Origin of the sequence: Heliomarina baculiformis, from assembly GCF_019966545.1 — a bacterium.
GTDB lineage: Bacteria > Pseudomonadota > Alphaproteobacteria > Rhodobacterales > Rhodobacteraceae > Heliomarina > Heliomarina baculiformis.
The window spans coordinates 399526-738631 of record NZ_JAIMIC010000002.1 but is presented as its reverse complement, the minus strand read 5'-3'; the positions used below and the strand labels follow the sequence as shown (position 1 = coordinate 738631).

General features: G+C 60.0%; 324 protein-coding genes, 5 tRNA genes and 1 riboswitch (1 of these 330 cut by a window edge). Of the genes, 142 read left to right on the top strand and 187 right to left on the bottom strand.

The features are described from left to right. Window positions 1-238 precede the first annotated feature (238 nt). Window positions 239-847, top strand: coding sequence for a methyl-accepting chemotaxis protein (locus MF268_RS07155; RefSeq protein WP_337926788.1), 609 nt, complete (start codon window positions 239-241; stop codon window positions 845-847). A 32-nt stretch (window positions 848-879) separates the two neighbouring features. Here MF268_RS07155 and MF268_RS07150 read toward each other — a convergent pair whose 3' ends face one another. Beyond that, window positions 880-3294, bottom strand: coding sequence for an ATP-dependent helicase (locus MF268_RS07150; protein ID WP_238370188.1), 2415 nt, complete (start codon window positions 3292-3294; stop codon window positions 880-882). A 145-nt stretch (window positions 3295-3439) separates the two neighbouring features. Between MF268_RS07150 and MF268_RS07145 the strand changes: the two genes are divergently transcribed. The 5 genes from MF268_RS07145 to MF268_RS07125 all read left to right on the top strand — a co-directional run bounded on the left by MF268_RS07145 (window position 3440) and on the right by MF268_RS07125 (window position 9070). After that, window positions 3440-4606, top strand: a complete 1167-nt coding sequence (locus MF268_RS07145; RefSeq protein WP_238370187.1) for an alpha-hydroxy acid oxidase — start codon at window positions 3440-3442, stop codon at window positions 4604-4606. Between the two features lie 91 nt (window positions 4607-4697). Then, window positions 4698-8138 carry a pyruvate carboxylase gene (locus tag MF268_RS07140; protein ID WP_238370186.1) on the top strand — a complete coding sequence of 1147 codons (3441 nt, stop codon included), beginning with the start codon at window positions 4698-4700 and terminating at the stop codon, window positions 8136-8138. Window positions 8139-8171: 33 nt separating this feature from the next. After that, window positions 8172-8381, top strand: a complete 210-nt coding sequence (locus MF268_RS07135; protein ID WP_238370185.1) for a DUF1697 domain-containing protein — start codon at window positions 8172-8174, stop codon at window positions 8379-8381. A gap of 83 nt (window positions 8382-8464) precedes the next feature. Then, the gene (locus MF268_RS07130) at window positions 8465-8692 is read left to right on the top strand and encodes a hypothetical protein (protein WP_238370184.1); all 228 of its coding nucleotides are present in this window, start codon (window positions 8465-8467) and stop codon (window positions 8690-8692) included. Between the two features lie 303 nt (window positions 8693-8995). Then, a tRNA-Gly gene (locus MF268_RS07125) sits at window positions 8996-9070 on the top strand. A gap of 159 nt (window positions 9071-9229) precedes the next feature. On the opposite strand, the gene glmM is transcribed toward MF268_RS07125, so the two are convergent. The 9 genes from glmM to MF268_RS07080 form a co-directional block, all read right to left on the bottom strand. Then, window positions 9230-10576 (bottom strand): phosphoglucosamine mutase, encoded by a 1347-nt coding sequence (glmM, locus tag MF268_RS07120; RefSeq protein ID WP_238370183.1) that lies wholly within the window; start codon window positions 10574-10576, stop codon window positions 9230-9232. Between the two features lie 5 nt (window positions 10577-10581). Continuing rightward, window positions 10582-11580 carry a dihydropteroate synthase gene (folP, locus tag MF268_RS07115; RefSeq protein WP_238370182.1) on the bottom strand — a complete coding sequence of 333 codons (999 nt, stop codon included), beginning with the start codon at window positions 11578-11580 and terminating at the stop codon, window positions 10582-10584. Beyond that, entirely contained in the window at window positions 11577-12497 is a 921-nt protein-coding gene (locus MF268_RS07110) for a dihydroneopterin aldolase (RefSeq protein ID WP_238370181.1), read from the bottom strand. Before MF268_RS07110 ends, folP begins: the two co-directional genes overlap by 4 nt. A 112-nt stretch (window positions 12498-12609) precedes the next feature. Then, window positions 12610-13251 (bottom strand): cell wall hydrolase, encoded by a 642-nt coding sequence (locus tag MF268_RS07105; protein ID WP_238370180.1) that lies wholly within the window; start codon window positions 13249-13251, stop codon window positions 12610-12612. A 128-nt stretch (window positions 13252-13379) separates the two neighbouring features. After that, a complete protein-coding gene (locus tag MF268_RS07100; protein WP_238370179.1) occupies window positions 13380-15974 on the bottom strand; it encodes a putative PEP-binding protein in 2595 nt (864 codons plus the stop codon). 130 nt (window positions 15975-16104) lie between these two features. Continuing rightward, entirely contained in the window at window positions 16105-18192 is a 2088-nt protein-coding gene (glyS, locus tag MF268_RS07095; protein WP_238370178.1) for a glycine--tRNA ligase subunit beta, read from the bottom strand. A gap of 192 nt (window positions 18193-18384) precedes the next feature. Continuing rightward, window positions 18385-19254: a DUF1206 domain-containing protein gene (locus tag MF268_RS07090; protein WP_238370177.1), complete on the bottom strand. Its 870-nt coding sequence runs from the start codon at window positions 19252-19254 to the stop codon at window positions 18385-18387. A 68-nt stretch (window positions 19255-19322) separates the two neighbouring features. After that, window positions 19323-19856 (bottom strand): DUF6446 family protein, encoded by a 534-nt coding sequence (locus MF268_RS07085; protein WP_238370176.1) that lies wholly within the window; start codon window positions 19854-19856, stop codon window positions 19323-19325. Then, complete coding sequence (locus tag MF268_RS07080) at window positions 19853-20782, bottom strand: glycine--tRNA ligase subunit alpha (protein WP_238370175.1); 930 nt, start codon at window positions 20780-20782, stop codon at window positions 19853-19855. Before MF268_RS07080 ends, MF268_RS07085 begins: the two co-directional genes overlap by 4 nt. Before the next feature lie 207 nt (window positions 20783-20989). Here MF268_RS07080 and MF268_RS07075 point away from each other — a divergent pair, with 207 nt between their 5' ends. Further along, window positions 20990-22786 carry a serine protease gene (locus MF268_RS07075; RefSeq protein ID WP_238370174.1) on the top strand — a complete coding sequence of 599 codons (1797 nt, stop codon included), beginning with the start codon at window positions 20990-20992 and terminating at the stop codon, window positions 22784-22786. 169 nt (window positions 22787-22955) lie between these two features. On the opposite strand, the gene ileS is transcribed toward MF268_RS07075, so the two are convergent. The 5 genes from ileS to MF268_RS07050 form a co-directional block, all read right to left on the bottom strand. Further along, window positions 22956-25901 (bottom strand): isoleucine--tRNA ligase, encoded by a 2946-nt coding sequence (ileS, locus tag MF268_RS07070; protein WP_238370173.1) that lies wholly within the window; start codon window positions 25899-25901, stop codon window positions 22956-22958. 249 nt (window positions 25902-26150) lie between these two features. Then, window positions 26151-27452, bottom strand: a complete 1302-nt coding sequence (locus MF268_RS07065; RefSeq protein WP_238370172.1) for a calcium-binding protein — start codon at window positions 27450-27452, stop codon at window positions 26151-26153. 126 nt (window positions 27453-27578) lie between these two features. Beyond that, window positions 27579-28583 (bottom strand): YcjF family protein, encoded by a 1005-nt coding sequence (locus MF268_RS07060; protein ID WP_238370171.1) that lies wholly within the window; start codon window positions 28581-28583, stop codon window positions 27579-27581. Then, on the bottom strand, window positions 28580-29029 hold the full coding sequence (locus MF268_RS07055; protein ID WP_238370170.1) for a GNAT family N-acetyltransferase: 450 nt from the start codon (window positions 29027-29029) through the stop codon (window positions 28580-28582). The genes MF268_RS07060 and MF268_RS07055 overlap by 4 nt, the downstream gene beginning before the upstream one ends. Next, window positions 29026-30429 carry a YcjX family GTP-binding protein gene (locus MF268_RS07050; protein WP_238370225.1) on the bottom strand — a complete coding sequence of 468 codons (1404 nt, stop codon included), beginning with the start codon at window positions 30427-30429 and terminating at the stop codon, window positions 29026-29028. Before MF268_RS07050 ends, MF268_RS07055 begins: the two co-directional genes overlap by 4 nt. Before the next feature lie 105 nt (window positions 30430-30534). Here MF268_RS07050 and truA point away from each other — a divergent pair, with 105 nt between their 5' ends. Continuing rightward, on the top strand, window positions 30535-31299 hold the full coding sequence (gene truA, locus MF268_RS07045; RefSeq protein ID WP_238370169.1) for a tRNA pseudouridine(38-40) synthase TruA: 765 nt from the start codon (window positions 30535-30537) through the stop codon (window positions 31297-31299). A gap of 496 nt (window positions 31300-31795) precedes the next feature. On the opposite strand, the gene MF268_RS07040 is transcribed toward truA, so the two are convergent. From MF268_RS07040 to MF268_RS06980, 13 genes are all read right to left on the bottom strand, one after another. After that, window positions 31796-32170 (bottom strand): hypothetical protein, encoded by a 375-nt coding sequence (locus MF268_RS07040; RefSeq protein ID WP_238370168.1) that lies wholly within the window; start codon window positions 32168-32170, stop codon window positions 31796-31798. Between the two features lie 2 nt (window positions 32171-32172). Then, window positions 32173-32559 carry a response regulator gene (locus MF268_RS07035; protein WP_238370167.1) on the bottom strand — a complete coding sequence of 129 codons (387 nt, stop codon included), beginning with the start codon at window positions 32557-32559 and terminating at the stop codon, window positions 32173-32175. A gap of 4 nt (window positions 32560-32563) precedes the next feature. After that, window positions 32564-33448: a protein-glutamate O-methyltransferase gene (locus MF268_RS07030; protein ID WP_238370166.1), complete on the bottom strand. Its 885-nt coding sequence runs from the start codon at window positions 33446-33448 to the stop codon at window positions 32564-32566. Beyond that, window positions 33441-33914: a chemotaxis protein CheW gene (locus MF268_RS07025; protein WP_238370165.1), complete on the bottom strand. Its 474-nt coding sequence runs from the start codon at window positions 33912-33914 to the stop codon at window positions 33441-33443. Before MF268_RS07025 ends, MF268_RS07030 begins: the two co-directional genes overlap by 8 nt. Then, the gene (locus MF268_RS07020) at window positions 33915-36029 is read right to left on the bottom strand and encodes a chemotaxis protein CheA (protein WP_238370164.1); all 2115 of its coding nucleotides are present in this window, start codon (window positions 36027-36029) and stop codon (window positions 33915-33917) included. It lies immediately after the preceding gene. A gap of 4 nt (window positions 36030-36033) precedes the next feature. Continuing rightward, window positions 36034-36402 (bottom strand): response regulator, encoded by a 369-nt coding sequence (locus MF268_RS07015; protein ID WP_238370163.1) that lies wholly within the window; start codon window positions 36400-36402, stop codon window positions 36034-36036. Then, on the bottom strand, window positions 36399-36671 hold the full coding sequence (locus tag MF268_RS07010; protein ID WP_238370162.1) for an STAS domain-containing protein: 273 nt from the start codon (window positions 36669-36671) through the stop codon (window positions 36399-36401). Before MF268_RS07010 ends, MF268_RS07015 begins: the two co-directional genes overlap by 4 nt. A gap of 8 nt (window positions 36672-36679) precedes the next feature. Continuing rightward, window positions 36680-37228: a chemotaxis protein CheD gene (locus MF268_RS07005; protein WP_238370161.1), complete on the bottom strand. Its 549-nt coding sequence runs from the start codon at window positions 37226-37228 to the stop codon at window positions 36680-36682. A gap of 33 nt (window positions 37229-37261) precedes the next feature. Continuing rightward, window positions 37262-39856 (bottom strand): methyl-accepting chemotaxis protein, encoded by a 2595-nt coding sequence (locus MF268_RS07000; protein ID WP_238370160.1) that lies wholly within the window; start codon window positions 39854-39856, stop codon window positions 37262-37264. Between the two features lie 40 nt (window positions 39857-39896). After that, a complete protein-coding gene (locus MF268_RS06995; protein ID WP_238370159.1) occupies window positions 39897-40463 on the bottom strand; it encodes a hypothetical protein in 567 nt (188 codons plus the stop codon). A 379-nt stretch (window positions 40464-40842) separates the two neighbouring features. Further along, window positions 40843-42180 (bottom strand): MATE family efflux transporter, encoded by a 1338-nt coding sequence (locus MF268_RS06990; RefSeq protein WP_238370158.1) that lies wholly within the window; start codon window positions 42178-42180, stop codon window positions 40843-40845. Beyond that, the gene (locus MF268_RS06985; RefSeq protein ID WP_238370157.1) at window positions 42173-42694 is read right to left on the bottom strand and encodes a PaaI family thioesterase; all 522 of its coding nucleotides are present in this window, start codon (window positions 42692-42694) and stop codon (window positions 42173-42175) included. Before MF268_RS06985 ends, MF268_RS06990 begins: the two co-directional genes overlap by 8 nt. After that, window positions 42694-43113, bottom strand: coding sequence for a PaaI family thioesterase (locus tag MF268_RS06980; protein ID WP_238370156.1), 420 nt, complete (start codon window positions 43111-43113; stop codon window positions 42694-42696). Before MF268_RS06980 ends, MF268_RS06985 begins: the two co-directional genes overlap by 1 nt. A gap of 124 nt (window positions 43114-43237) precedes the next feature. Here MF268_RS06980 and MF268_RS06975 point away from each other — a divergent pair, with 124 nt between their 5' ends. The 10 genes from MF268_RS06975 to MF268_RS06930 all read left to right on the top strand — a co-directional run bounded on the left by MF268_RS06975 (window position 43238) and on the right by MF268_RS06930 (window position 55230). Further along, the gene (locus MF268_RS06975; RefSeq protein WP_088634696.1) at window positions 43238-43606 is read left to right on the top strand and encodes a MerR family transcriptional regulator; all 369 of its coding nucleotides are present in this window, start codon (window positions 43238-43240) and stop codon (window positions 43604-43606) included. 212 nt (window positions 43607-43818) lie between these two features. After that, complete coding sequence (locus tag MF268_RS06970) at window positions 43819-44220, top strand: MerR family transcriptional regulator (protein ID WP_238370224.1); 402 nt, start codon at window positions 43819-43821, stop codon at window positions 44218-44220. A 55-nt stretch (window positions 44221-44275) separates the two neighbouring features. Continuing rightward, window positions 44276-46057, top strand: a complete 1782-nt coding sequence (locus MF268_RS06965; protein WP_238370155.1) for an acyl-CoA dehydrogenase C-terminal domain-containing protein — start codon at window positions 44276-44278, stop codon at window positions 46055-46057. 245 nt (window positions 46058-46302) lie between these two features. Further along, window positions 46303-47460 (top strand): acyl-CoA dehydrogenase family protein, encoded by a 1158-nt coding sequence (locus tag MF268_RS06960; protein WP_238370154.1) that lies wholly within the window; start codon window positions 46303-46305, stop codon window positions 47458-47460. A gap of 298 nt (window positions 47461-47758) precedes the next feature. Further along, complete coding sequence (locus tag MF268_RS06955; RefSeq protein ID WP_238370153.1) at window positions 47759-48397, top strand: glutathione S-transferase family protein; 639 nt, start codon at window positions 47759-47761, stop codon at window positions 48395-48397. Between the two features lie 10 nt (window positions 48398-48407). Further along, window positions 48408-49619, top strand: a complete 1212-nt coding sequence (locus MF268_RS06950) for an acetyl-CoA C-acetyltransferase (RefSeq protein ID WP_238370152.1) — start codon at window positions 48408-48410, stop codon at window positions 49617-49619. Window positions 49620-49641: 22 nt separating this feature from the next. Further along, complete coding sequence (locus MF268_RS06945) at window positions 49642-51843, top strand: 3-hydroxyacyl-CoA dehydrogenase NAD-binding domain-containing protein (protein ID WP_238370151.1); 2202 nt, start codon at window positions 49642-49644, stop codon at window positions 51841-51843. 201 nt (window positions 51844-52044) lie between these two features. Continuing rightward, window positions 52045-52707 (top strand): SDR family NAD(P)-dependent oxidoreductase, encoded by a 663-nt coding sequence (locus MF268_RS06940; RefSeq protein WP_238370150.1) that lies wholly within the window; start codon window positions 52045-52047, stop codon window positions 52705-52707. Beyond that, entirely contained in the window at window positions 52701-54227 is a 1527-nt protein-coding gene (locus tag MF268_RS06935; RefSeq protein WP_238370149.1) for a cryptochrome/photolyase family protein, read from the top strand. The genes MF268_RS06940 and MF268_RS06935 overlap by 7 nt, the downstream gene beginning before the upstream one ends. Before the next feature lie 343 nt (window positions 54228-54570). Beyond that, window positions 54571-55230 carry a hypothetical protein gene (locus MF268_RS06930; protein WP_238370148.1) on the top strand — a complete coding sequence of 220 codons (660 nt, stop codon included), beginning with the start codon at window positions 54571-54573 and terminating at the stop codon, window positions 55228-55230. Between the two features lie 181 nt (window positions 55231-55411). On the opposite strand, the gene MF268_RS06925 is transcribed toward MF268_RS06930, so the two are convergent. Continuing rightward, the gene (locus tag MF268_RS06925) at window positions 55412-56065 is read right to left on the bottom strand and encodes a sulfotransferase family protein (protein WP_238370147.1); all 654 of its coding nucleotides are present in this window, start codon (window positions 56063-56065) and stop codon (window positions 55412-55414) included. A gap of 129 nt (window positions 56066-56194) precedes the next feature. On the opposite strand from MF268_RS06925, the gene MF268_RS06920 reads away from it, so the two are divergent. Next, a complete protein-coding gene (locus MF268_RS06920; protein ID WP_238370146.1) occupies window positions 56195-57820 on the top strand; it encodes an AMP-binding protein in 1626 nt (541 codons plus the stop codon). Window positions 57821-57900: 80 nt separating this feature from the next. Then, on the top strand, window positions 57901-58914 hold the full coding sequence (locus tag MF268_RS06915) for a hypothetical protein (protein WP_238370145.1): 1014 nt from the start codon (window positions 57901-57903) through the stop codon (window positions 58912-58914). A gap of 3 nt (window positions 58915-58917) precedes the next feature. On the opposite strand, the gene MF268_RS06910 is transcribed toward MF268_RS06915, so the two are convergent. From MF268_RS06910 to MF268_RS06890, 5 genes are all read right to left on the bottom strand, one after another. After that, a complete protein-coding gene (locus tag MF268_RS06910; RefSeq protein ID WP_238370144.1) occupies window positions 58918-60081 on the bottom strand; it encodes an SPOR domain-containing protein in 1164 nt (387 codons plus the stop codon). A 67-nt stretch (window positions 60082-60148) separates the two neighbouring features. Continuing rightward, complete coding sequence (upp, locus tag MF268_RS06905; RefSeq protein ID WP_238370143.1) at window positions 60149-60781, bottom strand: uracil phosphoribosyltransferase; 633 nt, start codon at window positions 60779-60781, stop codon at window positions 60149-60151. A gap of 67 nt (window positions 60782-60848) precedes the next feature. Further along, entirely contained in the window at window positions 60849-62060 is a 1212-nt protein-coding gene (locus MF268_RS06900; protein ID WP_238370142.1) for a phosphopentomutase, read from the bottom strand. Beyond that, complete coding sequence (locus MF268_RS06895; RefSeq protein ID WP_238370141.1) at window positions 62057-63364, bottom strand: thymidine phosphorylase; 1308 nt, start codon at window positions 63362-63364, stop codon at window positions 62057-62059. The genes MF268_RS06900 and MF268_RS06895 overlap by 4 nt, the downstream gene beginning before the upstream one ends. A gap of 3 nt (window positions 63365-63367) precedes the next feature. Next, on the bottom strand, window positions 63368-63829 hold the full coding sequence (locus MF268_RS06890) for a cytidine deaminase (RefSeq protein WP_273544908.1): 462 nt from the start codon (window positions 63827-63829) through the stop codon (window positions 63368-63370). Window positions 63830-63875: 46 nt separating this feature from the next. Between MF268_RS06890 and MF268_RS06885 the strand changes: the two genes are divergently transcribed. Beyond that, window positions 63876-64088 carry a hypothetical protein gene (locus MF268_RS06885; protein ID WP_238370139.1) on the top strand — a complete coding sequence of 71 codons (213 nt, stop codon included), beginning with the start codon at window positions 63876-63878 and terminating at the stop codon, window positions 64086-64088. Window positions 64089-64094: 6 nt separating this feature from the next. Here the strand turns inward: MF268_RS06885 and MF268_RS06880 are convergent, their stop codons facing one another. Next, on the bottom strand, window positions 64095-65180 hold the full coding sequence (locus MF268_RS06880) for a cupin domain-containing protein (protein WP_238370138.1): 1086 nt from the start codon (window positions 65178-65180) through the stop codon (window positions 64095-64097). A 151-nt stretch (window positions 65181-65331) separates the two neighbouring features. On the opposite strand from MF268_RS06880, the gene MF268_RS06875 reads away from it, so the two are divergent. The 3 genes from MF268_RS06875 to prpE all read left to right on the top strand — a co-directional run bounded on the left by MF268_RS06875 (window position 65332) and on the right by prpE (window position 70071). Continuing rightward, window positions 65332-67605 (top strand): NADP-dependent malic enzyme, encoded by a 2274-nt coding sequence (locus MF268_RS06875; protein WP_238370137.1) that lies wholly within the window; start codon window positions 65332-65334, stop codon window positions 67603-67605. Between the two features lie 154 nt (window positions 67606-67759). After that, a complete protein-coding gene (locus tag MF268_RS06870) occupies window positions 67760-68161 on the top strand; it encodes a hypothetical protein (RefSeq protein ID WP_238370136.1) in 402 nt (133 codons plus the stop codon). A 20-nt stretch (window positions 68162-68181) separates the two neighbouring features. Next, entirely contained in the window at window positions 68182-70071 is a 1890-nt protein-coding gene (gene prpE / locus MF268_RS06865) for a propionate-CoA ligase PrpE (RefSeq protein ID WP_238370135.1), read from the top strand. A 75-nt stretch (window positions 70072-70146) separates the two neighbouring features. Here the strand turns inward: prpE and MF268_RS06860 are convergent, their stop codons facing one another. Further along, the gene (locus tag MF268_RS06860) at window positions 70147-70356 is read right to left on the bottom strand and encodes a CsbD family protein (protein ID WP_088634717.1); all 210 of its coding nucleotides are present in this window, start codon (window positions 70354-70356) and stop codon (window positions 70147-70149) included. A gap of 252 nt (window positions 70357-70608) precedes the next feature. On the opposite strand from MF268_RS06860, the gene MF268_RS06855 reads away from it, so the two are divergent. Next, complete coding sequence (locus tag MF268_RS06855) at window positions 70609-72039, top strand: amidase family protein (RefSeq protein ID WP_238370134.1); 1431 nt, start codon at window positions 70609-70611, stop codon at window positions 72037-72039. 58 nt (window positions 72040-72097) lie between these two features. Continuing rightward, window positions 72098-73657: a long-chain-fatty-acid--CoA ligase gene (locus MF268_RS06850; protein WP_238370133.1), complete on the top strand. Its 1560-nt coding sequence runs from the start codon at window positions 72098-72100 to the stop codon at window positions 73655-73657. 648 nt (window positions 73658-74305) lie between these two features. Here the strand turns inward: MF268_RS06850 and MF268_RS06845 are convergent. Next, complete coding sequence (locus MF268_RS06845) at window positions 74306-75067, bottom strand: NAD kinase (protein ID WP_238370132.1); 762 nt, start codon at window positions 75065-75067, stop codon at window positions 74306-74308. Window positions 75068-75238: 171 nt separating this feature from the next. Between MF268_RS06845 and glyA the strand changes: the two genes are divergently transcribed. Beyond that, window positions 75239-76534: a serine hydroxymethyltransferase gene (gene glyA, locus MF268_RS06840; protein ID WP_238370131.1), complete on the top strand. Its 1296-nt coding sequence runs from the start codon at window positions 75239-75241 to the stop codon at window positions 76532-76534. A gap of 128 nt (window positions 76535-76662) precedes the next feature. Here the strand turns inward: glyA and MF268_RS06835 are convergent, their stop codons facing one another. Then, window positions 76663-77028: a hypothetical protein gene (locus MF268_RS06835; RefSeq protein ID WP_238370130.1), complete on the bottom strand. Its 366-nt coding sequence runs from the start codon at window positions 77026-77028 to the stop codon at window positions 76663-76665. 91 nt (window positions 77029-77119) lie between these two features. Here MF268_RS06835 and MF268_RS06830 point away from each other — a divergent pair, with 91 nt between their 5' ends. From MF268_RS06830 to MF268_RS06820, 3 genes are all read left to right on the top strand, one after another. Then, a complete protein-coding gene (locus MF268_RS06830; RefSeq protein WP_238370129.1) occupies window positions 77120-77875 on the top strand; it encodes an alpha/beta fold hydrolase in 756 nt (251 codons plus the stop codon). Between the two features lie 175 nt (window positions 77876-78050). Continuing rightward, a complete protein-coding gene (locus tag MF268_RS06825) occupies window positions 78051-78245 on the top strand; it encodes a hypothetical protein (RefSeq protein ID WP_238370128.1) in 195 nt (64 codons plus the stop codon). A 135-nt stretch (window positions 78246-78380) separates the two neighbouring features. After that, window positions 78381-78500, top strand: coding sequence for an entericidin A/B family lipoprotein (locus tag MF268_RS06820; RefSeq protein WP_238370127.1), 120 nt, complete (start codon window positions 78381-78383; stop codon window positions 78498-78500). A 310-nt stretch (window positions 78501-78810) separates the two neighbouring features. Here MF268_RS06820 and lepA read toward each other — a convergent pair whose 3' ends face one another. Beyond that, on the bottom strand, window positions 78811-80610 hold the full coding sequence (gene lepA / locus MF268_RS06815) for a translation elongation factor 4 (RefSeq protein ID WP_238370126.1): 1800 nt from the start codon (window positions 80608-80610) through the stop codon (window positions 78811-78813). 125 nt (window positions 80611-80735) lie between these two features. Here lepA and MF268_RS06810 point away from each other — a divergent pair, with 125 nt between their 5' ends. Then, complete coding sequence (locus tag MF268_RS06810) at window positions 80736-82541, top strand: calcium-binding protein (protein ID WP_238370125.1); 1806 nt, start codon at window positions 80736-80738, stop codon at window positions 82539-82541. Window positions 82542-82652: 111 nt separating this feature from the next. Then, on the top strand, window positions 82653-82988 hold the full coding sequence (locus tag MF268_RS06805; protein WP_238370124.1) for a hypothetical protein: 336 nt from the start codon (window positions 82653-82655) through the stop codon (window positions 82986-82988). Between the two features lie 3 nt (window positions 82989-82991). Here MF268_RS06805 and hisD (MF268_RS06800) read toward each other — a convergent pair whose 3' ends face one another. Further along, complete coding sequence (gene hisD, locus MF268_RS06800; RefSeq protein ID WP_238370223.1) at window positions 82992-84296, bottom strand: histidinol dehydrogenase; 1305 nt, start codon at window positions 84294-84296, stop codon at window positions 82992-82994. Window positions 84297-84376: 80 nt separating this feature from the next. Between hisD (MF268_RS06800) and MF268_RS06795 the strand changes: the two genes are divergently transcribed. Continuing rightward, a complete protein-coding gene (locus tag MF268_RS06795; protein WP_238370222.1) occupies window positions 84377-85342 on the top strand; it encodes a LysR family transcriptional regulator in 966 nt (321 codons plus the stop codon). A gap of 143 nt (window positions 85343-85485) precedes the next feature. Here the strand turns inward: MF268_RS06795 and MF268_RS06790 are convergent, their stop codons facing one another. After that, a complete protein-coding gene (locus MF268_RS06790) occupies window positions 85486-85974 on the bottom strand; it encodes a low molecular weight protein-tyrosine-phosphatase (RefSeq protein ID WP_238370123.1) in 489 nt (162 codons plus the stop codon). A 55-nt stretch (window positions 85975-86029) separates the two neighbouring features. Between MF268_RS06790 and MF268_RS06785 the strand changes: the two genes are divergently transcribed. After that, on the top strand, window positions 86030-86740 hold the full coding sequence (locus MF268_RS06785; RefSeq protein WP_238370122.1) for an NAD-dependent deacylase: 711 nt from the start codon (window positions 86030-86032) through the stop codon (window positions 86738-86740). On the opposite strand, the gene MF268_RS06780 is transcribed toward MF268_RS06785, so the two are convergent. The 3 genes from MF268_RS06780 to meaB all read right to left on the bottom strand — a co-directional run bounded on the left by MF268_RS06780 (window position 86737) and on the right by meaB (window position 88705). Continuing rightward, window positions 86737-87174: a copper chaperone PCu(A)C gene (locus tag MF268_RS06780; protein ID WP_238370121.1), complete on the bottom strand. Its 438-nt coding sequence runs from the start codon at window positions 87172-87174 to the stop codon at window positions 86737-86739. The two genes, MF268_RS06785 and MF268_RS06780, sit on opposite strands and share 4 nt — an antisense overlap. Before the next feature lie 96 nt (window positions 87175-87270). After that, window positions 87271-87558, bottom strand: coding sequence for a 50S ribosomal protein L28 (gene rpmB / locus MF268_RS06775; protein ID WP_238370120.1), 288 nt, complete (start codon window positions 87556-87558; stop codon window positions 87271-87273). A 154-nt stretch (window positions 87559-87712) separates the two neighbouring features. Beyond that, window positions 87713-88705: a methylmalonyl Co-A mutase-associated GTPase MeaB gene (gene meaB, locus MF268_RS06770; protein WP_238370119.1), complete on the bottom strand. Its 993-nt coding sequence runs from the start codon at window positions 88703-88705 to the stop codon at window positions 87713-87715. A gap of 104 nt (window positions 88706-88809) precedes the next feature. Between meaB and hrpB the strand changes: the two genes are divergently transcribed. Continuing rightward, window positions 88810-91263, top strand: coding sequence for an ATP-dependent helicase HrpB (hrpB, locus tag MF268_RS06765; RefSeq protein ID WP_238370221.1), 2454 nt, complete (start codon window positions 88810-88812; stop codon window positions 91261-91263). A 2-nt stretch (window positions 91264-91265) separates the two neighbouring features. Here hrpB and MF268_RS06760 read toward each other — a convergent pair whose 3' ends face one another. Continuing rightward, complete coding sequence (locus MF268_RS06760) at window positions 91266-92840, bottom strand: MDR family MFS transporter (protein WP_238370118.1); 1575 nt, start codon at window positions 92838-92840, stop codon at window positions 91266-91268. Between the two features lie 155 nt (window positions 92841-92995). On the opposite strand from MF268_RS06760, the gene MF268_RS06755 reads away from it, so the two are divergent. The 4 genes from MF268_RS06755 to MF268_RS06740 are packed head-to-tail and all read left to right on the top strand — an operon-like array spanning window position 92996 to window position 97269. Next, complete coding sequence (locus tag MF268_RS06755) at window positions 92996-93649, top strand: MarR family winged helix-turn-helix transcriptional regulator (protein WP_238370117.1); 654 nt, start codon at window positions 92996-92998, stop codon at window positions 93647-93649. Window positions 93650-93686: 37 nt separating this feature from the next. After that, the gene (locus MF268_RS06750; protein ID WP_238370116.1) at window positions 93687-96110 is read left to right on the top strand and encodes a ligase-associated DNA damage response DEXH box helicase; all 2424 of its coding nucleotides are present in this window, start codon (window positions 93687-93689) and stop codon (window positions 96108-96110) included. A 41-nt stretch (window positions 96111-96151) separates the two neighbouring features. Further along, window positions 96152-96814, top strand: coding sequence for a ligase-associated DNA damage response endonuclease PdeM (pdeM, locus tag MF268_RS06745; RefSeq protein WP_238370115.1), 663 nt, complete (start codon window positions 96152-96154; stop codon window positions 96812-96814). A 17-nt stretch (window positions 96815-96831) separates the two neighbouring features. Continuing rightward, window positions 96832-97269 carry a PaaI family thioesterase gene (locus MF268_RS06740; protein ID WP_238370114.1) on the top strand — a complete coding sequence of 146 codons (438 nt, stop codon included), beginning with the start codon at window positions 96832-96834 and terminating at the stop codon, window positions 97267-97269. A 9-nt stretch (window positions 97270-97278) separates the two neighbouring features. Here MF268_RS06740 and folD read toward each other — a convergent pair whose 3' ends face one another. The 4 genes from folD to MF268_RS06720 form a co-directional block, all read right to left on the bottom strand. After that, the gene (folD, locus tag MF268_RS06735) at window positions 97279-98175 is read right to left on the bottom strand and encodes a bifunctional methylenetetrahydrofolate dehydrogenase/methenyltetrahydrofolate cyclohydrolase FolD (protein ID WP_238370113.1); all 897 of its coding nucleotides are present in this window, start codon (window positions 98173-98175) and stop codon (window positions 97279-97281) included. Between the two features lie 77 nt (window positions 98176-98252). Then, window positions 98253-99929 carry a formate--tetrahydrofolate ligase gene (locus MF268_RS06730; protein WP_238370112.1) on the bottom strand — a complete coding sequence of 559 codons (1677 nt, stop codon included), beginning with the start codon at window positions 99927-99929 and terminating at the stop codon, window positions 98253-98255. Between the two features lie 170 nt (window positions 99930-100099). After that, window positions 100100-100684: an MOSC domain-containing protein gene (locus MF268_RS06725; RefSeq protein WP_238370111.1), complete on the bottom strand. Its 585-nt coding sequence runs from the start codon at window positions 100682-100684 to the stop codon at window positions 100100-100102. Window positions 100685-100717: 33 nt separating this feature from the next. Continuing rightward, window positions 100718-101494 carry a methyltransferase domain-containing protein gene (locus tag MF268_RS06720; protein ID WP_238370110.1) on the bottom strand — a complete coding sequence of 259 codons (777 nt, stop codon included), beginning with the start codon at window positions 101492-101494 and terminating at the stop codon, window positions 100718-100720. A gap of 271 nt (window positions 101495-101765) precedes the next feature. Here MF268_RS06720 and MF268_RS06715 point away from each other — a divergent pair, with 271 nt between their 5' ends. Next, window positions 101766-102290 (top strand): hypothetical protein, encoded by a 525-nt coding sequence (locus MF268_RS06715; protein WP_238370109.1) that lies wholly within the window; start codon window positions 101766-101768, stop codon window positions 102288-102290. Window positions 102291-102524: 234 nt separating this feature from the next. On the opposite strand, the gene ftsH is transcribed toward MF268_RS06715, so the two are convergent. From ftsH to ruvC, 13 genes are all read right to left on the bottom strand, one after another. After that, a complete protein-coding gene (gene ftsH / locus MF268_RS06710; RefSeq protein ID WP_238370108.1) occupies window positions 102525-104444 on the bottom strand; it encodes an ATP-dependent zinc metalloprotease FtsH in 1920 nt (639 codons plus the stop codon). 79 nt (window positions 104445-104523) lie between these two features. Then, window positions 104524-105774, bottom strand: coding sequence for a tRNA lysidine(34) synthetase TilS (gene tilS, locus MF268_RS06705; protein ID WP_238370107.1), 1251 nt, complete (start codon window positions 105772-105774; stop codon window positions 104524-104526). After that, a complete protein-coding gene (gene ybgF / locus MF268_RS06700) occupies window positions 105771-106604 on the bottom strand; it encodes a tol-pal system protein YbgF (protein ID WP_238370106.1) in 834 nt (277 codons plus the stop codon). Before ybgF ends, tilS begins: the two co-directional genes overlap by 4 nt. A gap of 3 nt (window positions 106605-106607) precedes the next feature. After that, window positions 106608-107120, bottom strand: coding sequence for a peptidoglycan-associated lipoprotein Pal (gene pal / locus MF268_RS06695; protein WP_238370105.1), 513 nt, complete (start codon window positions 107118-107120; stop codon window positions 106608-106610). A gap of 83 nt (window positions 107121-107203) precedes the next feature. Next, window positions 107204-108523 (bottom strand): Tol-Pal system beta propeller repeat protein TolB, encoded by a 1320-nt coding sequence (tolB, locus tag MF268_RS06690; protein WP_238370104.1) that lies wholly within the window; start codon window positions 108521-108523, stop codon window positions 107204-107206. Next, a complete protein-coding gene (locus tag MF268_RS06685; protein ID WP_238370103.1) occupies window positions 108520-109650 on the bottom strand; it encodes an energy transducer TonB in 1131 nt (376 codons plus the stop codon). Before MF268_RS06685 ends, tolB begins: the two co-directional genes overlap by 4 nt. A gap of 9 nt (window positions 109651-109659) precedes the next feature. Then, window positions 109660-110145: a protein TolR gene (gene tolR / locus MF268_RS06680; RefSeq protein WP_088634747.1), complete on the bottom strand. Its 486-nt coding sequence runs from the start codon at window positions 110143-110145 to the stop codon at window positions 109660-109662. Between the two features lie 3 nt (window positions 110146-110148). Then, window positions 110149-110844, bottom strand: a complete 696-nt coding sequence (gene tolQ / locus MF268_RS06675; RefSeq protein WP_088634748.1) for a protein TolQ — start codon at window positions 110842-110844, stop codon at window positions 110149-110151. A 107-nt stretch (window positions 110845-110951) separates the two neighbouring features. After that, the gene (gene ybgC, locus MF268_RS06670; protein ID WP_238370102.1) at window positions 110952-111335 is read right to left on the bottom strand and encodes a tol-pal system-associated acyl-CoA thioesterase; all 384 of its coding nucleotides are present in this window, start codon (window positions 111333-111335) and stop codon (window positions 110952-110954) included. Next, window positions 111332-111955 (bottom strand): hypothetical protein, encoded by a 624-nt coding sequence (locus tag MF268_RS06665; protein WP_238370101.1) that lies wholly within the window; start codon window positions 111953-111955, stop codon window positions 111332-111334. The genes ybgC and MF268_RS06665 overlap by 4 nt, the downstream gene beginning before the upstream one ends. 64 nt (window positions 111956-112019) lie before the next feature. Continuing rightward, window positions 112020-113039, bottom strand: a complete 1020-nt coding sequence (ruvB, locus tag MF268_RS06660; protein ID WP_238370100.1) for a Holliday junction branch migration DNA helicase RuvB — start codon at window positions 113037-113039, stop codon at window positions 112020-112022. 7 nt (window positions 113040-113046) lie between these two features. Further along, entirely contained in the window at window positions 113047-113736 is a 690-nt protein-coding gene (gene ruvA, locus MF268_RS06655; RefSeq protein ID WP_238370099.1) for a Holliday junction branch migration protein RuvA, read from the bottom strand. Continuing rightward, window positions 113733-114221, bottom strand: coding sequence for a crossover junction endodeoxyribonuclease RuvC (ruvC, locus tag MF268_RS06650; protein WP_238370098.1), 489 nt, complete (start codon window positions 114219-114221; stop codon window positions 113733-113735). Before ruvC ends, ruvA begins: the two co-directional genes overlap by 4 nt. 341 nt (window positions 114222-114562) lie before the next feature. On the opposite strand from ruvC, the gene MF268_RS06645 reads away from it, so the two are divergent. Beyond that, window positions 114563-114781: a DUF1127 domain-containing protein gene (locus MF268_RS06645; protein WP_238370097.1), complete on the top strand. Its 219-nt coding sequence runs from the start codon at window positions 114563-114565 to the stop codon at window positions 114779-114781. A 190-nt stretch (window positions 114782-114971) separates the two neighbouring features. On the opposite strand, the gene MF268_RS06640 is transcribed toward MF268_RS06645, so the two are convergent. The 5 genes from MF268_RS06640 to MF268_RS06620 all read right to left on the bottom strand — a co-directional run bounded on the left by MF268_RS06640 (window position 114972) and on the right by MF268_RS06620 (window position 121252). Further along, window positions 114972-115316: a hypothetical protein gene (locus tag MF268_RS06640; RefSeq protein WP_238370096.1), complete on the bottom strand. Its 345-nt coding sequence runs from the start codon at window positions 115314-115316 to the stop codon at window positions 114972-114974. 112 nt (window positions 115317-115428) lie between these two features. Beyond that, window positions 115429-116298, bottom strand: coding sequence for a 50S ribosomal protein L11 methyltransferase (locus MF268_RS06635; RefSeq protein ID WP_238370095.1), 870 nt, complete (start codon window positions 116296-116298; stop codon window positions 115429-115431). Then, window positions 116298-117719 carry an MATE family efflux transporter gene (locus tag MF268_RS06630; protein WP_238370094.1) on the bottom strand — a complete coding sequence of 474 codons (1422 nt, stop codon included), beginning with the start codon at window positions 117717-117719 and terminating at the stop codon, window positions 116298-116300. The genes MF268_RS06635 and MF268_RS06630 overlap by 1 nt, the downstream gene beginning before the upstream one ends. Window positions 117720-117723: 4 nt before the next feature. After that, complete coding sequence (locus MF268_RS06625) at window positions 117724-118959, bottom strand: MFS transporter (RefSeq protein WP_238370220.1); 1236 nt, start codon at window positions 118957-118959, stop codon at window positions 117724-117726. 97 nt (window positions 118960-119056) lie between these two features. After that, on the bottom strand, window positions 119057-121252 hold the full coding sequence (locus MF268_RS06620; protein ID WP_238370093.1) for a primosomal protein N': 2196 nt from the start codon (window positions 121250-121252) through the stop codon (window positions 119057-119059). A gap of 127 nt (window positions 121253-121379) precedes the next feature. On the opposite strand from MF268_RS06620, the gene fsa reads away from it, so the two are divergent. Beyond that, entirely contained in the window at window positions 121380-122033 is a 654-nt protein-coding gene (gene fsa, locus MF268_RS06615) for a fructose-6-phosphate aldolase (RefSeq protein ID WP_238370092.1), read from the top strand. A gap of 92 nt (window positions 122034-122125) precedes the next feature. Here fsa and MF268_RS06610 read toward each other — a convergent pair whose 3' ends face one another. Continuing rightward, window positions 122126-123310: an APC family permease gene (locus MF268_RS06610; RefSeq protein ID WP_238370091.1), complete on the bottom strand. Its 1185-nt coding sequence runs from the start codon at window positions 123308-123310 to the stop codon at window positions 122126-122128. Between the two features lie 246 nt (window positions 123311-123556). Here MF268_RS06610 and MF268_RS06605 point away from each other — a divergent pair, with 246 nt between their 5' ends. The 3 genes from MF268_RS06605 to MF268_RS06595 all read left to right on the top strand — a co-directional run bounded on the left by MF268_RS06605 (window position 123557) and on the right by MF268_RS06595 (window position 126006). After that, window positions 123557-124264 carry a DUF484 family protein gene (locus MF268_RS06605; protein WP_238370090.1) on the top strand — a complete coding sequence of 236 codons (708 nt, stop codon included), beginning with the start codon at window positions 123557-123559 and terminating at the stop codon, window positions 124262-124264. Next, on the top strand, window positions 124261-125181 hold the full coding sequence (locus tag MF268_RS06600) for a tyrosine recombinase XerC (protein ID WP_238370089.1): 921 nt from the start codon (window positions 124261-124263) through the stop codon (window positions 125179-125181). The genes MF268_RS06605 and MF268_RS06600 overlap by 4 nt, the downstream gene beginning before the upstream one ends. Before the next feature lie 126 nt (window positions 125182-125307). Beyond that, window positions 125308-126006, top strand: a complete 699-nt coding sequence (locus tag MF268_RS06595) for a CDP-alcohol phosphatidyltransferase family protein (RefSeq protein WP_238370088.1) — start codon at window positions 125308-125310, stop codon at window positions 126004-126006. A 6-nt stretch (window positions 126007-126012) separates the two neighbouring features. Here the strand turns inward: MF268_RS06595 and MF268_RS06590 are convergent, their stop codons facing one another. Continuing rightward, window positions 126013-126420: a hypothetical protein gene (locus MF268_RS06590; protein WP_238370087.1), complete on the bottom strand. Its 408-nt coding sequence runs from the start codon at window positions 126418-126420 to the stop codon at window positions 126013-126015. Between the two features lie 120 nt (window positions 126421-126540). After that, on the bottom strand, window positions 126541-127005 hold the full coding sequence (locus tag MF268_RS06585; protein WP_238370086.1) for a methylated-DNA--[protein]-cysteine S-methyltransferase: 465 nt from the start codon (window positions 127003-127005) through the stop codon (window positions 126541-126543). Between the two features lie 189 nt (window positions 127006-127194). Between MF268_RS06585 and MF268_RS06580 the strand changes: the two genes are divergently transcribed. Beyond that, entirely contained in the window at window positions 127195-127485 is a 291-nt protein-coding gene (locus tag MF268_RS06580; protein ID WP_238370085.1) for a hypothetical protein, read from the top strand. 7 nt (window positions 127486-127492) lie between these two features. Here the strand turns inward: MF268_RS06580 and MF268_RS06575 are convergent, their stop codons facing one another. From MF268_RS06575 to metZ, 4 genes are all read right to left on the bottom strand, one after another. Then, a complete protein-coding gene (locus MF268_RS06575) occupies window positions 127493-128941 on the bottom strand; it encodes a TrkH family potassium uptake protein (RefSeq protein WP_238370084.1) in 1449 nt (482 codons plus the stop codon). 98 nt (window positions 128942-129039) lie between these two features. Beyond that, a complete protein-coding gene (locus tag MF268_RS06570; RefSeq protein ID WP_238370083.1) occupies window positions 129040-129432 on the bottom strand; it encodes a GFA family protein in 393 nt (130 codons plus the stop codon). 19 nt (window positions 129433-129451) lie between these two features. Next, a complete protein-coding gene (gene folE2, locus MF268_RS06565) occupies window positions 129452-130555 on the bottom strand; it encodes a GTP cyclohydrolase FolE2 (protein ID WP_238370082.1) in 1104 nt (367 codons plus the stop codon). A gap of 181 nt (window positions 130556-130736) precedes the next feature. Then, complete coding sequence (gene metZ, locus MF268_RS06560; protein WP_238370081.1) at window positions 130737-131927, bottom strand: O-succinylhomoserine sulfhydrylase; 1191 nt, start codon at window positions 131925-131927, stop codon at window positions 130737-130739. A gap of 57 nt (window positions 131928-131984) precedes the next feature. Continuing rightward, window positions 131985-132061, bottom strand: a riboswitch (SAM riboswitch). A gap of 133 nt (window positions 132062-132194) precedes the next feature. On the opposite strand from metZ, the gene MF268_RS06555 reads away from it, so the two are divergent. Continuing rightward, window positions 132195-133139, top strand: coding sequence for an alpha/beta fold hydrolase (locus MF268_RS06555; RefSeq protein ID WP_238370080.1), 945 nt, complete (start codon window positions 132195-132197; stop codon window positions 133137-133139). 28 nt (window positions 133140-133167) lie between these two features. Continuing rightward, a complete protein-coding gene (locus tag MF268_RS06550) occupies window positions 133168-133860 on the top strand; it encodes a glutathione S-transferase N-terminal domain-containing protein (RefSeq protein WP_238370079.1) in 693 nt (230 codons plus the stop codon). Window positions 133861-133872: 12 nt separating this feature from the next. Here the strand turns inward: MF268_RS06550 and MF268_RS06545 are convergent, their stop codons facing one another. Both MF268_RS06545 and MF268_RS06540 read right to left on the bottom strand, forming a co-directional pair. Next, entirely contained in the window at window positions 133873-134484 is a 612-nt protein-coding gene (locus MF268_RS06545) for an inner membrane-spanning protein YciB (RefSeq protein WP_238370078.1), read from the bottom strand. Between the two features lie 8 nt (window positions 134485-134492). Next, a complete protein-coding gene (locus MF268_RS06540; RefSeq protein WP_238370077.1) occupies window positions 134493-135395 on the bottom strand; it encodes an EamA family transporter in 903 nt (300 codons plus the stop codon). A gap of 69 nt (window positions 135396-135464) precedes the next feature. On the opposite strand from MF268_RS06540, the gene MF268_RS06535 reads away from it, so the two are divergent. Continuing rightward, on the top strand, window positions 135465-135947 hold the full coding sequence (locus MF268_RS06535; protein ID WP_238370076.1) for an MgtC/SapB family protein: 483 nt from the start codon (window positions 135465-135467) through the stop codon (window positions 135945-135947). 34 nt (window positions 135948-135981) lie between these two features. Here MF268_RS06535 and ftsY read toward each other — a convergent pair whose 3' ends face one another. Together ftsY and MF268_RS06525 are read right to left on the bottom strand one after the other, a co-directional pair. Next, a complete protein-coding gene (ftsY, locus tag MF268_RS06530) occupies window positions 135982-137373 on the bottom strand; it encodes a signal recognition particle-docking protein FtsY (protein ID WP_238370075.1) in 1392 nt (463 codons plus the stop codon). Between the two features lie 84 nt (window positions 137374-137457). Next, window positions 137458-139143: an NAD(P)H-dependent oxidoreductase subunit E gene (locus MF268_RS06525; RefSeq protein ID WP_238370074.1), complete on the bottom strand. Its 1686-nt coding sequence runs from the start codon at window positions 139141-139143 to the stop codon at window positions 137458-137460. A 227-nt stretch (window positions 139144-139370) separates the two neighbouring features. Here MF268_RS06525 and MF268_RS06520 point away from each other — a divergent pair, with 227 nt between their 5' ends. Further along, window positions 139371-140534 carry an alkane 1-monooxygenase gene (locus MF268_RS06520; RefSeq protein WP_238370073.1) on the top strand — a complete coding sequence of 388 codons (1164 nt, stop codon included), beginning with the start codon at window positions 139371-139373 and terminating at the stop codon, window positions 140532-140534. Next, window positions 140452-140850, top strand: a complete 399-nt coding sequence (locus MF268_RS06515) for a hypothetical protein (RefSeq protein WP_238370072.1) — start codon at window positions 140452-140454, stop codon at window positions 140848-140850. The genes MF268_RS06520 and MF268_RS06515 overlap by 83 nt, the downstream gene beginning before the upstream one ends. A gap of 25 nt (window positions 140851-140875) precedes the next feature. On the opposite strand, the gene xseA is transcribed toward MF268_RS06515, so the two are convergent. Then, window positions 140876-142423: an exodeoxyribonuclease VII large subunit gene (gene xseA / locus MF268_RS06510; RefSeq protein WP_238370071.1), complete on the bottom strand. Its 1548-nt coding sequence runs from the start codon at window positions 142421-142423 to the stop codon at window positions 140876-140878. A gap of 38 nt (window positions 142424-142461) precedes the next feature. After that, the gene (locus tag MF268_RS06505; RefSeq protein ID WP_238370070.1) at window positions 142462-143022 is read right to left on the bottom strand and encodes a type 1 glutamine amidotransferase domain-containing protein; all 561 of its coding nucleotides are present in this window, start codon (window positions 143020-143022) and stop codon (window positions 142462-142464) included. A gap of 154 nt (window positions 143023-143176) precedes the next feature. On the opposite strand from MF268_RS06505, the gene purD reads away from it, so the two are divergent. Further along, entirely contained in the window at window positions 143177-144439 is a 1263-nt protein-coding gene (purD, locus tag MF268_RS06500; protein WP_238370069.1) for a phosphoribosylamine--glycine ligase, read from the top strand. Between the two features lie 18 nt (window positions 144440-144457). Here purD and MF268_RS06495 read toward each other — a convergent pair whose 3' ends face one another. From MF268_RS06495 to MF268_RS06480, 4 genes are all read right to left on the bottom strand, one after another. Continuing rightward, window positions 144458-144976: a YHS domain-containing (seleno)protein gene (locus tag MF268_RS06495; protein WP_238370068.1), complete on the bottom strand. Its 519-nt coding sequence runs from the start codon at window positions 144974-144976 to the stop codon at window positions 144458-144460. 119 nt (window positions 144977-145095) lie between these two features. Beyond that, entirely contained in the window at window positions 145096-145470 is a 375-nt protein-coding gene (locus MF268_RS06490; RefSeq protein WP_238370067.1) for an MmcQ/YjbR family DNA-binding protein, read from the bottom strand. 25 nt (window positions 145471-145495) lie between these two features. Beyond that, window positions 145496-146284, bottom strand: coding sequence for an SseB family protein (locus MF268_RS06485; RefSeq protein WP_238370066.1), 789 nt, complete (start codon window positions 146282-146284; stop codon window positions 145496-145498). Then, window positions 146281-146889 (bottom strand): uracil-DNA glycosylase family protein, encoded by a 609-nt coding sequence (locus MF268_RS06480; RefSeq protein WP_420485418.1) that lies wholly within the window; start codon window positions 146887-146889, stop codon window positions 146281-146283. Before MF268_RS06480 ends, MF268_RS06485 begins: the two co-directional genes overlap by 4 nt. Window positions 146890-147180: 291 nt before the next feature. Between MF268_RS06480 and MF268_RS06475 the strand changes: the two genes are divergently transcribed. The 4 genes from MF268_RS06475 to MF268_RS06460 are packed head-to-tail and all read left to right on the top strand — an operon-like array spanning window position 147181 to window position 151929. Continuing rightward, window positions 147181-147840: an ABC transporter ATP-binding protein gene (locus tag MF268_RS06475; protein ID WP_238370064.1), complete on the top strand. Its 660-nt coding sequence runs from the start codon at window positions 147181-147183 to the stop codon at window positions 147838-147840. After that, window positions 147818-149581, top strand: a complete 1764-nt coding sequence (locus MF268_RS06470; RefSeq protein ID WP_238370063.1) for a capsule biosynthesis protein — start codon at window positions 147818-147820, stop codon at window positions 149579-149581. Before MF268_RS06475 ends, MF268_RS06470 begins: the two co-directional genes overlap by 23 nt. A gap of 3 nt (window positions 149582-149584) precedes the next feature. Then, on the top strand, window positions 149585-150418 hold the full coding sequence (gene kdsA / locus MF268_RS06465) for a 3-deoxy-8-phosphooctulonate synthase (protein ID WP_238370062.1): 834 nt from the start codon (window positions 149585-149587) through the stop codon (window positions 150416-150418). A 14-nt stretch (window positions 150419-150432) separates the two neighbouring features. Next, window positions 150433-151929 (top strand): phosphomannomutase/phosphoglucomutase, encoded by a 1497-nt coding sequence (locus tag MF268_RS06460; protein ID WP_238370061.1) that lies wholly within the window; start codon window positions 150433-150435, stop codon window positions 151927-151929. Window positions 151930-151945: 16 nt separating this feature from the next. On the opposite strand, the gene MF268_RS06455 is transcribed toward MF268_RS06460, so the two are convergent. Continuing rightward, complete coding sequence (locus MF268_RS06455; protein WP_238370060.1) at window positions 151946-153880, bottom strand: AsmA family protein; 1935 nt, start codon at window positions 153878-153880, stop codon at window positions 151946-151948. A gap of 96 nt (window positions 153881-153976) precedes the next feature. On the opposite strand from MF268_RS06455, the gene rimO reads away from it, so the two are divergent. Then, the gene (rimO, locus tag MF268_RS06450) at window positions 153977-155368 is read left to right on the top strand and encodes a 30S ribosomal protein S12 methylthiotransferase RimO (protein WP_238370059.1); all 1392 of its coding nucleotides are present in this window, start codon (window positions 153977-153979) and stop codon (window positions 155366-155368) included. Window positions 155369-155410: 42 nt separating this feature from the next. On the opposite strand, the gene MF268_RS06445 is transcribed toward rimO, so the two are convergent. Continuing rightward, a complete protein-coding gene (locus MF268_RS06445) occupies window positions 155411-155671 on the bottom strand; it encodes a DUF6455 family protein (RefSeq protein ID WP_238370058.1) in 261 nt (86 codons plus the stop codon). Between the two features lie 81 nt (window positions 155672-155752). After that, on the bottom strand, window positions 155753-156580 hold the full coding sequence (locus tag MF268_RS06440) for a M48 family metallopeptidase (protein ID WP_420485417.1): 828 nt from the start codon (window positions 156578-156580) through the stop codon (window positions 155753-155755). Between the two features lie 10 nt (window positions 156581-156590). Here MF268_RS06440 and MF268_RS06435 point away from each other — a divergent pair, with 10 nt between their 5' ends. Further along, on the top strand, window positions 156591-156836 hold the full coding sequence (locus tag MF268_RS06435) for a hypothetical protein (RefSeq protein ID WP_238370057.1): 246 nt from the start codon (window positions 156591-156593) through the stop codon (window positions 156834-156836). On the opposite strand, the gene MF268_RS06430 is transcribed toward MF268_RS06435, so the two are convergent. Beyond that, window positions 156803-157099, bottom strand: a complete 297-nt coding sequence (locus MF268_RS06430; protein WP_238370056.1) for a DUF167 domain-containing protein — start codon at window positions 157097-157099, stop codon at window positions 156803-156805. The genes MF268_RS06435 and MF268_RS06430 overlap by 34 nt on opposite strands. A 197-nt stretch (window positions 157100-157296) precedes the next feature. Here MF268_RS06430 and MF268_RS06425 point away from each other — a divergent pair, with 197 nt between their 5' ends. Continuing rightward, entirely contained in the window at window positions 157297-157875 is a 579-nt protein-coding gene (locus MF268_RS06425; protein ID WP_238370055.1) for a nitroreductase family protein, read from the top strand. After that, window positions 157872-158582 (top strand): EI24 domain-containing protein, encoded by a 711-nt coding sequence (locus MF268_RS06420; protein WP_238370054.1) that lies wholly within the window; start codon window positions 157872-157874, stop codon window positions 158580-158582. The genes MF268_RS06425 and MF268_RS06420 overlap by 4 nt, the downstream gene beginning before the upstream one ends. 189 nt (window positions 158583-158771) lie before the next feature. Here MF268_RS06420 and MF268_RS06415 read toward each other — a convergent pair whose 3' ends face one another. After that, a complete protein-coding gene (locus MF268_RS06415; protein ID WP_238370053.1) occupies window positions 158772-159044 on the bottom strand; it encodes a DUF1467 family protein in 273 nt (90 codons plus the stop codon). A 23-nt stretch (window positions 159045-159067) separates the two neighbouring features. Next, complete coding sequence (gene mce, locus MF268_RS06410; protein ID WP_088634794.1) at window positions 159068-159472, bottom strand: methylmalonyl-CoA epimerase; 405 nt, start codon at window positions 159470-159472, stop codon at window positions 159068-159070. 162 nt (window positions 159473-159634) lie between these two features. Here mce and MF268_RS06405 point away from each other — a divergent pair, with 162 nt between their 5' ends. Further along, entirely contained in the window at window positions 159635-160354 is a 720-nt protein-coding gene (locus MF268_RS06405; RefSeq protein ID WP_238370052.1) for a response regulator, read from the top strand. A gap of 1 nt (window position 160355) precedes the next feature. After that, window positions 160356-160502, top strand: a complete 147-nt coding sequence (locus MF268_RS06400) for a hypothetical protein (protein ID WP_238370051.1) — start codon at window positions 160356-160358, stop codon at window positions 160500-160502. Window positions 160503-160569: 67 nt separating this feature from the next. Here MF268_RS06400 and MF268_RS06395 read toward each other — a convergent pair whose 3' ends face one another. Genes MF268_RS06395 through MF268_RS06385 form a run of 3 tightly spaced genes read right to left on the bottom strand, consistent with a single transcriptional unit; the run spans window position 160570 to window position 163956 of the window. Further along, window positions 160570-161319, bottom strand: coding sequence for a GNAT family N-acetyltransferase (locus MF268_RS06395; RefSeq protein ID WP_238370050.1), 750 nt, complete (start codon window positions 161317-161319; stop codon window positions 160570-160572). A gap of 44 nt (window positions 161320-161363) precedes the next feature. Continuing rightward, window positions 161364-162572, bottom strand: coding sequence for a DUF1501 domain-containing protein (locus MF268_RS06390; protein ID WP_238370049.1), 1209 nt, complete (start codon window positions 162570-162572; stop codon window positions 161364-161366). A 10-nt stretch (window positions 162573-162582) separates the two neighbouring features. Then, window positions 162583-163956: a DUF1800 domain-containing protein gene (locus MF268_RS06385; RefSeq protein WP_238370048.1), complete on the bottom strand. Its 1374-nt coding sequence runs from the start codon at window positions 163954-163956 to the stop codon at window positions 162583-162585. Window positions 163957-164139: 183 nt separating this feature from the next. Here MF268_RS06385 and MF268_RS06380 point away from each other — a divergent pair, with 183 nt between their 5' ends. Further along, window positions 164140-164616 (top strand): hemerythrin domain-containing protein, encoded by a 477-nt coding sequence (locus MF268_RS06380; RefSeq protein ID WP_238370047.1) that lies wholly within the window; start codon window positions 164140-164142, stop codon window positions 164614-164616. A gap of 78 nt (window positions 164617-164694) precedes the next feature. Here the strand turns inward: MF268_RS06380 and aspS are convergent, their stop codons facing one another. Beyond that, window positions 164695-166476 carry an aspartate--tRNA ligase gene (gene aspS / locus MF268_RS06375; RefSeq protein WP_238370046.1) on the bottom strand — a complete coding sequence of 594 codons (1782 nt, stop codon included), beginning with the start codon at window positions 166474-166476 and terminating at the stop codon, window positions 164695-164697. A gap of 182 nt (window positions 166477-166658) precedes the next feature. Between aspS and MF268_RS06370 the strand changes: the two genes are divergently transcribed. From MF268_RS06370 to MF268_RS06355, 4 genes are all read left to right on the top strand, one after another. Next, on the top strand, window positions 166659-167885 hold the full coding sequence (locus MF268_RS06370) for a class I SAM-dependent methyltransferase (protein ID WP_238370045.1): 1227 nt from the start codon (window positions 166659-166661) through the stop codon (window positions 167883-167885). 220 nt (window positions 167886-168105) lie between these two features. After that, window positions 168106-171480 (top strand): carbamoyl-phosphate synthase large subunit, encoded by a 3375-nt coding sequence (gene carB, locus MF268_RS06365; protein ID WP_238370044.1) that lies wholly within the window; start codon window positions 168106-168108, stop codon window positions 171478-171480. Window positions 171481-172046: 566 nt separating this feature from the next. Next, window positions 172047-173174: a beta-ketoacyl-ACP synthase III gene (locus MF268_RS06360; RefSeq protein WP_238370043.1), complete on the top strand. Its 1128-nt coding sequence runs from the start codon at window positions 172047-172049 to the stop codon at window positions 173172-173174. A gap of 22 nt (window positions 173175-173196) precedes the next feature. Beyond that, window positions 173197-173802: a thymidine kinase gene (locus MF268_RS06355; protein ID WP_238370042.1), complete on the top strand. Its 606-nt coding sequence runs from the start codon at window positions 173197-173199 to the stop codon at window positions 173800-173802. Between the two features lie 111 nt (window positions 173803-173913). Here the strand turns inward: MF268_RS06355 and MF268_RS06350 are convergent, their stop codons facing one another. The 4 genes from MF268_RS06350 to MF268_RS06335 form a co-directional block, all read right to left on the bottom strand. After that, on the bottom strand, window positions 173914-174252 hold the full coding sequence (locus MF268_RS06350; protein WP_238370041.1) for a tRNA-binding protein: 339 nt from the start codon (window positions 174250-174252) through the stop codon (window positions 173914-173916). Further along, a complete protein-coding gene (gene proC / locus MF268_RS06345) occupies window positions 174245-175060 on the bottom strand; it encodes a pyrroline-5-carboxylate reductase (RefSeq protein WP_238370040.1) in 816 nt (271 codons plus the stop codon). Before proC ends, MF268_RS06350 begins: the two co-directional genes overlap by 8 nt. Before the next feature lie 36 nt (window positions 175061-175096). Then, window positions 175097-175597: a type III secretion system chaperone family protein gene (locus MF268_RS06340; protein WP_238370039.1), complete on the bottom strand. Its 501-nt coding sequence runs from the start codon at window positions 175595-175597 to the stop codon at window positions 175097-175099. 279 nt (window positions 175598-175876) lie between these two features. Then, window positions 175877-176125 carry an accessory factor UbiK family protein gene (locus MF268_RS06335; RefSeq protein ID WP_238370038.1) on the bottom strand — a complete coding sequence of 83 codons (249 nt, stop codon included), beginning with the start codon at window positions 176123-176125 and terminating at the stop codon, window positions 175877-175879. Between the two features lie 92 nt (window positions 176126-176217). Between MF268_RS06335 and lgt the strand changes: the two genes are divergently transcribed. The 5 genes from lgt (at window position 176218) to MF268_RS06310 (ending at window position 180542) form a co-directional block, all read left to right on the top strand. Continuing rightward, on the top strand, window positions 176218-177105 hold the full coding sequence (gene lgt / locus MF268_RS06330) for a prolipoprotein diacylglyceryl transferase (protein ID WP_238370037.1): 888 nt from the start codon (window positions 176218-176220) through the stop codon (window positions 177103-177105). Then, a complete protein-coding gene (locus MF268_RS06325; RefSeq protein ID WP_238370036.1) occupies window positions 177102-178169 on the top strand; it encodes a class I SAM-dependent methyltransferase in 1068 nt (355 codons plus the stop codon). Before lgt ends, MF268_RS06325 begins: the two co-directional genes overlap by 4 nt. Beyond that, window positions 178166-178921 (top strand): peptidoglycan editing factor PgeF, encoded by a 756-nt coding sequence (gene pgeF, locus MF268_RS06320; protein ID WP_238370035.1) that lies wholly within the window; start codon window positions 178166-178168, stop codon window positions 178919-178921. Before MF268_RS06325 ends, pgeF begins: the two co-directional genes overlap by 4 nt. A gap of 284 nt (window positions 178922-179205) precedes the next feature. Next, entirely contained in the window at window positions 179206-179352 is a 147-nt protein-coding gene (locus MF268_RS06315; RefSeq protein ID WP_238370034.1) for a hypothetical protein, read from the top strand. A gap of 398 nt (window positions 179353-179750) precedes the next feature. Then, window positions 179751-180542: a Hint domain-containing protein gene (locus MF268_RS06310; RefSeq protein ID WP_088634811.1), complete on the top strand. Its 792-nt coding sequence runs from the start codon at window positions 179751-179753 to the stop codon at window positions 180540-180542. A gap of 56 nt (window positions 180543-180598) precedes the next feature. Here MF268_RS06310 and MF268_RS06305 read toward each other — a convergent pair whose 3' ends face one another. Then, complete coding sequence (locus MF268_RS06305) at window positions 180599-181099, bottom strand: Lrp/AsnC family transcriptional regulator (protein WP_088634812.1); 501 nt, start codon at window positions 181097-181099, stop codon at window positions 180599-180601. Between the two features lie 216 nt (window positions 181100-181315). On the opposite strand from MF268_RS06305, the gene trxB reads away from it, so the two are divergent. From trxB to MF268_RS06290, 3 genes are all read left to right on the top strand, one after another. Next, a complete protein-coding gene (gene trxB, locus MF268_RS06300; RefSeq protein ID WP_238370033.1) occupies window positions 181316-182314 on the top strand; it encodes a thioredoxin-disulfide reductase in 999 nt (332 codons plus the stop codon). Between the two features lie 113 nt (window positions 182315-182427). Beyond that, a complete protein-coding gene (locus MF268_RS06295) occupies window positions 182428-184059 on the top strand; it encodes an adenylate/guanylate cyclase domain-containing protein (protein ID WP_238370218.1) in 1632 nt (543 codons plus the stop codon). A gap of 135 nt (window positions 184060-184194) precedes the next feature. Beyond that, window positions 184195-185910, top strand: coding sequence for a bifunctional sulfate adenylyltransferase/adenylylsulfate kinase (locus tag MF268_RS06290; RefSeq protein ID WP_238370032.1), 1716 nt, complete (start codon window positions 184195-184197; stop codon window positions 185908-185910). A 152-nt stretch (window positions 185911-186062) separates the two neighbouring features. Here MF268_RS06290 and MF268_RS06285 read toward each other — a convergent pair whose 3' ends face one another. Both MF268_RS06285 and MF268_RS06280 read right to left on the bottom strand, forming a co-directional pair. Then, window positions 186063-186941, bottom strand: a complete 879-nt coding sequence (locus MF268_RS06285) for a glycosyltransferase family 10 domain-containing protein (protein WP_238370031.1) — start codon at window positions 186939-186941, stop codon at window positions 186063-186065. A gap of 2 nt (window positions 186942-186943) precedes the next feature. Next, window positions 186944-187831 (bottom strand): PhzF family phenazine biosynthesis protein, encoded by an 888-nt coding sequence (locus tag MF268_RS06280; protein ID WP_238370030.1) that lies wholly within the window; start codon window positions 187829-187831, stop codon window positions 186944-186946. 155 nt (window positions 187832-187986) lie between these two features. Here MF268_RS06280 and MF268_RS06275 point away from each other — a divergent pair, with 155 nt between their 5' ends. Then, window positions 187987-189723, top strand: coding sequence for a calcium-binding protein (locus MF268_RS06275; RefSeq protein ID WP_238370029.1), 1737 nt, complete (start codon window positions 187987-187989; stop codon window positions 189721-189723). Window positions 189724-189803: 80 nt separating this feature from the next. On the opposite strand, the gene MF268_RS06270 is transcribed toward MF268_RS06275, so the two are convergent. Both MF268_RS06270 and MF268_RS06265 read right to left on the bottom strand, forming a co-directional pair. Beyond that, window positions 189804-190028 (bottom strand): DUF1150 family protein, encoded by a 225-nt coding sequence (locus tag MF268_RS06270; RefSeq protein ID WP_088634817.1) that lies wholly within the window; start codon window positions 190026-190028, stop codon window positions 189804-189806. Between the two features lie 3 nt (window positions 190029-190031). After that, window positions 190032-190445 carry an Hsp20 family protein gene (locus tag MF268_RS06265; RefSeq protein ID WP_088634818.1) on the bottom strand — a complete coding sequence of 138 codons (414 nt, stop codon included), beginning with the start codon at window positions 190443-190445 and terminating at the stop codon, window positions 190032-190034. Window positions 190446-190606: 161 nt separating this feature from the next. Between MF268_RS06265 and MF268_RS06260 the strand changes: the two genes are divergently transcribed. The 4 genes from MF268_RS06260 to MF268_RS06245 all read left to right on the top strand — a co-directional run bounded on the left by MF268_RS06260 (window position 190607) and on the right by MF268_RS06245 (window position 193124). Continuing rightward, window positions 190607-190831: a YdcH family protein gene (locus MF268_RS06260; RefSeq protein ID WP_088634819.1), complete on the top strand. Its 225-nt coding sequence runs from the start codon at window positions 190607-190609 to the stop codon at window positions 190829-190831. Window positions 190832-190978: 147 nt separating this feature from the next. After that, the gene (locus tag MF268_RS06255) at window positions 190979-191455 is read left to right on the top strand and encodes a dimethylsulfonioproprionate lyase family protein (RefSeq protein WP_238370028.1); all 477 of its coding nucleotides are present in this window, start codon (window positions 190979-190981) and stop codon (window positions 191453-191455) included. Between the two features lie 111 nt (window positions 191456-191566). Then, window positions 191567-192055, top strand: coding sequence for a 5-(carboxyamino)imidazole ribonucleotide mutase (purE, locus tag MF268_RS06250; protein WP_238370027.1), 489 nt, complete (start codon window positions 191567-191569; stop codon window positions 192053-192055). Continuing rightward, window positions 192048-193124 carry a 5-(carboxyamino)imidazole ribonucleotide synthase gene (locus MF268_RS06245; protein ID WP_238370026.1) on the top strand — a complete coding sequence of 359 codons (1077 nt, stop codon included), beginning with the start codon at window positions 192048-192050 and terminating at the stop codon, window positions 193122-193124. Before purE ends, MF268_RS06245 begins: the two co-directional genes overlap by 8 nt. A 103-nt stretch (window positions 193125-193227) precedes the next feature. Here MF268_RS06245 and MF268_RS06240 read toward each other — a convergent pair whose 3' ends face one another. From MF268_RS06240 to MF268_RS06215, 6 genes are all read right to left on the bottom strand, one after another. Further along, window positions 193228-194379, bottom strand: coding sequence for an alpha-D-ribose 1-methylphosphonate 5-triphosphate diphosphatase (locus tag MF268_RS06240; protein ID WP_238370025.1), 1152 nt, complete (start codon window positions 194377-194379; stop codon window positions 193228-193230). Beyond that, window positions 194376-195152: an alpha/beta fold hydrolase gene (locus MF268_RS06235; RefSeq protein WP_238370024.1), complete on the bottom strand. Its 777-nt coding sequence runs from the start codon at window positions 195150-195152 to the stop codon at window positions 194376-194378. Before MF268_RS06235 ends, MF268_RS06240 begins: the two co-directional genes overlap by 4 nt. 56 nt (window positions 195153-195208) lie before the next feature. After that, complete coding sequence (locus MF268_RS06230; RefSeq protein ID WP_238370023.1) at window positions 195209-196048, bottom strand: DMT family transporter; 840 nt, start codon at window positions 196046-196048, stop codon at window positions 195209-195211. Between the two features lie 62 nt (window positions 196049-196110). Next, window positions 196111-196593, bottom strand: a complete 483-nt coding sequence (locus MF268_RS06225; protein WP_238370022.1) for a GNAT family N-acetyltransferase — start codon at window positions 196591-196593, stop codon at window positions 196111-196113. A gap of 173 nt (window positions 196594-196766) precedes the next feature. Beyond that, window positions 196767-198410 carry a chaperonin GroEL gene (gene groL, locus MF268_RS06220; protein ID WP_238370021.1) on the bottom strand — a complete coding sequence of 548 codons (1644 nt, stop codon included), beginning with the start codon at window positions 198408-198410 and terminating at the stop codon, window positions 196767-196769. A 51-nt stretch (window positions 198411-198461) separates the two neighbouring features. After that, entirely contained in the window at window positions 198462-198773 is a 312-nt protein-coding gene (locus tag MF268_RS06215) for a co-chaperone GroES (RefSeq protein ID WP_238370020.1), read from the bottom strand. A 447-nt stretch (window positions 198774-199220) separates the two neighbouring features. Here MF268_RS06215 and MF268_RS06210 point away from each other — a divergent pair, with 447 nt between their 5' ends. The 6 genes from MF268_RS06210 (at window position 199221) to MF268_RS06185 (ending at window position 204283) form a co-directional block, all read left to right on the top strand. Then, window positions 199221-200141 (top strand): manganese-dependent inorganic pyrophosphatase, encoded by a 921-nt coding sequence (locus tag MF268_RS06210; RefSeq protein ID WP_238370019.1) that lies wholly within the window; start codon window positions 199221-199223, stop codon window positions 200139-200141. Between the two features lie 146 nt (window positions 200142-200287). Then, the gene (locus tag MF268_RS06205) at window positions 200288-201163 is read left to right on the top strand and encodes a TIGR01459 family HAD-type hydrolase (RefSeq protein ID WP_238370018.1); all 876 of its coding nucleotides are present in this window, start codon (window positions 200288-200290) and stop codon (window positions 201161-201163) included. A gap of 99 nt (window positions 201164-201262) precedes the next feature. Continuing rightward, window positions 201263-201706 carry a MaoC family dehydratase gene (locus tag MF268_RS06200; protein WP_238370017.1) on the top strand — a complete coding sequence of 148 codons (444 nt, stop codon included), beginning with the start codon at window positions 201263-201265 and terminating at the stop codon, window positions 201704-201706. A gap of 134 nt (window positions 201707-201840) precedes the next feature. Further along, a complete protein-coding gene (locus tag MF268_RS06195) occupies window positions 201841-202773 on the top strand; it encodes a bifunctional riboflavin kinase/FAD synthetase (RefSeq protein WP_238370016.1) in 933 nt (310 codons plus the stop codon). Then, complete coding sequence (locus tag MF268_RS06190; RefSeq protein ID WP_238370015.1) at window positions 202770-203240, top strand: YcgN family cysteine cluster protein; 471 nt, start codon at window positions 202770-202772, stop codon at window positions 203238-203240. The genes MF268_RS06195 and MF268_RS06190 overlap by 4 nt, the downstream gene beginning before the upstream one ends. Continuing rightward, the gene (locus MF268_RS06185) at window positions 203240-204283 is read left to right on the top strand and encodes a threonine aldolase family protein (protein WP_238370014.1); all 1044 of its coding nucleotides are present in this window, start codon (window positions 203240-203242) and stop codon (window positions 204281-204283) included. The genes MF268_RS06190 and MF268_RS06185 overlap by 1 nt, the downstream gene beginning before the upstream one ends. Before the next feature lie 3 nt (window positions 204284-204286). Here the strand turns inward: MF268_RS06185 and MF268_RS06180 are convergent, their stop codons facing one another. Both MF268_RS06180 and MF268_RS06175 read right to left on the bottom strand, forming a co-directional pair. Then, a complete protein-coding gene (locus MF268_RS06180) occupies window positions 204287-205099 on the bottom strand; it encodes an alpha/beta fold hydrolase (RefSeq protein WP_238370013.1) in 813 nt (270 codons plus the stop codon). A 2-nt stretch (window positions 205100-205101) separates the two neighbouring features. After that, entirely contained in the window at window positions 205102-205704 is a 603-nt protein-coding gene (locus MF268_RS06175) for a 2-hydroxychromene-2-carboxylate isomerase (protein WP_238370012.1), read from the bottom strand. A gap of 110 nt (window positions 205705-205814) precedes the next feature. On the opposite strand from MF268_RS06175, the gene MF268_RS06170 reads away from it, so the two are divergent. Continuing rightward, window positions 205815-206834, top strand: a complete 1020-nt coding sequence (locus MF268_RS06170) for a ribose-phosphate pyrophosphokinase (protein WP_238370011.1) — start codon at window positions 205815-205817, stop codon at window positions 206832-206834. A 152-nt stretch (window positions 206835-206986) separates the two neighbouring features. On the opposite strand, the gene MF268_RS06165 is transcribed toward MF268_RS06170, so the two are convergent. From MF268_RS06165 to MF268_RS06140, 6 genes are all read right to left on the bottom strand, one after another. Then, the gene (locus MF268_RS06165; RefSeq protein ID WP_238370010.1) at window positions 206987-207430 is read right to left on the bottom strand and encodes a F0F1 ATP synthase subunit epsilon; all 444 of its coding nucleotides are present in this window, start codon (window positions 207428-207430) and stop codon (window positions 206987-206989) included. 11 nt (window positions 207431-207441) lie between these two features. After that, entirely contained in the window at window positions 207442-208866 is a 1425-nt protein-coding gene (atpD, locus tag MF268_RS06160) for a F0F1 ATP synthase subunit beta (RefSeq protein WP_238370009.1), read from the bottom strand. Window positions 208867-208883: 17 nt separating this feature from the next. Continuing rightward, the gene (locus MF268_RS06155) at window positions 208884-209762 is read right to left on the bottom strand and encodes a F0F1 ATP synthase subunit gamma (protein WP_238370008.1); all 879 of its coding nucleotides are present in this window, start codon (window positions 209760-209762) and stop codon (window positions 208884-208886) included. A gap of 14 nt (window positions 209763-209776) precedes the next feature. Beyond that, window positions 209777-211315, bottom strand: a complete 1539-nt coding sequence (atpA, locus tag MF268_RS06150; protein ID WP_238370007.1) for a F0F1 ATP synthase subunit alpha — start codon at window positions 211313-211315, stop codon at window positions 209777-209779. Next, complete coding sequence (locus MF268_RS06145; protein WP_238370006.1) at window positions 211316-211876, bottom strand: F0F1 ATP synthase subunit delta; 561 nt, start codon at window positions 211874-211876, stop codon at window positions 211316-211318. Between the two features lie 329 nt (window positions 211877-212205). Next, window positions 212206-212946 (bottom strand): class I SAM-dependent methyltransferase, encoded by a 741-nt coding sequence (locus tag MF268_RS06140; protein WP_238370005.1) that lies wholly within the window; start codon window positions 212944-212946, stop codon window positions 212206-212208. A 73-nt stretch (window positions 212947-213019) separates the two neighbouring features. On the opposite strand from MF268_RS06140, the gene gloB reads away from it, so the two are divergent. Both gloB and clpA read left to right on the top strand, forming a co-directional pair. Beyond that, on the top strand, window positions 213020-213787 hold the full coding sequence (gloB, locus tag MF268_RS06135; protein WP_238370004.1) for a hydroxyacylglutathione hydrolase: 768 nt from the start codon (window positions 213020-213022) through the stop codon (window positions 213785-213787). Window positions 213788-213961: 174 nt separating this feature from the next. Then, a complete protein-coding gene (gene clpA / locus MF268_RS06130) occupies window positions 213962-216283 on the top strand; it encodes an ATP-dependent Clp protease ATP-binding subunit ClpA (RefSeq protein WP_238370003.1) in 2322 nt (773 codons plus the stop codon). A gap of 133 nt (window positions 216284-216416) precedes the next feature. Here the strand turns inward: clpA and MF268_RS06125 are convergent, their stop codons facing one another. From MF268_RS06125 to MF268_RS06075, 11 genes are all read right to left on the bottom strand, one after another. Next, window positions 216417-218480: a peptidoglycan -binding protein gene (locus MF268_RS06125; RefSeq protein ID WP_238370002.1), complete on the bottom strand. Its 2064-nt coding sequence runs from the start codon at window positions 218478-218480 to the stop codon at window positions 216417-216419. Between the two features lie 3 nt (window positions 218481-218483). Further along, window positions 218484-219668, bottom strand: coding sequence for a biopolymer transporter ExbB (locus tag MF268_RS06120; protein WP_238370001.1), 1185 nt, complete (start codon window positions 219666-219668; stop codon window positions 218484-218486). A gap of 69 nt (window positions 219669-219737) precedes the next feature. Next, complete coding sequence (locus tag MF268_RS06115) at window positions 219738-220268, bottom strand: gamma-glutamylcyclotransferase (RefSeq protein WP_238370000.1); 531 nt, start codon at window positions 220266-220268, stop codon at window positions 219738-219740. A 48-nt stretch (window positions 220269-220316) separates the two neighbouring features. Then, the gene (locus MF268_RS06110; protein ID WP_238369999.1) at window positions 220317-221150 is read right to left on the bottom strand and encodes an extensin-like domain-containing protein; all 834 of its coding nucleotides are present in this window, start codon (window positions 221148-221150) and stop codon (window positions 220317-220319) included. Then, window positions 221147-222076 carry a prephenate/arogenate dehydrogenase family protein gene (locus tag MF268_RS06105; protein ID WP_238369998.1) on the bottom strand — a complete coding sequence of 310 codons (930 nt, stop codon included), beginning with the start codon at window positions 222074-222076 and terminating at the stop codon, window positions 221147-221149. Before MF268_RS06105 ends, MF268_RS06110 begins: the two co-directional genes overlap by 4 nt. Next, on the bottom strand, window positions 222073-223158 hold the full coding sequence (gene hisC / locus MF268_RS06100; protein WP_238369997.1) for a histidinol-phosphate transaminase: 1086 nt from the start codon (window positions 223156-223158) through the stop codon (window positions 222073-222075). Before hisC ends, MF268_RS06105 begins: the two co-directional genes overlap by 4 nt. Window positions 223159-223240: 82 nt before the next feature. After that, window positions 223241-224335, bottom strand: a complete 1095-nt coding sequence (locus MF268_RS06095; RefSeq protein ID WP_238369996.1) for an endonuclease/exonuclease/phosphatase family protein — start codon at window positions 224333-224335, stop codon at window positions 223241-223243. Window positions 224336-224524: 189 nt separating this feature from the next. Then, window positions 224525-225145: a 30S ribosomal protein S4 gene (rpsD, locus tag MF268_RS06090; RefSeq protein ID WP_088634850.1), complete on the bottom strand. Its 621-nt coding sequence runs from the start codon at window positions 225143-225145 to the stop codon at window positions 224525-224527. A 205-nt stretch (window positions 225146-225350) separates the two neighbouring features. Then, window positions 225351-226403 carry a Hint domain-containing protein gene (locus MF268_RS06085; RefSeq protein ID WP_238369995.1) on the bottom strand — a complete coding sequence of 351 codons (1053 nt, stop codon included), beginning with the start codon at window positions 226401-226403 and terminating at the stop codon, window positions 225351-225353. 91 nt (window positions 226404-226494) lie between these two features. Then, complete coding sequence (locus tag MF268_RS06080) at window positions 226495-227469, bottom strand: lipid A-modifier LpxR family protein (RefSeq protein ID WP_238369994.1); 975 nt, start codon at window positions 227467-227469, stop codon at window positions 226495-226497. Window positions 227470-227725: 256 nt separating this feature from the next. Further along, window positions 227726-227812, bottom strand: a tRNA-Leu gene (locus tag MF268_RS06075). A 168-nt stretch (window positions 227813-227980) separates the two neighbouring features. On the opposite strand from MF268_RS06075, the gene MF268_RS06070 reads away from it, so the two are divergent. Then, window positions 227981-228724, top strand: coding sequence for a rhomboid family intramembrane serine protease (locus MF268_RS06070; protein WP_238369993.1), 744 nt, complete (start codon window positions 227981-227983; stop codon window positions 228722-228724). Next, entirely contained in the window at window positions 228721-229104 is a 384-nt protein-coding gene (locus MF268_RS06065; protein ID WP_238369992.1) for a GFA family protein, read from the top strand. Before MF268_RS06070 ends, MF268_RS06065 begins: the two co-directional genes overlap by 4 nt. Here MF268_RS06065 and MF268_RS06060 read toward each other — a convergent pair. After that, complete coding sequence (locus MF268_RS06060) at window positions 229101-229886, bottom strand: inositol monophosphatase family protein (protein WP_238369991.1); 786 nt, start codon at window positions 229884-229886, stop codon at window positions 229101-229103. The two genes, MF268_RS06065 and MF268_RS06060, sit on opposite strands and share 4 nt — an antisense overlap. Before the next feature lie 154 nt (window positions 229887-230040). Between MF268_RS06060 and MF268_RS06055 the strand changes: the two genes are divergently transcribed. Further along, window positions 230041-231081 (top strand): NADP-dependent oxidoreductase, encoded by a 1041-nt coding sequence (locus tag MF268_RS06055; RefSeq protein WP_238369990.1) that lies wholly within the window; start codon window positions 230041-230043, stop codon window positions 231079-231081. 37 nt (window positions 231082-231118) lie between these two features. Here MF268_RS06055 and MF268_RS06050 read toward each other — a convergent pair whose 3' ends face one another. Together MF268_RS06050 and MF268_RS06045 are read right to left on the bottom strand one after the other, a co-directional pair. Next, on the bottom strand, window positions 231119-232087 hold the full coding sequence (locus MF268_RS06050; RefSeq protein WP_238369989.1) for a ketopantoate reductase family protein: 969 nt from the start codon (window positions 232085-232087) through the stop codon (window positions 231119-231121). Window positions 232088-232090: 3 nt separating this feature from the next. After that, window positions 232091-232996 (bottom strand): LysR family transcriptional regulator, encoded by a 906-nt coding sequence (locus MF268_RS06045; protein WP_238369988.1) that lies wholly within the window; start codon window positions 232994-232996, stop codon window positions 232091-232093. 91 nt (window positions 232997-233087) lie between these two features. On the opposite strand from MF268_RS06045, the gene metF reads away from it, so the two are divergent. Then, entirely contained in the window at window positions 233088-233954 is an 867-nt protein-coding gene (gene metF, locus MF268_RS06040) for a methylenetetrahydrofolate reductase [NAD(P)H] (protein WP_238369987.1), read from the top strand. 53 nt (window positions 233955-234007) lie between these two features. Then, window positions 234008-234493 (top strand): PaaI family thioesterase, encoded by a 486-nt coding sequence (locus MF268_RS06035; protein WP_238369986.1) that lies wholly within the window; start codon window positions 234008-234010, stop codon window positions 234491-234493. A 14-nt stretch (window positions 234494-234507) separates the two neighbouring features. Here MF268_RS06035 and MF268_RS06030 read toward each other — a convergent pair whose 3' ends face one another. Next, on the bottom strand, window positions 234508-235590 hold the full coding sequence (locus MF268_RS06030; RefSeq protein WP_238369985.1) for a DUF2235 domain-containing protein: 1083 nt from the start codon (window positions 235588-235590) through the stop codon (window positions 234508-234510). After that, a complete protein-coding gene (locus tag MF268_RS06025; RefSeq protein ID WP_238369984.1) occupies window positions 235568-237865 on the bottom strand; it encodes a xanthine dehydrogenase family protein molybdopterin-binding subunit in 2298 nt (765 codons plus the stop codon). The genes MF268_RS06030 and MF268_RS06025 overlap by 23 nt, the downstream gene beginning before the upstream one ends. 196 nt (window positions 237866-238061) lie before the next feature. Between MF268_RS06025 and MF268_RS06020 the strand changes: the two genes are divergently transcribed. Then, complete coding sequence (locus tag MF268_RS06020; protein ID WP_238369983.1) at window positions 238062-238697, top strand: HD domain-containing protein; 636 nt, start codon at window positions 238062-238064, stop codon at window positions 238695-238697. On the opposite strand, the gene MF268_RS06015 is transcribed toward MF268_RS06020, so the two are convergent. Further along, entirely contained in the window at window positions 238692-239663 is a 972-nt protein-coding gene (locus MF268_RS06015) for a zinc transporter ZntB (protein WP_238369982.1), read from the bottom strand. The genes MF268_RS06020 and MF268_RS06015 overlap by 6 nt on opposite strands. A gap of 159 nt (window positions 239664-239822) precedes the next feature. Here MF268_RS06015 and MF268_RS06010 point away from each other — a divergent pair, with 159 nt between their 5' ends. Continuing rightward, window positions 239823-242957 carry a valine--tRNA ligase gene (locus MF268_RS06010; RefSeq protein WP_238369981.1) on the top strand — a complete coding sequence of 1045 codons (3135 nt, stop codon included), beginning with the start codon at window positions 239823-239825 and terminating at the stop codon, window positions 242955-242957. 87 nt (window positions 242958-243044) lie between these two features. Here the strand turns inward: MF268_RS06010 and MF268_RS06005 are convergent, their stop codons facing one another. Next, window positions 243045-243827, bottom strand: a complete 783-nt coding sequence (locus tag MF268_RS06005; RefSeq protein ID WP_238369980.1) for a crotonase/enoyl-CoA hydratase family protein — start codon at window positions 243825-243827, stop codon at window positions 243045-243047. A 158-nt stretch (window positions 243828-243985) separates the two neighbouring features. On the opposite strand from MF268_RS06005, the gene MF268_RS06000 reads away from it, so the two are divergent. The 3 genes from MF268_RS06000 (at window position 243986) to MF268_RS05990 (ending at window position 245796) form a co-directional block, all read left to right on the top strand. After that, a complete protein-coding gene (locus MF268_RS06000; protein WP_238370217.1) occupies window positions 243986-244378 on the top strand; it encodes a YbaN family protein in 393 nt (130 codons plus the stop codon). Between the two features lie 44 nt (window positions 244379-244422). Further along, window positions 244423-245544 carry a pyridoxal phosphate-dependent aminotransferase gene (locus MF268_RS05995; protein ID WP_238369979.1) on the top strand — a complete coding sequence of 374 codons (1122 nt, stop codon included), beginning with the start codon at window positions 244423-244425 and terminating at the stop codon, window positions 245542-245544. A 72-nt stretch (window positions 245545-245616) separates the two neighbouring features. Next, window positions 245617-245796 (top strand): histidinol phosphate aminotransferase, encoded by a 180-nt coding sequence (locus tag MF268_RS05990; RefSeq protein ID WP_238369978.1) that lies wholly within the window; start codon window positions 245617-245619, stop codon window positions 245794-245796. Between the two features lie 17 nt (window positions 245797-245813). Here MF268_RS05990 and MF268_RS05985 read toward each other — a convergent pair whose 3' ends face one another. Continuing rightward, window positions 245814-247022: a pyridoxal-phosphate-dependent aminotransferase family protein gene (locus tag MF268_RS05985; protein WP_238369977.1), complete on the bottom strand. Its 1209-nt coding sequence runs from the start codon at window positions 247020-247022 to the stop codon at window positions 245814-245816. 156 nt (window positions 247023-247178) lie between these two features. Here MF268_RS05985 and MF268_RS05980 point away from each other — a divergent pair, with 156 nt between their 5' ends. Next, on the top strand, window positions 247179-249035 hold the full coding sequence (locus tag MF268_RS05980) for an ABC transporter ATP-binding protein (protein ID WP_238369976.1): 1857 nt from the start codon (window positions 247179-247181) through the stop codon (window positions 249033-249035). Here the strand turns inward: MF268_RS05980 and MF268_RS05975 are convergent, their stop codons facing one another. Continuing rightward, entirely contained in the window at window positions 249036-249716 is a 681-nt protein-coding gene (locus MF268_RS05975; protein ID WP_238369975.1) for a TIGR04283 family arsenosugar biosynthesis glycosyltransferase, read from the bottom strand. Window positions 249717-249784: 68 nt separating this feature from the next. Between MF268_RS05975 and ygfZ the strand changes: the two genes are divergently transcribed. Then, window positions 249785-250519 (top strand): CAF17-like 4Fe-4S cluster assembly/insertion protein YgfZ, encoded by a 735-nt coding sequence (gene ygfZ / locus MF268_RS05970; RefSeq protein ID WP_238369974.1) that lies wholly within the window; start codon window positions 249785-249787, stop codon window positions 250517-250519. Window positions 250520-250523: 4 nt separating this feature from the next. On the opposite strand, the gene MF268_RS05965 is transcribed toward ygfZ, so the two are convergent. Further along, the gene (locus MF268_RS05965) at window positions 250524-250901 is read right to left on the bottom strand and encodes a hypothetical protein (RefSeq protein ID WP_238369973.1); all 378 of its coding nucleotides are present in this window, start codon (window positions 250899-250901) and stop codon (window positions 250524-250526) included. A gap of 227 nt (window positions 250902-251128) precedes the next feature. Between MF268_RS05965 and MF268_RS05960 the strand changes: the two genes are divergently transcribed. Further along, the gene (locus MF268_RS05960; RefSeq protein WP_238369972.1) at window positions 251129-251716 is read left to right on the top strand and encodes a hypothetical protein; all 588 of its coding nucleotides are present in this window, start codon (window positions 251129-251131) and stop codon (window positions 251714-251716) included. Between the two features lie 37 nt (window positions 251717-251753). On the opposite strand, the gene efp is transcribed toward MF268_RS05960, so the two are convergent. Continuing rightward, window positions 251754-252317 (bottom strand): elongation factor P, encoded by a 564-nt coding sequence (efp, locus tag MF268_RS05955; RefSeq protein ID WP_238369971.1) that lies wholly within the window; start codon window positions 252315-252317, stop codon window positions 251754-251756. 215 nt (window positions 252318-252532) lie between these two features. Here efp and MF268_RS05950 point away from each other — a divergent pair, with 215 nt between their 5' ends. Together MF268_RS05950 and MF268_RS05945 are read left to right on the top strand one after the other, a co-directional pair. Next, window positions 252533-252853 (top strand): DUF6280 family protein, encoded by a 321-nt coding sequence (locus MF268_RS05950; protein ID WP_088634872.1) that lies wholly within the window; start codon window positions 252533-252535, stop codon window positions 252851-252853. A 115-nt stretch (window positions 252854-252968) separates the two neighbouring features. Then, complete coding sequence (locus MF268_RS05945) at window positions 252969-254423, top strand: cobyric acid synthase (protein ID WP_238369970.1); 1455 nt, start codon at window positions 252969-252971, stop codon at window positions 254421-254423. On the opposite strand, the gene MF268_RS05940 is transcribed toward MF268_RS05945, so the two are convergent. The 3 genes from MF268_RS05940 to MF268_RS05930 all read right to left on the bottom strand — a co-directional run bounded on the left by MF268_RS05940 (window position 254420) and on the right by MF268_RS05930 (window position 257520). Next, window positions 254420-255289, bottom strand: a complete 870-nt coding sequence (locus MF268_RS05940; protein WP_238369969.1) for a hypothetical protein — start codon at window positions 255287-255289, stop codon at window positions 254420-254422. The two genes, MF268_RS05945 and MF268_RS05940, sit on opposite strands and share 4 nt — an antisense overlap. A 68-nt stretch (window positions 255290-255357) precedes the next feature. Continuing rightward, window positions 255358-256773 (bottom strand): TolC family outer membrane protein, encoded by a 1416-nt coding sequence (locus MF268_RS05935; RefSeq protein ID WP_238369968.1) that lies wholly within the window; start codon window positions 256771-256773, stop codon window positions 255358-255360. Between the two features lie 93 nt (window positions 256774-256866). Continuing rightward, the gene (locus MF268_RS05930; protein WP_238369967.1) at window positions 256867-257520 is read right to left on the bottom strand and encodes a protein-L-isoaspartate O-methyltransferase family protein; all 654 of its coding nucleotides are present in this window, start codon (window positions 257518-257520) and stop codon (window positions 256867-256869) included. A gap of 480 nt (window positions 257521-258000) precedes the next feature. On the opposite strand from MF268_RS05930, the gene MF268_RS05925 reads away from it, so the two are divergent. After that, a tRNA-Cys gene (locus MF268_RS05925) sits at window positions 258001-258074 on the top strand. A 603-nt stretch (window positions 258075-258677) separates the two neighbouring features. Here MF268_RS05925 and MF268_RS05920 read toward each other — a convergent pair. Continuing rightward, window positions 258678-258752, bottom strand: a tRNA-Thr gene (locus tag MF268_RS05920). A 260-nt stretch (window positions 258753-259012) separates the two neighbouring features. On the opposite strand from MF268_RS05920, the gene murA reads away from it, so the two are divergent. The 14 genes from murA (at window position 259013) to MF268_RS05850 (ending at window position 270745) form a co-directional block, all read left to right on the top strand. Further along, window positions 259013-260281 carry a UDP-N-acetylglucosamine 1-carboxyvinyltransferase gene (murA, locus tag MF268_RS05915; RefSeq protein ID WP_238369966.1) on the top strand — a complete coding sequence of 423 codons (1269 nt, stop codon included), beginning with the start codon at window positions 259013-259015 and terminating at the stop codon, window positions 260279-260281. Next, entirely contained in the window at window positions 260278-260757 is a 480-nt protein-coding gene (locus MF268_RS05910; protein ID WP_238369965.1) for a DUF2948 family protein, read from the top strand. The genes murA and MF268_RS05910 overlap by 4 nt, the downstream gene beginning before the upstream one ends. A gap of 202 nt (window positions 260758-260959) precedes the next feature. Beyond that, complete coding sequence (gene hisD, locus MF268_RS05905; protein WP_238369964.1) at window positions 260960-262261, top strand: histidinol dehydrogenase; 1302 nt, start codon at window positions 260960-260962, stop codon at window positions 262259-262261. An 88-nt stretch (window positions 262262-262349) separates the two neighbouring features. Further along, window positions 262350-262829 (top strand): UPF0262 family protein, encoded by a 480-nt coding sequence (locus MF268_RS05900; RefSeq protein WP_238369963.1) that lies wholly within the window; start codon window positions 262350-262352, stop codon window positions 262827-262829. Between the two features lie 4 nt (window positions 262830-262833). Beyond that, window positions 262834-263292 (top strand): arsenate reductase/protein-tyrosine-phosphatase family protein, encoded by a 459-nt coding sequence (locus MF268_RS05895; protein ID WP_238370216.1) that lies wholly within the window; start codon window positions 262834-262836, stop codon window positions 263290-263292. A gap of 79 nt (window positions 263293-263371) precedes the next feature. Further along, the gene (locus MF268_RS05890) at window positions 263372-263761 is read left to right on the top strand and encodes a ketosteroid isomerase-related protein (RefSeq protein WP_238369962.1); all 390 of its coding nucleotides are present in this window, start codon (window positions 263372-263374) and stop codon (window positions 263759-263761) included. Next, entirely contained in the window at window positions 263761-264345 is a 585-nt protein-coding gene (locus MF268_RS05885; protein WP_238370215.1) for a GNAT family N-acetyltransferase, read from the top strand. The genes MF268_RS05890 and MF268_RS05885 overlap by 1 nt, the downstream gene beginning before the upstream one ends. Before the next feature lie 37 nt (window positions 264346-264382). Then, window positions 264383-265261 carry a carbon-nitrogen hydrolase family protein gene (locus tag MF268_RS05880; protein WP_238369961.1) on the top strand — a complete coding sequence of 293 codons (879 nt, stop codon included), beginning with the start codon at window positions 264383-264385 and terminating at the stop codon, window positions 265259-265261. Window positions 265262-265343: 82 nt separating this feature from the next. Then, complete coding sequence (infA, locus tag MF268_RS05875) at window positions 265344-265562, top strand: translation initiation factor IF-1 (protein ID WP_005978431.1); 219 nt, start codon at window positions 265344-265346, stop codon at window positions 265560-265562. Between the two features lie 10 nt (window positions 265563-265572). Continuing rightward, window positions 265573-266151 carry a Maf family protein gene (locus MF268_RS05870; RefSeq protein WP_238369960.1) on the top strand — a complete coding sequence of 193 codons (579 nt, stop codon included), beginning with the start codon at window positions 265573-265575 and terminating at the stop codon, window positions 266149-266151. Next, on the top strand, window positions 266148-267167 hold the full coding sequence (locus MF268_RS05865) for a ribonuclease E/G (protein ID WP_238369959.1): 1020 nt from the start codon (window positions 266148-266150) through the stop codon (window positions 267165-267167). Before MF268_RS05870 ends, MF268_RS05865 begins: the two co-directional genes overlap by 4 nt. Further along, window positions 267167-267349 carry a DNA gyrase inhibitor YacG gene (locus MF268_RS05860; protein WP_238369958.1) on the top strand — a complete coding sequence of 61 codons (183 nt, stop codon included), beginning with the start codon at window positions 267167-267169 and terminating at the stop codon, window positions 267347-267349. The genes MF268_RS05865 and MF268_RS05860 overlap by 1 nt, the downstream gene beginning before the upstream one ends. Window positions 267350-267432: 83 nt before the next feature. After that, window positions 267433-267507: transfer RNA gene (locus MF268_RS05855), tRNA-Phe, on the top strand. 586 nt (window positions 267508-268093) lie between these two features. Continuing rightward, window positions 268094-270745 (top strand): aminotransferase class III-fold pyridoxal phosphate-dependent enzyme, encoded by a 2652-nt coding sequence (locus MF268_RS05850; protein WP_238369957.1) that lies wholly within the window; start codon window positions 268094-268096, stop codon window positions 270743-270745. A gap of 95 nt (window positions 270746-270840) precedes the next feature. Here MF268_RS05850 and MF268_RS05845 read toward each other — a convergent pair whose 3' ends face one another. The 6 genes from MF268_RS05845 to MF268_RS05820 form a co-directional block, all read right to left on the bottom strand. Beyond that, complete coding sequence (locus MF268_RS05845; RefSeq protein ID WP_238369956.1) at window positions 270841-271584, bottom strand: VPLPA-CTERM sorting domain-containing protein; 744 nt, start codon at window positions 271582-271584, stop codon at window positions 270841-270843. 449 nt (window positions 271585-272033) lie between these two features. Continuing rightward, a complete protein-coding gene (locus MF268_RS05840; RefSeq protein ID WP_238369955.1) occupies window positions 272034-272540 on the bottom strand; it encodes a DUF2165 family protein in 507 nt (168 codons plus the stop codon). Window positions 272541-272661: 121 nt separating this feature from the next. Beyond that, complete coding sequence (locus MF268_RS05835; protein ID WP_238369954.1) at window positions 272662-274065, bottom strand: FAD-binding oxidoreductase; 1404 nt, start codon at window positions 274063-274065, stop codon at window positions 272662-272664. Then, window positions 274062-275291, bottom strand: coding sequence for an amidohydrolase family protein (locus MF268_RS05830; RefSeq protein WP_238369953.1), 1230 nt, complete (start codon window positions 275289-275291; stop codon window positions 274062-274064). The genes MF268_RS05835 and MF268_RS05830 overlap by 4 nt, the downstream gene beginning before the upstream one ends. Continuing rightward, window positions 275288-276082 carry a creatininase family protein gene (locus MF268_RS05825; protein ID WP_238369952.1) on the bottom strand — a complete coding sequence of 265 codons (795 nt, stop codon included), beginning with the start codon at window positions 276080-276082 and terminating at the stop codon, window positions 275288-275290. Before MF268_RS05825 ends, MF268_RS05830 begins: the two co-directional genes overlap by 4 nt. Continuing rightward, a complete protein-coding gene (locus MF268_RS05820; protein WP_238369951.1) occupies window positions 276079-276777 on the bottom strand; it encodes a glutamine amidotransferase-related protein in 699 nt (232 codons plus the stop codon). Before MF268_RS05820 ends, MF268_RS05825 begins: the two co-directional genes overlap by 4 nt. Before the next feature lie 125 nt (window positions 276778-276902). Between MF268_RS05820 and MF268_RS05815 the strand changes: the two genes are divergently transcribed. Further along, the gene (locus MF268_RS05815) at window positions 276903-277289 is read left to right on the top strand and encodes a RidA family protein (RefSeq protein WP_238369950.1); all 387 of its coding nucleotides are present in this window, start codon (window positions 276903-276905) and stop codon (window positions 277287-277289) included. Between the two features lie 99 nt (window positions 277290-277388). Here the strand turns inward: MF268_RS05815 and MF268_RS05810 are convergent, their stop codons facing one another. Then, window positions 277389-277835 carry a winged helix-turn-helix transcriptional regulator gene (locus MF268_RS05810; RefSeq protein WP_238369949.1) on the bottom strand — a complete coding sequence of 149 codons (447 nt, stop codon included), beginning with the start codon at window positions 277833-277835 and terminating at the stop codon, window positions 277389-277391. A 131-nt stretch (window positions 277836-277966) separates the two neighbouring features. Between MF268_RS05810 and MF268_RS05805 the strand changes: the two genes are divergently transcribed. Together MF268_RS05805 and MF268_RS05800 are read left to right on the top strand one after the other, a co-directional pair. Next, window positions 277967-278479: a PaaI family thioesterase gene (locus MF268_RS05805; RefSeq protein ID WP_238369948.1), complete on the top strand. Its 513-nt coding sequence runs from the start codon at window positions 277967-277969 to the stop codon at window positions 278477-278479. A 10-nt stretch (window positions 278480-278489) separates the two neighbouring features. Continuing rightward, window positions 278490-279887: an MATE family efflux transporter gene (locus MF268_RS05800; RefSeq protein ID WP_238370214.1), complete on the top strand. Its 1398-nt coding sequence runs from the start codon at window positions 278490-278492 to the stop codon at window positions 279885-279887. Between the two features lie 6 nt (window positions 279888-279893). Here MF268_RS05800 and MF268_RS05795 read toward each other — a convergent pair whose 3' ends face one another. The 8 genes from MF268_RS05795 to MF268_RS05760 form a co-directional block, all read right to left on the bottom strand. Further along, window positions 279894-281513, bottom strand: a complete 1620-nt coding sequence (locus MF268_RS05795; protein ID WP_238369947.1) for a dihydroxyacetone kinase subunit DhaK — start codon at window positions 281511-281513, stop codon at window positions 279894-279896. Window positions 281514-281524: 11 nt separating this feature from the next. Beyond that, window positions 281525-282520 carry an ABC transporter ATP-binding protein gene (locus tag MF268_RS05790; protein WP_238369946.1) on the bottom strand — a complete coding sequence of 332 codons (996 nt, stop codon included), beginning with the start codon at window positions 282518-282520 and terminating at the stop codon, window positions 281525-281527. Beyond that, entirely contained in the window at window positions 282513-283610 is a 1098-nt protein-coding gene (locus MF268_RS05785) for an ABC transporter ATP-binding protein (protein WP_238369945.1), read from the bottom strand. The genes MF268_RS05790 and MF268_RS05785 overlap by 8 nt, the downstream gene beginning before the upstream one ends. Further along, the gene (locus MF268_RS05780) at window positions 283595-284017 is read right to left on the bottom strand and encodes a DUF1801 domain-containing protein (protein WP_238369944.1); all 423 of its coding nucleotides are present in this window, start codon (window positions 284015-284017) and stop codon (window positions 283595-283597) included. Before MF268_RS05780 ends, MF268_RS05785 begins: the two co-directional genes overlap by 16 nt. A gap of 5 nt (window positions 284018-284022) precedes the next feature. Further along, window positions 284023-284211, bottom strand: a complete 189-nt coding sequence (locus tag MF268_RS05775) for a hypothetical protein (protein WP_238369943.1) — start codon at window positions 284209-284211, stop codon at window positions 284023-284025. Then, window positions 284208-285146 (bottom strand): carbohydrate ABC transporter permease, encoded by a 939-nt coding sequence (locus MF268_RS05770; RefSeq protein ID WP_238369942.1) that lies wholly within the window; start codon window positions 285144-285146, stop codon window positions 284208-284210. Before MF268_RS05770 ends, MF268_RS05775 begins: the two co-directional genes overlap by 4 nt. Beyond that, window positions 285143-286090: a carbohydrate ABC transporter permease gene (locus tag MF268_RS05765; protein ID WP_238369941.1), complete on the bottom strand. Its 948-nt coding sequence runs from the start codon at window positions 286088-286090 to the stop codon at window positions 285143-285145. Before MF268_RS05765 ends, MF268_RS05770 begins: the two co-directional genes overlap by 4 nt. A 143-nt stretch (window positions 286091-286233) precedes the next feature. After that, complete coding sequence (locus MF268_RS05760) at window positions 286234-287556, bottom strand: ABC transporter substrate-binding protein (protein WP_238369940.1); 1323 nt, start codon at window positions 287554-287556, stop codon at window positions 286234-286236. 185 nt (window positions 287557-287741) lie between these two features. Between MF268_RS05760 and MF268_RS05755 the strand changes: the two genes are divergently transcribed. After that, window positions 287742-288797, top strand: a complete 1056-nt coding sequence (locus MF268_RS05755; RefSeq protein ID WP_238369939.1) for a LacI family DNA-binding transcriptional regulator — start codon at window positions 287742-287744, stop codon at window positions 288795-288797. 7 nt (window positions 288798-288804) lie between these two features. On the opposite strand, the gene MF268_RS05750 is transcribed toward MF268_RS05755, so the two are convergent. From MF268_RS05750 to MF268_RS05725, 6 genes are all read right to left on the bottom strand, one after another. Next, complete coding sequence (locus MF268_RS05750) at window positions 288805-289269, bottom strand: hypothetical protein (protein ID WP_238369938.1); 465 nt, start codon at window positions 289267-289269, stop codon at window positions 288805-288807. Further along, window positions 289270-292575 carry a coiled-coil domain-containing protein gene (locus tag MF268_RS05745; RefSeq protein ID WP_238369937.1) on the bottom strand — a complete coding sequence of 1102 codons (3306 nt, stop codon included), beginning with the start codon at window positions 292573-292575 and terminating at the stop codon, window positions 289270-289272. Between the two features lie 234 nt (window positions 292576-292809). Beyond that, window positions 292810-293691 (bottom strand): fumarylacetoacetate hydrolase family protein, encoded by an 882-nt coding sequence (locus MF268_RS05740; RefSeq protein ID WP_238369936.1) that lies wholly within the window; start codon window positions 293689-293691, stop codon window positions 292810-292812. 11 nt (window positions 293692-293702) lie between these two features. Then, complete coding sequence (gene hpaD, locus MF268_RS05735) at window positions 293703-294683, bottom strand: 3,4-dihydroxyphenylacetate 2,3-dioxygenase (RefSeq protein ID WP_238369935.1); 981 nt, start codon at window positions 294681-294683, stop codon at window positions 293703-293705. A gap of 63 nt (window positions 294684-294746) precedes the next feature. After that, window positions 294747-296258 (bottom strand): 5-carboxymethyl-2-hydroxymuconate semialdehyde dehydrogenase, encoded by a 1512-nt coding sequence (gene hpaE / locus MF268_RS05730; RefSeq protein ID WP_238369934.1) that lies wholly within the window; start codon window positions 296256-296258, stop codon window positions 294747-294749. Further along, complete coding sequence (locus MF268_RS05725) at window positions 296255-296659, bottom strand: 5-carboxymethyl-2-hydroxymuconate Delta-isomerase (protein WP_238369933.1); 405 nt, start codon at window positions 296657-296659, stop codon at window positions 296255-296257. Before MF268_RS05725 ends, hpaE begins: the two co-directional genes overlap by 4 nt. Before the next feature lie 217 nt (window positions 296660-296876). Between MF268_RS05725 and MF268_RS05720 the strand changes: the two genes are divergently transcribed. The 6 genes from MF268_RS05720 (at window position 296877) to MF268_RS05695 (ending at window position 304584) form a co-directional block, all read left to right on the top strand. Then, entirely contained in the window at window positions 296877-297695 is an 819-nt protein-coding gene (locus MF268_RS05720) for a 2-dehydro-3-deoxygalactonokinase (RefSeq protein ID WP_238369932.1), read from the top strand. After that, complete coding sequence (locus MF268_RS05715) at window positions 297695-298603, top strand: LysR family transcriptional regulator (protein ID WP_238369931.1); 909 nt, start codon at window positions 297695-297697, stop codon at window positions 298601-298603. Before MF268_RS05720 ends, MF268_RS05715 begins: the two co-directional genes overlap by 1 nt. Window positions 298604-298718: 115 nt before the next feature. After that, window positions 298719-300797, top strand: coding sequence for a hydantoinase/oxoprolinase family protein (locus MF268_RS05710; protein ID WP_238369930.1), 2079 nt, complete (start codon window positions 298719-298721; stop codon window positions 300795-300797). A 5-nt stretch (window positions 300798-300802) separates the two neighbouring features. Beyond that, window positions 300803-302512 (top strand): hydantoinase B/oxoprolinase family protein, encoded by a 1710-nt coding sequence (locus MF268_RS05705; protein WP_238369929.1) that lies wholly within the window; start codon window positions 300803-300805, stop codon window positions 302510-302512. After that, window positions 302509-303714 carry an NAD(P)/FAD-dependent oxidoreductase gene (locus MF268_RS05700; protein ID WP_238369928.1) on the top strand — a complete coding sequence of 402 codons (1206 nt, stop codon included), beginning with the start codon at window positions 302509-302511 and terminating at the stop codon, window positions 303712-303714. Before MF268_RS05705 ends, MF268_RS05700 begins: the two co-directional genes overlap by 4 nt. A gap of 36 nt (window positions 303715-303750) precedes the next feature. Next, on the top strand, window positions 303751-304584 hold the full coding sequence (locus MF268_RS05695) for an NAD-dependent epimerase/dehydratase family protein (RefSeq protein ID WP_238369927.1): 834 nt from the start codon (window positions 303751-303753) through the stop codon (window positions 304582-304584). A gap of 636 nt (window positions 304585-305220) precedes the next feature. On the opposite strand, the gene MF268_RS05690 is transcribed toward MF268_RS05695, so the two are convergent. The 6 genes from MF268_RS05690 to urtA form a co-directional block, all read right to left on the bottom strand. After that, the gene (locus MF268_RS05690; protein WP_238369926.1) at window positions 305221-305769 is read right to left on the bottom strand and encodes a peroxiredoxin; all 549 of its coding nucleotides are present in this window, start codon (window positions 305767-305769) and stop codon (window positions 305221-305223) included. Between the two features lie 365 nt (window positions 305770-306134). Further along, the gene (gene urtE, locus MF268_RS05685) at window positions 306135-306830 is read right to left on the bottom strand and encodes an urea ABC transporter ATP-binding subunit UrtE (protein WP_238369925.1); all 696 of its coding nucleotides are present in this window, start codon (window positions 306828-306830) and stop codon (window positions 306135-306137) included. A gap of 100 nt (window positions 306831-306930) precedes the next feature. After that, complete coding sequence (urtD, locus tag MF268_RS05680; RefSeq protein WP_238369924.1) at window positions 306931-307671, bottom strand: urea ABC transporter ATP-binding protein UrtD; 741 nt, start codon at window positions 307669-307671, stop codon at window positions 306931-306933. After that, window positions 307668-308897, bottom strand: a complete 1230-nt coding sequence (gene urtC / locus MF268_RS05675) for an urea ABC transporter permease subunit UrtC (RefSeq protein WP_238369923.1) — start codon at window positions 308895-308897, stop codon at window positions 307668-307670. Before urtC ends, urtD begins: the two co-directional genes overlap by 4 nt. 112 nt (window positions 308898-309009) lie before the next feature. Continuing rightward, window positions 309010-310965: an urea ABC transporter permease subunit UrtB gene (urtB, locus tag MF268_RS05670; protein WP_238369922.1), complete on the bottom strand. Its 1956-nt coding sequence runs from the start codon at window positions 310963-310965 to the stop codon at window positions 309010-309012. 72 nt (window positions 310966-311037) lie between these two features. After that, window positions 311038-312318 (bottom strand): urea ABC transporter substrate-binding protein, encoded by a 1281-nt coding sequence (gene urtA / locus MF268_RS05665; protein WP_238369921.1) that lies wholly within the window; start codon window positions 312316-312318, stop codon window positions 311038-311040. 431 nt (window positions 312319-312749) lie between these two features. Here urtA and MF268_RS05660 point away from each other — a divergent pair, with 431 nt between their 5' ends. The 10 genes from MF268_RS05660 (at window position 312750) to ureG (ending at window position 318824) form a co-directional block, all read left to right on the top strand. Next, window positions 312750-313553: an urease accessory protein UreD gene (locus tag MF268_RS05660; protein WP_238369920.1), complete on the top strand. Its 804-nt coding sequence runs from the start codon at window positions 312750-312752 to the stop codon at window positions 313551-313553. 1 nt (window position 313554) lies between these two features. Further along, complete coding sequence (locus MF268_RS05655) at window positions 313555-313857, top strand: urease subunit gamma (RefSeq protein WP_088633650.1); 303 nt, start codon at window positions 313555-313557, stop codon at window positions 313855-313857. Between the two features lie 25 nt (window positions 313858-313882). After that, window positions 313883-314077: a hypothetical protein gene (locus MF268_RS05650; protein ID WP_238369919.1), complete on the top strand. Its 195-nt coding sequence runs from the start codon at window positions 313883-313885 to the stop codon at window positions 314075-314077. Next, window positions 314074-314379 (top strand): urease subunit beta, encoded by a 306-nt coding sequence (locus MF268_RS05645; RefSeq protein ID WP_238369918.1) that lies wholly within the window; start codon window positions 314074-314076, stop codon window positions 314377-314379. Before MF268_RS05650 ends, MF268_RS05645 begins: the two co-directional genes overlap by 4 nt. Before the next feature lies 1 nt (window position 314380). Then, window positions 314381-314722 carry an antifreeze protein gene (locus tag MF268_RS05640; protein ID WP_238369917.1) on the top strand — a complete coding sequence of 114 codons (342 nt, stop codon included), beginning with the start codon at window positions 314381-314383 and terminating at the stop codon, window positions 314720-314722. 12 nt (window positions 314723-314734) lie between these two features. After that, window positions 314735-316486 (top strand): urease subunit alpha, encoded by a 1752-nt coding sequence (gene ureC, locus MF268_RS05635; protein ID WP_238369916.1) that lies wholly within the window; start codon window positions 314735-314737, stop codon window positions 316484-316486. A 131-nt stretch (window positions 316487-316617) separates the two neighbouring features. Further along, window positions 316618-316851 carry a hypothetical protein gene (locus MF268_RS05630; protein WP_088633653.1) on the top strand — a complete coding sequence of 78 codons (234 nt, stop codon included), beginning with the start codon at window positions 316618-316620 and terminating at the stop codon, window positions 316849-316851. Between the two features lie 269 nt (window positions 316852-317120). Continuing rightward, entirely contained in the window at window positions 317121-317573 is a 453-nt protein-coding gene (gene ureE / locus MF268_RS05625) for an urease accessory protein UreE (RefSeq protein WP_238369915.1), read from the top strand. Further along, on the top strand, window positions 317563-318216 hold the full coding sequence (locus tag MF268_RS05620; RefSeq protein ID WP_238369914.1) for an urease accessory protein UreF: 654 nt from the start codon (window positions 317563-317565) through the stop codon (window positions 318214-318216). Before ureE ends, MF268_RS05620 begins: the two co-directional genes overlap by 11 nt. After that, window positions 318213-318824 carry an urease accessory protein UreG gene (gene ureG, locus MF268_RS05615; protein ID WP_238369913.1) on the top strand — a complete coding sequence of 204 codons (612 nt, stop codon included), beginning with the start codon at window positions 318213-318215 and terminating at the stop codon, window positions 318822-318824. The genes MF268_RS05620 and ureG overlap by 4 nt, the downstream gene beginning before the upstream one ends. On the opposite strand, the gene MF268_RS05610 is transcribed toward ureG, so the two are convergent. The 3 genes from MF268_RS05610 to MF268_RS05600 all read right to left on the bottom strand — a co-directional run bounded on the left by MF268_RS05610 (window position 318825) and on the right by MF268_RS05600 (window position 321520). Then, window positions 318825-319265 carry a response regulator gene (locus MF268_RS05610; protein WP_238369912.1) on the bottom strand — a complete coding sequence of 147 codons (441 nt, stop codon included), beginning with the start codon at window positions 319263-319265 and terminating at the stop codon, window positions 318825-318827. Beyond that, window positions 319262-320701, bottom strand: a complete 1440-nt coding sequence (locus MF268_RS05605) for a sensor histidine kinase (protein ID WP_238369911.1) — start codon at window positions 320699-320701, stop codon at window positions 319262-319264. Before MF268_RS05605 ends, MF268_RS05610 begins: the two co-directional genes overlap by 4 nt. Before the next feature lie 123 nt (window positions 320702-320824). Further along, window positions 320825-321520: a response regulator gene (locus MF268_RS05600; protein WP_238369910.1), complete on the bottom strand. Its 696-nt coding sequence runs from the start codon at window positions 321518-321520 to the stop codon at window positions 320825-320827. Between the two features lie 234 nt (window positions 321521-321754). Between MF268_RS05600 and MF268_RS05595 the strand changes: the two genes are divergently transcribed. Both MF268_RS05595 and MF268_RS05590 read left to right on the top strand, forming a co-directional pair. Continuing rightward, window positions 321755-322504 (top strand): sensor histidine kinase, encoded by a 750-nt coding sequence (locus tag MF268_RS05595; RefSeq protein WP_238369909.1) that lies wholly within the window; start codon window positions 321755-321757, stop codon window positions 322502-322504. A 144-nt stretch (window positions 322505-322648) separates the two neighbouring features. Beyond that, window positions 322649-323308, top strand: a complete 660-nt coding sequence (locus MF268_RS05590; RefSeq protein WP_238369908.1) for a response regulator — start codon at window positions 322649-322651, stop codon at window positions 323306-323308. 88 nt (window positions 323309-323396) lie between these two features. On the opposite strand, the gene MF268_RS05585 is transcribed toward MF268_RS05590, so the two are convergent. After that, window positions 323397-324584, bottom strand: coding sequence for an MFS transporter (locus MF268_RS05585; protein ID WP_238369907.1), 1188 nt, complete (start codon window positions 324582-324584; stop codon window positions 323397-323399). Between the two features lie 380 nt (window positions 324585-324964). Between MF268_RS05585 and MF268_RS05580 the strand changes: the two genes are divergently transcribed. After that, window positions 324965-325708, top strand: a complete 744-nt coding sequence (locus tag MF268_RS05580; RefSeq protein WP_238369906.1) for a FadR/GntR family transcriptional regulator — start codon at window positions 324965-324967, stop codon at window positions 325706-325708. A gap of 30 nt (window positions 325709-325738) precedes the next feature. On the opposite strand, the gene MF268_RS05575 is transcribed toward MF268_RS05580, so the two are convergent. The 13 genes from MF268_RS05575 to MF268_RS05515 form a co-directional block, all read right to left on the bottom strand. After that, window positions 325739-327046, bottom strand: coding sequence for a TRAP transporter large permease (locus MF268_RS05575; protein ID WP_238369905.1), 1308 nt, complete (start codon window positions 327044-327046; stop codon window positions 325739-325741). Further along, window positions 327039-327575: a TRAP transporter small permease gene (locus MF268_RS05570; protein ID WP_238369904.1), complete on the bottom strand. Its 537-nt coding sequence runs from the start codon at window positions 327573-327575 to the stop codon at window positions 327039-327041. The genes MF268_RS05575 and MF268_RS05570 overlap by 8 nt, the downstream gene beginning before the upstream one ends. 55 nt (window positions 327576-327630) lie before the next feature. After that, window positions 327631-328770, bottom strand: coding sequence for a C4-dicarboxylate TRAP transporter substrate-binding protein (locus MF268_RS05565; protein ID WP_238369903.1), 1140 nt, complete (start codon window positions 328768-328770; stop codon window positions 327631-327633). Between the two features lie 119 nt (window positions 328771-328889). Beyond that, a complete protein-coding gene (locus MF268_RS05560) occupies window positions 328890-329663 on the bottom strand; it encodes an enoyl-CoA hydratase-related protein (protein ID WP_238369902.1) in 774 nt (257 codons plus the stop codon). Window positions 329664-329682: 19 nt separating this feature from the next. Continuing rightward, window positions 329683-330558: a crotonase/enoyl-CoA hydratase family protein gene (locus MF268_RS05555; RefSeq protein ID WP_238369901.1), complete on the bottom strand. Its 876-nt coding sequence runs from the start codon at window positions 330556-330558 to the stop codon at window positions 329683-329685. Continuing rightward, entirely contained in the window at window positions 330555-331298 is a 744-nt protein-coding gene (locus MF268_RS05550) for a FadR/GntR family transcriptional regulator (RefSeq protein ID WP_238369900.1), read from the bottom strand. The genes MF268_RS05555 and MF268_RS05550 overlap by 4 nt, the downstream gene beginning before the upstream one ends. Window positions 331299-331484: 186 nt before the next feature. After that, on the bottom strand, window positions 331485-333056 hold the full coding sequence (locus MF268_RS05545) for a class I adenylate-forming enzyme family protein (RefSeq protein ID WP_238369899.1): 1572 nt from the start codon (window positions 333054-333056) through the stop codon (window positions 331485-331487). A gap of 200 nt (window positions 333057-333256) precedes the next feature. After that, a complete protein-coding gene (locus MF268_RS05540; RefSeq protein WP_238369898.1) occupies window positions 333257-334492 on the bottom strand; it encodes a saccharopine dehydrogenase family protein in 1236 nt (411 codons plus the stop codon). Between the two features lie 48 nt (window positions 334493-334540). After that, window positions 334541-335635, bottom strand: a complete 1095-nt coding sequence (locus MF268_RS05535) for a carboxynorspermidine decarboxylase (RefSeq protein WP_238369897.1) — start codon at window positions 335633-335635, stop codon at window positions 334541-334543. 101 nt (window positions 335636-335736) lie between these two features. Beyond that, window positions 335737-336777, bottom strand: coding sequence for a choline ABC transporter ATP-binding protein (gene choV, locus MF268_RS05530; protein WP_238369896.1), 1041 nt, complete (start codon window positions 336775-336777; stop codon window positions 335737-335739). Continuing rightward, complete coding sequence (choW, locus tag MF268_RS05525; RefSeq protein ID WP_238369895.1) at window positions 336774-337607, bottom strand: choline ABC transporter permease subunit; 834 nt, start codon at window positions 337605-337607, stop codon at window positions 336774-336776. The genes choV and choW overlap by 4 nt, the downstream gene beginning before the upstream one ends. A 187-nt stretch (window positions 337608-337794) precedes the next feature. Continuing rightward, window positions 337795-338718, bottom strand: a complete 924-nt coding sequence (locus MF268_RS05520) for a choline ABC transporter substrate-binding protein (RefSeq protein ID WP_238369894.1) — start codon at window positions 338716-338718, stop codon at window positions 337795-337797. Window positions 338719-338798: 80 nt separating this feature from the next. After that, window positions 338799-339106, bottom strand: the end of a protein-coding gene (locus MF268_RS05515; protein ID WP_238369893.1) for a cysteine hydrolase family protein. It continues 379 nt past the right edge of the window; the window shows 308 of its 687 coding nt (coding positions 380-687); its start codon lies off the right edge, out of view; its stop codon occupies window positions 338799-338801.

Sequence of the window (339106 nt, the reverse complement as noted above, 5' to 3'; positions counted from 1 at the left end):
CGTTTCAGTCCCATAGTCAGTCTCCTTTGTTGCAGTAAATGCTATCAAAGGAGCGGCATCAAACCGCGACAGGTCCAGTTACGCGGGCGATCTTTCCAAGTCTTCGGAAAGCCTCTCGCAGCGTACTGTCCGAAACTCTGCCGCGCTGGAAGAAACCAGCGCCGCCCTTTCTCAGATCGAGAAGTCGGTCTCCGGCGCATTGGAGAATGCGCGGAAAGCGAGGAGCAGCGCCGCCAGCGTGGTTCAGGAATCGCAAAGCGGCATCGCGACGGTCGATCAGGCTGTCGCTGCCATGCAGGAGATCAAGGAAAGCTCGGATTCCATTTCAAAAATCATCGACCTGATAAATGGAATAGCCTTTCAGACCAATCTTCTCGCGCTCAACGCGGGAATCGAGGCGGCCCGTGCCGGCGAGTCGGGTCGTGGTTTTGCTGTGGTTGCATCCGAAGTCAGGGCATTGGCCGCACGCTCACTGGAAGCGGCGAGCGAAATCTCCAGCGTGATTTCGGACACCGGGGAAAAAGTCGACGAGGGCGTGCGGCTCGTCAACCTGAGCGGCGAGGCACTGAAAGTGATCACCAATTCTATCCTGACCGTCGCTCAAAATATCGATTCAGTTGCGGAGAGCGCGGATGATCAGGCCGCTGGCATCAAGCATATCGCATCCTCCACCGACGAACTCGACCGGTCCACTCAGGACAACGCATCCATGTTCGAAGATAACACGCAGGTCATCGCAAAGATGAAAGACGCAACCCTGACGCTTTTGAACGAAGTGGACTTTTTCAAGACGGGTTCAAAGCAAGCAAGCGGTATGTCTCTACAGAAAATGGCCATGCGTGCGTGACTGGAATTGACCGTTGACGGGATAAGCCCTGGTCAAAAGGGCATATCCTCGATCGAACTTACGAACTGGGCGACGATTTTCTTGATACCGGCTTTCTCAAAATCGATTTCCAGCTTATCGCCCTCGATATTCAGAATTGCGCCGTAGCCGAACTTTTGATGGAAAACGCGCTCACCAACGGTGAAACTGCTGGTCGCGGTTACATCTATTACCGTGTTCCGGGTCTCTTTCGGCTGTGACAAACCGCGCCGGTTCGAGTTCTCCTGAAGCCGTTTCCAACCGGGAGAGTTGTAGACATTCGCCTTTGCGACCCGTTCTTCGATCCCGCCGCCTGACATGCCCGCCATGCTACCGCCCCCGTAGAGACCCGGCGGGGTGAGAACATCAACATGCTCCTCGGGCAGTTCATCGATGAAACGCGACGGCATGGACGATTGCCACTGGCCGAAGACGCGCCTGTTGGCTGCAAATGAGATCGTACAAATCTCTTCGGCCCTAGTTATCCCGACATAAGCCAGCCTGCGTTCTTCCTCGAGCCCTTTGAGGCCGGATTCATCCATGCTGCGCTGCGAGGGGAAGAGGCCATCCTCCCACCCGGGCAGGAACACCGCCGGGAATTCGAGTCCCTTGGCGGCATGAAGGGTCATGATGCTGACCTTGGCATCGGAATCCGCCTGCTCGTTGTCCATGATCAGGCTGACGTGTTCGAGAAAGCCCTGAAGGTTTTCAAAAGATTCCAGTGCCTTGATCAACTCTTTCAGGTTTTCCAGCCGCCCCGGCGCCTCGGGCGTCTTGTCGTTCTGCCACATCGCCGTATAGCCGGATTCGTCGAGAATGATCTCGGCCAGTTCCGTATGCGGTGTCTCGGGCGAACCAAACTCGGAGGGGCTATCGAGGTCTTCGATCACGCTGTCGTCACTGTCTGAGATCACAATACGCGGGCCGCGTGTCATCTCGTGCCAGCGCGCGATCCCGTCGACAAGATGACGCAATTCGCCCCCACCCTTGCCCTTGATCGCGCCTTCCTGCAGGGCGATCCTTGCCCCGTCTATCAGCGACACGCCATTGTCTCGCGCGGTGGTCTGGATGATCTGCTGCGCCTTGTTACCGAGACCGCGCTTGGGCGTGTTCACGATCCGCTCGAACGCCAGATCGTCATCGGGCGAGGTCGCGATGCGGAAGTAGGCCATCGCATCGCGGATTTCGAGCCGTTCGTAAAATCGCGGACCGCCGATGACGCGATAGGGCAAACCGATCGTCAGAAAACGGTCCTCGAAGGCACGCATCTGGTGGGAGGCGCGCACGAGAATCGCCATGTCGTCGAGATCGAAGCCGCGCATGCCGCGGGTGCCGCCCTGCATCGCCTCGATTTCCTCACCGACCCAGCGGGCTTCTTCCTCGCCATCCCAATGACCGATCAGACGGATCTTTTCGCCGTCCTGCTCCTCGGTCCAAAGTTCCTTGCCAAGCCGGCCCTGATTGCCCCGGATAACACCGGAAGCGGCCGCGAGGATATGCGGGGTCGACCGGTAGTTCTGTTCCAGACGGACCACATGGGCACCGGGAAAATCCTTTTCAAACCGAAGGATATTGCCCACTTCGGCGCCTCGCCAGCCATAGATCGACTGGTCGTCGTCGCCGACGCAGCAGATATTTTTGTGGCCCTGAGCAAGCAGCCGCAGCCAGAGGTACTGGGCGACGTTGGTATCCTGATATTCATCGACCAGAATGTATTTGAACCAGCGCTGGTACTGCTGAAGAACATCCTCATGCGTCTGGAAAATCGTCACCATGTGCAGAAGAAGATCGCCAAAATCGACAGCGTTCAGCTCTTTCAGGCGGGTCTGGTATTGGTCGTAGAGCTCGGTGCCGCGGTGATTATAATGGCCCGCGTCCGAAGCCGGCACCTTGTCCGGCGTCAGCGCGCGGTTCTTCCAGTCGTCGATGAAAGAGGCCAGCATGCGGGCGGGCCAACGCTTGTCATCGATATTCGCGGCGGAAATCAGTTGTTTCAGCAGGCGGATCTGATCGTCGGTATCGAGGATGGTGAAGTTGGACTTGAGACCGACCAGTTCGGCATGGCGGCGCAACAGCTTGACGCAGATCGCGTGGAAGGTGCCAAGCCACGGCATGCCTTCGATCGATTGGCCGAGCATCTGACCGACCCGGTTTTTCATTTCGCGCGCGGCCTTGTTGGTAAAGGTCACCGCGAGAATTTCGTTCGGACGCGCTGTGCCGGTATTCAACAGATGCACGATCCGGGCGGTGAGTGCACGGGTCTTGCCGGTGCCCGCGCCGGCCAGCATCAGCACTGGCCCGTCAAGGGTTTGCACCGCCTCGCGCTGCGCCGGGTTCAGCCCGTCGAGATAGGGTGTCGGCCGCGCAGCCATGGCGCGGGCGGAGAGAGAGGCGGCCTCAAAGGCGTCCGTATCGTCGAAAGTGCTCATACATTTCAACCTATCGCAGCATGGCCGGGGTTTAAAGATACGTTCGCATTTCGTTCTTCATAAATTCAAGGGCAGATTTGACACGGCCTTCCAAGCGGGCAGGGATTGACTGGACAATCCTTTCGGCCTGCACGCAAATGCGATCATGGACCTACACGGCAAATACCCCGGACTTTACGATCTGAAAAAGAGAGCGCGGCGGCGCATCCCGAAATTCGTCTGGGAATACCTCGACAGCGGAACCGGGCAGGAAGCGACCAAGCAGCGCAACCGGCTGGCCCTGGACAGGATCGGTTTCGAGCCATCGATCCTGCATGGCGAGCAGACGCCGGACCTGCGGCAGACATTTCTGGGTCATGAATTCCCCCTGCCCTTTGGCATTTCACCGGTGGGTATGTCGGGCCTGATCTGGCCTGGCGCGGAACAGCTGCTGGCGCAGGCGGCGGCAGAAGCCGGGTTGCCCTATACGCTAAGCACGGTCGCCAGCCAGAGCCCAGAGGACGTGGCACCCGTGCTGGGCAAGCATGGGTGGTTCCAGATGTATCCGCCAAAGGACGAGAGTATCCGCACGGACATGTTGCAGCGTGCGCGCGACAGCGGGTTCACGACACTGGTGCTGACCGCCGATGTGCCCGTGTCATCGCGGCGCGAACGACAGACACGATCTGGACTGACACAGCCGCCCCGCCTCACGCCACGGCTTATGGCGCAGGTCATGCGCTGCCCGTCATGGGCGCGGGGCATGGCCCGTCGCGGCATGCCGCATATGCGGGGGCTCGACAAATATATCGGCGAAGAGCACGCGAACCTGCCATCGACCGCCCATGTCGGCTACCTTTTGCGGACCTCGCCGGACTGGGAATACGCCCGCTGGTTGCGCGATCACTGGGATGGGCCCTTTGTGGTCAAGGGTGTGATGCGGGTTGCCGACGCCCGCGCGCTGGAAGACCTTGGTGTCGATGCGATCTGGGTGTCAAACCACGCCGGACGCCAGTTCGATGGCGCGATGGCCTCGATCGAGGCGCTGCCTGCGATTCGCGCCGCCACCGAACTGCCGCTGATTTTCGATGGCGGGGTCGAAGGCGGACTGGATATTCTGCGTGCGCTCGCGCTGGGGGCAGATTTTGTCATGCTGGCGCGTGCTTTTCATTACGCGCTTGGCGCGCTTGGTTCGCAGGGACCGGCCCATCTGATAGATATGCTTAGGCTCGACCTGATCGCGAACATGGGACAGCTGGGTATCGAAAGCTTCTCGGGCCTACCCAAGCCGATTTCGCTGGACCATATCGATCCTGCAGGGAGAGCGTATTGATATTGCTTGCGCCGCGTTGCAGCATATCGTTTGTTAACTAAGTGATAGCCAGTCGGCAAGGTCGCTAAGTACCTGGGAAGGGAGACCCTAAATGCCTGAATTTTCAAAGATTCTCATCGCCAACCGGGGAGAGATCGCCATCCGCATCATGCGGGCCGCGAATGAGATGGGCAAGAAAACGGTCGCCATCTATGCCGAAGAGGACAAGCTTGGCCTGCACCGTTTCAAGGCCGACGAAGCCTATCGTGTCGGTGAAGGGCTTGGACCTGTCGCTGCTTACCTCTCGATCGACGATATTATCCGTGTGGCCAAGGCAAGCGGCGCGGATGCGATTCATCCCGGCTATGGTCTGCTAAGCGAGAACCCGGATTTCGTGGATGCCTGCGACCACGCGGGAATCACCTTTATCGGTCCTCGCGCGGAAACCATGCGCAAGCTTGGCGACAAGGCCAGCGCCCGTCAGGTCGCCATTGAGGCTGGTGTGCCGGTTGTTCCTGCGACCGAAGTGCTGGGCGATGACATGGAAGAAATTCGCAAGCAGGCAGCCGAAGTCGGCTATCCGCTCATGCTCAAGGCCTCATGGGGCGGTGGCGGACGCGGGATGCGTCCGATCAAGTCAGAGAAAGAGCTCGCCGAAAAGGTCAAGGAAGGACGGCGCGAGGCCGAGGCCGCCTTTGGCAATGGCGAAGGTTATCTTGAAAAGATGATCACCCGCGCCCGCCACGTCGAGGTGCAGATCCTTGGCGACAAGCATGGCGGGATGTATCACCTCTTTGAGCGGGACTGTTCAGTACAGCGGCGTAACCAGAAGGTCGTCGAACGCGCCCCTGCCCCTTACCTGTCGGACGAACAGCGCGCCGAGATTTGCGAGCTTGGCTACAAGATTTGCAAGCACGTGAACTACGAATGCGCCGGTACGGTCGAGTTCCTGATGGATATGGCCTCGGGCCAGTTCTTTTTTATCGAGGTCAATCCGAGGGTTCAGGTCGAACACACGGTGACCGAGGAGGTCACCGGAATCGATATCGTGCGCGCGCAGATCCTGATTGCCGAGGGCAAGACCATCGCCGAGGCGACCGGCAAGGAAACGCAGGATGATGTGAAACTGACCGGCCATGCGCTGCAATGCCGGGTGACGACCGAAGATCCGCAGAACAACTTCATCCCCGACTACGGTCGTCTCACCGCCTATCGTTCCGCCACAGGCATGGGGATCCGTCTTGATGGCGGGACCGCCTATGCGGGTGGCGTCATCACGCGGTATTACGATTCCCTTCTGACCAAGATCACCGCCAAGGCCCCCACCCCGGAAATGGCGATCAAGCGGATGGACCGGGCGCTGCGCGAATTTCGCATCCGGGGCGTTAGCACCAATATCGCTTTCGTCGAAAACTTGCTGAAGCACCCGACCTTCCTGTCAAACGAATACACGACCACGTTTATCGACGAGACGCCCGAGCTGTTCCAGTTCTCCAAGCGGCGCGACCGGGGCACCAAGGTTCTGAATTACATCGCCGACATTACGGTGAACGGACATCCCGAAACGAAGGGACGCCCCGAACCCCATCCCGATCTGAAACCCGCGAAACCGCCCAAACCGAATGGCGAGCCGATGATGGGTACGCGCAACCTTTTGGAGCAGAAAGGCCCGCAGGCGGTCGCCGACTGGATGAAGGCTCAGCGTCAGCTTTTGATCACCGACACCACCATGCGCGACGGGCACCAGTCGCTGCTGGCGACGCGGATGCGCTCCATCGACATGATCAAGGTGGCCCCGACCTATGCCGCCAACCTGCCGCAGCTTTTCTCGGTCGAATGCTGGGGCGGCGCGACTTTCGACGTGGCCTATCGGTTCCTGCAGGAATGCCCGTGGCAGCGGCTGCGCGACCTGCGCGAAGCGATGCCGAACCTGATGACGCAGATGCTTTTGCGTGGCTCGAACGGGGTTGGCTATACAAATTACCCGGATAACGTCGTCGAGTTTTTTGTGAAACGCGCGGCCGAAACCGGCATCGACGTCTTCCGCGTTTTCGATTCACTGAACTGGGTCGAGAACATGCGTGTCGCGATGGATGCGGTGCTTGAGACTGGCAAGATCTGTGAAGGCACGGTCTGTTATACAGGCGATATCAACGATCCGGACCGCGCCAAGTACGACCTGAAATACTATGTCAACATGGCCAAGGAGCTACGCGACGCTGGCTCGCACGTGCTGGGTCTTAAAGACATGGCGGGGCTGTTGAAACCGGCGGCTGCCCGCATCCTGATCCGCGCCTTGAAGGAAGAGGTCGGGCTACCGATTCACTTCCACACGCACGATACCGCGGGCGTGGCCTGTGCCACCATCCTCGCCGCCGCAGAGGCGGGTGTAGATGCGGTCGATTGTGCGATGGACGCACTTTCCGGGAACACGTCGCAGGCGACGCTGGGCTCGGTCGTCGAAGCGCTGCGCCACACGGATCGCGACACCGGGCTGGACATCAAGGCAATTCGCGCGATTTCGGATTATTGGGAAGCCGTGCGCGGTCAGTATACAGCCTTTGAAAGCGGTCTGCAGGCCCCTGCCTCGGAGGTTTACCTTCACGAGATGCCCGGTGGTCAGTTCACCAACCTGAAAGGTCAGGCCCGCTCGCTTGGGCTTGAGGAACGCTGGCACGAGGTCGCCCGCACCTATGCCGACGTGAACATGATGTTCGGCGATATCGTCAAGGTCACGCCCTCGTCCAAGGTAGTCGGCGACATGGCGCTGATGATGGTCAGCCAGGGACTGACACGCGAACAGGTCGAAGACCCTGCCGTGGACGTCGCGTTTCCCGACAGCGTGATCGACATGATGCGCGGCAATCTGGGCCAGCCGCCGGGCGGGTTCCCAGACCATATCGTCAAGAAGGTATTGAAAGACGAGAAACCCGGGACCGAGCGCCCGGGCAAGCACCTGCCCCCGGTCGATCTGGAAGAGGTCCGCGCCAAGGTCCGCGCCGAGCTCGAAGGCAAGGAGATCGACGACGAGGATCTGAACGGCTATCTTATGTATCCAAAGGTCTTCCTCGATTACATGGGCCGTCACCGCAACTATGGCCCGGTGCGCAGCCTGCCGACTCACGCTTTCTTTTACGGCATGGAGCCGGGCGAAGAGATCGCGGCTGAGATCGACCCGGGCAAGACCTTGGAAATTCGGCTGCAGGCTATCGGTGAAACGGATGAAAACGGCGACGTAAAATTGTTCTTTGAACTCAACGGCCAGCCGCGTGTGGTTCGGGTGCCCAACCGGATGGTCAAGGCAACGACGACCCAACACATCAAGGCCGAAGCAGGTAACGTCAATCACATCGGTGCGCCGATGCCCGGTGTCGTGGCAAGCGTTGCGGCCACCGCGGGGCAAAAGGTCAAGTCCGGTGATCTGCTGCTAACCATCGAGGCGATGAAGATGGAAACCGGCATCCACGCAGAGCGCGATGCGGTGATTAAGGCGGTACACGTGCAGCCCGGCGGTCAGATCGATGCCAAGGATCTGCTGATCGAGCTGGAATAAAGCGATGGTCCGTCTTTCTGCCGAGGTGTGGAGATGACGGACCGTGTCGCCCTGCTGCGGGGCATAAACGTTGGCGGGGCGAACAACCTCAACATGGCGGATCTGCGCGGTTTGGCGGACAGGCTGGGATGGTCCGACGTGCGGACGGTTCTGGCCTCGGGCAAGCTGCTGTTTCGCTCGGAGTTTTCGCCCCGCTTTCTTGCCAACCAGATGACGACGCTCTGGAGCGCGCGTTTGGGTTAAACCTGTCGGTAATAGTCCTGACCTCGGCCAGCTTTGGAGAGGCGCTGGACGCCTGCCCTTTTGAGCCTGAGGACGACCGGCAGGTGCATCTGTTCTTTTCCGACGGCGAAATTTGGCTTGATCCGGAAATCATTGGCAACTTCAGAGTACAGTCAGAAGAACTGAGGATAATCGCCAACATCGCGTATTTTTACACGCCGGATGGCTTTGGACGGTCGAAACTTGCCGCCAAGATGGAAAGGGCACTGGGCAGCACCGCAACCGGTCGAAACCTGCGCACATGCCGGAAGATTGCAAACTTGTCTGGCTAGGCGGGCAGCGTCGCCTCGGCTTGCCTTACATCCCTTACGATAGCGGACGATTAATGCCTGCCACGTTTCGAAGACAAGGCGCTGGGATTACGAAATCAGGAGGGCTACGAAAATCGCAGCGCCCAGAATCGCGATCTTGATCGTCTGAAGGTACTTCATCTCCCGTTACTCCCGTTGGGTTCTTTGGGTGGTGTAACGCAGCATTCGGCACTTTCCGTCGCCGCCTGACAAAAAAATCGAAAAGCGTCGTTTTTCCTCTTGCAGACCCCGGCGGTTATTTATACATCCCCGCTACACAAGGAAGCGGGCGTAGCTCAGGGGTAGAGCATAACCTTGCCAAGGTTAGGGTCGGGCGTTCGAATCGCCTCGCCCGCTCCAATATAACCGGATTACCCACGGTTAGTGTGACAAGGCCGCCTTCGGGCGGCCTTTGTGTTTTCAGCACCTTATTGAGTGAATTGGTCCGGCGCGCATGAAAAAACCGCCCGAGAAATGTTCAGGCGGCCTTGTTGATGCTGCGGGTTCCCAAGGGACGGCTCAGGCTGTCACGACGCCCTGTATCGCCAACAACACGGAATCAACGGCTGAGGTCATCAATGCCTCGTCCTCGCACTCGGCCATGACGCGGATCAGCGGTTCGGTCCCGGAACGGCGGATCAAGAGACGGCCCTTACCCGATAACTGTGCCTCCGCCTCGCGGATCGCCGCCTTGACGCTTTCGGCATCAAGTGGGGCCTGTCCCTGTTCGTAACGGATGTTCTTTAGCATCTGCGGCACCGGATCGAATTGCCGCGCCAGCGCGCTTGCCGGCAGACCGGAACGCACCATTTCCGAGAGGAAATGCAGGCTCGCCATGAGACCGTCGCCCGTCGTGGCATAGTCGCTCATCACGATATGGCCCGATTGTTCACCGCCAAGGTTGAACCCGCCTTCTCGCATCCGTTCCACCACGTAGCGGTCGCCAACGGCGGTCCGCTCAAGCCGCAGCCCCTGCCCTTGCAGGAAACGTTCAAGCCCGAGGTTGGACATGACGGTTGCCACCAGTGCGCCGCCCTTGAGTTGCCCGTCCGCCGCCCAGCGCGACGCGAGCAAGGCCATGAACTGATCACCATCGGCAAAGACGCCATTTTCATCGATCATGATGACCCGATCAGCATCCCCATCGAGACAGATACCCACATCCGCGCCCTGGGCGACAACCATTTCAGCCGCCGCCATGGGCTGGGTCGAGCCGCAGCCCCGGTTGATGTTCGACCCGTTCGGCGTGACCCCCATCGGAATCACATCCGCACCCAGTTCCCAGAGGATTTCGGGCGCGGTGCGGTGGGCGGCACCGTTCGCGCAATCCACCACCACCCGCAGCCCATCGAGCCGCAGATCGCGGGGCAGCGACGCCTTGACCCGCTCTCCATAGCGGAAACGCGCGTCGTCGATACGCTTGGCGCGACCGATGTTCTCGGCAGTTTCCGGCTCTACTCCGGATTCGATAAGCGCCTCGATCTCGGTTTCCGCCGCGTCGGAGAGTTTGAACCCGTCCGGGCCAAAGAACTTGATTCCGTTATCTTCGGCCGGGTTGTGGCTGGCCGAGATCATGACACCCAGATCGGCGCGCATCGAACGGGTCATCAGACCGACCGCCGGTGTGGGCACCGGCCCCAACAGCAGCACGCTCATCCCGGTCGAGGTCAGCCCGGCGGTCAGCGCGTTTTCAAACATGTAGCCGGACAGCCGCGTGTCCTTGCCAATGACCACACGATGCACACCGCCCGACTCGCGCTGGAAATAGCGCCCGACCGCCGCCCCGATCCGAAGCGCCATCTCGGCTGTCATCGGATGCGTATTCGCGCGACCGCGTACACCATCGGTTCCAAAGAGCTTGCGCATATCGTCTACCTCACCGCATTCCAGAGCCTGACCGCCTGCACCGTTTCCGGCACATCGTGAACCCGCAGGAATTGCACACCCTGCGCCAGCCCCGCAAGCCCGACGGCGATGGAACCGGCCACCCGGCGATCCGCCACCGGTTCTTCGCTAATGGTACCGATGAACTTCTTGCGTGACACGCCCAAAAGCACACCGCAGCCCAGACCGTGAAAAAGGCTCAGGTTGCGCAGAAGGGTCAGATTGTGATCTTTGGACTTTCCGAATCCGATGCCCGGATCGACCAGCATTGCACCACGTGGCATGCCCGCGTCTTCAAGCCGGTGCACGGCGGCTTCGAGGAAGTCGTACACGTCCAGCAGCACATCATCGTAACGCGGTGCCATCTGCATGGTGGCCGGATCGCCCTGCGCATGCATGATGCAGACCGGCAGACCGTGTTCCACGCAGTACGGCGCAAGTTCGGGATCATATTCGAAACCGCTGACATCATTGATCAGCGTCGCGCCAGCCTCGACTGCGGCGCGGGCCACGGCCAGCTTGCGCGTATCTATGGAAATCGGCACATCGCTATGCGCACGAATGGCAGCGATAACCGGCGCGGTGCGGGCAATCTCTTCTTCCTCAGGCACGGTTTCCGAACCGGGTCGTGTCGATTCACCGCCAATGTCGATGATCGTCGCGCCAGCCGCCACCATCGCCAGCGCCGATTGGACGGCGACCTGCGGGTTCACATGCTTGCCCCCGTCCGAGAAACTGTCGGGCGTCACGTTCAAGATACCCATGACATGCGGCTGCGTCAGGTCGAGCCCGGCAATCGGCAGATGCGCCGTGCTTAGCCGGGTGAGCACGTCATGCGGCGCCTTTTCTGCTGGTATCAGATGGCCCGGAGCGCCACGTTCAAGAACCTCGACCGAGGCGAACCAGAGAGGCCCGCCATGCAGCGCAACAGCTTCAGGCGGGCGGAGATTGTCCTGTTGGACAAGCGGGCGATAACGAACGGTCACAGCAATTCCCGATCAATCCTGCACTGGCGCAAGGGAACGTCGGGATTGATGGGCAACTCGCCCCCAATCACCAGCATTTCCTCGGCCTCGAAAGTGCGCGCAAACCACGCGGCAAGCGCCACGGCATCGCCCGGTTGGGCAGAGGGGCCATCGACCGCGTCGAGAACGATTTTCGACGGTGCCCAGACAGAGATCTGCCCATTCTTCATCGCCCAGTCGAGTTCGGTGCGGGTGGACACCACAACGCAACGCGGATCACGCGCGGCCAGAACCCAGGCGTTCTGCTCGATGGACAGCAGATCAATGCGACGCTGGGTCATCCGGTGACCTGTCTGCGGTGCCTCTGCCTCGGGCGCGCCCACACAAAGGATGAGCGGACCGGACGTCGCGGTCAGTTGATCGATCCAGCCCGACAGATGCTCTGACGCGATTGCCCCGTTGGAGAGGTACACCAGACGGGGATGCGGACGTTCGAACGCCGTCGCATCCGGTGCATGGCCATCCTGCGCGCGCACTATTTCAACACCAAGAGCCCCCGGACCCCGGTCGAGCTTTTCCACACGGACAAAAACACGAACCGCCTGGGGTTCAAGCAGAATGCGTTCGGCCACGCGTTCGGCAAGTGTTTCGAGCAGGTTCAGACGCTCTTCGGAAAGTTCCGCTGCGATGGCTTCGGTCACGCGATCATAGCTGAGGATGCGATCGACATCGTCATCGATCGGGCCGGTCAGCGGCTGCACTTCGACGACCACGTTGAACCGGATGCGCTGGGTGCGGCCGCGTTCGGCCTGAAACGCCCCGATCTCGACATCGACCAGATGGTCTCGCAGGGAAATGCGGTCTAACGGTCGATCTTCGGCCGTTGCCTCGGCGCGCTCGGTGGGATGTGCGAAGGCAAGGCGGATATCGGAATTCATTTGGGGGCTGCCTTCGGTCGCTTCATTCAGTGGCGATATAGACCACGCGGCGGCATTTAACAGACCCACCTCCGCCGTACCAGCACCCGAAAACGGCGTTTTACCCGTGAGGTCAGTTGCTCGCGGTGCGGTAATTGTGCCGGTAGAAGATATGCACCCCGATGCGCGCGGTCTGTTTGTAGACACGGGACCAGCTTGGGTTCACGGCGGTGGTGTGGTAATGGGTCGCCCCTCCGGTCAGGCCACCTGTAGCTCCGTCAAGCACGGCCCGAGCGACTTTCGCCACGCGCTCATAGGCGCTGCGTTCGGCAATCGTATCCTTGTGGCCGTCGCAGGTATAGGTGAACTGGCACTGGAAGCGTCGACCTGTACCTTGCTTGATGACACCGCACAGGGTCGAGGGGAACCGGGCGCTCTTGACGCGGTTCAGGATAACCTCGGCGACGGCAAACTGCCCCTTGATGGTTTCGCCCCGTGCTTCGAAATACAGCGCTTCGGCCAGACAACGCCACTGTTCATCGCCCTTCGCCTTTGGCTGCGAGTCGATCCATGAACGGGTATATTTCACCGATTGCGGTCGCGGCTTGGCGCGGACATCGCCGCGTGTCAGAAGAGATTTGAGATGGCGGCCAGGAACATTTTTCAACGCGATCTGTTCTTTCTGGAACAGATCCGTGAGGTCAGTATCGGCCCTGGCAGCAGCCGTGTGAAATGCGGCCAGAAACACGGCGGCCGCGACAAAAAAACTCTTCATTCTATCCCCCTGGGAACGATCCGTTAAGGATCCCTCGGCGTATAGTGCAAGGCACGACTTAGCCGAGACGGGCGATAAGGTCCAGTTTTTGACAAAAAGCAAGCATTCTTTCGCCTAAATGGCGTTATTTACTTTCTGTTACGTGCGCGCCACTTCCACAACATCTGGGCCAGCGATGATTTCTGGTCGCCCATCTTGTGGTTTATTGCCAGTTGCGCCGCCGCGAGTCTAGCCACGGGAACCCGGAATGGTGAACATGAAACATAGTCGAATCCAGCTTCGCGACAAAAGGCGATTGATTCGGGATTCCCGCCGTGTTCACCGCAAATCGACAGGGTGATTCCCGGGTTTCCAATCCTGCCGCGCTCGGCCCCAAGCTTGAGCAATTCGCCGACGCCATCCTGATCGAGCACGTGGAACGGATCTTCGGGAAAGACGCCTTTCTGGATGTAAGCGGACATGAACCGACCGGCGTCGTCGCGTGACAGACCATAGGTCATCTGGGTAAGGTCGTTCGTGCCGAAACTCAGAAACGCGCTGTGAGGCGCAATCTCATTCGCCCGGAGCGCCGCACGGGGCGTCTCGACCATGACACCAAGCCGATAGTCGAAATCGCGCCCGCGCTCGCTGCGCACAGCGCTCGCAACGGCATCGAGCCGCGCCTTGACGAGCTCGACTTCGCGCCGGGCAGAGACCAGCGGGATCATGATCTCGGGCACAACCGGATCGCCCTTGTCGCTGGCCTCCAAGGTCGCTTCGAAAATCGCACGCGCCTGCATATCGTAGATTTCCGGCACGGTGACCCCAAGACGGACGCCGCGCAGGCCCAGCATCGGGTTGTATTCCCCCATCTCGTCAACGCGACGGGTCACATCGCTCACCGGAATATCCAGCGCCTCGGCAAGCTCGCGCTGGCCAGCGCGAGAGGTCGGCAGGAATTCGTGCAGCGGCGGATCAAACAGTCGGATACAGACCGGCTTGCCCTCCATGATCCTGAAAAGCTGCGTGAAATCATCGCGTTGCATTGGGAGCAGTCGGGCAAGAACGGCGGCCCGGCCCTCGCTCGTTTCGGCAAAGATCATCTCCCGCATGACGATAAGGCGCGCAGGATCAAAGAACATATGCTCGGTCCGGCAGAGGCCGATCCCCTGCGCATCGAAATTCCGTGCGGTCTGTGCGTCTTCAGGCGTGTCAGCATTCGCCCTGATGCCAATGTCGCGTTCCGCATCGGCCCAGGCCATCAGGCTCTGAAAGGCATCGTCCAACGCTGCTTCGAGCATCTCCGGCGCGCCGGCCAGCACTTCGCCCGACGAGCCGTCGATCGTGATAACATCGCCCGCCTTGAGAACGCGCCCGTCCGAGGCGGTAATCGTCTGGTTCTTGGTGTCGAACCGCATGGCCGAAGCGCCAACGATGCAAGGCAGGCCGAGGCCGCGCCCGATGACCGCCGCGTGGCTGGTAATCCCGCCCTTTTCGGTCAGGACCGCCGCCGCCGCATGCATGCCGCGCACGTCTTCGGGTGAGGTCTCCCGTCTGACCAAAACGCAGGGTTCCCGCCGAGAGGCGCTTGCCTGCGCGTCGGCTGAGTTGAACACGATCCGTCCTGTGGCGGCACCGGGGCTGGCCGCGATCCCGCTGCCCAATACGTCGCGTTTGGATTCCGGGTTGACCTGCCGGTGCAAAAGTTCGGTGAGGTTGTTCGGTTCTACCCGCATCAGCGCTTCCTGCGGGGTTATGATACCGTCCTGCGCCAGCCGGACCGCGATCCGAACCGTCGCGCGCGAGGACCGCGGCACCCGAACGCCATCGAGGATATGCACCTTGCCGTTGCCGATGACGAATTCGATCTGCATTTCTTCGCGCAGCTTGACGCGCATCAGCGCCGCATCTTCCTTGAGTTCTTCGAAAGCGCGCGGTGCCAGTTCTTCCAGCGAGGGACCCCGTTCATCCTTTTCAAGGTAAAGCGCTGCGCTTCCAGCCCCCAGCGCCTCCCTACCCTGACTCTGGCTCAGGTAACGGCCGGTGATCTGCGGCAGGCCGGTGACCGTATTCACCAGCTGGAACACGCCCGAGCCACATTCACCCTTGCCGAAACCGGGGATCATCTCCTGTACGACCAGTCCCAGCCCGGCGTCAGCGGGCGCGCCTTTGGCCTGTCGCAACAGCCGTGCCGATGTGCCATCCCACGCCCGCGCCATAGAGCCCAGAACGGCGGCAAGCTGTTCGCGCGGATCCTGCGGGAAACGCTCGTCGGTTTCCTCTTCATAGGCCTGCAACATCGCGAGAAGGCTGTCGGACCCGTCATTCGGAATTTCATCGAAGACATCCGGATCAAGCCGCGCCACGTTGATCGCGTAGGATTGCACGAATCTTGAATATATGGCCGCCGCCGCATCATGGCCCAGCGTGTTGCTCAGCTGCGCATAGCGTATTTCGTTCATGCCGATGTTGAGAACGGCGCCGGGACCACCCCAATCAGGATCCTCCGAGGACGGGCGCACACACAGCAGGGTGTCCTTGTTGAACTGCTCTACGATTGCGGAAACGTCTGGCAAGTAGCCTTCGGCGATCTGCCGAACTGCATCGAAAGATAGCGCCACCGTGGTCGGAACCGGCAGTTCAAGCCGGATCAGACGTTGCAGACATTTGGCACGGCCCCCGTGGGTCGACACATTGACCGGGGCTTTCGCCGTTATAAGCGTGGTGTTCGGATTATTCTGCACTGCGGCACCTTTTTACTGCTTTGCAGAATAGGCACGTTAACGTTTGGTGCAAGTGTAACGGCGGCGTGACGCGGATATTTGCGACAGCTTAGTTAATATGTGCCGATCCCGTTCCGGGAACGTTCCGCCATCAGCCTTCGATCTTTGTCAGATCCGCCGCCCGGGCGCAGGTTGACCGAATTTGTGACAGCAGATTGAGTCGATTGCGGCGGATCATGGCATTGTCGTCATTGATCTTGACCGCTTCGAAAAATGCGTCGATTGGAGCACGCAGGGCTGCCATGGCCGCCATCGCTTCCGGAAAATCCTGTTTCTCAATGGCTGGTTTGATTGCCGCCTCAGCCTGCTCAAGTGCGTCGAACAGGGCCACCTCGGACGGATCGCTCGCGAACTTCCGATCCGCGCCAAAGGAGTATTCGACCCCGTCGTTTTTCTCAGCCTGGCTCAGGATGTTGTTCGCGCGCTTGAACCCCTGCACGAGGTTCTCGCCCTCTTCGGTTTGGATCACCGCGTTCAGCGCCTGCGCCCGCTTGACGAGCAGCGTCAGGTCGTCATTCCCGTCCATCGCGATACAGGCGTCGATCACGTCATGGCGGATGCCCTGATCTCGCAGGTAAACCTTTAGCCGGTCATGGATAAAGGAAAGGAGGTCGGCAACCACGTCGGCTTCCTGTGTGCCTTCTGCCCATGGCATGCTTTTTCCTGCCTTAATAAGAACAGCAATCAGGGGCAGATCCAGACTGTTTTCCAGCACCAGCCGGATCACGCCCAGCGCGGCGCGGCGCAGGGCAAACGGGTCTTTCGAGCCGGTCGGCTTTTCGTCGATGGCCCAGAAGCCGGTCAGCGTGTCGAGCTTGTCGGCGAGAGCAACGGCCACGGAAAGCGGCGCAGTTGGCACATCATCCGACGGACCAAGCGGCGAGTAATGTTCCTGCGCAACGGCTGCCACGGCTTTGTCTTCGCCCGCTGCCGTGATGTAATAGCGCCCCATAAGCCCTTGAAGTTCAGGGAATTCATAGACCATTTCTGAAGACAGGTCCGCCTTTGCCAGACGCGCGGCTTTTTCGGCCTGATCGGCATCCGCACCGGTTACCGGCGCCAGTTCACGAGCCAAGGCCGCGATACGTTCGATCCGTTCGCCCTGGCTGCCCAGCTTGTTGTGGAATGTCACGGTTTTGAGCGCATCGGTCCAGACGCTCATGTCCTCCTTTGCGATCCGCAAATCGTTTTCCCAGAAGAATTTCGCATCCGACAGGCGGGCCGAAAGCACCTTTTGGTTCCCGGCAAGAATGGTCGCGCCGTTATCGGCGGTTTCGCGGTTGGCAACCGTGACGAAGCGTTCGATCCGACCGGTCTTGGGGTTCAACACGGAGAAGAACTTTTGATGCTCTTTCATGGAGGTCTGCAGAACTTCAACTGGCAGGTCGAGGAATTCGTCGTCGATCTGCCCCATCAGAACTACCGGCCACTCGACGAGGCCCGCGACCTCGGCCAGCAGTCCCTTGTCCTCGACGACTTCCAGACCGGCTGCAAAAGCCGCGTTGGTCGCATCCGCCCAGATGTGCTCTGCCCGTTCATCGGCAGACAAGACCACATGGGCGCGCTTCAGCTTTGTCTCGTAATCCTCGAACGAGGTTACCGAAAAACGGCCCGGCGCCATAAAGCGATGCCCTTCGGTGCTGTCCACCGCCTTGATGCCGTCGATCTCCATGGGAACAACACGGGCGCCGTTTTCGTCCGTCAACAGGCAGAGAATGGAATGCAGCGGGCGCACCCAGCGCAGCGACCCGCTGCCCCAACGCATTGACTTCGGCCAGGGAAAGTTTCGGATCGTGGCTTCGAGCACTTCGGCCACGATTTCTTCGGCTGGGCGGCCTTCTTTCTCAATAACGGCAAAAAACACCCGCCCTTTTGGCGTATCGCGTTCCTCAAGCTGATCGCGCGTCAGGCCCGCGCCGCGCAGGAAGCCTTCGATGGCTTTATCCGGCGCATCGACCTTGGGGCCTTTCCGTTCCTCGCTCAAGCGCGGCGAGGCCGCCAGCAATCCTTCGAGTGTCAGTGTCAAGCGACGCGGCGTGTGAAAGGCTGCCGCGCCCGCGTAGGTCAGGCCAGCTTCGACGAGACCATCGGTAACTTTCTTCTTGAGATCTTCGGCAGCGCGCGCCTGCATCCGCGCGGGGATTTCTTCAGAGAAGAGTTCGATCAATAGGTCCGGCATATCGGCTCCTGCCCGTCATGGCCGCGCCATGCAGCCTTTAGTTCAGGGCGTGGATAACGAAGCGCCGCGGAAGGGTCCAGATCACAGTGGCGAAAATCGCACCCGTCCATACCACCTTATGATCTGCAAAAGGAAAAGAGGCAGTTCGCGTCGACGGACTGCCTCTTTTCCAGATCGTTCTTGTGCTTAAAGTCAGACGCTTGCCGCGGCCCGGCGTGCCTTACCCTTAGCTTCGCTTGCGAGAGTCTGCATGTCTGGCCCTGCAAGTTGCGGAACCACGCGATAGACAGCTTCGACAAAGCAGTAGACGGCGAAGGCGATCGTACCGAGACCCAGCGCCCCCAGAAGGAACATGCCATACGGTTGGCTTCGGACTGTCTGAAAGGCTTTGCCGATGCCCCCTGCTTGGCCGGGATCGGTGTTGATGCCCGCATAAATCAGGAAGACGCCGATCATGACAATGATTATCCCATGCGCGACCAGACCTGCCTTGACCAGCGGGTCAAGCTTTTCGGACCATTCGGTGCGCATCAGGTGGTTCTTGTACTTTTCGGCAATGCCTTTGTAGCCGTAGTACACACCTGCGCCGATAGTGATCACGCCAACCGCCATGACAATGTAAGTGCCATAAGGAAGAGTCATGAGCCACGATGTAACACTTTGCGCGCCGCTCTCGCCGTTTCCGCCACTGCTGCTTGAACCCATGGCCATACGTCCCACGGACACGCCGATGCCCAAGTGGATCAGACCCGTGACCGTTTGGCCGATCCGAGCGATGATTGCCTTGGCGTCGGTTCCGCGCTGTTCAAGATCGTACCATGCGCAAATGAACCGCCAGATGGCGTAAGCGAACATCCCGATGGCAATTACCCAAAGTGCGACAAGGCCCAGGGGATGTTGTTTCAACGTACTCAGGGCGTCGCTGGTGCCTTCGGCCTGTCCACCGGTCCATGCCGCAAGAAACGCGAGCGCGCCAATGATAAGATATGTCACGCCCCGTGCGGAATAGCCGAGCCGCATAAGCGGTATGACCCAGTCTGGTGCGTCGCGATTGTCCGACATGTTTGTACCCCCTTGTTTCAGAGGAACAAGCGATCAGATGCGGAATTGGTTCCGATTCAACGCTGAGTTTATTGCGAGCCGGCGTCAGGACGCGGCGGGCATTCTTCGCCTATCACCGTGCCATCATAGGATTTTTCGCCACAATCGTTGAGTTCGTGCCAGACATATCCTTGTCCGTCGTCGGTGATCGCCACAATACGGTCGACGCCGTAATGCACGTTCTTCTCGCCCATGAACGCCAGCGCGGTACCAGCCTCGAGCTTGGCGGCGATCTCGGCTGAACCGAAGCAGTCGAACCAGCTTGGCGCATTGCGCGGGATCACGTTGTCGACCAGCTCGTAGGTTTCGGTCAGCATCGGAATGCTCATCTGGGTATCAAAGCAGGCACGGTACCGAATCGGAGAGCTTTCAGCGTCGATGGCCTGAAAGTTCTCATAGAGAATGGGTTCGGGTTCGTTGCTCGCAAGGGCGACCAGCTTGACGTCTTCATCGACCGTCGCCTGCACCTGATGGTAGTAGCCGTACACCTGAAGGTAATAGAGAAAGCCGCCCGCAATGGCCCCGGAAAGAATCAGCACGATGGCAACGACCTTTCCATTCATTCGACATATCCGCCGGCCCGGGTCTGCACGAAGGCATCCGCGCATTGCTTGGCCAGCGCCCGCACACGACCGATGTAGGCCTGACGTTCGGTGACGGAAATCACGCCGCGCGCATCGAGCAGGTTGAATATGTGGCTTGCCTTGATGCACTGATCATACGCCGGATGCGCCATGATGATGCGCTTGCCGGTCTTGGGATCCTCGGCATCTTGCGCAAGGATGGCCTTGCACTCATTTTCGGCCTCGACGAAGTGATCCAGCAGGACCTCGGTATTCGCCACGTCGAAATTCCAGCGGGCGTATTCCTCTTCGGTCTGTTTGAAGACGTCGCCATAGGTCAACGTGATCGGTGTCTGCGGATCGTTATAGGGCATGTCCATCACATGCTCGACGGCAAGCACGTACATGGCCAGTCGTTCCAGACCATAGGTCAGCTCGCCCGAAACCGGGTGACAGTCATGACCGCCTACCTGCTGAAAGTATGTGAACTGGCTGACTTCCATACCGTCGCACCAGACTTCCCAGCCCAGTCCCCACGCACCGAGGGTCGGTGATTCCCAGTCGTCCTCGACAAAACGGATGTCATGAAGATCCATGTCGATGCCGATGGCTTCGAGACTGCCAAGGTAAAGTGCCTGAAGATCAGGCGGGCTCGGTTTGATCAGCACCTGGTACTGATAGTAGTGCTGAAGTCGGTTCGGGTTCTCGCCGTAGCGCCCGTCGGTAGGGCGGCGCGAGGGCTGAACATAGGCGGCGGCCCATGGACGGCTGCCAAGCGAACGCAGGGTGGTTGCCGGGTGGAACGTGCCTGCGCCCACTTCCATATCATAGGGTTGCAGGATTGCGCAGCCCTTCGCTGCCCAGTAATTCTGTAACCTCAGAATGATTTCCTGAAAGGATCGCGGGGCGTTTTCTTTGGTCGTCATGTCAGCTTCCTGCCCGTTCCCTTGTGCGATCTCCGGTCGAAATCGAGCGTCTCGCGAGGGGGTCAAAAGATGCGCCCTTCCTATGCGCGCAGGCATGTGGGGTCAACGGCACACAGGCGTGGTAAAAGCGTTCCCGTAGGCATGGATTTAACGATTGTTTCCTGATTATGTGCCGCGAACGAGTGACTTTGGGGCCGCGATACGCAAATGAAAACCATATTGACTTCCTTCCTGCTCATGATCGCACTGATGCTGCGACCGGGCCTTGCGCAACAGGTCGGACAGGACATCGCCTGGGTCCAGATCGAGGCGCACCCCAGCCTGAGCGTCGCACAGGCACGTGCCCGTCTCTATGCCGGATCTCTCGAAGATGTGAACGGGTTCGCTTTGGGCGGCAACTGGTACGGGATCGTGCTTGGCCCCTACTCGCGGGAAGATGCGGAACAGGCTTTGGATTTCTACAAGGCTGAACGCCGCATTCCGCAGGACAGCTTCATAGCCTTTTCCAGCAATTTCGGACAGCAATACTGGCCTGTCGGTGCGAATGCCCTCAACAGCGGCACGGTGGCGGCCCCGACAACTGCACAGGCCCCCGAAACCACCACAGTTGCCGAGCCTGTCGAGACGAGTCCGACCGAACCTGTCGTAGAAGAACCGGCAGAACCGGTGGTGATCGCATCCCAGGAAACACCCGCCGAGGCGCGCCAGAGCGAACGCCTTCTCAGTCGCGAAGAGCGTATGGAGCTGCAGATCGCGCTTCAGGCCGCGGGCTTTTATGAATCGGCCATTGATGGCGCCTTCGGGCGCGGCACGCGCGGCTCGATGGAAGCGTGGCAATACGCGAACAACTACGAACCGACAGGCGTTCTGACCACCGCACAGCGAAAAGCGCTGATGGATGAGTACAACGCGCCGTTAATCTCTGTTGGCATGCGTCTTGTGACCGACAGACAGGCAGGCATTCAGATGCAGCTTCCCATGGGCGAAGTTGAGTTTGACCGTTACGAACCGCCGTTCGCGCATTACGAAACAAGCGGCTCGGTCGGGGCGCGGGTACTTCTCATCAGCCAGCCCGGCGATCAGGCAACGCTTTTCGGTCTCTACGACATCATGCAGACGCTTGAGATCGTGCCGCTGAACGGCCCGCGCGACCGTGGGAGTTCCAGCTTCACGCTGGAAGGACGTAACTCCAAGATCCATTCCTATACGCAGGCCTCGCTGGAAAATGGCGAGATCAAGGGGTTCACCCTGATCTGGCCCAACGGGGACGAGGCACGGCGCGCGCGCGTCCTCGCCGAGATGCGGGCAAGCTTTACACGTACCGAAAACGTTCTCGATCCCGGCGCCGGAGCGAATTCCGAGCAGAGCATCGATCTGGTTTCCGGTCTTGCGGTTCGCAAGCCCAAGCTGTCGCGTTCAGGTTTTTATGTCGATAGCAAAGGGACAATCGTCACCACCGCCGAAGCAGTGGAGCAATGCACACGGATCACCATCGACCACGACTATCAGGCTGAAGTCGTTGCAACCGATGATGCTCTTGGGGTTGCGGTGCTCCGCCCCGTACAGGCACTCGCCCCGATCTCGGTCGCGCGTCTTCGCGACAACGCTCCGCAACTGCAATCGGACATCGCTGTATCGGGGTATTCCTATGAGGGAATTCTCGGCGCACCTACTCTCACCTTCGGTACGCTGGCCGATATCAAGGGTCTTGGCGGCGAAGAGAACCTTCAGCGTTTGACGCTGAACGCGCTGCCCGGTGATGCGGGTGGCCCGGTGATGGACATCAGCGGCGGCGTAGTGGGTATGTTGCTTCCGGCCAAAAACGCGGCGCGCCAGCTTCCCGAAAATGTCAGCCTTGCAGCGAATGCTGCCTCGCTGCACGGCATTCTGCTGCGGGCGGGTATCACGACCGAACCGAGCAACGAGCGCGGCTCTCTTCCCGCGGCCGAGATGAACCGGCTGGCAAACGGGATGACTGTGCTGGTCAGCTGCTGGGATTCCTAAACGGCACGCCTTGCGTTCAGGCGCAAGGCCGCCTTCCAAAGCTCATGCGCTTTTGAGTAACTTCAATTTGCGGAACTCCGAGGGCAATGCGCACAGGCCAGACTAACAATTAGCCCCGGACGATCGCGTCGTCCGGGGCTTTTTCTGACTGCTCGGCTCTTAAATCGTGTCAGCTTAATGCTTCGTCACAGCGTCCACAGACACCTGCGTGGGAATGCGTGCCCACATCGGGCAGGATCTTCCAGCAGCGCTGACATTTCTCACCTTCCGCCTTTTCAAAGACGACCCCTACCCCTTCGACGTCCGGCATGCGGAACGCTTCGGCAGGGATCGCATCGCCCGTCAGCGATATGTCGGAGGTGATGCAGATATCGTCGAAGTTCACGGTCGACAGCGCTTCACGCGCCGCGGCATCTTCGACATGAACCACAGGTGCCGCTTCGAGCGAGGCACCGATGACCTTCTCGGTACGCTGGATTTCCAGCGCCGCCGTAACCACCCGGCGCACACGACGGATCGCCGCCCATTTCGCGGCAAGCTCGGCATCGCGCCAATCTGCCGGTGTTTCCGGCATATCCACCAGATGGACCGAGCTGTCATCGCCCGGGAACCGCTCGAGCCAGACCTCTTCCATCGTAAAGACCAGCACCGGCGCGAGCCATGTGGTCAGGCGGTGGAACAGAAGGTCAAGCACCGTCCGCGCGGCCCGGCGGCGCGGCGTATCGCCATCGCAATAAAGCGCGTCCTTGCGGATATCGAAGTAGAATGCTGAAAGATCGACCGTGGCAAAGTTGAAAACCGCGCTGAAAACGCCCTGGAAATCAAAAGCAGCATAGCCCTTGCGAACGGTTTCATCCAGCTCGGCCAGACGGTGCAGCACCCAGCGTTCGAGTTCGGGCATATCTGCCGGGTCGACCCGGTCGCTTTCCGAGAAATCCGATAGCGATCCGAGCATGTAGCGCATCGTGTTGCGCAGACGGCGATAGCTGTCGGCCACGCCTTTCAGGATCTCCGGCCCGATACGCTGATCGGCGGTGTAATCGGTCTGGGCCACCCAGAGACGCAGGATATCCGCGCCATATTGCTTCACCACTGTTTCCGGCACGATGGTGTTGCCCAACGACTTGGACATCTTCATGCCCTTTTCGTCGAGCGTGAACCCATGCGTCACCACGTTGCGATAGGGTGCGCGACCCTTGGTGCCGCAGGCCTGCAGCAGCGAGGAGTGGAACCAGCCGCGGTGCTGGTCGGTGCCCTCCATATAGACATCGGCGATGCCATCTTCGGTACCGTCCGCCCGGTCACGCAGGACAAAGGCGTGCGTCGAACCAGAGTCGAACCAGACGTCAAGAACGTCGGTCACCTGCTCGAAGGCTTCGGGATCGACGACGCCGTCCAACATCTTTTCCTTGAAGCCTTCGGTGAACCAGACATCCGCACCTTCGGACTCGAAAGCCTCGACGATGCGCGCGTTGACGGTTTCATCGCGCAGCAGGAAATCCGCATCCGTCGGCATCGCTCCTTTCTTGGTAAAGCAAGTGAGCGGCACGCCCCACGCGCGCTGACGTGACAGCACCCAATCCGGCCGCGCTTCGATCATCGAATGCAAACGATTGCGCCCGGTTTTCGGGGTCCATTTCACCAACTCGTCGATAGAGGCCAGCGCCCGCTCGCGGATGGTGTCGCCATGCGTGGACATCCCATCGGACAGCTTGCGATCAATCGCGGCAAACCATTGGGGTGTATTGCGGTAGATGACGGGCGCCTTGGAACGCCAGCTGTGCGGATAGCTGTGCTTGATCCGGCCTCGCGCCAGCAAGCCGCCAACCTCGGTCAGCTTGTCGATCACTGCCTTGTTCGCATCGCCTTCCCAACTGCCATTCTTCGCCTTGGCGCGCAGGATCATCTTGCCGCCAAAGAACGGCAGGCTCTCGCGGAAAGAGCCATCATCCATCACGTTATAGGTGATGACCTGCTCGAGCATGCCAAGATCACGGTAAAGCTCGAATTCCTCCATCCCGTGGGAGGGGGCGCAGTGGACGAAGCCCGTGCCTTCCGTGTCGGTGACGAACTCGGCCGCGCGGAAGTCGCGCAGATCGTCCCATTCGCCATTCGAGCCTTCGACGCCGTTCAGCGGGTGAGTCAATGTCAGACCTGACAGGTCTTCCGAGGTAACATCTCGCAAGCGCTTGTACTGACCTACTTCCAGTCGGGCGCGGGTGAAGACTTCCGCTGCGAGATTGTCAGCCAGAAGGTAACGATCTCCAACGCTGACCCAGCACTCCTCTGGTGTGTCAGTTACCTCGTAAAGACCGTAAGCGATATCAGCACCGAAAACGACAGCCTTGTTTGAGGGAATGGTCCATGGCGTCGTTGTCCAGATCACCACATAAGAGCCAACTAGATCACGGTTCTGAAGTGCTTCACCTTCTCCACCGACAGGATCAACAACCCGGAACTTCACCCAGATCGTCGGGCTTTCCTTGTCGTGATATTCGACCTCGGCCTCGGCCAGCGCGGTCTGTTCGACCGGGGACCACATGACCGGCTTGGAGCCCTGATAAAGCGTGCCGTTCATCAGGAATTTCATGAATTCCTCGGCGATCACCGCCTCGGCATGATAATCCATCGTCAGATAGGGATCAGCCCAGTTGCCGGTGATGCCAAGACGTTTGAATTCATCGCGCTGGATATCGACCCAACCCTCGGCGAACTTGCGGCATTCCTGACGGAAATCGACAATCGGCACCTCGTCCTTGTCGAGCCCTTTGGCGCGGTACTGTTCCTCGATCTTCCACTCAATGGGCAGACCGTGACAGTCCCAGCCCGGCACATAGCGCGAGTCATAACCCATCATCTGGTGGCTGCGCACGATCATGTCCTTGATCGTCTTGTTCAGCGCGTGACCGATATGCAAGTGCCCGTTGGCATAGGGAGGGCCGTCGTGCAGAACGAAACTCGTGCGGCCCTCTTTCTCGCGCAGGCGGTCATAGACGCCGATCTTCTCCCAGCGCGCCAGCCAGTCGGGTTCGCGTTTCGGCAGTCCCGCGCGCATCGGGAAGTCGGTTTTCGGGAGATTCAGCGTGTCTTTGTAATCGGTCGTGTCGGCGCACATGGCTCAGGCGTCCTTGGCATTGGGATCGGTATAGCGACAGGGGGCGGTGCGATAGCTCAAGCACCTTCGTCCGGCTGCTCTGTGGCTCAGAGCGCCGGGCTGATAATTCGCGTAGGAGCGCGGGAATACTGTATCATGGCCGCGCTTATAGGTCGGCTGATTGGCGGGGTAAAGTGGGCAGAACAAAGCCGCGCCCGGCAAAACCGTACCGGGCGCGGCAGTAGCGTCAGATGTCGCGGAGGATTCCGATCAGAAGACGAAGTCTGCGCTGTCGATCATGCTCATTTCGACCCCGTCGAGCAGGATGTTCGTATTGCCGTACATGACCACCGTCGATGCGCCACCATCTGCGGATTCGATTGTCAGGTCGTCGAAGCCAATCCCGACCCCGGTCATGTTCAGAAGGTCCATGCCGTCCTGAAAATCCATGATCTTGTCGTTGCCTTCGCGGATGTCCGCATAGATGAACTCATCCCAGCCGTCGCCGCCGTAAAGTTCGTCGGCGCCGCCGGATCCGGTAATGAAATCATTGCCGTTCTGGCCCTTTATGACGTCATTGCCAGCGCCGCCGACAAGCGTGTCGGCGCCTCGATTGCCTTTGATGACATCGTCACCGCTCCGACCGTACACTGTATCGGAGCCTTTCGCGCCGCGCAGGACATCATCGCCGGCCCCGCCGGAAAGCCAGTCATCGCCTTCGCTGCCGTTCAGCTTGTCATCACCACCGTCACCACGCAGCACATCATTGTCCTTGCCGCCGATCAGCTTGTCATCGTCCTCGCCACCGCTGATCCGATCATTACCTCGGCCGCCAAACACCTTGTCGTTGCCCGTACCAGCATCCAGCATGTCATCGCCGCCGCCAAGGCGGAACTTGTCGGAAGCGCCTGCAAACTGATCTTCGAGCAGGTCGAGCGCCTGTGCCAGATCGGTCATCTCGATTTCACCCGAAGACACCGGCAGCAGACCGACATAGCCGTCCTGCGTCCCATCGACTTCACCCGTGGTGCCGGTACCAAAGCCCGCGCCAACGTTCTGACCGTGGATCACGATCTCACGGGTTTCCAGCGGCATCAGGTCATCTGCGGTGTAATCGGTGCTGGTCACCGGGCTGAAAAAGTTGCTGTCATCGCCCAGTTCGTAACTCTGGATAAAGCTAAGCTGACCATTCGCATCGGTCATCGGCAGCGCGCCAGCGCCGTTGATGAGGGGCAGGATGATGTCGCCATAAGCGGCAAGCCCCTCGAAAACCTCGACGAACCCGTCCTTGTCAGCGTCGTCGCTTATAACCGGCATACGCGAATCCGCCGGGTTGCCGTCTTCATCGAAGAGACCGTGCACATGCTGCGCGTGCTGCACATCCGGGGTCAGACCCTCGGCAAAGACAGAGACGTTCAGATAGCGCGTGCCGTCATCCTCGGTATTGGTCGCAAGGATCACATTGCCGGTCACGCCGGAGTTGTTCATCGCCGCAAGGTCAACGGACCAATAGGCATCCGCGCCGTTTAGAAATGTCTGGTAAGATGAAAAGGCTGAGGCCAGGTGGGCCATGGTCGTTCTCCCCTGTTAACGTTTACGGCCACTGATACGGACGGGGAGTGCCGGAAAGTTTCAGCTTTCTTCGTTTTTCTTGGATCTCCCTCATAACCGACTGGAAAGAAAGGAAAGGTTTCTCGTTCAGCCGTCTTTCTTGCCGAAGAGCCCAGTAAGCGAGCGCTGCACGATACGGCGCACCGAGGGGCGACGGCCCGCACCGAAAGGCAGGGGGCGGCAGACCTCCATCGCAGCGACGCCCACGCGGGCCGAGAGGGCACCGTTCACGAGCCCCTCGCCAAATCGACGGGACAAGCGTGACAGGATCGACCCGCCAAGAACCGGTTCCAGCAGATCGTCGCCGACCGCGACCGCGCCCGTTGCAACGAGATGTGAAAACACCGCGCGGGTCAGACGCCAGCTTCCAAGAAAACCGGACCTGCCACCGTAGATTTCCGCGATCCGGCGGATCATCCGCAAGGACGAGGCCAGCGCCGTTGCCACGTCCGCAAGGGCCAGCGGCACGACGGCCGTGACCGTCGCCACCTGCCGTGCGGCAGCTTCGACTTCGCGCGTCGCCGCTGCATCAAGCGGAGCCAGCAGTTCAGCTTCGACCAGATCAAAGACCGCGACAGCATCGAACTGATCACCGACCCGTTCTTCCAGCCGCTCCCGGCCCCACCGCGTGTCTTCGCGGCCCTTGTAGAAAGTAACCAGCCGCCCGGCCACATCACGCGCTGCCACCAGATCCTGATCTGCCAGCGCCTGATCCGCGGCCTGTTTCAGGGAATCGATCCGCCCCAACCGGGCAAAGGCCGCCAGTTCACGCATGCAGATAAGGGCCAGCACGAACAGGAGCGCACTAAAGATACCTGTCACAACCCAGCCAAGGACCGGCGCGCGATCCATCAGCCCAAGAACGAATTCCCAAGCTGCGATCGAGATAACCGCGCCAAGTGCTGCCCCCGCGAGCGACCAGAAGGTCTTTGCCAGCCACGACGTGCGCCGGGTCGCGATGCGAGAAGCCATCTGCATCCCCTGCCCCGCATTGGAAAAATCTTCGCCCACATCGGGTACCGAAGGGGCTTCCGTCACATCTGCCGCCTCTTCAACGGGATCGAGGTCGATAAGTACCGGTCCCTTGCTCATGTCGATGGCTCCAAGGCCCATCCATATGTCACTTCTGGCAACCCTTCATCGTTTCCATCGCCATTGCCGCGATCAATTTCAGCAAAACCCTCGCGGCGATAGAACTGCCGGGCCGCCGCATTCGGGGCAAGACAGCGCAGCCAAAGCGATTCACATTCCGATTTTGCAGAATCGAGCAGTTGCTTGCCGATTCCCTGCCGTTCAAGCCCCGGCCGCACGTAGAGTGCGCATATTTCATCGCCATCACGGGCAATGAAACCCGCAAGGATTTCACCATACAGAGCGACCGTTACCCAGCCCTTGCCCGTCATTTGCTCGGAAAACCGGATCATCTCGCCACGTGGATACAGGTTCGGCATCCAGTCATTCTGGTCCTGAAAGTCCCACAGGATGTCGCCCATGCCCCCTGCATCGGCAAGATCGGCAGCCCGCAAACGCGCTTTCATAGCCGATCTCCGATCAGAAACTGCGCTGCCCGGTCAAGACGGATGTGCGGCGGACCGTCGCCCGGGCGCAGGGTCAGCGGCGCAGGTGCAAATGACATCGCCTGAAACCTGTCCTCATCCCATTTTGCGCCAGATGCCAGCAGGCTTGCTGGGTTCTCCGGCAGGTCGCCAGGATGAAAGGCCGCCTGCTTGCCCGTCTCCAACAGGGTTCCACGCACCATGTGGAGATCACTCCCCGCATGCTCGCGGGTGAGCTCCGTGGTCGTTCGCAAGGCGGCGATAGACATGGCCGAGGTTTCGGCCCCCGCAAACCGCGCGCGTTCCGATGCCTGACGGACCAGCGCCTCAATCAGCGCGGTCAATTGCGGGTGCTGCGTGTGATGCAAATGATCCGCCTTGGTTGCTGCGAACAGGATCTTTTCAACCCTCTGGCTCCCCAGAAGTCTCGTGAGAAAGGCGCTCTTGCCCGGACGATAGGCGCTCAGGATATCGGCCAGCGTGTCCTGCATATCCACGAGAGATTCCGGTCCGCGCTGGAGCGCCCCGAGCACATCGACCAGCACCACTTGCCGGTCAATACGCGCAAAATGGTCGCGAAAGAACGGTTTGACGACTTCCGACTGGTAAGCCTTGAAACGCCGTTCCATCGCGCGCCAGAGCGATCCACGCGATGCGTCACCATTGGGCGGTAACGGCGCAAAAGTCAGAACCGGCGCGCCAGCCAGATCCCCGGGCAACAGAAAGCGACCCGGCGTGCAATCGGACCACCCCTTTTCCTGCGCCGCCTTTAGATATCGTGTAAACGCATCCGCCATATGTTTGGCGCGCGGTTCGTCCAGCTTCGCCCCGCTGTCCTCGGCGCGGGCCAAATCGATGAATTCCGACGCTTCCGGCCGTTTCTGAATACGGCTCAGCGTTTCTTCCGACCATGTCTCGTAGCTTTTATCGAGCAGAGCGAGATCAAGCAGCCATTCGCCCGGGTAATCCACAATATCGAGATGTATAGTGCGTGGTCCCTTGACCCCAGCCAGCAACCCCGAGGACCTGACCCGCATAGACAGACGCAGTTCAGATACAGTGCGCGTGCTGTCGGGCCATGTCGGAGACGCGCCGGTCAGGGCGGCAATATGATCCTCGTATTCGAAACGCGCCACCGTATGATCGGGCTGAGGTTGCAGAAACGCCGCATCGACACGGCCTTCGCGCACTGCGACGAGGCCCCCCATTCGTCCGCGTTCCATCAAATTGGCAACCAGCGATGTAATGAAGACCGTCTTGCCAGAACGCGCAAGCCCCGTCACACCAAGGCGGATCACGGGTTCAAAGAAGGCTTCGGTCACTGCGCCGCTGACACGGTCGGCCCGACGCAACAATTCATCCGCAATCGAAGTAATACCCAAACCAAAACCCTGCTCTGCCTTGAACACCAAGATAAGCAAGCCCCTGCCCTCTTACCAGAGCCAAGGCCACTTGTCCGCGAGCGGAGCTTTGGATAAGGCGCTGACATGCCACGTTATGCTCTCAAGGTCGAATACCATGGTGCACCTTTTGCCGGGTGGCAAAGGCAGGCCGATCAGCCATCCGTACAGGGTGCTATCGAGGCCGCTCTCGCAAGGCTAGAACCACGTGCCCATACAATTGCGGCAGCGGGCCGGACTGATGCCGGCGTGCATGCGTTGGGTCAGGTTGCCCATTGCGACATGGTAAAGGAGTGGGATCCTTTTCGGCTTTCCGAGGCGCTGAACTACCATCTGAAACCGGCGCCCGTTGCCATTATCGCTTGCGCGAAAGTAGCGGATGACTGGCATGCAAGGTTTTCTGCCACGAAACGCGAGTACCTGTTTCGGATTCTGGTGCGGCGCGCGCCGGCCACCCATGAAAAGGGCCTCGTCTGGCAGATAGGACATGAACTCGACGACGAGGCTATGCAGGAAGCTGCGAACCACCTCATAGGTCGCCATGATTTCACCACATTCCGAGCCTCAATCTGCCAGGCGGCGAGCCCGGTGAAAACATTGGATTCCCTTCAGGTTTTTCGAACTGATGGACTGTCTGGTTCCGAAATCCATTTTCTGGTCCGCGCGCGATCCTTCCTGCACAACCAGGTGCGCAGCTTCGTCGGAACACTCGAACGCGTAGGAGCCGGAGCATGGAACCCCGCAGATGTGGCGGCGGCCCTCGCCGCGCAACACCGTTCCGCCTGCGGCCCGGTCTGCCCTCCGCAAGGGCTGTATTTGAAGCGAGTGGAGTATGACGACGAGCCGTTCTGAGCTCGGCACGTTATCTTCGGCGTTCAACAATTCACATTGCCAAAAGGTCTAAGCACGATTGGAAAATTCAAGCCAATTGTCGTCCCTGCATCACAAATACAACTGAATACCCAATTTCAATATCACACACCATCCCAAACTCGTAAGCTGGGTCGGTTCGCAAATAAATACTCGGAACCAGGCATTTTTTTCAACGCAATGATGTTACCTAAATGGAATGCCTAATTCAGTTCGAAAAACTTAACCTTAGCCAATGATACCCAGATTGAGAGTCCCAATTTAAACAAATCCCTTGTATCCGTTCATCCCATTACAGCTGGCCAGCGCAACATTTTCCACTACGCGATATTAGTTGCTTCAACAATTGGACCAAGCTAGTGGAACCAATTTAATACCGCATCGATCCGAGAAAAGGGAACCACCAATCATTAGCGCACAAAGGATACTAAGTTCATACGTTAGGAAAGAAGCGCTACTGGAGTATACATCATTCCAATTAGAACAGGTCCACTTCACCACTAATACCGCCGTCTTCGTCAACAATGGCTTCCGTAAGTGGACCCACCAAGCTTCGAGCCAGGTCTCTAAGCTTAATCTCCTGAACCGACAAATTGATATCGACTAAATGTTCGCTACATGCCTGATCCGCAAGGTTAGCGATATACTTCTCCAACTCTCCGAGGACTTGAACAATAGAATCTATACCTTGGAGGTTCGTCAGATTTTCATTGATCGAAAGTTCATCCCCCAACAACGACCGTGCGATCGCATCCTCAACAACTCTTCCATTTCTTTGTAGCTCTTGAAGTTGAATCGACACCCGTGACAACAAGGGGCCCATTGCAACTGGAGCAATTTCTACTTTGTGCATTCCTACAATGGGCCAACAACTGCCTGAATACAGTCTTTCATTTGCGGAGTAGTAAATGGCTTTTGTATAAAGTTATTCATTCCGAGTTGCTTTCCCGTCGAGATAATCTTTTGATCAACCCTACCGCTTACCAGTATGAATCCAATGCCTTTTGTCGAAGGACCATTTCTCAACGCGTGCAAAAGGTACAAACCATCCATTTCAGGCATATTATAGTCTGAAATCACAAGATGCGCGGGACGCGCTGACAATGACTGCAAGGCTGACTTCCCATCAACACTAAAATCTATTTTCTTTATCCCAATTTCCTCCAAAGCCATAATGATCAAGCTCCGACTAGTCGCCATGTCATCAACAACCAGAATCTGAAGAGAATCCCTCAAAGCCATTTAATCACCTCTTTACTTTTTTTTCTAATTTTCGAAAAGTGGTCTTTCCGACAAGTTCAAGTTCACTTTTTAACTCGTCGCCTATTCGCTCCGAATGCCCGATAAAGAGGTAACCTTCCGGCTCTAGAATTTTCGACATCCCCTTCCAGACCATACTTTGAACATCGTTCTCCATGTAAATCATCACATTTCGGCAGAAAATAGTCGAAAATGGTCCTCGAACCGGCCATGGATCCATAAAGTTCATGTAGCGAAAGGTGATCAACTTTCTAAGATCCTCACGCACCGATAAGCGCCCGCTAACCCCTACTTCATCCTCAAATACATCCGCAATAAGATGGTGCCCGCACGAATTTAAGACAGATTTTTCGTAAACACCTTTCTCCGCAACACTCAAAACGGATTTATTAATATCTGTGCCCAATATTCTGAAATCAAAACGATATGCATCTGGAAATGATTTCAATATGCAAGCCGCGATCGAATACGGCTCCTCCCCGGAAGAACATCCCGCAGACCAAATCCTAATACGCTCTCCCTTACGAGCCCTGGAAACCAAAGAAGGCAGCACATCATCAGAGAAAGTTGCAAAATGGTAATCCTCACGAAAGAATCTAGTCGTATTAGTTGTTAAGGCAGAAACCATATACTCTTTTTCTTCGATGTCGCCCCCTGATTCTAGAATATTTATGTAATCCCTGAAGCCGCCCAATCCCAAGTTTCGAACCCTTCTAAACAACCTTGAAAAAACCAATGCCTCATTGGATTCCGGCATTTTGATACCAGATATGGAATGCAAAATTTCTGAGATTCGAGTAAAATCCTCTGAAGTGTAAGAAACATCAGAAGCCGAGTTGGATCTCTCTGAGGTTGTATTCAAGCTATTCATCACGCAGCCGTTTTTCAACCGACTTTGGAAGAACTGTTTTTATATCAATAACTCGCAACATTCGCTCATCAGTAACTATAACGCCTTCGATGAAAGCCCTAGTCGTTTCTGATGTCACGTCTGGCGTTCCTTGAATATCCACTTGGTCAATACCTATAATGTCCGAAACAGAGCTAACAAGAAAACCAACGGTTTGACTATCAATTACAGCTATTACAATAACATGCCGGTCGTCAGGTACCGAAGCTTGGAGACCCAGACGAGCCGACAAGTCCACTATGGGGACAACTGACCCCCTCAAGTTTATCACTCCTAAAACATATGATGGAGCGTGCGGCAATATCGTGGCGGGCGTCCAGCCACGTATTTCTCTAACTAGCATGATATCAATACAAAAATCCTGATTACCGACTCGAAATGTGACGAGCTCACGATGACCGGATTGAGACAGTGCAGGTTCAGCCATCTACTTTCCCTCCATGGCAAGAATATTCAGCGATTCCCCCGCCTCATCGGAGCGACGCGCAGTTTCTTCGGGATCTATAATAAGAGCTATATTTCCATCGCCCAAAATTGTTGCAGCAGCAACACCAGGTACATACCCATAATTTGACTCGAGTCCTTTAATTACAACTTGTCTTTGATCAAATATTTGATCTACAGCCAAGGCCCAACTCGTAGCATCGTCAGACTCAACCAAAAGCAAAACCATTTCCGATAAAGATACGGCAGAAGATCTGTGACCGAAAACGACACCTAGATCAACGACTGGAACCAGTTTATTTCGAACCGAAACGACTGTATTATCACTTCCTAATTTATGTATGTCGTCTGGGTCGGGACGGAGTGTTTCGACAATAGCTGTTATAGGAACGACCATAGTCTGCCCAGCAACATCCACAACCATACCGTCCAAAACGGCGAGAGTCAGCGGCAGACTAATTGACATCGTTGTACCGGCGCCGGGTTTAGAGAATATGTTTACCCTTCCACCCAATTTTTGAATTGCGCTCCGGACGACATCCATACCAACCCCTCGACCGGAGAGATTAGAAACCTTATCTGCTGTTGAAAACCCTGGAAGAAAAAGCAAATTGTCAATTTCACTGTCCTTCAATGAAGAATCAGCAGGTATAAGACCCTTGTCTACGGCAATACTGAAAACCTTTTCTCTATTTATCCCGGCTCCATCGTCAGATACCTCAATGATAACGCGGCCCGATCGGTGCGCTGCAGACAATTTCACTTTGCCTGTCTCTAATTTGCCCACCGACCTTCTCAGCTCTGGAGCCTCCAACCCATGATCAACGGCATTTCTGATCATGTGAGTTAATGGATCGACAAGACGCTCAATAATAGTCTTGTCCACTTCTGTTGTTTCTCCCTCTGTTTCGAAGAGCGCTTCTTTTCCCGATAGTTCCGACGCTTCCCTGACAATCCTCGCCATTCGTTGAAACAACGGCTTAACAGACTGCGCTCTAATTGCCATAACGCTTTCTTGAATATCGCGCGCCAAATTTTTGAACTCTGCGAGACTGGTGGATAGCTCACCATTATCCAACACACCTGCGTCATCAATACACTGGGTCAGCACCGCCTGGTTTATTACCAGCTCCCCTACCATATTTATTAACCTATCAACCAACTCAAGATTTACACGAACCGTAGCATTGGCAGCCCCGCCCACAGCACCACTCTTCCCACGACCAACCGGGTCGCTTCCGCTGGGGATATTAGCGTCATTTTGAGGATTTGCACCAACCTCAGACTGGTTCGTACTGGAATATGGATCATCTTGCAAAACAGTCGAGTTCAACTTGGAAATATCAAGATCACACATTCCATCGACGAATTCGAAAACCTCTCGGATCTCCGCCTCACCGAAATTTGTATTGATCTCCAGCACCCAAGTTATTCGGCATTCCTCAACCTGAAGGTTCTCAAGCGATTTTACCTCTGCAAAGTCTGCGGACACCTTTAAGTCACCAAGCTCCGATAGCTCTCTAAATAGTAAGAGCGGATCATTGCCGCTTGACGCGAGACTTTTGTGAGGGCGCAACTTCACTATATAAGTCGAACCCGCGGAAACCGCTTCCGGAACCTCATCAATTATTGAAATTGAAGCGGGGGCAAAGCCAAAATCATCACTCGCCCCTTCACTTTGAACATTTGCATTTTCTGTTTTATTTGGAACTAAATTTGCAAGCTTCTCAACCAAATCTTGGCTTACGTTTTCCGGAGGATTGATATCATCGCGACCTGCAACAACTAAGTCATTTAGGCAATCTGCCGCTCTATGACATAATTTCAAAACTTCTTCGTTCACAGTCAAACTTCCGGAACGCATCGAATCGAGAACTGTTTCAAATTGATGAGCGAACTGAACCAGCTGATCCAGCCCAAAAGCTGCAGCGCCTCCCTTAATTGAGTGCACTGATCGGAAAACAGCATTAACCGTTTCCGGATCGAAAGATAAATCTGACACCCCTTCGTCAATTTCACAGAGACCGTCATCCAGAGCTTCAAGAAGGTCATCACACTCTTGAAAGAAAGTCTGCCTTATTTCTGCTGAAGAACTCATCTCACTACCCGACTGTAATTCTTTTTATAGCATGAATTAATTTCTCATCGTCAAAGGGCTTAACGACCCATCCTGTCGCCCCACTGTTCTTTGCCCTCTCTTTCAAATCTTGCGCACTCTCCGTCGTTAGCACCAGTATTGGAAGAGCTGAATAAACTGCTTGAGATCGAATTTTTTCAATCACCCCGAAACCATCGAGCCGCGGCATATTTATGTCCGTTATCACTACATCCGGCCCTATGCATTCAAGCTTCTCCAACCCATCAACTCCGTCATCCGCGACGTAAACCTCGAATCCACCTTGTGACAATGTGTGCCTCAGCATTTCCCTTATCGTCTTCGAATCGTCGATCGCTAGAACTTTTACCGTCATAACTTAACTACCTCGGCAATTAATAAATCCTTTGCGCCAAGCGTCTCCAGATCTCCTATCATATTCTCTGAAGGGCTAATTGATAACACGTTACCTCTTTCTGCCCATTCCATCTTCGCAGCCACTAAGACTTGGCAACAACTAGCAAACACGGCAGAGACATGATTCCCATCCAAATGTACATCCAAACCTTTACTTTCAATTAGCTCTGACCTAAGCTCAACTGCGTATTTTAAATCCATTTTTTCACTCAGCTTAATATCTTTCATTTTAGCCTCTAGAACAATGTTACGTCAGGCTCAACCTTCGCCAACCTTTTACTGAAATTTAATTCCTCTGTAGCTTGCTCCGACACCAACATTTGCTGAGCTTGACCCGTCGTCGGCACGTACCTCACTCTCCTTGCATTACTTCCGCCTAAACTTTTTGAAAGGCATTTGATGTTCTCGTTATTTAAATAGCTCAATGCAAACTGGCTATTCGATTCTCCGATTCGCGCCAGACCATTGTTCATTGCCGCTCCTCCAAATATTTTTGCCTCCAATCTTGCCTTACTTGCGCCCATTTTTAACAAGCCGTTAACCAATAGTTCCATGGAAAGAATTCCATACCGAAACTCCATCCCGTCTTTGCCGTCCCCGTTTGGAAGCAAGAAATGATTTATACCTCCAACCTTTGCGACGGGGTCGCAGAGACATGTTGCGACACAGGAACCCAAAATTGTTGTCAAAACAATGGACGGATCGTCTGAAACAAAATATTCGCCTTGAATTACGTGGTGTACATTTTTGGTATCGGCGCCTAATATCTTATTTTTCTCTTCCAATCATCCAGCCCTCAGCTTACAAAATTTCCACTTCTAAAAATCTTCCCACTCGTCTTTTATTTTTTCGACCTGCGACCCTTTACTATAACCCGGACTCGCGACCTTACTCGGTTTTGGATTTGGCTGGAGCTTTCCCTGCTTTCCTTGATCTAGCTTTAAACTGCCTTTAACCTCAATCCGATCCGCTCTGGACAACCTGAAATGCGAAACAGTGTTTACAAGCGAAACAGCGTCGTTCCTGAGCGACTCGCTAGCTGCTGTAGTTTCCTCCAATCTTGCAGCGTTTTGTTGAGTTGACTGATCCAGTTGAGACAGCGAAGAGTTAATTTCGGTCAGATTCTCTGATTGTTGACGGGAGGATTCGGCTATATTCGCAACCAATTTTGATATTTCCGAAACGGACCCAACAATTTGCTGCAACGCAACACCCGTTTTTCCGACTAAATCCACACCGGTTTTAACCTTAGAGCCGCTCTTTTCGATAAGCTCATTGATTTCTCTGGCGGCATCAGAAGAACGCTGAGCTAGCGCTCTGACCTCTGAAGCCACCACGGCGAAGCCTCTTCCAGCGTCTCCTGCTCTTGCGGCTTCGACACCCGCATTCAGAGCTAACAAATTGGTTTGGAATGCGATATCGTCGATCACCTTGATGATTGATGTTATTCGCTCGGATGAATCAGCGATTTGATCCATAGCGGCGACCGTATCCAGTACGACTTTTCCACTTTCTTCAGCATTGCCTTTAGCAGTTGTTACAGCTTGGTCTGCCTTCGCCGCGCCGCCTGCTGTTTCGTTGACGGAACTGGTCAATTCATCTAGAGCCGCCGCGGTTTGCTCTAGCGTCGCAGCGGTGCTCTCGGTTCGTTTCGACAAACCGTCAGCAGTCGTACTGATGTCGCGCGCTTCGTTGTGGATGTTTTCGGCATCTTCAGCGATCTCGTTCATTGCTTTAGCGAGATTCTGTACCGCCTGGTTGAAATCAGACCTAAGCTCTTCATACTTTTCATGAAAAGGCGTAGAAATGATTGAGGTAAGATCTCCGCCACTCAGCTTGCTGAGTCCGATGCGCAGCTCTTCAACAACTTGGTTTTGACTACGCTCATTCTCGACACGTTCTCGCCGTGACGCATTGAGCTCCGCTTCGGATTCGGTGACATCCTTACCGAGTAAAAGTATCCGGATCGGATCTCCTTTGTGGTTTCTGACGCAACTCAGGCTGCCGTCGATTGTCGTCTTTCCGCCATCCGATCCCGCAATCTGAAACTGCCCAATGTAAGGCTTTTCGTTCAATACATAGGAAACGAGATCAGTTTTCTCGCTCGATGCATCTTCGGCGGTCGACACCAAGCTTTGCAATTTTAGTCGCTTGGAACCCTCAACGCTGACGCCACTGGCTTTTGAAAAGAGCTCGTTGCAATTCAGACAATCTCCAGTAACGTCAAACTGCGCTTTTACCTGGTTCGCGTCGATCGCATCAATAATTGCGTTATTGATGAATTGCTGGGTAACGTCTTCCCATTCCAAGACGTAGCCGATGGCTTCGCCGTTTTCCTTATAGACGGTACTCGCTTTTAGCGAAATCCGTGCCTCCCCAAACTGAACAATTGCTTGGAACTCTTGCCCCTCAAGTGCTGCTAGACGCCTCTTGATCTGCTGGGCATCGCCGCGAAAGCCGGTTACGCCGTGGAAATCTTCGATCGACTTCCCGACCATCTTGTTCGGATGCATATCTGGTATCGTCTTGCGCAATTCCTCGATATGCGTTTCGAAGAAAGCGGTCAGCTTTGGATTGACATAGTTTATTCTCATCTCCTGATCCGTGATCATGATCGCGGCAGAAGCTGACATGAATCCCGCGCTTTTGAACGCCGTATCGACTTGTGCGGCTTGCGCCGTCGCAAGCTCTTTTCGAAGCGTTTCCAGCGAATTCGCGATTTCGCCGATCTCGTCTCCGCGCTTCAAACCCGGAATTTCTATATCGTAGTTCGTATCGGCCATCGATTTGATAGCGCGAGTACATTTCTTGATTGGCGTGATGATCGATCGCCCAAAGATAAGCATCGAACATATGACCGACAGAAGGAACACCGCCCCTGCAGCCAACAGGGCAGTCTGGGCTGCTTCCGATTGTTTTGCGAGGATGACATCCGGCGTCCAGCCTGTTGCGACAGCTCCGACCACATCGCCATTGGCTCCAAATCGAACAGGTGTCGCGATCAGGTGTCCATTTTCCGACCGGGCTTCCTCTTTCAGCTCCAACGCCCGGCGTGCAAGCTGCATCAATTCGGCATTGTCCAGCCCTTCGCTCGATCCATTTGCAAGGACTTCACCGGCCTGATTGAGCGCGACGAACCCCAGAAGCTGTCCGTCCGAGTTTTCTTTCATCTGTTCGAGGGCGGCTGTCGCAATGTCACCCTTACCGAACTTGACAGCGCCAGCGATGTTCTCGCCGACAAGCACCGTTTCCGACGACGCCATCTCAGTAATGATCTCTTCCGTAAGCCGTTTTGCAAAATGATTTTCAACAAAAGATATGGTGGCGACGACGACTGCCATGGAAAGGATAATAACAATCGCCATCTTTGCGAAAATGGACTGCAAACCTTTTAATTTTACCTTGCCCGACATCAATTTCTCCGATGGCCTCTGGCTTCACTTGTTTTCATTTTCAGAATGCTTCGGCGTTCAAACCAATGGTGACGCAGCCGATCGCATTACCCGTGGCAGAATCTGTCACCGTGAAAGAAACCTGGACCTGATAGGTCTGGCTGGATTCATCCAGTTCGATATCGCTGGCATGCATAGCATCTGCGCCGCGCGGGTAGGTCTCGAGGTACTTCGCTTCGTCACCCTGCCAAAAGTCAGAGGTCACCGAACTCAGGGCGACATTCATGCCCCGATTGTCCATAACGATGATTTCGCTGATGACACCCTGGCTTGCCTCGGCATGGGCGCGCAGCGTGTCCGAAAATGACGATCCCATAATCGATGCGATCAGCGGCTGGTCGGATTGTCCGACCTGATCCCGCCATTCCCGGTCGAGTTGAATCAGTTTCTCCTCCGACACTGAAGCATGTTCTGCGTTGCTGGCCTTGATCGCGGCCTGCGCTTCATCCGTCTGGAACCATGCGAGCGCGGTGGAATTTACATAATCGACCATCCCTGCGTCCGGCTCGGCCGCGTTGACAAGGGATGCCGCGAAAACAAATGCGGTCGAAAGAAGTGTCTTTTTCATTGAATTGTCCATTCGATAACTGGGCATTGCGCTGATGCCGGTGAAACTGGGGGCAAAGGCTTAAATTTCGGTGAAGTCAGAAATGCTCTGATGTCGCGCAGATCAAAGGTGCAATGTGCGGTGATTTCGGTGTTTTACGGGCATGCATCGTTGCCCTGAGGGGTCGCGAGACAGCGCCTATCCATACGCCAAGAAACTGGAAACAAACGATTTCAGGGAACCGGAGCGGATTCTAGTTCGCCGATTATCAGATGCGTCGCTTCGTACGTTCTGAACCGATTGCACAATTTTTTCTAAAATTTGCAGGAAATGCAGGAACTGGCATCCGATTGATTATCACCCGCAGGCAACAGCGTGATATTTTTCGGGAAGTCTGCCCTTAATCAGGAGCGACACCACGTTCCAGCGCGGGGTAGCGCGCCGCAAGCGTCAGGCCCCGCGCGACGTACGACAGCAGGAAAGCCATCCATAAGCCGTGATTGCCCCAGAGCGGAACCAGCACCACAACCGCAATGGCGTAAGCTCCGGTGGAGATAAAGGCCATGTTGCGCATGTCTCCGGTACGGGTCGCGCCAATGAAAACACCGTCCAGCATCCAGCTTGCCACGCCCAGGACCGGTACAGCGATCATATAGGCTAGGTATACCCGCGCCTCAGACTGTACCTCGGGCACCTTTGCCATCGTATCCACGATCATCCCGCCGAACAGTGCGAATGCAGCGCCAAGCAGGAACGCCCCGACAACCGCCCAGACAGACGCCATCATGATCGAGCGGCGCAGTCGCGGTATGCTTTGGCGGCCAATCGCCTGCGCGACGAGAGCTTCCGCCGTAAAGGCAAAACCATCGAGGAAGCAGGCAGTTATCTCGATGAACTGCAACAGGATCTGGTTGGCGGCCAGCGTCACGTCTCCGAAATCAGCGCCGAGGAACAGGAAGGATACCATCACCGACATCAACAGCAGCGACCGGACAAGGATATCGCTGTTGACGACCACCATCCGGCGCAAGGCCACTGGATCGAAGATCGACGACCGGTCGCGCCAGTCCGGGCCAAGGAAAGCGCCGCGGCAGAACCAGAGCGCCAGCACCAGCCCGGACCACTCGGCCAGAAACGTAGCGATGGCCACACCGGACACGCCCCAGTCAAGCCCCAGCACGAACCACAGGTCGAGCAGGACGTTCAGCCCGTTCATCCAGAGCTGTATCGCAAGAACGGCACGTGTCCGCTCGAGCGCGATCAGCCAGCCGGTGATGCCGAATATCGCGATGGCAGCGGGGGCGGACCAGATCCGGATCGACATGTAGGAGCGCGCGAGGGTTTCGACCTCTTCCGACGCTGGCGAAAGCATAAAGGCGCCCCAGAACAGCGGCGCTCGCAACAGAATGAGCAAGACACCGGCAGAAACGCCGATCAACAGCGCCCGCATCAGGATGGCGGTTACTTCGCGGTGGTTGCCTGCCCCTTCGGCTTGACCGGTCAGCCCGGTCGTGCCCATCCGCAAAAATCCGAAAAACCAGTAGAGCGTCGTGATGATGATCGCGCCGATCCCGACCGCGCCGATCGGAGCGGCCTCGCCGAGCTGACCGACAACGCCGGTGTCCACGATACCAAGGATCGGCACCGTCACGTTGGACAGAACGATCGGCGCCGCGATATTGAGCACGCGGCGATGGGTGATCGGCTTTGGTGGCGTCGTCGCGACCGTCTCAGCCATCGGCCACCGAAACGGCAGGCGGCATCAGGAAATGGCCGGAGCCTTGTGCAAAGAGCTTGTCGCGATTGTCCTGCCAAGCCTCGGCGCGCACCGAGGCATAGCGCCGCCCCTGCCGCGTCACGGTTGCCCGGGCATAGGCATCACGCGGCAAACCGGTGCGCAGGTAATCGACGGTGAATCCGATTGTCTTCGGCAAACGTGGCATCGTTGACGGCGTGACCTCGGACAGATCCAGCGCGCCGCTTTCGATATCGGGCCAGAGATAGACCCAGCTGAGCGAAATGATCGATGTCACCTCGAGAAAGGCCGCCGTGACCCCGCCATGGATGGCAGGCAGCATCGGATTGCCGATCAGTTTTTCGGAAAAATGCAGAACGCCCGTCAGTTCGTCGCCACGCCGGTCGAAATCGATGCCCAGAAAGCGCACGTAAGGCACCCCCTCGACCAGAGCGGACAGGGCCACGTCCCGGCGTTGCTTGACGACCTGGACCGGTTCGGGACGGGCGCGCGCCATCATGCTTCTCCCACCGTAAACGACCCCGAGGCGCGGGCCACCGGCACGTCAGTATCATTGTCCACGGCAGTCGCTTCGACGAAAGCGACGTTGCGCGTTATGTGATGGCAGGTGGCGCGGGCAACAATCGACTGTCCCGGCGTCGCCGCACGCATGTATTCAATACGCAGATCGATCGTTGCCGTGATGCCCCGCGCGTCCGGATGGCTCATAACCGCCGTGCCGCAGCAGGTATCGATCACAGTGGAAACCGCACCGCCATGCAGGACCCCTGTCTGCGGATCGCCGACAAGACGTTCGTCATAGGGCATGGTCATTTCGGCATATCCGGCCCCAAGTCGGGTAATCTTCAGGCCGAGTTCACGCGCATGCGGCAGGGCGTGAATGAACTGTTGGGCCAGTTCGGTTTTTTCAGACATGCCGCGTTCCTGTTTTCCTGCTGTCATCACCTTATGATCAAACCCGTCCCCAAAGGGCAAGCCCGCTGGTTGCGTCTGCGCGCCTGCGGCCTTAACCTTTGAACTATGCAAGCAGAGAAATCCGATGGCTGACGTTAACCTGAGTTTCAAAGAAATGTGTGCGCGGTTCGATGTCACGCCAAGAACCCTGCGCTATTACGAATATATTGAGCTCATCCACCCCCATCGCGAAGGGCGCACCCGCCATTACGGACCACGTGAAATCGCACGGATGAAGCTGATCCTGCGCGGGCGCAGATTCGGCTTTCAGCTGGAAGATATCCGTCAGTGGCTACTGATATACGAGAAAGACGGCACAAAACCGCAGATGCAGGCCTTTGTCGAAATGGCCGATCGCCAGCTCGTGGACCTTGCGGAGCAGAAACAGCAGATCGAAGAAGCGATGAGCGAGCTTCGCAAGCTGCGCAGCGAGGCTGAATCAGAGATCGACTGAGTCGCTTCCGGCTCTCACACTTGCCGTTTCCCACGCGAATTCCACATTCCCCAGGGTAAAATATTACCTGACAGCCAAGGCTGAAGAAATTCTCTTGCGCCGTTTGTGAAATGACGTGACGTTCAACTTACGTGAACGTCAACTTTCGTTGTAATGAGGCGCCCAGATCATCATTTCGCGAGAACACAACCCACACGAGCAATTCAGACATGATGACAGAAAAATTCCTGACCATCCGCGAAATGTGCGACGTCTTCGACGTCACCGCACGTACCTTGCGGTTCTATGAATCCAAAGAACTTCTGTTTCCGGTCCGCCAAGGACAGAAGCGACTGTTCACCAAGCGTGACCGCGCGCGGCTAAAGCTGATCCTGCGAGCCAAAAGGTTCGGCTTCTCGCTGGAACAGGTGCGCCAGTTGCTGGACCTTTACCACATCGATGACCAGCAGCAGACGCAGATCCGCAAGACCTACGAGGTCGCCTGCGAACGGCTGGCCGACATGCAGCGCCAGCGCGACGAACTCGACGCGGCCATTTCGGACCTTCAGGAGCAGATGAACTGGGCCGAAAAGATTATGCAAGCCGACGAAAACCCGAAGCAGGCCGCAGAATAAGGCGGTCCTTCCTTCCCCCGAAAACGACGCAAACCAGCTAAGACGGAGCGCCCAGATGCCAAGTTACACCGCCCCTACAAAGGATATGCAATTCATTCTGCACGAGGTGCTGAAAGTCACGCAGGCCGATGTTCCGGGCTACGAAGAGCTTGAGCCCGAGTTTACCAATGCCATCCTCGAAGAGGCCGGCAAGATCAGTTCCGAAGTGCTCCAGCCGCTGAACGCGGTGGGCGATACCGAAGGCTGCAAGCTGGAAAACGGCGTCGTGCGTACCCCCACGGGCTTCAAGGAAGCTTTTGACAAGGTAAAGGAAGGCGGCTGGCCCGGGCTCGATATGCCCGAGGAATATGGCGGCCAGAACATGCCCTACGTGCTGAACACTGCCGTGGGCGAAATGTTCTCCTCCGCCAACCAGGCCTTTACCATGTACCAGGGCCTGACCCACGGCGCGGCTTCGGCCATCCTTGCCCACGGGTCGGACGAGCAGAAGAACACCTATCTTCCCAACATGGTGTCCTGCGAATGGACCGGCACCATGAACCTGACCGAACCGCATTGCGGCACCGATCTTGGCCTGATGCGCACCAAGGCCGAACCGCAGGATGACGGCAGCTACAAGATTTCCGGCCAAAAGATCTTTATCTCGGCAGGCGAGCACGAGATGGCCGACAACATCATCCACCTCGTTCTGGCCAAGATCACCGGCGCGCCGGAAGGCATCAAGGGCGTCTCCCTCTTCATCGTGCCCAAATTCCTCGTCAACGAGGACGGCAGCCTTGGCGCGCGCAATGGCGTCGCCTGCGGCAAGATCGAAGAGAAAATGGGCATCCACGGCAACTCGACCTGCGTGATGAACTACGACGAGGCCACCGGTTACCTACTCGGCGAAGAGCACAAGGGCATGCGCGCCATGTTCACCATGATGAACGAAGCCCGCATCGGCGTCGGCATGCAGGGCCTGTCGCAGGCAGAGGTCGCGTTCCAGAATGCGCTTGAATATGCCAAGGACCGCCTTCAGGGCCGCGACGTGACAGGCGTCAAGAACCCAGATGGCCCGGCCGATCCGCTGATCGTGCATCCCGACATCCGTCGTTCGCTGATGGACCAGAAAAGCTTCGCCGAAGGCGCCCGCGCCTTCATCCTCTGGGGCGCCAGCATGATCGACCGCGCCCACCGTGCAGGCGACAAGGACGCCGACGGTCTGGTGTCGCTGCTGACCCCTGTCATCAAGGGCTTCCTCACCGATCAGGGCTACGACATGACCGTCAAGGCCCAGCAGATCTACGGCGGTCATGGCTATATCGAGGAATGGGGCATGTCGCAGTTCACCCGCGATGCCCGCATCGCGATGATCTACGAAGGTGCCAACGGCGTGCAGGCGCTGGACCTTGTGGGCCGCAAACTGGCTGTCGATGGCGGCAAACACGTGATGGCGTTCTTCGATCTGGTCAAGAACTACATCAAAGAGAACTCGGGTCAGGACGAAGCGTTCGACAAGGACTTTCTCGAGCCGCTCAAGAAGGCCTCGAAAGACCTTCAGGCCGCAGGCATGTATTTCATGGCCGAAGGCATCAAGAACCCGAACAACGCGCTGGCCGGGTCCTATGACTTCATGCACATGTTCGGTCATGTCTGCCTAGGGCTTGTCTGGGCGCAGATGGGCAAGGCCGCGATGACCGCGCTCGCCGATGGCGCCTCGGACAAGGAGTTCTATGAAACCAAGCTCGCCACCGGTCGTTACTACATGGCGCGGCAGCTCCCGGCGACAGCCCTGCACCTTTCACGCATCCAGAGCGGTGCAGATACGGTCATGGCGCTGGAAGCGGCGAATTTCTGACCCCCGTTCCTGCGAACCGGGCGGTGCGCCGTCCGGCTCTCCGGCAAGAGGAGAACGCACGACAGTCGTGACCTGTTAATGCGAAACTGCGCAGTGTTCCGGATCGATGGCGCTGCCGGAGATTTTCCGTTCCATCGGAAATCGCTTGCAGATGCCAGCAGACCGGTTTCGTGTTCAATGCAGGAAAGAACGGCGCCCCGCCCCGCGCGGAATAGCCGCTCGAATGCCACGGGAGGAAAGGCACAATGAAAGATACGTTCTCGGCAACAAGCGCTTGGATGAGCGAAGAGCATCACATGCTCGCCGATATGACGGCCCAGTTCATCAATCGCGAATGGGCCCCGAAATTCGAGAAATGGCGCCATCAGGGTCAGATGGATCGCGAGATCTGGCAGGAAGCCGGTGCGCTCGGCCTGCTCTGCCCCTCCATTCCCGAAGCATACGGCGGCGCCGGCGGGGATTTCGGCCACGAAGCCGCGATCCTCATCGAAGCCGCCCGCGCGAACCTCGCCAGCTGGGGCGCGGCCATCCACGGCCCGATTGTCTCGCATTATATCCTCGCCTATGGCAGCGAAGAACAGAAACAACGCTGGTTGCCAAAAATGGTCTCCGGCGAACTGGTCGGCGCTCTTGCAATGACCGAACCCTCAACCGGATCAGACGTACAGAACATCAAGACAAAGGCGACCCGCGAAGGGAATTCCTACAAGCTCTCCGGTCAGAAAACCTTCATCTCGAACGGCCAGCACGCGAACCTGATCGTCGTGGCCGCCAAGACAGACCCGTCCCTCGGGGCAAAAGGCGTGTCGCTGGTGGTCCTTGAAACCGACGGTGCCAGCGGCTTCCAGCGTGGCAGAAATCTTGAGAAGGTCGGCATGCATGCCGCGGATACCTCGGAGCTCTTCTTCGATAACGTGGAAATCCCGCCCGAAAACGTCCTTGGCGGTGAAGAGGGACAGGGTTTCTACCAGATGATGAGCCAGTTGCCGCAGGAGCGTCTGACCATCGCGTGCACCGCGCAGGGCGCAATGGAAGGCGCGGTCGAGCGCACGATCGATTATTGCAAGGAACGACAGGCCTTCAACGGCCCCCTTACCCAGTTCCAGAACACCCGCTTCAAGCTTGCCGAATGCAAGACGAGAACGACGGTATCCCGCGCTTTCCTCAACGAATGCATGCTGGAACACCTCGAAGGCAAGCTGAGCGTCGAAAAAGCAGCAATGATCAAATACTGGTCCTCGGACACCCAATGCGAGGTGCTTGACGAATGCGTCCAGCTACACGGAGGCTACGGTTTCATGATGGAATATGCGGTCGGCGCCATGTGGGCAGATGCCCGCGTCCAGCGCATCTACGGGGGCACCAACGAGATCATGAAAGAGTTGATTGCGAGGTCGCTTTGACACATCAGCGCCCCGCTCCCTGCCCCCTTGCTCCCGCCTCCGGCGGCCGTATTTGGAACGAGAAGAAGGACTGTATGCGTTCACCCCGCGACCCGGCGCCGATCCGACTCTCCGCCACTCGAGCGGGGCCGCGGGGCTTCTCCTCGTGCGGTCATCGGCTCGGCAGCCTGTACCGCATCTCTCACTTGACACCTAAAACTTTAAGACAAGGTTACGAAAGAAACGCATCCTGTGCTTCTTCTCGTTTCAAATACGGAAATTCCGACATCTCAGCACACGCCTTGGGAGGGCTTGAAAGATGACGATCCAGCTGCACTGTTTCGGTGAAAGCGGCAATTCCTACAAGGCCGCGATAGCGCTGCAACTCTCGAGCCTCGACTGGGAACCGGTTTACGTTGATTTTTTCAACGGCGCGACGCGCAGCCCGGACTACCGGAGCACCGTCAACAACATGGGCGAAGCGCCTGTGATGATCGATGGAGATATCCGCCTCAGCCAGTCGGGCGTGATCCAGCAGTATGTGTCCGACAAATCGGGCAAATTCGCAGGCAAGGATCAGGCCGAGAAATACGACGTTTTGCGCTGGGTGCTTTGGGACAACCACAAGCTCAGTTCCACGGCCGGTTTGACCCGTTTTCTCATGAACTTCCTGCCCGAGGACAAACGACCGGCAGATGTAATCTCTTTCAACCTCGGCCGCCTGAAATCGGCTTATGCGACGCTGAATGACCATCTCGCAGAGCGCGACTGGATCGTGGGCAGCGACGTCACCAATGCGGACCTTTCCTGCTGCGGGTATCTCTATTATCCGGAACCTTTCGGTTTCGACCGCAAGGACTGGCCCCATATCGATACCTGGCTGACGCGCCTCAGCGAACAGCCGGGCTGGAAACACCCCTATGACTTGATGCCCGGCTCGCCTGCCGACCGGGCCTAAGGAGGACCATATGACCGACGCTTACATTTATGACGCGCTGCGCACGCCACGGGGCAAGGGCCGCAAGGACGGCGCCCTGCACGAGGTGACCTCGCTGCGCCTTTCCGCCCTGACGCTGAACGCGCTGAAAGAACGAAACAATCTCGATGGCCATGCTGTCGAGGACGTGATCTGGGGAAATGTTACGCAAGTGATGGAACAGGGTGGCTGCCTTGCACGCTCGGCGGTGCTTGCCTCGGATCTCGATGAATCAATCCCCGGTCTCGCGATCAACCGGTTCTGCGCTTCGGGCATGGAGGCGGTCAACCTGGCCGCAAACCAAGTCAAGGGCGGTGCGGGCGATGCCTATATCGCGGGCGGCGTCGAGATGATGGGCCGCGTAGCCATGGGCAGCGATGGGGCGGCGATTGCCGTCGATCCGACGCTGGCGATGGAAAAGTATTTCGTGCCGCAGGGCATTTCCGCCGACATCATCGCCACCGAATACGGGTTTACCCGCGACGAGGCCGATGCGCTGGCCGTGGAATCCCAGCGCCGTGCCAAGGCCGCCTGGGACGACGGGCGTTTCGACAAATCGGTGATCACCGTGCGAGACCAGAACGGTCTGCCGATCCTCGATCATGACGAATACATGCGTCCCCAGACCGACATGCAAAGCCTTGGTGCGCTGAACGCGTCGTTCCAGGCGATGGGCGAAGTCATGCCCGGCTTTGACAAGGTGGCGATGCTGAAATACCCGCATCTGGAAAAGATCAACCACATCCACCACGCGGGCAATTCTTCTGGCATCGTAGACGGTTCCGCCGCCGTGCTGATCGGCAACAAGGAATTCGGTGAGAAATACGGGCTGAAACCCCGCGCTCGCATCAAGGCAACCGCCAAGATCGGCACCGATCCGACCATCATGCTGACCGGTCCTGTCCCGGTGACGCAGAAGATCCTTGCCGAAAATGGTATGAACATCAAGGACATCGACCTGTTTGAGGTGAACGAGGCCTTTGCCGCTGTCGTGCTGCGTTTCATGCAGGCTTTCGACGTGGACAGCGACAAGGTCAACGTGAACGGCGGCTCCATCGCAATGGGCCACCCGCTCGGTGCGACCGGGGCGATGATCATCGGCACCCTGCTGGACGAAATGGAACGCGCCGACAAGGAAACCGGTCTGGCGACGCTGTGCATCGCCTCGGGCATGGGCGCGGCCACCATCATCGAACGCGTGTAAGCCGGGAAAGAGGAGACATCAAATGACTGATTTCACGATGGAAAAAGGCGCCGATGGCGTCGCTCTGATCACCTGGGACTGCCCCGGCAAGACGATGAACGTCATGTCGATCGACGGGTTGAAGGAACTGGAATCCTGCATCGACGACGCGCTTGCGGACGAGGCCGTCAAAGGCGTGGTCATCACCTCGGGCAAGGAAGGCTCCTTTGCCGGCGGCATGGACCTGAACCTGCTTGCGACGCTCAAGGAAAGCGCGGGCGACGATCCGGCCAAAGGGCTCTTCGAGGGCACGATGGAAATGCACGCCCTGCTGCGCAAGATCGAACGCGCCGGCATGGATGCCAAGACCAACAAGGGCGGCAAACCGATTGCCGCCGCCCTGCCCGGCACCGCGGCCGGTATCGGGCTGGAGCTGCCACTGGCCACCCATCGCATCTTTGTCGCCGACAATCCCAAGGCACGGATCGGCCTGCCTGAAATTATGGTCGGGATCTTCCCCGGCGCAGGCGGCACGACGCGTCTGGTGCGCAAGCTCGGCGCGATGGCAGCTTCGCCGCTGCTTCTTGAAGGCAAGATGCTGGAACCGTCCAAGGCCAAGGGCGCGGGCGTGATCGATGAGGTTGTCGACGACCCGGTTGCCGCCGCACGCGAATGGGTTCTGAACGCGACCGACGCAGACATCCTGAAGCCATGGGATGCAAAGGGCTACAAGATGCCCGGCGGCGCGCCCTATCACCCGGCGGGCTTCATGACCTTCGTGGGCGCGAACGCCATGGTCAACGGCAAGACGCAGGGCGCTTTCCCTGCGGCCAAGGCGCTGCTGAGCGCGGTCTATGAGGGCGCGCTTGTTCCCTTTGACACGGCGCTAAAGATCGAGGCGCGGTGGTTCACCCATGTGTTGATGAACCCCTCTTCAGGCGCAATGATCCGCTCGCTCTTCGTGAACAAGGAAGCGCTGGAAAAAGGCGCGGTCCGTCCCGAAGGCATACCGGATCAACGGGTTAAAAAACTGGGCGTTCTCGGCGCGGGCATGATGGGCGCGGGGATCGCGCTCGTCTCCGCACAGGCCGGGATGGAGGTCGTGCTGATCGACCGGGATCAGGCCGCCGCCGACAAGGGCAAAGCCTATACCGAGGCCTATCTCGACAAGGGCATTTCCCGTAAAAAGGTCACGCCCGAAAAGAAAGAGGCGATGCTTGGCCTGATCAACGCGACCCCGGATCTCGACGCGCTGAAAGACTGCGACCTGATCATCGAAGCCGTATTCGAGGATCCCAAGGTCAAGGCCGAAATGACCCAGAAGGTCGAGGCGATCATCCCCGAAGATTGCATCTTTGCCTCCAACACCTCGACCCTGCCGATCACCGGGCTGGCCAAGGCGTCCAAGCGCCCCGACCAGTTCATCGGCATCCACTTCTTCTCGCCCGTCGAGAAGATGCTGCTGGTCGAGATCATCAAGGGTAAGGAAACCGGTGACCGGGCCGTGGCCAAGGCGCTCGACTATGTGCGCCAGATCCGCAAGACTCCGATCGTCGTCAACGATGCGCGCTTTTTCTATTGCAACCGCTGCATCATCCCCTACGGCAACGAGGCGACCCGCATGGTCACAGAAGGCGTCGCACCGGTGCTGATCGACAATGCCGCACGTCAGCTTGGCTTCCCCGTCGGCCCGATCCAGCTGGGGGATGAAACCAGCATCGACCTCGCGGCCAAGATCACCCGCGCCACCAAGGAAGCGATGGGCAACGAATACCCTGCCTCCGAGGCTGACAATCTGGTGTTCTGGATGGAGGAAGAAGGCCGTCTGGGCCGGAAGGCCAAGGCCGGTTACTTCGACTATGACGAAAAGGGCAAACGTATCGGGTATTGGAAAGGTATTCACGACAAGTACCCACTGGCCGATGAACAGCCCGACCTGATCGAGATTCAGGAACGGCTGATGTTCGCGCAGGTGCTCGAAGCTGTCCGCGCGCTCGAAGAAGGCGTGCTGGAAGACATTCGCGAAGGCGACGTCGGCGCGGTCCTCGCCTGGGGCTTTGCGCCGTGGTCCGGTGGCCCGTTCAGCTGGCTCGACATCATCGGCACACCCTATGCCGCCGAACGCTGCGACCAGCTCGAAGCGAAATACGGCGAGCGCTTCAAGTGCCCCGATCTTCTGCGCGAGATGGCGGCCAAGAACCAAACCTTCTACGGGCGCTTCTCGCCCGAGGCCAAAGCAGCCTGATCCGCAAATGCTAAAGGGCGCCCACGTGGCGCCCTTTTCTTTTGGTCCAATGAAACGCACCGGGATCACCTCATTGGCCACATCCTGCGAGCCCCTATGACCGTTTCCGACCACACGCCCCTGTCCCCGAGGGCCTGATCTCCGGGGTTTTCATCCCACCGATCAGAACTAGATCCAAGCGCTACCACAAGGGAGAAGCGCGTGAAAAAGGCCCTGATCATCGGAGCGTCCGGAGGAATTGGCGACGCCGTCGCCACAAGGCTTGAGGAGAGCGAGATCGAGGTGACCCGTTTGTCGCGCAGCAGCGATCAACTGGACGTCACCGATGCGGACTCGGTCGACCGGGTGCTCGGAAACCAGACCGGCCCCTTCGACCTGATCCTAGTCACAACAGGCATCCTTGCACCGCAGGGCGGACAACCCGAGAAATCGCTCGACCAGATCGACGCGGCGGCGATGGCAGAGTTGCTGGCCATCAACACGATTGGCCCGGCGCTGGTTCTGCGTCATGCCCCCCGTTTACTGGCGCAAGAAGGTCGGCCTGTCGTCGCAGTTCTCACAGCGCGCGTCGGCTCCATCGGCGACAATGCCCTCGGCGGCTGGTACAGCTACCGCGCCTCCAAAGCGGCTGCCAACCAGATCGTCCACACTGCGGCCATCGAAATCAGGCGCAAAAATAAATCAGCGGTCGTCGTCGCGCTTCATCCCGGGACGGTCGCTACCAGTTTCACCCAAGACTATCCCGGTCACAAAAAAGTCGCACCTGGGGAGGCCGCCGAAAACCTTCTGCGCGTGATCGGCGGGCTGGACCGAAACGATAATGGGCGCTTTTTCGACTGGGCCGGAGAAGAAGTCCCGTGGTGAAACTGGTCCTCGTTCTCGGCGACCAGCTCACCCCGACGCTTGCCTCGCTACGCGCCGCAGACAAGGCGAATGATCGTGTCGTCATGGCCGAGGTAACCTCCGAGGCCTCCTACGTCCCCCACCACCCTAAGAAGATCGCGCTGGTCTTCGCCTGCATGCGCAAGTTCGCACAACAGCTCCGCAACGACGGCTGGACGGTGGACTACACCCGGCTCGACGATCCGGACAACGCCGGGTCGATCCCGGGCGAACTGCTTCGCCGCGCGTCCGAGAGCGGCGCATCCAGCGTGACCGCCACGCGCCCCGGCGAATGGCGGCTGATCGAGGCCTTGCAGAACACGCCGCTCGATCTCGACATCCTCGAAGACGACCGTTTCGTCGCCAGCCACGCCGATTTCCGCGCTTGGGCGGACGGGCGCAAACAGCTGCGCATGGAGTATTTCTATCGCGAGATGCGTCGCAAGACGGGACTTTTGATGGAGGATGATGAGCCAGCCGGGGGCAAATGGAACTTCGACCAGGACAACCGCAAGCCAGCCAATGCCGATCTCTTCATGCCCAGTCCGCTGAATTTCGAACCGGACGAAACCGTGCAGGAAGTGCTCGACCTCGTCGACGCGACGTTTTCCGATAACTTCGGCGAATTACGCCCCTTTGGTTTTGCCACCGACGCGACCGAGGCCGACGCCGCGCTCGAAAATTTCATCGAAACTACCCTACCCCAATTTGGCGACTATCAGGATGCTATGCTGTCCGGGCACCGGTTCCTCTACCACGCGTTGATCTCTGCCTATCTCAACATCGGCTTACTCGACCCGCTGGACGTCTGCCGCCGGGTGGAAAAGGCATGGCAGAAAGGGCACGCCCCGCTCAATGCGGCAGAGGGTTTCATCCGCCAGATCATCGGCTGGCGCGAATTCGTGCGCGGGATCTATTTCCATGAAGGTCCCGATTACGCCGACAGAAACTGGCTCGAACACGACCGGGCGCTTCCAGGTCTCTACTGGGGAAAGAAAACCGGCATGACCTGTCTTTCAAAAACTGTCGAACAAACCAATGAGGAAGCCTACGCGCATCATATCCAGCGACTGATGGTCACCGGGAATTTTGCCCTTTTGGCCGGGATCGACCCTGCCCAAGTGCATGAATGGTATCTTTCCGTATACTTCGATGCATTCGAATGGGTCGAGGCCCCGAACACCGTGGGCATGAGCCAGTTCGCCGACGGCGGATTGGTCGCATCCAAACCCTATGTCTCATCGGGCAGCTACATCGACCGGATGTCGGACTACTGTTCCGAATGTTCCTATTCCGTAAAGGAAAAAACCGGAAAAGACGCATGCCCGTACAACCTGCTCTATTGGCATTTCCTGTCCCGCCATCGCAGTCGGTTTTCAGACAATCCCCGCATGGCCATGATGTATCGCACATGGGACAAGATGGATTCCGATCGCCAGGATGAGATCCTGACCGGCGCGGAAGACTTCCTCAGCCGCATGGACGCGGGCGACCCGGTCTGAGCAAGTCTTGGTAGCGACCACCGTAATACCCGTCCCGGCAGACAACCCACTGTTTGATCCCTCAGCAAGGACTCCAACCGGGCTTTCGGACGCTTCTGCATATATATAACGCGCGCCTAAAAGCCCGACCAACCGTCAGCACCGCGTCCCGGATGAAATCCTACGCTTGTCGAACAGCAGTAACCCGCCGTTCGCCCTGCGATGGCCACATGTGCGCCTTTCATTCTAAAGGGCGTTCGCGTATCTTTTCATTCTAAGAAGACATTTTTTTAGTTTACTCTGTGGCCTGCTTCGAGGCCCGAATGGCCTGTTAAAAGATCTACTTTAAAGAGGAGCTTATTGCATGAAATTCCGCAGCATTATCAGTTCTTTGGTCGCTACAGCTGTTTCAATAACGGCACTCCCGGCCATGGCAGCAACCTTTGCTTTCAACGTCCAAGTTGTCGAAAGCATCGATGTCGTGCCGTCGCCAACATTCGATTTGCCGGATGTCGGGACGGTCGGGACCGTGACCTTCCTTCTGGATGCCGCCACACTGGACTCTGACGGAGATCCTTTGACAGGCATTAATGTAGATTCCCCTCTTCCCCAGTCTCTCGCCGACGCAGAGGCGACGATTGGCGGCCTAACCTCCGATCTGTCCGACGTGAGCATTTTCGGTTTCCCGGGTGGCGCCCGTTTCAGCAATGGGAGCTTCAGCAATATCACAATTTCGCTTGCCGGTGCGGACTGCATTGCCCTGAGCTGTACGCTTGCAGGCTCATTTTCGATCCTGAAGCCGGGCGCTCCCGCGCCCACGCTTTTTGCCGATGTCGAGGCGCTCTTATTGGACCCCGACGCAGTTGCCCGGTTTTCCTTCAATGGCACGGTGCAGGGGGAATTCGTGAGCTTCGTGGCGGAATCGGTTCCCACACCGGTGATCCCGCTGCCTGCGGGTGGCATTCTGCTGCTTTCCGCGCTGATGGGATTCGCCGCGTTTCGGGGACGGCAAGGTGGTGACTGACCCGCGTTAGAGTTCAAACGCTCCGGGGTTTCCAAACTGGTATGACCAACGCAGCGCACGTTTCTATGTGAAACGCGCGATTTAAACCGGCAGTCACATTTGCCAACAAGCGATCAGGCTCCCTGAACGGGCACTCGGCTCTATCCCTGCCATTTCAACCGATACCGCCAGAGCGGCCCGTCTACCCCCCCTCGAACCGATACCCGAAACGGGCGATATCCTCGGCGCAGGAATCGGCAACCGCTTCTGCGGCGCGATCGTCGTAATAGCTGCGGTAATCCGGCACCCTGTCCGACCGGTTCACATGCGGCAGGTCAAGCGTGAACCCAAGATGCTCCCACAAGCCAATGGAATCCCGCTCGAAATCTTCGATCCGGATATAGGCGCCGCAGTGCTCCCGCCCGTCGCTGCGCCGCATGTAGCTTGCCGCCGGAGAGGCCGCGAAAGCCGCGCAGGTTTTCGGATGGCACAGGAAATCCGTGAAATCCAAGGCACCGGCCAGCGCCACAGCCGGATGGCCGAACGCTTGTTCGCGCAGCCAGTGGTAATAGCTCACCGCCCGGTCCCATGGGTTGCGCACCAGCGTAAAGGCGAACAGCCCCTCCATCACCGTATCCGGCACCAGACCCTCGATATCGGCGAGGGTGGAATGCTTCCACAATCGACCCCGCGTGTTCTTGCCGCTGACCCTGTGCCGCCGCTTCAGCGCCTTGGGTGTATCGCCCAGCATGATGTCATCCTTCATCGCCCGCCCCTCGAGCGCGAGCGCCAGAGAGGTCCCCCCGGTCTTGGGGATATGGATGAAAACATAACGGCGTCCGGGACTTAGGATCATGTACCAATGCTATCCGATTTCCTTCGCCCCGCAATAACAAGCTGCGAATATTGCGCATCTGCCTCTTTTCAATACCCTCGGCGCGGCGCAATATTACGCGACGACACACCGTCAGGGAGGGGACAGATCATGGGCTGGATGCAGGATGAAACCGGGCTGGAGCGTAACGCGGCCAATTACGTGCCTCTCACGCCGCTTTCCACCCTGAAACGGGCCGCGCTGATCTATCCTGACGAACTGGCCATGGTCTATGGCCCGCACCGCAAAACCTACCGCGAATACACCGACCGCGTGACTCGGCTCGCCTCTGCATTGGCGGCCAAAGGTGTAAACCCCGGCGATGTGGTCGCAACTGTGATCCCCAACCTGCCCGCCCAGGCCGAGGCGCATTTCGGCGTGCCCGCCTGCGGCGCGGTGCTGAACACGATCAACACAAGGCTCGACGCCGATACCGTCGCTTATATCCTTGATCATGGCGCCGCGAAGATCGTACTGGTCGACAGCCAGTTCATCCCCCTCATGAAAGACGCGCTTTCCCGCATGGGAGAGACAAAACCCGAAGTCATCGAGGTACCCGACGATCACGCGAACCACCCCGCGAGCGGAGACTTCGAAACCTACGAAGACATGCTGACCAAAGCCGATCCCGAATTCAACTGGATCATGCCAGAGGACGAATGGGAGAGCATCGCGCTCAACTACACCTCCGGCACGACCGGGCGACCCAAGGGCGTCGTCTATCACCATCGAGGCGCCTATCTGAACGCGATGAGCCAGATCCTCAGCTGGCGCATGGTGTTGCGGCCGCGCTACCTGACCATCGTGCCGCTGTTTCACTGCAACGGCTGGTGCCACACATGGATGATGCCGATGGTTGGCGGCCGCCTGATCTGCTGCCGCGACATTACCGCACCCGCCATCTTCAACGCTATCGCAGATGAGGGCGTGACCCATTTCGGCGGTGCACCCATCGTGCTGAACGCGCTGGTCAACGCCCCCGAAAGCGAGCGTCGCGAATTCGACCACGTGGTCGAGGTCTTTACCGCCGGCGCCCCGCCTGCCCCAGCCACGCTCGCCAAGATCGAACCGATGGGCTTCAACATCACGCAGGTCTACGGCCTGACCGAAACCTATGGGCCTGCCACCGAATGCACATGGGGCGAACATTGGGATGGATTGCAGGGCAACGACCGCGCCGCGGTCAAGGCGAGACAGGGCGTGGCCATGCCGATCTTTGAACATATCACCGTGGTGGATGAAAACATGGGCCAGATCACCATGGACGGCGTCGATCACGGGGAAATCGTGATGCGCGGCAATGGCGTGATGAAGGGCTATTACAAGAACCCCGAAGCCACCGCCGAGGCCTTCAAAGGCGGGTACTTCCACTCCGGTGACATCGCCATCCAGCATCCCGACGGGTTCATGCAGATCACCGACCGCGCCAAGGACGTGATCATCTCGGGCGGCGAAAACATTTCCTCGGTCGAGGTCGAAAACGTCCTGATGGGCCATCCGGACGTAAACCTTGCCGCCGTTGTCGCCAAGCCGGACGAGAAATGGGGCGAAAGCCCTTGCGCCTTCGTGGAACTCAAACCTGGCGCAAGCACCGATGCCGCCGGGCTGATCGCCTATGCGCGTGACCACCTCGCCCATTTCAAGGCGCCCAAGACCGTCGTTTTCGAGGAACTGCCCAAGACATCGACAGGCAAAATCCAGAAATTCGAGCTGCGCAACCGCGCCAAGGCACTCTGACACTTGTCAGAAGTTTGCCCTGCTGACATTGGCCATGTTATGAAAAGAAAAACACCGAGGCACAGGCAAAACCGGCGCAGATGACAGCCCTGACCCAGTATGAACGGCTGGAGGCCACCGGCCTCTGGCGACCGACCCCGCAGGAGCAGCGGCGAGAGGTCTATGTTTCCATTGGCAAGGCCACTCTGACCATTTCGAATTTTCACAATCAGGCGCTGACCCACTGGTCTCTCGCTGCGATTGAACGGGCCGATCCGAACAGCATGCCCGCCATCTATCACCCCGATGGCGATCCGGATGAAACGCTGGAACTCTCGGAAAACGAAGCGGAAATGATCGAGGCCATCGAAAGGCTGCGTCGCGCCGTCGATCGTGCCCGCCCCCGGCCCGGACGCCTGCGCGGTGTCGGCATCGCAGCCGTCGTGATCGGGACAATCGCCGCCGCGACGCTCTGGCTGCCCGGCGCGATGATGCGCCACACGCTGAACGTGGTGCCGGACATCCGGCGTCAGGATATAGGCGAGGCACTGCTTGGCCGGCTCGAACGCGTATCCGGCCGGGCCTGCCGCTCTGTCGAAACCCAGCCGGTCCTGAAACGGCTCGCGCGCGAACTTGGCGTGCGCCGCATCGTGATCCTGCCCGCCGGTGTCCGCGACAGCCTCCACCTGCCCGGCGATGTCGTCGTGCTGAACAAGGCGCTGGTCGAGGATTACGAGGACCCCGCCGTCTCCGCCGGATATGTGCTGGCCGAGAAAACCCGTGCCGAGCATCTCGACCCGCTGAAAGAACTGCTGGAGGAAAGCGGCATTGTCGCCTCTTTCCACCTGTTGACCACCGGCGAACTCACACAGGAGATCCTCGACGGCTACAGCGAGCGCATCGTCGTCGCGCCCAAGACGCCCCTGCCCCAGGACGCGCTGCTTGAGAATTTTGCCGAGGCCAAGCTTTCGACCAAGCCCTATGCCTACGCCGTCGATGTGACCGGGGAAACCACGATTGGCCTGATCGAGGCCGATCCCCTCGCCGGGAAAGCCCAGACCTCTCTGATGAAGGATCGCGACTGGGTCTTGCTTCAGGGTATTTGCGGCGGCTGAAACCTAGCGGCTTCCACCCCGATTGCCCGCCTTGTTTGCCGGGGCCGAACGGGTAGACACCCGCGCAACTGGCGCCGTCTGCGCTAGGGGCGGGGTCCAGAATGGCGAATTGCCCCGCACCGCCGGTTCTTCTACCGTAACCACGCGCGCGGAGGCATCCTGCGGCAAAAGACGGCGCGGCAGGTCCTTGCTCCAGATCTTGTCGGTCTGCGCCTCACCGGTTTGCGACACCAAGGCGCGCTTGGGGTTCAGCCGGTCGTCGTCCCATGCCGGGCGATAGCCTTTGGGCACGGCCGGACCATGGGTGACAACGCTTGGCCGCAGCGTCATTTCCGCCCGTTTCGGGTTAAGCCGGTCATCAGTCCAGACCGGGCGATAGCCCTTGGGCACGGTAAACGTGCCTGCGTTCTTGCGGTTCTCATAGATATGGCGTCGAACGGCGCGCGTATCCGGTGACAATCCCGCCTGCGCGGCCTCCGAAGAAGTCGTGACCTTGACCGTCGCCGTCCGTTTCGCCGGTGCCGTGCTGGTGAATACCGTCGGCGCAGGTCCTGCCGAAGGCTGTCGTGCGGGCGCGGTTTGCCGCGCAGTACGCGGCGCCACTGGCTGCGGCGCCGCTTCCGCAGAAGGTGGGTTGGTAAACACCGTCGGCGCCGGGCCCGGGGACGGCTTGGGGACAGTCGACGTTGCCGCGCTCTCCGGCGCGGTGGTAACACGCTGGGCAGGCGCAGATGGCTCATTCGTAAACACGGTCGGAGCCGGGCCCGGCGATGGCGCGCGTGGGGCGGTTGTCACCTGGGACGGCGCCGACGTACCGGCAGGAGCGGTCGCACGATCCGATGGGTCAAGCTCGATGATCTCGACCGGCCCCGTCGTCGCGGCACGTCCGCCCGTTCCGGTCGCAAGCTCCGCCCGCTGCGCCTCGCTTAACGACGGCTGATAACCGCAGACCTGCCGGCGCGCGCGATCCACGCGCGGCACCCATGTCACTGTGCCGTCGATCCCGGCGCGGATATAGATGCAGCCCCGGCTGTCGACATATTGCCTTGCGGTATAGGAACTTGGCGGGAACTCGGCCGGGGGCCGGGCATCGCGAAGCGGCTGAGCCACCGCCGGGGCGACGCCCGCCAGCAGCAGAGAGATAGCAATAGTTCTTGTTATCTTCACAGCAGCACCCACGATATATTGCGGTCAAAGATGCCGCGAATCGAACGCTGAGTAAAGCAGCCTTTCGTTACTTGGTGCCGAACATCCGGTCACCCGCGTCGCCCAGACCGGGCATGATATAGCCTTTGCTGTTCAATCCGCGATCGACCGCCGCCGTGACGATCTGCACATCCGGATGCGCCTCTTTCATCCGCGCGATCCCCTCGGGCGCGGCCAGCAGACAAAGAAACCGGATATCCGTCGCCCCGGCCTTTTTCAGCAGATCGACCGCCGCCGCCGAGGAATTGCCCGTCGCCAGCATAGGATCGACCGCGATCACCAGCCGGTTGTCGAGCGATTCCGGCACCTTGAAGTAATACTGCACCGGTTGCAGCGTTTCCTCGTCGCGATAAAGACCGACAAAACCCACCCGCGCAGAGGGGATCAGCTCCAGCGCGCCATCCAGCATCCCGTTCCCGGCCCGCAGAATCGAGACCAGCGCCAGTTTCTTGCCCGCAAGCGACGGTGCATCCATCGTCTCCATCGGAGTCTGGATGGTCTTGTCCTCAAGCGGCATTTCGCGTGTGACTTCATAGACCAGCAATTGTGTGATCTCGCGCAGCAGTTGGCGGAACACTGCGGTCGAGGTCGCCTTGTCCCGCATCAGGGTCAGCTTGTGCTGCACAAGCGGGTGTTTCACTTCGGTCAGATGCTCAGTCATGTGGCACGCTCCGGCTAAGGGATTTTCCCCTTATTGTGACAGCGAGACGATGCAGGCAAGTCATCGCTCAGAAAAAGCTGCGCCCGGGTCCCTGTGATGCCACTCCAAGATGCGCCGCGACACTGGCTGCCACATCCGTGAACGCGACCTGTCCCAGCGGTCCCGCACCCTTTCCAGCAACAAGGACAGGAACCCTCTCACGCGTATGATCGGTGCCTTTCCAGCTTGGGTCGTTGCCATGATCCGCCGTGAACAGCATCATGTCGCCCGGCTGCATCGCCGCGACAAGACCGCCAACCCTCGCGTCGAACCACTCGAGCGCCCGGGCATAGCCCGACATGTCGCGTCGGTGCCCGTAAAGGCTGTCGAACTCCACGAAATTGGCGAATGTCAGGCTACCAGGTTCTGCTTCGCGCATGAGATCTTCCATATGATCCATAAGCTTGGCATCCGATCCCTTGCGCAGATCATCAAACCCCCGCATAGAGAATATGTCCCCGATCTTTCCTACGCCATAAACCCGCCCGCCGGCCTGCTGTACCCATTCGCCCAGCACCGGCGCAGGCGGTTCAATCGCGTAATCGCGCCGGTTCGTTGTGCGTTGAAACCCCTCTTCGGGGGAGCCGACAAAAGGCCGGGCGATGACCCGGCCCACTTTCATCGCATGCAACCGTGGCGCGACGGTCTTGCAAAGCTTCAGCAGGCGTTCCAGCCCGAATGTCTCTTCATGCGCGGCGACCTGGAACACGCTGTCCGCCGAGGTATAGCAGATCGGCCAGCCGGTTTTCATGTGCTCCGCGCCAAGTTCTTCGATGATCGTCGTGCCCGAGGCGTGGCACTTGCCAAGAATGCCTCCGCTGCCCGCCGCCTCGGCCACGGCGTGGCTCAAATCCTCGGGGAAGGCCGGGCGCTCCTCGGGGAAATAATGCCAGTCCCATGGCACCGGCACGCCTGCCAGCTCCCAATGTCCCGAAGGCGTATCTTTGCCGGGTGAGATCTCGCTCGCCGCGCCCCAAATGCCCTCGGGTTCCGCCCCAAGCCCCGGTGCGTCATCGCCCGAAGCCAGCCGGACCGCCGCCCCAAGCCCAAGCCGGTCGAGATTGGGCATGTTCAACGGACCGCTCCGCCCCTCTTTGGCGCGCCCCTCGGCACAGGCCATCGCAATATGCGCCAAGGTGTTCGCGCCCGTATCCGGCAGATCGCCGTTAAAGAACCGGTCCGCATCCGGTGCCCCGCCGATCCCGACAGAATCCATGACGATCAAAAAGGCACGGCTCATCTGACGATCCTTTCGTGAACAAGCTGCGGTATCGCAGGCTTTTCAGGCGCGATCACAATCGCCTTTTGCACGGCCGCCGCTGCCGCTTCCGCAGCTTCCTCGCGCGCGGCATGTACCATCGCCAGCGGCGTCCCTTTTTCAACCCGCGTGCCCAGCCGGACAATCTTGGACAGCCCGACCGACGGATCAATACGGTCGCTTTCAACCTGACGCCCGCCGCCCAGACCGATCACCGCTAGCCCCAGCGCCTCGCCATCTATCGAAACGACATAGCCAGCCTTAGATGCCACGACTTCGTGCATGATATTTGCCTCCGGCAGCAGCCGCCGCCAATTTTCGAGAAAATGCACCGGCCCGCCTTGCGCCGCCACCATCTGTCCGAATTTCTCGCCCGCGCGCCCGTCGGCAACGACTTCGCGGATCAGCGCCTCTCCCGCCGCCACATCATTGGCCAGCCCGGCATCGGTCAGCAGCACACCGCCCAGCGCAACGGTGATCTCGACCAGCGGACCTCCACCCTCTCCACTCAGTGCCTGCATCACCTCGGCCACTTCCAGCGCGTTGCCAAGGCTGGGCGCAAGGGGTTGATTCATATCGCTGATTATCGCGCTTGTCGGACACCCCGCCGCCTCTGCGGTGTCCCGCAGCGCCCGGGCCAGCGCCCGCGCCTCGGGCAGGGATTTCATGAAAGCGCCACTGCCCAATTTGACATCCAGCACCAGCGCGCCCGGTGCCGCCGCCAGCTTTTTCGACAGGATCGACGCCGTGATCAAATCAAGGCTTTCCACCGTCCCGGTCACATCCCGGATCGCGTAAAGCCGACGGTCCGCCGGGGCGATCCCCTCGGTCGCGCCGACGATAGCGCAGCCGTGCTTGCCGACAATCTGCTGGAACTGGTCCCGCGCAATCGCGGTCGTGAATCCGGGGATCGATTCCAATTTATCCAGCGTCCCGCCCGTATGTCCAAGCCCGCGCCCAGAAATCATCGGCACATAGCCCCCGCAGACCGCCAGCGCCGGGGCAAGGATCAGCGACACGCAATCGCCCACCCCGCCAGTCGAATGCTTGTCGATCACCGGCCCGCCGAGATCCCATGAGAGAACCTCACCGCTGTCGCGCATGGCGAGCGTCAGCGCCGCACGCCCCTCGGTGCCCAGATCGCCAAGGCAGACTGCCATCGCAAAGGCCCCCGCCTGCGCATCGCTGACCGTGCCATCGGCTAGCCCTTGCGCGAACCAACGCAACTCGTCCACATCGGGCACCTCGCGCCTCCGCAACCGCGCGATGATCGAACGCGCATCCACGGTTTATTCCCCGCTCATATGCGCCGCTCCAAAAGCGCCCGGCAGCAGATCGCCAATGGTGGTCCGAAACTCTTCTCCCGACACCGTAGCAAGAGTCACCGGCACATCGCTGCCACCGAATTCGGCAAGCTTCTGTCGGCACCCGCCGCAGGGCGGCACCGGGCTAGGCGACCCCGCGATGACATAGACTTCGGCAAGCGTTGTTTCGCCCGCCGCGACCATCGCGGCAATCGCCCCGGCCTCGGCGCAGGTCCCCTCGGGATAGGCCACGTTTTCCACGTTGCACCCGATGTACACCGCACCCGAGTCCGACCGGATCGCAGCCCCCACCTTGAACGCCGAATAGGGCGCATGGGCATTCTCCCGCACCGCGCTCGCCGCCGCTCTCAGATCTTTCATCTCAAGGCCCTTCTTTTTCATAGCTATGTCATGTTCCCGGCTGTAACCATTGGATGCAAGGAACATTAAATGCCGCGGCGCGTTTTGACACCGCAGCAACCGGTACAGGTCCATGACAAGTTCACTCTACTCACGCCCCCGTGTCGCCCTGAAGAAGAACGGAGGTACCCCCCAGCACGAAGAACGCAAGAAACCGGCGACGTCGCGCACCGAGGCCGAACTTCTGCGGCTTTCAGAGCAGGAAGGCCACCCCGAACTCGGCGAACTGACCGAGCGCGAGGCGCGCATCCGGATCGCCCAGCTCAAGCGGCACCGCGAGTCCTGACACGTATCAGCCGAGCTTTGTCTCAAACACGCCCGGCAGCGATACTTCAAGCAATTCAATGTTTTCGCTGGCATCCCGGAGCCGCGTTTTCATGCCAGGCGGGATAACAAAAGCGTCCCCTTCGGTCAGCGGATAAGGCTCACGCCCTTCTCCCTCGAGCGTCACCTGCCCCGACATCACAAAGGTGAAAAGAATATCGGTGTCATGGCGCGCCCAGTCCGGCGTACCCTGTCCCTTGCGCACCACCTGAACGCCGGCGACACCCTTGGTATTCTCGGAAATGGTCGTGTCCCGCGCCTCGAACCCCGGAATCCGGAACGGTACCCAGGTCGCATCCTTCGCCCGATTGTAAACGAAACGCTGCCCCTGCCATTCGCGCTCAGGGCGAAGATGCGGTGTCGGCAATTCCATATCATGGTCGATTTCAGTGACATGCTCGGCGGGTACGCCGATCTCGATCACCTGAACATTGTCGCTCGCTTCAAGCACACGATGGCGGATCTCGGGCGGCTGGATGAAACAATCGCCCGCCGTCAGGCGCATCTTCGGCCCCTGATCTTCGTAAACCACGTCTACCCAACCGTTTATGCAAAAGATGAGCTGAAAGCCGACCTTGTGGAAATGCACCATGTCAGGCACCGGGCCGCCGTCAGGAATCCGGATATGGCTTGCAATGATCGACCCGCCCAGGCGGTCGGGAATCAGGTCACGGTAATGCATCCCCGCCCGCCCGATGATCCACGGCGCCTGATCCGCCAGTCGCCGCACCACAAAGGAATGCACCGTCGTCGGCATCTGCATCGGCGGGTTCAACTCATCGATTTCGATTTTGGTCCCATTCGGCGCGATCAGTTCCCGCTTTCCATCGGCGAATTCATCCGGCGCATCGGTCAGAATACGCAAAGTTCCCGGTGATTCCGGCGCACCATTCTCGACCCGCAGCCGCAGCCCATGCCCGGAAAAAACCGCCACCTGGGGGTCATCCGCCGGATAGATCATATCCAGCCGCATCCCCAATACCTTGGTAAGAAACGGAATATCATCGCGCAGCTCTTGCGTGGGAAGTCGGATTTCCCCCCGGATCTCGGTCATCTTTGCTCTCTTTCACCGTGTTTTTCGCGACTTTGACGAGCCGCCGCCAAACTTGCAAGCAAGCGGCTTGGTGAACGATGTGAAAAGAACCGTTTAACGCCACAAAAAAATGGTTTAACACTAAACTAAACCCAGAAAGAGGTCCGTTCCCGTGTCCGAAAACCAGAGCCTGCGCCAGGCTGCGCTGTATTACCACGAACATCCCAAGCCCGGAAAACTCGAAATCCGCGCCACCAAGCCAATGGCGAACGGGCGCGATCTGGCCCGTGCCTATTCTCCTGGCGTGGCCGAGGCCTGCCTTGAAATCAAGGAAGATGAGGCAAACGCCGCGCGCTACACCACGCGGGGCAATCTGGTCGGCGTCGTCTCCAATGGCTCGGCGGTTCTGGGGCTTGGCAACATCGGCGCGCTGGCCTCGAAACCGGTGATGGAGGGCAAGGCCGTGCTCTTCAAGAAATTCGCCAATATCGACTGTTTCGATATCGAATTGAACGAACCCGACCCCGAAAAGCTGGCCGATCTCGTCTGCGCGATGGAACCGACCTTTGGCGCGATCAATCTCGAAGACATCAAGGCCCCCGACTGTTTCATCGTCGAACGGATCTGCCGCGAACGCATGAACATCCCGGTGTTCCACGATGATCAGCACGGCACCGCCATCGTCGTAGGCGCGGCCGCCAAGAACGCGATCTTCGTCGCGCAGAAATCCTTTGAGGACATCAAGATCGTCTCGACCGGCGGTGGCGCGGCGGGCATCGCCTGCCTCAACATGCTGCTGAAACTGGGTGTCAAACGCGAAAACGTCTGGCTCTGTGATATTCACGGTCTCGTCTACGAAGGACGGGCCGAGGACATGAACCCTCAAAAAGCCGAATATGCGCAAAAATCCGATCTGCGCACACTGGATGAGGTCATCGACGGTGCCGATCTCTTTCTCGGCCTGTCCGGCCCCGGCGTGCTACAGCCGGAAATGGTGGCCCGCATGGCGACCCGCCCGATCATCTTTGCCCTCGCCAACCCCACGCCCGAAATCATGCCCGACCTCGTCCGTCAAGTCGCGCCGGATGCGATCATCGCGACAGGCCGCAGCGATTTTCCCAACCAGGTCAATAACGTCCTCTGCTTCCCCTTTATCTTCCGCGGGGCGTTGGATGTTGGCGCGACCGAGATCAACGACGAGATGCAGCTTGCCTGTATCGACGGGATCGCGGAACTCGCCCGCGCCACCACCAGCGCCGAGGCTGCCGCCGCCTATTCCGGCGAACAGCTTACCTTTGGCGCCGATTACCTGATCCCCAAGCCTTTCGATCCGCGCCTGATTGCTGTGGTCTCGTCCTCCGTGGCTCGCGCCGCGATGGAAAGCGGCGTTGCCGCGCGACCGATCGAGGATCTCGACGCCTATAAGCACAAGCTGAACCAGTCGGTCTTCCGCTCAGCCCTGCTGATGCGCCCGGTGTTCGAGGCCGCCGCCTCTGCCTCGCGCCGGATCGTATTTGCTGAGGGCGAGGACGAACGTGTTCTCCGCGCCGCGCAGGCGGTGCTCGAAGAGACCACTGAAACCCCGATTCTGATCGGCCGCCCCGAAGTGATCGAGCAGCGCTGCGAACGCTTCGGGCTCGATATCCGCCCGGGCCGCGATGTGCAGCTCGTGAACCCGGAAAACGACCCGCGCTACTACGATTACTGGACTTCGTATCACGAGATCATGGAACGGCGCGGCGTCACACCGGACCTCGCCAAGGCGATCCTGCGGACCAACACCACGGCCATCGGCGCGATCATGGTCCAACGCGGCGAGGCCGACTGCCTGATCTGCGGCACTTTCGGCGAATACCGCTGGCATCTGAACTACATCAATCAGGTGCTGGGATCGGACGAATTGCATCCTGCGGGCGCGCTCAGCCTGATGATCCTCGAAGAGGGTCCGCTGTTCATCGCCGATACGCAGGTCCACACCGAACCCACCGCCGAGGAACTTGCGGATATCGCCATCGGGGCCGCGCGTCACGTGCGCCGCTTTGGCCTAACCCCCAAGGTCGCCATGTGTTCGCAATCGCAATTCGGCAGCCAGAACGACAGTTCCGGCCAGCGCATGCGCGCCGCGATGGACATTCTGAACCGCAAGGGCTGCACCTTTGAATTCGAGGGCGAAATGAACGTCGAAGCCGCGCTCGACGGGGAACTTCGCGCCCGGGTTTTCCCGAACTCGCGCATGGAAGGCATCGCCAATGTGCTGGTCTTTGCCCATGCAGACGCAGCCAGCGGCGTGCGCAACATCCTCAAGATGCGCGCGGGCGGGCTCGAAGTCGGACCGATCCTGATGGGCATGGGGAACCGCGCCCATATCGTCAGCCCCTCGATCACCACGCGCGGGTTGCTGAACATGTCCGCCATCGCGGGCACCCCGGTTGCGCAATACGGCTAAGCGACCATCTCCCATCGCCCCGTTAGCGGGGCGAGATTCCCCGCCGACACATGCCGCGTTTCGAAGAGCGTAAATTCCGGCGCGTCATTCTGGCTAAACTCAGTCCAGTGAAATACCCCTCGCCGGAACGCAATTCCGCCATGCGGCAACCCACATGGCGGACACTCTAGGGAAAAATGGCTGGATTACTTATTTCTTGACGGTTTTATCGCCGGGTTTAGACGGCTTGGACTTCTTGTCGCCCATCGGGGCAATCCTCAATGCAAAGGTACAGGCACCATGCCTGCCCTGTCACCAGAACTACCACCACATCCCTGATTCCAGCTTGCCGATTTTCGACCTCGACGTCGTATTTTCACCTCGTATTCCCCTGCGGCAATTTGCTGCCGAACCCGCCGGATCATATGGAAACTTTGCAAACCCGACCCTTGCGACAAAGACCGCCCTATACGGTTTGCAAACTGTTGCGCTAACGGTCACGAAAATTTGCGCCAGACTGTCGCGCCACCTGTCTCGCGGCTTGCCGGACCTGCCTTCGCTCCTTAACAAACCCTAATGGATGCGGAGGAGGATCTCATGTCTTACAAGGAAGTCTACGACGCCAGCATGGCCGACCCGAACGGGTTCTGGCTCGAACAGGCCAAGTCAATCGACTGGGACCGCTTTCCGACAAGGGCGCTTAACGACGAAAACGCCCCGCTCTACACCTGGTATGACGACGGCATGGTCAACACCTGCTGGAACGCCGTTGACCGCCATTGCGAAGCCGGGCGCGGCGACCAGATCGCGCTGATCCATGACAGCCCCGTCACCGGCACAATCCAGAAGATCACCTATGACGAGCTGCGCAACCGCGTCGCCATGCTCGCCGGGGCCCTGCGCGCCAAGGGCATCGAAAAGGGCGACCGGGTCATCATCTACATGCCGATGGTGCCGCAAGCGATCGAGGCCATGCTGGCCTGCGCGCGGATCGGCGCCATCCACTCGGTCGTTTTCGGCGGTTTCGCCGCGCATGAGCTTGCCGTGCGGATCGACGACTGCCAACCAAAGGCGATCATCGCCGCCTCCTGCGGGATCGAACCGGGCCGCGTCGTCCATTACAAACCGCTGCTCGACGGGGCCATCGAACAGGCCACGCACAAGCCGGATTTCTGCGTAATCTTCCAACGTGAACAAGAGGTTGCTCACCTCGAAGAGGGTCGCGATTTCAACTGGTACGGTTTTCAATACGGCGTCGAGCCCGCCGATTGCCTCCCCGTCGAAGGCACCCACCCCGCCTACATCCTCTATACCTCCGGCACCACCGGTGCGCCCAAGGGCGTCGTGCGCCACACCGGCGGGCACATTGTCGCGCTCAACTGGTCGATGAAAAACATCTACAATGTCGATCCCGGCGATGCCTTCTGGGCAGCCTCGGACGTGGGCTGGGTCGTGGGCCATTCCTATATCGCCTATGGCCCGCTGATCCACGGCAACACCACCATCGTGTTCGAAGGCAAGCCCGTCGGTACCCCCGATCCCGGCACCTTCTGGCGCGTTATCTCGGAACATAACGTGCGGTCTTTCTTTACCGCACCAACAGCGATCCGCGCGGTAAAACGCGAAGACCCCAAGGGCGAGTATCTCAAGAAATACGACCTCTCTTGCCTGCGCGCCCTCTATCTCGCGGGGGAACGCGCCGATCCGGACACCATCGAGTGGGCTCAACGCGTTCTGGACAAGCCCGTCTATGACCACTGGTGGCAGACAGAGACCGGCTGGACCATCGCAGGCAACCCGGCGGGGCTCGAGGCCTTGCCGGTCAAGATCGGCTCGCCCACTGTGGCCATGCCCGGTTATGACATCCAGATCCTCGACGAGGCCGGGCATCCGATGAAACCGGGTGAGCTTGGCGCCATCGCGATCAAGCTGCCCCTCCCCCCCGGCACGCTGCCCACGCTCTGGAACGCCGAGGCGCGGTTCAAGAAATCCTACCTCGAGCATTTCCCCGGCTATTACGAAACCGGCGATGCCGGGATGATCGACGAAAACGGCTATGTCTACATCATGGCCCGCACCGATGACGTGATCAATGTCGCCGGGCACCGTCTGTCGACCGGCGCGATGGAGGAAGTGCTGGCCAGCCACCCGGACGTCGCAGAATGCGCCGTGATCGGTGTCAGCGACGACCTCAAGGGCCAGATGCCCGTCGGGTTCGTGATCCTTACCAAGGGCGTGAACCGTCCGGAGGCGGAAATCACGTCGGAATGCGTGAAACTCGTCCGTGACCAGATCGGCCCGGTCGCGGCCTTCAAGCTTGCCGTGGTTGTGGACCGCCTGCCCAAGACCCGCTCGGGCAAAATCCTTCGGGCAACCATGGTTAAGATCGCAGACAATCAGGATTTCAAAATGCCCGCCACGATCGACGACCCCGCCATTCTCGACGAAATTCGCGATGCGCTTAAATCGATCGGCTACAGCGGCTAACCTGCCGAAGCGACACCCGGAAACGCGCAAGGGCGGCTGAGTCAGCCGCCCTTGTACCGCTTAAATGCTTTGAATTCAGACTGCGCTGTGATCGCGCGCTGCGAATTCGTCAACCTTGCGTTCAGCTTCGTCTTTGGCGAGGCCATAGCGTTCCTGAACAACACCAATCAGCTTGGTGCGATCACCTTCGACCTTGTCGAGGTCATCATCGGTGAGCTCGCCCCATTCGCGCTGAATCGAGCCTTTGATCTGTTTCCAGTTACCTTGGATTTGATCCCAGTTCATAACATAACTCCTATTCTTTGCGGGGCTTCCACCCCAAGGCCCCGCACCCTGCGTTGCCTCGGGGACAAAACGTGACAGCAGGCCGTTGGTTCCGCTCAAATCGCTGTCACAGTACACGATGGCGGGGTTTTGCCTGTCGTCAGCAAGAGCACATTTGTTGTCCTGATGAGCCGTTTGGCGCGATGTTTCTGCCCGTCCCCTCTTGGCTTTCCCTGCGCCGCGCGCCTAACGTGCCCGCGCAGGAGAATACACATGACCAATGATACGATCTGGCGCCTGAGCGCGACCGAAACCGCCGAAAAAACCCGCAGCGGAGAGCTGAGTGCCGAAGCTGCCGTCAGTGCCGCCATCGCGCGGATGCACGCGGTTAACCCCGACCTGAACGCCGTTGTCGAAGACCTCGGCGATGAGGCAATGGAACGCGCCGTGGTGCTCGACAAGGCCCGCGCCGGTGGCGCCACCCCCGGCCCGCTGCACGGGCTGCCCGTCACCATCAAGGTCAATGTCGATCAGGCCGGTCATGCGACGACCAACGGGGTGCTCGCCCTGCGTGACGTCATCGCCGAGCATGACGCCCCGGTGGTTGAAAACCTGCAAAAGGCAGGTGCTATCGTGATCGGACGCACCAACACGCCCGAATTTTCCTTCCGCGCCGACACGGACAACCCGCTCTACGGCCGTACGCACAACCCCTGGGGCGCTCATATCTCGCCCGGCGGCTCTTCGGGCGGTGCGGGTGCGTCGATCATGGCCGGGATCGGCACGCTCGCTCATGGCAACGACATCGGCGGCTCACTGCGCTTTCCCGCCGCCGCCAATGGCGCGGTGACCGTCAAGCCCGGCCTCGGCCGCGTCCCCGCCTATAACCCGAGCCAGAAAGCCGAACGCGGGATGCTGTCACAATCCATGTCCGTGCAGGGGCTGATCACCCGCACCGCGCAGGATTTGCACATGTCCATGCCCAGCATGATCGCTCCCGATCCGCGCGACCCCTTCCATATCCCGCTGCCGTGGCAGGGCGCTCCGCTCGGCTCTCCCATTAAAGTAGCCTTCACCAAGAACACCTTTGAATTCGATCTCCACCCCGAGGTCGAAAAGGCGCTGGATACTGCCCGCGAAGCGCTCGAGGACGCAGGCTACCAGGTCGAGGAAATCGACCCGCCCCTGATCCGCGACTGCGGCATGGACGGCTATCGCACCCTCATGGGCGAGATGGCAGGTATGATGCGCGACGACATCAAGGTGCTCGGCTCGAACGACATCAACGCGCTTTTCAACGAATATTTCGATCAGTTCCAACCGTTTGAAGGGGCCGAACTGCTCGCGATGATGGCCAAGCGCACCTATTACGCACGCGAGCTTTCGCTGTTCCTCGCCGAATACCCGCTCGCTCTCACGCCATTTATGCCGACGCCCTTCTTTGGACCCGACCGCGACCTCGAGGGTGCAGCAGGTGTGCGCGAGGTGCTGGGGGCCGCGATCTACTCCTATTCGATGAACTTCGTCGGCCTGCCCGCCGGCTCCGTGCCCGCGCGGCTTGCGGACTTGCCCAAAGGTCCCCAACCCATCAATGTGCAGGTGATCGGACAGCGCTGGCGCGAGGATCTCATCGTCGACGCGATGATCGCGATTGAATCGCGGGTCGGGCGCATGTGCGATGTACTTTGGGAGAGAATGGGGTAAATTACCTCCATATAACAGGCGCTTGCGCCTTTGCATAACGTCCTGGGAGGAGACTTAAATGCAGATATCGTCAGCCCTGCGCCGTGCGGCGCAGGTCAATCCGACGACCACGGCCACCGTTCACGCAGACCGCAGCCAGACATGGGAGACCCTGTTGAACAGGGTGCAGAAGCTGGCCGGCGCGCTGCAGAATCTAGGCATGAAGCCCAACGACCGGGTCGCCCTTTTGTCGCTGAATTCGGACCGGTTCATCGAATATTTCTTCGCGACCGTCTGGGGCGGTGGGGCGATGATGCCGATGAACATCCGCTGGTCACCCGCCGAATGCGCCTATGCGATCAATGATGCTGGGGCCGAAATCCTGATCGTGGACGACGCCTTTGCCAAGGCTGCCGCGCCGATCCAGGAACAGGCAAAGGGTCTGAAAACGCTCATCTTCTGCGGTGACGGCGACACGCCCGAGGGGATGCAGAACTACGAAGAGATCATCGCCGCCGCCGATCCGGTCGAGGATGCGGGCCGGTCTGGCGACGATCTGGCCGGGATCTTTTATACAGGCGGCACCACCGGTTTCCCCAAGGGCGTGATGCTCAGTCATACGAACTTCTACGTGGGCGGTCTGTCTAACGCGCAGGAACTGGGGGTGCGTGACGGCACCGTGTACCTCCACGCCGCGCCGATGTTCCATATCGCCGATCTGCTCTGGTTCATGGCCATCACCTTCGTTTCTGGCACCCATGTCTCGATCCCGTCCTTCACGCCGGACGCGACGCTGGAAGCCATCGAAACCCATCGCCCCAGCCACATCCTGCTGGTCCCGGTGATGCTGCAGATGGTCATGGCCAGCCCGAAACTGGCCGAAACCGATGTCTCCTCGCTGGAACTCATCGCCTACGGTGCCTCGCCCATCACACAGGCGGCGCTGGAAAACGGGTTCAAATGTTTCCCTAAGGCGCAATTCCTGCAAGCCTTTGGCCAGACGGAGCTTTCCCCGGTCGCGACGGTGCTTGCCACCGATTACCACGTGGTCGAAGGCCCCAAGGCGGGCAAGCTGCGCTCCGCCGGTCGCGCCACCCGCTGTGTCGAGATCCGGGTGGTCGACGAGGACGGCAACGAGCTTCCGCGCGGCGAGGTCGGCGAAATCACCGTCAAGGGGCCGATCACCATGCTCGGATACTGGCAAAAACCCGATGTCACCGCCAAGACCATCCGCAACGGCTGGGTGCATACCGGCGATGCGGGCTACATGGATGACGAAGGCTTCATCTTCCTGATGGACCGTCTCAAGGACATGATCGTTTCGGGCGGCGAAAACGTCTATTCCGCCGAGGTGGAAAACGCCATTGGCCAGCACCCCGCCGTCGCCACCAGCGCGGTCATCGGTATCCCGAGCGAGCAATGGGGCGAGGCAGTTCATGCGCTGGTGATCCTGAAACCCGGGGCCGAAGCCACCGAGCAGGAGATCAAGGATCACTGCCACGAGCTGATCGCCGGGTACAAATGCCCGCGCAGCGTGGAATTCCGCACCGAAGCCTTCCCGCTGTCGGGCGCCAACAAGGTGCTCAAGACGGAATTGCGCAAACCCTACTGGGAAGGACAGGACCGGCAGATCGCCTGAGGCGGCCCCTGAATAAAATAGCGGACCCGGTGTTTTCACGCCGGGCCCGCGAAACTCGGAAAATTACTGTGGCCGAGGGAAAGCGGCCGGGATGCTGAAAAATTCAGCCTGCTTGTTTCATGCCATGGTTGTGTAAAAATAAAAGCACAATCATTAGCTTAATTCTAAAAAACACGCTGCTTTTGGATTTTCGGGCAGGAACGCCCGGCAAGACATCACAAAATGCGCCGGTCCCAAAGTAATTGCGGGCACAGGGTTTCCCCTGCACCCGCCATTCCTGATTTGAAACCGCTTACCTTTTACGCTTTTCCCGACCCGAAAACGGATCACTGTCAATTCAGCCAAGGGGTCTATGCCTTTGGTATGACGACGCAGTAATCGACATCTGTCACACCGGTATGAAACACGGGGGAAACAAAATCACTCGTACCGGCAAAGTGCGGACGTGGAGTTTGGGGCCCCACGCCCGCGACTTCGCGAAACACGCATACTCTTTACAAACTCGCTCACTCTTACTCGGAGAGCGCCTAACCGGTGGCGCCCGATCCGATGATCCTTGTATGACGAAGCCCGCTTGGAACTTCCGTGATCTTCTTCACAAATAGGAATGAAGATTTCAGAAATTTCCCAAAGCCGGTGGCGAGGAAATCAGTTGAATTGTTCGGAAATGAGCCGCTCTTCCAGCCCGTGGCCCGGATCAAAGAGAATGCGGTGCTTTATCGTCGGATCGGATTTGATCTCGACCCAGTCGATATTGTCGATGGAAATCGAATCCGCATCCGCCATCACCGGGCGCTTGGCCGATTCCAGCACGTCGAACCGCACCGTGACCCGCTTGGGAAGCAAGGCTCCGCGCCAGCGCCGGGGCCGGAATGCGGCAATCGCCGTCAGCGCCAGCACATCCGACCCGATCGGCAGAATCGGCCCATGAGCCGAATAGTTGTACGCAGTCGATCCCGCCGGGGTGGACAACAGCGCCCCGTCGCAAACCAGTTCGTCCAGCCGGACTTTGCCATCGACCGTGATCTTCAGCTTGGCCGCCTGCGGCCCCGCCCGCAAAAGCGAGACCTCGTTGATCGCCAGCGCACGGTGTATCCGCCCGGTCTGGTCCATCGCTTGCATCGACAGCGGGTTGATATCTTCCTGAACCGCTTCCTCGAGGCGTTCCATCAGGCCGTCCTCGTTGTATTCATTCATCAAAAAGCCGATGGTGCCGCAGTTCATGCCGTAAACCGGGGCCGGAAGATCCTGCGTCGTATGCAGCGTGCGCAGCATGAAACCATCCCCGCCCAGCGCCACGATCACATCCGCCTCGGCTGGCGGCACGTCGCCGTATCTCGCGGTCAGCACATCGTGGGCCGACTGGGCCACCTCGCTCTTGCCGGCCATGAACGCGATTTTCAGGGTCATTCCAAAGGTTTCCGGTATTACGCAACTTGTTCCGAAACAATCATACCTTTCCGGGCGTGACCAGCCTTGGCGCGCGCGGGGTACAATTCGTCGCTTTACAGCCTTTCCACGCTGCGCCGTTTCCGATACGAAACCCCGCAATCACGCCCCTCTCATTACTCGGAGCACCCAATGAACGCGCCCACTCGTGACAACGGTTTCTTTACCGAATCCCTCTCCAGCCGCGACCCCGAGCTTTACGGCTCCATCACCTCCGAACTGGGCCGCCAGCGCGACGAGATCGAGCTGATCGCCTCGGAAAACATCGTCTCCGCCGCCGTGATGGAAGCGCAGGGATCGGTGATGACCAACAAATATGCCGAAGGCTATCCGGGCCGTCGCTACTATGGCGGCTGTCAGTTCGTAGACATCGCCGAGAACCTCGCCATCGAACGCGCCTGCAAGCTGTTTGACTGCGAATTCGCCAACGTGCAGCCGAACTCAGGATCGCAGGCCAACCAAGGCGTCTTCACCGCGCTGCTGCAGCCCGGCGACACCATCCTCGGCATGAGCCTCGACGCCGGTGGCCACCTCACCCACGGCGCCGCGCCCAACCAGTCGGGCAAGTGGTTCAACGCGATCCAGTACGGCGTGCGCAAGCAGGACAACCTGCTCGACTACGATCAGGTCGAAGAACTCGCGAAAGAGCACAAGCCCAAGCTGATCATCGCCGGCGGCTCGGCCATCCCGCGCCAGATCGACTTTGCCCGCATGCGCGAGATTGCCGACAGCGTCGGCGCCTACCTGCACGTCGACATGGCGCATTTCGCTGGTCTCGTCGCAGCGGGCGAGCACCCCTCGCCTTTCCCCCATGCGCATGTGGCGACCACCACCACCCACAAGACCCTGCGCGGTCCGCGCGGCGGCATGATCCTCACCAATGACGAGGCGCTGGCGAAAAAGTTCAACTCCGCCATCTTCCCCGGCATCCAGGGCGGGCCGCTGATGCATGTGATCGCGGGCAAGGCCGTCGCGTTTGGCGAAGCGCTGCGGCCCGAGTTCAAGGACTATATCAAGCAGGTCATTGCCAATGCGCAGGCGCTCTCGGACCAGCTGATCAAGGGCGGACTCGACACCGTGACCCACGGTACCGACACCCACGTTGTTCTCGTCGATCTGCGCCCCAAGAACGTCAAAGGCAACGCCACTGAAAAGGCGCTGGGCCGCGCGCATATCACCTGCAACAAGAACGGCGTTCCTTTCGATCCGGAAAAACCGACCGTGACCAGCGGCATCCGTTTGGGCTCGCCCGCGGGCACCACGCGCGGGTTTGGCGAGGCCGAGTTCCGTCAGATCGCGGACTGGATCATCGAAGTGGTCGACGGTCTGGCCGCCAATGGCGAGGACGGCAACAGCGCGGTCGAGGAAAAGGTCAAAGCCGAAGTGGAAGAGCTCTGCGCCCGCTTCCCGATCTACCCCAACCTCTGATCTGATCAAACAGGCCCGGGGCGAAAGCCCCGGCGCCGATGCACGCCCGATGTACAGGGGGTGTACAGGTAGTGTACGGGAATCACCCCCTCATTTCGGGGGGCGGACGACGCAGGTCCGACAGGCTGTCAGATAAAGCCGCGCCACATCAAGATGGCCATCAGGATCGCGGCAATCACCAGAATATTGAACGCAACCACGCCCAGAACGCCAAGGAAATATCCCTTGCGGCGGTCCGCGACATCAATGCCGGTCAGGTGTTCGCGGATCCGGCTCGCCGCCGTATCAAGACGCGATTCATCCAATGTATTCCGGAGCTTGGGGTGTTCTGCCAAACCTTCGGCCTTGGCCAGTTCGCGACCGTAACGGCGCACTGAACGCGGCAGGCGACGCCCCGCCTTGCGCAGCGCGACAGAAAAGCTGCCCGCCCGCACGCCCAGTTTGTCGCGCATTAATTTCTTCAGCTCTAAAGTCTGTTCCTGAACCTGGCTCATCACTCACCCTCACATCCCCAGACATAGCGCGCCGTTGGCGCGTGCTCAATGGGGCTGGCAGCCGTGCCGGGCAGTCGCTAGACAAGAAGGCATGTTGAACACCATTCGCCACGGAACCGCCACGGATCTCCCGCCCCTTCTCATCGTGCATGGCCTCTTCGGCTCTGCCCGCAACTGGGGCGTGATCGCGAAACGGCTCTCCGACAGCCGCGAGGTCATCGCTGTAGATCTGCGCAATCACGGCGAAAGCCCATGGCATGACAGCCATACCTACGCCGATCTGGCCGATGATCTGGCCGAGGTCATGGCCACCCTGCCCGGCCCGGTGGATCTTGTCGGTCACTCCATGGGCGGCAAGGCCGCGATGATGCTGGCCCTGACCCACCCCGAGCATCTTAACCGTCTGGTAATCGCGGACATCGCCCCCGTGGCCTACACCCACACCCAATTGCATTTTATCGAGAAAATGCGCGCGGTGGATTTGGAGCGCGTCACACGCCGTTCCGAGGCGGCCCAGCAACTGGCCGACCTTGGCGTCGAACCCGCCCTGCAAAGCTTTTTCACCCAGTCGCTCGATGTCGCCAACCAAAAGTGGAAACTGAACCTCGACGCGCTCGAAGCGAATATGCCTGAGATCATGACCTTTCCCGATATCGAGGCGCAATGGGATGGCCCTGCCCTGTTCCTCAGCGGCGCCGATTCCGATTACGTAACATCGGACAATCGCAACAAGATCCGCAGCCTGTTCCCCTCTGCCCGCTTTGCAAAACTGCCCGGTGCGGGCCACTGGCTCCACGCAGAGAAGCCCCGTGAATTCGAAGCGACCCTGCGCGTCTTCCTCGATTGAATAGCCAATTCAATTATTTATGAGCCTCGCAGGACATTCATTAGCATTTGTTTAAACGTTGAATTAGTAACGTAAGGTCACAAATGTCACTAATTCTTCAAAATTGAGGAATGCCGTCTGGGCAGGAATCACCTGATTCTCTATAAGAGGAGTTGGATGGGTAAGGGCGGACAGAATGACTGGATACATACTCTCGTCTTCTATGACGGGCATTTTCGGAGGTGCCTTGGGGCTTCTCGCTTATGGAAACGACCTGATACACGTACTCGGATGGTATCTGATCGGCGGCTGGGCCGGGCTTGCGGCCATGGTCGCGGCAGTGCTGATCGGCAATAACATGCGCGAGAACACTTTTCGGGCCGCACGCTGACCTAGCCGGGCAATCGTCGTCTCAGGCCATTGCCCGCTTGCGTAGCAACCACTAGATGTGGTTGAATATGCCGTGCAGATATCGAGATTAAGCCCGAATTCTGCGTTTCACCCCGTCTGAATCAAGAGCTTTGCCATGCTGCGCATCCTTGCCATCACCCTCGTCCTTCTGCCTCTCGCCGCCTGTGAAACCGCCAAGGGTTTCGGCAAGGACGTTGAATCCCTCGGCCGCAATATCCAGGACGAAGCGGAATAACCCGCGGCCCCGGCCCGTTTTCAACCAAACCCCAACCGACCGATGTTCCGGCATTCGCATGTCGTCGATACGCCTGTCGTATCGACAGTTTTCTAATGGTTGAAAGCTTTGGTTCAGACTTAATTCATGATTTTGGCTTAACATTCAGATCGACATTAAGCCGTTCGCTTCCGCTTAATTAACCCAAGGTAAAGCACGCGCAATTGCTGCAATTGCAAAGGCACTTTGCGCATGCAGCAATTACACAAATTGCCGAAAGGTTTTCGAATAGAAAATGCTCCGGGCGCGAAACGTCACGCAGCCGGAAATATCAGCCGTCCATTTTGAGCGCGGAGATGAACGCTTCCTGCGGGATGTCCACCTTGCCGAACTGGCGCATCTTCTTCTTGCCCGCCTTCTGCTTTTCCAGCAGCTTTTTCTTACGGGTCGCGTCACCGCCGTAACATTTCGCGGTCACGTCCTTGCGCATGGCCGACAAAGTCTCCCGTGCGATAACCTTGCCCCCGATCGCCGCCTGAATCGGGATCTTGAACATGTGGCGCGGGATCAGCTCCTTGAGCTTCTCGCACATCGCCCGCCCGCGCGCTTCCGCGCGATCACGGTGAACCATCATCGACAGCGCATCGACCGGTTCGTCGTTCACGAGGATCTGCATCTTGACCAGATTGTCCTGGCGATAGCCGATCATCTGGTAATCGAAAGAGGCATAACCCTTGGTGACCGATTTCAGACGGTCATAGAAATCGAACACCACCTCGTTCAACGGCAGGTCATAGACCACCAGCGGGCGCGAACCGGCATAGGTCAGCTCCTGCTGGATACCGCGACGGTCCTGGCACAGCTTCAGCACGTCGCCGAGGTAATCGTCAGGCACCATGATCGTCGCCTTGATCCTCGGTTCTTCCACGTGATCGACATAGGTCAGGTCGGGCATGTCGGCGGGGTTATGCAGCTCCTGCATCGTCCCGTCTTTCATGAAGACATGGTAAACCACCGACGGTGCCGTGGTGATCAGTTCGATATCGTATTCGCGCTCAAGCCGGTCGCGGACCACTTCAAGATGCAGCAAGCCAAGGAAACCACAGCGGAACCCGAACCCAAGCGCGGCAGACGTTTCCATTTCATAAGAGAACGACGCATCGTTCAGCGCCAGTTTCTCAATAGCATCGCGCAGGTCCTCGAACTCGGCGGAATCCACCGGGAAGAGACCGCAGAAGACCACCGGGATCGACGGCTTGAAACCGGGAAGCGGTTTCTCCGCACCCTTCTTCTCATGGGTGATCGTGTCGCCCACCTTGGTGTCGCGCACCTGCTTGATCGAGGCGGTGATAAACCCGATTTCACCGGGGCCAAGCTCATCCACGTTCTGCATCGCGGGACGGAACACACCGATCCGGTCGATCTGATGCACGGTGCCGTTCTGCATGAACCGCACGCGTTCGTTCTTTTTCATCACGCCGTCCATGATCCGGACAAGCACGACAACGCCGAGATAGGGATCGTACCAGCTATCGACCAGCATCGCCTTGAGCGGCGCGTCCCGGTCCCCGGTCGGCGCAGGCAGCCGGTGCACGATCGCCTCGAGGGTCTCATGAATGCCGATGCCGGACTTGGCCGAAACCAGCATGGCCTCGGAGGCATCGATGCCGATCACGTCCTCGATCTGCTCGCGCACGCGGTCGGGCTCCGAGGCCGGCAGGTCGATCTTGTTCAGCACCGGCACGATCTCATGATCCGCGTCGATGGCCTGATAGACGTTCGCCAGCGTCTGCGCCTCGACCCCTTGGGTCGAGTCCACGACCAGCAGCGAGCCTTCTACCGCGCGCATCGACCGAGAGACCTCATAGGCAAAGTCGACGTGGCCGGGGGTGTCGATCAGGTTGAGGACATAAAGCTCCCCGTTATCCGCGATATACTCGATCCGGACGGTGTTCGCCTTGATCGTGATGCCGCGTTCGCGTTCGATATCCATCGCGTCGAGCAACTGCTCTTTCATCTCACGTGCCGAGACGGTGTTTGTCGACTGGATCAACCGGTCGGCAAGCGTGGATTTCCCATGGTCGATATGCGCGACGATGGAGAAATTGCGGATATGTGCGAGGTCTGTCATGGCGGTGATATGTATGGGAACGCGGCATCGGTCAAGCGCCACGTGAGGGCAGATCCAATAAGTTTGACAGGGTTCAAAGCTCTTCGTAGCGTCAGCGGGCAATTACAGCATCAAGGTCATTTTTCATGTCGATTCTCCGGACCGGCTCGCTTCAGGACGAGCGTGATTTTTCCTATACGCATGCCTATGGCAGCAGCTACATCATGCCCTTCGCGATTGATTTCACTACCATCAAGGGCAAGCCCCACCTGCTGGCGAGCGGCGTGGGTGGCGGTATCGCCGTTGTCGACATCGCCGGGTCGGGCAAACTCTCGGTCGATGATGTCTACCTGACCAACCGGACTCAGGATGACCTTGGCCGATACATGTCGGGCAGCAAGCCGCTTAGCTTTACAAAGGGCGGCAAGGAATTTGCGCTGCTCGCGACCCATATCACGGAACCGGGGACGCCGAATATCTCGACCAAGGCCATCGTCACGATCAAGCTGAACGCCAGCGGCGCGCCTGTGATCGTGGATTTCGAGGCTACCGATCCGCTGACGAGCTATCCGCTCAATACCCTAAAAATCGGCAAGAAAGACGTGGTTTACACGACAACCGGCACCACCACCTATGCCGAGGATGTCGTGACCACCTACAAGATCGCCAAAAGCGGCCGGATAAAAGAGCTTGCCGCCACCGAGCTTGAGCATGGGATGGCCTATATCAATGATACGGTGACGGTGGGTGGCAAGGCCTTCCTTGTTTCAAGCAAGGATCTGGGCCCCGAGTTACAGGTGCACCAGTTCAAGCGTGACGGGTCGCTTACCCATACCTTTGACGCGCCACATTACGACGGCGCCATCGAACGCCATAACGTCAGCGATGTCGAAACCGTCGAAATCGGCAAACGCGGCTTTGCCGTGGTCACCGAAGACGACCGCGGACGGGCGGTTGTCTACGAGGTCGACGAAAACGGAGATTTGCTGCTTGTCGATCAGGTGATTGCCGCTGACGATTGGGTGACCGGCGCGGATGCCGGGGTGTTGCGTGCCTTTGAATTCGAGGGCGTGCACTACGTTGCGGCGGGCGGGTTCAAGACCCCGCTGGTGATTTTCCAAATGTCTGAACGCGGCGCGCTCACCCGGATCGACAGCTATGATTTCGGCCCCGATTCCGAGGAATTCATTCTTCAGCTCGACGAGGCGGAGATCGGCGGCAAACAATTCCTCTTTTCCCTCAGCGGTCAGGAGGATTCCGTTCAGTCCTTTGAATTCAAACCTGAATCCACGGTGATCGAGGGCAGCAACACGAACGACACGATCAGCGGCACCGGCCAGAATGACCAGATCACCGGACTGGACGGCAAGGACAGGATTGATGGCGGTAATGGCGACGATGCCATCGACGGCGGCAACGGCAAAGACAAGCTTATCGGTCGCGCCGGGGGTGACAGCCTTTTTGGCGGGGACGGCAATGACAAGCTCAAGGGCGGCGGTGGCGACGATTTTCTGATCGGCGATGACGGGTCGGACAAGCTCTATGGTCAGGGCGGCAACGATATGCTCGACGGGCGCGAGGGCGATGACACGCTGATCGGTGGCGGCGGAGACGATTTCCTCTTTGGCCGCGACGGGGATGACCTGTTAAAGGGCGCCAGCGGCGAGGACACGCTGATCGACGGCACAGGCGAAGACATCCTCTATGGCGGCACTGACCGCGATCACTTCGTCTTTATCGCGGATGGCGAGACCGACTACATCAGGGATTTCGACCGGGAGACCATTGATCTCACCCATTTCGGCCCCGGCCTCACCTACGACGACCTGTCGATCAGCAATGTCAATGAACGCTACACCATCGGTTTTGCCAACGAAGTGCTGATCGTCGATATCATCATTCAGAACCAGTATTCGAACCTGAACGAGAGCCATTTCCTCTTTGCAACGTGAAGTCCTTGATCGGTCAACCAGATTGAACCACTGCCCGGAATGCTTCATATTGCGCCGCAGCCGGGGATACACCGGCAGGGATAAAACGCAGGCGAAAAAAGGGCAGTTTGCATGAAGGGTATGTTGGTTTTGGCACTGGCGGTCACGGCGCTTGGGGCTTGTGGCGGCGGGCAGCGCGGGCACGGCGGAATGACACGGGTTGTCGGCGGGCCGATCAACTCCGCCTGTCTTGAACAGGGGCGCAAGGGCGCGACGGTTCAACGGTGCAGCTGCGTGCAAAGCGTCGCCAACCAGACGCTTTCTGGTAGCGATCAACGTCTTGGCGCCAGCTTTTTCGGCGATCCTCACGCGGCACAGGAAATCCGTCAGTCAAGCAGCAGCTCCCATTCCGCATTCTGGAAACGCTGGCGCGATTTTGGCGATCAGGCTGCCAAGATTTGCACCTGAGGCCTAACTACCACTATTGGCAACCATCGGCGGCGGACTGAACCGGTCCAGCCGGATGTCGGCGGTGCGGGCGTGGCCTTCCATCCCCTCGTGGCGCGAGATATTTGCGGTGGCCTGCGCCAGATCGGGCAGCGCCTGATCCTCGACCCGTTGCCATGTGACGGTCTTGAGGAATTTGTGCACGCTCAGCCCGCCCGTATACCGCGCCGCCCCCGCCGTGGGCAGCACATGGTTCGGCCCGGCGGCTTTGTCGCCAAAGGCAACAGTGGTGTTCTCACCAAGGAACAGCGAGCCGTAGGACCGCAGACGATCTTTCCACCAGTCTAGGTCGCGGGCCTGCACATGCAGATGCTCGGGCCCTGCAAGATCGGCCTGAACGGCCATTTCCTCGCGGTCTTCGCACAGGATCACCTCGCCCATCGCTTCCCAGGCGGCACGAGCGGCCTGCGCGTTCGACTCCGGCAATTCGGCGATACAGCGCGGCACCACCCGCATCACGTCGCGCGCAAGGCTTGCGTCGTCGGTGATCAGCGTGACCGGCGAATTGGCGCCATGTTCCGCCTGCCCCACAAGATCCCAGGCCACGGTCAGCGCATCCGCCGTGTCATCGGCCACAATCAGGGAATCCGTCGGCCCCGCGAACATGTCGATGCCGACAGGGCCAAACATCTGGCGCTTGGCCTCGGCCACGAACTGGTTGCCCGGGCCCACGAGAATATCGGCGGGCGCACCGCCGAACAGGCCATGCGCCAAAGCGGCGATCCCCTGCACACCGCCCAGGGTCAGGATGCGATCCGCCCCGGCAAGCTGCATCGCGTAAAGCACGGCCGGGGCCGGCCCCTCGGCACCGCGCGCCGGCGTGCAGGCGATCACACTGCTCACACCCGCCGCCCGCGCCGTGGTGATCGACATCAGCGCCGAAGCGATATGCGCATAGCGCCCGCCCGGCACGTAGCAACCGGCGGTGGTCAGCGGAATATGGCGCTGACCGGCAAAAAGTCCGGGGCGCAGTTCTATTTCCATGTCATGCGCGCTGGCCCGCTGGGCAAGGGCAAAGGCGCGAATGTTTTCATGTGCATAGCGTATGTCAGCCTTGAGATCCTCGGGCAGTTGTCCCGCAGCTGCCTCGATCTGCGCCTCGGTCACGACAATCGGCCCGGTCCAGCCGTCCAGCGTTTCGGCATAGTCCCGAACCGCGGCCTCGCCCTCTTCGGCGATCCGGGCCAGCATCGACTGCACGATCGCAACAGTCTGTTCGTCCGACCCATGATCGGGAATCGCGGATTGCTTGAGATATTGCGTCGCCATCATGCGGAGCCTTTCGGATTTGGCCCTTGACCCTTAACAGCCGGAGTTTCACAAATAGTGAAACCCCGGAGGTCAAAAAGCTGCTTATCAAAGGTGTCACCCTGCGCGGGCTCGAAGTTTTCGAGGCGCTGGCCTCGACGGGATCGGTGGCGCAGGCGGCCGATATAACCGGCCTCAGCCAGCCCGCCGTGAGCCAGCAGTTGCGCAATCTCGAAACCGCGCTGGGCACCGAACTGGTGGACCACAGCCGCCGCCCCATGCGCGTCACCCCCGCCGGTCGCAGCTTTCTCACGCGTACCGAGGCTGTGCTGAACGAACTGCGCCTTGCCCAAAGCGAGTTGACGGTGATGGATCTCAGCCATCTCAGCACGCTCTCTGTCGGGCTGATCGACGATTTCGACAGCGATCTTACGCCGCGCCTTGCCACCGTTCTGGCCGAAAGCCTGACCAAGTGCCGCTTCAAGCTGATCACCGCGTCGAGCACGCAGATCCAGGAGGCGATGAAGGCGCGCGAATTGCACATGGCGGTGGCCGCAAGCACCGGCGATGTGGCGCCAGGCATAACCGAATACCCGATCGTGCGTGACCCTTTCATCCTCGTCGCGCCGCATGGGATCGTGCGCAACAAGAACGATATCATGGGCGATCTGGCCGAGCTTCCGTTGCTGCGCTACAGCCGCGACCAGCTGATCGCCCGGCAAATCGAAGCCCATCTGGCGCGCCAGAAACTCGATTTTGAAACCCGTTTTGAGATCGGCTCGAACCCGGCCCTGATGGCGATGGTGGCGCGGCGTATCGGCTGGGCGATCACCACGCCACTCGGCTATATGCGCGCGGCGCGTTCGCACCCGGACATCGATGTGTTCCCGCTGCCCTTCGGAGCCTTTTCGCGCAATATCTCGCTTTTCGCCGGGACCGACTGGGTCGATCAGGTGCCCCGCGACGTCTCCCGCACGATGCGGCAACTCGTGCAGAACCACGTGATCGATCCGGCGCTGACGCAGCTCCCGTGGCTGTCGGGACGTTTCAGCGTCATCGACTCCTGATCCGTGCGAGCGGGCCAAAACCCTCCGCGCTGTCGGTCTGGATATGCGTGTCGCTGATCGCATGAAACCACGTCAAAGGCTGCGTTTCATCCATCAACGCACGCGATCACGGCAAGACAATGGCCAAGATGTGAGATTCCGAATCAGGACCGCCCAGATTTGGTTTTGCTTAATACTCCGCCCGTTTCTGCCTGCTTCATCGCCAGTTCCAAACCGGGCGCGGCCTCTTCCAGCATATCCAGAACAGTTTCGAAATCGCCGGTATGATAGGGATCGGGCACATGATCGCTCACCGGGGCGGTCAGGAAATCGACGCAGCGCAGAACCCGCGTGTCAGACCCTTGCGGACGCATCGCCTCGACCGCCGCAAGATTGTCGTCATCCATCGTCACGATAAGGTCGAAGGCGTCGAAATCACCGGGCGAAAACTGCCGTGCCCTGAAATCGTCGATAGGATAGCCGCGCTCGGCGGCGGCCCGGCGCATCGGCGGGTAGGGCGGCTCTCCGACATGCCAGCCCGAGGTGCCCGCGCTGTCGTATTCATACCCCGGCAGACGCACCCGCATTACCCCTTCGGCGGCGGGAGAACGGCAGATATTGCCAAGGCAAACAAAGAGAATTCTTCTGGGCATCAGGCATCGCTCTTGGTTAGGGTCCGGGCAAGAGACTAAAGTGAAAGCGCCTGCCATGACCAGCCAGAGAAGACCCGAAAAAATCGTCATCCTGACCGGGGCGGGCATATCCGCCGAAAGCGGCATGGGCACGTTCCGCGACGAGGGCGGGCTTTGGTCGCAGCATCGGATCGAGGACGTCGCCACGCCCGAGGGCTTTGCCCGCAACCCCGCGCTGGTTCAGGAGTTTTACAACCAGCGCCGTCAGGCCGCCGCAAAAGCAGAACCTAACCCCGCCCATCAGGCGCTGGCCCGGTTGCAGCGGGAATGGCCGGGCGAGGTGGTGATCGTCACCCAGAATGTCGATGCGCTGCACGAAGCGGGCGGATCTGAATCGGTCATCCACATGCATGGTGAACTGGCCGGGGCGCTCTGCGCCACCTGTGGCCACCGGTGGGCCGCCCCCGAGAGCATGGCGGTCGGAGAGCCCTGCCCTCAATGCGCCAACCCGAGCGCACGGCCCGATGTCGTCTGGTTCGGCGAAATGCCCTATCACATGGAGGAAATCTTTGCCCATCTCGCCGAGGCGGATCTGTTCGCCGCCATCGGCACCTCGGGTCAGGTCTACCCCGCCGCCGCCTTTGTGCAGGAAGCTGCCGCTGCGGGCGCTCACACGATCGAGCTGAACCTTGACCCGTCCGCCGTCGTGTCCGATTTCGCAGAAACCCGCCCGGGCCCGGCGGGACAGACCGTCCCGGCCTGGGTCAGCGAGCTATTGGGGTCTTAACGGGCCGGATTGACCGGCAGGTCGATGGTGATCTCGCCTGCCCGCTCAAAGGTCAGCGTGACAGGCACCGTGTCGCCATCATTCAGCGGGCGCGTCAATCCCATCAGCATGATATGGTCGCCGCCCCGTTCCAACGCGCGCGTCGACCCAGCGGTTACGGGCAGACCACCCTCGATCTCTCCCATCCGGGCCACGCCGTTGTCGTCGACATCATGCGTATGCAGCGCCACCATCGAGGCGGCCTCGCTCGCGGCCGACACCAGCCGGTCATCCTGATCGCCGCTGTTCGCAAGTTCCATGAAGGCCGCCGCCGTGGGCGCGTTCGGGCGCGATGTGATCAGGTAACCGTCGCGGACCTCGATGCTCTCTCCGGCCATCGCCACAGACGCCAGCGCCGCCATGACGCCCCCCAGCAGGATCGTTTTCACCGACATGGTTCTCTCCTCGTTACGTTTTATTCCGACAGACGCGACAAGCGCAAAAAGCCCCGCCGGAGCGGAGCTTTGCATTTCGTGATCGTCAGAAACGGATCAGGCCGAAGCGGAAGCTTTGGCGATCTCTTTCTTGATCTTCAGAACGCGGGTCGACAGTTCAGTGTCCTTGGCTTTTGCAAGGAACTTGTCGAGCCCACCGCGGTGGTCAACGCTGCGCAGCGCAGATGCGGAGATGCGCATCTTGATGCCGCGACCGAGCGTTTCGGACTGCAGGGTAACATCGTTCAGGTTCGGCAGGAAACGCCGACGGGTTTTGTTGTTGGCGTGGCTGACATTGTTGCCAGACATCGGGCCTTTTCCGGTCAATTCGCAAACGCGCGACATGAGATCATCCTCTGGTTCGTCATCGGGCGCGTCAGGTGGCCCGGTCAAAACATAAGGACGCCGCAAATCGCCGCGCCCTGAATTCGTTTGCTGCGTTTAGGGGGAATCGCAGCAAGCGTCAAGGGCGAAGACCGGCTTTCCCGGCAAATCCGCCCTAGTCCGGCTCGGCAGGCGTTTCACCCACCCTGCCAAGGATTTCGCGCGCCGCCATGACCGGGGCCATATCGCCGTCGGCCACCTTGTCGCCAAGCTCTTCCATCAGCGCGCGCATCGCCGGAGTTTCAAGCTGCGACATCAGCGCCTGCTGCACCTCCTGCCGGAACCAGTACCGCGCCTGCGCCGCCCGCCGTCCCTGCCAGTGACCGTTCTCGCGCCGCCAGTCGGTCAGCGCGCGCATTTCTTCCCAGGCCTTGTCCAGACCGCTTTCCTCGACAGCCGAAACCATCAGCGCCTTGGGAAAACCCTCGGGATCCTGCGGGCGTTTGCGCAAGAGCCGCAGCGCGCCCGCGTAATCGCTGCAGGTGCGCATCGCAGCGGGTTTCAGATCGCCATCGGCTTTGTTCACAAGTATCAGGTCGGCCATCTCCATGATACCACGTTTGACGCCCTGCAATTCGTCGCCGCCCGCCGGGGCCAGCAAGAGCACGAACAGATCGGACATTTCCGCGACCACGGTTTCCGACTGACCAACACCCACGGTTTCAATCAGCACCACGTCGAACCCCGCCGCCTCGCACAGCGCCACCGCCTCGCGTGAGCGGCGCGCCACTCCGCCCAGATGCGTCTGGCTGGGCGAGGGCCGGATAAAGGCGTTCGGATCGCGCGACAGACGGTCCATCCGGGTCTTGTCGCCCAGGATCGATCCGCCCGAGCGCGCGCTCGACGGATCGACGGCCAGCACCGCGACGCGCAGCCCCTGCGCGGTCAGCATCATGCCGAAACTCTCGATAAAGGTGGATTTGCCCACCCCCGGCGTACCGGAAAGTCCGATCCGCAGCGCCTCGCGCCCTGACCCTGCCAATTCGTCCAGCAGCTCTCCGGCGGCGGCGCGATGATCGTCGCGGCGGCTTTCCACCAGCGTGATTGCCCGCGCCAGAGCGCGCCGGTCGCCCGTAAGGATCTTTGCGCCCAGCTCTTTGATATCCATGCCTGCGTCCCGTCTTTTCGCCTCGGATACATGACGCATCGAGCCCCGCAATGTCCAGAGCCGCCCCGCTGGACCTTGCCCGCCGCTTTGGCGATAAGCGAGCCATGTCAAAAACCACCCTGCCCATCGAAGCGGCCCTGCCCGATCTGATCGACGCCCTGCGCGACCGTGGCCGCGCCGTGCTGCAGGCGCCCCCCGGCGCGGGCAAGACGACCCGCGTGCCGCTTGCTATGCTCGACGCCGGTTTGACGCAGGGCCGCATCGTCATGCTCGAACCCCGCCGCCTTGCCGCCCGCGCCGCGGCAGAGCGCATGGCCGAAAGCCTTGGCGAACCGGTCGGGCAGAGGGTCGGCTATCGCATTCGCGGCGAATCCAGGACCTCTAAAGCTACCCGGATCGAGGTTGTCACCGAAGGCATCCTGACCCGGATGCTGCAATCCGTCCCGGACCTGCCCGGCGTGGGAGCAGTGATCTTCGACGAATTCCACGAACGCTCACTGAACGCCGATCTTGGCCTCGCGCTATGCCTCGAGGTCGCAGGCGCCCTGCGCGACGACCTGATTCTGCTGGCCATGTCGGCCACGCTCGACGCCGGGCCTGTGGGCGCGCTGATGGATGCCCCGCTCGTTACCTCCGAGGGGCGCAGTTACCCGGTCGAAACGCGCTGGCTCGACCGCCCACTCGGGCCACAGGCGCGGCGGCTCGACGCGCTGGCTGACCTTGTGGTGCAGGCCGAAAAGGAAACCCGCCCCACCGGCGGCGGCATTCTGGTCTTCCTCCCCGGCGAGGGCGAAATCCGCCGCGTCGAAACCATGCTAAGCGCCCGTCTGCCGCAGGAATGCCAGATCCGCCCGCTCTTCGGCGCGATGAAATTCGACGCCCAGCGCGCCGCCATTGCACCGCTTGCCAAGGGCCGGAAAGTCGTCCTTGCGACCTCCATCGCCGAAACATCGCTCACCATCGAGGACATCCGCGTCGTGGTGGATGCGGGCCAGTCGCGCCGCGCGCGGTTCGATCCGGGCTCGGGCATGTCGCGGCTGGTGACCGAACGCGTCACCCGCGCCGAGGCGGAACAGCGCCGGGGCCGCGCGGGCCGCGTCGCGGAAGGCACCTGCTACCGGCTCTGGACCCGCGGCGAGGAAGGCGCGCTTGCCGCCTTTCCCCCGGCCGAGATCGAAGCGGCCGACCTCACCGGTATGGCACTGGAACTGGCGCTCTGGGGCGCGCAGCCGGGCGATCTGCCCTTTCTGACCGCCCCGCCCGAAGGCGCGATGACCGAGGCGCAGACCCTGCTGCACATGCTGGGCGCATTGGACGATGCGGGCCGCATTACCGAGCACGGGCGCGCGCTCTCTGCCCTGCCCTTTCACCCGCGTCTGGCGCATATGCTCGTTGTCGCCGGAAATGACGCCGCCCCCCTTGCCGCCCTGATGGCCGAGCGTGACCCCCTGCGCGGCGCACCCGTCGATCTGACGCTGCGCTTGAAAGCCCTGCGCGATCCCGGCGGGTTTGCCCGCCAGCATCGGTATGAGCTGAACCGGGGGGTGGTCGAACGCATCCGCACCGAAACCAAACGTCTGGCCCGTCAGAAGGGCGCGACCGGATCGCATAGCCCCGCCACCATGGCTGCACTCGCCTATCCCGACCGCATCGGCCAGCGCCGCAAGGGCGATGCCGCACGCTATGTGCTTTCGGGCGGAAAAGGCGCGGTGTTGGCGGAGTCCGATCCGCTCGCCACTGCGCCCTATCTCGTGGCGATCGACACCGACGGCAACCCGCGTGAGGCGCGCATCCGGCTCGCCACCCAGATCACCGAATCCGAGATTCGCGACCTTTTCGCGGATCAGATCGGCTGGCACGATATCTGCGAATGGTCCCGGCGCGACAATCGCGTGGTGGCGCGACAGCAGGAAAGGTTCGGCGCGATCACCCTTTCGGACCGGATCTGGAAAGACGCGCCGGAGGAGGCCATCGCCCGCGCCATGCTGGACGGAATCCGTATGCTCGGCTTGCGGCTGAAAGGCGCGGCATGGCGCTTTGCCGCGCGGGTCGAACTTGTTCGGGCCGAGGGCGCGGACCTACCCGCCATGACCGAAGCCGCGCTGACGGAGAGCCTCGAGGACTGGCTTTTGCCGATGCTCTCGGGCGTGCGTTCCGCGCAAGACTGGAAAGGATTCGACCTGCTCTCTGCCCTGCGCGCGATGCTGAACTGGGACCAGCAACAGCTTGTCGACCGCGAGGCACCGGCCCGCTTCACCACCCCGCTGGGCCGCGAGGTGCCCATCACCTACGGCGAGGACGGCCCCGAAATTTCGCTACGTCTGCAAGAGGTATTTGGCGTCACCCGTCACCCGACCAGCGGCGGCGTGCCGCTCAAGATCACGCTCTTGTCACCCGCCCAGCGCCCGATCCAGATCACCCGCGACCTGCCGGGGTTCTGGGCGGGGTCCTATGCGGATGTACGCAAGGACATGCGGGCAAGCTACCCGAAGCATCCCTGGCCCGAGGACCCGACGCAGGCCGATCCGACCCTGCGCGTCAAGCCACGCAACCGGTAAGTTTATTCCGCCGGGGTCTGCCCCACGGACTGCGCCGTCTGCGCCGGTGTCCGCGACACCTTGGCGCCCGGTAGGGTATCCGACAGCGGCCGCTCGATCATAAGCATGGCGATGCCGCTGGCAATACAAGCCAGAACGGCGGCGGACCAGAACACCGGGTGCAGCGCATGGGCGATCCCCTGCACGACCGCTTCGCGCATCCCGTCATCCATCGCCGCGATGGTCTGGGCACTCAACCCGCGCGGATTAGTGCCGGGCAGCACGTCACCCAGATGGCGGCTGAGACCGACCGCGAACAGCGCGCCAAAGGCTGCCGTACCCAACGAGCCCCCGATCATGCGGAACATGTTGGCACTGGCCGTCCCGACCCCCACCATACGCGGCGGCACGCAGTTCTGGATCGCGGTCACGCCGACGCCCATCACCGGCCCGATCCCCAGGCCCGTCATCAGCATGAAGAGCACGATCAGCCCATTCGGGGTATGTGGTGTCAGCGTCGCCATCAGCGTCATCGCCAGCCCCAGCAGCAGGGTCGAGAACACCGGTAGATACTTGTACCGCCCGGTCCGTGACATGAACTGACCGGACAGCGTCGAAGCGGTGATCAGCCCGACCATCATCGGAAAGGTAAACATACCCGAAGCCGAGGGTGACACGCCTTTCACCACCTGCATGAAGAACGGAACGAAGGTAATCGTCGTAAACATGCAGATCCCGGTGATGAAACCGACCGAGTTCGACACGATGAAGTTGTTGATTTTAAACAGGCTCAGTGGCAAAAGCGGCTCCGGCGCGCGGGTCTCGGCCACGAGGAAACCGATCAGGGCCGTCACAGCGCCCGCGTAAAGCGCCAGCATGGTCGCGCTGTCCCATGCGAATGTCTGCCCGCCAAGGCTGGCCACGATCACCAGAACCGACAGCAGCAGCGCAAGGCACGAGGCACCGATGTAGTCGATCTTGGGGCGTTTACCCGGCTCCGGCGTTTCCAGCGCAAAGGCCAGAACGACAAAGACCAGCACGCCCAGCGGCAGGTTCATCAGGAAGATCCAGTGCCAGTTGATATGCTGCACGATGAACCCGCCCGCGAGCGGCCCGATCACCGTCGACATGCCGAACACCGCGCCCATCAGCCCCTGGAACCGGCCCCGCTGGCGCGGGGGCAGCACATCGGCAATGGTCGCCATCGACACCACGATCAGCCCGCCGCCGCCAAGCCCCTGTACCGCACGGCCCAGCACCAACAGCCAGATATTGGGTGCCAGCGAACAGAAGATCGATCCGGTCAGGAACACGATGATCCCCGATTGCAGGATCGCCTTGCGCCCGAACAGATCACCCAGCTTGCCGAAAATCGGCGCGGCCACCGTGGCGGCCAGCAGATAGGCAGTAATCACCCATGTGATCTGGTCCAGACCGCCCAGCTCTCCGACAATCGTGGGCAAGGCGGTGGTAACAACGGTCTGCCCCAGCGAGGCCAGGAAAAGCGTGACTGCAACGGCAGACAGGACCACGCGAATGCGGGTCCAGTCCAGCGCGTCATCGGCAGAAGAATCGGGATTCGGGTGTACGTCAGACAATTTTCAAACCTAGCGAACAAAAAAGAGCCGGGACGGCGCATTTCATGGGCTTGAACGGCCATCCCGGGCTCAGGGGGGAGTATGGTAAGCCCTGTGTTGCAATCATATATGTGTCACGAACAATTACATGTCAACGGCATGTATTGCGGCGCAGCATGTTTTTGTGGAATATGCGGCTCAACCAACCGGAGGACGGATCGATATCGACGCGCGACACCAATCTAAAGGCCTTCCTGGCCAAGGCCGGAATCGACGGTCGAGTTGCCGATGCCTCGCTGACGCTTGATGCGGTGCTGCAACGCTGGCGTCGCCGCGTGTCCAAGCAGGAACTGGGCCATAGCGCGTTGAAAGCGCTCGAACTCAAGGACGAACTCGATCTGGCGCAGCTTGACGTGCTGGTCGCGATCCGCGCGCCGTTGAACGAATTCGGCGCCGACCAGCAGCAGGAGACGATGGTCTCGACCATCGCGGAACGGTTGCGCATCGACCCTTCCCGCGCCTCGCGCCTTGTGAGCGAATTGATCGAACGCGGCTATGCCCGCCGCGCGGTCAGCCAGCAGGACGCGCGCCGCACCATCGTGGAACTCTCTGACAAGGGAGAGGCGGTGGTCGATGCCGTGCGCCGGTTCAAATTCCTCGTGATGGGCGAATTCCTGTCGGGCTGGAGCGAGGAGGAGATCGCCACCTTCATCCCGCTGATGGAACGCTTCAGCGCATGGACAGACGAATCCGCGCAGGTCGGCCCCGACCGTTTCACGCAGGAAGTGGCTGAAATCGTGGCGCATATGCGCGAAACCGCCTCGGGGTGACATTCCCAAGGCCAGGGTCGCGCCCTACATCCCCTGCATGAGTGCAATTCCCCCGATCATCACCGGCTGGTTCGAGAAACGCGGATGGGAGATCCATCCGCATCAGCGCGCCATGCTGGAGCGCGCCGACAACCCCGCCACCCTGCTGATCGCCCCCACGGGCGGCGGCAAGACAATGGCGGGTTTCCTGCCTACCCTCGTCGATCTTGCCGAGACTCCGCGTGCGGGCATGCACACGCTCTATGTCAGCCCGCTCAAGGCGCTGGCCGCCGATATAAAACGCAACCTGACCGGGCCGGTGGCCGAGATGGGGCTCGACATCCGCATCGAGGACCGCACCGGCGACACCAGTGCCACGCAGAAGAAACGGCAGCGGGTCGATCCGCCGCAGATCCTGCTGACCACGCCTGAAAGCCTTGCGCTGCTGATCTCATACGAGGACGCGCCCCGCATCTTTGCCGGGCTGAAGCGCATCGTCATTGACGAGATCCACGCCCTGTCGGAAAGCAAGCGCGGCGATCAGCTCTTCCTCGCCCTCTCGCGCTTGCAGACGCTCTGCCCTGATCTGCGTCGCGTCGGGCTGTCGGCGACAGTGGATGACCCCGCCGCCATCGCCACCCTACTCGCCCGCCACCCGGCCCCCTGCGACATCCTGCTGGCCGATCCCGGCCCCGCGCCGAATATCCAGATGCTGACGACCGAGGAACGCCCGCCCTGGGCCGGGGGTGGCGCGGCCCATGCGATCCCGGCGGTTCTGGAACAGGTCAAGGCCCACAAGACCACGTTGATCTTTCACAACACCCGCGCTCAGGCCGAGATCTTCTTTCACAACCTCTGGCTCGCCAATGACGACAGCCTGCCTATCGGTATCCACCACGGCAGTCTCGACAAGACCCAGCGCCAGCGGGTCGAAGCGGCGATGGTGAGGGGCGAGCTGCGTGCCATCGTCTGCACCGGCTCGCTCGATCTCGGTATCGACTGGGGCGATGTCGATCTGGTGATCCAGATCGGCGCTCCAAAAAACGTCAAACGGCTGGTACAGCGGATCGGCCGCGCCAATCACCGCTATAACGCCCCCTCCAAGGCACTGCTGGTTCCCGCCAACCGGTTCGAAGTGGTGGAATGCGTCGCCGCGCTCGAAGCCGTCCGCGAAGGCGATCTGGATGGCGAGCCACGCCGCCCCGGCCCTCGCGACGTTCTTTGCCAGCATATCCTGATCGCCGCCTGCGCCGGTCCTTTCGATGCCGACGCGCTCTATGACGAGGTCACGACCGCCGGGGCGTATGCCGCCCTGACCCGTGCCGAATTCGACGAGTCTCTCGATTTCTGCGCGACCGGCGGCTATGCGCTGGCCGCCTATGACCGCTGGCAGCGCTTGAAACAGCGCCCCGACGGGCTCTGGCAGTTGCGCGATCCCCGCGCCACCCAGCGCATCCGTATGAACCTCGGCACGATCCAGGATACCGACACGCTCAAGGTGCGCCTGCGCCGCAACCGGGGCGGCAAGCCGCTGGGTGAGATCGAGGAAGGCTTTGCGGCCTCGCTTACCCCCGGCGATACCTTCCTGATCGGCGGCCAGATCGTGCGCTACGAGGGGTTGCGCGAAATGACCGTCGAGGTCACCCGCCGCGCCGACAAGAAACCCAAGATCGCCACCTTTGCCGGGACCAAGTTTGCCACCTCCACCCAGCTTTCCGATCGTATCCTGCGCATGTTCCAGCAGGACAACTGGCCCGAGCTTCCGCCCCATACCGCCGAATGGCTGGCACTGCAGCGCGATGTCTCGCGTCTGCCCGAACGAGGCCGGTTGCTAATCGAGAGCTTTCCCCATGACGGGCGCGAACATACCTGCGTCTACGGCTTTGCCGGTCGTAACGCACAGCAGACCCTCGGCCTCTTGCTGACCAAGCGGATGGAGGAGATCGGCCTGCACCCGCTCGGCTTTGTCGCCACCGATTACGCCACGCTGATCTGGGGACTCGACCGGCTCAACGACCCCGCGCCGCTCTTCGACCTTACTGCCCTGCAGGACGGTCTCGACAGCTGGCTCGCCGGAAACGCGGTGATGAAACGCACCTTTCGCGCCTCGGCCACGATCGCCGGCCTGATCGAACGCAACACGCCCTCGGCGCGCAAATCCGGGCGGCAGGCGACGTTTTCCTCCGACATCCTCTATGACACTTTACAGAAATACGACCCGACCCACCTGATGCTCAAGATCACCCGCGAAGAAGCCCACACCGGCCTCGTCGATTTCGGCCGCATCGAGGAAATGGTCGCGCGTATCCAGGGCCGCATCGATCACAAGCGCCTGTCCCGCGTCACCCCGCTCGCCGCGCCGCTGCTGCTCGAGATGGGCCGCGTCCCCGTCGAAGGCGCCGCCGAGGAACGCCTGCTTGCCGAAGAGGCCGAGCGCCTGCTGGAAACCGCCGGGATCGCCGATCTGACCGGCACCGCCTGAAACCGCTTGCAAAACCGCCCGCCCTGGGCAAGGAACGGAGCATGAACAACTGCTCTCTTTCCCTTGCCGGTGCCGATCTCGTCGCGCTGGGCTCCGGCGCGCTCTGGTGGCCCGCAGAACGGCTGCTCTGCGTCTCGGACCTGCACCTCGGGAAGTCCGAGCGCATCGCCCGGCGCGGCGGCACCATCCTGCCCCCCTATGAAACCCGCGACACCCTGCTGCGCCTCACCGACGATCTCGACCGCATGAACCCCGCCACGGTCATCTGTCTTGGCGACAGTTTCGACGATCTCGACGCCGCCCGCGCCCTCGCACCCGAGGATCAGACCACGCTCACCCGGATGCAGGCAGGCCGCCGCTGGATCTGGATCGAGGGCAATCACGACTCCGGACCGGTCGACCTTGGCGGCACGCATCTGGCCGATCTTACCCTCGGCCCGCTCACCTTCCGCCATATCGCGCAGACCGGCGCGCGCGGCGAGATCTCGGGCCATTACCACCCCAAGGCCAGCCTCACGACCCGCGCCCGCCGCATCACCCGTGCCGCTTTTCTGTCGGATCGAGACCGCATAATCATGCCCGCCTATGGCACCTATACCGGGGGCTTGCGCAGCCATGATGCCACGCTCACCGCCCTGATGCGCCCCGACGCGCTTGCCATTCTCACCGGCCCCCGGGCATACGCCGTACCAATGCCGCGCTGAGACAAAGGAAACGCCGAATGACTACCGAATTGGATGAAAGCCACAAATCCCTGATCCGTGACAGCTTTGCCTCCCAGACCATGATGGAAACCATCGGCGCGCGGATTTCCACCATCCAAAAGGGAGAGGTGCAGATCGCCGCCCCGATCCTGCCGGGGACGAAACAACAGAACGGCTATGGGCACGCGGCGCTGACGTTTGCCCTCGGCGACACAGCCGCCGGTTACGCGGCGATCAGCGCGCTCGATCCCGGCTGGAACGTGCTCACCGCCGAGATCAAGATCAACCTGCTTGCCCCGGCCAAAGGCGCCGAACTCCGCGCCACCGGCCACGTCATCAAATCCGGCCGGCGCATCGTTGTGGTCGGCAGCGACATCCACGCCATCGACGACAAGGGCCGCGAAACCCTCATCGCCGTGATGCAGGGCACGATGATCCCCATCGCGCCCGAGTAACTGAACCGACTAGACGGTCAGCCCCTCCGGCTCCGGCAATCCTTTCGACCGGCAGAACGCGGTCAGCGTATTGGCCAGCAGGCAGGCTATGGTCATCGGCCCCACCCCGCCCGGCACCGGCGTGATCGCTCCGGCCCGTTCGACCGCGCTTTCGAAATGCACGTCGCCGACCAGCCGGGTCTTGCCCTCGCCCTTTTCCGGCGCATCGATCCGGTTGATGCCCACGTCGATCACAGTGGCCCCCTCCTTGATCCAGTCGCCCGGCACCATCTCGGGCCGGCCCACCGCCGCCACGACAATATCCGCGCGCCGCACCACATCGGCCAGATCCTTGGTCCGCGAATGCGCAATCGTCACCGTGCAGCTGTCGCCCAGCAAAAGCTGCGCCATCGGCTTGCCCACGATGTTCGAACGCCCGATCACCACCGCATCCATCCCCGAAAGCGAGCCATGGTGATCCCGCAACATCATCAGGCAGCCCAGTGGCGTGCAGGGCACCATGCTCTTCTGCCCCGTCCCCAGCAACCCGACGTTCGAGATATGAAACCCGTCCACATCCTTGGCCGGATCGATGGCATTGATCACCAGATCCTCGTTCATGTGTCCCGGCAGCGGCAATTGCACGAGAATCCCGTGAATGCTCTCATCCGCGTTCAGATCCGCGATCACCGTCAGCAGCTCCGCCTCCGAGGTCTCGGCCGGCAGCTTGTGCTCCACCGATTTCATCCCTACCTCGACGGTCATCTTGCCCTTCGAGCGCACATAGACCTGGCTTGCCGGGTCCTCGCCCACCAGCACCACCGCCAGCCCGGGCTGACCGTGCCCGGCCAGGGCCGAAACCTGCGCCGCAACCTCGCCACGCACCCGCGCCGCGAATTCCTTGCCGTCTATGATTTTCGCGACCATGCGCTCACCTTCTTCTTCTCGTTTCAAATACGGCCGCCGGAGGCGGTCCCGACCTCACGCCCCGCGCGACGCCCGCGTCAGAACAATCCCTCGATCTGCCCCTCGGCGTTCAGCCGGATCGTTTCGGCAGCCGGCTGGCGCGGCAGGCCCGGCATCGTCATGATCTCGCCGCAGATCGCCACGACAAAACCGGCCCCCGCGCTCAGGCGCACTTCGCGCACCGGCACGCTGAACCCGCTCGGCGCGCCGCGCTGGGTCGGATCGGTCGTGAAACTGTATTGCGTCTTGGCCATGCAAACCGGCAGATCGCCATATCCCTGTGCCTCCCAGGCTTCCAGCTGACGTTTCACCGCCACCGGCATCACCACGTCGTCGGCGCGATAGATACGGGTGGCAACAGTGGTGATCTTGTCCGCCAGAGACATCTCGTCCGGATAAAGCGGCGCGAAATCGGCCTCGCCCCGGTCGATCACCTCGACCACTTTTGCGGCCAGATCGGCCGAGCCTTCCGAGCCCAGTTCCCAGTGCCGCGACAATACTGCCTCTGCGCCCAGCGAAGAGACAAAGCCCTTCACCGCTTCGACCTCGGCCTCGGTATCGGTGACGAAATGGTTGATCGCCACGACCACCGGTACGCCGAACTGTCCGAGGTTCTCGATGTGGCGGCCAAGGTTGCTGCACCCGGCGAGCACCGCGGCCACGTTTTCCGCGCCAAGATCGTCCTTGGCGACACCGCCGTTCATCTTCATCGCCCGCACCGTCGCCACCAGCACAACGCAAGACGGTGCCAGCCCGGCCTTGCGGCACTTGATGTTGAGGAACTTTTCCGCCCCCAGATCGGCCCCGAACCCGGCTTCGGTCACAACGTAATCCGCAAGCCGAAGCGCGGTCGTCGTCGCGATCACCGAATTGCAGCCATGGGCGATATTCGCAAACGGCCCGCCATGCACGAAAGCCGGGTTATTCTCGAGCGTCTGCACGAGGTTCGGCTGCATCGCATCCTTCAGCAGTACCGTCATCGCACCATCGGCCTTGATGTCGCGGCAATAGACCGGGCTCTTGTCCCGGCGATAGGCGACGATCATCCGCCCCAGCCGCTCCTGCAGATCGGCCAGGTCCCGTGCGAGGCACAGGATCGCCATGACCTCGGAGGCCACGGTAATGTCATAGCCATCCTCGCGCGGGAACCCGTTCGAGACGCCGCCAAGCGAGACATTCACCTGCCGCAGCGCCCGGTCATTCATGTCGACCACGCGCCGCCAGACTACCCGGCGGGTGTCGATATCCAGCGCATTGCCCCAGTAGATATGGTTGTCGATCATCGCCGCCAGCAGGTTATGCGCCGAGGTGATCGCGTGGAAATCGCCGGTGAAATGCAGGTTCATCTCTTCCATTGGAACGACCTGCGCATAGCCACCCCCGGCGGCCCCGCCCTTCATCCCGAAATTCGGCCCCAGCGAGGCTTCGCGGATGCAGACCGCCGCCTTTTTGCCGATCCGGTTCAGCCCGTCGCCCAAGCCCACGGTGGTCGTCGTCTTGCCCTCGCCTGCGGGGGTCGGGTTGACTGCGGTGACAAGGATCAGCTTGCCATTCTCGCGCCCGTCAAGCGACTGGATGAAATCCTGGCTGACCTTCGCCTTGTCATGCCCGTAAGGCAGCAATGCCTCCGTCGGGATGCCCAGCTTTTCCCCTATTTCCTGGATCGGACGCTTCTGTGCGTCCCGCGCGATTTCGATGTCAGTCTTGTATGTCATTGCGAATTCCCCAGGATATTTTCGGTGTTATCGTCCGCTGATTTTCTTACAAGTTGATTAGCGCCAGCTCAGCGGAATTTCCGGCGCTTTCTCCCCGTCCCGTTCTGTCCGTTCCCTATCCGAAGCACCGCGCACCCGATCGGAACGCAATGCCTCGGCGGCAGCAAGGCTCAGCCCTTCGGCGCCCAGGCGCGCTGATCGGGCAGGAACAGCGTCAGCGTTTCACCGACCCGGATATCCCCCGGCCGTTCAACCCAGGCGGTCACGCCCCGCCGGTTCGTCGCCGCCCGCTTGAAAGCCGTGCCATGCCCGGGCTCGACCGCCTCGATCTCGCGTCCCGGCAGAACGCAGGGCCGGTTTTCCATGTCGATGGTCAGCGTCAGCCCCGACTCCGCCTGCAGGCGCGAAGATGGCGGCACATAGGTGAAATCGGGAATACCGCGCAGGATCATCGACGCGCCGACCAGACCCGGATCAAGCGCGTCGAGCTTCATCTTGTCGGTGATCACCGCCAGTTCTTCCTCGGAAAGGATCGACAGCTGGCGCACGTTCCTGATCTCGGTACCGACCGGGTACAGGTTCTTGACCCGCGTGCACGAGGCACGGTTGACGCCCTCATGCCGTGCGCCTTCGTCCCCGGCAAAGCCAAGGTCGAGCCGGTCCACCGCCTCGGCGCGCAGGCTCTCCCGGTCTCCGGGCACATGGCCCAGCCAGACCACTTCGGCGCGATATTCGGATTCGATCAGTACAGGCATGTCGGGACTTTCACAGGCGACGCCACGGGCATCTCATCTAACGGTCAGGGTAAAGAACAGGCGGCGGAACGGGAACAGGACGCTGCCATCGGATGCCAGCGGATAGGCCGTTTCCATCGCCGTGTCATAGCGTTCGACCAGTCGCGCGGTCTCTGCCTCGTCCAGCACCTGCAAGACGGGCCGCGCATAGGTCGAAGACGTAAAATGGCGCACCGGATGGCCATCGTCCGCAGCGGGCAATTGCTGGTAGAACTCGGTCTCCCAAAGCGCCACATCGCCAAGCGGCGCGAGGACACGATGGTAATCCACCGGCTCCAGCACGCCCGGGCCCGATCCGGGGTCGAACCGGCCCGGGAACAGTTGTTCCGCCAGATCGTGCCAAAGCCGATGGGACGGCGCCCGGTTCTGATGCGGCACCTGCACCGCCAGCGTCCCGCCCGGCGCAAGCAGACCGGCCAGCCGCTGCAAGAGCTGCCCATGCGCCGGCAGCCAGTGCAGCACCGAATTGGAAAAGATCAGCGCGGGCGGGTTTTCCGGCACCCACTGTGCGATATCGGCTTCGATCAGCTCGTCATAACCGCCGGTCCCGCGCGCCTTTTCCAGCATCGCCTGTGAAGAATCGATGCCGACGATCCGTCGCCCGTCGTAACGCGACATCAGAATCAGCCCCATCGCCCCCGCGCCGCAGCCCAGATCGCAGACATCCCCGTCGGGCAGGTCTCCGACCCGCATCAAGAGGTCCAGCGCCGGGCGAAGCCGCAGGCTGGCGAAACGGCCATAGCTTTCGGGATTCCAGTCTGTAACTGCCATGTGGCTCCCTTGTCGGTCGCGGGTACAGGTCGACCAGCCTCTTGTATGCCGCGACATGCGCCCCGGAGCCACCCCAAAACATCAACCGGATGCGCCGCCGGACAGGCTCTTGCCTGTCACTGCCCGGCCCGGATGTAAGCGATCACTCGCTTAAGGCGAGTACACTGGGCAAAAATCAACCTAAGCTGTTGCATTTAAAATTTTATACAGCCTATGATTGTATGGGGCCGATGTGCTGCCACACTTCTACTTGATCTGAAGGAGGACTTTCATGAGAACCGCCAAGATATTGACCCTGTTGTCGGGCCTGCTCGCCGCACCGATCGCAAGTGCGCAGAATGCGGTGCCCCCCGGAAATGATGGCTTTACCGAATGGGGCAAATCCGGCAACTGGATCATCTTCGTCGATAACGAACGCCAGACCTGCCTGATCGAAAAGTTCGACGCCAACCGCAACGCGGTTCAGGTCGGGCTGACCAAAGATCACAATCACGCCTATCTTGGTGTATTCATGCCCTTGCCCGAAGAGCACAAGAACAAGAAGGAAGAGATCTTCCTTGAGGTGAATGGAGAGGAGCAAGTCACCGTTGTGCCGCGCCGCAACACCCGTGAGGGGGTCGAATATACCGGCACCTATATCAAGGCGGACGATCTCAGCTTTGCCGAGGGCGCGACCGTCGCCAAGGAGGTGGTCGTCTTTGAAGACGGTGCCGAAATGTCCGTCGTATTTGACCTGTCAGGAGGCGCTGCCGCTGTCGAAGCCGCCAAGGAATGCAATCTGACCCTTAACCCCTGATCGAGATCCCGGGCGGGGGGATTGGAGCAGAAGTCATACGCTGTTCCGGCCAGAGCCGCGCCATGGCGGCACCTCGGCATCATGGCCCGACTGGCACCTGCCAAACCCTGCGGTCCAACCGCTGCAAGAGTACCCTTGCGCTGCCCGTAGCAGGTGACCTTGGTAGGACTTGAAAGACGGTGCAAACGAAAACGGCCGGGCGTGATGCCCGGCCGTATTTCATTTCGATGCCTGTCAGGCGCTTGGTTCCGGCTCCAGCCCGCCCTCGGGGGGCGATTTCTTGGGCTTGGTTTTCGGAATAGCCGTGACACTGGGCGCATTGCCCGCATCCGAGTTGTCATCTTCGTCATCCGTGGTGGGCGGCTCGCCCCGCATGACGCGGCGGATTTCCTCGCCGGTCAGGGTTTCGTACTCAAGCAGACCCTGCGCAAGATATTCGAACTCCTGCTGGTTCTCCTCGATCAGGGTGCGGGCCGTTTCATAGCCTTCGTCGATGATCCGCTTGACCTCGGATTCGATCAGCTCTTTCGTCGCCGCCGACACCGAAAAGCCCCCGGCCCCGCCATTGGGCGAATAGCCTGCCGCCGCTTCCTGGTAGTCGATGTTGCCAACCTTGTCCGACATGCCATAGCGCATAACCATCGCCCGGGCGAGCTGGCTCGCCTGCATGATGTCACCCACCGGACCCGAGGACACTTCGGCAGCACCGTACTTGAAGATCTCGGCAGCCTTGCCCGCCATGGTCATGGCGATGCGCTGTTCGCATTCGTCCTTGAACATCTGCAGCTTGTCCATCTCAGGCAGGCTCATCACCATGCCAAGCGCACCGCCGCGCGGAATGATCGTGGCCTTGTAGACCGGATCACACTTTGGCAGTTTCATGCCCACGATGGCGTGACCGGCTTCGTGATAGGCGGTCTTTTCCTTCTGGTCCTGCGTCAGCACCATCGACCGGCGCTCGGCGCCCATCATGATCTTGTCCTTGGCGCTTTCGAAATCGACCATCGCCACGAACCGACGCCCCAGGCGCGCCGCGGTCAGGGCCGCCTCGTTCACAAGGTTAGCCAGATCGGCCCCCGAGAAACCGGGCGTCCCGCGGGCGATCACCCGCAGATCCACATCCGGACCAAGCGGCGTCTTGCGCGCATGAACCCCAAGGATCTTTTCACGGCCTTTGATGTCGGGATTGCCGACGGTCACCTGACGGTCGAAACGGCCAGGACGCAGCAGCGCCGGGTCCAGAACGTCCTTACGGTTGGTGGCCGCGATGATGATCACACCTTCGTTGGCTTCGAAACCGTCCATCTCGACGAGCAGCTGGTTGAGCGTCTGCTCACGCTCGTCATTGCCGCCGCCATAACCGGCACCACGATGGCGGCCCACCGCGTCGATCTCGTCGATGAACACGATACAGGGGGCGTTTTTCTTGGCCTGCTCGAACATGTCGCGGACACGGCTTGCACCGACACCGACGAACATCTCGACAAAGTCAGAGCCCGAGATGGTAAAGAACGGCACACCCGCCTCGCCCGCGATCGCACGGGCCAGCAGCGTCTTACCGGTCCCCGGAGGGCCCTCGAGCAGCGCGCCTTTCGGAATCTTGCCGCCGAGTCGGCTGAACTTCTGCGGGTTGCGCAGGAATTCGACGATCTCTTCCAGCTCTTCCTTGGCCTCGTCGATACCGGCCACGTCGTCAAAGGTGACACGGCCATGTTTCTCGGTCAGCATCTTGGCCTTGGACTTGCCAAAGCCCATGGCCCCGCCTTTACCGCCGCCCTGCATCCGGTTCATGAAATAAACCCAGACACCGATCAGCAGCAGGAATGGCAAAAGGGTGATAAGGAAGGACTGGAACAGCGACTGTTGCTGTTTCTCGGCCCGGATCGGAATGTCATTTTCGATCAGAAGTTGCGTGATTTCAGCATCTTCCGGCTTGATCGTTACGTAGTCTTCGTTACCCGCACCGCGGAAACGGATCTGCTCTCCATCCAGCGTCGCCTGGCTGACCTCGCCGGATTCCACCGCCGTCACAAAGTCGGAATAGGTGATTTCGCGGCTCTGCAAGGTGCCGCCCGGCCCGTTGAACAGGTTGAACAGGGCAAGAATCAGCAGAAACAGAACGACCCAGAACGCGATGTTGCGTGCATTGCCCAAAGGGAACTCTCCTCGTTTTGCCCCGCAAGTTTCGCAGGGCTTTGGCTTCCGACTTAAAATAGAGATGAACGGGCCAGATTCAATGCGATAATAGTGTCGTATAAAACGAGCCCGCGCCAGACGACAGATCAGCGCGCCAAGAACCGCCCGCCCCGGCAAGCGGGGCCGCGACCAGTTCACTCCCCTGCCAGAGCGCCGGTGTCGCGATCAGCGCGGCATGGGGACGCCCCGTTTCACGCCACGTCGGGCATTGCGCCAGCCCCGCCTCGCCAAGGGGCCGAATCTCGCCCCCCTCAAGCGCGTCGCCAGTGATCCGCCAGCGCCCGTCCCATAGCCCGTCAACCGCACAAACTTCATCGCGTACCGCGTTGAACTCGCGACAAATCCGAAAGCTGTCGCCTCCGTGGATAACCCGGCATCCCGCCAGCGTGACGGGCCGTTTTTCAGCGATGGCGGCAAGCGCGTCACCCACCGGCGCGCGGCGCGGCGGATAGGCGCGCTGATTGATCCAACCAAGGGCATGCACCAGCAAACGCCGTTGTGTTTCGGCGGGCAACTGGACGAACTCCGTGATGTCGAAAAGAACATCGCCGCCGTCGATTCGCACCAGCGCACAGGCGGCATCATGCGCGAAATAGGCAAGCGCCTCGCGGGCTTCCGCCAGATTTGCCGCTACGTCAGCCAGTCCCCGCGCGGAAATCCCAAGATCGTCCAGCTCCCCCAGCGCCCGACGCGCCCGGATTCGGGTAAAGTATTCGTTCTCGTTGCTCGGATCGTCGATCCAGCCGATCCCTCGCCCGGTGAGAAAGGCGCGCAGCTCCGCCCGTGTCACCCCAAGCAGGGGCCGCAGAAAGCGGACGCCGTCGAACTCTCGCACCGCGGCCATACCCGACAGACCGTCGATCCCCGAGGACCGCCCCAGCCGCATCAGCAGGGTTTCCGCCTGATCGTCCGCCGTATGTCCCAGCACCACCGCGTCCAGTCCATGCGCCCTGGCCCACTCCGCCAGCAACCCGTACCGCGCGCGCCGCGCCTGATCCTGCAGGTTCCCTGCCCCGTCCCAGCCGGTCCATTTCAGCGTGTCATGTTTAAGTGAGAGAGCAGCCGAGCTGGCCGCTACGGCCTGCGCTTCTTCTGCCGCCTCGGGCCGCAGCCCGTGATCCACCGTCGCGACGTAAAGCTGCACCCGGTCGCCCAGAACCGCCTGCAGCCCATGCAAAAGTGCGGTTGAATCGCTCCCGCCGGATACGGCGACACCCAGTTTTTCAAGAGATTGATCTGCGAGTGCCGTTTCCAGCGCCCGCAGGATCACCGCCTCGCTTTCGGTCAAGAACAGCCCAGCTTGGCCATTTCCGACTGCGCCGAAGCGACCGCGGGATCACCCGGAAACCGCGTGCCGACCTCGCCCAACGTGATGCAGGCCTGTTCCGTCTGTTGCAACCGGCCCAGCGCCGCGCCCAGTTCAAAAAGCGCACTCGGCGCCACCGGCCCGGCGGAATCCGCGCTGAAACTGGCCAGATAGGCCCGCGCCGCTTCGCGCGTATCGCCAACGCCATCCAGCGCCTTGCCGCGTTTCAGCTCGGCCTGCGCAGCCAGCGGGCTACCCGGATAGGTCTGATTGAATCCGGCGAACAGTTGCGCCGCCTTCTGGAAGTCACCTTCGTCCAGCGCCTTGCTGGCGTTTTCGAAATCGGTGCGCTCGCTCACGGCCAGCTCGGTCGTCAGAACCCCGTCCGAGGCAGGCGGCGGCGTCACCGCCGAGGGCTGCACGGTTTCAGTCGGACCGCCGAGCGTCGTCGTCTCGCCCAGCTTGGACAGATCGCCGCCTTCAAGCTCGACCAGACGGAATTCGAGATCGCCGATCCGGTTGGTCCCGTCCGCAACGATCCGGTTCACCCGATTGGTCAGTTCCTCGGTATGCGACGTCAGCCGCTGAAGCTCGGCCTCCATCGATGCTACGCGGTCAAGCACGGACGAACCGGTCACCGTCGCGCTCGGCGCGCCTGTCGTCGACATCTCGCGCTTGAGCTTCTGCATCTCGACGTAGAGCACGTTCAGCTCCTGCCGGATATCGGCAAGCGTCTGTTCGCGATCCTGCGCGATTGCGGGAACCGGAGCGACCAGAACCAGCGCGGCGACAAGAAGACCTCGGACCTTCATGACTTACCCCGTCAGACCGGCCGACAGTACCGTGACCGCGCGGCGGTTCTTGGCATAGCAGGCCTCTTCGCTGCAAATCTCGATCGGGCGTTCCTTGCCGTAGCTGATCGTCTTGAGCCGGTTCGGCGCGACGCCCCGCGAAATGAGGTATTCCCGCGCCGCGTTGGCCCGGCGGGCACCCAGCGCGAGGTTGTACTCGCGCGTGCCCTGCTCATCCGCGTGGCCTTCGATCACGGCGACGTAATCCGCGTTGGTCATCAGCCATTTCGCCTGACCGTCCAGCACAAGCTGCGCCTCGGGCGACAGGTTCGACTGGTCCACGAGGAAAAGCACGCGGTCACCGACGGTCTGGTTGAAATACGCGGTCGAGGTCGGGTCATTGGCCGACCCCGGTACGATAGCGCCGCTGCCTGCGCCGCCGCTGCCATAGGCGTCGTCGCCAAAGCGGCCCGCATTGGTACAGGCGCTGATGGCGACCATCGCGCCAATCATCAAAGTCTTCTTCAGAATGCTCATCTCGATGCCTCGATCGGGTTTATTGTTGCGTCCTGTCTATCACAGGCAAAACGCCTTGTGAACGCCGCGCTGCAGGGCCGCGATCAATCCTGCAAGGGCGACCAAGCCGGGTCCGACGCGCCATCCGGCGTCGGGATCGGCTTGAGGTTGCGCCCCGAGATATCGACCGAGTAAAGCCCCGACCGGCCCTGTGCGCCCTGCGTCTCGCGGGCGAACATGATGACACGGCCGTTCGGCGCCCATGTCGGACCTTCATCAAGGAAAGACGCGGTCAGCAGGCGTTCCTCGCTGCCATCCGTGCGCATCACGCCGATGTGAAACCGGCCCTTGCTCTGCTTGGTGAACGCGATCATGTCACCGCGCGGCGACCAGACCGGCGTGCCATAGCGGCCCTGCCCGAAACTGATCCGCGTGGCCTCACCGCCACTCGCCGGCATCACATAAAGTTGCTGCGTACCCGAACGGTCGCTCTCAAAGACGATCTGGCTGCCGTCCGGCGAATAGCTCGGCGCGGTTTCAATAGACGGCGCGCTGGTGCGCCGCACGATCTCGCCCGAGGCGATCTCCATCGTGTAAATGTCCGTATTGCCGCCCTCGGTCAGAGAGAACACCACCGTGTGCCCGTTCGGCGCGAAACGCGGCGCAAAGCTCATGGTGCCTTCCTTCTGTTCCAGCACCCGGCGCTGCACCTGCCCCACGTCCAGCACGTAAATCCGCGGCGCGCCGGTCTCGTAACTCGTGTAAAGCACCCGGTCACCGCTGGGCGAGAACCGCGGCGCCAGCACGATCGAGGAACTGTCCGTCAGGTACTGCACATTCGCGCCATCGTAATCCATGATCGCCAGCCGCTTGGCCCGCTGATCCTTGGGTCCGCTTTCCGATACAAAGGTCACGCGGCTGTCGAAATAGCCGCCCTCGCCCGTGATGCGCGAATAAACTGCGTCGGCCACCTTGTGCGCCATGCGCCGCCAGCCCTGTACCGAGCCGGTGAACTGCAACCCGTTGCCAAGTTCCGCATTGGAAAACACGTCATACAAGCGGAATTGCACCGTGAGCGTATCACCCGAGGTACTGACCGCACCGGTCACCAGCGCCTGCGCGTTGACCGCCTTCCAGTCCGCATATTGAACCGGCGCGTTGAAATCGTTGATGCCGCTGATATAGGCGCTCGACGGCACTTCGCGGAACAGACCGGTTCCGGACAGATCCGCCGAGATCACCCGCGCAAGGTCGGCCCCGATCTGCACATCCCCCGGCGTCGCGGGCACGAGGTTCGGCACCGCGAAAGGCAGCGGTTCGATCACCCCGTCGGTAATCTCGATCCTGAGCGGCCCGTTCTGCGCAAGCACCGGAGTCGTAACACAGGAGAGGCCAACGAAAAGGCTCAGCAGAAATCGCTTCATCTTATGCGCATCCTTTCAGGATTGAATGTCATTTCGATCTCGCGCCATTGCGCATATTTATCGACCGGCAGGTCAAAGCCGGAGGCGCCGCAGCGGATGATCGCCCGGCGTGCGGCCTCGAAAGCCTGACGTGCCGAGGTACTGTCTCCACCGGAACTCGACGTCATGGTAATGGTTCCCACATCCGGCGTTCCATCCTGTGCCATTGATACGGTCACAACCACTGTTGTCGCCAATGCCGCCGATGACAAGGACCCTACGTTCCAGCACCGGGACACCGCCACACGCAATGCCTCTTTTTCCCCCGCCGACAGCGGCGGCCCCGACGGCGCGGGCGCGGTTTCGCTGGCCCCGCCAAGGGCCTGGGCCAGCGCATCGTTCACCGCATCGGTGGTGTCGATGGGCGCAGGCGTCTGTTCGGCGGGCGGCGTTTCAACGGGCTCAGGTTCCGGCTCGGGCCGGGTTTCGGCGGTCTCGACCGGCTGCTCGGGACGCGGCGCAGGGCGCTGCGTCGGCGGGCGGCGTGACTGGCTTGGCGCAAGCCGGGCTTCCGGCGCGGTTTCCGGTTCGATCCGGTCGGTCGCGGCTTCGGGCGCGGTTGCTTCCTGCACCTCCTGCGCGGTTTCCGCACCGTCGTCTTCTACGACCTCACTCTGCTCGACCTCGTCGGGCCGCGTATCTTCGGGCGGTGCTTCGACAACCTCGGGCGCGACACGCTCGATCGGCGGCGGCGCAACGACGTCCGGCGTCGGCTCCGGCTCGGCAATCACTTCGGGCTGTTCCGGCTCCGGCTGGGGGTCCTCGGCCACCTCGGGCGCGGGCGGATCGGGCACCACCGGCGGCTCCGGAGACACTTCCGGCGCCGGTTCCGGCTCGGCCACGGGTTCCGGTTCGGGCTTCGGCTCGGGTTCAGGCTCCGGCTCGACGACCGGCTCCGCAGGCTGAGGCTCTGCCCCCTGCTGTTCGGCCTGTTGCGGCGCGGTCAGCGCTGCGTATTCCTCTTCCGTCACAACCGAGACATTGGCCACGTCGAAAGGCAACGGCTCGCTGTCAAAGCTGCCGGCAAAAAGGGCGAAAAGGATGACGGCGACATGACCCGCGCCTGAGATTTTTGTGCCCGTCTGCACGGTGCCACCCTACCTGTCCGCGCCGCCCGGCGTCCCGTCGAATGTCGGCCCGCCCGTATCGGTCACCAGACCCACGTTGGAAAATCCGCCCGCGTTCAGCGCGCCCATCACCTGCATTACCGTCTCATAGGGGATCGCCCCGTCGGCGCGCAGGAATATCCGGTCGCTGCTGCGTTCGGCTGCAATCGCGCGCAGCTTGGGCACCAGCTCGTCCCGCGCCGTATCGGTCGTCTGGATCTGAACCTGCCCCTCGGCGGTGATCGTCACCGTCAGCGGCTCTTCCTCATCGCCCGGCAGGGCGCTGGCGGCGGTTTTGGGAAGCTGCACCGGCACGCCCACCGTCATCAGCGGCGCCGCCACCATGAAGATGATCAGCAACACCAGCATCACGTCCACGAAAGGCGTGACGTTGATTTCCGACATTGGCCGGTTGCTGCGCCGGGACCGCCTGCGCTTGCCCCCGCCTCCGCCCGGTTGCTGTACCGCCGCGCCCATCGTTCAGGAATCCAGCTGCCGCGACAGGATGGTCGCGAATTCATCGGCAAAGGATTCATACCCCGCCACGATCCTGTCACTGTCCGCCGAAAGCTTGTTGTAAAAGATCACTGCCGGAATGGCCGCGATCAGCCCCAGACCCGTCGCCAGCAGCGCCTCGGCGATACCGGGGGCGACGACGGCAAGGTTGGTATTCTGCTGCTCGGCGATCTGCACGAAGGCATGCATAATGCCCCAGACCGTGCCGAACAGCCCGATGAAAGGCGCGGTAGAGCCAACAGTCGCCAGCACCGGCAAGCCACGCTGCAGGTCCTCGGCTTCCTTGTTGATCGCCACATCCATCGACCGGTCGATCCGCGCCTGCGCGCCCGGGATCAGCGCCCCGTTGTCCCGGTGCGAGCGACGCCATTCGGTCATCCCGGCGGCAAAGACCTTCTGCGCATTGCCCTCCGGATCCGCGCCGATCTGGTCGAACAGCGTATCCAGCGGTTCACCCGACCAGAAGGCCTGATCAAAGACCGAGGCCTCGCGCCGCGCCCAGCGGTACAGGATATGTTTCTGGATGATGATCGCCCAGGACCAGACAGAGGCTGCCAGCAGCAGCAGCATCACCAGTTTCACGGTAAAGGTTGCACGCGCAAAAAGCGCCCACATGGAGAAATCGATCTCCTGCGCCAGCGCCAGAGTTTCTGTTTCCATAAGCCTGCTCGTTTCAGCGGGCCGTATTGGTTCGGCCCTTCATTGCCAATGGATCTAGCGCAGATCCGATGCAATTGCCAACAATACCGCAGCGGCACGCGTTTTTGTTACAGGCGTGCGCGAATCTCTGCCGGAAGCCGCACCGGCCGTCCCTTGGCGTTCATGCAGACCGCCTCGACCTCGGCGGTAAAGATCACCTTATCGCCGCGCAGCACCCGCTGCCCCATGCTAAGGCGCGCGCCCGACACGCTTGTCACCTCGGTTTCGATCACAAGCTGATCCTCGAACCGTGCCGTCGAGAGGTACTCCGCCGTGATCCGCCGCACCACCCAGACGATCCCGGCCTCGCGCATCGCATTCTGGTCGTTGCCCAGCTGGCGCACGTAATCGCTGCGCGCCCGCTCGATGAACTTGAGGTAATTGGCGTGGTAGACCACCCCGCCCATATCGGTGTCCTCATAATAGACCTGCACCGGGAAACGATGGCTCATGCCCCCGGCTCCATCCGTGCGAACAGCCGCAGCGCATGGGCGCTGTCCGCCGCCGCTCCCGGCATCACCGGATCATAGGCCGCCCGGATCACCCCGGCGATCTCTGGTCGCAAGATCGTCGACTCCCCGGCCAGCGCCAGCGGCGAGCGTTCCCGGAACGCTCCTTCCGACCAAAGCAGCATCACCTGCACCACCTGGTTCAGCGCAAGGTCCCCGGCGGGCTGCGCCGCCATCTCCGCATCCATACAGATGAACACGAAGGCCGCCTTGATCGCGCCATCCTCGTCGAACCGGAACACCCGGTACTGGTTCGCGCCCGCCTCCCGCAACCGCGAAACCATCTCGTCCAGCTCCGGGATCAGTTTGCCCAGATCCGGCACATCCAACAGCTCGGACCAGTCCCGCATGAAAAAGATCATGCAATTGCTGCCGAATTCCGGATCGGTTTCGGCCATCTTGTGATCCGCTAACACGACCACAGCCTCGAACGCCCCCTTGAGCACCGACAGCGTTTCTTCCTCTACCCCGAACACCACCGGCGCCAGCGGCCGACCCCAGCGGGCAAACCGGTAAGACCCGTCATCGCGGGTAAACAGGGTTTCGATCTCTTCCGGTGACATGGCCGCCTCTTCTTTGGGTTTCAAAATATCCCCGCCGGAGGCATAAAATCTAGAAAGCAACAGATCAACCGAACAGATCGTTCTGCCCCTTGGGCGCCGGCAGTCCAAGGTGATCCCACCCTTTCTGCGCCAGCATCCGCCCGCGCGGCGTGCGCTGGATCAGCCCCTGCTGCAGCAAGTAGGGTTCGATCACCTCTTCCAGCGCGTCCCGGCTCTCTGACAGCGCCGCCGACATGGTCTCGATCCCGACCGGCCCGCCCGCGTAATTCTCCGCGATCAGCCGCAGATAGCGCCGGTCCGCCCCGTCGAGCCCAAGGTGATCCACCCCCAGCCGCGTCAGCGCATTATCCGCCAGTTCCCGGCTGATCCGGCCATCACCCTCGACCACCGCGAAATCCACCACCCGGCGCAGCAGGCGTCCGGCGATCCGTGGCGTGCCCCGCGCCCGGCGCGCGATCTCGCGCGCCCCGGCATCATCCGCCGGTGCGCCCATCTTGCGGGCATTGCGCGTCACGATCTCATGCAACTCCTCGACCGTATAGAATTGCAGCCGGGTCGGGATCCCGAACCGGTCCCGCAGCGGCGTTGTCAAAAGCCCCATCCGCGTCGTCGCCCCGACCAGTGTAAAGGGCTGCAATTCGATCCGTACGGTCCGCGCCGCCGGCCCTTCGCCAATCACGAGGTCCAGCTCGAAATCCTCCAGCGCTGGATAGAGAACCTCCTCCACCGCCGGGTTCAGCCGGTGGATCTCGTCGATGAACAGCACGTCGCGCGCTTCGAGATTGGTCAGGATCGCCGCCAGATCGCCCGCCTTCGCCAGCACGGGTCCCGAGGTCATGCGAAAACCGACTCCCAGCTCGCGTGCCATGATCTGCGCCAGCGTCGTCTTGCCAAGACCGGGCGGTCCGTGAAACAGCGTATGATCCATCGCCTCGCCGCGCTGCCGCGCCGACTGGATGAAAATCTTGAGATTGGCTCGCGCCTCGGCCTGCCCGATGAATTCATCAAGCACCTGCGGCCGGAGGGCGCGGTCGTGATCTTCCGGCAGGGGCTCTGGCCGCAGGGTCGGATCGCTTTCCATCATTCCCGCCTCACGACTTCGGCGCCAAAAGCTTCAGCGCCGCACGGATCAGCACCCCTTCGCCCGCTTCTGGGTTATTGGCTGCCGCTTCGGCCACCGCAGCGGCCGCTTCGCTCGGCCCGTAGCCAAGATTACCAAGCGCCGACAGCGCATCCGCCTGTGCCGCTCCCGATCCCCGCGCAACAGCGGCCGCAGGCGCCCGGGCGGTCGCGCCGCTCGTATCTGCCCCGTCGCCCGCGTCGATCACATCACCCGCCGCCGAGAACGCGCCGCCCGGCTCTCCGCCCATCGCCATCACGGCCGGGGCCTTGTCCTTGAGATCGAGCACGATGCGCTGCGCCGTCTTCGGCCCGACACCCTTGGCCGCCTTCACCGCGTTCCAGTCGCCCAGCGCGATGGCCCGGCTCACCCCGTCCGGCCCCAGCGCCCCGAGGATCGCCAGCGATACTTTGGCCCCGACCCCCTGCACGCTGGTCAGCAACCGGTGCCACTCTTTCTCGACCAGCGTCGAGAACCCGAAAAGCTGCAACAGGTCTTCGCGCACCAGCAGATCCGTATGGATCGACACCGCCTCACCGATCCCCGGCAGCGATGCCAGCGTGCGCTCGGAACAATAGACAAGGTAACCCACCCCGCCCACGTCGATCAGCACATGATCCGAGGCCCGGTAATCGAGCCGCCCGCGCAGCCGCCCGATCAAGACGCCACCTCGCGCAGCACGTGACCGGCGTGGCGCGAATGACAGATCGCGATAGCCAGCGCATCGGCCGCATCCGGCCCCGCCGGGTCGCATCCCGGCAATTGCAGGCAAACCATGTGCAGCACCTGCTGCTTGTCCGCGTGGCCAACACCCACGACAGTTTTCTTGACCGTGTTCGGCGCATATTCCCCGACCACAAGCCCGGCCTTGGCAGGCACCAGCATGGCAATGCCCCGCGCCTGCCCCAGCTTCAGCGTGCCCGCCCCGTCCTTGTTGACGAATGTCTGCTCGACCGCCGCCGCATCCGGACCATAGCGCGCAATCACATCGCTCAATTGATCATAAAGGGACAGCAACCGTTCTGCGAGAGTCTCGCCCTGCGAGACACAGACACCGTTTGCGACATGGCTCAGGCGTGAGCCGACCGAATCGATTACGCCCCAGCCAGAGTTTCTCAAGCCCGGATCGATACCCAGAATTCGCATGTCCTGCCCTGTCCCGCCGCGATATCTCACGGATGTTACCAATTTTTTTCAGAAATAGCACGAAACGTGAACACGGGCCAGTCCTTTCGCGCAAAGTCTGAAACCGACACCCGCCAGCCGCAGAGCGACAGCTCAGCTCAAAAACGACGCAAAAAATCAACTAAAATCTGCAAAACAGGCACGCTGAAGTCATAAATTTTTCAAAAATGATCATCTTATGTGCAAGCCATGCAAAAAGCGCATGGTCATTATGCATTTTGCAGACTTGCCCGGGCAAAATTTCCCCCCTAATTGCCCGGGACAACAAGACAAACTGCAACCCCTGAAAAGAGGACAAGGATATGGCTGCATATTACATCACCCGCTCTCACGATGGCCTTCAAACTTTTGCTGGCCGTATCGGCACCGTTCTGGCGAACGTCTACGCGTCCGTCGTTGACTGGAACGACGCCCGCGTTACCCGCAACGCTCTGTCGTCCCTGACCGACCGCGAACTCGAAGACATCGGTCTGGTTCGTGGCGATATCGATCAGGTCGCCCAAAGCCACCGCCTGTTCTGAACCACAGGCACAGCCACTCACGGCTATTGTTAAAAGCGCAGCGTGAAGACCTCACGAGGCGCTTTTTCAATTTTCAGGGTTTGTTAATGATATCCCCGACAGGCGCGCGTCACACGGTCGGGAGCACGCAAAACCGACGTCGTGATGTACAGGGGGTGTACAGATGCTGTACAGCTATCACCCCTGAATTTTAATGAAATACCCGCCGGATCTGACCCGAAACGATCTCTGAAAGGGGATCGACCCGCATGGCCAGCGCCCCGGCCTGTGCAATGACGTTTCCGGTGTTCAGAATATCGACTCGTCTGTCATAGGTTTCCGGCCCCAGTTCGGCCAGAAGCGTCCCCTTGAACAACACGAAGGCACCAAGGAAGATCGCGAAATATCGCGGCGAGGCGGAATTGCTGCTCGCGCGCCTTGGCTTGAATTCGACAAGACCGTCCGGCCCCATCACAGCCGCATAGCCATGCGCCATTTCGCGGTGCTTTTTTAGCAGCCGTGTGATCCTTTCCCGAAACTCTGCATGTCCAGACATTTTACCGTCCCCATGAGATGGCCCCCAGCCGCCCGGGAACCATGTTTCTAAGGGAATAAGGCCAAACTTTGGCAATCCGGGCAGGATTGGCGGAAAACAGCCGACCCGCCGCCTACTTTTGCAAAAGCAGCGTCATCCAGTCGCCAATCTGCTCTTTTTCGACAAGATTGACCCCGGCTTCGGCATAGGCTGCTTCCATATCGGCACTCTGGTCCTCAAGAATGCCGGACAGAATCGCATAGCCACCGGACCGCAGGTTGGCCGAAAGATCGCCTGCAAGCGCTATCAGCGGCCCCTTCAGGATATTGGCAAAGATCAGGTCATAGGGTGCCGAGCCTTTCAGCGCGTCATTGTCGAATCCTGCGGCCTGAAGGCAGGTGACCTCGCCCTCCATGTCATTGGCGCGCAGGTTGGCCATCGCTACATCCACCGCCACGTCGTCGATGTCGCTGGCAAGGATCGAACGTCCCGGCCAGACCCGCGCCGCTGCCATCGCAAGCACTGCTGTACCACAGCCAATATCCACAACCCGTTCGGCCTCGAACCCCTTGCCAAGCAGGGTTTCCAATGCGCGCAGACAGCCGAGCGTAGTGCCATGGTGGCCGGTGCCAAAGGCCATCGCGGCTTCGATCAGCAAGGGCTGCACGCCCTCGGGCACCTTGTCGGCATCATGGCTGCCATAGACAAAGAACCGCCCGGCACGCACCGGCGCCAGTTCGCGGCGCACATGGGCGACCCAGTCGGTTTCGGGCAGTTCCGAAATGACAAAGGGTTTTGCCTCAAACGCTGCCGCGAGCAGCGCCAGCGCCGCCTCGTCCGGGGCCTCGGTGAAATAGCCGCCGACTTCCCAGAGCCCGGAATCATCCTCGACCTCAAAGACACCGATGCCGGTGGGTTCGGGCTCAAGCCGTTCCATCGCTTCGCCAAGCGCTTCGGCGGGGCGTTTGCCATTCAGGGTGGTCAGTGCGGTAAAGGTCGTCATCAGCGTCTCCGGAAACGATCGGCATTGGCATAGGGGCGCGGCGGTTCCACCTCTACCGGTGGCAGGGCTAGCCGATGCAGGGACCGGATGTACAGCCACGCCCACCAGGCCGCAAGCGATCCGACGATGAGATTTGCCCCTGCCTGCGCATAAATCACCCCGGCGGCCCCGAAGACCCCGGTCATCAGCAGGGCCAGCGGCAGGGTCATCGCCCCGTCGCGCAGCCAGTTGATGACAGTGGACCGGGTCGGACGGCCCAGCGAGTTGAACGCCGCGTTCGACACGAAAAGCGCAGCGGCAAAGACGAAACCGCCCGCACCGACATTGGTAAAGGCCCGCACCACCTCCGCTCCCAGCGGCTCGAGGTCAAAGCCCTTGATCACCAACGGCGCGCTGAGCGACAGAAGCGCCCAGGCGACAAGGGAATAACCGATGCCAAACCGCATGGCGTCGCGGAACGTCGTCTCGAGCCGGTCATATCGGCGCGCGCCGAAATTTTGTCCAAAGATGCCACCGACCGAGCCAGACAGCGACATGATCCCGCCAAAAGCCACAACGCTCAGACGTCCCACAACAGCCCAGCCTGCAACCGCATCATCGCCGAAACGGGCCACGACCGTCGTGATCAGGTAGTTCCCGGCCGGAGTGGCCATCTGGGTCAGGATCGCCGGTATCGAGATCAGGAAAAACGGGTGCAGAAGTTCACGCATATCGGCCAGAGAGGGTTTCGCCATCAGGTCATGCACGCTGATTGCAAAGCGCAGCGCCATGACCAGCATCACGCAGCGAAACAGGGAAATCCCGATGGCGGCCCCGTCAAGCCCAAGGCCAAGCCCGTAGATCAGGATGGGATCAACGACCATCGCAATCGCGCCCGAGGTCAGGGTCACATACATCGAGCGCGCCCCGTCGCCATGCGCCCGCAGCGCCCCGTTGGCGACCATCGAAATCGCCATCACCGACAGCGAGGGCACCGAGATCAGCAGGTAGCGCGCGGCCAGATCGGCGGTTTCCCCGGTCGCGCCGGAATAGGCGAGCAGTTCATGCCGGAAGAGGATGATGAGCGCGGCGGTCAGACTTTGTATGAGACAGGCAAGAAAGGCCGCGCTTGTCGTCGTGCGGCGCGCACGGTCCATGTCATCTTCGCCAATGGCCCGCGAAATAAGTGCGATGGCAGCGATCATGAGTCCAATGCCGACCGACACGGAAAAGAACTGGATCGCGAAAGCAAACCCGATGGCGGCGACCAGACGCGGGTCGCCAAGCTGGGAAATCCAGAACAGGTTGGCCGCGTCCACGATGAAGACAAAAGTAATGCCGAACGCGCCGGTCAGCGTCATCCGCGCCACGTGGCCCATTGTCGACCCGGTCAGGAAACGCCCCTTTGTGACGACGTTTTGCTGATCGGGTCGCGAGGCCATCCCTCTATTCCGCGGGTTCCGCCGTCAACATGCGGCTAAAGATCGTTTCATGCCCCGGTTCGGGATGGCGCGGGATCATCAGCGCCAAACCAAGCGAGACCAGTGCCATCCCTGCCGCGAGGGCAAAAACCGCCGAGGGCGACACGACCCACAAGAGGCCCAGCAACACAGGTAGGAATACCGCCGCGATATGGTTGATGGTAAAGGCCACCGCCGCCGTTGGCGCGATATCACCCGGATCGGCGATCTTCTGGAAATAGGTCTTGAGCGCGAGGGCAAGGCCAAACAGGATATGGTCGATCACATACAGCGTCGCTGCCAGTATGACGCCCCAGCCAAACCAGTACACGCCGCCGTAGAGCGTAAATACCAGCGCCAGACCGACATATTCGCAGATCAGGACACGTCTTTCGCCAAAGTAACCGACGGCGCGGCCCAAGAACGGCGCGACGACCATGTTGATAACGAGGTTGATGAGGTAGAGCGAGGTCAGCTCGTGGACCTCGAAACCAAAGCGTTCGACCATCATGAAACCGGCGAAGACCATAAAGATCTGGCGCCGCGCGCCCGACATGAACTGCAACGCGTAATAAAGCCAGTAGCGACGGCGCAGCACCATCGTCTTGAGCTGCGGATGCGGGGCCTCGAATTGCGGATAGGCGAAAAGCGCAAAGAGCGCCACCACCGCCGTCACCCCGCCCGCCGTCATGAAGACCACGTTATAGCTGAGGTTCAGCGGTTCCCACATGACGACAATAAGAATGAACACGACAAGTGTGGTCGCCGAGGCCGCGCCCATCAGCCAGCCCAGCACCTGCGGCGCGCGCTCCTTGGGCAGCCATTGCAGTTGCAGCGATTGGTTCACCGTCTCGTAATAATGGAACCCGATCGAGCTGAGCAGGGTCAGAAAGAGCAGCCCGCCAAGGCTTGGGAACCACGCGGTAAAGGCGGTGGCAACGCCAAGCAAGCAGAGCGAGATCAGCCCAAGCACCTGTTCGCGCACGAAAATGATGATCGCGATGACGCCGATGGCAAGAAAGCCCGGAATTTCCCGCACAGTGTGCAGCAGGCCAATATCCGCCCCGTCGAAATGCGCCGCCTCGATGACAAAGTTATTGAGCAGCGCATACCAAGCGTAGAACGCAACCGGCATGGACAGGGCGGTAAGAAAGAGAAGGGATACAGGTCGGCGCCAGACCGGCAACTGATCCGCATCGGCAAGGCGAACGAAACGAGTCATGAAGACTGACATACGCCCGTTCCCCGGTCTTGGCGAGAATATTTAACAATGCCCCCAATAATACAACCTGCGCCGGTAAATGCCGCTCTGCGCGGGCTCAGTAAAAGCTCTGCGGATCGATATCCACGGCAAGACGCAGATCGCCCTTGAGCTTGTAGGGCGCGATCCAGCGGGCGATGGCCTCTTGCAGGGCCACGCCCTTGGCCGCCTTGACCAACAACCGCACCCGGTGCCGTCCCCGGACCCGCGCAATCGGCGCGGGCGCCGGTCCGAAAACCTGCGCCCCGACCTGCCGCAACGGCCCGTCATTGCGCGCCAGCGCGTTGCCGAGATCGAACACCTGCGCCACCTCGCTACCCGACAGGATGATCCCGGCCATGCGGCCAAAGGGCGGCACCCCCGCCGCCTCACGTTCGCGCGCCTCCGCTTTCCAGAACCCCGCCTCATCCCCGGCAAGGATCGACCGGATCACCGGATGTTCAGGCTGATAGGTTTGAAGCAGCGCCTCGCCCTTGCGGGTCGACCGCCCGGCCCGCCCGGCCACCTGCCGCATGAGCTGAAAGGTACGCTCGGCGGCGCGCAGGTCGGACCCCTGCAGACCCAGGTCCGCATCGATCACCCCCACCAAGGTCAAAAGGGGGAAATTGTGCCCCTTCGCAACAAGTTGCGTGCCGATGATGATGTCCGCATCCCCCGCCGCGATACTCTCGATCTCGGCCTTCAGCGCCCGGGTCGAGCCGAACATGTCCGAACTCAGCGTCGCGACCCGCGCGTCGGGGAACAGCGCCACCGCCTCTTCGGCGAGCCGTTCAACACCCGGCCCCACCGGCGTCAGCTTGTCCTCGGCCTGGCAATGCGGGCAGACCGTGGGAATTGGCGTCGTCTCTCCGCACTGGTGGCACATGAGCCGCTGAAGGAACCGGTGCTCGACCATTTTCGCGTCGCAATGCGCGCAAGACACCTGCTGCCCGCAGGCCCGGCAAAGCGTGATCGGCGCATAGCCGCGCCGGTTGATGAACAAGAGCGACTGCTCCCCGGCCTCGCGCCGCTTGACGATCTCGCGCCGCAGGGTGGGCGAAATCCAGCGCCCCCGCTCCAGTGTCTCGGCGCGCATGTCGATGGCATGCATATCCGGCATCACCGCATCGCCAAACCGCGCGGTCAGATCGACCCGCGCGTATTTCCCGGCCTCGGCATTGGCCCAAGTCTCAAGACTGGGCGTTGCGCTTGCCAGCACCACCTGCGCCCCAAGGATCGACGCCCGCAGCACCGCCATGTCACGGGCATTGTACAAAACCCCGTCTTCCTGCTTGTAGGAACTATCATGTTCCTCATCGACGATGATCAGCCCGAGGTTCTGAAACGGCAGAAAAAGCGAGGACCGCGCCCCCACCACCAGCTGTGCATCCCCCTGCCCGACCATCTTCCAGATGCGCCGCCGCTCGGTCATGGTGACGCCGGAATGCCACTCGGCCGGGCGCGCGCCGAACCGCGCCTCGACCCGCGTCAGAAATTCCGCCGTCAGCGCGATTTCCGGCAAAAGCACCAGCGCCTGCCGCCCCTGCTGCAAGGCCTCTGCCACCGCCTCGAGGTAAACTTCTGTCTTGCCCGACCCGGTCACCCCCTTGAGCAGCGTCGTACCGTACCGCCCCGAGCGGATCGCCGTGCGCAGGAATGCCGCCGCCGCAAGCTGGTCACCGGTCAGCTCCTTGCCCGGCTGTTCGGGGTCTAGCCGCGGAAAGGGCAGATCGCGCGGGCTGTCCTCTTCAAACACCGCGCCGGATTTGACCAGCCCCTTGACGACCGAGGTGGTCACCCCTGCCATCTCCGCCAGTTCCTTGAGCGTAAAGGCCAGCCCGCCATAGTCGCGCAACACCTCGATCACGCGGGTGCGGGCATCGGTCATCCGGTCCGGCTCTCCGCTGCCCAACCGATAGACCTTGCGCATCGACGGCGGATCGCCCAGCCCCGGCGCCCGCGTCGCCAGCCGCAACATCGCCGGCATCGGTGTCAGCGTGTAATCGGCTGCCCGGCGCAGGAACACGCGCATTTCCTCGCGCATCGGCGCCGCTTCCAGCACCCGAAAGGCCGAGCGGATCTTCGACAGGTCATAATCTCCGCGCCCCGGCCCCCAGACCACGCCCAGAACCTTGCGCGGCCCCAGCGGCACTTCGACAAAGGCGCCAAGAAAGCACCCGCCCTCCGGCGCGCGATAGTCCAGCACCCGGTCCAGCGGCTGTGTGGTCAGCACCCCGATTAACTCGCCCTTGTCGAAAAACGCCTGTTCGGCCACCCGTTCCGCTCCTGCCTCCGCCTGTCGGTTTTGCGCTAACAATTCTCTGGCGTCAGGGGTTCCCGGCACGCATCTCATGAGGTAAACCCTAGCAAAGCCAAGGCCAACCCATCAAAGGACGCAAGTCATGAGATTCTTCGTAGACACCGCCGAAATCGACGCCATCAAGGAACTGCACGACCTCGGCATGGTCGACGGGGTCACCACCAACCCCTCGCTGATCATGAAATCCGGACGCGACATCAAGGAAGTCACCAAGGAAATCTGCGACCTCGTCGATGGTCCGGTTTCTGCCGAAACCGTCGCGCTGGACGCCGAGGGCATGATCAACGAAGGCCGCGAACTGGCCAAGATCGCCGATAACATCGCGATCAAGGTGCCGCTGACATGGGCCGGGCTCAAGGCCTGCAAAACCCTTTCGGACGAAGGCCGCATGGTCAACGTGACGCTCTGCTTCTCAGCCAACCAGGCGCTGCTGGCCGCCAAGGCGGGCGCGACCTTCATCTCGCCCTTCATCGGACGTCTCGACGACATCAACCTTGACGGGCTCGACCTGATCGCCGACATCCGCACGATCTATGACAATTACGGGTTCGAAACCAACATCCTCGCCGCCTCGATCCGCAGCGCCAACCACATGAGCGACTGCGCCAAGATCGGCGCCGACGTGGCAACCGCCCCGCCCGCCGTGATCAAGGCCATGGCCAACCACGTCCTCACCGACAAGGGGCTCGACGCCTTCCTGAAAGACTGGGAAAAGACCGGGCAGAAAATCCTCTAACCCTTCTTTGGGTCAAAAATAATCCCGGGGAGTCGCGCAGCGCGCGACGGGGCAGCGCCCCTGCCCGGGGCCGACTGGGCGGCACGCCGGTGTTATTCGATCGGCGTTCCCAGCACTGCCATAGCCAGCGCAAAGGCCGACAACAGGCCAAAGCCCAATTGATGTCCACGCTCACCCGCGCGCGACGCCGCGATCGCAGCAACCGCCGCCTGCAACGCGTAATAGAGCGCGAACGCCCGCGACGCATGGCTGATGATCTCGAAAACATCAAATCTCCAGGTCAGCGCCAGACCGGTCGCAACCAAAAGCGCATAGGCATGCCCGGGTTTCAGCCGGTCGCCAGTCAGCTCCGCCACCAGACCACCCGCCCCGCCGGTATCGGCAATCGCTGCACTGAACTGGGCGCTCAGCGCCGCACCGACCAGCATGATCGGAAGGACCGGTGCCACCACGGCCATCATGGAAATGATGGCGGCCTCGTCCAGGTCGATATCCTGATGTCCGAAGACATAGCTCGCCAGCCCGATATAAACGAGATAGATCGTGCTCGAGGCAAGCTGCGCCCAGCGCATCGACCTGATCCGCACTTCCGGAGAATAGCTGCGCCCAAGGTATCGTGACGTTTCAAACCCCTGCACGGTCACGATAAGCCCAAATCCCAGCGTGACCGCCTGCCACGGCCCCACTGTCACCGGGTTCAACACCAATGCCCCGGCCTCGCTCTGCTCGCCAAAGTAGATGCCAAGCCCGACGAGCATTCCCGCAATGATCGACAGCTTGATCCCGACAGAGACCTGCTCCATCCGTTCCAGCGCCGAAAAACCGCGTGTCAGCCCCACGACAAGAATGACGATGAAGATCGCGCTCGTGACAAGCCGCGCGTGAAATTCGTCATTCCAAGGCGTCAGGTCCACCGCGAAGGCACCGAACAGGTTGAGATAATAGGCAACCGCGATGAAATAGGCGAAAGCCAGCGCCCAGGACGACAGGTGATCGACCGCGATCTCGGCCCGACCGCGCCCGTCCTGCCGGTCGGCGATATTATAACGAACAGCCGCGCCGATCAGGTAGGCAACCAGGCACAAGAGCACCATGATCGCGGGCGCCCAAGCGCCATAGATCGCGTTCAGCACCGGCCCCAGCACCAGAAAACCGCTGCCGATGATCGAGGCCAGCGGCGTGGTCATGGCCCGCCATGTCTCGGCACGCGACAGGCGCGGCACGGCCAGAACGGCCGCCGTCACGAGGCTCGTCAGGGGGATGATCCAGTTAATCATCGGATTACCTCGCAGGTTTCGGACTTTGCCGACACCGTGAAACAGCAATTCGCCGCGCTGCTCCAGACGCCATTTGATCGCACCCGTTGGAATTAATGCAACAGCGCAGGCGGCAGATTACGGCCTGCCCCGGATCAAAAGTTGACCCGCGTGCAAATTGACGGATACTGATCAGAAAACGGAAACAAACAAAAGAGAATGCGCTGCAGGCGCGCGACTTCCGTACAAGAACAAAGCAGAGGCCCCATGAGCAGCAGCCCGGCAATAGATGATTCCCTGCGCGACAAGATTATCGCGGACCCTGAAACCATCCTCGACGACCGCGCTGTCATGCGGGCCCTGATCGCAGCCAATGAAAAGGCAATGGGCGAAAATATCGTTGATCTGCGTGGCATCGCGATGGAACGGCTCGAGGAACGTCTCGACCGGCTCGAAGACACGCATCGCTCGGTGATCGCCGCGGCCTATGAAAATCTCGCCGGGATGAACCAGATTCACCGGGCCATTTTGCGGCTGCTCGAGCCGTCTGATTTCGAAATCTTCCTGCGCGATCTGGGCGGCGAAGTCGCCGATATCCTGCAGGTCGACAAGGTCACGCTGGTTCTGGAAACGGCAGAGGGCGACGACGATCCCGTGGTGAAACGGCTGCACTCGGTACTAACCGTGGCCGAGCCCGGGTTCATTGACGACTACCTGCTGCAAGGGCGGCGTGGCACGTCGCGCCGCGTGACGCTGCGCCAGATCCAGCATGGATCGGATCGTATTTTCGGCTCGGCTGCCGACTGGATCGGCTCCGAAGCCTGCATGAAGCTCGATTTCGGACCCGATCGACTGCCCGGCCTGCTGGTCTTTGGCGCCGAGGATCCGCACCAGTTCTCGCCGCAGCAGGGCTCGGACCTGCTGTCGTTCTTTGCGGGCGTGTTCGAACGCTCCATGCGTCACTGGTTGCTGTGAGCCTGATCTCACCAGCCTGCCGGGACGCCCTGTCCCGCTGGATCGATAACCAGCGTGCGCTGGCCGGGGCCTCGCAGAACACGATCACCGCTTATCAGGGCGATCTTGGCGAATTCCTCGCCTTCATGACGACCCATCGCGGAGAGCCTCAGGGCCTTGGCGCGCTGGCCGGGATCACCACGTCGGAAATGCGGGCATGGATGGCCCAGGCCCGCGCCGGAGGGATCGGCGCCCGCTCGCTGGCGCGCAAACTCTCGGCGGTCAAAAGCTTTTACCGTTGGCTGGCCGAGCGCGAAGGGTTCGAACCGACCGCCGTTCTGTCGACCCGCGCCCCCAAGTTCCAAAAGAAATTGCCCCGCCCCTTGGCCGAAGACGCGGCGCGCGCGATGCTTGATACGGTCGAGATCCAATCGCAGACCCCTTGGGTCGGTGCTCGCGACACGGCCGTGGTCACAATCCTTTATGGCTGTGGTCTGCGTATTTCCGAAGCACTCGGACTGACCGGCGCGGATGCGCCGCTGCCGCGGACCCTACGCATCATCGGCAAGGGCGGCAAGGAACGGCTGGTGCCGGTGATCCCCGCCGCGCGCGTAGCGGTCGAGCATTACCGCGAACTCTGCCCCTTTGATCTGAGCGCGGAGGCACCACTGTTTCGCGGCGTGCGCGGCAAGGCCCTGTCCCCAAGGATGATACAGGGGGTCATGGCGCAGGCACGCATGCAGCTTGGCCTGCCCGCCACCGCGACGCCGCATGCGCTGCGTCATTCCTTTGCGACCCATTTGCTGACCGCCGGGGGCGATCTGCGGGCGATACAGGAATTGCTTGGCCACGCCTCGCTTTCAACGACACAGGCCTATACCAGCGTCGATACCGCAAGGCTCATGGAAGTTTATGACAAGTCCCACCCGCGGGCATGAAGCGCGACATGGGGCAGCGCTACACTGTGCCGCTTAAACCAGCCGTCGGGAACAATCGACGGGCTGCGCCCCTTATCCCCGGATTTCTCTTTGCATCCGCGTTTCGCTTCCTGCAAAAGTCGCGCCATGTCTGATAAAGTCAAAGCAACGCTCGTCCATCTCTTTACGGCCACAGGCGCCGTTTTCGCCATGCTGGCCATGCTGGCTGCAGTCGATCTGAAGTGGGACCTGATGTTCCTCTGGCTGGTCGTTGCCTTTTTCGTGGACGGAATCGATGGTCCGCTGGCCCGCAAGTATCACGTCAAACACAACGCGCCCGAGTTCGACGGCGTATTGCTCGACCTGATCATCGACTACCTCACCTATGTCTTCATTCCCGCCTTTGCGCTGTTCAAATCCGGGTTGATGGATGGCTGGACAGGCTGGTTCGCGATCATCGTCATCACCTTTGCAAGCGCGATGTATTTTGCAGATACGCGAATGAAAACAAAGGATAACTCTTTCTCGGGCTTCCCCGGCTGCTGGAACATGATGGTCCTGACCGTCTTTGCGCTTCAGCCGAATTTCTGGATCATTCTCGCGCTGGTTACGATACTGGCCATCACCATGTTCCTGCCGTTGAAATTCATCCATCCCGTTCGCACCCAGCGCTGGCGGGCGATCAGCCTGCCGATGGCGTTGGCATGGACCTTTTTCGCCGGATGGGCGGCATGGGTAGACTTTCACCCGGAAAGCTGGGCGCACTGGGGTCTTATCGTGACCAGCGTCTACCTGCTCTTCGCCGGCATCGCGCAGATGATCATCCCCGAGCGCAATCCGGCCTGACCCGGGTCAGAAGACATCGGCAATTGTGTGCCGTTTTCCCGCGTATTCAAAGCTGTCCCCGGCCCGCAGCGACTTCATGCTCTGGTACATCCTGCTATGCTCGGAAATCCCGGCGTATCGGGTGCCGTCGAAATTGAACATGGGCACCGTCACCGCGACGACGCAATAACGTTTGCCAATCCGGCACACCGCGCCGGGCCTGACTCGGTCGGTCATCGAGAAATCCAACCTTCGCATCGCATCAAAGCGTTTCTGGTGAAACTGCACCGGGCCTTCCAGAAGGCGTGTGGGCAACTTCGCCCTGCCGTCCGGTCTTGCCCCGAGGAAGACGTCGTTCAAATAGTTGCCATAGAAGGAAATCGAAATGATGAGATCTTTGCTGATTTCATCGATCAAGCGCTTTCGAAGTGCCATCTTGACACCCAGGCGGGTATTAACTGTCCCCATAACAGCCCCTTTTTTATCTGCCTTCAGGCTGCCTACTGCGACGAGGTTAACAGATTATAAACAGACATCCGCGAAGCGGCATATGTGTCAGATCAGCAATCCTGCTGCCCCCTCATGACGCAACAGGCTCACCTTGGTCTCGATACCGCCACGGGCCGAAAAACCTCCCAGGCCCCGTGCAGAGAGCACGCGGTGACAGGGGATGATGATCGGCACAGGGTTGCCGCCGCAGGCCTGCCCAACCGACTGCGCGGGCATGCCAAGGTTTTTGGCGATTTCGCCATATTGTCGGGTCTCGCCAAAGGGGATGGCTGCGATCTCGGCGCAGACCGCCTTTTGGAAATCAGAGCCCGCGACGCTGACCGGCAGATCGAAGGCACGCAAACCCCGCTTGAAATAGGCGTTCAACTGTTCTTCGGCCGCGATCAGTTCCGGCGCATCGCCTTGATCCTGCAAGGGTTCTTGGGCATCGACCCAGTTCAATGCAGTGATCGCGCCCTCCTCGCTCACGATGGCGATACGGCCCAGAGGGGTGTTCATCAACCGCTGCATTAACCTTCCTTCCCCATGCGCCTTGGCTTTCCCAAGACATGGCCCCGCTTTTAGCACAATTATGCCTGAATTTGTCGGCATGTTTATAGCCATGGAAAAGTCTGTTCCGAGCGGGCTTTCCGGTTTCTGTCACCACTCAAACGATTGCGTGGTCCAATGGGGGTTGGGCCGCGTACCGGGAGAATTTGCATGTTAAAGATTTTCGCTGCTGCCGTTTTGATCGTCGCAATGACCGCTCTGCCCGCTTCTGCCGATCTATCCCAAAAGTTCGGCCGTGCCTCGTCGAAAAAGATGAAAGTCGCGTCTTCGCACCTGCTACCGCCCGCCGATTACAAGGGCCAGTGGTGGACCTCGCCCGACAATTGCGAATATTCGCGCGCGGGCCGTCCGGGTGAAACCGTATGGTACCTGATCATCAACACTGCCCATTCCAAGTGCAAGACACACCTGGTCCAGTCGATCTATAAAGACGCCTACTGAAAGACCGTCACGCGCGCCAGAATGGCACGGTGAAGATGACGTATACCGCCATGATCTCGAGCCGTCCGACCAGCATGGCGATGGCAAGGATCCACTTGGCGGTATCATTCAATCCTGCAAAGTTCCCCGCCGGGCCGATCCTGTCGCCCAGGCCCGGCCCGATGTTTGCAATGGCTGTTGCCGCACCGGATACGGCGGTGATCATGTCAAGCCCGGTCAGCGCCAGACCCCAGGATACAAGACCAAGGGTTACCACAAAGAAAACAAAGAACGAGATCACCGAATTCAATGTTTCCTGATCAATGGGCCGTCCCGCATAGCGCGGCACAAAGACCCCATGGGGCGTCCGGATCCGCTGTAGCTGGACCTTGATCGAGGCAAAAAGCAACTGGTAGCGGAAGATCTTGACGGAACAGGCGGTCGACCCCGCGCAGCCGCCGATCAACCCGATAAAGAAGAACAGCGAGATCATGAACGGGCCCCAGCCCATGTAATCGACGCTCGCATAGCCAGTGCCCGATATGATCGAGGTGATGTTGAACAGCGCCTCGCGCATGGACTGTTCCCAATGGTGCGGAAAGATTGTCGTCAGCACGACCGTAGAGATCACGACGAGTACAAGAATGGTCCAGAGAAAGCCCCGCACCTGCACGTCTTGCCAGATGCTCAGCGGATGCCCGTTGATAAGCTGCACATAGCGCACGAATGGCAGGGCCGCCAGGATCATGAAGATCGACGCGACGTATTCCATATGCCCCGAGAAGGTGCCGAAAGACGCGTCATAGTTCGAAAAACCGCCGGTCGAGATCGTCGTCAGCGCGTGCACGGTCGCGTCGAATGCGGACATGCCAAGCGCCGCGTAACACAGCATGCAGGCCATCGTCAGCGCGATGTAGATGACCGAGATCTGCTTTGCGATCTCGGTCGCGCGAGGCAGGATCTTTCCCATGGTTTCAAAGGCTTCGGTGCGGAAAATCTGCATGCCCCCGACCCGCAATTCGGGCAGGAACACCATGGCGACCACGATGATACCGATACCGCCCAACCATTGCAGGATGCCGCGCCAGAGCAGCAGGCCATGCGGCAGGAAATCGAGGCCGGTGATGACAGTCGATCCGGTCGTGGTCATGCCGGACATCGCCTCGAAATAAGCGTCGGTGAAACTAAGCTCGGTCGCGCCTATCATCAGGGGCAGCGCCCCAAAGATCGGCAGCGCCACCCAGACCCCGGTGGTCAGAAGAAAAGTCTGCTGGATCGTCAGCCCTTCCTGCACGCCATTGGCGCAGCACAGGGCGACCAGCCCGCCGATAAGGATCGTGACCAGCCCGGCTTCGAGAAAGACAAGCCAATGCTCATCGCCGCGCGCCAGATCGATCAGCATTGGCAAGAACATCGTCAAGCCCAGAATGGCGACTAAGAGGCCGATTACATAGCCGACAGGGCGCAGGTCAAACATGAGCGAAGGCTTGGCTTGGCGCATGCGCCCTGTCAAGCGCGACCGCATCGCGCGCTGGCCTCCTGTCACCTAATCGACGCGACACGCGGGTGTTCCGTTTAGTGTCGTCGTGGCAGCCGGTCGGAAAGTTCGACCCACGGCACCTGTTCCGCTGAGTGATAATGGTCCGTAGGCTGCACATCCGCCCCCGCCCGCAGCAGTGCGGCATAAAAATGGGTTTCACCCGGGTAGCGGTCCGTCCGATAGAACATCGGCGTCCCGCAGGTGCCGCAGAACCCCCGTTCAGCCCCCGGACTGCTTTGATAGGTGACCGGCTCATTCCCGGTCCAACGCCACTTGCCGTCCTTGTGGCCGACCCACGTGGTAAATGGCGAGGCCGTCGCCCGGCGACAGCTTTCGCAATGACAATGGCCAACCCAGAGATGCGGCCCGGTCAGCTCGAACCGACAATTTCCGCAGAGACAATGACCATCGATAATATGCTCGGACATGGCCCCTCTCCGGTTGTTGTCACCCTACATGTATCAGGGTCGAGAACAGCTTGGGATCAAAGTTGCGTGCATCGAACGTGTCGCCTTCGATCAGAACCGACACCGCGTCATGGCTGTGCAAGCTTTCCTGATGGCTCGCCACGATACGGAAATCTCCGATCCGGGCATCGGCCAGCAACTGTTCGCAGAACAGCCGCGCCGCATCTTCGACAAAGATCGGGTTGGCCGCGTTCAGCTCGGCAAAGGCCTGTTCATCCTCGCGCTTGACCATCACCTGCGTTTCCGTCGGCACCGCGCGGCGGCAGGCATCGATCAGGTCCTCGAACCAGAGACATTGCGCATCGGGTTCCAGCGCAACGGAAATTCGGGCAACCGAGCGTTGGGAATGCGGCGTCGCCAGCTGACCGCGCGTCGCGCGCGCATGTTCCGACAGTTCCAGCGAACAGGGGCAGGTCGAGGAATAGACATAATCGAGGTGCATGATCTTCTGACGCACGCCATCAGTTTCGACCAGTTCTAGCGCGATGTCATAATACTGGTAACCCGACAGGCCGGAACGAAGGCTGTCCACCTTCATCGGGAAGGAAAACCGCATCTGGATGCGCGCATCAAAGCTTTCGAGGTCGGATTTGTAATCATCCAGCGCCGCCTCGATCACCCCAAAGCTGAAGGTCCGGTCGGCGTGGGCATAAAAGCTGCGCATGATGCGGCTCATGTTGATGCCCTTCTTGTCAGCCTCAAGGCTGACAGTGCCGGTGACCGAGGTTTCAAGCGTCAGATCGCCGTTGTCGCGGGTATGAAAGCGGATCGGCAGACGGAAATTGGAAATACCGACATGCTGAATTTGCTGACGTGCGCCACGGATCAGGCTGGATGGGCCGTTCTGTAAATCCGGCAGCGACGCCTTGTAGGCGGCATCGACAGTGAATTCTTCGGGGTAATGGCGCGACAGAACCGGGTATTCGATGTTCGACTGGCGGCCAAGCGCACGCGCAAGTGCGGGGTCAAGATTGACCAGCTCTGCATAGGTCGCCTTGGATGCCCAGACGCGCAGCACGTCCAGAGCCGCAGCTGCGTCATCGTGATCTGGCGTACCCTCGATCGTCGGCATATGGATGTTCATCAGCGTCCCCTTTGCAGTCGAGCCAAACCTAAGTACGGCAGATGCAGATTACCAATATATAATCAGTACGCTTCGCAACCATCCCCGGATCAAAGCCGGGCGCAAAAACTTTCAACCATTGTACCAGATAAGTACCACCGGGCAGCCAATCTTTTGGGAAAATGGCCGCCCGGAAGGCGAATTACCGCGCCGAGGCGGCGACAAGCGCCTGCCGGATATCGGCCAGCAGGTCGTCCGTATCCTCAATTCCGACCGAGAACCGGATCAGGCCAGGGGTGATCCCCAGCAGTTCCTTCTGATCCGCCGGAAGCCGCTGGTGCGTCGTGGTCGCCGGATGGGTCACGATCGATTTGGAATCGCCGAGGTTGTTCGAGATCAGCACGATTTCCAGCGCGTTCAGGAAGGCGAACGCAGCTTCCTGACCACCTTTCAGCTCAAAGGAAATGACGGTTCCGCCCTGCCCCATCTGGCTCTGGGCAAGGTCATGCTGCGGATGGCCCTTGAGACCAGGGTAAAGCACCCGCTCAAGCGCGGCCTCACCCTCCAGCGCCTCGGCAATCGCCTGCGCCGACTGGGCCTGCGCCTTGACGCGCAGGCTCATGGTCTCAAGTCCCTTGAGCATGATCCACGCGGTGAACGGGCTCATCGAGCCGCCGGTGTGCTTCATATAGGGTTCGACCGTCTTGCGAATGAACTCGCGCGTGCCAAGGATCACCCCGCCCAGCGCCCGACCCTGTCCGTCGATATGCTTGGTGGCGGAATAGACAACCACGTCCGCGCCCTGCGAAATCGCCTTGGAAAAGACCGGCGTAGCAAAGACGTTATCGACAAGGACCAGCGCACCGACCTCATGAGCCAGCTTGGCCACCGCCGAGATATCGATGACTTCGAGCGTCGGGTTCGACACGGATTCAAAGAACACGGCCTTGGTGTCGGGGCGGATCGCGTCGCGCCATTGGTCAAGATCGGTGCCATCGACAAAGGTCACCTCGACCCCGTAACGGCCCAGAACCTCTTCGAGAATGTAAAGGCAGGATCCAAACAGCGCACGGGCCGAAACCACGTGATCCCCGGCCTTCAGCATCGAGGTCAGGGCGCCGGAAACAGCCGCCATGCCGGAAGCGGTGGCAAAGGCATCTTCCGCCCCTTCAAGCAGCGCGATCCGTTCCTCGAACATCCGCACCGTCGGGTTGCCGTAACGGGCATAGATGAATTCGTCATCCCCCGTCTTGATGAACCGCGCCTCGGCGGCCTCGGCACTGTCATAGGCAAAGCCCTGCGTCAGAAAGATGGCTTCGCTCATTTCGCCATACTGGCTGCGGCGCACGCCCCCGTGGACGGCTTTCGTTCGTTTGTTCCAGTTCTCGCTCATTTCGACCTCCGGCCCTTCTTCGGGCACAAAAAAACCCCAGACGCGGTCAAGCGAAAGGGGCCTTTCATCCTGACCTTTTAGCGGAATATTTAACGTGGCCCGCAATCCGGTAACAAATCGCCACGAAGCATGCGTGTCCTTTACTTGTCGCAGCGACGGAAAGTCAAGGCACCAATCCACATCGTCACGGTGCCGTAACCATAGCTTCATCCCGACGTCATACGCATCGGCCAGATAGCAGCCACAACATCTGGTATGAGGTGCGCGATGCCGCTGATCAGGATCAATGCGAAGGGGAGCGAGCCGCGCCTGCACTGCGGGACTCAGCCCCTCTACCGCCGCCTCGCCGAGGTCACCGCCGAGGCAACCCGCGACGAGCCGGTCATCGTGATGATCCACGGCTACAAGTATCGTCCCGGGATGCTGGATCACTGCCCCCACCTTCACATCATGGCCATGCACCCGCGCGATCGGCCCTGGCACTCACCGAGCTGGCCACGGCATCTTGGGTTCGGCACCGGCCACACAAACGAAGGTCTGGGCATCGCCTTTGGCTGGGACGCGCGCGGCCCGCTCTGGAGCGCCCGTCGCCGCGCCATCGAGGCAGGCCGGGCACTGGCGCAGCTGCTGAATGACCTGCGCCGCCAAGGCCCCGACCGCCCCGTTCACGTGCTTGCCCATTCGATGGGCACAGAAATCGCACTGCAGGCGCTCTATCACCTGCCGGCCAATGCCATTCAGCGGATCGTGTCGCTGACCGGGGCCAGCTATCGCGAAACCGCCCAGGCGGCGCTGGAAACGGCGGCCGGGCAAACCACCGAGTTCTTCAACATCACCAGCCGCGAGAACGACACGTTCGATTTCCTGTTCGAACGGTTGGTCGCGCCCCCCGTCCCCGGCGACCGCGCCATCGGGCTGGGTCTCAAGGCCCCGAACGCGGTGACGCTGCAGCTGGATTGCACCGAAACCCTTGGCAACCTGCACCGTCTCGGCGCGCCGCTGGGCAGCCCGGAGCGGCGCATCTGCCACTGGTCGACCTATACGCGCGCGGGCACGCTGCGCTTTTACAACGACCTGATGCGCAACCCGGCCCGCTGGCCTCTGCAACGGGTGCAACAGGCCGTTCCGGATGCGCCAGCACGCCGCTGGTCACGCCTTGTTGCGCCCCCTGCCATTGCCCTGCCCTTGCTTGCGCCGCAGAAAGCGTCATGATCGCGCCCGATTAGAACGGGGATGAGACATGACAATCGATCTGTATTTCTGGCCGACACCAAATGGCTGGAAGGTTTCCATCGCGCTCGAGGAGATGGAGCTGGCCTATGACACGCATCTGGTAAACATCCAGAAAGGCGACCAGTTCAAGCCGGAGTTCCTGAAGATTTCGCCGAACAACCGCATGCCCGCGATCATCGATTCTGACGGGCCGGATGGTGCGCCGATCTCGATTTTTGAATCCGGAGCGATCCTGCAATATCTCGCGCGCAAGACCGGCAAGTTCTGTGGCACGAGTGAACGGGACCGGATTGCCGTGGACCAGTGGCTGATGTGGCAGATGGGTGGTCTGGGTCCGATGGCCGGACAGGCGCATCACTTTCTGCAATACGCCCCCGACATGGACCCGCCGCAGGTGCTGCCCTATGCACAGGGCCGCTATCGCAGCGAGGTCGCGCGGCTTTACGGCGTTCTCGACAAGCAGTTAGCAGAGCACGAATTCGTCGCCGGGCCGGACTTTACCATCGCGGATATGGCGATCTGGCCTTGGGCGCATCTGTACAAGCGGCAGGAACAGACCATCGAGGACAAGCCGCATATGGCGCGCTGGCTCGACACGGTCAGCGCCCGTCCAGGCGTTCAGCGCGGGCGCGATCTGCATGCCGATCTGCGCAAGCAACTGCCCGACAAATCCGCGCAGGAACTGCTCTTCAAGAAATGACGGGCAAGGCGTCTACGCCTTGTCATCCTCGTCGATCATATGCGCCTGAAGCGCGACGATCTGCGCCCAGAGGAACAGGAACAGGATGATGGGGAAACCGAAGGTCTCGATCTTGACCCAGAGATCGGTGGACAGGTTTCTCCACACCAGTTCATTCGCGATGGCGAGCAGCGCGAAACAGATGCAGAGCCGCCGGGTAAGCTGCATCCACCCCGCCTCGCGCATGGGGATCATGTCGCCCATCACGTATTCGAGATAGGATCGCCCACGCATCAGACCGATGCCCAGCAGAACGGCGAATACGCCATAGACGATGGACGTCTTCATCTTGAAGAACCGTTCGTCGTTGAACCACGCGGTCAGCCCGCCAAAGAAGATGACCATGAAGGCGGTGAAAATCTGCATCCGGCTGAGTTCGCCGGTCAGTTGCCACAGGATACCCATCGCGATCAGCAGGATCGGCACAAAGACCAGCGTGGCGACGATGAACCCGGAATATTCCGTGCCACCAAAGACAAACACGTCTTCCTTGATGCGCAGGTAGATCAGGAAAAACAGGATCGGCGGCCCCAGCTCCAGCACCTGTTTCAACCAGATGTTGATCTCTTTCTTCTGCTTCGCCATTCGGGCTCTCAGCCTCCCATTTCTACGATGACCGCGCCAATCGCGATCAGGGACATCAGCGCGATCCGGCGCGGCCCCACGGTTTCCTTCAGCACCAGCCAGCCGATCAACGCGGCAAAAACGGTGGATGTCTCGCGCAGTACCGCCGCTTCGCCCACCTTGTCCAGCCGGGTGGCCAGCATGATCGACCCGAAACTAAAATAGGCCACGATGCCGCCGAAAAAGCCACGCAACAAGAGCGGGCCGGGATTGGGCGGCGCGTCCATGCGCCGCCAGCGTACAAAGCCGATGATCGGCATCACCAGACCGTCGAGCATGAAGAACCAGAACAGGAAGGTGAATGGATCGGCCGTCGCGCGGATGCCATAGGCGTCGTAGGTCGTATAAAGCGCCACGAAGAGCCCGGTCATGACCGCCAGCCCCAGCGCCGCCCAAAGCGTGTCGCGTTCCGAGACAAGGAAGATCAGGTTATAAAGCGCAAGACCAAAGATCCCTGACAGCAATACCCCCACGCCAATCCACTGCATCGGCGCAAAGATCTCGCCGAAAATGAAATAGGCCCCGATGACGGTGAACAGTGGCCCCATGCCGCGCACCACCGGGTAGACCACCGTGTAAGCGCCCTTGGTATAGGCCTGCGCCTGCAGGAGCTTGTAGAACAGGTGGATGACAAAAGCCCCGGCAAAGATCGGCCACATATGCGCCTCGGGCCACGGCACGACGAAAAGCACGAACGGGATCGACATCAGGCAATAGAAAACGTCGATGGCTCCGCGTGAAAGCCAGGGATCGTACCGCCCCTTTTGCAGCGCGCCAAAGACCGCGTGAAGAAACGCGGCGAGCAAGGCAAGAAACAACGCAAGCTGATGGCCGGCCGAGGTGCCTTCGAGGGAAACCAGCCAGTCGCTCATCGCACGCCCACCGGGAACCTGTGATAGGATCGGACTGTTTTGTGACTACCGCAGACGAAGGAGAAATTCATGTGGGACACGATTGTCGACGAACTTACCAATACCTTCTCTGAAGTGCCGCTGATCGTGGCCATGACCCGCATGCTTGCCGCGCTGGTGCTTGGCGCCGTGATCGGCATGGAGCGGGAATGGCGTCGTAAACCTGCCGGTCTGCGCACCCATATGCTCGTCTCGATCGCCGCCTGCCTGTTTATCCTCGTCTCACAACACCTTGGCAGCCTTCCCTTTGGCGTCGGCAATGAAGTGCAGATCGACCCCCTGCGACTGATCGAGGCCGTCACTGCCGGTGTCGCCTTTCTCGCCGCGGGCGTAATCTTTACGTCGGGCGACAAGGTGAGGAACCTGACGACCGGGGCCTCAATGTGGCTGGCCGGGGCCATCGGTCTTGCCTGCGGTGCCGGACAAGCACCGCTGGCCGCGCTCGCGACCCTTCTGGTCACCGCGGTTCTGATCGGTCTGCGCTGGCTGGAAAAGGGCATGGGCACGCATTGACGGCCCCGGTACCGGTCTTCGGAAAGGGAGAGTTTCACGCGGCGCTATCCATCCCTGTCAGCGCGGCGGCAAATTCATCGGGGTCGAACGGGGCGAGATCGTCGATCTGCTCGCCCACGCCAATGGCATGGATCGGAAGACCGAACTTGTCGGCCAGCGCGACGAGGACGCCGCCCTTGGCGGTCCCGTCCAGCTTGGTCATCACCAGACCGGACACGTCGGAAATCTTGCGGAAGGTCTCGACCTGGCTCAGCGCGTTCTGGCCCGTCGTCGCATCCAGCACCAGCAGGGTGTTATGCGGCGCGGTTTCATCCTTTTTGCGGATCACGCGAACGATCTTGGCAAGCTCTTCCATCAGGTCGGCGCGGTTTTGCAACCGCCCTGCGGTGTCAATCAGCAAAAGATCGGCCCCGTCTTCCTGCGCCTTGGTCATCGCGTCAAAGGCAAGGCTTGCCGGATCCGACCCTTCCGGCGCGGTCAGCACCGGCACCCCGGCCCGGTCGCCCCAGACCTGCAACTGCTCCACCGCCGCCGCCCGGAAGGTATCACCCGCCGCGATCACCACCTTCTTGCCAGCGGCACGAAACTGACTTGCCAGCTTGCCGATGGTCGTGGTCTTGCCCGACCCGTTCACCCCGACGACCAGCACGACCTGCGGCCGTTTCGAATAGATCGGCAGGGGCCGCGCGACCGGCTCCATCACCCGCGCGATTTCGGTGGCGAGAAACTGCTTGATCTCATCGACCGAAAGTTTCCGCCCAAAGCGACCCTCGGCCATGTTCGCGGTGACGCGCAGCGCAGTATCCACGCCCATGTCGGCACTGATCAGCAGCTCCTCGAGCTGTTCCAGCATGTCGTCATCCAGCACCCGGCGCACCACCGTCTTGGGCGCGCTGCGGCCCAGCAACCGGCCTAGCAGCCCGCCGCCGCGTGCGGGTTCAGGCGCGCCCATGTCCAGCCGGTCGGGCGAGATCGAGGGCTGCGGATCGCTTGGCATCGGCGCTTCACTCGGCGGAGAGATCGGGCCCGGCTCGGGATTATCCGGCACTTCGCTGGGCGATGGTGACGGGACCTCGGTCGGGGAAGGTGTCGGCGACGGCAGATCCGGTTTCGGATCGGGACGCGGCGTCGGCCGCGGCACATCCGGCTCGGGGACCGGCTCGCGCTCGGGGATCGGGGTCGGCTCCGGCGTCGGATCGGGGATCGGCGCCGGGTCGGGATCCGGGGTCGGGTCCGGAATGGGGGTCGGCTCCGGCTCGGGTGTCGGATCCGGGGTTGGCGGCGTGTCGGGTTTCGGATCGGCCGCGCGCGTCACCGCTGCAACCTCTTCGGCTTCGCCGCCATCTTCCACGATCGCGTCCAGACCCTGCTCCAGTTTGGAAGAGGATTTGAACAAGCGATCTTTCAGCTTGGTGAAAAATGCCATGATCTACTCCGCAATTGCCCCCATGACGTAGTCCAGCACCACGCCGGATGGAAGAGCGGATGATCAGATAGCGCCAACAGCGCCTCAGACTTCCTCGGGAAAATGCCGGATCACGCTGCGGATCGGGTTCGGTGCCGCCTGCCCCAGCCCGCAAATGCTCGCATCCGCCATCGCCGTACAAAGCTCATCAAGCAGCGGCTGATCCCAGTGATCCACCTGCATAAGCTTCACCGCCTTTTCGCAGCCCACCCGACAGGGCGTACATTGCCCACAGCTCTCATCCTCGAAAAAGCGCAGCATGTTCAGCGCCGCGTCGCGCATGCTGTCCTTGTCCGACAGGATCACCACCGCCGCCGATCCGATAAAGGTGCCATGTTCCTGCAACATGTCGAAATCGAGCGGCACGTCGTTCAGCGACGCAGGCAACAATCCGGAAGACGGCCCGCCCGGCTGGTATGCCTTGAACTCATGCCCGTCGAGCATACCGCCTGCCGCTTCGAGCACGTCTGAAATGGTCGACCCCGCAGGCAGCAGGTGCACGCCCGGCTGCTTGACCCGGCCCGAAACCGAAAAACTCCGAAGACCGGTACGGTCGTTGAATTCCATCTTGCTGAGCAGACCGTGCCCCTCTCGGCAGACACGGTTCACCCAATAGAGCGTTTCGACATTATGCACCAAGGTCGGACGGTCGAAGACCCCGACCTGCGCCACGAAGGGCGGCCGGTGACGCGGAATTCCCCGTTTGCCTTCAATGGATTCGATCATCGCGCTTTCTTCGCCGCAGATATATGCCCCGGCCCCGCGCCGCAGATCGATATACCCGGACGCGACGATCCCCGCGTCCTCGAGCGCACGGATTTCGCGGCGCAGGATTTCGAGGATTCCGGGGTATTCGTCCCGCATGTAGATAAAGCAGGTGTTCGCTTCCACCGCCCATCCGGCGATCAACATGCCCTCGAGAAAGGCATGCGGCCTGCGTTCAAGGTAGTAGCGGTCCTTGAACGTCCCCGGCTCGCCTTCGTCACCGTTCACGGCAAGATAGCGCGGCCCGGCATTGGCCCGAACAAAGCCCCACTTTTTGCCGCTCGGAAAGCCCGCGCCGCCCAGACCCCGCAGACCTGAATCGAGGATCAGCTGCTGGACCTCTTCCCAGTCACCGTTTTCACGCAGATCAAGCAACGTCTCATATCCGCCATCCGCACGATAAGCCTCGAACCCCTCGTATTCAGGTATATGGGTGTGGGTATCGCCCGCCTCTATCGCCTGCATGGTCTTTTCGACCGTCGCATGGGTGATGTGGTTATGGCCGATCTCCAGCACCGGCGCGGTTTCGCACCGGCCCATGCAGGGCGCGCGCAGCACCCGGACTTCTGACGGGTCCAGCCCGGTTTCAAGTGCCGCTTTCAACGCCTGCGATCCTGCCAACTCACAAGACAGCGAATCGCAGACCCGGATGGTCAGCGCGGGCGGCGGCGTTTCGCCCTCTTTCACCACGTCGAAATGCGCGTAGAACGTGGCCACCTCGTAAACCTCAGCCATGGAGATCCGCATCTCCTCGGCCAGCGCCCGCAGATGCGCGGCAGACAAATGCCCGTATTCGTCCTGTATCAGGTGCAGGAACTCGATCAGCAGGTCGCGACGGCGCGGCCGTTCCCCCAGCAGCGCGCGAACCTCTTCCCAGGCTGTATCCTCCAGCTGCCGGCCCTTGGGCGTATGCCGCCCCTTGCCCTTACCGGTTTTCCAGACACCCTTTGCTTCGCGATCCTGCATTTCGCCGGCTTCCCTGTTCAATTCTTAAGCAATCTATATCCCACCCGCGGCACGTCATTCGATCAAAAGCGACAGGGCAGAGCGACTTTGCGTTGCCTTGAGCTTTCCCATATGATGCATGGCGTCGCGCATTTGATACCAGACCCGAGCCTTTGACCCGTATCAAAGCGAAAATCGCGGCCCATGTCGCCCTAGCGTAAAGTCGCGTTCTACGGGAAGGGAAATTAATGATCCGTTACGCGATGGCCAGCCTGACACCTGCGGTCCTGCTTGGTCTCGGCTGCATCGCGGGTGGGGTCTGGATCTGGCTCGGGCTCGCCTTCATGACGCTTGTCGTCTTTGCCGCCGACCGGCTGACCCGGCTTCCTGCCCTGCCACGCGGAGATACACCCGCGCTGACTCTTGGCAACCGGCTTTGCATTGTTCTGACTGCGGCGCATTTCCTGCTGCTCGGGCTGGGCGTTCATGCCTTGGCGCATGGCACCAGCAGCCCCGCCGCCACCGTCGCTCTGTGGTTCGGCATCGGCCTATTTCTCGGTCAGGTTTCAAATGCCACCGGGCATGAGCTGATCCATGCCCCGCAACGCGGGCTTCGCCGCCTTGGCACCGCGATCTTCTGCTCGCTTCTCTTTGGCCATCACGTCTCGGCCCATCTACGGGTGCATCACCCACTCGTCGCCAGCGAACGCGATCCGAATTCGGCACGATCGGGTGAAGGATTCTATCGCTTCTGGCCCCGCGCTGTCATAGGCTCATTCCACGCCGGGCTTCGCGCCGAAAACCGTCTTCGACAAGGCCACGCGCGAGGTATGCACCCCTACGTTATATACACTTTGGGCGGCGCGGTTACGGTGATTGCCGCCCTGCTCATCGCCGGATGGCCCGGCCTGTTCGCCCTTCTCACCCTCACGACATTCGCACAGATGCAGTTGATGCTTTCGGATTATGTCCAGCATTATGGGCTGCGCCGCAAAACCCTTGCCAATGGGCGGCTCGAGCCGGTTTCTCCGCGCCATTCCTGGAACGCGAGCCCTTGGTACTCCGCCGCGATGATGCTCAACGCGCCGCGCCATTCGGACCATCACGTGGCCCCCACGCGCCGCTTTACCGCCCTTCGTCTGAACCCGGATGAAATGCCGATGCTGCCCTCGACCTTTCCCGTCATGGCGATGATCGCAACCGTCCCGCCGCTCTGGAAACGCCTGATGGACCCGCGCGTTGCCCGGTTTGGCGCCGATCGTGCAGCCGGCGTTAACCCTGTGTCAACCATTGGTAGCGAAACCCGCGACCCTGTGGCAGAGTTTGCCAATGCTACGACTATCGCTGATTCTCACCGCTTTCCTCGCCCAGCCGCTGGCCGCTCAATCCGCGATGAGCGCAGAGGCGTTTGAAAACTACACCAATGGCAAAACCCTGTTCTACGGCAATGGCGGTGAGGCCTACGGGGTCGAGCGTTACCTCGATGACCGCCGCGTGGTCTGGTCCTTTCTGGACGGTGAATGCAAATACGGATCTTGGTACGAACAGGCGGGCCAAATCTGTTTCGTCTACGATGATCGCCCGGGCGATCCGCAGTGCTGGACCTTTCGCAAAGGCACGGGCGGTCTGATCGCCCAGTTCGAGAATAACAATTCCTCCACCGAACTCTACGAGGCGCAGGACGTCGGCGAAGAGATGATCTGCTACGGCCCCGACGTCGGCGTCTAGGTCCTCCTCACCCGTCCTCGATCAATCAGAACAGGCTGCCCTGATCCGGTTCGGGTGCCGTTTTCGACGACTTTCGCGCGGGCTTGCCGCCCACCTTCATCCGGCCATCGGCGAATTGAATCTCAAGCGTCGCCGCCCCTTCGGCCTCGGCCTTGCGGGTCACGACCTCTCCCTCGGCGCGGATCACCGCATAGCCCCGCTCCAGCGTCGCCTCATATCCCAGCGTGGCCAGCATCCGATCTGCTGTTTTCAACCGGATATCCAGCCCGGAAACCTGGTTGCGCCCGATTGCGGAAAGCCGCCTCGACAAGCCCCCAAGATCCTGTTTTCGCTGGGAAATTTTCGCTGTCAGTTCGCGCGGCCGCAGACGCGCCGCGCGCGATTCGAACCCGGTGCGCCGCTGCGCTACCGCTCGGTCCAACGCCGGAACCAGCCGCGCCGACCACTGCTGAACGCCACGCCGTTCCTGCGCGATCATCCGCGTCAAAATCGATGGTCTCAGGCTGCCTGAAACGTCCGACAGATGTACCCGATGCGCCTGAACGCCCTTGATGAGCGCGACCGGCAGCTGATCGGCGATCCGGTCATAGCGTTGCCGCGCCGAGGCCAGCAGGCTGTCGCCCCGTGGCAAGGCCCGGCTCAGATCGGCCAGCCGCTGACGCCGCAGGGTCACCGCGCCATTGCCCGCCCGTGTCAGCCGCGCGCCCTGCCCTTCGACCCAGGCCAGCAATTCCACCCGAACCGGCACAGCCAGTTCGGCCGCCGCCGTCGGCGTCGGTGCGCGACGGTCAGAAACGAAATCAATCAGCGTCGTATCGGTTTCGTGACCCACGGCGGAAATCAGCGGAATCTCCGACGCCGCCGCCGCCCGCGCGACGACTTCCTCGTTGAACCCCCAAAGATCCTCGACCGAGCCGCCACCACGCGCCACGATCAGCAAGTCGGGTCGCGGCAAAGCGCCGCCGGGAGTCAGGCGATTGAACCCTTCAATGGCCCGCGTCACCTCGGGCGCGCAAGCCGCGCCCTGCACGGCGACTGGCCAGATCAACACCTTGCGCGGAAAACGGTCGCGCAGTCGATGCAGAATGTCACGGATCACCGCTCCCGAGGGCGAGGTAATAACACCAATAATTTCAGGCAGGTACGGCAAGGGCCGCTTACGCGACGCTTCAAAGAGGCCCTCGGCCGCAAGCTGCTTCTTGCGCTTCTCCAAAAGCGCCATCAACGCGCCCTGTCCAGCGACGGCCACCTCATCCACGTTCATGTTGTACTTGGATTGCGCGCCGAATGCGGTCAGCCGCCCGGTAACGACGACCTCCAGCCCCTCTTCGGGCACCACCGAAAGATTCGCGATCTGCCCTTTCCAAGTAGTGCAAGCCAGGACACTGCGGTCATCCTTAACGTCATAGTATAGATGCCCGGAGCGCGCCTTGAACACGCGCCCGACCTCTCCCTTGACGCGGATCCGGCCAAATTCGTCTTCCAGAGTACGTTTCACCGCGCCGGATATCTCCGACACGGTGTATTCGGGTGTATTTTGTCCCGGAGCGGGATCGTCTATCAGATCGGACATGGGGCAAGTATTGCCCCATGTCGCGCGTCAGGAAAAGGTCACGCCGCGCGTTTTTCGTGGCGACCTTCTGCGATTTCCTCGATCAGCTTGTTGCAGAACGCAGGAAGGTCGTCCGGGTTACGGCTTGTCACCAGCCCCATGTCGGTCACGACCTCACTGTCTTCCCACAGACCACCCGCATTGCGAATGTCGGTTTCGATCGACTTGTAGGACGTAACTTTGCGCCCCTTGACGATTTCCGCTTCTGCCAGCAACCAAGGCGCGTGGCAAATTGCACCGATGGCCTTGCCGCTGTCCCAGAAGGACCGGATAAATTCGACGGCGTTCCTCTCAACACGAAGCAGGTCCGGGTTGATCTGACCGCCGGGCAACACCAGCGCATCGTAGTCGTTGGCAGAGACGTCCGACAGCAGCTTGTCTACCGTAACCGGGCGTCCCCAGTCATCGCCATCCCAACCTTTGATCTCTCCACATTCCAGCGAAACGACATGGACATCGGCGCCTGCCTCGCGGAGCGCTTCCAGCGGCTTTTCAAGTTCGGACTGTTCGAATCCGTGCGTGGCAAGGATTGCAATTTTCTTTTCACTGAGACGTGCCATTTGATGACTCCTTATTCTCTGTTTCTGGCCACCCAACGCGAGCCGAAAGGCAGAGTTCCTTTGGCCGAGTTTCCCCCGCGTCTTCTTGCCTATTGCCCGCCGGCCCCCTATGCAGACGGCGATTTGTGACAGCACCGCAGCAAGGGGATAGCGGATGAACATTCTGATCTTGGGCAGCGGCGGGCGTGAACACAGCCTTGCCTGGGCGGTCATGCAGAACCCGAAATGCGACAAGCTGATCGTCGCCCCCGGCAATGCGGGCATCGCCGCCATCGCTGCCTGCGCCAAGCTCGATATCCTAGACGGGCCAACCGTTGTGGAATTCGCGCTGGAAAACAGTATCGATTTCGTGATCGTCGGCCCCGAAGCCCCGCTCGCGGCAGGCGTCGCCGACACGCTGCGGGATGCGAATATCCTTGTCTTCGGTCCCTCGGCCGCTGCCGCCCAGCTTGAGGCCAGCAAGAATTTCACCAAGGAAATCTGTGCAGCCGCCAAGGCGCCCACCGCCGATTACGCGCATTTCACCGATGCCGAAGCAGCCCGCGCTTATATCCGCGAACAGGGCGCGCCGATTGTCGTCAAGGCCGACGGTCTTGCGGCAGGCAAAGGCGTCATCGTCGCCATGACCGAGGACGAAGCCCTTGCCGCTATCGACGACATGTTCGGCGGCGAATTCGGCTCCGCCGGGGCCGAGGTTGTCATCGAAGAGTTCATGGAAGGCGAAGAGGCGTCCTTTTTCGTGCTCTGCGACGGCTCCGATGTGCTGCCCATCGGCACCGCTCAGGATCACAAGCGTGTCGGCGAAGGCGACACCGGCCCCAACACCGGCGGCATGGGCGCCTATTCCCCCGCCCCTGTCATGACCGATGAAATCACACAAAAGGCGCTCGATGAAATCGTGCGCCCGACGATGGCGGAAATGGCCAAGCGCGACATGCCCTATCAGGGCGTTCTCTACGTCGGGCTGATGATCAGGGACAGCCAGCCCCGGCTGGTCGAATACAACGTGCGTTTCGGCGATCCGGAATGTCAGGTGCTGATGATGCGCCTCGGCGCGCAAGCTATGGACCTGATGCACGCCGCCGCCGAATCCCGCCTGGGAAAGATGCGGGTGAACTGGGCCGACGATCATGCGATGACAGTCGTCATGGCCGCCAAGGGATATCCCGGATCTTACGAAAAAGGCAGCCGGATCAACGGGCTGGAATATCTGCCCGAAACCAGCAGCGAAATGTGCTTTCACGCCGGCACTTCCGAAACCGATGGCCATATCACCGCCAGTGGCGGGCGGGTTTTAAATGTCACCGCCCGCGGCAAGACGCTGGCCGAAGCGCGCGATCGCGCCTATGCGATGGCCGATGCTATCGACTGGCCCGAAGGGTTCTTTCGCCGCGACATCGGCTGGCGCGCGCTCTGATCCCTGTCGCGCCGGTTGCTACTTGACCGGCGCGGGTGAGGAATAATTCGGGATCGGGTTTTCCGACGCGGCAACCGGTTCGATCTCTGGCCAGTTGCCCTCGGCGATATTGATATTGCCGGGAATGTCCTCTTCCCAGAATCCGACGACCACATCGGTGATATTCAGGTATAGCTTGTCATCCACCACCCGCCAGAGCGTCGGGTTGCCGGGCACCTTGCCCCCCTTTGACACCCCATAGGCGCAATGCCCGTCATAGGCCGGCGCGAAATAGGCAGGGTTTTCCAGAAACTTGTGGCGATTTTCTTCGCTGCTGAAGGCAAAGACGGCCCCATTGTATTCGGCGGTGATATCCGCGCGCCCCGGCACCGGATCGGGTTGCGGTGTCCCCACCGGGCTTTGTTCGAGATCGCGATAGGCGACCACGTCAAAGCCCGACACGGCGAACCCGGTGGAATCAACGAATTGTTCTCCCGCAAAGGCAGGCGCGGTAAACAGGAAACTCGCGGCAAACAGCGGTAACACGGACCGTTTCATGACATATCCTTTCGGCCATCAAGCATGTCGCACAAGGTGCATAGGTCCGCAGATTACGGTAAATCCGGGCCTTGCGTACCGTGGCTCGCGCAGCTGTTACGCCAAATTGTCTTTCGTGATCAGGAGGGCTGCTTTTGTTTCAAAAGCCCCAGCTCAGCGCGCTTCTTCTTGCTAAGCCCTGAAACAACCATGTCAAAAGACAAGGCGATATGCTCCTTCAGCTCGCTGTCCGACAGGCCCGGACTGGCATAGTGCTGCACCCATTTAAGACCGCGCGACGCCATATAGGGCGCGGGCCGGATGCCCTTCATGTCCGGCAGGATCTCAAAGGCCATATCGGTGACCTTGAAGGTAAACGCCGCCGCACCGTCATTCCAGCCGCAGATGGCAAAGACCTTGCCGCCTACTTTCCACACATCCGCATCGCCCCACTGCACCACATGGGTGCTCGCCGGGAAAGCTGAGCAATAGGCGTTGAATTCGTCGCGTGTCATGGCCGCAGTCTAGCCGCGCCCCGCCTCAGCGCAAGATTGGTGGCTTGTCGGGGTCGCTTCCCGGCGCGATCCGGCTGACCTCGGGCTGAACCGCTTCGGGCAGGTCAAATCGCAGCCCGGCGCGCGATAGCGCCTCGGCCATCGGCTCGTCCGAGGTAAAGAACCCGACGTCCAGCGCGCCCGCCTCGATGTCCGAGAATGTCAGCGCCTCGCCCGTGGCGCGTGCCAGCGCATCCCGGCCCCAGTCCGCAGCATCGACAAAGGCCAGCATATGCCCCTGCCCGCCGGTTTCATAAGTCACTCCAACCAGATAGGCAGTGCGCGCCAATCCCATCGCTGTGGCCAGCTTGGTATCCAGCGCTGAAATCAGGCTCTCGGGCAAGCCCTTCGGCGCGTTCACTTCGGCAATTTTTGCCTCGACTTCCGAGGGGATATTGGCGGTTGTCTCGGCGAGCCACGCAACGCCAGAGGGCGGGATCAGAATTGACGACGGCGCGACCTCAAGGTTCACGCCCAGCCCCAGCCCTTGTGCCGCCAGCATCCCGGCAAGGGTACGCCCCGACAACCCCACATAGGGCGCGGGCCGTCCGGCGAAATCCGACAGCCGGGATTCGCGATCAAAGGCGAGCACGAAGGTCCCCTCTTCCAGCTCGAATATCTCGGGTCTTACATCGTCGCCCTTCGGCTCGGCGCTCAGCATCAGGAACAGCTCTCCATCCGCGAGCCGTTCGTAAAATCGCATCCGCGCCGCGCCATCCTCGGGCGCCGCTTCCATCGCTGCATGGGCCTGATCCAGCGGAGTCGTTTCGCTCATTCCATAACCTTTCTCACCCTGTCGCGCAGAACCGGCAGCAGCTCCGCCTCGAACCAAGGGTTTTTCTTCAACCACCCGGTATTGCGCCATGACGGATGAGGCAAGGGAAAGACCGACGGTGCATGGTCTCGCCAGCCCGCCACGGTCGCGGTCACGCTCTTTTGCCGCCCCATATGCCATTTATGCGCATAACCGCCCACCAGTACCGTCAGCTTGACCGAGGCAAGCTGTGCCATCACCGACCCATGCCAGGTGGCGGCGCAAACAGGTGGCGGCGGCAGGTCCGCGCCCTTTGCGTCATAGCCCGGAAAACAGAACGCCATCGGCACGATGGCGACCCGGTCCCGGTCATAAAACGTCTCGTCATCCAACCCCAGCCAGTGGCGCAGCCGGTCACCCGAAGCATCGCTGAACGGACGGCCCGAGGCGTGCACCCGCGCCCCCGGGGCTTGCCCCGCGATCAGGATCCGGGCGCCCGGACGAAACCACACCACCGGGCGCGGTGCATGCGCAGTTTTCGTCGCAGCAAATCGCGCGGCACAGATCCGGCAGGCGCGGATGTCATTGCGCAGCCCCTCGCCGGGGCGCGTATCAGGTTCATTCATCGTCATGAACGATGTATCTGTGCCACGCTTGCCTCCGGATCAATCCCATGGCCTTCGCCAAGACAATTTAGGGTGATAAACAGGCTGGCAACATAAGCCCCGAAAACAGGGGCACGCAGGCAGGAAAACAGTCACACTCTCTTTGGCCATAATGTTGCCAGTTTCGCTACATAGCTGCAGTATATGACCTATTAAGAAACGTCTGATACGGGTTGTTAACCGGTTTAGGACAGGCACGGTGGACCCAACCACCCAACGTATCGGGCAAGAAGGCGGCATCAGACGACGAATATGCTAGAATTCGTGAATGTCAGCAAATCTTTCTGGACGGGGACACAGCGCAAGGTGATCCTCGACCGGGTCTCGTTCCGGGTCGAACTCGGCCGTTCGCTGGGCATTCTCGCGCCCAATGGCACCGGCAAGACCACCCTGATCAACATCATGGCCGGCCTCGAAAAACCCGATGAGGGCGAAGTCCGCCGGATGTGCAACATCTCTTTCCCGCTGGGCTTCATGGGCGGCGTCGTGCCCAAGGTCTCGGCGATGGAAAACTGCCGCTATATCGCCAAGCTGTACGGGCTTGATCCCGATTACGTGGAATCCTACTGCCGCTGGCTGTGCAACCTTGGCGAATATTTCGACCAGCCCCTGGGCACCTATTCCGCCGGGATGCGGGCGCGGTTCACCTTTTCGCTGATGCTGGCGCTTGAATTTGACATCTACCTCATCGATGAGGGCATGCCCGGCACCACCGACGTCGAATTCAACAAGAAGGCGGGTGCGATCCTGCAGGAAAGGCTTGCAACGACAACCATCATCATCGTCTCGCATCAGGCTGCCACGCTTGAGAAATTCGCCAAATCGGCCGCCGTTTTGATGAACGGCCAGTTGCATATGTTCGAAACCTTGGAAGAAGCGAAGCTGCTCTATGACTACGAAACCCAAGGCTAGAAAATTCCGCATCAAGCGGACGCTCACCGAAGAATCCGCGCCGCAGGCCGCGGTCGCCCGGCCCTTGCCCGGACCCAAAGCCGTTGAGATGCCAGAACCTGAACCCGGTGCCATGCCGCCCCGCATGACCGCGCGCGAACGTGCGGCGAAACGGCGTGAACAGGCCCCGCAGGACGATGCCGCGACGACCACGGATCAGTCGACACCCGAAAAACAGGCAGAAGACAAACCCGCAGCCAGGGCCGAAAGCCCCGCCGCTCCGACCAGCGACGCCACTGATATCGAAACGATCAAACGCGAAGGCCTGACCGGTCGGCAGCTGCGCATGGCGCGCCGCGTCGCACAAAAGCACAAGCTTCCCGCGACCTCGGATTTCGAAGCTGTACGGCTGCTGCGCGAAAAGGGCATCGACCCCTTCGCGGCCTCCAATACGCTGGAACTCGTCGTGCCAAAGGGCGGTGCCGCCCAGCATGAAGGCGGCGCGCCGGATGCTTTCGAAAATGTCCCGGCCCAGCGCAAACAGCCCGGACGGGAATTGCCGCGCACCAGCACCCCCCTGTCGCCCACCTCGACCGAGATGAGCCCGGCGGAGCGGCGCGAGCGGGAAATCACGCAGATTCAACGCGATATCATGCGACGCCGTCGCCGCAAACTGATGCTGCTGATGACGCGGCTGGCCTTTTTCGTAATGCTGCCCACCGCCATTGCGGGCTATTATTTCTACGTGGTCGCAACCCCCATGTACGCGACCAAGTCCGAATTCCTGATCCTTCAGGCCGATAACCTTGGCGGCAGCGGGCTTGGCGGCCTGCTGACCGGCACGCAATTCGCCACCAGCCAGGATTCCATCGCGACCCAGTCCTACCTGCAATCCAAGGACGCGATGCTGCGGCTAGATCAGGACGTGGGTTTTAAATCGCATTTCTCGCAGGACTGGATCGACCCGATCCAGCGCCTGACCGATGATCCGACCAATGAAGAGGCCTATGCCGTCTACAAGAAGAACGTGAAAATCGGCTATGACCCGACCGAGGGCATCATCCGGATGGAGGTCGTTGCCGCCGACCCCGAAATCGCGCGCGATTACTCGGACCACCTGATTTCCTATGCGGAACAACGCATTAACAATCTGTCCCAACAGAAACGCGCTGACCAGATGCGTGACGCCATGCAGGGGTTCGAAGTAGCGCAGGCCGAACGGCGCAACGCGCAGGAGGCACTGGTACAGCTACAGCAACGCGGTGCGATCCTCGACCCGGAAGGCGTGATCGCCGGGCTGCGCTCGCAGATCAACAACATGGAAATCCAGTTGCAGGAAAAAGAGCTGCAACTCGCCGCGCTGATGGATAACGAGCGCCCGAACCAGGCCCGCGTGGACGGGGTGCAGGGCGATATCGACCGGATTCAAAACCTGCTGGACGATCTGAACGAAAAGATGGTCGATGCCTCCAAGGGCGAAAATTCGCTGGCCCAGATGTCGGTGCGCATCCAGATGGCGCAGGCCGATCTCGCAACCCGCGACCTGATGCTGCAATCCGCGCTCCAGCAGGTCGAACAGACCCGGATGGAGGCCAATCGGCAGGTGCGCTATCTCACCACCTCGGTGCTACCCGTCGCCAGCCAGGAGGCGAGCTATCCGCGCCGCTTCGAGAATACCATCTTGGCCTTTCTGGTCTTTTCAGGCATTTATCTTATGTTCTCACTAACCGCCTCAATCCTCCGTGAACAGGTTACGTCGTAGCATATGAAACATGTACAGGTCGCCGACCTCACAATCGGCAATGACCGCCCGCTGACCATTATTGCGGGCCCCTGCCAGCTTGAAAGCAGCGATCATGCGCAGATGATCGCAGGCCGTATGAAAGAGGCCTGCGACAAGTTCGGCGCCCAGTACGTTTTCAAGGCGTCTTACGACAAGGCCAACCGCACCTCGCTTTCGGGCAAACGCGGGCTTGGCATGGAACAGGGTCTGTCCATCCTTTCGGATATCCGCAAAATCTTCGGCGTCCCGGTCCTCACCGACGTCCACACCGAGGCGCAATGCGCCGAGGCCGCCGAGGCCGTGGATATCATCCAGATCCCTGCCTTTCTCTGTCGCCAGACCGACATGCTGCTGGCCGCTGGCAAGACCGGTGCCGCGATCAATGTCAAAAAGGGCCAGTTCCTCGCGCCCTGGGACATGAAGAATGTCGTCGACAAGATTGAAAGCACTGGAAATGAACGCATCCTGCTGACCGAACGCGGGGTGTCCTTTGGCTATAACACGCTGGTCGCCGACATGCGCTCGCTGCCACAGATGGCGGAAACCGGCTACCCCGTGGTGATGGACGCAACCCATTCGGTCCAGCAGCCCGGCGGCAAGGGCGGATCGACCGGCGGACAGCGCGAATTCGCGCCCGTCATGGCCCGCGCGGCCGTGGCCATCGGCGTCGGCGCTGTATTCATCGAAACGCATGAGGACCCGGACAACGCGCCAAGCGACGGGCCCAACATGATCTATCTCGACCAGATGCCAGATCTGATCGACACGCTGATGGCCTTTGACGCCATTGCCAAAGCGAACCCCCTAACGCTCTGACAAAAGAGAATTTCATGACCAAACCTGCTTCTACAGTTACGCCCAACACCTGGGAATTCCTGCGCGATCCGATGATCACGCCGACCGGCTTCCGCGAATATGACGCGCGCTGGAAATACCCCGATGAAATCAACTTGCCCGGCATGACGGCGCTTGGCCTCGGAATCGGCACGCAGATGCACAAGCGCGGGGTCGAACCCGTCATTGCAGTGGGCAACGACTATCGCGACTATTCGCTGACCATCAAGAACGCGTTGATCCTCGGGCTGATGCAGGCCGGGATCACCGTCAAGGACATTGGCCCCTGTATCACGCCGATGGCCTATTTCAGCTCGTTCCACCTTGGCGTGCCGGGTGTTGCGATGGTTACCGCCTCGCACAACCCGAACGGCTGGACCGGGGTCAAGATGGGTTTTGCCATGCCCCTCACCCACGGACCCGATGAAATGGGTGAACTCAAGGATATCGTCCTCAACGGCAAGGGCGAACCGCGCGATGGCGGCAAGTACGAATTCGTCGATGGTGTCTGGGACGCCTATATGGACGACCTCGTAGGCGACTTCAAAATGTCCCGCAAACTCAAGGTCGTATGCGCCACGGGTAACGGCACCGCCGCCGCCTATGCCCCGGCGCTTTTCGAACGCATCGGCGTCGAGGTCGTCGAAAGCCACAATACGCTCGACTACACCTTTCCGAACTACAACCCGAACCCCGAAGCGATGGAAATGCTCCATGACATGTCGGCTTCGGTAAAGAACTCCGGCGCAGATTTCGCGCTTGGGTTTGACGGGGACGGCGACCGCTGCGGCGTGGTCGACGACGAGGGCGAAGAGATTTTCGCGGACAAGGTTGGCGTCATCATGGCTCGCGACCTCTCGAAAATCTATCCGAACTCAACCTTTGTGGCGGACGTGAAATCCACCGGGCTTTTTGCCGCCGACCCCGAACTGCAGGCCAACGGCGTCAAGGCCGATTACTGGAAGACCGGTCACAGCCATATGAAACGCCGTGTCCACGAACTTGGCGCGCTGGCGGGTTTCGAAAAATCCGGCCATTACTTCCTCGCCGAACCCATCGGGCGCGGCTATGATGACGGGATGCGTGTCGCGGTCGAAATCTGCAAGCTGATGGACCGCAACCCCGACATGAAAATGTCCGACCTGCGCAAGGCCCTGCCGGTCACCTATTCCACGCCCACCATGTCGCCCTATTGCGCCGATACGGAGAAATACGAGGTTCTGGAACGGCTTGTCGAAAAGCTTGTCGCCAAGGCCGAAGCCGGTGAACAGGTCGCCGGGCGCGACATCAAGGAAGTCGTGACCGTCAACGGTGCCCGTGTGATCCTTGATAACGGGTCGTGGGGGCTGGTGCGTGCCTCCTCCAACACGCCGAACCTTGTCGTCGTTTGTGAAAGCAGCGAAAGCGACGAAGAGATGCGCGCGATCTTTGCCGATATCGATGCGGTGATCCGTACCGAACCTTCCGTCGGCGATTACGACCAGAAAATCTGAAGCATTCCGGGCGGCGTCAATCGCCGCCCAACAGCTTTAGAAAGCCTTTCTTGGCTTCCTCCTCGATCTTGTCCTTGAGAAGCTCTTCGACATCGCGGGTATCGCCGGGCGCCCCGCTCAGCTTGGCGCGGATCTTCTCCTTGGCACGCTCCTCCAGCGCATCCAGTTTCACATCAGCATTCGATTTCAGCACCGCTTCAAGGTCGGGCTGCACCCTTGGCCGCGCCCAGGAGCCGCTGATGCGCACCGGGATCGCAAGCCCCTCGCCGCCCCGCGCCCGCAGCGCCACGGGCGTGATGACATAGTCGATATCCCTTTCCCCCAGCCCGATCACGCCGGCGCCGTCAGCGCGGAAATTCTTGAGCTCGACGGCAAGGTCGTCATTGCTCAGCACGCCGCCCGTGATACCGAAACTGGCTTTCAACGTTTCGAACACCGTGGTGCCGCCATTCTGCTCGCCCGAATCCATCAGCGCCTCAAGGTCGATGCCCGCAATTTCCCCCGCTGTCATGCCAATCCGCCCCGATCCCGAGAGCGATCGCATGATCATATCCGCACTCTGTCCCACGCCCAGAAAGGTAAGCTTCATATCCGCCTTGCCGGAAAAGCGATTGATATCGGCCATATCCGACAAGAGCCGCTGCATCTCAATACCCTTCGCCTGCAACGCTCCTCCGACCGAAAGCCCTGTCCGGTTGTTGGCCACCAGCTGCCCGGTGATCTCTCCGTCAAAGGCGTCGACCCGCACAAGGTCCAGCACCGCACGGGAGTCGACCAGCGTGAACAGCGCCTGCACCGCGCCCAATTGGGTGCCCGCAACCCGGACGCTTTTCGCATCAAGCGTGACCGACGCGTTCACTAGGCCCAGCCCGCTTGCATCGATCAGCGTGCTCGACCAGCCAAGCCTTGTCGAGCCCGACCCGGCGCCCCCGCCGCCGCCTTTTGCGGAAACCGGTGTAAGATCAAGCGCATCGGCATTGAGCCGCGCGGTAAGTTTAACAGCATCGGCAAGGTACAGATCGGCCGCGCCGTTCACCCGGTTCCGATCCAGCAGCACGGACAGGTCGCGTAACGAAAGCCGCTGATCCAGCGTATAGGTCGCCTCGGTCACCAGTTCCACACCGCGTCCCATGCGCTCGGGCCAGAAGCTCTGCCCAAGCCTCAGCGCCCGCTGCATCTTGACGATATCGTCCGCATCCATCGTCACCCGCCCCGAGGCTTCGCCGTTCAGCCGCGCCCGGCCGACAAAGCTCGCCGTACCGCCCGAGGTCGCCACCTCGAGCGTTAGCGGCGCCACATCGCTGGCAAGAAAGTCTTGGAAATTCGCAACTTGTGCCGCCACCTTGATGCGCTCGCCCGCTGGGGACATCGCCAGACCGATATGGGCAACGCCGCTCGGTTCGGGCCAGTCCAGCGTCAGGTCGACATCCGACAGGGCAAATTCTCCGCCGCCCTCGCGCCGGTACAGCAACCGCGCATCGCTGAGTTTGAGCCGTTCAAGCATGACCGGCGAAGACCCGCCCGGTGCTTCGCCGGAGGTTTCACCGCCGTCCGCGACGGCTTCGGTTTCTGTGAACTCCCAGTTACCGACACCGTCCGCGCTTTGTTGCAGCCGCAGGTCCGGCTGTTCTGCCACCACTTCGCTGACCCGGATCCGCCCGCGCAAAAGATCGCGCGCCGATAGCCCCACCGAAAGCGCCTCGGCACGCAGCATCGGCTCGGCATCGGCCCAGTCGGCATTGGCAACTGTAACCGGCCCCGTTTTCACCCCCAAGGTTGGCCAGAGAGACAGGCGCACGCCGCCGCCTATGGTCACCTCTCGCCCGGTCTGGTTGCGAATCTGTTCAGCCGCGATTTCCGCGATACGTTCCTGCGGTAAAAGAAACAGCCCGGCTCCCAACGTCACCAGCGCCAGCAACACCGCGCCGATCAGCCTGAAAATCCACCGCATTCGCCTGCTCCGCCTGCCGTTTTCACCAGCATATCCGCCTTAGCCCTTTGCGCAAAGCCTTTGCACCTTTCTCGCGCCGGGCCTATAGGAGCGCACATGAGCACGAACCCTCCTGAACTGCGCCCCGATCTCGCGCCCCGCGCGCGCATCGGCGATGCGCCCCGTCCCGGCCAGCCCACCATTGGCATGGTCTCGCTTGGCTGCCCAAAGGCGCTGGTCGACAGCGAACGCATCCTTACGCGGCTGCGGGCCGAGGGCTATGGTATCTCGCCAGACTACAGCGGCGCCGATGCGGTAATTGTGAACACCTGCGGATTTCTCGACAGCGCCAAAGCCGAAAGTCTCGAAGCCATCGGCGAGGCGCTGACCGAAAACGGCCGGGTCATCGTGACCGGCTGCCTCGGGGCCGAGCCGGAATACATCACCGGGACCCACCCCAAGGTGCTCGCCGTGACTGGCCCGCATCAATACGAACAAGTGCTCGACGCGGTCCATTCCGCCGTGCCTCCCGATCCGAACCCCTTTGTCGATCTGCTTCCGGCCTCGGGCGTCTCCCTCACGCCGAGGCACTATTCTTATCTAAAGATTTCAGAAGGTTGCAATCACAAGTGCAAATTCTGTATCATTCCGGACATGCGCGGTCGGCTGATGTCGCGGCCCGCCCATGCGGTGCTGCGTGAAGCAGAAAAACTGGTCGAAAGCGGCGTACGCGAGCTTCTGGTGATCAGCCAGGACACCAGCGCCTATGGGCTTGATCGCAAGTACGACACGAATCCGTGGAAAGACGGCGAGGTGCGCAGCCATATCCTCGACCTTTCCCGCGAACTCGGTCAGCTCGGCGCTTGGGTGCGGCTGCATTACGTCTATCCCTACCCGCATGTGCGCGATCTGATCCCGCTGATGGCCGATCCGTCGAACGGGCTGCTGCCCTATCTCGACATCCCCTTCCAGCATGCGCACCCGGATGTGCTGAAACGCATGGCACGGCCTGCCGCCGGGTCGAAAACGCTCGACGAAATCGCCGCCTGGCGCGACATCTGCCCCGACATTACCCTGCGCTCGACCTTCATCGTCGGCTACCCGGGCGAAACCGAATCCGAATTCCAGACGCTGCTCGACTGGATGGACGAAGCCCGTCTCGACCGGGTCGGTTGCTTCAAATACGAAAATGTCGACGGGGCCCGATCGAACGATTTGCCCGATCACGTGCCAGAAGAGGTCAAGCAAGAACGGTGGGACCGCTTCATGGAAAAGGCACAGGCCATTTCCGAAGCCAAGCTGCAGGCCAAGGTCGGCCAGCAGCTACAGGTCATTGTCGATGAAATCGATGACGAGGCCGCCACCTGCCGGAGCTGGGCCGATGCGCCCGAGATCGACGGCAACCTCTTTATCGACGAAGGCTTTGAAGACCTGAAACCGGGCGATCTTGTTACGGTCACCGTGGATGAAGCCAGCGACTACGATCTCTGGGGACGTCTTGACGGCTGATCCAGCTTAAGCGACGCCCGGCAATTCACTGGAATAGAAAGATTATTCCACGCGCAGCCGGGCCATCATCTCGCTGTTCCGGCAAAAGCTTGGCGTCTGCATGGCGCCGGTTTTCTGCGCGTCCAGCCAGCTTCCGCAAAAGCCCGGATCCGAGCATTCGCAACAGCGCAGCACCGCGTCGCCAAGCTCACTAACGGTCAAACGGCCGCCGTCCAGGATCTCTTGCTGTATGTCCACGCCGACCGTCTCGGCCATCCGGTCCATTAGAACCGCGTGCTTCTTAAGCTTTTCAGGGTCTTGCATCCGGGTCTCCGATTCCTTGAATCTGCCCGGCCACTCTGCCCGCGATAAGGGGACATCGCCTTGATCGATGTCAAATAAGCCTCAGCCCGAGGTCAACCGCGACATGGTCCGGCGCACCGTGTCCAGTCGATCTGCATTCGGCGGGTGCGAGCCGAGAAAACGGTCGCCCGGATCCGGAATCTGGGCGAAGAATCCCGCCCCGATCAAAGGGTTGAATCCCGCGCGGTAGGCGATCACCGTGCCCAGCTCATCCGCTTCCAGTTCGAATTCCTTTGAATAGCTGCGCGCCCCAACGGCGGCACCAAGCCGCTGAGCGTTCTCCACGTCCAGCGCGCTGCCGCCGGTGAGCGTTGCAAGCCCCGCAAACACGACAGCGCCCGCTTCGGCATTGCGCTGCTGCCGGGCAAGGTGGTTGCGGATGTGATGCGCGGCCTCGTGGCTCATCACAAAGGCCAGTTCATCCACGCTCCCGACACTTTCAATCAGAGAGGCGGTAAAGGTGATGACCGGGCGTCCCTGCCGATCGAGGCTTTGAAATGCGTTCGGCTGCGCGTTGCGACGAGCATCGACGGCAATCAGGAAATCGCAGTTCATCCCCGTTGTACGATTGCGACATTCCTGTTCAGCTATCGGCTCTACCGCGCTGACAACGTAGGAAAAGTTGGCCTGAACAAGTTCCGGGGAAAACCCGGGCACGACCGAGGCGCCAGAGGTGGCGCCGCTTGACACGGTCGGCATGTCGCACCCCGAAAGACCCAAGGCTGCACACAAACCGATCAGTACCCGACCCCAGCGCATCGGCGCTCCTTTCTTCAGTATTTCGCGAATGACCCTAGCACAGTCGACGCCGCCTTCCAGTGCCCCGTTCTGCGGTGAATCGCCCTTGCAATGCCCCAGCAACAGCGCCACTCTCAACCCCATGTTTAGCATTGAACACGAATTCGACGCCACTGTGATCACGCTCGTCGACGAAGCGCCCGCGCCCCTGCAAGAGGACGTGGTCATCAACAGTTTTGCCGAATGCATCACGATCGAGCAATTCGACGCGCGCACCAACCAGATGATGAAAATAACGCTTTCGCCGGAACAGCTGCGCGATCTCGCCGCAGCGCTCGACCTGCCCGAGGGCGTCTATCGTCTGCGACGCAACGCCTCCACATCGTAGCGGAACAGCTTTTCGCGCGACGTTTCCCCTCGCAACAAGGTTAGCGCACTTGGCGCGACACCCAGCGCGCGAGCCAGCAATTGCGTGACAGCCGCATTTGCCTTGCCGTTCTCCGGTGCCGCCGTGACGGTGATGCGCAACACGCCATCGCGTTCGACAACCGCCTTTCTCGCCGCGCCGGGCGTTACGCGCACGGCGAATTCCGCCCCTTCGACCACAAGGTGCGCCAGATCAGGGAAGTCTCTGGATTTTGCCCGGGCCATTTATCGCCTCATGTCAACTGCGCAACCTACCCTGCTGATTCAAATCGGAATCCAACCCGTTATACAACTGGGTTGAGAAGCTAAAAAATCCCGATCCTAGCCACGCTTGCGGATTTCCCTCGAAAAACATAGACCTCTCTCTTGCATAGCTACAGGTTCGAGCCAACATATCCGCAGAATGTAAGAAAGATTAACATATGCCGACTCCCAATCCCGCCGCGCTTGAATTTCTGCTTCATCGGCGTTCCCGCCCGGCCAAGACTCTGACAACCCCGGTGCCCGACGAGACCGCTCTTGAACCTCTGCTGACGGCTGCTGCCCGCAGTCCCGATCACGGCAAGCTGGAACCCTGGCGTTTTATCGTGATTGAAGAGGGCGCGATGCCCCGTCTCGCGGATCAGGCCGGGGAACATGCAAAAGCGCTTGGGCTCGCCGATGACGACGTGGCCAAGGCCCGGACCCAGTTCGATCAGGGGCATCTGGCGGTGGCGGTTGTCGCCTGCCCTGATGAAACGGCAAAGATCCCCGTGATCGAACAGACATATTCCGCCGGAGCCGTTTGCCTTGCGCTTCTGAACGCCGCGCTTGCCGCAGGCTGGGGGGCGAACTGGCTCTCGGGCAGCATCAGCCACGACCCGGCATTCTGCAGCGCCGCGCTTGGGCTTGCGCCGCAAGAAAAAATCGCCGGTTTCATCCATATCGGCACCGAATCCGCGGCGCCGCCGGACCGTCCGCGCCCCGATCTCGCCGCTAAAACCACCTGGGTTTCGTCTTGATCCTTCAGGCGTTTTTTCTCGCCATCGCGCAAATCGGCGACCGGCCGTTCCGCAAGGTACTGATGCTGGGCGTTCTGCTGACCCTGGCGCTGCTGGTCGCGGCAACGGTCGGGTTGCTGTGGCTGGTACAGACCTACTTCGGCGATGGTATGACCCTGCCCTGGATTGGCGAGGTGCAATGGGTCGACAGCCTGTTCAGCGCCACCTCGATCCTGGTGATGCTGTTCCTGTCAATCTTCCTGATGGTGCCGGTGGCCTCGGCCATCACCTCCTTTTTTCTCGACGAGATCGCGCAGGCGGTCGAAGACCGGCACTATCCCCAGCTGCCCGAGGCCCGCAACGTCCCCTTTGCCGAGGCGCTGAGCGACTCGGTCGCCTTTCTTGGTGTCCTGATTGTCGCGAACCTCCTTGGTCTGGTCGTCTATCTCATCTTTCTGGTCACAGCCGTTCTCGCGCCCTTTGCGCCCTTCGTGTTTTACGCGCTGAACGGGTACCTGCTCGGGCGCGAATATTTCACATTGGTCGCGATCCGCCGCATCGGCCGCAAAGAGGCCACCCGCATGCGCAAGCAATACGGCAGCACCGTTTTCCTTGCTGGCGTATTGATGACAGTTCCACTGACGGTACCCATCGTGAACCTCTTGGTGCCGGTTCTGGGTGCCGCGACCTTCACCCATCTCTTTCACATGCTCAACAAAGACCGTTAAGAAATCCCTTACTATCGACTGTATTATTTCGGTTTTCGAACTTAACCCTAGAAACTCGCACCGAACGGGCGCAAAGCCCGACGTAGAGCTCGACGCTGTAAGAAAAGGCCACAGGCATCAGCCTGTGGCCTTTTTCAATCAACTGAGCATAGCATAAATCCAGCCGCGGTACCCGGTTCCGAACACCTCTTATCGCGGCAGCGCGCGATAGAACCAGTCGAAGTCTTCCAGCGTGATCCAGTTCGACAGGATGATCCCCGAAATGATGACCCAGAGCACGAAGGCAACCGCCGTCGTATAGAATGCCTTCTTGCGCAGGTGATGAGATTCCGGGGCCCCGGCATGGGTGCCGGGTACGATTTCACCAAGATCCCCCTGCGTTTTCACGCGGATGGGGATGGCCACGAAAAACGTCATGAACCAGATGACGATGAACAGCACGATGGCCGATGTAACGCCCATGTCAGGCTCCTTTCAGCGACGGCTCAGACCTGTTCGAGTTCGACAAGACAGCCGTTGAAATCCTTGGGGTGCAGAAACAGCACCGGTTTGCCATGCGCGCCAATCTTGGGCTCTCCGTTGCCCAGCACCCGTGCGCCGGTTTCCTTGAGGTGGTCGCGCGCCGCGATGATGTCATCGACCTCGTAGCAGACGTGATGCATGCCACCCGCAGGGTTCTTTTCCAGAAACGCCTTGATCGGGCTGTCATCGCCGAGCGGATAAAGCAATTCGATCTTGGTATTGGGCAGCTCGATGAAAACCACCGTCACGCCATGATCCGGTTCGTCCTGAGGCGCACCGACCTTGGCCCCAAGCGCATCGCGATACTGGGCCGAGGCGGCCTCGAGATCCGGCACGGCAATCGCAACATGGTTAAGTCGGCCAATCATCGGCACCTCCCTAAATAAATATCCCGCCCGGTTATGAGGCCCCGCCCGGCCAAGAGCAAGCCCAGCATTGTCGCAGCCTGCCGCGCGGCGAAAGCCGCCTGTTAACCTCGCGTTAGCCACCGGTGCCTAGCCTAGAGCCAGGCAATCGAAAGGAACTTTGTCATGGCCGATTCGGATCCGCTTCAGCAGCCCCACACCATGCCGACTGCCAGCCGTCCGTTGCTGGGCCTGACGATCCTGGTGGTGGAAGACAGCCGTTACGCCAGCGAAACCATGCGTCTTTTGTGCCTGCGCAGCGGGGCGCGCATCCGTCGCGCCGATTGCCTGAAATCCGCTCGGCGCCATCTTCAGGTCTATCGCCCCTCGGCGGTGATCGTCGATCTTGGTCTGCCCGATGGGTCCGGGCTTGAACTTATCTCGGAACTGAACCGCGCCGCGCCCCGCGTCGGTATCCTGCTGGCAACCTCCGGCGATGACAACGCTGAACAGGCCGCGATGGCGGCCGGGGCGGATGATTTCCTTGCCAAGCCAATCACTTCTCTTGCGGTGTTCCAGTCGGTGATCATCGGGCGCCTGCCGCCCGAGCGACGTCCGTTCACCCTGCACCCCGTCAGCGAGGTTGTCGTAGAACCGGACCCGATCGCGCTTCAGGACGATCTGGCACATGTGGCCGATGTCCTGAGCGCGGATACCGAGGGCGGAACACTCGATTATCTTGCGCAGTTCATTGGTGGCATAGCCCGCAGCGTCGATGACACGCCGCTGGCCGAGGCGGCCGACAACCTTGCGAAATCACGCCGTGATGGCACGCCTGTCGGCCCCGCGACCGCTCTGATTGCCGGGCTTGTCAACGAAAGACTGCAACAGAGAAAGGCCATTTGATATGATCGAAACATTTCTGATCGCCCTCTTCGCCATGCTCGTCGCCCTTTACGTGCAAGCCCGCAAAGCCGCCCGCGAAATACGCAAACACCGAGAAGAAAGCGGCATCGCTGCCCTTGGCACGATCATCCTCGACCCGGCTGACTAAAACATCAGGATCGAGCGCTAGTAGCCCGGATTCAAACCGATTTCAGGTTTCTCTTTGGGCAAATCGATCAGGCTTCGGGCGGCAATCCCTGATCCAGCAGCGCCGGGTCGTCCGACACCCGAATCTTGCGGGTCAGATCGCTCAGCCGTTCGATCTGGCGGCCTTCGGCATCGAAGTTGTCTGGGGACAGCCATTCTGCATAGGCGGCAGACAAGGCGGGCCACTCCCGGTCGATCGCCGCGAACCACGCGGTGTCACGATTGCGCCCCTTCACCACGAGCGCCTGACGGAAAACGCCCTCGTAACTGAACCCAAGCCGCTGCGCCGCCGCCCGCGACGGCATGTTCAGCGCGTTGCACTTCCACTCGTAGCGTCGATAGCCAGCTTCGAAGGCCCAGCGCATCATCAGCGCCATCGCCTCGGTCGCCGCGCGGGTCCGCTGCAGGCGCGGTGCATAATTGATATTGCCGACCTCGATCGAACCGGCTGCCGGATCGATCCGGAGGTACGACGCAACGCCACCGTACTGCCCAGTCTCCAGATCCTTGACCGCATAAAAACAAAGCTCCGGATCCGCGGTCGCCTCTTTGACCCAGCGATGGTACATCGAGGCCGAGGAAAACGGCCCGACCGGCATGTAATCCCACAGCCAGTCCTCGCCATCATAGGCCGCAAACAAAAGCGCGGCGTGATCCTCGGCACTCAGGGGCTCAAGGCGGGCATAGCGCCCCTCAAGCACCGCACCTTCGGGACGGGGCGGCGGGGTCCAGTCAGGCACGGGCAGACCGATGGGGCGGGAAACGCTGAGATTGCTCATCTATTGACTCTATGACCTTCCATAAGCAAGGCAAAGCCCTGAAATCATAATAAAAGACCGGGGTCCGCGCCCATTTGCAAGCCCGGAAACACGACCCTTTCAAGCGTAGCCTGATCCAGACCGGCCATGCCGCGCAGGATCCAGGCCGCCGGGGCGCGCACATCCTGCGTGGGCATAAGGTCGCGCCGCTCGAAAAGGCTTGCCTCGTCCAGCCCGGGCCAGTCCCCGTAAACGCGACCGCCGCGAATGGCGCCGCCTGCCAAGATCATCGCGCCGCCGGTCCCGTGGTCGGTGCCGCCGGTACCATTCAGCCGCGCGGTGCGCCCGAATTCCGTCATCGCAACCACCGCGGTCTTTTGCCAGACCGCCTCGCCCACCCCAGCCTGCAAGGCAAGGATCGTATCCGCCAGCCGCCCCAGCGCGGGCTGGATCGCGCGGCTCTGGTTGTTATGCGTGTCCCAGCCATTGATCGAAAAGGAGGCGATCCTCGTATCGTTGCGTAGCTGATCCGCGGTGAATTCAGCCACTTTCAGATGCGCTTTCGAGGGCGGCGTCGGCGGCGGCGCCATCGGTTCGTCCTCGTCAACTGTCACGCTCAACGGGCCGGGTTCCTCATCCATGTCCGAGAGCATCAGCGCCTCGGTCAGCGCCGCGTGAAAGGCCGGATCGTCCTGCATCACCATCTGCGCCAGCCGCAGCGCCTGCGGGCTCAGCACAAGGTTGGCGTCAGGCGACCAGTCGGCAACAGGCGCCGGCCCGTTCAGCACCTTCATCTCGCCGTGACCGATGGCGAAAGCGGTGCGCGCCTCAACGCCGCCCACCTCGCCCAGCATCCGGTTGAGCCAGCCATCGCGCGAACCGTTCAACGCATCGGTCCCCGCCTCGAGCAGATCCTGACCGTCGAAATGGCTTCGCTTGTCGCGATAAGGCGTTGAAACCGCGTGCACAAATCCCAACTGCCCCTTGGCCCAAAGCGGCATAAGCCGGACCAGCGCCGGATGCAGCGCAAAGAACCCATCAAGGTCGGGCGCTTCTCCGCCCAGCGCCCCGCGCAGCTCTGAATACTCCGGCGCACCATAGGGGCGCACCACATCCAGACCGTCCATCGCACCGCGCAGGATGATCACCACCAGCCGTGTGTCCCACGGCGCGGCGGCAAAGCTCATTGGCGTCAGCAGGGGAGAGGCCGCAATCGAACAGCCAATCAGCGACGACCGGGCAAGAAAAGCGCGGCGGGAAAGGGCCTTGGTCATCTCGTGTCTCCTATCGTCTCTGGAAGGCAGGCGCGGCCAGCACCATCCCGATCGCATCGGACTGGCTCTCTGCGGCGCGCGCGGCAAATTGCACGTGTTCATCGGCGAAATCGCCAAGGGTCGAGGCGACAAACCCCATCGGCTCGGGCAGATCCGGGCAAAGCACCTGCGGCGCGCTCACCGCCCAGCGCAGCCGCATCGCCACGCCCTGCGGCGTGATCCATGCCGCGTCCTGCTCTGGCCAGCCGTCCGGCCCGTTCGGATCCTGCCAGGGCTGGCCCATGTCGCGCAGCGGATTGACCAGCGTTCGGCGCATATCGCGCCGCCGCAGCCGCGCCACATGGTCAGGATCGACCGCCAGCGCCCGCCAGCCCGAGGCGATGAAATCCACCGGCGGTTTGACATTGCCGCGCGGCGTATCCCAGGCGGCGGGGTGTTCCAGCAGCGCAGTGTAGACCGCCATCAGATCGCCGCCGCTCGCCAGGTAGCGCTCGGTCACATGCGTCACCAGACCTTCATCCGGCGTGTCCGACACGAAATGCACCGCCAGTTTCGACGCGATATGGCGCGCGGTCACCGGATGCACCGCAAGGTCATTCAGCGCCTCAAGCACCGGTTCAAGCCGCGCCGGATCGCCGCCGTAACTCTTGCCCATGATCTGCTCCGCCCCGGGCTCGGCAAAACCCCGTCGAAACCGGAACCCCTCGCCAAATCCAAAGGTCAGGCCGGTAAACAGTTCGGCCAGTTGGCGCACGTCATCCTGACTGTAAGGCCCGCCCACCCCCAACGTGTGCAGCTCCATCACCTCACGGGCGAGGTTTTCGTTCAGCCCTTCCAGCCGGTCATTGCGCTTCACCGCCTTGCTGTTCGGCCCGGTAGAGCGGTTCTGATCAAGGAAATGCAGCATCAGCGGATGCGTCACCACGGCGCTCAGCATATCACCGAAAGTGGCCGTCACATTTGGCCGGATCGCATCCTCGATATAAGGCGCGGTCGCCGTGCGCAGCAGCCCGATCTTGCCTTTGGCTGTGAAATGATCGGCCCAGAAGGCAACAAGCCGCTCGCGAAATCCGCTTTGCGTATGGGTGCAACGCAGCATTGCCCGCATCGCCCATTCCATGCCCACCTCGTTCTGCGCGCGGCGCGCGGCGCGATAGGCCTCACGTTTTTCCTGGTTCTTGGTTTTTTGAAACGCCTTGCGCAGTTTGCGCGTTTCGACCACCCAGGCGCTGAACCGGTCAAAGCTGTCGATGGGAAACCGCGTGGCCATTTCGTCCGGCGCCGCAAGCGCGGTCAGCATAGCCTCGGGCGAAGCAGGCGGCGCGACCACCGGCGACATGCCATAGCCAAATCGCACTTCGGCAAGCTGTGCGGAAAAACCCATGTTTCTAACCCCTTGGCACGTGTCCCAAAGACCCGGGACTTGGCGGCAGTTCGTCGCGATGATTCACCGCTCTCACGGATATAACGCACAAGAGCCGGAAATCCGTCGCGAGCGCGGCAATTTTTCGCGAAACCCGAAGGCCCCTCGCCGCGTTTCCTTCGCACATTTAAAGGGAGCACCCAGATGACCGACATTTACAGCGCCATCAAGGCAGATCACGACAATCACCGCAAGCTTCTCGACCGGATCGAACATACCTCCGGCGACAGCAACGACCGCCGCGACGCCTGGGATGAATTCTACCGCGATGTCAAAAGTCATGCCGCCGCCGAAGAGGAAACATTCTATTCCAAGCTGATTTCCAAGACATGGGGTCAGGACGCGGCCCGCCATTCCGTCCACGAACACCAGCAGCTCGACGATATCATGGAAGAGCTGAACGAAATGGACATGAGCCTTGGCGGCTGGCTGCAAAAGTTCAAGAAACTACGCCACGATTACGAACATCACATAGACGAGGAAGAAGACGAGGTGTTCTCCCGCGCCCGCGAAGTCATCGATGAGTCCGACCTCAAAGGCTTTGGCGACCGGTTCGAGGCCCGCAAGGCCGAAGAGGTCAAACTGATCGCCAAGAAACGCGAAGACAGTCTTGAAGACTGACAGGCGAAAGCCTGAAAGACGCAAAAAGGCCGTGGCGGAACCTACCCCGCCACGGCCTTTTTCTTACCTAAACCGTTGTCATTCCTTCGGAATAACCCGCAGCCCCAGCTCCATGAGCTGGTCGCTTGTGGGATCCGACGGCGCGTTCATCATCAGGTCTTCGGCCCGCTGATTCATCGGGAACATGATGACTTCACGGATATTCGCCTCATCCGCCAGCAGCATTACGATCCGGTCGATTCCGGCGGCACAGCCCCCGTGCGGCGGTGCGCCATACTGGAACGCATTGACCATGCCGCCAAAGCGTTTCTCGACCTCTTCCTTACCGTAACCGGCAATCTCAAACGCCTTGAACATGATCTCCGGGCGGTGGTTACGGATCGCGCCCGACACGAGTTCGTAACCGTTGCAGGCGAGGTCATACTGGTACCCCAGCACCTCGAGCGGATCGCCTTCCAGCGCCGCCATCCCGCCCTGCGGCATGGAGAACGGGTTATGCTCGAAATCGATTTTGCCGGTTTCCTCGTCCTTCTCGTAGATCGGGAAATCGACGATCCACGCAAAGGCAAAACGGTCCGTGTCGGTCAGGCCCAGTTCCTCGCCGATGACGGTGCGCGCCTTGCCCGCGACGGTCTGGAACGCCGCCGGCTTGCCGCCAAGGAAGAACGCCGCATCGCCGACGCCAAGGCCCAGTTGCTGCCGGATCGCCTCGGTCCGCTCGGGGCCGATGTTCTTGGCCAGTGGCCCTGCTGCCTCCATACCATCGCCCTGATCCCGCCAGAAGATATACCCCATCCCCGGCAGGCCCTCTTTCTGGGCAAATGCGTTCATCCGATCACAGAACTTGCGCGACCCGCCCGTCGGCGCAGGGATAGCGCGGATCTCGGTGCCTTCCTGCTCCAACAGCTTGGCAAAAATCGCAAAACCGGATCCGGCAAAATGCTCGGAGACCACCTGCATCTTGATCGGGTTGCGCAGGTCGGGCTTGTCGGTGCCATACCAGAGCGCCGCATCACGATAAGAAATCTGCGGCCACTCAGCCGGCGCATCGACTTTCTTGCCGCCGCCGAATTCCTCGAACACGCCCGCGATCACCGGCGAGATCGTGTCGAACACATCCTGCTGCTCGACAAAGGACATCTCCATATCGAGCTGGTAGAAATCGGTGGGCGAGCGATCGGCGCGCGGGTCCTCATCGCGGAAACAGGGCGCGATCTGGAAATACTTGTCAAAGCCCGACACCATAATCAACTGCTTGAATTGCTGCGGCGCCTGCGGCAGCGCGTAGAACTTGCCCGGGTGCAAACGGCTCGGCACAAGAAAGTCGCGCGCGCCCTCGGGCGACGAGGCGGTGATGATCGGTGTCTGGTATTCGCGGAACTTGCGATCCCACATGCGCTTGCGAATGCTCGCCACCACGTCGGAACGCAGGGTCATGTTGCGCTGCATCGCCTCGCGGCGCAGGTCGAGGTAACGATAGCGCAGACGGGTTTCCTCGGGATATTCCTGATCGCCGAACACGATCAGCGGCAGCTCTTTCGACGCGCCCAGGACCTCGATGTCGCGAATGAACACCTCGATCTCGCCGGTCGGCAGCTTGGGGTTCACCAGTTCCGGATCACGCGCCTTCACCTCACCATCGATGCGGATACACCATTCCGAGCGCACCTTTTCCACCTCGGCAAAGGCCGCGCTGTCGGGATCGCACAGCACCTGGGTCACGCCGTAATGGTCGCGCAGGTCGATGAAAAGAATGCCCCCGTGGTCGCGGACCCGGTGCACCCAGCCCGACAGGCGAACGGTTTCGCCCACATTTTGGGCAGTCAGGTCGGCGCAGGTATGGCTGCGATATGCGTGCATTACTCAATCCTTCAAGGGCGTTTGGCGGGTCGCGCCGATACAGCCCGACAGCCACCGGAAGTCAAGGCCCCCCCGCGAATCCCGGCATTTATCAAAAAAATGTTTGGAATATGCCGTTCGAGAGCTATTCTTCTGACCGCGCTTGATAAAAGTGTTAACAAAAACTTTCTCGGGTGAATGAGATGTGGCAAACCATTTTTGAAAAAATGGTGTCGCGGCTGATCCAGAGCGGAGAACTACGCGTCACCTATCCAGACGGACGGACACGGACCTTCGGCCCCGGTGGCACCCTTACTGCCGCCATCCACATACAAGACAAGGCGCTGTTCAAGGGCCTCTGCACCCATCCCGATCTCGCTCTCGGCGAGGCTTACATGGATGAACGCCTCACCATCGAAGACAACGACATCGAAGGTCTGATCAAACTGGTCCTGCGCAACGCCTATACCAGCGTCATGCCGCCCTGGGTGCAATTCGCCGACCGCACCCGTTTCGCTCTCGGCCGCTGGATCCAGCGCAACACCCCGGAACTGGCCCGCTCCAACGTCTCGCACCATTACGACCTTTCCAACGATTTCTACCGGCTCTTCCTCGACGAGGACATGCAATACAGCTGCGCCTATTTCACCGATCCCGCGATGTCGCTCGAAGAGGCGCAGATCGCGAAAAAGACCCATATCGCGCAGAAACTGCATATCGAACCCGGGATGCGTGTGCTCGACATCGGCTGCGGCTGGGGCGGCATGGCCATCACCCTTGCCCGCGACTACGGCGCCCGCGTAACCGGGGTCACACTCTCCAGCGAACAACTCGCCCTCGCCCGCGAACGCGCCGCCGAACAGGGCCTCTCCGATGTCATCGACTTCCGCCTGATCGACTACCGCGAAATCAACGAACCCTTCGACCGCATCGTATCGGTCGGCATGCTCGAACATGTGGGCCTGCCTCATTACGCGGAATATTTTGACAAGGTAGGTGACCTGCTGACCCCCGATGGCATTGCCCTGATCCACACCATCGGGCGCAGTGGCCCGCCGATGGCGGAATCCGAATGGATCACCAAGTACATCTTCCCCGGCGGCTATGTTCCCTCCCTGTCGGAACTTGCCCCGGCGATCGAGAAATCCGGCCTCTGGAATACCGATCTCGAAGTGCTGCGCCTTCATTACGCGATGACCCTGCGGCACTGGCTGCAGCGCTTCGATACCAATATCGACAAGGTGCGCGAAACCCATGACGACCGCTTCATCCGCATGTGGCGTTACTACCTGACGGTCTGCTTTCTTGCCTTCGAGGAACAGAAGCAGGCAGTATTCCAGTTCCAGCTGACCCACCGGCGCGACGCGGTCCCGATCACCCGCGATTACCTTTACCACGATCACGGCCCAAGACGTCAGGCAGCGGAATAAGCCCACACGCCCCCGGCGGAGCGTCCCGCCCCTTCTTTGGGTCTTAAAATATCCCCGCCGGAGGCATGAAAACTTTTGCCCCGGACCTCCACAGGCGCCACGCGGCAAATGAGGCGCAAACGCCCCCTTGCACCTGCTTGCTCCATGCCTATAACGCAGGACAATTTGGGCGCGCCTGCCAGCCGCGCTCCCCGCATTGCAATTCAAGAGGGGCCGTGACATGCCAAAAAGAACCGATATCAAATCCATCATGATCATCGGCGCCGGCCCCATCATCATCGGACAGGCCTGCGAGTTCGACTATTCCGGCGCACAGGCCTGCAAAGCCCTGCGCGAAGAAGGCTACCGGGTCATCCTCGTGAACTCCAACCCCGCCACGATCATGACCGACCCGGGCCTGGCCGACGCCACCTATATCGAACCGATCACCCCCGAGGTCGTGGCCAAGATCATCGAAAAGGAACGCCCCGACGCGCTCCTGCCGACCATGGGCGGGCAGACCGGCCTGAACACCTCGCTGGCCCTCGAAGAGATGGGCGTGCTGGAAAAATTCGGCGTCGAAATGATCGGCGCCAAGCGCGAAGCCATTGAAATGGCCGAAGATCGCGCGCTGTTCCGCGAAGCGATGGATCGGCTCGGCATCGAAAACCCCAAGGCGACCATCGTGACCGCCCCGACCGGCGCCAATGGCAAGAAAGACCTCAACGCCGGGGTGCAGCTCGCGCTCGAGGCGCTCGAACATGTGGGCCTGCCCGCGATCATCCGCCCTGCCTTTACCCTTGGCGGCACCGGCGGCGGCGTCGCCTATAACCGCGACGACTACGAACATTACTGCCGCTCAGGCATGGATGCCTCGCCGATGGGCCAGATCCTCGTCGATGAATCCCTGCTCGGCTGGAAAGAGTTCGAAATGGAGGTGGTGCGCGACACCGCCGACAACGCGATCATCGTCTGCTCCATCGAGAACGTCGACCCGATGGGCGTGCACACCGGCGATTCGATCACCGTCGCCCCGGCCCTCACGCTGACCGATAAGGAATACCAGATCATGCGCAACGGCTCGATCGCCGTGCTGCGCGAAATCGGCGTCGAAACCGGCGGTTCCAACGTGCAATGGGCGATCAACCCTGAAGACGGCCGCATGGTCGTGATCGAGATGAACCCGCGTGTCTCCCGCTCCTCGGCGCTGGCCTCCAAGGCCACCGGCTTCCCCATCGCCAAGATCGCGGCCAAGCTCGCCGTCGGCTACACGCTGGACGAGCTCGACAATGACATCACCAAGGTCACCCCGGCCTCCTTCGAGCCGACAATCGACTACGTGGTCACCAAGATCCCGAAGTTCGCCTTCGAGAAATTCCCCGGCTCCAAGCCCGAACTCACCACCGCAATGAAATCCGTGGGCGAGGCCATGGCCATCGGCCGCACCATCCACGAATCGCTGCAAAAGGCACTCGCCTCGATGGAATCCGGCCTGACCGGTTTCGACGAGATCGAAATCGCCGGGTTCGACGCCTCCCAGCCCGAGGATTCTGCAGATAACAAGGCCGCGCTAGTCAAGGCGATCAGCCAGCAAACCCCGGACCGGATGCGCACCATTGCGCAGGCCATGCGCCACGGCATGAGCGATATCGACATCCACGGCGTCACCATGTTCGACCCGTGGTTCCTTGCCCGGATCCGCGAAATCGTCGAAACCGAGGCCGACCTGCGCAAAAACGGCCTGCCTACCACCAGCGAAGGCCTGCGCGCAGTCAAGATGATGGGCTTTACCGATGCCCGTCTTGGCAAGCTTACCGGTCGCGACGAAGACAACGTGCGCCGGGCCCGCCGCAATCTCGACGTGAACGCGGTCTTCAAACGGATCGACACCTGCGCCGCCGAATTCGAGGCCCAGACGCCTTACATGTATTCGACCTATGAAACCCCGGTCTATGGCGAGGTCGAATGCGAAGCCCGCCCCTCCGATCGCAAAAAGGTCGTGATCCTCGGCGGCGGTCCGAACCGGATCGGTCAGGGCATCGAATTCGACTATTGCTGCTGCCATGCCTGTTTCGCCCTCACCGATGCGGGCTATGAAACCATCATGGTCAACTGCAACCCGGAAACGGTGTCGACCGACTACGACACCTCCGACCGGCTTTATTTCGAACCGCTGACCTTTGAGCACGTAATGGAGATCCTGCGGGTCGAACAGACCAACGGCACGCTGCACGGCGTCATCGTCCAGTTCGGCGGCCAGACCCCGCTCAAGCTCGCCAATGCGCTCGAAGCCGAAGGCATCCCGATCCTCGGCACCACCCCCGACGCCATCGACCTTGCCGAAGACCGCGAGCGGTTCCAGGATCTCGTCAACCGGCTCGGGCTGCGCCAGCCCAAGAACGGCATCGCCTCGACCGACACGCAAGCGCTTGAAATCGCGGATGAAATCGGCTTTCCGCTGGTGATCCGCCCGTCTTACGTTCTGGGCGGCCGCGCGATGGAAATCGTGCGCGACATGGACCAGCTCAAACGCTACATCCGCGATGCGGTGGTGGTGTCCGGCGACAGCCCCGTGCTGCTCGACAGCTATCTCTCCGGTGCGATCGAGCTGGACGTGGACGCGCTCTGCGACGGCAAACAAGTCCACGTGGCCGGCATCATGCAGCATATCGAAGAGGCCGGCGTGCACTCGGGCGACAGCGCTTGCTCCCTGCCGCCCTACTCGCTCTCGAAAGAGATCATCGACGAAATCAAGAAACAGACCGAGGCGCTGGCCCACGGGCTGAACGTCGTCGGGCTGATGAACGTGCAGTTCGCCGTCAAGGCCAACGAAAAAGGCGAAGACGAGATCTTCCTGATCGAGGTCAACCCGCGCGCGTCGCGCACCGTGCCATTCGTCGCAAAGGCCACCGACAGCGCCATCGCCTCGATTGCGGCCCGTGTCATGGCGGGCGAGCCGCTCTCGAACTTCCCGATGCGCGCGCCCTATGACACCGATGCCGATTACGATGACGTCCTGCCGCTGGGTGATCCGATGACGCTGGCCGACCCCGACATGCCGTGGTTCTCCGTGAAAGAGGCGGTGCTGCCGTTTGCCCGTTTCCCCGGTGTCGACACCATCTTGGGGCCGGAAATGCGCTCCACCGGCGAAGTCATGGGCTGGGACCGTTCCTTTCCCCGCGCCTTCCTCAAGGCGCAGATGGGCGCGGGCAACCCGCTCCCGCGTGAAGGCCGCGCCTTTCTCTCGATCCGCGACATGGACAAGACTGCCCAGATGCTGGATGCGGCTCAAACCCTTGTGTCGCTTGGCTTTGACATCGTCGCCACACGCGGCACCAAGGCCTGGCTCGACGGGCATGGCGTGCCTTGCACCGCCGTGAACAAGGTCTACGAGGGCCGCCCCGACGTGGTCGACATGATGAAGGACGGTGGCATCCACCTCGTCATGAACACCACCGAAGGCACCCAGGCGGTCGAGGATTCCAAGGGCATCCGCTCCGTCGCGCTTTATGACAAGATCCCCTATTTCACCACCGCCGCCGGTGCCCATGCCGCCGCTCAGGCGATCAAGGCGCAGGCCGAAGGGGACGTGGGCGTCAAGGCGCTTCAGGGGTAACGGGATCGCGGCCTGCCTTCGGGCGGGCCGTTTTGCATCCGGGCATAACCGGATGCCGTGCCAGACCTGTCGCAAATTTCCAACGCCCCGGATATAAATCTCGCCAAAAGCGCCCTGCCCGGCCGCGTCCGCAAGATTTGATTGACCCCATCACCGACAGCTTTCTACAATTTCGGCCAACCAGAACTGTTAAAAGACAAGCGCCGCAAAAGTGGCCGACACCAATTGACCGGAGCAGTCCCAATGCGTATCGCAATCGCCCTTCTTGCCCTGACGGCCCTTTCCGCCTGCATCAATGTGGTGCCGCTCGTCCCCTTCGTCTGACGCGACACTGGCATTTGCTGCACTGCGGCGGTGTACAGGGGGTGTACGGCTTGTGCACGGGCTGTGCATCGCTGCTGCACGGGCCTGAAACCGCGCGTCACTACCGGCCGCTGCGTTAACCCTCGCGGGTCTTTACCCTTCCCCGCCTTCCCGGTTAACAGGGCGGACGGTCCACCGCTCAACCCTTGCGAGCGACCTGCCCCCGATATAGTTTTGTCAGACACAAGCAAAGGAAAGCTCTGGTGCCCCACATCCCCGCGATAACCGGAACCGGTGTCTTTACACCCGAACAGGTCATTACCAACGCGGAACTGGTCACCGCTTTCAACGCCTATGCCGAGCGGTACAATGCCGAACACGCGGATGAGATCGCCGCAGGCACGCTGGAGGCAAAAGCCCCCTCTTCCGAGGAATTCATCGTCAAGGCCTCGGGGATCGAACAGCGCTACGTGATTGATAAATCAGGCATTCTCGACCCGACCCGCATGTATCCCGCGCTGCGTCAACGCAGCGACGACGAACCATCGCTGATGGCGGAAATGGCGCTGGACGCCGCGCAAAAGGCGCTGGCGATGGCCGGTCGCAAGGGCGAAGACATCGATCTGGTGATCTGCGCCGCCTCTAACATGGAACGCGCTTATCCGGCGGTGGCGGTGGAAATTCAAAGCCTTATCGGCGCGGGCGGCTTTGCCTTCGACATGAACGTGGCCTGTTCCTCGGCAACCTTCGGGATTCAGGCCGCCGCCGACATGGTCCGCGCGGGCTCGGCCCACCGGGCACTGGTGGTCAATCCGGAAATCTGCTCGGGCCACCTGGAATGGCGCGACCGCGACTGCCATTTCATCTTTGGCGATGTCGCAACCGCGACGATCATCGAACCCGCCGACGAAGCCAAGGACGGCTATTTCGAAATCCGCTCGACCCGTTGCGCCACGGAGTTCTCCAATAACATTCGCAATAACAACGGCTTCTTGCGCCGCTCGCGCCCCGATGGCGTGGCCGACCGCCGGGACATGCAGTTCATGCAGAACGGCCGGAAAGTCTTCAAGGAAGTCGTGCCCATGGTCAGCCAGCACATCATGTCCCACCTCGGGGAGGAACATGTCGAGCCGGACCAGCTGAAACGACTCTGGCTGCATCAGGCCAACAAATCCATGAACGATTTCATCGGCCGCAAGGTTCTGGGACGCGAACCCGCCCCCGGAGAACAACCCAATATCCTTCAGGATTACGCCAATACCTCCTCTGCTGGATCGATCATCGCCTTTGCTAAGAATTCCGAGGATTTCGCCGAAGGCGATCTGGGCCTGATCTGCTCTTTCGGCGCCGGCTATTCCGTGGGCTCGGTGCTTCTAGAGCGCCACGGTTAATATCGCCTGAAGAGAACGTCCCGTGGCGAAACTGTTTTTCAATTATTCCACGATGAATGCTGGCAAATCGACGATTCTGCTGCAAGCATCCCACAACTACCGCGAAAGCGGCATGGAAACCTACCTGCTGACGGCCCGCATAGACAACCGCGCCGGCACCGGGAGGATCGCATCGCGTATCGGTATCGCACAAGAGGCAGACCTTTTTTCCCCGGGCGACGATCTGTTCGAGCGGATCTCAAAACAGCTCGCAGCCGGCCCGGTCGCCTGTATCTTTGTCGACGAGGCCCAGTTCCTCGAACCCGCGCAGGTCTGGCAACTTGCCCGCGTGGTCGATGACCTGAAACTGCCGGTATTGGCCTATGGGCTGAGAGTGGACTTCAAAGGAGAGCTCTTCCCCGGCTCCGCCACCCTCCTGGCGCTTGCCGACGAAATGAGAGAAGTCCGCACGATCTGCAAATGCGGGCGCAAAGCGACGATGGTCATCCGCCAGGACGAAAATGGACGGGCCATCCTCGAAGGCGCTCAGGTCCAGATCGGCGGCAACGAAACCTACGTCTCCCTATGCAGGCGTCACTGGCGCGAAGCCGTCGGCGACACCGCAGAACGCGGTCGTCATACAAGCTGATATCTCGGCGCTTTCCGTATTTTTAACGAGAAGAAGTAAAAGAGCATCCTCATCTTCTTCTCGTCTTCAAATACGGAAAGCGGAACATCTCAATACATGCAAGGCCGGCGTTCAGTGCAGGCGGCCGCCGCTCGGCACATTCTGATCCGGGCCGATGAGAACGACTTCGCCCTCTTCATCCGGCAGGCCGAGGACCAGCACTTCGGACATGAAACGACCGATCTGGCGCGGCGGGAAGTTGACCACGGCCAGGACCTGTTTGCCGATCAAGCCTTCGGGTTCGTAATGTGTGGTAATCTGGGCAGCGGACTTGCGCTCACCGATGTCACCACCGAAATCGACCCATAGCTTAATTGCCGGTTTACGCGCTTCGGGATAGGGTTCGGCGCGGGTGATCGTGCCGACGCGCACATCCACCTTAAGGAAGTCATCGAAATCTATTTCAGCCACGGGAAAGCTCCTTGGACCTGTCGGCGGCCGCCGCAACCGCTTTTTTCAGCAATGGAGGGAAACCGGTCTGTTCATCCATAAGGACTTCGAGCGCCGCCTGTGTCGTCCCGTTCGGGCTGGTGACATTGATGCGCAGCTGCGCCGGGGTTTCCTCGGCATCTTCGGCCAGGGCACCGGCCCCGGCGACGGTGGCGCGGGCCAGCTGCAGCGCAAGATCCGGCGACAGGCCCTGCGCCTCGCCCGCGGCGGCCAGCGTTTCGATCAGGTGAAAGACATAGGCCGGGCCGGAGCCGCTGACCCCTGTCACCGCATCCATCTGGCTTTCACTTTCCAGCCGGACGACCTGACCGACCGCGCTCAGCAGACCTTCGGCGAGGTCGAGCGATTTCGCATCTGTCTTGTCGTTGCCGATGATCGCGCTGATGCCGCGTCCGACGGCGGCCGGTGTGTTCGGCATGGCGCGGATGATCGGCGTGTTTTCTCCAAGGATTGCTTCGAAAGCCGAAAGCGGCGTTCCGGCTGCGACGGAGACGAAAAGGGTCGTACCGTTACCGAGAGCCTTCATCGACGGCAGCGCCTCGCCCATCATCTGGGGTTTGACGGCGATAAGGACAATGGCAGGATCCTCGGGCAGATCAGCATTCACATGCACACCCTGTGCCTTGACCCAATCGGAGGGGTTTGGATCCAGCACCCAGACGGATGTTGCTGGAAGCCCCTGCTTGAGCCAGCCGGCCAGCATTGCCGAACCCATCTTGCCGCAGCCCAGGAGCACGAGCCCCCGCGCTGCAATTTCCGACATATCCATTTGCGTGCCTTCCTGTTGCCGTTTCCGGCGGAAGGTTTACGCGCGGCCGTAAGCCTCTGCAATGGCGACCTGCATCGCCTCTTTCGCAGAGCGGTCTCCCCAGACCATCAGCTGGATCGCGGGGTAATAGCGTTCCGACGCGCCGACGGCCGTGTTGATCAGCGTGTCAATCTGTTCGGGGCTGGCCATCTGGCCGCCGCTGAGGACAAGCCCGTAGCGGTAGACCATCAGTTTCTGCTCCGCCCAGTAGGTAAAGGCGCCCGCCCAGCACGCATCATTCATGTGGTTCAAAAGTTCGTAGAGCGGCTGGACCTTGTCTTCGGGCGGTTCCATTTCAAAGGTGCAGACCATCCGCAGGGTCTCGTCGAAACCCGACCATGCAAGGGTGATCGAATAGGTTCGCCACTGGCCTTCGACCGCCATGGCGATCTGGTCATCCCCGATGCGATCGAAATCCCAGTTGTGGTGTTCTGCCAGATGCTCGACGATGTCGATGGGGTGAATGTCTTCTTCCAGGTAATGTTCGGAAAGGGCCATGGTGCCACCTCATGATCTCTAGCGGCGTAGTTTTTGAACCTACAAACGCTAGGTAGCTGCTCTACGGACCGGGGCGACCCCCCGTGCCCGTACTAGATATGGTGGGCGGCAACGCACATTCTGGCAACCCCCTATTTTGGGGATCACTGCAATAAGTTGTGGACATGTTGGAAAACGCTCAATATCTCGGCCGGGCAAGCCTCGGGCCGGACCGCGCGGATATGCCAATGACATTTTGACCCGGCGGGAAGCCGGGCTTCGTCATGGAATCGGTGCGTCTCAGTTCTTGATCTTGGCTTCCAGCGCGGCAATCCGGGCCGAAAGCGCATCGTTTTCCTCGCGCGCCTTCTGGGCCATCGCGCGGACGGCGTCGAATTCCTCGCGGGTCACAAAGTTGCGATCCGCCAGCCAGCGATCCATCATGCCTTTCATCGCTGTCTCAGCTTCGTCCCGCGCGCCTTGCGCCACGCCCATCGCATTGGTCATGAGTTGCGAGATATCGTCGAAAATCTTGTTACGGGTCTGCATCTGTCATCTCCGGGTTGTTAACGCCTATATGGGCCTTCGAACCCGTCGCGGCAAGGTTGACTTGCCCAGAGGAGCAAAGGCAAGAGACGCGCATGAAAGCCCTGATCGAATTTCCCGATATCTCCCCCGACCTGCTGTCCGTTACGATTGGCGGCTTTGAGCTTGCCCTGCGCTGGTACGCGCTGGCTTATATTGTCGGCATCCTCATCGCCTGGGGGCTGGCGGTGCGGGCTGTGCGGCGGCCCTCGCTCTGGCCGCGTGAAACGCCCCCGACGACCCCGAAACAGATCGAGGACATGTTGTTCTATCTGGTGCTGGGCATCATCCTTGGCGGGCGGCTTGGCTTCGTGCTCTTTTACCAACCCGGCTATTACCTTTCCAATCCGGGTGAAATCCTTCGGGTCTGGCAGGGCGGCATGTCCTTTCACGGTGGCATGATCGGGGTTCTGGTCGCTGCGTGGCTCTTCACCGCGCGCCACAAGATCGACCGCCTGAGCGCGGCAGACCTGATCGCCCATGCAGTGCCGCCGGGTCTGCTGCTGGGGCGGCTGGCCAATTTCATCAATGCAGAGCTTTGGGGCCGTCCGACCGACCTGCCCTGGGGCGTCGCTTTTCCAGGGGTGGCCGCGCAGGACTGCGGACAGGTTGCCGAGTTATGTGCCCGCCACCCCTCGCAGCTTTACGAAGCGGCACTCGAAGGCTTGCTGCTGGGCGCCGTTCTGCTCTGGCTTGCCTATCGTCGGGGGGCATTTCACCGTCCCGGTCTGGTGATGGGCGTTTTCTTTGCCGGCTACGGACTGGCGCGTTTCATTGTCGAGGTCTTTCGCCAGCCGGATGCGCAATTCGTCTCACCGGGTAATCCGCTGGGGCTGGCCTGGCAAATCGGCGAGTATGGCCTGACGATGGGGCAGATCCTTTCTCTGCCGATGATCGCGCTGGGGCTTTATTTCGCACTGCGGGCCAAAAGGCCTGCGCGATGAGCCTTCTCGACATCATTACCGCCCGCATCCGCGGCGATGGGCCGATCAGCATCGCCGACTATATGGCAGATTGCCTGTTGCACCCGACCTATGGGTATTACGTGACGCGCGACCCGCTGGGCGCTGCGGGCGATTTCACCACCGCGCCCGAGATCAGCCAGATGTTCGGTGAACTGATCGGGCTGTCGCTGGCGCAGGCATGGATGGATCAGGGCTGCCCCGCGCCCTTTACCCTCGCGGAACTGGGGCCCGGTCGTGGGACGCTGATGCAGGACGCGCTGCGCGCCGCGTCGAAAGTGCCGGGATTTGCGACCGCCCTGCGACTTGTGCTGGTCGAGGCCTCGCCGGTTCTGCGACAGGCGCAGGCAAAGCGTCTGGCCAGCTATGCTCCAACCTGGATCGAGTCCGTGGCAGACCTTCCTGAGGCGCCGCTGTTCCTTATCGCGAACGAGTTTTACGACGCCCTTCCTTTGCGCCAGTTTCATCGGGCCGAGGAAGGCTGGAGGGAGTGCCGCGTTGGGCTGAAGGGCGATGAGCTGACGCTTGGGCTGGCCGGGGCGGCGGCGCAACCGGCGCTTGATCACCGGCTTGAGGATACAAAGCCCGGCGACATCGTGGAATTCTCTCCGGCCGCAACATCTGTAACCGAGACGATTGCCAGCCGCATCGCCGCGCATGGAGGGGCCGCGCTGATCGTGGATTACGGCGACTGGCATTCGCTGGGCGATACCGTGCAGGCGCTGAAAGATCACGAACCGCGCCCCATTCTGCATAGGCCCGGAGAGGCGGATCTGACCGCCCATGTGGATTTCGAGACCATCGCGCTGGCCGCCCGCGCAGAGGGGTGCGCTCACAGCCGGCTGGCTCCGCAGGGCGTGTTCCTCGAACGGTTGGGAATTACGCAGCGGGCCGAGGCATTGGCACGTGGAGCGGGCGACAAGGCGCTGTCCGAGATCACCGCCGCACATCGCCGGTTGACGCACCCTGCAGAAATGGGAAACCTGTTCAAAGTGATGGGATTGTTTCCCGTTACCGCGCCACCGCCGCCGGGACTTACCGTATGACTCTGGAAATTCTCACCGCCGAGCCGCTGGCGCCGTTGCGCCACGGCTTCTTTACGCGCAAGGGCGGCGCGTCTTCGGGGATATTCTCGGGGCTGAACTGCGGCAACGGGTCCTCGGACCAGACCGATATCGTGAGCATCAACCGGCATCGGGTGGCCGACGCCATGGGCGTTTCTCCCGACTATCTGGTCGGCGTCCATCAGGCGCATACGGCGGATGTGATAACGGTCACCGGCCCACTCGATGAAATACCGCGCGCAGATGCGATGGTCAGCGCCACGCCCGGCGTTGCGCTTGCCGTTCTGACGGCAGATTGCCAGCCCGTGCTCTTTGCCGACCATGAGGCCGGCGTGATCGGCGCGGCCCATGCCGGATGGCGCGGGGCGCTTGACGGGGTGCTCGAGGCGACGCTGGACGCGATGGAAAGCGTTGGCGCGAATCGCGAAGATATCAACGCCGTGATCGGCCCGTCGATCAGCCAGCGGGCCTATGAGGTCGGGCCGGAATTCCTTGACGATTTCATGGCCGAAGACCCGCAGAATTCCCGTTTCTTCGCGGGTGGTGAAGGCGACAGGATGATGTTCGACCTGCCCGCCTACGGGCTGCACCGCTTGCGCAGCGCGGGAATAGGCCACGCGGAATGGACCCGGCACTGCACCTACTCCGACGCGGACAGGTTCTATTCCTACCGGCGCAGCACTCATCGCAGCGAAGCCGATTACGGGCGGCTGATCTCGGTCATCCGGCTTTGATAGGATTCCCCCGCGGGGGATTCGTCGCAAATGTGGCAAAGCTTGACGAGGACTCTCGGCAATCTCGTGCCACCTCGCGATCTCCGAATTTTTGCCGAATTGAATCTCTCAACGATTCCAGTGCACTTGCTGCAGGCTGACCGAGATTTTGGCCCGCAAGGAAAATTTCAGGTTTCTCCCAAAAGCCGCCATATCTCTGCCTCAAACAGGCGCGAGATTAACCAAGACGCACCGGACAACAGAGAACGCGAACGGATGCGCCGCGACAAACGAGGAGAGACAGAATGAAAAACAATAACCGTTTCATCAAATCCGTTGTCGCAGCAGCGCGCAATTCGGAAACTTCCCTGCCCTGGTCACGCGGGTCAAACCGCGCTGCCATGATCGCCCGTCGCGCCAAGGTGGAGACGTCGAAACAACGCTCTGCCTGACGAACTCACGAAATACGCCCAACCAACCGGACGATGCCCCAAACTATCCGGCTGGCTTAGATGCCCGTCCTGTCAGTTTTTGACAGGGCGGGTATCGTTTTTTCAGGGGCCGCTTTCGCTGACGATGGCCCAAGAGATTCGCTTGTCCATACACAACCAGCGAAAGATTGCCGATTAATTCATCGCAAATGTGGCGGGATTGAAAAGCCAGTGGGGACAATAACGAAAGTCACCTCGGGTATTGTTTGCGCACAAACACCAATAACAATCAGTCTTTGACAAATTAAGCGAAATACCGCCATTTAACCTGTGTAGCAGATCAATACGTTAATACGTCGATTTGTCGTTGTCGGTGGGGGCCGGCGCAGATCTGACCCAAAAGAAAAGGGCCGGAACAAATGACTCTCCCCACATCGCTTTCCCTGGCGGCGCATCGTGCCGTGCAGACTGCCTCTCCCGATATGAACAATCCGGCCGACCTTCGCGATAAACCTCGTCAGCAGCTCCGCCGCTACGAAGTCACCTCGCTCTTGCCGGATGGGTCGTTTACCGAAGCGCGCCACATCGCCCCTGCCCTGCCCCTGTTCGAAGACGCTTTTTGCGCCTTTTCGCGCGGTGCGCTGATCCCCACCGTATCCGGCCATATCGCGGTCGAGGATCTGCTACCCGGAGACGAGATCATTTCAGCCGAAGGCTCGGTTCAGAAACTGCTCTGGAAAGGCAGCACGACGCTGGTGCCCGGACGTCCCGGCCCGCAGGGACGCAACATGCGCCTGACCCGCTTCATGGCGGATGCCTTTGGCATGCAGCGCCCGCTATCCGATGTCGTGGTCGGCAGCGCTGCCCGCGTCCTTTACACACCGCCGCACCTTCGCAACGCCCATGACAGCGGCCACAAGCTAACTCTGGCACAGGAATTCGTCGACGGGATGAGCGCGATCGAAACCGCGCCCCCGACGCCGGTTGAACTGTTCCACCTCTGTGTAAAGCGTCACTGCACTATCCGTATCGGCGGTCTGGAGTTCGAAACCTACCACCCCGGCACCGGCGCGGCGCGCTCCACCAGCCAGCAGATGCGCAGCATCTTCTTCAACCTTTTCCCGCATATCGAACATTTCGGGGATTTCGGGCCGCTCGCCTTTGAGCGCTCGGACGAGGATCTGCACGGCTCGGGAGCGATGATCGCCTGACTTCAAGTCTTTGGCACAGCCAAGCAGCCGCCCCCACGGGGCGGCTGTCTGCGTTTTCAGGCGTCGCGGTTCAGCCGTTCTTCGAGCACGTCAAAGGGAACGCCCGGCTCGTCCTTGGCCACGCGGATCACCAGCGATGTCTTGACGCTTGCCACGTTGGCCGTGGTCAGCAGCTCACCGGTCAGAAAGCTCTGAAAACTGGAAAGATCCGGCGCCACGCATTTCAGGATGAAATCGACCTCGCCGTTCAGCATGTGGCATTCACGGACAAGCGGCCACTTGCGGCAGCGCGCCTCGAAAGCCGACAATTCGGATTCGGCCTGGCTGTCGAGCCCGACCATCGCAAAGACCTGCACCTCGAATCCCAGTTCGCGGGCGTTCACATCGGCATGATAGCCGCCGATCAGCCCGGATTCCTCGAGCGTGCGCACACGACGCAGGCATGGCGGGGCAGAGATACCGACGCGTCTGGCCAGTTCCACGTTGGTCATTCGTCCGTCGTCTTGCAACTCGGAGAGTATTTTGCGATCAATCGGGTCAAGTCTTGTCGTGACCATTCGGCGCTCCTGAATTTGCATTTGTTATAGCAGCGTCCCAATTGGGCGCAATAATATTTCGTCTGATTGAAATTATATCAGCCAATTCCGAAATTTTGCCAAACCGTTGAGCAAATCGACCTCGCGGAATTGGGGGTTTAAGCGCGCAGCCCCCGTCGTTATATCGCAATGAACCGGGCTGACTTTTGCGGCTCATCGCATTTTTCGGGGGTTCCCATGGCAACGTCGCGTCATACCAAAGTTCTTATCATAGGGTCCGGACCGGCCGGCTATACGGCGGGCGTCTATGCCTCGCGGGCCATGCTGTCGCCCATCCTTGTGCAGGGCATCGAGCCCGGCGGTCAGCTGACCACCACGACCGAGGTCGAAAACTGGCCCGGCGATACCGAGGTTCAGGGCCCCGACCTGATGGTCCGGATGGAGGCCCATGCCAAGGCGATGGGCTGCGAGATCATCGGCGATATCATCACCGATCTGGATCTGTCGAGACGCCCCTTCACCGCCACGGGCGACAGCGGCACGACCTATACCGCCGACGCGGTGATCCTTGCCACCGGTGCGCGGGCCAAGTGGCTTGGCCTGCCCTCCGAGGACAAATTCAAGGGCTTTGGCGTGTCCGCCTGTGCGACCTGTGACGGGTTCTTTTATCGCGGTCAGGAAATCGTGGTGATCGGCGGCGGCAACACGGCCGTCGAAGAGGCGCTGTTCCTGACCAACTTCGCCTCGAAGGTGACGCTGATCCACCGCCGCGACGAACTGCGCGCGGAAAAGATCCTGCAGGACCGTCTGGCCAAGAATCCCAAGATCGAACCGCTGTGGTTCCACCAGCTCGAAGAGGTCGTGGGCACCGACAGCCCGCTTGGCGTGGAAGCGGTGAAAGTAAAACATGTAAAGACCGGCGAGATCACCGAGATCCCGACCAAGGGCGTCTTTGTCGCGATCGGCCACGCCCCCGCCTCGGAACTGGTGCAGGGCCAGTTGGAGCTGCATCACGGTGGCTATGTCAAAACCAACCCCGGCAGCACGGAAACCTCGGTGCCGGGTGTCTTTGCCGCAGGCGATCTGACCGACCATGTCTATCGTCAGGCCGTGACCAGCGCGGGCATGGGCTGCATGGCGGCGCTGGATGCCGAACGGTTTCTGGCCGCACAGGGCGATACCGAAGGCAAGGACATGACCGAGCCATTGGGCTATGGCGCACCGGTCGCCGAATAAGCGCCGCGCCCCGCTTGACGAACAAGACGGCCCGGACCAAGGTCCGGGCTAAACTTGAACGGAGCCCCCCTTTGAAAAGCCGCTGGCAAGGCAATCTGGCAACGCGGCTGCGCATGGCGTCGGGACTTGTGCTCTTTACCTATGCCTTGTTCCACTTTCTGAACATCGGGCTTGGCCTCTTCTCATCCGAGCTGATGGAAAGAGCGCAGGACTGGCGGCAAGTCATCACCCGAAGCTGGCCGGGAACGATCCTGATTTACGGCGCGCTGCTCACACATGCCGGCCTCGCGCTTTACAAGCTGGCGCGGCGCAGCACGCTGCGCATGCCGCTTTGGGAAGCCCTGCAGATTGCGCTTGGCCTGCTCATCCCGATCCTGCTTATCGCGCATATTGTATATACTCGTTTCGCGCATGAACTGTTCGGCGTGAACGACGATTTCGCTTATCTGGTAACGCTGATCTTCGGCTCGACCGACGCATGGCTGCAGTCGCTCTTGCTGCTGATCGTCTGGGTGCATGCCTGTATCGGATTGAATTTCTGGCTTCGCGCAGAGCTGTGGTGGCGACGGTTGCGTCCGGTGCTGACATCGCTTTCAGTTCTCATCCCCGGCTTTGCGCTGGTCGGGTTCCTGACCGAAGGACGGCGCGCCGTCACGCGCATTGCCGATCCGGAAACACGTGCCGCGGTGATCGCGCGTACCAACTGGCCCGATTCCGATGCAATGGCCGCACTGCTACGGATCGAGAATATCATCACCGTGATCTTCTGGGTCCTGCTTGCTGCGGCGGCGGGTACCTACCTTGTGCGCAAGTTGCTGCGGCGGCGCAAATCAGTGCGGATCAGCTATGTCAACGGGCCGGAAATCGTTTCGCCAAAGGGGCCGACCCTGCTTGAGATGTCGCGCGCCAACGGAGTCGCTCATACCTCGCTTTGCGGTGGACGTGGCCGCTGCACCACCTGCCGTGTTCTGGTGGAGGACGGGGCGGACGATCTGGAACCGCCCAGCGAAGCGGAAAAACGCAGCCTTGCCGCCGTCGGCGCCGCGCCAGGGATGCGGCTGGCCTGCCAGACCCGGCCTAAGGCGCCGCTTACCGTCTATCGCGTGTTCCGTCCGGACGGCAAACGCCGCCGCGCCCATGCGAGCCAGGGGCAGGAACGGCGCATGGCGATCCTCTTCCTTGATATTCGGGGGTTTACGGCCCGGACCACGGGGCAGCTGCCCTATGACGTGGTGTTCCTGCTCAACCGTTTTTTTGATGCCATTGTCCCCGCGATCACCGCAAATGGCGGCGTCGTGGACAAATACCTTGGCGACGGGCTGCTTGCACTGTTCGAAACGCCGGATGAAGCAAGCTCGGCGCAGGCGGCACTGGCGGCAACGACCCGCATCGGCGAAGCCCTTGAAGAGTTCAACCGGACGCTGGCCGAGGAAGGCGCGCCAGAGGTGCGGATCGGCATCGGTCTGCATCTTGGCGAGGTCGTTCTGGGCGAGATCGGGGCAGCCGGAAATGCGCCGCGCACGATCATCGGAGAAACGGTCAACGCGGCCAGCAGGCTCGAATCAATGACAAAGGAACTGGGTGTCGAAGTTCTTGTTTCAGCTCCGGTCCTGACCAGTGCCGGGATCGAAACGGACCATCTGGACATGGTCAAACTGGCGCTGCGCGGAGTAAACCAGCCGGTCCCGTCCCTTGCCGTGACGCGCGCATCTCATTTGCAAAGCGCCCTCACCCCGACCAATTAAGCCAAAATTTACTCAATTTCCTCGATAGCGACAAAATCCTCTGGCGGCCCTAGACTTTGGCTGCTGACTGAGGCTATGCGCTGCGCGACCGTATATTAGCGGCCAGCCCGTAGACGCAAAAGCGAAAGTTTCCACATGACCATGCTTAGCAATCTAGCTCCTATCCCCGAGCTATATGTTTCATACGACTCCGCGCAGAAACTTAAGGTTGAAGCGGGTGAGTTGAAAAGTCTTGATCTTACCCCGCGCCAGATCTGCGATCTCGAATTGCTTATGAACGGCGGATTTAATCCGCTCAAAGGTTTTTTGACCGAAGAAGATTACAATGGCGTCGTCGAAGACATGCGCCTTGCCGACGGTACGCTGTGGCCGATGCCGATCAACCTCGACGTGTCGGAGAAATTTGCCGAAACCCTGGAAATCGGTGAAGACATCGCGCTGCGCGACCAGGAAGGCGTGATCCTTGCGACCATGACCGTCACCGACCGCTGGGCGCCCGACAAAGCGCGCGAGGCGGAAAAGGTGTTCGGTGCCGATGACAGCGCCCACCCTGCCGTGAACTACCTCCACAACCAGGCGGGCAAGATTTATCTGGGTGGCCCGGTCACCGGCATCCAGCAGCCGATCCATTACGATTTCCGCGCCCGCCGCGACACGCCGAACGAGCTGCGCGCCTATTTCCGCAAGGTTGGCTGGCGTCGCATTGTGGCATTCCAGACCCGCAACCCCCTGCACCGTGCGCACCAGGAACTGACCTTCCGCGCCGCCAAGGAAGCGCAGGCCAACCTGCTGATCCACCCGGTTGTCGGCATGACCAAACCCGGCGACGTCGATCACTTTACCCGCGTGCGCTGCTATGAGGCCGTGCTCGACAAGTATCCGGCGGCTACCACCAGCATGTCCCTGCTGAACCTTGCCATGCGCATGGCAGGTCCGCGCGAAGCGGTCTGGCACGGGCTGATCCGCAAGAACCACGGCTGCACACATTTTATCGTCGGCCGCGACCACGCAGGCCCGGGCAAGAATTCGGCAGGCGAGGATTTCTATGGCCCCTATGATGCGCAGGATCTGTTCCGCAAGCATCAGGACGAGATCGGCGTCGAGATGGTCGATTTCAAACACATGGTCTGGGTGCAGGAACGCGCTCAATACGAGCCGATGGACGAGATCGAGGACAAGGACAACGTCACGATCCTGAACATCTCGGGCACCGAGCTGCGCCGCCGTCTGGCCGAGGGTCTGGAGATTCCGGAATGGTTCTCCTTCCCCGAGGTCGTGAACGAGCTGCGCCGCACCAAGCCGCCGCGCTCCAAGCAGGGCTTTACCGTCTTCTTCACCGGCTTTTCGGGTTCAGGCAAATCCACCATCGCGAACGCGCTGATGGTCAAGCTGATGGAGATGGGTGGCCGTCCGGTCACGCTTCTCGATGGTGATATCGTGCGCAAGAACCTGTCTTCGGAACTCGGGTTCTCGAAAGAGCACCGCGACCTGAACATTCGCCGGATCGGCTATGTTGCCTCGGAGATCACAAAGAACGGCGGTATCGCGATCTGCGCGCCGATCGCCCCCTATGCCACGACCCGCCGGGCCGTTCGCGAGGATGTGGAATCCTTTGGCGCCTTTGTGGAAGTGCACGTGGCGACCTCGATCGAGGAATGCGAGCGCCGTGACCGCAAGGGGCTCTACAAGCTGGCCCGCGAGGGCAAGATCAAGGAGTTCACCGGGATTTCGGACCCCTATGACGTGCCGGAAAACCCGGAACTCCGCGTCGAAACCGAAGGCACCGACGTCGACAACTGCGCGCATCAGGTGCTTCTCAAGCTTGAGAACATGGGTCTGATCGCGGTCTGACGCGGAAAGCCCTGTCCAATCGCGCCACCTGTGGTGGCGCGATGCCTCCGGCGGGGATATTTTAAGACCCAAAGAAGCAGGGGCGGTGTCGAAGGCGGCACCGTATTGTGCCGAACGCTGGCCGTTTGAGAGTCTGGTTTTCCTGCCTGTTTTCAGGCCTTGTCGGATGTCAGCGTATTGTGAATGGCCTTGGCGGCGCGCTTTTCAAAGTCGCAGAACTTTTCCAGTTCCGGTTTGAGCTTGCGGATTGCCGGCAGGCGCTGCTGAAAATCCGTCTCGCTGGCGTTGCTGATTGCGCGCATGATGTCGTCGCTATTTGCGCATTCTATGATCGGACCGGTATCGAAGAAATCTCCGAGATTGGGGCAGCCCCAGTAGATGGGCACCGTATCGCAGAGCAGTGCGTCGATGAGTTTCTCCGAGAAATAATTGCGTTCTTGTACGTTTTCGATAACCACCGAATAACGGTACGGAGCGAGACCGTCGGATTTCCGGTCAAACGGGTCATACCCGCCGCCCATCACATCCATATCGATGCCTTTGTTTCGGACCCCATCGACGATCTCGTGGCGCAGCTTATGACCGGTCGAGTCGCGCTTGGCCGAGGCGATGAGCGAGAGCATCCTGCTCTTGGTACAGTCCACCTCGCGCCAGTCCGGGACCCATGTGGTACCGTAAGGAAACAGCAGCGCGTTCGGCAGCCGGTCGAGCAGGTCTTGGTTGAAGGTCAGGATCCGGTAGAAGCGGCGATAGCTGAACCTTAGCAATGCGATATGCTTGGCGTGGATGACGGCGGGTTCGCCCATCACCAGCGAGACCTGCCCTGATATCCCGAGACGCGGCTGGAAATGGGTGATGGTGCGGGGGAAGAGGATGAGGTGATCGCGGCTTGTCAGATCCGCCACGGTCTTACCTGCCAGACGATCCGGACATCCCAGCGGCCAGATCAGATCGGAAACAGGCGTGGCTGCCAGTGCACGGCCCTGACGATGGGTGTAGGGCAGTACCGCAATGGCGGGCGCGTTCTCCATGTTCACGCCGGTTGATCCGGCAAATCGACCGTCCCGCGCATCAGGACATAGCCCTTTCCCGCGACGCTGATGCCCGTCATGTTCTGCGCCGACCCAAAGCGACCGACACGCGCCTGGCCCGGGCGTCCCATCCAATGTCCCTGCTCGGCGATGAAACTGTCTTTTTCCATCAGGCCGTTATGCCAGAGATAGGCCGCCATTGCCCCGGTCGCGGAGCCGGTGAACGGATCTTCGGGCGGGCTTGGCGGGGCAAGCAGCAGACGGGAAAATGTGTCGCCCTCCTCAGAGGCGCCGCTCAGAGTGACAAGGAATGGCTCGGCCATATCGTTGGAGGCATAGCCAATGCCCGCTGTCATCTTGCCGAGTTTGTCGGGGTCGAGACTTGCACGGCGCAGGGCGTCGTGATCGCGCAGGACTGTAATGCAGAACGGCAAGCCTGTGGAGATCATGCGCGGCGGCGCGATGATGTGATCGGGATCGAGGCCGATTACACCGGCCACAGTTTCGGCGGCGACGTGATCCCCGAACTGGGGCGCGACCTGAGTCATTTCAATCAACCCGTCTTTCAATGAGACCGGAACGATACCCGCGCCGGTTTCCAGCCGGATGCTATCCCCGCTAATCAGGCCGCGAGAGTGCTGCGCGGCGACGGTGGCGATTGTCGGGTGGCCTGCAAACGGGATTTCGCGCGAGGCGAGAAAGTAGCGTACGCGGATATCGGCGATCTTCGAGGGGCCGGTAAAAGTGCATTCCACCAGCGAAGTTTCCCGCACGAAATCCATGCAGGTCCGGTCGTTCAGACCTGCGCCGTTCAGGACCACGGCGCATCCGTTGCCGCCAAAGGCGCGGTCGGTGAAGGCATCGACCCAATCGAATTCGAAACTTGCCATGACTGCGGTTCCTCCTGATCATTCCTTTCGGCCTTCGCAAGAAACCCGAATGGGTTCAAGTGGTAACAGGCATGATGCTTCGGGGTTAGGGGTGCTTGACCGCCCGCCGTGGAGCGGGTCAGCATCGCGCCGTCAGTTCATCATAGGACGTAATCTTGGCGTTTCACATCAGGGATCCTTTGGGCGATACAGATACGCCGTTTGCCGAGTGGTTCAGTGCCTCGGGCTTTCTCGATAACCGCGCGGGTCGGTATCACCTTGCAACCGATTACAACTGGGGTGCGGTGGGGGACGACGCAGGGCAGGAAGTCTATTCAATCGCTGACGGGGTGATCGCCTATCAGGCTGCGGATTACGGCGGCGATGGCGGTGCGCTGGTCGTCTATTACACGATGGCGGACGGGACGCCGTTTTCCGTGGTCTACGGTCATATCGACGTCAGCGCCGACGTCGGCCCGATCTCTTACGGCGCGCAAATCGGCAGATTGTTCGATTACGCCTCGGATCATCTGCATTTTGCCGTGGCTGCCGGTCATACGCTTGGTGTCTTGCAGGGCTCGGTAACTTATGATCCGACCGCTTATAAAGGCGTCGGCGCGGATGGTGTCGCCTATGTGGATGTGAGCACCGCGTCGGGACCTGTCCGGTATTTCGACCCGGAGGCCTTTCTGGCGACCTATATGAACCCGCGCAGCGGTGAGACGCCCCCCCCAGTCACCGGGCGGGCCTATATCGCGGGCAGCAGCGGCGGTCTTTTCCTGCTTGAGGACGGCGAACTGAGCCAGATCCACCGGAGTAAAGGCTTGCCGGTGTTCCTTGACATGACGCTGGCCGCAAACGGCGGGCTTTTTGGTATCGCCGAGGGCGGACTATATCAGATCAGCCTGCTCGACGGGTCGGCCACGCGATTGACTGACCTTTTTGCCGACGCGAACGCGCTGGGATCGGATCATCACGGCATGCTTTATGTCGGGTCAGAGAGTGTCGGCAGGATAGATGTTTTCGACTCGGCGACTCTTGGGAAGGTCGCTTCAATCGGTCTTCCCCAAAATGTGTATGCCGAGGGCGATATCGTGGTTAACGGGGACAGCCTGTTTCTTGCCACCACAAAGGGAACAATGCTGACCTATGATCTTGCGGCGGGAGAGGTCGTCAGCGATGTGCCGCATGGCATCGCGGACCTGTTTGCACTTTATTTCGACGACGGACTCTACGGGTTTTCCGATGAGACATTGTACCGGCTGGATCCCGTAACCGGCGGCAACGAAGCAGTCGCGCAACTTGAGGCGGGCGGCACGATTAACAGCGCGGCCAGCCTGCCCGTTGAAAGAGTTAAAGGCACAAGCGGCGATGAGATGCTCTACGCGCCTTTTGCCGGAATGGTGACACGGGGCGCAGCAGGGCGCGACCGTATCCATGGCACAAGGGACGACGATACTTTGTTAGGGAATCGCGGCAAAGACTGGTTGTTCGGCGGCAGTGGCGCGGACAAGCTCAAGGGCGGCAACGGCAATGACAGCTTGATCGGAAACCGTGGGCGCGACAGGCTGATCGGCGGGGATGACAAGGACACGCTTTCCGGCGGCAGGGGTCGGGACGTACTAATCGGGGGAGCGGGCGACGATATCCTGTCGGGTCAGACCGGGCGCGATCGCTTTCGTTTCAGCTTTGAAGATGCCGGTCAGGATACGATTACGGATTTCTCTGCCGGGAAAGACAGGCTTTTTCTTGATCAGGGGCTGGTCGGGGGTGCAACGTCAGGTGCTGAAATCGTCGCGGGGTTTTCGCGCCTTATCGGCGGCGACGCAGCGCTTGATTTCGGCAATGTGGAGATCGTTTTCAACGGGATCATCGACCTAACAACGCTCGCCGATGACATCGTCCTGATCTGACAGAGAAATGCCGCTTTTGAGTGGCAATTGGCAGGCCGTTGATCTGGCCTGCCGCGTTCGTATGTGGCAAACGCCGTGACTTAGTGGACGTTTACAGGCGCCAGATCATGCTGGCGTGCAAGGGAAAACGCGAGTTTACGGTCGGACACGAGCGCGAGCTGCGCACCGTCCTGATCGTGTACCGCATAAAGCTGTTCCAGCTCTCCTGCTTCGTCACGGACTTCCTTGGGCAGATCCGCAACGAATACCGGTTTCACGTAAACGATCCGGGGACCGTCACCCTTGAATTCTACGTTGGTATCCATTTCTCACCCTTTCCTTATGTTGATCGTCTGAACCACGGTATCCGGTATGGCCCGGGTCAGATCGACGTGAAGCAGCCCGTTTTCCATGACGGCTTCTCCCACCTCAACGCCTTCGGCGAGCACAAAGGTCCGCTGAAACTGACGCGCGGCTATTCCCCGGTGGAGAAAGACGCGGCCTTCGCTGTCGTCGCGTTGACGACCTCGGATGACCAATTGCCTGTCTTCGACAGTGATGGCGAGTTCTTCCTCGGCAAACCCGGCCACGGCCAGGGTAATGCGGTAGGAATGATCGGAATTCTGTTCGATATTGAACGGCGGATACCCTTCGTTCCCGGACTTTGCGGTACGTTCCAGAAGGCGTTCCAGCTGCTCGAATCCCAGCAGATGCGGGTAAGAGGCAAGAGTTAGTTTCGACACGTTATTCGGCCCTTTTGCACCAAAGCGACACGAGAACGCGGTCCCTTTTTGGCAACCGCGCAAGATGAATATGGGGACAATTCGTTGTGTTCACAAGGTCTAGGCGAAAACATCCCTAAGGGTTACAATAAAACCCTGCTAGCAGCCGCGAGTCGCCTTTTATGAATGCACCTATCGATCTGTCGATGAAAACAGATGAAGTGTTGCGTGTCGAACTTGAAGTGTTCAGACGCCAGCACCGCGATCTCGACGAGGCTATTCATGCGCTGGCCGAAAAAGGTACTGGCGATCAGCTTACCATGCAACGGCTCAAGAAGCAGAAGCTGCGGCTGAAGGATATCATTGCACGTATCGATGACAGGCTGACCCCTGACATAATCGCCTGATGGCCGGATAGCGGAACCCGCGCCTTGAAGGCTTGTATTGATGATCTGGATGCAATCCGAACCGGTCTTTGCGACATACTAAAATCATCGCCGTTTTCCGGACTAGTGCCGGAAATTGTCGGAGCAGACTGGTCGGAGGCAACGACCATGTCGTCGCGCGCACCGGTCTGCGATGCATTTCCGGATATCATAGAGCTCTGCGCCGATCCTGCAGCACATCCCCGGTTCGCACGCCCGCTGGCCTCGATTATGGACGGGCTGGGCTGGGTCGCGGATTATCCGTCTCACCCCGTATTGAAGGACCGGTTCGGACATGCGGTGCTTTACGCGTCGGACACGCTGGTCATCGGATGCAACCTGACATCGGCCGGTACTGCCTATCCCGCACATGCGCATCTTGCGAAGGAAGTGTACCTGCCCGTCACAGACAGTGGCGCTCTTTTCTGGCATCAAAGGGAGGGCGAAGCCTTTCGCGTGACACCCGGCGATCTCGTGTTCCACGAAAGCGAGGAAGCGCACGCCTTGCGCACATCCGACCGCCCTGCCCTGAACCTCTGGCTGCAATTCGGCGACGCGCCGGGCGGGGCGACCTGGTTCGTTGATGCCCCTGCCCCCTGGCATTGAGTTAACTATCACGAAAGATGTGCGGTTTTGCCCTTGCTTATCCCGTGAACCGACATTGCCTGTGACACGCCAATGGCTATAGTGCCGCTTCCTTTGAAACGGGGTGAGATCATGCAGGACATCCATGTCGGGATCATCATGGGCAGCCAGTCGGACTGGGCCACCATGAAGGAGGCCGCCGATATTCTTGACGCGCTGGACATCAGTTACGAGAAAAAGATCGTATCTGCCCACCGCACGCCCGACCGGCTTTGGGAGTACGGCAAGACAGCCGTCGACCGTGGATTGCAGGTGATCATCGCCGGTGCCGGGGGCGCGGCGCATCTGCCTGGGATGATGGCGTCAAAGACCCGCGTACCGGTCATCGGAGTTCCCGTCCAGACGCGGGCCTTGTCCGGCGTCGACTCGCTTTACTCGATCCTGCAGATGCCGCGCGGCTTTCCGGTCGCGACGATGGCGATCGGTGCGGCCGGGGCCGCGAACGCGGGCCTGATGGCGGCAGGGATTCTCGCCCTGCAGGATAGCAAAATCGGGGAGCGGCTGGACCAATGGCGCGCGAACCTTTCCGCATCTATTCCGGAGGAGCCCCAGGATGACTGATCCCCTGCCGCAAGGCGCTATAATCGGTATTCTCGGTGGCGGCCAGCTGGGGCGCATGCTTTCGGTCGCGGCCTCGCGGCTTGGATTTGCCTGCCACATCTACGAGCCGGGCGCGAACCCGCCCGCGGCCCAGGTCGCGGCGAGGCTGACCACGGCCGGGTACGACGACGCCGAGGCGCTGCGCAGGTTTGCGGACTCTGTCGACGTCATCACCTACGAATTCGAGAACATTCCGACCGAAGCGCTGGATATCCTTGAAGAACAACGCGTCATCCGGCCCGGACGCGAGGCGCTTCGGGTCAGCCAGGACCGGTTGACCGAAAAAACCTATCTGCAGGGGCTCGGGCTGAAAACGGCACCTTTCGCGGATATCACCGATCTGGCCAGCCTTAAAAATGCAATTGCCGAAATAGGCACCCCGGCGATCCTGAAGTCACGTCGCTTTGGCTATGACGGCAAGGGACAGGCGCGGCTGAATGCGCCCGGGGATGCCGAAGCGGCGCTTGCGGAGATGGCCGACGCGCCCGCGATCCTAGAAGGGTTCGTGGATTTCCAACGCGAGGTGTCTGTAATCGCGGCACGTGGCGCCAACGGAGAAGTCGCCTGTTTCGACCCGGGCGAAAACGTGCATCGCGACGGCATCCTTCACACGACCCGGGTGCCCGCGACGCTGTCGCCCTCGCAGCGCACGGATGCGGTGCTGATCGCCGCCAACATTCTGAATGCGCTGGATTATGTGGGCGTCTTAGGCGTCGAGCTTTTTGTCACCAATACCGGTCTTGTCGTGAACGAGATCGCACCGCGCGTGCATAATTCCGGGCACTGGACCCAGAACGGCTGCATGGTGGATCAGTTCGAACAGCACATCCGCGCGGTGGCGGGATGGCCGCTGGGTGACGGCAAGCGGCAGCTCGACGTCGAAATGGAGAACCTCATCGGCGCGGATCTTGACCGGGTCGAAGCGTTGAGCCGGGATCCGGCGACCGCGCTGCATCTTTATGGCAAGTCAGAGGTCAAGCCGGGCCGCAAGATGGGTCATGTCAACCGGATTCTCGGGCCAGCAGGGTAATCGCGACCTTCGGCCAGCGATGCGCGAGCATTCAAAATGGTGCCACCGTTCCGGCGGCACCAGGCCTCCGGCGGGGATATTTTGAGACCCAAAGAAGGGCGGATCACCCTATGAAGCGTGCGGCGATATCGCCGGACATGTAGCTGAATCGACCGCCCGCGATGGTTGCCGCGATGCGTTTGGTTTTGGCATCGAGGATGACAAGATCGGCACGCATGCCGGGCCGCAGCTCACCGCGGTCGGTCAACCCGAGCAGGCGTGCCGGATTGCCAGAGACCAGCGACCATGCAGACGGCAGGTCGCAGATACCCTGTGCGACCAGTTTGAAAACTGCGCGCCGCAGGGAGGGATAATGGTAATCGGACGCCAGCGCCGTGCAGAGCCCCTTGGCGATCAGGTCGGTCGCGCTGATGTTGCCGTTGTGGGAATTGCCGCGCACGACATTGGGAGCACCCATGATGACCGGGTCGCCACTGTCTATCGCGGCTTCAGCGGCTTCGAGGGTTTCGGGGAATTCGGCGATTGAGACGCCCTGTCGACGCCATTCGCCACGTTGCCCTGCGGTTTGGTCGTCATGGCTGCCCATCTTGATCCCGCTTGCAGACAGATTGCTGGTCAACTCCCGTAGTGCGGCGGGCACCTCGGCGGCGCGGCTATGCAGGTCTAACATAAGGTCCAGATGCGCTTCTGGATTGCGCCCAGCCTTGAGCGCCTGTCCGGTAAGACGGGGCGGCTTTCGTCCGGCCGCCAGCCGATCATGGGGAAGGTGGTCGTTGAAAACGAGATAGGAAACATCCCAATCCGCCAGTTTGCCCGGCAGATCGGTGTAAGCGTCAAGCATATGGGTTTCGAACCGAAGCTGCGCCATGAGATCCGTCACCACCTGCGACTTGGCGAACCTGATTGCCGCAAAGACCTTTGCCGCATACTCCGGACTGCGCAGCCCGCCCTCCCAGCTGTAGAATTGAGCAAGAACCGCAGTTGTCAGTCCATTGGCCGCGAACTCGGCCTCGGCGGCGGCGACGCCTTCGGTCATATCCGGCATCGCGCCGCGTCTCGGGGCGAGATGGCGTTCGAATCCATCTCCGTGCGGATCGACGATGCCGGGCAAAACCAGATAGCCTTGCAGATCGATGCGACGCCCTGTCCGGTCGTTCCGGATGATCCCGTCGGCGAAAGTAAGGCGGCTTTTTTGCATCCCATCTTCGGGTGTCAGGACGAGAGCCCCCTCGAGGTCAAGCGAAAGAGTGTTCATTTGCTCGGTTCGCCTGCCTGATCGACGCAGCCCGCAAGACGCAGGCAGCTGTTCTGCACAAGATCCAGGGTCGCTTCGGACCAGCCTAGATCACGCTGGAAGCGACCGGTTTCTAGAAAATGAAGGGTTTCGGCAATCACCCTTGGATTATTCATCATGAAGGTATGGGTGACTGGCAGGATCAGGTGGTCGGACATGCCTTTGACGAAAGTCGAGGCGACGGAGACCTTACCGTCATCCGGTCCGGGAATGATGTGGGAAAAGATCGGGTTAAGCGTGTAGGTTCCGGCGATCACGCCGAGAGGAAAATCGACCGGGGGCAGCTTTGGGGGCAGACTGTCAGTTCCTGTGCCGAGTTGCAGCCCGGCGGGTCCGTTCAGCATGCCGAATACCTCCCATTCGCCGAGTTCATCTACCAGTTCGCTGCCCTGGTTGGGCGGCCCGAGCATGACGACGCGCCCGAGCCTGGCGGGACGGTGCTTTTGAAACCAGTAGCGAATGAGTATGCCGCCCATGGAATGCGATACGAAATGCACTTCGCGATCACCGCAACCGGCAAGAGCCTTGGGAATGGTATGTTCGGCCAACGTCGCGATAGGATCTTCGGTCGAGGGGTATTCGGGATGGATGACGAGATAGCCCTGCGCCTCCATCACTTCGCGCATAACCGTAAAGGAAGCGTCAGTCCGCGCGAGACCATGCAGGAGCACGACGCATTGAGCGAGAGCGGGCATTGGCAGCAGGAAGAGACATATGGCAAGGACGAAACGCATAGGGGCGGGATAGGCTCAAAATCCGTGCGTGAAAAGGGTGAGCTTGCTGCGTTGTTTCATACTCGGGGTCTGAGAAACGACAGCGTCAGCCCGCCGAGAACCAGCACGGCACCGCCGAGGTAGCGAAGGTGAAGCACTTCGCCGAGGAGCAGGACGCCACCGGCCAGCGCGAGGACCGGCACGCTGAGCATCAGGATTGCCGCCGTCGAGGGCGTCAGTTTCGGCAGCAGGCTATACCAGAGCGCGTAGCCAAGGCCCGAAGCGAAGGCACCGGACAGGACAGCAAGCAGGAGACCAGTCGCACTTATGTCGTGCGGTGCATCTGTAAGGAAAGGCACCGCAAGCGTCAGTGGCAGGGCAAGGACAAAATTGGCCGCAGTCCCGGCAAGCGCGTCGGGTTCATATCGGCCGGTGATCGTGTAGACGGCCCAGCCAAGTCCGGCCAGCGCCATCAGACCCGCACCCTGCAGATTGACCGATATGGTGGCAGAGGGGTTCACGATCACGACAAGCCCGCCAAAGGCGATGACCGCGCCGATTGTTTGCCTCATGGTGGGGGCGGCCTTGAGGAACGCGGCAATCACAAAAATCGAGATCTGAACCACGCCGAAAAGGATCAATGCGCCAAGCCCGGCCGGGAGAGTAAGATAGGCGGTCGAAAAGCCGATCATGTAGAGGGCGAGCGCCAGTGCCCCAAGTCCGCGGCGTGGCTCGAGCCACGTCAGATTTGCGCCTTTGATCCGGGCAAGGGCGATCAGCATGAACGCGCCCGACGCGACCCGGATGACCGCAAAGCTCTCCGGATCGATATAGCCGTAATCGACCGCGATGCGGTTGAGCAGCGAATTCGCTGCGAAGGCGACCATCGTCAGACTAATGAGAATGTAGAAGCGCATGCTCGCACGTGGCCCAATTCTTGCAGTTTCCGCAAGTACCATCGACGTTCATGGTGCGAGGATCAGCCGAACGCCTTTGGATAGACAAGCGTTTCCTTAGGGGCCGTTTCGCCGGGGCCAGCCAGTAGCGTATGACTTACCGGATAGGGTGAAGTCAGCTGTGCCGCGCGTTCCAAGGAAAATCCGTAGCGGGAGTAGAAACCGGGTTCGCCAAGGACGACGACGGTCTTTTTGCTCAGGCGGGCCCATTCGGTGATCATGCCGACCATGCGGCCACCTATGCGGCGGCCCTGCCACTCGGGATGGACAGCGACAGGCGCAAGGCAGAGCCAACCCTTGGGCCGGATCATTTGCGACAGACCGGCATAGGCAACAATCCGGTTGTCGGCGCTGATCACCATCTCGCCGGCAATCGCGCGATCCTTTCGCAGGTGGTGGACAAGGCGGACTTCGTCCTGCCCTTCGAAAGCGAGGGCGAGCAGGTCATCCACCTGCCCCTCTTCCCCACGGCGCAATTCACGCATGTAATCTGGAGATGTAATCAAGATGGTCTCCGCGATGTCTGAGGTGGCAAGTTCCTCGGTGGACAAAATTCTTACAAGAATTTTTCCAAGAAATTTGAAATTTCTTGTCGCTTGCAATGAGAAAGGGGCGCCTGGTTTGGCGCCCCTTTCGGATACTGATGGGCTAACCCATCGAAACCTGTCGGTTTCGATTATTACATCATGCCGCCCATGCCGCCCATGTCGGGCATGCCGCCGCCAGCGGATGCACCTTCCTTGGCGGGCTTGTCGGCAACCATGGCTTCGGTGGTGATCAGCAGACCAGCGATCGAAGCGGCATCCTGCAGTGCGGTACGGACCACTTTAGCCGGGTCGATAACGCCGAACTTGAACATGTCGCCATATTCTTCGGTCTGAGCGTTAAAGCCGAACTTCAGGTCATCGGATTCACGGATCTTGCCCGCAACAACCGAACCGTCCACACCGGCATTCTCGGCGATCTGACGCAGCGGCGCTTCGAGTGCCTTGCGTACGATCGAGATACCGACGTTCTGGTCGTTATTCGCACCGGTCAGGCCGTCGAGAGCTTTTGCACCCTGGATCAGGGCAACACCGCCACCAACGACGATACCTTCCTGAACAGCCGCGCGAGTTGCGTTCAGCGCGTCATCGACACGGTCCTTACGCTCTTTCACTTCGACTTCGGTCATGCCACCGACGCGGATGACGGCAACGCCGCCCGCCAGCTTGGCAACACGTTCCTGAAGCTTTTCACGGTCGTAGTCGGACGTGGTTTCTTCGATCTGGTTACGGATCTGGGCAACGCGTGCTTCGATCTCGGCCTTCTCGCCCGCGCCGTCGACTACGGTGGTTTCATCCTTGGTGATCGACACTTTCTTGGCCGAACCCAGCATGTCCACGGTGACGTTTTCCAGCTTCATGCCGAGGTCTTCGGAGATGACCTGACCACCGGTCAGGATCGCGAGGTCCTGCAGCATGGCCTTGCGGCGATCGCCAAAGCCCGGTGCCTTGACAGCAGCAATTTTCAGGCCGCCGCGCAGCTTGTTGACAACGAGAGTTGCCAGCGCTTCGCCTTCGACGTCTTCTGCGATGATCAGCAGGGGTTTCTGCGACTGAATCACGGACTCGAGCAGCGGAACCATCGGCTGGAGCGAGGAGAGTTTCTTCTCGTGCAGCAGGATCATGCAGTCTTCGAGTTCCACGGTCATCTTGTCAGCATTGGTGACAAAATAGGGCGACAGGTAGCCACGGTCGAACTGCATACCTTCGACGACGTCGGTCTCGGTTTCCAGACCTTTGTTCTCTTCGACGGTGATCACGCCTTCGTTGCCGACTTTCTGCATCGCGTCAGCAATCTGCTGGCCGATTTCGGCTTCGCCGTTGGCGGAAATGGTGCCGACCTGAGCGACTTCCGCGCTGTCGGACACGTCACGAGCGGCGGCTTTGATCGCGTCGACGACTTTGCTGGTGGCAAGGTCGATGCCGCGCTTGAGGTCCATCGGGTTCATGCCCGCTGCGACCGACTTCATGCCTTCCTTGACGATGGCCTGAGCCAGTACGGTGGCGGTGGTGGTGCCGTCGCCTGCTTCGTCGTTGGTGCGGGAAGCGACTTCCTTCACCATCTGGGCGCCCATGTTCTCGAACTTGTCTTCCAGTTCGATTTCCTTGGCAACCGAAACACCGTCTTTGGTGATGCGCGGCGCGCCGAAGGATTTGTCGAGAACCACGTTACGGCCTTTGGGGCCGAGAGTTACTTTAACCGCGTCAGCAAGGATGTTCACACCCTTGAGCATGCGATTGCGGGCATCGGTGTCAAATTTGACGTCCTTAGCAGCCATATCTTGTATCTCCTAAAAATCTTGATTGGGATTCGTGAAAACCCGGGGTGTTCAGGCTGCAGCAGCTGCTGCCGAGTCGGTGATCACGCCAAGAATATCGCTCTCTTTCATGATCAGCAGCTCTTCGCCGTCGACAGTGACCTCGGTGCCCGACCATTTGCCGAACAGGATCTTGTCGCCCGCTTTCACGGCCATTTCGATCAGCTCACCGCTATCCTTGCGCGCGCCGTCGCCGCATGCGACAACTTCGCCTTCGCTGGGCTTTTCTTTTGCGCTATCGGGGATGATCAGGCCGCCCTTGGTTTTCTCTTCGCCTTCAACGCGACGCACCAGAACACGGTCATGAAGTGGTTTGAATGCCATCTTTGCAGCTCCTTAAGCTCAAAGTTTGTTTCTACAGGCCCCCCGTACGAGGCAGCCGTTAGCACTCACCTAAGTCGAGTGATAACGACGCATAGCTAGGGAGCACAGACTTTCCTGTCAACAGGATTCGAAGGGAAAATTTTCGACGTCCGGACGCCTTTCATCGCCAACCTTCCCTGTCAACCAAGGGAAAGGAGGACACACCCCCTGCCCTGCGCTGTCTGCACGAGGGTGACCCTAGCCTATTCGACGCAGGATCAGCCCGTGACGGTAGCGAGATAATCACCCGGAAACGCTGTACAACCGGTGTCAGCAGAACAATGCCGACGCGGCGGATGCCAAGTCGTGTTAACCTGGCGCAGCGCACGGGCAAATGTCACGGGTGACAAGCCCGATCCTCCCGCCTATAAGGCGCGCAAATCACAGGACGCACCAAGGATATTGACCATGAGCATTCAGGTATTCGGCCACAAATCCCCCGATACCGACAGCACCGGCTCGCCCATCATCTGGGCCTGGTACCTGTCTGAAATCGAAGGCACCGCTGCAACGCCCGTTCTCCTCGGAGAGCCCAACACGGAAGCGGCTTTCATGCTGGAACGCTGGGGACTGGACAAGCCCGCGATCATCGATGGCGTCGAAGCTGGTGCCCCAGTCGTGATCGTCGACACGAACAACCCAGCTGAGTTGCCCGACAATATAAATGACGCCGACATTCAGGCCATCATCGACCACCACAAACTGGTCGGCGGCCTTGAAACCAAAGGGCCCATCGATATTACCGTACGGCCACTGGCCTGCACGGCGACGATCATGCACGACCTGATCGGCGATGACCTGACCAAGATGCCCGAGCAGATCAAGGGCGCCATGCTGACCTGCATCCTGTCGGATACGCTCGAATTCCGTTCGCCAACAACGACTCCGCATGACCGCGCGGTCGCCGAAAAGCTGGCCAAGGAACTTGGTGTCGACGTCTCTGAATACGCCAGCGAGATGTTCGCGGCGAAATCCGACGTTTCGGCTTTTTCCGAAGCCGAACTACTCCGTATGGACAGCAAGGAATACGAAGTTGGCGGCAAGCAATTCCGCGTTTCGGTACTTGAGACCACCGCCCCCCAAATGGTTCTGGACCGCAAAGATGCCCTTATGGCGGCGATGACCGGTGTGGCCGAAGAAGACGGTGCCGATCAGGTTCTGCTTTTCGTTGTCGACATCCTGAACGAGGAAGCCACGCTGCTGGTCCCCAACGATCTGGTGAAGACGGTGGCGGAAAAGAGCTTTGGCGCGTCGGTCAGCGGCGACACCGTCGTCCTGCCCGGCATCATGAGCCGCAAGAAGCAAATCATCCCGAACCTTGCGGTCTGATTGCTGCTTACGGCACTGCGGATGCTGACGGCGCATCGGTGAAAATCTATTGGGCGCCCCGGAAGTCGGGGCGCCCTTTTTTCATTCGCGCAGCGCTGTCTAAAAGTGTAGGCAGCATTTGAATTCAAACAGTTTGAGGCCCGCCCATGACCCAGATCATCAATTCGCTGTCCGAGATTTCCGATCGTTACGATGCCTTGTTCGTTGATCTCTGGGGATGCGTGCATGATGGCGTCAGGGCGCTTCCCGATGCCTGCGCGGCGCTTCAGGAATACCGGCGCAAAGGCGGCTGCGTCGTGCTCGTGACGAACTCCCCAAAGCCGCGCGCCGGGATCGCACCGCAGATCGCGGGTTTCGGCGTGCCCGAGGATGCGTGGGATACAATCGCCTCATCGGGCGACAGTGCCCGCGCCGCCATGTTTCAGGGCGTCGTCGGCGAAAAGGTATGGTTCATGGGCGAACCCGAACGGGACGACGATTTTTTCAAGCCGATGAAGGTGATTGATAACCCGGTGAACATCCAGCGGGTCGAACTGGAAGATGCCGAAGGTATCGTCTGCTGCGGGCCTTTCGACCCGATGGCTGATCCGGCGGACAACCGTCCTGAATTCCTTTGGGCCAAACAGAAGGGGCTGAAACTGCTTTGTGCCAACCCCGATATCGTGGTTGATCGCGGTGATGTCCGGGAATGGTGCGCGGGTGCGCTTGCCAGGCTTTACACTGAGATGGGCGGCGAAAGCCTGTATTTCGGCAAGCCGCACCCGCCGATCTACGATCTGGCGCGGCGGCGTCTGGCCGAGATCGGCAAGCATGTTTCTGATGGCTCGATCCTTGCCATTGGCGATGGAGTTCACACCGATATCGCAGGCGCGATGGGCGAGGACATCGACAGCCTCTTTATCTCGGGCGGATTGGCAGCCAAGGAAACCAAAACGGATGGCCAGCCCGATCCTGATGCGCTTGACGCCTATCTGAATAAGGAAATGGCCAATCCTACCTTCGCAATCGGGCATCTGCGCTGAGGAAAAGGCTTGCTTTTCTGCAGTCGCGAAGTAATTAAGTTGCACGGTTGAATTAAATTCCGTAAATTTATTACCGAGTCGATTGCCGGAGCTGAAATCATGCTGGATAACTTGCCGCGCGGAACGATCTGCATCGAAGATATCGAGATGGGCATGACGCGCCATCTGCGGAAAGTCGTGACAGACGAAGATATCGAGATGTTCGCTCAGGTCTCGACCGACCGGAATCCGGTGCATCTGGACGACGACTACGCCCGCGACACGATTTTCGAGGGCCGGATCGCGCATGGCATGCTCACCGCCGGTCTGATCTCTGCGGTGATCGGAGAACAGCTGCCCGGTCATGGCACGGTCTACATGGGCCAGACGCTCAAGTTCCTGGGTCCCGTTCGCCCCGGCGACATGGTCTATGCCGAGGTCAAAGTGATCGGCATAGATCTTGCGAAGCGGCGCGTTCAACTCGACTGTCACTGCGCGGTGGAGGGCAAAAAGGTTCTGGCCGGAGAAGCGACAGTACTTGCCCCGAGCCGCAAGTTCGACTGACCCCCGGCACGTGCCGAACAAAGCCCGTCTGAAAGCGCGCAGGCTTTGCGCGTATTTCACGGTTCCCAACGTCGCGCGCTTCGCCTGCGCGGGTTGCGCTTGAACAAGCCCCGCTTCGACGCTACGCAGCGACCATGCGGATCATCCAGACCTATCAGAATATTGCCCCTGCCGATCGCGGCGCAAGCGTGGCCATCGGGAACTTTGACGGCGTCCATCTTGGGCACCGCTCTGTCATCAAGCTTGCCGAGCAGGCAGACGCGACGGCGCCCACCGGGGTACTGACATTCGAGCCGCACCCTCGGGAGTTCTTTGCCCCCGACAGCTCGCCATTTCGCCTGATGAGCCGCGATGCACGGCGGCACCGACTGGAAAAGATCGGGGTGGATATCCTCTATGAGCTGGCCTTTGACGCGGGGATGGTCGAGCTGTCGCCGGAGGAATTCGCGCGCGATGTCATCTCATACGGGCTGGGACTGGCCCATGTGGTGGTTGGTGCGGACTTCCGGTTTGGCAAGGAACGCAGCGGCGGTGCCGAGGAACTGCAAGCCTTTGGCGAACAGTTCGGCTTCGGCGTTACGATCGCCCCGTTGCTTGAAGAGAATGATACGACCATATCCTCGACCGCGATCCGCACGGCGCTAAGCGAAGCGCGGCCGGGTGATGCCGCAGCCATGCTTGGCCATTGGCACCGGATCGAAGGCAAAGTCATCGACGGGGAAAAGCGGGGACGCGAGCTGGGTTATCCTACGGCGAACATGTCAATTGACGGTCTCCATCCGCCTGCCTTCGGCGTTTACGCGGTGCTGGTGGATGTGCTCGACGGTGCACACAAGGGCAGCTACCACGGCGCGGCAAGCCTTGGCGTGCGACCGATGTTCGGCGAGAACCGCGCGAACCTTGAGACCTTTATCTTTGATTTCAAAGGCGACCTGTACGGCAGCACCCTGTCGGTCGGGCTGGTTGAATTCCTGCGCCCCGAGATAAAATTTGAAGGGCTGGAAAGCCTGATCGCGCAGATGGATGCCGATTGCGAAAAAGCCCGGAAGGTTCTGGAAAGCCTATGAAAGATCCGATCCCCCGGCGCGGACTGGCCAAACGGTTCTGGGAAAAGAAATCGATGGCAGAGATGTCGCAGCAAGAGTGGGAAGCTCTTTGCGATGGCTGTGGCAAATGCTGTCTAAACAAGCTGGAAGATGAGGACACGGGCGAGATCGACCTGACACGGATTGCCTGCCGTCTGCTTGACGACAGCACCTGCCGTTGCAGCCAGTACCCCATTCGCCACCAGTTCGTTCCCGAATGCATCGTGCTGAAGCCCGACAACATCGAGGACCATCTCTACTGGATGCCGCAGACCTGCGCCTATCGGCTTATCTATGAAGGGCGCGAGCTTTATGACTGGCACCCGCTCATTTCTGGCCGCGCCGAATCCGTGCACCATGCGGGCGTGTCGGTGCGAGGCATGACCGTACCTGAATTCGAAGTCCCCGAAGAAGAATGGGACGACTACCTGATCGAGGAGCCCACCTGATGTTTTTCGCCTCTGACAATGCCGGTCCGGTCCATCCCGCCATCATGGAAAAACTGGCGACGGCCAATGCTGGATACGCCCTGCCCTATGGTAATGATCCGTTGATGGATGAGGTGCGCGAAAAGATCCGAGATATATTCGAGGCGCCCGAGGCTGCGGTTTACCTTGTCGCAACTGGCACGGCGGCAAACTCGCTGGCGCTGGCGACGCTGACGCAGCCCTTTGAGACGATTTTTTGCTCGCCCCTTGCCCATATCCACGAGGACGAATGCAACGCGCCCGAGTTCTACACCGGTGGCGCAAAGCTGACGCTTGTTCCGGGCGGCGACAAGATGACGGCGGAATCTCTGCGCGAGACAATTGCCGGAGAGCAGACACGGGGCGTCCACGGCCCGCAGCGCGGCCCTGTTTCGATCACCCAGATCACCGAGCGCGGCGGCGTTTACTCCTTGTCCGAAATACAGGACCTCGCAGAGGTCGCGCAATCGTTTGGTGTGCCGGTTCACCTTGATGGTGCGCGGTTCGCGAATGCGCTGGTCGCGCTGAATTGCTCGCCAGCAGAAATGACATGGAAAGCGGGTGTGGACGCGGTTTCCTTTGGCGGCACGAAAAACGGCTGCATGGGCGTCGAGGCGGTCATTCTTTTCAATCAAGACAAGGCGTGGGAATTCGAGCTACGCCGGAAAAGGGGCGCGCAGCTGTTTTCAAAGCACCGGTACTTGTCGGCGCAGATGGCGGCTTATCTGACGGACGACCTGTGGCTAAGCCTCGCGCGGAAGTCCAACGATGCCTGCGCAAGCTTGCGGGAAAAACTGGTGGCTGCCGGCGTGGAGATTGCTTGGGGCGGAACCGCCAACATGATCTTCCCCCGCTTTTCCCGAGCCGCGCATCAACGGTTGCACGAGGCCGGAGCGCTCTACAACATGTGGGATGGCGAATTGCAGGGGGCCAATCCCGAAGAAATGCTGACAGCGCGGCTTGTCTGCGACTGGTCCGCGAGCGATGAGAACACGGACCGATTCATCGAGATACTCAATGGCTGACGGTCAGACGGGGACCTCTGCAAACAGCTGACGCAGGTGATCGGCCGTCTCTGCCGGATGGCTGATCGGCAGCATATGTCCGGCACCTTCGACCACGACGTTCCGGGCATCCGGTAAACACGCGGCGAAACCATCATTCACGGCGGCGATGATATCCGCCGTATTGCCGCCCCGCATCAACAAGACGGGCAGGTTCAGAGATTGCAGTTTCCCCGGTTCCAGAAGGTTGTGGATATCGTCCAGCAAGGCGGGGCTGCACGCAGGAACGATCTGCACGCCCCGGATCATGGCCGCGCGTCTGTGTTCTGGCATTTCCTCCCAGCTCTCACCGACACCGCCGCCCCAGCCGCCGTTGAATAATCGGGCGCCAAGCTCGACGTCTCCCGCCTCCATCGCGTTATAGAAGGGCGCGGAGGACCGCATGCTTGCCTCGACGAGTTCTGGCCGATCCTTCTTTACGATAGCGAAGTAGACGGATTCTATCATGGTCAGGCTGCGCACCAGTTCCGGGAAAAGCACAGCGACGCGCATCGCGATGGACGCGCCAAAGGAATGGCCGATGACATCCACGGGTTCCGTCAAGGTCGCAACAGCCGCTCGCGCCATGCGATCCTGAAAGTCCCCCTGCCCGTCCCAGTCAGGGCTGAGTCCGTGGTTGAACATATCGGTGGCGGTAACTTCTATCTCGCTGTCCATCTCGGCTACGAGACCCTTCCAGGCGCCGGAATGGGCAAGCGTACAATGCAGCGCCAGAACCTTGCGCTTGCCGTTCCCGAGTTTGCGGCTTTCAAGAGGCTGAGGTATGGGCAAAGCCATGTTCACGCCGCAGCTTCCTCAAGATGCGTATCGAGCGCGTCGAGGCGATCCTGCCCCCAGAAACGCTCATCATCTTCGGTGATGTAAAAGGGCGAACCGAACACTCCACGGCTGATCGCTTCTTCGAGATTGGCGGCGTAGGTCTCCGCCCCTTGCAGCAAACCGCGATCGGCGATGGCCGGGTCAAAACCGGCCTCCTCCAAGCAATCGCGAATGACCGCATCATCGGCAATATCCTTGTCCTCGGCCCAGCATGCGCGCAGGACCGCGTGGGACAGAACACCGACATCCCCGCCCCCTTCGGCCTGTGCCGCAATGATCGCGTATGAGGACGGCGCTGCATTGGTCGGGAAATGGGCGGGCTGAAAGGTCATCTTCATCTGGAGATGCTTGGCCTGCCGCTTGAGTTCCTGCAGCCGGTATTCCTGACGCGCGACGGGGCGATCCTTTGGAAGAGCCGTTCCGGTCCGGGCGAACAGCGAGATGATGTCGAACGGCTTGTAGACGACTGTCGCCTCGTGCCGGGCTGCTATCTGTTCGAGCCGGGTGCCCGCGAGATATGCAAAGGGTGACAAAGTTGCAAAGAAGTAGTCGAGCTGGGCCATTTGCTTTTTCTCCCGCGGCTAGCTTTGCGCGACGGTAAGGCCATGCTAAGCGGTGTCAACACCACGAATCTGTTACATATCTCTCTCGCTGCTCCGGGAAACCAATCTCAATGCCTCATATGATCGAACCCAAGCTGATCTCTGGGAATGCCAACCAGCCGTTGGCACAAGCCATTGCGCGCCGCATGACAATGCATCGCGGCATTCAAACCGGGTTGGTCGATGCCCGCGTGGAACGTTTCAACGACGGCGAGATTTTTGTCGAAGTGTTCGAAAACGTTCGGGGCGAGGATATGTTTATCATCCAGCCCACCTCCAATCCGGCCAATGACAACCTGATGGAATTGCTGGTGATGGCGGATGCGCTGCGCCGGTCGTCGGCGGCACGGGTTACGGCGGTCCTGCCCTATTTCGGTTATGCCCGCCAAGATCGCCGCACCAAGGCGCGTACGCCGATCACGGCCAAGCTTGTGGCCAACATGATGGTCGGCACCGGCATCGAACGGATCCTGACAATGGATCTGCATGCGGCCCAGATCCAGGGCTTCTTCGACATCCCCGTCGACAACCTTTATGGCTCGCCGGTTTTTGCGCTGGATATCCGAACCAATTTCAAAGGTCAGATGGACGAGTTGATGGTGGTATCGCCCGACGTGGGCGGTGTGGCCCGCGCGCGCGAGCTTGCCAAACGTGTAAATGCACCGCTGGCCATCGTCGACAAGCGGCGGGAAAAAGCCGGTGAAGTCGCGGAAATGACCGTGATCGGGAACGTTAAGGACAAGATATGTCTGATCGTTGACGACATCTGCGACACGGCGGGCACGCTCTGCAAAGCGGCAGAGATCCTGATGGAGAACGGCGCCAAGGAAGTGCACTCTTATATCACGCATGGCGTGATGAGCGGCCCTGCGGTCGAACGGATTACCAACTCGGTTATGAAATCGCTGGTTCTGACCGATACGATCCGCCCGACAGACGCGGTACTAGCCGCGCCGAACATCCGTATCGTACCCACCGCACCGGTATTCGCGCAAGCCATCCTGAACATCTGGAACGGCACATCGGTGTCCTCGCTCTTTGAGGATTCGACGCTCTCGCCGATTTATGAATCCCTGTACACGATGGACTGAGAAACCGGGTGTATCGGGAAATTCATTGGGCGCTCCGTTTTGCGGGGCGCCCTTTTTCTTTTACCGCGTAGCTGCCCGAACTTGCCATTCCCGTAAAAGAAAACCGGCCCGCGATGGGGCCGGTTTCCAGATATCAATCGTGTCAGACGACGTCAGGCCGGAGCCGGACCGCCGCCCTTGCCGATGGCGATGTGATCGCCAAGGGCAACCATGTCGGACAATAGCTTGGCCGCGTCATCTACAGGACCCGGTTCGTTCTTGAACGTCGACTTGGCCTCTTCGTGCTTGGCACGAGCATCTTCGATCAGTTCGTCGATATGCTCACGCGTGACCTCGGTCATCGGGATCGCCTGCTCGGCCAGAACCGACAGACCTTCGGCGTTGATTTCCGCAAAGCCGCCAGTGACGATGTATTCCGACGTGCCTTCCGGACCGTCGACCCGCAGAACACCGGGACGCAGCGTGGCGATGACGGGGCTATGACCGGGCATTGCCGTCATGTCACCGTCCGCACCGGGGATCAGAACCTCGCGGGCCTGAAACGACGCAAGGCGCCGTTCCGGGGAGACGAGGTCAAATTGCATTGTGTCTGCCATCAGTGGCTCCTTTAAGCCGCGTCAGCGGCCATGCGTTCGGCTTTGGCTTTCACTTCTTCGATGCCACCGACCATGAGGAAGGCCGCTTCGGGAAGGTGATCGTATTCACCAGCCACAACCGCCTTGAACGACGAGATGGTTTCTTCCAGCGGCACCTGCACGCCCGGCGAACCGGTAAAGACCTGCGCCACGTCGAAGGGCTGGCTGAGGAAACGCTCGAGCTTACGGGCACGGGCCACGGTCAGCTTGTCCTCTTCGCTCAGTTCGTCCATGCCGAGAATGGCGATGATGTCCTGAAGCGATTTGTAGCGCTGAAGCAGCTGCTGCACGTCGGTTGCGACCTTGTAGTGCTCTTCCCCAACGATGGCCGGGTCAAGCAGACGCGACGAGGAGTCGAGCGGGTCAACCGCCGGGTAGATGCCCTTTTCCGAGATCGCACGGTTGAGAACCGTGGTCGCGTCGAGGTGCGCAAAGGATGTTGCCGGCGCGGGGTCGGTCAAGTCGTCCGCAGGCACGTAAATTGCCTGCACTGAGGTAATCGAGCCAGCTTTTGTCGACGTAATACGCTCCTGAAGTGCGCCCATGTCGGTAGCCAGCGTCGGCTGATAACCCACAGCGGAAGGAATACGACCCAGAAGCGCCGACACCTCGGAACCCGCCTGCGTAAAGCGGAAGATGTTGTCAACGAAGAACAGAACGTCGGTCCCGGACTGGTCGCGGAACTGCTCGGCCAGCGTCAGGCCGGTCAGAGCAACACGCGCACGCGCTCCCGGAGGTTCATTCATCTGACCGTAAACAAGAGCAACTTGCGACTCTTCGAGGTTGTCGGGCTTAATCACGTTGGATTCGATCATCTCGTGGTAAAGGTCGTTACCTTCACGGGTCCGTTCACCAACACCGGCGAAAACGGAGTAACCCGAGTGCACCTTTGCGATGTTGTTGATCAGTTCCATGATGAGAACGGTCTTGCCCACACCGGCACCGCCGAAGAGGCCAATCTTACCACCCTTGGAGTAGGGCGCCAGCAGGTCGACGACCTTGATGCCAGTGACGAGAATTTCCGACTCGGTCGACTGAGCGGCGAATTCAGGTGCTTCGGCGTGGATCGGACGAGTTTCGGTTGCGTTGACCGGACCTTTTTCGTCGATCGGCTCGCCGACCACATTCATGATGCGGCCGAGAGTCGCGTTACCGACCGGCACCGAGATCGGCGCGCCGGTGTCGGTCACGACAGCGCCGCGAACCAGACCTTCGGTCGCGTCCATCGCGATGGTACGGACGGTGTTTTCACCAAGGTGCTGAGCCACTTCGAGCACCAGCTTCTTGCCGTTGTTCTCGGTGTTCAGTGCGTTCAGAATCTCAGGCAGCGCGTCGTCGAACTGTACGTCGACCACAGCGCCGATGACCTGAGTGACTTTGCCTGTTGCAGTAGCCATGTTTGTCTCCGGTTCTCTTACAGCGCTTCCGCGCCGGAAATGATTTCAATCAGCTCGTTGGTGATGACAGCCTGACGCGAACGGTTGTATTCGATGGTCAGCTTGTCGATCATTTCGCCCGCGTTTCGGGTCGCGTTGTCCATCGCGCTCATCCTTGCGCCCTGCTCGCCAGCCCCGTTTTCCAGCAACGCGCTGAATATCTGGGTGGCCACGCCACGCGGCAGCAGGTCGGCGAGGATTTCCTCTTCGCCCGGTTCATAGTCGTAAACCGTGCTTGCCGAATCCGCGTTTTCATCTTCTTCAAATTCGGCAGGAATGATCTGCTGTGCCGTCGGCACCTGGCTTACCACGTTGACGAATTTCGAGAAGAACAGCGTCGCCACGTCGAACTCACCTGCATCAAAGCGCGACAGGATGTCCTGCGCGATTTTTTGTGCATCGGTGTAACCAAGGCGTTTGACATTGCTCAGATCGACATGGCCGATGAAATCGTCCGCGAAGTCGCGCTTGAGCACGTCACGGCCTTTCTTGCCGACCGTGAGGATCTTGACCGTCTTGCCTTCGCCCTTGAGCTTGAGCGCATGGTTCTTTGCGAGACGCGCGATATTGCCGTTGAAGCCCCCGCAGAGGCCCCGTTCGGCTGTCAACACCACCAGCAACTGCACCTGGTCGCTGCCCGTACCGGCCAGCAACTTCGGCGCGCTGTCGCTTTTGCCAACCGAAGCCGCGAGCTGCGCCATCACGGCGTTGAACCGTTCGGCATAGGGACGCGAGTCTTCGGCAGCTTCCTGGGCGCGGCGCAATTTTGCTGCCGCGACCATCTGCATCGCCTTGGTGATCTTGCGGGTCGATTTGACCGACTCGATCCGATTTTTAAGGTCCTTGAGATTTGGCATTGCCCTATCTCTCCTTAAGCGAAGTCAGCGGCGAATTCGTCAAGCGCTGCTTTGAGTTTGTCTTCGGCGTCGCCCTTGATCTTGGGATCTTCGTTGGTGATCCAGTCTAGAATGTCCGAACGCTTGCCACGCAGATGCGCCAGCAGGCCCTTTTCAAAGCGACCCACGTCAGAGACGGGCAGCTTGTCGAGGTAGCCATGCGTACCGGCGTAGATGACGCAGACGATTTCCGCGTTGGTCAGCGGCGAATACTGCGGCTGCTTCATCAGCTCGGTCAGACGGGCACCACGGTTCAGCAGGCGCTGGGTCGCGGCGTCGAGGTCGGAGCCGAACTGCGCAAAGGCCGCCATTTCGCGGTACTGAGCGAGTTCCAGTTTCACCGGACCGGCAACCGACTTCATCGAGTTGGTCTGAGCGGACGAACCCACACGCGAAACCGACAGACCGGTGTTCACGGCAGGACGGATGCCCTGGAAGAACAGGTCGGTTTCAAGGAAGATCTGGCCGTCGGTGATCGAAATCACGTTGGTCGGAATAAAGGCCGAAACGTCACCACCCTGGGTTTCGATGATCGGCAGAGCCGTCAGCGACCCGGCGCCGTTGTCTTCGTTCAGTTTGGCCGAACGCTCGAGCAGGCGGGAGTGGAGATAGAAAACGTCACCCGGGTAAGCTTCACGTCCCGGCGGACGACGCAGCAGCAGCGACATCTGGCGATAAGCCACGGCCTGCTTGGAAAGGTCATCGTAAACGATCAGCGCGTGACGGCCGTTGTCACGGAAGTATTCGGCCATCGCGGTCGCGGCGTAAGGTGCAAGAAACTGCATCGGTGCCGGTTCGGACGCGGTTGCAGCCACTACGATGGTATATTCGATAGCGCCGGTCTCTTCGAGACGCTTCACCAGCTGCGCGACGGTCGAACGCTTCTGACCGATCGCAACGTAGATGCAGTAAAGCTTTTTGCTCTCGTCGTCGCCGGCGGCGTCGTTGTAAGATTTCTGGTTCAGGATGGTGTCCAGAGCCACGGCGGTTTTACCGGTCTGACGGTCACCAATGATCAGCTCTCGCTGACCACGGCCGATCGGGATCATCGCGTCGACCGACTTGAGGCCGGTTGCCATCGGTTCATGCACCGACTTACGCGGGATGATGCCCGGTGCCTTGACGTCGGCCACACCGGTTTTGTCGGTGTTGATCGGGCCTTTGCCGTCAACGGGGTTACCAAGGCCATCGACAACGCGACCCAGAAGTTCGTCACCGATCGGCACGCTCACGATGTCATTCGTGCGCTTGACGATGTCGCCTTCCTTGATGTCCCGGTCGGAACCGAAGATCACGACACCGACGTTATCGGATTCAAGGTTCAGCGCCATCCCCATGATGCCGCCGGGGAATTCGACCATTTCACCGGCCTGCACGTTGTCCAGACCATATACACGGGCAATCCCGTCACCGACGCTGAGCACTCGCCCAACCTCGGCGACTTCGGCCTCCTGACCGAAGTTCTTGATCTGGTCCTTCAGGATCGCAGAAATCTCTGCTGCTTGGATACCCATTTATCCGACCTCTTTCATTGAATTCTGGAGGGAGTTGAGCTTCGAGCGGATCGACGTGTCGATCATCTTCGAACCCACTTTAACGATCAGACCACCGATGAGGCTTTCATCGACGGTCGCATTGATAGTAACGGTCTTGCCGACATTCGCACTGAGCGATTTCGACAGTTTTTCGGTCTGTTCCTTGGTCAGAGCCTTGGCGCTTGTCACCTCTGCGACAACCTCGCCGCGTTGATCAGCAAGCTGTTCGCGCAGCACGGACAGAAGCTGCGGCACAACGAAGAGACGGCGTTTTTCCGCCATCAGGGCCAGCGCGTTCTGAAGAACCGGAGCGAGGTCCATTTTCTTGGCCAGCGCACTGATCGCGTTGCGCTGTTCGCCGCGGGAAATCAATGGTGACTTGATCATGGCGCTCAGTTCAGCGCTGTCGTTCAGAGCGGCGCTCAGATCGCCGACGCTCGTCTCGAGCCCATCAAGGTTACCGTTCTCTTGCGCGATCTCAAAAATCGCTGTGGCATAGCGTTCAGCTATACCAGTGGAAATCGAAGCTGGTTCGGACACGTCCACCCTTCCGATATTAAGACCCGATTGGCTGCCAGCATGGCGACCTCCGGGCGCGTTAGAAAGCCCCGTGAAAGCGCGGGGCATCGAAATCAGCGTGGATGTAACAGAGCGGTCTTTCGCCCGCAATACAGTATCGTGATGATGCACAGGAACGTTAATCTTTTGTTTTTAAGGACTTAACGAAATCGCCTGCGATTAAGGCATTATGGATGTTACAAAAAAGCCAGAATTTTCGTGAACAGGTGCGATTCCTGTCTGAAAGGCGCAACCGTTTTGCGCCTTTTTTCGACGCTTGTTGGGCTTTGCCGCTGCTTGCCAGTTTCAGCTTAAACCGGCGATGTTTCCGGCTTGGGGCTGAGCGCCGGTATCGGGTTGCGCGACCATTCTTTTGTTACCGTCCCGCTTGGCGGCGCGACCCGTTTGCTGACCTCGACGAGAAAGGCCCCTCCAGCCATGACGGTGGGCATCCGTGCGCCGACCTTTTCGAACAACGGCGCGGACTTCAACCAGAACCGACGGGTCGATGGCAGCTGGTAAAGCGCCGCGCTGTGCCGTTCGGGCAGGAAGTCATGCTGCTCCAACTGGCTTTCAAGCTGCCCTAGCGTGTAGGGACGCCCGTATCCGAACGGCGTTCTGTCAGAGCGTGACCATAATCCAGCCCGGTTCGGCACAATGAAAATTGCCTTGCCTCCGGGACCTAGGACGCGCCAGCATTCCTGAAGCAAGGCTGAGGGGCGCTCGGAAGTTTCCAAGCCGTGCATCACCACGAGGCGATCAACCCGCCCGGTTTCCAGTGGCCAGAGGGTTTCTTCGCTTAGCACAGCCACATTGGGCATATTGGCAGGCCACGGCATGACGCCCTGCGGTGCCGGCATCAACGCGACGACACGGCGTGCATCCGCCAGATATGGCCGTAACAGCGGCAGAGCAAATCCAAAGCCGGCGACCGTCTGCCCCTTTGCCTCGGGCCAGAGCGCACATAGCTGGTTGCGTATAGAAGCCTGCGCCGCGCGCCCAAGCGTACTGCGATAGTAAAAATTCCGAAGGTCCTGGACATCCAGATGCATTGTAGTCGCCTGTCCAATCGGTCAATCTGAATTACAATCAGCGTAGTGTAACAATGAAATGGAGGGACACGCCATGCCTCTTGAGATCCTCACCATCCCATGTCGAACCGATAATTACGCTTTTCTCGCACATAACGCAGAGACAGGCGAAACATTCCTTGTGGACGCGCCCGAGGCTGAACCGATCCTGGCCGTACTGAAGGAAAAGGGCTGGTCACTGGGTACGATCCTGCTGACCCACCACCATTCGGATCATGTCGAGGGCCTGCCCGGTCTATTGGCCGAACACGATGCGCAGGTCATTGGCGCCGCAGCCGACGCTCATCGCCTGCCTCCGCTCGACAAACAGGTTGAAGACGAAGATAAAATCGAGGTCGCTGGAGAAACCGGATACGTTATGGATGTCTCCGGTCACACGGTCGGCCACGTTGCCTTTTACTTCCCCCAGAGTGACGCGGTATTCACGGCAGACAGCCTTATGGCGCTTGGGTGCGGCCGGGTGTTCGAGGGAACGATGCGCCAGATGTGGCATTCCCTGTCCAAACTGGCAGCACTTCCCCCGGAAACGATCGTCTACTCTGGCCATGAATACACCGAGGCCAACGGAAAATTCGCCAAGACCATTGAACCGGACAATCCTGATCTTAAATCTCGTATGGCCGCGATCGCCGAAGCAAGATCGCGCAATGAACCAACTGTCCCGTCACTTCTTTCTCTCGAATTGGCAACAAATCCGTTTCTGCGCGCAGGCAATGCGGATGTCGCTCGCCAACTGGGCCTCGAAGGCGCAGAACCCGAGACTGTTTTCGCTGAAATTCGCACCCGGAAAGACAATTTCTGATGCCGAAAATCCGCGCGACTGTGTCACGATAAAATCAATTGTGACTGTAAAATGAAAGAAAAGCCTTGAAGCTGCGCTACGATCAACCAAACTCTAACACTATCAAGACATGGTTGGAATGCGACGGCTTCCCCTGATGCTCTCGCCCCGGCCCAAATAAGAGGAGCACGCGCCGTGCCTTCATTCTCGAGCACACTGGAACACGCCATTCATGCAGCGCTTGCGCTGGCGAATGAGCGTCGCCATGAATTCGCCACCCTTGAGCATCTGCTGCTCGCCCTGCTGGACGAACCCGATGCGACCAAGGTGATGAAAGCATGTAGCGTCGATATGTCAGAATTACGCGGGACACTGGTTGAGTTCATCGACGATGATCTTTCCAATCTCGTGACTGACATTGACGGCTCCGAAGCGGTCCCCACGGCCGCTTTCCAAAGGGTCATTCAACGCGCCGCCATCCACGTCCAGTCTTCTGGCCGGACGGAGGTGACAGGCGCCAACGTGCTTGTCGCGATCTTCGCGGAACGAGAAAGCAACGCAGCCTTCTTCCTGCAGGAGCAGGATATGACACGCTATGACGCGGTGAACTTCATCGCGCACGGTGTGGCCAAGGACCCGGCCTACGGCGAAAGCCGCCCGGTTTCAGGCTCTTCAGAACCGGAAGAGGCACCTCAGGGTGTCACCGAAGGGGAGCAGAAGGAAAGTGCACTCGGCAAGTATTGTGTCGATCTCAACGCCAAGTCGCGCGAGGGCGATATCGATCCGCTGATCGGGCGCGACGCAGAGGTGGAACGCTGCATTCAGGTTCTATGCCGTCGGCGCAAGAACAACCCACTTCTCGTGGGAGATCCCGGCGTGGGCAAAACAGCCATCGCCGAAGGTCTGGCCCGCAAGATCGTCGCTGGCGAAACGCCCGAAGTGCTATCGAAAACCACAATCTATTCGCTCGACATGGGCGCGTTGCTCGCGGGGACGCGGTATCGCGGTGACTTTGAGGAACGTCTGAAAGCCGTTGTCAGCGAGTTGGAAGACCATCCGGACGCGGTTCTCTTCATTGACGAGATCCACACGGTAATCGGTGCGGGCGCTACGTCGGGCGGTGCAATGGACGCCTCGAACCTTCTCAAGCCTGCTTTGCAGGGCGGTAAGCTACGGACGATGGGGTCGACCACCTACAAGGAATTCCGCCAGCACTTTGAAAAAGACCGCGCTCTTTCCCGCCGTTTCCAAAAAATCGACGTGAACGAACCGACGGTCGAAGACGCGGTGAAGATCCTGAAAGGGTTGAAGCCGTACTTTGAAGAGCATCACAGCGTGAAATACACGGCAGATGCGGTGAAGACTGCGGTGGAGCTTGCCTCGCGCTATATCAACGACCGCAAGTTGCCTGACAGCGCCATCGACGTCATCGATGAAGCGGGGGCTGCTCAGCATCTTGTGGCGGAATCGAAACGTCGCAAGACAATCGGAACGAAAGAGATCGAAGCCGTCGTTGCCAAGATTGCGCGTATTCCGCCCAAGAACGTTTCCAAAGACGACGCCGAAGTTCTTAAGGATCTTGAAGCGTCGCTCAAGCGGGTCGTATTTGGTCAGGACAAGGCCATTGAGGCGCTTTCAAGTGCGATCAAGCTGGCCCGTGCGGGTCTACGTGAACCTGAAAAACCCATCGGGAATTACCTTTTCGCCGGGCCCACCGGTGTTGGTAAGACCGAGGTGGCCAACCAGTTGGCGGACACGCTTGGTGTGGAGCTGCTGCGTTTCGATATGTCCGAATATATGGAGAAACATGCGGTTTCGCGGCTGATCGGTGCGCCTCCGGGCTACGTGGGCTTCGATCAGGGGGGTATGTTGACGGATGGCGTGGATCAGCATCCGCACTGCGTTCTCCTACTTGATGAGATCGAGAAGGCGCATCCGGATGTCTACAACATCCTGCTGCAGGTGATGGACCACGGCAAGCTTACCGACCACAACGGCCGCACCGTCGACTTCCGCAATGTGGTGCTTATCATGACGTCCAACGCTGGCGCTGCGGAACTTGCTAAGTCGGCCATTGGCTTCGGCCGTGATCGCCGCGAGGGCGAGGATACGGCAGCAATCGAGCGCACCTTCACGCCCGAGTTCCGCAACCGTCTCGACGCAGTGATCTCTTTCGCACCGCTGCCGAAATCGGTAATTCTGCAAGTTGTCGAGAAATTCGTACTGCAGCTTGAAGCGCAGTTGATGGATCGCAACGTGTCCATTGAACTGACCAAAGCAGCTGCGGAATGGCTGGCCGATAAAGGCTATGACGACAAAATGGGTGCCCGCCCGCTGGGCCGCGTCATCCAGGAAAACATCAAGAAGCCTCTGGCCGAAGAACTGCTCTTTGGAAAGCTGGCCAAGGGTGGCATCGTCAAAGTTGGCGTAAAGAACGGCGAAATCGAATTGCGTATTGATGGACCGGACAATCCACGTCTGTCAGGCAACAAGCCGCCGTTGCTGACTGCCGACTGACTGACACCCGACCAAATTAAGAAACAGAAGCCGCCCCAACAAAATTGGGGCGGCTTTTCTTATCTAGCCCGGCAGAAGTTGCAGAGGCAGCGCCAAGATCGGCTGACTGGGGGAAGGGGGAAGATCAAAATCCTTACTTTTCGGTAAGCTTCAATTCGATCCGCCGGTTCTGAGCCCTCGCCTCAGGTGTGGAAGCAGGATTGATCGGCTGGTACTCACCAAAGCCATTTGCGGACAGGCGACCGGGCGGAATACCAAGCGCGTTCACCATGTATTTAACGACGGAAAGAGCCCTGCCCTGACTTAGCTCCCAGTTATCGGCATACTTTCCTGCTCCGAGCAACGGTATGTCATCAGTGTGCCCGTCCACGCGGATCACCCAGTCGAGCTCAGAGGGTATACTGTCTGCCACTTCGCGCAGGATTCCGGCAACCTTGGCGACTTCGCTTTTGCCTTCATCGGACAATTCCGCCGAACCCAGAGGGAAAAGAACCTCTGACGAGAACACGAAGCGATCCCCCTCGATCCGCACACCGTCACGATTGCCGAGAAGATCGCGCAGGCGGCCAAAAAACTCGGATCGATAGAGTTCAAGATCCTTGGCCTGAGATTTCAGCGCCTCGGCTTCTAGCGCCAGTTGTTCCCGTTCCTCCTGCAGCCGTTTGCGCTCCGCCTCTTCGAGCAATCTGCGCTTGCGCTCTTCGGATGCCGCGCGGGCGAGAGCGGCGTTCAGATCCGTACCAAGGTTCTGAATCTGCACTTGGGTCGCTGTATCCCGGTCCTCGTAGTCGTCCAGCAACGCACGTAGTTGCCCAAGCTGGTCCCGCAACGCCGCGACCTGCTGGTTCAACAAGGCAGTTTCCCTTTGCGCTGCCGCAGATTTTTCCTTTTCCTCCGAAAGCGTCTCACGCGCCTGAGCCAGCAGACGGGCGCGTTGTTCTGCTTTGCTCAACTCTTCCGAGGCATCTTCGGCCGCCGCCTCACGCGCGGCCAAAGCTGCCATTAATCGAGCCTGAAGCTCATCCCGGTCGCTGACGGCCAATTCGGCCTGCTCCAACCGCTCCAGCGCCGCGTCCAAGCGGTCCTCGATGGATGCCCGGGTATTGCCTTGCTCTTGCAACTCAGCTCTTGCTGCAGAGAGCTCAGCCTGAGTCCGATCCAGTTCCGACTGTAATGTCTGCTCTACCTCTCTGCCTTGTTTTTGGGTGACCTCCAGACGGGCGACGAGCTGCGACAACCTCTCAGTCAGGGCATCCTTTTCCTGAGCCTCTGTTTCCACTTGAGCAAGGGCCGCCGCCAATTCGCTATCCAGCTCATCCCTCGCCGCCCTTGCAGCCGCAAGAAGGGTCAAGGTGTCTTCAGCTTCTTGACGCTGTTTTTCCAAAGAGAGCGTCATAGCGGTCAGTTCGCTGTCGGCGTTTTCAAGCCTTTCTCGCAGGGCTTGCGCAGCCGCCGCTTCGGCCAATCGGGCCTGTTCTTCTTCACTCAACTCGGTTTCAAGTTCGGCGACCCGGTCATTCAATGCAGCGGCTTGGCTTTCATTATTCGCGTTTTCCGCACGCAGATCCGCCACCAAGGCTTCAAGCGCTTCACGCCGGGCCGCGGCGAGCCGGGCAGCTTCTGACTGTTCGTCAATCTCGGTTCTGCTTTGGGCTAGGGCGGCATTCAAAGCATCCTGTTCTGACAGCAGTTCCTCTCGTTGCGATTGCAGATCAGCACGCTGCGTTTCCAGCTCTTCAACCGTGCCAAGGGCATCGTCCCGTGCCGCGATCAAAGCGGCCACCCGAGCCTCGAAAGAGGTAATCTCTGACCGCGCGGCTTCCAGAAGCGTATCCTGTCGATCGCGCTCTGCCGTCAGCGCTGAAATCAGCGAATTCTGCCGCGCGAGCTGTGCTTGGGCATTTTCAAGATCGGACTGCGTTTCACCCAAAGTCGCGTTCAGCGCCCCCATACGTGCTTCCAACTGGCTCGACTTGCGTTCTTCAAGCCCCAGCGCACCGGCCAAAGCCTCGATTTCATCAGAAAGCGAATTGAGCTCGGTTTCCTGCCCTGAGATCGTCTCACGCAGAACGAACTGCACCACCATAAAGATGGTGAGCAGGAACATCATCACCAGAAGAAGGCCTGTCATCGCATCGACAAAGCCCGGCCAGATCGATCCCTGAAAGCGGTTGCCTGTGCGACGTGACAGGGCCATGCGCTATTCCTCTCCCCTGCCCGCGCTTCTCCGTGCCGGACGTTGTGGCACTGTGAGCGCCTTGATGAGGTGATCGATATCCTTTCGCAGCTCGGCCATGCTCTCTTGTCGCCCGGCGGAAATCTCCTCGAGAATCCGGAGCATCTGGACGTCGATCGAACGCAGGCGCATCCGGCTTTCGGCGTCGATCCCTTCGGAAGGACCATGTTCGCGCATCAGATCGACAAGTGCTTCCTGCCCCGTCGCAACCCGTTCAAGCGCACCGGTAATATTTTCGGTCTGATCGATGCGGTCAACCATCTGGCCAAGTGCATCTGCGAGCGAGCCAAGCTTACCGTCAATGCTTGCCCGGCTCGCCTCAGACTCCGCGAACATCTGGTGCAGGCTTTCCATTTGCTCGCCCATCTGGTCGAGGATACCGGACAACGCTGCCGTTTCATTGCTGCCTTCGTCGCCAGAGGCGAAACCGACCCGGGTAATGGAGGATAGCCATTCCTCAAGTTCGCGATAGAATCTGTTTTGTCCGTGGCCAGCAAAGAGTTCAAGCAGACCGACGACAAGCGACCCGGCAAGCCCCAGCAGAGAGGACGAGAATGCGACGCCCATCCCGCCCAACTGGGCTTCGAGCCCGGTCATCAGGCGGGTGAAGACCGCGATGCCTTCCTCGCCCTCTTGCGGCGCGAGGCTGCGAATGGTGTCGACGACGGCGGGCACGGTGGTTGCGAGACCATAGAACGTCCCTAAAAGGCCGAGGAAAATCAAAAGGCTCGCAATATAGCGGGTAATTTCCCGAGCTTCATCGATCCGCGTCGCAACGGATTCAAGGATCGATTGCGTGGAGGAAGACGAAAGCTGCATCCGGGCGCCGCGCGATCTAAGCAAAGACGCAAGCGGTGCCAGCAGCCGGGGGGGATGGTTACTGTCTGCGGACAGACCGGATGCGAATTGTTCGATCCAGCGAACCGAGACCATCAATTGAAAAACCTGCCAGAAACAGGCGAGGATACCAAACAGGAAGACGAGCGCGATAAACCCGTTCAGATAGAGATTGGCCAGAAAGACAGGCAGCACACTTGGCAATGCCAGCACCGCCCCGGAAACGGCCAAGCCCAAAGCAATGACCATGAACATGATCTGCTGAAAAGGCTGCGAGAATTGCGGCCGTTGTTTCGTGTCTGGCTGCGCCATGCGCTCAGCTCCTGACAGGTGTTCTGCTCACCGCCAACCTAAAGAAGAAAAGCCGGAAAAGCCAAGCGTTTATGAGAGGATACACCGAACGCGGTCAGCCAGCCATTCCAGATCGCCGTCAGGTAGACCAAGCTCGGCAAGATGGTCCGTCGTATTGAACAGATATTCGGCATTCGGGCCCCGTCCGCCAACCGCATGGGCGATTATTTGAGCCTGTTCCTCAAGCGGCATACCCCCGCAGTATTGCACATGGGCCGGATCTATCACGTAGACGAGCGCTTCGACCCGCCGCCCGTCATCCAGATCAAGCTCGAGCACCTTTTCGATATACGCAGAAGATATCAGTTCACGCTCTCGCAAGTACGCCAGGGTCTGCTCTTCTTCCCCTTCGGCGACCGCAAAGGCGACGCCCCGGCATTCCGCCCCTTCAACCTCGTCCAGAGCCAGCACCAGACCGGGCGCTTCCTCGGTGCCACGGTGGTGTATCGAGTGCATACAGAAAGAACGGGCATACCCATCGAGACGCGCCAGCACCCGGCTGGCCACGTTGAACCCGGGGTTCCATAACAGGGAACCGTACCCAAATACCCACATCGTCATTCGATCATACCTGTAATTTGCTCTGCGCCACGCTCGACGCCGACTATCCTAGCGGCAATAGGCGCCACCGCGATGATTTGCCATATCGAGGTGGAAATGGTCTTGATGAAACCGGTCGGATCGCGGTCCCAACACCGTTTTGAAAGTCCCGCATGCCGCACGGTGAGACGCGTTGAGAGGCCCCTTGCCCGTCCAGTCCTCGATCACGGTGACGACTTCCCCGCTTTGCATGACGAAGCCGGAAATGTCGATTGCATTTCCTCGCCCATGTTCAGAGATCTTGGCACCGCGTTGGTTGTTTCTTGGACGGCAGGCATAATGCGCCGCGACGCGCAGTTCAACAACCGGCCCCTTTTTTGCAAATGCGGGCTGAACGCCCTTGTCGACCCAGTTCTTTAGCGCACTGGCGGTTTTGCAATTGATCAAGGCGGCTTGGCTAAGCTTGACGCCGGACACGGAACGCAGACGGACCGCATTTTTGACGCCGCAACCCTTGATCCGGCCGGGAACCCGGCCGACCTCATCGCCCTGAAGTTCGATATCTCCGCAAACCGCTCCCTGACGTCGCAATCTTCGCTGGGCCATCGCCTTTTGCTCGACGCGGGGTGGCCGTGCCCAAGGACGCATTGATTGCTCCGGGCTAACGAACGCAACGCGTTCGGAGAGGTCGATCATCTCCTGTTCCTGTTCAGAAAGAGGCCGGACCGGCGGCCTCATACGCACGACCTCGGAGATACCGGCGTCGGTGTCGACCAGAACGGTCGCACCAGCAGGCTTGACGCGTTCGGTCCGTGCAACGGGTCGGAGAGAAGTTTCGGGCGTATCTGCCATCACCGGCAGAGAGATGCTGGCAATCAGCAGAATGCCAGTGAGCCGCCTCATTTCCTTGCCTTCTGGCTGCGACCGAAATCTGGTGCGTCCGTATCCTGCCCGGCATCGATGATACCGCGCCGGATGGCTCGGGTCCGCGTGAAATAGGCATGGAGATGATCGCCATCGCCTTTCCGGATCGCTCTTTGCAGGGCAAAAAGCTCTTCGGTAAACCGACCGAGAATTTCGAGTGTCGCGTCGCGGTTCGTCAGGAACACATCACGCCACATCGTCGGATCACTGGCCGCGATGCGCGTGAAATCACGAAAGCCGGCCGCCGAGTATTTCACGACTTCACTATCTGTCACCCGTCGCAAGTCATCGGCGACGCCAACCATTGTGTAGGCAATCAGGTGCGGCGTGTGACTGGTGACAGCAAGGACAAGATCATGGTGATCGGCATCCATCTCTTCGACATTCGCCCCCAGCCCTTCCCAGAACTGGCGAAGCTTTGCCACGGTTTCCTTGGCGGTCCCTTCAACCGGAACAAGCAGGCACCAACGGTTGTCAAACAGTTCCGCAAAACCGGATTCGGGCCCGGAATGTTCAGTGCCCGCAAGCGGATGCGCTGGCACAAAGGCAACGTTCTCCGGCAGGTGAGGCAATACATTGCTTATTACGTCGCGTTTCACCGATCCGACATCCGATACAGTGCAGCCCGGTTTGAGGTGTTGCGATATTTCCATGGTCACCTGCCCCATGACGCCGACCGGGACGCAGAGGATCACAAGATCTGCATCTTGCACCGCCTCGACCGCCGTCTCGCAAACCCTGTCGCATAGACCGATATGTTTGGCAGTTTCCCGGGTTTCCTGCGACCGGGCATATCCGGTCACTTCGCCAGCAAGTCCCGGGTTACGCTTGATTGCCCAGTAGATAGACGATGCAATCAGTCCCAGTCCTATCAGTGCGACGCGTTCATAAATAGGTCCCGTCACGCCGACCGCCCCTTGAATGTCCGCACAGCCGCAACCAGACGGCGACAGGCGATTTCATCGCCGACTGTCATACGAAGCGCGTGGGGAAGTTTGTAGCCCCCGGTCTTGCGAACAATCAGACCTTCGGACTGCAAAAAAGCGTCGCACGCCTCGGCCTCTGCCGCATCCGAAAACCGGGCAAGGATGAAATTTGCACAGGAGGTGTCCGATGCGACACCGATTTCGGCCAGAGCTTCTGCCATCCAAGCGCGCATTCGGGTGTTTTCGGCACGGCATTGGGTAACAAACGCCACATCGCGCACCGATGCAATGGCCGCGGCAATCGAGATGTTCGACAAGTTGAACGGCCCCCGGATACGGTTCAGAACATCCACGATGGCTTTCGGCCCGTAGCCCCAGCCGACACGCATTCCGCCAAGTCCGTAAAGCTTTGAGAAGGTGCGCGTCATGAAGACGTTGTCGCGCGCATCGATCAATGCTTTGCCTGCATCGAAACCTTCCACGTATTCCGCGTAAGCGCCGTCAAGAACCAGCATTGCCTTGGACGGAAGGCCTTCGGCAAGCCGGGCCACCTCGGCCTCGCCAATCATCGTGCCTGTCGGATTATTCGGGTTCGCGATGAAGACCAGGCGGGTGCGTTCATTACATGCGGACAGGATTGCGTCCACATCCGTCACGCGGTCACGCTCGGGCACCTCCACGGGCGTGGCACCCACAGCGTGGGCGCCGATCTTGTAAAGCGCGAACCCGTGTTCCGTGTGGATGACCTCATCTCCCGGACCGGCATATGCCTGGCAAAGAAACGAAAGGATTTCATCGCTGCCCACACCGCATATGATCTTTTCGGAATCAAGCCCATGCATTTCACCGATGGCCTGCCGCAACTCCGCATGATCAGTGGACGGGTAGCGGTGCATCTGCAAGGCCGCGTTTTTTGCGGCCTCTATCGCATTGGGGCTTGGGCCAAAGGGGTTCTCATTCGATGAAAGCTTGATGACATTGGCTACTCCCGGGACATGTGCTGCCCCGCCTTCGTACAACGCGATATCCAATATGCCCGGTTGCGGTTCTATCTGAGCCATCGACATTCCCCAATTTTCCGAGGCGTTCTAGAACCCGCAGGGGTGCAAAGCCAGTGCAAAATGAGTCGGAGATGCCCGGGCGTTACAAAAATCGCGCAAGATATTCATCCGAATAGTCTATTTCGATTTCGATCCATACCGGAAGGTGATCGGACATCTCATAGGTCATCCAGGTTCGATACATGCGTCTGAAATCCGCATAGGGCGGCCTGCCAACTGCGGCGCGCTGACGTAGGTTCTGGCCTTCGTAATGCGCGATATTAACGGCATCGGCGACACGGGAAACAAAGTCATTTCCGATATCAAGCTCTGCAACGCCATGGGCGGGATACGGTCCAAACACTGCCCGGCGCCAGTCAAAAGCGCCAGCACGCAAAAGTCTTGTTTTACGTTCGGCCATGCCTTTATCTGTGAAGGCGATCTGATCGTAATGCTTGTCACCCGATAAGTTCGTCGGCGGAAAACTCGGGATGACCATTTCGCTATCGCGAAGCGCCTGCATGATCGGACCGTCAAGACTTTCGATATTCATGTCGCCGACAAGAATGTAGACTTGGTCCTCTTCCTTCGCCTTTTCCACCAGCATCCGCGTAATTGCTCTGATCTCCTGTGACCTTGTCTCTCGCGCGCCTGCCCCTTTTCCATAGATGATATGCGCGGAGCAAAGACAGAAACGGAACCAATCCGCTTGAAATGCCGCAAAGAAGGGCGAACGCGCGATCTGGTTCCCGGCGACAAGATCGACATTGTCCAAGACGATCTCACCGATCAAATGACGAAAAATGACCTTGTCCTGATTGTAGACGAACGCCATACGTTCGTTGTTTCCGCCACGATGGGTAGAAACATCCGACACGAAATAGGACCAGTTCGGTCCCAGCAAGCGCAGCAACCTTTTTAATGGACCCAGGTCCGACTTGACCTCTTGTATCGCGCAGATATCGAAAGCCGCGATGATCTCGGCAAGGTAATGGTAGCTTTCATCCAGCCGCGGAATTCCGTCGTCAAAGGCGCGAATGTTCCAAGAACCGATGATCAAGGAATTGGGGCGCCTCCGATCAAGGATTGCCTCTTTCAGATCGTGGCGTAACGCAAGCAGCCGGCTCGCAATCCAGGACTGCTTATCCGGATATTGATCGTCGGCATCGTAGGTTTTCAGGTCATGGTAGAACGGCATTGGCCTGCAATCCGTGTGACATCCAAATACCATAACGCGGTATCAGAATGCGTCCAGCCATGCGGTTCGATCAGAAATCTCCACCAAGAAAAATCTGAAAGAATTTTAAAAAGAAAATTGAATTCTCTTACTGCGCAAACAAAAAAAGCCGCGCGAAAGCGCGGCTTTTCAAATTTATCAGGCCGGAACTTAGTTCTTGGCGTAAAATTCGACGACGAGGTTTGGCTCCATCATCACCGGATAGGGCACATCACCCAGCGACGGGGTGCGAACGAAAGTCGCCGTAAGTTTGGAGGTGTCCACGTCCAGATAGTCAGGCACATCGCGCTCGGGAAGCTGTACCGCTTCGAGAACCATGGCGAGCTGCTTGGAGCGATCGCGGACTTCGATCACGTCGCCCTCTTTGACACGGTAGGACGGAATGTTGACCTTTTGGCCGTTCACGCGGACGTGGCCGTGGTTCACGAACTGGCGTGCAGCGAAGACGGTCGGCACGAACTTTGCGCGGTAGACAATCGCATCGAGACGGCGCTCGAGCAGACCGATGAGGTTTTCACCGGTGTCGCCTTTTACGCGTTCTGCTTCGGCGTAGATGCGGCGGAACTGCTTCTCGGTCAGGTCACCATAGTAGCCTTTGAGTTTCTGCTTTGCGCGCAGCTGGATACCGAAATCCGACAGTTTGCCCTTGCGGCGCTGACCGTGCTGACCCGGGCCATATTCGCGGCGGTTAACCGGCGACTTCGGGCGGCCCCAGATGTTTTCGCCCATGCGGCGGTCAATTTTGTACTTGGCAGACGTGCGTTTTGTCACGGCTGATCTCCTTCGGTTTGACGCTCAAATGAGCCATGAAGGGCGTTGTCCTTTGGTCGAAACCTGACAGGCATTCTCTTGCGAGAGCCACCAACACCAATGAGAGGGCGCTTATAGACATGAAGATCAGCGTGTCAACGCGGAAATCTCCTAGAGCTGGAAATTACTGCGGTAAGCCATTCGCATTCATTCCTGCTTTTTGCCGTCAGGCAGCGGCGTGTCGCAAAATCGCGGTCTCCGAACCAGTCAGACGTCGCCGCGCGCTCATTCCATAGGATCCGGCCATGCTTTCCAGCGTCGGCATACATTCGAAAAGTGCCTGCTTCTGCGAATAGTCCAAAGCGTCCAAATCCGCTGCTTCCGGCAAAAAACTCTCGGTCTCCATGCCGTTGGCCCAGATAACCTCGTGCCGTGGCAAAAGCAGGTGAAAGTACATAACCTGACCACGGAGTGGTTCACGGCGGACCAAATGACCGTCCACCAATGACTCAGCAGAGACCAGAAGTTCAGGTTCGTTGAAAAGGGCCTGCGCGGCGTTTCCACTCTGCAGCATGTGATGCTCGGGCGAAACCACCAGGTCCTGAAATGGCCCCCTCGGCCCCAAAGCGCCCCGCGCTATTCGGACGGGTCGCATAGCAGGATTCAAGGCGAGCCGAGTTGATGACAGCCGCCGCGAACCCAACCATAAAAGCTCTTGTAGGCCGCTATCCTTGGTCTGAACCTTGTCGCCCGGACGCAAAAATTCGACTCGCTGCAGGCCCCGTTCGGTGAGGATATGCGTACCCGGCGTAAAACAGACCAACCCCGTATTTTGCCTTTTTTTTCGTATTCGCTGAGGTTTCCAAGCGATCCGAGCGATCCAAAGTTGTCTGCCACGGGGCGGCAACTCATCCTCGAACATCAAGAAGAACCGGTTTTGATCATCGCTCTCAATGATCCGAACTTCGTAGCCTTGCCGCCCGTCCGTCACGGTAAAATCTGAATCCGGCCGATCTGCCCTACCCTCTTTGATACAGTCCTCAACCGTCTTGATGCCAAATTGACGGGAGATCTTTTGCGCCGCTCTTTTTCGCAACGCCTTTTCACCGATAGGCTCGTCAAGCAGCAAGACACTCGTCGGACCATCAACTCGCAACGCATCTCCACGCCATTGCCAGCCTGCACCAACGTGCAAAGCCAACGCCGGAGCGTTAGAGACGCCATCGATCTCGGTCTGCGCCCATGAAATGACGTACAAGCCGCGAAAGCCCGCATTCATAGCCTAATCCAGCACTGCTCTTCTTTTTTAGTGATTCTAACAGCAGCGGGAGCGCCGGGAAAGGCTGTTGTATCGGAAAGCAGATATCGGTCTAGAATTCGAACTTAAGACGGACTGATCCGACAAGTTGTCCTTCGGGCTGGTTTTCAAATTCCTCGGAGAGATACGTCAGGCCATAAAACACTGAACTCGTAGCGCCCTGCCAGTTGACCCCCGCACGAAGCCGATACCTGTTGTTCTTCAGATCGACGCCGATATTGTCCGGCAGGTATACGCTGTCTTCCACATAGGCCACGTCGCCGCCAAGAATGAAATTCCAACGCGGTTCTTCATTAAAGAGAACGCGGTATCGTTGCCCGGTTACGGATTCTCGAACAAGCAATTCGCCTCCCCCACCGCCAAAGGTCAGATCAGCACCGATACGAACAAGGGTTTCATCCCCTGCCCGCACCTCAGCAAAGGGTCGCAGATTGGAATTTTCGAGCAGTATGTCCTGCCCGAATTCAGCAACGAAAGTCGGGCGGATTGTGTTGCCGATCTGGTTGGCGAGGATGCCCGCTGCCGGCAAATCCGCTCCGACCAGTTCATGAAGTTCCCGTTGGAACGATGACAACCCAGTCTGGTCACCGATCACCACGATGTCCGCGCCCATCGAAACCTCCAGACCGCGCCATTGCGCGTGGCTGTGTAGGCCAAGGCTGATGGCCGTCGCATATCTGCGATCTGAGGGAACGTATCTAGTCAGGCGCGAAGGCGTTATGATCTGCCCCTGCAGACGCAGTTCCAGTAACTCCCCAAGCCTGTCGGGCAGCGTGCCGTCCCAATGATAACCCCAGACGCGAGAACTTGTGAGTGACCCGGTGCGCCACCGGTCTTTCCTGTCGCCGAAGAGGTCGTTCGTGAACAACCGCCCATAGCCAAGGTATCGCCGCCCGGCTGGAAGTTCGTGCTGGGCATAGCTACCCTCGGAAAGCTGGGAAGTTCCAGTTTCAGCCGCTGCAGCCTTTGGAAAGATCAGTTCGCAAGCCAAGGTGGCGGCCAGGAAAAACGTTGAAACAGCCTTCATATCGGGACCTTTGGAAGCAAAGAGCGTATACTTATCGAACCGCTTTTATGTGTGCCTCAGCCCCGGAACCACCCTTTGCGAAATCAATGGTAGAATTTGTTGCCGAATGAGCCATCAAAGAAACAATCCGCGGGAAATTTGGGCTTTCCCTGGACCAAGCAGGCAGTATGGCTGCCAATCTGGAACCAAATCATTGATCAGCGTTCAGCTCGCCTCGAAAGCAAGATACCGGACACCCTGTTTCTATCGACGTTAGTGGTGCGGGCGGTGGGACTCGAACCCACACGGGCACAAGGCCCAACAGATTTTAAGTCTGGTATGTCTACCATTCCATCACGCCCGCAGCCGTGGTCTGGCCTTGTTATCAACCCCCCAGATTTACGGCAAGTAAATGTCCGGGCGCGCGATACGATTTCCCTGAGTTTCCAGTTCGCGACACGAGAGATTGTTGCTGCAAGCTTCGCTTAGATGGCGCTTGACCCGGTTTGCATTTCGTCTCAGCGTGGCACGCATGTTTCCCATCCGTGACCATAATCCGTCCGGGCGAACGCCCTATGTTACCTATGCGCTCCTTGCGGCCAACCTATTCGTATTTCTTGCCTTTCTCGGCATTCAGACAGACGAGGGCGCGCTTTGGGAATTTTACGGCAACTGGGCAATCATTCCCGCCCGTGTTTCGGCCGGCGAAGGCTATCTGACATTGCTCAGCTCGCTCTTTCTCCACGCTGGCTTCATGCACCTTGCCGGAAACATGCTGTTCCTTTGGATCTTTGGCGACAACCTCGAGGACGAGATGGGACATCTGACCTTCCTCGGCTTCTACCTCGTGTGCGGTCTGGGTGCGGGGCTCATCCACATTCTGATGGGGCTGCAATCCACCGTGCCAACGGTTGGCGCATCTGGCGCGATTGCGGGTGTGATGGGCGGCTATCTTCTGCTGTTCCCAAAGGCCAAGGTCGATATCCTCATCATATTCATCATCTTCTTCAAGATCCTGCCCGTACCCGCGTGGCTGATGCTTGGCCTGTGGTTTGGCATGCAATTGTTCGGCAGTATTGGTTCCGATCCCGATGCAGGCGGTGTCGCTTATTGGGCGCATACAGGTGGCTTCATCATTGGCGCCATCCTTGCATTGCCCCTTTTGATCCGTCTGGGAGGCATTGGGTTCTGGAACAGGACGCACGGGCACCCCCCACACCCACACCCGGAATACCGGCTTGTCAGGTCAAACATACCAAGAGTACCGCGCAAATGAGCAATGAAGCACAGACGATACGGGCCAGCTGCCACTGCGGTGCCGTTCTGATCGAGGCCACCCTGCCCCATGGGCTCGCAGCACATAATCGATGCGACTGCAGTTTTTGCCGCAGGCGCGGTGCGGCGGCGGTAACGGCTCTCACCGACACCGTGCATATCCTGAAAGGTCAGGACAACCTGACGCTGTACAGCTTTGGGACCAAGACCGCGCAGCACTGTTTCTGCAAGACCTGCGGAATTTACACGCATCACCAGCGTCGCTCAGACCCTGCGGAAACGGGTATCAATCTCGGATGCATCGACGGGGTCAACCCGCGCGACTTCGAACCCATCGCATGGGTCGATGGAGTCAATCATCCTTCGGATCGCAGCTCTTAGCTACGGATAGCCTTGGCAAATGAATCGAAAATAGCTTCGTTGGCCGCGATAACATTGCCGTCTTCGACCACGTCGCCATTCTCATCTATGGCATGGGCAAAGCCACCAGCCTCGCGGACGATGATCAAGCCGGCAGCGAGATCCCAGGGCTTCAGACGCCGCTCCCAATATCCATCGTAGCGGCCCGCCGCGACATAAGCGAGATCGAGTGATGCCGCCCCCCAGCGCCGAACGCCCGCACATGCCGGCATCAGGCGCGCGAGATCCTGCAGTGTTTCAGGCAGATCTGCCCGACCTGCAAAGGGAATACCCGTTGCAAAGATGCTTTCGATCATACGTGAACGTCCGGACACGCGCAGTCGCGTATCATTCATCCACGCCCCCGCGCCTTTTTCTGCGAAGAACATTTCGTCTTTAGCTGCATCGAAAACCACCCCGGCCACGATCTGTCCCTTGTGTTCAAGACCGATCGAAATCGCCCAATGTGGAAGACCGTGGAGGAAATTCGTCGTTCCATCCAGCGGGTCAACGATCCAGCGGCGCGTCGGATCCTGCCCCTCTTCGCCGCCACCTTCTTCTCCGAGCCACCCGTAAGTCGGACGTGCGCCCATCAACTCCTGCTTGAGAATTTCCTCGGCCGCGATGTCGGCACGGCTTACGAAATCGCCTGCACCCTTCATCGAAACCTGGAGGTTTTCAACTTCGCGGAAGTCCTTGACCAGTGACCGTCCCGCTTTGCGCGCGGCCTTGATCATGATGTTCAGATTGGCACTGCCTACCATTTTCGGATTCCTTTTGAGATCAGGGCGCGCGTATACGCGCCTGTTGCCCGCTTGCCAAGTCCCAGCAGTACCCGGGTTTGGCCCAGATCTCACCTTGCAAACTCACCGGACAACCTTCACCGTCACGCGCAAAGGTAATGAGGAGGAAAACGCCATGTCCGATCAAATGCATCATATCGCTCTGGCCAGTCGACCAGACGGCGCACCGCAGCCGGAAAACTTTCGCTACGAAGCAAAGCAGATGCCAGAACCCGAAGACGGTGAGGTGCTGGTCAAGGTTCATTATATGTCGCTTGATCCCTATATGAGGGGCCGGATGGACGATGCCAAATCCTATGCCGCACCCGTGCTGATCGGAGGCACCATGGAAGCCGGCGGCGTCGGCGAGGTCATCGCCTCAAAGAGCGACAGTTTCAAACCCGGAGATTTCGCCTTTGGCATGTTCGGCTGGGCCACGCACGGCTGCCTGCCCGCCAACCAGCTTCGCAAGATCGATCCCTCGCACGGGCCGATCACGACATCGCTTGGCGTTCTGGGCATGCCCGGTCTGACCGGCTGGTATGGCATGACCGAACTCGGTCGCCCCCAGAAAGGTCAGACGCTCGTCGTCGCGGCGGCCACGGGTCCCGTCGGATCGATGGTTGGTCAAGTCGCCAAGATGCATGGCATGCGAACCGTCGGAATCGCTGGAGGTCCGGAAAAATGCAAGCTGGCGGTCGAGAAATTCGGGTTCGATGCCTGCCTTGACCACCGTGAGTACGAGACTGCCTCGGATCTTCGCAAAGCATTGGGCGACGCCTGCCCGCAAGGCATCGATGTCTATTTCGAAAACGTCGGGGGCAAGGTACTCGCCGCTGTTATCCCCCTGATGAACCCACACGGACGCATCCCGATCTGTGGCATGATCAGCTGGTACAACGCCGGCGGGCTTGGGTCCGGCGCAACTGACGCGGAAATTTCCGCGCCTGGTTTGTGGCGGAACATTCTGGTCAAGTTCCTGTCGGTCAATGGCTTTATCATTTCCAACCATTTCAACCGCATGCCCGATTTCCTTGCGGAAATTGGCCCGAAAGTATCAAGTGGCGAGTTCGCCTATGTGGAAGACATCGCGGAAGGTCTGGAAAATGCGCCTGCCGCCTTCATGTCGATGCTGAAGGGCGGGAACATGGGCAAGCAGATCGTAAAGGTTGCCTAACCGGCCCTGATGGCGGCGCCCCTCGCCGGGCGCTGCCTCAAAGATCCAATTCTGTAAGAACAGCGCTGGCATCCAGCGAACCCGGCGCGATGCCGTCCCGAACCATGCGGCTCGCCAGCTGACAGAACCAGTCGTTCAATGGTGTGGGAACGCCGTACATTCTTCCGAGCATGGCAATCTCACCGTTCAGGAAATCAGTTTCGACTGACCCGGCACCGCGTGCAAGGCTTTGCGTTGTGGAACTTCCGACCCGGTCGATTCCAGGAACATCCTCGATCTTCAAAGTGCCTTTACGGCGCGGATCATTGCCCCCCACATCCATCCAGCTGATGCCTGCAGCAGTCAGAACGCGCTCGCCTTCGGCCTGCAAAGCCTGACGCACAATCTTGGCCTCTTCGACCTCACCCAGAGCGGCGCCGGATATATTGGCAAGGTTCATCAACAGCTTGCCGTATTTGCTGGCCATTACTTCTGCACTTGGAAACGCAACAAAGTTGGCCTTGTTCAGCGTCTCACACAAATTTTCGTCCGCCTCGTCCACACCACCCGGAAAACGGCCGACGTCAAAGATCGCGTATTTCGGTGCGCCAAAGACAGCGACTTCGCCGGGTTTCATGTAATCAGCCGGTAGCAGAACGGTAATGCCGTGGACGTTAGGAAAGAGTCTCAATGAGCGGCGCTCGTTCTCCACCCCGTTCTGGGCGCAGAATATCGGCTGAGTTGTCACGCCCGCCTCGACCAGCTGGGCAAGAGCGGCCTCGGTATGCTGGCCCTTGACCGTAAGAACAATCGCATCGTCGGGTCGAAAATCGATTTCAGACGGACTGCCTACGCATTCAAATTCTGTATGATGGACCCCGTCGACCGCATGCAAGGTCAGTCCATTCGCACGAATTGCGTCAAGTTGTGCGCCCCGGGCAATTCCGATGACCTCTTGTCCGGCCATGGCCAGAGCTGCCGCCATCGTTCCGCCGACGGCGCCCACACCCAGAATTATTACACGCATTCTTTACGCCTCTTGTAGTTTCCGCGCCTCTACGCGGGCCAGATCAATCAACATGCGCATAAAAGGCTTTTCACGATCCTCGCTGCGCACCGCGGCATACAAACGCCGTTTAATTCCTTTATCTGTCAATGGGCGCGTAACATAGTCAGAAGAATACTTTACCTCACGTACCACCCAGTCAGGCAGAACGGACACGCCGCGATTGGAGGCCACAAGGAGGAGTATTACTGCAGTCAATTCGACCTGACGTATGGCGGCGGGTTCAACTTTTGCCGGGATCAGCAATTGGCTGAACACGTCCAGCCGTGAACGCTCGACCGGATAGGTGATCAGCGTTTGGCCCCGGAAATCCGCCGCTTCGACATAGGGTTTGGAGGCCAGCGGATGCTGTGAAGACGCCACGAAGACCGGCGCATAATCGAACAATTCAATGAACTCGATACCGGGCAGGTCTTCCGGGTCGGAAGAGACCACCAGATCGACATCTTCCTTCATTAACGCCGGCAGCGCATCGAATGCCAGACCCGGACGGATATCGACGTCCACATCCATCCACTCTTTGCGGAACCCTTCAAGCACAGGAAAGAGCCATTCGAAACAGGCATGGCACTCGATTGCGATATGCAAACGGCCGGTTTTGCCGCTTCTTAGGTTACCGAACTCTGCCAATGTTGCTTCGACCTGAGGCAGGACTTGCTCTGCAAGTCGCAACAACCTGAACCCGGCGGCGGACAGGGTCATCGGCTTTGAACGCCGCACGAAGAGCTCCACGCCCGCCTGTTCCTCCAAACCTTTAATCTGATGGCTCAACGCGCTTTGCGTGATGTTCAGCTTGTCAGCGGCACGGGCGAGCCCCCCCGCTTCGTGGATGGCTTGGATCGTGCGCAGATGGCGAAACTCTAAATGCATACTGCTGTGGAACTCATGTTGTAGTTGAGAATTATGAAATTGTCTCACATTGCACTATATGCGACAAGAGTCGAAACCAAGAGGATTGATGATGACCGCTCCGACTGTTTCTTTCGAATTTTTTCCGCCGCAGACATTGGCGGCTTCGTTCCGGCTGTGGGACACGGTTCAGACCCTTGCTCCGCTGGATCCTCGTTTCGTGTCAGTCACGTATGGCGCAGGCGGCACCACTCGTGATCTCACACGCGAAGCCGTTGGCACGCTGCATAAATCCTCGGGTCTCAATGTCGCCGCGCACCTCACATGCGTCAACGCGACCAAGGAAGAAACACTTGCCATTGCAGATGGGTTCGCAGAGGCAGGTGTCAGCGAAATCGTCGCTCTTCGCGGTGATCCGCCGAAAGGCACCGGCGCATTCAAAATTCATCCGGGGGGTTTTGCCAATTCGGTCGAACTGATCGAGGCGCTTTCGGCACGGAACAAGTTCACCATCCGCGTCGGCGCTTATCCTGACAAGCACCCCGAAGCGGCTGATCAGCAGGCGGACATCGACTGGCTGAAAGCCAAGCTCGACGCAGGCGCTGATGAAGCCCTGACCCAGTTCTTCTTCGAGGCGGAGACTTTCCTTCGCTTCCGTGACGCATGTGTCAAAGCAGGAATTGACAAGCCTATCGTTCCCGGCATCCTGCCGATCGAAAACTGGAAAGGCGCGTCGAAATTCGCTCGGGCTTGCGGCACCGTAATTCCAGAATGGGTAGAGGCCGCGTTCGAAACCGCCCTCCGCGACGGTCGCGAAGATCTTCTTGCCACGGCGCTTTGCACAGAACTGTGCAGCGAACTTCTCGCAGAAGGCGTCGACTCGCTGCACTTCTATACGCTGAATCGTCCGGAACTGACCCGTGACGTTTGCCATGCGATTGGCGTGACACCGAAAGTCGTACTTGAAAACGTCGCGTAAGTGTTGCGCACAAAGGTTCTCCTGCTAGCGTTCAGTCAAGCGGGAGAACGAACATGAAGATTGCTGAGAAGCTTGAAGAACTGCCAAGCGCCGAGGAAGCCCTCGGCGTTTCTGGTCTTGAATTCATGAACCGCATTCAAGAGGGCGAATTCGCCGGTGCACCTATCGCAGGATTGCTGAACTTTACACTGACTTCCGTCGAAGATGGTCGTGTCGTGTTTCAGGGGTCGCCTGAATTTAGCATGACCAATCCTCTCGGAACCGTGCATGGCGGGTGGTACGGAACGATTCTCGACAGCGCGATGGCATGCGCTGTCATGACCCGGATCCCGCAAGGGTCGACCTACACGACACTGGAATACAAGGTGAATATCCTGCGCCCAATTCCCTTGGGCATGCCGGTGGACTGCATTGGTATCACCGATCATGTCGGTCGTTCGACCGGTATCGCCCATGGTGAAATCCGGGGAGTTTCGGACGGAAAACTTTACGCGACAGGCTCTACCACCTGCATCGTCATGAAGCTGAGCGGCAAGTAGAGCGAAAGCCGTTCCTATTCAGCCGGATTTGCGTTCATGAGATGCGCGGATCCGGTATCCAGCCCGGCAATGTCCGCAGGTTTGACCGTTTCATGTATCCGCTCTGAAGGATCCATCCCGACAATACGGTTCTTGCGGAGCAAGAAGATCTTACCCCAGCCGCGCCACGTGCCGACCGATGGTGCAGCTGGATCGGTGTAAAACCGTAACCGCCAGCCATCAGGCATTGGCAGGCCACATTCCTCGGCCCGTTCCAGCATCCAGATCAGAGAAATATTTGCGAGGGGCCGCGCCGCCTCAAAGCCGCCAAGCTGCCCGCCCACATCGCCATGTGAGCCCCTGAACCACACTTGCTCAAGACGCCCTTCCCAGTGATCGGGTGTTTCCCACATGACCGGCGTGAAGACCTCTCGCGTTTCATTCAATGCGATTGCGTGGAATCCGTTTTGTACCGCTCGGCTCAGCTCATGGTTATGAAAGGCATGACGCAGTTCGGACCCTTTCCAGACAAAGGGCAACCGCATGCCCAGCGCTTTCACAGTATCCCAGACACCGACCATTTCGATGGGCAAGTGCTCATGACAGAACTTCCGCGAGAATATCGAGGCGCTGTCGCTGTCAGGGGTTACCTGATAGTGTCGATAGGCCGTTCGGATATTGCGAACCGTCGCATGTTCGGCTTTGAGCAAACCTATCCGATCGATAACCCCGGCGAGCGAGCGCACGGCATAGGCACCCCGTGAATACCCGAATAGAAAGATCTTGTCGCCTGGCCGATATCTCGACGCGAGGTACCCATAAGCGCGCCTGATCTGCCGGTTGATCCCCCGCCCCATTGAGACGTCGAGCGTGCCTCGCCAGCTATGCCATTGTACGCCCGCCTCGTAATAAACAGAGACGTTCCCACCGATTTCACGACAAAGACGGTAGGTCACGCCGGCGTGGGTTTCATGCCCCCGCTCCAAGGTGGACAGCGTACCATCAAGTATGATCACATGTATCCGCGGACCACGGGTAAAAATCTCCGGTGACTGGGCGTGCCTTTCGGCGCGCCACAACCATCCGAATAGCCGTTTACTCAGCCGCGATAGGGCCATCCCTTAACATTCCCCATACTCGTAACGGCGTGAAGGGCATATCGACCTGCTTCACACCCAGGTCCCAGACAGCATCCTGCACGGCATTGGACACTGCCGCCATCGCGCCAACCGTTCCGGCTTCGCCGCAGCCCTTCATCCCCATCGGGTTGGCCGTGGACGGAACAGGCTCTGGCGTGAAAGAGATCATCGGCGAATTATCTGCCCGCGGCATGCCGTAGTCCATGAAGGTCGCCGTCAAAAGCTGCCCGTCCTCATCATACACGACACGTTCGATCAGCGCCTGACCGATCCCCTGCACAACACCCCCGTGTACCTGACCTTCAGCCAACATCGGGTTAATCAGGTTTCCGAAATCATCGACGACAGTGTACCGATCAACTTTTGTTTCGCCGGTCTCAGGATCAATGACGACCTCGGCGATATGCACGCCATTGGGATAGGAACGTCCCGGCAAGGTCGCGCGCGCTTCGTGCGTCAGCAACTCCGTGCGCCCATCGCTCCTTGCCATCTCTGCCGCTTCCATCATCGTGGGGCGCAGGTTCGAGCCCGGAGCGGAAAAGCCATCTTCGTCAAAGGTGATGTCCGTCTCATCGACACCCATCTTCTCTGCGAGATAGGGCGTAAAGGCTTCGACCATCGTGGCAACCGTCGCGAGGGTTGCATTCGTCTGCGTCGTGACCGAGCGTGACCCGCCTGTGCCACCGCCCTGTGCGATCAGATCGGAATCGCCCTGCACCACCTGGATCATGTCGACAGGAATGCCGGTCTGATCGGAAAGGAAAGTGGCATAGACAGTTTCGTGTCCCTGCCCGTTGCTCTGCGTCCCGACATAGATCGAGACGGTGCCGTCCTCGTGGAATTCGACCTTTGCGCCTTCAGAAGGATCGCCGAGGATGCTCTCAATGTAATAGCTCAGGCCGCGACCACGCAGCAGGCCCTTGGCCTCATCCGTCTCGCGCCGTTTCGCGAAACCCTCCCAGTCCGCTTCCTCAGCGCCGCGCGTCATGACGCGTGCGAATTCACCCACGTCATAATTTTCGCCGGTCGCGGACTTGTACGGAAACTTGTCTGGCGCGATAAAGTTGATGCGGCGAAGTTCCAATGGATCAATTTCAAGCTCGCGGGCAGCGCGATCCATGACGCGTTCAAGCACGTAAATCGCTTCTGGGCGTCCAGCGCCGCGATACGCGTCAACCTGAGTCGTGTTCGTATAGAATGCCTGCGTGTGCATCCACGTGGTCTGAACGTCGTAGGTTCCCATCAGGACCCGCGCGAAAAGGTTCGACTGGATAATCTGGCCGAAATTGGAGTTGTAGGCCCCCATATTGGCCCGTGTGGTCACCCTGTATGCCGTGATCCGATTGTTTTCGTCGAACGCCAATTCCGCAAGCGATACAAGATCGCGGCCAGCATGATCGCTCAGCATCGCTTCGGTACGGTCGCTCATCCAGCGGACCGGCCGCTTCAAGGTGCGAGCAGCATGCGCCACAGCATAATACTCAGGATAAGGGGGCGCCTTCATCCCGAAACCGCCACCAACATCGGGGTTGGTAATACGCACCGATGCTTCATCCATTCCAAACGCCTTGGCGAGCTGCGATTTCATACCCCAGACGCCCTGCCCTCCGAATGCGAGGTGCAGCTGTGTGCCATCCCATTCCGCGTAGCAACCACGCGGCTCCATTGAATTTACGATTACGCGGTTATCGTCTATCTCAAGGCTGACCATCCTCGCCGCGGCCTTGAAGGCCGCGTCGGTCGCCTCTTCATCGCCCAGCCCAAAATCGTAGGCCATGTTGTCAGGCGCTTCTTCGTGAACAGTTGGCCCGCCCGCCTTGATGTCCAGCTTCACAGGAAGCTCTTCGTATTCGAACATGATCATCTCGGCAGCATCACGCGCCTGATCGTAGGTTTCGGCGATCACCACGGCGACCGGCTCACCTACATGCCGGACCCGTCCCTTGGCCAACATCGGCCGCATAGGGGCCGCGGCCTTGGTTCCGTCACGGTTTTCAATCACGATCCCCCAGATCGAAACATCGACACCTGCCGATTCAAGGTCGTCGACAGTCAGCACCATGCGTACACCATCCGCCTCACGGGCATCGGACACGTCCAGCGAAGTGATTTCTGCATGCGCCACCGGGCTGCGGAACACATAGGTAAAGAGCGCCCCCTCGGGAACGATATCATCGACATAGCGGCCGTGCCCAGTCAGCAGACGGGTATCCTCGAACCGTTTTATCGATTGGCTCTTTCCGAATTTTTCCATGAAATCCATCCTTCGCGTTTGCCCGGAGACTAACCTCAGACTTGGCAATGTCCAGCCTTGCATCCCGTGTTTCCAGAGGCTTTCTTCCTCTGCAATTGACACTGCCCTTTCAGTACTCTCTGCTCGGCATAATGCTGCGGCTTCCTCTGCGAAAAGGCCGGCGCATGTCCGAAATTACGCAAACGAGGTGCAGAGAATGGACAAGGTCAGTTTCACCGCGATGAAGGACGGCACGCCTGACGACTATGCCTTTCTCACGAAACACGAGACCGAATATGCGAATGGAACGGCTGACCGGCTTCTCGAGGCGATGACAGAGCTCGACAAAGGCCTGTCCGGCTATCAGGTCACCCGTCTCGAACACTCGCTGCAATCTGCTACCCGTGCATGGCGCGATGGCGGAGATACCGACTGGGTGGTAGCCTCGCTGTTGCACGACTTCGGCGATATCTATGCACCCTACAACCACGACGAATACGCTGCCGCGATCTTGCGCCCGTTCCTGCGCGCTCAATGCGTGTGGTGCGTCCAGACCCACGCCGACTTCCAGATGATCTATTACGGTCATCACGTTGGCGGGAACCAGAACAAGAGAGATCGGCACGCCGGGGCGCCATATTTTGATGATTGCGTAGAATTCTGCGACCGTTGGGATCAATCCAGCTTTGACCCGAACTACGAGAGCCTGCCCCTTTCATTTTTTGCACCGATGGTACGCGAAGTGTTCTCACGAACGGCATACGACCCGGACGTGATCTGCGACGGTGTCAGGAAACCTCTGACTGATTCCAAAGTGGCCAAAGTGCGCATTGCACAAGCTGAGACCTCATGAGCGTAGCAGACCCATCCAACGGAAAAGCCAAATTTCACCTGCCGTAATCACAACCAGCATGACGCAGACAGCCCAGAACGCGTTCGGGTCATTGGAGCCCGGCATGCCGCCGACGTTGATTCCCAGCAATCCGGTGATCAACCCGAGAGGCAGAAAGATGGCTGCGACAACCGACAGCACGAGCATCTGCCTGTTGCTGGCCTCTGCCCGCATGTCCATGATCTGATCCTGCACGACTTCGGCGCGGTCACGTATGGCGTCCAGTTCCTCCGAAAGTCGCGTCACACGTTCCGTCGCTTCGCGCATGCGTTCCCGGGCCAAAGTCGTCAACCAGTCCATGTCCTCGATTGCAAAGGTACTGAGCGCATCTCGCTGCGGAAACATATACCTACGCAGCATGATCGAGACGCGGCGGACTTCGGCCAGTTCGGCGCGCGATGGCAGGCGATCAAGATCTTCGAGTTCAGTTTCGAGGTCATCGATACTTTCATTCAATTCGGCCACGATGGGCTCGGCCCTGTCCGCCAGCCGCAAAGCCAGCCGGGCCACCAATTCACCACTGTCCCGCGGCCCGACCTGACGTGAGACCGAATCCAGAACGTCATCGACCGCACGCAGCGGCCGCCTTTGAACCGTTACGACCAGCTCTTTGGTGACCCATATCCGGAGAGAAACCATGTCTTCGGGATCAGCCCCTTCGGCAAGGTTCACCCCGCGCAGATTGATTAGGATACCGTTTCCATGGACCACCGAACGCGGCCGCGTTTCCTGTGCATCGAGCGCCTCACGCACAGTGAAGGAGAGATCGGAATGGCTCAGCCAGTCAGTTCCGTCTGCGGCCGGACGTTCGAGATGGATCCAGACGAACCCGTCTCCTTGCATCAAATCTTCTGCTGTTTTTCCTTCTACCTCCAGCGCAACGGCAGTTCCGTCGCTCTTGCATTTCCACGCTGACCTTATCGCCATGTCGCTGCTCCTTCCGACTTAACCTTATTGGCTTTTCGACAATCTGGCTCAGTGTCGGCGTCTGTGCCATGAGAAACTCACTGCCCATAGGCGGCTGTGGCCTTTCCCTTTGCGCCATGCTTCGCTAGATGAAGCGCGCAACTTGCAAGGATCGCGACGATGGCCATGGAGAACACCTTTAATGCAGCCGAGGCGGAAAGCCGTCTCTATCAGGCTTGGGAAGAGGCCGGATGCTTTACAGCCGGAGCAAATGCCAAGCCCGGCGCAAGCACCTATTCCATCATGATCCCACCGCCGAACGTCACCGGCTCACTGCACATGGGGCATGCTTTCAACAATACCCTGCAGGATATCCTGATCCGCTGGAAGCGCATGCAGGGCTTTGACGTGCTCTGGCAGCCGGGAACAGACCACGCCGGGATCGCGACCCAGATGGTCACCGAACGCGAGATGGCAGCCAATCAGGAACCCTCACGTACCGAAATGGGCCGTGAGAAATTCCTTGAGCGGGTCTGGCAGCAAAAGATCAAGTCGCGCGGCACGATCATCGGGCAGCTCAAACGCCTCGGCGCATCCTGTGACTGGTCGCGCGAAGCCTTCACCATGTCCGGTGCGCCTCAGGCCCCGGAGGGCGAAGACGGCAATTTCCATGATGCCGTCATCAAGGTCTTTGTCGACATGTACGAAAAGGGCCTGATCTATCGCGGCAAGCGTCTGGTCAACTGGGATCCTCATTTCGAAACCGCCATCTCGGATCTCGAAGTCGAGAACATCGAAGTGGCTGGCCATATGTGGCACTTCAAATACCCGCTCGCCGACGGCAAGACCTACACCTATGTCGAAAAAGACGAAGACGGCAACGTGACCTTCGAGGAGGAACGCGATTACATTTCAATCGCGACGACCCGCCCCGAAACCATGCTTGGAGACGGGGCAGTCGCCGTACACCCCCAAGACGGCAGATATGCACCGATTGTCGGTCATTTGTGCGAAATCCCGGTCGGGCCCAAGGAACACCGCAGGTTGATCCCGATCATCACCGACGAATACCCCGATCCGACCTTTGGCTCAGGTGCGGTGAAAATTACGGGCGCGCATGATTTCAATGACTACGCGGTTGCCAAGCGCGGCAATATTCCCTGCTACCGGTTGATGGACACACGCGCACGAATGCGCAACGACGGCGCGCCCTACGCCGAGACAGCTTCCCGTGCACAAGAGATCGCCGAAGGCGCGGCATTCAGCGAAGCGGAAATCGACACGCTCAACCTTGTGCCGGACGAGTTCCGCGGCCTCGACCGCTTCGAGGCGCGCAAGCTGGTTGTCGAGCAGATCACCGCAGAAGGCCTCGCGGTCATGGTCCCGGTGGAACAGCCTGATCCCGCCGAGGCCTTTGATCCGATGGACACGCCCGTCATGGAGCCCTTTGTCGAAAACAAGCCGATCATGCAGCCCTTTGGCGACCGCTCGAAGGTTGTCATCGAACCGATGCTGACCGATCAGTGGTTCGTCGAAACCGACAAGATCGTCGGCCCTGCCTTGGATGCGGTTCGGAATGGCGACGTTAGAATCCTGCCGGAACGCGACGAAAAGGTCTATTTCCACTGGCTCGAAAACATCGAGCCCTGGTGCATCTCGCGCCAGCTCTGGTGGGGCCACCAGATCCCCGTCTGGTACGGCTTCGACTTGGAAAACAACAATTTCCGCGATGACGAGGGCGACGGCGCCCTCGATCCGGTCGAACTGGGCCGCCTGATGTCCGATCAGGATCTCGGCGACGCCACGGACCGCTTTCATTGCGCGCCGGATTTCGATGCTGTCAGCAACCAGTTCGCCGATGTCCTCTCGGGCCTGCCGACGCCGCTGAACCACGCGCGCGTGATCGAGGTCGAAGACCGCGAGACAGCCAAACACGCCCTCGCCTCCAGCCTCGCAGAATATGCCGAAACACAGGACCCGACGAAACTCACATATCCTGTCTGGCGCGACCCCGATGTACTCGACACGTGGTTTTCTTCCGGCCTCTGGCCGATCGGCACCCTGGGATGGCCGGAAAACACGCCCGAGCTGCAGAAGTACTTCCCGACCAGCACGTTGATCACCGGCTTTGATATCATCTTCTTCTGGGTCGCCCGTATGATGATGATGCAATATGCCGTTGTCGGCCAGAAACCCTTCGACACGGTCTATGTGCACGCGCTGGTGCGTGACGAGAAGGGCAAGAAAATGTCGAAGAGCCTAGGCAACGTGCTCGATCCACTCGAACTCATCGACGAATACGGCGCCGACGCCGTGCGCTTTACCCTCACGGCGATGGCAGCGATGGGACGCGATCTCAAGCTGTCGACCCAACGCATCGCAGGATACCGGAACTTTGGCACCAAGCTCTGGAACGCCGCCTCTTACGGCCAGTTCAGAGGTGTCTTCGAGGTTCCTCATGCAGACAATCCGCCGGCGGCCTCCCTTCCGCTCAACCGCTGGATCAAGGGTGAGATCGCCAAAACCCGCGAAGAAGTCGATACAGCGCTGGCACAGTTCCGGTTCAATGATGCGGCCAACGCGCTCTACAGTTTCGTATGGGGTACCTTCTGCGACTGGTACCTCGAATTCACGAAACCCGTCTTCGACGGTGAAGATGCAGAGGCGATTGCCGAAACAAAGGCGACCTATGCCTGGGCACTCGACCAGTGTCTCATCCTGTTGCATCCGATCATGCCGTTCATCACCGAAGAGCTCTGGGGACAAAAGCCGCGCCCTTCGAAACTGATTCATGCTGACTGGCCGACCTACACGGCGGCGGAATTGTTGGACCAGAGCGCGGACGAAGAACTCAACTGGGTGATCCGCCTGGTCAGTGCCATCCGTTCGGCGCGCGCCCAGATGAACGTTCCCGCCGGGGCGCATGTCCCGCTCGTTGTCAAGGGGTTCACAGCCGAAGCGCGTGCCGCCTACCAGACCAACGAGGCCCTGATCAAACGCTTCGCCCGCCTCGAATCGCTCAGTGAGGTCGACGCCTTCCCGAAAGGCACCGTGGCGCTGGCCGTGACAGGCGGCAGCTTCGGTCTGCCGCTGGCGGATGTCATCGATGTCGAAGCGGAAAAAGCGCGTCTGGAGAAATCGCTGGGCAAGCTTGCCAAGGAACTCGGCGGGCTTCGCGGGCGGTTGAACAACCCTAAATTCGCGGCCTCCGCGCCCACAGAAGTAGTAGAAGAAACGCGCAACAACCTCGCCGCGCGGGAAGAAGAAGAAAGCAAACTGAGAGAGGCGCTTGATCGCCTCAAGGAAATCGCCTGATCTTCTTCTCGTCCCAAATACGGAAATCCCCGCCTTGCAGCAGGCGCAGGGTGGGGAACTCAATCGAACCGATCAGAACTTGAATATTTAACCGAACACCGGTTTGCGCCGCTGCATCTGGGCCGCGATGACTTCCATTTGCTCCGGCTTGCCGATGAGCTTGGCTTGTTCGGCGGATTCCGCCAGCAGAACCTCTTTCCGGTCCTGGCTTTCACAAAGCTCGATCAGCCGTTTCGCCCCACGAATGGCACTCGGGCTCTTGCTTGCGATTTCTGCCGCCAGATCGGTTGCGGCCGCAAGCGGGTTGTCCGAGAGAGACGTGACCAGCCCCCAGCGTTCGGCCTGCTCGGCACCGACAGGCGCCGCCGTATAGGTCAGTTGGCGCAGTACATCGGAGCGGACAAGTTCCGGCAATAGAACCATTCCACCCATATCGGGCACGAGGCCCCATTTCATCTCCATGATCGCAAGTTTGGCGTCCGGTGCTGCGATGCGGATATCGGCCCCCAGCGCAAGCTGCATCCCGCCCCCGTAGACCGCACCCTGCAACGCGGCAATCACCGGCACGGGCACACGGCGCCAGATCAGGGCGACTTCCTGAAACAGGTTCGCGTCGTGGTGGCTGCGTTCCATGAGCCTGCCTTCGACATCGCCTTGCCCTAATGTGCCAAAACTTGCCATGTCCAATCCGGCGCAGAAACTCTTGCCCTCGCCAGACAAGACGACAGCGCGCGCGTCGGACTGGGCGACCTCCTGCCCTGCCGCGACAATCGCCTCCATCATGTCAGGATCGAGTGCATTCATCTTATCACCGCGCGTCAGCGTGACTTTGGCAATGTGATCTTCATAATTTACGGATACCCGTGCCATGCTGGCCTCCCTTGAATGGCAATCCCGGGCACCCTGCCCTTTGCCGATCCGGGACGCCAGAAAAACCCTGCGGCACAACCCGGGCCGAGAGCCAGCGTTTACAATTCAGCCCGGCGTATTAGGTTTCAGCTTCGAGAAAGAGAACCAACGTGACACAGATGGATCCCGTCCAAAGCAACGCTCATCATTCGCGGCACGTTCGGCATCTCTGGACAGCTGCGGGTCTGATCGCGCTTGCCATCGGGATCATTGGGGCGTTTCTGCCGGTCCTGCCGACAACCCCACTGGTGCTTCTTGCGGCCTACTGTTTTGGCAAGGGCTCGCCAAGGTTGCGCGCGTGGATCACCTCGCATCCCCGATTTCGCGCTTCGATCGAGGATTGGGAGGCAACCGGGGCCATCCCGCCCAAAGTCAAGATTTTCTCCTGCACCATCATGGCTGCGACATTCATTACGAGTGCCCTCCTTGGGCTCTCTCCCATCGCGCTTGCAGCACAAGGTTTTCTCATGGGAATTGGCGCGATTTACGTGCTCACACGACCGAACCGCTGAACAGATATCTTGCCGAGCGCCACGCCATCGGATTATGTGCCGGCATGACATATCCGCGTTACACACCGCTCGTCGCTTCGCTGCCTTCTTCTGTTCCCTTTGTCGGGCCGGAAACTCATGAACGCGAAAGAGGCGCTTCTTTCATCGCCAGGATCGGCGCCAACGAGAACGTCTTTGGCCCCTCGCCCAAAGCGATCTCTGCCATGCAGGACGCGGATGCGGATATCTGGAAATACGGCGATTCCCTAAGCTTCGATCTGCGCGCAGCGATAGCAGAGGAAAACAACGTCCGCCCTGAAAACGTCATCGTCGGCGAGGGTATCGATGGTCTCCTCGGCTACCTTGTCCGTCTCGTTGTCGGACCAGGCGATCACGTTGTTACATCGGACGGGGCCTATCCGACATTCAACTATCATGTCACCGGATATGGCGGCACGCTGCACAAGGTCCCCTACCGTGATGATCGCGAAGATCCCTCGGCCCTCATCGCCAGGGCCGCTGAGCTTGGCGCAAAGCTGGTTTATATCGCCAATCCCGACAATCCGATGGGCACCTGGCACTCCGGTCAGGAGCTTCACAAGGCGCTTGATACGCTGCCCGAAGGGTGTCTGATGATCGTCGACGAGGCCTATGTAGAATGCGCCCCGGATGGGACAAGCCTTCCCGCTGACGCGGACGATCCGCGACTTATTCGCATGCGCACATTTTCCAAGATTTACGGGATGGCCGGTGCGCGGGTTGGCTATGCTCTGGCGGCACCAGAATTGATCGCCGCGTTTGACAAGGTCCGAAACCACTTTGGCATGAACCGCAGCGCGCAGATCGGAGCCTTGGCCGCAATTCAGGACAAGGATTGGCTCGCCCATGTGAAAAGCGAGGTTTCGGCGGCACGGGATCGCATAAGAGATATCGCCCGGCGCAACGGATTGAACGCGCTGCCGTCTGCTACGAATTTCGTCGCCGTGGACTGTGGCAGGGACGGTGACTTTGCCCGCGCGGTACTGAATGAGCTGGTTTCTCGCGGAATTTTTGTTCGCATGCCTTTTGCAGCGCCGCAAAATCGCTGCATCCGGGTCAGTTGCGGTCGGCCGGTCGATCTGGATGCTTTTGCGCAGGCTCTTCCAGAGGCATTAAAGCGCGCGCGGGAAAGCACGGAAATAGAATAAGCCGCGCGTTAGATTTAGTCGAATATTATCACCCCGTCTCTAGTCTCTGCCGCGAACAGCGCCGGAGTCATCATGTACAACCACGAATTAGGCACCGCCCCCGACTTTTCGACTGCCGCCATGGCCATGCTTGGGTTGAACTTGATGTGGATATTCACTGCCCTCTGGGCGATCTGGGGACTTGTGCCAGTCGTTCTTCTGGGTCTCGGAATGAATGAGGCAATCAGTCGTTTTGCCGAGGGAGATGACTGACCCCCTCGGCCCGTAGCTCACCGGCCCGCAATTACCGCGGCTGCCGCGCCGAGCGCGCCCGAACCGTGCGGTATGTCAAGCGCGCACATGCCCGCCTCGATTCCGCCCAGCAGGCCCATGATCATCTGACCGTTGATATGTCCCATATGGCCGAGGCGGAAGAAACCGTGCCATGCCGGATCGCCGGGTTCCGCCATACCAAGCCCGATACCAAGTGTCAGGCCGACCTGCGAAGACAGCCAGTCGCGCAAGGCGGTGCCGTGCGGTGCCCCCAGTTGAAGCGCCGTAACCGCATGGCTGCGGAGGCCAGGATCTGTGATGTTCAGGCGCAACGGCCCTTCGCTTGACCAGGCGTCACACGCCGCCCAGATCGCCCGGGCCAGCCGTTCGTGGCGTGCCCAGACTTTTTCGACCCCCTCTTCGTGAATGAGATCAAGCGCGGCACGCAAGCCATATAGATGATGCGTAGGGGCAGTCCCACCGAAATGCTGGTAGAATTCCTTTGGCTTGGCGCGGGGTGTCCAATCCCAGTACCGGCTTACGCGCGGCATTTGTGTCCGCACCTCATCGGCCTTGTCGTTGAAGAAAACAAAGCTCATTCCCGGAGGAACCATCAGACCTTTCTGGCATCCTGCCACCATGACATCGACGCCCCATTCGTCCATTTCGAACGGGTCGCAGCCAAGCGACGCGATGCAGTCCACCATGAGCAACGCCGGATGCCCGATTTCGTCGAGGGTGCGGCGAAGACCGGCAATATCGTTGCGAACAGAGCTGGACGTATCCACATGCGTCGCCATCACCGCCTTGATCTCATGGCCCTTGTCTGCGGAAAGCGTCTCGCGGACTTTTTCAAGATCGAAGGGGCTCGCCTTGCCGAAATCCTGCACGCGGGTCTCGATCCCCAAACCACGCGCCATGTCGGCCCAGCCTTGGCCGAAACGTCCTGTCGACGGCACGTAAACGGTTTCGCCCGGCGAAAGCACATTCGACAGCGCCGCTTCCCACGCGCCGTGACCATTAGAGATATACATCGCAACGTAATGCTCGGTGCGCGCCACGCGCTTGAGATCGGGTACGATCGAATGGGTCATTTCGACGAGAGCACCGGCATAGATGTTCGGTGCGGGCCTGTGCATCGCCTGTAGAACTACATCCGGAATAACGGACGGGCCCGGTATTGCCAGGTACTCGCGCCCTTGCGCCAGCGAGGATTCTTTGTTCATGGTAAAGTCCGTAATCGATTTCGCCCCACCCTAGTCAGCCCCGGCCCGGCGTCAATGCGGCAAAGCTGCGGACTTGCACCAAGAACCAGCGACACGTAAACGGCCCGCTACACGTAAGGACATATCGATGACTTCCAAAGATCCGAAGGCGCACGAATGAGCCGTCCACACAAATCTGCACGTGAGCTTATGGGCTGGCTCTGGCGTGGCTATCTTCGTCATCATATTCCGATGCTCTCGCTCGCCATCATTTTCATGCTGATCGAAGGCAGCATGGTCGGTGCGGTCAGCTACATGATGAAGCCGATGTTCGACCTTGTGTTCGTCGCGGGAAATACGTCGGCGCTAGGCTGGGTCAGCGTGACGTTTCTTTTGATCTTCTGCATGCGCGGCCTTTCCGGCATGTGCCAGAAGGTCCTTCTGACGCGTATTTCCCAGCTGACCGCCGCCGCGCTGCGGCTTGATCTCGTCAAGCGTCTGATCCGGCAGGACACGTCATTTCACCAGACGCATCCGCCGGGTTTTCTGATTCAGCGGGTGCAGTCGGATGTGACGGCGGTGAACGAAGTCTGGAAGGCGATCGTCACGGGTGCAGGGCGCGATGCTATCTCGCTGGTCATCCTGATCGGTGTTGCGGTCAATATCGACTGGCGCTGGACGGCCGTCATGTTGGTCGGGTTGCCTTTGCTCATGCTGCCCATCGGCGTCGCACAACGATATGTGCGCAAGAAGTCCTCGCAGGCGCGCGACCTTGGTGCGGCCCTTGCGACGCGTCTGGACGAGATTTTCCACGGCATCGTGCCGATTAAGCTGAACTCGCTTGAGGGATATCAGGCCGGTCGTTTCAAAAGGCACACGGATACTTTCGTTCGCTCGGAAATCCGTGCGTCATTCGGTACTGCCGTGATTACCGCGATGGTCGATATCATGGCCGGCGTCGGTTTCATGGGCGTGCTGCTTTATGGCGGTGCCGAAATCATCGAAGGCGACAAGACCGTCGGTGAATTCATGAGCTTTTTTACCGCGATTGGCCTTGCGTTTGACCCGATGCGCCGTCTGGCCGCCGTAAGCGGTGTCTGGCAGGCCGCCGCGGCAGCGCTGGAGCGACTGAAAGAACTGATGGACGCGCCGATCCTGGTACAGGAACCGAGTGACCCGGTTGAACCGCCAAAAGAATTGCCGCCCATCAATCTTGAGCACGTGTCGCTTAGCTACGGGGACGCCCCGGTGCTTCGGGATCTCTCACTTAAGGCCGAGGCAGGCAAGACCACTGCGCTTGTCGGCGCCTCGGGTGCAGGCAAATCCACCATTTTCAATTTGCTGACACGTCTTGTCGATCCGCAAACCGGGTCCGTGAAGATTGGGGATGCAGAGGTGCGCCGGATGCGCATGGAAGATCTTCGCGGGTTGTTCTCGGTTGTCAGCCAAGAAGCGCTGCTTTTCGACGAAACGCTTCGGGAAAACATATTGCTGGGCCGAACCGACGTCAGCGACGAAGAACTGAAGAAGGTCCTCGATGCGGCGCATGTTTCCGACTTCCTGCCCAAACTGCCGAATGGTCTGGAAACCGAAGTGGGGCCGCGCGGCTCTGCTCTTTCTGGTGGGCAGCGGCAGCGGGTCGTAATCGCGCGCGCCTTGCTGCGTGACACGCCGATCCTGCTGCTGGACGAAGCGACCAGTGCGCTGGATGCGCAGTCCGAGAAAGTGGTGCAGAGTGCATTGGACAAGCTTGCCGGAGGCCGGACAACACTGGTCATCGCGCATCGGCTCTCTACAATCCGAAACGCAGACAAGATCATTGTGATGGATCGCGGTCAGGTCATTGACGAAGGCACCCATGACGAATTGCTGGCGCGCGGTGGCACTTATGCGGATCTCTACCGCCTGCAGTTCCAGGATGGAAAAACGATCATAGATCCGATTGGCACAGCAGCGCTTCGGGCCCGCGCGCCAAACAACGAGGATCGACCACCATCGATCTTCCGCCGTCTTGGGCGGGTCCTGTTCGGATAATCAGCGCCTGTAAGCCTGCGCCAGCACCTCGGGGTCGGCGCCGGCAAGGTAACGGCTGAGCGTCCAGATATTCCGGGCTCCGCGCCGCATCCAGCCATTGCGGCGGTACCGGTCCGCCGCGGTTGTCGCCAGCACCGGCAGGCCGACGGGGCGCCGATTCAGAGCACGAACCAGAGCGACGTCTTCCATAAGCGGTTGATCGGGATACCCGCCAGCGCGCCTGTATTCGTCTATCGAAATCAGCAGGCCCTGATCGCCATAGGGCAAGCCGAACAATGCAGACCTGAGATTGGCCCAGCCTGCCACCCATTTAGGCATCATCCCGCGCGCGCGAAAAGCCAGCTTGAAATACGCGGGCGAGTCTTCAGCTTCGAGGTAATCGGAAACCTCACGCGACCAGCCTTTTTCAAGCTCGGTATCCGCATGGAGAACAAGTAGCCAACGGCCTTTGGCGATGTCGGCGCCTCTTTTCAGCTGACCGCCACGCGATGCCGGCCCCGTGACAAGCGTCGCCCCGACGTCATCGGCGATGCGGCAAGTCGCATCCGTCGAACCGCCGTCGCTAATGATCAGTTCGCGGATCAATCCCGCCGTCAGCCCTTCCATCAACGCCTGAAGGCTGATGGGAAGAGTCTTTTCCGCGTTCAAGGTTGGAATCAGGACGCTGATGTGCGCAGTCAAAAGGCTTCCCCTGTTTAATTCCGTGTCCATACCTATATGACATTCCCAAAGACACAAGGAGCAGTTTTATGGCGACTCGCCGTGTAATTAGGCTTAGCGGGCCGGAAACAATCGATTTCCTACAGGGTTTGGTGACGAACGACGTCACCAAGATCGATGCGGGTCTGGTCTATGCCGCGCTGCTGACTCCGCAAGGGAAATACCTTGGAGACTTTTTCTTGAAAAAGCAAGGCGATGGCGTGCTACTGGATCTTGCAGAAGAGCAGGCAGACGACATCATCCGGCGTTTGACGATGTACAAACTGCGCTCGAAGGTCAGCTTTGAACCGACGACACTGTCAGTGGTGCGTGGCACAGGCGAAATGTCAGAGGACGCGTTGCCCGACCCCCGGCACCCTGCCATGGGCTGGCGCGCCTATCGTGAGGGAGAGGAAAGTGATGACGGTTCGGACTGGGATGCCATCCGGGTCGAACATTGCATCCCCGCGAGCGGCATCGAATTGACTCCGGATACGTTCATCCTCGAAGCGAGGCTTCAGGATCTGAACGGGGTGGATTTCCGCAAGGGCTGCTATGTGGGACAGGAAGTCACAGCGCGCATGAAGCACAAGACCGAGTTGCGCAAGGGGTTGAAGCAAGTCCGCATTTCAGGAGATGCGCCAATCGGCAGCGAAATCACGGCAAATGGAAAATCGGTCGGAACGCTTTTCACGCAAGCCGGCGACAAAGCCATTGCTTACCTGAGATTTGATCGCGTCGCGGACGAAATGGACGCTGGCGACGCGAAAATCTCAGTATCGTAAGCAGCTACCTTGCGAAAACTTGTCCGGTCCTTGTTGTGGTGGTCGTGCCTGTCCCCACAGCGTCATCGTCTGACCCGGACACGATGCCAATAACCGTCAAGCCCGCCAGCACGCCAACAGCGACGGGAGTTGTAAGTCCGGTTCCTGCAAGAGCCGTTTCCGCCGTCGTAGCTTGCTGTGTCTGACTTTGGGAGCTCTGCTGCGAGCATGTCACCTGCAACTGGCCGCCGCCAATGTATTGCGCCGACACAAGTGTTCCGCTGCCACAGGCAAGTCGGGCGCGCGCTTCGGCGGTTGCCGCCTCCACGACCTGAGCCTTGGCCGGAGCCGGTGAAAAGGCCGCCATTGCCGCCGCGCAGAAAATAATCAAGTGTAGTTTCATATTCTCACCCCTGAGAGGTAAACTTCAAGCTGAACAAATCGCTTTTCATTCGCCGATGTTGACGCAGAGGAAGAGGTTTTTCAACGGCGTCTCGCAAGAATGAGGCAAAGTCTCCAATTCTTTGACGCAGGGGCAGGAATCCATCTACATTCTTTCCGAGACGGAAGCGTCTGGCGCTGTCAGGTTCACGTCAATTACGCTTCAATCATGTTTTAGGGAGATTACTCATGAAACCATTCAGCCGCTTTTCGATTAAACTGATGGCTGCGGGCGCTATTGTCCTGCCCCTTCCCACTCTGGTTCACGCACAGGCTCCTGTCGGAGGCGTGGTAACCTTTGTAGTTCCGGCTGGCGGGTTCGGCTCAAGCCGGTTCACGGATGTGATCGTGGGGTCGCTCAGCGCTGCGAGCAATTTTTGTGGCGCGCTCGATTCGGCGTATCGCGTGGATTGTCTTGCCGAGCGGATCGGCAAGATGGCGGCAGATATTCCGCAAGATACAGATTACGAGGAAATAAAGGAAGTCCTGAACCAGACCTCACAGGATATGGCCAATCTGGCGCGCAAAAACCGAGACAGCAGCAAGCCCAGACAAAACGTTTCCACCGGTGGGTCTTCCCCGCAGGCGACCACCCGTCCTCTTACGGCGGTCCGCGCCGACTCTCAGGCGAGCGTGAACCAGCAGGCCGAAGCGATTTTGCAGAACACCGAGACACTTCTCCTGCGGACTCCGGATGATGACACCGGCAAGAAGCTGCATTACACGCGTATCGCCGAAGCGATCGGGTCGAACAAGACGCTGCTTCGCTCAACCTGATCGCTGTAGAACCCTCAGACGCGCGTGAGACAAAACGTCACGCGCGTTCTGTGTATTCCATGGTTTCGGTGTTAACCACGATGTCTTCGTCCTGACCGACGAAGGGAGGCACCATGACCTTGACGCCATTGTCCAGCACGGCAGGTTTGAAAGAGTTCGCTGCAGTCTGACCTTTGACCACCGGCTCGGTTTCGACAACCTTGCAGACCACCTTTTGCGGCAGGGTGGCGTTGAGCGCCTCTTCTTCGTGGAATTCGACGACAATGGTCATGCCATCCTGCAGGAACGGACGCCGATCACCGAGAATTTCCGAAGGCAATTCAACCTGTTCGTAGGTCTCTGTGTTCATGAAGACCAGCATACCGTCGGATTCATAGAGGAACTGCTGATCTTTTTGCTCGAGCCGTACACGCTCGACCTTGTCCGCGCTGCGAAAGCGTTCGTTCAGCTTCGAACCGTTGCGGATGTTGCGCAGTTCGACCTGTGCGAACGCGCCACCTTTACCGGGTTTGACGTGGTCCACTTTAACCGCCGTCCAGAGCGCATCGTTATGCTCGAGAACGTTTCCAGGACGAATTTCATTTCCGTTGATCTTGGGCATTACAAAACCTTCAAACAGGTTGATGATGGAAGTTGCGCTCCTATATCTCGGGGGGACGGACCTGACAAGACAACGATATCTCGCGTTACGCAAGGCAAAGCCATGCAGACAGCGCATGGCAGGCATGAGTATTTGCGGTATCCGAATCGGTTCTGTTCCGTCATAAGGGGCTTCGCGCCGAAATTAACAAGAGCAAAAAAAACAAGGGAAACGAGATGAAAGATTTCGTTGACGGCACTGCCTTTAACAACGAGCAAGGCAATCGTGCACGTAAACTTTTCGCAGCCGTCGTGTTGGCTGCTCTGGATGATGCAATCGCCGATGACAAGAAATACGGCAATGGTCCCGAACAAATCGCTCGCTGGGCACGTTCGCGGGATGGCCGCGAAGTCCTGTCCTGCGCCGGTATCGACCCCAATGAGCGGGTTGTGCTGGGTCTGATGGATTTTGTTGGACGTGGCGTCCGTACCTCTGTTGCGCTGTCGCGCGAAGAGAGCGAGCGTCGTCATGCAGCGGAGCAGGCAGAAGCAGCCTGATCCAGACGTATGACTCAAAAAGAGCGCGCCGGTTGGGCGCGCTTTTTTTGTGTCTGCCTTTAGCCTTATCGCTGTATCAGGACTGGCAGGAAACGAAGATCATTAGGACCGGACCATGGCGCGCGCGTTGATGATTCAGGGCACCGGCAGCAATGTCGGGAAGTCGATGCTGGTGGCCGGGCTGGCCCGGGCTTGCGTGAGGCGCGGGCTAAGCGTCGCGCCATTCAAGCCTCAGAACATGTCCAACAACGCCGCTGTAACCGCTGACGGTGGCGAGATCGGGCGCGCACAGGCGCTTCAGGCGCGCGCGTCACGCAGGGCTCCGCACACGGATATGAACCCTGTGCTTCTCAAACCTGAAACGGACACCGGGGCCCAGATCGTACTGCAGGGTAAGCGGGTCGGCCGCACCGAAGCAAAAGCGTATAAACGCGACCGCACCGGCCTGTTGCCGGCAGTGATTGAAAGCTTTCGTCGACTGGCTGATCAGGTCGATCTTGTCCTTGTCGAAGGCGCAGGCAGCCCGGCGGAGATCAACCTGAGAAAAGGCGATATCGCCAATATGGGGTTCGCCCGGGCGGCCCGTATTCCCGTTGTTCTGGTCGGCGACATAGACCGGGGCGGCGTGATCGCACAGATTGTCGGAACGAAGGCTGTTCTCGACATCGAGGATGCGGCACACGTTCAAGCATTCGCCGTGAACCGGTTTCGCGGCGACCTGTCTCTTTTTGACGCTGGGCGGGATGCGATCGCCTCCCTGACAGGCTGGCCGTCTATGGGTATTGTTCCCTGGTTTGAAGATGCGTGGCGGCTTCCAGCAGAAGACATGCTGGATATCGCATCGCACACCGGCGGTGCCTGCAAAATCGTGGTGCCAAAGTTGCCCCGGATGGCGAATTTCGATGACCTCGATCCGCTTGCCTCTGAGCCGGACGTGTCGGTCGAGATCATTCAACCGGGGCTCCCCCTGCCCGGCGACGCCGATCTTGTCCTCATACCCGGCAGTAAGACGACGCTTGGCGATCTTGCTTTCTTCCGGGCACAGGGGTGGGACATCGACCTTAAAGCTCACCTCCGCCGGGGCGGGCATGTACTGGGGCTCTGCGGCGGGTATCAGATGCTTGGCACCCAGATTTCGGATCCGGGCGGTGTCGACGGCCTGCCCGGCGCAGCGCCCGGCCTCGGACTATTGGACGTCGAAACGACAATGTCCGGCGACAAGAAGGTCATAGAACGGAGCGGCATTGCGCGCCCCGGTGGGGAGAGAGTTTCTGGCTACGAAATCCACATGGGACGCACAGAAGGGCCAGACTGCACCCGTGCATGGCTCGAGATCGACGGCCAGCCGGAGGGCGCAGCATCCAAAGACGGACGCGTCATGGGTTGCTACATGCACGGTATTTTCAGTTCCGATGCATTCCGGAAAAGCTTTCTGAACCGCCTTGGGCACCGTTCGGTCGCGCAATACGAGTCCGAAGTAGAGGCAACGCTGGACGCGCTGGCCGATCACCTCGAAAGATATCTGGATATCGACGCGATGCTCGCCCTGGCGAGCGAGCCGAGGTTCTAGTCGAACTGCTGCGTGGTCAAGGCACGCTGGATTTCACGACGCACAAGTTTGCGCACGTTGCGTGTAATCCGTTCGCCCAAAGGCCCTTGCAGTTCCTTGCGAACGATGTCGGCAACCAGGTCCCGCAGTGCTTCTTCGTCGATGAAGCCTTCGTCAGAAAACATGTCGGCGACGTCGTTTTCCAGTTGCTCATGGCCCGCTGCCTGAGGAGGCGTAGCAATGACTTGCTCTTTTACAGGTTCATTCGCCATCGCCGCTTCCCTGCTAGTCGCCTGTTCATTGGCGTCGCACCACTTCATCGAGCGTGTCGGAACTCCCGCGTAATCGTCTCCTTGCGAGCCGTCCGGCTCCCATTGATCTTGCGTCTGTGCAATCGCAGATTCCAAGGCTTGGATCTTTGCACTGAGGCTTGCGGCACGCGCCACGCGCTCACTTTTCGCGGGCTCTGGCGAAGTCGCTAAAGGACTGATTTCCGGGTGAGGGGAAGGCTTGTTCGCATGCTCTCCGTCAGCGGGCTGTTCGGCATTCGCAGCCAACCCTCCCGCCGCGTTGTGCAATGTGTTTTCCGGATTTGACCAGGGCGGATTCGAAAACGGATCAACCCTTGCCTTGGTGCGATTTTCAGGCGATCCGGCTTCTTCTATATCTGCAACATGCTTAAGCGGTTCCCCGGTGCGCTCCTCCGCCTTCTCACCGGAGAGCTGTGACGCGGGAACGCGCAGCGCAGGTGTCAGAACCAGCTTGCTTGCCGGTTTTTTTTTCGCCTGTGCATCGCCAGACCTTTGTCCGCGCCCTTCATCCGTGACCAATCGTCGAATTGAGGACAGAACATCCTCGATCTCTGCATTCGCTACCGGTTCAGACATTTTTTATCTCCTGCCTCGGTATGAGTGTAGCTCTAGCCGTCGCCTCAGACAACCAGAAGCAACGCTGCTTAATTGCGCCCCAGCGCTTTGAGAACGCGATCGAGATCTTTCGACTGTTTGCTCAGCGTGGAAGGCGCATCCTTGGCGAGGTTGTAATACAGCGTCGGATCATAAATCTGCACGCCAAGCTGCATACGTTCGGCCGTCAGAAGCCCCTGCGCGGCAAGGAGCTGATAAGCGGCCACCGATTCTTCGGAGCGCGCGGATATCCGCGCAGTTGCCGCATCAAGCAGTTCCTGTTCTGCCGACAGAACATCGAGTGTCGTCCGCGCGCCGAGCGTTGCTTCCTCGCGGATGCCGTCAAAGGCCACCTGAGCTGCACGAACCTGTTCCGCAGTTGCAGACAGGCTTGCCCGAGCCACACGGAGACGGACAAAGGCATCGTTCACGGCCAGAAGAACCTGACGCTGGACGTTCAGAAGGTTGCCCCGCGACGCATCGCGAGTCGCCATCGCGCGACGCACGCTCGCGAGCAGCGCCCCACCGCGATAGATCGGCTGGTTGAGCGTCAGGGAAAGGCTCGTATCCTCACTATAGGCGCCGGATCCAAGATCGTCGGTGTAGCTAAAGTCGGCACCGGCGTTAACGCTCGGACCCATATCCGATTGTGCAGCCTTGATGGCAAGCTCGGCTGCGGCAACCTGATGCTGAGCCGCGAGAATGTCCGGGTGCGTCCGCATGGCCACGGCCTGAGCCTGTTCAATCGAGGCAGGAAGAGGCGGCATGCGCGGCTGGCCGGCAAGAGTGCCAGGCTCGGAGCCGACTGCGCTCAGGTATTCAGCCCGGGCACTGACCAGCCCGCCTTGTGCCGTCGAAAGGTTGCTGCGAGCGGCTGCGACCTGCGACTCTGCAAGCGCCACGTCGGTCCGCGTCACTTCACCAACATCAAAACGGTCCTGAGCGGCCCGCAATTCCTCTTGCAGCAGGCGCAGGTTGTTCTGACGAAGCTCGACGTTCTCCGCCTGCAAGAGGATGTTCACGTAAGCGCTAACAGCACGCAAAAGCACGGACTGTTCAACGGAAAGCAATTGCTGCCGAGTGGCCAGAACCGTTTCCTTGGCAGCCGCACGTGACATCTGTCGGCCGCCACTGTCATAGAGCAGCCAAGTTGCCGAGATCTGCGCGGTCAACGTATCGCGGCGGCTGAAAGTGCGCGGCACGATATTGCTACCGCTGTTCGTGTCATTGCGCTGAGCCGACATGATAAAGTTCAGGACCGGACGAAGCGTCGCCGTCGCCAGAGCGACGTCTTCATCGGCCGCGCGCAGCAGCGCTCGGTTCTGTTCAAGCAAACCGCTTGTGTTGTAGGCACCGACCAGCGCGTCTGCCAGGTTATCAGCCTGAGCGCCGACGGAAGTTGCCACGATGACACTGGCAACGGAGAGACCGCGCGCAATGCTTTTCTTAAGAAAGTTGCGTTTCATTGAGAGCCTCATTTCTCACCTGCCTCTTTTTATGTTGGTCCCTCGCCCGCTCCGACGTCATTTACTGCGCCGGTTTTCGCGTAAAGACGGGGACTACAATGCAAATGCCCTTTGTTTCTGAAATCCCGGAAGCACCGGTGCCCCAGCGTTGAACTCAAACCGCCAAGACATGCCAGCGCTCGTTTTGTAACCAATGCGGACCGCGCCCAGTGCTTCGTCCATGAAAAGACAGATGATACGCCCGCCTTCCTTGAGTTGATCCGTGAGCGCGACCGGCAATTCACCGACGCCGCCCTGCACGATGATCGCATCATAGGGGCCATGTTCCGCAGCACCTTCGGCGAGCGTGCCTACCTGCAGCACCACGTTGTCCGCTCCGACGTTGACCAGTTGATCCTGTGCTTCGCTGGCCATTTCTTCGTCTTCTTCCAACGCCACAACAGCCTGGGCCATACGCGCGATGACCGCAGAAGAATAGCCAAGGGCGCAACCGACATCGAGCACAAGCTCGTCGCCGCGCACGTCCAATGCATCCAGCATTTTTGCGAGTGTACGCGCCTCGAGAACGACGCGCCCGTCGCCGAGTTCGATGTTATCGCCCGCATAAGCCGCTTCACGCAACGCATCGGGTACGAACTGCTCCCGGGGAACGGCCAGCATGGCTTCTATGATCGGGAACTTGGTGACATCCGAAGGACGGACCTGCGTGTCGACCATGATCCTGCGGCGGGCGGAAAAATCTGTCATCTCGGAACTCACGTTTGTGGCCTTGGGCCGGTATTGCCACATCCCCCCCCTTTCGGCAACGGTCTGCTTGAGTAAAAGGCGTCATCCGAGGCTTGGAGTACACACCCCGGATTTCCATACCATGAACGGCCGAGTGGTTAAGCGAGGAAGCAGTGCATACTGCTTCAGAAGGCCAATGGTCCGATCGTCCAAGTCCGAAACCTGTTTCAAGCGTTGCTAAACCAGGCACCCTGTCTTTTGATGAAATGGCGCGTTTTGCGCAGGCCTTCTCAGATCCTCTCACGCGGACACAAGATTTGGCAACGAGGCCTGAAGCAGTCGTTTTCAACAGAGTAAGGCCGTTTGTGTTTTGATATGCCGCAGGTGTTTCTGAATGCACGATGCATCGAAATCAACAAGCCGGAAATCTTTCGGCTTGTGCCGACCAAAATAAGACGATATCAGGCACCACACCACAAAGTCCCTTGTTCTAAGGGCCTTGGCGAGTTGGCGGAGTGGTGACGCAGCGGATTGCAAATCCGTGTACACCGGTTCGATTCCGGTACTCGCCTCCATTTTTCTTTAATTTTAAAACACCAGAAATCCAGAGACGTTGGCGATCGGTTGGATTCTAAATGTGCGGAGTTCTGTACGCATGCCATCTTAGGTGTCTCTAGTTTCCCAGACACCAGCCTGTTCAACTTCTGCTTCCAGCCCTTGCAAGACGGCTCGCGCTCAGATGTTCTGTTATCCAACCCGGAGGTCGACCTCAGTTCAGGTCAGCCCAGTTACGCATGCTCTGGGCCGGGTTACGACTTTTAGGCTAGGCGCCGCGTTGCTGGGTGCAACGTCCGCTATCTGCGCAACTTTTCCATTAGTATTTGGCGCGCCGAACGAAAGCTATATCCAAGCTATATGTCTGCTTTCAAATTTTTGCGCGCGATGCGGTGCGAATGGAAGCAGATGTTGCCCCCCCCCCCAGTAAGGCCTGCCCAAAGATCACTCTGTGTGATAGAGCCAAAGCTAAGTTTAACATCTTAGAGCATCACCAAGGCCATTCGGATAGCGAGGCAAACGGGCGCATGCGTACATTTCAATCGTTGTTCAGGCCAACGCAAGAACGCCGCCACATAGTGCAAGGCGACCGGAGCTTCATATTCGCTAAAAATTTGGAAAAATGGTGCTGCTGGAGAGAATTGAACTCTCGACCTCTCCCTTACCAAGGGAGTGCTCTACCTCTGAGCTACAGCAGCGCCGTGGGCGGCTGATTAGACGCAAACCGCGCGTGGTGCAAGGGCAATCTGGACGCTTTTTTATTGCTGGGATAGAGAAGGTTCATGGCAAGAAAATCACCCCCCTCTTCCGACCGGAACGCGGCATCATCCCGCGAAGATCGCCTTAAGGCTGCACTGAAGGCAAACTTGGCTCGACGCAAGGAACAGGCCAAGGCAAGAACGCAGTCACGGGACGAGGGAAATGGCGAACCGGGCGTAACAGAGAAGGATTGAGGCGGATGGATACAATTTTTGTGACGGGTAACGGCCCACTTGTCGGCCAGATACCGATCGCAGGTGCCAAAAATGCCTGCTTGACCCTCATGCCAGCGACTCTGCTAAGCGATGAGCCGCTGACCCTGACGAATGCGCCACGTCTGAGTGACATTCGCACCATGACCGCGCTGCTGACGTCGCTTGGCGCCGAGGTGTCGTCCCTTCAGGACGGCAAGGTCCTCGCGCTCTCGAGCCATGCAATCGGGAATCACACTGCGGATTACGACATCGTTCGAAAAATGCGGGCGTCTATTCTGGTTCTTGGACCAATGCTTGCCCGGGACGGCCATGCCATCGTTTCATTGCCAGGCGGCTGCGCCATTGGTGCCCGCCCGGTCGATCTGCATCTCAGGGCCATGGAAGCGCTTGGCGCAGAAATGGAGTTGCGCGACGGCTATGTGCACGCCAAGGCGCCCGGCGGGCTCAAGGGCGGTATCGTCGAATTCCCCTTTGTTTCGGTCGGGGCGACGGAGAACGTCCTGATGGCTGCGACACTGGCCAAAGGAACCACCGTTATCAAACGCGCCGCTCGTGAACCTGAAATTGTCGATCTCGCTCACTGCCTCCGCAAGATGGGCGCCCAGATCGAAGGCGAAGGAACTGACACGATCACGGTTCAGGGCGTCGATAAGCTGCGCGGTGCGACGCATCCTGTCGTTACCGACCGAATCGAACTGGGCACCTATATGCTCGCCCCCGCGATCTGCGGCGGTGAGGTTGAACTGCTGGGTGGACGTCGCGATCTCGTCGGCGCATTCTGCGACAAGCTCGACGAGGCGGGCGTGGATGTTCAGGAAACGGATAACGGGCTGATGGTCAAGCGACGCAGCGATCACATCAAAGCAGTCGACGTTGCGACAGAACCCTATCCGGGCTTTCCGACGGACCTGCAGGCGCAAATGATGGCGTTGCTATGTACAGCCGACGGCGTCAGCGTTCTGGAAGAAAAGATCTTTGAAAACCGGTTCATGCACGCGCCCGAACTCACCCGCATGGGGGCTCAGATCGACGTGCAGGGTGGCACTGCCACTGTGACCGGCGTGAAAAAACTCAAGGGAGCCCCAGTCATGGCCACCGACCTGCGCGCAAGCGTTTCGTTGATTCTGGCCGGTCTCGCCGCCGAAGGAGCCACCAAGGTCAGCCGGGTTTACCACCTTGATAGGGGCTATGAACATGTTGTCGGCAAGCTGAAGGGCGTAGGTGCAAATATCGAACGCGTTTCCGACCAATGAGCAGCGATGCCACCTTTGAAGAAGGCCGGGAACTGCCTCTAAACCTCGGCGCAATGGACGCCGAGGATCTCAAGGTGATCTCCGCACTCGCTCAGGATGCTGTCATTCCGGTTACCGAGATGTCCTGGCGGCGCAAAGAGCGGCGCTTTGCTTTGTTGCTGAACCGGTTCCGCTGGGAGGACCGCGAGCGTGCGTCGCTTCGGAGTCGCCCGGTTGAACGCGTTCAGTCCGTGCTTTCCATTGAAAACGCGCTCAAGGTTTCCGCTCAGGGTATTGATCGAACTGACAAGGATATCATTCTGTCACTGCTCAACATTTCCTATCAGCCCGGTGAGGACGAAGGCGGATCGGTGCTTTTGACGCTGGCAGGCGATGGCGCTATCGAGATCCAAGTCGAAACGCTGGAAGTGCGCCTGAAGGATGTCACCCGTCCCTATCGGGCCCCGTCCGGAATGGTGCCCGACCACGGGGATTGAGCCCCTGTCAATGCGCGGTCAGGCAAGGTTCACCGGTCTGGATCCGTGAGCAAACCGGCATATTCCAAGGGATGGCGCCGGAACGATTTCTCGATGCTTAAACCGCAAGTGTCGGCGACGAGTGCAAACCTGAGCTCTACGAACACGCCTTGTGCTTGAGACACCCTGCCGACCCTTGTATGAGCGAGAAAAAGGAATGCCCATGCCAGTCTTTCTCGATACGAAATCTGCTGATTTTGCCGCACAATTCGATGCGCTTCTGTCTGCAAAGAGAGAAGACAGCCCGGATGTGGACGGGGTCGTGGCAAAGATCATCGCCGACATTCGCGCACGGGGCGATGCGGCACTGATCGAACTGACCGCCAAATTCGACCGGCTCCAGTTGACGCCGGAGACGTTAGCCATCAGCGCGGAGACCGTGGATAAGGCGATTGCCGAGGTCCCGGAGGAAGAACGGGACGCGCTGGAACTCGCCGCGGATCGCATTCGCGCCTATCACGTGCGCCAAATGCCATCGGATGAAAGCTGGACAGATCCCGAAGGCGCGACGCTCGGCTGGCGTTGGTCTGCCGTCTCGGCAGCCGGTCTCTACGTCCCCGGTGGCATTGCCTCGTACCCATCTTCCGTCCTGATGAACGCGATTCCGGCAAAGGTCGCCGGCGTCGAACGGCTGGCGATCGTGGTACCAAGTCCCGGTGGCGTTCTGAACCCGCTCGTCCTCCTTGCCGCGCGGTTGGCTGGCGTGGATGAAATCTATCGTATTGGAGGCGCACAGGCGATTGCGGCCCTTGCCTATGGAACCGAGACCATTGCCCCGGTGGACAAGATTACCGGTCCGGGCAACGCCTATGTCGCCGCCGCAAAACGGCGCGTTTTCGGCAAAGTCGGCATAGACATGATTGCCGGACCTTCCGAAATTCTGGTGATCGCGGATATGGATAACGACCCGGACTGGATCGCTCTGGACCTGCTGAGCCAGGCCGAACATGACGAAAGCGCACAATCGATTCTGATTACCGATTCCCCGGAGTTTGCAAATGCCGTTGCCGCAGCCGTGGACAAACGGCTCGAAACACTGGAAAGGCGTTCGGTTGCTTCTGCAAGCTGGCGCGATTTCGGCGCGGTGATCACCGTCCGCGATCTCGACGAGGCAGCAGCGCTTTCCAACAGAATCGCACCTGAACACCTCGAACTCTGCGTGACAGATCCTCAAGCCTTATCGAAAAAGACCGTTCATGCGGGCGCACTGTTTCTTGGCCAATGGACACCCGAAGCGATCGGAGATTACGTCGGCGGCCCCAACCATGTCCTGCCTACGGCAAGGTCCGCGCGTTTCTCCTCGGGCCTTTCCGTGATGGATTTCCTGAAACGGACAACCATCGCCCAGATGACCCCGGCCGCTCTGCGGGCAATTGGACCTTCTGCCGAACGGCTCGCGATTTCCGAAAGCCTGCAGGCACATGGCTTGTCGGTGCGGGCACGGCTGGACAAGCTGAACGACTGATAGAAACGGACAGTGGGCTCTCTGCCCATTGCCGCAATGCGGCGACTGCGCTACTCCTTTTGACGGTAAAGTTAGCGAGATGTCAGTCATGTCACGTATTGCAGAGATCAATTTGGACGACGCGGGCCTGCCGCCTCCGACTCCGGAAATCGAGCAGGAGCGCAAGGTCGCCATTTTCGATCTGCTAGAAGACAACCAGTTTATCCTGCCCTCTCGTGAGGGGCGGGATGTTCCTCCGGGCCCTTACAAGCTGAATCTGGCAATCCGCGAAAAACGTCTGGTTTTTGATGTCGAAACGCCCGAGGATCAGAAGGCGGCGGAATTTCATCTGTCGCTTGGACCCTTCCGACAAGTGGTGAAAGACTACTTCCAGATCTGCGAAAGCTATTTCAACGCGGTCAAAACCCTTCCCCCAAGCCAGATAGAAACCATCGACATGGCACGCCGGGGCATTCACAACGAAGGCAGTCGGGTGCTTCGTGAACGGCTGGAAGGCAAGGTCTCAGTCGATGAAGACACTGCCCGCCGGTTGTTCACTCTGATCTGCGTGCTGCATTTCGGGGGATGATTTGATCCAACCGCTCCCGCAATCGATCCTGTTCTGCTGCGATCACAACGCAGTACGGTCACCGATGGCCGAGGCCATCACCAAAAAATTCTACGGCATGTCGACCTATGTCCAATCGGTCGGAGTCAGAAATGATCTGGAAATCGACGGGTTCGCGATTGCCGTCTGCCAAGAACTGAATGTCGAACTGTCCCGTCACCGCTCACGTTCTTTCGACGAAATGGAGCGACTTGGCGATGACCTCAGCAGTTTCGATCTTGTGGTCGCCCTATCCGACGCCAGCTATGCGCGGGCTATCGAGCTGACACGCTGCTTTCACGTCGAAGTCGAGCATTGGCCGATACATGATCCAACCGGTCAGGGTGAATTTCGCGCCGACCGTTTGAACAGCTACCGCAAGACCCGCGATCAGATCATCGCCCGATTGAAGGCGCATTGGGGAGAGCCAACGCAGGTGCAATAGACTTGCCAGAGAAGGCTTGCATTTTCGCATTTGCCGGGTCTTTCTGCGCGTCGAAACATTCAGCACCCGGGGCCGACATATGCATATCGTTCAACGCTACTTCGACGCTTTTAATGCTGGCGATACGGCCACGATGCTGGACTGCCTGACGGATGACGTGGCTCACCACGTGAACGAAGGCAATATCCGCACCGGCAAGGAAAAATTTTCTGAGTTCTGCGACCACATGAGCCGCTGCTACAAGGAAAACCTGACGGACATGGTGGTTTTTGATGGCGCCGAAGGCAGGCGTGCAGCGGCTGAATACATCGTAAACGGCACATACCTGCAAACCGACAGCGGCCTGCCCGAAGCCAGGGGCCAAACCTATCGCCTGCCCGCAGGATCCTTTTTTGATCTACGCGACGGCAAGATCGCCCGCGTCACAACTTACTACAACCTCGCCGACTGGGTCGCTCAGGTCTCGTGATCGAAACCCGGCTTCTCACTGGTCCTGCCCTCGATGCTGCGCTCGACTCGGTTGCAGCTTTGCGGATCAGCGTTTTCCGCGACTGGCCCTATCTTTACGATGGCGACCTCGCGTACGAGCGGAATTATCTCGAAGCTTACCGGTCATCTGACCGGGCAGCGGTTGTAGGGGCTTTTGACGGCGAAAAGCTGGTGGGGGCGGCGACAGGCACCCCCCTATCCGATCATGCCAAAGAATTCGGCGCAGCCTTTGAATGCAGCGGGATCGACATATCCAAGGTCTTCTATTGCGCCGAATCGGTTTTGCTTCCCGCTTATCGCGGTCAGGGGATCGGACACCGGTTCTTTGACCTGCGCGAATCCCATGCCCTCAACCATGGTTTCAAGCAAAGCGCCTTTTGCGCCGTAATCCGCCCGCACGATCACCCTGCCCGACCAGTTGCCTATACACCGCTGGATCCGTTCTGGAAATCCCGCGGGTACAAACCTTTGCCCGGCGCTGTCGCCTCATTCGCGTGGAAGGACGTTGGCGAAACTGAAGAAACCAGGAAACAAATGCAGTTCTGGTTGAAATCCGACCTCTGATTTGCCCAGAATAGGCCAAACCGCACAGGACACCCCCATGAAAATCGCAACTTCTGCCTACCCGCTCGACTTTTTCGAAAACTGGTCGCAATACGAAGACAAGCTTTCGTCCTGGGTGGCCGAGGCTGCAGACAATGGCGCCGATTTATTGGTTTTTCCGGAATACGGAGCCATGGAACTGGCGACTCTGGCGGGCGCAGACATCGCGGCCGATCTCGAAAAATCGCTCTTCGCCGTGTCCGAAAGCATGGAAGACGTGCAGGCGCTGCACAAGAAACTCACGGCGAAGCACGGAGTCTATATTCTGGGCGCATCAGGTCCTGTGGAACAGGCCTCCGGTCGTCCGGTCAATCGCGCTTATTTTTATACCCCCAGTGGCGAAATCGACTTTCAGGACAAGCAGATAATGACGATGTTCGAACGGGACCCGTGGGACATCGCACCCGCCAACCCATTGAAACTGTTTAATACATCGTTGGGCAAGATCGCCGTCCTTATCTGTTACGACAGCGAGTACCCTCTTTTGAGCCGCGCCGTATCGGATGCCGATCTCATCCTCGTGCCCTCCTGCACTGAAACGCTCGCCGGATATTGGCGCGTGCGCATCGGTGCGATGGCGCGGGCGCTGGAAAACCAGTGTGTCTCGGCAATGTCGTCCATCGTGGGCCGTGCCGAATGGTCCGAGGCTGTCGACAACGGACACGGGGCGGGCGGCGTGTTCGGTCCGCCCGATACCGGCTTTCCGGAAACCGGCGTTTTGGCCGAAGGCAAGCTGAATGAGCCAGGCTGGACCTATGCCGAGTTCGACCCTGCCGCCGTCGCGCATGTCCGAAAGGACGGGATCGTGCGCAATCGCAGCCACTGGGATGAGCAGGATGACCGTACGAAATCGGTAACTTTTGTGGAATTGGGTTGATTGCGCCTTGAAAAAACGCCCGAAGAGGATCATTTAAGCGCACGGTCCGCAACTTGGCGGACACCATTGCAATGGAGACAACATGGCCAAGGAAGACACTCTCGAATTCCCCGGCGTCGTGAAGGAACTCCTGCCCAATGCGACGTTTCGGGTCGAACTTGAGAATGGCCATGAAATCATCGCACATACGGCAGGCAAGATGCGCAAGAACCGCATCCGTGTTCTGGCTGGCGACAAGGTTCAAGTCGAAATGACGCCTTACGATCTGACCAAGGGTCGGATCAACTACCGCTTCAAGTAACGCCGCATCCGTGGCTTTTATTCTCGGATCCGGCAGCCCCCGGCGGCTGGACCTGTTGGCTCAGCTCGGGATCATCCCTGATGCAGTGCGACCGCCGGATATCGATGAAACACCGCTAAAGGCAGAGAAACCGTGTACCTATTGTGCACGGATTTCATCCCAGAAAGCTCAGGCAATTTCGGTCGAACCCGATGACATCGTGCTTTGCGCCGATACCACCGTCGCGCTCGGTCGCCGCATCCTGGGCAAACCGGAAAACCGCTCGGAAGCCGAGAACTTTCTGCGCACCCTCTCAGGTCGACGGCATCAGGTCATCACATCGGTCACCATTCGAAAGAACGACAGGTTCTGGCAAAAGAACGTGACCAGTCAAGTCAAGATGAAGCGCCTGTCAGAACCCGAGCTGAGCCGCTATCTTGATAGCAATGACTGGCAGGGTAAGGCGGGCGGTTACGGTATCCAGGGACCGGCAGGGGCCTTCATTCCATGGATTTCAGGGTCGTTCACAGGCATCGTTGGCCTGCCTCTTTCCGAGACGGCCAACCTGTTGCAAGCTGCGGGCTATCCGCTACACGGGGAAAATTCATGAAGGGTCGGACGATCATACTTGATAGATGGAAAGGCCGCGATGCCGCCGCGCTGGTCGTGGACGGCAAGCTCGAGGACTTCCTGATCGACAGCGACCAGCCTGCCCCGGGTACGATCTACCGCGCGCGCGCTGACCGGCCCGTCAAAGGTCAGGGCGGGATGTTTGTCACAACGCCTGACGGCCCGGCTTTTCTCAGGCAGGTAAAAGGCCTTTCGCCCGGAAGCAGGTTACTGGTCCAGGTCACCAGCTATCCCGAACCGGGCAAAGCCATTCCGGTTACGAGCAAGCTGTTGTTCAAGAGTCGCTACGCCATCGTCACCCCGGATGCGCCGGGAATAAACGTTTCCCGATCCATACGGGACGAAGACGTGCGCAACGGCCTGCTTGAAATCGCTCATGACGTGATGACCAACAGCGACCACGGGCTGATCCTTCGTTCCGCCTGCGACGGCGGCGAACCAGAAGAAATAGCCGAAGATATCCAAGCCATGTCCGCATTGGCGGGGCAGGTGTTCTCAGATGACGGCGACGATGTCGAAACCTTGGTCGAGGGCGACGGCGCCCATACGCTCGCATGGCGGGAATGGAGCGATCCCGCAGAGGTTCTGAGCGAGCCCGGCGGATTCGAGGAACTGGATATCTTGGACGATCTGGAAGCGATTGGTCAGGCATATGAGCCGCTTTCCGGTGGCGGCCATTTGTTCATAGAGCCGACCCGGGCGCTTGTTTCCGTCGATGTGAACACAGGGTCAGACACCTCCCTGGCCGCCGGCCTGAAAGCAAACATGGCTTGTGCCCGCGCCCTGCCCCGGGCGCTGCGGCTTAGGGGGCTGGGCGGTCAGATCACCCTTGATCTTGCCCCTATGCCAAAAAAGGACCGCCGCGGTTTTGAGACCGCTTTGCGCGCCGCCTTCAAGACCGATTCCGAGGATACGGTGCTTGCAGGCTGGACCCCTCTTGGACATTACGAACTGCAACGCAAACGCGGTCGCCTTCCATTTCACGAGGTTTCCTAATGACTTGCCCAATTTGCGCCGAAGAGACCGATCCCAAATACCGCCCTTTCTGCTCGCGCCGCTGCGCAGATCGAGATCTGGGAAAATGGCTTTCCGGCTCTTACGCGATCCCGTCCGAAGAGCCCGAAGACGTCGAGAAAGCGCTGGAAGAAGCGGAACGCGCCAAGCACGGACCACATTAATCCAAAACATCAAAAAAGCCTCTGGACACCCACCTCACATAGCCCTAGAACGCCGAAACCCGAAAGGTTCATCCTTTCCCGGTGCCCGGGTAGCTCAGGGGTAGAGCAGTGGATTGAAAATCCTCGTGTCGGTGGTTCGATTCCGCCCCCGGGCACCATTCTAAAAACATAATCTGCCCCTGCCCGGCGACTCCAAGTATGCCTTTAAGATTGTTGCCTTTGAACTGCGCTCAGATCACTGGGACGCACTGACACCCATAACAGCAGACAACGGCCGCCTCCATTCAATGGCACGTCAATCCGTAGCGCTGTCGCCACAACGGCACTACGTGACGGACTGCGTCTCGGCAGTGCCACTTGCCGAAGACCGTCAACATCCGCGTCGCGCCAATCGTCATGGCGACAACCAGATATTCCTTTCGTTTTCGCTAACACTTGTCTGAATATGGGCAGAATAATAGCTATTCAGCGTACGCGTTCAGGTTGATTGGCGGTCTTCCGCGTCAGTGTGTCCACAAAGTTAGCAGGATACTGCTTAGGCCCAAGTTTACGTAGGGAGCGCTCTTGCTACACGACGATTTTTGCTCAACAAAAGGTTGAGATTCCGCTCACGTCTCATCACTCATCCTGCAATCCTTGCAAGCCTGGCTTAATCCGCCAGCGCTCTTGCTAAACCAGTAACCGTTTCGAGTCCGGCCCGACCGGAATTTCGAACCCTGCCGGCAAAGAAACATGCAAGCAAATATGCCTACCCTGAACCCGTCTCGTCGAGAACTGCTTTCTCTTTTCGCACTCGATGTCGAAATCACCAGCGGTTCGGGCACGATGTTGCGAGATGCTGAAGGCCGCGAGATCCTCGACTTTCTGTCTCAATACGGCGCGCTGCCTTTCGGTCACAATCCTCCTGAGATCTGGGCCGAAATCAACAGGGCGCAGATCGAGGAAACGCCACTGATGATCCAGCCGATGCGCAGCCCCCATGCCGAAAGGCTGGCCGATCGTCTGGCAGAAGTCACCCCTGGCGACCTGTCGATTGTCACGCTGGCCAATAGTGGGGCAGAAACGGCCGAGGCCGCCATTAAACTGGCCCGCATCCGGACCGGACGCCGGATCATCCTCTCGACGCAGAACGGGTTTCACGGCAAGACGATGGGCGCGCTCTCGGCGACAGGAAAGTCCCTGTATCAGGACGGGTTTGCGGTCGCGACCGACGACTATTGCTATGTTCCTTATGGCGATATCGAAGCGCTGCGCAGCCTGCTAGAAGCCGCGCATGACAGGATCGCCGCTTTCATCGTCGAACCCATTCAGGGGGAAGGCGGTGTCGTCTGCCCGCCCAAAGGCTACATCGACGCCGCCATCGCGCTTTGCCGAGAATACGGTGTGCTGAGCGTGCTTGACGAAATCCAGACCGGGCTGGGACGTACGGGGGAGCTTTTCGCCTGCTCCGACGGCGAGGAAGTTCCCGACATGTTGCTGCTCGCCAAGGCGCTGGGTGGCGGCATGATGCCCATCGGTGCCTGTATTGCCCGACCGTCCGCTTGGGACGACCGGTTCGGACGGCGGCACAGCTCGACCTTTGCCGGGAACGGTCTGGCCTGCCGTGCAGCCCTTGCAACGATTGATCATCTCCTGAATCCGGAGATTGACCTGATCGGCAATGTTGCAGATAACGGCGCCCACTTCCGCAAAGGTCTGGAAGATCTGCAGCGACGTTTTCCCTCCGTGATCCGCGAGGTACGCGGGCGCGGCTACATGATGGGGCTGGAATTCCAGAAATTCGACAACAGCTCGCATTCCGCAGTTCTGGGCTTTGCCAGTCTGAACGGCGGGATCACAGCGCTAATCTCTTCTTACCTTCTGAACCAGCATCAGCTGCTGACCGCACCGCTTTTCAACGAAACGTCGGTTATCCGGCTGCAGCCCTCGCTTATCGTCGGACGTGCCGAAATCGACCGCGCACTGGTAGCCCTCGAAGATCTCTGCGAGGTTCTCGCTTCGGCAGATGCCTATCGCTTGGTCCGGCACCTCGTGCAGAAACCGGTCGAACAGATCGCTACATCCACATCCGAGGCCGATCTGCCACCGGTCGCGGGAAACCCCGTGACCCAGCAGGCAGGGACATTCTCGTTCCTGATCCACTATACCGAGATCGAAGATATCTTTCGCTCGGATCCAACGTTTCGCAGGTTCACCCCGGAGGAACTCGAGAATTGGTGCGACTGGGTCAAGAAACTCGGCCCCGGCTTTGTCCGTCATGTGGCCGAAGTTCGCTCAAAAACGGGCGCCACCGCGCGCGGGACAATCATCTCTGTACCTTTGCTGCCAAACGAAATGCGGGGCCAAAGCCGCAAGATGGCAGGCCAGATGATCAAGACCGCCGTCGAGACAGCCGCAGCCGAAGGCACCTCCCGCGTCGGCCTTGGTGCCTTCACCTCCATTGCCAGCCGAGGCGGTGAATTGGTTACTGGTCTTGGAACGCCCATCACCAGCGGCAACACTCTAACGACGGTCTCTGCGGTAAGGGCCATCGAACGTATGGCCGCCTGCACCGGCATTCCCCTGGACGAAGCCCATGTCGTGATCGTTGGCGCCTCCGGCGCCATCGGACGGTTGGCTTCGCTGATGCTGGCGCGCAAGGCGGGCAGCATGACCCTTGTCGGGAATGCCGCCAACCCCTTCTCGCCTGCCCTGCTGGCACGGGTCGCTGACGAATTGTGCGAAACGATCTGCAAGGACCACTCGCCCATGGCCGGTGATCTTGCGCGGGATCTGCGGGCCTTTGCTGCGCAGCAAAAGAGCGAAAGCCTGAAAGAGCGCAACTCCCTGCCCGAACGCTTGCAGACCTACTGGCGCGGTCGTGGCATGGAACCGTTGCTCGACTGGACCACCCCGCTGGATGTTGCGCTTGAAACAGCGGATATCGTGCTTGTCGCGACAAGTGCCGAAATGGCGCTCATGGATCCAGCCAACATGACACCTGGCACGCTGGTCTGCGACGTGGCCCGGCCACCGAATGTCGCCAATTCAGAAGCGGGCCGCGACAATGTTCTCGTGTTCGACGGAGGACTGGTCTCGCCCCCGTTCGACATCCATCTGGGTCCTTTCCAGACCTTGCCCGAGAATCTCTGCTGGGGTTGCCTTGGCGAAACGGTGCTGCTGACACTGGCGGGGGAAACACGGGATTTCAGCATCGGCTCAAAGCTGTCGCTGGAAGACGCCGACCACATCGCCCGCTTGGCCGAAGAACACGGGTTCGAACCCGCTCCGGCGCAATGGTACGGCCAGCATCTGAAAACGCGGCACATCGGCAAATTCGCTAAAGAAGTCGACACAAGATGGTCTCGCCGCGCCGAGCAGATCGCCGAAAAAGCCTCCCAGCGCGCCCTGTCCTGACACCGCTGATCTCAAAACGCACCGCACAAACAAGAACGGAGCGCCTATCGCTGGGCGCCCCGTCTTGGGTTTTCAAGCTGCTGAGTGTTCCGGGCTCAGCTGCTCTTCCTCCGTTTCCGCCTCAGGAGAAACCCGGCGGAGGAGATCCCGCCCAGCAGCAGAAGTCCTGATGCCGGCAGCGGAATTACGTTCATATCTGCGACAACCTTGATCGAGTTCAACTGGCCGTCGACGCTGATCTCGGTGTTGCTCGAGTCCACGAAGAACTGCAACGCACCGACCTGTGTCCAGTCGAAATTGGGATCGCCGATCAGATCAGAGAACGGCAGGTTGGGGTTGAAACCGGCAGCCAGTGTTTCCGAATAGGAAACGACGTTGCCCAGCATGTCCCAAGCGGTGATCTCGATGAACACGTTACGATCAAAGTAGGCGACATCGAATGCGAAGTACGGATTTGTCCCGATCTCGAGGTTGATACCACCAAGACCGGTCGTATTGACCGTGGTCGGGTCATCCTGACCGTCGTAGGTGATATAGCCGGAACCGGACGCCCCGGCGATGTTCGAGAAAGACAGAAGCCCTGCTTCCGAACGCAACTCGGTTGCGTCCTCAGGGTTGCCCGTGGCGGCGGTATTCATAACTTCGAAATCACGATAACCACCCAGTACGCCAGCGTCAGCAACCTCGGAATTATTGACGAAACTGGTCGATGGCACGTCCTTTACAGTCTGCACCGAGTCGAACTCGTCGATCGTTAGCATGACTGTTGCGGCATATCCGGGGGCGGCGGCCAATGCCATCGTGCCCGCGATCAATCCGCTGTATAAACCAAACTTCATATCAATTCTCCAGCAACTTTGAAATCTCACATGAAACCTCGGAACCGAGCTTGATATTCGGCCGGGGCCTACTTTACCGGGACAATTTACCACTAGTTGGAGCACCACCCGTATGAGTTGCAATATACGATGATCTTTCCCTTGAGTAAAGGAAAGCTTCGCGATCAGGAGGTTTTTTGTTAACAAATAATGAACAATAACCCTGTGCGATAAACCATTGTCAGTGAATAGAAATTCCAAGCCGGACAACAACCTCCGGCTGCAAATTGCCAAAACAGCACCGGCACTCGGGCCGCCGCACGGTGCCTCTGCCTACCAAAAGCGGAAAAACCTTGCAGACCGATTCTCTTTCTGCAGATGCAAACATTGACACAGGCTGCCCTGGCTCAGCTCAGCACATCCCGTAAGTCGGTTAGCGCAAACGCTTTCTCGCTGAATTGCTCACGGCTTCAAGAGACAACGACGATGCAGACGACCACCAAGAGGGTGGCAGCCATGCCCCAGTGCAGCATGTGAAAATGCGTGTTCTGTCCGCCCTCGTGACCGAACCAGTAGCAGAAATAGTTTCCCAGGATCAGAAACCCTGCCCAGAGGGAACTGAACATCGTGGCCCCGATCAACGCCAGCCCGAGCGCAAGTTCCACCGAAAGCCAACCGCCAACAGACGCTCCCAGCGCAACAACCGCGGCCCACAGGCAGATGACCGTTACTGCCTCAAGGACGATCGCCACGTAAAAAAACGCGCGCTGCGTCCTGCGACTGGCCAACCGGCGGTAAGCAACATGCTCGTAGGCTTCGGGATATCCGGCCCGCATCCGCTCCATATCCAGAACTAGCGCGGTGAAAGTTTCGTTCAAAAACGGATGTACGATGTTTTCCACGACGCCGATGGTCAGCCAGGCCGCCATGCAGATCATATGAAAACACAGGGCGCAAATCAGTATCGTCTCAAGCATTTCACCTCCGTCTCATGCGCCCATTCCGGGGCGATCGACCTTCCTTTGCCGCAGACTTCAGACCTTCGGCATGCCGCAATCGTTGAGGTTAATCCCGTCCCAAAGCATGACACCTTCCCGTTCAGGACCGATCCGCCATCGCCTCAATCTCATCTGGTGCCAGATGCTTGACGCTGTCCCAGACCCGCGACTTGCCAGGGTTCAGCAACCCCTTGGGATCCATGCGTTTCTTCCATGCAAGATGCTGGTAATCCGCGTTCTTCAACCCGCCGCCCTCAACGTGGTAGGAATGTGCATCCGCAACTGGAAACCCGGCCGCTTCGTAGGTGGCATCGATTTCGCGAAGCCTTTCCTCATCGGTAAACCAGATGATCGGCAGGTCAAAAGCGGTTACCTTCCCGTCTACCTTGGCAAACTCGTGATGCTGCCAGACATCATCGCCCAGCGCCTCTCCGATGGCGGCAATCGCGTCCGCATTCGCCGGATCGCTGACACCGATCTGCTGATAGGTCGCCGAGCGGTCGGCTTTCAGCACCTGCAGCGTGGTATGATTGTAAGAAAACTCAAAGACATGCGGGATGGACCTCGCCTCCCGCTCCGTCTCACTGAGCGCAAGATCGACATGTCCCCCTCGCTCTTCGATCAGACTGCGAAACCCTTCGACTTCCTTCTCGGGGACCATCGCGACCAGCAAATGCTTCCCCTCACGGATATGACCCTTAAGTCTCGGGAAATACTCAACAATCCGGGCATCGACCGTCGAACACAGCTTGCATCCTAGTTCTGCCGCGACAGCCAGATCATACCCGGCCGCATAGGTGTCGCGATAACTGTCAAACGTGGCCATGCAGCCGATCCAGTTCTGCGTCGGCACCGTGCGAAGCGTGACCTCGGTGATTGCGCCATTCAGCCCCCAGGCATGGTGGATCTGCAAAGCGTCCTCAGTATCAAAGACGCGCTCCTGCGGCATTTCCTCGACGGACAGGGCGCTGAGGCTGATGATATTGCCCTTTTCTCGCAGCGCCCCATTGGCAATTGAACCGATCCCGGCCGAGCCACCCGCGACGAAACCGCCGACGGTGGCAATATCCTGGGTCGAGGGGAACATGGCCATTTCCCATCCTTCGGGAATTAACGCCCGGTTGATATCCGCCATCAGCGCCCCGGCCTCGACCCGGACGAACCCCTCACCGATCTCCAGAATCCGGTTCATACCCGTCGTCTCGATGATCATCCCGCCCTGCAAAGGCACCGCCTGACCATAATTCCCCGTCCCGCCGCCGCGCAGGACCACGGGCAGGTCATTGGCGTAGGCCACAGCAAGGCAATGGCCGAGTTCGTCGCGGTTTTTTGGCCGCGCCACCAGATCGCCGAAACATTGTTTAAGCTGGGCATTCAGCAGCGGAGAATACCAGAAGAAATCCCGAGACCGCTTTTTGACCAGAACCGGTTCGTCGATAATTTCCACCGGAGCCAGTGCCTGCCCTATCTTTCCCCAGTCGATTTGGATGGACTTACCTGTCATCGCATCGAACTCCTTGTTTCGGACAAGGGACGCAACGCAGCCCCGGATATCAGATCACTCGTGTTGTTCGCATCGCAGATCAGCAGGTCTTCGACAGCGGCGCCATCGACTGTCAGGTCCGGCAACCCCATCCCCCGCCGGGCAGCCGTCGTAATCAGCGGCAGGTGAGAGCCAAGAGGCGGGTCGAGATGCGCCGCTACCACAGCCAGCGACAACACGTGGCGCGGATCGTGCCGCCCAACCGGACAAAAAGCATCGCGCACGTTATCCGCGCCAAGGGCAACGGTAACACCCCTCGCCCGCAATTCGTGCAGCCGCGTCAGGCCGCGCCGATCCGGCGTTCCCTGCCTCCTGTCCTGCAGGTAAAGGTTCGTCTGCGGCAGAACGGTAACCGCTATACCCGTCTCAGCCAGCTTGTCGGCGATCCGGGCAACGTCATTTTCGGCGTAATTCGCAAGCGAACAGGCATGTCCGCACAGGATCGATCCCTCGAAACCAACGGCAAGCGCCGCATCCGCAATCCGCTCCAACCCGTCAAGCTGCGGCTCCAGCCCTTCGTCCACATGAAAGTCGAGCTTCAGCCCAAGTCGTTCCGCCTCGCGAAACACGTTGCGCAATCCCGCGTCGCGCTCAGGCTGATCGAAGACGAATGCCCCCAACACGCCGCCGCGATGTGCAATCGCGCGCGCATAAGTCTTCGCATGGCCACTATCGGCAAGCGCGCCAATGTCGGTCAGGGCCGCGCATTCAAGTAGCAGATCGGCATCCTCGCCCAGCTCGTGCAACACGGCCCATGCAAGCGGCTCGACACTAGGGTCATCGTCATCGGACCAGTCCACATGCGTGCGCACGGCACCGCAGCCCGAGGCCAACAATTCATCGATCCCGCGCCCGGCGCGCGCCCGAAGATCCTCCTCCGTCCAGCCCGCCATATCGGCTTTCTGCGCCTTGATCGCCCCCTTGAGATTACCGCCGACATTCTCAAGCCGATGCACGCTGTGACATTTGTCCAAGTGGACATGCGGCTCGGTCAGACGCGGTAAGACAATCCGCTCGGCCTGTTCCGTCGCAAGTTCAAGCCCGACCGCTCGTCCCTCCTTCAGGACAAGATCGCCAGCGATGCAATCGTCCCGCCGCTCTCCGCCAAATTTGAGCGGATCGGATACGAGCGACGCAGGCACCAGAATTCCCGCGATCCGGTCTTCACCGTTTATCGCATTCATCATTGCGCCGACTTCCGATGATCGAACCGGGCAAATTCCGCAAGGAAATCAGCAAGGTTCCGGCCCGCACTCTCAAGCAGCGCCTCGCCTTTTTCCACCGTTGCCGCCGAGGCATTGCCACAGGCGCCCTCGGGGTGCAGATCCTGCGCCAGCCACCCCGGGTTGACCGGTTTGCCGACTAGACCGATACGGGGAAAATCCTCCTCCCACTCCTGTAAGTCGCTGCGAAAATCTGCGGCCTTGGCGATGTCGACACGGTCCGGGCGAATGGCCAGCATCATCGACGTCTCGCACTCCCCCGCATGGATATCCAGACTGTACGCGGCGGGATCGAAATGCGTTTCCCACTCGGCGAACCCGCCCCACGAACAGCTTGCCGCCATAAGGTTTTCCGTGCGTCGCAGGTCCCGAGCAGCGATCTGCAAAAGGGCGGCGTTCCCCCCGTGCCCGTTGAGAAACAAGAGCCGGTCAACCCCGGCCCGGGCCACGGAACGACCGATCTCGCGCAGCATCGCCAGCATGGTTTCCGCCGAATAGGTCAGTGTACCGGGAAAGGCATCGTGTTCGTCGCTCTTGCTGACCGTGAACGAGGGCAGCACCAGAACCGACTGCTCCGGTTTGATACAATCCAGCATCCGCGCCGCGATAGCACCGATGATATCGCTATCGACCGATAACGGCAGATGTGGCCCATGCTGTTCCGTCGCGCCCAGCGGCAACACGGCAATCGTATCCGAGGGTAAGGCGCGAAACGCCGACGAGGGCAAATCGCTCCAATAGCCCTGAACGCTCATGCCGCTCTACCGATGAAATCACATAGGAACCCACCGAACCATTCCCCCTGTCGTGCATCATGCAGCGCGATCAACCGGTCCTGTTCTTCCCTGCTCTGAACCCCGGGCTTTTCGTAAACCTCGGGCCACCGATCCTGCCAGCGCCGGAACCCGGCTTTTGTCACTTCCGGATGAAACTGAAACCCATAGGTGGTTTCTCCATAGCGATAGGCCTGGTTCTCATAATTCTCGCCCCGCGCCAGATGAACCGCGCCGTATGGAAGGTCAAACGTATGGAAATGCGACTGGCACACTCTCATCGGCGCGTCGAGAAAGCCAGCTCCCGCCTCGGTTGGGCTGATCTCGTAATAACCGAACTCGAAAACATCGTTGGCAGGCGCACCGGCCCATGCCCCAAGATGATGCGCAATCATCTGGGCGCCCTGACAGATGCCAAGCACCTTGATGCCCTTGGCCATACAGGCGTCAATCCAGCGGTATTCTTCGCGCAGGAACGGATGCCTGTCGGTTTCGTAAACATTGAAAGGTCCGCCGTAGATAATCGTGGCGGCCAGATCGTCTCCCGGCTCGCCAAGTTTGTCGCCGGCATAGGGATGCCGGGTATCTACGAAATATCCCGACCGCGTCAGCCACGCGGTCGCACGATCGTCTTTGGGTTCATTACCATGGCGTACAGACAGCACACGCTGGCCCATATCATCCTCCTCAGGAAGTAGGTTGCGTGGCCCTAGTGAAAAATCTGTGCCAGAGAGTAGGCAATAAATTCCAGAACCCGGCCAACCATTCAACCCCCAATTACCGGCAGGAGAACATCATCGCCATGAAAGCCCTGAATCCAGCTACTCTTGCGGCCCCGTTCGGCGCCTATTCCCATGGCACCGAAATCCCTGCCGGAAAACGCATCGTCCGTACCTCCGGCCAATTGGCCATACAAGAGGACGGGTTCATTCCCCATAGCGCCTATGATCAGGCAACTCTCTGCTTTCAATCGATCCGTGCCATTCTGACCGAGGCGGGAATGACAAACTCGGATGTCGCCCATATCTCTGCCTATGTGACCGACAGACAATTCATGGCGGATTACATGCGGGCCCGCGACGAATTCGTCGGGAGCGCGGCGCGTCTGCCAAGCTCGACACTTGTGATTGTCTCGGGCTTCACCCGTCCCGAATTCAAGGTCGAGGTCGAAGTTCTGGCCGCCGCCTGACGGCGGTTCTTTACGCGGCGACAAGGCAATGCGGCCTTCATGTACGATGAGCGGTAGGGATCGACAGCACACCGAACGCGGCTGAACAAGCCATTCAAATCATTCGGTGTTTCGTCGCGCCATCACGTTGCGATGCGTGATCCGCTGGCCCGTGTTCGCATCAGTCAGAACCGGCTCAAGAACCTCGCCCGTATCCCGCGACAAGAGCGTCATTGAACTCTTTTCCTCGGGCGGCACATGCTCCTCGGCCCAGGCCATGAGCGTCACCAGCACCGGGTAAAGCGCCTTGCCCTTTTCGGTCAGCCGGTATTCGTGCCGCAACGGGCGGTCCTGATAGGCTTCGCGCCTCAGCACCCCGTCTTCTTCCAACTTTCGCAAACGGTCCGCCAGCACGTGACGCGTGATGCCCAGACGCTCCTGCATCTGCTCGAACCGCCGCACCCCCAGAAAGCAATCCCGCAGGACAAGCATCGTCCATCGGTCGCCAATCACCGAAAGCCCGCGCGCTACGGGGCAAGATTCGCTTCTTAGATCATCCCACTTCATACGTCCTTCTAACGCATATTGACAGGTTCCAAAAGGGAACTTACTCATGAGTCAGTTCTAAAAAGGAACTTTATTGGCATATGTGGCACACCTGCCCTGCCAGAAGCACCTGAAAAGCATAGGGAAAACCCATGGCCTTACGAAAAACACGTACCTACGAATACTCAGAGGTCGGCTTCGATTCGCTTTCGGCGATGCGGCTCTCCGGCCTTGAATACATGCGCTCGATGGTGGCGGGTGAAATCGGTGCTCCGCCGTCCATCGGCGACACAATGGGCATGTCGATCCCGAAAGAACTCGACTACGGCTATGTCACATTCGAAGCCGAGCCCGGAGATTTTCTATTGAACCCAATGGGTTCGGTACACGGCGGCTTTGCGGCCACGTTGCTCGATTCCGCGCTCGGTGTCGCTGTGCATACCTCGCTGGATGCCGGTCTGGGGTTCACCACTGCCGAGCTAAAGGTCAATTACACCCGCGCCATCAAACCGAACGGGGGCAAACTGCAAGCCGAAGGTCGCCTGATCCATCGCGGCAGGCAGATGGCCACCGCCGAGGCACGCCTTACCGGTATCGAAGATGGCAAGCTCTATGCGCATGGCTCAGCCACCTGCTTCATCTTCCCGCTCCGACCCCAGAGCTGATCCCGTGACCATGCAGCACGCCGCCGAAGGCACAGCGCCGGGCCGCGCCCAGCTGGCCGAAACCGCCCGCGCCCTGCGCACCCGGCGCTTGCTCGAAGACCCCATCGGCCCGACGCTCGCGCGGCTCGCTGCGCCCAACGTGCTTGCGATGGTCGTACAGGCAGCGATGAGCATCGCCGAAGGCATTTTTGCCAGCCAGCTCGGCGTTTCCGCCCTCGCCGGCCTCGCGCTGGTTTTCCCGCTCGTCATGCTGACGCAGATGCTCTCGGCCGGTTCGATGGGCGGCGCAATCTCTTCCTCGATTGCCCGCGCCCTTGGTGCAGGTGACGTCAGCCGCGCCGCCGGTCTGACCGTCGCCGCGTGGATCATCGCAGCGCTCATCGCGCTGATGACGGCGCTGATCATGTGGCTCTTGGGAGCAATGATCTTTGGCATGCTCGGTGGCGGAAAAGATGCCATCGCCGCTGCGCTCGATTATGCCCGCGTCTTCTTTCCCGGCTGCATCGCGCTCTGGCTCTGCCATTCGACGCTCAGCGTCATTCGCGGTACCGGCAACATGGGAACACCCTCCCTTCTCCTGCTTCTTGTCTCGCTCGCGACCATTCCCCTCTCCGGCGGTCTGGCGCTTGGCTGGGGCCCCCTGCCCGCGCTCGGCATGTCCGGCCTCGCCCTTGGCATGACCCTCTCCTACGCCATCGGCGCGATTGTCGCGCTGCTTTACATCCTCACCGGTCACGCCGGTTTGCCACTGCGCCCCGCGCGGGTGAAAGGTGACTTTTTCTATGACATCCTTCGCGTCGGTATCATTGCCTCGGTCAACTCCTTCCTGACCGTTCTCACGATCATTCTCATGGTCGGCATGGTCGGTCGCTTCGGAGAAGCCGCCCTCGCCGGTTACGGCCTTGGCGCGCGGCTGGAATTCCTGATGATCCCGGTCGTCTTTGGCATCGGTGCGGCACTGACCGCGATGGTCGGCGCGAACATCGGTGCAGGCAACAAACCTCGCGCGCTGGCCGTCGCCTGGACCGGCTCCCTTGCCGCCGCAGCTATCGTCGGCGTTATCGGGCTGGTCGTCGCACTGTTCCCCGATCTCTGGCTCGGCATCTTCCTGTCCCCGTCCGAAACCGGAGCACTCGCAGCCGGACGCGCCTACTTTGGCTATGTCGCGCCCTTCTACGGCTTTTTCGGACTGGGCCTCGCCCTCTATTTCGCAAGCCAGGGCGCAGGCCGCATGGCCTGGCCTGTCATCGGCAGCCTCGCCCGGATCACCGTGGCATTCGGCGGTGCCATGCTGCTGGTGAACACGACCGACATGGGCGTGCGCGGGGTCTTTGCCGCCATAGGCGCCGGCATGGCCATTTACGGCGCTGTCATTGCCCTTGCCGTTTACCGCACCCGCTGGCGTTAAGTCGAATTACGACGCCAGCCGCTCGAACAAACGCGCCACGGCTTCGGCGCCCGGATCCACATGGCCCTCAAGCTGCTCGGCGCTGATGTAAGATGCCCGCCCGGCGTTGGCCCGGGTCATCGTGGCAGTGTGGTTGGCTCCTTCCCGCGCTGCCCGTGCCGCGCAGCCGATACCGCTGCCCAACTCGTCCAGCGCCGGTTTCAGCGCGTCGATCATCGTCCGGTCGCCCAGACGAGCCCCGCCGATCTGCTGCATCCGCTCCAGACCCGCCATAAGCGCATCCCGCATCGGCATCCCGGATGACGACGCATCGCCCACCGCAGCAAAGAAGATCGCCAGCAACACGCCCGACGAACCGCCCATGGTCTGACTCAGCTCCTGTTCGATCGCGCGATAAAGCTGCGTGTGATCGGCCAATGGCAGCGAATCCAGCGCGTCGATCAACGCCCGCGCCGCCCCCGCCAGAGTCGAGCCGGTATCCCCGTCACCCGACTTCGCATCCAGCGCATTCAGGTCGTCCTCGGCCTCGATCAGCACCTGGCAGCACTTGATAAGGAAAGCCTTGGTCGGTTCATGGGCCGAGGGCATCGCCTTGATCGGCGCGAGTCCATCGGGCAAAGGCAGCACGTTATCCGCGACAAGCTCCACCGTGCCCGGCCATGCCCGCACTCCGCAAGGCTCCCGCAGCAGTGCCAGATCCCTTTCGCCCGCTTCGAAAACCGTCAGGGAAAACCCGCGCATATCAAGCGAGGTCATCAACGCCGCCGGTCCCACCAGCCATTTGATACGCTCGCCGATGGCCGACCGCCGCAACTCCGCCGCCAGCACGGACATTTCGAGCACCGATACCGCGCCCAGATTATTCAGCAGCGCAACGCAGGGCTTGCCGGACATGACGGCGGACAGCTTGTCCACCATCGACCCCATCGCCTGCCGTGCGCCCTCGTATTCCAGATGCTCGACCCCGGCCTCGCCGTGAATACCCAGCCCAAGCTCGGCCATGCCCTCAGGGATACGTCCCTCCTTGGGCGAGCCGGGCACGGTGCAGGTATCAAGCGACATGCCGATGGAATAAATCCCCCCGATCACCCGTTCCGCCGCCTCGGCCACCTCGTCCAGCGACGCGCCCTGCTCGGCGGCCGCGCCCGCAACCTTGTGCACGAAAAGCGTTCCCGCAACGCCGCGTGCCTGCGGCAGGTCGGGCAACGCGATGTCATCATCCACCACGACCATCCGCACGTTCAGCCCGAACGCCCGTGCCCGCTCTGCGGCCAGCCCAAAATTCAACCGGTCGCCGGTATAATTCTTGACGATCAGCAGACAGCCCGCTGGCCCCGTCACCGCCAGTATTCCCGCCAGCACCGCATCAACCGAGGGCGAGGCGAACACGTCACCACAAACCGCCGCTGTCAGCATGCCCTGCCCGACGAATCCCGCATGGGCCGGTTCGTGCCCAGACCCGCCCCCCGACACCAGCGCCACCTTGGACTTGTCCCAGTCGCTGCGCACCACGACACGGATATGCGGGTAACCATCCAGGCGGGACAGCGCCCCGCCCGAAGCGGCAATGGCACCGTCAATCGCCTCGGTGACGATATCTTCCTTCTTGTTCATGAAATGGGTCATGTCGTGCTCCCTTACCCGAGCCTTGCGCCATCAGCGTCGAAAAACAGCGGTTTCTTCGGTTGGATGCGCACCACATCGCCTGAAACCAGCGGCGTATGCGCATCCGTCACGGTAATCAAATCGTGGTTCTGAAATTTCAGGTGCAGCCGGGTCTGATCGCCCAGATGCTCCACCCGCGTCACATGGCTTTCCTGCCCCTCGCCCTGCGCGATTTGTTCCGGACGCAACCCGATATAGGCAGCCCGGTCCGGCGCATGACCAAACAGGTCCGCAGGCAGCACATTGATGCGCGGCAGCCCCAGACGGCTTGCGGCATAGATGCTCACCGGGTCTTCGTAGATCTGCCGGGGCGTGCCGAACTGCACCAGCCGCCCGTGATCCAGCACGCCCACATGGGTCGCCATCGTCATCGCCTCGATCTGGTCATGGGTCACGTACAGCAGCGTTGCGCCGGAATGGGCCTGAATATTCTTCAACTCGACGCGCAGATCGGCACGCAGCTTGGCATCCAGCGAGCTCAGCGGCTCGTCCATCAGGTAGACCGACGGGTTGCGCACCAGCGCCCGGCCAATGGACACACGCTGCATCTCGCCGCCCGAAAGCTCCGTCGCCTTGTTCCCCAGCTTGTGCGAGATCTGCAGGATCTCTGCCACCTCGCCCACCTTTCGGTCGATCTGGTCCTGCGGGGTCCGCAGCACCGGAGATTTCAGCGGAAATTCAAGGTTTTCGCGCACGGTCAGATGCGGGTAAAGCGAATACTGCTGGAACACCATCGCCACATCCCGCTGCGCAGGCGTCAGCCCGGTCATGTCGCGCCCGTCAATCGAGATTTTGCCCCGGTCCGGCACGTCCAGCCCCGATACCATCCGCAGGGTTGTCGTCTTGCCCGCCCCGGTCGGGCCAAGCAGGACGACAAAAGAGCCGTCTGGCACGGTCATCGACACATCGTCGAGCGCAACATCCTCGCCGAACCGTTTCGAGATCCCGGATAAAACGACCTCAGCCATGGGCAAGCGCCTCCCTGTTCGAATCCGACACCAGCGCCCGGCCGGTGCCCGCATCAAAGATACTCAGCGTGCGCGCGTCGAACTCCAGCCCGGTCCGGTCGCCGACCCGCACCACCTCATGCGATGGCGTACGCGCCTTGACCCGGCCAAAGGCGGTGTCGAGCGTGATGATCTGCGTCGTGCCAAGGTATTCCGCCGCGACGATCTCACCACGATAAGGCGCCGCATCGCTCAACCGGACATGTTCGGGGCGCACCCCCAGCGTGAGATCCCCGCTCGCCCCGTCATGCTGGCGCGGCACCGCAAAGCCGCTGTCGCCCAGCATGACCTTTTCGGCACCGGCATCGACCCTGCCCTGAAAATCGAGGAAATTCATCGGCGGAGACCCGATGAACTCGGCCACGAACCGTGTCGCCGGCCAGTCGTAAATCTGCTGAGGCACACCAAACTGTTCCACAACCCCGTGGTTCATCACCACGATCTTGTCGCCCATCTGCATCGCTTCAAGCTGATCATGGGTCACGTAAACCGTCGTCGCGCCCATCCGGTCATGCAGGGCGCGCAATTCCTCGGCCATATGCTCGCGGAACTCGGCATCGAGCGCGCCCAGCGGCTCATCCATGAAAAACGCCTTGGGATTGCGCACGATGGCCCGGCCCAGCGCCACGCGCTGCCGATCCCCGCCCGACAACCCGCCAACCGGACGGTTCAGGATGTTTTCAATCCCAAGTATCCGCGCCACCTCAGCCACCTTCTGTTTGACCTCGGCGCGCGGCATCCCCTGGCTGATCAGCGGATAGCTGATATTCTTGCCCACGTTCATATGCGGGTAAAGCGCGAACATTTGGAAAACAAAGGCAATATCACGCTGGCTGGCCGGTTTCATCCCGACCTCCTCGCCATCGATATAGATCTCTCCCGAGGTTGGCAGTTCCAGCCCCGCCATCATCCGCAGCGTCGTCGTCTTGCCGCAGCCCGAGGGCCCGAGCAGCATGAAGAACTCGCCATCGGCGATGGTAAAACTCGAGGATTTGACCGCGTTGAACGCGCCGAAATCCTTGCGCAGGTTGCGGATCACGATCTCAGCCACGGGCGGGCTCCTTCTTTTTTGCGATAGGTCAGCGCATCGGCGATGCAGATCGCCAGCGCGTGCCGGTCGATATGTTCGCTGGCCGGAACCAGCACGGCACGGTTGCCTTCGAAGCCCAGCCGGTCGCCGAAACGATCGCGCCATGTTTCGACCAGCGAGGTCTGACAATGTACCAGCACCTTGCAGCCCTCACGCGATTTATCCGCCGTGATGCGCACGGCCGTACCGGATTTCCCAGGCAGGTAAGCGGGCTCGCCCCAGCGCAGGGTCTCCTCGGGTGCGGCCAGCCCCTCGGCCTCAGCCACGTCGAACACCAGCGCGCGCAACTCCCGCGCGCGGGCCTCAACCGGCGGGGCCATCGCCGCAAACACCGCATCGACGTCCTTGGGGGCAGCAGGCACAGCCATCCTGCTCACTCCGGGAAATGGCTGACGATGATGAACATCACCGTGCCCACCAGCGTGACGATAAAGGAATAGGTGAAGGCGACCAGGAAAAATGGCTGCATCAGCATCACCACGCCCAGCGCGATCAATACGCTTGCCAGCATCTCCCACGCGCCCCGACGAAAGCGAACCAGTCCGTTGAAAAAGCTGGTCATTTGCGCACCGCTCCAAATGTGATCCCGCGCAGCAGATGCTTGCGCAACAGGATGGTGAAGACCATGACCGGCACAAGGAAGATGGTCGCCCCGGCCGCCACTGCGGGCCAGTCCTTGCCCCCGACCCCGATAATCGTCGGGATGAACGGCGGCGCAGTCTGCGCGGTGCCGGATGTCAGCAACACCGCGAAGGCATATTCGTTCCAAGCGAAGATCAGACAGAAAATCGCGGTCGAGGCGATGCCGGTCGCCGCCTGCGGCAGCACCACTTTGTAAAAGGCCTGAAACCGCGTATAGCCGTCGATCAGCGCGGCCTCTTCGTACTCAACCGGAATCTCGTCGATAAATCCCTTCAGCAGCCACACCGACAGCGACAGATTCACCGCCGTATAAAGCAGGATCATTCCGAGATGCGTATCGTTCAGCCCGATCTGGCGGAACATCAGAAAGATCGGAATTGCCACTGCGATCGGCGGCATCATCCGCGTCGACAGGATAAAGAACAAAAGGTCGTCCTTCAGTGGCACCCGGAACCGGCTGAACGCATAGGCCGCTGCCGTGCCAAGGATCATGCAGAGCACCGTCGAGCCAAATCCGATGATCACCGAATTGAGAAACCGCTCGCCATAGCGCGACGGCCCGGCGATCACCATTCCCTGATCCCGCACCACTTTTTCGTACCATGTTGCCGGAGGCGGCAGCGCCGCGAAATCGTCCTCTGTCACCCGCGTGCGGGTCGTGAACAGGTTGACGTAGCCTTCAAGGCTCGGCTCGAAAACCACCTTGGGCGGATAGGCAATGGCATCGGCGGGCGACTTGAAACCGGTAGCGATAATCCATGCCAGCGGGAGGATGGTGATGATCGCATAGGCAACCACCATGACACCTGCAAACCACTTGGTGCCGCGCGACGGGTCGGTGACGGAAAAGCTCATCTCTCTTTCACCTTGTTCAGGGCTTTCACATAAATCGAGGCAAGGCCAAAGACGGTTACGAACAAGATCACCGCATAGGCCGACGAATAGCCGGTTCGCCAGCGCTCGAACGCCTCACGCTTGAGGTCGATGGAGGTCAGCGTGGTGGTATTGCCCGGCCCCCCGCCGGTCAGCTGCACAACCAGATCGAACATCTTGAAGTTCTCGATCCCCCGGAACAGCACCGCCAGCATCAGGAAGGGCAAAGCCATCGGAATGGTGATCGTCCAGAACTGCCGCCACTTGCTCGCACGGTCGCATTCCGCCGCCTCGTAGATGCTGTCCGGGATCGACCGCAGCCCCGCCAGACAGATCAGCATCACGAAAGGCGTCCACATCCATGTATCCGCGATGACAATGGCCCAGGGCGCAAGGTTCACATCGCCGATCATCGAAAATGACGCTGGATCGGCCCCGGTAAAAAAGGCGATCACGTAATTGAACAGCCCGATCTGCGGCTGGTAGAGGAAAGTCCAGAAGTTGCCGACCACCGCCGGGCTCAGCATCATCGGCAGCACAATCACCGTGGTCCAGAGGTCATTGCCCTTGAATTTCTTGTTGATCAGATAGGCCAGCGCAAAGCCGATGATGACCTGAAGCACGATGGTCCAGATCAGGAAATGCGCCGTCGCCTGCATTGTCGCCCAGATCCCGTCATCTGTCAGGATCCGTTCGTAATTGCGCAGACCCACCCATTCCACATCCCGGTTCGGCCGGTTCACCCGGTAATCGGTAAAGCTCAGCCGGATCGTCCAGATCAGCGGAAAGATATTCACCGCCAGCAACAGAAAGATCGACGGCGCCACAAATATCCAGGCGATGGCCCGGTCCGACAGCCCCTTGATCCGTCTGGCCACCGGTGCCGGAGTGGCGCGCGCGATTTTCTCCATCGGGGCATGGGTCATAAGACAAATCCTTCGCGACGGGCGCTAGGCATAACCCGCGTTTCCATCTGTTCCTGCATGTTCGGAAAGGTGCCCCCCGAAAGCGCATCCGCGACAGCGGGGGGCAGTAAAGTCGGACGATATGCCGTCCGACGGGGAGTCATTCAGATCTTGCCTTCATCTTCAAAGATGATGGTCCATTCCTCGACAAGTCCGTCCAGCGCCTCTTGCGCCGTGCCGTTACCGGCGATCACGTAGTCATGGATCTTTTCCTGCATCGCCAGCAGCAGATCGGCATAGGCCGGTTCAGCCCAGAAATCCTTTACGATTGCCATGCTATCAAGGAAGGTCTGCGCATAGGGCTGGCTCGAGGCAAAGCCCGGATCTTCGACCACGGCCTTCAGCGCCGAATAACCGCCAAGCTCCCACCAGCGGGCCTGAATCTCAGGCTGGGCGAACCACTTGATGTATTCCAGCGCCGCATCCTGTTTCGAGGAATAGGACACTACCGAAATCCCCTGCCCGCCAAGCTGGGCATACTGGCCCGCCGGACCTGCCGGGTTCGGGAAATAACCCGACTTGCCACCGCCCACGTTCGGATCGGCCTCCACGCCCGGCCAGATAAAGGCAAAGTTCATCTGAAGCGCGACCTGACCGGATTTATAGGCGTCGATATTCTCGCCCATGTACCAGTTCGACGATCCCGGTGGGGTGCCGACATCGTAAAGCGCCTTATAGAACTCAAGCCCTTCAACCGCGCCTTCCGAGTTCACGTAGCCTTCGAGATCATAGGGCTGATCCGGGTTTTCGTACTGGAAACCATAGTTATACAGCACGTTGGTCACACCCATCGTGATCCCTTCCGAGCCGCGCTCGGTATAGATCGCCGCGCCGTAAACCGTGTTGCCGTCGATCTCGCGCCCCTGAAAGAACTCCGCGATGTCCTTCAGCTCTTCCAGCGTGGCCGGTACACCCAGATCGCGACCGTATTTCTCCTTGAACTCGGCCTGCAGCTCGGGCTTCTCGAACCAGTCCTTGCGATAGGTCCAGCCCACCACGTCGCCGAACGCGGGCAGCGCCCAGTAATTCGGCGACCCCTTGGGCCATTCCGAATAGCCGGTCACCGTCGCTGGGATAAAGTCATCCATGGTAATGCCTTCGGCTTCGAAAAAGTCGTTCAGCTTGACGTAATGGCCGCTCTCGGCGCCACCGCCGATCCACTGGCTGTCCCCGATCATCAGATCGCAAAGCTGCCCGCCCGAATTCAGCTCGTTCAGCATCCGGTCCGCAAAGTTAGGCCAAGGCACGAATTCAAAGCTCATGTTATGGCCGGACTTCTCTTCGAAATCCTTGCTCAGCTCGACCAGCGCGTTCGCCGGATCCCACGCCGCCCAGCAAAGGGTAAGGTCTTCTGCGTTTGCCGCCCCCGACAGGCCTGCCGTCACCAAGGCACCCGACGCGACGGTGGTCATGAATTTCTTATTCATTGAATGATTCCTCCCTGAAACATCGCTGCCGCCGCCTCCCTTGCGACTCACCGATGTAATATTTGTTAGTAAGGCACGTGCCTCAAAGCAACAAAATTTTGATGCACGTGCCTCAAAACCGTGTATAAAAAATCCCAAGCATTCTGCGAGACTGAACTAAACCGGCCCTCAAGAGTTTGTAATTCATGCAAAAATCCTTGCGCCCCTCGACGCCGAACATGGCCCGGCCGACGACTAAGGACCTGGCCCGCGTCGCCGGAGTCAGCCGCGCGACGGTCGACCGGGTCCTGAACGGGCGCGAGGGCGTAAAGTCCGAAACCGTGGAAAAAGTCACCGCCGCGATCCGCGAACTCGGCTTTGTACGCAACATCTCTGCCGCCAACCTCGCCAAGAGCAAAAGCTATCGCTTCATCTTCGTGCTGCCCCGCTCGGGCGACCAGTTTCTCGACGAAATTCTGCGCCACATTCACGAGGCGGGCGAGGTCTTTGCCTCGGACATGATCTGGGCCGAGGTGCAGCCCATCGACGAAAACGACCCGCACCAGATCGCCGCTTTTCTCGCCAGCCTGTCGCCCGGCGATGTGGACGGGGTCGCCATCATGGCCCCGGAAACGCCGCAGCTGCGCGATGCGATGACGCGGCTGGCCGAGCGCGGCGTCTGCGCCCTGCCCTTCATCTCGAACCAGGCTTTGTCAGGCGACAACCTCGTGGGCATCGACAACCGTGCTGCAGGCAAAACCGCCGCGACGCTCATGGGCCGTTTCATTCACGCACCGCGCGGGCAGATCCTCGTCATCGCCGAAAGCATGCAGTCGCGCGACAGTCTCGAAAGGCGGCTCGGCTTCGATCAGGTCATCAACCACAGCTTTCCGCATCTTACCACCCTGCCCTCGCTGGAAACCTACGGCTCGGCAGAACGGGCAGAGCGGGTCATCACCGCCGCAACGCAACGCAACCCCGATATTGTCGGCGTCTACGTGATGTCGTCCGAGGCGCGCATCCCGCTCGAAGTGCTAGAACGGACCGACCTGCCGCAGCAGATCGTCTCCATCGCCCATGAGCGCACGCCTTTCACGGAAAATGCCCTGCGCAACGGCAGCATCGACGCGCTGATCACCCAAGACCCGGGCCATCTGGTCCGCAGCGCGATCCGTCGGCTCCGCGCGCTGTCGGACAACCTCACCACCTCGACCTCGCAAGAGAAAATCCGCATCGAGGTGCTGATCGCCACCAATATCTGAACCGGGCCTATTCGGCTGGTTCGTAATCGTCCAGCGGCACCGGCTCATAGGACGGCTCGGCCAGCCCGGACAGGGACGCCGTGGCGCGATAGGCCAGCCCGGTCGCCCGATCCTCGGCAAAATAGACCAATTTATCCCCATTATGCCGCGGCGTGGCAATCGCGTCGAAATCCGGCACCCCGAAATCGCTCAGACGCATCACGCCCTCGCGCCATGGCTGCGATGGATCCTCGCTTTCAAGCTGCGCGCGATACCGTTCGGCAAATTCGGCAGGGTCCTCGATCAACTCGTAATCACTGCCCCGGGCAAAGTTATTGACATGCCGTGCAAGTTCCGTTGCCGCGTCCGGCTCCAGTAGTTCCGGCACCTCGGCGACAAGCGCATCAATTGATCCGAAAGACGCCTCGCCCAGATAGGCAGTACGCTCGCCATCCTCATTCCGACTTGGAACAATCTCTGTAAGGTCAGTCATTTACGGGTTCCTCTTGTCTACCTTGTACCACTCGTCGGTCATCCAGTCATCCGCTTCGCTAAAGTTCTCCAGTCGGCCGCTCGGCATCCACTTTTCACAAAGCTTCGCCGTACCGTTTACAGGATCACCGATGATGACAAGATACCGCACCACGTCGCCACCATTCCAGTTGGTATCCGCGATAACGAACTGCGGTGTTTCCACGGCATTCAAAATCGCGCCATCCAGTCTCCTGCGTTTTTCCTTGTCGACCGAGGCCTGAATTTTGTCCCGCTTCTCTTGCTCTTCTGCGGGGGTCGGCTGAGGATTCAGCGGCGCCTTCCATTGGTTAAACTCTTCCTGAACCCGCATCGCCAAAGCGGCGTTAACCTTTGTCTGAACGTACTGCTCAAATCGGCGCGGCGTCATGTCAGCCGCGGGCATTTCGTTTTCAAGAACATCCCTCAACGCCAGTCGCTCTGCATCCGACTTTGCATGCCGTATTAAGCCGGTGACGATTTCTTCGAACGGGGCGGCAAGGGCTGCGGCACTCATCGGTGCCGCCGCCAGCGCCTGCGCTGGATCCAATAGCTCACGCTGCAGATTTGCCGCCAGATTGGCCGGCCCGCCTTCACGCAGTGGCGCGGTCGATGGGTGACCCGGCAAGGAATTGAACAAATGGCGTCCCCGCGTCGCTATCGCAATTTTTTCAGCCGGATCGGCCGGATCGGTCGAGGGCGCGAAACTTCCGATGAAATTCTCCATGAGCTTCGCAGGCCGGTCGAAGGGCGGAACCGCATTTATTTCAGTCTGGCTAAGCACAAATGCCATCTCAACTGGCTCATCGAGCACCGCCGTCGATGAAGTTGAATCGCCGCCAGATGGCAGGTCCCATGGCTCCGCACCATCGATCTTGATCGCACCGGCAAAGCGCGGATCGTCGACCAGTTTTGCCACGTCCCCGCGACTGGTGAAAAAGGAGGTATCGCCGCTCTTGATCGTCTTGTGAACGATATCCTTTACCACGCCCCTGTAGTCGTCGATGTTCGCCACCGGCTGTCCAGTGGCCTTGTTGAACAGAACATACCTGCCCTGGCTCGACGATCCATCGGTTGCATCCCCGACCAAGACCTCGGGATCATAGCGGAACTCAAAGGCGTCAGTAATCGCGGTCTTGAGCCGCGCCGTCGCGGCACCGCGTTTCTTGCCCGATTTCACCTTTTCGCCCAGCAGCTTGGCGATCTCGTCAGCCGAATTCTCCAGCTCCCGGTGCTTGCCTTTGCGATCAATCCGGGCCGCTGCGGTCGCAACCGTGTATTCGAAACTGCGGGTCAGCGCGTTTTGATTGTTCGGCACATTCTTGACAGCAGGCACCGGATCGCCAGTTTTGGGCCGAAGAACCCCGTCGACTGCAAGATCGCGGAAATGCTTCATCGTTCCCAGCGGGTCTTTGTCGCGCATCCTGATCGCGGGTGCGGTCGCGAAACAGGATCCGACCGGACCCTGATAGATCGGTGTCAGCATTGCAGCTACGATAGCCTCGCGGAAGTCTGCGGTCGTCAGTTCCCCGCGTTGCTTGCCGGTATCCTTGGCCACCAGACCGCGGCCACCGCCGATAACCGGTGCCTCGACATCGTCGAGCAACTGCTGCGCTTCGGGGTTATTCTCCAGAAAATCCAGCGTCTTGAGCATATGCTCGGCAAGAACCGGCGTCTGTTTATCAACCTGATGGTAGTTGAACAACGTATCGTAAACGGCCACCCGCGCCGCCTCAATGTTAAGCTTGCCGTCCGGCCCTAGCAACACCTTCCCGACGTATCGCGCCCTTTTCGTCGTCAGTTCGTCACGGTTGTTGATGCCGTTCAGGTTGGGAATATCCTGCACCATGTAAGCGTGCGTGGTGTACCGTTCGATAATGTCCTGCGGCACCGGGTATTGGCCGGCCGTCTGAACCAGCTTGCGCGCGTACCACGCAGCCGCATCGGCATTGAGTTGCGGGTTTCCGTTCCGATCCGCAAATCCCGAGTCGACGCCATCACAGGCCAGTCTGGCCGTATCGACAATCTCTTTGTACCTGGTCCCGCTGGCCAAGGCGCCCAGCATCGCTTGTCCGACACTTGGGTTTCGTTTGATAACCGCGAAAGCGTCCGCAAGCAATTCCGGCGGAAATGGCGGTTTCTTGTCCGCCGAGAACGTATTTGACAGAACAGCCTGCAAGATCGGCCGCTTAAGGTCGATAATCTCAAGTTTTTCCTTCGTGGAAACAACCAATTGCTGCGCCGTCGTCGCATCGGTCTGTTTTGTGCCATCGTCTGGATGATCGGCCGCGTCCTGCACCTTGGCGTCGCGATCCGCGCGCGCATCTCTCAGATCGTCGATGGTCTGCAAAAGCTCAGCCGCAGAGCAATCCCCCGCATATCTTTGATCCAGAGCCGCGATCGCATCTATCGCATCGGAAAACGCATCGACATTCTTCGACCCCAGGCTCGCGAAAGCCTCTTTCTGCGCATCGGAAATATTCAGGTGCTGAACGTCCTGCAGATGAAGCGGACCCTCGACGGCTCCGATGTCCCTCTTCAGCTGGTCCAATTGGGTTCTGATCGTGGGAACTTGGCCGTTCAGCCGCGTAATCTCAGCCATGTCAAAGTTATCAAGCGCAGCCTTCATCTTTGGGATGTCGGTTTCGACAAGAGTAAAATCCACGGACAACTCTAGCCATTCGGGGGCCTGCTTGGCTTCCAGATTTTCCAGCCGGCGGCTGACCAGAACCAGCTCGGTTGCCAGCGCTGCGTGCACCGCCTGAAGCTCGCGTATGATCACCCCGCGCGCGTCGGAATCTTGCTGAACTTGCTGGATCTTGCCGGGAAAATTCAGCAGCAGGACACGGGCGCGATCCAGATCGGCAGCCGACGGGAAAACTGGCCGCAGCAAGTTGCCAAGGTCGGTCCGGTCCGCGTTCAACATATCCAGTTCGGCCTGGATGGCATACTGTGGGTTGGGGGGCAGAGCATCCAGAAGTTCGACCAGCTGCTCCCGGTTCTCCTTGCGTCTCAACGCCTCCTGCTCAAGGGCAAGGGCATCTTGCAGCGCGTCTTTCGCAACGCGCATCGCTTGTTCGGGATCGTTGGCGGCAATCAAAGCCTGCGCCGCCGTCACCTTGGCAGCGATGGGTCCGGTCGGGGAATTGGTTCCCTCATACTCGTCAAGGATACGCGTCACCTTGGCGAGTTCGGCCTCTGCCTCCCTCCCCTTTCGCGCGCGGGTTTCAGCCTTTTGCGTGGTGTGAAGAATATAGCGATCAATGAAGTACCGCCTTCTGTCACTCAAATCACCGGCCATACTGAAACCTCGCTGCGCAACCAGACATGACCGCCAGAAATACGGCCAATACCACCCCTCGGGGCATACCCCCGGGACGATTGATCCATACACGGTTACATCCCGCCGTTGTCACCAGCGTTGTAATGACAGCCGGCTCTGGCCAATCTAGCGTTGTATTTTTGTAATACCTTGATTTATATTAAAAGATTTCATCCAATCAGGCGCCGCCTGCGCCGATGCTCAACCCGTTTCGTCGGCAACGCCGTTGCGCAGAACACCGATTCCCTCTGCCTCGACCTCGATGGTATCGCCGGGCTTCAGCCAGATCGGCGGGTCGAACCGCGCCCCCGCCCCGGTTGGCGTGCCGCAGACGATAACATCGCCGGGCACCAATGTGGTGAAGGTCGATATGTAATTGATAATATAGCGAAAATCATAGATCATCCGCCCTGTGCGATCCTCTTGCCGGACCTCGCCATTCACCCGTGTGACCAGCGCAATGTCGTCAAGCTGATCGGCCGAGCGGAACGGCACCAGCCACGGCCCCATCGCTCCCGACCGATCCCAGTTCTTGCCCTGCGTGACGTTGAACTTGGCATGACGCACCCAGTCGCGGATCGTGCCTTCGTTGCACAGCGTCAGCGCCGCGATGTGGTCATAGGCATTCTCGCGTGCAATCCGCCGCCCGCCCTTGCCGATGACAATTGTCACCTCGCCCTCGTAATCAAGCTGCTCCGATTCCGGCGGGCGGATCAGGTCCTCACCATGCCCGACGAAAGAGCGCGGAAAACGTATGAACATCGACGGCTTCGTCGGCGCCACCTGCCCGTCCTTGTACTCGGCATTCCGGTCGGGAAAATTCACCCCGATGCACATGATTTTTTCCGGGTTCGCAATCGGAATGAGATAGCGAATATCCGAAAGCGCAAATTCCACGGAACGCCCCTCCGCCGTGCTCAGCAGTTCTTCGAGCGCTCCCGCCTCGACCACCTCTTTCAGCCCCGGATAGCGCGCGCCGAATTCACCCGTCAGATCGACAATGCCTTCATCTCGCAAAACGCCGTAACGGTCCGCCCCCTCGGTGTGAAAGGCGATGATGCGGGCGGGGATCGGTTTACTCACGTGCTCTCTCCTCAGGGGGCAATGATCGGGCTGGCCTTGAGCCCGCTGGCATAGGGTTCAACCCCTTCAAAGACCGACCCGTTTTCAAACCAGGACCTCGGCGCCGGCGCGCCCCAAAGCGTCTGGCGCTGGGGATCCTTCAGGTCCCAGCGGATCGGCTCAAGATCCGAATCGACCGTTTGATAATCCGAGCAATAGATCTCGATCCGGTGCCCGTCGGGGTCGAGGATATAAAGGAAAAACGCGTTGGAAATACCGTGCCGCCCCGGCCCGCGCTCGATATTGGCCACATAGCCGGTCGTCGCCATCAGATCGAGCAGGTCAATGATGTTCAACGGGGTCGGCACCCAGAACGCCGTGTGATGCAGGCGCGGCCCCGTGCCGTTGGTAAAGGCCATGTCATGCACCCCGCCCTTGCGGTGGGTCCACGCCGCCCAAAGCCGTCCGCTTTCCTCATCCTCGGTATATTCCGTCACCCGGAACCCAAGCTCACCGTAAAAGGCCACTGCCTTGTCCACATCTGGCGAGAAACAGTTGAAATGGTCGATCCTCAGCGGCTTCACCCCGTGATACAGCGCGTATTTCTGGTGGATCGGGGCCAGCCGGTCCATCTTGAAATAGAACTCGATGGGCGTGCCGAAACAATCCACTGTCGCCAGCGTCCGGCCCTGATAAGGGCGCTCGACCCAGTCGACCGCGTGCCCTCGGTCGCGAAACCATGTCTCTGCCAGATCAAGCTGCGCATCGTCGAACACCTTGAAAGACAGCGCCTTGATCAGGCTGCTCGAAGCCTTGCGCAGGATCAGGCAATGATGCCCCCGCTCTTCGAGTGCCCGCAGATAGATCGCTTCGTCATTCTCATCCGTAACCTGGAGCCCCAGCGTATCGACGTAAAAAGCGCGGCTCGCGGCAAGGTTGGTGACGCCGAATTCCACATGACTCAGGCGGATGATGTTGAACGGCGGATAAAGCGTCGGTGACGGTATTGGCATGGTTTACTCCCCCTCGGTCTTAAGCGCGGCGCCGGTCTCTTCCCTGCGCCGTCCCGTTACGGCTTAGCCGCCCAGTTTCGGTATCCTGTGGCCCTGTCGCGGAAAGCTGACATTGACCGTTTCCATATAGAAATCGAAGGACCAGTCGCCCCCATCGCGCCCGATGCCGCTTGATTTGACCCCGCCGAAAGGCGTCGGCAGATGCCGGATATTCTCGGAATTGACCCACATCATGCCCGCTTCCAGCGCGTCGGTCATGCGCATGGCCCGGTCCAGATCCTTGGTCCAGAGATAGGCGGCCAGCCCATATGGCACATCATTGGCAATGCGCAGCGCATCTTCCTCGTCGCTGAACGGGATCGCCGTCAGAACCGGCCCAAAGATCTCCTCCTGCGAGATCGCCATATCGCTCGTCGCCCCGGTGAACAGGGTCGGACGCACATAACACCCTTCACTCCCGACCTTCTCGCCCCCGGTCGCGACGGTCGCGCCCTCCTGTTTCGCGGTCTCGAAATAGGACAGCACTTTTTTCTCATGCTCCGGGTGGATCAGCGGCCCGACCACCGTGTCCGGGTCCAGCGGATGCCCCACCTTGATCCGCTCCGCCACCTCGGCCACCCGGCCAGTAACCTCTTGGTAAATGCTCTCCTGCACCAAGAGCCGCGACGAGGACGTGCAGCGTTCCCCATTCAGCGAATAGATCATGAAAGCCGCCGCATCCACCGCGCGCTCCAGATCGGCATCCTCGAAGACGATGACCGGGTTCTTGCCGCCCAGCTCGAAATGCACCCGCTTCAGCGTCGCCGCCCCCTGCGCCATGATCATCGACCCCGTGCGGCTCTCCCCCACAAAGGCAATCGCCTTGATGCCGGGATGCTCGGTCAGCGCCTTGCCCGCTTCCTCGCCCAGCCCGTTGACCACGTTCAGCACGCCCTTGGGCAGCCCCGCGCTTTCGGCGATCTCGACCAGCAGCTTCGCGGTCATCGGCGAAAATTCCGCTGGCTTGTGCACCACGGTGCAGCCCGAGGCGAGCGCCGGCGCGATCTTCCAGGTCGACAACATGAACGGCGTGTTCCACGGCGTGATCACCCCCACCGGCCCGATCGGACGGCGGGAGGTCACGTTCATCTGTGTGGCTGTGCGCAGTGCCTGCCCATCCTCGGCCCCCGGCGCCTGGTCCGCGAAATAGCGAAAGTTTGCCGCGCCCCGCACCGCCGCCTTGGACATGAAGCGCAGCGCCTGCCCTGTATCAAGGCTCTCGACAAGGGCGATCTCCTCCGCACGCGTCTCGATGGCCTCCGCCACGCGGATCAGGATACGGCGACGCTCCGCCCCCGGCGTTCCGGCCCATCCGGGAAAGGCCGCCTTGGCCGCCTGCACCGCGCGATCCACGTCCTCCACCCCGCTTCGCGCGACCTCGGCAAGCGGCGCAAGATCGACGGGCGATAAGGTCTCGAATACCCGGCCCGAGGCCGCGCCGACGGTCTCACCATCAATATGGTTCAACACGCCGCTTGCGCGAAACGGCGCCGCATAGCCCATCGCCTTTTCAATATTCTCGTCCAGAGCACTCATGATCTCTCCTCTCGCCCAGGCCCCGAAAGCCGCGCGTGTATGGGTGTATCCTTCCAGCTCAGCGCCGGGTCCGACACGCGGATCTCCAGCGAAAGCGCGAAATGCGGTGTCGCAAGCGCCTCGGCCAGAACCGACTGCGCCGCGTTGAAAACATGCTGCCCCGCGGCCTGCAGAACCTCCCCGGACCGGCCTGCGCCGACGCTCATGACCAGCGCGGCAAAATCGTTCTCCGCCAGCCCATCCGCGACAATCGCGTGATCGGCCCGAAAGGCGCGCACCCGGATCCCCGCCAGCGGAAAAATCCTGGTCTCGATCATCGCCACCCGCAGCGCCTCGCAAAGCGCCGCGACCGATACCCGCCGTTCAAGCCCGGCGGAATATTCGATTCGCAAATGCGGCATCCCTGTCTCCCCGGCCACAGTATGTATTTAACATGTTAATATATTACCTCCCTGTCAATCCTTTTCCCGCCCCCTGACACCAGCATAAGCGGAAATCCCGCGCCCGGTCAGCCCTTGCTTCTTTGGGTCTTCAAATATCCCGGGGGGCCGCGCCCCGGCGCGGCGGGGCAGAGCCCCTTCACCCCTTGCTGCCCCCACCCGCCCTGTGACAGGATAGGTGACTTCCCCGCAAAGCTTTGCGACAGCACAGATCTCCATGACCGACAGCCAGAATATTCCCGACTGGATCGCCGCCGATACCTCCCACACGCCACCTCGCGCCTGGGCGATGAAGTCCACGCGCGCGCTCGGACCCGGCGAAAGCACGCCCGACGACCTCCGCAAGAAATTCCCCGGCGCGCCGCTGCTGCAAAGCAGCGATCCAGAGGCCCCGCAGGTCAAGCTGCCCTGCAAACCGCTCGACCTGCCAGCACAGGCCCTTGGCGGCAACCGCTTCTCGCTCCCCGCGCTCGCCGCCAGCGACCAGCCCCCGATTACATCGCTCCTTGCGCCCGCCCGCGGTTTCCTGTCGCTGAACCCGGGATGGGACGGCGTGCTCTGCGTCACCGGCCCGCGCAGCCACTGGGCCCATATCAGCGCCGAGGAAATCGTCTCCGTGCAGTCCTTCCTAACTGGCGATCTCCTCACCGCCCTGCGCACCACCCCGGCGCTCTCGCATCTCGACAAAACTCAACAGGACAATGCCGCTTTTCTCGACGCCGTCAGCGACAGCATGTCCCGCCCCGAACGCCTCGCCGCCCGCCTCGCAACGGCCACATCCACCAGCCAGCTTGCCGGCCTGCTGATTGGCGCGGAACTGGCCGCCGCCCGCCCCTACTGGCTCGGCCAGCAGGTTGCTGTCATAGGCCAGCCCCCGCTCGCCGACCTCCAGACCAAGGCGCTCGAAGCGCAGGGCGTGCCGGTCACCCGCACCGACGAACCCACCATGATCCGCGCCGGTCTCGCCACCGCCCAAGCCGAGCTGCAGAAAAACTGATGTCATTCACGATCAAACAGCTCGAAGCCTTTGTCTGGATTGCGGACATCGGTAGTTTTCGAGGTGCGGCCGAACGGCTGAACACGACCCAGCCCAATATTTCCGCCCGGATCGCGGCGCTGGAGTCGGCGCTGAACGTCTCGCTGATGACCCGCGACGCGGGCTCGGTCCGGCTCACTGCCAAGGGCCGCGACCTGCTGGAACACGCCCGTGCGATCCTGCGTCAGACCGACGCGCTCATCGCCGCTTCGGGCGAGCTTGGCCTCTACGACGGAGCCCTGCGCCTCGGCGTGACCGAGATGATCATGCACACCTGGCTGCGCGATTTTATGCGCGCCTTCCGCGAGGAATTCCCCAAGATCAGCGTCGAGCTCACCGTCGATATGTCCGCGCGGCTCGAAGAGGACCTCTTCTCGCATCGCATAGACCTCGCGCTGCAGAACGGCCCCTTCTCCCGCAGCGCTACCGGCACCGCCGCGCTGGGACGTTACCCGCTGATCTGGGTCGCCTCGCCCAATCTCGACCTCGCTACAGATCGCCCTCTCACCGTCGACGACATGGCCCGGCACCCGATCCTCACTCATGCCCGCGGCACCCGACAGCACGAGGAAGTGCTTGCCCATTTCCGTGCCGAGCGCAGCAACGCCCATCTCGTCCCCTCTTCTAACCTTGCAGCAGGCAAGCAAATGGCGATCGACAGCATGGGCGTCGCCGCCCTTCCCGCCGCGATGGTGTCCGAGGAACTTGCCAGCAATGCCCTGCGCCAGCTCAACTACAGCTGGCAGCCCGACGATCTCGATTTTGTCGCGCGTTTTGATGCCCATACCGCCGGGCTCTACGTCCAGCGCGCCGCCAATCTCGCCAGTCAGGTCGCGCTCACCTATCAGCGCAACGCCCCCCTCTACTGAACCGGCTCATGATAAATCTTTTCTATCCAATAGAAAAAATCAAATAATTTGCGTTGATCCACTGCCGCCCCTAGCGTGGCCGCAACGAACAGCAACGCGCAAGGTGACAGGTAACATGGCAGCGTCTTCAATCCGCATGGGCATCGACATCGGCGGCACCTTCACCGACGTGGTGGTCGAGGTCGACGGAACCCCCTATTCCACCAAGGTTCTCACCACCTATGCCGCGCCCGAAGACGCCATTATCGAAGGCATCCATCGCGTCTGCAAATCCGCCGGGGTCATGCCGGGCGACATCACCCAGATCATTCACGGCACGACGCTCGCCACCAATGCGCTGATCGAACGGCGCGGTGCCAAAACCGCGCTGATCACCACCAAAGGCTTCCGCGACGTGATCGAAATGCGTACCGAAAGCCGGTTCGAGCAATACGATCTCAACCTCACCCTGCCGGAACCGCTGCTCGCGCGGCAGGACCGCTTCACCCTGACCGAGCGTATGGATGCCCATGGCAACGTGCTGATCCCACTCGAGCGCGCCGAGATCGAGGAACTGGTCGCCCAGCTGAAAGAGGCCGGTTTCACCTCCATCGCGGTCGGCCTGCTGCATTCCTACCAGAACGACGCCCATGAAAAGCTGGTCCGCGAGGTCCTGACCGAAAAGATGCCCGAAGCGATGGTATCGCTTTCCTGCGAAGTCAGCCCGCAGATGCGCGAATATGAACGTTTCAATACCGTGGTCGCGAACGCCTATATCAAGCCGCTGATCAAGAGCTATCTCGGCCGGCTCGAGGCCCGCCTGCGCGACGAAGGAGTCACCTGCCCGGTCTTTCTGATGCATTCCGGCGGCGGCATCATCTCCATCGACAGCGCCGCTGAATTCCCCGTCCGGCTGGTCGAATCCGGCCCCGCAGGCGGCGCGGTCTTTGCCGCGAACATCGCCGCGCGTTACGGACTCGACCGGGTGCTTTCCTTCGACATGGGCGGCACCACGGCCAAGATCTGCCTGATCCGCGACCAGACCCCGAAAACCGCCCGCGTGTTCGAGGTTGCCCGAACCTACCGCTTCAAGAAAGGCTCGGGCATGCCGATCTCGATCCCGGTGATCGACATGGTGGAAATCGGCGCCGGGGGCGGCTCGCTCGCCCATGTGGACGCGATGCGCCAGATCCGCGTCGGCCCTGAATCCGCAGGCTCCGAACCCGGCCCCGCCTGCTACGGGCGCGGCGGCGACCGTCCCGCCGTGACAGATGCCGACCTGACCCTCGGCAAGCTCGATCCCGAGAACTTCGCTGGCGGCTCGATCCCCCTCTATCCCGAGAAATCGGCGAGAGCCCTGAACAGCGTCATCGGCGAAACCCTCGACATGCAAGCGCAAGAGGCCGCTTTCGGCCTCGCCGAAGTGGTGGATGAAAACATGGCCAACGCTGCCCGCGTCCACGCGGTGGAAAACGGCGAGGACCTCGCCGATTACACCATGATCGCCTTCGGCGGCGCAGCCCCGCTCCATGCGGGCCGCCTTTGCGAAAAACTCGGCGTCTCCCGCTGCCTCGTCCCGCCGGGGGCTGGCGTCGGCTCTGCCATCGGCTTCCTGCGCGCGCCCTTCAGCTTCGAAGCCAACCGCTCGGTCTACATGCGGCTCTCCGACATGAACCCGGAAACCGTCAGCACGCTGATCGACGAACTGCGCGCGGAATCCACCAAATTCGTGCGCTCCTGCGACGCCACCGCCGACATCGCCTGCGAATACAAGGTCTACATGCGCTACGCCGGTCAGGGCTGGGAAATCCCGGTCATCCTGTCCGAGGAAGACGCGGCCAACCCGCGCGCCGAACGTTTCCAGGACCTGTTCGAGAGTGACTATACCCAGCTCTTCAGCCGCACCGTCGAAGGGCTCGACATCGAAATCACCGTTTGGTCGGTTAATGCCACCACGCCCCCGCAGCCGGTGACGGAAGTCGCGGAAGAAACCGGCATAACCCCCGTCGAGGCCGCGCAAAAACGCGAGATCTTCGATCCCGCTCTTGGCGCGCCCGTCAGCGCCGCTATTGTCCAGCGCAAGGACATGACGGCAGGCGACAGCGTCGCGGGCCCCGCCGCGATCACCGAAGACGAAACCACCATCATCGTCCCCTCCAGCCGCACCGCTACCAGCCGTTCGGATGGATGTATTGACCTGACTGTGAAAGGATAACGGATATGGCAAGCCGCAACTCTACCGTCTCCAATCAGGTCATGTGGAACCGTCTGATCTCGGTCGTCGAGGAACAGGCGCAGGCGCTCGTGCGCACCGCCTTTTCCACCTCGGTGCGCGAAGCGGGCGACCTCTCCGCCGGGGTCTATGACCGCGAGGGCCGCATCCTCGCCCAGGCCGTCACCGGCACGCCGGGCCATGTGAACGCGATGGCCGATGCCGTCGGTCATTTTATCCGCCGCATCGGGCCCGACCAGATGTTCGACGGCGACGTCTATATCACCAACGATCCGTGGGAGGGCACCGGCCACCTGCATGACTTCACCGTGGTCACGCCCTCTTTCCTGAACGGCCAGCTCGTCGGCTTTTTCGCCTGCACCGCCCATGTGGTCGACGTAGGCGGGCGCGGCTTCGGCGCCGATGCCAATTCCGTCTACGAGGAAGGCATCCATGTCCCGATCATGAAATTCGCCGAAAAAGGCACGGTCGATCAGACGCTCGTCAAGATCATCCGCTCCAACGTCCGCGAACCTGACCAATTGATCGGCGATATCTACGCGCTCGCCTCCTGCAACGAAACCGGCCACCGGCGGCTTGTCGACATGATGAATGAATTCGGCCTTGCCGACCTTACCGGCATCTCCGACTTCATCCTCGAAAACTCCCGCCGCGCCACGCTTGATAGGATCAAGGCCCTGCCCCGGCAGGAAGCCAGCGGCGAAATGATCATCGACGGTTATGACCAGCCGATCACCCTCAAGGTCCGCATCAAGGTCGAGGAAGACCGCATTCTCTGCGATTTCGACGGCACCTCGGGCATCGACCGCAAGGGCATCAACGTCCCGCTGGTCTATACCAAAGCCTATGCCTGCTACGCGCTGAAATGCGCCATCGCGCCGGAAATCCCGAACAACGCTGCCTCGCTGGCCCCGTTCGAGATCACCGCCCCCGAAGACACCATCGTCAACGCCGTGCATCCCGCTCCGGTTGCGCTGCGCCACGTCATCGGCCATATGATCCCCGATACGGTCTATGACGCGCTCGACAAGATCCTGCCGGAAACCGTGCCCTCCGAGGGCGCCGGGTGTCTGTGCAACTTCCAGGTCTCGCTACGGCCCGCCAGCGCCGCCGCGCGCGCCGCCGGTGCCCGGCGCGCCGAGGTGCTGACCTTCAACTCCGGCGGCTCCGGCGCCCGGCCGACGCTCGACGGCATGAACGCCACCGCTTTCCCCTCGGGCGTGATGACCATGCCGGTCGAAGCGACCGAGCAGGTCGGCCCCGTCATCATCTGGCGCAAGGAACTGCGTCCCGATTCCGGCGGCGCCGGCAAGTATCGTGGCGGTCTTGGCCAGCACATGGAGGTCGGCGCGACCACCGGCCGCGAGTTTGACTTTCAGGCAATGTTCGACCGGGTCAACCACCCCGCACGGGGCCGCGCAGGCGGCGCGGACGGCGCGCCCACCACCATCGCGCAGGACGACGGCACCGCGATGAAGGGTAAGGGCAAGCAGTATGTCCCCGAGGGCCGCCGCGTCATGCTCTCCTTCCCCGGCGGCGCAGGCTACGGCGACCCGGCCGAACGGGACCCCGCCATGGTCAAACGCGACCTTGCGCGCGGCTATATCTCGGCCAAGTCCGCCCGAGACACCTATGGCCTTAGCCAGTCCGACATCGACGCGGTCACCGCCGCCGTCAAAGCAGGAGAGCCTGTATGAGTGCAAAACTGCCCTCAACCCCGAAACATAACAGTTACGATGTGATCATCGTCGGCGGTGCCATGTATGGTGCCGCCGTTTCGTGGTGGTTAACCAAGATCGGTTTCGATGGTCGCGTGCTGGTTGTCGAGCGCGATCCGAATTATGAATTCGCCTCGACCTCGCACACCAACAGTTGCATCCGCCAGCAATACAGCCAGGAAATCAACGTAAAGATCTCGCAATACGGGGCCGAGTTCATCAAGAATTTCCGTGAGGAAATCGGTGATCCCGAAGCCCCCGCGCTCGCCCTGCAAAGCTTTGGCTACATGTACCTCGCCAGCACCCCGGCCTTTGCCGACGCCCTGCGCGCGGCCCATGCGGTTCAATCCGCGATGGGCGCGGCGACAGAACACATGAGCCGCAAGCAGATCGCCGCCGCCTACCCGTTCTACAACCTCGAAGACATCCTCGTCGGCAACCATAACCTCGTGGAAGAGGGCTATTTCGACGGGGGCACCATGTTCGACTGGTTCCGCCGTGCAGGCCGCGCAAACGGGATCGAGTATATCGCCAACGAAGTCACCGGCATGACCGTCGACCACGCCAAGGTGCAAAGCATCCATCTGGAATCGGGCGAGAAAATCGCCTGTGGTCAGGTCGTGAACGCCTCCGGTCCGCGCGCCGCAGTGACCGCACAAATGGCCGGGATCCGCCTCCCCGTCGAGCCGCGCAAGCGTTTCACCTTTATCTTCGCCGCCGAGAAACCGCTGTCGCAGGATCTGCCGCTGACCATCGACCCCTCGGGCGTGCACATGCGCACCGACGGGCGCTATTACATGGCCGGATGCCCCCCGTATCAAGACCCTGCCGCACCGTTCGACGATTTCACGATGGATCACTCGATCTGGGAGGAAAAGGTCTGGCCTGCCATCGCCCACCGCATCCCGCAGTTCGAGGCGATCAAGCTCATCAATTCATGGGCCGGTCACTATGCCTATAACACTTTTGATCAGAACGCGATTGTCGGCCCACATCCCGAGATCACCAATTTCCATTTCGTGAACGGCTTTTCCGGGCACGGGTTGCAACAGGCCCCCGCCATCGGGCGCGGCATGGCGGAATATCTGGCCTATGGCGAATATCGCAGCATGGACCTTACCCCCTTCGCTTTCGAGCGCATCGCCAATAACGCTTCACTGCTTGAAAAAGCGGTGATCTGAGGGCAGGCACGCCCCCGAACAAAGGAGAGACCCGACATGAAAAAGATCGTTCTGACCGGCGCCGCCGGCGCCCTTGGCAGCCAGTTGCGCGCGCCGCTTGCAAAGCTCGCGGAGGAACTTGTTTCAAGCGACCTCGTCGACGGGCTGGAAAACCTTGGCAGCAATGAAACCTATGTCAAAGCCGATGTGGGCGATCAGGCCGCGATGATGGACCTGATCGAAGGTGCCGACATGGTCGTGCATTTCGGCGCGATCCCGGACGAAGCCTCCTTTGAAGAGATCCTGCATTCAAACTTCCTTGGCGCCTACACGGTCTGGAACGCCTCCCACAAACATGGCGTGCGCCGGATCATCTATGCCAGCTCGATCCACGCGATGGGCATGTATCCCAAGACCACGCGCATCACCACGGACATGCCGCACCGCCCGGATACCTTCTATGGCCTCTCCAAGTGCTTTGCCGAGGATATGGCCTCCATGTACTGGGACAAATACGGTCTCGAAGCCGTCTGTCTGCGTATCTATTCCGCTTCCGGCCCGGTTCAGAACGCCCGCGCGCTGGGATCTTGGCTGTCCTATGACGATCTGATCCAGCTGGTCGAGAAATCCGTGACCTCGCCCGTCACCGGCTTTTCCGTCGTTTATGGTGTGTCGAACAACGACCGCTCGCCCGTGGACAATTCCAAGGCGGCTTTCCTTGGCTACCGCCCCAAGGACAATGCCGAGGATTTCGCCGAAGAGATCCTTGCAAAAACCCCGCAGATCGATCCGCAGGACAAGGCCCATATGTGCCACGGTGGCCCCTTCGCCACTGTCCCGCTTGGTGTGAGCGGCGTTCAGTTCATCAAAAAGATGAGCGAAGGCAACTGATCCCTTTGCCGGGGGTACCAGCAACAGGTTTCCCCGGCTAACCCCTGCCATCAGGTCCCAAACGTGTTTGCGGTTAGCGCCGCAATAAGGCGTCCAGCCTATCGACGTGCAAATGTTTTCCCGCGACCATCTCGCGACAAGCTCAAATCTTGAACTCTGCGGTCTTGATCTGTCTGCTTCGCCCCTCCTCTAACTGATTACCAAACTGTCTGTCCCTCGCCCCGGATACCTCGCTTGTTCCAACGCGTTCGAATCGGCACGGCTAGGGAAAATCTAGCGAAGAAATCTTGCCAATCCGCGAACAAGGTCAGGTCACGCCGCCTCACGCTCCCCTCAAAAGAGAGTGACGCAAAGCAAGCACCGCCTTGACTTGAGGCCCACACCTCTCGAACCTCGGGCGGATAACCACGGAGATCCCCCATGTTGCGTCTTGCCTTGCCTCTCCTCCTGCTCGCCCTCGCTGCCTGCGAACCGACATCGACGACAAGTCAGCGCCCCTACGATCTGACCGGCGGACGCGGCGGCTCACGCTAGGTCACCATTTCCGCGCAACCGGATGACAAAAAAACGCGCCACCAATCGGCAGCGCGTTTTCTTTAGGGACCGGAATGATCCGGCCCCTGCAATCTATAGAACTCAGGCCGCTTCGGTCTTGGCCTGCTCGGCAAGATATTCCAGCAGCGCCTCGGGGCTCGACACGCCATAGGGGTCGTCGGCGCAGTTATCGCTGAAACCTTCCTCGGGGAACCATGCTTCGACGATGCCGTCGTTGACGACAGCCGCATAACGCCAGGAACGCATACCAAAGCCAAGGTTGTCCTTGGAAACCAGCATACCGACCTTGCGGGTGAACTCACCCGAACCATCGGGGATCACCTTGACGGTTTTCAGGTCCTGCGACTGGGCCCACTTGTTCATGACAAAGCTGTCGTTGACCGACATGCAATAGATCTCGTCGATACCGTATTCAGCGAAGGTTTCGGCATTCTTTTCGAAACCGGGCAGCTGGTAGGTGGAACAGGTCGGGGTAAAGGCGCCCGGCAGCGAAAACAGGATGGCCCGCTTGCCCTTGAAATAGTCGGCAGTGGTCATGTCCTGCCAGCGATAAGGGTTCGGGCCTTCGATGGATTCATCGCGGACTCGGGTACGGAAAGTTACGTTGGGAAGGGCGACTCCGGCTCTCATGGCGCATTATCCTTACAATTCATGTCATCTCCTCCCTCGCCGACTAGATAGAAAGGTTCTAAGTCGAGTGCAACCGCTGCGGCACAGGAATGGTGAACGGGATCCCGGCTATGCCTAAGCAGATGTTAATTCAGGCGCATCTGCCGGAAATTTGCTCATCATTCGGCCGTGACGAATGGGACACGCCAAAAGCCGATAGTATCCTTTGCACAGGCCCTATCGACGCATGCCACAGACGGGTTCGAGGCTTTTACGAACTGTTCATCTTTGCCGGTCAGAACACCGATCCATTCCCTCAATTCCCTCTGAATAGCGCCAAAACGGCCATTCCGATGTACAGGGGGTGTACAGGAGGTGTACGGATATCACACCGAGATTGCCTGCATAAGTTCCTCGCGGCTCAGACTGTCATGATCGCCGGATTTGAGTACTGCGCCCCGGCGCAGGACCACGAAATTGTCGGCGATGCGGTGGGCAAAATCAAAGTACTGTTCTACAAGGATAATCGCCATATCGCCCTTGTCGCGCAGATACCGGATCACCTCACCGATCTGTTGGATGATATTGGGTTGAATCCCTTCGGTGGGTTCATCCAGCAAGAGCAGCTTGGGCTTGGTCAGCATCGCCCGCGCGATGGCAAGCTGCTGTTGCTGGCCGCCGGACAGGTCACCGCCCCGCCGGTTAAGGAATTCTTTGAGGATGGGGAATAATTCGTAGATTTCGTCGGGGATGAAATGCTCGGACCTCGGCAGGCAGGCATAGGCGGTTTCCATGTTCTCTTTCACCGTCAGCAGGGGAAAGATCATTCGCCCCTGCGGCACATACCCGACGCCCTTGTGGGCCAGCACATGCGCGGGCAGCTTGCCGATCTGCTCTCCGGCAAAGGTGATCTCGCCCGAGGATCGCTGATGCGTGCCTGACAGCGCCTTGAGCAAGGAGGTCTTGCCCACACCGTTCGTGCCCATCACGCAAGTCACCTGCCCCGCCTGTGCCTGCATCGAGACATCGTAAAGGATCTGCGAGCCGCCGTAATGCAGACAGAGGTTTTCCACGTTCAGCATGTCAGCCATTCCCTGCTGTGTTTCTGTCGTTCCGCCCTGCCGGTTCTTCTCGCACGGGCAAGGGCAGCGCCAGTATCGTCTGTCTCAAGCCGCCCATCGCTCAGCGCCCCAGATAGACGTCGATGACGTCCTTGTTGGCGGTCACGTGATCAAGGCTACCTTCGGCCAGAACCGAGCCCTCGTGCAGCACCGTGACCTTGCAGTTCAGCCGCCGAACGAACTCCATGTCATGTTCGACCACCACGACCGCACGGGTCTTGGCCGCCTCGACAAGGATCGCCGTGGTGTGTTCGCGTTCTTCGACGGTCATACCGGCGGCGGGTTCGTCGACCAGCAAAAGCTGCGGGTCCTGCGCGAGCAACATCCCGATTTCGAGCCATTGCTTTTGACCGTGGCTCAGCTCTCCGGACTTGCGCGAAAGCTGGTCGGAAAGGCCAATTTCCTCGGCCAGTGCGCGGACCTTCCGGGCGTCCTCCTCGCTGCGCCGGTAGGTCAGCACGGAAAAGGGGTTCCGGTTTTTTTTGAGCGCGAGCAGAAGGTTATCGAAGACGTTCTGATCCTCGAACACCGTCGGGCGCTGGAATTTACGGCCAATCCCGGCCCGGGCGATCTGGGCCTCGGACATGCGGATCAGCGAAACGGATTTATCGCCCCAGATCACACGGCCCTCGTCAGGGCGGGTCTTGCCGGTGACGATATCCATGAAGGTCGTCTTCCCCGCGCCGTTCGGCCCGATGATCGCGCGCATCTCGGCCGGGCCGATCTGGAAGGACAGGTTATTGATCGCGCGAAACCCGTCAAAGGTGACGGAGACGCCCGAAACTTCGAGAAGCGTTCTCATTCCCGGCCCTCCGCTTCCTGAAACGATCCCTTGTCGGGGCCGTAATCCGCTCCGTGCCGGTCGGGTCTTACCCGGTCGGTGATCAGGTCGAACAAGCCGCCGATCCCTTTCGGGGCGAACAAGGTCACGATCACGAAGGAAAGGCCAAGGATCACCTGCCACCACTCTACCCAGTCGATCCGGTAAAATCCGATATCGAGCGAGGGCACCTGCCCGCCGGTGAACCACGTGGAAACAAGGCTCACGAAGGCCGCGCCGATCACGGCACCGTAGAGCCGCCCGCGCCCGCCGATGGCAACCCACACAGCGAGGTAGATCGAGGCGATCGGGGCGACCTCGGCCGGGTTGATGATGCCCGCCTGCGGGTAATAGAGCGCCCCCGCGATCCCGGCGATGACGGCACTGAGCACGAAGATGAAGAGCTTGTAGCCCTCGACCGAATAGCCAAGGAAGCGGACTCGCGCCTCGTCATCGCGGATGCCCCGGATCACCGACCCGAACTTGCCCGAGACCACCCAAGCGGCCAGCATGTAGCCAAGCCCCAGCGCGAGCGCTGAAGCCCAGAGGAACCAGACAGAGACCACCGCCTGGCTGGCCTCGACTCCCGGCAGGTTCTGAAGCCCGGAGAGACCGTTATTGCCGCGCAGACCGGAATCGTTCTGGAACAGGTAGAGCGAGAGGGCCAGCGTCATCGCCTGCGTCAGGATCGAGAGGTAGACGCCGGTCACGCGCGATCGGAAGGCGAGCCAGCCGAAGACCAGCGCGAGCAGGCCCGGGATCAGCACCACCATGGCCAATTGCAGCACGAGACTGTCGGCAAAGGCCCAGACCAGCGGAAACTCAGACGAGCCGACGACGCCGAAAATCTGCGTGCCGATCGCGTCCACGACCTCTTGTTCCGTCGGCGGGATCTGGGCATTGGCCATGGAGGAGACAACGATATCCCGGGTACGCTCGTACATGAGCCACATGCCGATCATGTAGCCGCCCAGCCCGAAAAAGGCGAAATGGCCGAGGCTGAGGATACCGGTGTAGCCCCAGACCAGATCCATCGCCACGGCGATCAGGCAGAGACAGAGTGTCTTGCCCAGCGTCTTGATGAAACTGGTCGAGATGAACCCGGTGCCCGCGCCTTCGGAGAGCAGGCTGACCACTAGCGTGAAGGCCGCGAGGCAGCAGAGGAAGATCACCACCGACGGGTTGCGGGCAAAGAAGCTTTGTCTCATGCGATGGGCTCCTGTTCGGGGCGGGCATGGGGGGCGCTGCCCCCCGGCCTATGGCCTCCCCCCGGAGTATTTGAGGCAAGAGGAAAACAGGGGATGAGCGATGCCATGGCTGTCAGTCTCCTGCCGCGCGGCCCTTGAGGGCGATGATGCCCCGGGGGCGGAACTGGATGAAGATGATGATGAAGACGATCATGTAGGTCTGGGCCGCCAGCGTGTTCGACGGGTTCAGCCATTCGACGCCTTTCTGGAAAAAGCCGATCATCGTGGCCCCGGCGAGCGTGCCCCAGATATTGCCGACGCCGCCGACCACCACAGTCATGAAGGACTGGACGATGTAGTCCTGTCCAAGTTCGGAGGTGACCTTGGCGAAGAGGCCGATGGCGACCCCGGCGATCCCGGCGATACCCGAGCCGAGCCCGAAGGTAAGCATGTTGACGCGATCCGGGTTGATGCCCATCGAGGCGGCCATGCGCGGGTTCTGCGTGACGGCCCGGGTTTCGAGGCCAAGGCGGGTTTTCTTCATGATGAACAGGAAGATGCAGAGGAAGATCAGCGCCAGCACGAAGATCGCAATGCGGATGTAGCTGATCCCGATGACGTCGTTGATGACCAGTGCCCCATCGAGCCATTCCGGCGATGTCAGGGGCCGGGCCTGCGTGCCGAAGATGTTCTTGGCGATCTGCTGCAGCGCGATGGAGATGCCGAAGGTGGCGAGCAGCGTCTCCAGCGGGCGGTCGTAGAGCCAGCGGATCACAAGGCGTTCCATCGCGACACCGGCGGCGAAGGTCACCGCGAAGGCCAGTGGCAGGGCCACGAGGATGGAGACCGTGTAATTGGGGATCACCTGCTGGACCACATAGCCGGTATAGGCACCCATCATGATAAATTCGCCATGGGCCATGTTGATCACCCCCATGACTCCGAAGGTGATCGCAAGACCGATGGCCGCGAGGAAAAAGATCGATGCGAGCGACAGGGCGTCGAGCGTCAGGTCGATGGCCTGCGACGCGCCGACATTGCGGGTGATGGCGGTCATCGCGTCTTCGGCGGCATCGGTGACAGCCGTCGACGGCTCGACATAGGCGTCGTAGAATGCGTGCGCAGAAAGAGCCGTGTCGATTTCCCCTTGGCTGACGAAAGGCGGCACGAGGTCTTCGGCCATCAGCGCACGATAGGCGCGCTCGCGGGCGTCGATCGTGTTCAGCTGCGCGACCGGCACCCCGCCCACGACTGCCCCGTCGATATTCGCTGTCAGCGCGTTCATGAGATCCGCGTCGGAGACGCGCGCCGGTGCCATGCCTGCATCGACCAGCATGGCATAGGCTTCGGCGCGCGGCAGGGCGTCAGTTCCGGGTGTCAGTTGGCGGGCGACGTTATCAGTGTCGGGAATCTCGCCCTCGACAACCTTGCGGCGGGTCTGCAGCAACGGGTTCAGCGTGCCGCGCACGTCAAGAGAGATATCGCCGGACACGTCACCGATCGCTTCAAGCCGGGCGGCCTCATCTGCGTCGTAGCTGATCGTCAGCAGCCGTTCGAGCCGTTCCTTCTTGGCGCGGATCGCCGGATCTGGTTCATCGGGGATAGAGGCGCGCAACGGCTCGAGAAGCGCGGCTTCGGCATCGCGTTCGATGGCCTGAAGCGCATCCCAGCGCCGCGCGGGATTGGGATCGGTCAGTTGAAAGCGGACCAGCGCGACACCGATCAGAGCGCGGATACCGCTGTTGGGTTTGATCTGGTCGAAATCGTCGTCGGGAACTTCACCGAGGTCATCGCCGGTGTCGAAATCGAAGATCCGCAATGTATCGCGGTCGATCTCTTCGGCCCAGAAGAACTTGCCGTCGCTTTCGCGCAGCCACATTTCCCGGTTCTGCCATTTCTGAAGTACCACCTGCGCCTCGGGCAATCCGCTTTCAGCAATCGCGTCGATGGCGGGGCCGATTGTCCGGCGCGAGCTTTCCGAAATCAGGTCAAGGTTTTGCGCCAGCAGGTCCTGTACGGGCGTTTCCTGCGCCTCGGGCGAGGTCGCAAGCAGGAGGAATGCGGTCAGAGCCGCGAGAATGCGCCACATCGGTATTCTGTACCCCTTGGGTGGACGAGAGGAGAATGCCCCCTCTCGCCGGTATGTGCAGGGAGATCAGGTTCAGTAGTTGGACTGGATCTGAACGCAGCTCTTGGTTTCGGTATTGTACATCCCACAGCCAAGTTCCTTCCAATCCGAGGTCAGAACCGCGGATTCAGGCAGATAATCCGTCCATGCATCGCCGGGGACCTCTTCGGTCTGGCTGATGATGTCGAACTGGCCGTCTTCCTGGATTTCGCCGATCAGAACCGGTTTGGTCAGGTGGTGGTTCGGCAGCATGGTGGCGGTGCCGCCAGTCAGGTTGGGCACTTCAATGCCATACATCGCCTCACGTACGGCATCGACGTCGGTCGTGCCTGCCGCTTCGACGGCTTTCACGTACATGTTGAAGCCGATCACATGCGCTTCCATTGGGTCGTTTGTCACGCGCTCTTCACCGGCGAAGGCTTTCCATTCCTCGATGAACTCGGCGTTGACGTCGGTGTCGGCGGACTGGAAGTAGTTCCATGCCGCGAGGTGACCGACGAGGTTGGTGGTGTCGAGACCCGACAGCTCTTCTTCGCCGACCGAGAAGGCCACGACCGGGATGTCATCCGCCGAAACACCTGCCGCTGCCAGTTCCTTGTAGAAACCAATGTTCGCGTCGCCGTTGATGGTCGAGATTACGCCGACTTTCTTGCCGTCAGCGCCCAGCGCGACAACGTCAGAAACGATCTTGGACCAGTCGGAATGACCGAAGGGCGTGTAGTTCACGAAGATATCTTCCTCGGCGATGCCCTTTTCCTTGAGGTAGCTTTCAAGGATGTTGTTCGTGGTACGCGGATAGACATAGTCGGTGCCGAGCAGGGCGAATTTCTCGACGCCAAGCTCTTCGAGAAAGTAATCGGTCGCCGGAATGGCCTGCTGGTTGGGCGCGGCGCCGGTATAAAAGACGTTCTTGGAGGATTCCTCGCCCTCGTACTGGACGGGGTAGAACATCAGACCGTTCAGTTCCTCGATGACCGGCAGAACCGATTTACGGCTGACCGAGGTCCATGCGCCAAAGATCACGTCGACTTTTTCGACGCTCAGCAGTTCGCGCGCTTTTTCGGCAAAGAGAGGCCAGTCAGAGGCCGGGTCCACGACAACAGCTTCGAGTTCGCAGCCGAGCAGACCGCCCTTTTCGTTCTGCTTTTCGACCAGCATCAGCATGGTGTCTTTCAGCGTGGTTTCCGAGATCGCCATTGTCCCGGACAGCGAGTGCAGAACGCCGATCTTGATCGGGCAGTCCTGTGCAAATGCAGGCAGCGCGCACAGTCCGAGGGCGACAGAGCTCGCCAGTGCGGTTTTTACAAATTTCATAGAAGTCCTCCGTGCGGACAACCGGCAGCCCTGCGCTTGCCTTGTCGGCGCGCAATGCTAGCTAATCCCCCGCAACACTATCGTTGCATCCGTGTGGCGATCCTGTCGAAGTCCCATTCAGCGGATCGTCACACACCCGTTCTTTTTATTCAGCGTTTTCGCGATGTCGGGCCGGTACAGCAAGGATGTGAACGGCTCTGCCATCAACAGATTTGCAGCCCGGTCCGCGAGCAACCGGGTTGCGTCGATTACTTTTTAGGCGCCGCCTTGGTAAATGCACATAGATTAAGCGCGCAGCGTCGCAATCTTGACCGAATCCGCGATTCTGACGTGTATTCACTGCTATAGAACGGCATCCATTTGATGGCCGATCAAGGCTGGTTTCGGAGGTCGCCATCAATATTCCCAGCGCTCTTTTTCCGCAGGAAACCATGCCGCGCCAGCCCCGTGCGCTTGGCAGGCTGAGGGTATCCTCAAAGGCGCGTGGCGAGCGTTCGGTGCTGGACGATCTGTATCAATCCGGCGCGTCCAAGGCGCTCTTGCCGCGGGTCAGCGGCCGTGCCCTGACAGCGGTTTCGCTGAATACGGCGGGCGGAATCACCGGCGGCGATCGCTTTGACGCAACCATCAGCGCGGGCGAGAACAGCCGCCTGACCATGACGACGCAGGCAGCGGAACGAATCTACCGCGCCCAGCCCGGCGAGATCGGGCGCATGTCGACGCGCCTTTCGGTTGCCGACGGCGCCCGGATCGACTGGCTGCCGCAGGAAACGATCCTGTTCGACCACTGCGCATTCGAGCGTCGCCTCAGCGCCGAGATCACAGGCAACGGGCGGCTTTTGCTGGTCGAACCTGTATTAGCGGGACGCCGCGCCAGCCGCGAAGAGGTTCGGACTGCGCGTTTCAGCGACCACTATGAAATACGCCGAGACGGCGAACTTGTCTTTGCCGATGCCACGCGGCTGACCGGGGATGTCGCAGGACATCTCGACGAACGCTTTATCGCCGGGGGAGCACGCGCATTCGCCAGCGTCGTCTACGTCGCGGATGACGCCGAGAGTTTTCTCGCACCGCTGAAAGAACTCATGCCCGAGCGTGGCGGCGTCAGCCTGATCCGCCCCGGCGTTCTCTTTGCGCGCCTGCTGGCCGCCGACGGCTACCTGCTGCGCCAAAGCCTTGTGCCGGTTATTGAACGCCTGCAAGATGCCCCGATTCCAAGAACATGGACGATTTGACATGCAATTGACCCCGAGAGAAAAAGACAAGCTGCTGGTCGCCCTTGCCGCCGAAGTTGCCCGCAAGCGACTGGCGCGCGGCGTCAAGCTGAACCACCCCGAGGCAATTGCCCTGATCACCGACGCGGTTGTCGAAGGTGCCCGCGACGGGCGCTCGGTCGCCGAGATGATGGAAGCCGGGGCCCGCGTTATCACCCGCGATCAATGTATGGAGGGCATCCCCGAAATGATCCATGACGTACAGGTCGAAGCCACCTTTCCCGACGGCACCAAACTGGTGACCGTCCATAACCCCATCCGCTAGTATTCCGCAGAAAAAGGTCATTCACATGTTCAAGCAGGCCCCCACCTATCTTGCAATCGCCCTGACAATCCTTGCCGCCCACCCTGCCCTTGCGCATCAGGGCGATCACGCGCACCTGCACCCGCATGGCGGCGAAAGCTGGCTGGCCATCGTCGCTGCGCTCTTTGTCGTCGCCGCTGCCGTCGGTGCCTATTTCTATACAAGCGGACCCAGAAAATGATCCCGGGCGAACTGTTCCCTGCGCCCGGCGAGATCACATTGAACGAAGGGCGCGAGCCGATCACGCTTCAGGTGGCCAACACCGGCGACCGCCCGGTTCAAGTCGGCTCGCACTATCATTTCGCCGAAACCAACCCCGCGCTCGACTTTGACCGGGACAAGGCGCGCGGCATGCGGCTCGATATTGCCGCCGGAACGGCTGTGCGTTTCGAACCCGGTCAGCGCCGCGACGTCACGCTTATCCCGCTGACCGGCAACCGACGGGTTTTCGGTTTCAACCAGGCCGTGATGGGAGACCTCTGACATGGCACGCAAGGGTAATCAGTTCGCAACGCCCACAGATATGATCGGGCAGTGGATGAATATGAATATGCTCTGGATCGAAACCATGTCCGTGATGTCGATGCGGATGCTCGGCATGGCCGGTATGTGGTCGGTCACCCCGTCCGAGAACAAGCGCATGGTGTCCGAGAAACCGCTGGCCTTCATGGGCTCCATTGCTGCCGCCCAACGGGCGGCTCTTGCCGGGAAACGTCCCGACCAGATCGTCGACGTCGCCGTGACCCGGCTGCGCCGCAAGACCCGTTCGAATTCCCGCAGACTGGCCAAGCGGGGCATGACCCGCCAATCCGGCCCGCGCCGCTGAAAGGACCGCCCGATGCCCGCAAAGATCGACCGCGCTGATTATGCCGCCATGTTCGGCCCCACAACCGGGGACCGCCTGCGCCTTGCCGATACCGACCTTATCATTGAGGTCGAAAACGACCTGACCGCCGAACGCGCGGCCCAGGGCCTTGGCAGCCGCAACGCGCCGATCTATGGCGAAGAGGTCAAGTTCGGTGGCGGCAAGGTGATCCGCGACGGCATGGGTCAAAGCCAGATGACCCGCGCCGAGGGCGCCGTCGATACGGTCATCACCAACGCGCTGATCGTCGATCACACCGGTATCTACAAGGCCGACGTGGGCTTGAAAGACGGGCGCATCCACAAGATCGGCAAGGCGGGCAACCCGGACACCCAGCCGGGTGTCGACATCATCATCGGCCCCGGTACCGAGATCATCGCAGGCGAAGGCCGCATCCTGACCGCGGGCGGTTTCGACAGCCACATCCACTTTATCTGCCCACAGCAGATTGAGGACGCGCTGCATTCCGGCCTGACCACGATGCTTGGCGGCGGCACCGGCCCGGCGCATGGCACGCTGGCCACGACTGTCACGCCCGGCCCCTGGCACATGGCGCGCATGTTGCAGGCCGCAGATGCGTTCCCGATGAACCTCGCCTTTGCTGGCAAGGGCAATGCCTCGCTGCCCGCCGCGCTGGAAGAACAGATCAAGGCCGGCGCCTGCGCGCTCAAATTGCACGAAGACTGGGGCACCACCCCCGCCGCCATCGACTGCTGCCTTGGCGTGGCGGACGCGATGGACGTGCAGGTGATGATCCATACCGATACGCTGAATGAATCCGGCTTTGTCGAACACACCGTCAAAGCCATGAAAGGCCGCACGATCCACGCCTTTCACACCGAAGGCGCGGGCGGTGGACACGCGCCGGACATCATCAAGATCTGCGGCGAGGCGCATGTTCTACCTTCGTCGACGAACCCCACGCGTCCCTTTACGGTGAACACGCTGGAAGAACATCTCGACATGTTGATGGTCTGCCACCATCTCGACAAGTCGATCCCCGAAGACGTGGCATTCGCCGAATCCCGCATCCGGCGCGAAACCATTGCCGCCGAAGACATCCTGCATGACATGGGCGCCTTTTCGATCATCGCCTCGGACAGTCAGGCGATGGGCCGCGTCGGCGAAGTGCTGATCCGTACATGGCAGACCGCCGACAAGATGAAGAAACAGCGTGGTCGTCTGCCCGAGGAAAAAGGCGACAACGACAACTTCCGCGTTCGCCGCTATATCGCCAAATACACGATCAACCCGGCCATCGCCCACGGAATCTCGAAAGAGATCGGGTCGATCGAGGAAGGCAAGCGCGCCGATCTAGTGTTGTGGAACCCGGCCTTTTTCGGCGTGAAACCGGAAATGGTCCTGATGAGCGGCACCATTGTCTGCGCTCAGATGGGCGACCCCAACGCCTCGATCCCGACACCGCAGCCGGTCTACACGCGCCCGATGTTCGGCGCCTTTGGCCGGTCGCTGGAACATTCGGCGGTGACATTCATCTCCGAAGCGGCGCAGGCCGACGGTCTGCGCGACAAGCTCGGGCTCGCGAAACAGACGATTGCGGTGCAGAATACGCGCGACATCGGCAAGGCCGATCTGCTGCTGAACAACGCCACGCCCAAGATCGAAGTGAACCCCGAAACCTACGAAGTTCGCGCCGACGGAGAGCTTCTGACCTGCGAGCCGGCCGAGGTTCTGCCCATGGCACAGCGATATTTTATGTTCTAAAACAGAGAACTAGGCAGCATTGCTGCAGATGCATAACAAAAATGCTGCATTTGCATTGGTCACCGGGCCTGGGTCAGCATACCTTACCTATCAAGGACGACATGCTGACACAGATTTGAATGAGGTTCCCGATGGCAGTTACAGCTTTTGAAACGAAATCCGAAATCCGCGGCGCTGGTCTCCGTTCCGCTTTTGGCGCTTTCACCGCAAGCCTGCGCGATGCATTCAACCTTTATATCGAGCGCGCCTCGCGGTCCGATCAGGTCAAGCGCCTGAACATGAAATCCGATGCCGAGCTGGCCAAACTGGGCCTGCGTCGCGAAGACATCCCGATGTATGTTTTCCGAGACCTGATGCACCTCTGATCGCGCGCGTTGCTGCAATTGCCGCGCGGCCCCTTGGGCCGTGCAGCAAAACCATAGGAAAACGCCACCTCTGGCGTTTTCCGCGTGCAAACCGGCGGATTACCGTGGTTTGCCAACCCCCTGATACTTGCGCCCGCCATTCTCTAATGGCATGATTCCTCAAGCGTTTCCCGAACTTTCGTCCGCTACATGCACCCGTGACAAAGCGTGCAGTGCCGCGTGGAAGAACGGGGATTGCCCGGATCTGCGCCAATCGGGGACATAACATCATGAGCGATCTGCCTACCGCCCAAATCCTGCACCGCCACGGCGCGTGGAACACGGCCGGCGACACCTGCACCCTTAGCTATGACGACCGTTTCCTGCGGCGCAAAGTGCTGGAAACCAGCGCGGGAAAACGCTTTCTGGTCGACCTCGAACACACGGAGTCGCTCGATCACGGCGACGCGCTCGAACTGAATGACGGCTCGCTTATCGAAGTGCAGGCCGCCGCCGAAGAACTGCTCGAAGTGACGGGCGACGATCTCGTCCGGCTCGCTTGGCACGTTGGCAACCGCCACACTCCCTGCCAAATCGAAACAGACCGCCTGCTGATCCAGCGCAACCATGTGATGCAGGATATGCTGACCCTTCTGGGCGCCACGCTCCGCGAGGTGGTCGAGCCCTTCACGCCCGAAGGCGGCGCTTATGGGCACGGTCGCACCCATTCGCATGAGCACTGACACACCGGACGTGATGCTGACGCTGGCGCAATGGTTTTCGCCAGCTTTCCCCATCGGTGCTTTCAGCTTTAGCCACGGGCTGGAATCCCTTGTTGAAACGGATGAAATCCGTGCCGCAGAGGATGTCGAGGCCTGGCTGAACTCGGTGCTGAATTACGGCGCGGGACGCAATGATGTGATCCTGATGGCCGCGTCTTTCCGTGCGTCCTCAACGGAGGAGATCAAGGAAGTCGATGCGCTCGCCCGGGCCCTGTCGCCGTCCAAGGAACGTCTCCTCGAAACCGAGGTGCAGGGCGAAGCCTTTATTCGTACGATCAACGAAGTCTGGGGCAGCGATCTGCCACCCCTATGCTATCCGGTGGCCATCGGTGCGTCTGCCCGAACCTGCGGCATGCCGCTGCATGAAACAGCCTGCATGTATCTTCACGCGCTGACCAGCTCGCTCGTTTCTGCGGCAATCCGGATCGTGCCGCTTGGCCAGACCGAGGGGCAAAGCATCGTTCGCACTCTCGCCCCGCTCTGCGATCAGCTGGGCTCTACCTACATTGATGAATCGCTTGAAGCTATCGGCTCAAGCAGTTTCATTGGCGATATCGCGTCGATGACGCATGAAGACCAATATTCGAGGATGTTCCGCTCATGAGTTCAAATCACGGCCCCCTGCGCATCGGTATCGGCGGCCCGGTCGGTGCCGGAAAGACCACACTGACCGCCGCCCTTTGCGCCGCGATGCGCGATGATTTTTCCGTCGCGGTCATCACGAACGATATCTACACGCAGGAAGATGCCGAAGCCCTGATGCGGCTTCAGGTACTGCCTTTGGACCGGATCATGGGCGTGGAAACCGGCGGCTGTCCGCATACGGCTATCCGCGAAGACGCGTCCATCAACCTCGCCGCGATTGCCCGAATGCGTGAAAGACATCCGGATCTAGATGTCATACTGATCGAATCCGGTGGCGACAACCTGTCGGCGACCTTTTCGCCGGAGCTGGCCGATTTGACCATCTACGTGATCGACGTAGCCGCAGGTGAAGAGATCCCGCGCAAAGGGGGGCCCGCAATCACCAAGTCCGACATTCTGGTCATCAACAAAACCGATCTGGCCCCCCATGTCGGCGCGTCGCTCGAAGTGATGGAACGGGACAGCATAAAGATGCGCAAAGAGCGGCCGTTCTTTTTCGCCTCTCTGCGAAAGCAAGAAGGGCTCGATGCGATTGTACAATCAATCCGGGATATTGGCGGTCTTTAGTCAGGCGGTTTCATCAACGATATTCGGAAAAGCAGCCCGGTATATCTGGTAGAGTTCTTCTGCGCCCGCCGCATCCAGCGGCTTTTCGATGTACCCTCTCACCAGTGAAAAAGAGGCGGCAGCCGCCTTGTCCTTGGGATTGCCAGATGACGTGAACATCATCACGACCACAGCCTGCGGGGCGATCCCAAGCTTTTGCCGCTTTTCGAGTTCGGCGATGGTTTCAAACCCGTTGCGGCCGGGCATGTTGATATCGATCAGAATCAATAGCGGCCGGTGAGGCTGTAAACCATTTTTTTCAGTGCAATGCCTTTCGAGAAACTGGTCACCGGAGCACACTTCGACAACCTCTTCGAAACCGCCGTGCTTGTCGAGCCGGCGCTTTGCCGTGTACCTGTCGACGGTTTCATCATCGATGACCATCACCGGTATCTTCATCATTCCTCTCTTTCTTCCAGTGGAATTAGAAAGCTGAATTCAGTGCCCTGCCCTTCGACGCTGTGAACCGAAATCGCGCCGCCCAGCCGTTCGATCTGTTTGCGCACCAGCGCGAGGCCGACCCCCTCATTGCTTAGCTCATCGAACCTTGAGAAATAGGTAAAGACGCGCTGCAGATTACCTCCGGAAATACCGCGCCCGTTGTCGCCCACCACCATCTGCAACTGGTTGTTTTCCCGCCGACTTGAAATCCTGATTACGTGAGATGGTTTCTCCGGGTCGCCATAGCGCAGGGCATTCGACAAAAGGTTGGCGAGTATCATGTTCATCGCGGCGCGCTCGAGATTGACGATGTCGCCGTGGCGCAGGTCAAATTCCAGTACCGCGCCCGCAGATCCAACGGACCGCAAACTGCGCCAGATTTCGACGATATCCGCGCGCAGTGAAAATCTTTCCTTGTGCAACTTGGCCTGTCCTGCCTGCGCAAGTTCGATGATTTTCTCCACCTTGCTGGCATTTGAACGGCTGATCAGCAGCGCCTCTTCAAGGTTCTTCTTCAATTCGTCGGCGTCGCCAGCTTCTAGATCCTCCAGACATAGGCTCAGCAAGCCCTCGATTGAACAAAGCGGCGCCTTGAGATCATGACTGGCACTATTGGCAAAGGCCGAAAGTTCGGCGTTAAGCTGCTCAAGCTCTTTTGCTTTTTGCGAAATTTCCGTTCTCGTCGCCACGTGCTCGGTCAAATCGACGATGGTGCACATGATCTCGGCATCCGCCTCGTTGACAGGCGTCAGCACGATTTCAATCGGGATTTCATGCCCTTCCTTGTGAACCGCAGTAACCTTGCTCTTGCGGCCCATGGCGCGGGGTTTCATCGCCTTGCTAAATTCGATCCGGTAATCCTTGTGGTGCCTCTTGAGCTTACCAGGCACCAGCTGGTCCACGCACATCCCAATCAGGCTGTCCAAATCGTACCCAAACAGCCCACCTGCCGCGCGGCTGGCAAACCTGATCGCCCCCGTTGCATCACACATGATGATGGCGCTGGCCGAGGCATCCACAATATCGCGGAAATTCTGCGAGGATGATCCTGGCGCCTCTCCTTGGCTGAGCGCAATGCAATAAGAAACCGATGTGCGCCCCTCGGAAGGTCCGGCAGAGATGGAAACGGTGACATCCCGGCCGTCCATTGTTTTGCTGCTCTGCTTGAGCAACGTTTCCGGTGGGGTTGCACTGAGCAAGGCATGAACGGGTGTCGAATTTTGTCGGCCAAACCATAAATCCACAAGCAAGCTATCGAGCGGTTTGCCTTCAACCTCACTCCGAGGTGCCTTCAGCAGTTCGGCCGCCATCAAATTACATTCAGTTATTACGCCCGATTCTGAAACGAGTAAGGCAGGAGCCGGAAAGTGATCGATAGACAATAATATCGTCGACATATCGAGACCTCGGCCCGAAGAAGAATTCTTCATTCTTCAAGCGATATGAGCTACTGAAAACAAGCCCGCCGGTCGCTCTTCCATCTTTCATGCAAGAGTCGTCTTAGACACCCGTTTTGGACTTTAATGTCGAAATTCTTGCCGGCGCGACACCGTGTGAGGATCAAGCAGCAGTGACCACAGTTTGATACATTGACGCTCGATATTTTCCAGTTCACCCGGAACATTCACGTCTTTATCCGGAAGTGAGGATCTCAGGCTTCTCATATCACGAATAACCCGTGCCAATTTGGGCTGCAGCGCGTTCGTGTATTTGGCCATGATAACGGACGTGACCTGTTCAATTTCCGATTGAACCAGCGCGTCTATTCCGGCGTTCTTTGCTGCACTTTTAATTGCCCCCACGATACTGAACTTTAAAGTCTCGGGAGTCATTTCATCTTTGGTAAGGTAATCTTCGCACCCCATCTTTAAGGATTTGACGGCGACATCCGATTTATCGTCCCCGGTAACCATGATCGTTGGGCAGGATCCGTTCACCTGATGGTTACGAATCACCTGGAGGGCCTCAATCCCATCGCCTTGAGGAAGATTGTAATCAATGAGGATCACGTCGAACCGTTCCTGATCCAATGCTTCTTGCAAGCCCTCGATCGATGCTGTCTCATCAAGAGTTATTCCCAACGCGGTATCATCACTCAGGCGACGGATGCGCCGTCGGTCAAAGACGCTGTCGTCCAGAATAAGAGCTTTGATTCCCGGCTCTGAGCACGGGGCCTTGACGGTAACAGTTTCAATCTCTTGAATATTCTGCTTCATATCTACTCCCTTCGATAAGGTGTGGCCAACGAAAACGCGCCCCTTAACATGGGAACCTAGCTTCGAACCGGTTACCCATTGGTGAAATACGATCACGGATATTGTGAAAACTTTTAGGATTTTTGAAAGCAGCGGTGATTCGAACCCGTTTCATAATCGCCGGAATGACGACTTAAGAGTCCGTTAGGTCAAAAGCGTTACGAAGCTCAGGCTTAGCATGATCAAGGATACACGATGTCTCTGCCAGAAAGAAAAGTGGATACGAATACGTCGGCCGTTGTTTCAATTGAAAATGCCGCACAGGAATTCGAGGATTTCATATATTTAGTGAGTCATGACGTACGGAACTCCGTACGCGCGCTTCTCGAACTCCCCCAATGGATCGAAGAAGATATCAGGGATGCCGGACTGCCAATTTCCAAATCCCTCGCCGGTAATATCGAACTGATGAACACCCATACGCGACGATTGGACCGGATGCTGATAGACCTTTTGGTTTACTCGCGGATTGGGCGAATGCAGGAATCCATTCAATTGCACTGGAACACGGTCATTGATACGACCCTTGATCAGGTTCCCGTTCCGCAGGGTTTCGAGCTTAACAGGGAAATACATTCGCCAACTATCTTTCTCGGCGAACATGATGCGCTTACCCTTGTGTCTTCGCTTCTCTCAAATTCAATAAAGCATCACGACAGTGAAACTGGATTTATCAAGATATCCACCCATGACACGCCGCAGGGGCCGGTTTTGTCAGTCTGGGACGATGGCCCCGGCATTCCGAAAAAATCGCGAGAGAAAGTTTTCGAGGTCATGACGACCCTGAAACCCCGGGATGAAATCGAGGGCAGCGGTATGGGTCTGGCCAACGTCCGCAAGATCGCGAACCTGTACAAGGCGCAGATTGAATGGCTCCCCACCGAAGGCATTCGAGGCACCCGCATAGCGATCAAGTTTCCAAATTCCTGTCGGACCGTTGGCTAGCGATACTCACGGCTTCGCAAAAACGACCCGACAGGAAGTTTAGTAAAACCTTCGACACGCGCGCCCTTCTCACCCTGGCGAAATTAACGAAATCCGGATTGCTACCGGATACAGTCGCTACGGGTGGCAATTCGGGGGTCGCAAATGACTGAGCCTTCAACGATCTATCCTTCGGCAGAGCCAAAAGCGGTGAATGCGCTCCTGCTTGACGATGACGAATTTGACCGGCGGCGTATCTGCCGGATGAGCGATGGGCTGGGTCTTCCCATTACGATGCATTCTGTTCCGACGCTGGAAACGATGGAACAATCCATGCAGGAGCACGCCTATGACCTTGTGCTCGTAGATTACCGGCTGGCCGATGGTGACGGTTTTTCGGCTTTGGACATTGTCCAGGCGAGTAGCAAGAACCGGAATGCCGCGACCATCATGATCTCCGGAAACGGGCAGATCGAACTGGCAGTCGCGGCACTGAAAGCCGGGTGTTCAGACTTTTTGCCGAAACAGGATATCTCGCCCGAAAGTCTGCGCTCTGCGATCCTGCAAGCACTGGAAAATCGTGTTCAGCAGTTTGATCCTACAATGCTGAAGCGCGAAGCTGAACACGCGCTTATTTCAGCCTTGCGCGACGATAGCTTCCGCCAATCGCTGCGCCCCACCATCATGGCGGCAATGTCCGAAGCGGCGCAGTCGATCGCACGCGAGAAAAAACAGGAAAAGCACGCGCATCTGAAGGGTTATCTCATGGAATTCACCAAGGACGATGACTTTTGCTTTCAGACTGGACCACTGCGCAAGGCGTGAACTGGTCTGAATGATCCCGTCCCCCTGCAAAACATCACCTTACCGAGCACAGGGCGCAAACGGCGACGCGCCCGCTCCCGCAAAACAGTTACGCAGGAACGGTGGAACGTCCGCGACGCTGGAAGAACAGGTAGACCAAGACCGCGGTGACCACGAGGATGATAGCCGCTACGCCGAAGGTGCCCTCGTACCCGATCGCGCCGACCATCGGCATGCTGAAGATCGGCGAGATGAACTGGCCCAGGAAGATGCTCGTCGTGATAGCGCCCGAAACAAGACCCCGGTGCTGCGCCGGCGCCGCGTCAAGCGCAACGGCAAAGAAGGTCGGCATCGTCAGGCCAAACCCGGCGCCGATACACAGCGCTGCAAGGTCGATCAGGGCCATACTGTGCACCCAGTCAAGCAAGCCAAAGCCGCAGGCCATGAACAGGAAACCGCACGCCGGCGTCAGCCCATGCCCGAGACGGGCGTGAATTCGCCCGAAGGCAAGCGCCGTCGCACCCCCTGCAAGCGTCACCATGGCAAGAACCTGCGCCGGGTCAGAGGCGCTGTCGAAACCGATGGTCGCGAGGTAAAACGGGATCTGCGTCGGCACGAGGTAAAACAGGACAAAGCTGAGCGCCGAAAGCGTTACGATAACTACCAGCGTCAGAACCCATCCCGCTGACCCGGCGTTTTCGCCGGCGACCTCGGGGCCGGTGGATGCTTTGGCAACCGGATCCTTTACCGTGAACCAGAGATAGGGAAAGATGATCGCTCCAAGCGCGTAGATCAGGAACGGCAGGCGCGGTGACATGCCCGCAAGCCAGCCCGAGAGGGCGATAAAGGCAAATCCGCTGAAATTGACGACCGCGATCTGCAGCCCCATGAACTTGCCGCGCGCTTCGCCGTCGAAATAGTCACCGATGAGAGCGGCCTGCCCCGTCATGACCATTGCAACCGAAAGCCCAAGGAACAGGCGGCTGACAAGGATGGTTTCGAGGCTTGGCAAAAGCGTCCCGGCACATCCCGCCACCGAAAACAGCAAGGCGCCCACCAATATCTGGCGCCGACGACCAAAACGATCTGCCACCATACCGGCAAAGGGCGCAAAGAACGCCACGAGCAGCGAAGGCGCCGTGACCAGCAACCGGGTCATCAGTTCCGCGTTGGGATTGTCCGGAAAGCTTGCCTGCAACCCGGGCAGAGCCGGGCTGATGATCGTGTTGGACAGGATGGTAAGCGATGCCGCCAGCAACAATGCAACGGCCCGTGGATCTTTAAAAAACGCGAGCATGGAGTTTTCCGGAAACCTTGATATGGGTGCTTCTTAGATAGCGGCCCGAACGGATCGAAAACATGCGTGATCGCACATAACGGACGCAGCCGCTGCACAGCAGCGTTAGTCATCGATTGTAAAGCTTTGTCGCGAAAAGCCAAATCTGCCGCTCTCGGGCCCCGCCGCGTGTTACGGTCTCATGCCCAATAATTGACCCAGGCGCCGTTCTTTGGCCTTTGCCTGCGGAATTTCGGGCGGGGCGGCTGTCATCCCCTTTTGCCCGCTGCTAAGCGCGGCGCTGCGACAGAACGGGTTTTACACAAGGCTCAAGAAAAAATCATGTCGTGGCAGCAGCCAGTCAGGGTAGTCTGGAGCCGTAAGGAAGGGAGTTGGGGAATATGGGTCTGCGGGGACAGCAATTGACCGTGAACTATGCTTATCGTCAGTTCGCCGATGAGATCGAAGACCAGATCATGCAGGGAACACTGAAACCCGGCGAGCGCCTGCCCGGCGAAATTGCGCTGGCCGAGATGTTCGGCGTCACCCGCTCGACCGTACGCGAAGGGCTGCGGCAACTCGAAAGCGAGGGTCTTGTTTGCCGCCCGACTCCACGCCGGCTCGAGGTTGCCCGCCCGCAAAGCGACAAGCTGTCCAGCCGGTCCAGCCGTGCCATGGTCCTGATGAACGTGACGTTTCGCGAACTCTGGCAGGTCGCGCTGGAAACCGAACCTCTCGCAGCCGCGCTCGCGGCCGAATTCGCGACCGACGCGGAAGTAACCGCGCTGGAAGAACTGCACGACGCGCTGATTGCGGCCAAGGGAAACGAAGACGAAACAATCCAGCTGGATACGCGGTTTCATTCGCTCATCGCCGAAGCGGGCAAGAACCGCGTGCTGAGCCTTGCGCGCGAGCCGATTGCCCTGCTGCTTTATCAAGGCTTTACACAGGTCGCGCCGAAAGTGCCGCAGGCGATCTCGCGCCAGATCGAGGCGCATTCGCAGCTGCTTGCGGCGATACGCGATCGCGATCCGGAACGCGCCCGTGAATGGTCGCGCCGTCATATCGAGGATTTCTGGCGCGGCATTCAGCTTGCCGGGCTGGAAGACGCGACACCGATCACCGACCCAAGCGTTTTGCAATAACAGCGGGCGGGCGAATACTGCCCCCCTCGCCTAGCCGATCAGGTCGGGCAGCATCAGAACCAGCGAAGGCCAGACCGACAGGACCACGACGATCACAAGGTCCATCACCATGAACCAAAGCACGCCGCGGAAGATGGCCGAAGTCTTTACCAGATCGCCGACCACACCCTTGATCACAAAGACATTCATGCCGATGGGCGGCGTGATCATCCCGATTTCAAGCAGCTTGGTCAGTACGACGCCGAACCACAGAAGGCTCCAGCCCGACGCATCGACGACAGGCAGGATGATCGGGAGGGTCAAAAGCATCGCCCCGATCGGCTCAAGGAACATGCCGAGCAGCAGGTAGACCAAAACGATCCCCAGCAAAAGCAGTGCCGGGTTTGCCGCCACCGACATGATGCCAGCCGACAGGTAATCGCCAGCACCAGACAGCGCAAGGAAGCGGGTCAACAGGCTGGCCCCTACCGCGATGATCAAGAGCGATGCGGTGGTCGTCGTGGTCTCGCGCGCGGCTTTGAGAAACCGCTCAAGCGTCAGCTCACCGCTGATCAGGGCCACGAGACAGGCAAGGAACGCCCCCACGGCCCCGGCTTCGGTGGGCGTGAAGATCCCGCTGAACAGCCCCCCGAAAATGCCGATCATCACCAGCAGGATCGGCCATGTATCCTTGAGCGCGACGATCTTTTCAGAGAGGCTGGCCCGGTCATCCCGCGACGGGGCCAGATCCGGATTCAGTTTCACCCGTACCAGAACCACGATGATATAGCCGATGGCGGTCAGGATACCGGCGCTCACACCGCCCAGAAACAGCTTGGCAATCGAAACCTGCGCGATCACGCCGTACAGGATCAGGATGATCGAAGGCGGGATCAGCGCGCCGATCGTACCGGCGACGGCGACCGTGCCGGTGGCCAGCTCCGGGTGGTACTTGTGCTTGATCATCTCGGGGATCGCGATACGCCCCATGGCGGCCGAACAGGCCAGCGACGAACCGGATACGGCGGCAAACCCGGCCGAACCAAAGATCGAGGCGATGGCAAGCCCCCCCGGCAGGCCCGACATCCAAGCCCGCGCCGCCTGAAAAAGCCCGCGAGTCAGCTGCGTGTGATAGCTGATGAACCCGAGGAACAGGAACATCGGGATCGAACTCAGCACCCAGTTGGCGGTGAACTGGTACGGGATCGTGCCCAGCGCCCCCCATGCCACGCGCCAGCCCATCAGCGACCAGAGCCCCACAAAGGAAACACCGATCAGCGACACGCCAATTGGCACACGCAGCCCGATCAGCACCAGCAGCGACCCCAGCCCGGTCAGCCCAATTGCAACATCAGTCATGAATAATCTCTACGTCCAGATCCGTTTCCCGCAGCCCGCTACGGCTGCCCGAGGCCGTGACCAGCGCCCTGTAAACACAGATCAGCGCGATCAGACCGGCCCCCAACGGGATGAACCAATAGCTCTGCCAGACCGGGATCATGGCCGAGCCCTGCTCCATCGCGGCGCCAACCTTTGTCTTTTTCACTGCCTCTTCATAGGCGCGCACCGCCAACAGTCCGAAAACCGCCGCAGACAGGACGCTCGAGAAGACCGCGATCCAGCCCTGAAAGCTGTTCGGCAGCATGTCGGTCAGGAATTCCACCGAAATATGCGCCCGCTGTTCTTCGGCAACGCCCAGCGCGATAAAGACCACCGCGATCATGTAGAAATGCCCGACAATCGCGATTGTCCCCGGTAGCGGCCGGTTGAACAGATAGCGCCCCGCCACATCGGCGGTCACGTGCAGCATCATGAGGACGATACAAAGCGTCCCCAGAAAGGACGCAACCCTTGTCAGGCCGGACAAGATCCTGCCGATTTTGTACATCTGCTTCCTCCCCAAAGCGTGGCCGGGCCCCTGTCATGAGGGGCCCGTAACCTATTCACATGCCGTAGCTGGACACGTCGATCTTGGAATAGATTTCATCCCAGTAGATCGTCGCAAGCTCCTCTGCGCTCTCGACACCCGAGGTCAGCTCGGTCCAGCGCGTCAGCAATTCCCGCACCTTTGCGCTGGCATCGGCGCCATTCTCCAGATCAAAGCGTTCCGAGTAAATGTCGACGACCGAAGACAGGTCTTGTTCGATAAAGTCCTGGTTCATCGAGATCAGGCTGTCGTTGGCGTCGGTCACCTCGATGCCGCGCTCTTTGGATTGCGACAGGCCCGAGCGTGCCTCTTCAAGATAGACCCAGGTCATTTCCGCCGCGAGATCGGCATTCGCCTTCATCAGCGCCTGACGCGATTCCTCGCTCAGCCCCTGCCAGCGGTCCCTGTTCATCATCGTCGGCACGGTGAACTGCCCGCCGGGAAGCCCGATGTAGACATGCTTTACGACGTCGATAAAGCTGAAGTTCACCAGTTCTGCGGGGTTACTGGCGGTACAGTCCAGCACCCCCTGGCTTAGCGCCTCGAAAGTCTCGTTGATCGAGATCGAAACCGGCACCGCGCCCATCGCCTCGGCCCAGCGCGCCCAGTAAGCGCCGCCCGCCCGGACACGTTTGCCGGTCAGTTCCTCGGGCGAGGTCACCGGCACCGTGCATTGCAGCGCATAAGAGGTCGTCATCCCCGCACCCATGTAAACCTGGTTCTGCGCCGCAACCTCTTTCTGGCAGCTGTCGCAGTTCAGCATCACGTATTCCGACACCGCGCCCGCAAAGGCAAGCGAGCTGAGCTCACCGGAAAAGTCTTCCAGTTCAACCATTTCCGAGAATTCGGAGATCATGTTGAGATTGGGAAACTCGGCCGAGAAATATGGCGTCAAGATCGTCGAAAGGTCGGCCAGACCGTCGCGCAGACCCGCATTGCTTTCGGCAAAGCTGAGCAGCGACAGCGGGAACACCCGCATGGTCAGCTCGCCGCCGCTCGCCTCACCCACGGCTTCGGCATAATTCTCAAGCGCCCCGGTCGGGCCCGATCCCGGTGGCCAGCCGCCCGCATAGCTCAGCTGATCCGCCGCCTGAACTGCTGGCGCCAGTGCCAGCAGTGATGCGCCGGTCAGTAATCCCTTGAATAGTTTCGTCATTCGATTTCCTCCTCCTGAAATTCGAAACCCCGGAATCGCGCGTCACACGCGATCCGCCACTCCCGCTTGCGTAACCGGCCCTCCTCAGCCGGCGCCCGCCCACGGTTGCATTCTTTCGCCTAGCCGAAGTTTGCCGGGCGCTTTTCGAGAAACGCCGCAACGCCTTCCGCGAAGTTGTCTGTCAGTCCGGCCTGCCGCTGCAATTCCCGTTCCGTTGCAAGCGTCGAGCTGAAATCGCTGTCGGCGGCGCTCCACGCGGCCTTGCGGATCAGCGCATAGCTTTGCGACGGCCCTGCAGCAAGCCGTTCTGCAAGCGCCATCGCCGTGCTTTCAACCGCGTCATCTTCGGCAAGCCGGGTGATCAGGCCCCATTCCATCGCCTGCGGTGCCGGGATCTTTTCTGCCAGCAGCATCATCTCCATCGCGCGCACCCGGCCCACGGCGCGGGTCAAGAGCCACGTCGCGCCCCCGTCGGGGATCAGGCCGATACGGGCGAATGCCTCAAGGAAATAGGCGCTCTTCCCGGCAACGATGATATCGCAGGCGAGCGAGATCGAGGCCCCGACACCCGCCGCCGCGCCCCGCACCGCCGAGATCAGTGGCACCGGCAAATCGCGGATCGTTTCCATCAGCGGGTTGTAATGCTCCTCCAGCGTTTTGCCGGCATCCAGCGACGTACGGCCGGTTGGCATCGCCGACTTAAGGTTCGCGCCGGACGAAAAGGCACGTTCGTTCCCGGCTAAAATGATAGCCCGCGCGGTTTCACTTTCGGACTGCAGCAGCTTGCGCAGATCCGTCGCCATCTCTCCGGTCATCGCGTTCATCGAACCGGGGTCATTCAGGCGCAAAACCGTCACCGGCCCTTGCTTTTCAACCAGTATGTGATCGCTCATCACATTCTCCTATCGTTGCTCATGCCCATGGCGGCTCCTGCCACCACGGAAAGAAACCCGGCATATCGGCGCTGACCCTGTCGGGAAACTGCGCCGGTCGTTTTTCGAGAAAACTGGCGACGCCCTCCGCCGCATCGCCGGAAGAACCGCGCGCCGCGATTGCCCGGCTGTCTATGCGATGGGCCATCATCGGATGTTCGGCCCCCGCCATGCGCCACATCATCTGGCGGGTCAGCGCGACCGACACCGGCGCGGTATTGGCCGCGATTTCACTGGCGATGCGATGCGCCTCGTCCAGCAGATCCCCGGGCGCATGAACCGACCGGACCAGTCCGCCGCGCAGGGCTTCGTCTGCGTCAAAGACGCGACCGGAAATTGCCCATTCCAGTGCCTGAGACATACCCACGAGACGCGGCAGGAACCATGACGAAGCCGCCTCGGGCACGATCCCGCGCCGGGCAAAGACAAACCCGAACCGGGCCTTTTCCGAGGCGATGCGGATATCCATCGGCAATTGCATCGTTGCCCCGATCCCCACCGAGGGGCCGTTGACAGCGGCGATCAAAGGCTTGAGTGAATTGAACAATCTCAGCGTCAGCACGCCGCCCATGTCGCGGTTGGCCGGGTCGGCCCAGACCTCAGGGGCCTTTGACATCGGGTCGGGCTTGGCCGCGGTGAACGCGTCGTCATCGTCAAGATCGACACCGGCGCAAAACCCGCGCCCTGCCCCCGTGACGATCACCGCGCGAATATCATCATCGGCATCCGCTTCGTCAATTGCCGCGATCATTTCGTGCATCATGCCCAGTGTGAAGGCGTTCAACCGGTCAGGCCGGTTCAGCGTGATCACCATCACCCGGTCCTGAATATCCGTGGTCAGTGTCGTCGCGCTCATGACAATGCCTTTACGTTGTTAACAGCCGCTTCGTCCTCCAGCCCGGCGATCTGCACGGCGCGCCAGAAATCCTCGATGTGCTTGCGCGCCCAGGTTTCGGCCCGGATGGGATCGCGGGCCTCGATTGCGCACACGACATTAGAATGCGCCTCGATCTGGCGTTTGTAGAATTGCGGGACAAAGGGGGCGACCTGCGCAAAGCCGCGAAACAGCAGATGGGCCACCGGCTCGCGCGCGAGGCCCAGAACGCGGTTCTTGCCGATCCGCGCCACCTGCGAATGAAACCGCCCGTCCAGTTCGATGGTCCGGCTTGCATTGCCTTCGGCGCCGGAGAGATCTTCGTGGAGAGATTTCAATACCGCGATTTCGTCATCCTGCGCCATTTCCGCCGCAAGCCGGGCGGCCAGCATCTCGGTTTTCAGCGTCACCTGCCACAGCTCGCGATAGGTGACTTTCATCAGGGCCATGGTACGCCCGGATCGTGTCGAAAGCCGGTCAATGCGCGGGATCGCCACGACCATCCGCCGCGGAGTCGGACGGCAGACTAGACCTTCGCTTTCCAGCCGCCTCAATCCCTCGCGAACGGTAGACCGGGTGACGCCGAACATCTCTGCCATCTCCGTCTCACCGGGCAGTTGCTCGCCCGGCTTCAACGTGCCTTCGAGAATCTGGGATTCGATCTCTTCAGCGATGCGCTGATAAGCATAGGCCACGTGAATCTGACGCCGTTCAAGGCCCATTCTCCCCCCTGTTCCGCGCCTCCCAACGCGAAAACCGTGCCGCGCCCGGTAGGCCCGGACGCTTTTGGCCGACACGATCAATACTGAATTAGTGTCGGACATTCACACACTGTCGCTCGATTCACGCAAAGTCAACATGAATGTCCGATGGCAGGGAAACCCTCTTCCCAGCCCCCCGCGATGGCCCTAGGCAGGGCTACGCAGCTCGGTTTTCAGCACCTTTCCATTGGCGTTGCGGGCCAGCGGCTCGGTCAGGAAGGTCACGAGATCCGGCACCTTGTAATCCGACAGGCGCTCGGCGCAGAAGCGCTTGATCTCATCCGCGTTCAGCTCATGGCCGTTGCCATAGACAAAGGCATGCACCCGCTCGCCCAGCACCTCGTCAGGCGATCCTACGACAGCCGCCTCGACCACATGCGGATGATGCGCCAACACGTTCTCAACCTCGATTGAATAGATCTTGAACCCCGCCCGATTGATCATGTCCTTCTTGCGGTCGATGATGCGCACAAAGCCATCCTCATCCATTATTCCCACGTCGCCAGAGACCCAGTAGCCGCCGGTAAACCCCTTGGCATCGCCCTCGGGATTGTCCCAATAGCCCGGCACCACCATCGGCCCGCCGATCAGCAATTCACCGCTTTCTCCGGGGGGCACCTCGCGCCCGTGGTCATCGACGATCACGATATCGGCCAGCGGCAGCGGCTGCCCCACGGACTCCGGATGCTCGGATATGGTCCCGGCGGGCAGCAGGGTGGCCGGCGAGCTGGTTTCGGTCGATCCATAGGCGTTCTGCAACACAAGCGAGGGCACGTGACGCGCCAGTTTCTCGATCGTCGCAGGTGGCATGGGCGCGCCGCCGAACCCGGCCACCCGCCAAGACGACAGATCGAAATCGGCAAACGCAGGCTCCAGCAGGCAAAGGTTATACATGGCTGGCACCATGACTGTCGTGGTGATCCGCTCGGCCTCGGCCAGTTCAAGAAATTTTCGCGCCTTGAACGCCCGCATCATGACGGTCGTACCGCCCACATGGATCATCGCCAGGATAATCGCGACCAGCCCGGTCACATGGCTTGCCGGGACCGCGAGGAAGCCCACATCGCCCGCGCGCAGGTCCATCCCCCACTCGAAATGCATCATCGAATGGATCACCGACACATGGGTGAGCATCGCGCCCTTGGGCTTGCCCGTCGTGCCCGAGGTATAGAGCAAGCAAAGCGTGTCCTCTTCGTCAACTTCGGGCCAGTCGGCATCGGCACGGGCGGCATCGCGGATCTGGCCAAGCCCCTTGTCGCCATCAAGGACATAGATGCCGCGCAGGCTTGGCACCCTTGCCTGTTCCGGCAGGTTCTCGGCAAATTCCGCCTCGGCGATCACCGCTGACGAGCCGTTCTGGTTCAGCACGAATTCGATCTCGGGCCGACGCTGACGCGTATTGAGCGGCACTGAAATCAATCCGATCCGCGCGGCAGCAAGGAAAAGCGTGATAAATTCCAGCCGGTTACCGATCAGCAGCGCAATACGTTCGCCCTTGCGATACCCAAGCGCGAGCAGGCCGGCAGCCAGTTCCTGCACTTCGGCATCAAGTTCGGTATAGGTCAGGCGCCGGTCTTCATCGACCACCGCAACCCGGTTGCCATGTTGCGCCACGGTGGCGCGAAAGCCTGCATCCAGACTGGCGGGCCGGTCCGCGAAACAACGCACGACGCGACGGCCATACAGCACCTCGTGCCGTATTGCGGGCAAATCCTTCATGATTCTCTCCTCCTCGCGGCCCCTCCCAAGGCCGCCCCGCGTCAACCTAACCGGATGCGAGAGCAAGACAACCACGCAATCCGCGCCGCCCGATTGCGTTTACACGCTGGCCTGATCGAACCACGAAAAAACCGGCCCCTTTTGACAGGGGCCGGTTTCCAATCAGGCAAAATCAGTATGCTCAGGGCACCGGAGGAATGTTATTCATTCCAGGCGCGGTCGCCGTTTTCGTCCTTGACGCGGGTCGGCAGGCCGATCCGGTCGAGGATGGTAAAGAACGGTTTCGGGTCCATTTCCTCGACGTTTTTCATGGTCTTGGCATCCCAGGTCCCGTCTGCCACCAGCATCGCGGCCGCCACCGGCGGCACGCCCGCCGTATAAGAGATCCCCTGCGAGCCGACCTCAAGATAGGCTTCCTTGTGATCGGCAACGTTATAGACGAACATTTCAACGTCTTTGCCGTCGCGCGTACCCTTCACCAGATCGCCGATGCAGGTCTTGCCGGTGTAGTCGTGCGCGAGCGAGGATGGATCCGGCAGGCAAGCCTTGACCACCTTGAGCGGCACGACTTCTTGCCCTTCGGCCAGCGTGACGGGTTGTTCAGACAGCAGGCCAATGTTCTTCAACACGCTGAAGACGTTGATGTAATGCTCGCCAAAGCCCATCCAGAACCGGATATCGGCCTGCGGATAATTCGTCGCCAGCGAATGTACCTCGTCATGGCCCGACATATAGGCCATCTGCTTGCCAACCACCGGCAGATCCCATTCATGGCCAACCTCGAACATGGAATTCTCTTTCCACTCGCCGCCCTGCCAGGAATAGACCGTGCCGGTGAATTCGCGGAAGTTGATCTCGGGGTCGAAGTTGGTCGCGAAATACTTGCCGTGGCTGCCCGCGTTGATGTCGACGATATCGACGCTCTTGACCTCGTCCATCGTGTCGATGGCAAAGCGCGCAAAGGCATTCACCACGCCCGGATCGAACCCGGCACCAAGGATTGCGGTGACGCCCTTTTCCGCGCACAGGTCGCGCTTTTTCCATTCGTAATTCGCATACCACGGCGGGGTTTCGCAGATCTTGTCGGGTTCTTCATGGATCGCCGTGTCGATATAGGCCGCACCGGTTTCGATGCAGGCATCCATGACCGACATGTTCACAAATGCCGAGCCCACGTTAATCACGATCTGCGCGCCGGTATCAGTGATGACCTTGGCGACAGCCGCACTGTCGAGCGCATCGACCTGATACGCCTTCAGCACGCCGTCCACTTTCATCGCGCTCTTTTCGCGCACGCTGTCGATGATCGCCTCGCATTTCGAAAGCGTACGGCTGGCGATATGAATATCGCCCAGCACGTCATTGTTCTGAGCACATTTATGCGCCACCACCTGTGCGACGCCACCAGCGCCGATGATAAGAACGTTCTTTTTCAACGTGATATCCTCGTGTGTTGTTATTTCGTGCGAAGGGACAAGCCGCGCTCAGGAAAGCGCCGCTGCAAAATCCTCATAGGTAAAGTCGCGCACCATCCGTTCGCTGCCGTCCAATTCACGGACCGCGATTGCGGGCATCTTGACGCCGTTGAACCAGTTCTTCTTTACCATCGTGTAACCGGCCGCGTCCTGTACGCTCAGCCGGTCGCCGGGCTTCAGCGCCTCGGGAAAGCGGAACTCGCCAAAGATATCGCCCGCAAGGCAGGATTTGCCGCAGATCATCCATTCTTCGGGACCCGCGTCGGGTTCCATCTTGGCGGATTCGCGATAGATCAGCAGATCGAGCATATGAGCCTCGATCGAGCTGTCGACAATGGCGAGGTTCTTGCCGTTGTAAAGCGTATCCAGCACCGAAACTTCCAGCGTCGTGGACTTGGTGATAGCGGCCTCGCCCGGCTCCAGATAGACTTGAACCTCGTTTTCCCCTGCAAAGCGTTTTAGCCGCTCGGCCAGACGGTCAAGCGGATAGCCCTCGCCCGTGAAATGAATGCCGCCGCCAAGACTGATCCAGTCCATCGCGCGGATCAGGTGGCCAAAGCGTTGTTCGATACTGCCCAGCATCGCGTCGAACCGGTCGAAATCGGCGTTCTCGCAATTGTTGTGGAACATGAATCCGGTGATCCGGTCGGCAAAGGGCTCGATCACCGCCGGATCGTGCTCCCCCAGACGGCTGAAAGGCCGCGCCGGATCGGCCAGATCGAATTCCGACGTCGACACGCCGGGATTGACCCGGATGCCGCGCACATGGCCCTCGGACTCGCTTTCAAATCGCGACAACTGCCCGGTGGTATTGAAAATCACCTTGTCCGAGTTCGCGAGAACCTCGTCGATCTCATGATCGGCCCAGGCCACGGAATAGGCATGGGTTTCGCCCGGGAATTTCTCGCGCCCCAGCTTTACCTCGAACAGCGAACTGGAGGTTGTGCCGTCCATGTATTCGCTCATCATGTCGAACACGGACCAGGTGGCGAAACATTTCAGCGCCAAAAGCGCCTTGGCCCCGGAGTTTTCTCGCAGCCATGCGATTTTTTCCATGTTCGGCAAAAGCCGGGATTTATCGACCAGATAGTACGGTGTCTGCAACGCGAATGCCCCTTTCTGGGTCATGAGCTAGGCCAAACAGGAAGCCGGTCTATAGGAAACTTGGCGCTTTCAGGTCAAGGGACTCGTGCCGCCTTTTCCAATCACGTCTTGTTGGTCTCGACCGTCTGGGCCAGCCGCGCGACAATACTGTCCGAGCTGACCACCCCGATGACCTTGCCACCTTCGGTCACGCCCAGCCCGCCAGGCGCATCGTTCAGCCGGTCGATCACATCCAGCAGCGGATGATCCGCTGTAACCGCGCTTGCCTCTGTGCCACCCTCGGCCGGCACCATCACATCGCGCGCGCACAGCGCGCCGAGCGGATTCATGTTCGCGACGAACTCGGTGACGTAATCTGTGGCGGGTGCCGAGAAAATCTCGCGCGGGGTGCCGCATTGCACGATGCGCCCACCCTCCATGATCGCGATACGTCCGCCCAGCTTGAAAGCCTCGTCGAGATCGTGGCTCACGAAGATGATCGTGCGTTTCAGATCACGCTGCAGTTCCAAGAGCTCGTCCTGAAGCCGCGAGCGGATCAGCGGGTCGAGCGCCGAAAACGGCTCGTCCATCAGCAGGATCGGCGCATCCGTGGCAAAGGCGCGCGCAAGGCCGACGCGCTGCTGCATCCCGCCCGACAGCTCACCCACCTTGCGGTCGGCCCAGTCGATCAGCCCGACCAGTTCAAGCTGACGGTCCGTGCGTTTCAGCCGTTCGGCCTTGGGTACCCCCGCCAGTTCCAGCCCCAGCGCAACGTTATCGCGTACGGTCCGCCACGGCAGCAGACCGAATTGCTGGAAAACCATCGACACGCATTCGCGGCGCACCCGGCGCAGATCAGCCGCATTGGCATTGGCCACGTCGCAGGACCAGTCGCCATCGAAGATCCGCACCGTGCCGCGCGCCGTCGGGTTCAGCCTGTTCACCGCCCGCAAGAGCGTGGATTTGCCCGAACCGGACAGCCCCATCAGCACAAGGATCTCGCCCTCTTCCACGCTGAGAGAGCAATTGTGCACGCCCAGCACCTGCCCGGTTTCCTGCTGGATTTCCGCGCGGCTCTGGCCCTTGTCCATCAAGGGCAGCGCCACCTCAGGCTTGTCCCCGAAGACGATGGAAACGTTGTCGAATTCTACCGCTGTCGTCATTTCTTGCCCACCCGCAGCATCCGGTCGAGCATGATTGCGACCACGACGATGATAAAGCCCGACTCAAACCCAAGCCCCGTGTTCACCTGGTTGAGCGCACGCACGACCGGCACGCCCAGCCCATCCGCGCCGACAAGCGCGGCGATCACCACCATCGACAGCGACAGCATGATGGTCTGATTCAGCCCGGTCATGATCTGCGGCAGCGCATAGGGCAGCTCGATCTTCCAGAGCGTCTGGCTCGGTTTCGCCCCGAAAGCCTCGGCCGCCTCAAGCAGCGCCGTGGGGGTCGAGCTGATCCCAAGCTGCGTCAGCCGGATCGGCGCAGGCAGCACGAAAATTACCGTCGCGATGAGTCCCGGCACCATGCCGATGCCGAAAAACACAATCGCGGGAATAAGATAGACAAAGGTCGGCAGAGTCTGCATCAAATCCAGAACCGGCGCCATCCATGCATACAGCTTGGGCCGGTGCGCCGCCGCGATGCCAATTGGCACGCCCACCCCCATGCAGACCACGCAAGCCGACAAAACCAGCGTGAGGCTTTCGGTCGTTTCCTCCCAATAGCCCTGGTTCAGGATGAACAGGAACCCGACCACGACAAAAAGCGGCATCTTCCAGCCGCGCTGGATCACCCATGTCAGGCCTGCGAAAACAGCGATCACGATCAGCGGGTGCGGGCTCTGCAACACCCAGAGAACGGCCTCGATCAGCCATTCCATCCCGTCGGCTAGCCCGTCAAAGAACCAGGCCCCGTTAATCTGCAACCAGTCGAACACCACCTCGGCAGTGTCCCCGACCGGTATCTTGTTATCCGTGAGCCAATTCATGAATGCGACTATCCGTGTTTTGCCGATACGACCGGAAGAGAGAAAAACGCCGTACTACGCACGAAATGCACGGGGTGTTTTTCGCAGATTATCGTTTCCAAACTAGAAGCTCTGCCTGGAAAACCGTCTCGCCCAGCCGCCGGAATGACCCCGCCCGCTTTCGGCGCGGGCAGGGTCGCCATGCTGATTACTTCAGCTTTTCTTCGGCTGCTGCCATCGCGTCGCCACCGTCGATGGTGGTCACACCGGCAAGCCATGTATCCAGAACCTCTGGGTTTTCCTTGATCCAGACCGCCGCCGCTTCGGACGGGTCCTTACCGTCATCAAGGATCGCGCCCATGATCTCGTTTTCCATGGCCAGCGTAAATTCGAGATTGTTCAGCAGCTTGCCCACGTTGGGGCATTCCTCGACAAAGCCCGCGCTGGTGTTGGTATAGACCGTCGCACCGCCAAGGTTCGGGCCGAAATAATCGTCGCCGCCCTCAAGATAGGTCAGGTCGAAATTCGCGTTCATCGGATGCGGCTCCCAGCCAAGGAATACCACAGGCTCGCTGCGGCGATCCGCCCGCGCGACCTGCGCCAGCATCCCCTGCTCGGAACTTTCGACCACCTCGAACCCGGACAGGCCAAAGGCGTCTTCATCGATCATCGACTGGATCAGGCGGTTGCCGTCGTTGCCCGGCTCGATGCCATAGATCTTGCCGTCAAGCGCTTCGGCCTGCGCGGCGATATCGCCAAAGCTGGTGATCCCCAGATCGGCCGCCGCCGCATTCACAGCCAGCGTGTATTTCGCGCCTTCAAGGTTCGCGCGCACCGTGTCTACCGTGCCGTCTTCGCGATAGGGCGCGATATCCGCCTCCATCGTCGGCATCCAGTTGCCGAGGAATACGTCGATGTCGCCTTTGGCGAGAGAGGTATAGGTCACCGGCACCGACAAAATCTTGATGTCGGTCTCATAGCCCAGCACATCGAGCACGACCGTCGTCGCCGCGGTCGTTGCGGTGATGTCGGTCCAGCCCACGTCCGAAAAGGTGACGGATTCGCAGTCAGCCATGGCTGCGCCAGCGCTGACCGCCAGTGCCAGAACAGAAGTAGAGAGCGTGGTTTTCATTTCAGAATATCCCCGTTTATTGTTTTCTCTTGCGCCAATATAGGCTTAGGGACCGTGGTCTTTGCAACCGAATAGTCGGCTCAGCCGGTTTCCCCGCCCCAGACGCGCAGGATTTCTTTGGATTGCATCACCAGACCTGTATGCAGCGACACCATCTTTAGCGCGGCATCCTCCATTTCCTCATTCGTCCCGCGCACCAGATCGGCGGCGACACAGACCCGATAACCGATGTTCGAGGCATCGAATGTCGCGTTCAGTACGCAGCAATCGGTCATCCCGCCATTCAGAACGACGCGCTTTATCCCCATGCTACGCAACAGGAAATCCAGATCGGTCGGATAAAAGGGCGACAGGCGCCGCTTGGTTTCGACGATCAGGTCCTGTTCCA

Coding starts and splice junctions, on each gene's coding strand:
- MF268_RS05575 (WP_238369905.1), bottom strand. CDS start 327,046: ATGACTGATGTTGCAATTGGGCTGACCGGGCTGGGGTCGCTGCTGGTG.
- MF268_RS06245 (WP_238370026.1), top strand. CDS start 192,048: ATGACTGATCCCCTGCCGCAAGGCGCTATAATCGGTATTCTCGGTGGC.
- MF268_RS07000 (WP_238370160.1), bottom strand. CDS start 39,856: ATGTCGGGCAAGGTAAAATTAAAAGGTTTGCAGTCCATTTTCGCAAAG.
- MF268_RS06920 (WP_238370146.1), top strand. CDS start 56,195: ATGGGCTGGATGCAGGATGAAACCGGGCTGGAGCGTAACGCGGCCAAT.
- MF268_RS05950 (WP_088634872.1), top strand. CDS start 252,533: ATGAAAGATTTCGTTGACGGCACTGCCTTTAACAACGAGCAAGGCAAT.
- MF268_RS07055 (WP_238370170.1), bottom strand. CDS start 29,029: ATGAAAGCGCGTTTGCGGGCTGCCGATCTTGCCGATGCAGGGGGCATG.
- hisC (WP_238369997.1), bottom strand. CDS start 223,158: ATGGCTCAGATAGAACCGCAACCGGGCATATTGGATATCGCGTTGTAC.
- MF268_RS07010 (WP_238370162.1), bottom strand. CDS start 36,671: ATGAAAGATATTAAGCTGAGTGAAAAAATGGATTTAAAATACGCAGTT.
- MF268_RS05860 (WP_238369958.1), top strand. CDS start 267,167: ATGACTTGCCCAATTTGCGCCGAAGAGACCGATCCCAAATACCGCCCT.
- MF268_RS06030 (WP_238369985.1), bottom strand. CDS start 235,590: ATGGCCCTATCGCGGCTGAGTAAACGGCTATTCGGATGGTTGTGGCGC.
- MF268_RS05780 (WP_238369944.1), bottom strand. CDS start 284,017: ATGGCTGTGCCTGCTGCCCCCAAGGACGTCGATGCGGTGTTTGCGGCG.
- MF268_RS05840 (WP_238369955.1), bottom strand. CDS start 272,540: ATGCTTGAGACGATACTGATTTGCGCCCTGTGTTTTCATATGATCTGC.
- MF268_RS06595 (WP_238370088.1), top strand. CDS start 125,308: ATGTCTGATAAAGTCAAAGCAACGCTCGTCCATCTCTTTACGGCCACA.
- glmM (WP_238370183.1), bottom strand. CDS start 10,576: ATGCGCAAGCTCTTTGGAACCGATGGTGTACGCGGTCGCGCGAATACG.
- MF268_RS06340 (WP_238370039.1), bottom strand. CDS start 175,597: ATGGCCCTTTCCGAACATTACCTGGAAGAAGACATTCACCCCATCGAC.
- MF268_RS06315 (WP_238370034.1), top strand. CDS start 179,206: ATGAAAAACAATAACCGTTTCATCAAATCCGTTGTCGCAGCAGCGCGC.
- MF268_RS06095 (WP_238369996.1), bottom strand. CDS start 224,335: ATGCCGTTCTACCATGACCTGAAAACCTACGATGCCGACGATCAATAT.
- MF268_RS06190 (WP_238370015.1), top strand. CDS start 202,770: ATGAAAGATCCGATCCCCCGGCGCGGACTGGCCAAACGGTTCTGGGAA.
- MF268_RS06640 (WP_238370096.1), bottom strand. CDS start 115,316: ATGTCTGGACATGCAGAGTTTCGGGAAAGGATCACACGGCTGCTAAAA.
- tolQ (WP_088634748.1), bottom strand. CDS start 110,844: ATGGAAACAGAAACTCTGGCGCTGGCGCAGGAGATCGATTTCTCCATG.
- MF268_RS05570 (WP_238369904.1), bottom strand. CDS start 327,575: ATGTACAAAATCGGCAGGATCTTGTCCGGCCTGACAAGGGTTGCGTCC.
- MF268_RS06115 (WP_238370000.1), bottom strand. CDS start 220,268: ATGACGATGTGGGTATTTGGGTACGGTTCCCTGTTATGGAACCCCGGG.
- MF268_RS05930 (WP_238369967.1), bottom strand. CDS start 257,520: ATGACAGATTTTTCCGCCCGCCGCAGGATCATGGTCGACACGCAGGTC.
- glyS (WP_238370178.1), bottom strand. CDS start 18,192: ATGCCGGACCTATTGATCGAACTCTTCTCTGAAGAAATCCCCGCGCGG.
- MF268_RS06520 (WP_238370073.1), top strand. CDS start 139,371: ATGATCCGTTACGCGATGGCCAGCCTGACACCTGCGGTCCTGCTTGGT.
- MF268_RS06445 (WP_238370058.1), bottom strand. CDS start 155,671: ATGCAAGACCCTGAAAAGCTTAAGAAGCACGCGGTTCTAATGGACCGG.
- MF268_RS06370 (WP_238370045.1), top strand. CDS start 166,659: ATGTGGCAAACCATTTTTGAAAAAATGGTGTCGCGGCTGATCCAGAGC.
- kdsA (WP_238370062.1), top strand. CDS start 149,585: ATGAAACATGTACAGGTCGCCGACCTCACAATCGGCAATGACCGCCCG.
- MF268_RS06915 (WP_238370145.1), top strand. CDS start 57,901: ATGACAGCCCTGACCCAGTATGAACGGCTGGAGGCCACCGGCCTCTGG.
- MF268_RS06085 (WP_238369995.1), bottom strand. CDS start 226,403: ATGAATGCGGGCTTTCGCGGCTTGTACGTCATTTCATGGGCGCAGACC.
- MF268_RS05910 (WP_238369965.1), top strand. CDS start 260,278: ATGAGCAGCGATGCCACCTTTGAAGAAGGCCGGGAACTGCCTCTAAAC.
- MF268_RS05995 (WP_238369979.1), top strand. CDS start 244,423: ATGACATATCCGCGTTACACACCGCTCGTCGCTTCGCTGCCTTCTTCT.
- MF268_RS06395 (WP_238370050.1), bottom strand. CDS start 161,319: ATGAGCAATCTCAGCGTTTCCCGCCCCATCGGTCTGCCCGTGCCTGAC.
- folE2 (WP_238370082.1), bottom strand. CDS start 130,555: ATGAACATCCATATGCCGACGATCGAGGGTACGCCAGATCACGATGAC.
- MF268_RS06430 (WP_238370056.1), bottom strand. CDS start 157,099: ATGGCCCGGGCAAAATCCAGAGACTTCCCTGATCTGGCGCACCTTGTG.
- urtE (WP_238369925.1), bottom strand. CDS start 306,830: ATGCTGAACGTGGAAAACCTCTGTCTGCATTACGGCGGCTCGCAGATC.
- MF268_RS06045 (WP_238369988.1), bottom strand. CDS start 232,996: ATGCATTTAGAGTTTCGCCATCTGCGCACGATCCAAGCCATCCACGAA.
- MF268_RS06260 (WP_088634819.1), top strand. CDS start 190,607: ATGAATGCACCTATCGATCTGTCGATGAAAACAGATGAAGTGTTGCGT.
- MF268_RS07080 (WP_238370175.1), bottom strand. CDS start 20,782: ATGACGACCAAAGAAAACGCCCCGCGATCCTTTCAGGAAATCATTCTG.
- MF268_RS06625 (WP_238370220.1), bottom strand. CDS start 118,959: ATGACTCGTTTCGTTCGCCTTGCCGATGCGGATCAGTTGCCGGTCTGG.
- MF268_RS06230 (WP_238370023.1), bottom strand. CDS start 196,048: ATGCGCTTCTACATTCTCATTAGTCTGACGATGGTCGCCTTCGCAGCG.
- glyA (WP_238370131.1), top strand. CDS start 75,239: ATGAACGCGCCCACTCGTGACAACGGTTTCTTTACCGAATCCCTCTCC.
- pal (WP_238370105.1), bottom strand. CDS start 107,120: ATGAGCATTCTGAAGAAGACTTTGATGATTGGCGCGATGGTCGCCATC.
- MF268_RS06825 (WP_238370128.1), top strand. CDS start 78,051: ATGACTGGATACATACTCTCGTCTTCTATGACGGGCATTTTCGGAGGT.
- MF268_RS06555 (WP_238370080.1), top strand. CDS start 132,195: ATGCCGCTGATCAGGATCAATGCGAAGGGGAGCGAGCCGCGCCTGCAC.
- MF268_RS05725 (WP_238369933.1), bottom strand. CDS start 296,659: ATGCCGCATTTGCGAATCGAATATTCCGCCGGGCTTGAACGGCGGGTA.
- MF268_RS06605 (WP_238370090.1), top strand. CDS start 123,557: ATGAGCAGCAGCCCGGCAATAGATGATTCCCTGCGCGACAAGATTATC.
- MF268_RS06880 (WP_238370138.1), bottom strand. CDS start 65,180: ATGACCGAGATCCGGGGGGAAATCCGACTTCCCACGCAAGAGCTGCGC.
- groL (WP_238370021.1), bottom strand. CDS start 198,410: ATGGCTGCTAAGGACGTCAAATTTGACACCGATGCCCGCAATCGCATG.
- MF268_RS06110 (WP_238369999.1), bottom strand. CDS start 221,150: ATGAGGCGGCTCACTGGCATTCTGCTGATTGCCAGCATCTCTCTGCCG.
- MF268_RS06790 (WP_238370123.1), bottom strand. CDS start 85,974: ATGCCCAGAAGAATTCTCTTTGTTTGCCTTGGCAATATCTGCCGTTCT.
- MF268_RS06435 (WP_238370057.1), top strand. CDS start 156,591: ATGTTTAGCATTGAACACGAATTCGACGCCACTGTGATCACGCTCGTC.
- MF268_RS06425 (WP_238370055.1), top strand. CDS start 157,297: ATGCCGACTCCCAATCCCGCCGCGCTTGAATTTCTGCTTCATCGGCGT.
- MF268_RS06310 (WP_088634811.1), top strand. CDS start 179,751: ATGACTCTCCCCACATCGCTTTCCCTGGCGGCGCATCGTGCCGTGCAG.
- urtC (WP_238369923.1), bottom strand. CDS start 308,897: ATGAGACAAAGCTTCTTTGCCCGCAACCCGTCGGTGGTGATCTTCCTC.
- hrpB (WP_238370221.1), top strand. CDS start 88,810: ATGTCAAAAACCACCCTGCCCATCGAAGCGGCCCTGCCCGATCTGATC.
- MF268_RS05755 (WP_238369939.1), top strand. CDS start 287,742: ATGCAAAAATCCTTGCGCCCCTCGACGCCGAACATGGCCCGGCCGACG.
- murA (WP_238369966.1), top strand. CDS start 259,013: ATGGATACAATTTTTGTGACGGGTAACGGCCCACTTGTCGGCCAGATA.
- MF268_RS06050 (WP_238369989.1), bottom strand. CDS start 232,087: ATGCGTGTAATAATTCTGGGTGTGGGCGCCGTCGGCGGAACGATGGCG.
- ruvB (WP_238370100.1), bottom strand. CDS start 113,039: ATGATGGAAAGCGATCCGACCCTGCGGCCAGAGCCCCTGCCGGAAGAT.
- MF268_RS07025 (WP_238370165.1), bottom strand. CDS start 33,914: ATGGCTGAACCTGCACTGTCTCAATCCGGTCATCGTGAGCTCGTCACA.
- ureE (WP_238369915.1), top strand. CDS start 317,121: ATGAGCGATCTGCCTACCGCCCAAATCCTGCACCGCCACGGCGCGTGG.
- MF268_RS05585 (WP_238369907.1), bottom strand. CDS start 324,584: ATGCTCGCGTTTTTTAAAGATCCACGGGCCGTTGCATTGTTGCTGGCG.
- mce (WP_088634794.1), bottom strand. CDS start 159,472: ATGATTGGCCGACTTAACCATGTTGCGATTGCCGTGCCGGATCTCGAG.
- MF268_RS06505 (WP_238370070.1), bottom strand. CDS start 143,022: ATGGCACGTCTCAGTGAAAAGAAAATTGCAATCCTTGCCACGCACGGA.
- trxB (WP_238370033.1), top strand. CDS start 181,316: ATGGCAACGTCGCGTCATACCAAAGTTCTTATCATAGGGTCCGGACCG.
- truA (WP_238370169.1), top strand. CDS start 30,535: ATGCCACGTTATGCTCTCAAGGTCGAATACCATGGTGCACCTTTTGCC.
- MF268_RS05760 (WP_238369940.1), bottom strand. CDS start 287,556: ATGAATAAGAAATTCATGACCACCGTCGCGTCGGGTGCCTTGGTGACG.
- MF268_RS06155 (WP_238370008.1), bottom strand. CDS start 209,762: ATGCCAAATCTCAAGGACCTTAAAAATCGGATCGAGTCGGTCAAATCG.
- MF268_RS05765 (WP_238369941.1), bottom strand. CDS start 286,090: ATGACCCATGCCCCGATGGAGAAAATCGCGCGCGCCACTCCGGCACCG.
- ruvC (WP_238370098.1), bottom strand. CDS start 114,221: ATGCGAATTCTGGGTATCGATCCGGGCTTGAGAAACTCTGGCTGGGGC.
- MF268_RS06590 (WP_238370087.1), bottom strand. CDS start 126,420: ATGGCACTTCGAAAGCGCTTGATCGATGAAATCAGCAAAGATCTCATC.
- MF268_RS06830 (WP_238370129.1), top strand. CDS start 77,120: ATGTTGAACACCATTCGCCACGGAACCGCCACGGATCTCCCGCCCCTT.
- metZ (WP_238370081.1), bottom strand. CDS start 131,927: ATGAGCGAGAACTGGAACAAACGAACGAAAGCCGTCCACGGGGGCGTG.
- ileS (WP_238370173.1), bottom strand. CDS start 25,901: ATGTGCGCCGACACGACCGATTACAAAGACACGCTGAATCTCCCGAAA.
- ybgF (WP_238370106.1), bottom strand. CDS start 106,604: ATGAAGGTCCGAGGTCTTCTTGTCGCCGCGCTGGTTCTGGTCGCTCCG.
- MF268_RS07140 (WP_238370186.1), top strand. CDS start 4,698: ATGCCTGAATTTTCAAAGATTCTCATCGCCAACCGGGGAGAGATCGCC.
- MF268_RS05640 (WP_238369917.1), top strand. CDS start 314,381: ATGGCACGCAAGGGTAATCAGTTCGCAACGCCCACAGATATGATCGGG.
- MF268_RS06855 (WP_238370134.1), top strand. CDS start 70,609: ATGACCAATGATACGATCTGGCGCCTGAGCGCGACCGAAACCGCCGAA.
- MF268_RS06585 (WP_238370086.1), bottom strand. CDS start 127,005: ATGCAGCGGTTGATGAACACCCCTCTGGGCCGTATCGCCATCGTGAGC.
- MF268_RS05835 (WP_238369954.1), bottom strand. CDS start 274,065: ATGACAGGTAAGTCCATCCAAATCGACTGGGGAAAGATAGGGCAGGCA.
- MF268_RS06390 (WP_238370049.1), bottom strand. CDS start 162,572: ATGACCAAGGCCCTTTCCCGCCGCGCTTTTCTTGCCCGGTCGTCGCTG.
- MF268_RS06295 (WP_238370218.1), top strand. CDS start 182,428: ATGGCGTCGGGACTTGTGCTCTTTACCTATGCCTTGTTCCACTTTCTG.
- MF268_RS06805 (WP_238370124.1), top strand. CDS start 82,653: ATGAAGGGTATGTTGGTTTTGGCACTGGCGGTCACGGCGCTTGGGGCT.
- MF268_RS06240 (WP_238370025.1), bottom strand. CDS start 194,379: ATGAACACTCTTTCGCTTGACCTCGAGGGGGCTCTCGTCCTGACACCC.
- tolR (WP_088634747.1), bottom strand. CDS start 110,145: ATGGGCGCGGCGGTACAGCAACCGGGCGGAGGCGGGGGCAAGCGCAGG.
- MF268_RS06525 (WP_238370074.1), bottom strand. CDS start 139,143: ATGCAGGATCGCGAAGCAAAGGGTGTCTGGAAAACCGGTAAGGGCAAG.
- MF268_RS06020 (WP_238369983.1), top strand. CDS start 238,062: ATGGACAAGGTCAGTTTCACCGCGATGAAGGACGGCACGCCTGACGAC.
- atpA (WP_238370007.1), bottom strand. CDS start 211,315: ATGGGTATCCAAGCAGCAGAGATTTCTGCGATCCTGAAGGACCAGATC.
- urtA (WP_238369921.1), bottom strand. CDS start 312,318: ATGAAATTTGTAAAAACCGCACTGGCGAGCTCTGTCGCCCTCGGACTG.
- MF268_RS05650 (WP_238369919.1), top strand. CDS start 313,883: ATGTTCAAGCAGGCCCCCACCTATCTTGCAATCGCCCTGACAATCCTT.
- MF268_RS05750 (WP_238369938.1), bottom strand. CDS start 289,269: ATGACTGACCTTACAGAGATTGTTCCAAGTCGGAATGAGGATGGCGAG.
- MF268_RS06720 (WP_238370110.1), bottom strand. CDS start 101,494: ATGGCAGTTACAGACTGGAATCCCGAAAGCTATGGCCGTTTCGCCAGC.
- MF268_RS06400 (WP_238370051.1), top strand. CDS start 160,356: ATGATCGAAACATTTCTGATCGCCCTCTTCGCCATGCTCGTCGCCCTT.
- MF268_RS06455 (WP_238370060.1), bottom strand. CDS start 153,880: ATGCGGTGGATTTTCAGGCTGATCGGCGCGGTGTTGCTGGCGCTGGTG.
- MF268_RS05705 (WP_238369929.1), top strand. CDS start 300,803: ATGGCAAGCCGCAACTCTACCGTCTCCAATCAGGTCATGTGGAACCGT.
- MF268_RS05960 (WP_238369972.1), top strand. CDS start 251,129: ATGAAACCATTCAGCCGCTTTTCGATTAAACTGATGGCTGCGGGCGCT.
- MF268_RS05890 (WP_238369962.1), top strand. CDS start 263,372: ATGCATATCGTTCAACGCTACTTCGACGCTTTTAATGCTGGCGATACG.
- purE (WP_238370027.1), top strand. CDS start 191,567: ATGCAGGACATCCATGTCGGGATCATCATGGGCAGCCAGTCGGACTGG.
- MF268_RS05815 (WP_238369950.1), top strand. CDS start 276,903: ATGAAAGCCCTGAATCCAGCTACTCTTGCGGCCCCGTTCGGCGCCTAT.
- MF268_RS06785 (WP_238370122.1), top strand. CDS start 86,030: ATGACCAGCCAGAGAAGACCCGAAAAAATCGTCATCCTGACCGGGGCG.
- MF268_RS05660 (WP_238369920.1), top strand. CDS start 312,750: ATGCCGCGCCAGCCCCGTGCGCTTGGCAGGCTGAGGGTATCCTCAAAG.
- MF268_RS06635 (WP_238370095.1), bottom strand. CDS start 116,298: ATGACGACCTTTACCGCACTGACCACCCTGAATGGCAAACGCCCCGCC.
- MF268_RS06005 (WP_238369980.1), bottom strand. CDS start 243,827: ATGGCACGGGTATCCGTAAATTATGAAGATCACATTGCCAAAGTCACG.
- MF268_RS06065 (WP_238369992.1), top strand. CDS start 228,721: ATGAGCAATGAAGCACAGACGATACGGGCCAGCTGCCACTGCGGTGCC.
- MF268_RS05655 (WP_088633650.1), top strand. CDS start 313,555: ATGCAATTGACCCCGAGAGAAAAAGACAAGCTGCTGGTCGCCCTTGCC.
- MF268_RS05900 (WP_238369963.1), top strand. CDS start 262,350: ATGTCACGTATTGCAGAGATCAATTTGGACGACGCGGGCCTGCCGCCT.
- MF268_RS06885 (WP_238370139.1), top strand. CDS start 63,876: ATGACAAGTTCACTCTACTCACGCCCCCGTGTCGCCCTGAAGAAGAAC.
- MF268_RS05520 (WP_238369894.1), bottom strand. CDS start 338,718: ATGAAAACCACGCTCTCTACTTCTGTTCTGGCACTGGCGGTCAGCGCT.
- MF268_RS06120 (WP_238370001.1), bottom strand. CDS start 219,668: ATGGCGCAGCCAGACACGAAACAACGGCCGCAATTCTCGCAGCCTTTT.
- MF268_RS05590 (WP_238369908.1), top strand. CDS start 322,649: ATGACTGAGCCTTCAACGATCTATCCTTCGGCAGAGCCAAAAGCGGTG.
- MF268_RS06080 (WP_238369994.1), bottom strand. CDS start 227,469: ATGAAGGCTGTTTCAACGTTTTTCCTGGCCGCCACCTTGGCTTGCGAA.
- MF268_RS07150 (WP_238370188.1), bottom strand. CDS start 3,294: ATGAGCACTTTCGACGATACGGACGCCTTTGAGGCCGCCTCTCTCTCC.
- MF268_RS05775 (WP_238369943.1), bottom strand. CDS start 284,211: ATGACCAGCTTTTTCAACGGACTGGTTCGCTTTCGTCGGGGCGCGTGG.
- MF268_RS07135 (WP_238370185.1), top strand. CDS start 8,172: ATGACGGACCGTGTCGCCCTGCTGCGGGGCATAAACGTTGGCGGGGCG.
- MF268_RS07075 (WP_238370174.1), top strand. CDS start 20,990: ATGAAAACCATATTGACTTCCTTCCTGCTCATGATCGCACTGATGCTG.
- MF268_RS05770 (WP_238369942.1), bottom strand. CDS start 285,146: ATGAGCTTTTCCGTCACCGACCCGTCGCGCGGCACCAAGTGGTTTGCA.
- MF268_RS06980 (WP_238370156.1), bottom strand. CDS start 43,113: ATGTCTGAAAAAACCGAACTGGCCCAACAGTTCATTCACGCCCTGCCG.
- MF268_RS05645 (WP_238369918.1), top strand. CDS start 314,074: ATGATCCCGGGCGAACTGTTCCCTGCGCCCGGCGAGATCACATTGAAC.
- MF268_RS06015 (WP_238369982.1), bottom strand. CDS start 239,663: ATGGCGATAAGGTCAGCGTGGAAATGCAAGAGCGACGGAACTGCCGTT.
- MF268_RS07060 (WP_238370171.1), bottom strand. CDS start 28,583: ATGAGCAAGGGACCGGTACTTATCGACCTCGATCCCGTTGAAGAGGCG.
- MF268_RS06165 (WP_238370010.1), bottom strand. CDS start 207,430: ATGGCAGACACAATGCAATTTGACCTCGTCTCCCCGGAACGGCGCCTT.
- MF268_RS06415 (WP_238370053.1), bottom strand. CDS start 159,044: ATGGGCGTTACATCGGCCATCGTGCTGTTCATCGTCATCTGGTTCATG.
- MF268_RS05630 (WP_088633653.1), top strand. CDS start 316,618: ATGGCAGTTACAGCTTTTGAAACGAAATCCGAAATCCGCGGCGCTGGT.
- MF268_RS06835 (WP_238370130.1), bottom strand. CDS start 77,028: ATGAGCCAGGTTCAGGAACAGACTTTAGAGCTGAAGAAATTAATGCGC.
- MF268_RS06280 (WP_238370030.1), bottom strand. CDS start 187,831: ATGGCAAGTTTCGAATTCGATTGGGTCGATGCCTTCACCGACCGCGCC.
- MF268_RS06200 (WP_238370017.1), top strand. CDS start 201,263: ATGCTGGATAACTTGCCGCGCGGAACGATCTGCATCGAAGATATCGAG.
- MF268_RS07145 (WP_238370187.1), top strand. CDS start 3,440: ATGGACCTACACGGCAAATACCCCGGACTTTACGATCTGAAAAAGAGA.
- MF268_RS06290 (WP_238370032.1), top strand. CDS start 184,195: ATGACCATGCTTAGCAATCTAGCTCCTATCCCCGAGCTATATGTTTCA.
- MF268_RS06550 (WP_238370079.1), top strand. CDS start 133,168: ATGACAATCGATCTGTATTTCTGGCCGACACCAAATGGCTGGAAGGTT.
- MF268_RS06140 (WP_238370005.1), bottom strand. CDS start 212,946: ATGCATCTGGATGTCCAGGACCTTCGGAATTTTTACTATCGCAGTACG.
- ygfZ (WP_238369974.1), top strand. CDS start 249,785: ATGGCGACTCGCCGTGTAATTAGGCTTAGCGGGCCGGAAACAATCGAT.
- hisD (WP_238369964.1), top strand. CDS start 260,960: ATGCCAGTCTTTCTCGATACGAAATCTGCTGATTTTGCCGCACAATTC.
- MF268_RS06540 (WP_238370077.1), bottom strand. CDS start 135,395: ATGAGCGACTGGCTGGTTTCCCTCGAAGGCACCTCGGCCGGCCATCAG.
- MF268_RS06010 (WP_238369981.1), top strand. CDS start 239,823: ATGGCCATGGAGAACACCTTTAATGCAGCCGAGGCGGAAAGCCGTCTC.
- MF268_RS06185 (WP_238370014.1), top strand. CDS start 203,240: ATGTTTTTCGCCTCTGACAATGCCGGTCCGGTCCATCCCGCCATCATG.
- MF268_RS06545 (WP_238370078.1), bottom strand. CDS start 134,484: ATGGCGAAGCAGAAGAAAGAGATCAACATCTGGTTGAAACAGGTGCTG.
- MF268_RS06570 (WP_238370083.1), bottom strand. CDS start 129,432: ATGTCCGAGCATATTATCGATGGTCATTGTCTCTGCGGAAATTGTCGG.
- MF268_RS06965 (WP_238370155.1), top strand. CDS start 44,276: ATGCCAAGTTACACCGCCCCTACAAAGGATATGCAATTCATTCTGCAC.
- MF268_RS06725 (WP_238370111.1), bottom strand. CDS start 100,684: ATGCCTGTACTGATCGAATCCGAATATCGCGCCGAAGTGGTCTGGCTG.
- MF268_RS06305 (WP_088634812.1), bottom strand. CDS start 181,099: ATGGTCACGACAAGACTTGACCCGATTGATCGCAAAATACTCTCCGAG.
- pdeM (WP_238370115.1), top strand. CDS start 96,152: ATGAACAACTGCTCTCTTTCCCTTGCCGGTGCCGATCTCGTCGCGCTG.
- MF268_RS06055 (WP_238369990.1), top strand. CDS start 230,041: ATGTCCGATCAAATGCATCATATCGCTCTGGCCAGTCGACCAGACGGC.
- MF268_RS06205 (WP_238370018.1), top strand. CDS start 200,288: ATGACCCAGATCATCAATTCGCTGTCCGAGATTTCCGATCGTTACGAT.
- MF268_RS06580 (WP_238370085.1), top strand. CDS start 127,195: ATGTTAAAGATTTTCGCTGCTGCCGTTTTGATCGTCGCAATGACCGCT.
- MF268_RS06180 (WP_238370013.1), bottom strand. CDS start 205,099: ATGGCTTTGCCCATACCTCAGCCTCTTGAAAGCCGCAAACTCGGGAAC.
- MF268_RS05790 (WP_238369946.1), bottom strand. CDS start 282,520: ATGGCTGAGGTCGTTTTATCCGGGATCTCGAAACGGTTCGGCGAGGAT.
- MF268_RS05820 (WP_238369951.1), bottom strand. CDS start 276,777: ATGGGCCAGCGTGTGCTGTCTGTACGCCATGGTAATGAACCCAAAGAC.
- MF268_RS06515 (WP_238370072.1), top strand. CDS start 140,452: ATGCTACGACTATCGCTGATTCTCACCGCTTTCCTCGCCCAGCCGCTG.
- MF268_RS05560 (WP_238369902.1), bottom strand. CDS start 329,663: ATGAGCGATCACATACTGGTTGAAAAGCAAGGGCCGGTGACGGTTTTG.
- MF268_RS05595 (WP_238369909.1), top strand. CDS start 321,755: ATGTCTCTGCCAGAAAGAAAAGTGGATACGAATACGTCGGCCGTTGTT.
- metF (WP_238369987.1), top strand. CDS start 233,088: ATGACCGCTCCGACTGTTTCTTTCGAATTTTTTCCGCCGCAGACATTG.
- proC (WP_238370040.1), bottom strand. CDS start 175,060: ATGGATATGTCGGAAATTGCAGCGCGGGGGCTCGTGCTCCTGGGCTGC.
- MF268_RS06970 (WP_238370224.1), top strand. CDS start 43,819: ATGACAGAAAAATTCCTGACCATCCGCGAAATGTGCGACGTCTTCGAC.
- MF268_RS06845 (WP_238370132.1), bottom strand. CDS start 75,067: ATGACCCTGAAAATCGCGTTCATGGCCGGCAAGAGCGAGGTGGCCCAG.
- MF268_RS07110 (WP_238370181.1), bottom strand. CDS start 12,497: ATGAATTCCGATATCCGCCTTGCCTTCGCACATCCCACCGAGCGCGCC.
- choW (WP_238369895.1), bottom strand. CDS start 337,607: ATGAATTGGCTCACGGATAACAAGATACCGGTCGGGGACACTGCCGAG.
- MF268_RS06750 (WP_238370116.1), top strand. CDS start 93,687: ATGAGTGCAATTCCCCCGATCATCACCGGCTGGTTCGAGAAACGCGGA.
- MF268_RS06485 (WP_238370066.1), bottom strand. CDS start 146,284: ATGAGCGAAACGACTCCGCTGGATCAGGCCCATGCAGCGATGGAAGCG.
- MF268_RS06860 (WP_088634717.1), bottom strand. CDS start 70,356: ATGAACTGGGATCAAATCCAAGGTAACTGGAAACAGATCAAAGGCTCG.
- MF268_RS05610 (WP_238369912.1), bottom strand. CDS start 319,265: ATGATGAAGATACCGGTGATGGTCATCGATGATGAAACCGTCGACAGG.
- MF268_RS06740 (WP_238370114.1), top strand. CDS start 96,832: ATGACTACCGAATTGGATGAAAGCCACAAATCCCTGATCCGTGACAGC.
- MF268_RS05700 (WP_238369928.1), top strand. CDS start 302,509: ATGAGTGCAAAACTGCCCTCAACCCCGAAACATAACAGTTACGATGTG.
- lgt (WP_238370037.1), top strand. CDS start 176,218: ATGAAAGCCCTGATCGAATTTCCCGATATCTCCCCCGACCTGCTGTCC.
- MF268_RS06380 (WP_238370047.1), top strand. CDS start 164,140: ATGACCGACATTTACAGCGCCATCAAGGCAGATCACGACAATCACCGC.
- pgeF (WP_238370035.1), top strand. CDS start 178,166: ATGACTCTGGAAATTCTCACCGCCGAGCCGCTGGCGCCGTTGCGCCAC.
- MF268_RS05795 (WP_238369947.1), bottom strand. CDS start 281,513: ATGACCCATTTCATGAACAAGAAGGAAGATATCGTCACCGAGGCGATT.
- MF268_RS05550 (WP_238369900.1), bottom strand. CDS start 331,298: ATGGGCCTTGAACGGCGTCAGATTCACGTGGCCTATGCTTATCAGCGC.
- carB (WP_238370044.1), top strand. CDS start 168,106: ATGCCAAAAAGAACCGATATCAAATCCATCATGATCATCGGCGCCGGC.
- MF268_RS05545 (WP_238369899.1), bottom strand. CDS start 333,056: ATGAAGGATTTGCCCGCAATACGGCACGAGGTGCTGTATGGCCGTCGC.
- MF268_RS07020 (WP_238370164.1), bottom strand. CDS start 36,029: ATGAGTTCTTCAGCAGAAATAAGGCAGACTTTCTTTCAAGAGTGTGAT.
- MF268_RS06195 (WP_238370016.1), top strand. CDS start 201,841: ATGCGGATCATCCAGACCTATCAGAATATTGCCCCTGCCGATCGCGGC.
- purD (WP_238370069.1), top strand. CDS start 143,177: ATGAACATTCTGATCTTGGGCAGCGGCGGGCGTGAACACAGCCTTGCC.
- MF268_RS06210 (WP_238370019.1), top strand. CDS start 199,221: ATGAGCATTCAGGTATTCGGCCACAAATCCCCCGATACCGACAGCACC.
- MF268_RS06470 (WP_238370063.1), top strand. CDS start 147,818: ATGACTACGAAACCCAAGGCTAGAAAATTCCGCATCAAGCGGACGCTC.
- atpD (WP_238370009.1), bottom strand. CDS start 208,866: ATGGCTACTGCAACAGGCAAAGTCACTCAGGTCATCGGCGCTGTGGTC.
- MF268_RS06950 (WP_238370152.1), top strand. CDS start 48,408: ATGACCGACGCTTACATTTATGACGCGCTGCGCACGCCACGGGGCAAG.
- choV (WP_238369896.1), bottom strand. CDS start 336,777: ATGACGACAGCGGTAGAATTCGACAACGTTTCCATCGTCTTCGGGGAC.
- MF268_RS07015 (WP_238370163.1), bottom strand. CDS start 36,402: ATGACGGTAAAAGTTCTAGCGATCGACGATTCGAAGACGATAAGGGAA.
- MF268_RS06890 (WP_273544908.1), bottom strand. CDS start 63,829: ATGTTCCTTGCATCCAATGGTTACAGCCGGGAACATGACATAGCTATG.
- urtB (WP_238369922.1), bottom strand. CDS start 310,965: ATGTGGCGCATTCTCGCGGCTCTGACCGCATTCCTCCTGCTTGCGACC.
- MF268_RS06945 (WP_238370151.1), top strand. CDS start 49,642: ATGACTGATTTCACGATGGAAAAAGGCGCCGATGGCGTCGCTCTGATC.
- MF268_RS07035 (WP_238370167.1), bottom strand. CDS start 32,559: ATGGCTTTGAGGGATTCTCTTCAGATTCTGGTTGTTGATGACATGGCG.
- MF268_RS06715 (WP_238370109.1), top strand. CDS start 101,766: ATGAGAACCGCCAAGATATTGACCCTGTTGTCGGGCCTGCTCGCCGCA.
- efp (WP_238369971.1), bottom strand. CDS start 252,317: ATGCCCAAGATCAACGGAAATGAAATTCGTCCTGGAAACGTTCTCGAG.
- MF268_RS06990 (WP_238370158.1), bottom strand. CDS start 42,180: ATGGCTGAGACGGTCGCGACGACGCCACCAAAGCCGATCACCCATCGC.
- ureC (WP_238369916.1), top strand. CDS start 314,735: ATGCCCGCAAAGATCGACCGCGCTGATTATGCCGCCATGTTCGGCCCC.
- MF268_RS05980 (WP_238369976.1), top strand. CDS start 247,179: ATGAGCCGTCCACACAAATCTGCACGTGAGCTTATGGGCTGGCTCTGG.
- MF268_RS06060 (WP_238369991.1), bottom strand. CDS start 229,886: ATGGTAGGCAGTGCCAATCTGAACATCATGATCAAGGCCGCGCGCAAA.
- MF268_RS06175 (WP_238370012.1), bottom strand. CDS start 205,704: ATGGCCCAGCTCGACTACTTCTTTGCAACTTTGTCACCCTTTGCATAT.
- MF268_RS06000 (WP_238370217.1), top strand. CDS start 243,986: ATGGATCCCGTCCAAAGCAACGCTCATCATTCGCGGCACGTTCGGCAT.
- MF268_RS05605 (WP_238369911.1), bottom strand. CDS start 320,701: ATGTCGACGATATTATTGTCTATCGATCACTTTCCGGCTCCTGCCTTA.
- MF268_RS06025 (WP_238369984.1), bottom strand. CDS start 237,865: ATGGAAAAATTCGGAAAGAGCCAATCGATAAAACGGTTCGAGGATACC.
- fsa (WP_238370092.1), top strand. CDS start 121,380: ATGAGATTCTTCGTAGACACCGCCGAAATCGACGCCATCAAGGAACTG.
- MF268_RS06335 (WP_238370038.1), bottom strand. CDS start 176,125: ATGCAGACCCGTAACAAGATTTTCGACGATATCTCGCAACTCATGACC.
- MF268_RS06780 (WP_238370121.1), bottom strand. CDS start 87,174: ATGTCGGTGAAAACGATCCTGCTGGGGGGCGTCATGGCGGCGCTGGCG.
- MF268_RS05810 (WP_238369949.1), bottom strand. CDS start 277,835: ATGAAGTGGGATGATCTAAGAAGCGAATCTTGCCCCGTAGCGCGCGGG.
- MF268_RS06850 (WP_238370133.1), top strand. CDS start 72,098: ATGCAGATATCGTCAGCCCTGCGCCGTGCGGCGCAGGTCAATCCGACG.
- MF268_RS06665 (WP_238370101.1), bottom strand. CDS start 111,955: ATGTCACCGGAAGAGATCGAAACCCTGTTTACCCGCGATGACGGGTCT.
- MF268_RS06930 (WP_238370148.1), top strand. CDS start 54,571: ATGAAATTCCGCAGCATTATCAGTTCTTTGGTCGCTACAGCTGTTTCA.
- MF268_RS05715 (WP_238369931.1), top strand. CDS start 297,695: ATGTCATTCACGATCAAACAGCTCGAAGCCTTTGTCTGGATTGCGGAC.
- MF268_RS06495 (WP_238370068.1), bottom strand. CDS start 144,976: ATGAAACGGTCCGTGTTACCGCTGTTTGCCGCGAGTTTCCTGTTTACC.
- MF268_RS07105 (WP_238370180.1), bottom strand. CDS start 13,251: ATGAAGAGTTTTTTTGTCGCGGCCGCCGTGTTTCTGGCCGCATTTCAC.
- MF268_RS06955 (WP_238370153.1), top strand. CDS start 47,759: ATGACGATCCAGCTGCACTGTTTCGGTGAAAGCGGCAATTCCTACAAG.
- ureG (WP_238369913.1), top strand. CDS start 318,213: ATGAGTTCAAATCACGGCCCCCTGCGCATCGGTATCGGCGGCCCGGTC.
- MF268_RS06270 (WP_088634817.1), bottom strand. CDS start 190,028: ATGGATACCAACGTAGAATTCAAGGGTGACGGTCCCCGGATCGTTTAC.
- hpaE (WP_238369934.1), bottom strand. CDS start 296,258: ATGAGTGCTCTGGACGAGAATATTGAAAAGGCGATGGGCTATGCGGCG.
- MF268_RS06870 (WP_238370136.1), top strand. CDS start 67,760: ATGGCGGACACTCTAGGGAAAAATGGCTGGATTACTTATTTCTTGACG.
- MF268_RS05935 (WP_238369968.1), bottom strand. CDS start 256,773: ATGAAACGCAACTTTCTTAAGAAAAGCATTGCGCGCGGTCTCTCCGTT.
- MF268_RS06480 (WP_420485418.1), bottom strand. CDS start 146,889: ATGAATGAACCTGATACGCGCCCCGGCGAGGGGCTGCGCAATGACATC.
- ybgC (WP_238370102.1), bottom strand. CDS start 111,335: ATGAGCCATCGTTTCCCGGTGCAGGTCTATTATGAGGACACCGATATG.
- MF268_RS06755 (WP_238370117.1), top strand. CDS start 92,996: ATGTTTTTGTGGAATATGCGGCTCAACCAACCGGAGGACGGATCGATA.
- MF268_RS06070 (WP_238369993.1), top strand. CDS start 227,981: ATGTTTCCCATCCGTGACCATAATCCGTCCGGGCGAACGCCCTATGTT.
- MF268_RS05990 (WP_238369978.1), top strand. CDS start 245,617: ATGTACAACCACGAATTAGGCACCGCCCCCGACTTTTCGACTGCCGCC.
- MF268_RS06820 (WP_238370127.1), top strand. CDS start 78,381: ATGCTGCGCATCCTTGCCATCACCCTCGTCCTTCTGCCTCTCGCCGCC.
- MF268_RS05565 (WP_238369903.1), bottom strand. CDS start 328,770: ATGACGAAACTATTCAAGGGATTACTGACCGGCGCATCACTGCTGGCA.
- MF268_RS06535 (WP_238370076.1), top strand. CDS start 135,465: ATGTGGGACACGATTGTCGACGAACTTACCAATACCTTCTCTGAAGTG.
- MF268_RS05965 (WP_238369973.1), bottom strand. CDS start 250,901: ATGAAACTACACTTGATTATTTTCTGCGCGGCGGCAATGGCGGCCTTT.
- meaB (WP_238370119.1), bottom strand. CDS start 88,705: ATGGATATCAAAGAGCTGGGCGCAAAGATCCTTACGGGCGACCGGCGC.
- MF268_RS06475 (WP_238370064.1), top strand. CDS start 147,181: ATGCTAGAATTCGTGAATGTCAGCAAATCTTTCTGGACGGGGACACAG.
- MF268_RS05845 (WP_238369956.1), bottom strand. CDS start 271,584: ATGAAGTTTGGTTTATACAGCGGATTGATCGCGGGCACGATGGCATTG.
- ftsY (WP_238370075.1), bottom strand. CDS start 137,373: ATGGCATTTTTCACCAAGCTGAAAGATCGCTTGTTCAAATCCTCTTCC.
- MF268_RS06255 (WP_238370028.1), top strand. CDS start 190,979: ATGTCGTCGCGCGCACCGGTCTGCGATGCATTTCCGGATATCATAGAG.
- MF268_RS06645 (WP_238370097.1), top strand. CDS start 114,563: ATGGCTGCATATTACATCACCCGCTCTCACGATGGCCTTCAAACTTTT.
- MF268_RS06630 (WP_238370094.1), bottom strand. CDS start 117,719: ATGGCCTCGCGACCCGATCAGCAAAACGTCGTCACAAAGGGGCGTTTC.
- MF268_RS07030 (WP_238370166.1), bottom strand. CDS start 33,448: ATGAATAGCTTGAATACAACCTCAGAGAGATCCAACTCGGCTTCTGAT.
- urtD (WP_238369924.1), bottom strand. CDS start 307,671: ATGAGAACGCTTCTCGAAGTTTCGGGCGTCTCCGTCACCTTTGACGGG.
- MF268_RS06385 (WP_238370048.1), bottom strand. CDS start 163,956: ATGGGTTTTTCCGCACAGCTTGCCGAAGTGCGATTTGGCTATGGCATG.
- MF268_RS06285 (WP_238370031.1), bottom strand. CDS start 186,941: ATGGAGAACGCGCCCGCCATTGCGGTACTGCCCTACACCCATCGTCAG.
- MF268_RS05985 (WP_238369977.1), bottom strand. CDS start 247,022: ATGAACAAAGAATCCTCGCTGGCGCAAGGGCGCGAGTACCTGGCAATA.
- MF268_RS05710 (WP_238369930.1), top strand. CDS start 298,719: ATGGCAGCGTCTTCAATCCGCATGGGCATCGACATCGGCGGCACCTTC.
- MF268_RS06575 (WP_238370084.1), bottom strand. CDS start 128,941: ATGTTTGACCTGCGCCCTGTCGGCTATGTAATCGGCCTCTTAGTCGCC.
- MF268_RS05690 (WP_238369926.1), bottom strand. CDS start 305,769: ATGAGAGCCGGAGTCGCCCTTCCCAACGTAACTTTCCGTACCCGAGTC.
- MF268_RS07040 (WP_238370168.1), bottom strand. CDS start 32,170: ATGCACAAAGTAGAAATTGCTCCAGTTGCAATGGGCCCCTTGTTGTCA.
- MF268_RS05940 (WP_238369969.1), bottom strand. CDS start 255,289: ATGTCTGAACCGGTAGCGAATGCAGAGATCGAGGATGTTCTGTCCTCA.
- MF268_RS05805 (WP_238369948.1), top strand. CDS start 277,967: ATGGCCTTACGAAAAACACGTACCTACGAATACTCAGAGGTCGGCTTC.
- MF268_RS06975 (WP_088634696.1), top strand. CDS start 43,238: ATGGCTGACGTTAACCTGAGTTTCAAAGAAATGTGTGCGCGGTTCGAT.
- MF268_RS05620 (WP_238369914.1), top strand. CDS start 317,563: ATGAGCACTGACACACCGGACGTGATGCTGACGCTGGCGCAATGGTTT.
- MF268_RS05600 (WP_238369910.1), bottom strand. CDS start 321,520: ATGAAGCAGAATATTCAAGAGATTGAAACTGTTACCGTCAAGGCCCCG.
- MF268_RS06125 (WP_238370002.1), bottom strand. CDS start 218,480: ATGGCCCTGTCACGTCGCACAGGCAACCGCTTTCAGGGATCGATCTGG.
- MF268_RS06460 (WP_238370061.1), top strand. CDS start 150,433: ATGACCAAACCTGCTTCTACAGTTACGCCCAACACCTGGGAATTCCTG.
- rpmB (WP_238370120.1), bottom strand. CDS start 87,558: ATGTCGCGCGTTTGCGAATTGACCGGAAAAGGCCCGATGTCTGGCAAC.
- upp (WP_238370143.1), bottom strand. CDS start 60,781: ATGACTGAGCATCTGACCGAAGTGAAACACCCGCTTGTGCAGCACAAG.
- hisD (WP_238370223.1), bottom strand. CDS start 84,296: ATGGCGACGCAATATCTCAAGCAATCCGCGATTCCCGATCATGGGTCG.
- MF268_RS05850 (WP_238369957.1), top strand. CDS start 268,094: ATGCCTACCCTGAACCCGTCTCGTCGAGAACTGCTTTCTCTTTTCGCA.
- folD (WP_238370113.1), bottom strand. CDS start 98,175: ATGGTCGCGAAAATCATAGACGGCAAGGAATTCGCGGCGCGGGTGCGT.
- MF268_RS06925 (WP_238370147.1), bottom strand. CDS start 56,065: ATGATCCTAAGTCCCGGACGCCGTTATGTTTTCATCCATATCCCCAAG.
- MF268_RS05945 (WP_238369970.1), top strand. CDS start 252,969: ATGGCGCGCGCGTTGATGATTCAGGGCACCGGCAGCAATGTCGGGAAG.
- xseA (WP_238370071.1), bottom strand. CDS start 142,423: ATGTCCGATCTGATAGACGATCCCGCTCCGGGACAAAATACACCCGAA.
- MF268_RS07065 (WP_238370172.1), bottom strand. CDS start 27,452: ATGGCCCACCTGGCCTCAGCCTTTTCATCTTACCAGACATTTCTAAAC.
- MF268_RS05880 (WP_238369961.1), top strand. CDS start 264,383: ATGAAAATCGCAACTTCTGCCTACCCGCTCGACTTTTTCGAAAACTGG.
- aspS (WP_238370046.1), bottom strand. CDS start 166,476: ATGCACGCATATCGCAGCCATACCTGCGCCGACCTGACTGCCCAAAAT.
- MF268_RS05695 (WP_238369927.1), top strand. CDS start 303,751: ATGAAAAAGATCGTTCTGACCGGCGCCGCCGGCGCCCTTGGCAGCCAG.
- MF268_RS06215 (WP_238370020.1), bottom strand. CDS start 198,773: ATGGCATTCAAACCACTTCATGACCGTGTTCTGGTGCGTCGCGTTGAA.
- prpE (WP_238370135.1), top strand. CDS start 68,182: ATGTCTTACAAGGAAGTCTACGACGCCAGCATGGCCGACCCGAACGGG.
- MF268_RS05800 (WP_238370214.1), top strand. CDS start 278,490: ATGCAGCACGCCGCCGAAGGCACAGCGCCGGGCCGCGCCCAGCTGGCC.
- MF268_RS06325 (WP_238370036.1), top strand. CDS start 177,102: ATGAGCCTTCTCGACATCATTACCGCCCGCATCCGCGGCGATGGGCCG.
- MF268_RS06235 (WP_238370024.1), bottom strand. CDS start 195,152: ATGCGTTTCGTCCTTGCCATATGTCTCTTCCTGCTGCCAATGCCCGCT.
- rimO (WP_238370059.1), top strand. CDS start 153,977: ATGAGCACGAACCCTCCTGAACTGCGCCCCGATCTCGCGCCCCGCGCG.
- MF268_RS06035 (WP_238369986.1), top strand. CDS start 234,008: ATGAAGATTGCTGAGAAGCTTGAAGAACTGCCAAGCGCCGAGGAAGCC.
- MF268_RS06900 (WP_238370142.1), bottom strand. CDS start 62,060: ATGAGCCGTGCCTTTTTGATCGTCATGGATTCTGTCGGGATCGGCGGG.
- MF268_RS06490 (WP_238370067.1), bottom strand. CDS start 145,470: ATGACACGCGACGAATTCAACGCCTATTGCTCAGCTTTCCCGGCGAGC.
- MF268_RS05865 (WP_238369959.1), top strand. CDS start 266,148: ATGAAGGGTCGGACGATCATACTTGATAGATGGAAAGGCCGCGATGCC.
- MF268_RS05555 (WP_238369901.1), bottom strand. CDS start 330,558: ATGAGCGCGACGACACTGACCACGGATATTCAGGACCGGGTGATGGTG.
- MF268_RS06610 (WP_238370091.1), bottom strand. CDS start 123,310: ATGATTAACTGGATCATCCCCCTGACGAGCCTCGTGACGGCGGCCGTT.
- MF268_RS05830 (WP_238369953.1), bottom strand. CDS start 275,291: ATGATGAATGCGATAAACGGTGAAGACCGGATCGCGGGAATTCTGGTG.
- MF268_RS06985 (WP_238370157.1), bottom strand. CDS start 42,694: ATGGCGCGCGCCCGTCCCGAACCGGTCCAGGTCGTCAAGCAACGCCGG.
- infA (WP_005978431.1), top strand. CDS start 265,344: ATGGCCAAGGAAGACACTCTCGAATTCCCCGGCGTCGTGAAGGAACTC.
- gloB (WP_238370004.1), top strand. CDS start 213,020: ATGCCTCTTGAGATCCTCACCATCCCATGTCGAACCGATAATTACGCT.
- MF268_RS06995 (WP_238370159.1), bottom strand. CDS start 40,463: ATGAAAAAGACACTTCTTTCGACCGCATTTGTTTTCGCGGCATCCCTT.
- MF268_RS07085 (WP_238370176.1), bottom strand. CDS start 19,856: ATGAATGGAAAGGTCGTTGCCATCGTGCTGATTCTTTCCGGGGCCATT.
- MF268_RS06170 (WP_238370011.1), top strand. CDS start 205,815: ATGCCTCATATGATCGAACCCAAGCTGATCTCTGGGAATGCCAACCAG.
- tolB (WP_238370104.1), bottom strand. CDS start 108,523: ATGAAGCGATTTCTGCTGAGCCTTTTCGTTGGCCTCTCCTGTGTTACG.
- MF268_RS06730 (WP_238370112.1), bottom strand. CDS start 99,929: ATGACATACAAGACTGACATCGAAATCGCGCGGGACGCACAGAAGCGT.
- MF268_RS05825 (WP_238369952.1), bottom strand. CDS start 276,082: ATGAGCGTTCAGGGCTATTGGAGCGATTTGCCCTCGTCGGCGTTTCGC.
- lepA (WP_238370126.1), bottom strand. CDS start 80,610: ATGACAGACCTCGCACATATCCGCAATTTCTCCATCGTCGCGCATATC.
- MF268_RS05580 (WP_238369906.1), top strand. CDS start 324,965: ATGGGTCTGCGGGGACAGCAATTGACCGTGAACTATGCTTATCGTCAG.
- MF268_RS06960 (WP_238370154.1), top strand. CDS start 46,303: ATGAAAGATACGTTCTCGGCAACAAGCGCTTGGATGAGCGAAGAGCAT.
- MF268_RS06405 (WP_238370052.1), top strand. CDS start 159,635: ATGGCCGATTCGGATCCGCTTCAGCAGCCCCACACCATGCCGACTGCC.
- MF268_RS06810 (WP_238370125.1), top strand. CDS start 80,736: ATGTCGATTCTCCGGACCGGCTCGCTTCAGGACGAGCGTGATTTTTCC.
- hpaD (WP_238369935.1), bottom strand. CDS start 294,683: ATGCCAATACCGTCACCGACGCTTTATCCGCCGTTCAACATCATCCGC.
- MF268_RS07090 (WP_238370177.1), bottom strand. CDS start 19,254: ATGTCGGACAATCGCGACGCACCAGACTGGGTCATACCGCTTATGCGG.